This is a genomic window from Polluticoccus soli (assembly GCF_029269745.1).
Classification (GTDB): domain Bacteria; phylum Bacteroidota; class Bacteroidia; order Chitinophagales; family Chitinophagaceae; genus Polluticoccus; species Polluticoccus soli.
Genome location: NZ_JARJHT010000002.1, coordinates 1 through 461,373, shown reverse-complemented (window position 1 = coordinate 461,373; position 461,373 = coordinate 1). Strand labels below are relative to the sequence as shown.

General features: G+C 46.3%; 411 protein-coding genes, 6 tRNA genes, 1 other RNA gene and 1 pseudogene (1 of these 419 only partly in view). 176 read left to right on the top strand and 243 right to left on the bottom strand.

Annotation, left to right across the window (positions count from 1 at the left end; all coding sequences use genetic code 11):
* Positions 1-466: the 5' portion of a MarC family protein gene (locus P2W83_RS12680; protein WP_276134113.1), read on the bottom strand. 113 nt of this gene lie to the left of the window's left edge; the window shows 466 of its 579 coding nt (coding positions 1-466); it begins with the start codon at positions 464-466; its stop codon lies off the left edge, out of view.
* Positions 467-644: 178 nt separating this feature from the next.
* Here P2W83_RS12680 and P2W83_RS12675 point away from each other — a divergent pair, with 178 nt between their 5' ends.
* Together P2W83_RS12675 and P2W83_RS12670 are read left to right on the top strand one after the other, a co-directional pair.
* Complete coding sequence (locus P2W83_RS12675) at positions 645-2,021, top strand: L,D-transpeptidase (RefSeq protein ID WP_276134112.1); 1,377 nt, start codon at positions 645-647, stop codon at positions 2,019-2,021.
* Between the two features lie 44 nt (positions 2,022-2,065).
* The gene (locus tag P2W83_RS12670) at positions 2,066-3,025 is read left to right on the top strand and encodes a YihY/virulence factor BrkB family protein (protein ID WP_276134111.1); all 960 of its coding nucleotides are present in this window, start codon (positions 2,066-2,068) and stop codon (positions 3,023-3,025) included.
* A 111-nt stretch (positions 3,026-3,136) separates the two neighbouring features.
* Here P2W83_RS12670 and P2W83_RS12665 read toward each other — a convergent pair.
* Positions 3,137-3,213 (bottom strand) — tRNA-Arg (locus tag P2W83_RS12665).
* A gap of 132 nt (positions 3,214-3,345) precedes the next feature.
* Here P2W83_RS12665 and P2W83_RS12660 point away from each other — a divergent pair.
* On the top strand, positions 3,346-3,819 hold the full coding sequence (locus P2W83_RS12660; RefSeq protein ID WP_276134110.1) for a 23S rRNA (pseudouridine(1915)-N(3))-methyltransferase RlmH: 474 nt from the start codon (positions 3,346-3,348) through the stop codon (positions 3,817-3,819).
* Between the two features lie 31 nt (positions 3,820-3,850).
* On the top strand, positions 3,851-4,462 hold the full coding sequence (locus P2W83_RS12655; protein WP_276134109.1) for a rhomboid family intramembrane serine protease: 612 nt from the start codon (positions 3,851-3,853) through the stop codon (positions 4,460-4,462).
* On the opposite strand, the gene tilS is transcribed toward P2W83_RS12655, so the two are convergent.
* From tilS to P2W83_RS12640, 3 genes are all read right to left on the bottom strand, one after another.
* Entirely contained in the window at positions 4,459-5,793 is a 1,335-nt protein-coding gene (gene tilS, locus P2W83_RS12650; RefSeq protein ID WP_276134108.1) for a tRNA lysidine(34) synthetase TilS, read from the bottom strand. The two genes, P2W83_RS12655 and tilS, sit on opposite strands and share 4 nt — an antisense overlap.
* A 1-nt stretch (position 5,794) precedes the next feature.
* Positions 5,795-6,109 (bottom strand): tetratricopeptide repeat protein, encoded by a 315-nt coding sequence (locus tag P2W83_RS12645; RefSeq protein WP_276134107.1) that lies wholly within the window; start codon positions 6,107-6,109, stop codon positions 5,795-5,797.
* An 81-nt stretch (positions 6,110-6,190) separates the two neighbouring features.
* A complete protein-coding gene (locus P2W83_RS12640) occupies positions 6,191-8,125 on the bottom strand; it encodes a peptide-N-glycosidase F-related protein (protein ID WP_276134106.1) in 1,935 nt (644 codons plus the stop codon).
* Between the two features lie 120 nt (positions 8,126-8,245).
* On the opposite strand from P2W83_RS12640, the gene der reads away from it, so the two are divergent.
* The 4 genes from der to P2W83_RS12620 are packed head-to-tail and all read left to right on the top strand — an operon-like array spanning position 8,246 to position 12,581.
* The gene (der, locus tag P2W83_RS12635; RefSeq protein WP_276134105.1) at positions 8,246-9,562 is read left to right on the top strand and encodes a ribosome biogenesis GTPase Der; all 1,317 of its coding nucleotides are present in this window, start codon (positions 8,246-8,248) and stop codon (positions 9,560-9,562) included.
* A gap of 21 nt (positions 9,563-9,583) precedes the next feature.
* A complete protein-coding gene (rimO, locus tag P2W83_RS12630) occupies positions 9,584-10,891 on the top strand; it encodes a 30S ribosomal protein S12 methylthiotransferase RimO (RefSeq protein WP_276134104.1) in 1,308 nt (435 codons plus the stop codon).
* A gap of 14 nt (positions 10,892-10,905) precedes the next feature.
* The gene (locus P2W83_RS12625; protein WP_276134103.1) at positions 10,906-11,739 is read left to right on the top strand and encodes an OmpA family protein; all 834 of its coding nucleotides are present in this window, start codon (positions 10,906-10,908) and stop codon (positions 11,737-11,739) included.
* 20 nt (positions 11,740-11,759) lie between these two features.
* Positions 11,760-12,581, top strand: coding sequence for an OmpA family protein (locus P2W83_RS12620; RefSeq protein WP_276134102.1), 822 nt, complete (start codon positions 11,760-11,762; stop codon positions 12,579-12,581).
* Between the two features lies 1 nt (position 12,582).
* Here P2W83_RS12620 and P2W83_RS12615 read toward each other — a convergent pair whose 3' ends face one another.
* The 4 genes from P2W83_RS12615 to P2W83_RS12600 are packed head-to-tail and all read right to left on the bottom strand — an operon-like array spanning position 12,583 to position 15,711.
* Positions 12,583-13,602, bottom strand: coding sequence for a hypothetical protein (locus tag P2W83_RS12615; protein ID WP_276134101.1), 1,020 nt, complete (start codon positions 13,600-13,602; stop codon positions 12,583-12,585).
* A gap of 29 nt (positions 13,603-13,631) precedes the next feature.
* Positions 13,632-14,636: a 3-oxoacyl-ACP synthase III family protein gene (locus tag P2W83_RS12610; protein ID WP_276134100.1), complete on the bottom strand. Its 1,005-nt coding sequence runs from the start codon at positions 14,634-14,636 to the stop codon at positions 13,632-13,634.
* A gap of 3 nt (positions 14,637-14,639) precedes the next feature.
* The gene (locus tag P2W83_RS12605; RefSeq protein WP_276134099.1) at positions 14,640-14,867 is read right to left on the bottom strand and encodes an acyl carrier protein; all 228 of its coding nucleotides are present in this window, start codon (positions 14,865-14,867) and stop codon (positions 14,640-14,642) included.
* Entirely contained in the window at positions 14,857-15,711 is an 855-nt protein-coding gene (locus P2W83_RS12600; protein ID WP_276134098.1) for a polysaccharide deacetylase family protein, read from the bottom strand. The genes P2W83_RS12605 and P2W83_RS12600 overlap by 11 nt, the downstream gene beginning before the upstream one ends.
* Before the next feature lie 144 nt (positions 15,712-15,855).
* Between P2W83_RS12600 and P2W83_RS12595 the strand changes: the two genes are divergently transcribed.
* Together P2W83_RS12595 and P2W83_RS12590 are read left to right on the top strand one after the other, a co-directional pair.
* On the top strand, positions 15,856-16,521 hold the full coding sequence (locus P2W83_RS12595; RefSeq protein ID WP_276134097.1) for a YiaD family glycine zipper/OmpA-like lipoprotein: 666 nt from the start codon (positions 15,856-15,858) through the stop codon (positions 16,519-16,521).
* Between the two features lie 136 nt (positions 16,522-16,657).
* Positions 16,658-18,016 carry a T9SS type A sorting domain-containing protein gene (locus tag P2W83_RS12590; protein WP_276134096.1) on the top strand — a complete coding sequence of 453 codons (1,359 nt, stop codon included), beginning with the start codon at positions 16,658-16,660 and terminating at the stop codon, positions 18,014-18,016.
* Between the two features lie 2 nt (positions 18,017-18,018).
* Here P2W83_RS12590 and P2W83_RS12585 read toward each other — a convergent pair whose 3' ends face one another.
* Positions 18,019-18,528 carry a DMP19 family protein gene (locus tag P2W83_RS12585; protein ID WP_276134095.1) on the bottom strand — a complete coding sequence of 170 codons (510 nt, stop codon included), beginning with the start codon at positions 18,526-18,528 and terminating at the stop codon, positions 18,019-18,021.
* A gap of 14 nt (positions 18,529-18,542) precedes the next feature.
* Here P2W83_RS12585 and P2W83_RS12580 point away from each other — a divergent pair, with 14 nt between their 5' ends.
* From P2W83_RS12580 to P2W83_RS12565, 4 genes are read left to right on the top strand one after another with little or no spacing between them, the layout of a single operon-like run.
* Positions 18,543-19,292, top strand: coding sequence for a class I SAM-dependent methyltransferase (locus P2W83_RS12580; protein ID WP_276134094.1), 750 nt, complete (start codon positions 18,543-18,545; stop codon positions 19,290-19,292).
* Positions 19,293-19,339: 47 nt separating this feature from the next.
* Positions 19,340-20,368 (top strand): tryptophan 2,3-dioxygenase, encoded by a 1,029-nt coding sequence (locus tag P2W83_RS12575; RefSeq protein ID WP_276134093.1) that lies wholly within the window; start codon positions 19,340-19,342, stop codon positions 20,366-20,368.
* A 9-nt stretch (positions 20,369-20,377) separates the two neighbouring features.
* Positions 20,378-21,124, top strand: a complete 747-nt coding sequence (locus P2W83_RS12570; RefSeq protein WP_276134092.1) for an ABC transporter ATP-binding protein — start codon at positions 20,378-20,380, stop codon at positions 21,122-21,124.
* Between the two features lies 1 nt (position 21,125).
* Complete coding sequence (locus tag P2W83_RS12565; protein ID WP_276134091.1) at positions 21,126-22,415, top strand: ABC transporter permease; 1,290 nt, start codon at positions 21,126-21,128, stop codon at positions 22,413-22,415.
* On the opposite strand, the gene P2W83_RS12560 is transcribed toward P2W83_RS12565, so the two are convergent.
* A complete protein-coding gene (locus P2W83_RS12560; protein ID WP_276134090.1) occupies positions 22,412-26,242 on the bottom strand; it encodes a trifunctional MMPL family transporter/lysophospholipid acyltransferase/class I SAM-dependent methyltransferase in 3,831 nt (1,276 codons plus the stop codon). The two genes, P2W83_RS12565 and P2W83_RS12560, sit on opposite strands and share 4 nt — an antisense overlap.
* Positions 26,243-26,259: 17 nt before the next feature.
* Positions 26,260-27,483, bottom strand: a complete 1,224-nt coding sequence (locus P2W83_RS12555; RefSeq protein ID WP_276134089.1) for an exo-beta-N-acetylmuramidase NamZ family protein — start codon at positions 27,481-27,483, stop codon at positions 26,260-26,262.
* A gap of 95 nt (positions 27,484-27,578) precedes the next feature.
* On the opposite strand from P2W83_RS12555, the gene P2W83_RS12550 reads away from it, so the two are divergent.
* From P2W83_RS12550 to coaE, 13 genes are all read left to right on the top strand, one after another.
* On the top strand, positions 27,579-28,007 hold the full coding sequence (locus tag P2W83_RS12550; RefSeq protein ID WP_276134088.1) for an FKBP-type peptidyl-prolyl cis-trans isomerase: 429 nt from the start codon (positions 27,579-27,581) through the stop codon (positions 28,005-28,007).
* A gap of 107 nt (positions 28,008-28,114) precedes the next feature.
* Positions 28,115-28,804: a MotA/TolQ/ExbB proton channel family protein gene (locus P2W83_RS12545; protein ID WP_276134087.1), complete on the top strand. Its 690-nt coding sequence runs from the start codon at positions 28,115-28,117 to the stop codon at positions 28,802-28,804.
* A gap of 3 nt (positions 28,805-28,807) precedes the next feature.
* Entirely contained in the window at positions 28,808-29,206 is a 399-nt protein-coding gene (locus P2W83_RS12540) for an ExbD/TolR family protein (protein ID WP_276134086.1), read from the top strand.
* A gap of 12 nt (positions 29,207-29,218) precedes the next feature.
* Positions 29,219-31,345: an ATP-dependent DNA helicase RecG gene (gene recG, locus P2W83_RS12535; RefSeq protein ID WP_338090255.1), complete on the top strand. Its 2,127-nt coding sequence runs from the start codon at positions 29,219-29,221 to the stop codon at positions 31,343-31,345.
* Positions 31,346-31,435: 90 nt separating this feature from the next.
* Entirely contained in the window at positions 31,436-32,062 is a 627-nt protein-coding gene (locus tag P2W83_RS12530; RefSeq protein ID WP_276134085.1) for a TetR/AcrR family transcriptional regulator, read from the top strand.
* Positions 32,055-33,416: a TolC family protein gene (locus tag P2W83_RS12525; protein WP_276134084.1), complete on the top strand. Its 1,362-nt coding sequence runs from the start codon at positions 32,055-32,057 to the stop codon at positions 33,414-33,416. Before P2W83_RS12530 ends, P2W83_RS12525 begins: the two co-directional genes overlap by 8 nt.
* A 24-nt stretch (positions 33,417-33,440) precedes the next feature.
* Complete coding sequence (locus tag P2W83_RS12520; protein ID WP_276134083.1) at positions 33,441-34,568, top strand: HlyD family secretion protein; 1,128 nt, start codon at positions 33,441-33,443, stop codon at positions 34,566-34,568.
* Positions 34,569-34,585: 17 nt separating this feature from the next.
* Positions 34,586-36,166 carry a DHA2 family efflux MFS transporter permease subunit gene (locus P2W83_RS12515; RefSeq protein WP_276134082.1) on the top strand — a complete coding sequence of 527 codons (1,581 nt, stop codon included), beginning with the start codon at positions 34,586-34,588 and terminating at the stop codon, positions 36,164-36,166.
* A gap of 54 nt (positions 36,167-36,220) precedes the next feature.
* Positions 36,221-36,784 (top strand): hypothetical protein, encoded by a 564-nt coding sequence (locus P2W83_RS12510; protein ID WP_276134081.1) that lies wholly within the window; start codon positions 36,221-36,223, stop codon positions 36,782-36,784.
* Positions 36,785-36,848: 64 nt separating this feature from the next.
* Positions 36,849-37,787 (top strand): transcription antitermination factor NusB, encoded by a 939-nt coding sequence (gene nusB, locus P2W83_RS12505; protein WP_276134080.1) that lies wholly within the window; start codon positions 36,849-36,851, stop codon positions 37,785-37,787.
* A gap of 19 nt (positions 37,788-37,806) precedes the next feature.
* Entirely contained in the window at positions 37,807-38,274 is a 468-nt protein-coding gene (locus P2W83_RS12500) for a DUF1573 domain-containing protein (RefSeq protein ID WP_276134079.1), read from the top strand.
* Between the two features lie 26 nt (positions 38,275-38,300).
* Entirely contained in the window at positions 38,301-38,648 is a 348-nt protein-coding gene (gene yajC, locus P2W83_RS12495) for a preprotein translocase subunit YajC (protein WP_276134078.1), read from the top strand.
* Positions 38,649-38,658: 10 nt separating this feature from the next.
* Entirely contained in the window at positions 38,659-39,252 is a 594-nt protein-coding gene (gene coaE, locus P2W83_RS12490; RefSeq protein WP_276134077.1) for a dephospho-CoA kinase, read from the top strand.
* Here the strand turns inward: coaE and P2W83_RS12485 are convergent.
* Positions 39,249-41,843 carry a M1 family aminopeptidase gene (locus tag P2W83_RS12485; RefSeq protein ID WP_276134076.1) on the bottom strand — a complete coding sequence of 865 codons (2,595 nt, stop codon included), beginning with the start codon at positions 41,841-41,843 and terminating at the stop codon, positions 39,249-39,251. The two genes, coaE and P2W83_RS12485, sit on opposite strands and share 4 nt — an antisense overlap.
* Before the next feature lie 164 nt (positions 41,844-42,007).
* Here P2W83_RS12485 and P2W83_RS12480 point away from each other — a divergent pair, with 164 nt between their 5' ends.
* The 5 genes from P2W83_RS12480 to P2W83_RS12460 all read left to right on the top strand — a co-directional run bounded on the left by P2W83_RS12480 (position 42,008) and on the right by P2W83_RS12460 (position 46,403).
* A complete protein-coding gene (locus tag P2W83_RS12480) occupies positions 42,008-42,508 on the top strand; it encodes a biotin/lipoyl-containing protein (RefSeq protein ID WP_276134075.1) in 501 nt (166 codons plus the stop codon).
* Between the two features lie 12 nt (positions 42,509-42,520).
* The gene (locus P2W83_RS12475) at positions 42,521-43,501 is read left to right on the top strand and encodes a proline and serine-rich protein 1 family protein (RefSeq protein WP_276134074.1); all 981 of its coding nucleotides are present in this window, start codon (positions 42,521-42,523) and stop codon (positions 43,499-43,501) included.
* 2 nt (positions 43,502-43,503) lie between these two features.
* Positions 43,504-44,025, top strand: a complete 522-nt coding sequence (locus tag P2W83_RS12470; protein WP_276134073.1) for a hypothetical protein — start codon at positions 43,504-43,506, stop codon at positions 44,023-44,025.
* A gap of 60 nt (positions 44,026-44,085) precedes the next feature.
* Entirely contained in the window at positions 44,086-45,069 is a 984-nt protein-coding gene (locus P2W83_RS12465; protein ID WP_276134072.1) for a pyruvate dehydrogenase complex E1 component subunit beta, read from the top strand.
* 83 nt (positions 45,070-45,152) lie between these two features.
* The gene (locus P2W83_RS12460) at positions 45,153-46,403 is read left to right on the top strand and encodes an NAD(P)/FAD-dependent oxidoreductase (protein ID WP_276134071.1); all 1,251 of its coding nucleotides are present in this window, start codon (positions 45,153-45,155) and stop codon (positions 46,401-46,403) included.
* A 3-nt stretch (positions 46,404-46,406) separates the two neighbouring features.
* Here the strand turns inward: P2W83_RS12460 and P2W83_RS12455 are convergent, their stop codons facing one another.
* Positions 46,407-50,693: a S8 family serine peptidase gene (locus P2W83_RS12455; RefSeq protein WP_276134070.1), complete on the bottom strand. Its 4,287-nt coding sequence runs from the start codon at positions 50,691-50,693 to the stop codon at positions 46,407-46,409.
* Positions 50,694-51,029: 336 nt separating this feature from the next.
* Between P2W83_RS12455 and P2W83_RS12450 the strand changes: the two genes are divergently transcribed.
* Positions 51,030-52,700 (top strand): T9SS type A sorting domain-containing protein, encoded by a 1,671-nt coding sequence (locus tag P2W83_RS12450; RefSeq protein ID WP_276134069.1) that lies wholly within the window; start codon positions 51,030-51,032, stop codon positions 52,698-52,700.
* A 263-nt stretch (positions 52,701-52,963) separates the two neighbouring features.
* Here the strand turns inward: P2W83_RS12450 and rpsA are convergent, their stop codons facing one another.
* The gene (rpsA, locus tag P2W83_RS12445; protein ID WP_276134068.1) at positions 52,964-54,775 is read right to left on the bottom strand and encodes a 30S ribosomal protein S1; all 1,812 of its coding nucleotides are present in this window, start codon (positions 54,773-54,775) and stop codon (positions 52,964-52,966) included.
* Positions 54,776-55,627: 852 nt separating this feature from the next.
* Between rpsA and P2W83_RS12440 the strand changes: the two genes are divergently transcribed.
* Complete coding sequence (locus P2W83_RS12440) at positions 55,628-56,488, top strand: pirin family protein (RefSeq protein WP_276134067.1); 861 nt, start codon at positions 55,628-55,630, stop codon at positions 56,486-56,488.
* A 66-nt stretch (positions 56,489-56,554) separates the two neighbouring features.
* On the opposite strand, the gene P2W83_RS12435 is transcribed toward P2W83_RS12440, so the two are convergent.
* Positions 56,555-56,977: an SRPBCC family protein gene (locus tag P2W83_RS12435; RefSeq protein ID WP_276134066.1), complete on the bottom strand. Its 423-nt coding sequence runs from the start codon at positions 56,975-56,977 to the stop codon at positions 56,555-56,557.
* 164 nt (positions 56,978-57,141) lie between these two features.
* Here P2W83_RS12435 and P2W83_RS12430 point away from each other — a divergent pair, with 164 nt between their 5' ends.
* Entirely contained in the window at positions 57,142-57,903 is a 762-nt protein-coding gene (locus P2W83_RS12430; protein ID WP_276134065.1) for a DUF72 domain-containing protein, read from the top strand.
* Between the two features lie 15 nt (positions 57,904-57,918).
* Here P2W83_RS12430 and P2W83_RS12425 read toward each other — a convergent pair whose 3' ends face one another.
* Positions 57,919-58,353 (bottom strand): SRPBCC family protein, encoded by a 435-nt coding sequence (locus P2W83_RS12425; protein WP_276134064.1) that lies wholly within the window; start codon positions 58,351-58,353, stop codon positions 57,919-57,921.
* A 267-nt stretch (positions 58,354-58,620) separates the two neighbouring features.
* Between P2W83_RS12425 and P2W83_RS12420 the strand changes: the two genes are divergently transcribed.
* Positions 58,621-59,298, top strand: a complete 678-nt coding sequence (locus P2W83_RS12420) for a hypothetical protein (RefSeq protein ID WP_276134063.1) — start codon at positions 58,621-58,623, stop codon at positions 59,296-59,298.
* Positions 59,299-59,452: 154 nt separating this feature from the next.
* Here P2W83_RS12420 and P2W83_RS12415 read toward each other — a convergent pair whose 3' ends face one another.
* Positions 59,453-60,247, bottom strand: a complete 795-nt coding sequence (locus tag P2W83_RS12415; protein WP_276134062.1) for a hypothetical protein — start codon at positions 60,245-60,247, stop codon at positions 59,453-59,455.
* Between the two features lie 331 nt (positions 60,248-60,578).
* On the opposite strand from P2W83_RS12415, the gene P2W83_RS12410 reads away from it, so the two are divergent.
* Together P2W83_RS12410 and P2W83_RS12405 are read left to right on the top strand one after the other, a co-directional pair.
* Positions 60,579-61,301, top strand: a complete 723-nt coding sequence (locus P2W83_RS12410) for a DUF2238 domain-containing protein (protein ID WP_276134061.1) — start codon at positions 60,579-60,581, stop codon at positions 61,299-61,301.
* A 99-nt stretch (positions 61,302-61,400) separates the two neighbouring features.
* Positions 61,401-62,249 (top strand): hypothetical protein, encoded by an 849-nt coding sequence (locus P2W83_RS12405; RefSeq protein WP_276134060.1) that lies wholly within the window; start codon positions 61,401-61,403, stop codon positions 62,247-62,249.
* Positions 62,250-62,262: 13 nt separating this feature from the next.
* Here the strand turns inward: P2W83_RS12405 and P2W83_RS12400 are convergent, their stop codons facing one another.
* Complete coding sequence (locus tag P2W83_RS12400) at positions 62,263-62,835, bottom strand: glycoside hydrolase family 108 protein (RefSeq protein WP_276134059.1); 573 nt, start codon at positions 62,833-62,835, stop codon at positions 62,263-62,265.
* Between the two features lie 85 nt (positions 62,836-62,920).
* Here P2W83_RS12400 and P2W83_RS12395 point away from each other — a divergent pair, with 85 nt between their 5' ends.
* Positions 62,921-65,299, top strand: coding sequence for a carboxypeptidase regulatory-like domain-containing protein (locus P2W83_RS12395; protein WP_276134058.1), 2,379 nt, complete (start codon positions 62,921-62,923; stop codon positions 65,297-65,299).
* Positions 65,300-65,373: 74 nt separating this feature from the next.
* Here the strand turns inward: P2W83_RS12395 and rpoC are convergent, their stop codons facing one another.
* Together rpoC and rpoB are read right to left on the bottom strand one after the other, a co-directional pair.
* Positions 65,374-69,696 (bottom strand): DNA-directed RNA polymerase subunit beta', encoded by a 4,323-nt coding sequence (gene rpoC / locus P2W83_RS12390; protein WP_276134057.1) that lies wholly within the window; start codon positions 69,694-69,696, stop codon positions 65,374-65,376.
* Between the two features lie 131 nt (positions 69,697-69,827).
* On the bottom strand, positions 69,828-73,640 hold the full coding sequence (rpoB, locus tag P2W83_RS12385; RefSeq protein ID WP_276134056.1) for a DNA-directed RNA polymerase subunit beta: 3,813 nt from the start codon (positions 73,638-73,640) through the stop codon (positions 69,828-69,830).
* A gap of 465 nt (positions 73,641-74,105) precedes the next feature.
* Here rpoB and P2W83_RS12380 point away from each other — a divergent pair, with 465 nt between their 5' ends.
* Positions 74,106-74,360: a hypothetical protein gene (locus P2W83_RS12380; RefSeq protein ID WP_276134055.1), complete on the top strand. Its 255-nt coding sequence runs from the start codon at positions 74,106-74,108 to the stop codon at positions 74,358-74,360.
* Between the two features lie 90 nt (positions 74,361-74,450).
* Positions 74,451-75,389 carry a MauE/DoxX family redox-associated membrane protein gene (locus P2W83_RS12375; protein ID WP_276134054.1) on the top strand — a complete coding sequence of 313 codons (939 nt, stop codon included), beginning with the start codon at positions 74,451-74,453 and terminating at the stop codon, positions 75,387-75,389.
* A gap of 4 nt (positions 75,390-75,393) precedes the next feature.
* On the opposite strand, the gene P2W83_RS12370 is transcribed toward P2W83_RS12375, so the two are convergent.
* The 7 genes from P2W83_RS12370 to ffh all read right to left on the bottom strand — a co-directional run bounded on the left by P2W83_RS12370 (position 75,394) and on the right by ffh (position 82,899).
* Complete coding sequence (locus P2W83_RS12370) at positions 75,394-76,077, bottom strand: sigma-70 family RNA polymerase sigma factor (RefSeq protein ID WP_276134053.1); 684 nt, start codon at positions 76,075-76,077, stop codon at positions 75,394-75,396.
* A 402-nt stretch (positions 76,078-76,479) separates the two neighbouring features.
* On the bottom strand, positions 76,480-77,601 hold the full coding sequence (locus P2W83_RS12365; protein WP_276134052.1) for an acyltransferase family protein: 1,122 nt from the start codon (positions 77,599-77,601) through the stop codon (positions 76,480-76,482).
* 2 nt (positions 77,602-77,603) lie between these two features.
* Complete coding sequence (locus P2W83_RS12360) at positions 77,604-79,517, bottom strand: tetratricopeptide repeat protein (protein WP_276134051.1); 1,914 nt, start codon at positions 79,515-79,517, stop codon at positions 77,604-77,606.
* A 144-nt stretch (positions 79,518-79,661) separates the two neighbouring features.
* The gene (gene rpsP, locus P2W83_RS18710) at positions 79,662-80,186 is read right to left on the bottom strand and encodes a 30S ribosomal protein S16 (RefSeq protein ID WP_338090251.1); all 525 of its coding nucleotides are present in this window, start codon (positions 80,184-80,186) and stop codon (positions 79,662-79,664) included.
* A gap of 105 nt (positions 80,187-80,291) precedes the next feature.
* Entirely contained in the window at positions 80,292-80,858 is a 567-nt protein-coding gene (locus P2W83_RS12350; protein WP_276134050.1) for a hypothetical protein, read from the bottom strand.
* 49 nt (positions 80,859-80,907) lie between these two features.
* The gene (locus tag P2W83_RS12345) at positions 80,908-81,489 is read right to left on the bottom strand and encodes an outer membrane beta-barrel protein (protein WP_276134049.1); all 582 of its coding nucleotides are present in this window, start codon (positions 81,487-81,489) and stop codon (positions 80,908-80,910) included.
* Positions 81,490-81,546: 57 nt separating this feature from the next.
* Positions 81,547-82,899 (bottom strand): signal recognition particle protein, encoded by a 1,353-nt coding sequence (ffh, locus tag P2W83_RS12340; RefSeq protein ID WP_276134048.1) that lies wholly within the window; start codon positions 82,897-82,899, stop codon positions 81,547-81,549.
* 240 nt (positions 82,900-83,139) lie between these two features.
* Here ffh and P2W83_RS12335 point away from each other — a divergent pair, with 240 nt between their 5' ends.
* Positions 83,140-83,544, top strand: coding sequence for a hypothetical protein (locus P2W83_RS12335; RefSeq protein WP_276134047.1), 405 nt, complete (start codon positions 83,140-83,142; stop codon positions 83,542-83,544).
* Between the two features lie 734 nt (positions 83,545-84,278).
* Positions 84,279-86,009 carry an ELWxxDGT repeat protein gene (locus tag P2W83_RS12330; RefSeq protein ID WP_276134046.1) on the top strand — a complete coding sequence of 577 codons (1,731 nt, stop codon included), beginning with the start codon at positions 84,279-84,281 and terminating at the stop codon, positions 86,007-86,009.
* Between the two features lie 73 nt (positions 86,010-86,082).
* Here the strand turns inward: P2W83_RS12330 and P2W83_RS12325 are convergent, their stop codons facing one another.
* Positions 86,083-86,586: a hypothetical protein gene (locus tag P2W83_RS12325; RefSeq protein WP_276134045.1), complete on the bottom strand. Its 504-nt coding sequence runs from the start codon at positions 86,584-86,586 to the stop codon at positions 86,083-86,085.
* Positions 86,587-86,953: 367 nt separating this feature from the next.
* Here P2W83_RS12325 and P2W83_RS12320 point away from each other — a divergent pair, with 367 nt between their 5' ends.
* Positions 86,954-87,784: a DUF4349 domain-containing protein gene (locus P2W83_RS12320; RefSeq protein WP_276134044.1), complete on the top strand. Its 831-nt coding sequence runs from the start codon at positions 86,954-86,956 to the stop codon at positions 87,782-87,784.
* Between the two features lie 53 nt (positions 87,785-87,837).
* On the opposite strand, the gene P2W83_RS12315 is transcribed toward P2W83_RS12320, so the two are convergent.
* Both P2W83_RS12315 and P2W83_RS12310 read right to left on the bottom strand, forming a co-directional pair.
* The gene (locus P2W83_RS12315; RefSeq protein WP_276134043.1) at positions 87,838-88,239 is read right to left on the bottom strand and encodes a DoxX family protein; all 402 of its coding nucleotides are present in this window, start codon (positions 88,237-88,239) and stop codon (positions 87,838-87,840) included.
* Between the two features lie 132 nt (positions 88,240-88,371).
* Positions 88,372-88,776 carry a hypothetical protein gene (locus tag P2W83_RS12310; protein WP_276134042.1) on the bottom strand — a complete coding sequence of 135 codons (405 nt, stop codon included), beginning with the start codon at positions 88,774-88,776 and terminating at the stop codon, positions 88,372-88,374.
* A 263-nt stretch (positions 88,777-89,039) separates the two neighbouring features.
* Here P2W83_RS12310 and metG point away from each other — a divergent pair, with 263 nt between their 5' ends.
* Genes metG through P2W83_RS12295 form a run of 3 tightly spaced genes read left to right on the top strand, consistent with a single transcriptional unit; the run spans position 89,040 to position 93,596 of the window.
* Entirely contained in the window at positions 89,040-91,145 is a 2,106-nt protein-coding gene (gene metG / locus P2W83_RS12305; protein ID WP_276134041.1) for a methionine--tRNA ligase, read from the top strand.
* 38 nt (positions 91,146-91,183) lie between these two features.
* A complete protein-coding gene (locus P2W83_RS12300; protein WP_276134040.1) occupies positions 91,184-92,524 on the top strand; it encodes an efflux RND transporter periplasmic adaptor subunit in 1,341 nt (446 codons plus the stop codon).
* A 55-nt stretch (positions 92,525-92,579) separates the two neighbouring features.
* Positions 92,580-93,596 carry an NAD(P)H-dependent glycerol-3-phosphate dehydrogenase gene (locus P2W83_RS12295; protein ID WP_276134039.1) on the top strand — a complete coding sequence of 339 codons (1,017 nt, stop codon included), beginning with the start codon at positions 92,580-92,582 and terminating at the stop codon, positions 93,594-93,596.
* A 112-nt stretch (positions 93,597-93,708) separates the two neighbouring features.
* Here P2W83_RS12295 and P2W83_RS12290 read toward each other — a convergent pair whose 3' ends face one another.
* Complete coding sequence (locus P2W83_RS12290; protein ID WP_276134038.1) at positions 93,709-94,050, bottom strand: hypothetical protein; 342 nt, start codon at positions 94,048-94,050, stop codon at positions 93,709-93,711.
* A gap of 137 nt (positions 94,051-94,187) precedes the next feature.
* Between P2W83_RS12290 and P2W83_RS12285 the strand changes: the two genes are divergently transcribed.
* Complete coding sequence (locus P2W83_RS12285; protein WP_276134037.1) at positions 94,188-94,835, top strand: RNA polymerase sigma factor; 648 nt, start codon at positions 94,188-94,190, stop codon at positions 94,833-94,835.
* On the opposite strand, the gene P2W83_RS12280 is transcribed toward P2W83_RS12285, so the two are convergent.
* The 5 genes from P2W83_RS12280 to P2W83_RS12260 all read right to left on the bottom strand — a co-directional run bounded on the left by P2W83_RS12280 (position 94,828) and on the right by P2W83_RS12260 (position 98,183).
* Entirely contained in the window at positions 94,828-96,018 is a 1,191-nt protein-coding gene (locus P2W83_RS12280) for a DUF3570 domain-containing protein (RefSeq protein ID WP_276134036.1), read from the bottom strand. The two genes, P2W83_RS12285 and P2W83_RS12280, sit on opposite strands and share 8 nt — an antisense overlap.
* An 11-nt stretch (positions 96,019-96,029) precedes the next feature.
* A complete protein-coding gene (locus P2W83_RS12275; RefSeq protein WP_276134035.1) occupies positions 96,030-96,248 on the bottom strand; it encodes a DUF4266 domain-containing protein in 219 nt (72 codons plus the stop codon).
* Entirely contained in the window at positions 96,241-97,206 is a 966-nt protein-coding gene (locus P2W83_RS12270; protein WP_276134034.1) for an FAD:protein FMN transferase, read from the bottom strand. Before P2W83_RS12270 ends, P2W83_RS12275 begins: the two co-directional genes overlap by 8 nt.
* Positions 97,190-97,630 (bottom strand): thioredoxin family protein, encoded by a 441-nt coding sequence (locus P2W83_RS12265; RefSeq protein WP_276134033.1) that lies wholly within the window; start codon positions 97,628-97,630, stop codon positions 97,190-97,192. The genes P2W83_RS12270 and P2W83_RS12265 overlap by 17 nt, the downstream gene beginning before the upstream one ends.
* A 91-nt stretch (positions 97,631-97,721) precedes the next feature.
* A complete protein-coding gene (locus tag P2W83_RS12260; protein ID WP_276134032.1) occupies positions 97,722-98,183 on the bottom strand; it encodes a c-type cytochrome in 462 nt (153 codons plus the stop codon).
* 128 nt (positions 98,184-98,311) lie between these two features.
* Here P2W83_RS12260 and P2W83_RS12255 point away from each other — a divergent pair, with 128 nt between their 5' ends.
* The 7 genes from P2W83_RS12255 to P2W83_RS12225 all read left to right on the top strand — a co-directional run bounded on the left by P2W83_RS12255 (position 98,312) and on the right by P2W83_RS12225 (position 103,147).
* Positions 98,312-99,511 (top strand): hypothetical protein, encoded by a 1,200-nt coding sequence (locus P2W83_RS12255; protein WP_276134031.1) that lies wholly within the window; start codon positions 98,312-98,314, stop codon positions 99,509-99,511.
* A gap of 353 nt (positions 99,512-99,864) precedes the next feature.
* On the top strand, positions 99,865-100,278 hold the full coding sequence (locus P2W83_RS12250) for a rhodanese-like domain-containing protein (RefSeq protein ID WP_276134030.1): 414 nt from the start codon (positions 99,865-99,867) through the stop codon (positions 100,276-100,278).
* 110 nt (positions 100,279-100,388) lie between these two features.
* Positions 100,389-100,898: an RNA polymerase sigma factor gene (locus tag P2W83_RS12245; RefSeq protein ID WP_276134029.1), complete on the top strand. Its 510-nt coding sequence runs from the start codon at positions 100,389-100,391 to the stop codon at positions 100,896-100,898.
* A 14-nt stretch (positions 100,899-100,912) separates the two neighbouring features.
* On the top strand, positions 100,913-101,527 hold the full coding sequence (locus P2W83_RS12240) for a hypothetical protein (protein ID WP_276134028.1): 615 nt from the start codon (positions 100,913-100,915) through the stop codon (positions 101,525-101,527).
* Between the two features lie 72 nt (positions 101,528-101,599).
* Positions 101,600-102,130 carry a low affinity iron permease family protein gene (locus P2W83_RS12235; RefSeq protein ID WP_276134027.1) on the top strand — a complete coding sequence of 177 codons (531 nt, stop codon included), beginning with the start codon at positions 101,600-101,602 and terminating at the stop codon, positions 102,128-102,130.
* A 51-nt stretch (positions 102,131-102,181) separates the two neighbouring features.
* Positions 102,182-102,484: a hypothetical protein gene (locus P2W83_RS12230; RefSeq protein ID WP_276134026.1), complete on the top strand. Its 303-nt coding sequence runs from the start codon at positions 102,182-102,184 to the stop codon at positions 102,482-102,484.
* A gap of 129 nt (positions 102,485-102,613) precedes the next feature.
* Positions 102,614-103,147: a CAP domain-containing protein gene (locus P2W83_RS12225; RefSeq protein WP_276134025.1), complete on the top strand. Its 534-nt coding sequence runs from the start codon at positions 102,614-102,616 to the stop codon at positions 103,145-103,147.
* Here the strand turns inward: P2W83_RS12225 and P2W83_RS12220 are convergent.
* The 15 genes from P2W83_RS12220 to P2W83_RS12150 form a co-directional block, all read right to left on the bottom strand.
* Positions 103,144-103,608 carry an NUDIX hydrolase gene (locus P2W83_RS12220; RefSeq protein WP_276134024.1) on the bottom strand — a complete coding sequence of 155 codons (465 nt, stop codon included), beginning with the start codon at positions 103,606-103,608 and terminating at the stop codon, positions 103,144-103,146. The two genes, P2W83_RS12225 and P2W83_RS12220, sit on opposite strands and share 4 nt — an antisense overlap.
* Before the next feature lie 12 nt (positions 103,609-103,620).
* Positions 103,621-104,067, bottom strand: coding sequence for a DUF2147 domain-containing protein (locus P2W83_RS12215; RefSeq protein ID WP_276134023.1), 447 nt, complete (start codon positions 104,065-104,067; stop codon positions 103,621-103,623).
* A gap of 89 nt (positions 104,068-104,156) precedes the next feature.
* Entirely contained in the window at positions 104,157-104,888 is a 732-nt protein-coding gene (locus P2W83_RS12210; RefSeq protein ID WP_276134022.1) for a head GIN domain-containing protein, read from the bottom strand.
* A 47-nt stretch (positions 104,889-104,935) separates the two neighbouring features.
* Positions 104,936-105,148 (bottom strand): hypothetical protein, encoded by a 213-nt coding sequence (locus P2W83_RS12205; RefSeq protein ID WP_276134021.1) that lies wholly within the window; start codon positions 105,146-105,148, stop codon positions 104,936-104,938.
* A gap of 36 nt (positions 105,149-105,184) precedes the next feature.
* Positions 105,185-105,727 (bottom strand): DUF420 domain-containing protein, encoded by a 543-nt coding sequence (locus tag P2W83_RS12200; RefSeq protein ID WP_276134020.1) that lies wholly within the window; start codon positions 105,725-105,727, stop codon positions 105,185-105,187.
* Between the two features lie 30 nt (positions 105,728-105,757).
* The gene (locus P2W83_RS12195) at positions 105,758-106,486 is read right to left on the bottom strand and encodes an SCO family protein (protein WP_276134019.1); all 729 of its coding nucleotides are present in this window, start codon (positions 106,484-106,486) and stop codon (positions 105,758-105,760) included.
* A 15-nt stretch (positions 106,487-106,501) separates the two neighbouring features.
* A complete protein-coding gene (locus P2W83_RS12190) occupies positions 106,502-106,921 on the bottom strand; it encodes a cytochrome C oxidase subunit IV family protein (protein WP_276134018.1) in 420 nt (139 codons plus the stop codon).
* A gap of 25 nt (positions 106,922-106,946) precedes the next feature.
* The gene (locus P2W83_RS12185) at positions 106,947-107,693 is read right to left on the bottom strand and encodes a cytochrome c oxidase subunit 3 (RefSeq protein ID WP_276134017.1); all 747 of its coding nucleotides are present in this window, start codon (positions 107,691-107,693) and stop codon (positions 106,947-106,949) included.
* Between the two features lie 54 nt (positions 107,694-107,747).
* Positions 107,748-108,317, bottom strand: coding sequence for a cytochrome c oxidase subunit 3 (locus P2W83_RS12180; RefSeq protein ID WP_276134016.1), 570 nt, complete (start codon positions 108,315-108,317; stop codon positions 107,748-107,750).
* 12 nt (positions 108,318-108,329) lie between these two features.
* Positions 108,330-109,229 carry a heme o synthase gene (cyoE, locus tag P2W83_RS12175; RefSeq protein WP_276134015.1) on the bottom strand — a complete coding sequence of 300 codons (900 nt, stop codon included), beginning with the start codon at positions 109,227-109,229 and terminating at the stop codon, positions 108,330-108,332.
* Positions 109,230-109,340: 111 nt separating this feature from the next.
* Positions 109,341-112,046 (bottom strand): T9SS type B sorting domain-containing protein, encoded by a 2,706-nt coding sequence (locus P2W83_RS12170; RefSeq protein ID WP_276134014.1) that lies wholly within the window; start codon positions 112,044-112,046, stop codon positions 109,341-109,343.
* 98 nt (positions 112,047-112,144) lie between these two features.
* Positions 112,145-112,960, bottom strand: coding sequence for a TPM domain-containing protein (locus P2W83_RS12165; RefSeq protein WP_276134013.1), 816 nt, complete (start codon positions 112,958-112,960; stop codon positions 112,145-112,147).
* A complete protein-coding gene (locus P2W83_RS12160) occupies positions 112,957-113,415 on the bottom strand; it encodes a TPM domain-containing protein (protein ID WP_276134012.1) in 459 nt (152 codons plus the stop codon). Before P2W83_RS12160 ends, P2W83_RS12165 begins: the two co-directional genes overlap by 4 nt.
* 4 nt (positions 113,416-113,419) lie before the next feature.
* Entirely contained in the window at positions 113,420-114,010 is a 591-nt protein-coding gene (locus tag P2W83_RS12155) for a LemA family protein (protein ID WP_276134011.1), read from the bottom strand.
* Between the two features lie 93 nt (positions 114,011-114,103).
* Positions 114,104-114,622, bottom strand: coding sequence for a hypothetical protein (locus tag P2W83_RS12150; RefSeq protein WP_276134010.1), 519 nt, complete (start codon positions 114,620-114,622; stop codon positions 114,104-114,106).
* Between the two features lie 125 nt (positions 114,623-114,747).
* On the opposite strand from P2W83_RS12150, the gene kynU reads away from it, so the two are divergent.
* Positions 114,748-116,010 (top strand): kynureninase, encoded by a 1,263-nt coding sequence (gene kynU / locus P2W83_RS12145; RefSeq protein WP_276134009.1) that lies wholly within the window; start codon positions 114,748-114,750, stop codon positions 116,008-116,010.
* Between the two features lie 4 nt (positions 116,011-116,014).
* Positions 116,015-116,944 carry a bifunctional riboflavin kinase/FAD synthetase gene (locus P2W83_RS12140; RefSeq protein ID WP_276134008.1) on the top strand — a complete coding sequence of 310 codons (930 nt, stop codon included), beginning with the start codon at positions 116,015-116,017 and terminating at the stop codon, positions 116,942-116,944.
* On the opposite strand, the gene holA is transcribed toward P2W83_RS12140, so the two are convergent.
* Positions 116,941-117,945, bottom strand: coding sequence for a DNA polymerase III subunit delta (gene holA / locus P2W83_RS12135; RefSeq protein WP_276134007.1), 1,005 nt, complete (start codon positions 117,943-117,945; stop codon positions 116,941-116,943). The genes P2W83_RS12140 and holA overlap by 4 nt on opposite strands.
* A gap of 1 nt (position 117,946) precedes the next feature.
* Positions 117,947-118,672, bottom strand: a complete 726-nt coding sequence (locus tag P2W83_RS12130; RefSeq protein ID WP_276134006.1) for a ribonuclease H-like domain-containing protein — start codon at positions 118,670-118,672, stop codon at positions 117,947-117,949.
* Positions 118,673-118,724: 52 nt separating this feature from the next.
* On the opposite strand from P2W83_RS12130, the gene P2W83_RS12125 reads away from it, so the two are divergent.
* The 7 genes from P2W83_RS12125 (at position 118,725) to P2W83_RS12095 (ending at position 125,224) form a co-directional block, all read left to right on the top strand.
* Positions 118,725-119,681, top strand: coding sequence for a hypothetical protein (locus P2W83_RS12125; protein ID WP_276134005.1), 957 nt, complete (start codon positions 118,725-118,727; stop codon positions 119,679-119,681).
* 107 nt (positions 119,682-119,788) lie between these two features.
* Positions 119,789-120,475 carry a response regulator transcription factor gene (locus P2W83_RS12120; RefSeq protein ID WP_276134004.1) on the top strand — a complete coding sequence of 229 codons (687 nt, stop codon included), beginning with the start codon at positions 119,789-119,791 and terminating at the stop codon, positions 120,473-120,475.
* A gap of 9 nt (positions 120,476-120,484) precedes the next feature.
* Positions 120,485-121,540 (top strand): sensor histidine kinase, encoded by a 1,056-nt coding sequence (locus P2W83_RS12115; RefSeq protein WP_276134003.1) that lies wholly within the window; start codon positions 120,485-120,487, stop codon positions 121,538-121,540.
* A 115-nt stretch (positions 121,541-121,655) separates the two neighbouring features.
* Entirely contained in the window at positions 121,656-122,924 is a 1,269-nt protein-coding gene (gene icd, locus P2W83_RS12110; protein ID WP_276134002.1) for an NADP-dependent isocitrate dehydrogenase, read from the top strand.
* An 8-nt stretch (positions 122,925-122,932) separates the two neighbouring features.
* Complete coding sequence (deoC, locus tag P2W83_RS12105) at positions 122,933-123,604, top strand: deoxyribose-phosphate aldolase (protein ID WP_276134001.1); 672 nt, start codon at positions 122,933-122,935, stop codon at positions 123,602-123,604.
* A complete protein-coding gene (locus tag P2W83_RS12100; RefSeq protein ID WP_276134000.1) occupies positions 123,604-124,044 on the top strand; it encodes an SPOR domain-containing protein in 441 nt (146 codons plus the stop codon). The genes deoC and P2W83_RS12100 overlap by 1 nt, the downstream gene beginning before the upstream one ends.
* Positions 124,037-125,224 carry a M20 metallopeptidase family protein gene (locus P2W83_RS12095; RefSeq protein WP_276133999.1) on the top strand — a complete coding sequence of 396 codons (1,188 nt, stop codon included), beginning with the start codon at positions 124,037-124,039 and terminating at the stop codon, positions 125,222-125,224. Before P2W83_RS12100 ends, P2W83_RS12095 begins: the two co-directional genes overlap by 8 nt.
* On the opposite strand, the gene P2W83_RS12090 is transcribed toward P2W83_RS12095, so the two are convergent.
* The 9 genes from P2W83_RS12090 to P2W83_RS12050 form a co-directional block, all read right to left on the bottom strand.
* Positions 125,221-126,360, bottom strand: a complete 1,140-nt coding sequence (locus tag P2W83_RS12090) for a beta-ketoacyl-[acyl-carrier-protein] synthase family protein (protein ID WP_276133998.1) — start codon at positions 126,358-126,360, stop codon at positions 125,221-125,223. The genes P2W83_RS12095 and P2W83_RS12090 overlap by 4 nt on opposite strands.
* Positions 126,345-126,767: an acyl-CoA thioesterase gene (locus P2W83_RS12085; RefSeq protein ID WP_276133997.1), complete on the bottom strand. Its 423-nt coding sequence runs from the start codon at positions 126,765-126,767 to the stop codon at positions 126,345-126,347. The genes P2W83_RS12090 and P2W83_RS12085 overlap by 16 nt, the downstream gene beginning before the upstream one ends.
* A 13-nt stretch (positions 126,768-126,780) precedes the next feature.
* On the bottom strand, positions 126,781-127,188 hold the full coding sequence (locus P2W83_RS12080) for a hotdog family protein (RefSeq protein ID WP_276133996.1): 408 nt from the start codon (positions 127,186-127,188) through the stop codon (positions 126,781-126,783).
* Complete coding sequence (locus tag P2W83_RS12075) at positions 127,181-128,062, bottom strand: LpxL/LpxP family acyltransferase (RefSeq protein WP_276133995.1); 882 nt, start codon at positions 128,060-128,062, stop codon at positions 127,181-127,183. The genes P2W83_RS12080 and P2W83_RS12075 overlap by 8 nt, the downstream gene beginning before the upstream one ends.
* A gap of 2 nt (positions 128,063-128,064) precedes the next feature.
* On the bottom strand, positions 128,065-128,319 hold the full coding sequence (locus P2W83_RS12070; RefSeq protein ID WP_276133994.1) for an acyl carrier protein: 255 nt from the start codon (positions 128,317-128,319) through the stop codon (positions 128,065-128,067).
* 161 nt (positions 128,320-128,480) lie between these two features.
* A complete protein-coding gene (locus tag P2W83_RS12065) occupies positions 128,481-128,744 on the bottom strand; it encodes a hypothetical protein (RefSeq protein WP_276133993.1) in 264 nt (87 codons plus the stop codon).
* 118 nt (positions 128,745-128,862) lie between these two features.
* Positions 128,863-129,426, bottom strand: a complete 564-nt coding sequence (locus P2W83_RS12060; RefSeq protein WP_276133992.1) for a hypothetical protein — start codon at positions 129,424-129,426, stop codon at positions 128,863-128,865.
* Positions 129,427-129,428: 2 nt separating this feature from the next.
* Positions 129,429-131,759 (bottom strand): TonB-dependent receptor, encoded by a 2,331-nt coding sequence (locus P2W83_RS12055; RefSeq protein ID WP_276133991.1) that lies wholly within the window; start codon positions 131,757-131,759, stop codon positions 129,429-129,431.
* 61 nt (positions 131,760-131,820) lie between these two features.
* On the bottom strand, positions 131,821-132,153 hold the full coding sequence (locus tag P2W83_RS12050; RefSeq protein WP_276133990.1) for a hypothetical protein: 333 nt from the start codon (positions 132,151-132,153) through the stop codon (positions 131,821-131,823).
* Between the two features lie 72 nt (positions 132,154-132,225).
* On the opposite strand from P2W83_RS12050, the gene P2W83_RS12045 reads away from it, so the two are divergent.
* A complete protein-coding gene (locus tag P2W83_RS12045) occupies positions 132,226-132,993 on the top strand; it encodes a DUF2490 domain-containing protein (protein WP_276133989.1) in 768 nt (255 codons plus the stop codon).
* Here P2W83_RS12045 and P2W83_RS12040 read toward each other — a convergent pair.
* Positions 132,952-133,767, bottom strand: coding sequence for a hypothetical protein (locus P2W83_RS12040; protein WP_276133988.1), 816 nt, complete (start codon positions 133,765-133,767; stop codon positions 132,952-132,954). The two genes, P2W83_RS12045 and P2W83_RS12040, sit on opposite strands and share 42 nt — an antisense overlap.
* 42 nt (positions 133,768-133,809) lie before the next feature.
* On the bottom strand, positions 133,810-134,985 hold the full coding sequence (locus P2W83_RS12035; RefSeq protein ID WP_276133987.1) for an acetyl-CoA C-acyltransferase: 1,176 nt from the start codon (positions 134,983-134,985) through the stop codon (positions 133,810-133,812).
* Between the two features lie 150 nt (positions 134,986-135,135).
* Here P2W83_RS12035 and P2W83_RS12030 point away from each other — a divergent pair, with 150 nt between their 5' ends.
* A complete protein-coding gene (locus tag P2W83_RS12030) occupies positions 135,136-135,498 on the top strand; it encodes a CoA-binding protein (protein ID WP_276133986.1) in 363 nt (120 codons plus the stop codon).
* Positions 135,499-136,012: 514 nt separating this feature from the next.
* On the opposite strand, the gene P2W83_RS12025 is transcribed toward P2W83_RS12030, so the two are convergent.
* A complete protein-coding gene (locus P2W83_RS12025; protein ID WP_276133985.1) occupies positions 136,013-137,113 on the bottom strand; it encodes an anhydro-N-acetylmuramic acid kinase in 1,101 nt (366 codons plus the stop codon).
* Positions 137,114-137,211: 98 nt separating this feature from the next.
* Here P2W83_RS12025 and P2W83_RS12020 point away from each other — a divergent pair, with 98 nt between their 5' ends.
* The 5 genes from P2W83_RS12020 to recA all read left to right on the top strand — a co-directional run bounded on the left by P2W83_RS12020 (position 137,212) and on the right by recA (position 141,213).
* Positions 137,212-137,844 carry an FMN-binding negative transcriptional regulator gene (locus tag P2W83_RS12020; RefSeq protein WP_276133984.1) on the top strand — a complete coding sequence of 211 codons (633 nt, stop codon included), beginning with the start codon at positions 137,212-137,214 and terminating at the stop codon, positions 137,842-137,844.
* A 47-nt stretch (positions 137,845-137,891) separates the two neighbouring features.
* On the top strand, positions 137,892-138,746 hold the full coding sequence (locus P2W83_RS12015; protein ID WP_276133983.1) for a pirin family protein: 855 nt from the start codon (positions 137,892-137,894) through the stop codon (positions 138,744-138,746).
* 304 nt (positions 138,747-139,050) lie between these two features.
* The gene (gene rpsL / locus P2W83_RS12010; RefSeq protein WP_276133982.1) at positions 139,051-139,431 is read left to right on the top strand and encodes a 30S ribosomal protein S12; all 381 of its coding nucleotides are present in this window, start codon (positions 139,051-139,053) and stop codon (positions 139,429-139,431) included.
* A 34-nt stretch (positions 139,432-139,465) separates the two neighbouring features.
* The gene (rpsG, locus tag P2W83_RS12005; protein ID WP_276133981.1) at positions 139,466-139,933 is read left to right on the top strand and encodes a 30S ribosomal protein S7; all 468 of its coding nucleotides are present in this window, start codon (positions 139,466-139,468) and stop codon (positions 139,931-139,933) included.
* A 284-nt stretch (positions 139,934-140,217) separates the two neighbouring features.
* On the top strand, positions 140,218-141,213 hold the full coding sequence (gene recA / locus P2W83_RS12000) for a recombinase RecA (RefSeq protein ID WP_276133980.1): 996 nt from the start codon (positions 140,218-140,220) through the stop codon (positions 141,211-141,213).
* A 365-nt stretch (positions 141,214-141,578) separates the two neighbouring features.
* Here the strand turns inward: recA and P2W83_RS11995 are convergent, their stop codons facing one another.
* The gene (locus tag P2W83_RS11995; protein ID WP_276133979.1) at positions 141,579-144,407 is read right to left on the bottom strand and encodes a M16 family metallopeptidase; all 2,829 of its coding nucleotides are present in this window, start codon (positions 144,405-144,407) and stop codon (positions 141,579-141,581) included.
* 182 nt (positions 144,408-144,589) lie between these two features.
* Here P2W83_RS11995 and glmM point away from each other — a divergent pair, with 182 nt between their 5' ends.
* From glmM to P2W83_RS11980, 3 genes are read left to right on the top strand one after another with little or no spacing between them, the layout of a single operon-like run.
* Positions 144,590-145,984, top strand: coding sequence for a phosphoglucosamine mutase (gene glmM / locus P2W83_RS11990; RefSeq protein WP_276133978.1), 1,395 nt, complete (start codon positions 144,590-144,592; stop codon positions 145,982-145,984).
* A gap of 19 nt (positions 145,985-146,003) precedes the next feature.
* Positions 146,004-147,518 (top strand): phytoene desaturase family protein, encoded by a 1,515-nt coding sequence (locus tag P2W83_RS11985; RefSeq protein WP_276133977.1) that lies wholly within the window; start codon positions 146,004-146,006, stop codon positions 147,516-147,518.
* A gap of 10 nt (positions 147,519-147,528) precedes the next feature.
* Positions 147,529-147,744, top strand: a complete 216-nt coding sequence (locus P2W83_RS11980; RefSeq protein ID WP_276133976.1) for a hypothetical protein — start codon at positions 147,529-147,531, stop codon at positions 147,742-147,744.
* Between the two features lie 3 nt (positions 147,745-147,747).
* Here P2W83_RS11980 and P2W83_RS11975 read toward each other — a convergent pair whose 3' ends face one another.
* The 4 genes from P2W83_RS11975 to P2W83_RS11960 form a co-directional block, all read right to left on the bottom strand.
* A complete protein-coding gene (locus tag P2W83_RS11975) occupies positions 147,748-148,161 on the bottom strand; it encodes an EamA family transporter (protein WP_276133975.1) in 414 nt (137 codons plus the stop codon).
* 57 nt (positions 148,162-148,218) lie between these two features.
* Positions 148,219-149,193, bottom strand: a complete 975-nt coding sequence (locus tag P2W83_RS11970) for a deoxyhypusine synthase family protein (protein WP_276133974.1) — start codon at positions 149,191-149,193, stop codon at positions 148,219-148,221.
* Positions 149,194-149,409: 216 nt separating this feature from the next.
* The gene (locus tag P2W83_RS11965) at positions 149,410-150,732 is read right to left on the bottom strand and encodes a citrate (Si)-synthase, eukaryotic (protein ID WP_276133973.1); all 1,323 of its coding nucleotides are present in this window, start codon (positions 150,730-150,732) and stop codon (positions 149,410-149,412) included.
* A gap of 193 nt (positions 150,733-150,925) precedes the next feature.
* On the bottom strand, positions 150,926-151,354 hold the full coding sequence (locus tag P2W83_RS11960) for a terminase small subunit (protein WP_276133972.1): 429 nt from the start codon (positions 151,352-151,354) through the stop codon (positions 150,926-150,928).
* A gap of 64 nt (positions 151,355-151,418) precedes the next feature.
* Between P2W83_RS11960 and P2W83_RS11955 the strand changes: the two genes are divergently transcribed.
* Together P2W83_RS11955 and P2W83_RS11950 are read left to right on the top strand one after the other, a co-directional pair.
* Positions 151,419-152,198, top strand: a complete 780-nt coding sequence (locus tag P2W83_RS11955; protein ID WP_276133971.1) for a hypothetical protein — start codon at positions 151,419-151,421, stop codon at positions 152,196-152,198.
* A gap of 63 nt (positions 152,199-152,261) precedes the next feature.
* On the top strand, positions 152,262-152,978 hold the full coding sequence (locus P2W83_RS11950; RefSeq protein ID WP_276133970.1) for a hypothetical protein: 717 nt from the start codon (positions 152,262-152,264) through the stop codon (positions 152,976-152,978).
* A gap of 50 nt (positions 152,979-153,028) precedes the next feature.
* Here P2W83_RS11950 and P2W83_RS11945 read toward each other — a convergent pair whose 3' ends face one another.
* Positions 153,029-153,481, bottom strand: coding sequence for a hypothetical protein (locus tag P2W83_RS11945; RefSeq protein ID WP_276133969.1), 453 nt, complete (start codon positions 153,479-153,481; stop codon positions 153,029-153,031).
* A gap of 213 nt (positions 153,482-153,694) precedes the next feature.
* Here P2W83_RS11945 and P2W83_RS11940 point away from each other — a divergent pair, with 213 nt between their 5' ends.
* Complete coding sequence (locus P2W83_RS11940; protein ID WP_276133968.1) at positions 153,695-154,093, top strand: hypothetical protein; 399 nt, start codon at positions 153,695-153,697, stop codon at positions 154,091-154,093.
* Between the two features lie 25 nt (positions 154,094-154,118).
* On the opposite strand, the gene P2W83_RS11935 is transcribed toward P2W83_RS11940, so the two are convergent.
* Positions 154,119-154,739, bottom strand: a complete 621-nt coding sequence (locus tag P2W83_RS11935) for a class I SAM-dependent methyltransferase (protein WP_276133967.1) — start codon at positions 154,737-154,739, stop codon at positions 154,119-154,121.
* Positions 154,740-154,942: 203 nt separating this feature from the next.
* On the opposite strand from P2W83_RS11935, the gene P2W83_RS11930 reads away from it, so the two are divergent.
* The 3 genes from P2W83_RS11930 (at position 154,943) to P2W83_RS11920 (ending at position 158,462) form a co-directional block, all read left to right on the top strand.
* Positions 154,943-156,583, top strand: a complete 1,641-nt coding sequence (locus P2W83_RS11930; protein WP_276133966.1) for an ELWxxDGT repeat protein — start codon at positions 154,943-154,945, stop codon at positions 156,581-156,583.
* 133 nt (positions 156,584-156,716) lie between these two features.
* Positions 156,717-157,121, top strand: coding sequence for a hypothetical protein (locus tag P2W83_RS11925; protein ID WP_276133965.1), 405 nt, complete (start codon positions 156,717-156,719; stop codon positions 157,119-157,121).
* 57 nt (positions 157,122-157,178) lie between these two features.
* A complete protein-coding gene (locus tag P2W83_RS11920) occupies positions 157,179-158,462 on the top strand; it encodes a PKD domain-containing protein (protein WP_276133964.1) in 1,284 nt (427 codons plus the stop codon).
* Here the strand turns inward: P2W83_RS11920 and P2W83_RS11915 are convergent.
* Positions 158,449-158,847 (bottom strand): hypothetical protein, encoded by a 399-nt coding sequence (locus P2W83_RS11915; protein WP_276133963.1) that lies wholly within the window; start codon positions 158,845-158,847, stop codon positions 158,449-158,451. The genes P2W83_RS11920 and P2W83_RS11915 overlap by 14 nt on opposite strands.
* Positions 158,848-159,014: 167 nt before the next feature.
* Here P2W83_RS11915 and P2W83_RS11910 point away from each other — a divergent pair, with 167 nt between their 5' ends.
* The 5 genes from P2W83_RS11910 to P2W83_RS11890 all read left to right on the top strand — a co-directional run bounded on the left by P2W83_RS11910 (position 159,015) and on the right by P2W83_RS11890 (position 162,938).
* The gene (locus P2W83_RS11910; protein ID WP_276133962.1) at positions 159,015-159,467 is read left to right on the top strand and encodes an SRPBCC family protein; all 453 of its coding nucleotides are present in this window, start codon (positions 159,015-159,017) and stop codon (positions 159,465-159,467) included.
* Between the two features lie 99 nt (positions 159,468-159,566).
* The gene (locus tag P2W83_RS11905; RefSeq protein WP_276133961.1) at positions 159,567-159,974 is read left to right on the top strand and encodes a hypothetical protein; all 408 of its coding nucleotides are present in this window, start codon (positions 159,567-159,569) and stop codon (positions 159,972-159,974) included.
* 23 nt (positions 159,975-159,997) lie between these two features.
* The gene (locus tag P2W83_RS11900; RefSeq protein WP_276133960.1) at positions 159,998-160,387 is read left to right on the top strand and encodes a DUF1801 domain-containing protein; all 390 of its coding nucleotides are present in this window, start codon (positions 159,998-160,000) and stop codon (positions 160,385-160,387) included.
* A 24-nt stretch (positions 160,388-160,411) separates the two neighbouring features.
* Positions 160,412-161,128 carry a hypothetical protein gene (locus tag P2W83_RS11895; protein ID WP_276133959.1) on the top strand — a complete coding sequence of 239 codons (717 nt, stop codon included), beginning with the start codon at positions 160,412-160,414 and terminating at the stop codon, positions 161,126-161,128.
* A 19-nt stretch (positions 161,129-161,147) separates the two neighbouring features.
* Complete coding sequence (locus tag P2W83_RS11890) at positions 161,148-162,938, top strand: T9SS type B sorting domain-containing protein (protein WP_276133958.1); 1,791 nt, start codon at positions 161,148-161,150, stop codon at positions 162,936-162,938.
* 69 nt (positions 162,939-163,007) lie between these two features.
* Here the strand turns inward: P2W83_RS11890 and P2W83_RS11885 are convergent, their stop codons facing one another.
* Positions 163,008-163,361: a response regulator gene (locus P2W83_RS11885; RefSeq protein ID WP_276133957.1), complete on the bottom strand. Its 354-nt coding sequence runs from the start codon at positions 163,359-163,361 to the stop codon at positions 163,008-163,010.
* A 270-nt stretch (positions 163,362-163,631) separates the two neighbouring features.
* Here P2W83_RS11885 and P2W83_RS11880 point away from each other — a divergent pair, with 270 nt between their 5' ends.
* Positions 163,632-164,768 carry a PAS domain-containing sensor histidine kinase gene (locus P2W83_RS11880; protein WP_276133956.1) on the top strand — a complete coding sequence of 379 codons (1,137 nt, stop codon included), beginning with the start codon at positions 163,632-163,634 and terminating at the stop codon, positions 164,766-164,768.
* Between the two features lie 80 nt (positions 164,769-164,848).
* Here the strand turns inward: P2W83_RS11880 and P2W83_RS11875 are convergent, their stop codons facing one another.
* The 5 genes from P2W83_RS11875 to P2W83_RS11855 all read right to left on the bottom strand — a co-directional run bounded on the left by P2W83_RS11875 (position 164,849) and on the right by P2W83_RS11855 (position 173,812).
* Complete coding sequence (locus tag P2W83_RS11875; RefSeq protein ID WP_276133955.1) at positions 164,849-167,584, bottom strand: PAS domain-containing sensor histidine kinase; 2,736 nt, start codon at positions 167,582-167,584, stop codon at positions 164,849-164,851.
* 113 nt (positions 167,585-167,697) lie between these two features.
* Entirely contained in the window at positions 167,698-170,853 is a 3,156-nt protein-coding gene (locus tag P2W83_RS11870; RefSeq protein WP_276133954.1) for an efflux RND transporter permease subunit, read from the bottom strand.
* A gap of 32 nt (positions 170,854-170,885) precedes the next feature.
* On the bottom strand, positions 170,886-171,938 hold the full coding sequence (locus P2W83_RS11865; protein ID WP_276133953.1) for an efflux RND transporter periplasmic adaptor subunit: 1,053 nt from the start codon (positions 171,936-171,938) through the stop codon (positions 170,886-170,888).
* A 19-nt stretch (positions 171,939-171,957) separates the two neighbouring features.
* Positions 171,958-173,283, bottom strand: a complete 1,326-nt coding sequence (locus tag P2W83_RS11860; protein WP_276133952.1) for a TolC family protein — start codon at positions 173,281-173,283, stop codon at positions 171,958-171,960.
* Positions 173,284-173,341: 58 nt separating this feature from the next.
* Entirely contained in the window at positions 173,342-173,812 is a 471-nt protein-coding gene (locus P2W83_RS11855; protein ID WP_276133951.1) for a GbsR/MarR family transcriptional regulator, read from the bottom strand.
* A gap of 145 nt (positions 173,813-173,957) precedes the next feature.
* Here P2W83_RS11855 and P2W83_RS11850 point away from each other — a divergent pair, with 145 nt between their 5' ends.
* The 6 genes from P2W83_RS11850 to aqpZ all read left to right on the top strand — a co-directional run bounded on the left by P2W83_RS11850 (position 173,958) and on the right by aqpZ (position 178,406).
* Complete coding sequence (locus P2W83_RS11850; protein WP_276133950.1) at positions 173,958-174,293, top strand: hypothetical protein; 336 nt, start codon at positions 173,958-173,960, stop codon at positions 174,291-174,293.
* A gap of 77 nt (positions 174,294-174,370) precedes the next feature.
* Complete coding sequence (locus P2W83_RS11845; protein ID WP_276133949.1) at positions 174,371-175,039, top strand: hypothetical protein; 669 nt, start codon at positions 174,371-174,373, stop codon at positions 175,037-175,039.
* Positions 175,040-175,339, top strand: a complete 300-nt coding sequence (locus P2W83_RS11840) for a winged helix-turn-helix domain-containing protein (protein WP_276133948.1) — start codon at positions 175,040-175,042, stop codon at positions 175,337-175,339.
* Positions 175,340-175,403: 64 nt separating this feature from the next.
* Positions 175,404-176,747 (top strand): cell envelope integrity protein CreD, encoded by a 1,344-nt coding sequence (creD, locus tag P2W83_RS11835; RefSeq protein ID WP_276133947.1) that lies wholly within the window; start codon positions 175,404-175,406, stop codon positions 176,745-176,747.
* Positions 176,748-176,759: 12 nt separating this feature from the next.
* A complete protein-coding gene (locus P2W83_RS11830; protein WP_276133946.1) occupies positions 176,760-177,386 on the top strand; it encodes a DUF1361 domain-containing protein in 627 nt (208 codons plus the stop codon).
* Positions 177,387-177,698: 312 nt separating this feature from the next.
* Positions 177,699-178,406 carry an aquaporin Z gene (gene aqpZ / locus P2W83_RS11825; protein ID WP_276133945.1) on the top strand — a complete coding sequence of 236 codons (708 nt, stop codon included), beginning with the start codon at positions 177,699-177,701 and terminating at the stop codon, positions 178,404-178,406.
* Position 178,407: 1 nt separating this feature from the next.
* Here the strand turns inward: aqpZ and recF are convergent, their stop codons facing one another.
* Entirely contained in the window at positions 178,408-179,496 is a 1,089-nt protein-coding gene (gene recF, locus P2W83_RS11820; protein WP_276133944.1) for a DNA replication/repair protein RecF, read from the bottom strand.
* Between the two features lie 50 nt (positions 179,497-179,546).
* Here recF and pdhA point away from each other — a divergent pair, with 50 nt between their 5' ends.
* From pdhA to P2W83_RS11800, 4 genes are all read left to right on the top strand, one after another.
* Positions 179,547-180,539, top strand: coding sequence for a pyruvate dehydrogenase (acetyl-transferring) E1 component subunit alpha (pdhA, locus tag P2W83_RS11815; protein ID WP_276133943.1), 993 nt, complete (start codon positions 179,547-179,549; stop codon positions 180,537-180,539).
* Positions 180,540-180,589: 50 nt separating this feature from the next.
* The gene (locus tag P2W83_RS11810) at positions 180,590-181,288 is read left to right on the top strand and encodes a tetratricopeptide repeat protein (protein ID WP_276133942.1); all 699 of its coding nucleotides are present in this window, start codon (positions 180,590-180,592) and stop codon (positions 181,286-181,288) included.
* 66 nt (positions 181,289-181,354) lie between these two features.
* The gene (gene ribH / locus P2W83_RS11805) at positions 181,355-181,855 is read left to right on the top strand and encodes a 6,7-dimethyl-8-ribityllumazine synthase (protein ID WP_276133941.1); all 501 of its coding nucleotides are present in this window, start codon (positions 181,355-181,357) and stop codon (positions 181,853-181,855) included.
* A gap of 8 nt (positions 181,856-181,863) precedes the next feature.
* On the top strand, positions 181,864-182,586 hold the full coding sequence (locus P2W83_RS11800; RefSeq protein WP_276133940.1) for a (Fe-S)-binding protein: 723 nt from the start codon (positions 181,864-181,866) through the stop codon (positions 182,584-182,586).
* Between the two features lie 2 nt (positions 182,587-182,588).
* On the opposite strand, the gene P2W83_RS11795 is transcribed toward P2W83_RS11800, so the two are convergent.
* The 4 genes from P2W83_RS11795 to P2W83_RS11780 form a co-directional block, all read right to left on the bottom strand.
* The gene (locus P2W83_RS11795; protein ID WP_276133939.1) at positions 182,589-183,203 is read right to left on the bottom strand and encodes an NADPH-dependent F420 reductase; all 615 of its coding nucleotides are present in this window, start codon (positions 183,201-183,203) and stop codon (positions 182,589-182,591) included.
* 353 nt (positions 183,204-183,556) lie between these two features.
* Positions 183,557-183,967 (bottom strand): OsmC family protein, encoded by a 411-nt coding sequence (locus tag P2W83_RS11790; RefSeq protein WP_276133938.1) that lies wholly within the window; start codon positions 183,965-183,967, stop codon positions 183,557-183,559.
* An 82-nt stretch (positions 183,968-184,049) separates the two neighbouring features.
* On the bottom strand, positions 184,050-185,036 hold the full coding sequence (locus tag P2W83_RS11785) for a hypothetical protein (RefSeq protein ID WP_276133937.1): 987 nt from the start codon (positions 185,034-185,036) through the stop codon (positions 184,050-184,052).
* Complete coding sequence (locus tag P2W83_RS11780; RefSeq protein ID WP_276133936.1) at positions 185,033-185,299, bottom strand: hypothetical protein; 267 nt, start codon at positions 185,297-185,299, stop codon at positions 185,033-185,035. The genes P2W83_RS11785 and P2W83_RS11780 overlap by 4 nt, the downstream gene beginning before the upstream one ends.
* A 149-nt stretch (positions 185,300-185,448) precedes the next feature.
* On the opposite strand from P2W83_RS11780, the gene P2W83_RS11775 reads away from it, so the two are divergent.
* Together P2W83_RS11775 and P2W83_RS11770 are read left to right on the top strand one after the other, a co-directional pair.
* Entirely contained in the window at positions 185,449-186,393 is a 945-nt protein-coding gene (locus tag P2W83_RS11775) for a ribose-phosphate pyrophosphokinase (protein WP_276133935.1), read from the top strand.
* Between the two features lie 133 nt (positions 186,394-186,526).
* On the top strand, positions 186,527-187,114 hold the full coding sequence (locus P2W83_RS11770; RefSeq protein WP_276133934.1) for a 50S ribosomal protein L25: 588 nt from the start codon (positions 186,527-186,529) through the stop codon (positions 187,112-187,114).
* A gap of 69 nt (positions 187,115-187,183) precedes the next feature.
* On the opposite strand, the gene P2W83_RS11765 is transcribed toward P2W83_RS11770, so the two are convergent.
* The 5 genes from P2W83_RS11765 to P2W83_RS11745 form a co-directional block, all read right to left on the bottom strand.
* Positions 187,184-189,433 (bottom strand): T9SS type A sorting domain-containing protein, encoded by a 2,250-nt coding sequence (locus tag P2W83_RS11765; RefSeq protein WP_276133933.1) that lies wholly within the window; start codon positions 189,431-189,433, stop codon positions 187,184-187,186.
* 29 nt (positions 189,434-189,462) lie between these two features.
* Positions 189,463-191,718 (bottom strand): T9SS type A sorting domain-containing protein, encoded by a 2,256-nt coding sequence (locus P2W83_RS11760; protein ID WP_276133932.1) that lies wholly within the window; start codon positions 191,716-191,718, stop codon positions 189,463-189,465.
* Between the two features lie 135 nt (positions 191,719-191,853).
* Positions 191,854-194,109: a T9SS type A sorting domain-containing protein gene (locus P2W83_RS11755; protein ID WP_276133931.1), complete on the bottom strand. Its 2,256-nt coding sequence runs from the start codon at positions 194,107-194,109 to the stop codon at positions 191,854-191,856.
* Between the two features lie 50 nt (positions 194,110-194,159).
* Positions 194,160-196,412, bottom strand: coding sequence for a T9SS type A sorting domain-containing protein (locus tag P2W83_RS11750; protein WP_276133930.1), 2,253 nt, complete (start codon positions 196,410-196,412; stop codon positions 194,160-194,162).
* An 88-nt stretch (positions 196,413-196,500) separates the two neighbouring features.
* Positions 196,501-197,325 (bottom strand): SDR family oxidoreductase, encoded by an 825-nt coding sequence (locus P2W83_RS11745; RefSeq protein WP_276133929.1) that lies wholly within the window; start codon positions 197,323-197,325, stop codon positions 196,501-196,503.
* Positions 197,326-197,496: 171 nt separating this feature from the next.
* On the opposite strand from P2W83_RS11745, the gene purE reads away from it, so the two are divergent.
* The 4 genes from purE to P2W83_RS11725 all read left to right on the top strand — a co-directional run bounded on the left by purE (position 197,497) and on the right by P2W83_RS11725 (position 202,465).
* Positions 197,497-197,952 (top strand): 5-(carboxyamino)imidazole ribonucleotide mutase, encoded by a 456-nt coding sequence (gene purE, locus P2W83_RS11740; RefSeq protein ID WP_276133928.1) that lies wholly within the window; start codon positions 197,497-197,499, stop codon positions 197,950-197,952.
* 68 nt (positions 197,953-198,020) lie between these two features.
* Entirely contained in the window at positions 198,021-199,049 is a 1,029-nt protein-coding gene (locus tag P2W83_RS11735) for a PhoH family protein (RefSeq protein WP_276133927.1), read from the top strand.
* A gap of 53 nt (positions 199,050-199,102) precedes the next feature.
* Complete coding sequence (locus P2W83_RS11730; RefSeq protein ID WP_276133926.1) at positions 199,103-201,985, top strand: DUF7948 domain-containing protein; 2,883 nt, start codon at positions 199,103-199,105, stop codon at positions 201,983-201,985.
* A 111-nt stretch (positions 201,986-202,096) separates the two neighbouring features.
* Complete coding sequence (locus P2W83_RS11725) at positions 202,097-202,465, top strand: hypothetical protein (RefSeq protein ID WP_276133925.1); 369 nt, start codon at positions 202,097-202,099, stop codon at positions 202,463-202,465.
* A 117-nt stretch (positions 202,466-202,582) separates the two neighbouring features.
* Here P2W83_RS11725 and P2W83_RS11720 read toward each other — a convergent pair whose 3' ends face one another.
* On the bottom strand, positions 202,583-204,544 hold the full coding sequence (locus P2W83_RS11720; RefSeq protein WP_276133924.1) for a KUP/HAK/KT family potassium transporter: 1,962 nt from the start codon (positions 204,542-204,544) through the stop codon (positions 202,583-202,585).
* 150 nt (positions 204,545-204,694) lie between these two features.
* Here P2W83_RS11720 and dusB point away from each other — a divergent pair, with 150 nt between their 5' ends.
* Positions 204,695-205,699, top strand: coding sequence for a tRNA dihydrouridine synthase DusB (dusB, locus tag P2W83_RS11715; RefSeq protein ID WP_276133923.1), 1,005 nt, complete (start codon positions 204,695-204,697; stop codon positions 205,697-205,699).
* Positions 205,700-206,132: 433 nt separating this feature from the next.
* On the opposite strand, the gene P2W83_RS18680 is transcribed toward dusB, so the two are convergent.
* On the bottom strand, positions 206,133-206,741 hold the full coding sequence (locus tag P2W83_RS18680) for a T9SS type A sorting domain-containing protein (RefSeq protein ID WP_420831807.1): 609 nt from the start codon (positions 206,739-206,741) through the stop codon (positions 206,133-206,135).
* Positions 206,742-209,518: 2,777 nt separating this feature from the next.
* On the bottom strand, positions 209,519-209,887 hold the full coding sequence (locus tag P2W83_RS11705; protein WP_276133921.1) for a hypothetical protein: 369 nt from the start codon (positions 209,885-209,887) through the stop codon (positions 209,519-209,521).
* A 365-nt stretch (positions 209,888-210,252) separates the two neighbouring features.
* Between P2W83_RS11705 and P2W83_RS11700 the strand changes: the two genes are divergently transcribed.
* Positions 210,253-210,963: a hypothetical protein gene (locus P2W83_RS11700; protein ID WP_276133920.1), complete on the top strand. Its 711-nt coding sequence runs from the start codon at positions 210,253-210,255 to the stop codon at positions 210,961-210,963.
* 60 nt (positions 210,964-211,023) lie between these two features.
* Here P2W83_RS11700 and P2W83_RS11695 read toward each other — a convergent pair whose 3' ends face one another.
* The 4 genes from P2W83_RS11695 to dnaE form a co-directional block, all read right to left on the bottom strand.
* A complete protein-coding gene (locus tag P2W83_RS11695; RefSeq protein ID WP_276133919.1) occupies positions 211,024-212,124 on the bottom strand; it encodes a fatty acid desaturase family protein in 1,101 nt (366 codons plus the stop codon).
* 104 nt (positions 212,125-212,228) lie between these two features.
* Positions 212,229-212,546, bottom strand: coding sequence for a thioredoxin (trxA, locus tag P2W83_RS11690; protein WP_338090249.1), 318 nt, complete (start codon positions 212,544-212,546; stop codon positions 212,229-212,231).
* A 98-nt stretch (positions 212,547-212,644) separates the two neighbouring features.
* On the bottom strand, positions 212,645-212,962 hold the full coding sequence (gene trxA, locus P2W83_RS11685; RefSeq protein ID WP_276133918.1) for a thioredoxin: 318 nt from the start codon (positions 212,960-212,962) through the stop codon (positions 212,645-212,647).
* Between the two features lie 23 nt (positions 212,963-212,985).
* The gene (gene dnaE, locus P2W83_RS11680) at positions 212,986-216,597 is read right to left on the bottom strand and encodes a DNA polymerase III subunit alpha (RefSeq protein WP_276133917.1); all 3,612 of its coding nucleotides are present in this window, start codon (positions 216,595-216,597) and stop codon (positions 212,986-212,988) included.
* Positions 216,598-217,108: 511 nt separating this feature from the next.
* Between dnaE and P2W83_RS11675 the strand changes: the two genes are divergently transcribed.
* Positions 217,109-218,203: a hypothetical protein gene (locus tag P2W83_RS11675; RefSeq protein WP_276133916.1), complete on the top strand. Its 1,095-nt coding sequence runs from the start codon at positions 217,109-217,111 to the stop codon at positions 218,201-218,203.
* On the opposite strand, the gene P2W83_RS11670 is transcribed toward P2W83_RS11675, so the two are convergent.
* Together P2W83_RS11670 and P2W83_RS11665 are read right to left on the bottom strand one after the other, a co-directional pair.
* Positions 218,181-218,960 (bottom strand): hypothetical protein, encoded by a 780-nt coding sequence (locus tag P2W83_RS11670; RefSeq protein ID WP_276133915.1) that lies wholly within the window; start codon positions 218,958-218,960, stop codon positions 218,181-218,183. The genes P2W83_RS11675 and P2W83_RS11670 overlap by 23 nt on opposite strands.
* Positions 218,961-218,974: 14 nt before the next feature.
* Positions 218,975-220,084 carry an alpha/beta hydrolase gene (locus P2W83_RS11665; protein ID WP_276133914.1) on the bottom strand — a complete coding sequence of 370 codons (1,110 nt, stop codon included), beginning with the start codon at positions 220,082-220,084 and terminating at the stop codon, positions 218,975-218,977.
* 154 nt (positions 220,085-220,238) lie between these two features.
* On the opposite strand from P2W83_RS11665, the gene P2W83_RS11660 reads away from it, so the two are divergent.
* From P2W83_RS11660 to P2W83_RS11650, 3 genes are all read left to right on the top strand, one after another.
* Positions 220,239-220,439, top strand: coding sequence for a hypothetical protein (locus P2W83_RS11660; protein ID WP_276133913.1), 201 nt, complete (start codon positions 220,239-220,241; stop codon positions 220,437-220,439).
* Between the two features lie 112 nt (positions 220,440-220,551).
* Positions 220,552-221,208, top strand: a complete 657-nt coding sequence (locus P2W83_RS11655; RefSeq protein WP_276133912.1) for a DUF1579 domain-containing protein — start codon at positions 220,552-220,554, stop codon at positions 221,206-221,208.
* 130 nt (positions 221,209-221,338) lie between these two features.
* Positions 221,339-221,911 carry a hypothetical protein gene (locus P2W83_RS11650; protein WP_276133911.1) on the top strand — a complete coding sequence of 191 codons (573 nt, stop codon included), beginning with the start codon at positions 221,339-221,341 and terminating at the stop codon, positions 221,909-221,911.
* 39 nt (positions 221,912-221,950) lie between these two features.
* On the opposite strand, the gene P2W83_RS11645 is transcribed toward P2W83_RS11650, so the two are convergent.
* Together P2W83_RS11645 and P2W83_RS11640 are read right to left on the bottom strand one after the other, a co-directional pair.
* Positions 221,951-222,037: transfer RNA gene (locus P2W83_RS11645), tRNA-Leu, on the bottom strand.
* Between the two features lie 82 nt (positions 222,038-222,119).
* A complete protein-coding gene (locus P2W83_RS11640; protein WP_276133910.1) occupies positions 222,120-223,115 on the bottom strand; it encodes a LuxE/PaaK family acyltransferase in 996 nt (331 codons plus the stop codon).
* Positions 223,116-223,135: 20 nt separating this feature from the next.
* Between P2W83_RS11640 and P2W83_RS11635 the strand changes: the two genes are divergently transcribed.
* A complete protein-coding gene (locus P2W83_RS11635) occupies positions 223,136-223,639 on the top strand; it encodes a hypothetical protein (RefSeq protein WP_276133909.1) in 504 nt (167 codons plus the stop codon).
* Positions 223,640-223,652: 13 nt separating this feature from the next.
* Here the strand turns inward: P2W83_RS11635 and P2W83_RS11630 are convergent, their stop codons facing one another.
* From P2W83_RS11630 to P2W83_RS11600, 7 genes are all read right to left on the bottom strand, one after another.
* Positions 223,653-224,207: a 2'-5' RNA ligase family protein gene (locus tag P2W83_RS11630; RefSeq protein WP_276133908.1), complete on the bottom strand. Its 555-nt coding sequence runs from the start codon at positions 224,205-224,207 to the stop codon at positions 223,653-223,655.
* Positions 224,208-224,237: 30 nt separating this feature from the next.
* A complete protein-coding gene (locus P2W83_RS11625; RefSeq protein WP_276133907.1) occupies positions 224,238-226,040 on the bottom strand; it encodes a hypothetical protein in 1,803 nt (600 codons plus the stop codon).
* Positions 226,041-226,056: 16 nt separating this feature from the next.
* Positions 226,057-227,859, bottom strand: coding sequence for a hypothetical protein (locus P2W83_RS11620; RefSeq protein WP_276133906.1), 1,803 nt, complete (start codon positions 227,857-227,859; stop codon positions 226,057-226,059).
* A 37-nt stretch (positions 227,860-227,896) separates the two neighbouring features.
* Positions 227,897-229,741, bottom strand: coding sequence for an ArnT family glycosyltransferase (locus tag P2W83_RS11615; RefSeq protein ID WP_276133905.1), 1,845 nt, complete (start codon positions 229,739-229,741; stop codon positions 227,897-227,899).
* Positions 229,742-229,826: 85 nt separating this feature from the next.
* Positions 229,827-231,233, bottom strand: a complete 1,407-nt coding sequence (gene lpdA, locus P2W83_RS11610) for a dihydrolipoyl dehydrogenase (RefSeq protein WP_276133904.1) — start codon at positions 231,231-231,233, stop codon at positions 229,827-229,829.
* Between the two features lie 197 nt (positions 231,234-231,430).
* The gene (locus P2W83_RS11605; protein WP_276133903.1) at positions 231,431-231,751 is read right to left on the bottom strand and encodes a hypothetical protein; all 321 of its coding nucleotides are present in this window, start codon (positions 231,749-231,751) and stop codon (positions 231,431-231,433) included.
* A gap of 128 nt (positions 231,752-231,879) precedes the next feature.
* Entirely contained in the window at positions 231,880-233,529 is a 1,650-nt protein-coding gene (locus P2W83_RS11600; RefSeq protein ID WP_276133902.1) for an amino acid permease, read from the bottom strand.
* Between the two features lie 155 nt (positions 233,530-233,684).
* Here P2W83_RS11600 and P2W83_RS11595 point away from each other — a divergent pair, with 155 nt between their 5' ends.
* On the top strand, positions 233,685-234,467 hold the full coding sequence (locus tag P2W83_RS11595) for a hypothetical protein (RefSeq protein ID WP_276133901.1): 783 nt from the start codon (positions 233,685-233,687) through the stop codon (positions 234,465-234,467).
* On the opposite strand, the gene P2W83_RS11590 is transcribed toward P2W83_RS11595, so the two are convergent.
* Positions 234,464-235,114, bottom strand: a complete 651-nt coding sequence (locus P2W83_RS11590; protein WP_276133900.1) for a hypothetical protein — start codon at positions 235,112-235,114, stop codon at positions 234,464-234,466. The genes P2W83_RS11595 and P2W83_RS11590 overlap by 4 nt on opposite strands.
* A 17-nt stretch (positions 235,115-235,131) precedes the next feature.
* A complete protein-coding gene (lipB, locus tag P2W83_RS11585; RefSeq protein WP_276133899.1) occupies positions 235,132-235,869 on the bottom strand; it encodes a lipoyl(octanoyl) transferase LipB in 738 nt (245 codons plus the stop codon).
* Between the two features lie 142 nt (positions 235,870-236,011).
* On the opposite strand from lipB, the gene P2W83_RS11580 reads away from it, so the two are divergent.
* The 3 genes from P2W83_RS11580 to P2W83_RS11570 all read left to right on the top strand — a co-directional run bounded on the left by P2W83_RS11580 (position 236,012) and on the right by P2W83_RS11570 (position 239,609).
* Entirely contained in the window at positions 236,012-238,171 is a 2,160-nt protein-coding gene (locus P2W83_RS11580) for a carboxy terminal-processing peptidase (RefSeq protein WP_276133898.1), read from the top strand.
* Positions 238,172-238,246: 75 nt separating this feature from the next.
* Positions 238,247-238,876 (top strand): DUF5683 domain-containing protein, encoded by a 630-nt coding sequence (locus P2W83_RS11575; RefSeq protein WP_276133897.1) that lies wholly within the window; start codon positions 238,247-238,249, stop codon positions 238,874-238,876.
* A gap of 67 nt (positions 238,877-238,943) precedes the next feature.
* Complete coding sequence (locus P2W83_RS11570) at positions 238,944-239,609, top strand: protein-L-isoaspartate(D-aspartate) O-methyltransferase (protein WP_276133896.1); 666 nt, start codon at positions 238,944-238,946, stop codon at positions 239,607-239,609.
* On the opposite strand, the gene queG is transcribed toward P2W83_RS11570, so the two are convergent.
* The 4 genes from queG to ribD are packed head-to-tail and all read right to left on the bottom strand — an operon-like array spanning position 239,610 to position 243,108.
* The gene (queG, locus tag P2W83_RS11565; protein ID WP_276133895.1) at positions 239,610-240,539 is read right to left on the bottom strand and encodes a tRNA epoxyqueuosine(34) reductase QueG; all 930 of its coding nucleotides are present in this window, start codon (positions 240,537-240,539) and stop codon (positions 239,610-239,612) included.
* A gap of 1 nt (position 240,540) precedes the next feature.
* Positions 240,541-241,158 carry an IMPACT family protein gene (locus tag P2W83_RS11560; RefSeq protein WP_276133894.1) on the bottom strand — a complete coding sequence of 206 codons (618 nt, stop codon included), beginning with the start codon at positions 241,156-241,158 and terminating at the stop codon, positions 240,541-240,543.
* Positions 241,142-242,026 (bottom strand): hypothetical protein, encoded by an 885-nt coding sequence (locus tag P2W83_RS11555; protein ID WP_276133893.1) that lies wholly within the window; start codon positions 242,024-242,026, stop codon positions 241,142-241,144. Before P2W83_RS11555 ends, P2W83_RS11560 begins: the two co-directional genes overlap by 17 nt.
* Positions 242,027-242,037: 11 nt before the next feature.
* On the bottom strand, positions 242,038-243,108 hold the full coding sequence (gene ribD / locus P2W83_RS11550) for a bifunctional diaminohydroxyphosphoribosylaminopyrimidine deaminase/5-amino-6-(5-phosphoribosylamino)uracil reductase RibD (RefSeq protein ID WP_276133892.1): 1,071 nt from the start codon (positions 243,106-243,108) through the stop codon (positions 242,038-242,040).
* Between the two features lie 51 nt (positions 243,109-243,159).
* On the opposite strand from ribD, the gene prmC reads away from it, so the two are divergent.
* The 3 genes from prmC (at position 243,160) to P2W83_RS11535 (ending at position 246,500) form a co-directional block, all read left to right on the top strand.
* Positions 243,160-244,005 carry a peptide chain release factor N(5)-glutamine methyltransferase gene (prmC, locus tag P2W83_RS11545; protein ID WP_276133891.1) on the top strand — a complete coding sequence of 282 codons (846 nt, stop codon included), beginning with the start codon at positions 243,160-243,162 and terminating at the stop codon, positions 244,003-244,005.
* A 182-nt stretch (positions 244,006-244,187) separates the two neighbouring features.
* A complete protein-coding gene (locus tag P2W83_RS11540) occupies positions 244,188-246,029 on the top strand; it encodes a T9SS type A sorting domain-containing protein (protein ID WP_276133890.1) in 1,842 nt (613 codons plus the stop codon).
* 3 nt (positions 246,030-246,032) lie between these two features.
* Positions 246,033-246,500 (top strand): hypothetical protein, encoded by a 468-nt coding sequence (locus P2W83_RS11535; protein WP_276133889.1) that lies wholly within the window; start codon positions 246,033-246,035, stop codon positions 246,498-246,500.
* A 25-nt stretch (positions 246,501-246,525) separates the two neighbouring features.
* Here the strand turns inward: P2W83_RS11535 and P2W83_RS11530 are convergent, their stop codons facing one another.
* The gene (locus P2W83_RS11530; protein WP_276133888.1) at positions 246,526-247,761 is read right to left on the bottom strand and encodes a hypothetical protein; all 1,236 of its coding nucleotides are present in this window, start codon (positions 247,759-247,761) and stop codon (positions 246,526-246,528) included.
* Positions 247,762-247,832: 71 nt separating this feature from the next.
* Entirely contained in the window at positions 247,833-249,239 is a 1,407-nt protein-coding gene (gene fumC / locus P2W83_RS11525; protein ID WP_276133887.1) for a class II fumarate hydratase, read from the bottom strand.
* An 80-nt stretch (positions 249,240-249,319) separates the two neighbouring features.
* Here fumC and P2W83_RS11520 point away from each other — a divergent pair, with 80 nt between their 5' ends.
* Together P2W83_RS11520 and P2W83_RS11515 are read left to right on the top strand one after the other, a co-directional pair.
* Complete coding sequence (locus P2W83_RS11520) at positions 249,320-250,261, top strand: cytochrome-c peroxidase (protein ID WP_276133886.1); 942 nt, start codon at positions 249,320-249,322, stop codon at positions 250,259-250,261.
* A 59-nt stretch (positions 250,262-250,320) separates the two neighbouring features.
* Positions 250,321-251,994 carry a hypothetical protein gene (locus P2W83_RS11515; protein ID WP_276133885.1) on the top strand — a complete coding sequence of 558 codons (1,674 nt, stop codon included), beginning with the start codon at positions 250,321-250,323 and terminating at the stop codon, positions 251,992-251,994.
* Between the two features lie 44 nt (positions 251,995-252,038).
* Here P2W83_RS11515 and P2W83_RS11510 read toward each other — a convergent pair whose 3' ends face one another.
* Both P2W83_RS11510 and P2W83_RS11505 read right to left on the bottom strand, forming a co-directional pair.
* Complete coding sequence (locus P2W83_RS11510) at positions 252,039-252,719, bottom strand: Dph6-related ATP pyrophosphatase (RefSeq protein ID WP_276133884.1); 681 nt, start codon at positions 252,717-252,719, stop codon at positions 252,039-252,041.
* Positions 252,720-252,807: 88 nt separating this feature from the next.
* On the bottom strand, positions 252,808-253,356 hold the full coding sequence (locus P2W83_RS11505; RefSeq protein ID WP_276133883.1) for a glycosyltransferase family protein: 549 nt from the start codon (positions 253,354-253,356) through the stop codon (positions 252,808-252,810).
* Between the two features lie 281 nt (positions 253,357-253,637).
* Here P2W83_RS11505 and P2W83_RS11500 point away from each other — a divergent pair, with 281 nt between their 5' ends.
* Together P2W83_RS11500 and P2W83_RS11495 are read left to right on the top strand one after the other, a co-directional pair.
* Entirely contained in the window at positions 253,638-253,799 is a 162-nt protein-coding gene (locus P2W83_RS11500; RefSeq protein WP_276133882.1) for a hypothetical protein, read from the top strand.
* 37 nt (positions 253,800-253,836) lie between these two features.
* Positions 253,837-255,129, top strand: coding sequence for an NAD(P)/FAD-dependent oxidoreductase (locus tag P2W83_RS11495; protein WP_276133881.1), 1,293 nt, complete (start codon positions 253,837-253,839; stop codon positions 255,127-255,129).
* On the opposite strand, the gene P2W83_RS11490 is transcribed toward P2W83_RS11495, so the two are convergent.
* The 8 genes from P2W83_RS11490 to P2W83_RS11455 form a co-directional block, all read right to left on the bottom strand.
* The gene (locus tag P2W83_RS11490; protein WP_276133880.1) at positions 255,126-255,833 is read right to left on the bottom strand and encodes a hypothetical protein; all 708 of its coding nucleotides are present in this window, start codon (positions 255,831-255,833) and stop codon (positions 255,126-255,128) included. The two genes, P2W83_RS11495 and P2W83_RS11490, sit on opposite strands and share 4 nt — an antisense overlap.
* Positions 255,834-255,969: 136 nt before the next feature.
* A tRNA-Ser gene (locus P2W83_RS11485) sits at positions 255,970-256,056 on the bottom strand.
* Positions 256,057-256,084: 28 nt separating this feature from the next.
* Positions 256,085-256,852, bottom strand: coding sequence for a TatD family hydrolase (locus P2W83_RS11480; RefSeq protein WP_276133879.1), 768 nt, complete (start codon positions 256,850-256,852; stop codon positions 256,085-256,087).
* On the bottom strand, positions 256,849-257,475 hold the full coding sequence (locus tag P2W83_RS11475; RefSeq protein WP_276133878.1) for a polysaccharide deacetylase family protein: 627 nt from the start codon (positions 257,473-257,475) through the stop codon (positions 256,849-256,851). Before P2W83_RS11475 ends, P2W83_RS11480 begins: the two co-directional genes overlap by 4 nt.
* A gap of 33 nt (positions 257,476-257,508) precedes the next feature.
* Positions 257,509-258,255 (bottom strand): tetratricopeptide repeat protein, encoded by a 747-nt coding sequence (locus P2W83_RS11470; RefSeq protein WP_276133877.1) that lies wholly within the window; start codon positions 258,253-258,255, stop codon positions 257,509-257,511.
* Positions 258,252-260,243, bottom strand: a complete 1,992-nt coding sequence (locus tag P2W83_RS11465) for a BatD family protein (protein WP_276133876.1) — start codon at positions 260,241-260,243, stop codon at positions 258,252-258,254. Before P2W83_RS11465 ends, P2W83_RS11470 begins: the two co-directional genes overlap by 4 nt.
* A 75-nt stretch (positions 260,244-260,318) precedes the next feature.
* Entirely contained in the window at positions 260,319-261,023 is a 705-nt protein-coding gene (locus P2W83_RS11460; RefSeq protein WP_276133875.1) for an SDR family oxidoreductase, read from the bottom strand.
* Between the two features lie 7 nt (positions 261,024-261,030).
* On the bottom strand, positions 261,031-261,915 hold the full coding sequence (locus tag P2W83_RS11455) for a hypothetical protein (RefSeq protein ID WP_276133874.1): 885 nt from the start codon (positions 261,913-261,915) through the stop codon (positions 261,031-261,033).
* Between the two features lie 128 nt (positions 261,916-262,043).
* On the opposite strand from P2W83_RS11455, the gene P2W83_RS11450 reads away from it, so the two are divergent.
* Genes P2W83_RS11450 through P2W83_RS11440 form a run of 3 tightly spaced genes read left to right on the top strand, consistent with a single transcriptional unit; the run spans position 262,044 to position 264,835 of the window.
* Positions 262,044-262,955 (top strand): T9SS type A sorting domain-containing protein, encoded by a 912-nt coding sequence (locus P2W83_RS11450; RefSeq protein ID WP_276133873.1) that lies wholly within the window; start codon positions 262,044-262,046, stop codon positions 262,953-262,955.
* Between the two features lie 10 nt (positions 262,956-262,965).
* On the top strand, positions 262,966-264,444 hold the full coding sequence (locus P2W83_RS11445) for a T9SS type A sorting domain-containing protein (RefSeq protein ID WP_276133872.1): 1,479 nt from the start codon (positions 262,966-262,968) through the stop codon (positions 264,442-264,444).
* A 31-nt stretch (positions 264,445-264,475) separates the two neighbouring features.
* The gene (locus tag P2W83_RS11440) at positions 264,476-264,835 is read left to right on the top strand and encodes an Imm63 family immunity protein (RefSeq protein WP_276133871.1); all 360 of its coding nucleotides are present in this window, start codon (positions 264,476-264,478) and stop codon (positions 264,833-264,835) included.
* A gap of 197 nt (positions 264,836-265,032) precedes the next feature.
* Here the strand turns inward: P2W83_RS11440 and P2W83_RS11435 are convergent, their stop codons facing one another.
* Complete coding sequence (locus P2W83_RS11435; RefSeq protein WP_276133870.1) at positions 265,033-266,343, bottom strand: porin; 1,311 nt, start codon at positions 266,341-266,343, stop codon at positions 265,033-265,035.
* A gap of 303 nt (positions 266,344-266,646) precedes the next feature.
* Here P2W83_RS11435 and P2W83_RS11430 point away from each other — a divergent pair, with 303 nt between their 5' ends.
* Positions 266,647-267,924: a hypothetical protein gene (locus P2W83_RS11430; RefSeq protein ID WP_276133869.1), complete on the top strand. Its 1,278-nt coding sequence runs from the start codon at positions 266,647-266,649 to the stop codon at positions 267,922-267,924.
* Between the two features lie 40 nt (positions 267,925-267,964).
* On the opposite strand, the gene P2W83_RS11425 is transcribed toward P2W83_RS11430, so the two are convergent.
* The 7 genes from P2W83_RS11425 to P2W83_RS11395 form a co-directional block, all read right to left on the bottom strand.
* Entirely contained in the window at positions 267,965-268,345 is a 381-nt protein-coding gene (locus P2W83_RS11425) for an MmcQ/YjbR family DNA-binding protein (protein ID WP_276133868.1), read from the bottom strand.
* A 69-nt stretch (positions 268,346-268,414) separates the two neighbouring features.
* Positions 268,415-270,664, bottom strand: a complete 2,250-nt coding sequence (locus P2W83_RS11420) for a TonB-dependent receptor plug domain-containing protein (protein ID WP_276133867.1) — start codon at positions 270,662-270,664, stop codon at positions 268,415-268,417.
* Positions 270,665-270,678: 14 nt separating this feature from the next.
* Entirely contained in the window at positions 270,679-271,029 is a 351-nt protein-coding gene (locus P2W83_RS11415) for a heavy-metal-associated domain-containing protein (RefSeq protein WP_276133866.1), read from the bottom strand.
* Positions 271,030-271,085: 56 nt separating this feature from the next.
* Complete coding sequence (locus P2W83_RS11410; protein WP_276133865.1) at positions 271,086-271,499, bottom strand: HYC_CC_PP family protein; 414 nt, start codon at positions 271,497-271,499, stop codon at positions 271,086-271,088.
* A gap of 132 nt (positions 271,500-271,631) precedes the next feature.
* Positions 271,632-272,849, bottom strand: a complete 1,218-nt coding sequence (locus tag P2W83_RS11405) for a hypothetical protein (protein ID WP_276133864.1) — start codon at positions 272,847-272,849, stop codon at positions 271,632-271,634.
* A gap of 4 nt (positions 272,850-272,853) precedes the next feature.
* Positions 272,854-275,193, bottom strand: a complete 2,340-nt coding sequence (locus P2W83_RS11400; RefSeq protein ID WP_276133863.1) for a TonB-dependent receptor — start codon at positions 275,191-275,193, stop codon at positions 272,854-272,856.
* Positions 275,194-275,247: 54 nt separating this feature from the next.
* Positions 275,248-275,571, bottom strand: a complete 324-nt coding sequence (locus tag P2W83_RS11395; RefSeq protein ID WP_276133862.1) for a hypothetical protein — start codon at positions 275,569-275,571, stop codon at positions 275,248-275,250.
* A gap of 301 nt (positions 275,572-275,872) precedes the next feature.
* Between P2W83_RS11395 and P2W83_RS11390 the strand changes: the two genes are divergently transcribed.
* The 3 genes from P2W83_RS11390 to P2W83_RS11380 are packed head-to-tail and all read left to right on the top strand — an operon-like array spanning position 275,873 to position 278,367.
* Positions 275,873-276,856 carry a DUF2157 domain-containing protein gene (locus P2W83_RS11390; RefSeq protein WP_276133861.1) on the top strand — a complete coding sequence of 328 codons (984 nt, stop codon included), beginning with the start codon at positions 275,873-275,875 and terminating at the stop codon, positions 276,854-276,856.
* The gene (locus tag P2W83_RS11385) at positions 276,834-277,898 is read left to right on the top strand and encodes a DUF4401 domain-containing protein (protein ID WP_276133860.1); all 1,065 of its coding nucleotides are present in this window, start codon (positions 276,834-276,836) and stop codon (positions 277,896-277,898) included. The genes P2W83_RS11390 and P2W83_RS11385 overlap by 23 nt, the downstream gene beginning before the upstream one ends.
* Positions 277,885-278,367, top strand: a complete 483-nt coding sequence (locus tag P2W83_RS11380) for a GDYXXLXY domain-containing protein (protein WP_276133859.1) — start codon at positions 277,885-277,887, stop codon at positions 278,365-278,367. Before P2W83_RS11385 ends, P2W83_RS11380 begins: the two co-directional genes overlap by 14 nt.
* Before the next feature lie 65 nt (positions 278,368-278,432).
* Here P2W83_RS11380 and P2W83_RS11375 read toward each other — a convergent pair whose 3' ends face one another.
* Positions 278,433-278,918 carry a T9SS type A sorting domain-containing protein gene (locus P2W83_RS11375; RefSeq protein WP_276133858.1) on the bottom strand — a complete coding sequence of 162 codons (486 nt, stop codon included), beginning with the start codon at positions 278,916-278,918 and terminating at the stop codon, positions 278,433-278,435.
* Positions 278,919-279,127: 209 nt separating this feature from the next.
* Here P2W83_RS11375 and P2W83_RS11370 point away from each other — a divergent pair, with 209 nt between their 5' ends.
* On the top strand, positions 279,128-279,904 hold the full coding sequence (locus P2W83_RS11370) for an alpha/beta fold hydrolase (protein WP_276133857.1): 777 nt from the start codon (positions 279,128-279,130) through the stop codon (positions 279,902-279,904).
* A gap of 321 nt (positions 279,905-280,225) precedes the next feature.
* On the opposite strand, the gene P2W83_RS11365 is transcribed toward P2W83_RS11370, so the two are convergent.
* Positions 280,226-280,576 carry a hypothetical protein gene (locus tag P2W83_RS11365; RefSeq protein WP_276133856.1) on the bottom strand — a complete coding sequence of 117 codons (351 nt, stop codon included), beginning with the start codon at positions 280,574-280,576 and terminating at the stop codon, positions 280,226-280,228.
* A gap of 18 nt (positions 280,577-280,594) precedes the next feature.
* Positions 280,595-281,236: a SanA/YdcF family protein gene (locus tag P2W83_RS11360; RefSeq protein WP_276133855.1), complete on the bottom strand. Its 642-nt coding sequence runs from the start codon at positions 281,234-281,236 to the stop codon at positions 280,595-280,597.
* Positions 281,237-281,369: 133 nt separating this feature from the next.
* On the opposite strand from P2W83_RS11360, the gene P2W83_RS11355 reads away from it, so the two are divergent.
* Both P2W83_RS11355 and P2W83_RS11350 read left to right on the top strand, forming a co-directional pair.
* The gene (locus P2W83_RS11355) at positions 281,370-281,780 is read left to right on the top strand and encodes a hypothetical protein (RefSeq protein ID WP_276133854.1); all 411 of its coding nucleotides are present in this window, start codon (positions 281,370-281,372) and stop codon (positions 281,778-281,780) included.
* 49 nt (positions 281,781-281,829) lie between these two features.
* A complete protein-coding gene (locus P2W83_RS11350) occupies positions 281,830-282,222 on the top strand; it encodes a thioesterase family protein (RefSeq protein WP_276133853.1) in 393 nt (130 codons plus the stop codon).
* On the opposite strand, the gene P2W83_RS11345 is transcribed toward P2W83_RS11350, so the two are convergent.
* Both P2W83_RS11345 and P2W83_RS11340 read right to left on the bottom strand, forming a co-directional pair.
* Positions 282,202-282,831: an SGNH/GDSL hydrolase family protein gene (locus P2W83_RS11345; protein WP_276133852.1), complete on the bottom strand. Its 630-nt coding sequence runs from the start codon at positions 282,829-282,831 to the stop codon at positions 282,202-282,204. The genes P2W83_RS11350 and P2W83_RS11345 overlap by 21 nt on opposite strands.
* Positions 282,832-282,967: 136 nt before the next feature.
* Entirely contained in the window at positions 282,968-284,341 is a 1,374-nt protein-coding gene (locus P2W83_RS11340) for an NAD-dependent succinate-semialdehyde dehydrogenase (RefSeq protein WP_276133851.1), read from the bottom strand.
* A gap of 122 nt (positions 284,342-284,463) precedes the next feature.
* On the opposite strand from P2W83_RS11340, the gene P2W83_RS11335 reads away from it, so the two are divergent.
* Positions 284,464-285,867 (top strand): phosphoglucomutase/phosphomannomutase family protein, encoded by a 1,404-nt coding sequence (locus tag P2W83_RS11335; protein WP_276133850.1) that lies wholly within the window; start codon positions 284,464-284,466, stop codon positions 285,865-285,867.
* A 66-nt stretch (positions 285,868-285,933) separates the two neighbouring features.
* Here P2W83_RS11335 and fsa read toward each other — a convergent pair whose 3' ends face one another.
* The 3 genes from fsa to P2W83_RS11320 all read right to left on the bottom strand — a co-directional run bounded on the left by fsa (position 285,934) and on the right by P2W83_RS11320 (position 287,862).
* Positions 285,934-286,590: a fructose-6-phosphate aldolase gene (gene fsa / locus P2W83_RS11330; protein WP_276133849.1), complete on the bottom strand. Its 657-nt coding sequence runs from the start codon at positions 286,588-286,590 to the stop codon at positions 285,934-285,936.
* Positions 286,591-286,682: 92 nt separating this feature from the next.
* Positions 286,683-286,781, bottom strand: an RNA gene (gene ffs, locus P2W83_RS11325) — signal recognition particle sRNA small type.
* Positions 286,782-286,878: 97 nt separating this feature from the next.
* Entirely contained in the window at positions 286,879-287,862 is a 984-nt protein-coding gene (locus P2W83_RS11320) for a bifunctional phosphoglucose/phosphomannose isomerase (RefSeq protein WP_276133848.1), read from the bottom strand.
* A gap of 14 nt (positions 287,863-287,876) precedes the next feature.
* Here P2W83_RS11320 and P2W83_RS11315 point away from each other — a divergent pair, with 14 nt between their 5' ends.
* Positions 287,877-288,233, top strand: coding sequence for a YraN family protein (locus P2W83_RS11315; protein ID WP_276133847.1), 357 nt, complete (start codon positions 287,877-287,879; stop codon positions 288,231-288,233).
* A gap of 15 nt (positions 288,234-288,248) precedes the next feature.
* Here the strand turns inward: P2W83_RS11315 and P2W83_RS11310 are convergent, their stop codons facing one another.
* From P2W83_RS11310 to P2W83_RS11300, 3 genes are all read right to left on the bottom strand, one after another.
* On the bottom strand, positions 288,249-289,532 hold the full coding sequence (locus tag P2W83_RS11310; protein ID WP_276133846.1) for an anthranilate synthase component I family protein: 1,284 nt from the start codon (positions 289,530-289,532) through the stop codon (positions 288,249-288,251).
* 10 nt (positions 289,533-289,542) lie between these two features.
* Positions 289,543-289,995 (bottom strand): hypothetical protein, encoded by a 453-nt coding sequence (locus P2W83_RS11305; protein ID WP_276133845.1) that lies wholly within the window; start codon positions 289,993-289,995, stop codon positions 289,543-289,545.
* Between the two features lie 85 nt (positions 289,996-290,080).
* Positions 290,081-291,349 carry an adenylosuccinate synthase gene (locus P2W83_RS11300; RefSeq protein WP_276133844.1) on the bottom strand — a complete coding sequence of 423 codons (1,269 nt, stop codon included), beginning with the start codon at positions 291,347-291,349 and terminating at the stop codon, positions 290,081-290,083.
* 281 nt (positions 291,350-291,630) lie between these two features.
* Here P2W83_RS11300 and P2W83_RS11295 point away from each other — a divergent pair, with 281 nt between their 5' ends.
* From P2W83_RS11295 to P2W83_RS11285, 3 genes are all read left to right on the top strand, one after another.
* A complete protein-coding gene (locus P2W83_RS11295) occupies positions 291,631-292,071 on the top strand; it encodes an IPExxxVDY family protein (protein ID WP_276133843.1) in 441 nt (146 codons plus the stop codon).
* 110 nt (positions 292,072-292,181) lie between these two features.
* Positions 292,182-295,274, top strand: a complete 3,093-nt coding sequence (locus P2W83_RS11290; protein WP_276133842.1) for a glycosyltransferase family 117 protein — start codon at positions 292,182-292,184, stop codon at positions 295,272-295,274.
* 80 nt (positions 295,275-295,354) lie between these two features.
* Positions 295,355-296,041, top strand: a complete 687-nt coding sequence (locus P2W83_RS11285; RefSeq protein WP_276133841.1) for a hypothetical protein — start codon at positions 295,355-295,357, stop codon at positions 296,039-296,041.
* A 60-nt stretch (positions 296,042-296,101) separates the two neighbouring features.
* Here P2W83_RS11285 and P2W83_RS11280 read toward each other — a convergent pair whose 3' ends face one another.
* The 50 genes from P2W83_RS11280 to P2W83_RS11035 all read right to left on the bottom strand — a co-directional run bounded on the left by P2W83_RS11280 (position 296,102) and on the right by P2W83_RS11035 (position 351,111).
* Entirely contained in the window at positions 296,102-296,842 is a 741-nt protein-coding gene (locus P2W83_RS11280; RefSeq protein ID WP_276133840.1) for a hypothetical protein, read from the bottom strand.
* Between the two features lie 73 nt (positions 296,843-296,915).
* Positions 296,916-297,731 carry a polysaccharide biosynthesis/export family protein gene (locus P2W83_RS11275; RefSeq protein WP_276133839.1) on the bottom strand — a complete coding sequence of 272 codons (816 nt, stop codon included), beginning with the start codon at positions 297,729-297,731 and terminating at the stop codon, positions 296,916-296,918.
* Positions 297,732-297,775: 44 nt separating this feature from the next.
* Positions 297,776-298,933: an aminotransferase class I/II-fold pyridoxal phosphate-dependent enzyme gene (locus P2W83_RS11270; protein WP_276133838.1), complete on the bottom strand. Its 1,158-nt coding sequence runs from the start codon at positions 298,931-298,933 to the stop codon at positions 297,776-297,778.
* A 9-nt stretch (positions 298,934-298,942) separates the two neighbouring features.
* Entirely contained in the window at positions 298,943-299,551 is a 609-nt protein-coding gene (locus P2W83_RS11265; protein ID WP_276133837.1) for an acetyltransferase, read from the bottom strand.
* Positions 299,544-300,155: a sugar transferase gene (locus tag P2W83_RS11260; protein WP_276133836.1), complete on the bottom strand. Its 612-nt coding sequence runs from the start codon at positions 300,153-300,155 to the stop codon at positions 299,544-299,546. The genes P2W83_RS11265 and P2W83_RS11260 overlap by 8 nt, the downstream gene beginning before the upstream one ends.
* Positions 300,148-301,365 carry a glycosyltransferase family 4 protein gene (locus P2W83_RS11255; protein WP_276133835.1) on the bottom strand — a complete coding sequence of 406 codons (1,218 nt, stop codon included), beginning with the start codon at positions 301,363-301,365 and terminating at the stop codon, positions 300,148-300,150. The genes P2W83_RS11260 and P2W83_RS11255 overlap by 8 nt, the downstream gene beginning before the upstream one ends.
* 1 nt (position 301,366) lies before the next feature.
* Positions 301,367-302,503, bottom strand: a complete 1,137-nt coding sequence (wecB, locus tag P2W83_RS11250) for a non-hydrolyzing UDP-N-acetylglucosamine 2-epimerase (protein WP_276133834.1) — start codon at positions 302,501-302,503, stop codon at positions 301,367-301,369.
* 9 nt (positions 302,504-302,512) lie between these two features.
* Positions 302,513-303,631: a polysaccharide biosynthesis C-terminal domain-containing protein gene (locus P2W83_RS11245; RefSeq protein ID WP_276133833.1), complete on the bottom strand. Its 1,119-nt coding sequence runs from the start codon at positions 303,629-303,631 to the stop codon at positions 302,513-302,515.
* Positions 303,628-304,422: a formyltransferase family protein gene (locus P2W83_RS11240; RefSeq protein WP_276133832.1), complete on the bottom strand. Its 795-nt coding sequence runs from the start codon at positions 304,420-304,422 to the stop codon at positions 303,628-303,630. The genes P2W83_RS11245 and P2W83_RS11240 overlap by 4 nt, the downstream gene beginning before the upstream one ends.
* Positions 304,419-305,309, bottom strand: coding sequence for a polysaccharide deacetylase family protein (locus P2W83_RS11235; RefSeq protein WP_276133831.1), 891 nt, complete (start codon positions 305,307-305,309; stop codon positions 304,419-304,421). The genes P2W83_RS11240 and P2W83_RS11235 overlap by 4 nt, the downstream gene beginning before the upstream one ends.
* 71 nt (positions 305,310-305,380) lie before the next feature.
* On the bottom strand, positions 305,381-306,406 hold the full coding sequence (locus P2W83_RS11230) for a polysaccharide biosynthesis protein (protein ID WP_276133830.1): 1,026 nt from the start codon (positions 306,404-306,406) through the stop codon (positions 305,381-305,383).
* Between the two features lie 9 nt (positions 306,407-306,415).
* Positions 306,416-307,417 carry a glycosyltransferase gene (locus P2W83_RS11225; protein ID WP_276133829.1) on the bottom strand — a complete coding sequence of 334 codons (1,002 nt, stop codon included), beginning with the start codon at positions 307,415-307,417 and terminating at the stop codon, positions 306,416-306,418.
* On the bottom strand, positions 307,418-308,488 hold the full coding sequence (locus P2W83_RS11220) for a glycosyltransferase (RefSeq protein ID WP_276133828.1): 1,071 nt from the start codon (positions 308,486-308,488) through the stop codon (positions 307,418-307,420).
* A 150-nt stretch (positions 308,489-308,638) separates the two neighbouring features.
* A complete protein-coding gene (locus tag P2W83_RS11215) occupies positions 308,639-309,706 on the bottom strand; it encodes a glycosyltransferase (protein WP_276133827.1) in 1,068 nt (355 codons plus the stop codon).
* Positions 309,707-309,745: 39 nt separating this feature from the next.
* Positions 309,746-310,729 carry a glycosyltransferase family 4 protein gene (locus tag P2W83_RS11210; RefSeq protein ID WP_276133826.1) on the bottom strand — a complete coding sequence of 328 codons (984 nt, stop codon included), beginning with the start codon at positions 310,727-310,729 and terminating at the stop codon, positions 309,746-309,748.
* A gap of 44 nt (positions 310,730-310,773) precedes the next feature.
* Positions 310,774-311,820 carry a CgeB family protein gene (locus P2W83_RS11205; RefSeq protein ID WP_276133825.1) on the bottom strand — a complete coding sequence of 349 codons (1,047 nt, stop codon included), beginning with the start codon at positions 311,818-311,820 and terminating at the stop codon, positions 310,774-310,776.
* A complete protein-coding gene (locus tag P2W83_RS11200) occupies positions 311,817-313,142 on the bottom strand; it encodes a hypothetical protein (protein WP_276133824.1) in 1,326 nt (441 codons plus the stop codon). The genes P2W83_RS11205 and P2W83_RS11200 overlap by 4 nt, the downstream gene beginning before the upstream one ends.
* Positions 313,142-314,962 (bottom strand): asparagine synthase (glutamine-hydrolyzing), encoded by a 1,821-nt coding sequence (gene asnB / locus P2W83_RS11195; RefSeq protein WP_276133823.1) that lies wholly within the window; start codon positions 314,960-314,962, stop codon positions 313,142-313,144. The genes P2W83_RS11200 and asnB (P2W83_RS11195) overlap by 1 nt, the downstream gene beginning before the upstream one ends.
* Positions 314,963-314,980: 18 nt before the next feature.
* Complete coding sequence (locus P2W83_RS11190) at positions 314,981-316,159, bottom strand: glycosyltransferase (RefSeq protein ID WP_276133822.1); 1,179 nt, start codon at positions 316,157-316,159, stop codon at positions 314,981-314,983.
* Between the two features lie 55 nt (positions 316,160-316,214).
* Entirely contained in the window at positions 316,215-317,390 is a 1,176-nt protein-coding gene (locus P2W83_RS11185; RefSeq protein WP_276133821.1) for a glycosyltransferase, read from the bottom strand.
* 12 nt (positions 317,391-317,402) lie between these two features.
* The gene (locus tag P2W83_RS11180) at positions 317,403-318,611 is read right to left on the bottom strand and encodes a glycosyltransferase family protein (protein WP_276133820.1); all 1,209 of its coding nucleotides are present in this window, start codon (positions 318,609-318,611) and stop codon (positions 317,403-317,405) included.
* Between the two features lie 10 nt (positions 318,612-318,621).
* Positions 318,622-319,572, bottom strand: coding sequence for a Gfo/Idh/MocA family protein (locus P2W83_RS11175; RefSeq protein ID WP_276133819.1), 951 nt, complete (start codon positions 319,570-319,572; stop codon positions 318,622-318,624).
* The gene (locus tag P2W83_RS11170) at positions 319,569-320,804 is read right to left on the bottom strand and encodes a glycosyltransferase family protein (protein ID WP_276133818.1); all 1,236 of its coding nucleotides are present in this window, start codon (positions 320,802-320,804) and stop codon (positions 319,569-319,571) included. The genes P2W83_RS11175 and P2W83_RS11170 overlap by 4 nt, the downstream gene beginning before the upstream one ends.
* Positions 320,805-320,860: 56 nt before the next feature.
* Complete coding sequence (gene wecB, locus P2W83_RS11165; protein ID WP_276133817.1) at positions 320,861-321,934, bottom strand: non-hydrolyzing UDP-N-acetylglucosamine 2-epimerase; 1,074 nt, start codon at positions 321,932-321,934, stop codon at positions 320,861-320,863.
* A gap of 6 nt (positions 321,935-321,940) precedes the next feature.
* A complete protein-coding gene (gene asnB, locus P2W83_RS11160) occupies positions 321,941-323,890 on the bottom strand; it encodes an asparagine synthase (glutamine-hydrolyzing) (RefSeq protein WP_276133816.1) in 1,950 nt (649 codons plus the stop codon).
* Positions 323,891-323,904: 14 nt separating this feature from the next.
* Positions 323,905-324,873: a glycosyltransferase family 2 protein gene (locus P2W83_RS11155; protein WP_276133815.1), complete on the bottom strand. Its 969-nt coding sequence runs from the start codon at positions 324,871-324,873 to the stop codon at positions 323,905-323,907.
* Complete coding sequence (gene wecB / locus P2W83_RS11150; protein ID WP_276133814.1) at positions 324,873-325,985, bottom strand: non-hydrolyzing UDP-N-acetylglucosamine 2-epimerase; 1,113 nt, start codon at positions 325,983-325,985, stop codon at positions 324,873-324,875. Before wecB (P2W83_RS11150) ends, P2W83_RS11155 begins: the two co-directional genes overlap by 1 nt.
* 2 nt (positions 325,986-325,987) lie before the next feature.
* Positions 325,988-327,235: a glycosyltransferase family 4 protein gene (locus P2W83_RS11145; protein ID WP_276133813.1), complete on the bottom strand. Its 1,248-nt coding sequence runs from the start codon at positions 327,233-327,235 to the stop codon at positions 325,988-325,990.
* The gene (locus P2W83_RS11140) at positions 327,235-328,470 is read right to left on the bottom strand and encodes a glycosyltransferase family 4 protein (protein ID WP_276133812.1); all 1,236 of its coding nucleotides are present in this window, start codon (positions 328,468-328,470) and stop codon (positions 327,235-327,237) included. The genes P2W83_RS11145 and P2W83_RS11140 overlap by 1 nt, the downstream gene beginning before the upstream one ends.
* Positions 328,467-330,308: an asparagine synthase (glutamine-hydrolyzing) gene (gene asnB, locus P2W83_RS11135; RefSeq protein ID WP_276133811.1), complete on the bottom strand. Its 1,842-nt coding sequence runs from the start codon at positions 330,306-330,308 to the stop codon at positions 328,467-328,469. Before asnB (P2W83_RS11135) ends, P2W83_RS11140 begins: the two co-directional genes overlap by 4 nt.
* Positions 330,309-330,326: 18 nt before the next feature.
* The gene (locus tag P2W83_RS11130; protein ID WP_276133810.1) at positions 330,327-331,451 is read right to left on the bottom strand and encodes a glycosyltransferase; all 1,125 of its coding nucleotides are present in this window, start codon (positions 331,449-331,451) and stop codon (positions 330,327-330,329) included.
* 9 nt (positions 331,452-331,460) lie between these two features.
* A complete protein-coding gene (locus P2W83_RS11125; protein WP_276133809.1) occupies positions 331,461-332,414 on the bottom strand; it encodes a glycosyltransferase family 2 protein in 954 nt (317 codons plus the stop codon).
* Positions 332,415-332,439: 25 nt separating this feature from the next.
* Positions 332,440-333,327: an alpha-1,2-fucosyltransferase gene (locus tag P2W83_RS11120; RefSeq protein WP_276133808.1), complete on the bottom strand. Its 888-nt coding sequence runs from the start codon at positions 333,325-333,327 to the stop codon at positions 332,440-332,442.
* Positions 333,328-333,329: 2 nt separating this feature from the next.
* Positions 333,330-334,214: an FkbM family methyltransferase gene (locus P2W83_RS11115; RefSeq protein ID WP_276133807.1), complete on the bottom strand. Its 885-nt coding sequence runs from the start codon at positions 334,212-334,214 to the stop codon at positions 333,330-333,332.
* Positions 334,215-334,226: 12 nt separating this feature from the next.
* Positions 334,227-335,246, bottom strand: a complete 1,020-nt coding sequence (locus P2W83_RS11110; protein WP_276133806.1) for a glycosyltransferase — start codon at positions 335,244-335,246, stop codon at positions 334,227-334,229.
* Entirely contained in the window at positions 335,243-336,379 is a 1,137-nt protein-coding gene (locus tag P2W83_RS11105) for a glycosyltransferase WbsX family protein (RefSeq protein WP_276133805.1), read from the bottom strand. Before P2W83_RS11105 ends, P2W83_RS11110 begins: the two co-directional genes overlap by 4 nt.
* Positions 336,380-336,441: 62 nt before the next feature.
* Positions 336,442-337,716 (bottom strand): glycosyltransferase, encoded by a 1,275-nt coding sequence (locus tag P2W83_RS11100; protein ID WP_276133804.1) that lies wholly within the window; start codon positions 337,714-337,716, stop codon positions 336,442-336,444.
* 14 nt (positions 337,717-337,730) lie between these two features.
* Positions 337,731-338,690 (bottom strand): WavE lipopolysaccharide synthesis family protein, encoded by a 960-nt coding sequence (locus P2W83_RS11095; RefSeq protein ID WP_276133803.1) that lies wholly within the window; start codon positions 338,688-338,690, stop codon positions 337,731-337,733.
* A complete protein-coding gene (locus P2W83_RS11090; RefSeq protein ID WP_276133802.1) occupies positions 338,680-339,417 on the bottom strand; it encodes a glycosyltransferase family 2 protein in 738 nt (245 codons plus the stop codon). The genes P2W83_RS11095 and P2W83_RS11090 overlap by 11 nt, the downstream gene beginning before the upstream one ends.
* Positions 339,414-339,737 (bottom strand): cupin domain-containing protein, encoded by a 324-nt coding sequence (locus P2W83_RS11085; RefSeq protein ID WP_276133801.1) that lies wholly within the window; start codon positions 339,735-339,737, stop codon positions 339,414-339,416. The genes P2W83_RS11090 and P2W83_RS11085 overlap by 4 nt, the downstream gene beginning before the upstream one ends.
* The gene (locus P2W83_RS11080; RefSeq protein WP_276133800.1) at positions 339,737-340,465 is read right to left on the bottom strand and encodes a glycosyltransferase family 2 protein; all 729 of its coding nucleotides are present in this window, start codon (positions 340,463-340,465) and stop codon (positions 339,737-339,739) included. The genes P2W83_RS11085 and P2W83_RS11080 overlap by 1 nt, the downstream gene beginning before the upstream one ends.
* Positions 340,458-341,084: an HAD family hydrolase gene (locus P2W83_RS11075; protein ID WP_276133799.1), complete on the bottom strand. Its 627-nt coding sequence runs from the start codon at positions 341,082-341,084 to the stop codon at positions 340,458-340,460. Before P2W83_RS11075 ends, P2W83_RS11080 begins: the two co-directional genes overlap by 8 nt.
* Positions 341,085-341,087: 3 nt before the next feature.
* Positions 341,088-341,717 carry a PI-PLC domain-containing protein gene (locus tag P2W83_RS11070; protein ID WP_276133798.1) on the bottom strand — a complete coding sequence of 210 codons (630 nt, stop codon included), beginning with the start codon at positions 341,715-341,717 and terminating at the stop codon, positions 341,088-341,090.
* Between the two features lie 6 nt (positions 341,718-341,723).
* On the bottom strand, positions 341,724-342,788 hold the full coding sequence (locus P2W83_RS11065; RefSeq protein WP_276133797.1) for an acyltransferase family protein: 1,065 nt from the start codon (positions 342,786-342,788) through the stop codon (positions 341,724-341,726).
* Positions 342,789-342,881: 93 nt separating this feature from the next.
* Complete coding sequence (locus P2W83_RS11060) at positions 342,882-344,162, bottom strand: ABC transporter ATP-binding protein (RefSeq protein ID WP_276133796.1); 1,281 nt, start codon at positions 344,160-344,162, stop codon at positions 342,882-342,884.
* Between the two features lie 193 nt (positions 344,163-344,355).
* A complete protein-coding gene (locus P2W83_RS11055) occupies positions 344,356-345,642 on the bottom strand; it encodes an ABC transporter ATP-binding protein (protein WP_276133795.1) in 1,287 nt (428 codons plus the stop codon).
* Positions 345,643-345,793: 151 nt separating this feature from the next.
* Complete coding sequence (locus tag P2W83_RS11050; protein ID WP_276133794.1) at positions 345,794-346,672, bottom strand: ABC transporter permease; 879 nt, start codon at positions 346,670-346,672, stop codon at positions 345,794-345,796.
* A gap of 21 nt (positions 346,673-346,693) precedes the next feature.
* The gene (locus tag P2W83_RS11045) at positions 346,694-349,120 is read right to left on the bottom strand and encodes a GumC family protein (RefSeq protein ID WP_276133793.1); all 2,427 of its coding nucleotides are present in this window, start codon (positions 349,118-349,120) and stop codon (positions 346,694-346,696) included.
* Between the two features lie 214 nt (positions 349,121-349,334).
* A tRNA-Cys gene (locus tag P2W83_RS11040) sits at positions 349,335-349,405 on the bottom strand.
* A gap of 83 nt (positions 349,406-349,488) precedes the next feature.
* Positions 349,489-351,111: a hypothetical protein gene (locus P2W83_RS11035; protein WP_276133792.1), complete on the bottom strand. Its 1,623-nt coding sequence runs from the start codon at positions 351,109-351,111 to the stop codon at positions 349,489-349,491.
* Positions 351,112-351,229: 118 nt separating this feature from the next.
* Here P2W83_RS11035 and P2W83_RS11030 point away from each other — a divergent pair, with 118 nt between their 5' ends.
* The 4 genes from P2W83_RS11030 to P2W83_RS11015 all read left to right on the top strand — a co-directional run bounded on the left by P2W83_RS11030 (position 351,230) and on the right by P2W83_RS11015 (position 356,049).
* Positions 351,230-352,525: a prolipoprotein diacylglyceryl transferase gene (locus P2W83_RS11030; RefSeq protein WP_276133791.1), complete on the top strand. Its 1,296-nt coding sequence runs from the start codon at positions 351,230-351,232 to the stop codon at positions 352,523-352,525.
* Between the two features lie 312 nt (positions 352,526-352,837).
* Positions 352,838-352,984: a hypothetical protein gene (locus tag P2W83_RS11025; protein WP_276133790.1), complete on the top strand. Its 147-nt coding sequence runs from the start codon at positions 352,838-352,840 to the stop codon at positions 352,982-352,984.
* Between the two features lie 366 nt (positions 352,985-353,350).
* The gene (locus P2W83_RS11020) at positions 353,351-354,115 is read left to right on the top strand and encodes a hypothetical protein (RefSeq protein WP_276133789.1); all 765 of its coding nucleotides are present in this window, start codon (positions 353,351-353,353) and stop codon (positions 354,113-354,115) included.
* Between the two features lie 86 nt (positions 354,116-354,201).
* Positions 354,202-356,049 carry a BamA/TamA family outer membrane protein gene (locus tag P2W83_RS11015; RefSeq protein WP_276133788.1) on the top strand — a complete coding sequence of 616 codons (1,848 nt, stop codon included), beginning with the start codon at positions 354,202-354,204 and terminating at the stop codon, positions 356,047-356,049.
* A 1-nt stretch (position 356,050) separates the two neighbouring features.
* Here P2W83_RS11015 and P2W83_RS11010 read toward each other — a convergent pair whose 3' ends face one another.
* Positions 356,051-356,473, bottom strand: coding sequence for a hypothetical protein (locus P2W83_RS11010; RefSeq protein ID WP_276133787.1), 423 nt, complete (start codon positions 356,471-356,473; stop codon positions 356,051-356,053).
* 59 nt (positions 356,474-356,532) lie between these two features.
* Complete coding sequence (locus P2W83_RS11005; RefSeq protein ID WP_276133786.1) at positions 356,533-357,318, bottom strand: fimbrial biogenesis chaperone; 786 nt, start codon at positions 357,316-357,318, stop codon at positions 356,533-356,535.
* Between the two features lie 227 nt (positions 357,319-357,545).
* On the opposite strand from P2W83_RS11005, the gene P2W83_RS11000 reads away from it, so the two are divergent.
* From P2W83_RS11000 to P2W83_RS10980, 5 genes are all read left to right on the top strand, one after another.
* Positions 357,546-358,019, top strand: a complete 474-nt coding sequence (locus tag P2W83_RS11000; protein WP_276133785.1) for a hypothetical protein — start codon at positions 357,546-357,548, stop codon at positions 358,017-358,019.
* A complete protein-coding gene (locus tag P2W83_RS10995) occupies positions 358,016-358,513 on the top strand; it encodes a hypothetical protein (protein ID WP_276133784.1) in 498 nt (165 codons plus the stop codon). The genes P2W83_RS11000 and P2W83_RS10995 overlap by 4 nt, the downstream gene beginning before the upstream one ends.
* Positions 358,514-358,586: 73 nt before the next feature.
* Complete coding sequence (locus P2W83_RS10990; protein ID WP_276133783.1) at positions 358,587-361,445, top strand: M16 family metallopeptidase; 2,859 nt, start codon at positions 358,587-358,589, stop codon at positions 361,443-361,445.
* Positions 361,446-361,573: 128 nt separating this feature from the next.
* Positions 361,574-362,779, top strand: coding sequence for a DegT/DnrJ/EryC1/StrS family aminotransferase (locus P2W83_RS10985; RefSeq protein ID WP_276133782.1), 1,206 nt, complete (start codon positions 361,574-361,576; stop codon positions 362,777-362,779).
* Positions 362,780-362,781: 2 nt separating this feature from the next.
* The gene (locus tag P2W83_RS10980) at positions 362,782-363,126 is read left to right on the top strand and encodes a hypothetical protein (RefSeq protein WP_276133781.1); all 345 of its coding nucleotides are present in this window, start codon (positions 362,782-362,784) and stop codon (positions 363,124-363,126) included.
* A gap of 47 nt (positions 363,127-363,173) precedes the next feature.
* On the opposite strand, the gene P2W83_RS10975 is transcribed toward P2W83_RS10980, so the two are convergent.
* From P2W83_RS10975 to P2W83_RS10945, 7 genes are all read right to left on the bottom strand, one after another.
* Positions 363,174-366,680: a hypothetical protein gene (locus P2W83_RS10975; protein ID WP_276133780.1), complete on the bottom strand. Its 3,507-nt coding sequence runs from the start codon at positions 366,678-366,680 to the stop codon at positions 363,174-363,176.
* 109 nt (positions 366,681-366,789) lie between these two features.
* The gene (locus P2W83_RS10970; RefSeq protein WP_276133779.1) at positions 366,790-368,631 is read right to left on the bottom strand and encodes a hypothetical protein; all 1,842 of its coding nucleotides are present in this window, start codon (positions 368,629-368,631) and stop codon (positions 366,790-366,792) included.
* 490 nt (positions 368,632-369,121) lie between these two features.
* Positions 369,122-369,508, bottom strand: coding sequence for a YidH family protein (locus tag P2W83_RS10965; RefSeq protein ID WP_276133778.1), 387 nt, complete (start codon positions 369,506-369,508; stop codon positions 369,122-369,124).
* The gene (locus tag P2W83_RS10960; protein WP_276133777.1) at positions 369,501-370,385 is read right to left on the bottom strand and encodes a pentapeptide repeat-containing protein; all 885 of its coding nucleotides are present in this window, start codon (positions 370,383-370,385) and stop codon (positions 369,501-369,503) included. Before P2W83_RS10960 ends, P2W83_RS10965 begins: the two co-directional genes overlap by 8 nt.
* 7 nt (positions 370,386-370,392) lie before the next feature.
* On the bottom strand, positions 370,393-370,770 hold the full coding sequence (locus tag P2W83_RS10955) for a DUF1622 domain-containing protein (protein ID WP_276133776.1): 378 nt from the start codon (positions 370,768-370,770) through the stop codon (positions 370,393-370,395).
* 57 nt (positions 370,771-370,827) lie between these two features.
* Positions 370,828-371,829: a formylglycine-generating enzyme family protein gene (locus tag P2W83_RS10950; RefSeq protein ID WP_276133775.1), complete on the bottom strand. Its 1,002-nt coding sequence runs from the start codon at positions 371,827-371,829 to the stop codon at positions 370,828-370,830.
* A 183-nt stretch (positions 371,830-372,012) separates the two neighbouring features.
* A complete protein-coding gene (locus P2W83_RS10945; protein ID WP_276133774.1) occupies positions 372,013-373,530 on the bottom strand; it encodes an arylsulfatase in 1,518 nt (505 codons plus the stop codon).
* 582 nt (positions 373,531-374,112) lie between these two features.
* Here P2W83_RS10945 and P2W83_RS10940 point away from each other — a divergent pair.
* The 9 genes and pseudogenes from P2W83_RS10940 to P2W83_RS10900 all read left to right on the top strand — a co-directional run bounded on the left by P2W83_RS10940 (position 374,113) and on the right by P2W83_RS10900 (position 382,970).
* Positions 374,113-374,685 carry a hypothetical protein gene (locus tag P2W83_RS10940; protein WP_276133773.1) on the top strand — a complete coding sequence of 191 codons (573 nt, stop codon included), beginning with the start codon at positions 374,113-374,115 and terminating at the stop codon, positions 374,683-374,685.
* 276 nt (positions 374,686-374,961) lie between these two features.
* Positions 374,962-376,416, top strand: a complete 1,455-nt coding sequence (locus P2W83_RS10935; protein ID WP_276133772.1) for a DUF1254 domain-containing protein — start codon at positions 374,962-374,964, stop codon at positions 376,414-376,416.
* A 69-nt stretch (positions 376,417-376,485) separates the two neighbouring features.
* A pseudogene (locus tag P2W83_RS10930) lies at positions 376,486-376,749 on the top strand (sulfatase-like hydrolase/transferase); the annotation flags it as partial.
* A gap of 104 nt (positions 376,750-376,853) precedes the next feature.
* Entirely contained in the window at positions 376,854-378,032 is a 1,179-nt protein-coding gene (locus P2W83_RS10925) for a sulfatase-like hydrolase/transferase (RefSeq protein WP_276133771.1), read from the top strand.
* A 1,101-nt stretch (positions 378,033-379,133) separates the two neighbouring features.
* On the top strand, positions 379,134-379,577 hold the full coding sequence (gene rplK, locus P2W83_RS10920; RefSeq protein ID WP_276133770.1) for a 50S ribosomal protein L11: 444 nt from the start codon (positions 379,134-379,136) through the stop codon (positions 379,575-379,577).
* Between the two features lie 32 nt (positions 379,578-379,609).
* Complete coding sequence (rplA, locus tag P2W83_RS10915; protein ID WP_338090248.1) at positions 379,610-380,299, top strand: 50S ribosomal protein L1; 690 nt, start codon at positions 379,610-379,612, stop codon at positions 380,297-380,299.
* A gap of 49 nt (positions 380,300-380,348) precedes the next feature.
* Entirely contained in the window at positions 380,349-380,939 is a 591-nt protein-coding gene (rplJ, locus tag P2W83_RS10910; protein WP_276133769.1) for a 50S ribosomal protein L10, read from the top strand.
* Positions 380,940-381,005: 66 nt separating this feature from the next.
* Positions 381,006-381,380: a 50S ribosomal protein L7/L12 gene (rplL, locus tag P2W83_RS10905; protein WP_276133768.1), complete on the top strand. Its 375-nt coding sequence runs from the start codon at positions 381,006-381,008 to the stop codon at positions 381,378-381,380.
* A 147-nt stretch (positions 381,381-381,527) separates the two neighbouring features.
* Positions 381,528-382,970 carry a DUF5723 family protein gene (locus P2W83_RS10900; RefSeq protein WP_276133767.1) on the top strand — a complete coding sequence of 481 codons (1,443 nt, stop codon included), beginning with the start codon at positions 381,528-381,530 and terminating at the stop codon, positions 382,968-382,970.
* A gap of 55 nt (positions 382,971-383,025) precedes the next feature.
* On the opposite strand, the gene P2W83_RS10895 is transcribed toward P2W83_RS10900, so the two are convergent.
* From P2W83_RS10895 to P2W83_RS10870, 6 genes are all read right to left on the bottom strand, one after another.
* The gene (locus tag P2W83_RS10895; protein ID WP_276133766.1) at positions 383,026-383,571 is read right to left on the bottom strand and encodes a hypothetical protein; all 546 of its coding nucleotides are present in this window, start codon (positions 383,569-383,571) and stop codon (positions 383,026-383,028) included.
* A gap of 87 nt (positions 383,572-383,658) precedes the next feature.
* Positions 383,659-385,428: an aspartate--tRNA ligase gene (gene aspS, locus P2W83_RS10890; protein WP_276133765.1), complete on the bottom strand. Its 1,770-nt coding sequence runs from the start codon at positions 385,426-385,428 to the stop codon at positions 383,659-383,661.
* A 437-nt stretch (positions 385,429-385,865) separates the two neighbouring features.
* Positions 385,866-386,573 carry a hypothetical protein gene (locus tag P2W83_RS10885; protein WP_276133764.1) on the bottom strand — a complete coding sequence of 236 codons (708 nt, stop codon included), beginning with the start codon at positions 386,571-386,573 and terminating at the stop codon, positions 385,866-385,868.
* Between the two features lie 352 nt (positions 386,574-386,925).
* The gene (locus tag P2W83_RS10880; RefSeq protein WP_276133763.1) at positions 386,926-389,196 is read right to left on the bottom strand and encodes a S8 family serine peptidase; all 2,271 of its coding nucleotides are present in this window, start codon (positions 389,194-389,196) and stop codon (positions 386,926-386,928) included.
* Between the two features lie 26 nt (positions 389,197-389,222).
* On the bottom strand, positions 389,223-389,972 hold the full coding sequence (locus tag P2W83_RS10875) for an FkbM family methyltransferase (RefSeq protein ID WP_276133762.1): 750 nt from the start codon (positions 389,970-389,972) through the stop codon (positions 389,223-389,225).
* Between the two features lie 114 nt (positions 389,973-390,086).
* Positions 390,087-392,171 carry a prolyl oligopeptidase family serine peptidase gene (locus P2W83_RS10870; RefSeq protein WP_276133761.1) on the bottom strand — a complete coding sequence of 695 codons (2,085 nt, stop codon included), beginning with the start codon at positions 392,169-392,171 and terminating at the stop codon, positions 390,087-390,089.
* A 248-nt stretch (positions 392,172-392,419) separates the two neighbouring features.
* Between P2W83_RS10870 and P2W83_RS10865 the strand changes: the two genes are divergently transcribed.
* Positions 392,420-397,159, top strand: a complete 4,740-nt coding sequence (locus P2W83_RS10865; RefSeq protein WP_276133760.1) for a translocation/assembly module TamB domain-containing protein — start codon at positions 392,420-392,422, stop codon at positions 397,157-397,159.
* 1 nt (position 397,160) lies between these two features.
* Here P2W83_RS10865 and P2W83_RS10860 read toward each other — a convergent pair whose 3' ends face one another.
* The 3 genes from P2W83_RS10860 to P2W83_RS10850 all read right to left on the bottom strand — a co-directional run bounded on the left by P2W83_RS10860 (position 397,161) and on the right by P2W83_RS10850 (position 400,893).
* Entirely contained in the window at positions 397,161-398,345 is a 1,185-nt protein-coding gene (locus P2W83_RS10860; RefSeq protein WP_276133759.1) for a glycosyltransferase, read from the bottom strand.
* 27 nt (positions 398,346-398,372) lie between these two features.
* The gene (locus P2W83_RS10855) at positions 398,373-399,572 is read right to left on the bottom strand and encodes a bifunctional 3,4-dihydroxy-2-butanone-4-phosphate synthase/GTP cyclohydrolase II (protein WP_276133758.1); all 1,200 of its coding nucleotides are present in this window, start codon (positions 399,570-399,572) and stop codon (positions 398,373-398,375) included.
* Between the two features lie 112 nt (positions 399,573-399,684).
* The gene (locus tag P2W83_RS10850) at positions 399,685-400,893 is read right to left on the bottom strand and encodes a glycosyltransferase (protein WP_276133757.1); all 1,209 of its coding nucleotides are present in this window, start codon (positions 400,891-400,893) and stop codon (positions 399,685-399,687) included.
* A 53-nt stretch (positions 400,894-400,946) separates the two neighbouring features.
* Between P2W83_RS10850 and P2W83_RS10845 the strand changes: the two genes are divergently transcribed.
* The 3 genes from P2W83_RS10845 to P2W83_RS10835 are packed head-to-tail and all read left to right on the top strand — an operon-like array spanning position 400,947 to position 403,553.
* Positions 400,947-401,693 carry a formyltransferase family protein gene (locus P2W83_RS10845; protein ID WP_276133756.1) on the top strand — a complete coding sequence of 249 codons (747 nt, stop codon included), beginning with the start codon at positions 400,947-400,949 and terminating at the stop codon, positions 401,691-401,693.
* The gene (locus tag P2W83_RS10840) at positions 401,690-402,793 is read left to right on the top strand and encodes a glycosyltransferase (RefSeq protein ID WP_276133755.1); all 1,104 of its coding nucleotides are present in this window, start codon (positions 401,690-401,692) and stop codon (positions 402,791-402,793) included. Before P2W83_RS10845 ends, P2W83_RS10840 begins: the two co-directional genes overlap by 4 nt.
* Positions 402,783-403,553, top strand: coding sequence for a glycosyltransferase family 2 protein (locus P2W83_RS10835; protein WP_276133754.1), 771 nt, complete (start codon positions 402,783-402,785; stop codon positions 403,551-403,553). Before P2W83_RS10840 ends, P2W83_RS10835 begins: the two co-directional genes overlap by 11 nt.
* On the opposite strand, the gene P2W83_RS10830 is transcribed toward P2W83_RS10835, so the two are convergent.
* The 4 genes from P2W83_RS10830 to P2W83_RS10815 all read right to left on the bottom strand — a co-directional run bounded on the left by P2W83_RS10830 (position 403,550) and on the right by P2W83_RS10815 (position 407,090).
* Complete coding sequence (locus tag P2W83_RS10830) at positions 403,550-404,242, bottom strand: cell division ATP-binding protein FtsE (RefSeq protein ID WP_276133753.1); 693 nt, start codon at positions 404,240-404,242, stop codon at positions 403,550-403,552. The genes P2W83_RS10835 and P2W83_RS10830 overlap by 4 nt on opposite strands.
* Positions 404,243-404,371: 129 nt before the next feature.
* Complete coding sequence (locus P2W83_RS10825) at positions 404,372-406,645, bottom strand: M43 family zinc metalloprotease (RefSeq protein WP_276133752.1); 2,274 nt, start codon at positions 406,643-406,645, stop codon at positions 404,372-404,374.
* A gap of 215 nt (positions 406,646-406,860) precedes the next feature.
* A tRNA-Leu gene (locus P2W83_RS10820) sits at positions 406,861-406,946 on the bottom strand.
* A 71-nt stretch (positions 406,947-407,017) separates the two neighbouring features.
* Positions 407,018-407,090 (bottom strand) — tRNA-Gly (locus P2W83_RS10815).
* 119 nt (positions 407,091-407,209) lie between these two features.
* Between P2W83_RS10815 and P2W83_RS10810 the strand changes: the two genes are divergently transcribed.
* The 4 genes from P2W83_RS10810 (at position 407,210) to P2W83_RS10795 (ending at position 410,319) form a co-directional block, all read left to right on the top strand.
* The gene (locus P2W83_RS10810) at positions 407,210-407,866 is read left to right on the top strand and encodes a heme exporter protein CcmB (RefSeq protein ID WP_276133751.1); all 657 of its coding nucleotides are present in this window, start codon (positions 407,210-407,212) and stop codon (positions 407,864-407,866) included.
* 92 nt (positions 407,867-407,958) lie between these two features.
* Positions 407,959-408,639, top strand: coding sequence for a cytochrome c biogenesis protein CcsA (gene ccsA / locus P2W83_RS10805; RefSeq protein ID WP_276133750.1), 681 nt, complete (start codon positions 407,959-407,961; stop codon positions 408,637-408,639).
* Between the two features lie 2 nt (positions 408,640-408,641).
* Complete coding sequence (locus P2W83_RS10800) at positions 408,642-408,848, top strand: CcmD family protein (RefSeq protein WP_276133749.1); 207 nt, start codon at positions 408,642-408,644, stop codon at positions 408,846-408,848.
* Positions 408,849-408,879: 31 nt separating this feature from the next.
* Positions 408,880-410,319, top strand: coding sequence for a Glu/Leu/Phe/Val family dehydrogenase (locus P2W83_RS10795; protein WP_276133748.1), 1,440 nt, complete (start codon positions 408,880-408,882; stop codon positions 410,317-410,319).
* Positions 410,320-410,379: 60 nt separating this feature from the next.
* Here the strand turns inward: P2W83_RS10795 and P2W83_RS10790 are convergent, their stop codons facing one another.
* From P2W83_RS10790 to P2W83_RS10760, 7 genes are all read right to left on the bottom strand, one after another.
* The gene (locus P2W83_RS10790) at positions 410,380-410,724 is read right to left on the bottom strand and encodes a T9SS type A sorting domain-containing protein (RefSeq protein WP_276133747.1); all 345 of its coding nucleotides are present in this window, start codon (positions 410,722-410,724) and stop codon (positions 410,380-410,382) included.
* 50 nt (positions 410,725-410,774) lie between these two features.
* Entirely contained in the window at positions 410,775-411,629 is an 855-nt protein-coding gene (locus tag P2W83_RS10785; RefSeq protein WP_276133746.1) for an NYN domain-containing protein, read from the bottom strand.
* 339 nt (positions 411,630-411,968) lie between these two features.
* Positions 411,969-413,039, bottom strand: coding sequence for a hypothetical protein (locus tag P2W83_RS10780; protein ID WP_276133745.1), 1,071 nt, complete (start codon positions 413,037-413,039; stop codon positions 411,969-411,971).
* Positions 413,040-413,229: 190 nt separating this feature from the next.
* Positions 413,230-414,753, bottom strand: a complete 1,524-nt coding sequence (locus P2W83_RS10775) for a T9SS type A sorting domain-containing protein (protein ID WP_276133744.1) — start codon at positions 414,751-414,753, stop codon at positions 413,230-413,232.
* A gap of 173 nt (positions 414,754-414,926) precedes the next feature.
* The gene (locus tag P2W83_RS10770; RefSeq protein WP_276133743.1) at positions 414,927-416,408 is read right to left on the bottom strand and encodes a T9SS type A sorting domain-containing protein; all 1,482 of its coding nucleotides are present in this window, start codon (positions 416,406-416,408) and stop codon (positions 414,927-414,929) included.
* Between the two features lie 168 nt (positions 416,409-416,576).
* Positions 416,577-417,029: a hypothetical protein gene (locus P2W83_RS10765; RefSeq protein WP_276133742.1), complete on the bottom strand. Its 453-nt coding sequence runs from the start codon at positions 417,027-417,029 to the stop codon at positions 416,577-416,579.
* A gap of 3 nt (positions 417,030-417,032) precedes the next feature.
* Positions 417,033-418,373 (bottom strand): hypothetical protein, encoded by a 1,341-nt coding sequence (locus P2W83_RS10760; protein WP_276133741.1) that lies wholly within the window; start codon positions 418,371-418,373, stop codon positions 417,033-417,035.
* A 126-nt stretch (positions 418,374-418,499) separates the two neighbouring features.
* On the opposite strand from P2W83_RS10760, the gene P2W83_RS10755 reads away from it, so the two are divergent.
* Entirely contained in the window at positions 418,500-419,252 is a 753-nt protein-coding gene (locus P2W83_RS10755) for a glycosyltransferase family 2 protein (protein WP_276133740.1), read from the top strand.
* Positions 419,253-419,306: 54 nt separating this feature from the next.
* On the opposite strand, the gene P2W83_RS10750 is transcribed toward P2W83_RS10755, so the two are convergent.
* The 4 genes from P2W83_RS10750 to P2W83_RS10735 form a co-directional block, all read right to left on the bottom strand.
* Positions 419,307-419,780: a T6SS immunity protein Tdi1 domain-containing protein gene (locus P2W83_RS10750; RefSeq protein ID WP_276133739.1), complete on the bottom strand. Its 474-nt coding sequence runs from the start codon at positions 419,778-419,780 to the stop codon at positions 419,307-419,309.
* Positions 419,781-419,907: 127 nt separating this feature from the next.
* The gene (locus tag P2W83_RS10745) at positions 419,908-420,111 is read right to left on the bottom strand and encodes a hypothetical protein (RefSeq protein WP_276133738.1); all 204 of its coding nucleotides are present in this window, start codon (positions 420,109-420,111) and stop codon (positions 419,908-419,910) included.
* Positions 420,112-420,127: 16 nt separating this feature from the next.
* Positions 420,128-420,406, bottom strand: coding sequence for a hypothetical protein (locus P2W83_RS10740; protein WP_276133737.1), 279 nt, complete (start codon positions 420,404-420,406; stop codon positions 420,128-420,130).
* A gap of 51 nt (positions 420,407-420,457) precedes the next feature.
* Positions 420,458-420,784, bottom strand: coding sequence for a hypothetical protein (locus P2W83_RS10735; protein ID WP_276133736.1), 327 nt, complete (start codon positions 420,782-420,784; stop codon positions 420,458-420,460).
* 258 nt (positions 420,785-421,042) lie between these two features.
* On the opposite strand from P2W83_RS10735, the gene P2W83_RS10730 reads away from it, so the two are divergent.
* Positions 421,043-421,510: a hypothetical protein gene (locus P2W83_RS10730; RefSeq protein ID WP_276133735.1), complete on the top strand. Its 468-nt coding sequence runs from the start codon at positions 421,043-421,045 to the stop codon at positions 421,508-421,510.
* Between the two features lie 94 nt (positions 421,511-421,604).
* Here the strand turns inward: P2W83_RS10730 and P2W83_RS10725 are convergent, their stop codons facing one another.
* From P2W83_RS10725 to P2W83_RS10700, 6 genes are all read right to left on the bottom strand, one after another.
* On the bottom strand, positions 421,605-421,817 hold the full coding sequence (locus tag P2W83_RS10725; protein WP_276133734.1) for a hypothetical protein: 213 nt from the start codon (positions 421,815-421,817) through the stop codon (positions 421,605-421,607).
* A gap of 63 nt (positions 421,818-421,880) precedes the next feature.
* Positions 421,881-422,393, bottom strand: coding sequence for a hypothetical protein (locus P2W83_RS10720; protein WP_276133733.1), 513 nt, complete (start codon positions 422,391-422,393; stop codon positions 421,881-421,883).
* A gap of 163 nt (positions 422,394-422,556) precedes the next feature.
* On the bottom strand, positions 422,557-422,757 hold the full coding sequence (locus tag P2W83_RS10715; protein WP_276133732.1) for a hypothetical protein: 201 nt from the start codon (positions 422,755-422,757) through the stop codon (positions 422,557-422,559).
* Between the two features lie 210 nt (positions 422,758-422,967).
* Entirely contained in the window at positions 422,968-423,168 is a 201-nt protein-coding gene (locus P2W83_RS10710) for a hypothetical protein (protein ID WP_276133731.1), read from the bottom strand.
* Positions 423,169-423,348: 180 nt separating this feature from the next.
* On the bottom strand, positions 423,349-423,483 hold the full coding sequence (locus P2W83_RS10705; protein WP_276133730.1) for a hypothetical protein: 135 nt from the start codon (positions 423,481-423,483) through the stop codon (positions 423,349-423,351).
* Positions 423,484-423,737: 254 nt separating this feature from the next.
* Positions 423,738-423,962, bottom strand: a complete 225-nt coding sequence (locus tag P2W83_RS10700; RefSeq protein ID WP_276133729.1) for a hypothetical protein — start codon at positions 423,960-423,962, stop codon at positions 423,738-423,740.
* A gap of 228 nt (positions 423,963-424,190) precedes the next feature.
* Between P2W83_RS10700 and P2W83_RS10695 the strand changes: the two genes are divergently transcribed.
* Positions 424,191-424,388: a hypothetical protein gene (locus P2W83_RS10695; protein ID WP_276133728.1), complete on the top strand. Its 198-nt coding sequence runs from the start codon at positions 424,191-424,193 to the stop codon at positions 424,386-424,388.
* A 123-nt stretch (positions 424,389-424,511) separates the two neighbouring features.
* On the opposite strand, the gene P2W83_RS10690 is transcribed toward P2W83_RS10695, so the two are convergent.
* Positions 424,512-426,293 (bottom strand): T9SS type A sorting domain-containing protein, encoded by a 1,782-nt coding sequence (locus tag P2W83_RS10690; protein WP_276133727.1) that lies wholly within the window; start codon positions 426,291-426,293, stop codon positions 424,512-424,514.
* Between the two features lie 144 nt (positions 426,294-426,437).
* On the opposite strand from P2W83_RS10690, the gene P2W83_RS10685 reads away from it, so the two are divergent.
* The 3 genes from P2W83_RS10685 (at position 426,438) to P2W83_RS10675 (ending at position 428,384) form a co-directional block, all read left to right on the top strand.
* Positions 426,438-427,340 carry a tetratricopeptide repeat protein gene (locus P2W83_RS10685; protein WP_276133726.1) on the top strand — a complete coding sequence of 301 codons (903 nt, stop codon included), beginning with the start codon at positions 426,438-426,440 and terminating at the stop codon, positions 427,338-427,340.
* Between the two features lie 93 nt (positions 427,341-427,433).
* A complete protein-coding gene (locus P2W83_RS10680) occupies positions 427,434-427,961 on the top strand; it encodes a hypothetical protein (RefSeq protein ID WP_276133725.1) in 528 nt (175 codons plus the stop codon).
* A gap of 30 nt (positions 427,962-427,991) precedes the next feature.
* Positions 427,992-428,384 (top strand): VOC family protein, encoded by a 393-nt coding sequence (locus P2W83_RS10675; RefSeq protein ID WP_276133724.1) that lies wholly within the window; start codon positions 427,992-427,994, stop codon positions 428,382-428,384.
* Positions 428,385-428,423: 39 nt separating this feature from the next.
* Here P2W83_RS10675 and P2W83_RS10670 read toward each other — a convergent pair whose 3' ends face one another.
* The 3 genes from P2W83_RS10670 to P2W83_RS10660 all read right to left on the bottom strand — a co-directional run bounded on the left by P2W83_RS10670 (position 428,424) and on the right by P2W83_RS10660 (position 431,099).
* Complete coding sequence (locus P2W83_RS10670) at positions 428,424-429,098, bottom strand: alpha/beta fold hydrolase (RefSeq protein ID WP_420831788.1); 675 nt, start codon at positions 429,096-429,098, stop codon at positions 428,424-428,426.
* A gap of 157 nt (positions 429,099-429,255) precedes the next feature.
* Positions 429,256-430,227, bottom strand: a complete 972-nt coding sequence (locus P2W83_RS10665) for an alpha/beta hydrolase (RefSeq protein WP_276133722.1) — start codon at positions 430,225-430,227, stop codon at positions 429,256-429,258.
* Between the two features lie 74 nt (positions 430,228-430,301).
* Positions 430,302-431,099 (bottom strand): alpha/beta fold hydrolase, encoded by a 798-nt coding sequence (locus P2W83_RS10660; RefSeq protein ID WP_276133721.1) that lies wholly within the window; start codon positions 431,097-431,099, stop codon positions 430,302-430,304.
* A 158-nt stretch (positions 431,100-431,257) separates the two neighbouring features.
* Here P2W83_RS10660 and P2W83_RS10655 point away from each other — a divergent pair, with 158 nt between their 5' ends.
* The 3 genes from P2W83_RS10655 (at position 431,258) to P2W83_RS10645 (ending at position 433,379) form a co-directional block, all read left to right on the top strand.
* A complete protein-coding gene (locus tag P2W83_RS10655; RefSeq protein WP_276133720.1) occupies positions 431,258-431,725 on the top strand; it encodes a redoxin domain-containing protein in 468 nt (155 codons plus the stop codon).
* A gap of 1 nt (position 431,726) precedes the next feature.
* Complete coding sequence (locus tag P2W83_RS10650) at positions 431,727-432,257, top strand: DsbA family protein (protein ID WP_276133719.1); 531 nt, start codon at positions 431,727-431,729, stop codon at positions 432,255-432,257.
* 330 nt (positions 432,258-432,587) lie between these two features.
* Complete coding sequence (locus tag P2W83_RS10645) at positions 432,588-433,379, top strand: L,D-transpeptidase (RefSeq protein ID WP_276133718.1); 792 nt, start codon at positions 432,588-432,590, stop codon at positions 433,377-433,379.
* A 23-nt stretch (positions 433,380-433,402) separates the two neighbouring features.
* Here P2W83_RS10645 and P2W83_RS10640 read toward each other — a convergent pair whose 3' ends face one another.
* Together P2W83_RS10640 and P2W83_RS10635 are read right to left on the bottom strand one after the other, a co-directional pair.
* The gene (locus P2W83_RS10640) at positions 433,403-433,990 is read right to left on the bottom strand and encodes an ankyrin repeat domain-containing protein (RefSeq protein WP_276133717.1); all 588 of its coding nucleotides are present in this window, start codon (positions 433,988-433,990) and stop codon (positions 433,403-433,405) included.
* Between the two features lie 71 nt (positions 433,991-434,061).
* Positions 434,062-434,676, bottom strand: coding sequence for a TMEM175 family protein (locus P2W83_RS10635; protein ID WP_276133716.1), 615 nt, complete (start codon positions 434,674-434,676; stop codon positions 434,062-434,064).
* 353 nt (positions 434,677-435,029) lie between these two features.
* Here P2W83_RS10635 and P2W83_RS10630 point away from each other — a divergent pair, with 353 nt between their 5' ends.
* A complete protein-coding gene (locus tag P2W83_RS10630; protein WP_276133715.1) occupies positions 435,030-436,268 on the top strand; it encodes an epoxide hydrolase family protein in 1,239 nt (412 codons plus the stop codon).
* A gap of 68 nt (positions 436,269-436,336) precedes the next feature.
* Here P2W83_RS10630 and P2W83_RS10625 read toward each other — a convergent pair whose 3' ends face one another.
* Both P2W83_RS10625 and P2W83_RS10620 read right to left on the bottom strand, forming a co-directional pair.
* Positions 436,337-439,900, bottom strand: a complete 3,564-nt coding sequence (locus P2W83_RS10625; RefSeq protein ID WP_276133714.1) for an ABC transporter permease/M1 family aminopeptidase — start codon at positions 439,898-439,900, stop codon at positions 436,337-436,339.
* 20 nt (positions 439,901-439,920) lie between these two features.
* Positions 439,921-440,793 carry an ABC transporter ATP-binding protein gene (locus tag P2W83_RS10620; RefSeq protein WP_276133713.1) on the bottom strand — a complete coding sequence of 291 codons (873 nt, stop codon included), beginning with the start codon at positions 440,791-440,793 and terminating at the stop codon, positions 439,921-439,923.
* Positions 440,794-441,147: 354 nt separating this feature from the next.
* Between P2W83_RS10620 and P2W83_RS10615 the strand changes: the two genes are divergently transcribed.
* From P2W83_RS10615 to P2W83_RS10605, 3 genes are read left to right on the top strand one after another with little or no spacing between them, the layout of a single operon-like run.
* On the top strand, positions 441,148-442,380 hold the full coding sequence (locus tag P2W83_RS10615) for a TolC family protein (protein WP_276133712.1): 1,233 nt from the start codon (positions 441,148-441,150) through the stop codon (positions 442,378-442,380).
* 10 nt (positions 442,381-442,390) lie between these two features.
* Positions 442,391-443,323, top strand: coding sequence for an efflux RND transporter periplasmic adaptor subunit (locus P2W83_RS10610; protein ID WP_276133711.1), 933 nt, complete (start codon positions 442,391-442,393; stop codon positions 443,321-443,323).
* A gap of 9 nt (positions 443,324-443,332) precedes the next feature.
* Positions 443,333-446,407, top strand: coding sequence for an efflux RND transporter permease subunit (locus P2W83_RS10605; protein WP_276133710.1), 3,075 nt, complete (start codon positions 443,333-443,335; stop codon positions 446,405-446,407).
* A 46-nt stretch (positions 446,408-446,453) separates the two neighbouring features.
* On the opposite strand, the gene P2W83_RS10600 is transcribed toward P2W83_RS10605, so the two are convergent.
* The gene (locus P2W83_RS10600) at positions 446,454-446,903 is read right to left on the bottom strand and encodes a hypothetical protein (protein ID WP_276133709.1); all 450 of its coding nucleotides are present in this window, start codon (positions 446,901-446,903) and stop codon (positions 446,454-446,456) included.
* 118 nt (positions 446,904-447,021) lie between these two features.
* On the opposite strand from P2W83_RS10600, the gene P2W83_RS10595 reads away from it, so the two are divergent.
* Both P2W83_RS10595 and P2W83_RS10590 read left to right on the top strand, forming a co-directional pair.
* Positions 447,022-450,255 carry an amidohydrolase family protein gene (locus tag P2W83_RS10595; protein WP_276133708.1) on the top strand — a complete coding sequence of 1,078 codons (3,234 nt, stop codon included), beginning with the start codon at positions 447,022-447,024 and terminating at the stop codon, positions 450,253-450,255.
* A gap of 862 nt (positions 450,256-451,117) precedes the next feature.
* Positions 451,118-461,373: Ig-like domain-containing protein (locus tag P2W83_RS10590; RefSeq protein ID WP_276133707.1), on the top strand; the 10,256-nt coding region annotated here is incomplete at its 3' end.

Here is a 461,373-nt window from a genome sequence, read left to right as displayed (position 1 = left end):
TAAGCGACCGCAAAATGACATAAACGATCACCAGGTTGATCAGGATAGCGATCAGGATATTATAGCCGCTATAAACAGCTTTCAGAGACATAATAGTGGTAAGCGTACCCGAACCGGCAATGATGGGGAATGCAATAGGAACTACGTTGCCCGCCTTCGCGTCCTTGTCCGCGCGGAATATCTCCATTCCCAACACCATCTCGAGCGCCAGAATAAATATCACGATAGAACCTGCGATAGCAAACGAGTGAATATCCAACCCCATGATGTTCAACATCTCCTCACCCACAAAAAAGAAAAGGAGCATTAGCGAACCGGAAACCAATGTAGCCTGCGCAGAACTGATATCCCCCATTTTCGTCTTCAACGTAAGCAGCAGGGGTATAGATCCCAATATATCGATGATGGCAAACAAGGTGAATGTTACCGTAAGAATTTGCGACAATTCAATACCTGATCCGAACATAGATGGCAAATATACGGTGCTTTAAACCGATGTATTATATGCCTGTGATGAAGCAGCACGTCGCTGGTTTCTATTCAGCGTTCTGTAGGTGTCAGGTGGTAACACCTGACACCACGCGAGTGATACATCATGAGTTTGGGTATGATTTTAATAGTATACAGTGCATAATCAAACGTTCATGACAAAAACTGCAATGCGTCTGCACCTTGTTTTCTGCCTGTCGATCAGTGCAGCCTTGTTTACCGGATGCGGTGAACAACATAATAACGAGCAAACTGCAACCTATACTGATACAGCCACTGTAGCAAAAACAGTTCCTGCAGCTAACCCCGATACCTTGGGTTTTACACTGCCGGTTCTCGACGCACTTTTTTATGAGGATGGATTTGAGGCCCAGCTCAAGTCAGAACTTCAACTGACCGATGAGCAGGTACAGAAGCTAAAGGAGGTTGCCCACGCTTCAGTGGCTAACCTTACAGAAGAAGGGCCTTATTCCGGCTCCACCAGGGCGGCAAATGCCTATTCCCGTGAACAAGTAAAAAATGTGATCGGCGAAGAAAAGACCAACCAGCTATTGCAACTGGTAGCAAGGCGATATGCCAACGGCGATACAGATGGACTCCTTCCCACACAACCCAATGCCATACCAACAGATACACGTGTTATTGTCAATATCCCTGCATTTAGGATGGACGTCTTCCAGGATGGGAAACTGTTGAAAACCTACCGTATAGGTATCGGTTATCCTGAATTCCCGCTACCCATAGGAATGCGCAGGGCAGAGCAGATTATTTTCAATCCGACATGGACACCGCCCGATGAACCCTGGGTGAAAGGCAAAGTGCAACCGGGTAAAAAGGTGGCCGCCGGCAGTAAGCTTAACCCCCTGGGACCTATCAAGATACCTATTGGTTTACCCAATCTTATTCATGGTGGTAAAGCGGTATCTAAGCTGGGCAACTTCGCATCGCACGGTTGCGTAGGACTGTCGAACCAGCAGGTGCAGGATTTTGCCGGCCAGTTATCTCAACTGTCGGGCACGCAACTGACAGTGGATAGTATATCTGGTTTTGAAAAAAATAAGACAGAAACGAAAAACGTAAAGCTGAATAAAGCGATCCCTGTAGAACTGCGCTATGAAACCATTGTTGCAGAAAACGGCAACCTTCATATTTACCGCGATGTGTATGAGCGGGGCACCAATACACAGGAAAATCTTACGGGTGTACTTGCGGTCTATGGAATAAAATATGAAAGTCTCAGTGAGCAGGAAAAGGCAGCCATCACACAAGCATTAAACGCGATGAACCAGGATGCAAAGGGCGAGCCGATAGCCGGTGTCGGTAATAATGCCAACGCAACCAACGATACATTGTCAAAAAACAGTGAGGACACTGCCACTGACAAGAAGGAACGGACAAAAAAAGGAAAAGTGACCAAAGCTGTGAAGAGGCAAAAAGAGATCGTGGTGCCCGTCGGGGCGCTAGCCGGAAAAGGCTACCCTGCACCGGTTAGCTTAGATTCAGGTGCGAAAAGTACCGTGACAAGGCATTGATCGTAATAGACGATCAAGTACTCGAAATAAATGCAAATAGCAACATGCCTGGCAGACAGAAGATAACCGCTAAAGGCATCTGGGAAGTCACAAAGGATACATTCAAGGGGTTCTCAGATGATAAGATCACAAAACTGAGCGCGTCATTAGCATATTACACTGTATTCTCAATGGGGCCGCTTTTGGTAGTCATTATTGCCCTATGTGGTCTCTTCCTCGAAAAGGAGGCGGTAGAGAACAAAATATATTTCGTCCTGGAAGATTTTGTTGGGAAAGACACTGCATTACAATTGCAGCAGATCATACAAAATGCAGGCATAGGCGACAAAGGCACCATAGCAGCTGTTGTAGGTATTGTCGTCCTTCTACTCGGTGCCACCAGCGTTTTTGGGGAGATACAAGATTCTATTAATTCTATCTGGGGCCTGAAGCCTAAGCCAAAACGCGGTTGGCTTAAAATGTTACTGAACCGTTTCCTATCGTTTTCTGTCATCATCAGCCTCGGCTTTCTGCTGCTGGTGTCCTTAGCTATTACCGCTGTTATTGAAGGACTAAGCGCGCGCTTACAGGCAAGCTTTCCGGATGTCGCGGTAGTGGTATTTTACATTGTCAATCTCATCCTGACGCTGGGCATCAGCACGCTTATATTCGCGGTTATCTTCAAGGTTTTGCCAGACGCCCGCATCAAATGGAAAGATGTATTCGCAGGTGCGTTAATTACCGCGGTTCTTTTTATGATCGGCAAGTTCGCCATTTCATTATACATATCTCAGACAAAAGTTGGCAGTACTTACGGAGCTGCGGGGTCGCTTGTAGTGCTGCTGGTATGGGTGTACTATTCTTCTATTATCCTTTATCTCGGAGCAGAGTTTACAAAGGCTTATGCTGTCAAATATGGATCAGCCATACACCCCAATGACTATGCCGTTACGTTTAAAGAGGTTGAGGTAGAAACAGGGAAGGAAACTGTACAGGAGAAGGAGGAGAACAAAAATGACGAATAAGAATTGCCCATGAAGAATTGTTTCAAAGAAACATTAAACAAACCCTTATTCAACAAAAATAGCCGACGATTAGGGACATAAAAAAAGTCCTACATTTCTGTAGGACTCTTCTGGTGACCTCGTCAGGATTCAAACCTGAAACCTTTTGATCCGTAGTCAAATGCTCTATTCAGTTGAGCTACGAGGCCATCCCGTTTTTTATTGGACTGCAAAGATAGGTAATCACTTCAATTTTCCAAACACTGTTTCGAAAAACTTCTGAAAAATATCCCGAGATAGCTGAAAACAGGAGTACTTTCGCGCCATAACCTGCTTCAGGAATGCATATAGAAATATGGTCTATTGGAAAAGAAAATGATTCGTTTATCGACGAAGGCATTCGCTATTACTTCCAAAAAACAAAACCATATAACAGCGTTGAACTATGTATACTTCAACCACCTAAAAAACTGGCCACAACAGACATAGAAAGGGCCAAGCAGGTAGAAGAAGAGCTGATACTCAAAAAACTGCAGCCACAACACTATCTCGTATTGCTTGATGAAAGAGGCAAACAGTTAAACTCAATTCAATGGTCGCAACAGTTTCAGCAGCTAATGAACCAGGGAACGAAAACACTGGTATTGCTGATAGGCGGTGCATACGGTGTGAGCGACAATGTGAAGAAGCGGGCCAACCAGGTATGGTCTTTGTCTCCATTAGTATTCCCGCATCAACTGGTGCGGCTCATTCTGGCCGAACAGGTATACCGCTCGTTCAGCATACTAAATAATTCTCCCTACCATCATTCATAAAAACGTATTTTAGTCCTTTAGCACCCGGTACATGAGTTATACACTGATCATAGTTATCATTACTGTTATTATATCCTATTCGGCTTTCTCTAACGACCAGCTCTATAATAAGTTCATACTTTGGCCTAAGAGAATGGATACGCCAAATGAATATTACAGGCTATTGTCTTCAGGCTTTATTCATGCCGACTGGATGCACCTGATCTTCAACATGCTTGCCCTATACTTGTTCGGAAGGTATGTAGAGGATTATTACGAAAGCCTGAATAAGCATTTTCTTTTTATCGTTTTATATCTCGGCGGGGTTATCGCTGCTTCCCTGCCATCTTTTGCCAAGCACAAAGATGATGGCTACTACCGGTCGCTGGGAGCTTCCGGCGGTGTCGCAGCTGTGCTATTTTCGTTTGTGTACTTTGCCCCCTGGGAAACCATTTTGATATGGTTCATTCCCGTACCGGCTATCATTGCGGCAATAGGTTACCTGATATACTCGGCATATATGTCACGCAAAGGCATAGGAGCTGTCAATCACGATGCACACTTCTGGGGTGCTGTGTATGGCTTCGTGTTCACGCTGCTGTTCGATCCCACCCACGGCAGGATATTCCTCGAGCAGGTAACGCACCCAACCTTCAATTTTTAAAGCGGGGTAAATTCGATCTTAATAACCTGCGACGTTTCATTCTTTACCTTGAAACGTTCATCGAGGCGCATGCCCGCGATCCAGGCTATACGTTTATCGCATTCCAGTACCCAGAGCCTTTCTTTTTGGTGTACGGGTATTTTCTGGTCAATGAAAAACTTAGCCAGCTTTTTTTTCTTCATGCCCATACCCAGAGGATAGAAATAATCGCCCTGTTTCCAGCGGCGTAGTGTAGCAGGTAAGGTCAGCTTATGGGCATCTATATAGGCAATATTATTATCGGCAGGTATAGATTGCGGCGTTTTAATAACAGAGAAATTAAACCTTCCGGAGTCTGTTTCTATGGTACATGGAAAACCCTCTACGATAATAAGATCAGCTGCGGCAGTCTCCTTTACCGTTATGATCAGGAAGTCGCGGTTTTTAATAACCCTGTGTGTTGGCGAGTCGATGAAATGCCCTGATTCTGAAGAGCACAGATCTATCACCTGCGGAATTTGTTGCGGCGTATAACCAAATGGCTTGAACAGTTCGTAGCAAATAGTGCCTAGCGGTTCGCGATGAATAAGTTTTAAGATGGGTATGTAATGATCGCGACCACGCTTTTCGATCAGTTTCTTTCGTTCTTGCTCGATTGCCCGTTGATACAGCTGCTCAGCCTGCGAAAAACGGGTTATGCTTTCGCTAACCTTGTCTATTGCATTAGGAAAAAGTTCTTCAGCAACAGGCACTAGTTTATGCCGCACTGCATTGCGCAGATAATCGTCGGAAGCATTAGAGGCATCATCACGATACGAAATGTTGTTATCAGCAGCGTATTGTGTTATTTGCTGCCTGGTAGCAAATAGCAGGGGACGAACAATAGACCCGTTCTTTTCCGGAATGCCATGAAGGCCTGCTATGCCCGTACCCTTGAACAGATTCATGAGCAGTGTCTCTACGCTGTCGTTGGCGTGGTGTGCAGTTGCGAGCACCGAATAACCATACTCTTCACGCACCTGGTCGAGCCATTCATACCGGAGAATACGCGCTGTTTCCTGGATGCCTTTTTTCCATTCGTCAGCACGCTGTTGTGTATCGAAGCCAACGGAATGAAATGGAATATTGTTTTGCTGCGCCCAGCCACTTACTAGCTGTTCGTCTTTATCAGCCTCTACCCCACGCAACCTGAAGTTGCAATGAGCGATCGCAAATGGGATATTTGCCCGGTGAAACAGGCTGGCCATCACCATAGAATCAATACCACCACTGACCGCCAGGAGCACTGGCTTGCCATTGGTAACAAACTTCTTCTCTATCCAGTTTTTCTGAAACGCAGTTAACAGCTCCATTTTAGTATACCAGGTCTTCGTAAGCACTTTGCAATTCGCTATAAGCATGCATGTCGCCCTGCGCTTTGGACACCTGCATACCCTGTTCGTATATGGCAATTGCCTGTTGCTGATCGCCCGCACGCTCCAGCAACTTAGCCAGGTGATAATAGGTGGCTACATACGTGGCATCGAAAGATAGGTTCTTTTCAAACAATTGCCTCGCAGCTGCTTCATCGCCCATCTTTACATATTCCAGCGCAAGGGCATGGTTCAGAAAGCAATCGTTAGGTGAGGCTTTCAGGAAATCCTGTAGTTTCTGTATTCTTTCGCTCATCGGGGTAAAATTAGTACAAACACCTTTCAAAATAATAAGGGCTGCATTTCGCAGCCCTTATTGCAGTATTTTAATTGATCCTTATTTAGCGATCACCAGTCGGGTCTGAAGTTTCAGATCAGTTTTAGTTGCGCTGTAAATAACTGAGTACACGCCATTTGCCAGTTCTGCTGTGTTGATGTCAACCATTGCAGCGTTGGCAGTTTGTACGGCAATCACCCTACCCACGGCGTCTACGATCATCACTTGTCCATTTATGTCCTCTACACCTTCAAACGAAACCGTAGCTTTATTCTGAGCCGGGTTAGGATGCACGCTAATTGCCAGGTTTGAACCAGATACAACCTCATCTACCGCAGTTGGCCAATCAACGTTGAAGTATTGCTTAAAGCCGCAGCCAAAGTCACCATTGAAATATCCGTTCATAGCCAAAGAGCCGTTGCCGTTTGAACGTTTTACGTTGATAGAACCAATACCGGGGTTTTGCGGATAGCTTGAATATAGCCACCAGTTAACGCCATCGCAGCCTTCGTCTGTTACTTCCAGCATATAAGCGCCGGGGCCGAGTTTCACCGTGTCAACATAGGTAGTTGACGTATTGGTGTTAACTCGTTGAGCTACGACATTTCCTTGATGATAGATCTTCCAGCTGGTTTCGCTACCGTTGCTGCCTACACTGCCATTCGTTTTTAAAGTAACATAAAATGAAGTTGGCCACATAGGTGCAGCAGCATATGTGCTCGACATCTTGTCGTTGGTTTGATCAGCGTCGGTTTGTCCGTTCACCTTGGTTATTTGACAAGTAAACGTGTTTGTAGTACCAGTTGCAGAACGCAGGTCCCAAACTTCAGGCAGGGTGATCTCTGCCTCGGCCAAAGGTGCGATAGAACCTTGCCACGTATACGTTGTTACCACATTACCGTAGGTAAACTCAATTGAAGTGATGGTAGTAGAACCTTCATTTTTCACTTTAACAATTGGCCTGGCTGTATAAGGATTGCTGCGGAAGTGCATTTCGTCCTTGCTTGGAGCAATGATATCTTCCAGCGAAGCATCCAGTTGCTTATTAAATCCACCATAGTAATACACAGCAGCTTCTGTTGTGTAGCTACCCAGGCTGCCGCTACCGGTATACGCTTCAAAATCAATGTCTACATCGTAGTTGTTGCCACCGGCAACGTTCAGGTTGTGCACATTGGTACGAACAAGACTACCAGGGCACCAATTGCCACGGTTGAATACCCACGTACCGTTTTGAGGGTAGATCTCATTGACACCACAGTCTTCACGCCAGATATCTTTCTGCTCGGTCATATTGCCATTCACCTTTACCTGGTAATACTTCTTGCAAAACTCCGAACAGTTAGATGTAGCGTCTCCGCCGTGACCAGTAATATTGAGCTTCATTTCAGTGCTGGCGGCACCGGCAGGAGCTGCTTTGCTGAAAGTAGTAACCTTAGTGTCAATGGGATTAGCACCATCACCATACGTGAAGCTGCCATGCCATAGGCGTTCGACACCTAATACATCACGCGGACGGGTACCTTCTATAAACGCGAACTGGACAGTACCGGTAAAGCCACCAGACCAACCTGAGAAGTGGATACGTACAGTTGCGTTGTTTTTCAACACAGGGTACATATCGGTCACGTCATACACATAACGACCTTTCCAGTTGGCGTTAAGGCGTGATGAGTTTGCATAAGGCGTGATCAGGCGTCCCAATTCCAGCGTATCGCCATTGGGCGTCATCAGGAAATTTTGAACGGTATAGTCCCAGTCAGCACAGTATTGCGGAGTACCGGGACAAGCATATTTGCCCAACGTAAAGATCATATAGATCTTCCTATAGCTTTTGCTGCCATCGGGAAAAGTCAATAAAGAATCGGTGTTAGTAGGAACGGTCCCAAGCCAGGCATCGGTCTGACCCTGAACCCAGGTAGTATCGCCGGGGGCAGCTTTGGCTACCACACACGGAAGGAACGCAAGCAGAAATAAGTAGACAATCCTCTTCATTAAATCTTGTTTAAAAAAGTGAAAGACAAAGTTAAATATTTATGGCTGAGTTAATATAATTTCCCTTAGTCTTCGGCAAGCTCCCGATATAATAGTACCTTTGCGCACTAATTTCAAATTATGCCCGGATTTACCGTAGCCATAGTAGGCCGTCCCAATGTCGGGAAGTCCACGTTATTTAACCGTTTGCTGGAGCAGCGCAAGGCCATTGTCGATGACATGAGTGGCGTGACGCGTGACAGGCAGTATGGCACAGCCGACTGGAATGGTAAAAATTTCAATGTGATAGACACCGGCGGGTTTGTGGCTAAATCTGAGGACGTTTTTGAGCGCGAGATCAGGAAACAGGTGCATATAGCCCTGGACGAGGCCGACCTGTTGCTTTTTGTGTGCGATACAGTAACCGGAATTACCGACCAGGACGACGAAATGGCTGACATTATGCGCCGCTCTAAAAAGCCTGTTTTGCTGGTTGTTAACAAGGTTGACAACGCAGAACGTGCCCTGGATGCTACCGAGTTTTACTCGCTCGGATTTGAAAAAACATTCTTTCTTTCTTCTATCTCAGGTAGTGGCACCGGCGAGTTGCTGGATGAAGTGACCTCACACATTCCTGAAGAAACTGAAGAAGACCAGGAAAAAGGCGAGGAAATACCCAAATTTATTATCATAGGTCAGCCAAATGCAGGAAAATCCACCCTGCTGAACGCAATGATCGGCGAAGAAAGGACCATCGTTTCTGACATAGCAGGCACAACCCGCGATACCATCCATACTCATTACAAACAGTTCGGCAAGGAGTTCATGCTGATAGACACTGCTGGTCTGCGCAAGAAAAAAAACGTGCACGAAGACCTGGAGTTCTATTCTGTGATCCGTGCTATTCGCGCCATGGATGAAGCTGATGTTTGTCTTATCGTGATAGACGCCGCCCAAGGTATGACCGCGCAGGATGTAAACATCTTCAGCCTGGCTACCCGCAAAGGCAAGGGCGTTGTACTGCTGATCAACAAATGGGACCTGGTAGAAAAAGAAACTAATACTGCCCGCGATTACGAAAAAGCGATCAAACAAAAGATAGCGCCGTTTACCGATGTACCGGTGATCTTCATCTCTGCCACAGAGAAGCAGCGTATCTTCCAGGGAATGGAAAAGGCGCTTGAAGTGTATGACAACAGGCAACGCCGCGTTGCAACTTCGAAGTTGAACGAGATAATGCTGAAGGAGATCGAACGCTTCCAGCCGCCAATGACCCGTGGCCATGCTGTTAAGATCAAATTCGTACAGCAAATACCTACAGTGGTGCCATCGTTCGCATTTTTTGCCAACTACCCCGACGCTATAAAAGATTCATACAAGAACTTCCTCGAAAACAAAATACGTTCCCACTTCAATTTCAGTGGCGTACCTGTAAGGATATTCTTCCGTAAAAAATAGTATTGAGTTAAACTAAGACAAGTGAAAACGAAGAAACTGAAACGAGATAAGGTCAACATCATTACTCTTGGATGCTCCAAGAACATGGTGGACAGTGAAGTGCTGAGCGGACAACTCAATGCTAACGGCATTAAGGTAGCACACGAAAGCGAAAAGCTGGATCATAATATCGTTGTGGTAAACACCTGCGGCTTTATTGACAAAGCCAAAGAAGAAAGTGTAAACACCATACTGGAACAGGTAGAATTGAAGCGCGACGGCAAACTGGACAAAGTATATGTAACAGGCTGCCTGAGCGAACGGTACCGTCACGACCTGCTGAACGAGATACCTGAGGTAGATGCATGGTTTGGCACTATGGAATTGCCCCTTATCCTGAAACAGTTCAACGCAGACTATAAACAAGAACTGGTAGGCGAACGTTTGCTGGCTACGCCAAAGCACTACGCTTACCTGAAAATATCAGAAGGTTGCAACCGCACGTGTGCATTCTGCGCTATCCCGCTGATGCGCGGACAACACGTTTCAAAAACCATTGAAGAAGTAGTAGCTGAAGCTAAGAAGCTGGTGCAAATGGGTGTGAAAGAGATCATGCTTATTGCGCAGGAACTTACTTACTACGGCCTCGACATTTATAAAAAACGCGCCCTGTCAGAACTGCTGAAGCACTTATCTGACGTACCGGGACTGCACTGGATACGTCTACACTACGCCTACCCTTCTAAATTTCCACTGGATATACTGGATGTGATGCGCGAGCGCGATAACATCTGTAATTACCTCGACATGCCGCTGCAGCATATCTCTAACAATATGCTGAAAGCCATGAAGCGCCAGATGGAAACGCAGGAGATATATGACCTGGTAGCAGCCATCCGCGATAAAGTGCCAGGTATTGCCCTTCGCAGTACGCTTATTGCCGGTTTCCCAGGTGAAACAAGGGATGACGTAGAACAACTGAAGAAATTCCTTGAAGATGTACGCCTCGACCGCGTTGGTATCTTTACCTATTCTCACGAAGAAAACACCTCTGCTTACGACCTCGCCGATAACATACCAGCTGAAGAAAAAGAAGCCCGTGCACAGGAGATAATGGAAGTGCAGCAGGAGATCTCTTTTGAAAAGAACCAGGAGAAGGTTGATAAAGAATTCAAGGTACTTATTGACAAAAAAGAAGCTGGTCGCTATCTTGGCAGAACAGAATTTGACAGTGTTGAAGTAGATAATGAAGTTATCATTAACAGCGACACCTCTTTGCCAATAGGTGATTTTGTCAACGTTCGTATTACCAAAGCGTACGACTACGACCTGGAAGGTGAGGTGATCTAAAAAACACCCTGCTTATGGTAAAAACCGCTTTTTACCTTGGCTTACTTATACTGCCCTTACGCTTGTTTGCCCAGGCAAAGCAAGACACTATACACGTGTACTTTGACCTCGGCGTCTCCGCTATTAAGCAAACAGAACAATTGAAGATAGACTCACTGGTCTATTACGATGTGTTGCAGCCCGGAAAGAAGCTGGGTATTATTGGCTATGCTGACTACTTAGGTTCTGAAGAAACAAACGTCGGCCTATCTGAAACGCGTGCCGGCAATATCAAAACATACCTGCTGGGCATGGGATTTCACGAGAGCGATATCGAGATGGTCATCGGTAAAGGCGAGGTAAAAAGAGAAGTGGAGAATGGCACGGCAGGATATCGTGAAGACAGGCGGGTTGATATTATTCCCGGCGGTTTTAAGGCAGCTCCAGCCAAGGCTTTACCAGCTTCAGGTAAAACAATCGATCTGACCAAGGTAAAAACTAATGAGACACTCAGACTGGAGAATATTTACTTCGTAGGCGGCAGCCACCAATGGTCAAAAAAGTCTGAGCCTGCACTAAACACTTTACTAGCTGCGCTAAAACAACATCCAACAGTTCGCATACGTATAGAGGGGCATATCTGTTGTGAAAGCGACCAACCTGACGGTTTGGATATTGAGACTGGAAAATTCAATTTATCGACAATGCGGGCCAAAGCGGTCCGCGACTACCTTGTCGAAAACGGAATCGATGTAACAAGACTGGAATATCAGGGATTTGCACGTACCAGGCCGCTACGCGAGCCGGAACGCACAGACGAAGATGAAATGCTGAATCGTCGTGTTGAGATCCGGGTATTAAGCAAGTGACATCAGAAACATACCTCCTTATGGTAAAAACAGCTTTTTGCCTTTGCCTGCTTATACTGCCCTCCTACTTGTTTGCTCAAGCCAGGCAAGACACCATCAGCGCGTACTTTGATCTCGGCATATCCGCTATTAAGAAATCAGAACAATTGAAAATAGACTCGTTGGTCTATTACGATATTTTGCAATTCGGTACAAAGCTGCGGATTATCGGTTACGCCGACTACGTAGGTTCTGAAGAAGCAAACGTTGAATTATCTGAGGCCCGCGCAAACAATATCAAATCATACCTTATTAGCTTGGGTATGAGCGATCAAGATATTGAAATGGTGATTGGCAAAGGCGAAGTAAAAAGAGATGTGCCTAATGGAAATGCAGGTTATCGCAAAGACAGACGTGTCGACATTGTTCCCGGAGGATTTCAACACTCACCTGATACTCCGAAGAAAACACCGGCGAAAACCATTGATCTCAGCAAGGTAAAAAAGAATGAAACACTACGACTTGAAAATGTTTATTTCGAAGGCGGTTCTCACTATTGGTTAAAACAATCTATCCCTGTTCTGGAACAGTTATTGGCTGCGCTACAGCAACATCCTACAGTGCGAATACGTATAGAAGGCCACATTTGTTGCGACCGCCCGCGTGACGGTATTGATTTTGAAACCGGCGAATTCGAGCTTTCTACACAACGAGCTAAAGCAGTGCGCGATTACCTTGTAAAAAACGGCATCGCAATAACAAGGCTGGAATACCATGGCTTCGCACGCACCCGGCCACTCAGGGACCCAGCTGAAGACCAAATGATGAACCGTCGCGTGGAGATCCGCATACTTGACAAGTGATCTAAAGATCAATATCACCGTCATAACCGGTCACATACATCTTATCAATCTTATCGAATAAGCCATCTCTGGAGTATGCAGTTATTACTGCTTTGCTACGAAAGGGAATAAAACCTGATTCACGCAACAAAACTTCTTCCTCATTACTGTTGGCTTGTATGCGGATTGTACTAATTCCGTCAGTGCACGACACTTGTTTCAAAAATGATTTTAACACTGTCTTGTCGGAAAAACAGTAATCGTAGATGTTCAAAACTTTTCCGGCAATACTAGTAATTGCGTAACTGCGATCATCGTCAGGCGACGTGTACATCTTTGCTTTCTCCCGGAGACCTGCAGGCACATTGAGCCGCCATTGCAGGAATGCTTCATCATGCTTTATATGGGGTAATAAAGTTTCATTTTCTCTGCGAACGATCCTTTGTGAAATACTATGTTCATTTGCTTGCAACCATTCGCCCGTATTTGCCCGCAACCTTAGCTCGTTGTACCTTCTCAAAACCGGGTTAGCTACAGCAGTTGCAACCTGCAACACCGCTTCGGGCAGCCTGCTTCCCTTTAGCTGCAATAGATGATCTGCTTTGACAGGGAACATCATGACGCGTGGCCCTTCCAGCATTTTGTAACCGAGAGAACGTTTGTATTTGATGGAATCGATAGAGGGCGTATTGCCCAGTATTATCGGAAAAGTGTTTGAAGCGTAGATCTCCAGTGCTGCACCAATACCCAATTCCCTATAAGCATCTTCCACTTTAAAGTTGCACCCCCAAACACAGTCATGTTCTTTTCCGTCGACGATTAGCCTAGCAGGGATATACCCTATTTGACCAACAACTTCATTCCCTTTTTTGCATAATAAAAGATTGATGCTGCCGTCGGAACGTTGACCATACTTCCATTTATTGTATTCGTAGTTGCTCCGCGTAACCGCATTAGGCCAATTTCTTGCTACGAAATCCTTGTGCGCTTGAGTATCTATTTCCGTTAGAAAAGAAAAGCTGAAACCTCGGGCTTCGAGCATGGATATTATTTTGGCTGTATTGCGCATAGTTAGCTGGCCGTTACGGTTGCGCCGGCCCATGAAAAACCAACGCCATAGCCAGCCAATAGTATTTGCTCACCAGCTTTGAACCGTTGCTGATCCATGGCATCTTTAAAAGCCAAGGGGATCGTACTGGAAGTTGTGTTACCGAGCTGCTCGATATTGCGGATGAATTTTTCGGCAGGTATTTTGATCTTTTTGCGCAGGTATTCGAGGATGAAATTATTTGCCTGGTGAAAGATGAAATGGTCAACATTGTCCAGCTCAAGATTGTTTTTCTCAAGCACTTGCTTTATCAATACGGGAACTGATTGTATGGTAAATGTGAATACGTTGTTGCCATTCATATAGAGGTATGAATCGCACAATACATTACCATACTCGTCGAAACTTTCGGTGTAAGTTTTATTGAAATGTTTGCCGGCTCCTTCTTTAACTATCAAATTCTCTGCACCGCTGCCATCTGTACCAAATACGAACCCATTTAGCTTGAATGCACCTGACGCTGTTGTTACAAGTGTTGCGCTGGCGGCATCGCCAAAAATGACCTGGTTGGCCTTATCGTTAGGATGAATGAACCGGGAGAAAATATCGGCAGTAAGCAACAGCACGTTTTTCGCAATACCGGAATCTACCATTCCCTTGGCCATACCAAGACTATAGACATAACCGGAACATCCCATATTAATGTCGAGCGCACCAGTAGTAGTTGAAAGGCCCAAAGCATTCTGTACGATACAGGAAGTAGATGGGAGGTAATAATCGGGCGTTTGCGTGCAAACAATAACAAAGTCGATAGCAGACTTGTCTATACCGTATTCGGTGAACAACTTTTCAGCTGCACGTATTGCCAAATCAGATGTCGATTCATCCTTTGCGGCAATATGGCGTTTTTTAATACCGGTTATCTGTTCCGCTTTATCGATATCACCATTCGGATACATTTCTTTCAATGTATCATTGGTGAGTATCTGCTGCGGTGTATAATACGATATCCCGGATATATATGCCATAACTTATGACCTGGAAGAAACAATACTGTAAATATCAGCTACCCTGGTGCACGATTTCATGTCCACATCAGACAGCTTAACGCCATAATTCTCATCTACCATCGCGATTACACATAATGCCAGCAGGGAACTCCACTCACCAATTGTGCGAAACTCGGTGTTGTGGTTAATAGCAGCGATATCTGTCTCCATGAACTGCTCTCGAAAAAGGCTTAAAAATTTATCTTCCATGCTCCTGCAAATTTAGATAGTCTGAAATTGTAGTCAATTCTATTTCCTTCTTGTTTACGTGATTTCCCACAACGTCAACAAAACGTTTAAAATTATCAAGATTCTCTTTTCTGAAGCTAAACGCTCCGGGATGTCCTGCGATCACCAATGGTTTATTGTGTTTCACTGCCCACTGGACTGCATCAAGGGTATTTTGTCCAAATTCCATGGCATGTTCAGGAACGAAATGAAAACCTCCTGAACTGTAGAACTGTCTATTGAACCGCAATTTCTGACTCTCTCCATTCCAGTCTGCCAGCTTCTGCCACAAAGGACGGTAGTTGACACGCACCCAGCGATAATTATGTTTTTGCAGGTAACCCGCCACACCACCAATACTTGCGCCGGGAAACACCGGGTACACCGCGCGATCGCCTGCACTAAACGCCAGCTTTGAATACCAGCTCATAGGCCGGTCATGCGGCAACACAAAGCCTTTCACCTGGTAGTTGTCGCCTATGCAATCCTCCAGAATGAATTTACTTCTCTCTACAGTCTTCTCCAGTTGGTATGGTGTAAGAAATGGAAGCCATTCATGCTTCCAGGAGTGTGAGGCTACTTCATGTCCTTCGGCCGCGATCTTTTGCACCACATGCCTCACATCAAATGGAGCGACAGACTTTTCGGCCCCAAAGCCCACAACAGCAAATGTGTACTTAGCTCCCAATTCCCTGGCCGACTGCAAGATCAAGTTGACATTAGCCTCCTCTTCGAGACAGGCCTCGAAAACGTAATTATATGGTTTAGTGGCTGTTATGCGCGCTATGGGCGTATCATAATCCCACACTAACATCAACTTCGTCATTTACCAGAGGATTGGAATGCACTACAAGATAGCCCGGAAGCGGCTTATAACAAAATACGATAAGCTTGAATATCAGGCTCTAGGAGTGCTACCTGACTGATGAGGCATAGTTTTTTATGAGATTCTCTTTTAAAAAGAACAGTTATGAAACTAAGGACATGTATAGCCGTTATTCTGGCCGCAGGAACGTTAGGCAGTTGCTCATCGATGAATAAAACGCAAAAAGGAGCCGTGATCGGTGGCGCAGGTGGCGCAGTTGTAGGCGGCGTTGTAGGCCGTGTTGCAGGCAACACTGCTGCGGGCGCTATTATTGGGGCTGCAGTCGGCGGTGCTACAGGTGCAATCATTGGGCGCAAAATGGATAAACAGGCAGAGGAGATCAAAAAAGATGTACCCGGCGCAGAAGTAGAACGCGTAGGTGAAGGTATCGTAGTACGTTTCGATGAAGCTGTATTGTTCACAACAGCCAGCTCCACGCTGACCGGCAATGCAACTACGTCTCTCAACAAACTGGTTACAATTTTGAACAAATATCCTGATACAAACCTCGAAATTGCCGGTCACACTGATAGCCGCGGTACCACTGAGTACAACCAGGGTCTGTCTGAACGTCGTGCGCAATCTGTTTCGGGCTATCTGCTCAACCGCGGCATTCGTAACAGCCGCATTACGACGCGAGGCTACGGAGAATCGCAGCCTTTAGCTTCGAATGATACAGAAGCTGGTCGCGCTGAGAACCGTCGCGTTGAGTTCCAAATATTCGCGAATGAGAAAATGAAACAGGACGCGGCATCGCAAGCTAAGAACTAAGAACAAATTACTTCAAGACAAAGGCTCTCGTAATCGAGGGCCTTTTGTTTTATATGCTATGATATTGACATGACAATAGAAAAAGAGTAGTTTTATAACATTCACCTTTCCCATTATTGAACCAAAACTTTACCTGATGCTGAATAACTGGAACAACCTGAAACAACATTTCCTGGTGTTAGTAGCTGGTCTTTGCACCTCAACAGCCGTGGCACAACCATGTACACAACTACTGATCGCGTCTTACACACCCGGAAATGTATGCACTGGTAGATCGCTTAACCTTTCAGCAAATACTATATCTGGTGCCAGCTACTCCTGGACTGGTCCAGCAGGTTTCTTTTCCACGGGGCAAAATCCTATTGTTCCTTCTGTAGCAGTGAATAATACCGGCGCTTATATTGTGACCGCTACTGCCGGATCGTGCATTTATAAAGACACAGTGAATGTAGTCGCGAATATTACCCCTGCAACGCCTGTATTAACTGCCAATAACCCTCCTTGCAAAGGTGGCAATTTAGCACTCGGTATTAGTGGTCCTACCGGAACCACATTCGCTCTATATAATCCAAGCGGAGTTCTGATGTCTTCGCAAACTATAATAAACCTGTCCAGTAGCCATAACGGCACGTACAAAGCAGTTGCGACGTCAATAGCTAACGGCTGTAAATCAGACACCTCATATTATTCAGTTCAAGTAATCGACCTGCCAGCACCTATCCTGCTGGCCGATGCATCGATATGCCGCGGCGATACTCTTCACATGTATGTAATGAACAACACGCCTTCAGTTGATAATTATTATTGGAACACACCAACGTTCAGTCCGTTCTATACTGCACCTACACCGCTTCATTTACCGAATGTTACCAACGCCGGTGTTTATACTGTGCGAACAGTTTTTGACGGCTGTATGTCACCCGTGGCCAGTACATTGGTCACATTTAAACCCAGTGTATTTGCAACAACGACGGTAACTGCAGATGGCGAGATACAATCTGGCTTTACTGAAATGACATTCACTGCCCACATAAGCAACGGTGGCGGATCACCTACCATCCAGTGGTTCAAAAACGGCGCGCCTATTCCCGGAGCCATTAACACCACCTACAAAGGCATCATGTTCAGCGATATTTTCCCTATGGATTGGTTTTACGCACAGGTACAGCGAGACAGTGCTTGCGGAGGTATCAACTACAGTGATACCATACAGATGAACGAAGTGCTGAATGTGCAAAATGTTGGTGAATCAAATGACCTGACACTTTATCCAAATCCGAACACAGGACAGTTCACGCTCCAGATTCCTTCTTTGAACGAGACTGCAACAATTGAAATTATCAATTCAGTGGGTCAGCGCTCGTTCATGACAACTATTGATCGTGCAGGTACACTTGATATTACGTTACCTCCTGGCCTGGCCAATGGCATGTATACATTGCGCCTGACAGGGGATGACAAAGCCTATGTCACGCGCTTTACAGTATACAAGTAGCACTATTTAATAACTGCAAAAAGATCCGGATGCTGCAGAGCGTACTCTGCGAGTAGCTTAACTGTGTCGGCATCCAAATGCTGAAAACTATCATCCAGTTGTTCGAATTCTTTGAGTTCCTGGTAAAGCATGGCGAATTCTTCAACAGTAGTGCTTTTGTCCAGTAATTCACGATTTAAAACGTACACTTTCAACACGTCATCGATCACTTTGGAAACCTCGGCAGCGCCCAACTGATGCAACCATTCCGGCATATTCAACAGCAGGCCGACATAGCCATTTTGTATGAACTGGATAAAACCGCCTTGTAACACCTGCATACGCACATAGTCGTACGACAGCAACAGTTGTTGTCCTTCAGACAATTCGTCCATAAAAGTAAAATCCCGGCGCTTGTACATCTCCTCGTGCAAGGGCTGAACGAAGATGTCGAATATCGCCTGAAAATCACTGGCTGCTTGCGCTTTTTCTAATTCTGTCTTGTTGATCTCGGGTAGAAACTTACTATCCATACTTTTGTAAAAGTATGAAAGAAGTAAAAGACCTGTTCTCAAAACAATCAGCAACCTATGCTGCATACCGGCCTACGTATCCGGATGAACTGTACGATTTCATCTTCAGCATTACGCAAAACTTTGATACTGCATGGGATTGTGGTACCGGTAATGGACAGGCTGCAATACGCCTGGCAGAGAAGTTCAGGCATGTTATCGCCACCGATCTCAGTGAAAAACAACTCAGCTATGCTTCCCAAAAGGACAACATAGAATATAGAGCAGCCCGGGCTGAAGACTCAGGACTGGAAAACAATAGCATGGACCTTGTGACTGTAGGCACGGCACTTCATTGGTTTGATTTCGACAAGTTTTATGGTGAAGTGAAAAGAGTAGCAAAACCCCAAGCCAGCATTGTAGTATGGGCATATGCACCGTTCCGCTCTGAGAGTGCAATAGATGAAATATTAGACAATTTTACCTATAACATTTTAGGCGGATATTGGGATCCTGAACGCAAATGGGTGGATGCACAATACAAAACCATCCCCTTCCCTTTCAAAGAAATACCGACACCAGAATTGGCCATAAAGCTACACTGGACATTAGATCAATTCATGGGATTTCTCCATTCCTGGTCGAGCGTACAGCATTATATCGAAAAAAATGGAAACGATCCAGTTGAGATCATCCGGGAGCAACTGGAGGTACTGTGGAAGTCTGGCGAAGTGAAAGAACTGCGATTTCCACTATTTGTCAGGGCAGGCATTATAAATAAGTGATAACCACAATCATTTCACACTTCGTGAAGATTGACTAATTTTCGCCCATGAATAAAAAGGAAAGGGCGCCTGTTTATTACAGCGAATACCTGCAGCTGGATAAAATATTGAACGCGCAGCAACCCGAAAGCGAAAAAGAGGGAATTAAGGCCAACGATGAAATGATGTTCATCGTTATACACCAGACGTACGAACTCTGGTTCAAACAGATATTACACGAGCTGAATATCATCAGGGATATTTTCAAGCAAGAACACATCCCAAACAGCTCACCCGATATATATAACAGCGTACACCGCATACAGCGCGTGTGCCGGATACTGGATGTGGCAGTAATGCAAATGAGTGTCATGGAAACTATGACCCCGCTCGACTTCCTGGACTTCCGCGACCTGCTTAGGCCGGCATCGGGCTTTCAGAGCATCCAGTTTAAGATGATCGAGGCTACATTGGGACTGGAATACCAACAAAGGCACGGCCAGAATTATTACCTCTCGCAACTGAACCAGAAGGATATTGAGCGCGTGAAAGAAGCAGAGTCTAAAGAATCGCTTCTTGTACTGATCAACAGGTGGCTGGAACGTATGCCATTTGCCAAAGACAGTTACTGGCTGGAGACTAGCGGTCACGAGTTCTGGAAGCAATACCGCGAAGCCTATGCAGGCAGCCTGAGTGAGATGGAGCTGAAAAACCTGGAAACCTTCGATAAGCTGTTCATGAACGATGCCAACTATCCTGCTGAACGGAAGTTGAGCGCAGACGCCAACCGAAGCGCATTGTTCATCATGTTATATAGGGATTATCCGCTATTGCACTTGCCTTATGAACTGGTAAGCAGCCTGCTCGAAATAGATGAATTGCTGTCTATGTGGCGCCATAGGCATATACACATGGTACAACGCACCATTGGTAAACGTGTTGGTACGGGTGGTAGCACCGGTGCAGAATACTTGCGTGGCGCAGCCGACAGCCATTACATTTTTAAAGAACTGGCAGAACTCACCTCTTTCCTTGTTTCGCGCAACCTGGTACCTAAGCTGCCGGAGAAACTGGTACATGGTCTGAGCTATAACTAAAAGGATCTGATGTCATTTGCCATCGAGATAGAGAATCTCAGGAAACACTACAAAGGCGCATGGGCCCCCTCGCTCGATGGATTGTCATTGACAGTACAACGCGGTCAGGTAATGGGCTTGCTGGGACCAAACGGTGCCGGCAAGACCACTACCATCAATATTCTCTGTGGATTGGTACTGCCTGACCAAGGCAGCGCTAGAGTCCTGGGCAGGGATTGCGTCAAGGATATACTCGACATCAGGAAAATAATTGGAGTGGCGCCACAACAGATCGCGCTCTTCTCGAATCTAACTGCATGGGAAAATTTCCGGTACATTGGCCGGCTTTATGGATTAGATGAGCGTTCTATTTCTGATCGCGGTGATAAACTCCTGGAGCGCCTGGGGCTGGATAAGCATGCAGACAAGAGGATCAATCGGTATAGTGGCGGCATGAAGCGCCGCGCAAATATCATCGCTTCGCTACTTCACCAACCTGAACTGCTGATATTGGACGAACCGACAGCAGGCGTTGACGTACAATCCAGAGCACTAATTCTGGACTTTTTGCAGGAGTACAACCAGCAAGGACATACCATCCTGTACACATCGCACCTGATGGAAGAAGCAGAAAAGATATGCGATGAAGTGGTGATAATTGACGAAGGCAAGTATGTTACCAGCGGCGCACCTAAAGCGTTAATAGAACAAACACCCAATTGTAAAAGACTGGAAGATGTCTTCCTGCATTACACCGGACATTCGGTAAGAGATTAGCATGAAGAAAATTGTAGCCACGATCATTAAGGAATGGACGCTGCTTCGCCGCGACGTAGGTGGCTTCGCTTTGCTATTCCTGATGCCGGCAATGCTGATAGTGGTAATGGCCCTGGTTCAGGACGCCCCTTTCCGCGACTACCAGGAAATGCGGTTTGAACTATTGCTGGCTGATGATGATGGTGGCAGCCTGGCAAAGGAGATCAAAGCAGGGCTTAAAGAGAGTAAGAATTTCCAGGTGGTTGATGCAATAGATGGCCAGCCGCTAACTGAACAACAACTCAAGCAACTCCTTCAAAAAGGCAAATACAGTATTGGTATCGTCATACCCCGGGGTGCAACGGCAGAAGTTGCAAATTCTGCAAACATGTTGGCGAACACGGTATCTGAGAAAATTGGATTAGGCAAACTGCCAACACGCGAAAGCCGTGACGCCTACGTTCGTATGTATTTTGACCCCGTCGCCAAACCCGCTTTCCGTGTCTCCATCAGCAATGCGCTCGATAAGTACATCACTTACTCGTGCAGCAAAATACTCGTAGATCGCCTATCAAAACTTGGCGGCGATACTAGTACAGCCATCGCGGGAACTGATTTCAAGAACGCATTCCAGGGTATTGGCATCAAGGAAGAACCTTTATCCGAAGAAAAAGGCCCGAAGTATCTTATTAACTCTGTGCAGCACAACGTACCGGCCTGGGCGATCTTCGGTATGTTTTTCATCCTGCTGCCTGTGGCCAGTCATACCATACGTGAGCGCGAGGAAGGCAGCGCACTGCGGCTTGAGTTAATACCCAATGCTTATCGCGGGGTGGCACTGGGCAAAATACTGTTCTACACCATTGTGTGTACAGCACAATTCGCCTGTATGTTGGCCATTGGCGTCTGGCTGTTGCCTTACGTAGGACTTCCTTCGTTATATCTGGGAGAACATCCCCTTGTGCTGGTTCCTGTCGCTGTTCTTATAGCTTTTGCTGCAACATCATTCGGATATTTCATAGGCGCAGCATTCAAGACCATCAACCAGGCATTGCCGTTTGGATCAATAGGCATAGTATTGCTTTCCGCTATTGGTGGTATCTGGGTTCCAATTGAGTTGCTGCCACAAGCACTAAAAACTGTCGCTCTAATTTCCCCACTTCATTGGGGGCTAGATGCGGTACACCAGGTAATACTTCGAAATGGCAGCATTACAGACGTTGTACCGCACATCGTTGTTCTGTTTGCTTTCGGAACTACAATGTGGCTGATCAGCGTCTACCTGAATCGTTCACGCAGGTATTCTTTCTAGGCCTTTGTCATTACAAATATCAGGTTAGCCGTGAGCTTTGTGTTGTCCAACACTTCAATGCTCATGCTATGCCGTTGCGCAAACGATTCAATGAATGCACGGCTGATAAAATGCAATTCATTCTGCGTTTTATTGAATTTGAAGATACGTGTTGAAAACACCTCTGTTGCCTTTGTACCTTTGATACGGTCTTTGAGTTCGGAAACTCCATCGCGAATGATCAACTTGCCTCCTGTATTCAATGCTGCATAACATTTCTCCAGCAATGTTTCTTGCTGATCGGGTAATAAATAATGAAGCACATCGCTGATGATGATACCATCGCAACTCTCCAATTCAACCTTTGTAAGATCTCCTTGCCTAAACTCAATCGCCTCATCCCGTAGAAAATTGCTTTGGGCCGTCTCGATCTTCTCGTCATCATAATCAATCCCGGTAAATGACCGCCCGGGTGCAGCCCAGTGCAGCATATAAGTCATAAAGCCATACCCACAACCAAGGTCGTAAAACTTGCCCTCGCGTGGCAGGAGTGCGTGAAACTGCTCGTAATACCCCTCCAGTCCTGTCTTCACACGGCAATACCATTCGAGCGTAGGACCTTTATAGGTGTAGGAGCGTTGCAGTTGCTCTTTAAAGTACGTCGGCGTTTCGTTGCTTGCTTTCGCCTGACCATATGCTGTGCGCATCCAACGTCCTACCAATTTAGCACGCTCACTATAAGTTTTCCCGAATGTTTCATCTTCGGGATTGATGCGGGGATGTATATAAACTGAGCAAGTGCCGTCTTTCAATAAAAAATCGCCTTTCTGCATGGTATGACCAACACCGTGCAACACCAACGGAACGATGTCCAACTTTAGCTGTTCTGCGATATAGAATGCACCTTTATGGAAACGTTTTATTGAATCATCGTACGAACGAGTGCCTTCGGGGAATACGACGATGGAATAACCCCTCTTGACGAGGTCCCTCAAAGGTTCGATACTTTCTTCCGCGCCGTCGGCCACCGGGTAATATTCTGCCATACGAACTACCGCACCAAACACCGGAGAGCGCCACACCCAGCGGTTGGTCATCAACACCAATTTAGGGTGAAGCATTGTGGTAATGAGTATATCTAGAAACGAACTATGATTGGCTATATAGACTGCAGGTTTCTGAAAATCCTCGTTTGAAAGATTGTAAACCCTTTTGCGCACGTTAGCCATAATGTACATCATACTCCAGGTATAACGGCTCACCCAGACGTGAAATAAGTACTTATTCTTCTCCTTATTGAAGGGCCACAGCCTTGTCAATATCACTCCCAATATCGTCAGTATTAGCGACCCTGAAAAGAAATATGCAAAGGCAAAAACTGATTTAGTAAAACTCCACAGTGTGAACGGAAGGAGCTTCTTGTCTGCCCTGTTCTGGATAAACCAGTTGAACAGGAATGGTTGTAGCGTCTGTGAAATAAACAGCACACAGACCAGTCCAACAACAGAAATGAACGCAATAGAGCGCAACGCGGGATGCTTTGCCAGCAGCAACACACCGAGACCAATAACGACAGTAACCGCCGAAACATAAACAGCAGAACGGACAGACGTGAGTTTCTGCTTGCCATACTTGTACCGCTCTATCAATCCATCCATCGTGAAAATGGTATAGTCATCACCGAGGCCAAAGACGAGGGAGGAGATAATGATATTGACGATATTGAACTTCAGGCCGAGTAACGACATTAAGCCTAATATCCATACCCAGGATATAGCCATCGGTAAAAAGGCAATGATCGCCAGTTCAAACCTCCCATACCCGATGAGCAATGCAAAGAACACGATCAAAGAAGAGTACAAAGCTATACTGGTAAAGTCTTTGTTTAAGATATCTACCAACTGCAACGCACCTTGTTGCCTGTCTGTGATCGTAACACCATCTATACCTGACAATGCATCAAACACCTGTTTCCGATGCTCCTGCGCCACTTTAAGAGCAGCAATTGCATAATGCTTACCATCGCCTAAAGAAAAACCACCGGGATATAAAGCCTTAAGCTGGCTGACTGTTGCCTCATCAAGAGCAGTGTATTGTTTATTAAGCGTCTCGGGGAAAGAAGCGAATGCTGTTGTCGTGAACCCTTGTTGTTGAGCGGACTGATTCACAGCCTCCATAACTGTTTCCTGCTTTTCGGTCGTCCAGAACGACTGCCAACGAGCGATCCTGTGCTTTTGCTCGGCAACTGATGGCAGGAACACAGTCGGATTGGAGGTACTCCTCACCCATCCTTTTGCCCTAATATCCGTTAAGCGCTCATTTATCGTCTCCAGCTTTTGCAAAGCATCTTCCTGCGATTGCCCATTTGCTACAACAAACACCGAGCTTAACGCATAAGCATTGGCTGCGCTTACCTTTTCCTGAGCCTTTTTTAGTTCGGGTGACAGGTAGTTCAGGTTCATCAGGTCGCTGTCGAACCGGACGTCTTTGCCAAAGTAAAACATGACCGGTGTGAACAATACGATGAATAGTATCAGCCATTTGTTCTTCTCAGGTCTCCACGTAGCGACACGATCAAAAACAGTTACAGTATCCTTTGAAGTTTCGACGCCTAGAGGAAAATGAGGCAAGAATATCAATGTGCACAAAGCTGCCCCTGCAAGACTGGCAGCAGCGAATAAGCCGAGATCCTGGAGTATAGGCGTATGCACCAGCCTAAGCGACAGGAAGGCGGCAATAGTGGTAAAACTGCCAATGGTCAATGGCTGCGATAGCTCCTTAACAGTATCCTTGATATTTCGTTCGTGACGGAGATGCGCAAGGAAGTGGATAGAAAAGTCGATAGCAATACCCAGTATGATTGCCCCCGCTCCAATAGCGATCACCGATATTTCACCTTGCACTAGACTGACAACACCCACACCTGCCACCGCACCATAAACAACCGGCACCATCAGAAGTAAGGGACTTCGCTTACGCCTGAAAAAGTAATACGTGAGTGCTAATAACAGAACGATGGTAACCGACAGTGTAACAATAGTGTCTGTACGCATCTGGGTGGCATTGCCCGCTGCTACAGCTGGCCCGCCAAAGTAACTTATATCAATACCTGCATGCTGTCGTTTCCAATCGTTAGTATACTTATCTATTGCTTCAAATAGCTTTGTATTCTTACCAGTTTCAGAGGCCTTATATTTCGGTTTCAGGAAAAAAGTTAATTGCCTTTGCTCGCCGGAAAAGAGGTAGCCTTCATAGGTTTCATAGCCTGGATCAAACTGCAGTGTTTTTAGTTTAGCCCAAACCAAACCAGACATACCAATAGGATCCTGCGCTACCATAGTTTTATAAACTACGCTGGCAGGCGAAGTGAGTATCCTTTTATTGGCGGCTAATGTTTGAGTGATCCGGTCGGGTTGCGTTAGGCTGTCCAGTTTTCTATAGTCACTTTCATCCAGGAACAGCGGCAGGTTATTTCGCAAGACGTCGGCCAAAGTCTCTTCCAATCCTCCACCCGGCTGCAATGAAACGGTGTCGATCATTGAGCCTCCAACCGAGGACAGGCCTTCTACATAACCGTTCACAGCTCCAATCAGGCTATCGGGATCGGTTTGGGTACTGTCTGTAAATGATGCAAGAAATATCACTTGTTCACCAGCCTGCGTGTTGCTGATGACATTGTTCATAGCCTTGATAGCCTTGCTATCAGGCAGCATGTCTGTGATGTCTTCTTTCAGCCTGATTCGTGATGCCAGAAACGACCACAAACCCAACGACAAAAAAAACGCCAGCCACAACAATAGCTTGTTGCGGCTGAAAAAACTGTAAAGGGTAACGAATAAAAACTGCATGCTATCGCTGGTACCGCTTACTCAAAATCGGTGTAAAGCAGGTATTTCTTCCTTATCTGTTTAAATGCATTAATGCCTGGTTTCCATGAAGCCTGTATCTCAGCCTCCGGAATTTTGTTCTCTATTTGCTTTCGCAGTTCGTACGTACCTGCCAGCTTCTCAAAAAAGTTATTGAAGAACTTATCTTTTTCGGGATACCAGTCGTAGGCACGAGCCAGCCATGTGGTCCTCACACTATAGCGCAGCAGCCTTAATGCTTCATCGGGATTTAAGGCCAGGGCCTGCCCATATACTTCCTGGTAAGCATAAGGAGGGTCTATTTTTTGTCCCCATACCGGTACTGGTTTAAACCAGAAACCTGACTTGCCTTTGAATTTGGGGTGTCCCCATTGCTGGAAAGGTTTGTCAGAACCTCGTCCCACGCTTACTACCGTTCCTTCGAACAGGCAGAGGGTTGGATAGCAATAAATCGCCGTCATGTTCCTTAAATTGGGCGACGGAGGAACCGGAAGTTCATATTTGGTTTTGTGATCGTAGTTGGCGCAGGCGATCACATTCATGTCCAATTTCTCTGCCCCCTCAAACCAGCGCTCCCCTACAAGCATTTTTGCATATTCACCTGCCGTCATACCATAGACAATAGGAACAGGCTGCATGCCAACAAACGACCGTAAAGAAGTATCCAGAACCGGACCATCGATATAAAAGCCATTAGGGTTCGGCCTGTCAAGCACTATCAGTTGAATATCGTTTTCGGCGCACGCCTCCATAGCATACTGCAGCGTGGATATGTAAGTATAGAAACGTACACCCACGTCCTGCAGATCGTATATCAACACATCAATACCTTTCAATTGATGTTTTGTAGGTTTTTTGTTGTTACCGTATAAGGATATGATAGGCAGACCGGTTTTCTTGTCCTTTTCATTCTCTATCTTCTCCCCGGCAGCAGCCAGTCCGCGAAAACCATGTTCAGGTACAAAGACCTTCTTCACATTCACGTCAAGAGAAACTAGCGTATCCAGCAACGAGCTATCACCAACAATAGAGGTTTGGTTGATAATCAATCCTACCTTCTTCCCCTTCAGCAGGGGCAGGTATTCGTTCATGCGTTCCGCACCTGTAACCACCGCTGCGGGCGCCGAAGTCGCTTCCTGCTTGTTTTTAGGTTGGGCGCACCCGGTAGTGATGCTGCCAAAAAATAGTAATATCGTAAAACTGTATAAAAACCAACGAGTCATGAGGGCGAGGTTAAATTTCCGGTAAAGATAAAACTGCGTTTCCATTATTATGGCTACCTTTGGCTCAATTATAACATCTTATTAAAACAATAATAATGCAACAAGTTAAAAGCGGTGATACAGTTCGTGTTCATTACCATGGTAAATTAACTGATGGTTCAACTTTCGACAGTTCAGATGGCCGTGATCCACTGGAATTCAAAGTTGGAAGTGGTCAGGTTATCAAAGGTTTTGACGATGCTTTGGTGAACATGGCGATCGGCGAAAAGAAAACCGTTAATATACCTGTAGACCAGGCATACGGTCACCGCAACGACGATATGATGATGGAGTATCCTAAAAGCGAATTCCCTGCTGACATGGCTCCAGAAGCTGGCATGGAATTGCAAATGAGCGACAACCAGGGTCATATCTTCCCTGTTGTCATCGCTGAAGTAAAAGACGAAGTAGTAATACTGGATGCTAACCACCCGCTGGCTGGCCAGGACCTGGTATTCGAGATCGAACTGGTATCGATAGCATAATAAACTTCCTTACAATAATTACAGCCGGAGTTGTTAAAACTCCGGCTGTTTTATTTAACAAACACCGAAAACCTGAATTATTATATTTGTCCGACTACCGATCCATTATGTCGTTATTCTCTTTACTACTACAAATAGATACCGCGGCAGCAACAGCTAATGCCATTGCTACTCCGCAGGACGAGATATCACTGATCTACCTGCTGAAAGAAGGCGGGATAATGATGATACCACTCCTACTGTGTTCCATCATTTTGGTGTATGTATTTGTTGAGCGCCTTTCTGTGATCAGGAAAGCTGGTGAGATCGATGGCGGGTTTATGCCACGCATACGCGAAAAGGTAACTAAAGGCGACCTCCAAGGCGCCCGAACGCTTGCTCGTGGCACTCAAGGACCCGTAGCCAGAATGATAGATAAAGGTATTAGCCGCGTGGGCAAACCGATCGACCATATCGAGAAATCGATGGAAAACGCTGGTAAACTGGAAGTATACCATATGGAGAAGAATCTATCAGTTCTTTCTACGATTGCCGGGATTGCCCCCATGTTTGGCTTCCTTGGTACGATCGCAGGAATGATCATCCTGTTCTTCGATATACAGCACAAAGGCTTCTCATTGGAAAGCATTGCCGGTGGTATCTACACTAAGATGGTAACATCTGCCGTTGGTCTGATCATTGGTTTGTTGGCCTATATAGCGCACAACTACCTAAACGCACAGATCAATAAGAATGTAAATAAGATGGAAACTGCTTCGGTGGAATTCCTTGATATATTACAAGAACCAGCGCACTAGGCAATGAACTTAAGAAAGCATTTGCGCGATAAGCCAGAGACCCATGCGTCAGCACTAAACGACATCCTGTTCGTTCTCCTGCTGTTTTTCCTGATTATTTCCACTTTGGCCAATCCCAATGTTGTTAAACTGTCTATTCCTAAGGCAGAAAGCGATACCAAAGCAAAACAGACCGTAGTCGTGTCCATTGATCCGCAGCAGCGGTTCTTTGTCGGTACACATTCTACCTCGCAAGACTCATTACAGAGCGCAATCAATGGTATAGTTGCCCGTTCACAAGATGCCGAACCCACAGTCGTGATCAATGCCGATAAACAAGCAAGCGCCGAAAGTATAGTGGCTGTAATGAAAGCTGCAAAAGCACTTAACCTTAAGACAGTGCTGGCCGTAGATAAAGAATAGCCTGTAACGCTTATTTTTGTTGGAAAGCACACAACGATCAGCAACCTCGCCTCCATATTAAGCTCCCCCGTTGAATACCTAAAAGGTGTCGGCCCCCAAAAAGGTGAAATGCTCCGGAAGGAGCTGGAGATAGCCACGTTCGAAGATCTGCTGCATCACTACCCCTACCGATATTTCGACCGTAGCAAACTTGATAAGGTTGCTTCTATCAACCAGAACACAGAATACGTGCAGCTGGTGGGCACACTTATCAATATCTACGAAGAAGGAACAGGCCGTAAACACCGATTGACGGCTACGTTGTATGACGACACAGGAAAGATTGAACTGATATGGTTCCAGGGAGCACAGTGGATGAAAAAATCGCTCCGCGACCATGAACGTTATATTGTGTTCGGAAAGGTTTCCTTTTTCAATGGCGTTCCCAACATAGCGCACCCAGAGATCGAGCTGCTAAGTTCAGAAACAGCCGTTGCCCAAATGCAACCTGTCTATCCTACGACAGAAAAGCTGAAGGCAAAAGGTATCAGCAATCGTTCATTCGCAAAGATCACTCAAAGCCTGTTTGAAAAAGTGCGTCCGGGCGATATACCGGAGATACTGCCTGTTGATATTCTAAGTCACTATCGTTTATGTAGCCGCTATCAAGCTATCCGGTGGATACATTTCCCGGACAGCGAAGAACACATGCAGGCTGCGCGATACAGGTTGAAGTGGGAGGAGCTATTTGCTTCTCAATTGCAGATCGCTCAGTTGCGGTTACAGCATACCATACAACCAGGCTACAAGTTTGAGAAAGTAGGCGACCACTTCAACGGCTTTTATAAAGAGCACCTACCCTTTCAATTAACAGGTGCGCAAAAGCGTGTTCTCAAAGAGATACGACATGATACTGCTACCGGTAAGCAGATGAATCGCCTGGTACAAGGTGATGTGGGTAGTGGTAAGACCATTGTCGCTGTCATGTCTATGCTGCTGGCAATGGATAATGGTTTCCAGGCCTGTCTTATGGCCCCAACCGAGATATTGGCCCAGCAACACTACCAAGGGGTAAAAGGCCTGCTTGAAAACATGGGAGTGCCCGTAGCAATTTTGACGGGGACAGTCAAAGGGAAAGACCGCAAGGATATTCTAAAGGGACTGGCAGATGGTAGCATTCCTATAGTGATCGGTACACATGCACTGATCGAAGAAAGCGTACAATTTGCCAATCTAGGGTTAGCAGTAATAGATGAGCAACATCGCTTTGGCGTAGGTCAACGTGCGCGGCTTTGGAAGAAAAATGAACGGGCTCCGCACGTGTTGGTTATGACGGCAACGCCGATTCCTCGGACGCTGGCCATGACGCTATATGGCGATCTTGACGTGTCCGTGATTGATGAACTCCCACCCGGAAGACAGGAGATAAAAACTGTACACCGCAATGAAATGCGCCGTGCTTTTGTGATGGATTTTATCCGAACTGAGATAAATAAGGACCGCCAGGCATATATCGTCTATCCACTTATCGAAGAGTCAGAAAAAGTAGACTACGAAAGTTTGCTGGCAGGCTATGAGCAGGTAAAAGTGTTTTTCCCCGAGGACAAATACAAGATATCGATGGTGCATGGTAAGCAGGAAGCGGCGCTACGCCAGCGCAACATGGAGCGGTTCGTAAGCGGAGACGCACGGATACTGGTGGCTACAACTGTGATTGAAGTCGGTGTCAATGTGCCTAACGCCACAGTTATGCTCATTGAGAGTGCTGAGCGTTTTGGACTTTCTCAACTGCATCAGTTACGCGGGCGCGTTGGTCGCGGCGGTGAACAATCGTATTGCATACTGCTTACCGGCAACAAAGTTTCAAACGAAAGCGCCCAGCGGATGAAGATCATGACGTCGACCAGCAATGGGTTCGTCATTGCCGAGGAGGACCTAGCCATGCGTGGGCCCGGCGACCTGTACGGCACCCGCCAAAGCGGAACCTTGAAATTCAAACTTGCCGACATAGTGCAAGATTCTGCCATATTAGAACAAACCCGGCAAGCTGCACAATTCGTTGTTTCTGAGGACCCTACGCTTACCTCACCAAAATATGCAGCAATTCGCAATATACTCCTGCAACAAGCTCAGCAATCCCACTGGAGCAAAATAAGCTGATCAGCCCATCGATTTTTTTTATCTAAATTATTAATTAAACGTTTGTTTAGTTTTAAACGATCGTTTAACTTTGCCCCGCATTTCAGAAAAATGGAATACAACGAAAAACAGCTGCAGATACTTAAGATAGCCGAAGAGCTCTTTGCGCTGCATGGTTTCGACGGTACATCCGTACGGGATATAGCCCGTGAAGCTGATGTAAATGTGGCCATGATCTCGTACTATTTCGGTTCAAAGGAAAAACTGCTGAGCGCCATTTTCCAGCGCCGTGCCGAAACGGTGAAACTGGAGATCGAGAGCTTGTTGGGCAACAAAGACCTGGATCCTCTAGAAAAGATCTTTAAGCTGATAGATACGTTTATTGAGAAAGTAATCTCCCAACAGAGTTATTACAAGCTGATGATCTGCCTACAGGTCACAGAAACAGAAGGGTCTATCCTCGAGGCCCTGGATGCAACAAAACGCCGCAACCATGAGCTTATTAAAAAACTGGTGCAGGAGGGACAAGATGCAGGCGTTTTCAAGCAAAACATCGATGTACCGATGATGATGACCACCCTGTTTGGCACTGCTAACCAGTTTGTGTCTACCCAGAAATTCTATAGAAGGATCAGCAACCTGGAGCACCTGTCAGAAGAAGAATTTCAAAAACACCTCAAGGAAAAACTAAACACACATTTAAAAGGCCTTTTTAAAGCAACACTGACCAATGAATAGTAGACAAATCTTAACAGCAATTGTTGCGGTTATCGGCCTGATGACCGGATTCGATGCTGTAGGACAAGAAACACGAAAACTTTCACTTAGCGAGGCAATACAACTGAGCTTGCAAAACAGCAACCAGTTAAAACTGCAGCAAGCGAAAGTGACAGAAGCGACCGCTGCTTTGCGCGAAGCAAAAGAGAGAAGATTACCCGACCTATCGATCACCGGCTCGTATATGAGACTGAACAAGCCAACACTTGATCTGAAAACGCAATCTCCTCAACAAGGGGAAGGCGGTGGTAGCACTGGAGGTAACAGCCTTTCATCAATAGAGGTTAAACAAGTTGGTTACGGGATGGCCAATCTCTCGTTACCGGTATTTGCGGGCTTTAGGATACAAAACGGCATAGACGCAGCAAAGTACCTGGAAAAAGCAGCAAAGCTCGACGCACAGAAAGATCGCGCGGATGTAATTGAGAACACAATCGCTGCCTACAGCAACCTATATAAGGCTAAAGAAGCGCTGGACCTCGTAAAAGAAAACCTGAAACAATCGCAACAACGAGTTGCTGATTTCAGCAACCTTGAAAAGAATGGCTTGTTGGCAAGGAATGACCTGTTGAAAGCACAACTGCAGCAGTCTAACGTAGAACTGGCATTGCTGGATGCAGAGAATGCATGGAAACTCACCAACATCTCTATGAACCTGATGCTGGGCCTGGCTGAAAACACAGACCTGGTTCCTGATGGTGCTGAATTCAAATCGCCAAACGAGGTTGACGGGTATACTACATGGGAATCAAAAGCCATGGAAAACCGCGCCGACATTGCTGCTTCTGAGATGAGGATCAAAGCTGCAAATTCGGGTGTGAAAGCAGCAAAAGGTGAATACTACCCTTCGCTGGCGCTAACAGGCGGTTATATAGGCGCAAACATCCCTGACGTACTTACACTAACCAACGCGTTGAATGCGGGTGTTGGAGTAAAATACAGTCCTTCATCACTCTGGAAAACAGGCTCAAAGGTAGCCCAGGCAAAGGCACAGCTGCAGCAAGTGAAAATGGGCCAAAACCTGCTTACGGACAATGTAAGACTACAAACAGCACAGGCCTATCAAAACTTCCTTTCTAGTAAAAAGAAGATAGAAGTATATGCTAAAGCCGTTGAGCAAGCCACCGAAAACTATAGGATCGTTAAGAACAAACACACTAACAACCTCGCTACTACTACCGATCTGCTGGATGCCGACGTAGCCCAGCTACAGGCCAGGCTTAACCAGGCGGTGGCAGAAGCGGAGGCCATGGTATCGTACAATAAACTATTACAAACAGCAGGTGTATTAACGCCTGAGATCACAAACAAATAAAAAGACCACAGTCAAAACCAATATATGGAAAACGTTAAAGAAGCTAAGAAAACCATCTCGATCACTAAGGAAGAGCAGGCGCCTAAAAAAAGCAACAAGCGGTTTGCCGTAGTGCTGGGATTACTGGTGTTGGGTGGCGCAGCGTTCGGCCTGACCAAGTACGTTCATTCAATGCACCATGAAGACACCGACGATGCGCAGGTAGAAGCCAGCATCAGCCCGGTGATACCACGAGTATCCGGTTTTGTAACCGAAGTTCGCGTGGCTGATAACCAGAAGGTGAAGAAAGGCGATGTATTGTTTGTACTGGATGACCGCGACCTGAGGATCAAGCTGGATCAAGCCGAGGCTGCACTGGCTGCGGCACAGGGCGGTCTGCACGTAGCTGAAGCTACAACAAGCGCATCTAAAGCAAACGTTGCATCTTCACAAGCAAACGTTTCTACAGTAGACGCGCAGATCGAGACAGCTAAAATTAATGTTTGGCGTGCTACGCAAGACTATAACCGTTACGCCAACCTGGTAAAAGACCATTCAATTACCCAACAGCAATACGAGCAAGCGCTGGCGCAAAAACAAACTGCTGAACATCAACTGCAGGTACTGCAGGAGCAAAAAAACGCTGCAGCTCGCCAAACTACTGCTGTAGCTTCTCAAAGCAATGCTACCGCTGAACAGATCGGTGTAGCCAACGCGACCATAAAACAGCGTATGGCTGATGTAGAGAACGCTAAGCTCAATCTTTCTTATGCTACGATAGTAGCCCCGGAAGATGGAGTTATCTCTAAGGTAAACGTTCAATCAGGTCAGTTCGTTCAGGCAGGTCAAACGATGTTCAGCATTGTGATGGATAAACCGATGTGGGTTGTGGCAAACTTTAAGGAGACACAGCTCGATAAAATGAAAATGGGCCAAAAAGTACTGGTACATGTCGACGCATTTCCTGGTCACGAATTAGAGGCGAAAGTAACCTCATTCTCGCCTGCCACAGGTGCAAAATTCGCCTTGCTGCCTCCGGATAACGCTTCGGGCAACTTCGTAAAAGTCGTGCAGCGTGTACCGGTAAAAATCGAGTTCACTAATCCTGCAGACAAGACAGTTAAACAGCTGCGTCCGGGTATGAATGTGAACGTAGATGTTCATTTAGACTAAGTAGTTAAACAACACAAATGACAGAACAAGGTTCGTTAGTAGAATATGGATTCCGGCGTGTGATCATCACCATCACGGCAATATTTTGCGCGCTGCTGGAGATCGTCGACACAACCATCGTGAACGTTGCCCTGAATGAAATGCGTGGTAACCTTGGTGCAACACTAACTGAGGTAGCGTGGGTTATCACGGCATATGCTATCGCGAACGTGATCATCGTGCCGATGACCAGCTGGCTGTCGCAACAGTTTGGCAGACGCAACTATTTCGCTGCATCGATCATCATCTTTACCGTAGCGTCGTTTCTATGTGGTAATGCCACCAATATCTGGGAGCTGGTAGCATTCCGTTTCATACAGGGTCTTGGAGGTGGCGCCCTCCTGGTAACATCCCAAACCATTATTACAGAAAGTTATCCACCCGAAAAACGAGGTATGGCTCAGGCTATATATGGCTTGGGGGTGATTATCGGCCCGACACTTGGTCCGCCACTTGGTGGCTACATCGTTGATCACTTTTCATGGCCATATATTTTCTATATCAACATACCGATCGGCGTTATTGCTACCCTGCTTACGCTGCAGTTTGTTAAGAGCCCCAAATATGCAGAAAAGACCAGTAAATCAGATATTGACTGGTGGGGTATCGCCTTCCTCGCTATGGCGGTAGGATCGCTCCAATATGTACTGGAACGGGGCCAAGAAGATGACTGGTTCAATAGCACTGCTATCATTTTGACGACAATCACCGCATTTCTCGGTTTTTACTTCTTCATTTGGCGTGAGCTGACATTTAGAAACCCTATTGTAGAACTGCGGGTATTGAAAAACGGCAACCTGCGGATAGGGACTATCCTTTCGTTCATACTTGGGTTTGGCTTGTATGGTTCAACATTTATCATCCCGCTTTACACACAGGCTACTTTAGGATGGACTGCACAACAATCGGGTATGCTCATGATCCCGGCGGCATTAACCACCGCTTTCATGATGCCGATCATCGGTAACCTTTTACAAAAAGGCGTGCCTCAGCAATACCTGATAGCCGGCGGTATGCTGTTATTCTTTGTTTACAGCTTCTGGGGTTATAAGATATTAACACCAGACACCAGTTCTGACTCGTTTTTCTGGATGCTGATAGTGCGTGGCATAGGTATGGGTATGCTATTCATACCTATTACAACCATGTCACTCTCGACGCTAAAAGGACGTGAGATCGGCCAGGGAGCTTCGTTTACCGGCATGATGCGCCAGTTGGGCGGCTCCTTTGGCATCGCGCTTATCACCACATTTATGGCGCGACAAACTGTGACACATAGGGGTGCTTTGGTGAGTAACCTGGATATAAATGATCCTGGTGTGATCCAGCGTATCAAAGGCATACAGGCTTCGTTTATGGCTAAAGGCATGTCACCGGATGTGGCTTTACAGAGTGCCTACAAACTGATGGATTACTCTGTAAGCAAACAGGCATCAGTACTTTCTTATATGGACGTGTTCCTGTACATAGGTATTATGTTCCTTTTGTGTATACCATTTATCCTGATGATCAAAACCAACAAGAAGAACAAAGTAGATATTTCGGAAGCAATGCACTAGAATGGTAGACACAAGGGCGCTGCACATGCAGCGCCCTTTTTTTATATTTATGCTATGGTACATCTTGATTTCCCTATTTCTGCCGAGGGCGTCATTTCCGGAGCTTTTAAGAGTGTGCAGGCTGCAACCTTTGGCGATGCCTGCAACTATATAACAAACCTACCCTATGGGCGCAATGCAGACAAGAATAACCTCCTTTCGGTATTTTCCGACGGCTGTGGCACCTGCAGCACAAAACACGCTCTCCTATTCAAGCTAGCCGAAGAAAACGGGATTAAGGGCCTGAAGCTTACCATGGGTATTTATAAAATGAATGCTCTTAACAGTTCACCGGTGGCTAAAGTTTTAGAACAGCATGGATTGGAATATATACCCGAAGCGCATAATTATCTGCGGTACGGAAACGAGGTTATCGATTGCACTGCGAGGAAGCCGCTGAACTTTCTCCCTGACTTGCTTGAAGAGACAGAAATACGGCCTGACCAGATAACAGATTTCAAAGTAATTTATCACAAAGGTTACCTGGACCAATGGCGGCTCGAAACGGGCTCAAAATACAGTTTGGACGAGCTTTGGACCATCCGGGAAGCCTGCATTGCAGCACTGGCGGGCATTTAGTAGTTTTCTAAGGTAAAAAGCCCAAAAAATCCTATCTTTGCGCGGCTAAATAGGTTCTTTATATATGATAAGTCGCAGGAACATTCGGGTGAAGGTAATGCAAACGCTGTACACAGTGGCTACAACCGAGCCCAATGACCAGGAATTGAACAAAAAGACTGGAGCTAAATTACTTGATGAAAAGCTCAACCACTCACTCGATCTATTTACCATCTCCATACTGTATATCACGCGTGTTGCCCAATACGCTGAACTAGACGCGAGACAACGCGCATCGAAATACCTGCCTACGCAGGAGGATCTGAACGTCAGCACAAAAATTGCCGGTAACGAGTTTCTTTGGCAGGTACTGTCTAACCAAACCTTTATTGAAAAAACGAAGGAAGCCAAGATAACGCATGCAGTAGACGAGGAATGGATAAAAAAGCTATATCAACAACTGACAAAAACTCCGGAGTACAAGGAATACGCAGTTGAGCAAAGCAGGGATGCTAAAAAAGAAAAAGCGATCATACAGTTCATCTGGCAAAAGCAGATGCTGGAAAATGAAGCTTTGCAAGAGCATTTTTCTGAAGAACTTCCACACTGGGAAGACGATAAAGAAATGACCGAAATGCTGATGGAGAACTTCTTCAAAAGCAACCAGAAGATCAACTTCCTCAACCTTATTTCTGCTGAAAAAAGGGAATATGCGCATAACCTGATGCGTACTGTGATCGACAAAACGGATTACTGCATGGAGTTTATCAAACCAAAGCTGGTAAACTGGGACGCAGAACGTGTGGCCCTGATAGACCTATTGCTGCTGCGCATGGGTGTTTGCGAAATGTTGTACTTCCCTACTATCCCTACAAAGGTTACTATCAATGAATATATAGAGATCGCTAAACTGTATAGCACACCTCAAAGTGGCCAGTTTGTGAACGGCGTACTCGACAATATTCTGAAAGATCTCGAAAAAGAAAATCTCATCAATAAACAGGAACGTACGCGTAAATCTTAAATTTGCATCCGCATCTGTTATGAAAGGACGATTTCTTATTGCAATAGCACTTATGGCTTTGGTAAGCTGTAAAAACGAAGCTCCCAAAGAGGACAATAAGGACCTGTTGCCTACAGACCTGGTATCCAACCCGCGTTCTGCAGAAGGCACTGATACTGCGGCTTTCAATGCCTTGCCCACAATGGACTTCAAAGACACCTTGCACGACTTTGGGTTAATGCGCGAAGGTGAAACTTCGAGCTATGGGTTTGAATTCACCAACAACGGTAAGAAGCCACTGCTTATAAGCGGCGCCACAGGTTCTTGTGGCTGTACCGTTGCCGACTACCCACGTGAACCTATACAACCAGGGCAAACTGGCACAATGAAGGTGATGTTCAACTCGACAGACAAAATTGGTCACCAGGAAAAATCGGTGAACATTTCTACTAACTCAAAGCGCGGCACACATATGTTGTATATCAAGGCCGACGTAAAAGAAAATTAATTTTAAATTCTTTAATCAACACCAATATGTTCGTAAATCTCCTGACAGTAATGTTACAGGCTCAGCCAGGCGGCAGCCCTTACTTCTCACTTTTGTTCATGGTGGGTATGATCGGCGTTATGTACTTCTTCATGATACGTCCGCAAGCAAAACGTGCCAAAGAACAAAAGAAATTTGCCGACACGATTGCTGCCGGTGAAAAGATCGTGACTACCGCTGGTATCCATGGTACCATCAGCCGAGTAAACGAAGACGGCACTTTGAAACTGGAAGTTGGCCACGGTACATTTATCACCATCGAGCGCAGTGCAGTGTCTATGGAAATGACTGCTGCTCATCGCAAGAAAGTTGAGGGTGTAGCTACTGCAAAATAATATCCAACCAATGCTGAAAGTAGGTATCACAGGAGGCATTGGATCGGGAAAAACAACCGTATGCCAGGTGTTTGAAACACTTGGCATACCTGTTTTATATGCCGACAAAACTGCGCGCTATCTTATGGAGAAGGATGCCATCCTCATTAATGGCATCAAAATGCTGTTTGGAGAAAACATCTACCAGGGCGGCGTGCTGGACCGGGAACAGGTTTCTTCGATTGTCTTCAGACGTCCCGACATCCTTACTGAACTGAATAAGCTTGTGCATCCGGCGGTTATCCGATACGGCGAACAATGGATGGAAAGCCAGGATACGCCTTATATCATAAAAGAAGCTGCGATTTTCTTTGAAAGTGGCAGCTTTAAAGACATGCACCTGATGGTGGGTGTTTATGCTCCCCAGCAACTGCGCATACTACGCACGATGGAGCGTGACGGGATATCGCAGGAAAAAGTCCTCTCGCGAATGGCGCAGCAGATGAACGACGAAGAAAAAATGAAACTCTGCGATCACATTATCACCAACGACGACATTGTACCAATCATTCCACAGGTATTGCACCTGCACCAACTTTTCCTGCAACAGGCAACTCAGGCCTAGCTACCGAATACCTTCATGGTATTCTTGTATTGCCGCTGATAGTTCTTCTCTTTCTCGTTGTTCAGTATTTGTTCCGCGTACTTTTTCATAATACTCAACTTCTGCTCTGCACCATCTTTTTCTGCGTTGGTACGAGCATTGCGAGACAGTTCCTTAATGTTTCCTGCTGCTTCAAAAAAGAATGAACCGATAGCAAAGCGGTACGAACTAATACTCTCAGAATTCACCATTTGTACGTAGGTCGGCAATGCACTCTCGAATGCAGCCACATCGCGGACGTTAATTAAATAGGTCGCCATTGCGTTAGCAAACTCTATTTTATTGGTACCGTATAAATATGGTGCACGGCTGGTGTACAATGCAACATCTTCGGCATTCCCTTTTTCACCAACGATCTCGAGGGCTGTAAATAGCAAACGACCTTTGGGATCCGTTTGAAGCATACGTTTAGAGAGACCATATGCTGTATCATCTTTTAACTTGTAAAGCCCATTTAGCGCAGCTCCTGCAACATTGTAGGAGCTGTCGGCAAGAGCAGCCAGCATATCTGGTTTACTACTTTCTACTTTCCAGGCCGACAACACGTCGAAGGCTGCTGCTCTGACCCTGGCCGCACCGTCATTCACGGCTGTAAAAGCTACTTCCTGGCGCCATTTATCCTGCCATTTTTTATCAGTTTGTCTTGCGAGGTACCGCAATACTTGTTCACGAATTCCGGGTTCCTTATCAGCAAGTGCGAGAGTAAATATTTCCTGGGCGTTATTGTCGGAAAGCTGCTTGCTGGCAGCAGTTACAGCACGGTAACGGTTCAGATAATTTTCTTTGCTCTGAACAAACTGAGCCTTCAGCTGTTCAGGTTGCTTTTTATCGGCCATCTTACCAACCAGCCAGTTGCGTGAATCGGGGATCACAACCGGGCGAACTCCGTTCTTGTATGGATAAATGAATCGTTCTTTCCTGCTCCTGACATTCCAATTTTCAACGGTTTTGTCGGCGCCATATAGTACTTCTGCCTTTAATGGCAATATGAATGAGGCGCTATCCTGCTTTTGTTCAACTGTTACCACCAGCTGTTGTGCGGCATCATCATAGTTGTATAATACTTCCAGGTCAGGAAATCCGCCCTTGTTGTACCATTGATTGAAAAACCAGTTCCAGTCCTGGCCAGTTGCCTCTTCTACCGCCAAACGCCAATGCGTAGCTTCTGCAGGCTTGAGTGCGTTTTGCGTGAGGTACAATTTCATGGATTTGAAAAAAGCCGAGTCGCCCATCAACCCATGCATGTACTTAAGTATGGCCCCACCTTTTTGATAGGATATCAGGTCGAACATTTCTTCCCGGTTAGCATAGCGGTGACGAACCAAGGGTGGTTCAGATTGCCTTGCCGACGAAAGATATTTGATCAGGTCATCATGGGCCAGTTCATCTGCTGAGGCATCACCGTATTTATGCCGGCGCCAGAGTTGTTCGCCATAGGTAGCAAAAGACTCGTTAACTGTCAAGTTAGTCCAAGACTCTGCCGTAACATAGTCGCCAAACCACTGATGGAACAGCTCGTGCGAAACAACATCTTCATGGTCTTTATCAGCTATTTCGCGTGCGTTCTGGTTCATGAATTCACCAAAAACGGTGGCGGTAGTGTTTTCCATGGCACCTGAAACATAGTCCCGCACTACCACCTGGCTATACTTGTTCCAGGGATAAGCAACACCCGTAATATTCGAGAAGTACTCTATCATATCCGGAGTATTCTTAAACATCAACCGGGCGTAACGCTCAAATTCAGGTTCTACATAATAGCTTACTTCCCTGCCCCTCCATTTATCTTCTACCACGGCATAATTGCCGATGGCCATCATAGCCACATAAGGTTGTATTGTTTTTTCCATGATCCAGGTATCTGTACGCAACCTTGCGCCTGAACGCACTTGCGACAATAGGTAACCGTTACCCAAGGTCTTAAAGCTATCCGGCACGGTGATCTCGACCTGTGTTGTAAACCTTTCATTGGGCTTATCGAAAGTCGGCATCCAATGCGAGGTGGCTTCAGTTTCACCTTGCGTCCATATTTGCACTGGTTTGTTCGGAACCGCATGGTCGGTATTAATAAAATATAAGCCCCTGTCCTCAGCTATGGCCTTGCTTCCACCAACTTCGGTGCCGTATGGCATTGCCTTATATTTGATATAAACCTGGATGGTATCCTTGGAGAGATACTCCTTACCCATACGTATCTTTAGCTTATTGTCCCTATACTCGAATGGCAATGTTCTTCCATTTGCGCCGTCCAGCATAACCGATTGTATCATCATGCTTTTAGCGTCCAGCACCAACGTATCCGTGGGATACATATAGGGATGGAGACTGATCCAGGCCTGACCATCAGCAGTGCGTTCAGTAAGATTAAAACTAATTGCAACACGTGTGTGCGTAATATCCCAAACCAGCGGAGGCGTGGCCCTGTATAGATCCAATCCTTTTCCAGAGCTGGTCACCGTCACAGGGTCTAGCATCACATTTTTACCCACCCTGCGATTGGCGCACGACGAAAGTATCAAGAGTAAACAGCAGGCTGTAAAAAAACGGCTCATATATAGAAGGCTAGTTGCGGGGCTAAAACTAACACATCACTGTCTTTTTATACTCCCTTTTTATGGGTGAAATACTGTTTAACAACATATTTGGGGTACATTCTTCAAATTTGAGCATTCCCAACGCTAATTGATTATTTTTGCTACTTCAAGACTACGCTTACATGCTGGAGATCACAGTAAACGAACGCAAGACATTTTCGGTAGCAAACGAGGACGGCCAATGGACGATTAACAACACCCCTGCTCTCTGGGATGCCCAGGTGCAGCCTAATGGCCTGATCAGCATATTGCACAACAATAAGAGCTACACGGCCATGATCGAGCAGGTGGATACTAAAAAGAAAGAACTGTCGGTGCGCGTCAATGGGCAAGTGTATAAAATAGCCGTAAGGGAGCCGATTGACCAGTTGCTGACCAGCATGGGTATGGACCTGAAAGCCATGCAAAAGGTAGAGCCGGTGAAAGCACCAATGCCAGGTATGATACTGAGGGTACTTGTAACACCCGGCCAGCAAATAAATAAAGGCGACGGGTTACTGGTGCTGGAAGCCATGAAAATGGAAAATGTGCTGAAAGCTAGTGGACCCGCTACAGTCAAAGCCATTAAAGTTGACGAACGCACTGCTGTAGAAAAAGGTGCGATATTGATAGAACTGGAATAACCCTCTTGCCTGATGCTGAGATTTCTTGCAGTTATTGTTTTCAGTTTGTTCCTTACTGTAGTAAAGGCGCAACAGCATTTCTCGTATGTCTATATCCAGGGAGATAAAGAGACACCGTTCTACGTGAAATATGAAGACGAGATGCTGCCACGGTTTGGCAAGAACTACTACATCATCTCAGAACTGGCACCAGGACCTGTGAACATCGAGGTATTGTTTCAGCAAAACGTATATGCGCCACAAAAATTCACCGTCAACGTGCCGGACAATGGATTTAGAGGCTTTCTGTTGACCAAAAAAGGTGCTGATTTCTCACTTTACGACATTCACCGTCAGTTCTATATCCCTGCCGGCAACAAAGCAGGCGATGACAATTACACTGCGTATACCGCGGGCACACCGACAGTGCCTGTCGACGACATCACGCCAGTAGTTCCTCAGGATGCGCAACCTGTTGTAAAAAAGACGCCTTCTGTAGCAAAAACTACAAAGCCGGCAACTTCGGGCAAAACAGCCAAACCAGTCGTTGCTAAAACACCAAAAACTAGCGTTAAAGTTCCTACTGGCAAAACCGATAAGACTAAAGAGTCAACCAACGAGCCGGTATTCTTAGACAATGTGGAGCTAAAAAGCGATCGCACAGGCAATACGCTGCCAGCCGGAGGTGTAGCTAAAAATTCACTTGCAACTACCAATAGCGATTGTCCGAGAGCCTTAAGTAACGATGCTTTTGACAACATCTATAAAAAGGCTATTACCAAGTCAACTTCTGGCAAGCTCAAATATCTGCTTGACAAAATTGAAGGCAACTGTTATACCTCGAACCAGGTAAGACAGTTGACCCAGATATTGCCGGGCGACAATGAGCGTTATACGTACTTAAAAAAAGTATATCCTCGTGTCACCGACCAGTCTGCTTTCAAAAGGCTGGAAAATCTTTTAACCGCTGACGAATGGAAAGAATATTTTCGCTCTCTGGTTCAACCACAATAGTTATGAAAAAACTGCTTTTACTCGCACCAATCGTATTGCTGTTCGCAGCTTGCAAAGACAAGAAAGAGGATAAGATCACAAAGAAATGGCAGGCCGTTGCGCTTGAAAGCCCCACAATGGACCAGATGATCGCTGATCAGGCCGCGTTTCTCGATACTTTCGGCAAAAACACAACGGCTAAGCAAAACGATTCTTTGTACGGCACTCAGAATGTAGACAGCATGCGCGAATCACTGAGAATGCAGCTTAATGATTTTAAAGGCATGCAGGAACACGCCGTTAAAAACACCTGGTTTCATTTCATGAAAGATGGTAAGGCGATGATGAATTTCAGTGGCCAGCCAGATTCAACCAATTGGTATTTCGATGACGAGGGTGCGCTGATACTGGATGAGATGAAGATGAAAGGTACCGGTAATAAGATAAAAATGGATGTACTACAATTGGAGGACACTGTGCTAAAGCTCCGTTTTACTGAAAACGGGATGACCAGCACTGTAACATTTCACCCTACCGAAAAGTAAACTTCAATTACTATCTTTACGGCCATTTAACGAATTGAAAATTATCATTTAATATAATTTATGCGTACAATACCATTCAGGCAGGCATTACGTGAGGCGATGGAAGAAGAAATGCGTCGTGATCCACGCGTGTTTTTGATGGGTGAAGAAGTAGCTCAGTATAACGGTGCTTACAAAGTAAGCCAAGGCATGCTGGACGAATTTGGCCCGAACAGGGTTCTGGATACCCCCATCGCAGAATTGGGCTTTGCCGCTATTGGTGTTGGCGCAGCTTCTAACGGGACAAGGCCTGTTATCGAGTTCATGACCTGGAACTTTGCGGTTCTGGCCTTGGATCAGATACTGAACCACGCAGCAAAAATGCGCTCGATGAGCGGCGGTCAATTCGGTTGCCCGATCGTATTCCGCGGACCGAATGGTTCTGCCGGCCAGTTGGGTGCCCAGCACTCACAGGCATTTGAAAGCTGGTATGCCAACATTCCAGGTATCAAAGTCGTTTCTGTATCTAATCCATACGACGCGAAAGGCCTGCTGAAATCTGCTATCCGCGATGAGAACCCTGTTGTTTTCATGGAAAGCGAGGTAATGTATGGCGACGTGGGTGAAGTACCTGAAGAGGAATACCTGATCCCAATAGGTAAGGCAGACGTAAAACGCCAGGGTACAGACGTAACCATCGTTTCGTTCAACAAAATGATGAAAGTAGCGCTAGGTGCAGCTGAAGAACTGTCAAAAGAAGGCATTGAGGCCGAAGTGATCGACCTTCGTACCATCCGCCCGCTTGACTGGCAAACTATAGCTGAATCAGTTAAGAAAACAAACAGGCTGGTGATCGTTGAAGAACAATGGCCATTCAGCAGTGTATCTTCAGAGATCAGCTACAGGATACAAAAAGAAGTATTCGATTACCTCGATGCGCCGATCCGCCGTATCACTTCGGCAGACACTAATATGCACTACGCACCAAACCTGGTAGCACTGCATCTGCCAGATGTTGCACGCACTGTGAAGTTGGTTAAGGAAGTGATGTACATGGTAAAATAGTTCACTCCAACAGATATTTGACAGCCCCTGTAAAGGGGCTGTTTATTTTATGGTCTATTAGTTTATTTTTACCCCTCATGACTGTGAATAAGATCGAAACCAAAGCTATCATCATAGGCGCCGGACCAGCCGGTGCAGGTACCAGTATATATCTTACCCAGGCCGGTATTCCGCACGTGATCATCGAAAAGGAGACATTTCCACGCGATAAGGTTTGCGGTGATGCCTGCAGTGGAAAGACTGCGTTTGTATTACGCAAGGCAAACCCTGAATGGCTGCAGGAGATATTTAAAGCAGAACATGATTATACACCTAGCCATGGAATTATTTTCGTAGCCCCCAATGGTAAAGCGTTAAATATACCATATAACCCCAACCGTCAACCCGGAGAACAGGCACCAGGTTTTACCACGCCACGAATGACCTTCGACAACTACCTGTTTCAAAAACTACCTTCGCCCTATGCTACTATTTACCAGCAGTCTACTATCAAATCGATAGACAAAACAGAAGAAAAGGTAACCGTAGTATTCACAAATGGCAATGAGACATATGAGGTAACGGCGCCGCTGATAGTTGGTGCAGATGGAGACAAGAGCGCAGTACGCAAGCAATTCCTTAATGATAACTCGAACGCTAAAGCCTATGCTGTTGGCCTTCGTGCTTATTATGAGGGCGTAACGGGGCTGGACAAAAACAATTTTATAGAACTGCATTTCCTACCCGAGATGCTTCCAGGCTATTTCTGGATATTTCCGCTGCCTAATGGAATGGCGAATGTTGGCGTTGGCATCCTGTCAGAACGCATTCGCGCGAAGAAGATCAATCTGCGGGAGCAAATGCTCAACGCGATCAAAAACAATCCCAATATCAGGGACCGTTTTGCCAAAGCAAAACTGGTAGATAAGATTCAAGGCTGGGGTTTACCCATGAGCATGAGCCAGTCCCCTATATCGGGAGACAACTTCCTACTTACCGGAGATGCGGCCAGCTTAATAGATCCATTCAGTGGTGAAGGTATCGGCAATGCTTTATACAGTGGTATGCTTGCAGCATATGCAATAGAAAAATCGTTGCAGTCAGCGCGTTACGATCGCACCTTCCTCAAAGAAGCGTACGACGATGTGCTATATAAACGCCTGGGTGATGAACTGAAGATAAGCGCTACACTGCAGCGTTTATGTCGTTATCCATGGCTGTTCAACTTTGTGGTCAACAAGGCGAACAAAAGTCCTTCGCTCAGCAAAACCATTAGCTGCATGTTCACTGACATGGATCTGCGCGAACAGCTACGTAAACCGTCTTTCTATGCCAAGATCCTGCTAAACAAGTAGAGCTTAGAGATACACGATCTTATAACTAAAGGTTTTATTGGCAAACTCAATGCGCATCAGGTACACACCTGAGTTGAAGTGCGTGGTCTGAATGGTCGACTGATTAAATGATTCCTGCGCAGTAACCGTACCTCGGAATACCTCGCGACCTAATATATCGGTCATGGTTATCTGCATTTCCGTACCTGATGCGGCTGCCCATACTATATTAAACTTACCATCGTAGGTAGGATTAGGACCGATGCTAACAAGGGTATTTGCTGGTACCAGCATTCTATCAAACACCTCAACATCATCTATTGCTATTCCCTCTCTAGTTGAGCTTTGGTCAGACATCATAACAAATCTCAGGCGAATAGTATTGTTCTCCTTCGGCAAAGGCGAAGACACTTCATGCCATGCAGTAAAGTCCTCAATCGTCCAAACCTTATAAGCCGTATCGTTGTACCAATTAATGCCTTTTTTCTGGTCTTCGAGACGAGTCCAGGTGGCTCCGTCTGTACTGTACTCTACGTACCCGGCATCACACAGGATACCACCGCAATTCTCAATATCCATCGCAGCTTTGAACCTTAAGGTTGGATTGGACATGCCCTTTAGGTCGAAGCAAGGCGAATTGAGAAAAGAAAACTCCAGGTCATTGTAGTTACCGTCAAGATTAGTTTTCCAGGCTTTTGTTCCACTAGCGGCCTTATTAACCTTTGGTGATTGCGGCACTCCAAACTCCCACGAGTTATTTTGTCCATTGCTAAACCATCCACCTGCACCTGATTCAAAATTTTCGAAGTATGGATATTGAGTGATCAATGGCTGATTTTGTATCGTGTAACTATTGATCGAATCGTTTTTATGATAGCTATCGCCCTGCGCATTAACCCATACCCTCAGATTATGCGCTCCAGGCTGCGAAAGATCGAGCAGTTCAGTGAATGAATAATCGCGTGTTGTTTTTCCGGCTACCGACGGCAATATTTCAGTAACAACAGCATTTTCATCGAGACGATAATTCACTTCAACATTAGTCAATGCCTGGTTGACACCATTTCGCAGACGGATGACGAGAGGTTCTGCACCGGTGATACCACATTCAGAATTGCCCGGTGCCACTATTGAAAGAAGCTGCATGTCATTCTGTACTGTATACAGTTTAACGTCATCAAAGGTGGTTCCGTTCCCATAATTACGTGCTGCTATCACAGAACTATCGTGCTGCCCAACACGTAGCTGAAAACTGGTTGAAAAATTCTGTCCTCCACCCTGCAGACCGTCGGTTATCGAAAGGCTGCCAGTATTTAACACCTTGCCAGTGCTATCGGGATTAAACGTGTATAAACTTTGCCATAGTTGTGTGTCATTACCACGTATCCATACTTCATTGCCTTCCCTGAACTTTGGCCGACCGTGGACCAGGTAGTCAAATTCAACACGCACCTCTTCTACCGAGGCATTATAATTTGCAAGATTGAATGTGCCAATGAAGTCATTTTGATTGTCCGGTGTTGATTTGTATGCATCAAGGCTAATGGAACGCTGACCGTTCAACGTGATCGAAGGATTGACAAAACTCCGGAAACGTCCTGTATCGGTATTATTTAAATAATCCCAACGATCTGAAACGCCAATCAGGTCTGTTGTCGCTAATAATGCAGGTAGGTTCTCAAAATCGTCAACAAAGGTACTCGCCAGCGATACCGGGTCGTTACTCAATTGCTTAACTGTTTTTACAATTGTATCATTTGCCGACACCGGATCTGACGCCAACAAATTTTGAATTGCAACTTGTACGTCGTACGCACCTAGGGCAGACAAATCTATGTTAGCGAGGTCTATCTTCAAGTTACTATTTGCCGATATCGGCGTAGTAAAATTCTGCGACTGCCATACCCCGCCATTAACACTATAGGACAACTTAAAGTTATTGGTGGTCACATCATCAAGATTGCGTACAAGTACAGAAATGGGCTCACTCGTTTTTAGTTCTGTGCTCGTAAATTTTCTGCCGGTATTGGGTCCCACAATTCGCTCCAGCATCAGGTCACCATCGGATATATTACCAGCACAATCTCCAGTATTAGGTTGACGCTTCACAGCAATACTCCTGTGACCAACAAGACCATCGACAATAGGAGCAACTGCTACATAATAGATGCTATCCAGCGAAAGACCCGTAAAATCATATGTAGTCGAAGATGTTGTTGCAACGTCTACCATTGCTGGCCCAATTTTCCTGTACATCCTGTAACCTGTTGCATTCGCTATGCTATTCCATTTCAACCGAATGTATCCGGGGCATTGTACTGCATCGAGCTCCGCAACCGGCTGACTATTTATAATAAAATCCCCTGTGGTTGACGACTGCCCGGTGTTGTTTCTTGTAAGACGCATCTGGCATTTACCCGAATTGATGGAAGGTATTAGCCAGGTGTAATAGCGCTGGCTCGCTGGTATATTGTTACTGATCGTTGTCCAGCTACCACCGGCATTATCAGAGATCTCAAGCGCAAACGTGTTGTTGTCATCGCTTGCATCCCAATAAATGCGTAGCGAGTCGTTGGCTTTTACTTTCGCATCGGTAGTTGGATAGGTTATTGCAACACCCGACGGCACAAAATCGTAAGCGATCACATAGTCCTGGCTACCCATGGGAATGTTAAACCCTTTTGCTGTTACGATATAGTTACCTGGCGCTGGATTGCTAACCACCACCTGTTCAACATTATTCAACCTATCCAGTCCTTCTACCGCGTTGTTCAAGATGTTGGGGGCTGACGGGTCGAGAATTAAAGGTCGATGAACTGTTGCATTTGGTTCGGCCACTTCAAGGTCAAGGTCATTCACCAGCTGCTTCAGCATTGCGGGATTGCCGGGAGCATCGTGCCAGCACAGCATTACTTTCAATTGTGCGGTATTAGGTGGAACAGTTATATTGAATGTTTGTTGTCCTCCATTAGCAACATTGTTTGAGTTGAAACGGTTACTATTCATTATCTGCAGCGACCGGCCAATGTTCATAAAGCCAAAACCGAATCGATAATCAGGACCTGGGTTACCAATGTCCGTAGCACCATTTAACAAGATAGCTTTGAGCACTACAGCGGGTGGATTTACATTGCCAAATAATTGACGATATCTTTCAGTCAGCAATCCCAAAGCCCCCGATACGTTAGGACAAGCCATACTGGTACCGCCAGATGTAAGATATTCCTCACTGCGCGTTGTAGACCTGACATCCACTCCTACAGCAGTTATCTCAGGCTTTAACCTGCCATCCTTCACCGGTCCTCGTCCGCCATCTGAGGCATTCACATATCGTTTGTCGGTGCTCGTGACAACGATATTATTCTTGGCTGGCTGGTAACCACCGTTTACTGTCGCAAATCCTTGCGGAAAAGGCGAACAGTTCAAATAGCCGTCATTGCCCGCTGCAAAAACATGCAAAACGTCCTGATGCTGTAATGCAGTTTTATCAACAGCAAGGGAGTTTACATCATAAGTGCCTGCATAATTACAACTGCCAATTACCGCCGCGTAAGAATTATTGGTGATGGTCATGTTGTGCGCCTGGTACATTGCGGTTGTTTGTTCCCAAACCTGGCTAAACAAATGATCAACTAAAGTAGCTCGCGGTGCAAATCCCTCTCCTTTTGGATCAACAATTCCCGCCCCCCCAACAATACCATTTATATGAACACCGTGATTGGCGTATGGACCGGGGGCATAGTTGATCACCCTATCTCTAAGATCAATATGGCCAATACCCGATATATTATCGCCAACACCGATCGTAACGCCCGCTCCGGTTAACCCAAAGCCTCCGCTACCGATTGCCAAAGAGCCGAGATTTGCCTTAGTAGCTGTTTTTGATTCAAAATTTAATGGTACGTCCTCCGAGCCACGACTGAGATATTCAACACCATACCACGCAGCCAATTGTTTCAATTTGCTCCCTGGCACATTGGCTTTATATATTCCAGACGACTGCAAATCTGTTGGTATCAGTTCTCCGCCTAGCGATAGTATGGACGATTCAATTTCTTCATGACCCACTCCTGAAACAAAAGAGGCAATAATTTCAACTTTGTCATTCCCTGATACAGGCAATAGCAATTCTGAAAGTTTCCATTCCGGTTTTACCTCGCTGATAAATTCGATTTGCTCCGAAAGACGCATTGTCGCTTCCTGATCAATGATCGCCGTATATAACCTGTCGCCAATTCGACTAACAACCCGCAAGCCGCTCAACGGACTCGCCTTACTTTGTGTGCCAATATTAGCGGTCCGAAATTTCACGATAACCTGAGTCGTTTTTCGTGATTTAGCCCTGAGATATTGATCCAGCCATTGTGATGCGTTTTCCGAAACCCGAATCGTAGTTCCGTTATAGGTAAATACTTCATTTGGAGATGTTTGGGCAATAGTCATTCCGACTTGCGAGGACAAAAGCAGCAGAAACAGTGAGCTTAGGGCAAAATGACGGATGGAGCAATATCTCATAATTAGTACAAGTTACTACATTCAATCAACTTGAAATTTCCAGTGGTTATGGAGTGATGAAACACTGTTAATTACATCGTTTTCATTATATTTATCCTTCGATCAAAAAAACACAAATTACATTACAGCGCTATGGCAAGACTTCTACTCGCGATCTTATGTTGCGCAAGCTTTATTTCACTTAAAGCCCAACCTACTACTAAGGCCCAATTCATCAACAATGCTGCCGATGTTGCACTTCCGGGCATCGACATCTACATTGATAACGTCTTATTTATCGACGACCTCAACTTCAGATCGGCGACTGCATTTGTAGATATACCGGCAACCACGCCGTTTCAGTTAGGTATCGCACCTAACACCAGCTCGTCTTCTATGGACGTGTTTTATTCCATGAATATGTTGCTTGGTCAACCCGATACCATTGTTATCATAGCTAATGGGTTGATCACAAATACAGGTTATAATCCTTTTAAGACCTTTCGACTTGACACCCTTATGGGCGCAAGAGAGATCTCACACGACGCAATTGATATTGACTTACTGGTCGCAAATGGTTCCACGGATGCTCCTGTCATGGATGTCCGGGCGGGAACCGAAACTCTTGTCAACGATCTGGCATTTGGTTCTATACACCGTTACCTGCGGGTACCTTTCGGCGACCATAAGTTCCGTCTGACAAATAACACAGGCAGTAAAACGATCCAAACATATGATCTCCCCTTGTTGTCGCTCACGGTGCCAGGTACTGCAGGATTGATCCTAACAAGCGGTTTTATGAATCCATTGGCCAATAATAACGGCCCTGCGTTTAATGTGATGTTTGTGCCGGCGTCAGGTGGTCCCTTTATCCCACTCACAACAACCGACCCTGAAGCTTACGCAAGAATGCAACTGATACACAACAGTCCGGATAAAAGCCTGGATACGGTTGATGTATATGTTGATGGAGATAAATTACTGGACAACTTTACATTCAGAACAGCAACAGGCTTTATGGATGTTGACGTAGCTGCTGCGAAAAGCATTGGTTTAGCCCCCAAGACAAGTACATCCGTAGCCGATGTCATTTACTCACAGAATATCCAATTTGATTCGGGCAAGCGCTATATAGTAACATTCGATGGCATTAAAAGTACATCGGGATATAGCCCTATAGTGCCTTTGGCGATCCGTAGTTTCAATGCTGCACGGGAAGAAGGCTCGAACACGGCAAATACCGACATCCTGATGACTCACGGCGTTACGGATATACCTACAGTTGACATTCGTGAAGGAACAAATATCCTCGCAGACAACCTTATATACGGAAACTTCATACCGTACGTTTCACTACCTGCTAATAAGAATTACGTATTTACTGTAACTAACAATGACGGGTCTATTGAGATCGAGAAATACAAAGGCGCACTTTTAGCAGATGGCCTGCAGGGTCAAGCGCTTACTTTACTGATGTCTGGCTTTCAGAGTCCAGCCAGTAACAGCAACGGCGCTCCATGGGGACTTTACTATGCTACCGCTCTCGGCGGTCCATTAGTACCACTTGCGATCTCCACCTCGATCGAAGAAGTCGCAGGAAATGATGGCCTGAACATTTGGCCTAACCCTGCCACCGACAAGCTGCATATCATCAGCAAAGAACCAATTGCAACCGCGCATATTTATGACATCACCGGTAAGCTAGTAAAGACCTCTTTCAAACCACAAGGAGAGATCGATATCAATCAACTTAACGACGGACTCTACCTGATAAAACTAGAGTCAGCCAATACAACGATAACACATCGCTTCATCAAGCAATAAGAAATAAAAGCCCCGCTAACGCGGGGCTTTTTAATGCACGATCATTTTAAAACCAATGCCATAGGCATCCAATGTTTCTACCTAAGGGGCTTCCTTAACAACTTACCTAGCCTGCTTATAATAAGGGTCAACCACACAAGGGAGGACTCAGAGACACGTCCACCATGGCTGGCCGATGTTCAAACCCATTAACTGTCTTTACAAGACAGCAAATGAAAAAAGCCACCCAGTATTGGGTGGCTTTTTCTTTTATCAGCTAAGGCTTAGTTGTCGCCTTCTGCTTTTCTCATTTTCTCTTTCAGTTCAGCCAGTGCGCCGAGGTCACCAAGTGTTGGCTTCTCTACTTTGCTCTGGATGTTCTTAACTGCTTTCTTGGTTTTTTCACCTTCAGCAGCTGCTTCTTTCTTCACAGCTTCTTTCTCATCGCTCTTCGCTTGTTCCCAAATGCGGGTATGTGATACCAGGATGCGTTTGTCGTTGCGATCGAATTCGATGATCATGAACGGAAGTGTTTGCTCAGCTTCTACGTTAGTGCCATCTTCTTTGCGCAGGTGGCGTGCAGGAGCGTAAGCTTCCAGACCGTATTGGAGCTGTACTGTAGCACCTTTGTCATCCTTGCGGGTAACCAGGCCTTCGTGTACAGAACCTATCGGGAATACAGTTTCGAAAGTATTCCAGGGGTCTTCTTCCAGTTGTTTGTGGCCAAGAGCCAGTTTACGGTTCTCTTTGTCGATGCTCAGGATCATTACGTCGATCTGCTCACCTACTTTAGTGAACTCGTTAGGATGGTTGTAGCGTTTGATCCAGCTCAGGTCGCTGATGTGGATCATACCACCGATACCAGTTTCCAATTCAACAAACACACCGTAAGGAGTGATGTTCTTAACTGTGCCCTTGTGACGGCTGTCGATCGGGAATTTGTTCTCGATCGTTTCCCAAGGATCTTCAGTCAGTTGTTTGATAGACAGGCTCATTTTGCGCTCGTCTTTATCAAGGGTAACAACTTGTGCTTCGTATTCATCACCCATCTTGAAGAATTCCTTCGCGTTGATAGGCTGAGAAGACCAGGTGATCTCAGAAACGTGTACCAGGCCTTCTACGCCAGGCATGATCTCCAGGAATGCACCGTAATCTTCGATGTTTACTACTTTACCTTTCACCTTAGCACCTTCTACTATTTCAGCAGGCAGGTTATCCCAAGGATGAGCAGTCAGTTGTTTCAGGCCAAGGCTGATGCGTTTCTTCTCGTCATCGAAGTCGAGAACAACCACGTTCAGTTTCTGACCATTTTCCAGAACCTCGCTCGGGTGCGTTACGCGGCCCCAGCTGATGTCTGTGATATAAAGCAGACCGTCTACGCCGCCCAGGTCAATGAACGCACCGAAGTCGGTAACATTCTTAACAGTACCTTCCAGTACCTGACCTTTTTCAAGCTGCGAGATGATAACGCTGCGTTGTTGTTCGATATCGCTTTCGATAAGCGCTTTGTGTGATACTACAGCGTTGCGGATAGCTTCGTTGATCTTCACTACCTTGAAATCCATAGTTTTGCCTACGTACTGATCGTAATCAGTAACAGGCTTCACATCTATCTGTGAACCAGGCAGGAAGGTTTCCAGACCGTACACATCCACGATAAGACCGCCTTTGGTCTTAGAGGTGATAGTACCGGTAACCACTTCGCCGGTTTTGTAGAAGTCAACAATTTTCTGCCATGCACGTGCTGCGCGCGCCAGTTTGCGGCTCAGGTGCAGGTGACCATTGCGGTCTTCTTTTTCCACAACCATTACTTCGATGTCATCACCGATCTTAACGTCGATGTCGCGGAATTCGTTCAGCGATACCAGGCCGTCAGATTTGAAACCGATGTTGATGATCGCGTCGGTTTTGGTCAGGCCTACTACAGTACCCTGCAGCAGTTCTGATTCTTCAATAGTTTTGAAAGTGTTGTCATACACTTTCTCCAGTTGCTGACGCTTTTCTTGTGAGTAAGAAGCAACGTTGCGTTTGTCTACGCTCCAATCGAAATCGTCGTGGGCGCTTGTTTGTTGGTTAATAATTTGATTTTCTTCCAAATTTAAAGTCCTCCTTTTGAGTAGATTTTTGGGATGGCAAAGATAGTGATATATTATTAAAATCGGCCAAAAATCACCCGATTTTCCAGAATTTGTTGCCGTTTGTTGCCGATTTGGGGAGGATTTTCGGAGGAAACATATCCAACTGGTCAAATTCAGGTTTTGTTACAACTGACGCATTATCTATTTTCTTCTGTGTACTATCGGCACAGGTTTGAGCGTTAAAGTATTACTAAATGATGCAGAAATCAACTCGTCATTTCGAGCAGCGCGAGAAATCTCCCGAGGTATAGATTTGTCTCCGGAAAATGTCAGAAACACAAATTGGAATGATGGAGGGATTCCGCTGATTGCCGCGACAGTACTCCATTTTCTCCCCAATTTGTTACCCCGCGCGTGCGGGATTGTCGGAAAGGTCTGAACCGGAATTCGTGGAATTAGGGAATTTCCCGAATTCTGGCCATTCATGAATTCAATAAATCGGTTCTGACATCGCAAGGTTGATAAGGTTCATTATCACAAATACACAACAATTTACTGGCTTAATAAAACATAACACCTCCCCTCCTTGTTTTAAGGAGGGGCCGGGGGTGGTTGCTGAGGATATGCACAAAGCCAAATCAACGACGGTACAGTTCTGATCAACCACCCTGGTTTGCGACGAGCTCTTCGAGACTCTCTGCAAACCTGTCCCTCCTCAAACTGAGGAGGGACGTCTCGTATCTTTCATAATACCGCTTACCTCCAGGTAACCGGTTACCCAAAAGTTACCACTGTTCTATCCCCCTCCATTCAGTGGTAAATTTGTATTCCGGCAATAGAGCCGGAACACATAAATAAAAAGGATATACCATGACGATAAAGAGGAAACTGGCACGAATCGAAACACCACCTGCGGAACCGGGGTTCCTGGGCGCGGGACATATAGCACGGCCTGTGATATATGGCGATTTTGCCAACAGTGATCCGTTCATCGTGCTGATGGACGATATGCTGGATAAAAAGGATAATTCGCCGGCAGGTGGCCCGCACCCTCATGCCGGGTTTGAGACCGTAACACTGATACTGGAGGGCGAAATGGGTGAGATGAAAAAAGGAGGCCTGCAGATCATGACGGCCGGCAGCGGTGTGGTACACACCGAGACAATCGACAAGCCCATGAAGATGCGCATACTGCAACTTTGGGTTAGCCTGCCTAAAAAAGACCGCTGGACGACTCCACGCCTGCAAGACCTACCGCCGGAGCGTGTGCCGCAGAAATCGGAATACGGTATGAACATTAAAGTCTACAGCGGCTCGCTGGCAGGATTGACCTCTCCGCTGGAGAACTATTCGCCCTTCATCCTGGCCGACATCAGCCTGGAAGCAGGCAGCGCTACTACCCTGCAACTACCTGCTGGTTACAATACCATGCTCTACCCTATTGAGGGTAGCGTTGAAGTTGGCGAAGACAAGAAACTGCTCAAAACAGACCAGTCGGGTTGGCTGGATATTCATAATGCACCGGGCATGAGCGAACTGCAGCTAAGCGCAGGTGCTGGCAACACAAGGCTGATACTGTATGCCGGACAACCAACGGGCGATAACATTGTGGCACACGGACCATTCATAGCCGATACTCCGCAGGACATTACGCGCTTGTTCTACGACTACCGGGCGGGCAGGATGCCGCATATCGACACGGTGCCGGAAGAACAACGTATCATGCTGTAACAATGACAAATACAAACGCCGCTCCTTGAGAGCGGCGTTTTCAATATTATAGCTGATCGTGCTCAGCTAATTGCTTTCAACTACTTTCTTCAGCAACTGCAAAACTGGGTTCTCTTCGCCCTGTGGTTCTTCCTGCACCGCACCCGGCCTGTTATCTTCCTGCCTTATTTCGAGGTTGGTATTCCCCTCATCGTCGGTAAGGATGTAGGACATAATGAAATAGTTCTCCGGCTTATCTTCAATATCGGGCCCGGGAGCGAACAGGCTGTAGCGCAACAACTCCAGCGGACGAATATCTAACACACGGCCCCATTGTTCCATTACCGTTCCGTCCAGCCTGGTGGTAAACCTGATGTCGCTATCCACCTGCCAATCGGTGGTCAGGTCGCTGTCGAATTGCCAGAGCTTTACCAGCTCGGGCTTGGTCAGGGCATCCCATACCTTTTCTTTAGTCGCATTGATAGTAATGGCGGAAATGTTGATCGGCATACCTGGTCGTTTGAACTGTAAGGTAGAGCTTTTTTTTCGACCTCGGAGGATGCGGAGCTTACAGCTTCAACCCAATATAGCCCAAAGTGAGTATGAACTTTAAAGGCGGAAAAGCGCCCGTAAGGGTACAATGTTTTTGTACACCTGGTCATGCATATATACTCATGAGGCTGAAGCAGCAGAAACGATTCTATTGCGGCACCAGCAATGTCACGTTGCCGGTGTCGAACAAAGAGACGTTCCCTCCCGCATACCGCGACAAGAGCCGCTTGAATTATTATGCATCGTTGCTGAACAGCGTGGAGGTAAACAGCACGTTTTACAAGCTGCCAATGGCACGCACCATTGAAAAATGGGTGAACGACGTGCCGGATGAGTTCCGTTTTACCTTCAAGCTATCGAAATCAGTAACCCATGCCAAAGAGCTGCAGTACGACCCTGGAGATATACGCCGGTTCCTCGAAGTGATCAGTATGGCGGACGACAAAAAGGGCTGCATCCTGGTTCAGTTTCCGGGAAGCGTCAAACTGTCTTTCTTTCAAAGGGTTCGGCAAATACTGGATGAAATATCGCTCTCCGGGTTGTCAGAAGGCTGGCATGTAGCTGTTGAGTTTCGTGACAGATCCTGGTACCGCGACAGCGTATATGAAATGCTGGAGCATTATAAGGCTGCGGTAGTGATGCAGGACATGCCCAAGTCATTCACCCCGCTTATAGACATGGAAAAAGAGTTCGTTTATCTAAGGTTCCACGGGGAGCTGGGCAATTACCGCGGCGGCTATTCCAACGATTTTCTGCGCGAACACGCCAGCTATATACAGGACTGGCTGGACGAGGGCCTGCCGGTATTTGCCTATTTCAACAATACCATGGGCGAAGCTGTACATAATGCCATGACGCTGCAGAGCTACCTGCACGATCTCTGATCGCCTGCCGAGCTGTTATGCTAACCAATGCTCTTCAGCTACCTTCTTCAGCGCCTGTAGCACAGGGTTTTCTTCTCCCTGCGGCTCTTCCTGTTCAGCGCCGGGCCTGTTGTCATCTTGCTTTATTTGCAGCTGCGTGTGGCCATCCTCAGTGTCGGTCAAGACGTACGACATGATGAAATAGTTTTCCGGCTTGTCTTCAAGTCCGGGACGCGGGGCAAACAGGTTGTACTGCAGGAAATCATAAGGCCGAACATCCAGCACGGTACCCCATTGCTCAAACGCCTCGCCCTGCCATTCGGTGCTGAACCTGATGCTGCTGCCAACATTCCAATCGGTGGTTAACACGCTGCCAAACTGCCAAAGCTTTACCAGTTCAGGTTTAGTCAGGGCATCCCATACTTTTTCTTTGGGGGCGTTTATGGTGAGGGTGGAGATGTTGAGGGGCATGTTGCTAAGTTTAAGTGCACAATATAAAAAAGCTGGAGCAAGAGTTAGCGCAGCACTCTTGAGTCTATAAAAACAGTCGGTCTGTGACCGGAGTTTGAAAAACCGGAACTGATATTTCCGAATGTGGCTAAATCAACTGACTACCGGTCGGAGACCAGGCGACTTAGAATGACACGAGTCATCCGGCGGAAGACTCGTGTCATTCTAAGCTCTGTAGGCACTTGCACCGAAGATGAGCTTTGAGTAAATTCACACAAACCTTTTCGCTTGAAGAATCTATTGATACTAATTACCTGTTTGCCATTGTTCTGCTTCGGACAGTTTACAAATGAGAACATTGAGAAAAACAGCATTGAGCTACTCAATGACATTACCAATTCAAGCGACTATTCACACCAGATTGCGTCGTTCAATAAAGACAAGAATGATACAGATTTCAATGGGACATACTATACCATAAAGCCCGACTCGTTCTTTTCAGACACCATAAGAACGACTATGTATCGCATATCATTTCCAGATTTTACCGGTGTCCTTGAAACCGACACCCTTTTCATTTTGAACCAACCCTGTCCGATGCGCTATAAGGTAGATAAAGTAGATGATTTTAGCCCTACAGACACATTATCATTCGTTGCGCAAACACGAATTGCAAATGATCTTAAATGGGACAGCAGAATAAGGTGCAATGGCATCGTAGATAAAAAATACATCGACCGCATGTTCACCAATGATGTCAAAAAAGGCTGGAAGACCTATTATAGCAAATACGGCAGAGGATATTTTCAATTCTCGATTCCGTTGTTCAATGTTGATTTTGATGTTGCTTTAATTTCGCTGGAATTCAACAGTGGGCGCGTCTGTGAATACGGAGGCACCTACCTCTGTAAGAAAATCCATGGTAAATGGGTCATAACAAGAACCTATTCTGTGTGGATGAGTTGAAATGTCACTGGCTTGTTCCAGTGTTGTATTCGCAGACATTGATTCACTTTGCTTGGTGCTCTCTCCAACCAAAATATCGGCTACATATTCGTGCATTCAACCTTTGGTTGGTGTTATCACCAACCCAAATGTAGGTTATCACATCTCGGTCGCACTACCGAGGACAATCTGTTCTATCGTTCTTCTTCACAATTGATCGTGGCTTTCCAAAAGTATAACTAAGTGATACTGCACAATTGATAAAGCTCTGATGGTGCTCCATTTCATACCGGTATTCCTTTCCGGTGCTCAGGTTTTGAACTACCGCGTGAAAAGATTGCGGCTCCGTTTTATTTAATTGAAAAGAACACAACACCCCGATGCTAAACCTTGGCGCAGCTTTAAACGGCTGATAATTAACTCCAAAGTCTATTGTCGGAAAGAAAGAAGACGGAGCATTAACAGAATCCCAACTACTTACCATTATTGTATCAGCAAACGAGAGGTCTCTCGGCAGACTGGAGGACACGCGATCCTCAGCGCTGGTAGGATTAAATATTCCCGCTGAAAACCCAACATAAAAGTCGCCTCTGTTGCTGTTGTTAACAACAATATCTCTTCCAAGCTGGACCGGTATAGCGTAACTTTCATAACCTCTTTTCCATGCCAACGGATATGGGCTATCATAAAGCTTCGGGATTTGATTTTTGCCATAGAATGAAGTTTTGTACGTATTGTATCTAAAGCCAGTCCTCAGGAAGAGATCATCAACCAGATAAAACTTGTGCGTCAGCTCCACGCCGAAATTGACCTTTCTATTTTGAATATCAAACGCACCAGCATTGACAGTGTTGTAGTTCTTTGTAGATGTATAGCTTCCCAACAACGAAAGGCATGGGTTAAAAGAATACGCAACAGGACTTAAACCGAAGACAGCGAGTGCTGCAAAAACGATTTTTTTAAACATCATAATGATTTTAGGTAAACGATATAACGACTCGATCAGCTATTCTATTGTGCCGGCTGTATCAATGATTGAATTTACAACGACCTTATCACATATAAAAAAATCCCCCTTTGGTTGGTGTTCTCACCAACCAAAATATCAGTCATCACATCCCATATTTCGGTCGGTGACAACACACGACCGAAGGAGTTAGCGTAGGCAAGAATTGCAATTATTACCTACACTAACTCCCTCATTTGCATTTTCCGCAAAACAATGCAGCACCGTAAGTAACAATCAATTAGCTATTGATCAGGGCCTTAGCAACCTTTGTTACTCCACAAATAACTCAGTTATGGCTTTTACTACTGCTGCGTCTTCAGAGCGAACTCCATTTGCCGCCAACCGTTTTCTATGGCTGCTAACCGGACTGTTCCTCGCTTACTGGACCTATGGCTGGTTTAATAACCACAACATGGAAAACTGGATCATCGAAAACCTGCTGGTGATGATCTTGCTACCCGCAATGGTGTTTACTCACCGGGGGCACCGCTTAAGCGACCTTAGTTACCTACTGATCTTCATGTTCGTGATGTTGCATTGCTATGGTGCGTTCTATGCTTACACCACCAATGCCTTTGGTGAGTGGCTGAAAGAACGGTACGACCTATGGCGCAACCCGTACGACCGCATCGTTCATTTTAGCTTCGGCCTGTTAATAGCCTACCCTGCAAGAGAAATATTGCTGAACAGGTTTAAAGTATCCGGCAAAGCGGCATGGCTGTTGCCCATAGAAATAGCATTCTCGCTCGGAACTATATTTGAGATGATAGAATGGGGTGTGGCAGAACTCACTACTCCTGCTACAGGAGAAACCTATGTAGCTACACAGGGCGACGTGTGGGATGCGCACAAGGACATTGCCCTTGCAGCTTTAGGTGCAGCCATCGCAATGGTGGTTGTATCGCTTGCCAAAAGGCTGAGCGCCCGGAAGGCTATTGGTCGCCCAACTCTTGCTCCATCTGCTGCTCTCAACAAGTCAAGTATCGGTAAAGTGAGACTTGAATCAGTCCAATAGAAACAGAGGCAGGTGCCCTATTTATCATATTATCAAAAATGATTAAATTCGGGTAACGATTCACCGGCTCTTACTTTACTAACCTACACACAACACACCATGAACATCCCATCAACCTTTTCATTCAGGCAGCTGGCCGAGCAACGGCTGCTGGCTGCATTAGACTCGATAGCGCGCGAGGTAAACGGCTACGACAAGACAAATGCCTATATATCCGGGGCCACTGATGCCCTAGATAAGGCTAAAGCCATGGCAAAAAGAGATGCTTCGAACGCATGGAATTATATCCAGGAAGCAGAGCTGCTCCTGCTGCACGCCATGGAAGATTCGGCATGGAGGGCCAAAGCCAGGCAACTGTGCATAGAGGCTGCAGAAAAGATACCATCGTGGAGACAAAAACAGATCGGTGCATTACTAGGCACTGTCGACGCGATAAGGGAAGACATCGTGCGGGAAGATGTGGTAGCTGCTACCAAAATAAGGAACGAGCACTACCAGACGCAGTTTTACAGGATATCGCTGCGCCGCGTCAACTTCAACATACTGGCTTTTCTGTTAGTTCTCTTCATAGCCACCGTGATCGGTACCGTTCTGCTCATCGATATTTCACAGCCTACGCAAATGTGGCAAAAGGTTTTGGTGTCAATTGAATTCGGGGCGTTGGGCGCTTGTCTCAGTATGGCATATACATTAACGGCCACGCCAGTCAACAGCAAGATACCCGACCACATGGTGGGCTTTTACATCACAGTCATCCGGCTGGCTATAGGCGCAACAGCAGCGTTGGTAGCACTCATGCTACTGAACTCCACACTGCTCACTAATATTTTCAGCGAGGCATTTTTGACATCGCCCTACTCTTATATCATCATTGCATTTATAGCAGGCTTCAGCGAACGATGGATCGTTAGCGTGATAGACATAGTTGCGAACGATAAAACAAAGTAATACAGTTGCTGCCTTAAGCAATGTGCTCGCTGTTCCACGGTGTTATCCTGCTCATCCACGAGTTCCTGAATGCAGCCTGCGATGGATTAGCAGCTATGATGCTTTCATAACGTTGGCGACGCTGTGCGGCCAAGGCATTGTACAAGGCTTCATCCGGCTGGCCATTGGCCGCCTCTATCGTAGACGGTCCGGCGGAGCTATCTACCTTAACGGCACCCGGCTTCAGTGCATTAATTGCTTGCTGCAAAAGTTTGGCAGCCGTGCCAGTGCCCATGTTTACAGCTATGTCAAACAACTGGTTGGCCGTTTGCTGGCAGTTCATTGCAGGCAGCCCGATAGCATTCCAGAAGTTCTCTTCGTAAAACTTATCGACTAGTGTTTTGAGTGCGGCATCGGCAGCAAGCGCGTCATTAAGATTGGCAGGTTTGGAAGCCTTTATTTTATCGACGATAGCCCAGCCTGGCCACTTAGCCCAGTAGTTGCGGGCCACGCCCCTCCATGTCTCTCCGCCGCTGTCGTTTTTATTATTGGCGTAGCCGCCTTCGTTGTGCATGGTGATAGCATAAGCCTGTTGAAAGTTTGCCATGGTATGTGGTGAGTTTTGGTGTGATCTAAAGATAAAAAATGTTGTTAACTATTGTTGTTCTTATCTTGCATTACTACTCCCTGTTATGTACAAGCATTTAATACCCTTTCTGGTTCTTTGTATTACAGCTATCAGCCCTGCTATTGCACAGGATCGGTCATTATCACAAACTGTACGCGGCATCATCACCGATGCTGAATCAAAACAACCGTTGGCCGGGGTTGCTGTCGTGCTTGCATCAAACAGCAGCATCAATACTATAACCGACGACCAGGGCTATTATCTATTAGAAGGAGTACCGCTGGGCAGGCAGTCATTCCAGTTCAGCTATAATGGGTATTCACCGAGAACAATAAGCGAGGTGATGATCAGTTCGGGCAAGGAAACGGAACTGAACATCCCGCTCACAGAAAACATCCAGCGCCTGAAGGAAGTGAGTGTTAGTGCAAAGCGCAACCGTTTCGGCGCGCAAAATGAATTTGCCAGTGTTAGTGCGCGGTCATTCTCTGTAGAGGAAACAAAGCGTTATGCAGCCACTGTATCAGACCCGGCACGTATGGCCATGAATTTTATGGGGGTATCGGGCAGCAACGACAGGGAGAATGGCATAGTAGTACGTGGCAACTCACCAAAGGGTGTTCTGTGGCGGCTGGAAGGTATCGAGATACCGAATCCTAACCACTTTAATTCGCTGGGTACATCGGGTGGCGCGGTGAGCATGCTGAATGCAAACACACTGGCAGCTACTGATTTTTATACCGGTGCATTCCCTGCTGAGATTGGAGCTGCACTTTCTGGCGCGTTCGATCTACAGTTCCGTAACGGCAACCAGGAGCGTCGCGAGCACAGCGTGCAGATAGGTACACTGGGTGCAGAAATAGCAACAGAAGGTCCATTCCGCAAGGGCGGACAGGCATCGTATTTGATCAACTACCGCTACTCTACCCTAACATTACTGCAAGGCTTTTTTGACTTGGGTGGTGTGCTGCCTGCATACCAGGACTTATCATTCAAAGTGAACCTACCGACAAAAAACGCCGGCACCTTTTCCCTTTGGGGCCTTTGGGGTTTGAACGTAGCATCGAAAGACGCTACGGCCGATAGCACTGAATGGAGCAGCGACAATCCCAATTTCAGCCTGCGGGCCTATGGCGAAATGGGTGTAGCAGGCATCACGCACCAATACTTCGTCAACAACCACTCCTACATCAAAACCGTAGTATCGGCGGCCACCGACTCTTATAAATCCGACATTGACTCACTCAATCCAACTAACAATTATTCTGAAGTACCTACACAGCACGCGCGCCACATCAATACCTATTACCGCGGTACGGTGATGTATAACAATAAGCTAAGCAGCAGGCACACTGTGCGAGCTGGTATCGTGGCACAACAAATAGGTGCCGACATGGAGGAAGCCTATCATGACAAGGAACGCGGAGAATGGATAGAATTCATAAAAGGCAAAGGCAGCACGCAATACTACCAGGCTTATATGCAGTGGAAGGCGCGCCTTACTGAGCAACTGACACTGATAACCGGCGTACATAGCTCCTACTACTACCTGACGGAAAAAGGCACCATAGAACCACGTGCTTCGCTGAGCTACCAGTTGAACAAACAGACCTTTGCGTTATCAGCAGGTTTCCACAGCAAACCCGATCACATTTCCGTCTATCTTTTCCAGAACGACTCGCTCGGGAATGTGATCCGTCAGACAAACAAAGACCTTGACCTCCTCAAAGCGTTTCATATCATAGGCGGTTACGAAACCAGCCTGCCGTTGAAAATGCGACTGAAGGCTGAAGTATACTACCAGCACCTGTACAGCATACCTGTAGAAGCCGATTCAAACAACGCCTTCTCATTGCTAAATACTCAAAATATTTATTCGCTTGCAGAGATCAACAAGCCGCTGTCAAGCACCGGCACAGGCCGCAATTACGGTATTGACCTGAGCATTGAAAGACCTTTTGCCAACAACTACTATGTAATGGTTTCGGGTTCACTGTTCCGTTCTCTGTACACAAGCTATGCGGGAGATGAATACAATACCCTGTTCAACCGCACGTACCAATTAAATATGTTGGGCGGAAAAGAGTTTAAACTGAATAGCAACGGTAGCCGCATACTGGGCATTAATGGTAAAATGCTATATAGCGGAGGATTGCGGGAATCAGAAATAGACCTCGCCCGGTCAATGCAATATGAGCAACTGATGATGGTGCCCGGGCAATACTACACCAAACAGGGCAAGCCCTATTTCCGCATCGACGGTAGCGTGTATTATAAGTTTAATCGCAGGCATGCTACGCACAGCTTGCAGCTGGATGTACAGAACATCACTAACAGGCGCAATTATTTCTATTCTTATTTTGACGGCAAGAACGGTCGTATAGCAACTGTTTACCAGACTGGTATAATACCTACCATTGCTTATAGGATAGACTTTCACTGGTAGATTTCCAACAACGACATAAAACAGAAACGCCGCTCAATTGAGCGGCGTTCTTATTGTTAGTTAGATCCAAATCACTATTCTTCTTCGTCGAACTGGAGTACATCGCGGTTTGCCATCAGCAGTTCGAATTCTTCTTTCGATCCTACCACCATGTCGTCGAAGTCGCGCATACCTGTACCTGCAGGGATAAGGTTACCGGTAATAACGTTTTCTTTCAGACCCATCAGATCGTCAGACTTACCGTTGATAGACGCCTGCGAAAGCACCTTGGTAGTTTCCTGGAACGATGCTGCAGATATCCAGCTGTGTGTACCCAGTGATGCTTTTGTGATACCCAACAGCAGCGGAGCTGATGTAGCAGGGTTAGCATCGCGGTATTCTACCAGCTTTTTATCAGAGCGGCGCAGCAAGCTGTTCTCTTCGCGGATCTCGCGGAGGGTAACGATCTGGCCGGCGTGCAGTTTATCTGATTCACCACCTTCGGTAATTACTTTCTTGTCGAAGATCCAGTCATTCTCAACCATGAAGTCGAATTTATCAACTGTATCCTCTTCCAGGAACTTAGTATCTCCCGGATCGATGATAGTTACTTTACGCATCATCTGGCGAACGATCACCTCGATGTGTTTATCGTTGATCTTCACACCCTGCAAACGGTAAACCTCTTGAATTTCATTCACCAGGTATTCCTGTACAGCGAAAGGTCCTTTGATAGCGAGGATGTCGCCCGGAGTTACCGCACCGTCAGACAGTGAGGTACCAGCTTTCACGAAGTCACCGTCCTGAACCATGATGTGACGTGTCAGCGGCACCAGGTATTTCTTCACCAGGCCTTCGCGTGATTCCACAATGATCTCGCGGTTACCACGTTTGATGTTACCAAAGGCTACTACACCGTCGATCTCAGCTACGATAGCCGGGTTGCTCGGGTTACGAGCTTCGAACAGTTCAGTTACCCTTGGAAGACCACCCGTGATATCTCGGCTACGACCCATGATACGTGGTATCTTCACGATAACCTGTCCATTGTATACTGCGTCACCTGCGCCTACAATGATGTGTGAACCAACCGGAAGGTTGTACATCTTCTCTTCCTTGCCTTCTACTATGATACCAGGAATCTTGGTTTTATCTTTTGTTTCGATAACCACTTTCTCACGGTGACCTGTTTGTTCATCGGCCTCTTCGCGATAAGTAACACCTTCGATAACGTTATCCAGTTTGATCTTACCATTCACCTCAGAAACGATAACGGCGTTGAACGGATCCCATGTACAGATCACTGTTCCTTTAGTTACCTTCTGACCGTTCTTCACTTTCAGGTGAGAACCGTAAGGAATGTTGTTAGTTATCAGCAGGCGATCGTTAGCTACGTCAACGATACGTACCTCACCGGTACGACCGATAACTACGATAACGTCTTCACCTTCTTCATCTTTATAAGTTGTAGTACGCAGACCGTCGAACTGGATAGTACCGTCGAACTTAGCAACGAGTTGAGACTCGATAGCTGAAGAACCGGCCACACCACCCACGTGGAAGGTACGAAGTGTCAGCTGTGTACCAGGCTCACCGATAGACTGGGCAGCGATGATACCTACCGCATCACCCTTCTGCGTCATATAACCGGTTGCCAGGTTTTTACCGTAACACTTAGCACATACACCGCGACGAGCTTCGCAGGTCAGTACCGAACGTATTTCTACAGTATCGATACCGCTGTCGTCGATGCGCTGAGCAAGCTGCTCAGTGATCTCAGCACCGGCGCGAACAATAAGTTGATCGTTGATCGGATCGTACACATCGTGCAGAGAGGTACGGCCAAGGATACGGTCGAACAGTGGCTCTACTATTTCCTCGTTATCTTTCAGTGCAGATGTCGCGATACCACGCAGTGTGCCGCAGTCCTCATCGTTGATAACAACGTCTTGAGCTACGTCAACCAGACGACGTGTCAGGTAACCGGCATCGGCTGTTTTAAGGGCCGTATCCGCCAGACCTTTACGCGCACCGTGGGTAGAGATGAAGTACTCCAATACGCTCAGACCTACTTTAAAGTTCGAGAGGATCGGGTTTTCGATGATCTCTGAACCGCTTGAACCACTACGACGTGGTTTTGCCATCAGACCCCTCAGACCAGCCAGCTGTTTAACCTGCTGCTTAGAACCACGGGCACCTGAGTCAAGCATCATATATACCGAGTTGAAACCTTGCTTATCAGCCGCCATCTCGCGGATGAGGGTTTCAGTAACGCGGGTATCTACACGCGACCAGATATCGATGATCTGGTTGTAACGTTCGTTGTTGGTGATGAGACCCATATTGTAGTTGTCCCACACTTCATCAACTTCCGTCTGTGCGTTTTCGATCAGTTGTTCTTTTACTTCCGGAACGGTAAGATCTTTTACGTTGAACGAAAGACCACCGCGGAAGGCCGTACGGAAACCTAATGTTTTGATATCATCAAGGAACTGTACTGTTTTAGGAATTGTAGTGTTTTGCAGGATCGCACCGATGATCTCACGAAGTGATTTCTTGGTAAGCAGCGCGTTCACATAACCATTCTCTTTCGGAACGAACTGGTTGAAGATAACACGACCAACTGTTGTTTCAGTCAACTCGTTTTTCAGCGAACCGTCTTCTTTACGAACGTCTACTTTTACTTTGATCCATGCATGCAGGTCAACGCGGCCTTCGTTGTGTGCTATCAACACCTCTTCAGTGCTGTAGAACGCTTTGCCTTCACCTTTCACTATGTCATCGCCCATGGTCTTTTTACCCTTAGAAATGTAGTACAGACCAAGAACCATGTCCTGAGAAGGCAGGGTAATCGGCGTACCGTTCTGCGGGTTAAGGATGTTGTGCGAAGCCAGCATCAGGAGTTGTGCTTCCAGGATCGCGGCGTGACTCAGCGGCACGTGCACGGCCATCTGGTCACCATCGAAATCGGCGTTGAACGCAGAACACACGAGCGGGTGCAGCTGTATAGCTTTACCTTCGATCAGCTTAGGCTGGAAGGCCTGGATTGACAAACGGTGAAGCGTTGGGGCACGGTTGAGGAGGATCGGATGGCCTTTCAGAACATTTTCAAGGATGTCCCAAACCACTGATTCTTTACGCTCAACAAGCTTTTTCGCGCTCTTTACCGTCTTAACGATACCCCTTTCGATCAGTTTACGAATGATGAACGGTTTGAACAGTTCAGCAGCCATATCTTTCGGAAGACCGCACTCGTGCAGTTTCATTTCAGGGCCTACCACGATAACCGAACGACCAGAGTAGTCAACACGTTTACCAAGCAGGTTTTGACGGAAACGACCTTGTTTACCTTTCAGAACATCTGAAAGTGATTTCAGGGCGCGGCCACCTTCTGCTTTTACGGCGTTAGACTTACGGCTGTTATCGAACAGGGAGTCAACCGCTTCCTGCAGCATGCGTTTTTCGTTACGCAGGATCACTTCAGGAGCTTTGATCTCGATAAGACGTTTCAGACGGTTGTTACGGATGATAACGCGACGGTACAGGTCGTTCAGGTCAGAAGACGCAAAACGGCCACCATCCAGCGGAACGAGCGGACGCAGTTCTGGTGGAATAACCGGGATGTACTGCATTACAGTCCATTCCAGGCGGTTCTCAACACGTGTATTCGCATCGCGGAAAGCTTCTACAACGCTCAGGCGCTTCAGGGCTTCCTGTTTACGCTGTTGTGAAGTTTCGTTTGCGGCAGCATTACGCAGATCGTAAGACAGCTGATCGAGGTCGATGCGGCTCAACAGTGAGTGTACTGCTTCAGCACCCATCTTAGCGATGAATTTGTTCGCATCATCGTCAGGCAGGTACTGGTTGTCTTTTGATATCGCATCCAGAATTTCGAGGTACTCGTCTTCTGTCAGCAGTTGCTGATGCGTATTTTCAGAATCTTTCAGGTTCAGCTTCTGACGGATCAGGTCTTCAGCTTCACCAGCGTTCACTACCACATAGCGCTCGTAGTAAACAATGCTTTCCAGTTTCTTAGAGCTAACACCCAGCAGGTAACCAATTTTGTTTGGCAGGCTCTTGAAATACCAGATATGAACGATAGGCACCACCAGTTTGATGTGACCCATGCGTTCGCGACGTACTTTCTTTTCAGTTACTTCAACACCACAACGGTCGCACACGATACCCTTATAACGGATACGCTTGTACTTACCGCAATAGCATTCGTAGTCCTTAACGGGACCAAATATTTTTTCGCAGAACAAACCATCACGTTCAGGTTTGTACGTACGATAGTTGATAGTCTCAGGCTTCAACACCTCGCCATAAGACCTATCGAGGATGGTGTCAGGAGAAGCCAGGCTAATAGTGATCTTATTAAAACCAGCTTTGGGACGATTATCCTTCTTTATTGCCATTTTAAAGAAATGTTTTAGTGTTTGTTGTGGACCGGGTCCGTTTACTTTCTCATTTCGGGTGAGAGTCTCCCAAACATTTTGTCCGGGAGATTCTCACATTGTTCGAAATGGTGCCTTTAAAGGGCTAATAACTATTCAAATTTCAGTTCCAGACCGAGACCGCGCAGCTCGTTCACCAATACGTTAAACGACTCTGGAATACCTGGTTTCGGAACGTTGTCGCCTTTAACGATGGCCTCATAAGTCTTTGCACGACCCATGATATCATCCGATTTCAGCGTTAACAGCTCTTGCAGAATGTTGGCAGCACCATAAGCTTCAAGTGCCCACACCTCCATCTCACCAAAACGCTGACCACCGAACTGAGCTTTACCACCCAGAGGCTGTTGCGTAATGAGGCTGTATGGACCGATAGAACGCGCGTGCATCTTATCGTCAACCATGTGGTGCAGTTTGATCATGTAGATGATACCAACCGTAGCTTTCTGGTGGAAACGCTCACCGGTCTCACCATCGTACAGGAACGTGTGGCCATAGTCAGGGATACCTGCCTGGTCGATCAGACCTGCGATCTCGTCAACCGAAGCACCGTCGAAGATAGGCGTAGCGAATTTCACACCCAGTTTCTCACCTGCCCAGCCGAGGATAGTCTCATAGATCTGACCCAGGTTCATACGCGATGGTACACCCAGCGGGTTCAGAACGATATCAACCGGCGTTCCGTCTTCCAGGAACGGCATATCCTCTTCACGAACGATCTTGGCAACGATACCTTTGTTACCGTGGCGACCGGCCATCTTATCACCCACTTTCAGTTTACGCTTGCTGGCAAGGTATACTTTAGCAAGTTTCAGAACGCCTGCAGGAAGCTCGTCACCTATGCTCAGGTTGAACTTCTCGCGTTTGTAGCGGCCCAGTTCTTCGTTGTACTTGATGTTATAGTTGTGCAGCAGTTGGTTGATCAGGTCGTCAGTTGCCTGGTCGCCTGTCCAGCCCAGCGGATTTACGTTCTGGTAATCGATCGCACTCAGCGTTTTCGAATTGAACTTGCCGCCTTTAGCCAGCACCAGTTCACCAAAGTTGTTGGTGATACCTGCAGATGACTTGTCTTTCAACAGGGTCATCAGCTTATCGTTGAGCAGCTCCTGCAAATCTTGCAAGTTCTTCTCGTGTGTCTTTTCAATTTTCTCGAGGGCAGCTTTCTCACGCACCTTAGAGTTCTTGTCTTTCTTAGCGCGTTGGAACAACTGTTTAGAGATAACGATACCTTCAGTACCGCTTGGTGCCTTCAGAGAAGCATCTTTTGCATCACCGGCTTTGTCACCGAAGATAGCGCGGAGCAGTTTTTCTTCCGGAGTAGGATCAGTTTCACCTTTAGGAGTGATCTTACCGATCAGGATGTCGCCTTCACCTACGTGAGCACCGATGCGGATGATACCGTTCTCATCGAGGTCTTTTGTAGCCTCTTCTGATACGTTCGGGATATCTGGAGTAAGTTCTTCCTCACCCAGTTTAGTATCACGTACTTCCAGTTCGTACTCGTCGATGTGTACTGAAGTAAACCAGTCATCGCGTGCCACTTTCTCGTTGATAACGATGGCATCCTCGAAGTTGTAACCTTTCCATGGCATGAAGGCCACTTTCAGGTTACGGCCCAGTGCCAGTTCACCATCCTGCGTTGCATAACCTTCGGTCAGGAAGTCGCCTTCTTTCACTTTGGCTCCCCTGTTTACACATGGGCGCAATGTGATGCTGGTGCTCTGGTTGGTTTTCTTATATTTTGTAAGCGTGTAAATTTTCAGATCGTCTTCGAAAGAAACCAGGCGATCCTTATCGTTACGGTCGTAACGAACATGGATCTCGTTAGCATCTACGTATTCAACTACACCATTACCTTCAGCGTGGATCTGGATCCTTGCATCGCGGGCAGCTTTACCTTCCAGGCCTGTACCTACGATAGGTACCTGCGCACGGATAAGCGGTACTGCCTGGCGTTGCATGTTCGATCCCATCAGCGCACGGTTGGCATCATCGTGCTCAAGGAACGGAATCAGCGACGCACTCAGACCTACGATCTGGTTTGGCGCGACATCCATGTATTCAACCTCTTCCCTGTCAAGGATGGGGAAGTCACCTGTTTGACGTGATTTGACCTTTTCTTCAACGAAGTTACCCTTCTCATCCAGCGGGATGTTGGCCTGGGCGATCTTCGCCAGGTCTTCTTCTTCCGCGCTCATGAAATAGTGGGTCTTCAGGTCTACTTTACCGTCTTTTACCTTGCGGTAAGGAGTTTCGATAAAGCCCATATCGTTGATCTTGGCGTGCACGCACAGCGTAGAGATCAGACCGATGTTTGGACCTTCCGGTGTTTCGATAGTACACAGACGACCGTAGTGGCTGTAGTGAACGTCACGAACCTCGAAGCCTGCGCGCTCACGGCTCAGACCACCAGGACCGAGGGCAGAGATACGACGTTTGTGCGTGATCTCAGACAGCGGGTTGGTTTGATCGAGGAACTGCGACAGTTGCGAAGTACCGAAGAATGAGTTGATAACTGAAGACAGTGTACGAGCGTTGATCAGGTCGATCGGCGTGAACACCTCGTTGTCACGAACGTTCATACGCTCGCGGATGGTGCGCGCCATACGTGCCAGACCCACGCCGAACTGTGCGAACAGTTGCTCACCCACAGTACGTACACGACGGTTGCTCAGGTGATCGATATCGTCGATCTCCGCTTTACCGTTGGTAAGACGTACCAGGTATTTAATGATGGAAATGATATCTTGTTTGCTCAGTACTTTGGTATCAAGGTTGATATCAAGACCTAGCTTACGGTTGATCTTATAACGGCCTACTTCACCCAGGTCATAACGCTTGTCGCTGAAGAACAGCTTTTCGATGATGCCACGTGCTGTTTCATCATCCGGAGCATCAGAACCACGCAGCTGACGGTAGATGTGCTGAACCGCTTCGAGCTCTGAGTTAGAAGTATCTTTATTCAGTGTGTTGTAGATGATCGAGAAGTCACCACTCACCTCTTCTTTCTGCAGGAAGATGGTTGGGATACCCATTTCCTGGATCATGTTTGCGTTGTCCTCATCGAGTACGTTATCGCGGTCAAGTACCACCTCGTTACGCTCGATAGTTACCACCTCACCGGTATCTTCATCTACGAAGTCTTCTGTCCAGCTGCGCAGTACGCGGGCAGCCAGGCGGCGACCGATGTGCGGAGCCAGTGATTTTTTATCGGTTTTTACCTCATCGGCCATACCGAACAGTTCCAGGATATCCTTATCCGTTTCGTAACCGATGGCACGAAGCAGTGTAGTTACCGGGAACTTCTTCTTACGGTCGATGTAAGCATACATCACGTTGTTGATGTCGGTAGCAAACTCCATCCACGCTCCTTTGAAAGGAATTACGCGGGCGCTGTAGATCTTGGTACCGTTCGGGTGAACGCTTTGACCAAAGAATACGCCTGGTGAACGGTGCAGCTGAGAAACAACCACACGCTCAGCACCATTGATAACGAAGGTACCGCGTGGGGTCATGTATGGGATATTGCCCAGGAACACATCCTGAACAATTGTTTCGAAGTCTACGTGTTCTTCATCGTTACAGCTAAGGCGAAGTTTTGCCTTCAGAGGTACCGAATAAGTAAGGCCACGCTCCATACACTCGTCAATAGTGTAGCGTGGCGGATCGATGAAGTAATCCAGAAATTCCAGTACGAAGATGTTCCTCGTGTCAGTGATAGGAAAGTTTTCCTTGAACACCCGGAAGAGTCCTTCGTTGTTACGCTTATCAGGCGTAGTTTCCAACTGGAAGAAATCTTTAAACGATTGAAGCTGAATGCCCAGCAGGTCAGGTGTTTCCGCTACATCGTGGATCTTAGCGAAATTGATACGACCTGTGCCGGTTCGTTTTTGTGGTATAGCCATAATATGTTTAAAACTCCTTTTTTACAAACAAAAAATCCCCGTCCCAAAAGGCATCACCTTTTAGTACAGGTTAGGTCTGTTTCTAATAAAAATCAGTCAATAATTTGTTGCGCACGTGCTAGCTCCCCGCAAAGGGATTGCAAATATAAAAAATGGCAACTGAAATAGCAAAAAATATTCCAAACTTCTCCGAAATGACGGAAAAAACTAAACTGTGGAGAAATATTTATTCCGCTAATAGCATCATCGCATTAACAATCAACGACATATAACGATCGTACCCGATGCGAAGATAAGCCGATGTGAATATATGGCGTTTTGCCAGCTAAGGCCTCTGCCAGATGCTTTTTTAGTTATTTAATGCTGACAGTTAGCTCATTTAATATTTAAAAAAGTACACTCTTCACTTTGATTTTTCGAAGCGGCGGCTATTTTTGTATCCAAATTCTAAACAAATCTATACTTATGAAAAAAATCGCCCCAATCGCAGCCCTTGCATTTTTTGGTATGATGAGCTTTACTGCTTGTAAAAAAGACTATAGCTGCAAATGTTCTGCAACTGTAGCTGGTGTTACTGCCGATACTTCAATATCGTTAGGTAAAATGAAGAAAAGCGACGCTAAATCAAAATGCGAAACTTACGATAAAGACATGCAAACTTCTATCGAAGCAGCAAAAGCACTTGGCATTACCGCTTCTGGTAGCTGCGACGTAAAATAATTATTGCTCTTACTATTTAGCAACAGAGTTAAATAATATTTTAGTATAACAAAGGGTATCATTTCAATGATGCCCTTTTATTTTTGCAAAATGAAGATACTCAAGCAAACAGCTTTGGTTTTACTATCCATTGCTTTAGGTGCTACTTTTCTATATTCAGCATGGACAAAGCTCTATAACTACCCTGCCCTGGAGAAATTTGAATGGACTATCGTACAGTTTGCTGGTTTGTCATGGCGCGTGGCAGAACTGTCTGCAAGGTTTTTCGGAGGACTTGAAATAGCACTCGGCAGCTTACTCATATTCAACTCTTTCGGCAGAAAAAAATGGGTGCCGAAACTAGCAATTGCCTTGCTACTAATATTTTCTGCCTACCTCGTTTTCCTATGGGTAACGGTCGGAAATAACATCAACTGTGGATGCTTTGGAGACGAGATATTGATGAGTCCGTCAGCATCACTACTAAAGAATGTAGCACTAATTGCGTTGCTGCTCGTAATTGCCAAATTCCATCAAGGACTGAGATTCAATTGGTTGCGATTTGTCAACCCGCTTATCTTTTTGATCCTTTGTGCGCTTCCGTTCATTTTTTACCCGATACCCGAAAGCAAGCCCCAGTGGCTGCAGAAAGATAGCTTCGAGCTGAACCTGGCGCCGCTATACGATACTACGCTCAGCAAACCTGTAGCTCCGGTACAATTAAAACAGGGCAAACACGTCATTGCGTTTTTGAGCCTCAGCTGCCCGCACTGCCGAATGGCAGCTAAAAAAATGCACATTATGAAGCTTCGCAACCCATCGTTACCATTCTATTTCGTAGTGGCGGGGAAGGATCAATACATGGAACCGTTCTGGAAGGAAACTGAAGCGTCAAATGTACCTTACACCAAGCTAGATGGCGATGCTTTTACCAATATGATCGGATACAGCTGGCCTGTTATATATTGGATTAATACCGGCAAGGTTGAAGCACAGACAAAATACATCGAATTAGACCAGCACGAAATAGAAAAATGGCTGGTAAAATAGCTGATCAGGCACGTGGTGCTAACACCGGTGCGGCCAAAAGACGAGCGTCTATTTTGGCCATGACTTCACTGACTATGCTATTCCTTGTGTAATCGTCGATAGTATATACGTCGGCATGGTAATGCCAGTTGCGCGCCAGAGAACGCAGGCTCGCTTTTGCGCTTTCGATAGCTGCAACTATCTTCTGTTCAGAAGTATTTAACAGCTTAGCTGTTTCGCGAATAGAATATCCTTCTATTTTGTGCAGGATAAAAACGATACGACTGCTAACCGGCAACTTGTCCAATTGCTTTTCAAGCCGGCTCGTCACCATCAAACTACTGTTAAACCGCTCGGTATAATGACAGGCGCTTCGGGTAGCCAACATCGAAGGATCTGAGACGTACAAGACGTTGTCTGTTTGTGTACGCACAGTCGCCCTGCACTTGTGCATCATAGCCGTGGTCAACCAGATTCGGTACAATGACCTATTACGCATCTTGCTTATATTCCGAAAAGCACTCAAATGTGTTTCGCTAACCAATTGTTCGACCTGGCCGCCAACCAATCCAAACATCCGGCCGATCCTGTATAAAGCCTGGCTATGACGACGCACGAGCACTTCAAAGCAAGCCTTATGCCCCATCTTCACCTTATCGATCAATTCAGCATCAGTATGATGCGCATATAACAACATTGCTTTCGACATAAACACAGTCTTTTCTGGATACACGTTTCCAGCTATTTACACTTAAAAACAATGCCAGTAAATGCCCTACCAGCCTTCATAACGCGGGCCAAAAGGCTTGTCAGCTTATTGTAAAAACCTATTTGTACCAACGAAATATGAAAGCAAATGTGAGTTTGGCTTAGAATTTGTTAAACTTCTTATTAAGCGTACTAAATTTTTTGGTTTAGAAAAGAGGAGACTGCAAAAGTAGTTGCTATATTCATTGCGGATTTGACAACAGAATAACTTTTAAACACCGGAAAAACACAGGAAAATGTCTTACAAATTGCCCCTGAAACAAACGCAGGTAAAATCAAAATGGCTTACTGCAACTTTAATAGGGATATATATTCTGATCGCCGCTTTTCTTTTGTTAAATAGCTAGCGGAAATACTTCTTCAGCCTGAGAAACGGTTTTTCAAACAAATAGTACGACAGTACACTGCACAACAACGTGGCCGTTAGGGCCAGAACAAAGAACGCAATGGCAGATGCAGCGTTATCTAGCGAAATATTCTGCTTGCTGTATACCTGCTTCAGCAAATTTATCACAAGGGTGTGATAGAGATATAGCCCATAAGTATACACCCCTGCCCTGCTCAACACATTCTTATCTCCAATTTTAAGCCTGTTATTCTCAGGCAGTATCAACATTATTAGCAAACTAAATAGTAGCCCCAGGAGGCTTGTGATGGCTACATAATCTTTGTCGGTTTTGTATTGCGAGCAAACCAGGATCGTCAGGAGAAGGCTTACAATAAACATTAGCTTCGCCCAATAAGGGATCTTATTGATCGCAACGTCTACTTGCTCACCTTTAGCAATAAGCAGATAAGCCGGAATCGCTCCATAGGCAAAGAGATCAATATTAGTAAACAGATCGCTGGTAGGAATATTATTTGCGACATACACCATTCTGCAGACCAGCCCTGCTAAAAGACATGCGACAATAAGCTTTGGCAAGTCTTTGAGATTCAAATAATACAAGAGCAGCCCCCAAACAATATAAAAATGCTCTTCTATACACAGGGTCCACATGACAGACAGAGGCGAAACATTAGCATGCTGACCTGTAGCCATCATTTTGTAGTTCTCCAGGAACAAAACAGATACCCAGATATTAGGCCTGTACCCCTCACCAGATGACGGAAGGTGCAGAAAATGCTCTAGAATATAAGGAGTAATATACGCCACCGCTACCATCAGGTAATACAGCGGCCATATCCTCAATATCCGGCGAACGAAAAAGTTTTTTAGGTTTAGCTGCCCCGTACGCGCCTTTTCTTCGCAAATGATGTAGGTAATAAGAAAACCACTCAGTACAAAGAAGAATTGTACACCAATGCCGCCACCTGCCCTTACGTAATTAAACCAGGGAAATGCAATGATCGGGACATGTAACAGGAACACTTTCAGGAACGCGAAAAAGCGGAGTGCATCGAACGTATGAAAATGACGTCGAGCAGCTGGTGAACCTGGAGTAGATGCATTCCCGGAAGTCATTGCTATTCAGTGTCGTCTCCTTGCGCTTCCATCATAAGTGCATTCTTCTTCACCTCGGCCTGTTGTGCATTTTGCATATCACCCTTGGCACGATACAGTTGACTAAGCAGGTCGTACGTTTCGATATTAGCCGGATCTATTTGGGTGTATTGATTCATTACGGCTATTGATTCGTCAATGCGACCAAGATTTGCAAGAATGATCGCATATGGCTGATATCCGGTTTCATTTTTAGGATTCAAGGCCAAAGACTTCTGATAGTAAACTGCAGCATTGGGCAGATCATTTGCCTTCAGGAATGCATTTGCCTGCATGGCGTAAACCTGTGCACTGTCTCTCTGGGTGATCGCCATAAGGGGGGTATTATCGGCCTTTATCACGTCAATAGTACCAGAAGGCGGAAACAACCCGTTTTGCAAGAATGACTTCTCAATAAAGCGAGAGAAAAAGATACCATAGTCATAGTCTGTATTATACCGCTCTCGATAACGCACGTACACCGGACGAACTTTGGGATTTATACGAGCAACGTAATACCACATCGGGTCGATACAGTTAGTACCGATCAGCACAGTATCCTTGGCATGATAGAGATCTTTGTCTTTAGCTAATTTAAAGACCGCCTGTTTAACGCTGTTCATGTAATAGTCCGTTTCATAGTATCCGTATGCACCATCAACCCCACCCACCAGCTCGTTGAAATACACGATCTGGTTAGGATGATTTGCAATACTCCATTTTGCAGGCAATAGTAACCCGATCACAAGCAGACCTATTACTGCATATTTGGCGATCTTGTTTTTTATCGACCAAATAACTGATAAGAAAGCCAGCGCGCTTAAAACTACCAGTGGAGGATAAACGAAAAGCATATGGCGCCAGCCATCGTACATCGGCGATTTTTTGTAAGCGACATATGCCCATGGAAATATTGCAACAAAGAATAGAAACAGAATAGTAGAACGTTTCAGCTCCTTGCGAAACAAAAGGAATGGAGACAATATAATACCCGCCAACACTATCACAGGGTTTGTAATAGCCATCCAATGAGGTATATAGCTGGCCGGAATGTCCTGGCTCATAATATGCCGGTCATCAAACAGCATCCTGATACCTGTAGAAAACTGAGACATTTCACCCAATGCCTGCAATGGATTAGACAATGGCGCCTGCAATGCATAAGGCCAGAAAATCAGTCCGAAAAAATACCCTGCGATACACAATGCTATTACTTTCACAGCCGTTGATTGTATTTCCTTGCTGCTGAGTGTATAGTTTTTGCGCCAGTCAAATAAATACTCAATGCCAAGGGCTACGAAAACGAACGGAATAAGCAGAAGACCACCGATCCGTATGCCTATTGCGTAGCCTATAGCCAATGCCAGCCATAAGGCATCTTTCCAGGTAGGCTTGGGGAAAGCACGAACAAACCTGATAGTAAAATAGGCTCCCATCAGCATACCTAAGGCAAATGGAATATCCTTAGGATTATTCATGCTTTCGCCAAAAAAACGTGGTGACAAGAACAAGAACCACACAGCTAACAACGCTGCGTCCCAGCCACGAACCAAGCGCGCCAGGAGCGCCGTGAACAAAATAGCAAGGAAGCCAAATATCGCATTAATAAAATGGCGGGTCTCGTATTCCATAGCTTCGTTGACACCCAGCATCTTATTGACACAAACACAAAGCAAGTCGTAAAAGCCACCGTAGAAATAGACGTTCTTATAAGAAAGCGCTGCCTTGTTTTCGCCACCAGAAGCATAATAATCATAAACGTGGTGGCCATAGGTATTCTGCGTCACCTCGTCGCCGCTAATGCCGTAATCTTTGCTTACCCATAACATGATCAGCAGCATCAGTCCCAGGCTTATGTAAGTGAGCAGGCGGAAATTGATCTTCTTTTCGTTTTCCATATCAGGCAGTTAGCTTTTTTAAAACGCCACAATTTTAAAAATCTTTTTCCGCATTCTTATACGTAGTGGAGAAATTGACTAGTAGGTACAAAAGAAAAGAGCAACGGTAATACCGTTGCTCTTTCAAGTATTTGTCGGAAAGGATTAACCTTCCTGGTTCTCACCTTCAGTAGCAGTTGCTGTTTCTTCAGCACCTTCGCCTTCAGCTGAAGCTTGTGCAGCAGCAGCTTTAGCAGCCATTTTCTCTTCAACACGGCGAACTGATTCACCCATTGTAGCATTGCGCTTTTCAGCTTTGTGCTTACGGTGAGCTTCTTCGCGTTTTACAACCAGTTGCTCGTGCTCAGTGTTCCAAGACTCGAATTTTTCCCAGGCTGTTTTCTCATCAAACAGACCCAGTTCTACACCACGCATCAGGTGTTTCAGGTACAATACACCTTTGAACGACAGGATACGACGGCAAGTGTTGGTAGGCTGTGCGCCTTTTTGCAACCAGTGGAGCGAACGCTCACGGTTGATACGAATAGTAGCTGGAACGCTCAGTGGATTGTAAGTACCGAGTTTCTCGATGAATTTACCATCACGTGGAGCTGTGCTGTTAGCAACTACGATGAAGTAGAACGGACGTTTCTTTGATCCGTGGCGTTGGAGACGAATTTTTACCGCCATAAATAATAGAAATTATTTGCGATTAACAATAAATTTTAAGGACTGCAAAGCTAACAAAAGAAACCATTACTAAAAAGAGTTTCTTAAAAATATATTATTTTAATATCATTCTCCCTCAATGGCAGCTTGTGGTTTGGCTCTTTTCAGACTTTGCAAATGCAATTGAAAACCAACAGTGATTGCAGGCATTAAGGCCACATATTCCCAATCGGAACCGGAATGTGCCGAAACAGACAGCCTGGACTCCAACGCAACATTAGGGGTAATAAAATAAGCCAAGCCGCTCCCTACATTTGCCGTAAGAAAAAAGGGACGACCGTCTTCAGCAGATATAAATCCTGAATACCCCGCCGACGCTTCGGCAAATGGCTTGGTCAAACCTTTTCCAAAATACCGTCGCACAAACGGTTGAATGCCGTAACCAAACGAAAACTCATCTCCGATCCACGGCGTAAGCTGAATACCCGCGCCTACGGCCAAATTGTTTTTGACAAAGTATCCGGCTGCGGGGTTAATGGACAATCCAAAACCGCCGTAGGAAGGTTCGCCAATGGCGATCTGACCAGCAATCGATCCCAAGCTGCCGCCCACCATCCAGTTTCCCTTATCGGTTTGGGCATTTGTAATAAATGAGGCTGACAGAAGGCACAATGCCAATAGAGGCTTTTTCATATTGAAGGTTGGTTTGTCCCCCTAATATAAACAACACAAAAATACTATCCTACTCCGCAGTAGATGCCTGTGCAGGTTTTGCCTTCTTAAACCCGTTCAGGTATATCTGGAAACCAAAGTTAAGCGAGGGTGTATAAGACATATCCGGCATGTCGTTTTGTTTTGTTCCTCGGAACATCAGGCTTGACTCTATGGCAACATTTTGGTTGAGAAAGTGTGTCACACCCGGACCAGCTGCAAAAGTGAACATGCTGCCATTATCATTGGGAGGAACTGTATGTGACATTCTATAGGCATAAATTCCTGCACCAGCCTGGGCAAAAAGCCTGGTTTTCTTTTCGCCGAAGTAATAACGCGCAAATGGATGCACACCATAGTTAATGATGCTGGACCCACCTGACTTACCCCAGCCTAATCCTATGCTGGTTCCTACAGCCAGGTTTTTAGCCACAAAGTAGCCTGCGCTCGGGTTGATGTTTACGCTGAAGTAGTCAACCCCATCACCACCTCCGGGCTGTATACCTGCCGAAATATCGGCCAGGCCTACGCCCACCATGAGTCTTCCTTTTTCTGTTTGCGCGAGTGCTGGCAACGATGCCGCCAGCAAGGCAGATAGTAGTATTCGTTTCATTTAGGTTGATTTATAGGTCAAAAGAAATAATTCAAAAGTTAATAAAAACCTTATTCTTTATCTCTTGCCAAATGGCATACCGCCACCCATACCCGGCATACCCATGCCGGGCATCATGCCACGCATCTTGCCCATCTGCCCCATCATCTGGCGCATTTGTTCAAACTGCTTCATAAAGGCGTTTACCTCGGCTATGTCTTTACCTGCACCCTTCGCTATGCGTTTGCGGCGACTACCGTCGATCTCGTCAGGATTAGCGCGCTCGTAAGGCGTCATAGAGTTAATGATCGCTTCGATACCCTTGAATGCATCGTCAGAGATATCAATATCCTTGATGGCTTTACCAATACCAGGTATCATTGCCAGCAGGTCTTTAATGTTACCCATCTTCTTGATCTGGCCCAGCTGCTCTTTGAAGTCTTCAAAGTCAAACTTGTTGGCGCGGATCTTCTTTTCCAGTTTCTTAGCCTGGACTTCGTCGTACTGTGCCTGGGCGCGTTCCACCAGCGTAGTGATATCACCCATGCCGAGGATACGCTGCGCCATACGCTCAGGATAGAATACATCCAGCGTGTCCAGCTTTTCGCCCATGCTTACAAACTTGATGGGCTTATTCACTGTGTACTTAATAGTAAGCGCCGCACCACCGCGGGTATCACCATCCAGCTTGGTCAGTACCACACCCGTAAAGTCGAGGCGGTCGTTAAAAGCTTTAGCTGTGTTCACAGCATCCTGGCCGGTCATAGAATCTACTACGAACAGGATCTCATGTGGCTGCACGGCATTCTTCACGTTAGCCACCTCGGTCATCATCGCCTCGTCGATAGCCAGGCGACCTGCAGTATCTATGATCACTACGCTATTGCCGTTCTTTTTAGCTTCGGCTACAGCGTTCTGCGCGATGGAAACCGCGTCCTTATTATCAGGTTCGATATGAACCGGAACCTTAATTTGCTCACCAAGTACGCGCAACTGCTCCATAGCCGCAGGACGGTAGATATCGGCAGCTACCAGCAACGGATTACGGCCTTTTTTGCTTTTCAGGAAGTTGGCCAGCTTACCGCTGAAGGTGGTTTTACCCGAACCTTGCAGACCCGCTATCAGGATGATAGTAGGTTTGTTGTTCAGGTCGATCTCAGACTCAGTACCACCCATCAGCTCGGCCAGTTCGTCTTTCACGATCTTCACCATCAGTTGACCCGGAGATACGGCTGTCAATACCTTCTCACCTGTTGCCTTGTCCTTTACCCTATCGGTAAACTCCTTGGCTATCTTATAGTTAACGTCTGCATCAACCAATGCACGACGGATATCTTTGATCGTAGAAGCTACGTTGATCTCGTTAATACGGCCCTCGCCTTTGAGCTGCTTGAACGCGGCATCTAACCGCTCGCTAAGATTCTCGAACATATTCAATCCTTTTATAAAGGGATGGCAAAGTTAATCAAAATACGGCAGGGTTGAAACCTCTGTTTTGTTCGTTTTTATGTTCGATCTCATCCGCCGTCCAAACACATGATAAGTTTTATTTAACACATTTATACATCGTTTTGACAAAAGCTTCACAAACACCTCTATAATTTTCCAGCCTCAAATGTGTGATTGACCCTGTGTGATTGACAATACCGACACCAATTAAAACCAATATACATGACCATCACACGATCAAAAAACACACTGAGGGCAGCTTGCCTTTCGGTTCTGACGCTCGCCGTGACTACTGCATTTGCCCAGTCAACCACCAAAGTATTTCTCACGTCCACCAGCCCCACTGCGCTCAGAATAGCAAAAAAGGAGCTGACAAAGAAGCCTTACCTGGCCATTACTGACAACCGTGATGAGGCGGATGTAGTGATGGACCTGAAGGTAAAACGCATCTTGTTAGACGACAAAAAGGCTTACGCGGTACTTACCGACGCCAAAACCGGCCAAACAGTGCACGAAACAAAATCGGTCAATACGCTAACCAGGTTTACCTTCCGCCCGGAACACAGCGTAGTGAAAAAGCTGATACGTAAGCGGATAACACCGTACTACACCTCACCATCTGTTTAAATTCTCTGGAGCTACCTCGGTAGCTCTTTTTATTACAACCTGTTTCTCGCATGTTTCGTCAAGAATGGCACCTTTTCTGGTTTCTACCACCAATTTGTTACAGTTTGTTGTCGTTTTTCAAAGACTACACCCACCGCATCAACAATGCAATTTTTGCCCAAACCCCTACAGTTATTTCGTTGTGTTCCACAAACACAAACATACAACAAAATGCTCATTTATTGAATTGACACAAAAGAAAAAGAGGATAGTATTACTACCGTCCTCTTTTTGGTTGTTAATCATTTGGTTTTCAGAAATCTTCGAAGTCTTTAGTTCATCTTACAGTTCATATGTTCCTGAACCATCTTTCGCAACCTTGCGCTATATGGGTAAAAAACACTGTGCCACATATAGATGATTGATTCTTAGTATTCTGTTAAAGCGCCAAGACCGTTTACCAGTTCTTTAATGCGTAATACCTCAACTCCCAGCGCCTTAGCCCGAACAGACTTACTAACGGCCTTGTATGCGATCCAGCCAGCTTTAAGGCTACTTTACCATCTTTCCCCGACCTTGGCCAATTATCAATCCGGAGCCGGCTGTACCGGACATCATAATGCGGTCCTCAAGCGGCTTCAATTCCACAGGTGCGTGACACATGTTGGCATTAAGATAAAACATATAAGTTCCGTAGCTCTTTCACATCAAGCATAAAAAAATTCTCTATTTTTGCCGCGCTTAAAGAAAAACAGATGAAAACCTATTTAACTATCGTGCTGATCCTTGCTACGGCAATGGGTAAGGCACAAACCCCGCAGATGGTGGCCGATCTTTATAACAGCCCCGATCCGGATTACGGGCAATCCATTCGCCAGGGTGTGATTTACAACAATAAACTGGTGACCTGTAATGGCCCGATAACAGGCAATGTTGTAGTAACTACAGACGGCACGACTGCGGGCACACATGGCGTGGTCAGGGTGCTTGCTGCCGACAATTTATATAACCCGGTACTGTTCAACGGCCTTGTATACTATATATGGGAAACCAATACCAGCACTCCGGGATGGCATCCAATGCTCGCCTATACCAACGGAGTGAACTTCGCAGGAACGGGCGAGGTAAATCCAACCGGCGATACGTTACAACTATACAGTGATGCCGTGGCCAATGCTTACGACGGGCAAGCACTGACGGAGATGGGCGGCAAGCTTTATTTCTTTGCGACAGAAAATGTACTGACCACAGGCTTTGAATTATATAGCAGCGACGGAACGCGCCAGGGTACCAAACTGGTGAAAAACATCAACCCGATACCAGGCGAATTTTCCATTGGCTATCCTCACCAGGAACTGATAGGCAAGAGGGCGGTTGGCAACACCTTGTTCTTTGTTGCCAACGACGGCACCCACGGCTTCGAAATGTGGACCTCAGACGGTACGAACGCAGGTACGCAACTGCTTACCGACCTTAATCCTACTCCCGGTGAAGGAAGCAATCCTACGAACTTCATTGTGTATAACGGCAAAATGGTGTTCAATGCTACTGCTACAAACGCTGCTAAAGACACTGCTCTTTGGATAAGCGATGGTACTGCTGTCGGCACTATCAAACTAATGGATAACTTGTTCAACATGTCAGACTATGCCGTGATGAACAACCTGCTGTATTTCTACGCAAAGAACACACTCACCGATGTAGAAGGCATCTATGTAACAGATGGCACGCCACAAGGCACCCATGTTATTGTCAATATGCAATTGCCGGGCTCTTATTATGGCTACTTCCCTAAACCTGCCTACCTGACAGCGTTCAACAATAAACTCTATTTCTCCGCATATAGCGCTGCCGAAGGGCAGGAACTATGGGTGAGCGATGGCACCACCCAGGGAAACACAAAACTCTTTAAGAACCTGGATGGCACCAGCGAACACTCTAGCCCAACACAACTGACCGTAGCAAACGGTCGGCTGTATTTTAAAGCGGCTAACCGTACTAGTGGTAGCACAAAGAGTGTTGATATTTGGAGTACCGATGGTACCCTAAGCGGAACGATCAAACACGTGGTGCCCGGTAGCAATGCATTGCTAACCGGCCCCGGATGGCTTGACGGTGAAATGATGGCTTCTCCATTAATACAACTGGGCAACAACCTGATATTCAGCAACTTTTACACCAATGCACAATACGGTCCGCCGCTCTGGAAGCTCGACCTGACGCATGTAAACGTAAAACAAGTTAGCACACAGGAAACCAAACTGGCATTGTACCCCAACCCTGCATCACACATGGTGACCGTAAATGCTCCGGGCATACGCCATATTAGTGTACTGAATGCTGTAGGCGCAAAGGTGTACGATAACTATACAGAAAACACCAATGTAGCCGAAATAGATGTGCAAGCACTAACAGCAGGAATTTACCTTGTAGAAATAACCAACGAACAGGGAATAAAATTAGTACAGAGGTTTACCAAACAGTAATACGGCTTGCAGATACTAAAGCGGGGATGTCTCAGACATCCCCGCTTTGCTTTAGAAGAAGTTTAAAACATACTTAGTCAAACACCTCCTCCCCTGCCACTACGAGGTTATTATCCCTGAAGAATGCTGCAAGAGAACCTTTTACTGTGCTATAGACAGCTTTGATATCTGTGGTGTTATTCTTTTGTCCCAGGTTGATAACCTTAATGCCTGCTTTGCGTTCATTGCCATGCGCGTAAAAGTTTTGGTAAACTACGTAGCGGAAACCCTTATTATCAAAATAGAGATAATTGAGGTCCATACCTTCGTTCTTGGTGCCACCGCCGCGCAGATAGAATGAATAGCTAAACTTTTTCCAGCTGCTGCGGTCTTTAGTAGGGAATTCAAATTCTACTTTGCTTTTGGAACCAAAGCGGTATACCAGGTAACCATCCTTAGCCTCCCTGGCGACCATGGCCCGTTTGCCGTTAGTGGTTTCAAAGGTAATGACCGGCGTTTCGCCGGGAAGCAGGTAACCATCCTGCGCGTGAGCGACAAAGCCGGTTAAAAGAAACACAGCAATAATTAGCCATTTCATAGTACAAGTTACAACCAGAACACAACCCGTCCAATGGCACAGGCTGGCGATTTACTCTTTTGCATCTACCGACCGAAATGACGGAATTGATAGACTAAGAAAAAGAGGACCACACGAATGCGTCCTCTTTTATGATTGCTAATTATTTGGTTTCAGAGATTTCTATAGTCTTTCGTTCATCTGTTCATCGTTTGGATCCTGAACCATTCTTCACAACCTTGCAATAGAAGAGTAAAAAGAACCGTGCCAGCTCTGCTGTTCCCAGCTAGCGAGCACTAGCCTGTCAAATGCTTTATCTTTTATTTAACACCGCGCAGGCGTCACCTTTTGCGATGGCGGGCATAAATAAGTATAAAACAGTCTTTTTATGCGCTACTTGATCATCCCCTCTGCAGCAGCATTTCTACTGCTCACAGCTTGCAATGCAAGCAACACTTCATTGGAAAAAGACTATGCAGCCGCAGCCGATAGTACCAGCTTTGCCGGCGACGCTTCACAGATCAATTCATCATCGAGAAAGATAGCACGCACCGCTGATCTAAGATGCCGCGTACGCAATGTGCAGGAAGCTACATTGGAACTGGAAACCAAAGTACAACAACTGGGCGGACTGGCAGCACAAAGCACAATAGAGAACCAATCGACTGAACAACGGATGTTGAACTACAAGCCCGATTCATTGAAGCAGGTAACATCGTACACGCCTGTCGCCCATCTTGTTTTACGAGTGCCTGAAAGACACCTCGACTCGCTATTGCGTCTGCTGCCCCGAATGTCTGAGTTTACCGATTATCGTAACATAACGCAGGACGACAAAACCCTTGCATACCTGGCCAATGCGCTGAAGAATGAAGCATTGCGTCCTGCACAACTCAAAGCTAAGATCGCCGATACCGGCGCGAATACGCTGGAGTCGGTAGATCGTAGGATACAGAACCTCCAGATACTGGATGAAGTGCACTATGCGACTGTTTCAGTAGAACTGATACAACCGATGCAGATATATACCACTACCGTTGTCAATACCGACTATATGACCACTGAACCATTTGGTAGTCAACTTGCCAACAGTTTGTCGAAAGGCTGGCTGCTTGTGCAGAGTTTGGTTGTGGCCCTGGTAGCTGCTTGGCCGTTGTGGTTGATCGTTGCCGGGGGATGGAGCTGGTATGTCGTGAGGAAAAGGAAGGTTGCGAACTGATCAATGTATTTCTGCGCCGTTGTGGTCAACGGCACCAGCAACGGCGAAAAGATTCAAGCTGTTTTATGTCGCCATATTAGTGCATCAAGGCTCCATGGCCCGGCACCGTAAGCCGCAAAAAACAGGAAGATGAAGCAGAACAGCACCGCAGCTTCGCCATGGTTTTGGATAGGCCAGTTGCCTTTAGGAGCATGAAACTGCCAATAGGCCACAGCCATCTCGCCGGACATGATAAATGCTACCGGCCTGGTGAACAACCCCAACACTATGGCGCAACCACCAAAAAATTCGATGATGCCGCCAAACCACATCTGGGAGAATTGTGGAGGAAGACTGCCGCTGGGCGGGCCACCAAACCAGCCAAAGAGTTTCATTCCCCCAGCCTCTAGAAACATGATACCCGCCACTACACGCAAAAGGAATGTAGTAAGCTGTACGGCTTGTTCCCTAGTCATGATATAGCAGTTTGATACGGCTGCATTCGCATAAATTTTGTACCAACCTGCGAAGAAACCAAATATCGCACGATGTGCGTTTCTAAGAAAGGTCGTTAATGACGAACACGAACAACGGCGGAAAATGCGAGACTATTTTTGAATAACTAGTTCCCCTTTATTTACTGACACGCCGTCGATTTTGTGGGAGACAATGTGCCGATAGCAGAAGCCACCGGAAGGGGCTTTGCTACAAGCATGAGACTGAACTATTTTATAGTCGCCGTCAAGCAATATATCGGACACCCGGTAAGTTCGATTGTTCGCTGGGATGAACAATTCGAAATCCGCCGCTGTGTTGCCATCTGGCACTTGATTTAAATAAAATAACCTAAGCAATCTTAAACTATCAGTCGGTGCACTTTTATCAAGAGCCACAGCATAATAATTAGAGTTATCCATAGCTTTAGCTGTGCTGTCTAAATAAAAATGCTGCTCGTTGGTTTGTTGGCTAAAATTGCTGCCGGCTTTGTACCATTTTAGTACAATGGTGTCCAATTCCGTATATGAATACCCGTAGAAAGTAATATTATCGAGGTCCCGACCACAAATTACGTCCGTTGTGCACTGCTGAGAGCAAGATGCGGCAAAACAAATGAACAACAAACAGACAAGATATTTCATAGGAGGTTTTGTAAAAAGAAGCAACAAACATACCAAAAACCAGCTGAGTTGTTCGCACACTGGCCACTAATACAGCCTTTTCCAATATCTGCCAGCCCTTTCTTATCTTGCAGGCTCATTTAACTGAGACTTTAAGAATGGATTTCAAGCGATATTTGGTAACTGCCGCCCTGCCCTACGCCAATGGCCCTGTGCACATTGGTCACCTGGCGGGCTGTTATTTACCTTCTGATATATATGTTCGCTACCTGCGCGCCCAGAAAAGGGACGTAAAATTTGTATGTGGCAGCGACGAACACGGTGTACCCATCACCATCCGCGCCATGAAGGAGGGAATTACCCCCCAGCAAGTAGTTGACAAGTACAACGCCATCATCAAAGACAGCTTTGAGCAGATGGGCATCAGCTTTGATATTTACAGCCGTACCAGCAATAAGATACACCACGAGACCAGCCAGGCCATCTTCAAAAAGCTGTACGACGACGGCGTATTTGAAGAGCGCGAAAGCGAGCAGTATTACGACGAAGAAAAGCAGGTTTTCCTCGCTGACCGTTATATAGTGGGCACCTGCCCTGTATGTGGCAACCCCGGAGCTTATGGCGACCAGTGCGAAAAATGCGGCAGCAGTCTCAGTCCTGAGCAACTGATCAACCCACGCAGCGCCCTGAGCAGCGCTACTCCTGTAAAACGCAAAACAAAACACTGGTACTTCCCGCTGAACAAGTACGAAGGCTGGCTGAAAGAATGGATCATTGATGGAAAGAAAGATGAATGGAAGCCCAACGTATATGGCCAATGCAAAAGCTGGATAGACAGCGGTCTGCAACCACGCGCCATGACCCGCGACAGCAGCTGGGGCGTGCCCGTGCCGCTGCCCGATGCTGATGGCAAAGTGTTATACGTATGGTTTGACGCACCGATAGGCTACATCAGCGCCACTAAAGAGCTGACCCCTATGTGGGCCGACTACTGGCAGAAAGAAGACACCAAGCTCGTGCACTTCATTGGTAAGGATAATATCGTATTCCACTGTATCATCTTCCCGGCCATTCTACATGCGCACGGAAGCTATATAGTACCCGAAAATGTACCTGCCAACGAGTTCCTGAATATTGAAGGCGACAAAGTGAGCACCAGCCGCAACTGGGCTGTGTGGGTGGATGAATACGTAAAAGATTTCCCCGACCAGCAGGATGTATTGCGCTATGTATTGTGCCGCAACGCGCCGGAAACCAAAGACAACGACTTTACCTGGAAAGACTTCCAGGACTGCAATAACAACGAACTGGTTGCCGTATTCGGCAACTTCGTGAACAGGGCCTTTGTACTGATGCATAAGTTGTGCAACGGCAAAGTGCCTAAGCTGCATGAAGACGTGCTGGATGATACAGACCGCACACTGATAGATGATATCAGGGAAGCTAAACTGCGTGTTGAAGGCGAGATAGAGAACTACAAGTTCCGCGATGCGCTGTTTGAAGTGATGGACCTTGCCCGCAAAGGCAACAAGTACATGCAGGACAAGCAGCCTTGGATAGTCGCTAAAAGCCTCGAAGCAAACCCTGAAGCGCAGAAGCTTATAGACAACTGCCTGCACATCTGCCTGCAACTCTCGGCCAACCTGGCGATATTGATCAATCCATTCCTGCCATTTACTGCCAGGAAAATGTGCGGTATGATGAAGGTGGTTGAACGTATGCTGGACTGGGAAAATGCCGGTAAGATGAACCTGCTGAATGTAGGTTATCCATTGCGCGCGCCTGAACTGCTGTTCAAAAAAGTAGAAGACGAACAAGTGACCGCACAGGTAGAAAAACTGAAGAACAACTTAAAACAAAGCACAATGGAGCAACAAGCTGCTCAACCTCAAAATACCGCTACTGAAGAAACAAATGCGTTCCCTCCAGCTCAAAAACCAGAGATAACGATCGATGATTTCAACAAGATAGACCTGCGCGTGGGTACCATCCTGCATGCAGAAAAAGTTGAGAAAGCCGACAAGCTGCTGAAACTGGAGATAGACCTCGGTTATGAAAAACGTACCGTGCTGTCGGGCATAGCTATGCACTTCAAACCTGAGGAGATCATCGGTAAGCAGGTTACTGTTGTTGCCAACCTCGCTCCACGTAAAATGCGCGGTATCGAGAGCAAGGGTATGATACTGATGGCGGAGAACGCAGAAGGCAAGCTGATATTTGCGAGCCCCGTTGAAACAACTGACAACGGATCGGGCGTTAAATAATTGACCGATTCATAGATCACACACATCAAGAACCATAAATGAAAAAGAAAACCCTGTGGTGGATCATCGGCGGATTTGTGGCATTGCTGGTCATATTGATCATCGTTGGCAAAACGAAAGGCGACAGCGGCACTAAAGTGGCTGTTGAAAAAGTGGCGCTGCATACCATTACCGAAACCGTAACCGCCAGTGGCAAGATCTATCCTGAAACAGAGGTAAAGATCAGTCCGGAGGTGAGTGGTGAGATAATAGAGCTAACAGTGAAGGAAGGTGACAGCGTGATCAAAGGACAGCTGCTGGTGCGCATCAACCCCAATATTTATGGTTCGGTAGTGAGCCAGGCCGAGGCACAGGTAGAAGAAACACGTGCCCGTGTAAGTAATGCCCGCGAGATGGCAGCACAAAGCAAAGCACAGTTTGCGCAGGCGCAGGCCAACTACACCCGCAACAAAAAACTCTACGCTGACAAGGTGATATCAGCCATGGAGTTTGAGCAGGCAGAAGCGCAGTACCTTGGTGCGAAAGCCAGCTACGATGCCGCACAGGCTAATATCTCGGGCGGACAGTATAGCGTGCAGGGTGCATCTGCAGGCCTGAGCCAGGCAAGAGAAAACCTAAGGAGGACAACCATATTTGCGCCCACATCGGGCATCATCTCTCAACTGAATGTAAAGCTGGGCGAACGCGTAGTAGGTACCGCGCAGATGGCAGGTACTGATATGCTCACCATTGCTGACATGGGCCGCATCGAGGTGCGTGTAGATGTTAGTGAAACAGACATAGCCAAGGTAAAGATCGGCGACACAACAATGATAGAGGCCGATGCCTACCGCAACAGGAAGTTCAAAGGCGTGGTATCGAAGATCAGCGTATCGAGCAAAGGTTTAGGTAGTGCAGCCGCGCAAATGAGCACCGACCAGGTGACTAACTATACCGTACATATCCTGATCATCTCGAATACCTACTCCGACCTCGAAACCAACCTCAACTACGGTGAGTTTGTGTTCAAACCTGGTATGTCAGCATCGGTAGAGATACAGACGAGGCAAGAGCCGAACATCCTTTCTGTTCCCGTAAATGCGGTTACAACCCGCGACTGGCCAGATAGTGTGAAGAAAGCCAACGAAGCAAAAGGCATTAAAGAAGAGATCAGGCAGGTGGTGTTTGTGTATGATGCTAAGACGAAGAAAGTTGTAACCCGTGACGTACAGACCGGCATTCAGGACAACCAATACATACAGATCATTTCAGGACTAAAGGCAGGCGATGAAGTAGTAATAGCACCCTACGGTGCAATAGCGAGGACACTGAAGGACAAATCGAATGTAGCGATCACGAAGAAGGAAAAACTGTTTGAATCGAAAGACGAAGACAAGTAATACAACATGCACCCGTCAACCCATCAACATCAAATAACCAACTAATCGACAAGAATTGAATACTCTAGGGCAGGTAGGCATTATAGGCAACGGAAGCTGGGGAACAGCTTTGGCCAAGATATTGACGGATAGCAACACACCGATATACTGGTGGGTACGCAATGGCGAATCGGTACAATACCTGAAAGATCGCCATCACAATCCGCATTACCTCACTTCAGTGCGCTTTATGCCGGAGACCATCATGCCGACCGATGACCTGGCTAAAGTAGTGAGTGAATGCCAGACGCTGATCATCGCTGTGCCGTCTGCTTATGCGCAACAGGCCATTGAGAGCATTGACAAGAGTGCTTGGCAAGGCAAGAAGATCATTTCTGCTATCAAAGGTATCTTGCCTGACTGCAACCTGCTGCTGAACGACTACCTGCTGCTCCACCCCGGTTTTGACCTGGAGAATTATGTGGCTATTACAGGTCCTTGTCACGCCGAAGAAGTAGCAGATGAACGTCTCTCCTACCTCACATTTTCAGGCTTGAACGATGAATTGACAGGAGCTGTGGCGAATGCGTTTAACAACAGCTACATCTCCACCACTTTCAATCACGATATCTGGGGCGCGCAGTTTGCTGCCGTGCTGAAGAATATATACGCTATTGGCGCCGGTATGGCGCATGCTTTGGATTATGGTGATAACTTCCTGAGCGTGTACATCACCAATTGCTACCGCGAAATGTACCGCTTCCTGGATGCGCATTTTGAAAAGGTGCACCCATCAAACGAACGACCTGACTTCCACACCAGCGCCTACCTGGGCGACCTGCTTGTGACGGGTTACTCGCTACACAGCCGCAACCGTATGTTTGGTACCATGCTGGGCAAGGGCTACACCGTAAAAAGCGCTATACTGGAAATGAACATGGTGGCTGAAGGTTACTATGCAGCCCGCGGCATGCAATCCATCTCAAAGACCTACGCAATAGACATTCCTCTGGCCACCTGCCTTTACGAAGTGATGTGGGAGAACAAACCTGCTGCGGAGGTGTTTAAGAAGATTGAGAAAATGTTGTCGTAAACGGAAAACCGATTTATAGTAAAAGCGCTATTGCAATCAGTAACTGTATGCAATAGCGGTTTTTTCTTAACATCTGGTATTGAGAATGACCGATATTTGATTTCACTGGTTTCTAACCATTCCCAAACGTAAACACCAGCAGCAGTATAAAACCCGTCACAGCTAGTAAACCGTGTGTTACTGCCAGCCATTTAGGTATGGGTTTGCCGGTCAGGTCTTTGGTCACTAACACAGCGCCCCCTAAAGCTGCTATAACAAACAGTATGGCGCTTTCTTTAGGACCGGGACTATTGCCAAACACATAAGACAACAGCAATATAAGACCGGTTGCGGCGAATAAGCCGTGAAAGATCATGAGTGCTTTGGGCGTTTCTTTACTCCTTAGGACGTAAGACAGCAGTGTCATGCCGAGAATGGCCGCCAGTGCGAAAACAGCAATAATGGTGTACAACATAATGCGTAATTTTGGTTAAACATCACAGGCTATTGCAGCCTGTATTTTAATTAGAGTAAAAATGATCGTATTGGTTACAAAAAAATCTTACCAATAATAATTTGTAACCTTTTGTGCCTCACGAAATCTAAAGGTATATGCAGACAACGACCGCGGCAGAGAGGACTGAACTGACTGATGAAGAAATAGTTAGCCTGGTACTTTCGGGAGAGAAGCAGCTCTACGAAAAGATCATCCGCAAGTACAACCCAAGGCTGTACCGCATAGGCATGACTTACGTAAAGCGTGATGCTGAAATGGAAGACCTGATGCAGAACGCCTATATCAAAGCCTACGAGCACCTGGGGCAGTTTCAAAACAGGTCTGGCTTCGGCACCTGGCTTACACGCATCTTCATCAACGAATGCCTGCAGTTTTTAAAGAAAGAGAAAAAGACCGCTTTTGACAGCATAAATGAGCTCAGTATGAAAAACGTAGCGAGTGACCACCGGGCACCAGACAATGTCGCAATGAATAAGGAACTGGCACAGGTACTGGAAGGTGCGCTACTGGAGCTACCCGAAAAATACCGCCTCGTGTTCGTGATGCGCGAAATGGAAGACATGAGTGTAGCTGAAACGGTGGAAGCGCTGGATCTGAGCGAAAGCAATGTAAAAGTGCGCCTGAACCGCGCCAAGACCATGCTACGCGATAAACTGAATCAATACTACAAAAGCGAACAGGTATTTAGCTTCTATCTTACCCGCTGCGACCGCGTGGTGAACAATGTGATGGCGGCTATTTAAATCCAAGCGCCAGCGTAACTATATCTGAATGCAGGCCTGTATTGCGGGTATAATGGCCATACCTAAGTTCCAGCAATGAAAGGTGCTTAATGCCGAATACGCTATTCTCAGGTGTATAACGAATGCCAGCGCCAAAGAAGTGACTGGCAAATGCTGACAGATCGTAGTCGCTTGTATAGAAGACCTCATTAACCTGGTGCACACCAAACGGTGCAAAATAGTCTGCGGCTGTTTGGGTATAGTACCGGTAAAAAGGACTGATGGAAAAGAAGGAGCTTATCTTCACGGGCACTTCAAGACTGGCTGTATGAGCAGTGATTCCCCAGTCATCCCAATAGAACCGGTAGAAACCTCTCAGTATGAACCTATCACCTAAAAAATAGCTTCCGCGCAGACCAAGCGGCAGTTTGAACCTGGTATCCGGCAACCGTTCTATATCATGCTTGTTGTCGGTAAAATATACCCGCTGATAGTTAGTAGCCAATAATCCTTGTTGATAGATCAAATCCGCAAGCACAGCAAACTGCAAACGCCGGTTGACGACTTGTGCAAACGACAGGGAAGCGCTGTAAGAGTCCCTGGGATCGTGCTGACCTGAAACCTTGCCATTCTGTCCATACTTAGCGCGTAGCTCAACAGGATAAATAACACTCCAACTGTCGAAGTAGGCCTGCAACTTCAGAGCCAGCTCGCGATTCTTGTCGGCGGAGGTTTTGGCAAAGTTTGCACCAATACCAAAAGAAGTATAGTCAAACTCCGTAGAAAATGACAGGTTCCCCCCTACTCTAATTCCCCTAGCATCGTTATTCAAAGTATAAGAAAGCGAAGGATAGAAACGGGTATCTGCATGCGAGGCTGATGAAATTGTAGCGGGATCGATCTTATCGGAAGAAGCTGAAGAATAGTGGTCGATGCCCATCTCTCCGGCAAGGGTATGTTGCCGTCCTTTACCATCGGTTCCCGTAAGCTTCAGCTCTAGGGTATTGGCAAAGTCAGTAAGTTGCTCTGTGCCGATGCCACCTGTAACGGCCGAGTTGTTGCCGTCCTGCCAGTAGTACGAGGAGACAAAGTTTATCTCACTAATACTCAGTTTACGTTTCTGGTATACAGCACTATCGTTTTGTGCAAAAACCGCAACTGTCTTAAAAAGAAGTGCGAGCAGCAGGAGTGACAACTTTCTCATTGCCGTTTCATTTAATTACATCCGCATCCACCGCCGGTTTTTCCACCGTTAGCACCGGAAGCGCCTTCCCTATATGATTGGAAGCTATTTTCAAACTTTTCTGTTTTGCGTGCTGACAACTCCATCTCCGAATCGTTAAGGTATTGTTTCTGATACTCCTTTACGGATGCACAGGATGAAACGGTAACCAGCGATAAAATACAGACGATCGAAAAGTACAGCTTAAGCATCAACAGCAAGCTTTATATTATTTGATGTAAAAATCCTGCCATCGTCATCTATGATGATACAGGCAATGTCGCGCATCTGGTTGATCATATCTAAACCTGCTTCCACTCCCATTATAGTTACGGGTGTAGTCAGCGCATCGGCCAACTCTGCATTAGAACAAATAATTGTGACACTTTTTATTCCGGAAACTGGGAATCCTGTTTTTGGATCAATAGTGTGTGAATAGCGCTTACCGGCGATCTCTACAAACTTTTCGTAGTTGCCCGAGGTGGCCACCGCCATTCCTGTAATAGCGATGGATGAGAATGGCAACCACCTATTGTCAGGGTCGGCAATGCCTATCGTCCACGAACTACCATCAGGTTGATAGCCCCATGCCGCGAGGTCACCGGAGGCATTGACCACGCCGGCCTGTATTCCCCTGTTTATCAGCAACCTTTTTGCCTGTTCCGCAGCGTAGCCCTTGCCTATACCGCCAAAACCAATGCGCATGCCTGTATGTTTCAGAAAGATGGTTGAATTTGTGCCGTCGAGAACAACGTTGCGGTAATTGATCAGCCTCACTGCCGCTTTAGCTGTCTCCCTATCGGGCAGAGCAGTCATGGTGGTATCAAAATTCCAGAAACGTGTATCAACCGAGCCATAAGTGATATCAAAAGCGCCCTGAGTTAACTCAGATATTCGTACAGAACGGGTCACGAGGTCAAACACCTCCCTATCAACCTGTACGGGTGCTATGCCCGCCTGCCTGTTGATATCATTCACCTGGCTGGTATCCCGAAAAGTAGTCAGCAGGCTCTCGATGCGACTGATCTCTGCAACAGCAGCGTCAATATGCTCGTCAGCCTCATTTACTGACCCAGCGACAACGGTTATCACAAAAAAACTGCCCATAAGCCGCATTCCGCGCTTATGGGCAACCATATCGTTAGATTCTTTTTTAGTGAGCGTGTGCATATAGCTGGATCTCCCGGATCATCTCCTCAGGCTTTTCACCCTGGTATCCATCCCAGGTCTTTAAAACCTTGCCATCAGCATCCAACAATACCGTGTAAGGGAAGTGGCCGGTCTTGTCATACTGCTCGGCCAGCGTTTCATTCTGCTTTACAACTGCTTTGTCCAGCTCGTGTTTTTTAAGCCTCGGAAAATCAGCATTCACCATCTCCAGGTTCTCATCGGCAAAATGCTGGAAGGTATCTTTTGCGAAGACGTCCTTTTCCATCTTGATGCAAGGCAGGCACCAATCTGAACCTGAAAACTTGAGTAGTATCAGCTTATGCTCGGCCCTGGCCGCGTCCTTTGCTTTGCTGAAATCGGTACGCCATCCGGCAGACATCAATACCAATAAAACACCTACAGCAGCTAAACTCCTCAATATCATAGTGCACGATTTCTTCGAAGTTATTACGACTATCGCAACATCGCTGACAATGGTTAGTTAAATAGTGCTTCAAGAATTGTTAAAACACCATCTATCTCCTTGACGGTGCACCGGCCGGGCTACGAAACATAGAATCAAGCCCCTCAGACGGGTGTTGATGCCCCCTGTGGCACGTAGCACATTGGATGGTTTCGAACTCATGATCGCCCATATCATCAAGCTTCTCATTGATGTCTTTGGTCATCCGCATCATGCGGCGCGCAATGCGTTTTGTCACTTTATCATCTGAAGCAAAATTGGTAACCGGATGCCCCTCGGGTGTAAACTGCCCAGGTGTTTCCACATGACAATAGCCACACTTGACGCCTAGCGCCACGCTGATATTACGCATGATAGCTATCAGTTCATCATGCGAGATATTCTTAGGCAATTCCCTCAAGTTCCTGGTAGTGACGCCTTTGTTGTCGTCTTTAAAATAGGCTGAGGTTTGTGCTACAGTCATCGCAGTAACTAAACCTGTGATGATCAGTGATTTTGCTATAAGAGGACGCATATGCTTCGTTTAAGTAACCACAGCGACACAAAATCTATACCGCAGGGTTGAAGTTTTCCTGAATATGAAAACAGTTTCTACCAGACTGGCACTAAATTTGGTTTACGCTCTCGTATCACACCTTACTTATGAAACGACTATTGACCCTTGCTTTTATCGTGGCTGCATTTTCCGCCTGCAAAAAACACGATATCCCGGTTGAAATTCCGCCAGCGACTACGCCGGTTTCGTGCGACAACAAATACTTTATAAAGCTGTACGATCAGCTTGCGGCAGACGCCATTTATGCCACAAGCCGGCAGGAACTGCTGCTGCCTTTTATGAACTACAACGGCACGCGATCTAACCAGGGCTTCTGGTTTAAGAAACTAGACACGACCGGAAAGTTGCTATGGGAAAAACGCGCCGGTACCTTTGATGGTTATTACGGCACCTTCTTCCAAAAAAATGCCGGCATTTTTTATATCGATTATCTTGACTTCTCCAACGCAAAAACGTTTGTTTCGGCGCAGGTTGATGAGGACATTAACTTCCTGAAAAAAACCGAGGTTTCATTTGACGGCTATTTCAACATTTATAAAACAAGTGACAGAAGCACGATAGCGTATGCTCGCGATGTGGCAAAAAAGGTAGTTTTTGTAGACACCAACTGTGACAAACTCTGGGAAATTTCCGACGACAAAGTACAGTGGGAATTTGGAGCAGAAGACGATGGTTATTTTTATTTTGCCGGTAGCGAAAACTTGTCGGAGCGTATTGAAAACAGCTACGTTAAAGCAAAAGGCTATATCATAAAACTAAACAGGCAGGGCCAGGTGGTTTGGAGGCAAACGTATAGCAAAGTAGAAGATACGCTATTAGTAAATCATGTGTTCCGCGTACGTTTTGATGGCGATAAGATCAGGGCAACGGCATACGCCCAAGCTCCATTCAACAAAAGCAGCAACTATGGTATAGCAATGGAAATCGACAAACAAACAGGAAATCTTCTATCTCATTCTACAAATGTTCCGCAAGACACTACGAAAGTACCAGCTAATGAGATAACTTATAAGATCGCTGACGGCGTTTTGAAACTTTCCAATCAACGTCCTGCTTCTCTATATCGTACTATGACGCTTGCCAAATTCAATAACGCTGGCGCGGAAGTATGGAAGCAACAATTCGGCAATACAGCCGACATTTTAGGTTTAGGCGTAACATCATTGACAAGCGGCAGCATTTTCATACTTGCAGACAGTCATTATTACGACGGTAAAGAACCCGGCAGTCAGTCGAAAAAATGCCTTATAAAGGCAGACGTAATGGGAAACACCTGTCACGACTAGAGTGTGCTTATCTTACCAGCTGCACTTCTCCCGTCTTGATGATCTGGCCACACAACGGTGAAGAAGCTATCGCTATCGGGCAGCAACTGCCAGTGTCAAACTGTCAGCCCGCCAATACCCCTTGTTCAAAGTTAAGGTTGTATGGACAGAATATTTGCTACGCATAGCTTTTACCGGCAAATACCAGTACACATATCAGCATAGTGAACAGCTTATTCATATTAGTTTATTAGGATAAGTATAAATAATCTAAAAATGCATCGCAATTAGTTTATCGCTTTTTAATGTCGGATGATAAACCCTGTTGGTCAGTGACTTATCTTTGGAGATATAAATCAGCAAATCGTCCAGTTATGCTTTCAAATAAGTTCAGGCTTTCTATACTGACCTCGGTACTTCTGACCATATTCTCCTGCAGCTATGGGCAAAAGAATTTCCAGCTTTCTCCTAAGGAATTTTCAATAGCGCTGGCTAGCAACGAAGTTCAGTTGGTAGATGTGCGCACAGACGAAGAATACGACCAGGAACATCTGGATAAGGCGATCAACATAGACTGGAAAGGCGATTCTTTCGATGAGGAAGTGGAAGCTCTTGACAAGAGCAAGCCAGTTTACGTGTATTGCCGGTCAGGCAATCGCAGCGCTGAAGCGGCAGAGCACATGCGCAAAGCCGGCTTCAGGCAAGTATACGAAATGAAGGGCGGCATGGAAGCCTGGCAGCACGACCTGTTCAAGAAAGCACCTGCAAAAGAAGAAGACGAAGAGTAACAACTATACGAATAACGATATAAGGCGGCCACTTGGCCGCCTTTGCTTTTAGCTAAAACTTTTTTTTGCAGCCAGCGTAATAAAGTGCAGCATCCCACGATAAATAGAGCATGAACCACCGGGTAAACATAGAAAAAGCCTTTGCCGGCATGATAGCCGAAAATGAGCGCCTGATCTATAAGGTATGTTCTGTGTATGCGTCAGAACCCGAAGACCGACGTGACCTGTTCCAGGAAATAGTATTGCAGGCATGGAAGGGCTATGCACGATTCAAAGAAGAGGAGGCTAAAATAAGCACGTGGCTGTATCGCGTGGCGTTGAATACGGCCATTAGTCATAAACGGAAGCAGTATAAGACTATTACGACCCGATCGCAGGATGAGCTATTGTACCAGATAGCCGACAACACGATAGAATACCGGAATGAAGAATACAAAATGCTTCATCAACTCATCAGTCAATTACCTACTCTAGAAAAGGCTTTGATGCTGCTATACCTGGAAGACAAAAGCTACCAGGAAATGGCAGAAATACTGGGGCTGACAGCGGGTAACGTTGGAGTGAAGATCAACCGCATTAAAGAAAAACTGCGCAGGCAAGCGCAACCATTATTCAGATAATTAAAACAGCTTTTATGGACCTGGAAGAAATGAAAAATATCTGGCAGCAACACGAACGTGAGTTAAAACAAAACCGCCTGCTGAACGAAAGGATCATCAGCGATATGCTGAAACAAAGATCTGCTTCTGCAATGAAAAAAATGACTGGCGCGGAATACCTCGGCGCGGCGTTGTGCGCTGCACTTCTGCTCATATTTGTACCTATGGGCGGACAACTTGAAGGCACAGGATTAATGATCAGTTACGCATTCACCTTGTTATTCATAGCTGCCAGCCTGGTATTCAGCCTGTATAAGGTTAGCTATCTATCAAAAACAGACTTGGGCAAGCCGGTAACTGAAACCGTAGGCCGTATTAGCAGGTTCCGGTTGCTGATAGCAAAAGAACGTGCGTGGTCAATCGCGTTGTTCCCTGTTGTCATAGTTACAGTTTTCGCTGTTGTTTCTTACTGGATAAATGGCGTCAACCTGTTCGACAACATAACACCTCACCTCCCGAAGATACTTATTGGTGTGGCAGTTGGCATACCGGTGGCGCTTGTGGTTTACCAGAGAGTGTACATGAGCAGTATCCGTCAAATAACCGACAACCTGAAGGAGCTTGAAGAATTTACAAGCATAGAAAACTAATAACCAGTAGATAAGCCTTTGCAACGGCATAGTTTTTTTGAATGATAAAAGCGGCGACATGCCGCTTTTATCATGGAAGTAAAGCACAGAAACAAGCTGTATAACATATTCGACAAGTTCTCGAATAAGGTAACAAAGGCCACGGGCAGCCCTTTGGCGTTCATCATCGCGTTAACTGTTATCGTGATATGGGCACTCACAGGTCCCATCTTCGGCTTCTCCGATACCTGGCAGCTCATCATCAATACCGGCACAACCATTGTCACTTTCCTGATGGTATTCATTATTCAGCAATCGCAAAATAAAGACACCATTGCCTTACACCTGAAACTGAACGAGCTGATAGCAGCCAGCAAAAACGCCAGCAACAGGCTGATAGATAGCGAAGACCTGACGGAGGAAGAGTTGGAAACAATTAAAAAATTTTATGTTGAGCTTTCGGCGTTAGCCGAAAAAGAAACCAACATCTACACATCCCATTCCATCGACGAGGCCCGCAAACATCATGGAAAAAAAATGCGGCGTTTGGTGAGCAGCAGAAAAGCAGAAGAAGAGCTTGAAGCACTTAGACAGAACATAAATAAAAATAAGTCAGCCGGTTAAACCTCGAACTGTACTGGCCATCTAATCAACAGCTAAACAAAGGAGACTGTTATGAATTTGGCAAGTAAAAAGATAGCATTGTTCATGTTGGCAGCAACACTGTTTGCTGCAGAGAGTAAAGCACAAATCATCGTCAACATCCGTCCGCCGATGCCGCGCAGAGTGGCCATGTATCGGCCGGCACCGAGACCCGGCTATGTATGGATAGCCGAGGACTGGGCACCAAGAGGCAGAGGCTATGCTTATCGCGGAGGTTATTGGGCAAAAGCACCACGCCCGCATGCATATTATACACCGGGCAAGTGGCACAAACACGGCAAGGGGTATAGTTGGAAACGCGGATATTGGAGGTAATCTTATTTCGTAATAGTGTGAAAGCCACCTGCAAAATGCAAGTGGTTTTTTTTATCATTTTGTTAGTACAAAATATTGGCACGAAGGCATTTGTTTTTTGCCGCGTTTGCAGCTATTAATAACAAGTATATGAAGAGAAGGACGCTGTTACATTCTATTTACGTCGTTATAGTTTTTACATTCATTTCGCTGGCATCGTGTACCAAAGACGATGATAACCTGAACCCAGTACCTACCACACCGGGTGGCACCAACACCACGCCAACCGCCAGCGAGCAAAAACTGCTTGAACTGGTAAACAGTACACGTGCTAAAGGTTGCAACTGCGGAAACACATTCTATCCTGCGGTTGCGCCGGTAACATGGAATGATAAACTGGAAGCCGCTGCAGTGAGCCATAGCAATTGGATGAATCAGAACAATACCCTGTCGCATACAGGAGCCAATGGTTCAGATCCGGGGCAGCGAATAACGGCCGCCGGTTACAACTGGCAGGCCTATGGAGAAAACGTCGCGGTCGGCTATGCAAGCGAAGAAGACGTGATACAAGCATGGCTGAACAGCGAAGGACACTGCAAGAACATCATGAACGGCACATTTACCGAAATGGGAGTAGGCGTAAGTGGTGTTTACTGGACGCAAGAGTTCGCAACAGGCCGCTAACCTCCAAGTTTTTGGAGTAGCTCGAGTATCAATGCAGCTTGTGCAGGGATGATCTTTTCGATAGCCAAATGAACGGAGAACCACTCTGCCCTATCTACCTCAGGCACGTCTTGCCATTTGCCTGATCGCGGCGGCCACTGTAGTGGAAATGTATTGCTTACAAGGGTTGATGTATCAAAATCTCCCTCTACGGCCCAGGCATGAACCCATTTGCCACTTTTCTGTTTTACAGGCGTCAGCGCCATAAAATCAGCCCCTAAGAGCTTGTAGCCTGTCTCTTCTTCAAATTCACGTCTGGCAGCTAAAAGCGGCACTTCTCCTTCGTCGTATTCACCTTTGGGTATCGACCACGCACCGAGGTCACGCCGTACGTGCATAGGTCCGCCGGGATGTACTAACAGGCATTCAAGCTCCTTATTGTTATAGCGATACAACAAGATGCCAGCACTTTTTTTCGCCATGTAATAGTTGGGTTAATCGGCACGAAACCATCTTGTAGACCGGCCGATCATCGAAAAACCTATAAATCCCCGAACATCGAGCGTAGTTCCGTCGAGAGTCATCTTACAAGAATACGTTTTGCCGCTTTTGGGATCGTAGATGGTACCCTCTTCATAGGCGTTCGACCCATCCTTTTCAAAACCTTTCAGAATCACAAGCCCCACTATCGGGCTGCTTCGTTTATTGGGATCTGGATTGTGCGCATCAACTTTAGGTTTACCATCTCTAGTTGGCACTTTCAGCCAGGCCACCTTGCCATAGAAGCGGTTATCATGGCCTTTGTAAATATGTACTTTAGCAGATTTCTCCTCGTTAAACCAAAAACCCTCGATAGGATCGTTCTGCGCTGCGGCTAGATCGTAGCCGCCGGTAATTAATAAAACTGCTAAAAACAAGCGCATTGACAAATTCCTGAGCATAGAACATCATTTTAGCCATTTCAATTTACTAAAAAATCGCCATAGCTGCCGAGGTTGAAATGTTAATGTTGCTATATTCTAGTAATGAATTAGTTAGCATCCTCAATGTTACCCGCGCCGGTAACATTCTGTGTGATGGCCGGATGACCCTTATAGCTAATGCTGCCTACACCGGTGATGTCGGCATTCAACTTGTCTGTTGCATGCACTTCCACATCACCTGCGCCGGTTACATTTGCCTCCACATGTTTCGCTTTTAGCGGAAAGGACGTTACTTCTCCTGCACCCGTCACATCATACACTGCACGATCAACCATGCCATTCTTTACCGTCAGGCTGCCAGCCCCGGAAAGGTCAGCGATAAATGTATTGCTGTTGATATTGTCGATAGTAACATTGCCGGCGCCAGTTATGTCGAGGTCAAACTTGTCGGATTTTACATTGCCGGCCACCAGGGCCTCACCGGCACCTGTTATTTCAAGGCTGGAAATTGCCGCCATGCTAATTTTCACTTCAATGTCTTTGTCTGTATCAAAGTGCACGCCTTCATCGGTGTATACACGCAGCTTATTCCCTTTGATCTCTGTTTTGACAAGTGGTAGCAGGTTGCTATAGCCAGTTATTTGAACAGCATTGGCAGCCAGGTGTTCATCCACGGTAATGATGGCATTTATAGGAGCCTCTACCAATACGGCTGTAAATTGTTGAACATTGCGCGTTTCAGTAGCTGATGCGCCAGTACCTTTCACGAACTGGTGTTTACATGAAGCACTTGCAGCAAGAATTAGCGGGAGGATAAATAAATAGAAGCCCTTTTTCATATAGAAGTGTGTTTTGATCAACGTTTCCCGAAAAAGGCAGCGACTGGCTAGTGGCCTTTGTTATGCTTCCACCAAATGAAGCCCACTGTACCCATAATAGCAAGCGGCAAAGCGGCCAGGTATAGGATACCTCCATTTAGCCCTTTGGCACTTTTATTATCCAGTTCCGAAGCTGTTTTGGTACACATAGCGCACCCCTGTGCATATACCGCAGGAGCCGCTACTATCAACATCAACACGATCAGCAGCCTTTTTCTCATAATCTAAAATTAGTTCTTTAGATAAAACCAGCCAAATCAGTTATAGTATGGCGAAATGAACAGGTAAACCAGCACACCGGTAACGCTAACATACAACCATAATGGGAAGGTATAGCGAGCCAGTTTTTTGTGTTTCTCGAACTCGCCGGTCAGTGAGCGGTAGGCGGTGAACAAGATGAACGGAAGAATGATCGCAGCCAGGAAGATATGGGTGATCAGGATGATGAAATAAACATAGCGTATAGTCCCTTCGCCACCGTATTTCGTATCGCCGGCCAGCAGGTGATGGGCAATATAAGACACGAGAAAAACGACAGACAGCAACATTGCTGTCAACATGAGATTTTTGTGCGCGATGTACTGTTTGTTTTTGATGGCAACAAACGCTGCGACAAGCAAAATGGACACAGCAGAATTGATCACGGCATTGACAAGGGCAAAGATGTGCACATCAAACCCAAGGTCAACTTCCAGTTTTACTTTAGAAAGAATGACAACGGCTGCAAAAACCACGAACGAAACAGTTAGGATCAGCAAACGTGCTTGCTTATCGTTCTTTTGAATTATGGGACTAAGCATCTCTAATACTTTCAAACTGGTGAGGAACTCTTATCTTTTTTTGTGCTTCTTTTCCAATGTTAGAATTACCACATCTTCGGCACAACGCTTTATATCTGCGCTATCAAGTCCATCGTAATAGCCGCGTATGTATCTATCCTTGTCTATCAGGACAATTTTCTCGGTATGAATAAAGTCCTCGACACCGCCTTCCGTTGGCTGCACTGATACACGTAATTCATTACGGGCAAAATTATAAATGTCCTGCTTGCTACCGGTCAGGAACCACCAATGATCGTGATTCACATTAAAACGATCGGCGTAGTCCCGCAAAACCGGGAATGAATCGTGTTCAGGATTTACCGTCATCGACACGAGTTGGACGTCCTGTTCGAGCTCATTACGCACCTTTGGGTTCTTGCGAAACGCGTTCTGCAACAGGATCATATTTGACGTGAGCTTTGGACATACAGACGGACAGCGGGCAAAAAAGAAATTAATCACCACAACCTTACCAGCCAGATCTTTATTCAAAGAAACCTTGTTACCCAACTGGTTGGTGAGCGTAATATCACTTACCTGGTGATAAACTGTATCGGTGACTGTTTTGCCATCTTCCACGCGAGTCTGAACACCCTCGGGTAGGTAGTAATCGGGCAGATCTATCTTATCTACCTTCAGATACTTCGCCGTTAAAAACATCGATAGCGGTACCCCAACAGATACCGCTATCGCCAATAGTACTAAAATCAGTTTTTTACTAGATCCTTTACTGCTCATTTATCCTCTTAAATATTAACGCATTGGTGCAGTGCTGTTCATGTGCAACCAGAAGCCACCGTCAGCAAGGAATGCGATAATAAACCAAATAAACAGTGTCAAAGGTATCAGCACAGTAATGAGGAAGCTCTTTACTTCATCGCCAAGGTGCATGAATACTGACACGATATAACCTGCTTTGAAAAGAGTAAGCAGAAGGAACATCGAGTTCAGGAAACCTTTAGGTATGCTGTAGCTGAAAAACATACCAAGGATTACCTCTACGATAGTTACGGCGAGGAGTATCCAAAATACTTTCCAGATACGACCAACTTGCTTCCTGCTTTCCGCAGAGCTGATGTCGGTGTGGTGTTGCATAACACCTGAGTACAGTTTCGACTGATCTCCTTCGTACAGGTGCTGAATGTTATTCTCTGTATGATGATGCTGTGACATTATCCAGTAGTTAGTTTAGTTGTGATTATAACAGATAGAAGCAAGTGAATACAAATACCCAAACAAGGTCTACAAAGTGCCAGTAAAGACCGATCTTCTCAACCATTTCATAGTGGCCACGACGATCGTAAGTACCGTTGATTGAGTTGATCAACACCAGGCACAGCAGTACCACACCGCTGGCAACGTGCGCACCGTGGAAACCGGTAATGGTAAAGAAGTAGTTATAAAAATCGTGGGTAGCCTGCATGCCATGTGCTGCCAGCGGACCTGTAACCCTCGGATCTTTCATGTTAAAGAATTGCTCGATGCCAGACAGCGGCGCGCTTGAGTCTGTGAAAGAACCCCACCATGCACCTTGATGATGCAAGTGCGTCCATTCCCATGCCTGGCAGCTAAGGAAGCAGATACCACCGATAATGGTGAACAGCAACCATTTGATAACGCCTTTGCGATCGCCGTAGTGACCCGCATGTACTGCCAGTACCATCGTTACCGACGACATGATCAGGATGAAGGTCATCAAGCTCACAAACAGAAGCGGCAGGTTTGCATGGCCCATGAACGGGAATGCGTGGAATACGTGGTTAGGATCTGGCCATACAGCGCTAAAGAAACGCGTAGTACCGTAAGAGATAAGGAATGCGCCAAACGTGAACGCATCTGAGAGCAGGAAAAACCACATCATCATCTTCCCGTAGCTCACGTTAAACGGTGAGCGTCCACCACCCCATACTTTTGTTTCCGCTGCTGCTGTAGCTGAATGTGCCATAAATTAATTTAAGTTACTGTTGCTGTGAATTTGGGTGCGAATTTCGAAAATACTTTATTGATTTGCCAGAAAGAACACAAATAAATAAATCCACAATGCATCCATAAAGTGCCAGTAGGTGGCTGCTATTTCAAGCCCGGTAGCATTGTAAATTTTCACCTTTGTTCTAGAGGCGCGGTAAAATACAATTAATAATGCAATAATGCCACCCGCAATGTGCAATAAGTGTAATCCTGCAATAATAAACAGAAAGGATTCACTAGGATTGCCGTTCAAATGGATGTTGCTATCATTCAACTGCCCGAAACCAATGTATTGCAATAAGGCGAATAGTGACCCAAGTATCAGCGTAACGATCATCAGCATACGGTAGCGTGGCATATATCGTTGTTTGAATGCCTTTACCGCCATCATCATAGTGCCACTGCTCATCAGTATCACCACGGTGGATATCCAGAAAGTGTTCGGAAGCGAATACGTCTTCCAGTTACCTTGTGCCTGACGTACAATGTAGGCGCTTGTTAGCCCTGCAAACATCATTACGATGCTGGCAATAGCTATCCATAAAGCAAATTTGTGCGGGTGAATTTTCTTTCTCTGCACTGATGAAACGGCCCCTTCCATAATCAAGAAAAATTAAAGTTTATCAAACAATAAAGCTAACAACACAACTGGCAGGTATATGAACGACGAGAACATCACTCTTTTAGCCGATTTATGATCGTTGTGTATATAAAAGTAAACAGACGCAATGAAGTAGAACACACCGCAAGCCATTGTGACCCACATACCAACATTACCAGTGATGCCTACCATACGTGGCATAATAGCCATTGGTACCAATACTATGCTATAGAACATGCACTGCAGACCAGTAAAACGAGTTCTTCCCTGATTGGAAGGCAACATGCGGATACCTGCTTTCAGGTAATCTTCGTATCCTACCCAAGCAATTGCCCAGAAGTGTGGAAACTGCCAGAAGAACTGGATCATGAAAAGTATCCAGCCACCTATACCCAGGCTACCAGTAGCAGCTACCCAGCCTATAAGCGGAGGTAATGCACCAGGGATCGCCCCGATAAGCACCGCCACCGGGTGGATCTTTTTCATCGGCGTATAAGCAAAGGCGTATAACAGCAAAGAAATAAGGCTGAGCAAACCAGCAAGTGGGTTGAAAAAATGGCCCAGCAACCAGACTCCAGATACCCCTGCAACAACAGCAAGAGCCCAGGCTTCACCAGTACCCATACGGCCATCAGGCATAGGACGCGACATCGTGCGTTTCATAAACGCATCGCTGTGACGCTCTAGTATTTGATTGATGGTATTGGCTGCACCCGTAACAAGTACGCCACCTACAAACAGGATGACAACATTCAACCAGTTGAACTGTACACCCGGAGCTAGTAGATAGCCCACTACGCTAGAGAAAACAACCATAATACTCAGGTTGGGTTTCAGCAGCTGGGCATAATCCCTAAGGCGAGATAATAAGAACAAGTGCCATTTAGCTCTGATACGGGCTTCACGCAACATTATCCGGAATAATTTGAAAAGTTGGGCAAAGGTAGTGAATAAATGCCCAAAGGGGCAACCACCATTCAAATAAAATGACAGTTAGCCCAGCAGCATACAAATGATAAAAAACTACCTTATAAGCTGTAGCGAGCCTTTTCCAAACAGATCGTCGCACACACTCGACCTAGCCTTGTAGAAATAAAAATATGTCCCTAACTCAGCCAATTGCCCTCCAACAGTGCCATCCCAGCACTGCGAAAAATTGTTGGAGTGGAATACCTCCTGTCCCCAGCGGTTCGAGATCGAGAGCTCGTAGTTCGTAACCTCTCCGGGTATATGAACGCGATAGCAGTCATTTTTGCCGTCAAGGTTAGGCGTAAAGGCATCGGGGGCAAACAACCGGCCTTTACCGGTAAACACTTTGATCTCAACAGAATCAAAGTTCTGACAGCTCCAGTTATCTGTGCCCGATACTATATATACCGTATTTGCCGTTGGCCGGGCATGAGTAAATTGTGCTTGAGGATCCGTCAGGCTTTCTGAGGGCTGCCAGCTATAAGTCAAGGCACCGGTTGCACCCAGCTGCGCATAGTCAAGACCGCAGTCCATGTCCTTTGCTATATATATCTGTACATCCGGCAATGGATGTACTTCAACCCTCGCTTTCAACGTGGCTTCACGGCCACAAACAGTGTCTTTAATATACACTATGTAATCGCAGCTTTTTTTCACCCATACATATGGAAGTGGATTATTACCAACAGAAAGCGAATCTACAGGCGACCATAGGTATACATCGCCGCCAGAAGCACTCAGCTGTATGGTGTCACCAATACACACATCATTGATCTCCTTTACCTTAAAATCAGCCGGCCTTATCGACACAGTGACGACGCCTGTATCAGCGCATTCGTATTCGTTTGTAACGACGAGTTTATATTTCGTCGTCTCATGTACTGTTGCCAATGGCTTCGAACTCTTATCATCCGACAGTCCCGTCGAAGGGATCCAAAGATATTTCACACCACCACCTCCAGATAGTTGAATAGAGGCTCCGGGACATACAGTTGTATCGTTACTAACCTCTACATAAGGTTTTGGATTAACCCAGATACTGGCGTTTGAGTTCGGCTCACCGGGAGGTGTGCATGGCGAATTGTCTTTTATTCGAGTGAGTTTGTACTGCTTAGACTTACTGGCACGCCCTCCCGGAACAGCAAATTTTTCTCCACTCTCCAAAATGGATTCTGTAAACACTGTTGTGCCATCTGTATAAGTGATCCTAAATGGTCCGGAACCCGATGTAGCTATAAACTGCAAAAAGACTTCATCCCCTTCGCATACAGTATCCCCTACCAGGTATCCCGATGGTGGATTATATGCATTGCTCCAATCGTATTTTGCCAGGAACACATCGGTACCGCCGGTACTGCTCATATTAAGGATTGAAGAGAATGGCGCAAAATCGACATTGCCGGGAGATATATAGCCGCAAATGTAGAGATTGCCAGAGGGGTCAGCAGCAAGCTTATAAGCATTGTCATTTCCCGCATCACCAATATTGAACGAGCATATATAATTTCCATCTAGATCGTAACGCGCCAGGAAAATATCATTCTTACCATTGGAAGAAAGGTTCCCTGTATTCGCTGATGGATCGAAATCTACCCCATTCTGAAAATAACCCGTGCAATAAACAAACCCGTTTGCTACAGCTATGCCCCACCCGAAATCAACATCAGTTCCACCGAAAATATGCCCCCACTTAACCTCACCATTGTTATCATACCGTGCAACAAATATGTTCGCCTTATCGCTTCCAGAAGGCCTTGAGACCGTACCTGTAGTCCCACTGAATTTCATGGAATTGCTTTCGGTGTAACCTACTGAGTATATGTCGCCGTCATCAAGAACGAGGTCGATCACCTGTTCACTGGCAGCTCCTTTTACGTCTGTTACAAACTGAAAAATGCCGTCGGTACTATACTTAGCAATAAACCCGTCGTGCACACCACTTGCCGTCAACGACGCGACGGATGATGATGGATCAAAATCACTATTACCTGTATAACAACCGCCAAGGTAGAGGAAACCTTTATTATCTGTCTGCATAGCCCATACGGCATTGTCTACTCCGGCGTTACCACCTCCTGCAAAATTGAATCCCCATATCAGCTGGCCGGATGAATTGTATTTGATTAGGAATGCAGTGCCAAAGCTGCTATTTAAGAATTTGCTTACTGCTTGACTTGGGTCAATATCCATAACGCTGTGAAAGTTCCCCGCTACATAGATATTTCCCGATTGATCGACAACTGTTGATTGAGCATCATCATACTCGGTGGTACCACCGATGGTATTTGCCCACTTAAAAATGCCACTGTTACTGTAGACTGCTACAAACCCATCGGCAATACCAACAGAGTTCAGATTTTTAACGCCGGCGCCTGGATTGAAATCGATGCCATAGCCACGGTATTGCCCTACGACAACAACATTACTATTTGCATCTACCGCAAGGTTCTTGACAACATCGTTATCAGCGCCGCCAATGCTAAAGCCCCAAATGAAAGCGCCACCCGCAGAATAACATGCAAGAAAGATATCGCGTTGGCCATTGCTGGTAACATTATAAACAGAAGGAGATGGATTCAGATCCATTGTGCCCGAGAAGCTACCTGCCAGGTAAACATTACCATTGGGAGCTACTCGACATGCGCGGCTGTCGGCATCGCCTACGCCGGCCAGTTGCGTCACCCAAAGAGCCTGTTGTGCATCCAGTTGCAGGCTGAATAGCAATACAGAAAGTAGCAAGAAGAGGGTCGCCCGCATCATCGGTTTAGGTAGAGTTTCTTAGCGATCTACCTAACGACGAAGTAATCGAAATTATTGCGGGTGAATCTGAACAGCCACGTTAAATTTTAGTGATATTTCTACCAGCTTCCGCTGGCACCGCCGCCACCGAAACTGCCGCCACCGAAGCCTCCAAAACCACCGCTACTACCGCCACCGCTGCTCCAGCCTCCGCCACCAAAGCTGCCGCCACCAAAACCACCTCCGATAAATGGTCCGCCCCAGCCACGATAGCCTCTGCGACTCATGTAGCCGCCGCCACCGCGACCACCACCGCCCCGACTGGCCAACCATAAGATGATAACAATGAAGATGATAAGCCCTATCGGGAAGCCACCTTTACCATCACCTCTATCAGCATCGCCTTCTTCGTTGGTATATTCTCCTTTAGTAGCCGCTATAATTGCGTCAGCTGCCCTACTGAAACCTTCATAGTAATTCCCTTTCTTGAATTGCGGGACGATCTCATTGCGGATAATACGACCGCTGGTCGCATCAGTCAGCGCGCCTTCAAGACCATAGCCAGTTGAGATGTTAACCTTTCTGTCATCAAGCGAAGCCAATACCAGAACACCGTTATCCTTGCCTTTGCGACCTACACCCCAACGATTGCCAAGCTCTACAGCATATTGCGCTATCTCATAACCACCAAGATTTTTGATTGTTACGATCGTTATCTGCGTCGATGTAGTTTTATCAAAATCCACCAGCTTTTGCTCAAGCTGAGCCTGTTCACCAGGGCTCATAGCACCGGCCAGATCATTGACTAACCTTGCTGGGCTTGGCTTTGCTGGAAAATCCTTATCGCTTTGTGCAAGCACAGGCAATGAAACCACGAGCAATGCCCATAGCGCTAACACACATCTTGAAAAAACAGGCTTAAGCTCTATCATCATTTACCAAAAACTATTTCGTCGGGCAACTCATTATGAGGAATTGAAGGATCGTACGGAAAATGCTGCGCCAGGGCTTTACCCAGCTCATTAACGCAAACACAAAGACCATCAGCCAGTTTACCTTCTTTCAGGTAAGCTTTAAACTGTTCGGCGGCATTATGCCAAAACAACGGACCACCAGCTTGCTTATATATTTCCTCATCACCCATGATTGCAAACTGTTGATCGTCTATGGCCATGTACACCAATACTGCATTCCGGCGCTCCGTCTCGTGCATACGCAAGCCAGCAAATAGCTCCCTTGCACGATCCATGGCATCCACGTAGGCACAGCGGCTTTCAAGAAATACCCGAAGCTCACCAGTCGTTTTGCTTTCGGCATCTTGTATACAAACCACTACCTTCTCCTGGTCTTCAGGAGGAAGTAGTGGCTTTTTTTTACGGAATAATCCCATAAATCTAGAATTGAACCTGCGGTGCTTTTTGTGCGCCTTGCTCTGCCTCAAACATGCCGCGTTTTTCAAAACCAAGCATACCGGCAAATATGTTGTTCGGGAAGGTTCTCACCTGTACGTTGTACTCCTGCACTGCATCATTATAGTTCTTGCGTGCTACAGTGATCCTGTTCTCTGTACCTTCCAGCTGATCTTGCAGTGCGAGGAAGTTTTGGTTCACCTGCAGCTGAGGATAAGCTTCTGATACCACCATCAGTCGTCCCAGCGCTGCGCTTAGCTCTCCTTGCGCCTGTTGGAACTCACGTACCTTTTCAGGTGTCAGGTTATCAGGATCTACTTGTATAGAAGTTGCCTTGGCGCGGGCATTGATCACATCTGTCAAGGTTTTGTTTTCGTGTGCAGCTGCACCCTTTACTGTTGCCACAAGATTAGGTACCAGGTCTGAACGGCGTTGATACTGGTTCTGCACTTCTCCCCATTTGGATTTTACATTTTCATCTTGGTTCACCAATGTTTTTTGCAGGTTACAGGTCATGCAACCGCCTATCATCAATATGGCAAGTAGTATTACAATAACAAGAGTACCTTTTTTCATGAGTTGCAAATTTTAATCAAAAGTAATGGTTCTGTATCATATAAAAACGAACGCCGGCATCGCCGGCGTTCACAATTCGATATTAGCTAACCATTACCTGTTTAGGTAAAACCTTCCGGCAACACCAAACATGTTGTGCGGAAAGAAATCGACGTCGCTCAGGAAGTTGATGGCAGGTTTAAAATCTGCACTCAAGCCCAGCGGTATGTTCTTGAAATTGTATTCAACTCCACCAATGCCATCAATACCAAAGATACCTTCATGGTCGTCAACCCAGCGTCCTTCGCGATTGCTATACCAACGGCCACGGTCCCACACACCGAAGTGCATACCACCGCCAAAGAATATACGCCAGGACGGATCAGGTAATGTGATGTGATACTCTGCAAGGCCGACCACATTAAAGCTTTCGCCTTCCAAACCAAAAACACCGCCCGCATTCATTTGTGCTTCTATAGCCAGGTTGGGGTCAATAAAAAACTTACCAGTAAAGCCACCTCCATCAGGAGTAGCACGAAGCCCCAAACCTATTTTGCCGCGTTGTGCATAGCTGTCGTTTACCATTCCAATACCCAGTGCCGTAAAAGCAAAAAACAATAATACTTTCTTCATAAATAGTTGTGTTGTATCGAACTCAACAAAAAGAACATGCCAGAAGATGCTATATGTTAAAGATTACCAAAGTGTTTTGCGAAACTTTAACAATGTCAGTTATTTTTGCAGCCAAACATCAATAGATGCAGGCATACGAAGCAACGCTTGATTACGCACGCGACCAGGACCAGGTAGACATATTATATTCTTTTAGAGAGAGATTCCTTTTCCCACGCCACAATGACAGAGATGTGCATTATTTCTGTGGAAATTCGTTGGGGCTGCAACCCAAAAGTGTTGCCTACCTGATGCAGGCCGAACTGGACGATTGGGCAAAATATGGCGTAGAAGGTCATTTCCAGGCACGCAACCCATGGTTTTCTTACCATCACTTGTTTTCAGAAAGGTTGTCTAAGATCGTTGGCGCTAGTAAAGATGAGGTCGTTGCCACAAATACATTGACAGTAAACCTGCATTTGCTGATGATCTCTTTTTACCGTCCCAAAGACGGCCGGTATAAGATCATCATGGAAGCTGGCGCGTTCCCTTCAGATCAGTATGCTGTGGAAACACAAGTACGTATGTATGGCTATGACCCTGCTGATGCGATCATCGAAATAAAGCCTCGCGAAGGTGCCTATATTATTGAGGAGGATGACATATTATCGGCCATTGAAACAGCCGGCGACTCTCTGGCGCTGGTGATGTTTGGTGGTGTGAACTACTATACCGGTCAGTTCTTCGACCTGGAGCAGATCACAGCTGCAGCACACAAGGTTGGTGCTTATGCAGGCTTTGATCTGGCACACGCTGTCGGCAACATTCCAATGAGGTTGCACGATTGGAACATTGACTTTGCTTGCTGGTGTTCTTATAAATACCTGAACTCAGGCCCCGGTGGCGTGGGTGGTATCTTCGTCAATGAGAAACACGCTAGCAACCCAAATATCTTCAGACTTGGCGGCTGGTGGGGTAACGATGAGAAGGACCGTTTCAAAATGGAAAAGGGTTTCTTTCCACAAAAGAATGCAGGTAGCTGGCAAATGAGTAACGCCCCTGTATTCAATATGGTGGCGCATAATGCATCGCTTGATATCTACGACAAAGTGGGCATGAAAGCGCTGCGTGCAAAAAGCGAAAAGCTTACCGGCTTCACGGAATACCTCTTAAAGCAGGTTACCCACCTTCCTTTTGAGATCATTACTCCGACTGATCCAAAGCGTCGTGGTTGCCAGCTGTCGCTACTATTCAAGGAGCGCGGCAGGGAAGTGTTTGACAAGCTGACTGAGAATGGTGTTGTAGCCGACTGGCGCGAACCAAACGTGATACGTATTGCTCCTGTGCCGCTGTACAATACTTTCGAAGACTCTTATCGCTTCTACGAGATATTGATGGGCATACAATAAAACCATGGCAGTTTTCTTCAACACAGACGAGCTACCTGCATTTAAGAACGCGGTGATCACTATCGGCACTTTCGATGGTGTTCACCTCGGTCATAAAACCATTTTGAAAGAAGTGGTGGAACACGCAAAGGCTGTGAATGGGGAAAGTGTGTTACTGACCTTCGAGCCCCATCCCCGCAAGCTGATATTCCCCAATGTGCCGCTGAAACTGCTCACCCCGCTAAGTGAGAAACTCGAGCTGGTATCGAAAGAAGGGGTCGAGCATATTGTAGTGGTTCCTTTCACCCGCGATTTCAGCAACCTGACTGCAGAACAGTATATCAAAGACTTCCTGGTGAAGAAATTTCAACCAGAGAGCATAGTAATCGGCTACGACCACCATTTTGGCTACGATCGTACGGGTAACATCGACTTGCTGAAAAAGTTCTCATCTGACTACGGCTATAATGTATTTGAGATAAGCGCCCAGCTTATAGACGAGGCCGCGGTTAGCTCTACCAAGATCCGCACAGCGTTGGAACAGGGACATGTAGCTGAGGCTGCAACCATGCTTGGAAGGCACTACAGCCTGTCAGGTCACGTAACCGGAGGGGCTAAACTGGGACGTACTATCGGCTACCCTACTGCCAATTTGCTACCTGAAGATCCTGAACAACTAATACCAGCCAACGGGGTGTATGCGATACTGGCCAACTGGAACGAACAGGAGTTTAAAGGCATGCTGAATATTGGCTTCAGGCCAACCGTAACTAAGGATGTCGTACTTCATATCGAGGCACACCTGTTCGACTTCGACAAAGACATTTATGACCAGAAGCTGGAACTGGTATTTGTAGAACGCCTGCGTGATGAGCAGAAATTTCCCTCGGTAGACGTCTTAAAAGAGCAGCTGCACAAAGACAGAGAGGCAGCAAAACGCATTCTAAACGCTTAAGCTATTTCCATCTTACCGATCATTTCCTTCAGCAATTCACTATCGTGAACATTGCTGTCTATACCCACAGCTTTAGTGCTGTATTTGCTTAAAAGCATCAGGCAATACTCTACCCTTGCCAGGGGCCAGCGTTTTGCAGTTGCCATGATCTCGCGTACACGACTTGGATAAATACCCAGGGCTGCGGCCATTTCTTTATCATTCTTACCCTGCAGGAAATGCGCCTGGTATAGGCGGTTGAAATGCGAATAAAAGGAGCCAACGATCAGCACCATGGGCGCCGACTTGGGGTTGGCAATGAAATAGGACAACATGCGATACAGTTTGTCCCTATCGCCACTGGTCAATGCTTCGGGGAATTCAAACACATTATAATCCCGGCTGACGCCAATATATTTCTGTATGAGCCCTGCAGATAACACCTTCTCCTCAGGTACATTTATACGTACCTTCTCTACTTCATTTACGATCTTCTGCAGATCATTACCCAGGTAAGTAGCCAGTATCTGCGCTTCGCGCTCCTGTATTTCAAAACCTATGCTATGGCCATAATTCTGCACCCAGTTCGGCACAGCCTCGTCCTTGATCTTATCAGAAGTGAAGTGAACACCCTTTTCCTTTGCATACTTCACTACCTTACTCCTGCCATCCGCTTTCTTGAACCTGTGTTCCAACAGCAGAATAGTTGTTGGTGCAGGATTTTCAAGATAACCAGCCAGTTCGTTGAAGCCTTTCATCTGGGCTGCGTCTTTCACAATAACCACCTGGCGCTCGGCAAACATCGGGAAACGCCTGGCGGAGTTTACTACATCCACCCACTCTGCATCCTTGCCGTATAATACCATCAGGTTAAAATCACGCTCGGCAGGATCCAGTATCTTGTCCTCAAAGAAGCTGGTTATCATGTCGATATAATACGGTTCCTCTCCGTCAATAAGGTATACAGGCGAAAACTGGCGCGCCTGTAGCGATTGCATTAATTTCTTAAATTCTGCCGTCATACTAATCGTTCACAAAAACAGGCTCAGGATGAACATCGCTGAAACCCTTCAATCTAAGATAAACCCTTGCCGAAGTCAGCACATCTTGCATACAATACTTCCCGATCCTTTCCAGATCGCCCTGTTTCCAGTACACATCTCCCACCATGCTACCGTCAATGTCTTCTTTTGGCGAAGGTATCCCCAATATTTCGGCCAGCAAAGCCAGCGAAGTATAATGTTTATAATCACCGAACTTCCACATTTCCAGCGTGTCTATATGGCCTATCTCCCAAGGCTTTTTGCCACTTAGCTGCATACAGTCGGGCAGTCCCATCCCATTAATAAGCATGCGCCTGCACAGGAATGGAATATCAAACTCTTTTATGTTATGTCCGCAGAATTTCAGGCCCGGATAGTACTCTCCGAACCTCGTCAGGACCTCACAAAAATCATTTAACAAAACTTTTTCATCGTTGTTGGTGAGTGCTTTTAGGCGCATTCTCCACTCCCCGTCGTGCTTGTGAAAGCTACCAAAACCTATGCACACCACCTTGGCAAACTCCGAAAAAATGGCAGCCCGCTCTTCAAAAAGTATTGAGGCCGAGGCGTTTTCAACTGTACTGCTTTTTAAATACTTTGCTTTCTTTTCCCACTCGGTTTTCAGCCGGTCGCTGAGCTGCTCAAAATCGGGAAACATCGACACAGTTTCTATGTCAATGAAAAGTATATGTTTCAGTTCTTCCATTCAGCTAGGTGATTATATTTGCAATCTAACATAAAAAAAAGTTGGTAATCTTATGAATCAGGACACAAACAGATCTTCTGAACAATCTTTACCACCAAACCCTACTCCGCCAAAGCGGAACAATACGTGGATCTACATCGCGATCATCGCCCTACTACTGATCTCAAACATCGTATTGTTTTTAAATCGAAGCAAAGTAGTAGAGCAAAAAGAAGATGCAGAAATACAATTCGCATCGTCCGACTCCTCACGCCGCGCCGTTGAGACCGAGTACAACGCTGCCCTGGTTCGCCTGGACGAACTGGTGTCTAAAAACGCCCAAATGGACAGCATGCTGAATGACAGGGACAGCGAAGTAGCCAGGCTGAAAAGGCAGATCGACGGCATCGTTAAGGACAAAAATGCCTCTGCTGCCGACCTGGGCCGCGCCAAACGCCTGATCGCAACGTTAAACTCTAAGGTTAAAACCTATGAGGAGCGCATTGCGGAACTGGAGCAACAAAACACCGAGCTCACTGAGTCGAATGTATCTCTGGCCCGCGAACGCGATACTGCTGTAACGCAAAACGTAGCCCTGACACAAAAAGTGAAACTGGGTGGCGTATTGCATGCTTCAAATATCAGGATGACGCCGATCGATATCCGCAGGGGCGGCCGCAAGATCAGAGAGACTGAAAAAGCACGCAAAACCGACGTGTTGCGCATCAATTTCGACATTGATGAGAACCGTATAGCCGAAAGCGGAAGGAAAGAAATATTCCTGCGTATAGCCGGCCCTGATGGCAATGTACTCAGCAATGCAGCTTATGGCTCCGGCGTAACGACAGCAGCCGATGGACAATCGCTGAATTATACGTTGCTAAAACAGATCGAGCTCATAAAAAATCAGCCGGTAAGAGATGTGATCGTAGACTGGAACCAGGAGAACGACTACACTCGCGGTGCCTATAACATCCAGCTCTTCCACGAAGGCTATAAAATAGGCGAAGGCAGAGTCTTCCTGAAGTAAAATCCGTAACTTTAAAGGGATGCATCGTTATCTTAACAATAAGGTAATATGCATCCCTTTTTAGTTCACTGGCACTGTCCTAATATTGTGCCGGATTTCAGGGACTTATGGATACATTACCAGGCAAAATATTGATCGTAGACGACGAGCCGGATATAGTTGAATTTATCAGCTATAACCTCAAAGGAAAGGGATACCTCATTTCTACAGCAAAAGATGGTGTCGAAGCTATCAGGAAAGCACGCGACTTTCGCCCAGACCTGATACTGCTCGACGTGATGATGCCAAACAAAGACGGCATCCAAACCATCAAAGAACTCAGGGCAATGCCCGACTTTGAGCAGACAGCCATCATCTTCCTCACCGCCCTCAGCGACGAGCGTTCGGAGATAGAAGGACTGAAAACAGGAGCTGATGATTACATCTCTAAACCAATAAAGCCGGAATTGCTGGCAACCCGTATCAGCGCTGCCCTACGTCGCTTCCGTAAAGAAGACGAACAGGAACAAAAACTGGTGTTCGGTGACCTGGAGATCAACAAAACCAAGTACACGGTAAACTACCAGGAGCAGGAAATTTTACTGGCTAAAAAGGAATTTGAACTGCTGGCGCTGCTGGCTTCAAAACCGGGCCGCGTATTCCTCCGCAATGAAATACTGCAGCGCATCTGGGGCACAGATGTAATAGTAGGCGACCGCACTATCGACGTGCATATCCGTAAGATCCGTCAGAAAGTGGGCATCGACCTGATTACCACAGTAAAGGGCGTAGGATATAAGTTTGAAATGCCGTAGTTTAGTACAATGTCGGTACTACGAAGCAAAAGTCCCTCACCCCGGCTGTTATCACTGTTCACTGCCCTGATCATTTCGAGCTCGAATGCGCTGTTAAGTCTTACGCTACGGCCGCAATGGTACATGCCGTTGGTAGTGTTTGCTATAACGTTTATCATTACCTATTCGTTATATTACTATACGCTGCAGCGCTTCATCTACCGTAAGATCAAGCTGATCTACAAATTCATCTATCATACCAAGGCTACCAAAAAGGAGGAATTCTTTTACGAGAACCTCCTTCCCCGGAAGTCTATAGAAGAAGTGAGTGACGACGTTCAGAAATGGGCTTTGCAAAAACGCAATGAGATCGCAACACTGCAGGCAAATGAACAATTCCGTAAAGAGTTCCTGATGAACCTGGCCCACGAGTTGCGCACACCGATATTTACCGTGCAGGGCTACATCGACACCCTGCTTGGTGGCGCCATAGACGATCCGGATGTAAACAAGAAATTCCTGAACAATGCGTCCAAAGGCACAGAACGCCTGGTTCGTCTCGTTGACGACCTTGGCGAGATATCAAAACTCGAGTCTGGCCGTATACCATTAGTGCAGGAGTCATTCGTGATCCAGGACCTGATAAAAGACGTATACGAAGAACTGACCCTAAGAGCTAAGGAAAAGAACATCCATCTTCAATTTAAAAAAGGCACCGAACGTCCGCTTGCCGTGTATGCTGACAAGCAGAAGATCAAGCAGGTCTTGGTCAACCTCGTAGAAAACTCCATCAAATACGGGCACGATAACGGAACAGTGATCGCCGGCAGTTATATCGTGGACGATAAGCACGTATACACCGAGATCTCGGACGACGGGCCTGGCATTGGCGAAGAGCATATTTCCCGCATCTTCGAACGCTTCTACCGCGCCGACCGCAGCCGCAGCCGTACCATAGGTGGTACTGGCCTGGGACTTGCCATTGTGAAACACATCATTGAAGCACATGGCCACCAGGTCACCGTGCGCAGTACACTCAATGTTGGATCTTCATTCGGGTTTACACTGGATAGGGGTAAAGAATAGTCGCAAATATTCACAAAGACAATATGTATAACAGTTGAGTTAAAAGATGTCAACAGACTTCTTGCATGCTTGTTTTTTGTGTAGCTTCGCGCGCATCTAATTCAAAAAACTGGCTATGACACCACAGAAGATCTCAATGGGCGCCAATGGTAAATTGAATGTTCCCGACTGCCCTATTATTCCTTTTATCGAAGGTGACGGTATTGGTCCTGACGTATGGAGTGCGAGTAAACGAGTGCTGGACCATGCTGTAGAAAAATGCTACAATGGTACCCGCCGCATTGAGTGGAAAGAAATTCTGGCGGGTGAAAAAGCCTACAATCAAACCGGCGAATGGTTGCCTGCTGCTACACTGGATGCTGCACGCGAATACATCGTTTCGATCAAAGGTCCTCTGACCACACCTGTCGGTGGAGGTATCCGTTCGTTAAACGTGGCGATGCGCCAGGAGCTTGACCTGTATGTTTGTCTCCGCCCGGTATCATGGTTCCATGGCGTACCCTCTCCGGTAGTACACCCTGAGAATGTAGACATGGTGATCTTCCGTGAGAACACTGAGGATATCTACGCCGGTATCGAATTCAAAAACGATTCTCCGGAAGCAAAAAAACTGCTTGCTTTCCTCGAAGAGCTGGGCGCTGCGAAAAATATTCGTTTCCCTGAGACGTCTTCATTAGGCATCAAGCCGGTATCGAAAGACGGTTCAGAAAGGTTGGTACGTGCGGCTATCGAATACGCGCTGGAACATGGCAAGCCTTCAGTTACCCTGGTGCACAAAGGCAACATCATGAAGTTCACTGAAGGTGGCTTCAAGAATTGGGGTTATCAGCTGGCTGTTCGTGAATTTGGCGATAAAGTGTACACGTGGGAACAGTGGGAAACTGCAAAGAAAGAGCGTGGCGAGGACGAAGCTAATAAAGAGATCAAGAAAGCACAGGCTGACGGCAAGCTGATCATCAAAGACGTGATCGCCGACAACTTCCTGCAACAGATACTGCTGGCTCCGCAAGACTACTCTATCGTTGCCACCCTCAACCTGAATGGTGACTATATTTCTGATGCACTGGCTGCAGCTGTTGGTGGTATCGGTATCGCACCTGGCGCCAACATCAACTACAATACCGGCCATGCTGTGTTTGAAGCTACACACGGTACTGCACCACGCTTTGCGAATACAGATACGATGAACCCATCATCTCTGCTACTGAGCGGTGTAATGATGCTGGAATACATGGGCTGGCACGAACCTGCCGAATGCATTCTGCAAGGTCTGAAAACTACCATCATGCGCAAACGCGTTACCATCGACTTCTACAACCTGATGCACGATGCTACGCTGCTGAAGACCAGCGAGTTTGCAACTGAGATCATTAAGAACATTTAATGCCGCCTATGGCTTTTGATATTGCGCCTTATATAGACCACACTGTTCTAAAGCCAACTACAAAACAGGCAGACATAGAAAAACTTTGCAGCGAAGCCATTACCCATGGCTTCGCTGCTGTTTGTATACCACCCTACTTTCTTTCATTAGCCAAACAACTGTTAGGTGAAAGCAATGTAAAGCTGGCAACAGTAATCGGTTTTCCATTTGGCTACAATGCAACCAGCGCAAAGCTTGAGGAAATAAAGCAGGCAATTGCCGATGGTGCGGACGAATTGGATATTGTACATAATGTACTGGCCGTAAAAGCGCAAGACTGGCAATGCCTTGAGGCAGAAGCAAAGGTCTGCATCGAGCTGGCACATGCAGCTGGTAAAACTGTCAAGATCATTGTGGAAAGCGGTGTATTGACTGACGAAGAATTGGTACAATGCTGCGAGCTTTATGCACCGTTACAGCCCGACTTTCTCAAAACCTCGACCGGTTATGCTGAAATGGGCGCTACTGTACACGCAGTGCAATTAATGCGAAAACAACTGCCTGCCAGTATCTGCATAAAGGCGTCGGGAGGAATACGTACCTTTAAGCTCGCAAAACAACTGGTAGATGCGGGCGCTGACCGCCTGGGTTGTTCTGCAAGCATAGACATAGTTAAAGAAAGCAAAGAGTTAGAGCCCTAATGAAGAGGATTTGTTACATAGTGATCATTTTACTCCTGGCATCTGCAACCACGCAAGCCCAGATAAAGGTGGAAGAGAATGCGGATAGCAAGGAAATTGCCAATGGCGTCATCGTTCATGCTGACCCAAGACTGGCCATACTCGAAAAAAAGCACCACAACGTACACGTTGGCTCCATCCGTTCGGGACGGGGCTTCAGGGTACAGATATATAATGGCAACGACCGTACCATTGCTACCGAGACCAAAATAGATTTCATGCGCCGCTTCCCCGGCGTCCGTACATATATGACCTATGTGCAACCACAATTCCGTGTCAAGGTTGGCGACTTCCGCACACGCGCAGAAGCTGAAAAACTATACGACCAGGTAAGCACACTGTATAGCCCCAGCATGATCGTTCCCGATATCATTGTTATAAACACATTGAAAGATGATTAACCGCATCCGCGAAAAAGCAGAGCAATATTTTCCAGAAGTTCAGGCCATCCGCCACCATATACATAGCAATCCCGAACTCTCGTTCGAGGAATACAATACGTCTGCCTTCATATCCGACAAGCTGACCAGCTGGGGCATTCAGCATAACACGGGTATTGCGGGAACAGGTATCGTAGCCCTGATACACGGCAAGAATCCAAACAAAAAATGCATTGCACTGCGTGCAGATATGGATGCGCTGCCGATATACGAGAAGAACGATGTATCATATCGTTCAAAAAACGATGGAGTAATGCACGCGTGCGGTCATGATGTGCACAGCAGCTGCCTGCTGGGTGCAGCTCGCATCCTGCACGAACTGCGCGATGAATGGGAAGGAACCATAAAACTCATCTTTCAGCCAGGCGAAGAAAAACACCCCGGTGGCGCAAGCCTAATGATAGAAGCAGGCGTGATGGAAAATCCTAAACCGGATGCCATTTTTGCACTGCACGTGTATCCTCACCTGCCTTGCGGTACTGCAGGTTTCAGGGCGGGACAATACATGGCCAGCGCTGATGAAATATATATTACCATAGAAGGTAAAGGCGGCCATGCTGCGCTACCCCACCAAACAGTTGACCCAATAGCGATAGCTGCTCAAGTCATAACTAACCTCCAACAAGTAATATCGCGTAAAGGAAATCCCCTGATTCCTTCTGTACTCACATTTGGCAAGATTGCTGGCGGATTTGCTACCAACGTAATACCCGACCAGGTAGAGATATTGGGAACACTCCGTACCATGGATGAAACCTGGCGCTACAAAGCCCACGAGTGGATCAAGAACATTACGGAACAAATATGCGAAGCCAACGGAGCTAAAGTAAAGGTAGAAATACCTCAAGGCTACCCGTCACTATACAACGACCCTACGCTGACGACTTTTGCAGAAACATGGGCTCGCGAATATGTAGGTGTGGAGAATGTGCACGTCCTAGACATGCGCATGGCAGCTGAAGATTTCAGCTTTTACACTTTGAATACGCCTGGCTGCTTCTTCAGAATCGGTACAAATACCAACGACGAAAAATTCACCGCACCGGTACACAATGCACATTTCGACATAGACGAGAATGCAATGAAAACCGGTGTTGGACTATTTAGCTGGATAGCGCTGCAGGCAATAGGCAAACACTAAACCTTTGCCCAAACGGCGGTTGCATTGCAGCCACCAAAACCTGAAGCAGTTTTCAGAACATAATTGAGTGAAGTGGGTGTCGTTTGCGTAGTTACGTGTAATTCTTGCGACACGCCTAATGATTCAAATCCCGGCGATGGTATCAATTGCTGGTGTTGCAGCGCTTCGATGATCATAGCACTTTCTAATATCCCGGCGGCACCTAGAGTATGTCCAACATAGCCTTTAAAGCTGTGTACACCGGCATGTGCCACTCCAGACAATCCAAACGCTTTCGCTTCCATCTCATCATTGTATAAAGTAGCAGTGCCATGAGCCGAGACCATACCAATAGCAGAAGCAGAAATGCCCGCCTCTTCTAACGAACGGTTTATGGCTATTGCCAATTCTTCTCCTGTGCGAGAAGGACCTGAAATATGGTTAGCATCATTGGATGTCGCTCCGGCAGCAAGCCTAGCCAGCGGCTGGTTTTCATTGTCAATAGACAAGATGATAGTAGCCGCAGCCTCTCCAAGGTTAATGCCTTTCCTCTCAGCATCAAACGGCTTGCAGGGTTCATCAGCAATTGCCTGAAAGGACTGAAAGCCACTTAACACAAAACGTGAGAATCTGTCACAACCAACAACGATCGCGTATTTGTACTTCCCCCCCTGCAAAAGGCGCATTCCGTATTGCAGCGCAACTACACCTGATATGCAGGCATGCGACACAACTACAGGTTTTGTAATTAATCCTAATTGGCGCGAAATAATATCTGCACTTGTATACAGCGACAATCGCTCATCGTCTACTTGTCCCAGCCATTCGATATTACCTTTCGTTGTCGACAGGATGAGAACAGTGTTATCGAGATCAATATCACAATTATCAAGAGCCTGCTTCGCCGAGTATATCGCCAGCTGCTCAAATGGAGAAAGTGGATCTTTGGTTTGCGTTTGTGATTGCACTAGCTGCCATTGCGAAGGATCGAGCTTTGAAGCATAAAATGGTGATGCACTCAAACTCTCGTCTTCATGGAGTTTCACGCCGACACGACCTGCTGTTACTGCATTCCAGTGGGCCGCTGTGTTCATACCCAGCGCCGAAACAATATTTGTTGCTATTGCATAAACCGGTGTCACTACCCTTTCAGCCATTTTTCTTTCCAGTCTGTCATAAATTGCGGCAGCGTCAACATCAGCTCCATTTTCTCCTTATCCATGAACACCTGTGTTGAATTACCTTTAGCTACCTGCTCGTCGGTCTTTGCATCGTATATCGCGTAGTGAAAGATCAACTTAGCCGCAGGACTGTCGTGGTAGGTGGTCTCTAATCTTATTTTATGCCCATAACGCAAAATGCGTTTATAGTCGCAATGTATACTTACTATGGGCACAACAATATTGCTGCGATAGAAATCGAGATAGCGTATGCCATACGCTTCACCAAAGGCTTCCCGACCGTCTTCAAAGTAACGAATGAAATGACCATGCCATACGATACCGAGCGGATCGGCCTCGCTGAACTTCACTTCCAGTTCGGTGGTATGTGTAAGCGTTTGCAAACTCTGAGACGGGTTAGGGTTGAACAAATATTTTCATTTCGCAGCCGGCTATGGGTTCGGCATTGTTGAATACCGTGGCCTGCACTACGTGAACATTTGCTATGAAGTGTATAAACTCAACCTGCGTTTCTATGGTGTCACCTACTTTCGGCAGCTTGTCAATCTTCAAATTCTTAAGGGCGCCAATATAGCCTACTGACACATCTTTGCCTTTCTGCTGTGCATTGTAGCCAGCACCGGCAGCTACCGTTTGCGCCATATTCTCTACCAAGCCGGGTGTAGTGAACACCCCGTCCTGAACAAACAGGTTGCCTTCTTTTATTTCAAAACTGGTTTTTGATACTTTTTCGTTCGCTTCAAGAACATCATCAACCATTACAAAAGGGGCCCGCTGCGGTATATATGCGGTTATATCAGTCATGCTTCCAGAAATCATAGTAATTAAACCATTGGTCAGGATATTGCTTCACTTTTTCTTCCAGTATATTCACGTAATCGTGCAGCATCGCTTCCATGCCGGTAGTTCCCTTCCCTTCGTAAGTTTTAGCTGGATATGAGTAGTACCGGTAGCGAAAGTTACCCTCTTTAAAGCCAAAAACAAAACACACAGGTACTTTAAGCTTTGAAGCCAATATAAAAGCACCTGCCGGGAACAGCGCTTTCTCTCCCAGGAACTCATGTTCCATCGTACGGTTACCGGGGCGGAACCTATCTGCATGCAAACAGATGAGTTCATTCCTTCTTAGCGCCGCCGACATCTCATAAATATGCGAGAGATCGTTCTTGATGTAAATGATATTGAAAGAGCGCTTGTTGTCGTACTGCTCCATGTACTGCTTCATCTCCTCGCCTTCCCCGTCATACATCAGGATATTCACCTTCGTATTCATGCGTTTGAGCATGTGCCCCGCCACCTCCCAGTTGCCCAAATGCGCACTTACAACAAGTCCTCCATTTCCAGCTTCCAACATAGCGGCTATTTTGTCGGTGCCTTCAAAATTGATATGCTCAAAAGGATTGATACCTGAAAGAATGGCGACTTTGTCGATGATCGTTTGGCCAAATATGATCAGGTTCTTCTTTATTAGTTTATTGGCCACGCGCTTTGAAAAACCCAGGCGCTGCTCATAGAGGTAGCGTAGCGGCTTCGTTGCATTGGGAACGAATAGCCTGTAATAAGGCGTCACCAGGTGAAGTAAAGCGTACGCAGGTTTCAGGCCGCCTTTTTTGAGGAGCCATATAAAAATGCTGTAGCCTAAAGTTGTACCTCTGGAACGTCCTTCCCAGGAAGGCATAATTAGGCTGTTTGCGCCTGCAGGCGGTTAGTTACGTAGTCGTAAAAATCCTGGATAGTGTGCATTTGCTGAAAATCTTCAGGCTTTACTTTAAAGCCGAAGTTCTGCTCGATAGCTACAACGAGGTCAATATAATCGAGGCTATCCAGATCCAGGGTAGCTTTAAGATCAGCTTCAGGCTTTATGGCCTGTTCATCCACCTCAAAGTCTTCTATCATAAAGGCATTGATTTTGCCGATAATCTCTTGCTGATTCATAACTATTTAGGAAACGGTAATATATTATATAAATATTTAACTATTAAATATTTATAACATTCGGAAGGCAAAGGTAAAAAAAATGTGATTCTAATAAAATAAAATGCACACCCTCCGGGTCGTTTTTAATGATCCGGGGAAGTAGGAATTCCGATCTTTCTTTAGAAATGCACCTCAATAATGCTGTTCAGCGGAATGCTCATGCCGCCTTTCAGCTGGAGGTAGTTGTCTGTAACCGACCAAACGGTGGTACTTACGCTACGGGGCCCCTGTGTGGTTTCAAATGTGATGTTTGTTTTGCCTTTGAACTCATTACCCAGTCTCACTGCATAGCTCAGTTCCTTCTCCCAATGAGCAGAATTGTCAACGAATGCCGGAACGATCCTGTATTGAGGAATTTCTTCTTTGGCTATAAGGGTTGCCATTATCACAAAAACTTTGGTTCATATAAATATACAATCTTTTGAAAAAATCAAAGGCCTGTAAACGAGAAATTTACAGGCCTTTCACAATTTAAATGGTCGCCACAAAAACGTTGCCAAACTACTGCAGCTTAATGTGAAAGCTCACATCGACATCAGTTTCGCCGCCGGCGTCAGCCGTAGTCTGGGCTGCTTTATTGGTCGGATTATGCTTTAACACTACGCTCAATTCACCACCGCCGGCTTCTCCTGTCTTAAATACTATCCTTTGGTTAAACGGCATGTTGGCGGCATCTTTACTGCCATTAACAAATGTCAGGAGAGCGGCGGGCGTTGATTCAAAAAGAAACAGGTGGGCGTTACTCTCAGAGATCACTTCCTCTGTAATATTATCCGCTGGGTTCGCGCCATCGTTCCATAACTGCACTTCCACATTATATTCTTTATTGGGCGAAAGCAAAACGTCATCTTTGGTTATTGCGCCTGGTGTTGTTGCCCCCAAACCGTTTTCTACTTTATAGGCAAACGTCTTGTTAAATCCAGCATTGTCGGTGATGAGCAATTTGACCGTGGTAATTAACTCCTGCTCTACCGGTATTGCCGGTTCTCCACCCTTATCACAGGCAGACATAGCCAGCGATGTAAAAGCGATGAGTAAAATTGGCTTTATGATATTGGTTCTCATTTTTAGTTTGTTTGATCTTTGATAAAAGAAAATGGCATTCGAAGTCGTAACACAACGTTGCGGCCCGGCTGATCGATGAAATAGCGGAATGCATCGAGGTAGTCACGGTATTTAACATTGAACATATTCGTGACCGCGACACTAACATATATTGGCTGCTTTCCTAACAGCAAACGAGTGCCAGCTTCTGCATCGGGAACAAAATATGCTGCCGGCGGCCGTGGATAGTCTATCGCATCGAAATTCGACGGTATGCGTACCTGCTCCGCTATATAGCGCGCATTGAGTGCAACGTAGCATTCCTGCAAAACTTCACCCATTTCAAATCCATAGCGCACGTTGAGCGATGCCCTGTCAGCAGGCATCAGTATCAGCCAGTCGTTGGCCGAAAGATCGCGCGCACGCAATAACGATAATTTTGCCGTGCTGGTAAAATGCTCTGTCCATTTGTACCCTACCGATACATCACTGCCATACAGGAAAGCATTTGTTTGGCGGTAGTGGAAGGTTTTGAAATAACCACGTATAGTAAGCACATCAGCACCGGGTTCCAGAAAAATATAGTCGCGTATATACTGGCCATACAACGACACTTCTGCCGACAACTTCTTTCGGGTGTATTCCGTCTCCAGGTTCAGATTATACGAACGCTCTGGCCGAAGGTTTTTATTTCCCAGCTCAATACGCGCAGCTCCGTGGTGAAAGCCCGCACTAAATAGTTCATTGGCCTGTGGCGCACGCCATGCATTCGCCAACGTTGCGCTCCACTGCCAGTTTGGTTTCAGCTGCTGGCGAAAACCTAATGTAGCCGATGCACTATTGTAGTTGAAAGCATACCGTATGATCTGCTGGCTGGGCCCTTCTGCATTGAACATTTCGTAAGAGCGATTATCGTAACGCACCCCGGCTTCCAGCGTCCAGTTATTTTTACTATAACGCTCTATAAGGTATGCAGCGCCACCCAATGAATTGTAGGTCGGAATAAACAGCCTGTCTCCATTTTGGAAATTGTTCGTTTGATAAATACCATCTACACCTATCTGTCCTTTCACACCACCGATTGCCTTATGATCCAGGTTTAAGTTAAGTGTTTGTGTATTCAGTGTAAGGTTCAGCTGTGCCCGTCCATCATCTTTGCGAACGATGTCATACTCTTGCCTGAAGTTATGCTGGTAGGAGTAAATGAGATTCCAAACACCCTGCCTATTATCGGCGTAAAGCTTCGCTTTAAACAGATCGTGTTCCACATCTTGCTTTGGCCGACCGATATCATAAGTAAACCCCGCAGGCACCAGTGGCACTGAACTGTGAATGGCAGCTTCCAGGTCTTTCAGGTTGCCGGTATGCGAACCGGTGTAGATGCCTAATTCGGTATCAAAGTGGCTGTAAAACACTTCTGCTCCGTAGTGCGGCTTGCGCCAACCAGCAGCTGCAGAATAGTTCCTTTCTTCAACACCTGTATTATCAACCCAATAACCGGGAACGCGATAGTTACCACCTTTCTTGAACGTCCCCTGCAGGCGCATACTTAGCTCGGGGACATTCTTGAAATTATGCTCCACCATGGCTGAAGCAACGCCCATACGGTTATTGCTAAATCCGGCCAGGTTAAGCTCACCTGAAGTACCGGGCTTCGACGGCAGAGGGGCCGGTTCTACCAATACAACACCGCCTATGGCGTCTGTACCATAGCGAACGCTGGCAGCGCCTTTTATCACGGTGATATTGTTTGCCAAGAAGGGATCAATATTAGGCGCATGTTCACCGCCCCATTGCTGATCTTCCTGCCGGATACCATTATTCAGTGTAACTATCCGGTTACTGTGTAAACCGTGGATCACCGGCTTAGCGATCGTAGGCCCGGTAGACATTGCGTTCACTCCGTTTACCGATTGCAGCATATCGCCCAGCGTTTTGCCGCTATTAGCAGCAATGGCGGTTTTATCCATCTGTTCTTTCGACTGGATAATGGTAGGGATGCGCTCCTGCCTTACCTCTACCTGCGATAACATGTGCGCCTCGTGGGCCAGCCTAAGCCTTACAGTGGTATCGTTTGCGATATCCAGCAAAACGTCAAAATGATCGTAACCTGCGGTGTGTACGTGTACCGTGTACCTGCCGGCACACAGGCTGTCAACATGAAACTTGCCTGATTCATCAGCGTCAAAACTGCGGTTGATCTCGTCTATGTATACAACTGCGGGATATACAGGTTCGAAATTGTGGGTCTCCACAACCGAACCAGCCAAGGTTAGCCTGCATGGAGACTGCGCCCGTACATATCCTGCAGCAAGGCTTAGCATTATTGCCAACGCCCATCGTGCACGATGCATTCGTTTGAATTATGTAATTAGAAAACTGCTGTACAACGACAGCAAATAAGGCCCCTATGTACTATGCCAAAGCAGGTGGCCCCCGAAGCAAAGAAGTAATAACCTCGCGCGAAGTAAGATGCTGCACCGCTGCAGCGACCTGCTTCGGAAATGCCTCTTTATCGCCCGAGAAATAGAAAACCTGTACATCGTTGACGAATGGCGCCAACGTAAAACTCAGGAACGAACAGTGGTGGTGCTGATCTTCTATTACCAGTCCATCCGTACGCAATTGATTACAGTGTACTGTATCCTTATGGTTGGCGAATAGGTGCACGAACTCCTTGGGCGTACCGCCAAACACCAGCAAAATTGCCAGCCATATAGAGAGTGCGATATGTAGGATTCGTGTCAACAAGTTATCTTGCGCTTCGAAATGCAAAGATAGCCTGAAAAGGCCAGACGAGATCATTTCAAAATGCCGCTCATGTTATCAAGGATCTTTATACTACTTCTATTTATCCAGTTTGGGGCGGCCGGCGTGCAGGCTCAGCGACTTAGTGATGTAAATGCTATAGGCTGGTTCGGCTCTTTCAACACCATTCACCTTTCAAAGCATTATTCTCTCTGGCTCGAAGGTCACTGGCGACGGGATAATGTCATTACTGACTGGCAACAGCTAATGATCCGTACAGGCATTCAACGGCATTTTAAAAATGGGTTGAGCACCATGGCCGGCTATGCATACGCCCGTACTTATCCATATGGTGACTATCCTGCCGGGCCACATCCCATACCAGAACACCGCATCTTCGAACAGTTTATGTGGAACGATGCTATAGAACGTGTTGGCCTCAATCACCGCGTGCGTTTAGAGCAAAGGTTTCTCGGCAAGATTAACCAGACGGCACCGGAATATGAGGTATTGGACTGGACATATGCAAATCGCGTCAGATACCAGCTGCGCGCCACTGTACCGCTCAACAACAAAAACCTCATCGACGATACATGGTATATTGCCGGATTCGATGAGATCTTTATAGGGTTTGGCAAGAACGTTAATCAAAACGTGTTCGACCAGAACCGGGTAGGCCTGGTAGCCGGCTATCAACTAACAAAAAAGCTGCGAGCCGAAGGAGGTTATTTTAACCAAACCGTGCAGCAAGGAGGATTAGTTTCGGGTCGCGAGGTTTTTCAATACAACCATGGTCTCTTATTGAGTCTCTACCTTGGCTTCTTTCCTTTTGAGGGCTAACTCGTATCCCAGTAGTCCGATAAACTCCGTGAAGAAAAAGCTGTGACTTATTTTGCCACCTTCCATTGCTAGGGCGTCAAGATAGTTGGCATACCCGACCTTAGCAGAAGCCTCGAGAAATAACCCTTTGAAAAAATAGTACCTGGTACCTACCTCGCCTGCGCCTATATAACCGGCGACGTGGTATTTATTGTCCAGTCGTTTGCCCATCAGTATTATATCCGACCGGGGAACCACCACGCCGCCACCCACTCTCCAGGTCAGGTTAAGTTGTGATCTTTTACGCTCGATCAGCGGTGTCTGCCCAAAATAGTTGAGCATCAGGAAATTGGCTCCGTTGGTGTGTTCTACATGTATAAAGTTGCGAGAGACCACGGTATCAAAAAGAAAGGGCGTTTCATTGATAATTCCGCTCATTCGCAGCCTTTGGCCATCTATCATCACATATTTTGCATGGTCGAAGTTGACCTCAATAGCATGTTCCCTTTTGCTGTCGAGGTAAAAACCTAACCGGCAACTGTTCTGCGGAATGGTTATATCTATTGGGTTTTTATAAAAGGCTTCGTAATCAGGCTTGTCTGTCGCCCGCACACCGTATAGCGTGAAGTTATATTTATCGCCATTACTGAAATGCATATCGCTTTTCGTGTAAAAATCGCGGTTATAGCCCCACTGAAAATAAATTCCGCTCTCTAGAACTTTGCGGAAGAACTGCGCATATAGCTGTATGGGAACCAGCAGCAAAAGGATTGCCGCTAATACAAATCGTTTCATAGTGAAGGTGGTTGGTTGTGAGTCAAAAGGCTATTTCATTGCTTATAGTTTTTCTATGATACCGGCAATGCCTTGCCCGCCTCCAACGCAGGCAGTAACCATGCCATATTTCTTATTAAGACGTTTCATATCATGCAGCAATTGGATGGTGAGCTTAGCACCACTGCAGCCCAGCGGATGACCTAGCGCAATCGCGCCGCCGTTTATGTTGACGATCTCTGGATCTATACTCAGTTCACGGATAACAGCCAGCGCTTGCGAGGCGAACGCTTCATTAAGCTCTACCAGGTCTATCTGGCCCAGGTTCATACCGGCTTGCCTCAATACTTTAGGCACTGCAGCCACTGGACCAATACCCATAATGCGCGGATCGACACCAGCTACTGCACAGTTTACTAACCTGCCCCAAGGCTGAAGACCAAGCTGATTCATTAGTCTTTCACTCATTACAATTGTAAACGCTGCGCCGTCTGAAGTTTGAGAAGAATTGCCCGCTGTCACCGAACCACCCTGCGCAAATACTGCCGGCAGCTTAGCCAACACCTCCATCGATGTATCAGCACGCGGCCCTTCATCAGTATCTACCACAAAATCCCGCTCCACGCGTTTATTCTTTTCGTTGAGCATGATCTCTTTTACTTTTATCGGTAGAATGCCGTCTTTGAAATAACCTGATTCTATTGCCTTGATAGCACGCTGATGCGACCTGTAGGCAAATGCATCCTGGTCTTCGCGAGACACTTTATAATCAGCAGCTACCTGCTCTGCCGTAAGGCCCATGCTCAGGTAGTAGTCAGGAGATTCTTTAGCAATCTCGTAGTTAGGCATCGTGCGCCACCCGGCTGTTGGGACAAGGCTCATGCTTTCAGTACCGCCAGCGATGATGCAGTCGGCATAACCGCTCTGTATCTTAGCGGTGGCCATAGCTATGGTTTCTAACCCCGATGCACAATAACGGTTCACGGTTACACCCGGCGCCCACTCGCCTACTGCCTTGTTTGCTATAATGCGACCTACCTGCAAACCCTGCTCAGCTTCGGGAACTGCATTACCCACTATTACATCATCCACAAGTTTAGGATCAAGTTGCGGAACACTGGCCAGCAATCCCTTGATCACGTCTATGGCCAAGTCGTCGGGCCTGTAAAAACGAAAACCTCCGCGCTTAGCTTTACCTACTGCCGTTCTGTATCCTGCTATGATGTATACTGTCTGCATGTGTGTAATACTTTACCTACTAAAGTTAACAATCCTGTTCGTGAAGAAAAGGTAAAAGTTCATACCAACTTTTTATACTGGCATTGTTTTTCTTGCTATAGACGAGGTCAGGAATAGTGTATTTTTGACTGGTATAAAAGGAGTTAGGTTATGGAAAAGAAGACCATGGTATTAGGAGCGTCAGAAAATCCGAGCCGTTATAGCAATATCGCTATCAATAGGCTGTTAGCCTATGGGCACCCCGTTGTTGCAATTGGCAGACGGAAGGGCAAGGTGAAGAACGTAGAGATAGAGACCGAACAAAAACCAATAGAAGGCGTAGACACGATAACCCTTTATCTCAATCCTACTAACCAGAAACCTTACTACGATTATATTCTGTCGCTCAACCCAAGACGGGTAATATTTAACCCCGGCACCGAGAATGACGAACTGGAAAGAAAGCTAATACAGAAAGGTGTGATCACCCAGGAGGCGTGTACACTGGTCATGCTCAGCGTAGGACAATACTAGAACTCCACACTGCCGAAAACATACAAAGCCGCGACACTACGTCGCGGCTTTTTTATTAGATTTGACAAAACGCAGTATTGTTTTCGCGATTTATGATATTCCTAGGACTGTTGCTTTGCACAGTTTTCGCACGTGCTCAAAGTACAGGTGATACTGCTGTTATTGATGGCGTTGTTGTAGATGAACTTCGGGAGCCTGCTTGGGGTGCCATTGTACAAATAGTTAATTCTGACAGCGTCTTAATAGGGCAAGCTACCGATACTAACGGTAGTTTCCGCTTGTACATACCAATCAAACTTCTTCGGAATGCTCATTTAAAAACAGATTATCTTAGTTATTATACCGATGTTATCCCGCTGGACTTAAGGAGAAAGCAATCAATTATCGTAAAGCTCAAGCCCGGTCGCGCTATATATTGCCCAAGCAGTATAGTGGAATATCGCGTCCCTCTAATAAGTCCATGGGGACCAACGCAACGATCATTTACCAGCGAGGAAATTGAAAAGATGGCTCATTAATCCCCTGAATAGCTATGCCCCATCCACAACGCACCGCCTACGCTATCTTTTGAGGCGCCGGTGACGCTCGATAGCACGTTGGTTTCTTCTCTCCACCGGAGCGCACCTATCAGAGCCATTACCAAGGCCTCTTTGAATTTCACCACCTGCTCGTAAGGCACCACAGGATTTACCTTATAAGGCTTCAGTTCTTCGCGCAGCTGTTCTACCAGGAAATTATTAAACGCACCACCACCTGTCACCAGCATACTGGCTTCTTCTTTCGCATGCGGGTAGTTTTTCACGGCGTCTGCTATCTGGTGAGCTATATGCTCCACTGCCGTGCGCAGCAGGTCTTTTGTGTTATGTTCGGTCAAAAGCAGAGACGGGAACACCAGTTGCTTAGCCATTTCGTTGCTCAGGGACTTCGGAGCAGGCTTCTTATAATATTCCTGGCTGTTCAATTGGGACAATACATCTGCAAGTACAGTACCCTCCTTCGCCATATACCCCTCAAAATCCATATCCTTTCCTTCACGCGCTGCCAGCTCGTTCAACACCTGGTTGGCAGGACACACATCAAACGCCATCAGGTTCTCACCGTTGCGCACGGTCATATTGGCTATACCGCCAATATTTAGCCAGTAGTCAAAATTGCCGAATAACAACTTATCGCCAATGGGTACGATCGGTGCTCCTTGCCCACCCAGCGCTACATCCAGCGAACGCAGGTCGCTGATAACAGGCAGGCCCGTCACAGCAGCGATCGTGGCGCCGTCGCCTATCTGGCAGGTAGTGGCATTAGCAGGCTCATGAAAAACGGTATGTCCGTGAGAAGCTATGAAATGTACTTTATGGTCTATACCGTATTTCTTGATGAATGCGTTTACTTTTTCGCCAATAAATCGCCCATAGCGGGTATTCAGTTTCAGGAAATCGGCCATGCCCAGTTGTGGTGCCCGGTGCAATTCTGATGTCCACTCTTTACTATAAGGGATCGTTTCCGCCTCAAGTATGTCAAACTTCCACTGTCCGCGTGTCTCTTCCAAAGACGTATAGCAAATATCCAATCCATCCAGCGAGCTGCCCGACATCAGGCCGATAACATTGTAAACCATGCCGCAAATGTAATTAAATGTTCAACTTACCCGGGTGGACCATTGTATTACTTATTCCTGGCCTGGTAGCTTCATTTTCCGATTATTAACTTTACGGCATGTACAAAATGCCCGACTTCACAGAGCATGACACTCAGGTAGTTCTGGAATTCATGAAAGCCAACCCATTTGTAACGCTGATAGGCAACAACGGCAGCACCAGTGTTGCTACGCAGATACCCGTGCTGGTTGAAGAAAAAGGCGACAAGCTCATCCTTCGCGGGCATATCATGCGCAAGACCGATCATCATCTTGCTTTTGAAAAGAATCCGGAGGCACTGGTACTGTTTACAGGACCACATTGCTACGTCAGCTCCAGCTGGTATGCCGAGCGCAACGTCGGCAGCACATGGAACTATATGACCGTACACGCGCGCGGTGCAGTAAAGTTCCTCGATAACGATGGCACCACTCAGATCATCGATGACCTCACACATAAATACGAAAGCGATCAAAAACAGCCCGAATTGGTGCAACACATGCCGGCAGATTATATCAGCCAGATGGTAAAAGCCATTGCAGGATTTGAGATTGAAGTTGAATCAATTTATCCCTTATTCAAACTCAGCCAGAACCGCAGCGATGTTAGCTATAAGTCTATTGTAACCCACCTGCTTGATACGGCCTGCCACGATGAGCAACAGATAGCGAATGAAATGGTGCAACGACGGGCAAACTTATTTGAACTATAGCTTTTCGCTTCGATGGCTTCGCTACCTTTGGCGCCTAAGCCAGTACGATGAGATCCATTAAACAAATTCACAAAGCACGGTTTGCACCTATTGCAGACCTGATCACCTATTCGCCCCTTCCATCTGCTAACCTCGACCAGGTAGACCCATTCCTGTTCCTGAACCACCACGGTCCGCAAACGTACCCGGAAAATAATAATGGCTTGCCTTTCGGCCCGCACCCGCACAGGGGTATGGAGACTGTTACCTTCATTATAGACGGCGACATTATGCACCAGGACTCTACGGGTCACAAAAGCGTGATCACCGCAGGTGGCGTACAATGGATGACAGCAGGACGCGGGCTGATACATTCTGAAATATCATCTGATGAGTTTAAGCAGCATGGCGGCAACATGGAGATACTCCAGCTTTGGGTAAACCTGCCAGCCAGGTTCAAAATGACCGAGCCATATTATAAAGGGCTGCAAAAAGAGGATATTCCTTCAGTAATCACAGACAACGGCAAGGTCACCGTTAATCTTATGTCCGGCGATTACGAAGGACAAAAAGCAGCCTTCCACTCTCTTAGCGGTGTGACCATCAACACGATAGAGATGAAGGAAGGGGGCAAACTCCAACTCACAATACCTGCCGACCACAATATCTTCTTCTATATGATCCGCGGTAAGGTAACAGTCAACGGCACAGAGGCAGAAATGTTGCAACTGGTTGATTTTAATAACGATGGAGACCAGCTTGATATCGAAGCCAAGGCCGACAGCATCATACTTTTCGGTCATGCCCAGCCTTTTAATGAGCCGGTGGTAGCCCAGGGGCCATTTGTTATGAATACCGAAGAAGATATCATCCAGGCCTATAATGATTACCGTATGGGCAAGTTCGGCACGTGGAAAGAATAAATATTATTTTCTACCAATTAATATTTTTTAGGTTTTTCCCAAACCGATTTCAGATCGGTGCATGTCTTATTAAACATCATCATGAAGATATTAGTGCAATAAGCCCTCGACACACCACCACACACCGCTTCCCAATTACCAGATTTTTCATTCGCGCCCCGGCCCCTATAAACCACTACAAACCCTATTTTTCTACTTTTTCCATTATCTACGGGATTTTTCAGCGGAAATAATTCTTATTTTTTTGTTGGTTATAGAATTTCTATTACCTTTGCACTCCATAAATTTTCTATAACGGTATCAAATGCCTACAATACAGCAATTAGTTCGTAAGGGTCGTCAGCAGATCCGCGCCAAGTCAAAGTCTCGTGCTTTGGATGCTTGTCCACAACGCCGCGGTGTATGTACCCGTGTATACACTACTACTCCAAAAAAACCAAACTCTGCCCTGCGTAAAGTAGCCAAAGTGCGCCTTACCAACAAAGTAGAGGTTATCGCTTACATTCCAGGTGAAGGTCACAACCTGCAAGAACACTCGATCGTACTGATCCGTGGCGGTCGTGTTAAAGATCTTCCGGGTGTACGTTACCACATCGTACGTGGTGCGCTGGATACTGCCGGTGTAAAAGACCGTAAGCAGAGCCGCTCTAAGTACGGTACCAAGAAAGAAAAAGCTAAAAAATAATTTTTCATAGTAATATATTAAAGCCAATCATTAGATGAGAAAGGCACAAGCTAAAAAGCTTCCATTAGCACCAGATCCTAAATTCAGCGACAAACAAGTTACCCGTTTCGTTAACTGCCTTATGTGGGGTGGTAACAAAACTGTAGTTCTGAGCGCTTTCTACGATGCGCTGGATAAAGTAACTCAAATGTCGGGTGAAGAAGGTTACGAGGTATGGAAACGCGCCCTGGTTAACGTAACTCCTGCTGTAGAGGTTCGTAGCCGTCGTATTGGTGGTGCTACTTTCCAGATCCCTACTGAAGTTCGCCCTGACCGTAAAATATCACTGAGCATGAAATGGTTGATCCGTTTCAGCCGCGAGCGCAACGGCCGCACTATCGCTGACAAACTGGCTAACGAGATCGTAGCTGCAGCGAAAGGTGAAGGTGGTGCTTTCAAAAAGAAAGAAGATACACACCGTATGGCTGAAGCGAACAAAGCTTTCGCTCACTTCAAGGTTTAATCAATCTACCTTTATATATAAAAGCCCTCCCGCCTATGGCGGGAGGGCTTTTTCTTTTATGCGTCCTTACCTGGGGCATCCTGCATTTTATACACCGTTCTTCCACAGCTCCCATAAAAATGACAGCGACACTCCTCTGTTTTACTTACTTTTATTCCTGTTACCAGCATTTCCGGAACTTCTGCACACGATTAGACAATTGTGGAAAAATATTTGTACATTTGTGCATGATATTTGGAAACAGCTATTATATTTGTGAAAAATAATCTCTTAAATATCTCTTTATGGCAGCAGTAGACGAAAAACAGAAAGTATTGAAACTCGCTCTGGATAAGATCGAGAAGGATTTTGGTAAGGGCTCGGTAATGATGCTGGGTGATAAGCAACAGGATAAGATAGATGTCATTAGTACAGGTTCACTGGGGCTGGACGTTGCCCTCGGTGTAGGAGGTCTTCCCCGCGGCCGTGTCATTGAGATATATGGCCCTGAATCTTCGGGTAAAACAACCATTGCCATTCATACCATTGCAGAAGCCCAGAAAAAAGGTGGCATCTGCGCTATAATAGATGCTGAACACGCTTTTGATGCAAACTATGCACGCAAGCTGGGTGTAGATGTAGACAACCTCATCATTTCGCAGCCAGACTATGGTGAGCAAGCCCTGGAGATCGCAGACCGCCTGATATCATCAGGTGCCATCGATGTAGTGGTAATTGACTCCGTAGCCGCCCTGGTACCTAAAGGCGAGCTGGAAGGCGAAATGGGCGAAAGCAAGATGGGTCTGCAGGCCCGCCTCATGAGCCAGGCCCTGCGTAAACTGACAGCTACCATCAACCGTACCGGCTGCTGCTGCATATTTATCAACCAGCTTCGCGAGAAGATCGGTGTGATGTTTGGCAACCCTGAAACTACAACCGGTGGTAACGCCCTTAAATTCTACGCTTCTGTGCGCCTGGATATCCGTCGCGTTAGCCAGATCAAAGATGGCGAGCTGGCCAGTGGTAACCGTACCCGTGTAAAAGTGGTGAAGAACAAAGTAGCTCCGCCTTTTCGCCAGGTAGAGTTCGATATCATCTTTGGTGAGGGTGTTAGCAAGATCGGCGAGATCATAGATATGGGTGTAGATCTGGGTATACTGAACAAGAGCGGTTCGTGGTTCAGCTACGGCGACAGCAAGATCGGCCAGGGCCGCGATGCTGTAAAAACCTTCCTTAACGACAATCCCGGCGTGGCCGAAGAGGTCGAGAACCGCATCCGCGAAGCATTGCAACCAGCATAGTAGATAAACACATTGGGTTAGTAATACGGGCGCCACGCAATTGCGTGGCGTTTCATTTTATTCGTCTCCAGCAACCAATTACATCATTTTATCGTATATTTGCAATAATAAATAATTACCCTATGACCTATCTTTCTTATTCATCTACCAAGACCACAAATCGAAATATTTTTCGCCCAAAAAAAACGCAAAAAAACGGCAACAAGCGCTAACAAATTGGAGCTAAAAACCACTACCAGACTGCATTTGCGCCAGTAACAAAATTCTGGCTGTGCAACAATATTTTCCAGCTTAGGGATACCCGGCAGAGCCGCATAAAAAAGCCCTCACGATTTGTGAGGGCCCTCTTAACTTCTTAGCTGCTTTTAGGTTCCTTCCGGATACAGGACGGAAATGAACTCATTTCCACCAAACAACTTGTCTGCTGTCTCTTTAATATCTGACGGTTCCAGTTTATCGATCCATTTGTCGTACTCAAATACATGGTCGCGATCATTACCCCAGAACAGCACGTCTTCCATCCGTCCGCTCCAGTAGCCATTCTCTTTAACATTGGTACGGTGCTTTTCATGCCATTGACTCTTCACTTTGTCCAGGTCAACCTTGTTTGGCCCTTTGGTCCTCATAACATCTATCTCTTCCCTCGACGCAGTCAGGAGCTTTTCTACGTTCTCAGGTCCGCAAGGCAGCTGCATACCTACAGAATAGTGCTGATAAGGCTCTTTCGAAACCTGCGCATAAAAACCTCCGCCATAAATACTACCCAGCTTTTCCCGGAGTTCTTCTATCACCTTAATATTCAGCACCTCAGCCAGCGCATCAGCTTCCATCTCCAGTTTCTCCGAATATTTTATGTCGCCGTGCCACATCGCCATGATCAGGCTTTGCGGCTCCTTACCCTTCCGCACCTCCATGTGCTTCTTACCAGTTATAGCACGTACGCCATTGTCCTTGAAAGAAGGCGTTTCGTTTTGAGATGGTATGCTGGCAAGATAGGTTTCCAGGTAAGGCACAATAGCTTCCTGGGTCACGTTACCCACAATGAAGAAATGGTAACCATCGGCTCCACCCACTTCATTCTTGTATATCTCGATAGCCCTGTCAAGATTGATAGCATCAAAATGCTCAGGCTTTGGTACCATAGCCGGCATAAGCGGATTGTTATTATACAACACCTTAACAGTAGTATCGATAAAGGCATATTGCGGATTGGCCATCATGAACTGCAACTGCATCTTTTGTTTCTGTTTATATGCATTGAACAATTCAACGTCCTTCCGCGGTTCCATTATCCGCAAGTACAGCAGTTGGAACATAGTTTCAATATCCTTTACGCTGCTACCAGCGCTCACTCTGACCTTAATGTTATCAATGTCTGCAGACGCGCGAGCATTACGTCCAGCCATTACTTTTTCGAGGTCAGTTGGCGTAAAGCCGGCAAGGCCCATGGTGTTAACCACGCTGGCGGCATATTGTGCGCTGTATTTATCAGCAACTCCATAGTTATTTGTGCCACCTTTTTTCACACCAGTCAGTATGATCTCATCGCTTTTAAAATCAGTAGGTTTTACCGTTACCTTGATACCATTGCTCAGCGTATAAGTAACAGCATTAAAGTCCTTATCCACATTCTTAGAAACAACCTTACCGGCCACCGGTTTTTTCTCCATCAGACTAGATGCCACTGCTTTCTCCTCCATAGGTTGCACCGTTTGCTGCAGACCTTTTTGCGTCATAGCGACCAGTTCAGCGTCCGTGGGCAATTTCACGCCAGCTTTCTCAGGACCAGTTATCAGGCTAAATGTATTATCACCAGCCAACCATTGACTGGTAAGTTTGTTTATTTCATCCACTTTTATACCCGGCAACATTTCTTTTGTGTACAAGTATTCGTTCTCAATGCCAGGCATTGTTTCCTGCTCAAGGAAGTTGCGTATATACTCCGATATGATCGTACTACTTTGCGTAGTGTTACGCTCATTATATGCTTTTTCTACACCTGCCAGCATGTTGCGCTTAGCAATGTCGAGTTCGCTTTCGGTAAAACCGTGCTGCCTTGCGCGTACTATTTCTGCGGTAAGCGCGGTGAGTGCTTTTTCAAGCCCCCACTCACCAAATCCGGCAGCAGCGTAAAAGCTCTCGTAATGACGAGCCCAGCCCTCAAAACTAGCTTGCGCATACGGGAAAGGTGGGTTACCGCTGCGTACCAGGTCGCTAAGGCGGCGGTTGATCATCTGCGTCACCAACTCGCGCTGAAGGAACTTACGGTAATCAGTCAGCACTTTCTCTGGCTCCTGTTTTACCGAAGGGAAGATGATCTGCAACGTATAATTGGTAGCCTCTTTATCAGTTACAACCATAGCCTCAGCCTTGGTGCGCGCTGGCGCGTCAAATTCTGTACGCGGCCTTACGCTAGCCGGACCTGTGATCGTGGCAAAGTGCTGGCGCAGATATTTCATTGCAGTCGCAGTATCAATATCGCCCACTACAGCTACAGCCATCAGGTTGGGCCTGTACCACTCTTTATAAAACCTACGAATAACGTCGGGCTTAAAATTCTTAAGTATCTCGTCCTTACCTATTGGCAGACGCACTGCATATTTGGAGCCATTCATCAACCTCGGCAGGTATTTGTCCAGCATCCTCATGTCGGCACCCTTGCCCAGCCTGCTCTCTTCCAACACTACACCACGTTCTTCATCTATATCCTGGGTAGTCAGCAATGCATTGTGTGCCCAGTCCTCTATTATCTGAAAACCCTTTTCCAGATTGCCGGGTTTGTCTGTTGGAACAGGCAGTATGTATACTGTCTCGTCAAAGCTAGTGTAGGCATTCAGGTCGGCGCCGAACTCTACGCCTATGGATTGCAGGTAGCTCACCAGTTCATTCTTTTCGAAGTTCTTGGTGCCATTGAAATTCATGTGCTCCATGAAGTGTGCAAGCCCCTGCTGGTCATCGTCTTCCAGCACAGAACCCGCATTCACTATGAGGCGCAGTTCTACCTTTTTCTCCGGCTTCTGGTTCGGCCGAACATAATAAGTAAGGCCGTTGGCGAATTTCCCTTTTAGCACTTTGGGATCCGTAGGTATGGGATCTGACAAGTTAAGCTGGGCAAAAGCTGCCTGGAAACCTGTAATTAGTAAGACAAGAAAGGCAAGAAAACGCATGCGCGTACAGTCGGTTAGTAGTTTCATCCGTGATTGAAAATTAGAGTTCGAAATTAAGTAAATATGTGCACCCACCTAGCTCATCTATATCAAACATCACTGAAAATGACCAGCGCTTTGCAATTCCGGCTCAAAATCGATTGATTTTAATAATATTCTTTACCTCCTGTACTTAAAAATTTATCTTCGCATCCAGGTACGACAACCTTATGGCACTAATCAAATCTATATCTGGAATCAGAGGCACCATCGGTGGTATGCCCGGCTCAGCGCTCACTCCCATCGATGTGGTAAAGTTCACCACTTCATACGGAGCATGGATAGCAGAGCAAGGCAATAATAAAAAGATCATTATCGGACGCGACGGCCGCATCTCCGGCCAAATGGTTCGCGACCTGGTGGCTGCAACATTGCAGGGTATGGGATTCAATGTCTTAGACCTTGGCCTGAGTACTACACCTACCGTTGAAATGGCTGTAAAAATGGAAGACGCTGCAGGCGGTATCATCCTCACTGCCAGTCACAATCCAAAAGAGTGGAATGCCCTGAAACTGCTCAATAAAGATGGAGAGTTCCTGAGCGCCGAAGCCGGTCAATGGATACTGGACCATGCAGCAAAAGGCGAAGCCGACTACGCAGAAGTAAACAAGATTGGTACTGTAACCTCAGACGACAGCTATATCCAAAAGCATATCGATGAAATACTGAAGCATCCACTGGTGGATGTTGAAGCCATCAAAAAGAAGAACTTCAAAATAGTTGTTGACCCTGTTAACTCGACAGGTGCAATATCCGTTCCCGTGCTGCTTAAGGCTCTTGGTGTGAAAGATGTAAAAGTGATCAACGAAGAAGTGACCGGCAAGTTCGCTCATAACCCCGAGCCGCTTCCTGAAAACCTTTCTGAGCTTTGCCACACTGTGGAGAAGCAGAATGCTCACCTCGGCATTGCTGTTGACCCCGACGTCGACCGCCTTTGCTTTGTGTGCGAAGACGGCAGCCTGTTTGGTGAAGAATACACGCTGGTAGCTATAGCCGACTACGTTCTAACTCATAAAAAAGGCAATACTGTTTCTAACCTCTCTTCTACCCGCGCCCTGCGCGACGTAACCGAAAAGCATGGTGGACAATACTTCCCCAGCGCTGTTGGTGAAGTGAATGTAGTAAAGAAGATGAAAGAAGTAGAGGCCGTGATAGGTGGCGAAGGCAATGGTGGCGTTATTGTTCCTGAACTGCACTATGGCCGCGATGCGCTTATTGGCATTGGCCTGTTCCTGACGCACCTGGCAAAATCAGGCAAAAGCGCCAAACTGCTGCGCAATACTTATCCCGACTACTTCATCTCGAAGAATAAGATCGAACTGAACGAGAATGTGGATGTAAAGAACATCTTCAAGCAGATCAAAGAGAAGTATAAAAAACAGCCTATCAATACTGAAGACGGCCTGCGTATTGAATTCGATACTGACTGGGTGCACCTGCGTACATCCAACACCGAACCCATTATACGTATCTACGCAGAAAGTGGTACTGAAACCACTTCCGCAAATATCGCCAAGCGCATAATGGCCGATATCAAGGAAATGATGCTGGAAAACGTTCACTAATCAAACTACCAACCGACCGTTGCCCACCGGCCATACATACGACGTTGTTGTTATTGGCGGAGGGTTAGGCGGCTTGCTGAGCGCTGTCATTCTTGCTAAAGAAGGCAAGAACGTCTGCGTGCTTGAAAAAGACAAGCAAATAGGCGGCTGCCTGCAAACATTCTCGCTCAATAAGAAGGTCTTCGATAGCTGCGTGCACTATATTGGTGGGCTTGGCGAAGGCCACACCCTCAATCGCATCTTCAGTTATGCGGGCATCATGGACAAACTCTCGCTAAAAGCCTTTGACGAGAACAGCTTTGACAAGGTAGCTTTCGGAGACGAGGACATTCTCTACCCTCAAGCCATCGGCAAGCAAAACTTCATCGACCAACTGCTGCCCTACTTTCCCAACGAGCGTCCTGCACTAGAGAAGTATATCCAAACCCTTACTCACGTCGGCGACCACTTCCCTTTGTACCGCCTGCGCGCTGGCGACCCTGAAGAGAAGGTCGCAGTATCAGGTTGGCCGTTGATGCAGACACTGGAAAGCATCACTTCCAACAAGAAACTACAGAATGTCCTGGTCGGCAACAACATGCTCTATGCGGGTGAAGCAGGCAAAACGCCATTCTACCTGCATTCGCTGGTGATGGAGAGCTATATACACAGCTCGCACAAAGTATCACCAGGCAGCTCACAGATCTCCAAGTTCCTATGGCAGGAACTACAGAAATATGGCGGAGAGGTGCATCGAAATACCGAGGTCACTTTCCTTAAAGAAGAGGCCGGTCGCTTAAGCTACGCTGAAACGGCCGATGGCAACCGCTTCTATGGCAAAGACTTCATCTCCAACATACACCCCGCCGTCCTGATCAAGCTTATAGACGGCAACACCTTGCGTCCCGCTTATAAGAACCGCATAGCTGGCCTGCCGCAGACCATATCTTCCTTCATGCTGAACCTGGTGCTGAAGCCCGGCGCCGTGACCATGCAGCGCTATAACACATACTGGAACGCCAGCGAGGATGCATTTGCAGCTGCACATTACCAGCCCAATGAATGGCCGGCTAACTACACCACCTTCTTTACCGAAGATGAAGAGCACCCTGGCTTTGCTGAGAGTGTATCGCTGCTTTGCTATATGCATTACAACGAAGTAGCTCAATGGGCCGACACCAACAACCGTGCGGGCGATGAACACGAACGTGGCCAATCATACGAACAATTCAAAGAACTAAAGTCCGAACAGCTGCTGCAGAAAGTATACGAACGCTTCCCTGAACTGAAAGGCAATATTGTTGCTCACTCAGCGGCTACACCACTCACCTATCGCGACTATACGGGCACTCCTGAAGGCGCACTATACGGCATCATGAAGGATGTCAACAAACCTGCAGAAACCACCATTGCTACCCGCACCCGGATACCCAACCTGCTGCTAACCGGTCAGAATGTTAATCTGCATGGCGTGCTTGGCGTAAGCATTACTGCTGTTGCCACTTGCGCAGAGTTGCTTGGCATGGATTTCCTACTACAACGAATAAAGCAGTAGCTTTACCTCAATGAAATACTTCGCCTTAATTGCTACCCTATTCTTTCTCTCTGCCTGCAACCAAATGAGCTCACGTACCAACCGCGTTACGGATTCCGGAGCAGGTGTCCAGTTGATACCTCGCAGCTTCCCTGATCAAAACATGCCTGTCGATACAACCGATACCAGCGTTACTGCTAACATGCCAGTTATCGATCCTGACACCAGCAAAGTCCAGCCTAAGTAAGAACTACAATACCATTACCAATACACCGCACACAACCAGTCCGGCACCTACCGTTTCTTTGACGGTCATATGCTCACCCAGCAATACTACTGCCAGTATCATTGTCAATGCTACACTCAGCTTATCAACAGGCGCCACCTTCGATACTTCGCCCAATTGGATGGCTTTGAAGTAGAACAACCACGATAAGCCCGTTGCCACACCCGACAACACCAGGAACAACAAATTATGTTTCGACAACACCGCTATCCCAGTATGAGCCTTCTTAGCAAATACTATCGACCATGCCAGCACCAGTATCACTACTGTGCGTATGGCAGTAGCAAGGTCACTGTCTACATCCTTCACACCTATCTTGGCAAAGATGGCGGTGAGTGCAGCAAACACCGCTGAGAGTAAAGCATAAACTAACCACATGTTGCCAGTTTTATATAAAATTAAAAAAGCGGCCTTTCAGCCGCTTTAGTTTCTTTATTACCATCCCAACACCCAGGCAAATATCAGCGGGGCGACTATGGTAGCGTCGCTTTCCACTATAAACTTAGGTGTCTTGATATCCAGTTTACCCCAGGTTATCTTTTCATTAGGCACCGCACCGCTGTACGAACCATAAGAAGTAGTACTATCACTGATCTGGCAGAAATAGCTCCAGAAAGGCACATCATGCCATTCCAGGTCCTGGTACATCATAGGCACAACACATATCGGGAAGTCTCCCGCAATACCACCACCTATCTGGAAGAAGCCTACGCCCTTGCCAGACGAGTTCTTCCTGTACCAGTCGCTCAGCCATACCATGTAGTCGATACCGCTTTTCATGGTGGTCGACTTCAGTTCGCCTTTGATGCAATAAGAAGCGAAGATGTTACCCATGGTGCTGTCTTCCCAGCCCGGGCAAATGATCGGCAGGTTCTTTTCTGCAGCAGCTATCATCCAGCTGTTCTTCACATCTATCTCGTAGTGCTCTTTCATAGCGCCGCTCAGCAGCAGCTTGTACATATACTCGTGCGGAAAGTAGCTTTCGCCTTTGTCGTTGGCTTCTTTCCACAGTTTAACAATGTGCTGCTGTATGCGGCGGAAAGCTTCTTCTTCAGGTATGCAGGTATCGGTTACGCGGTTGAAACCGTTCTCCAGCAGTTCCCACTCTTCCTGCGGACTCAGGTCGCGGTAGTTGGGTACGCGCTTGTAGTGTGTGTGCGCCACCAGGTTCATGATATCCTCTTCCAGGTTGGCACCGGTACAGCTGATGATAGCCACTTTATCCTGGCGGATCATTTCAGCCAGCGATATACCCAGTTCGGCGGTACTCATAGCACCAGCCAGGGTGATCATCATTTTACCGCCTTCCAGCAGGTGTGTTTCATAACCCTTGGCTGCATCTACCAGCGCTGCCGCGTTGAAGTGCCTGTAATGGTGTTCCACAAACTGCGATATAGGACCTTTACTCATTGATTCTAAATATTAGATGTTCGATATTGGATGTTAGATACTCGATATTTATTCTAAACTTAAAAAGCAGGCAGTTCACACTGCATGCTTTTCAGTTGTTGTATTTGTTGTCGACTCAATGTCTTATCAATTGTGACAACGAGTCGCTTCGCTTGTTGTTGTCGTTTGTTGTCGAAAGTTGCCTTCCTGGTTCCCCCTTCAGGGGGCGGAGGTGGTCTACCCCGCTACGGTCTCGCTTTTCTCTACAAACTTCTTAATCCACTCTGTGGTCATTGACTTCGGACGCTCGATAGCGAAGCCCAGGGCACGGTCCCAGCAAAGGCTGGCCAGTACACCCAGTGCGCGCGATACGCCGAACAGCACCGTGTAGAAATCTTCTTCTACCAGGCCGTAGTGTTTCAGCAGGGCGCCAGAGTGCGCGTCTACGTTAGGCCATGGATTTTTGATCTTGCCGGTACCTTCCAGTATCGGAGGTGCCACTTCGTATACGTTCCATACGGTTTGCACCACAGGGTCGTTAGGGCAATGCTTTTTAGCAAACTCCATTTGCGCTGTAAAGCGTGGATCGGTTTTGCGGAGTACCGCGTGGCCATAACCCGGAACAACTTTACCCTCGGTCAGGGTTTTCTTTATGTAGTCAGCTATCTGCTCTTTGCTTGGTTGCTCTGTTTTCAGCTCCTGCTGCATTTCTTCTATCCAGCGGATCACTTCCTGGTTGGCCAGGCCGTGCAGCGGACCAGCAAGACCGGTCATACCAGCGGCGAACGACAGGTAAGGATCGCTCAGTGCAGAACCTACCAGGTGTGTAGCGTGTGCAGACACGTTACCGCCTTCGTGGTCGGCGTGGATGGTAAGGTACAAACGCATCAGCTCGCGGAAGCCTTCGTTATCGAAGCCCAGCATGTGAGCGAAGTTGGCGCTCCAGTCCAGCATACCGTCTGGTTGAATGTGTTCGCCATTCTTGTATTTGCGACGGTAGATATATGCAGCGATACGTGGCAGGCGGGCTATCAGGGTCATGGTATCTTCGTACACATAATCCCAGTATTCTTTTTTGCTGATGCCTTCGTTGTAGGCTTTAGCGAATTTAGATTCTGTTTGCAGTGCCAGCACAGCGATAGAGAACTGTGTCATTGGGTGCGTAGAGGCAGGCAGCGCTTCGATGGTATCGAACACGTGGTTCGGTACGTGGCTGCGGCGCGCCCATGTAGCCGAGATATGCTCCACATCTTCCTGGGTAGGAACTTCGCCAACCAGCATCAGGTAAAACAGGCCTTCGGGCAGTGGTTCGTTGCCACCTTCTGCATGCGGCAGTTTTTCCCTCAGCTCGGGAATAGAGAAACCACGGAAACGGATACCCTCGTTCGAATCAAGTAATGATGTCTCAGTGATCAAACCGGGGATACCGCGCATACCCTGGTATGCCTGTGCGATGGTCACCTGGTCCAGCACTTTTTCGCCGTGCTGTGCAATGATATTCTTGATCTCTTTAGCCTGCTCATCAGCCTTGGCCCTGAAGCTGTCTTTTACGTAACCCATAGAAATTTAAAGGAGGTGTTATAACTCGGAATAATATTAAGCGGGGTAAAGTTAATGAAACCGCAGTTTAAATAGAAGCAACAAACTATTTAAATCGTTTACTGCCCCATAGCCGCTCCTGTGGCTCGTTTCCGCCAGTCCCAAATCATTCGATATTACACAATATCATATCTGTTGTTTGTTTTTGTTTGTTTTAGAAGTCATCATCGTCAAATTCCCTTTTCCAGCAGTCGGTCAGTTTCATATCGTAACTTATAGCAGCCAGAATATCACGGTGTTGTGGCTTTAGCTGCAGGGTGTACTCCCTGTTGTAGCGGACAACAGTTTTTGTTGTCGTTAGTTGTCCTGTAGCAATGGCGGCCAACAAAGCGCGCTTATCGTTAATGGACATTGCGGCTTCGCGGAGGTGTTCTTTCAGCTCCTGCTCCACTTCTTGTTGGGTAGCCAGAACGGCATTGCGGATACGGAATTGGACATATGGGCTGGATAAAAGCCGGCAGGCACTGTTGTAAGCCGATAATTCATTGCAGCCAGGATAAGCGGCCAGGTAGGCTTTGCGCCTGTCGCCATGCAGGATCATTTCGCTGATAAAGCGCTCGTGGGCGAGGTTGATAGAGGGCATAGGGTGATATGGTTTATTATAGCAAAAATACGAAAATTTATTCTATATTCGCTTAGTTGAGAGCATGAAAAAGGGTTTGGTATATATCATCGGGCTTTTTGCTAGCTGTAGTTCTGAACCACGGCAACGAAATGGTGAGTATTATCATCAGAGCGGCACACATATAATTAAGGAAAGGTATAAAAATGACACCTTAGTATCGAGCTTCAGTTACACGGCTGATACGCAAACTGTAGATGGCCCGGTTAAGCTTTATCAAGATGGAATCCTTGTAAGAAGCGCAATGTTAGACAGTGGGCAAGAAAGAGCATTGTTTGAAGACCCGGAAATCAGGCTAAAAAACTATGTAGACAGTTTAATGGATATTTCTGAAGCGGCGATTGCTTTGTATAGCAGTAGATGCTGGATAGAAGATTGTGGTGTACGTGGGTTTATATGTTACCAGCCGCCAAAAGGCAAACCAGAGTTTGTAATGTTCAGGTACCAAAGGCTATTTCAAAAACTCATCGGCAAAGATACCTTGCTTCCGCTCGGGACTATTTTTCAACATCAACCCAGCACCAGCAAAGAAAGTGCATTAGTGCTAAAGGATTTCGACCGAATGGTTACAGGATTGACACAAGATAAATTTCCGCATTCTCCTTATTCTAACAATGCTCACAATACCCCCTACTACGTGTGGTGTAAAAAGGGCACGGCAAAATGCAAATTTGCAGCTGTCGACATTACTTCCCGAACGTTCGAAGTAGATGATAGCTTGCAAGGTATTTGGTTTTTTAGACGTGCTGATAGCATTGTTCAAAACCATTATGATGGGAGTTACACCAGAACAATCGATCCATAGCTTCCATTTAGTTGTGTTGTGATTAGCAAATCCCGTACATTTATTTAAGCCCCTTATAAAAACATGGTTTTTCCAACTGACAAAGACTATCTGGAAACCAAACAGATTATGCTTGGCAAACAAACCATGAGGACAGAGTTTGTAGACTTAGCAAAATGGATCAAAAACATGTATCAAGTCAACCCAATAAATATTTACTATGATACAATGGATCATAACAAACGGCCTCGTTTAGAGATCATTTTTGAATTTGAAGAAGAAGCAAACCGCTTTAATGTAAACGGGAACCAATTCAATTTCAATTTCGACCCCGAAAAACAAAAAATGATTGCGAAAAAATTTGTCGAAACCCAGCGCAAGCATAAGAGATTTACAAAGCAAAGCCTGTTCAAACTCTGGTCAAGAAAAGAAACATTCCCTTACAACACTGAAGATATCTTCATCTACTTCAGCGCTTTTGAGCCAATAGCTATACAAGAAGCGTTTAGCAAAGTGAAACAAAAAGAGGTAACCGAACTTCAACAACAATTAAACAACCCGAATATTTGGACGATTGTTTCAAGCTTTTCAAGTGCATTTTTCTTTGTCTTCACTGACGACCAGGTTAAAAAATATAAGGATAGCCTTGAACAGAAGGACTGGAGTAAAAAGTACTTCCAGCTTTTGCAACCATACAACGAGTTTGGATATCTTAAGCCGGACACTTTTAATGTTTTTATAGACAGCAAGGAAAACTTTGATACCAATTTTGAGGGTAACTGGTACTACTACTTCAAGTAATTCATAGTTAGCGCAAGTCTTCCACAGGGCCATTTGTGTCTACAAATAGTCTAGAACCAGCCACAACTTTTCTTTTGGAAGATATAGCGCCTATCCCTTTCGCTAAATCCCCAGTAAAAGCTCCCATTGGACACAGGATGAAAAACTCTAAACCCTGTTAATTCGCCTAACCTCTCTTTAGTAAAAACATAGGAATTTTGTCTGCGAGCCGCACTGAAAATCCCTTGTTTTCTTATCCTTTCAACTTCTTCTCCGGAATTGATGATAATCAGTTTCAAGTTTCCAACCGTATTCATAGAACATTCCTTTAGAACGCCGTTAACGTCGAGAATCGTTATTGATGAATCTTTGGCGCCATCGGAAAAGTCAAAGAAAGTTTGATCTGCAGAGTCCAGCAGATTGTGGACCAACTCGCATTTGTCACTGTATTCAGCTCTTTGTGAGTATGAAGCACTCCAAGCAAATACAAAGAGAACCAAGAATAAAGAGAATTTTCCTACCACCAATTAAAGATAGTTTTTCCTGCTCGGCTTATAATGCCCGTTGGCGCGAGAATGCCACAGAGCCAAGGCCGTATCGGCAATTGCCGGGCTGCATACTCGCGCCAACTGTGTGAGGGTACCTCTGACCGGCATTCCCGACCGTGATACAGCAGAGCTCATATAATAGTTTTTCGCCCTAACTTAGCGTAGTTTTTAACCATCAAAATCCATCTCATGAAACTTTCCCTGTTACCATTGCTTGCAATAGCTTCCCTGGCTTTGGGTGGCTGCGATAAAGACAACTGTAACGGCGGCACAGACGGTGATGTGTCTATCGTGACCTTTGCGGTGCACAACGGAGACACGCTGCGCAATTACGCTGCGCACCCGGATACCGCTTTTGTAAAATTCAACGCGATCTCGTCGCCAGGCACGAGCCCGTCCAATTTCGATACTTACTTTGTAGGCAGCGCCGGCGAAGACCATATACACCTCGAAGACCTGGAATGCGGTAATTACTTCATCTATCGTACGGCCTTCGATTCGGTTGCTAACAAGACGTATACAGGTAGTACCTATGTGAACGTGCCTGAAAAAGCCCCGGATGCGGTTATATATATCGATGTGAATTGACGGTTGGCGGGACGATTCCGCTGAGTTATCCTTTCCTACACTTGATCAGAAAAAACGGGAAGTTCTCAACCACCTCGTCCACCGCAAACAAACCTGCTTCAGCAAATTCAGCTGCTACAGATTCGCGGTCGTAGAAGAACATTCTTACACCCTCGAAGATCTCGTAGCGGTCTTTGCTGATGAATTTGCCTTGTCCGTAGGTGGGTGCCTCTTTGGTGATGGCCACAAAAACCATGTAGCCACCGTTGGCCAGCTGGGCGTAGCAATCTTTTACCAGCTTTTTCCGTTCGTCTTCATCCAGCAGATGAATTAAAGCATAGCAAAAGATGCCATCGTACCTGTGGTCATCAAAAGGCATGTCGGTAACTGACCCGTGATAGATAGTCATATCATCGCCATAGTGCTTTCGGGCCATAGCGATCGCGGTCTCTGATATTTCTATGCCAGTAACAGAAATACCGGCGTCTACGAATATCTGTGCATTCCTGCCATAACCAATTCCCGGCACCAGCATGTCCTTCACACCATGCTCAACAAAGAGATCCCTCGTGAGCACGGCAGACTTTGCAGGCTCAAAGCCCCACATCTCGCGCTTATCGTTGAAAGCCGCTTCCCAGAATTCAGGTTTGTTGGATTCGTCTTGCATGGTGGAAAATTACCGGATTCACAGACACAAATACTATTTGTATTTACCTGCAAAGTATAAAACAGCCTGGCTGATGACCACATCAACCCACGGAAATAATAGCCGGGAGAATTTAGATACACAGCATAACATATTAGCAATTATCGAATTTTAGTTGCATTTTGCGATTCATAATATAACGACCAGGTAAATCACACACAATTATGAAAAAAATACTCCTTAGCATTCTTGCTGCAGCAGCTCTGTCGCAAAGCAATGCACAGGCCCCTTATGTTTTCGAAAATTTTGATATTGAAACCGGCACGGGCGGTTCCGCTCCCCTTTATCTCACGGTTTGCAATGGCAAACTATTTTTCCGTGCCACAACAACTGCCAGCGGCGAAGAGTTGTGGATGACAGATGGCACCATGGCCGGTACACAAATGGTAAAAGACATTAATCCCGGCGCCACGGGATCTGCCTTGCAAACCTTTAAAGTTCTTAACAACAAACTTTATTTCACTGCCAACGATGGCACCAATGGCAACGAACTGTGGGTGAGCGACGGCACCAGTGCGGGCACGCAAATGGTAAAGAATATAAACCCCGGCGCAGGCCACTCTTATGCCACACCCATGATAGTATTGGGCAACAACCTGCTATTTAATGCAACTGACAATGTTAATGGCATAGAGCTATGGATAACAGATGGCACAGCACCGGGCACACAGCTGCTGAAAGACATAAACACCGGCGCCGGTACATCAAGTCCATTCAATTTTTGCGCGCTCTCAAATGGTAAGGTATTGTTCAGCGCCGCTAATAACGCCAACGGAAATGAGCTCTGGATAACGGACGGCACGAGCGTAGGCACACAAATGGTTACTGATATCGTTCCGGGAGCCACATCGTCGTCGCCGGCAGGCATGTTCGCTTTCAATAACATTGCTTACTTCCGTGCAACGGACGCCACCTATGGCACAGAACTATGGGTGACAGATGGTACTGCCCCGGGTACTACCATGATCAAAGATATTAACCCGGGTGCAGCCAACTCGGGGCCGTTCAGATTAATAAACTACAACGGCAAGGTTTATTTCAGTGCATCGGATCAAACCGCAGGGAATGAGCTATGGGTAACCGATGGCACGACGATGGGCACTGTGATGGTGAAAGACATCAATCCCGGATTTGCCAGCGCCAACATCGACCAACGGTTTGTGTACAAAAACAAGCTGTACTTCCAGGCAACCGATGTCACCAATGGCGCAGAGCTGTGGGAAACTGACGGTACAAGTACCGGCACAGTGCTGGTCAAAGACATCATAGCTGGTTCGGGGGGCAGCTTCCCGATCCATTTCATTGAGTATAGGGATAAACTTTTCTTTAATGCAGCACAAGTCGCGGGCGACCGCCAGCTTTTCAAAAGCGACGGCACTATCTCGGGAACAGCGTTGATAGCGCCGCCCATCGCGCCGATAGTTGACCCGCTTGGCACTACAGCGCCATTTGTGGAGTATGATTCCGCTATCTATTTTCTTGCAAATTATACAACCACAGGATCTGAGCTTTGGTCGTTGAAGGATACAACAGCGGTGCCGAACCATATAGGCAGCATCGGCAATGATTTGTCTTATTCAGTATTGCCTAACCCCAACCACGGCAGCTTTACGTTAAACATCGAAAACGGCATTGCGAAAGGTTGTTCTGTTGCTATACACGATGTCACAGGCAAACTGGTACTGAACCAGGAAATAACCCAAAAGCAAACTACCATCAACCTCCCCAGCGGGGCGCCTGGCACGTATTTCCTGAAAATGCAGGCAGGCGATGCTGTAGATGTAAAGCAGGTAGTAGTACAATAGCGAGGAATAATAACATCAACTTTCTGGCGCAGGTGTTCCGAAGGGGCACCTGCGCTTTTTCAATTTTATCCGGTCCGGTTTTCAATCCTTTTTGTTCTAACTTAGTAGGACATTCACCCTAAAAACATAATTCATGAAACTTTCCTTACTACCACTGGTTGCAATAACTGCTTTGATCTTTTCAAGCAGCTGTGATAAAAAAGACGATTGTGTAGCCGGTAAAGGCGGCGATATGAGCATCGTCGTATTTGCCGTGCACAATGGCGACACACTGCTCAACTATGCTGGCCACCCGGATACCGCTTTTGTAAAATACAACACGGCAACCTCGCCGGGTACCAACCCTTCCAATTTCGATAGTTACGTTGTAAGTGAAGCCGGCGAAGACCATATACACCTCGAAGACCTGAAATGCGGCGACTATTTTGTCTATCGCACGGCTTTTGACTCTGCTGCAAATAAGGTGTACACAGGTAGCATGGCTGTAATCCTGCCTGAAAACGGCACTGAGAAAGATATTTATATCAACGTGAACTAGAGGCCTACCCAACTGAACGGCGGTTTATCAGGTCTTCTAGGTGGTAAAACGTGAATAGTGAATAAAGTATACCCCGCCCTTTTGTTTTTGGCTATTGCCTGCCTGAGTGCTGCACAGTCTCAAGCCGGGCAGAAACTTCGTGTGTTTTTTATTGGTAACAGCTATACCTACTATAACGACATGCCAAAGATGGTAGCTGATATAGCTGCATCGATGGGCGATACGCTGATCTATGAAAGCCATACACCCGGCGGATGGAAGCTGCAGGACCACTGGGCTCCCCCACAGGACCCTTGCGTGCAGAAAGTAAAAACTGCCAGCTGGGACTATGTGGTATTGCAGGAACAGAGCCAGATGCCGGCCTTCGGGCAGCTTGGCCCTTCTCACCCGACCTATATATACGCGGGGCAGTTCACCAAACTTATCCGCGACAGCGCCAAGTGCACGAGCGCCATGTTTTACATGACCTGGGGCTATAAAGACGGCGACCCAAACAACTGCCCCAGCCCTCAATATTTTTGCACTTACGAGGGCATGGACAGCGTAATACGGGCCCGCTACATGGAATTAGCAGACTCGTTCGATGCGGTGGTGTCGCCGGCGGGAGCGGTACGCCGGTATATCAGAGCCAATCATCCTAGTATAGAACTTTACCAGTCAGACGGCAGCCACCCAACGGTGGAAGGCAGCTATGCGGTTGCCTGCGCCTTTTATACAGCTTTGTTTAAAAAAGATCCTACAGCGGTTACGTTCAATAGTACCATACCAGCTACGGATGCAGCCAATATAAGAGCTGCGGCGAAGAAGGTGGTGTACGACAGCTTCGCCTACTGGGGGCTGGGTGTCTACGATCTCGCAGCTGCATACGACCATAGCAATATGGGTCTGCAGGTTACATTCACCAACAAGTCATCACTGAAAGCACAAACATATAGCTGGGATTTCGGCGATGGAACTGCGTCAACGACCAAAGACCCTGTGCACGTTTTCCCCGCCAATAACATTTACACGGTCACACTCACCGCGTACGATGCCAACGGTTGCAGCAGGGCAACAACGAAACAAGTGAACCTGATCCCTGATGGTATCCGTGAAGTAGAACAAGCACCGTTTACCATAACTCCCAATCCCGCCAGCGAGTATATAACCATACTGTCTAACCAACAGCCAGCACGGTTCAACATTCGCATCACCAACGCTATTGGTCAGACGCTATACGAGGCACATGCTAACGGCGGCACAAATAAAGTAGACCTGTCAGCTTTTAGCAACGGTGTGTATTATATCGCGCTGTATAACGAAGGGGGTGTGCTTCATTATGACAAATTTATAAAGCAGTAAAGAAGGCCGCATCGTCTTGTAGACGACTTGTATTGTGGTGATACATTCCTCCACCTCCTTTCTTTGTCGATTCGCGGCCCAGGATGATGTACATATAGGTGTTGCCGCTTATGGTGGATATCAGCGCGTCGCCTTTATATACAGAAAGTGTCAGCGACTCTTTGCCGGCGCCTTCATAGCCTAATGAGAGGCTGGCAAGATCGAACTCGTCTATATACACTTCTTTTCTAAGTTCTGTTTGCGTAACGGTGTATAACTTATTGTCGATCTGCAACTGCGCATTTTCAGCGCTTGCATTCCGTGCAACGACGGTATATGTCCACTTATCTTTTCTACCACCTATGGCTAAAAAAGCAAAGGCAACTAATATTACTAAGTGTTTCATTGGTTATACATTCATTTACACCTGTAACCTACGCCGTAATCTGATCCTGCAATACGTGAAAAACACCCTTTTTTCGGTTTGCCGCAATCAGCCCGTTTATTGTCGCATATTGCCTCGTTCAGTCTCGTGAGTATACCCCACCTTTGTATCAACAAAAACATTTAACCATGTCAAGCAACAGCGTATCACTATACAGGATGGTCGCCACAACTCCCGAAAAACTATACAGGGCATTTACCGAGGCCGCAGCAATTGCCTCGTGGCTGCCTCCATACGGCTTTGTATGCACCGTACACGAAATGGACCCCAAAGTGGGCGGCAAGTTCAGGATGTCGTTCCAGAATTTCTCTACCGGTAACAGCCATTCCTTCGGCGGAACCTATGTGGAATTGAAACCAAACGAGTTCCTGAAGTACACCGACAAATTCGACGACCCCAACCTGCCAGGCGAAATGACCACCAGCGTGTGGCTGAAAAAAACCATAGCCGGCACCGAACTGAAGATCGTCCAGGAAGGCATACCGCCCCAGATACCTGCAGAAATGTGCTACCTGGGCTGGCAGGATTCGCTGGATAAGTTGATCAGGCTCGTACAACCAGAGATACCCGATGGTGCATAATTAAAGTTGAAAGAACGTCGCTGTCCCGCCGGGCTCCTTCATGGAAAACCCGGCGGGATTTTGCTTACGATCACTATTTTAGAGGTAAATCGTCAGCTTATGCCAGCCTTTATCCGTAATGTACTTGGAGTGATACTAGGACTTGTGATTGGAGGTGCGGTGAATATGTCGCTTATCATTCTCAGCGGCAAGGTGATACCGCCACCGGAAGGTGTTGACGTTACCAAGATCGAAGAGTTGAAAGCTTCGATGCACCTGTTTGAACCCAAGCATTTTATCTTTCCATTCCTGGCGCACGCGCTGGGCACTTTTGTGGGTGCGTATATAACAGCCCGCATCGCGAAGACCAGCAAAATGTTGATGGCCATGGTTGTTGGACTTCTGTTCTTTTTCGCAGGAATTGTCAATGTGATGCAGCTGCCTTCACCACTCTGGTTCAACGTGCTCGATCTTGTAGTGGCCTATCTGCCAATGGCTTATCTTGCAGGTAAACTGGGAAGCAGGTAACTGTGAAGTATAACTCTCCAACTATGAATAAAGACATCCAGGCATACCACGAAGCCTTAGCCTCCGAAGACCAGGCGATATGCAACAAGCTTTTCAAAGAGATCAGCAAGGCCCTGCCCGAGGCTGAGAATAAGATATGGCACCGCCACCCGGTGTGGTTTCTCGAGGGCAACCCTATCGTAGGTTACGATAAACTCAAAAACTGTGTCCGCCTGCTGTTCTGGAGCGGCCAGTCGTTCGACGAGCCGGGACTGGCACCAGAGGGCAAATTCAAGGCAGCCGAGGCGCGTTACACCGCAGCTTCGGAAATAGATACCGCCGCCCTGCAGCGCTGGCTTCAACAGTCGAAGACCGTGCAGTGGGATTACAAGAACATTGTAAAGCGCAAGGGTGTGCTGGAAAGGTTGATGTAAAAACACCGTCACTCACACACCAGCATGATCACTCCATCAATTAGTGTACAAGAAGCAATTAAAGCCGGCAAGCGTATTGCCCGGCCGGGACAGGTCATGTTCTTCTCTGGCATTGGCCTGTGCATTCTGTTACTGGTAACGAATTTTTCGTGGTGGGATTTCCTGTTGATACCAGCCAGCGTCATAGTTCCCACGATCTACGAGAGTTGGGCTAGCTTAAAATGGCAGATATGGGCCTATGAGCATGTTGCAGACATTCACCAGTTGCAACGGTCGGCCGAACTGGCCGGAGTCTTGATCAGAGGCTCGCACGAACGTGTACCAAAGATTGCGAGTGCCAGCCAGAAAGAAATCTTGATAGCGCTGCAGGAGCGATTCAAAGCAGAAGCCGTATTTATTGATGATCCCACCATTGCCGGCAGAACGCCTGTTTTACATGCAAACGGGCAGGATGAAATGCTGGCACTGAATAGCGCAGGTATATGGACCGTATCGGATGGATTTTTTGATTGGAACCTCGTCTCAAATGAAAGAATACCGCAAGTCTCCTATCGCAGAGCGATACATCCGGGAAGAAAGGGCGTTCGGCAGTCTGAATACCTTTTCCGCTTCGACCATGCAAACGGGACCTTCGAGATACCACTTTCCGTGCTGGATATCAGTGTTTGGGAGCTGGACCTGCTTCTTTATATTTACAGAGGGCGTTATGCCCTGGGCCAGATACCGACAAATGTGATGTAACCAACAGTTAATACCAGCCATGAACAACCACTATAACTCTATATCGCAGATGACGCTACCAACCGGACGGAACAGAAAGCGCGTCTTTAGTTGCATGCGTTTTTATAAAGCATTTCTAATAGCCGTTTTGCTGATGCTCTCCGCAGGCAGGCTGTTTGCTACCCACTTTTACGGTGTGGATTTGTATTACAAACACATAGCGGGCAACACCTACAGGGTAAGCATTGTGGCTTATGGCGATTGTAGTGGCACACAATTCCCTTCCTTCTCCGTTAATAAACCGCAGATACAGATATTCAAAGGCAATGCAGAATTCCTTACTGACCTGCTGGACCATGAGCCGCCACAGGAAGGTATAGAAGTAACGCCGGTATGTCCCGCCGAATTGGCAAACACTACTTGCGTAAACCCTGCAGGCAGTGTGCCGGGGGTAAAAAAATTCGTGTACTCGAAAGAGTTTACCCTTAGTGGCCCTGCGCCAGACTGGAAATTCGTCTTCAAAGGGTATACAGATGGCACTACCATCGCCGGCCGCAGCAATAGCCTGACCAATGTATCGCCGCCGGGCATCATCAGGCTGGAGGCTACGCTGGATAATACTCAACACAACAACTCGTCTCCCGAATACACTACCATTGCTACTCCATTCTATTGCATAAGCCGGCCCGTAAACTTTAACCCCGGCGCAGTAGATGCCGACGGCGACAGCCTGGTGTACGAACTGGTAGATGGACTGGATACGGTAGGATTGGTAACCTATATCCCACCCTACACAGGCAGTAATCCAATCGCGGTAGCAACCGGTGCATTCAAGTTTAGCAAGAGCACCGGCCAACTGAATTTCACACCGAATATCACACAGAAATCGCTGGTAGTTTACCGGGTGTCAGAATACCGCAAGGGTGTATTGCTCGGAACCAGCATGCGCGAAATGACGGTGGTGATCATGCCCTGCAACAACAACCCGCCGGTAGGTTACGTATCGAATGCAGCAGGTGCCACTATCGCAGACACAGTAACAGTGCAAACCTGCAAAGGCAGTCATGAACTGGCATTTGACATCAATCCTACCGATGCCGATAACGCCATTATCAACATGGTGGCCAACGGTTTACCGGCAGGCTCAACGCTGAATATCACCAATAATAACTCAAAGAACCCCACGAGTCGGTTTACCTGGAATATGCCGGAGTTGCCAGATGGTAACTATACATTCTTTGTTACCTATACCGATGATGGTTGCCCTATAGCTAGCAAACAAACGCAGGCCTATACTATTCACATTGCCCCCGATCACATCTTTGCTGAAGCCATTGCTGCTGATTGCGGAGAGAAAGGCTTTATCAAGGTCACAGCACTACCCAGCTGGGTGCCGTGGACCTACCAGGTGCTACTGGAACCTGAACTTGTATTCAGCGGAGGCAGCAGCACTACAACTGCGAAAACCGATAGCCTTACACCCGCAAAATATAAAGTGAAGGCCATTAACTATTTTGGCTGCACTGCCGATACGGTAATAGAAATACCTTTCAACTGCGAGATAGCGGACATACCTACAGCGTTTAGTCCCAACGGCGATGGCTACAACGATACACTGCTGGTGCGCGGAGTAAACATAGCGCAGATGAACCTTGCCGTCTACAATCGCTGGGGAGAGCTGGTGTTTCAGTCGCACGAAGTAAACAAGGGCTGGAATGGCGGGTATAAAGGAGCAGATGCGCCTTTAGAGGTGTATGGATATGTGCTGTCGGTAGTTTTCAAAAGTGGCAACACCTTTCATAAAAAGGGCAATATCACCTTAATAAGGTAGCCCCCTCTATTCACTTTTCTACAAACTACTCCTGGCTAAGGATGCAACAAAATATTTTTATTGGAAAGATTACGCGGTATGCCTTGCCACCATATCGCGGAGGGCCTCGATACGGAATGGTTTTTCGAGGACGCCGTCGGCCTGTGCATCTTTGGCCAACATGTCGATACGGGAGCTGGCAGAAATCATGATCACGGGGATATTTTTGGTTCTGCCCTGCGTTTTCAAAAATCTGCAGATATCCAAACCATCTACCCCCGACAGCTGCTTATCCAAAATGAAAACATCCGGCAGATCGTATTCAGTTCCTAATAAGGACTCGCCGCCGCTCAATACAGTGACATCATAACCTGCATCCTCCAGCACCATCCGGATGGAATCCTGTACTCCCGCATCGTCTTCCGCTACTATCACTTTTTTCATTGAACATTGTTTATTGTATTCAACTACAGCAACTTCGATAAATTCCCCATCACGAATGTAATGATATACGGGTAGGTTTCAATTATTAGCAGGCACAATATTTTAAAGCCACTGTGCAAAAGCGGTTGCCAACTTTTTTCGAAAATTGGCAAAAAAGCTGAACCATAACGCATTGTGTTTTGGTAGTTTAGTAGCGTCAAATAAATCGCAATTTACATACTAAATTGCCCACATATAATAAGTCTTAACGAACAAGCAAAAGTTGCTGCCATGGTACAGATCGATAACCTAGCAGATATGATCAATGACGCCAGCATAGACCAGGTGTTGGCATTTGATACCCAAATGCAGGTGATATCCTGGAACAAAACCTGCGAACAATTTTCCGGCATCAGTAAGAACGAGATCATGGGAAGAAACCTCATCGAGTTTTTCCCTGAGATAAATAATCATGAAGAGGTGATCAAAGCTATCGATATGGCCATGCGGGGCTTCAAGACCTTTGTGCCCGCCGGTAAGGGATCATATGGCGGTGGGTATTTTGAGAGTCATTTCATTCCGCTGAAAGACGACCGTGGAGAAGTTTTCGGCGTGATGAACATTAAGCATGATGTATCGCACCGTATAAAAGCAGAAAACGAATTGAAGAACCTGAACAAAGCATTGGTGCGCAAAAACAAAGAACTGAAACAAACCAATGCTGACCTGCTGACGTTCACCCATGTCACCAGCCACGACCTGAAGGAGCCGCTACGAAAGATCTACACCTTTGTTGAAATGATCTTGACAGAAGATGGCAGGCAACTCTCTGAAAAGAGTAAAGGCTATTTCAAACGAATACAGTCTTCGGCACAGCGCATGGGGCTGCTGACCGACGACCTTCTAACCTTTGCGCAGGTAAATGACGACGACACGGAAAGGGAAGAAACAGACCTAAACCAGCTGTTGCAGCACGCCAAAGTCCAGCTGGATAATGTTATCGCCAGAAAGAAGGCTATTATAGAATCGGGCGAACTGCCCAATGTGACAGGCAACGCTAAACTTTTGACGCAAATGATGGTGAGCATTATCAGCAACGCCCTGAAATTCCAGGAAGAAGGCAGTGTACCACATATTGTGATCAATGCAACTATTGCTAACGGGATTGATCTAAAGCACCCGGACGCCCTGGATGGCACCAATTATCACCGCATTAGCTTCAAAGACAATGGTATCGGCTTCGATAGCAAGTACACCAATAAGATATTCCAGATGTTCCAGCGACTGCATAGCAGCAGTAAATATTTCGGCACAGGAATAGGCCTGGCACTTTGCCAAAAGATATTGGATAAACACAACGGCTTTATCACGGTAGAAAGTGAGCCTGGTAAGGGCAGTACATTCAATGTCTTTTTACCGGTAGAGTAATAGCATATCGCCAAAAAATAGCCGCTACTTACGCCTCCGGGTACGATCAGGGAAACTATCCCATTTGTTTCATTTCAGTCTTACTGCCCGAAAGGAACAGTAAAACTAAACTCAGCACCCAGCCCGGGACTACTTTTCACCTCAATTATTCCACCGTGCCTGCGAACGATCTCAGCCGAAATGTATAACCCAAGGCCCATACCCGGGTAAGTGTCCCGTTGGTTAGAAGTAACACGAAAAAACCGGTCAAATACCTTTGGCAGGTCTTCTTCGGGAATACCCATTCCTTCGTCACTTACAGTTACTCTTATTGCATTTCCCGATCGGGCTGCGTTCACCGATACGGTACTACCAAGCGGCGAATATTTTACCGCATTCGACAACAGGTTTGTGACCACCTGTCCTATACGCTCTCGGTCTGCAATTACATCGGGCAGACTATCCGCATGCAGCACGATCTTATGGCCGCCGGGACTTGCCATTTCTTCGATCTTTTCGCGCAGCACTTCGGTTATATCCAACGTCCTAAAATTGAAACTCATCCTCCCTTCCGATACCTTGGTGGTATCGAGCAGGTTATTGATCAAATGCGACAACCTGTCTATTTGCTCATTTAGCCGCTGTAACAAGGTGATGTTGTTGTTGCCCCCCGTTTCTTCCAGGCGCTCCTGGACCAACTCAGCGTAATTTTTTATACTCGTAACCGGCGTTTTTAGCTCGTGACTGGCAATGCCAATGAAATCATCCTTTTGCCTGATCAAATCTTTCAATCGCTGCTCGCTTTCGCGCAAAGCCAATTCCGATCTCTTTCGCCCGGTTATATCCGAAAACAGAACAGCAACCTTATGGTCGTCGGGTGCTCCTATGCGGAAAGCATACAGGTCAAAAACGCGATGAAATGCTTCTGAATCCTCTTCAAAACGGATGCTTTCGCCTGTCTCGGCCACTTTACCATAGATATTTAGCCATTTAGATTCAATGGTAGGGGCAAGTTCACGTATCGTCCTTCCGGATGCATTGCTCAGGCCGTTATGCCTTTCAAAAGCAGGATTAACGTCTAAAAAACGCCAGTCACTTACCTGGCCCTTCTCATCGTAGATCATCTGGATGATGCAATAACCTTCATCCATTGAGTTGAAAAGTGTGCGGTATTTATCCTCAGCACTTTTTGCAATTTCGTCTTTTAGATTGAGGATCTCCTCCTCCGCTTTTTTGCGCTGTGTAATGTCCCGTCCTGTATGAAGAGTACGGACCACCTTACCCTGCGCATCCCGCTCAAAAACCTTACCACGTACGTCCATCCATACCCATTCTCCTTTTCTATTTTTCACCCTGTATTCAAGGCTATTTTCTGCGTCATCAGCTAGCAGATCAAAACGGCCATAGTAGTCTTTTAGCTTTTGAATGTCATCCTGATGGTATACTTGTATCCGGTCTTCCCATCCTCCATTCAGCATTTCTTTTAGATCAAATCCCAAAAGTTCAAACGCGTCACGGTTACTAAACTCGATCACTCCCGAAGGATGCCGGATTATTAGAATAATACTAGGGACAGCATTTGTGATAGACTGGATAAAATGTGCCTGCTCTTCTATAGCCTTTTCAGCTTTTTTTCGTTCGGTTATGTTATGCACAATGTTAACGCAATGCGTTGGGATGCCTTTTTCGTCCTTTTTGAAAACCCTTCCCTGGGCAATGAAGGACATCAGCTCACCATTATCATTGTATGCACGATACTCCACCTTCTGAACTTCGTCATCGCCCGTATTGCGGAACGACCCGAAATAATTTTCAACCGCTTTGCGGTCATCAGGACAGATGGCTGTTCGCCTTTCATTTGACTCTCTCGTCGCAAACGGCTCTATTACCGACCCAAATCCCTGTCGGATAAATGCCGTTACATTCGCAAATTCGATATCGTTTGTTTCCAGGTTGATCACACTGATCATATCCGGATTGGTCTCAGCAATGGCCTTAAGGTAGTGAGTCTGGTCTTTATTTTCCTTTTCGGCTTTTTTACGCTCTGTGATATCGAAATAGGTCACCAATAGGCAGTCATCCATTTTTCGAGCAAACACCTGCACCCAAACCGGTGCACCAAACGGCTCTACATCCACTTCTGCCTGGTAGCTGTTGCCGGTTTCTATCACCCGAACATATTCGTGAAACAGGTCAGAACCTTTCAGACCGTCAAACTCCTCCGTAAACAACTTGCCCACCAGCAAATCCCTGTTCATAGATATCAGGGTTTGCTGATTGGTGAAGAGGTATTCAAAATCAACGATGACATTTTCTCTATCCCTAACCGGCTTTAGCAGCATTATGCTACTGGCTGTATTATTCAATACAGCTTGCAGCAATTCCTTGCTTTGATCCAGGTCGTCTTCGACTTTTTTCCGCGTGGTAATGTCCTGGCCAACCATCAGGATCTGAGTAACATTACTATTATCATCGCGCTTGAACACTTTACCGCGCGCAGACAAGAATACCCATTGATCTTTTTTATTTCTAAGCCGGTACTCCACGTAATTTTCTTCATTGTCGCCGAGCGAAGAAAAACGGTCGTAATAATCCTGGATAAGAGGCAGATCATCTGGATGGAAAAGGCTGACACGATCACTAAACGACATTTGTTGGATATTGTCTGTGTCAAAGCCCAGTAAGGTCATAGCATCTTTGTTGTGGTATATGATCTCCCTTGATGGAAGAGCGATAACAGCTACTACTGCCGGCATTATTTCGGTGACCACCTGGATGAAATCAGTATCCTGCGATATTTCCAGTGGGTGGGATTGCGTCACAATATCTCCGTTCATGATGCTAAAAGAATGAGGTTAAGTAAGATAACACAAAAAGCCACCATTTGAAAGCCCCCTGTAAAATCAAAAAGGCCGCTCGGGGCGGCCTTTTATAACATATTGATCGACTATTAATTATAGATGGTAGCAGTAGCAGCTTCTTCCGGTATCGCTGCATCTATAGCGATACGACGTTTACGTTTGTTCACCATGCGGCCCACTTTCAGCCTTGCCTTTTCGATGATCATGTACATAGAAGGTACCAATACAAGAGTCAGCAACAGAGAGCTGGTCAAACCACCGATGATCACCCAGGCCATAGCATTCTTTACTTCGGCACCTGCACCATGAGCAAGAGCGATAGGTAACATACCTACTATCATGGCTATGGTCGTCATCAGGATAGGGCGTAGACGCTCTTTACCTGCTTCTATCAGCGCCTCGGTAAGTCCATAACCTTTTGCATGCAACTCGTTGGTAAAGTCCACTATCAGGATACCGTTCTTAGCCACAAGACCTAACAACATGATCAGACCTACGATAGCGAATATATTGAGAGACTCCATAGTAAGCGCCAGGGCAAGCAATGCACCAACAATCGCCACAGGTATCGAGAACAGTACCACAAATGGATACACTACGCTTTCATAAAGGGCCACCATAATAAGGTACACCAGTATTATACCCAGTCCCATTGCCAGGCCAAGGCTACCGAAGGCGTCTTTCTGGTTCTTTGCATCACCCAGGTAGTCAATACTCACACCGTGCGGCAGTTTTACGTCAGCTAGTTTCTTCTGTATATCGGCAACAATGGTACCTGAAGGACGACCAACAGCTGCCGAAGTCACTTTAATAGTATTCAGTTTGTCGGTGCGTTCTAGCACCGATTGGCCAAGAACTTCTTTTACATCAGCCACCTGGTCGAGACGAACGATAGCACCTTTACTATTACGGATTGTTAGATTCTTCACACTCTCCATATCCAGACGGTCACCTTTATCCAGTGTCAGGTTGATGGGATATTCCTCACCGCCCTCTTTAAACTTGGTTTGATCGTTACCACGGAAGGCCAGCTGCACCGCGTTACCAACCTCAGGGACGGTAAGGCCGTATTGCGATACCCTTTCCCTATTGATATCTACCGATATCTCTGACTTAGGACTTTTAGTACTGAACTGCACATAGTCTGTACCCGGTGTAGAAGCTACGACATCACGCAGTTGCTTTGCAGCTTTCCAGATAGAGTCCATGTCGGCACCTTTAACAGCGATCTGTATAGGGGCCTGAGCATTACCTGTAATGCTCACCGGAAGTATCGATATCTTAATGCCAGGTATAGCACCGATCTCGTCGCGCATTTTAGCACCAAAGTCGTCTGTAGACATAGAGCGCTGTTTTTTATCTACCAGCGTTACAGCAATTTCCGCCAGGTTGCTGTTAGATGAAGCTGACATCGTACCAGTTTGCGTACCCACGTTAGAGAATACTTTTACCACTTCTGGTTTCGACAGCAGCAGCTGTTCTACCTGCTTCACAGCCTGGTTGGTTTGGTACAGCGGCGTTTGTGCCGATGTTTCGATCTGCACTGTAAACTCTCCCCGATCGCCGTTGCCCGCAAATGCAGTGCCGATGAAACCGGCAGGAAGTAATGCAATCGAGCCGATCAACAATACCAGCACGGTACCCAGTATATAACGTTTGTGTCCCAGTGACCAGCGAAGGATCTGTGTATAACCGTCTTTCAGCTTGTCAATGATCTTTTCAAAACCAAGGTTTATCCTGCCCCAAAGCGATTTCTTGCTCAACACCTCGAGCTTACCCCAACGTGAAGCCAGTAGCGGCGTCAGGGTGAAGGACACGAACAGACTCATAAGTGTAGAGAACACTACCACCAGCGAGAACTCACGGAGGATATTACCGATTAGACCGCCTGCCAGAGCCAGTGGCACAAACACCACAACATCCACCAGTGTAATGGCCATGGCTGTGAAGCCTATCTCATTACGACCTTCCAGAGCGGCAATGCGTTTGTGCTTACCCATTTCCATGTGGCGGTAAATGTTTTCCAGTACCACGATACTATCATCCACCAGGATACCAACAACCAGTGAAAGTCCCATCAGCGTCATCAGGTTCAGCGAAAAACCGAAGACATACATCAGGATGAACGTTGGTATCATTGCAGATGGAATTGCAACCAGTACGAAGAGCGAGCTGCGAAGACTATGCAAGAACATTAGCATCACTGCACCAACTATCAGCACGGCAAGGAACAGATCATGTACCACAGCATCGGCGGACGCCAGTGTATAGACCGACTGGTCGGACGCGATCTGGTAGTCAAATCCCTGGCCTGCGAATTGCTTTTTGATCTCTTCCAGTTTAGCCTTCGCTTCTTTACTTACTTCTACAGCGTTGGCGTCAGCTTGCTTGGATATCTGTATACCGATACCAGACTGGCCGTTGATACGGTTGATAGTGCTGGCTTCTGTTTGCGCATCGGTAACGGTAGCAACATCTTTCAGCAATACGCGGCTGCCATCTTTATTCTCGCGAACAATTAGGTTGCGCATGTCTTCTACCTTAGTAGTTTTGGCATCCATCCTCAGTGAGAAACGGGTGCTGCTGGTCTCCACGTCGCCGGCGGGGTAAGAGCTATTGCTATTGGCAATAACCTGGTTTACCTGCATGGATGAAATTCCATAGGCTTGCAGCTTGTCGTTATCCAATGCTACCTGTATTTCCCTTTCATTGCCACCTATCAGCGATACCTGGCCTACGCCTGGCACGTTTTGCAGCAGGGGTTTCACCTTATTGTCAACAAGATCGTACAATTCAGGTTCGCTCAGTTTGCTGGTTGCGCTGATGCGGAGGATAGGCAGTTCGTCTGTGTTGAACTTCCTGACGATTGGATCGTCTGCGTCATCTGGCAGCTTCGACTTCACCTCGTTGATCTTGCGTTCTGCATCTCTTTGTGCGAGGTTCACGTCCGCATTAGGCTTCAATTCTATTGTAACGATAGATACACCTTCCTGCGAAGTAGACGAAACGTGGTTCACCCCCTCGATAGCTCCAACTGCTTCTTCCACAGGTTTGGTCACGCTATTCTGTACTTCATCAGACGAAGCACCGCGGTAGGTTGTCTGTACCGACACCACGTTTGCTTCTATCTTAGGCAGCAGGTTATAATCCAACTGCTTGTAAGTCACCCAGCCAAACAGTATCAGCGTAACAAATATTACGGTGATCAGTAGCGGGCGTTTGATTGATAATTCTGTTATCGACATAGCGAATAAATTTTGTTTGTGTTTGGTGATACTTACCTGGTGCGGGTGATCCGGCTACCGTTGGTGAGGTTGATCTGGCCGCTGGTAACGATCTCTTCTCCTTCGTTCAGACCATTCAGCACTTCAATATTCTCACCTACTTCGCGACCAACAGTGATCTTTTTCATTATTACCTGCTCACCGTTCACCACATATACATAAGGATTCTTTGTTCCTTCTACCAACGCGATCTTAGGCATCTGTAAGGCATTAGTGCTGCTACCAAGGTCGAAGTTTACCTGCGTATAAGTGCCCGCTTTCAGTTCGGCGGCTTTGTTATCAACCGTAAGCTCTACGCGGTAGTTGTGGTTCTCGTCACCAACAGGAGAGATAAAGCTCACTTTGCCATTGAAAGTTTTGCCGGGCAGTACATCGGCAGCTATAGCCGCAGGGCGACCGATCTTCAGTTGGTACACATCTTTCTCGCTAACGAATACCACCGCTTTCAGGCTATATACATCTACTACTGTAGCCAGTGTGGCACCGGGGTTAGCATATTCACCTACTTCACCATTCTTCGTAGTGATGATACCGCTGATGGGTGATTTAATAGCACCGTCGCCAACTTTCTGTCCAGATTGCTGTACACGTATGCGGGCAGCGTCCAGTGCATGTTGCGCGTCTTTTACACCTTGGGCAGTGCCTGCATTACCTTCATAAAGTTCTTTGCTCAGTTGGTAGTCCTTTTCTGCTTTACGCAGCGCTTCCTGCGCATCATTCTCACCAAGCTGTTGCTGGCGGGTATCTACAGAGCCTATAACCTGTCCCATGCTTACGTGCGAACCGAGTTGTATGCGCAGGCTTACGATCTTACCACCGGTGGTAGCCGAGATATCTGCAGTCTTAGCCGGTTCAAGAGTTGCCGGCAACCTCAGATTTCCATCCAGAGTCTGCATTGTAACCTTGGCAACAGCGACAGACACCGGTATCTTAGAACGATCTACCACTACTTTCTTGGCATCTAGCTCCTTTTTATTGTTAGCCAATACAATGCCTATAACTGCAAACATGGCAACGATGACAACTATGAGTGTTCTTTTTTTCATTTGTATGGACGGTTAGATATTATAATTGGTTAACGAATTGAGTAACTGTTCCTTTCGCCCTTTCATATTCAAGGCGGTTAGAGACAAGATTGAGCAGCGAGGTCATATAGTTGGCCTGAGCCTGCCTATATGAAAAGTCAGCATTCAGCAGGTCGGCGATGGACGATACGCCTTTGCTATATTCAAACTGGCTGGTTTCATATACTGTTTTGGCCAGGTTCATATTGCTTCTGTTGGCGCTGAGTGTAGTCATGTTTTCCTGTAGTTGGCGTGCGGCATTTTGAAACTGCAATTGCAGACCAGCCTCATTGAGCTCTTGGTTTTGTTTCGCGTTCTGAAGCTCCAGCTTACTTTGCTGCAACTGCGCCTGCCTGCGTTGGCCACTAAACAAAGGCACATTTAGTTTCAAACCGACAGCGGAGAACGTATGCCAATCTGAAGTGGCGTCGCCTACAGTGTTACCAAAACCCTGCTGACCGTACCGTGCGTAGCCAGACAGTGTAGGAAGCGATGCCGCTTGTTTACGTTTTACATCCAGTTCCTGCAAGGCGATGCTCTGATCCTGCAACTGATAATCTATCAGATCCTGCACATGAAGGTTATCATAGGCGCTTTGCATGTATTTTTCGTAATTGAGGCTGTCCTCTATCTGCAGCGTTGCATTCAGCGGCAAACCCATTGCGTTCTTCAACGAGTTGTAGGCAACCTCTATATCGGCTTGTATTTGCTTTTGCTGTGCCTTGATGTTGTTTAACTGTACTACTACCCTATCCATATCCACTTTTTTAGCCACACCTTTATCAAAGCGGAATTTGGTGATATCATACAACTGCTGGTATTGGTCCTGGTTTGCTGTTATCAGCTTTTGTTGTTCTTTCAGCAACAGTATTTGCGAATAGGCGGATGCAGTACCATAGATCAATTCTTCATTGTTTTTTGCCTGCTTCAATTCCGCGATCTTTTTAGCAGGTACTCCAGCCTTGATGCCATATATCATCGCCTGGTCGTAGATCGTCTGGTCCAGCTGTATAGTAGCGGTGCTGTTATATTTATTACCCATCTGCACGGCGATGTCTTCGGTTTTGCCGAACATAGCGCCTGGCAATATTGTCGTCTGGCGTTGCAGGTTATCGTCAAAAGTCGCATTCGCATTCACCTGTGGCAGGTAGGCAGACAAAGCTTCCTTCGATTGCAGCTTAACTTTCTGTATCTCGTTTTTGTAGATAACGTTCGAACCGTGGTTCTTCAAACTATAATCGATGGCTTGCTTCAGGCTATACGTTTCCTGCGCAAAGCCGGTAGCCCCGATAATACTTGCGGCCAGTAAAAAAGCTATTCGTTTCATTTAGTTTATAATTATATACTTAGTTCTCAACTAAAAGAACCAATATGATCAAATTTTTTTATTTCTTGCGCTGCTCCCATTTTTGGAACAATACTGGCAGTTCTGCATGAAGAAAATCCATGAACTGGGTCACCTCTTTAAGCCGGTTGTTGAAGTCCTTAGTGTGCGCAGGACGGTGCTCAAGCACTTTTTTCAGCATTGTATTGAAGCCGTTCATTCCGGTAAGTGAGCGCTGAATCACATCAGTTATATTTTGTGCTTTGACACGGAAATATCGCCTGCGTTCGCCGGGTTTGGTTATGTATTCAATCCTGTTGGTGCTCAGTAAAAAGTTGATCGCATTGCTAGCTGCGCTTTTGCTCATATGCAGCGTTTCATATATCTCTTCAAAAGTCAGCTCTACATTATCCGAGATGAATAACAGCGCGATCACCCTTCCTGCAGCTGGTTGCATCCCGTTTTGTTCATGAAATACGCCGAACTCCTCGATAAGGCTTAGTTTCTCCTGGGATAATTTCATTGTACTCATATCAGACACAAAGGTATGTTGGTTTTTTTAGTTCTCAAAATACAGAACCAAATATTTTGTTAACATTCTTACATATTTGGAAAAATACTGGCATAGTATTTACTTTGTATTTCAAAGTACTTTTATAAGCCTAAACCAAGTTATCGTGTCACAGAAAAACGAATTAATAACACAACCTTTTAACAGGTCTATTTTAGGCAAGCGAATATTGATAGGAGCGATCGTGGCGCTTGCATTAATGATGATCCTAATCGGCGGTGTTGAAGGCCGTCCTGAGTGGGGAGCATATTGGAAGATCCGCCCCCTGGTGGTAATTACTTTGGCCGGTGCAACTGGTGGCGCATGTAGTTATTTAATAGAACGCTGGATCCCTCCTGTAGGGTGGAGAAAGGTACTGGTGATTTCATTGAGCCTGATCGTGTATCTCTTTGGCTTGTGGATGGGTACCGTATTAGGGCTGAATGGCACGATGTGGAACTAAAGCACTGTTCATTATTCAGTTCCCGATATTAATTTTTGCATAAATAAATACTAGTTTTCAACCCCAAGAGTAGAACAATGGAAAGTCGCCACGAATCGTCGCTTAAAACTTTGCAGGATATACGCAGCATTATGGAGCGCTCGGTGCGCTTTATATCACTGAGCGGCTGGAGCGGTGTGTGGGCAGGCGTTACAGGATTGGCAGGTGCATATGTTGCACGCGTGTGGTTAAATAAATTACCCGCAGGCTACTATAATCCATACAGGCCAGCTGCAGGCGAAATGAACGGCGATGCATATAATGCCGTCGTTACAAGATTCTTTTTATTGGCAGCGATCGTATTTATAGTAGCATTGGTTGGTGCATACTACTTCACCTGGCGCAAAACAAGGGCGCAGGGTGGCTCTGTATGGAATGCAGCATCGCGCAGGTTGATAGCGCAAATAGCCATTCCAATGCTAGCTGGCGGCATATTCGCACTCAAATTTCTTTTTGACGGACAGGAAGTTTTTATCGCTCCTACCCTGCTTACTTTTTACGGACTAGCACTGATCAATGGCAGCAAGTACACTCTTTCCGACATCAAATACCTTGGTATTTGCGAGGTAGTTTTAGGTTGCATCTGCTTGTTTATCCCGGGGTATGGGTTAAGCTTCTGGGCAATAGGGTTTGGTGTATTGCATATCGTGTACGGTATCATCATGTGGAATAAATACGATAAACACATCAGCAGGGAGAACGCATAGATGAAAGCGACGATAGAACGGTTAAATAAAGTTTTTGACAGCCGCATACGCATCGGTATCATGAGCGCATTGATGGTAAACGAGAGCATGAATTTTAATGACTTGAAAGCGCTTATCGATATCACTGATGGCAACCTGGCATCGCACATGAAAACACTGGAAGAGAACAAGTACATAAAAGTAGAGAAAGGATTTATAGGTCGTAAGACAAACACTACCTATTCTATCACCAAAGCTGGTGAAAAAGCATTCCGTTCACACCTGGACGCACTGGAGCAGATCATCAAAAACCTGGAATAATATTTTTTTGCTTAATTCACTTTGAAATTCAAAGCACTTTTTAAAAATAATAAATTAGATAAACATGGAACAGAATGAGAACCTTCTCCTTAACCTTTGGGACAGAAACAAAATGCTGATAAAAGGCCTGCTGATCGGCTTTTTCACTTTAGTTATGTTAATCCCTGTAGCACTACTTTCAGACCAGGTAAGCGAACGGGAGAAGCGACAGAACGAAGTGATCAAAGAGGTAAGTAGTAAATGGGCCACACAACAAACACTTACGGGACCTATCATAGTTGTTCCTTTCATACAAACTATTGACAGCACCGGTAAGATAACAAAGCGCAATGCTTATATATTGCCAGAGCAGCTCAACATCAATGGCAGGCTATTGCCAGAGAAACGGCATCGCAGTATATACGATGTCACCCTCTACCGATCGTCTATGCAGCTAAGTGGCCAATTTGATCCATCGGTTATAAAAAAACTGGGCATTCCAGAAGCCAACTTACTGTGGAACGAATGCACGGTAATGATGGGATTAGATGATGCGCGGGGCTTGGAAGAAAACGTAGTGATGCGATGGAACAATGCACCATTGGCCCTGGAAGCCGGGCTTCCTGATAACAACGTTGTGAAAAGCGGATTGAGTGCAAAGACCAGTTTCGACTCCAACAGAAGAGCCGCCTTCACCGTGGATCTGAAATTGAAAGGATCCTCGTATTTATATTTTGCGCCTGTCGGTAAAACAACACATGTCCAAATTAGTTCTCCATGGAAAGACCCGGCATTTGACGGTCATTACCTGCCGTCATCTCCTGCAATAGTCGACAACAATGGTTTTACAGCAGAATGGAATGTACTACAGGTATCGCGAAACTATCCGCAGGCCTGGCGTGATGGCAGCACTTACGATATCGAAGGAACAGCCTTCGGGGTAAAGCTGCTACAACCTAATGATAGCTATGCCAAGACCGAACGTTCAGTTAAATATGCCATCCTCATTGTTGCACTAACATTTACCCTCTTCTTCTTTCTGGAGATAATGCAAAAACGACAAATACACCCGCTGCAATATGTGCTCGTCGGTTTAGCACTTTGTATATTCTATTCCTTGCTCCTTTCAATCTCGGAATACACAGGATTCAATGCGGCCTATATCATATCTTCTATAGCTACAGTCTCACTCATCAGCCTTTATACGCTGGGCATTTTTAGAAAACCCCAAATAGCGGCGGGTTTTGCAGCAGCACTTGGCGGATTATATACCTACCTGTTTGTACTTATTCAGCTGCAAGACAATTCTCTGCTGTTTGGCAGCATAGGTTTATTCGTCATCATAGCTATCATCATGTTCTATTCACGCAAGATCAACTGGTATGGCACAGGCTATGTTCCAGAAACCGTATTTAACACTAAGCCCTAAAACGCAACCCAAATGAGATTTATTGAAAGGTATAAATGGCTGATGCCTTCGCTATGCTTCAGTGGCGCGCTCATCATTGGAAGAGTGCTTTATACCGGGCATCTTACATTCGCATTCCTAACATGGAACCTGTTCCTGGCTGTACTGCCATTATACTTCAGCCATAAAATAGAAACGGCTTCTACTACTCGTCGAGGCTGGACTTATGCCGCTTTGTGGTTGTTATTCTTTCCCAATGCGATGTACATCGTTACCGATCTCTTCCATCTGCGCGAGCGTGGAGATGTTCCGCTGTGGTATGACCTGCTGCTGATCTTATCGGCTGCATTGAATGGCGTTGTGCTGGGCTTTATTTCGCTACGTAAAATGGAGCGGTGGCTGATCAGTTTTATTAGCAAAAGGTATATCTCGGCTGTTATCTTCGTTATCCTGGTAGCCTGCGGCTACGGCATATACCTCGGCCGCTACGAACGTTGGAATAGCTGGGATGTATTAGCTAATCCTTTCTCTTTGGCGAGCAATATACTGTATCATGTAATACATCCATACCGTAACGCCGACATCTGGATGCTGAGCGCAGCATTCGGCACCTGGATGTACCTCGTCTACAAACAGCTGACAAGGATACGTCCAAGATAATACTCGTTAACAGATACAATAACACGTACAACTCCTTCCATTCATGGCGGGAGTTCTTTTTTAGGCACGCAACTAAGCACAAACCAAGCAATATTGTTCCGCAATATCATGTAGCAATCTTGCCCCCAACTGTAAGCACAGCTAGTACGCGCAATAAATACACCCCGCCAATTATCAACAACATCTACAAGTACGTCTGCTTTCGTTTCAGCATCTTATGCATCCTACGCAAACCAACATTTAGTATTCACGTTAAACGGTAGTTACTACGCCCGCTTTTTTTAACGTCGCGATGGATCAAATGGAGTAGACATGAAAACCTCGGGCTTTTCAAAATTTCTGGCCGAGCTGATCGGCACTATGGTATTGGTGCTGATGGGCTGTGGCAGCGCAGTGATAGCAGGTGCAGATGGAACTACCGGCGTGGGATTGTTAGGTATAAGCTTTGCATTTGGCTTATCGGTAGTAGCAATGGCTTATGCCATTGGTCATATATCGGGATGCCACATAAACCCCGCCATATCGCTGGGTATGGTGGTAGCAGGACGAATGAAATTAGGTGAAGCCCTATACTATATAATAGCACAGGTGATCGGCGCACTCATTGGTGCAGGGTTGCTCTGCCTGATCGCCTCAGGCAAGGCAGGTTACGATGTTGCGGTTAACGGTCTTGGTCAAAACGGTTATGCTGACTTGTCGCCGCAGCATTATAATATGCAGGCAGGATTGTTGGCAGAGGTAGTCTTTACTTTCATATTCCTGCTGGTAATATTTGGATCTACTTCTACCAAAAATATTCACGGAGGATTTGCAGGGTTGTCGATCGGCCTTAGCCTTGTGCTGATACACATCGCCGGCATACCTGTAACAGGCGTATCTGTCAATCCAGCACGCAGCATAGGTCCTGCTTTGTTTGTTGGTGGTGAAGCTTTGTCGCAGTTATGGTTATTCATAATAGCACCTATATCAGGAGCACTGCTAGCCGCGGTGGTTTGGAAATATTTGCTGGAGCGTGACTAGGTTAAGGGTGGTGCGACAGGTTAATGAACTGCACCTGCGCTTCTTCCCCAAAGGCTTCCTGTACACGACCAGCATGCGTGTCGGTTAGCAGCACCTGGCCAAACTGAGGTGTGCGGATGATACGCAACAGGGCTTCCATCCGGCTCTGGTCGAGCTTTTCGAAAATATCATCAAGCAACAAAATCGGCAAGTGCTTCTGTACCTGTGCCAAATATGCATACTGGGCAAGCTTGATAGCAAACAGGAAACTTTTCTTTTGTCCTTGAGAAGCAAATTGCTTGAGTGGCGTAGCATTCAGGCTAAACGCCCAGTCATCTTTGTGTATACCGCGGAGGGTACGCTGCATGCGCAGGTCGTGTTCGAGACCGGTATCCAGCCATGTTGCCAAGGCCTTAGTCAGCAGATCGCTTTCGTAATCTATCTCCACCTGCTCTCTACCACCCGACAATTGTTCATAAAAATTCTGCAACAGTGGGCGAAACTGCACAATGAACGATTTACGACATTCATATATATAAGTTCCGTCGGCAGCCAACCTTGCATTATAAAATTCCAGTTCTGTGCGTATAGTGCTGGGGTTAGTAGCTTGCATTTTAAGCCAGGCATTGCGTTGCTGCAACACACGCTGGTAGTTCATTAACCGCTCCAGGTAATCGCAATCGGTTTGACTCAATATGCCATCCATCCACTTGCGGCGCAGTTCGCTACCCTCATTTATCAGCTCCATGTCGTCTGGAGCGATCATCACAGCAGCATATTTTCCTATATGTTCGGTAAGTTTCTCATATTCTACACCGTTGGCAGAAATTTCCTTTTTGCCACCTTTCCACTTGCAGGCAATGCGTTCTTCGCGGCCATCAAGTTCAAACCAGCCTTCTATCCTAAACCCGTCCATGCCGCGCTGGACGGCATTTTGCTGGTACGAGCTGAAATAACTTTTGGTATAACAGAGATAATAAACGGCGTCGAGCAGGTTAGTTTTTCCACTGCCGTTGGGGCCGGTAATACAGGTCACAGGAGCCGTAAAATCGAAAGAAGCCGACGAATAATTGCGGAATTGCAGTAACGTTATCTTCTTTATGGTATTCAAGCGGAAAAGGAACGAAAGTTTTTATATTTTCGCACAAATTTAAAAAAACAGTGCAGACTCCATTCGGTAAAGAGACATATTTATACTGGTACGAGATCATGTTACTGCTGCGCCGCTTTGAAGAAAAGACCGGGCAGTTGTATGGTATGCAGAAGATTCGTGGGTTTTGTCACCTGTACATAGGCCAGGAAGCAGTAGCTGCCGGCATGATGACCGCTATTCGCGATGACGACAATGTTATCACCGCTTACCGTGACCACGGCCTGGCTATAGCTAAGGGCCTCACTCCTAATGAGTGTATGGCCGAATTGTATGGTAAAGCCACCGGTTGCAGCAAGGGTAAAGGCGGTAGCATGCACTTCTTCAGCGCAGAAAAACGTTTCTTCGGCGGCCATGGTATCGTTGGTGGACAGATCGGCCTTGGCGCTGGTATGGCCTTCGCGGATCAATACAACAACACAGACCGTGCTACCATCTGCTTCTTCGGCGATGGTGCTGCCCGCCAGGGTATGCTGCACGAAACGTTCAACATGGCCGTGTTGTGGCAGCTGCCAGTAGTATTCATTTGCGAGAACAACTATTACGCAATGGGGACTTCGGTAGAGCGTACTTCAAAAGTTCTGGATATCTACACGCTGGCTGATGCTTATGGCATGCCGGGCGACTCTGTAGACGGCATGAGCTGCGAAGAAGTTCACAAAGCCATTGACCGCGCAGTACGCCGTGCACGCGAAAAAGGTGGCCCAACCTTCCTCGAGATCAAAACTTACCGCTACCGCGGTCACTCAATGAGTGACCCTGCTAAATACCGCACAAAAGAAGAGCTGGAAGAGTATAAAGAGAAAGATCCGATCAACACAGTACTGAAAACCATCATGGATAATGGCTGGGCTACAGAACAGGAGATCGAAGCGATAAACGACAAAGTACGTGCCCAGGTAGAAGAATCGGTACAATTTGCCGAAGACAGCCCATGGCCGGACGACAGCGAATTGTATAAAGATATATACGCGGAAGACGATTATCCGTATATTACGGACTAATTCGTTGAAAATCAGAAACCACAATCACATTCAAATAAAGTAAAAGTTAAATGGCAAGTACAACAAGGAATAAACCAGGTGCAGAGAAAATTGTAGTTGAGGACAGCGGTAGCAGTGCGCTCGACAATCTGCAGGTGATGTATGAAAAGAACAAGAAACCTATCAATACAATTGCTTTCGTAGTTATTGGTGCAGTTGTGGCTTTCTTTGCTTATAAAAAGCTTTACCAGGAGCCACGCGTAGAAAAAGCAGCAACAGCTATGTCTTATGCTCAGCGCTATTTCGAAACAGACTCTATGTCTAAAGCACTAAACGGTGATGGTCAGCGCATCGGTTTCTTGAAGATCGAGAAGAAATTCAGCGGCACTCCGTCTGCTAACCTGGCACACTTCTACGCAGGTATTGCTTACCTGAAAACAGGTGATTTCAAAAATGCCATCAAACAACTGGAAGACTTCGACGGCAAGGGCACAAGCCTTGAGTATGCAGCTTATGGTTCTATCGCCGACGCTTATATGGAAACCGGCGATGTAAAGAAAGGTATCGAGTATTACAACAAAGCTGCAGGAAACAAAGAAGATTTCGGTCTGACTCCGTTCTACCTGGCTCGTGCAGGTGCTGCTTATGAAATGAATAAACAACCGGAAGAAGCTAAGAAGGCTTACATCCGTATCCGCGACGAGTATCCTACAGCTCCTGAAGCCCGCAACGTAGATAAATACCTTGCACGCCTGGGCGACCTGAACTAATAATTAGTTTTACAATTTTCAAATCCCCTTTTACCTTTACGGGCTAAAAAGGGGATTTTTAGTTTTATGGCACAATCACAACTCAGTCCTACCCTGCTGGACACAGCTTCGCTCAAAGAATTGAAGAAGGCAAGGATAGCTATAGTATATACAGAATGGAACGAGAAGATAACCGGCGAACTTATAGCAGGCGCTGAGCGTGTTGCCAAACAACTCGGTGCAGTGATCACCCAAAAGGTATCAGTGCCAGGAAGCTTTGAACTGCCCTTTGCCTGCAAGCAATTGTGGGAAAACAAAAAGGATAAGAAAAGCGCTCCCGAAGCTATCATTGCCTTTGGTGCAGTAATACGCGGAGGAACCCCACACTTCGAATACGTTTGCAAAGCGGTTACCGAAGGCATCGTACAACTGAACTTAATGCTCCCTGTACCTGTTATATTCGGTGTATTGACACTCGATAATGAACAACAAGCCATAGAACGCCTTGGCGGGCCGCACGGACATAAAGGAGAAGAAGCTGCGATCACAGCACTGAAAATGATCAGGAATAGCCGTAAGAAACACTAAAGACAAACATGCACAACGTACAACTCTTCATACCTTGTTTTGTAGACCAGCTTTATCCGCAAACCGGCATCAATATGGTAAAGGTGCTGGAGAAGCTTGGCTGCAACGTGACCTACAACGCTAATCAAACCTGCTGCGGTCAGCCAGCTTTCAATGCAGGATTCTGGGACGATGCCAAAGGTGTAGCAAGAAAATTCCTGACTGATTTTGAAGGAGAAGGATACATTGTCGGCCCTAGTGGATCATGTACAGGGTTCGTACGCAATTACTACGACAAAATGTTTGAGAACAGTGCTGAGCATAATCATAGCGGCAAGGTTGGTAAGCGCATGTACGAGTTTACTGAGTTTCTTATTGATGTGTTGAAAGTTGAAGACCTTGGTGCTACCCTACAAGGCAAGGCTACCTATCATGACGCCTGTGGTGCCTTGCGTGAATGCGGCATCAAACAGGCTCCGCGTAAGCTGTTAGATAAAGTAAAAGGCCTTGAGCTTACCGAGATGAAAGAATGCGAAACCTGCTGCGGCTTTGGTGGAACATTCGCCGTTAAGTTCGAACCCATATCTGTAGGCATGGCGCAAACTAAAGTACAAAGCGCCCTGGATACGGGCGCTCAGTATATGATATCAACGGATGTTTCGTGTTTGATGCATTTGCAAGGTTATATCGACAAGAACAATTTGCCAATGCAAACCATGCACATTGCTGATGTACTTGCCAGCGGCTGGTAAGTTTATTTCCTAACAAGCTTATAGGCCAGACTAGCTTCCATTTTCTGCTTCACTGCGCGGTTGTTCCAACAATTACTCATTTCATCCAGCATTGGAACAGTATCACCATCACCGAAATCGCAGCAGTCGATGAAACCAAGGTCACGGGCTAATAGCTTCACCACCTCTTTTGACTTCTTGCTATCACCGGCCATGAACATGTCGGTAGTTGCGCCTATAAAATCAGGATTAACCAGGTCTTCATAACCTGTTACGTTATAACACTTCACCAGGTTGCGGCAATTGGTGATAGCTTTAATAACGTTGTGTGTATTGCTATAACTCACAGCACGCACAAAATTGAAACTTGAAAGGTCTGCAATTGTCTTGCGACGAACATCGCCCAGCATGTACGCGACCTCACGTATCTCATTTGCCGGTGTTGTGATCACGATGATATCCGACTCGCGCGCGGCATCTTCCACAGACACGAGGAAGATATTCTCAAACGTCAACAGTTTCGGACTAATGTAGGTCTCTGTATCTTTTAACCCGATAAATACATCATGACCTGCGTTCGCCAAACCTTCAGCAAGAGCCTCTGTATTCTTGCCGGCGCCAATTATGGCAATGTTCATACTCACAAGGGTTTTATACCTCATAGTTCCTCTGGTTTTCCGTATTAATAATAGTGTTAAGAAGGCCAGAAACGCCCGCTCTGAATTCCTCTTTCTTAGCGGCAGTTTCTCTGTTTTTCCATGTCAAAGTTGAGCTCGAAAAACCATATAAACAAGATGACATACGTCACTGTTGAGGCAGTAAAAGCGGCTATTCATGTAACGACAATAATAAGCGCCTGAATCAACATCTGATATACACAATAATAATCCTCATATCGATTTGTTAATATGTGGTTAACGACATAACTCATTGAAAAAAATGAAGCCTGCAGTATCCTGCAGGCTTCAAAACTTATGAATTGTTGAAGAATTTAAGCTAGTGCGGCATCTAACGTTATCTGACAGTTCAGCACTTTAGACACAGGACAATTTGCTTTAGCTTCTTCAGCGCATTCTTTGAACTTAGCTTCATCAATTCCGGGCACTTTTGCACGCAACGTTAATTCACTTGTAGTGATCGTACCATTGTCAATAGTAACGACACAGTCGGTTTTGATCTCGTCGGCAGTAAAACCTGCAGCACCTAGCACAAAACTCAACTTCATGGAGAAGCATCCTGCATGCGCCGCGGCTATCAGCTCTTCGGGATTGGTGCCTGTACCATTTTCAAAACGGCTACTATAAGAGTATGGTGTTTGATTGAGGATATTGCTTTGATTGGTCAGGTGGCCGCTGCCTTCTTTACCCGAGCCGTTCCATACGGCGGTAGCGTTACGTTTCATAGACTAAAAAATATTTTTGTTAGTTGCTGCCAAAGATAAACAGGTGACTGCACAAATCCATTCAGATTGTTACAAGTCACGACTAGTCTGTGTACACACCGCTGATAAAGAACTGGTAGCCTTGCACTTGTACGAAAATATTTATTGCGGCAATAGCCAGAGCCGGCCAGGTCAGTTTTTTATTTGCATACAGCATGTACAATAGTAGAATGGCTGTACCAAAATTGAAGTACACCAGCGTCATGATGTGCAGGTAAGAACCGAAGCACAACCAGAAAACGTTAGACAATAAGAACACTAGTAACAATTGCTGCCACTGGTATGTACGATGAGTGAAATGATGCAAAACGATAAGAAAGAATGGCGAAACGAAGATGTAGCGGTGGCTTCCAAATACATTAGTGTATCCTGAGCCATCGTGAGGATTGAATAGGATATTAACCAGGCCCATTCCAGATAAAAACAGGAATGACAGCAGCAGTACCTTATCGGCGACGCGCTGCTTTTGCAACCATGCAAGTGCAGCTTTAATTACATAGAAGGTACTGATGAGACTTACGAATAGGGCTAGCGCGTTCAACCAAAGCATTTTAGGACCTAACACACTATTGAACGGTAGTTTTGGTAAAGAGAACTTCCGTCCCCACAGATCGGACTGGTGTTTGAAATAGGCGAACCATACGCCGGTGCAATAATACTGGTACAACACAAACAGAGCTGTACTAACAAGCAGGGGCAATACGTATAAAACAACAGCCCTGCCCAGCGATGACAACCATTTACTTCGGTCGTTGGAGATCAGTTCCATCAACAAAAGCGCCGGCACCAGTATGACGACTACGGGCCGTACCCAACCTAGCAGCAATAAACTTAAAACAATAAGCAGCCTGTTATTTCTCCATATGCCATAGATGAGCAACGAGGCCAGCAGCATGAACAAAGCCTCGCTATATGGAAGGAAAACAAAATAGAACGATGGAGTTGAAAGCCAGATGAGCTTATCAGCCGCTGACGACTTTAAACCAGCCGACAACAGCGCGATACCTCCTGCGAGAAAACCGATGTTCAAAAAGCATATACCCAAAGCATCCAGATGAGACCATCGCCAGACGAGCGGAAATAATGGATAAAAGCCAACATTGCCCATCCACCCTTATACATATAACCCTCCCTGGCGATAAAGCTATACCAGCCACCATCCCATACGGCAAGCTTAGACGCATTTGGCAGTATAGCTACCATATCCCGTTGAAACAGGAATAACTGCAGCAGGTAAAAGGCGATCCCATAACCAGTTGCAAATAGGAAGGATTGCAAGGCGAGCTTTTTCATCGCCGCTAAAATAATCTAAACGAATACAATATGTAATTATCTCCGGAAGTCCGCTCAGCAACTGAATTTGTCATATTTATCGGTTTTTGGCAAAAAAACACCTTTGCAGAAACAGCGCTTTATCTAAATTTGCACTTCATTTCCAATTCATGCAGCCATCTGTAAAAATATTCTCCGGCACCGGGTCTACCTACCTGGCGGAGCAAATTGCGCATTCTTTCGGCAAAACCCTGGGTAAATGCACCACGCAAAAATTCAGCGACGGTGAATTTCAACCGGTTTTCCAGGAATCTATTCGTGGTGATTATGTTTTCCTTGTGCAGTCAACATTTGCGCCGTCAGACAACCTGATGGAACTGCTGATGATGATCGACGCCGCGCGCCGTGCTTCTGCGGGATATATCACAGCTGTGATCCCCTATTTCGGTTTTGCGCGCCAGGACCGTAAAGACAAGCCAAGGGTATCAATCGCTTCTAAGCTGGTGGCTAACCTGCTGACCTCAGCCGGCGCTGACAGGGTGATGACAATGGACCTGCACGCTCCTCAAATTCAAGGTTTTTTTGATATACCGGTGGATCACCTGGATAGTTCGGCGATTTTCATCCCATATATCGATAATCTTAAGATAGAAAACCTTATCTTTGCGTCCCCTGACGTAGGTAGTACTAACCGCGTACGCGAAGTGGCCAAGTATTTCGAAGTAGACATGGTGATCTGCGATAAGCAGCGCAAGCGTGCCAACGAAATAGCAGCTATGACAGTAATAGGTGATGTATCGGGAAGGAACGTGGTGCTGATAGATGATATTTGCGATACTGCAGGTACCCTCAGCAAATCGGCAGCAATACTGAAAGAACGCGGTGCATTATCGGTTCGCGCTTTCTGTACCCACCCGGTACTTAGCGGCAAAGCTTATGAGAACATTGCAAACTCTGAGCTGGAAGAATTGGTTGTTTGCGACACGATACCACTGAAGCAGGAAATTTCGAAGATAAAAGTATTGCCAACGGCAGAGCTATTTGCAGTAGCCATCCGCAATACCTTCGAAAATAAATCGATAAGTTCTTTATTTATCCATAGCAGGAATAAATAAACTGATAAAGACTGTTTAAACAAAAAAATCCGTCCGCACCCGAACGGGGCGAACCTTATTAAAAACAAGAATTTCAACGACCGGATGTTTGACGGGTATACGCCCGGCGCTGAAAGAAGAAAAACACACAAAAATGAGAAGTGTAAAAGTTGAAGGAAAACGCAGAAGCGAAAATGGCAAAAAAGCAGCTCGCCAACTTCGTTCTGAAGGCCAGGTACCTGGTGTAATCTATGGTGGTAAAGAAACTATCCACTTCAGTGCTAACCCAATGGCGCTTCGTCCGCTGGTGTATACGCCTGATTTCCAATTGGCAGAGATCGCTATCGACGGTACTACTTACCGTTGCATCCTGAAAGATCTGCAATTTGACGTTGTAACTGACGAACTGAGCCACATCGACTTCCTGGAGCTGGTTGAAGACAAAAAGGTTATCGCTAACCTGCCTTTGAAGTTCGTAGGTCAGTCTGAAGGTGTTAAAGCTGGTGGTCGCCTTGAGATCAAAGTAAAATCTCTGAAAGTGCGTACCCTGCCTAAGCACCTGGCTGAAAACATCGAAGTAAACATCGACAAACTGCAACTGAACGGCAACATCCGTGTTGAAGACGTAAAAGCTGGTGAAATGGAAATACTGAATTCTCCACGTATTCCTATCGCTTCAGTAGTTATGACACGTGCCCTGAAACAAGCAGAAACAGAAGAAGCTAAAGGCGGTAAGAAATAATCGGCCTTTGATAGAAACTAAAAGCCCCGGTAAATTTACCGGGGCTTTTTATTTGAATAATCAGGCGATTTACCTAGTTATTGTTACCGGTTGAGCTGAGCGCTGGCTGCCGTACTGCACTACACAATAATACACTCCCGATGACAGGCCAGATGTAGACAGTTGCACATAGGCCTGAGTGGCGGGCACTACACTGCTGATCACACGTTGACCCAATGCGGAGAGCACATGTATCTGCACATCTCCATCGCTGCCATGTGGCAATTTAAGTTCGACATTCAGCACGTTATTTGCAGGATTGGGATACAACTTCACGTTCAAGCCAACTGTATTGATGTCTTTAACATCTACATTAAATAGCTGTTTGTAAAAACTCAGCCCGCCTAATACGTTGCCAACTATCATTTCATATTTATTATCGCCATCGAGATCGGCAAATGTGGGCGCGGTACGTGTACCAGCCTTTACGAAAGAGTAATTGCTATCGATCATAGTGTATGGCGTAGTCACATTGCCATTCTGAAAACCATCGAAGCGGAATATCTTTCCGTCCTGGCTGCCCATAACAAGGTAGTCGATACCTGTATTGTCCATGCGGCCAATGTACGGTGCGCTCATTGTGTAAATATTGATCGCATTCGGATCAGCATGAGCATCACCTAGCTTATTGGTTTTAAAATTGAGACTAATATTTCCGCCAACACTTGCACTTTCATAGTAGGTGAGATAGCCGGTCATATTACCAATTACCAGGTCTTTCTTACCATCCTTGTTCATATCATAGATAACCGGGGCTGCGTAGTTGGTCACCACAATATCGTTGCCCAAAGCATCCTTCAATGTCGGAGCTACAAGGTTCCAGACAGGCTGTACAGTATTTGAGGCAGCCTGGTTCTTAAAATAGGACAACGTACCGTCGGTATGCCCTAACACCAGATCGTCTTTACCGTCATCATCGATGTCACCAATAGCAATCGACGTTCCGCGGAAAAGGTAATTGCCGATCTGCATAAAATCCATTGTTTGCAGCTCGAACGAATAATTTGAACCGGTGCCGATATTCCGATAATACGAAACCTTACCCTTCAATGTTCCGTCAGGTTGATAAAAGCCATCAGAGCCAACAAAGAGGTCGAGCTTACCATCTTTATCATAGTCATAAAAGACAGGGTACGATCCACTTCCGACGTCTATCATTTTCTCGATCAGGAACGTGTCAGACTGGTAGACAAAGTTTGGACTAGCATCAGTACCTACGTTCTTATAATGCGCGATACATTTATAGTTCTCAGTATTAGAGGCATTAGGCGAAAACAACAGGTCTTTATCATGGTCCTGATCTATATCCAGCCAATATCCTCCAGGCCATACAGGCATGTGCAGCTGATGACCATTGCTATTCCACATTGTGTCCTGCCACATCATCGAGTCGATCGAAAAATTGAAATCTTTTCTTCCGTTGGTCAATAACTGAACATCAGGATAAGACACGCTGCCATCGAAGTAATCAAAGTCACCATCACCATCATAATCTAGCAGGCAGATCGCATTGCCTGTGTGTGTTGTTTTGTTGCCGGTTCCATTATCCTCACAACCTTTACAACTTGTCCCCCAGGTATCACACGTGGTATGTAGCAAATGGGTTCTGTATATCCCCTGGAAGGTTTTCCCCCAGCAGTTGTCCTTAACACAGACGCGGATGCTATCGTTAGGTAGCCCATCCTCTTCCCTGCAGTTGCGATACCAGGTGATCTTTCCGCCGCCAATATAGAACGAAACAAAGTCAAGGTCGCCATCATGGTCTATATCTTCAATACCCGGCATATCGTTAGGTTCGCAGTAAGCATTTACCCAACCTGACACCGAGTTATAAAACAGTTCGCGATAAAACGAAAACTTTAACTCGCCGTTCTCAAACCGTCCTTTGTAAACCGCAAAACCAGTTGAGCCACGTTGAAACAGATCAGCGATCCCATCGTCATTATAATCTGCCAGTTTCATATATCCCTGGATAAAAGGGAAATTATATTCGAACTGCGGTGAATAAACGTAGTTGGCATTACCGGTGTTTAAGAATGTTTTCACACCGACATATGGTTCATTTATTACCAGGTCGACTTTCTGATCATTATTCAAATCTGCTAACGAAAACTGCGGGTTGTTTGCCCCACCGCACCAGGCAAGGGTTTTCTCCTGGCCCCAGGCAAACACCTTAGTGTCGGGATTGAAATGAAACAGCTGCCCCTGGAATTGCGCCTGTCCTTTGGGCAAAAACGCCATCATCGAGCAATATATCGAGAGTAACAAAAGCTTTCTCATAGACTAGTGAAAATATTTTTCAGGGTCAATTAGTTCAGTTTAGTGAAGCGTGCATTTTTGATTTGCCCATTATGTACCAATGAGCACACGTAAACGCCGGGGTTCAAATGCGCTATATCAATTACAAACGACGTAGACTGCGTAGCAATTTTCTGGGTATGCACCAGCTGGCCAACTACATTAAATATCCGCACTTCGGCCGACGACAGCGCATCGTTACTTTCAATAGTCAATTTACGATTAGCCGGGTTAGGATACAGTTGTAATTGAGTTTCTTTAACCACATCGTCCACTCCAACATTCCATACCTGGCGGTAAAGAAGCAATCCGCCCTTATCATTACCCACCACCATCTCATACTTTCCATCTCCATTCAGATCAGCTATCGCTGGTGCGAGGAATTTTGCGGGAGCCTGTATACCCGAATATTGAGAGTCGATCAAGGAATACGGTGTCGTCACATTGCCATTTTGAAACCCATCGTACCGGGAAATCCTTCCAAATCCGCCGCCCACAACAAGATATTCTTTACCGGTATTATCCATTTTACCAATAAATGGAGCACTGTAGGTATAAGATATAGGTACATAATCATCCACCCTCACACCTCCAAGACTGTTAGATACAAATTCCAGACTCGCCTGGCCACTACTGCCTAAGTTTTTGTAATATGAAATGGTGCCCGGTTCATTCCCTACCAAAAGGTCTTTTTTACCATCGGCATTAATATCATAAATAAGCGGTGCAGCGTAATTACTTACGTCGATAACCGTAGCATTCTTATCACGAAGCAGCTTTTGTGAAAGGCGCCAGTCAGGTTGCGAACCTGCTGAGGCTGCAAAGTTCTTGTAGAAGCTCAATGTGCCATCCAGGTGACCCACAACAAGGTCGTCCATTCCATCGTTATCCAGGTCACCAATAGCCAGCGATGCCCCTTCAATGCCAAGCGTGTCCACTCTTAGTAAATTCTTTTCAGCCAGATTGAAGGAAATATCCGAACCACTGCCTGTATTCTGGAAATACCAGATCGTAGATTTGAAGGTGCCGTTTGACTGGTAATACCCTCTTGAACCTACCAGCAAGTCTAACTTGCCATCCCTGTTATAGTCATAAAAAACAGGATAAGAGTGTGAACCAAGGTCGAGCATTCTATCTACCAGTAATGTATCTGTCTGATAAACAAAGTTTGGGTTTGCGTCAGAACCGATATTCCTGTAATACTGGATGCACTTGTAGTTTTCTGAATTCTCGGCGCGTGGCGACACCAGTATGTCCTTTGCACCGCTGGCGTCAATATCAATGTGTGTAGCTAAAGGATATCGCGGCATACGTGCTTTTGTTCCATTCGACTGCCAGGTGGTATCCTGCCAGGTCATAGAATCAACGCTGTTGCCAAACTGTATCCGGTTGTTGCGCATGAACTGCAGATCTGAATACACGCTGTTACCATTCAACACATCATAATCGCCATCACCGTCATGGTCCAACAGGCATAATGTATTAGCTCCGTCGGTTGCTTTCGGCTGATTCTCAAACAAGCTATTATCGCACCACTGGTGCAGCACGTGCTCTCTTGGCCCGTTCTGCAATATCCTTCCCCAGCACCTGTCCCTTAACTGTACCGCAAACGTATCGCAAGAGAAACCTTTTTCTGTCTTAATATTCTTGTACCATTCTATCCAGTTTCCAGCTCCCGAAAATGAAAGAAAATCCAGGTCTCCGTCATTATCAACATCAACTATTGATGGAACATCGTTCCCGCCCATACTAACGTAAGTTGGTGTTGGCGACCCGGGGTAGATAAACTTTATATCGCGGCAATTTTTAAACGCCAGTGCATTATTCGAATTATAGTATCCATCGCAAATACTAAGCCCCCCCAAACCGTAGTGAAACAGATCCTGTATCCCATCACAATTATAATCCACCATCTTCATGTAGCGATAGATAGCAGGAAACAGGTACTCAAATTCAGGTGCGTAAAAATAATTGGGGTTGCCTCCTGAACCTTTGTTGATAAACGTCTTGACCCCACGTTCTGTTTCCAGCAACCCAGCCTCGAAAATCACAAGATCACTTAAATTGTCGTGGTTAAGATCTGGCACAGCAAACATCGGATTATTAGTACCACCGCTCCACGCCATTTTCTTTTCTACTCCATCTACCGTCAGCTTTATGCTTGATAAATAAGTTCCATCAGTGCGATATATAGAACCCTCAAATTGTGCGTGGGCATTGGTTTGAACTAACAGGGCCAGTGGTAATAATATGTTCAGGATTTTCATTATTCTAAAGTTAACTATAAAACGGCAAAGCGGGTTCAAGAGGTCAAAAAAATGCGTGTTATGACTAAGCGTCTGCTTTCTCCCTTGGCTGATCGTTGACTGGCAACCGGCCGCTAGTGCGATTATTCAGGCCGATCAGTTCAGTTTAGTAAAACGTGTATTCCTGACTTTTCCCATATTTATCAAAGAGCACACATAAACGCCAGGTTTCAAATGCGCTATATCAACCACAAATGACGTAGACTGTACCGCAATTTTCTGGGTATGGACCAGCTGGCCAACTACGTTAAACATCCGTACTTCTGCCGATAACAGCGCATCTTTGCTTTCAATGGTCAGCTTGCGGCTGGCTGGATTAGGGTATAGGTGCAGTTCAGCTTCTTTGGTCAGATCATTCACGCTAACATTCCATACCTGACGGTAAAGAAGTAATCCGCCTTTAGTATTGCCCACCATCATCTCATACTTTCCATCTCCATTCAGATCGCCAATTGCCGGTGCCAGTTGTTGTCCCGGCGCTTGTACGCCTGAATACTGTGAATCAATCAATGTGTACGGTGTCGTAACATTGCCGTTCTGAAAACCGTCATACCGTGATATTCTTCCAAAGCCACTGCCTACCACTAGGTATTCTTTGCCGGTATTGTCCATTTGACCGATAAATGGCGCACTCCAGGTGTACATCTGGGAGGACAAGTAACCATCCACTCTTACATCTCCAAGTTTATTGGTTACGTATTCGAGGCTTGGCAGACCAGAGCCGCCAATGTTTTTGTAGTAAAAAATGGTTCCCGCCTGACACCCTATCAAAAGGTCCTTTTTACCATCTGCATTTATATCGTAGATGAGTGGAGCAGCACTATTACCTACATTGATCTCTGTGGAGTTCTGGTCACGAAGCAATTTTTGCGACAGATGCCAGTCTGGTTGCGCATTTGAAGATGCAGCATAGTTTCTGAAAAAACTCAAAGTCCCGTTGCTGTGGCCAACAACCATATCGTCCAGCCCATCATTATCGAGATCACCGATAGCCAGCGAAGCGCCATCTATTCCAAGAGTGTCTACCTTTAGCAGATCTTTCTGTGCAAGGTTGAAGGAAATATTAGACCCTGAACCAGTGTTCTGAAAATACCATATAGTTGGCTTAAACGTGCCGTTGGGCTGGTAGTAACCCCGGCTGCCAACTAGCAGATCCAACTTTCCATCTCTATTGTAATCGTAAAAAACAGGATATGAATTTGAGCCCATATCCAGCATCCTATCTACCAACAACGTGTTAGTTTGGTAAATAAAACTTGGATTAGCATCCGTACCGGCGTTCCGGTAGTACTGGATACTTCTGTAGTTTTCCGAAAAATCAGCACGAGGCGAAATAGGGATATCTCTTGCACCATCCCCATCAATATCAATGTGTGTAGCCAACGGATATCGTGCCATATGTGCCTTTGTTCCATTCGATTGCCACATAGTATCCTGCCAGGTCATAGAATCAACACTGTTACCAAACTGAATTCGATTGTTGCGTAGGAACTGCAGATCGGAATATACATCGTTACCGTTCAGCACATCATAATCTCCATCACCGTCATGATCTAACAAGCATAAAGTATTGGAGCCATGTGTCGTCTTCGGCTGGTTGTTAAACATACTATTATCACACCATTGATGTAAAACGTGTTCTCGCCCTCCAGGCTGAAACACCCTGCCCCAACACCTGTCTTTTAACTGTAGGGCAAAAGTGTCGCAAGAGAAACCTTTCTCTGTTTTAATATTCTTGTACCAATCTATCCAGTTACCAAGGTCCGAAAACGAGAGGAAATCCAAATCCCCATCGTTATCAACGTCAACTATAGACGGCACACCATTTCCCACAGTAATGTTTGATGCATTGGAAGAGCCGGGATAGTAATATTTTATATCGCGACAATTTTTAAACGCCAGAGCGCTGTTGGAATTATAGTATCCATCGCAGATGCTAAGACCAAAGGAACCATAAAAGAGGTCTTGTATCCCATCGCAGTTATAGTCGATCATTTTCATGTACCCACTCACGTAGGGGAACAGGTATTCAAACTCAGGCGCGTAGAAATAATTCGGTTGACCCGGAGTACCTTTATTGACAAATGTCTTTGTACCTCTTTCCGTGATTTCGTTGGAAGCCTCCCAGATCACCAAATCGTTCACGCCGTCATTGTTCAGGTCCGGAACAGCAAACATTGGGTTGTTAACTCCACCGCACCATGCCATTTTCTTTTCAACGCCATCCACAGTAAGCCTTACGCTCGATAAGTAAGTTCCGTCAGTGCGATATATAGACCCTTCAAACTGCGCCTGTGCATTAGCTTGAATTAACAGGGCAATGGGCAATAATGGGTTCAGGAATTTCATCATTCTGAGTTAACTATTAAACATCAAAAGATTTAACGGGTTATAACTGAGTTCTACTCCTTCACAAACACTCCTTTGAACTCGTTCTCGCCAGTATTAACAATGCATGTGTAAATCCCGGACGGAAGCATCGACACATCAAACTCTATAGTCTTGCCTGAAGCAGAGAATGACGCCGTCACCAGTCGTCCCAAATTGTCAACCAGGCGGATACTTGAAGATGTTCCCAAATCAGCTGCAGCTGTCATTTTCACTCTATCCTTTGCAGGATTAGGGTAGATCTGCAGTCCACCTTTCTCCTTGGCTAGTTCATCAACTTCTTCAACAAACACCTGGCGATATGCGAATACGCCGCCCCTTCCGTTCCCAATAAAGAGCTCGAACTTGTTGTCATCAAACATGTCTGCAAAGCTCACCGACGAAAACTGTCCCGGTATTTTAATATCAGAGTACAAACTGTCCTCGAGCTTATAGGGCGTTGAGACATTGCCATTCTCGAAACCCGAATACCTGTATATAGCACCCGTGCCGCTGCCTACCATCAGGGCGTGAACTCCAGAGTTGTCAATAGGGCCTATGTATGGTGCACTATAGCCAAATCCCATATCGGGCACTACTCTTACATCTCCGAGTTTATTGGTTTTATACTCTAGGCTGATCTGCCCTGTGGCACCTATGTTTTTATAAAATGTCAGGTATCCAACTTCTGTTCCTACAACGAGATCATTTTTTCCGTCTTTGTCGATGTCATATATAAAAGGTGTTGCATTTTTACCCACGTTAATTTCCGTACCATCTGATCCTTTCAGCCTGGCGTGCCATAGCTGCCAATCGGGTTGTGCTACTGCGCTCGACGCATGATTCTTGAAACATATGATCGAACCATCATCCCGGCCCGCTACCAGCTCGTCCATTCCGTCTCCATCCATATCTCCAATAGAGATCGCAGCACCCTTTTCGGGATACGAACCGATGTTCAGAAAATCCCTCGTTACCACTTTAAAAGAAACATTAGTGCCTGTAGAAGTATTCTCGAGGTATATTATCGATGTTTTATGTGTGCCACCGGGCTGATATAACCAACCTCCTATGAAAAGATCCTTTTTACCGTCTTTATTATAATCGTACACGGAGGGGTATGAACGGGATCCAGCATCTATCATGTCTTCAACAAGAAATGAATCGGTTTGGTAAGTAAAGGCAGGAGCGGTCTGACTACCTATATTTCGATAGTAGGCTGCCGAGCGGTAATTCTCATCGGCCTGGGGGGCAATAACAATGTCATTGTCGTTATCGTCATCTATGTCCAACCAATAGCCGGTAGGAAACGATGCCATGTGAAGTTTATGTCCCCCGGTTTGCCAGACGGTGTCTTGGGCTATCATTGTATCGACTGGATAGCCATGCTCCACTTTACCGTTTTTCAGGAATTGGATATCGGCAAATTTGTCCTCGCCTACTAATGCATCATAATCGCCGTCTCCATCAGCATCAAACAAACAGATCGCAGTGCTGCCACCGGTAGTTTTTGCCTCCTCTCCAGGCATTTTCAAGCCAGAATTGTTGCAAGACACGCCTAAAACAGACTCTCGTACTTCTGCATGACCAACCTTTCCCCAGCACCAGTCTTTCAACTTAAATTTTACCGTATCGCAGGGAAGCGATTCCTCCTGTCTCACATCTTTGTAAAGGTGAAACGTTCCGATCGATAACGCGACAAAATCAAGGTCGCTATCACTATCTATATCAGCTACTCCGGGTATATCATTGCTATTAAAAGGTAGAGGAGCGGGATTAATGCCCTTTTCATAGATCACCCTGCAGTTTTGGGTTGTCCAGTCGCCGCTTGAGTTATAATACCCATCGCAAATATTCAAGAAAATGTCGCCATAAATAAGGTCAGGTATCTTGTCGCAATTGTAATCAAGCATCTTCATCACCCTTTGAGGGTATGGTACCAGATACTCGTATTGTGGAGCGTATGTATACTGGGGATTACCGGGCGTGCCTGAATTAAGGAAGGTTTTTATGTTATTTGAAATGGGTAGCAACAGTGGATTGACATATTCGGCTTTTTCAAAGATCACAAGGTCATTTTTGCCATCATGATTCAGATCTACTATTGCAAATTGCGGATGATTCAGTCCCCCACCCCAGGCCATAGGTTTGTCAATACTGTTCTCCGTGACTTTTATACGAGATATGTAATCTCCATCAGTTCGAAACAGGCGCTTATCTGCCTGTGCACAAACTTTTGAAGCTAAAAGAATTGAAGGAAGCAGGAAAATAGTGAATGGGGATCGCATTCGGTCTCTTTACATTAAAAGACAATGAATTGAGACACGGGGTTGGCATCGAATTATTATTAATTCAAAATTAATCTGCGACCATCTCCTATTTCTCGTTTCTGTACTTATGCAGCGGAGAATTGGGCTCGTTCAGGAAATGCTTGTACACCAATTTATCTGCAAAGCCTGCGAACAACTTGTTCAGCCAAACGGTCAACTTTCCCTGCCCGGTCATAATAACGGTACGTTTCCGCTTCTTGACTGCGTCTAGAATAATACCAGCGCACTCTTCTGCGCTCATCAATTTGCCCTCGTCCAGCGGTGTCTCTCCCTGCGATGAGCCATCAGCGCTACGGGCTACATTTCGAATGTTAGATGATGTAAAGCCGGGTGATACCCACATAACATGTGCGCCAGTCTCCAGCAGCTCGGTACGCAGCGCTTCCAGGAAGCCCTGCATCGCAAATTTAGAGGCCGAATAGCCGGTACGGGCTGGCAGTCCCCTGAATCCTGCAATAGATGAGACCCCAACAATAACTCCTTTATTTCTGCGTATAGAAGGTAGTGCGTATTTGGTGCAGTATACCGTGCCCCAAAAGTTGATGTCCATTAGCTCCTTTATCACTGAAATATCGACATCCTCAAATAAGGCACGCATGGTAATACCTGCATTATTGATAAGTACGTCTACCCTGCCCCATTTGTTCAAAGCCGCTTCTATAAAGGCTTTGCAGTCGGCTTCCTTGCTTACATCAGCCGCCATGATCAACCGGTTGTCATTTGTCTGTCCAAAAGCTTCTGTCAACTTTTCGGCATTACGACCGCAAACGGCTATTTTTGCGCCCTGATCGGCGGCTAAGAGGGCAAGTGCTTTACCAATGCCCGAAGATGCACCAGTTATTACAACGACTTTGTCTTTTAAGGTATCCATAGCTGATCTCTGACGGTCAAAGGTAGTTTGTAAACATCACTAATAATAAACCAAAAACAGCGCGAAAACCTAGCAAAAGATATACACAAGAGTTGATAACTATAGCGAGGGCGCACTGGGAAATAACAAGCTTAATATTTTAATTTCATAACAGTAAAAAGTACACAAAGAATGAAAGTACTCATTATTATGGGGTCGCAGACCGACGAAGGCGTAATGTCTGAATGCCACAATTGGCTTAACTGGTTCGGTATCGAAAACAACATGGTAGTTGCTTCAGCACACCGTAATCCTGACAAAGTAAGGGAACTGATGGTGACTGCTAAAGAAAACGGTTACGGCGCAGTAGTAGCAGCAGCAGGCATGGCAGCAGCTCTGCCAGGCGTGTGCGCAGCCTATACATCACTGCCGGTTCTGGGTGTTCCCCTGGATGGTGGCCTTCCTGGCGGTATCGACGCCCTTTACAGCATCGTACAAATGCCTGCTGGTCTGCCTGTAGGTACCCTGGCGGTAGGCAAAGCCGGTGCCCGCAACGCGGCAGTGCTTTGCGCACGTATGTTCGCTCTGTCTGATAGCGCAATCGCGGAGAAGCTTGAAGCGTTCAAAGACGGCGGATACCGTATTTGACAATAGCTTAACAGCGCCGCGGCACAATATTTTCTAATTTTATTACTAACCATAAAACCTGGAGCAAATTGACAGAAGCAATCATCAACCTGGAGACGATCAACCCGATCGAGTTTTTTGGAGTAAACAACAGCAAGTTTGATATTCTGAAAAAGAAATTTCCTCTACTGAAAATATTGTCTCGGGGCAGCCAAATAAAGCTATCCGGCCAGCCCGATGAAGTAGAAAACGCACAAACACGCATCAGCCAGGTAATAAAATACTTGGAACGTAATGGCCACCTGTCTGAAAATTACTTTTCAGAGATACTGGGCGACGATGAGACCGGAGAATCAACGATAATAAAAGATGACGTCAACAACAACGACATCCTGGTTTTTGGCCCTAACGGAAAAGTGATCAGGGCAAAGACACAGAATCAGAAATTGCTGGCATCTGTATCGGAGAAGAATGATATCATATTCGCAATCGGTCCTGCAGGTACAGGTAAAACCTATACCGCAGTGGCGTTGGCAGTACGCGCTCTGAAGAACAAAGCGGTACGTAAGATTATTCTGACGCGTCCGGCGGTAGAAGCAGGCGAAAGCCTCGGTTTCCTGCCTGGCGATCTGAAGGAAAAGATCGACCCGTATCTGCGTCCGCTATACGATGCACTGGATGATATGATACCATCGGATAAGCTGAATTACTACATGGCTAACCGTATCATTGAGATCGCACCGCTGGCATACATGCGTGGTCGTACACTGGATAATTCGTTCATCATTTTGGACGAAGCTCAAAATGCTACCGACCTGCAGCTGAAAATGTTCCTGACGCGTATTGGTGCATCTGCGAAGGCCATCATTACCGGTGACCTGACGCAGATAGACCTGCCGAAAAATCAAAAGTCAGGTCTGGCAAAAGCCAACAGGATATTGCAGAACATTGAAGGTATAGCACATATACACCTGGATGAATCGGATGTAGTGCGCCACCGACTTGTGAAGCATATCATTAAAGCTTACGACAAAGAGCAGGAGCGTGAAGAAGCTCGCGAGCTGGAAAACAAAAATCAATACAGAAATCTTGGAACCAATAAAGAAAAGGAGTCGTAAGACTCCTTTCTTTTTGCCTTGACTGTTAGCAGCCGATATTATAACTTCGGCTAATGAGAAAGTTCTGCATTTTACTATCAGCCCTTTGCCACCTGATTCTATACACTGCTGCCGAAAACAGCCTACAGTTTGCATTTATTGAGAACAAAGGCCAGATCATTGATCAAAACCGCCTGGCGAATTCTCAGGTTAGATACCTGTTAAACACTCCCGGGCTCAATGTGCAACTTCGTGCTAATGGATTTAGCTACGATGCATACACCGTCACTACGGCTAGCCAGCCACGATTGACACTCGCTTCTGATGCCCATAAACTATCCAGAAATCCAACCGATGCCTGCGCATATCGCTTTCATAGAATAGATGTAAACTTTGCCGGAGCCAATCCCAACCCGCAGATGATCGCTGAATCACGAGCTGACGATACTATCAATTACTATAACGAAACTGGCTCGTTTGCCAATATCCATCACTTCCAAAAGGTCACATATAAAGACCTCTACCCCGGCATCGATCTTGAATTTGTAATGGGCGCAGACAGCAAAGCGGTTGAATACAATTTCATTGTACATCCCGGTGCAAATGCATCAGTAATACAACTACAATATTCGGGTGCAACAAACACAGCGCTTGCACAAGGGAAAGTGGTCATCCAAACAGCACATGGCATATTGGCTGAGAATATCCCTTCAAGCTTCCTCAAAGAAACCGGTGGGCAGTTGGATGTTTCATACAAACAAATAGCTCCAAACACATTCAGCTATTCCATCCCCTCATACAACAAAACCCAAACGCTCATTATCGATCCAACACCAGATATTGCATGGGGTACATACTACGGCGGAAGCGGAGATGATCGCGGTAACGACATTGTGATCAATGGTGGCGACCTGTATGTTACCGGAACAACTTTTTCACCGAACAATATTGCTACCACTGGCGCTTACCAATCAGCGATCACAGGAAATTGTGATGCGTTTATTACGAAGTTCGATCGGTCGGGCGTAAGGCAGTGGGCAACATACTACGGCGGCAGCGGTAGCGATCTGGCGTTAGGTGCCGCAACGATAAGTGGCGCTGTATGCATAGCGGGACAAACCAATTCTACAACAGGCATTGCAACAACGTTTGCAGATCAGACTGTTTTGGGTGGATCGTACGATGGTTTCCTGGCCAAATTCAACAACAGCGGCGCACTCCAGTTTGGAACCTACATTGGTGGAAGTGGTATTGAATACTCCAGCAGTGTTGCCATCAGCTCCGCAGGACCAGTGTCTACTATTTATGTCACCGGATCCTCGGCATCCAACACTGGTATCCCAATCACAAACGCGCATCAAAACTCAATGGCTGGCATTGCTGATGCATTCCTGATCAAATATTCGTTCACTGGCTTTCCGATATGGGGCACCTATGCTGGTTCTACCAATATCGACGAAGGATATGCGGTAGCAGCGGATGCTTCAGGAAACGTATTTATGGCCGGCCTGACCTATCAGCCTACCAATAGCAACCTAATTACCCCCGGAGCTCACCAAACTACATATGGAGGGGATACTACTGATTATTTTCTGCAGAAGTATAACAGCAACGGTTCACTTGTATGGGGAACGTATTATGGAGGATCAAAAGGGGAAGAACGTGTGGATGGAGAAAAGCTGGCGGTTGATGCATCGGGTAATGTATATTTTGCAGGGTCAACTTTTTCATCAAACAATATTGCAACTGCCTCCTCGCATCAACCTGCTCCCGCCATCGTTGGCGGAGAGGATGGATTCCTTGCTAAATTTAATAACACCGGCGTTTTGCAATGGGCAACATATTACGGTGGACTGGATGGCGACCTGATAAGCGCGCTTACAACAGACCAGAACGGAAATGTATATGCCACAGGATACACCTTCAGTCTCACGGGTATTTCAACAGCCAGTGCATTTCAAACCAACCTGAACGGCAGTAACCTCGACGCATTCCTTGTCAAATTCAACGGTGGAGGTGTACGCCAATGGGCTAGCTACTATGGTGGAACAGATATAGAAGTTTCAGAATCCATTGCAGTTGACACACAAAGCAATGCTTATCTGACAGGTTTCACATTCTCGCCGACAGGGCTGGCAACAACTGGCGCTCATCAAACAACCCAGGGCGGTGGCACCGACGCTTTTATGGCAAGATTCAGATCTTGCAACATCTTCTCGTTCTCGATAAACGCTACTATCAAGGATATTACTTGTAACGGTAAAACCGATGGCCTTATCATCGTAACGGGGATAGGCGGAATGCAACCTTATTTATACAAGTTTGGGTCTGTCGGTGGTTTCCAGTCTACCGACACATTTAAAAATCTTGCACAGGGAACTTACCCAATTACGGCAATGGACGACAATGGCTGCCTTGCAACTATAAATGCCCCCATCGGCGAACCGGTACCAATAAGCACACCAACATTAGCCGGCAATACCCTGCTTTATCAAAAGGACACTGCAACTTATGCAACACAAACACAGACAGGTGCCATCTATCAGTGGTCTGTCACAGGAGGAACTATCCAATCGGGTCAGGGCACAAAAGCCGTACTGGTAAAATGGACGCAGGCCGGGCCGGGCGAAGTAAAGATCAAAGTAAGCGGCAGCGCAACGTCGCTGTGTCCAGATTCAGCATCACTTACCTTATTGATAAATTTCCCCGACAACGTAAACGATATCGCTCAGCAACATGGCATAAGATGCTACCCTAACCCCGCTCATGATAATCTAACCATCGGACTAAGTGACGCACAAGCTGACGAATATATCCGGATAATAGATACGCATGGCAAGACGGTTCTTAAATTGCCTGCACGTCAACAGCAAATCATTGACATTAGCCAACTTGCTAACGACATATACACAGTCGTGACGGACCGTGGACCGAGAATACATTTTGTCAAACTATAGTATAACCGGCTTCAAACGTAAAGGGGGTATAAATACCCCCTTTACGTTTGGGCTAAATACGCTTTTTCAGCGCTCGCAGTATAACTAGGTTTGTACCATCAACTTATACTCATGGAACAAACCGTATTAGATGTACTGCCACCGCTGTCTTTACCTGATGCTGTAGGTATCTGCAATCACCTTCAATACCTGGTTGACGGATATTACGACCAATCTAATCCAGGCCTAGGTAAAATAGAGGCGTTGATCATTCACACCTACGATAAACGTGACGAAGTGATCGACGAATACAAAGCTCGAAAAATCACTCATGGAAAGATATACAGGGCACAGCGTCACAGACGGGAGGAGTATGATATTCTGCTTATCGCGCGCCTGCAGCATCCACAATTGAAAACCCAATTCGAGATATACAAGGATCTAAGGACTTATGCTGTAGAGCAATCGATTGATCTTCCACATCTTAGACCCCTTCAATAGTTGTCCGCCAGGGGCTGGCACGGTTTATTTTATAACGGCTATAGAAGCCGAAAATAACGTAGGCCGGAAAAGCCGATATTTATACACAGTCCCGTAGTCACTACGGGACTGCTCTTTTTATTCCTCTTCCAGGCGTTTTAGATTGATCTCGGAGGTTGGAGATACGATAATGGGGTACTTTTCCAGTGTGACATCCGAAGAATCGAGACCAAACGCACGTTCCTCAGATAAGCTTATTTTCTTCAGCATAAAATAGCCGCGCATCATCAATTTATCCCAGAATGGAAGCTCATTATCGCGCGACAGGAATTTCTCCATGATAATGAACCTGAAGTCTCCCATTACATTGTTCTTGCTCAGGGACTCGTAACGACTCACGATGTTCACTTCCTTATTCTGCACCATCTCTTCCACCACTTTCCTGAACATCATTTGTATCCTATGCTCCACACGGAAACCAAGGCGGAACTCGATCCTGACGATCTCGTTAGGAATGATAGTTTGCACTACATACTCCATAGTATACGGCTCATCCAAAACGTCTACGTGCACAAACCAGTAGATATCAGCTCTCTTGGGTTTACGGTAAAGGATCGAGAAAATGATCTTGTGCTCTATCTCTTTGGGATTATTTGCGCTGGTGAGGTACACCAAGTGGGTAGAGTACTTAGGAATGGTGCGGTCATTACTCAGTTCCTGTATGATTGGCACGTAGTCTTCCAGCCTCACAAACTCTACGTATCGATTCTTGATCTTACGGGCCTTGAACCAAACCAGCATCACCATGAAAATGGCACCTGCAGCTATCAAGGCCATATAACCACCATGCGGAAATTTTTCCAGGTTCGCTATCAGGAACGACATTTCGATTGTCGGAAATATGAGAAGATAGGCGGCTATCCACACAAGAGGCACCCGTCGTATGAACATGTAATACGAGAACAAGGCCGAGGTCATCATCATACACAGGGTAATTGCCAGACCGTAGGCAGCCTCCATACGTGATGACTTCTGGAAAGTCAAAACGATGATGACGCAACCCGCAAACAGCAGCACGTTGATACCCGGTATGAATATCTGGCCGCGTTCAATTGTCGGATAGTTGATCTTCAATTTAGGCCATACGTTCAGTTTTACCGCTTCACTGATGAGCGTGAATGATGCCGATATCATAGCCTGGCTGGCGATAATGGCTGTGATAGTGGCAATAATGATCCCTGCCAGCAGGAACCAATGTGGCATCAGGCTGTAAAATGGATTGGCGCCTTCCGATGACCAAACTTGTCCTTGATGGCCTAACAACCATGCCCCCTGGCCCAGGTAGTTCAATATCAGGCACAGTTTCACAAATATCCAGGAGATCCTAATATTCTGTCTGCCACAGTGCCCCATATCAGAATACAACGCTTCGGCACCTGTAGTACACAGGAATACGGCACCTAGTATCCAGAAACCACTGGGGTATTCAGAAAGAAGTTTAAACGCATAATATGGGTTAAAGGCTTTCAGAATAGCCAGGTCATCACTGATATGCGCGATACCTAGAACAGCCAACATTGTGAACCACAGCAACATAACAGGTCCAAATGCCTTACCGATAGAGGCGGTACCAAACTGTTGTGTAAAGAATACCCCCGTCAGAATGGTAATCACAATGGTCACGATGGACTGATCAGAAATATGGCTCATCAGGGGTATGTTCTTCAGCCCCTCTACGGCGGAAGTCACCGAGATGGGCGGAGTGATCATACCGTCGGCAAGCAGCGTGGCACCACCTATCATGGCCGGAAAGACTGTCCATTTCCCATGTCGTCGAACTAAAGCAAATAAGGCAAATGTGCCACCTTCCCCTTTGTTATCCGCCCTGAGCGTCAACAGAACGTACTTTACGGTGGTTTGCAAAGTCAGCGTCCAAATGATGCAGGAAAGACTACCGATTATCAACAGGTCGCTGATAACTTTACCGTTACATATTGCGTTGAAAACGTAGAGCGGGGAGGTACCAATATCGCCATAGATAATTCCCAGAGCTATTATTAAACCCGCCAGCGAGGCTTTGTTCAGATTTTTACTACCCACGGATGTTTGTGGTTATATCAATTACAGCGACCAAAGTTATGCCAAACACCATATAGTTGTTTATTCTTAACGCGTGATTAGTTAAAATGTTCATACAATAGGCCTTTAGGGTCATAAATAGCCGCCATATACGTAACTTTGCGGCTTCAAATGGCTAAGATCGGGCAAATAGAACTGGGCGAATTTCCTTTGCTTCTGGCTCCTATGGAGGACGTGAGCGATCCGCCTTTCCGGGCTGTATGCAAACAGCATGGAGCCGACCTTATGTATACTGAGTTCATTTCTTCGGAAGGCCTGATACGTGATGCCATAAAAAGCCGCCAGAAGCTGGACATCTTTGACTATGAGCGCCCTATAGGTATCCAGATATTCGGGGGCGATGAGGACGCCATGGCTATGGCTGCACGTATTGTAGACACAACCAACCCCGACCTGCTCGATATCAATTTCGGTTGCCCGGTAAAAAAGGTTGTATGCAAGGGTGCCGGTGCCGGTGTGCTGAAAGACATAGACCTGATGGTACGCCTGACCACCGCGGTGGTGCGTTCTACCAAACTGCCTGTTACAGTTAAAACCCGCCTGGGCTGGGACGACAGCTCGAAGAACATTGAGGAAGTAGCGGAGCGCCTGCAGGACGTTGGCATACAGGCTCTTACAGTACACGGCCGTACGCGGGTCCAGATGTACAAAGGTGAAGCCGATTGGAGGCTGATAGCCAAAGTAAAAGAGAATCCTCGCATACAAATACCCATATTTGGCAACGGTGACATAGACACTCCACAAAAAGCGCTGGAATATAAGAACCGCTATGGAGTAGACGGCATCATGATAGGCCGTGCTGCCATTGGATACCCCTGGATATTCCGCGAGATCAAACATTTCCTGGCAACCGGTGAAACCCTGGCCCCTCCTACCCTTGAGGAGCGCCTGGATGCCTGCCGTAAACACCTGCTGGGTTCTGTACAATGGAAAGGTGAAAAACTGGGCATACTCGAAATGCGCCGTCACTACGCCAACTACCTGAAAGGATTGCCACACATAAAAGATTTCCGCACCAGGCTGGTGACTACCGACAACCTGCAGGAACTGGAAGCAATCTTTGCCGACATAGCCACCCATTACGCCAGTCTCGAAGGCCAGGCTTTGGTAGCTTAGGCTGTTGGTGTTTTGTTTCACCATTCATAGTTTATAGATTTAAATCATATCGCAGAACACAAGCTGCTACTGGTTTTTTGCCTGAATTTGTTACAGTCTGTTGTCGTTTTCACAAGAACAACATCTGTACCGATCCATTGCCTGGTCTTATGTTCAGTTTTTACAAACCCGCCCCTTTCTTCCCCAGAAAGCGGGCGCGAGTGCTTTTACAAGCCAAATTGTTACAGATTGTTGCTGTTTTTTTAATGGTTTTCATGTGCAAAAGATGGTTTACAGTAGCTGGTTCAGAAAGCTATACAGTCAGAGTAGAAAACAACCAATCAAACATTACAAATATACAACTTTTTAACCATAATATCGCCTTTGGAAGATAGCAGATAGCATAAAAAGCCCCGCTATTGCGGGGCTTTTCAAACCATTAATAATTAGTCTATTATTTAACTACGAACCTCAGTGTCGACACTTGTCCGTCGATATTCAACCTTACCATATACATACCTGCTGCAGCATTCGCACCCAGATCGATGTTCGTGTTGAAATCAGAACCTTGCACTGGCACAGTGTTGCGGAATACAACCTGACCTACAGCGTTCAATACTTCGATACCTGCATCGCCGCTAGTCGCTTTTACTGAAGCCTTGATCTCAAACTTACCTTCGTTCGGGTTAGGGAACAACTGTATGCTTGTCGTATTAGCAGCTACAGATTTCACACTCGTTACCTCACTAGCCAATATAGAGTTGCTGAGTACGAACAAAGGATATGCGCACTGCTGGCTGGTACCTGCATAAACCGATATTTTATCGTTAGCGTTCAGGCTGGTAGTTGCATATGTATCACCAGTAGCACCGGGTATGTCTACATTGTTCTTCCTCCATTGGAAGGTTGGTTTGGTACCACCGTTAACCAGCGTAGCATAAAACGTATAGCCAGCGATGCTCTTATTACCTACGATGCTCACTTTCGCAGTGTCCGTTGCAAGAACTTCAACAGTTATTGGCGTTGACAGTACCGGGAACACACATACTGCGTTGCTCGCCATCTCACATGTAATAGCATCATTATTTACCAATGAGTTGCTGGTATATGTAGACTGTGTAGCACCTGGTATCGCGATACCGTTCTTAAACCACCTGAACCCAGGAGCGTTACCACCGTTTGTAAAATAGCTGGTGAACAGGAATGGTTCGCCCTGGCAAGCTACCGAGTCGTTGGTTACATATAAATTTACTGTCGCAGGTACAATGTTAGAAACGCTCATTGTAAGCTTATTGCTCACTGCGGGCACAGGGCTAGCACAGATGGTGCTGCTACGCATTTCACAAACGATCTCGTCGCCGCTAGCTATCACAGAAGTATACGTCGGCGTGTTTCCACCTACGTTCGTACCATTCTTTTTCCACTGATACACAGGACTAGCACCGGGATTAGAAGGCGCAGCTGTAAAGTCAACAGGCAAAGTTTGACAAGCTACCGCGCCATAAGGCGAGGTAATAGAAACAGAAGCACTGGTTATTGGATAGTGTGCAATAGTCACCGAATTGCTGGTTGCAGTTGCCGGACTTACGCAGGTAGCATTGCTGGTTACTTGGCAGGTGATCACATCGCCGGCAACAAGACCGGTAGCGGCGTTATAAGTAACACCGGTTGCGATGTTTGAGCCGTTTTTCTTCCACTGGTATATTGGAGAAGCGCCACCATTTGTTGGTGTGGCAGTAAAAGTAACTGAGGCATTACCGCAAATATTGCCGTTAACGGCATTCGGAGAAGCGATAGAAACACTCGGAATAAGGATCGGATTAACTACAAAGCTCAAGGAACCAGAGCCAGTAGTTGATGCCGGACAGGCATTAGTGCCGGTTATCTCACAAACGACGTTGTGTGTACCTGTAGCCAAAGTACCATTATCTGTCAGGAATGGACTATTGGTACCGGCATTTACACCATTTATTTTCCATTGATAAGAAGGGCTGTTACCTGCATTAAGCGGGGTAGCTGTAAATGTTACTACAGCACCTGCGCAGCTTGAAGGTCCTACGTTTGATACGATATTCGCACTTGGGCTCAGCGTTGGTGTAACATTCATTGTAATTGCGTTGCTGGTAGTGCTAACAGGGCAAGGAGCCGTGCTGGTTACCACACAGGTAATTACATCAAAGTTGGCCAGGGTAGATGAAGTATATGTTGCACTGTTAGTACCCACATTGGTACCATTCTTCTTCCATTGATATTTTGCTGCTGTACCGAAATTACCGGCAGTAGCTGTAAAGGTCACAGAAGTACCTGAGCATATGTTGTTGCCTGGATTCACTGCTATTGAAGCAGTAGGGACTGTCGGCATTACAACAGTCATAGTAACAGTATTGCTCGCAGTAGGTACAGCAGGACAAGGTGCATTGCTGGTCATCGTTACTGATACTACATCGCCAGTTACAAATGTGCCTGCATTTGAATAGTTCATCGCGGTGCTTACAGTGCTACCATTGAGCTTCCAAACATAGGTCGGGGCAATTCCGCCATTAACAGGTACTGGGTTAAACACAACTGCTACTCCATTACATATCGTAGTGCCCGGAACCGACGATATAGAAACGGAAGGTGTTGCAGGAGAACCGATATTCATGGTTATGGTATTGCTCGTAGCTGTCGTCGTTGCCAAGCAGGTATAGTTGCTTGTCATCACCACCGATATCAGGTCGCCTTGAGCCAAAGTATTGTCGCTGTAAGTAGCGCTGTTGGTACCAACATTCAAGCCATTCTTTTTCCATTGATAAGATGGTGTTGTACCACCGTTAACAGGAGTGGCAGTAAACATTACCGTAGCGCCGACGCAGGCACCGTTCGATACCGCGTTGCTAACGATAGATACCGATGGAGTCAGGTTAGGGTTTACTGTTTGGATAATATGATTTGAGTTTACCTGTGCAGCACTTGGGCATTGAGCCGATGAAAATAGTATACAAAATACGTCATCGTTATTTGCCGGAGTGTTGTTAGTATAGCTTGCGGCGCTCGATACATAGACACCATTTTTTTGCCAATAGTAACCAGGAGTGCTGCCACCATTGGTGATACTAGTGCCATAAGTAACAGCAGTTCCCGCGCACGTTGTGCTGCTTGGATTGGCGTTGATACTAATAGTAGGTATAACCTGGGCAACGATGGCCAGGTTAGTACCATTGTCAGTACCAACTTCAGGATCGTTTGTGCTGGTAACACGGATACGATAACCTGTGCCGGCAGCAGCACCAGCAGGGATCGTAGCTGCAACAGAACCAGTAAGTGCAGTGCTGCTCAACGCACCAATGGATACCGGAGAACCAAAGCTGCCTGAAGCATCAGAAAGTTCTGCGGTGTACACATTGCCGGCATTGGCATTACCAGTCATAGTAAATGGTACACTTACCGAAGCACCGGGGCAAAAGCTGGTGCCCGTAATGGTGCCTGTTGTCAGGTTTTGCGCAAACACACCAATTGAGAGATGGCATAGCGCGATCAATAAGTAAAATTTACGGTACATAAGGGGACGTATTGATGGTTTATTTGTTACAATTTTTTTCAATAAGCACAAAGTTTCACCTAGCCGTTTACACAGCTTTTTCAAAAAAGTTTGTACTGGGCGTAATGGAAGTAATAATTCTCTCTCGTTGTAAAAAATTCTCCCAACCGGGAGCACGCTAAGAGCGCCGCAAAGATAATGTGAATAAACTTAATACGGACTAGCGCCCGGGATATTATTATTATCTATGCGTTAAATAAGACAGCAATTTCAAGGCCAAAGATGGGTGGATTGCAAAAAAACTAAATGAGTGGAAAAACTTATTTCATCTTGTAGATGAACAACAATAATAATACGAGAATGCTGCTCATGGTTCCGAACATCAGGTTCCACAAAGTTGCAACGCAAAAGATTACAATCAGTGTCCAGCCATTATTTCGGTTAAAAGCAAAAGCGCCTGCTGCGAAAAGGCCATATAAACCTAATATTACAAAAATGCTTTTCATTACAGGCGACATCGGATCCAGACCGATGCGCTCCACAATGTTTGCCCAAGGACCAAGTTGTCCTGCATATTTACCGCTTGAAGGTCTTACATAGTCGCCTACAATAAATGCACGCATACCATCAAAAACCATATAAGCTGCATGCAGCAGCGACATTATTATAATAATAGCACGGAGGATCATAAAAGAGACGGAGAGGATTATTCGTCTTCTGCGAGATCACAATCAACGCCAGGCAGAGTCACCTCATTAATGTTACCCATATAGGCGGCACATTTTTTCGTTGCTTCATCCTTGTTCTCTGCGTGGACTTTCTCCACATACTCAGAACGTGTACCCCTCGAAACACAATGGCAATCGAAATCTCTTTTGCACGATGACACAGAGAGCAGCAACAAACAAGCCGGGATTATGACGTATAGCCTCATATAAATACTTATGGGTGCTTAAAAATAATAATTATTGGAAATAATGGTATACCTCCGGCCAGTTTTTTATTAAATATAAAAATTGGCAAAGAATTTGCCCTATTGGAGAAAAGCGACCCAATGATCAAAAGAACCAGCCAGGCATTGACGGCGGCACTTGGTTTTGCCCTCCTGCTTTCGGTGCAGGCATGTAAAAAAGTTGCCTCCGATGATCTGAAAGACACGGTTCCATACCACCAGCAATACATAGTAGACTATAATAAGAACACTAATAAAACATCGGCTTCGGCGCAATTCCGCGTACGCGATGCCAGCGGATCTAAGGTAGACCTGAATAACGGCGCCGGGGTGACCGCAAACAGCAAAAGCCCCAGTGCATTACAGCTCGTACCGGGCGTTTATTCGTGGACGTTTGACGGTTTGGTTGATGTAAACTTTGAGTTGACGAAGAATTCAGGCAAAAAGCTGGTTAACTCGGTTGCTAAAAGAGATATCGGGGAGATTGCGTTCCCTTCAAGCTTTCCAACGGCAGTATCAAAATCGTCAGGATTTACTTTTAATTGGGCTGGCGACGGCCTGGCCAGCGGTGAAACATTGACGGTAAAGATCACAGGCACACCTTCATCGGCTTCAATTGACCCCAATATAGAAAAGACTGTAACCAGCGGACAAGTAACCATCTCCCCTTCTGACCTGGAAAAATTTGCCCCCGGCACTATTACGGTTAGCATGGAGCGCAGAAAGAACTTAGTGCTTGATGTTAATGACGATACTTCTAACGGAGATATCGAAATGACCATCAAAACCGAAAAAGAAACAACACTAAACTAAACGATAGTTTTTTTACCCCTGATTGAAACGACGGCGCAACTTTTGTTGCGCCGTTTTTATCTAAGCTCGTTGTTGAGCGGTCTTTACCGCCTTAGCATATTGCGGCTGCGCTAATGCAGCAAAAGGAATTTTATGAGTACGTGACTTAAGAAAATCTATTACTTCTTCATCGGTAGTAAACCTGTCACCAATGTTGACAAAATGCCTCGCCAAAAGATCATAGCGCTTCCGCATCAGGTAAGCAAACACATGCAGGAAATGAATACCATCGAATACTATGGCGTCATTCTGAATATACTTGTCCAGTGTCTGGCTGAAATAAGTTGGGTGCTCTGTCCAGTGCATAGATTGTTTTTCATGATGGCTGATATGATACCCATCGTTCCAACATTTATGATTGTACTTAGTATTGATGCACGTGATGCTGTTCTTATAATCATTACCCGGATCCAGCGGATCGATGAACGCGTGTTGCGCCCAGTTACCCAGCATTGCCACTAGTCTGAATAATACGAACGGTATAATAAAGACAACCAGTGTAGCCTGCCAATTCACAAAACTCATCGCGATGCAGAAAGCAATGAACAGCAGCTCTCCCCTCACCGATCTGTACAACAGGCGTTTGCGTTTTTTACGGAAGAAATAATTAGCCAGGTGGTATATACCCGAAAATAGAAACACGCCGAAGTAATGCACAAAGCCACGCAGCGAGTCGCGGCGATAAGGCATGGTGCTGCTTTCGTCATCTTCCAGGTTATTCTCAGCGTGATGCATGCCTATGTGGTGTGCGTAGTAGGTTTCTGGCGAGTGGCCGAATAATGGAGCAATGACCCATGGCAGGTAATGATTCATAAAATCATACTCCTTCTTAAAAAAAGCCCGGTGGCTGGTGCAATGAAGCATCAAACCAAACGGCCCTTTAAAAGTGACGTTGTTCAAAAACTGGAAAGCTACGACAGCAGCCCACCAAGCCACACCACCCACCGGCAGCAGGTATACCAAAACAGCCAGCGGTATCAATGTAAAAGTGATCTGAAGCGTCAACTTCATAAAGGGCAAGTCGCGCTCGTCGCGGATAAACTTTTTAGAGAGCCTTGCAAATGCAGTTTCGTGCTCCGGTTTTGTGTAGACCGGGTCGGTGATCGCCGTGAGTCCTTTCATTGTAACAACAATATAGCCTATAATAATCTGAGAACTTGCAATGAATTGTAAAAAAAATCGGGCCTCCTTATGCAGGAGACCCGATCCATATATGTAATCCTTTATTACAGGTGCTGTTGTATCTTCTTATCGAAAACACCTTTGGGAGCAGCGCCTACTTGTTTGTCAACAACCTGGCCGCCTTTGATGAACAATACTGCCGGTATGCTGGTGATACCATAGTTGATAGACAGTTGTGGGTTCTCATCCACGTTTACTTTACCAACATTTACTTTGCCATCATACTCTTTAGCAAGTGCATCGATGGTTGGACCCAGCGCCAGGCAAGGACCGCACCATGGAGCCCAAAAGTCAACAACGGTAAGCTTTTCTGCTTTTATTACTTCCTGATCAAAGTTTGCGTCAGTGAATACTGCTGCCATCTTATTTGAATTTTTATTGTAGGTTAAAAAACTAGGCCAAAGGTACTATGAGATATTGACATCAAATAATAGCCAACGAAAATATCGCTATAAGCCAATTACATATGCTGTTGTATCTTCTTTTCGAATACATTACGGGCAGCCAGGCCGATATGCTTATCTACCACCTGGCCGTTTTTGAAGAACAATACACAAGGAAGGTTCATCACCCCATACTCCAGTGAAACCTGTGGGTTTTCGTCTGTATTAAGCTTACCCACATTTATCTTATCTGCATAATCGGTAGCCAGGATATCGATGGTTTTACCCAGCGCAATGCAAGGTCCGCACCATGGAGCCCAGAAATCAACCATGGTCAGCTTATCGGATTGGAGTACTTCGGTTTGAAAATTTGTGTCGTTGAATGTGTTTGCCATATGATGTGTGATTTATGATGTTCTTATGAAAGCTCCAGCGAGAGCCTGATATAATCATTCTCCTGCAGGAAGTTGATCAGTTCGTCGTTGATCGCCAGTCGCTGACCGGCCGTTTTCATTTTTGTGGTCATATTATCTTCTTCATCCACTATTTGCACGACCACATCGGTGTTACCGGGATTTTGCTTCAGGTTGTCACTTAAGAACATAACCAGTTCCTGGTTGATCTTAGCCAACGGCATCCAAAGGTTCAGCTTCTTTGTCAGCTTCTTTTTCACTTCATCCAGCAGCATGATGCTTTGTATATCGAACTCCATCACGCCCGGCCGGAATCTATGCTCCTGGTACACCCCCTGTATCAATAGCGTTTGTCCATTATCAAGATAGTTGTTGTATTGCAGGTAGTTCTTCTCCCAGAATACGATCTCCTGGTGGCCACTGTAGTCGTTGATCACCATCTTACCAAACTTACTACCCTTCTTGGTGGTCATGTGCGCAGCATCAGTCACAAAGCCTGCTACGCGTATGGTTCGTCCTTTGCTGTTCTCCAACTCGCTGATCGGAGTAAAGCCATAATACTGCATTTCGAACTTGAAACCATCCAGCGGGTGCGCACTCAGGTAGATACCGATCACATCTTTTTCACGATCCAGCAGCTCAGGCAGCGTCCATGTGGGACAGTCCGGTATAGTAGGCGGCTTCACGTCAGCCATAGTGCTTTCGCCAAACAGGCTGTTTGAAGCCATTGAAGTGTTGGCCTGTACCTGGTTGCCAAAACGCGCCAGGCGCTCCAGACCCGTTACCGGATCCGTAGGCGGCGCATAGAAATACTGCGCGCGGTGCAGGTCGGTAAAACAATCCAAGCCACCCGCATATATTAATCCTTCAATTGTCTTTTTGTTGACGGTGCGCTGGTTGATGCGGGAAACAAAATCGAACACTGAAGAGAACGGTCCGTTAGCTTCACGTTCTGCTATCAGGTCTTCTACCGCAGCCTCACCAACACCCTTAATGGCATTCATACCGAAACGTACTACACCTTCTTTATTTACCGAGAAGCCTTTCAAGCTCTCATTCACATCAGGCCCTAATACAGAGAGCCCCATGCGCTGGCACTCCTCCATGTAGAACTTGATCTTATCAATGTTGCCCTGGTTGTTCAGTACCGCCGCCATGTATTCTGAAGGGTAGTGTGCCTTCAGGTAAGCTGTCTGGTACGCCACAAACGCATAACAGGTAGAGTGCGATTTGTTGAACGCGTACTGGGCGAATGCTTCCCAGTCGGTCCATACCTTGTTTAGTTTGTCTTCAGGGTGACCTTTTGCTTTGGCGCCTTCCACAAACTGGCCTTTCATTTTATCCAGTACCGCCTTCTGCTTTTTACCCATCGCCTTACGCAGTACGTCGGCATCACCTTTACTGAAGCCACCCAGCTTTTGCGACAGCAACATCACCTGCTCCTGGTATACCGTGATACCGTAGGTATCAGCAAGGTATTCTTCCATTTCCGGCAGATCGTACACGATCTCTTCTTCACCGTGCTTACGCTTGATGAAGTTAGGGATATACTCCAGCGGGCCCGGACGGTACAGGGCGTTCATCGCGATCAGATCGTCGAATTTATCCGGCTTCAGCTCGCGCAGGTATTTCTGCATACCCGCACTTTCAAACTGGAAGGTACCGTTGGTCTCACCGCGTTGGTACAGCTCGTACGTCTTTTCGTCATCGAGCGGTATGTAGTCAATGTCGATGTCGACATTGTAGTTACGCTTGATAAGTGCCAGCGCATCTTTGATGATGGTCAGGGTCTTCAGACCCAAAAAGTCCATCTTGATAACGCCGGCGTTCTCGATGATGTTACCTTCAAACTGTGTGATGAGGAGGTTCACATCCTTCACCGCACACACAGGGATCATTTCACTCAGATCTTTGGGAGCGATGATGATACCCGCTGCGTGGATACCGGTGTTACGAACAGAGCCCTCGAGCTTTTCAGCTGAACGGAGCACCTGTCCGTGCATATTATCGCTGGCGTAGATCTCGCGCAGCTTGTTTACGTTGTCAACCTCCTCGCCTCCGATACCTTCTTTTTCTTCAAGGCTCTTCTCCCCTTTCATGGGGGCATGCAGCAGGCGTTTCAGTGATATACCGGGACGCTCTGGCACCAGCTTGGCCAGGCCGTTAGCATCAGGCAGCGGCAGGTCCATTACTCGGGCCACGTCTTTGATACTGCTCTTGGCAGCCATGGTACCATAGGTAACGATGTGTGCCACCTGTGTTTTACCATATTTGTCTACCACATAGTCGATCACCTTCTGGCGACCGACGTCATCAAAGTCGGTATCGATATCGGGCATGCTCTTACGTTCCGGGTTAAGGAAACGCTCGAACAGGAGGTTATACTTAATGGGGTCGATGTTGGTAATGCCTGTGCAATAGGCAACGGCGCTACCGGCGGCAGAACCACGACCGGGACCAATAAACACACCCAGGTCGCGACCTGCTTTGATGAAGTCGGATACAATAAGGAAGTAACCCGCGAAACCCATGGTCTTGATGGTGAAGAGCTCAAAATTCAGGCGCTCTTCTATATCGGGTGTTATTTCCTTGTAGCGTTCTTTTGCACCGGTCCATGTCAGGTGCTCGAGAAAGGCATCCTGGTCGTCGTGAAACTCCGGCGGCACCTTGAAGTGAGGCAACAGGATGTCGCGCTCCAGCTTCAGGGGTTTTACCTTGTCTACTATCAGGTTGGTGTTGTCGATAGCTTCCGGCAGGTCGGCGAACAGCTTCGACATTTCAGCCGTATTCTTGAAATAGAACTGGTCGTTGTAGAAGGCAAAGCGTTTGTCTTTCGCCATCACGTCATCGTCGCTGAAGTCCTTCATCGTCGGCGTGCTTTGCTTCTCGCCGGTGTTGATACAAAGCAGGATATCGTGGGCGTTGTAATCGGCCTGGTCTACGTAGTGCGAGTCATTCGACGCGATAATGGGTACATTGTACTTGCGCGCAAACTTCACCAGCACTTCGTTCACCTTTATCTGCTCGGGTATGTCGTGGCGCTGGAACTCTACGTAGTAGTCATCGCCAAACAGGTCGAGCCACCATTTGAACTCGCGCTCCCCTTCATCTTCTCCTTTCTTCAGGATGGTGCGCGGCACCGAGGCACCAAGGCAACAGGTAGTAGCGATCAGGCCCTCGTGGTATTGCAGTATCAGCTCTTTGTCGATACGGGGGTATTTACCATACAGCCCCTCCATAAAACCCAGCGAACAAAGCTTTACCAGGTTGCGGTACCCCACTTCGTTCTTGGCCAGCAGCAGCTGGTGAAAACGCTGGTCCTTCTCATCGCGGCTGAACTGCCTTTTGTGGCGGTTCTCTACAACGTAAAACTCACACCCCACAACAGGCTTCACCACGGGCTCGGTAATGTCTTTACCGTCCTCGGTTTTGCCTACTACTTTTTTGTTCTTCCATGCCTCTGCCACAAACTCAAATGCGCCGAACATGTTACCATGGTCGGTGATGGCCATGGCCGGCATCTCGTCTTTCATGGCCTTGTCGAAAAGCCGTGAAATACTGGATGCCCCGTCGAGCAGGGAAAATTGTGTGTGATTGTGTAAGTGAGAAAACTTCATCGCCTGGGACCTCTGTTTGCCTGTTAAACCACCCATAAGGGGTGCCTACAAAAGTAACGAAAAAGGCACGGGAGCTGGGGACGAGGTTATCCACAAAAGGTTGATTATTCAGGGCTCATATTACAGGTATTTGTTTTATCATAGTGAAATTTGTTGCCGATTGTTGTCGATTTGGGGAGGTTTTTCAAAACTGGCATCTTCTTTTGCCAATTTGTTGCCGTTTGTTGTCGATTTGGGGAAGATTTACGGATTGTGGTCGGTTTTGTTGCCTTTTTCAGTGCGCGCCTTGTAAACACGGATTATCACAAAAAGTGTGATCAAGACAAGTGCTGGTCGAACAATGGTTTCCCAAGTATGCTCGTCTATTCCAAACATCGGTATCTTTGCAGTCTTTAATTACTCGTTCACTACAACTACAAATATACAATAAATTATACATTTTTCGCGTACAGAGTTTTGAAACTCGCACCTAGCAAGATAATCGCCTATATTTATATTACAATTCATTTTCATGAAAAAGTTTTTCAAATACCTGCTGATAACTATCGTTTGTTTTCTGCTGATGGCGGGTGGTAGTTTCCTGATAACCCGGAAGCTGGATGGCGATGTTGCCGAAGAACGCAACGACTATGTGTCGAAATGGGATGCCGGCAAACCTGTACTGGTACCATCGCAGTTCATCGAAGGCGAACGGTTTTATATCAAAATCCCTACAGCAACCGGCGATACTGCCCTGGCATATGGCGATTCGGGAGGTGGATTGTGTATGGTCAATCCTAAATCGCTGGACAAGCTGAAATTGGGAGATAAGACCAAACTGGGCTTGCTAAGCGGTATCATGCCGATGCGGTACCTGCTGGCGAAAGACATTGCAGCCAGCGAGCAATTCCCCTCGCCTATGCCTACGCGTTATAATATCTTTAGAAGGTTCTTCTCAAGAGTGACTGATCCCCTATTTCTCATCCCCCCTATGGACGGTGAAATGAAATTCATTACCGAAGCCATGAAGTTCGACCTCTTCCTGGGACAGAACTTTTTCATGGATAAGTCGTGGACCATAGACTACCCCAACCAGCAGATATGGGTAAACACTCCACTGTCAGCTAACGACAGCAATGTTCAACCTTTAGGATTTAAGAAGAATGCTCTTGGCGAAAAGATATACGGTCACCCGAGCATGTTCATAGTAGTAGATGGAGAGACCATACCTATGTTGTTTGATACAGGTGCCACCATGGTTATGTCAGAGAAAGGCAAGAAGTTCTTCACAACTTCAGAAAAAACAAAAGGTGGCTCTTTCATAGCGGCCTCGGTATTCGACAGGTGGCGGGCGCTGCACCCTGATTGGAAATATTATCCCGGCGCCGACTTCAAGCAAGATGTTATCGAAGTACCAAAAATAACCATTGGCGGACAGGAAGTAGGCCCCGTACTGTTTGCCAAACGCCCGGACGAGAACTGGTCGCAAGGCATGATACAAAGCATGGACCGCGTGGTAAAAGGCGCTATCGGTGGCTCGGCATTGAAATATGTGAAGGTGGTGATCGATTACAATGCGGAGCTGGTGAAGTTTGAGAAAAGCTCTACTCCACTCGCTGGTATTTGAAACGTTGCCCGTTAAAGGCGTAAACTAAATGCCTTCCAGTAATACGATTCTTTTCGTCAATAAGTGGAATCCGGAATGTCTTTTTAGGCCAGTCTATTTTAATTACCGGAGGGTCTGCAGTTCGATTCGGACCTCCCCAAGTAACGTCATATTCGTAAGATATTGACGAAAGAATTTTGCTTTTTGTTTCAAACGCCTTGACATTCCAATCCAGTGTGTCACTCACAATTTTAAAGGCTTGAATTTCGTACGATCCAACCCCTGAAGAACCTATCAAATGAGTTACAACAACATAGAAACTGTCGGTGGGCGTTGCAACACTATGAAGGTCGCGATAAAAGGGAACCATCCGATATTCCATAGTGTCCTCGTCTTTCAGAAGCTCCTCTGATTTTATCTGAGAACCCACCTTGTAGTGAATTACAGAATTTGCAGAGCGCATTGTGCCGCCCGTTCCATCGTCCCAAGAATAAATACGAACCCTTTTATCCTCAGAGGTAGATACAACGCTACCTTTTCCATTAAGCTTTGAAAAATCTGCATTTAACAACCCGGGGTTTTGGATTAGTAAACGAATTAACGACTTATTGATCGCCTCCAACGAATCGTACCTAAAGTCATTAGCGTACTCTTGCTCCCATTTATTAAGACGACTCAAATGCGACTCGTAAGACGCAAGCAAGTTTGATGTTTGCGCAACAGCGATTGTGCTAGTCAAACATATCGACAAAACCAGGAGTGAAAGGGCCTTCTTCATGCATAATAAAGTTATCAAAACAGAAGTGTTGCCAAAAACCTTTCCACGGAATATGTAGCCAGCTGCCCGCTTGGACCGTTAAGGGTATAATCACAGCCGTGCGTGGCCCATGGCAACGTCAGCAGGTAGTTGGGCACACCGTATTTATCTAGTCGCTCCACCAGCCGCGTGCTATGACCGTAAGCTACCAACACATCATTTTTGCCGTGTATCAGCAGTGTTGGTACTGTTGAAGAATCTACTGCTTCAAAAGGCGAACTGGCGCGGTACTCGCTTGGAAGTTTCTCGTAGGTATCGCCGATATAATCTTCCAACACCTCGCAAGAATTGTAAATGATAGCAGGATTTTGATACCCCCATATCATATCGGCAGGACCGTAGTAGCTGATGGCACCTTTGATGCCCATGTTCTTAAATGTGTACGCAGCCAGCAATGCAATTTGTCCACCGGCCGAGCGGCCAAGCATCACAAATTTCGAAGTGTCTATATGAAGTGCGACAGCATTAGTTCGTAGGTACGTTATAGCAGCACGTGTATCTTCCAGCGGTCCGGGACTATGACATTGGGGTGCTTTGCGATAGTTGATGGCTGCAACATTATAGCCTTGTTTTGCAAGCTCGCTGTTTAGTTCAGGCAGCTGTTTACTATCGCCACCCTTCCATGATCCACCGTGTACTACCACTATACACGGACGGTTTCCTTGCATAGCAGATGGATAGTAGTCGAGTGCGAGATTGTGTTGTGGATCGAAAGTGTAGCTCTTGCAAGGCACCTTGCTTGCACCAATACCTGTTATCATTTTCAGCGGCGAAAATGGTTTGCGATCGCCTGCCGTTGTATTGAAAGCTTTATTCAGGTCTTTGTCAAGTCTGCCAGAAATCTGCAAGGCCTGGATAATAGGCAGCGAAAAAATAAAGGTTGCTGCCAGCGCCAGTGTTGTGCCCACCACCTTTAGCCGCCTCGTCCGGAAAGCCCAGGCTGTTGTGATCAATCCCAGCAGCACAAACACCCATGGAAACTCAGTGACCACAATGGCCACATACCACAGCCAAATAGCCGGCGCTGAAAACAGCACTAAAAGACTAAGCAGAAAGAAGAGAACCGCGATTATAAAACGAAACACGCGCGAAACTAGTGAATGTATTGTGGAGCGGCAACACCGTCGTCAATGCCACCTAATTGTCATTTTAGAATGAACTTTCTGCAACATGCACTCATGACACTGTGTTTTGGAATAGTTTTGATGAGTTGAGTGTATGAATCAAAAACCTTCCCTTATGATCCGGATAATAGTTTTTGCAGCTGCGATACTGAGTTTGTCTATTACCTCTTGCAACAAATCTTACCGCTGCGAGTGCCTCGACACATCAAAGAACGCTCTGGAGCATTACGACATCAAAGCCACAAAGGATAGCGATGCCGAAAGCAAATGCGCCGAGCATAACAGCGGCGGGTTGGCGAATTGTCATTTAAAATAGCTGCTAACCTTATTGATCATCAGCACTATAGGTTATCAGTAACAATATTTCTTTGTTTCGGCACTGCATTGTTGAGCTTGTTTTGATACATTAGCAAAAACATTCATTAAACATGAAACAACTCAGCATCACACTTGCAGCGTTATGTCTGCTCACTTTCGCAGCTTGCGACAACGCAACAAAGGAAGAAAGCACAGGCACCACAGACACTGTTGTAGCCACCACAGCAACTCCCGCTGAAACAACTCCTGAACCGCCAGCAGATTCCGCTACGATGGCAAAGGCATGGCAAGACTACATGACTCCCGGTCCCATGCACAAATGGATGGAATCAACCAACGGGAAATGGGATGCTGACTTCACCTTCTGGATGGGACCGGATGCACCACCAGACAGCGGCAGTAAAGCAACAGTTGAAAACAAGACCATACTTGGCGGCAGGTACCAGGAAAGCATCTACAAAGGCACTATGATGGGCGGCCCGTTTGAAGGCAAGGGCACCATGGCCTACGACAATGCCAAGAAGAAGTTTATCAATACCTGGATAGACAACATGGGCACAGGCCTGATGCATATGGAAGGCACTTATGACGAGGCCACGAAAACACTGAACATGAGCGGCACAGGCGTAGACCCTGTAAGCGGCAAAGACGTAGCCATGCGCCAGGTGTTAAAGACCATAGATGACAAACACCAGCTAATGGAGATGTACGATACCAAAGGCGGCAGAGAGTATAAAAGCATGGAGATCAGGTTGACAAAGAAATAAGCCATCCACAATAAACAAAACAGCCGGGCTTACTGCCCGGCTGTTTTGTTTATGCACCGGCTTTAACGCAGCTACAACAGGCACTGGCACAGAATTGATTAACTATAGGTTGACGAGTAAGATGAGTGGTATGAACTGGAAAGGATTGATATTAGGATTGTTAATGTGCCCTGCGGTAGTGTTTGCACAGGATAAGTCAAAGGACCAACAGTACAGCAGGGTATATTCGGTACACGACAGAACGGCGATAGATATTTACTTTATGGCCTCCGATTTTGCAAGGAAAAAGAACAAGGATGTACAGAAAGACCCGGTAACCAACAGCGTAACGATAGACATAGCGATACCCTACCAGCCGGGCAATAACGAGTGCGTTGAAGACCTTAACCTGACAGGTAAACTAACCATACAGGCAAAAGACGGCAAAACACGCATACTGATGAATGACCTGAAGTATGTGAATCGCGACAGCCAGACAGGCGACACCTTATCGGTAGCCCAAACAAACATGTTGCAGAAAGAGCTGGAAGTCTGCGCGCCACCCACAGGACAAGTGGATGAGCTGTATAGTTGCAAAGACTGTACAAATAGCGTAGAACACGTGAACAGTACGCTGGAGCTATTCTTCAACCAGATGGCCACCGACTACCAACAGTATTTGAAGAGCGAGATATTGACGAGCAGCATAGACATAGATAGGTAAAAAAAAGCCCCGCATAAATGCGGGGCTTTTAAAGTTCATTGGTGCCCAGGAATGGATTCGAACCATCACACCCTTGCGGGCGCTGCGACCTGAACACAGTGCGTCTACCAATTTCGCCACCTGGGCATCACCGTTTTAAGAACTTTGGGCTGCAAAGATAAAAGCAGTTTTCTTACAAACAAGCTCTTCGCAAAGATATTTTCAATTACTATAAGACAACCATCAGACTGCAGCCTCTTAGCGCTGCATGGTCGAGCCTGCCCAATACCTCGAAACGCCCGTCAGCGTGCATATTACCAATGTCTTCGGCAGCAATGAACGAGCAGGAGTTGATGTTGGCAAGATCGATGATGTTCAGGCAGCCGGAGCCTGTTTTCTTTACTTCAAGCGGATCATTGATGTCTCTTATCAGGACTTTCATTGTATCAGACGCGTTGAACATCCCGCCACCTAATGAATAGGCCTGGGATAACAATTCGGTCATTCCATATTCAGAGTGAACATTTGCGAGTTGCCATTTGTCCATCAGAAACTCGTGCACCTGGCGGCGGGTCCATTCTTCTCGCCTACCCTTCATTCCACCCGTTTCCATTACAACAGTATGCTGCAATTGCATTGGGTGAGCTTCAGCAAAATCAAGCAAAGCAAAAGTCACTCCCAGCAGCAGCGTTTTTTGTCCGCCTGCTTCAAGTCTGGCCAATACACTGGCCAGTTTATCCCACTCGTCCAGGTAAAAACCACAATCGGGATGCCCACTCTCCTCCATCAGCACCTTAGCCATGTGCACCAGCGAAGCATTCTTACGCTCGAGGTATGAAGGCAGCAGCGCCAGTATCACGTAATCTTTAGGGTCGCCATAGAATTGTTTGAAACCACGCAACAGCGACTCCCGGTATACAACAGCATCAGTTACAAAATGCCTGCTGGGGGTTTCCCCCGTGGTACCGCTGCTTTCAAACACAAAAGCTGGCTCTGCCGTATCTGAAACAACTCTGTGGGTTTTGAAAAATGAAATGGGCAGGAACGGTATCTGCTCTATGTTTTTTACACCGGAAGGATCAACACCAAGTGCTTTTGTAAACGCATGGTAAATTTCGTTGTGTTCGTACTGATGAGCGAATACCTGCAGGGCAATATCATCAAAGTTACCAGCGTTAATACCCTGTACAAAAGCCGGGTCTTTTAACTCAATTTTATAGGACACTTTATTTAACTTTGATTGATATGAGAGGTTATTTAGCCATACTTGCCCTTACACTGCTTGTCACTGCTTCGTGCAGGAAAAACAATAGTGATTCAAAAGCGCCCGAAATAGCCTTCATCAACATGGAGCCTAATACCGTTCGCTCAGGCAACAGCGAAGATACTGTATTTATAAGCTTCCGGATAGCAGACGAGAATGCTGACCTTGGCAACCCTCAGACACATTTATCTCCAGACTCATTTGATATTTACCTGGTAGACAGCCGCGGTCCGGCAGACACAACCAACATCGTTACAGATACGATCAGGCTTTATTTCCCCGAGATACCCGCAGAAGCGGTTAACCCAAGCAAGCCGCTGGAAGGCTTTTCTGTTGTTGCTATCGAGGCTGCAAAATTCCTGTACAGCAGGGAGGATTCAACGCGCATCAGGGACACAGTTCGCTTTGATGTTTTCGTGAAAGACAAGGCGCTGAATGTCAGCAACCACTTCATGACTCCCGAGATCTATATCGAACGTCAGTAATACTGAAAGCTAACTAGGTCGTCTTGCCCAATGGAAAACTGTGCAATACCTGCCAGCGCGTGCCATCGTGGCGCCACAAATAGATCGTGTTGACGGTAAAAGCAGCAAAGAACTCACGCGACAAGTAGTCTTCAGCTGCTTCTTTAAATACGTTTTTAGGTATATCGCGATAACCAATAGTGATATGCGGATGGAAGGAGGTATATCGTTTCACCTCCGGCAAGGGTAGCACATGCAAGAACTCCGAACGAAGCTCCTTTTGAAACACGCGTCCATCCTCATTCGGCAATACATTAATAAACACTACTCCATTCCTGTCAAACGTCGAATAATTCAGCAAAACAACCGAAAAGGGTGCATGGCTCTTAGCCCAATGCTCCATCACCGGAATTATTTTCTCTTCCGAATCTGGCAGCGTTTTATGCGGAGGGATCAGGGTGATGTGCACCGGCGGCTTCAGTGCAGCCTTACAATCATATTTATCAGCAAAGCCAAAGCGTATCTGCTCAATGTCTTTGGTAAGTTCCGGCGGCGGCATGATAGCCATCATGTAAAGCGAAGCGCTCATAATGCAGTAAGACAAAGTTAGCCGATACCGCTATTCGTTGAACGACCAGACCTTAACATCGTCCATTGCCAGCGTTTTATCACTACGGGGATTCCATAAGAACACTTTGACAGAGTCAAAAGACTCCTCGGGAATCTTCACATTAATAAAAAGCTCCTTGGCAGCACCGTCACCCAAATACCTGCTGGGGCGTAGCTGCTTTGTTTTTACAATATTCTCCCGGTTGGTAAACTGGACAGTTAGTTGCGGCATTCTCCATGCATCCCATTCATGAGTTATACTCTTGAAAGTTCCTTGTACCCGTAACCACTCCCCGGCTTTGTTGTCCAACGCAAACGCCGGAACATTTAAATACTCTTTCCCCTGAAGTACATACCCGGACCGTGTTCCGTTTAATGCAGAGAGCGCGGGATCACCAGATACAGTATCAGATTCAAAATCATAACTGAACACCAGTTTCATTTGCCGGGGAGTGCCTGTAAACAACTCGTTTGTATCCTTTAGCTTGTGCGTTTCCGGATCGACATGAAAGCGACCGATAACATGCCAGTAATAGGAGTTGTTCATACCATTAGGATCGAATAGTCCCTCTCCTGCATGTGCATTGTAAGTCCACCAGATGTTGACATAAGCCAGCAGGACGATGACCGGCGACAGAAGAAATGCAAGAATGCGCCGGCTAAATACGTACTTAATAAAAGCAGCCATAGGGAACATGATAACCGGATAACTCTGTATAATAGCCCGTCCACTGTTACCACCATACCACCAGATGTCCCACGCACTAATGATATAGAGATTCAGCGCAAAGAATAGCAATATTGCGACCTTGTTTTTCCCATCTTTAATAAAGAATGGAATACCAATAAAACTCAGTATCATCAGTGGCGTATAAGTGATCCACCCACTTCGGTAACTGAAAATATAGTCCACTAAATTCGGCTGCAGCCATGAAAATCCTTTATCCTGGTAGCTATATACAAAGGGTTTGCCCGTTACGTATAACCAGTAAGATACCTGTATTGAACCAATGGCGATCATAAAGGTGGCTGCTACAAGCAGCTTTTTCCAATTGGCAGTCAGGAAATCCCTTTGTTTTTTTAGGGCTGCTTTTGATACACTTTCCATTCCCCACAGCAAGGGTATTACTATGGAGATCATTTCAGATGGCCGGATAAGGGTCATCATGCCGCACAGCAACCCAATGCGAACAGCATACTTTAGTTGGAGCGTTCTATAAAAATGAACAGTATTCAGCAACAGGAATACATACAACAGGAATAGCCAGTTGTGTGTCATCGCACCATCTATAGCCGAATAGTTGAGATAATTTGTCCCGACGACAAGCAACAACAATAATATGGCTACGACCTTGTCTTCAAAAAACATCAGGAATAACTTACGGAAGTACCACAGCGCAATAAGCGCAGCCAGCAGGCTACCAACCTGGATAGCAAACTGGTAAGGAATAGAAAATCCATCTGCTGGATATCCCAAAGGTTCAGCAAGTACATGGGCAACCAAAAACACAGGCAGATACATAAACGCCATGCCCGACGAATAGCCCATCACCCTATTCCCCGACTCGTGTTTGTACGACTGTTCGAACGCCGGCGTAACCGGATATTTAGCAATAAGGCTGTCACCAAACTTCTGCTCCTTGAGATCTTTGTAGATAATTGCCGAAGGCAGGTACCAGTAATAGCCGCTAACATCCCAACCTAAGGCCGATTCGCCATCCGAGCGATGCCACCGGGGAAGAAATATGAATGTGGCAAATAGCATTACCATTCCACAAACAACATAAGCCAGGAGCGACCGCCAACATTTCATAGGGTTCGATGGGTTGCTATTCGTTAAAGGACCACACTTGCACATCATCCACCAGCAATGTCTTATTGCTGCCTGGATTCCAGATGAAGATGTGCACTGAATCGAAAGCCTCTTCCGGCGTCTTCACATCAATGAACAACTCTTTAGTATCCTCTTCATCTAAGAATCTACAGGTGCGTATCATTCTTTCTTTCACTATTACATCTTTGTTCATAAAACGAACGATGAACTGCGGTATCTTCCAGGCTTCCCATTCTTTAGATATGCATTTGAACGTAGCCTGTGCTCTTAACCATTTTGCATCTGAAGAGCTATACGCAAATACCGGCAGGTTCAGGTACTCTATTCCCGGTCCTATAACCCCTGAACGCATCCCATTCATGGTCGGCTGTGTTGATAAAGCTACTGTAGTGTCAGATTCAAAATCATAACTGAAAACCAGTTTCATTTGCAGGGGTTTACCTGAAAACAGCTCGTCAGTGTCTTTTAGCTTCTCTACTTCCGGATCGACGTTGTAGCGATAAATAACATTCCAGTAATAGGCTTTGGTCATCCCATTCGGGTCGTAAAGGCCTTGCCCGGCATGTGCATTGTAGGTAAACCAGATATTGAAAAAAGCAAGCAGGATAATGACAGGCGACAACACCCATGCCAATACGCGCCTGTGATATACATACTGAATAAGCGCAGCCATCGGGAACAGAATAACCGGGTAGCTCTGTATCATTGCCCTGCCACCAGTGCCGCCATACCACCACACATCCCAGGCGCAGACGATGTAGAGACTCAGCGCAAAAAATACAAGCACTGCGATCTTATTTCGACCATACATGATAAAGAACGGTATGCCAATAAAGCACAGTATCATTAGCGGCGTATACATGATCCAGCCACTGCGGTAGCTGAACATATAGTCGCGCCAGTGAGGGTGCATCCATGAAAAACCCTTGTCCTGGTAACTATATACCAGCGGTTTGCCGGTAACATATAGCCAGTACACAATCTGGATCGAGCCAATTGCAATGGTACAAGCGGCAGCAGCTGCCAACTTTTGCCAGTTCATTCCAAGAAATGTGAGCTTCTCTTTGATAGAGGTAATTGATATGCGCTCCATTCCCCAAAGCAATGGTATCAGGACACATATCAGCTCAGAGGGACGGATAAGCGTGAGCGTACCACAAAGCAAACCTATGCGTACGGCATACTTGAAGGTCGGTGTTTGATAGAAATAAACTGTATTGAGCAGGAGGAAAACATAAAGCATGAACAGCCAGTTATGTGTCAACGCTGCTTCGATGGCTGAATAATTGAGATAGTTAGTACCGAAGACGAGTAGCAGCAATAGTATTGCTACCACCTTATCGTCAAAGAACATCAGGAACAGCTTGCGGAAATACCATAGCGCAATAAGCGCAGCCAGCAAACTGCCTACTTGTATTGCAAACTGGTACGGCACAGAAAAACCATCTGCTTCGTAACCCAAAGGTTCAGCAAGCACGTGAGCAGTCAAAAACAAAGGCAGGTACATAAATGCCATACCTGAAGAATAGGTCATTACCCTGTTACCACTCTCATGCACAAAAGATTGCTCGAACGAGGGTGTAAACCGGTATTTCGCAATGATACTATCGCCAAACTTTTGCTGTTTGAGATCTTTATAAATGATAGCTGATGGCAGATACCAGTAGTAGCCGCTTACATCCCATCCCAGCGCCGACTCGCCGCCCGGTTTGGTCCATTTAGGATAAAAAAAGAAAGTAGCGAACAACATTAAAGCTGCGCAGGCCAAATAAGAGTAAAAGGAACCTTTATGTTTCATAGCTACTTTTCGTGTGCCTAAGATAATACAACGGCTATTATCTATACGCTTCTATACAGATATCATCGAGCAACATGGGCAGCTTGCCGATATTCCACAATTCGACTTTGATATCATCGCCATCTTTCACTCCTTTAGGTATCAGGGAGAAGAAATAGACAGTCCCCCACTCGCCCGGGCGCGATTGTTCCAGGAATTGACGCTCGTGTTTATACGAATTGATCTTGTTCTCGATCTTACAGCCTTTCCAGGAAAGGAACTCGCCGTTGCGCCTATAAGATAGGATCAACAGGTGGCGGAAATACTCGGGGTATTGCGGATACATAAACCGGCCACTGCACTTCATCCATTTTGCTTCACCCAAAGCAGCCTTGTCATATTTCAGGTCTATGGAATAAGGGATATACTCGTCGGTCATTTTGTAGAAGTACCCTGAGCCTGTTATCGTGTCTTGGATATAGTATTCAGATGATGAATCATTGAAATTGAGACAGGCCAGCGTTTTGATCCTGGTGATCTTTGCAGTGTCCGGCTGAAACTCCGCTAAGTCAAATGTCACAAGATCATCATAACGCAGTTTTGTGCGGAACATCATTTGGGTGTTGTACTCAAAATTCGACTCTTCGCTGTTCATTACTCCTACGGAGCGTTGCACGCTGTACGAGATGTTCAGCGACACGAAAAACGAGCAGACCAATGCTACAACCACGTTGAGCACTATCGACTTTCTATTCCATACCCAAAGCAAAAACGCAGCAAGCGGTATTGCCAACAACGGGTATATATGGATCATAGGCCGGGAACCCAGGCCATTGATATAATTGTAACAATACCACGAGTAGATGATGTATACATACAACGGAAACAACAGCCCAAGACACCAAAACCACTGTTTGATGTAGCGATACAGGAAGAAGCCTGCAAGCGAAAACACCATGATGGGTGAATACGGCAGCCAGCCATTGCTGTAATAAAAAAGCCCCTCAAGGATCTTTGGGTCGTTCCAGTTGAACGATTGTCCGCCGTAGCTGTAGAACAGATAGCTGCCCGTCATCATCTTCCAGTAAAGCAGCTGTGGAATGATCGGTAGAATGAAGACGGCTGCGGCACCCAATACTTTCCGGAGGTGCGTCCGTAAAAATGCCAGGCGTTGAATAAGCGTTTCTTTACTATATACACCATACAAGGCCGGAACAAGCAGGCAGATTATATCTGTGGGACGAATAACAGTAATAAAGCCGGCAGTCAGACCAACAACCAGGAAGTTGAGCCATGAAGCCCTTTCATACAGCCTGACGCTGAACAACACCAGCACTGCATAAAGAAAAAACAACGGCACATGCGCCATGCCCTGCTGGTAGAGCGTGAACCAAAACAGGTTCGTCCCTAAATATATAAGCGTTGTTACCAGCAGCGAGTGCGTACGTCCATACCAACGTCTCAGCACCAGGTAGATCAGCCAGCAACCAAGCAGTGCATAGATAACAGAACTTATCTTTATAGCCATCTCGTATGGCGGAGAATAACCCGTAGAGGACAGTTTATTCATCTTTGCCCAAGCGTGCGCAGCAAAAAAGAACGGTGCCTCTAATACAGACATTCCGTAGGTGTACTGCACCAGCAGATACCCTTTCTTAGTAACAACATAGCCATTGCGCATGTTGGCCATAGACTCTTTTACCAGCAACGGCACCTCAACGCTATCAGGCAGTTTGTCTATCGCCTTATGGTTGTCGTAAATAAAGGTGGCGGGAAGGTAAATGTAGTAACCAAGCACATCGCCATAAAACATAGTACGGGTGTTGCTATACCCCCTGACGAACCAAACGGATACCGCGAGGACAACAAGCAAAAGAAAAACCCGGAAAAGTTTATAGCGCATAGTAAGGCAATAAAGATAAAGCCATTGTATCAAAACTAAAGGCTGCCCGTTTGGGCAGCCTTTACTATTCTTACTATTGTTCTTACTAGAGGTGTATTGCTTCACCCAGTGCTACTTCGATAGCATCTTTCACCGCTTCGCTCATAGTCGGGTGCGGGAAGATAGTATCCAGTTGCTCCTGCCATGTAGTTTCCAGTTTGCGGCTGGCAACTGTTTGCGCAATGATCTCGGTAACGTTCGCACCGATCATATGTGTACCCAGCCATTCGCCGTACTTAGCATCAAAGATCACTTTTACGAAACCTTCTGGCGCACCCGCAGCGCTGGCTTTACCAGAAGCTGAGAATGGGAATTTACCCACTTTCAGTTCATAACCTGCTTCTTTAGCTTGCTTTTCTGTCATACCTACAGAAGCGATCTCAGGAGAGCAGTAAGTACAACCCGGGATGTTACCGTAATCCAGTGGCTCTGGGTTGTGGTGGTACTTGCCATCTTTCTGTGCGAAAGCTTCTACGCAGATAACAGCTTCTTTCATACCCACGTGTGCCAATGCCGGGCCAGGAGTGATGTCGCCGATAGCGTAAACGCCCTCAACGTTTGTTTTATAGAATTTGTCTACAGTAACCTTTCCTTTGTCGGTTTTAACACCGGCAGCTTCAAGTCCTATGTTCTCGATGTTTGTAGAGATACCTACAGCGCTCAATACAACGTCTGCTTCCAGTTTCACTTCACCGTTCTGCGTCTTAACGGTTGCAACTACACCTTTACCCGAAGCATCAACTTTTTCTACCGAAGAGTTGGTCATGATCTCGATGCCTTTCTTCTTATAGATCTTTTCCAGTTCTTTCGATACATCTTCGTCTTCAACCGGAACGATGCGAGGCATGAATTCAACGATGGTAACTTTAGTTCCTACGCTGTGGTAGAAATAAGCGAACTCAACACCAATAGCGCCAGAACCAACAACGATCATTGATTTTGGTTGCGTTGGCAGGCTCATTGCTTCGCGATAGCCTATTACTTTCTTACCGTCGATCTCAAGGTTTGGCAGTTGGCGCGAACGTGCACCTGTAGCCAGGATAACGTGCTTAGCCGTGTGAACGGTAGCTTTACCGTCAGCACCTGTTACTTCCACTTCTTTTTTAGCATTCAGCTTACCCATACCCATCAGCACCTCGATCTTGTTCTTCTTCATGAGGAACTGGATACCCTTGCTCATTTTATCGGCAACACCGCGGCTGCGTTTGATCATAGCCGGGAAATCAGCTTTCGCTTCACCAACGGTTACACCGTAGTTCTGTGCGTGGCTGATGTATTCGAACACCTGCGCCGATTTCAATAATGCTTTGGTAGGGATACATCCCCAGTTCAGACAGATACCGCCCAGGCTCTCACGCTCCACTATCGCTGTCTTATAACCTAATTGTGCTGCACGGATAGCAGCCACATAACCTGCAGGGCCGCTTCCTATTACGATCACGTCGTATGCCATAGAGTGGAAGAAATTTTAATAAGTTAATTGGTTAAAACCGCACAAATGTAGCCAATTTTTCGAGTTTCGTATAGCAGGCAAAAACATACTCAAATCCATAGCGGAATACGTGTAAAAAGAACAAGCGTGCTGTTTTCACAACACGCTTGTACCAGATTATGTTCAAGCTTTTTTGAAGCCTGAATATATTGGTTTCTTTATGCCATTCCTGTTTTCAGGCTGCTTTCACTTTCTACCTTACGATGATGCGGTTTGTGTTTACCACGAACCGATGGAAGAAAGTTTTTAAAAGTTCCAAGTTGACCATTCGCGCGCGCGGTCGCCAACCTTGTTCTCAGCGAACGTACCAACAGCAACGTCGGGTAAGCAAGTACACCTACACCCAATGCGATAAGTCCCAAAATACCCCAGGCACGGCTCAGGCCCCTGATACCCAGGAATGATGGCCTTGCACCTGGTAACAAGCTTCGAATACCCCTCATGTTAATGCTCCTCAGATTCAACAGTCTACTATTCATAACCCTTCAATTTTATTCCACTGCAACCATCAAAAAATCCAAGCCAACGGGCAGGTTTACAGGCTCTTAAAATGTTAAAAGCACCGCCGTAAACGCAGCGGTGCTTTTAACTATTTCTTATGCGAAGATCACGCTAATTCTTTCCTGCCTTTGCGCATCGTTACGAAGTAAATCAATACGTGCAACACTGCAAATATTATCGAGAAGTTGAACAAGATAGAATCATCGGTTTCAGCCCAGGAATGATGCAGGAATGCTACTATTATCAACACCACTGTCATTGCAAGGCCTGTTATAGAAACAGTTTTATAGCTTTTCTGGTTGAACAATCCGCTATTCAGTTTACTGTGTTTCATACCGTAAAACAGGTACACGTCAAAACCTATCATCATCCATACTATCAGTCGTATCCATGTATCCAGGGGCAGGAAAACCATCATGAACAGGCAGGTTGCAACACCCAGGATAGGCACCAATGGTACCAACGGGGTACGGAAGGCTCTTGGTGCCTCAGGCATGGCGCGGCGCATTACTATCACACCGATGCATACAAGAATAAATGCAAATAAAGTTCCGATACTGGTCATTTCACCCACAATGTTTGCTGGCACAAACGCAGCAAACAAGCTTACGAATAACATGAACAGGAAGTTGTTCCTGGCAGGAGTACGGAACTTAGGGTGTACATCAGAGAAAACACGCGGGATCAAACCATCGCGGCTCATAGAGAAGAACACGCGCGATTGTCCCATCAGCATCACCATGATCACCGAAGAATAACCGGCAAGGATAGCGATGATGATCGCTTTGTTGAGCCACGGATAATCAGGCACCATGACACCGTCAGCCCCCATTTTCCCCATATGGTCGATAGCGACTGCCACCGGAGCAATACCGTCTTTACCCTTAAAGCTCTCGACGCTGGTAACACCCGTCATAACGTGCGCGAACAGGATATATAATAAGGTACAGATACCCAGCGAAAGCAAGATACCTATGGGCATGTCACGTTTGGGATTCTTGGCTTCCTGCGCAGCCGTTGACACAGCATCAAAACCGATATAGGCGAAGAATACGATCGCTGCAGCACGAATGATACCGCTGAAACCAAACTCACCAAAGGTGCCGGTATTAGCCGGGATGTATGGTTCATAATTCTCGGGACGGATATACTGCCAGCCTAGAGCAATAAATATAAGAACCACCGCAACCTTAAGTGTCACGATCAGCGTGTTGAAGAATGCCGATTCTTTGGTTCCCTTCATCAACAGCAACGACATCATAATAACAATGAACACCGCAGGTATATTCATGATGCCCCCTTCTGCGGGTGAGGACGTGAACGCGGGATCTATGTGTATATTATAATAGTCGAGGAATTTGACAAGGTAGCGTGACCAGCTGATAGACACCGTAGCAGAACCAACTGCATACTCCAGCACAAGGTCCCACCCGATGATCCAGGCCACGAATTCGCCCATGGTAGCAAAGCTGTACGTATAAGCACTACCAGCTATGGGGATCATCGAAGCAAACTCAGCATAACACAAACCGGCAAAAGCACAACCCAATGCCGCTACAATAAATGAAAGTGTAATGGCCGGGCCTGCATTGTTGGCCGCAGCCATACCAGTAATTGAAAACAAACCTGCGCCGATGATAGCGCCAATACCAAGAGCTACCAGCGCTCCAGCCGAAAGGGTTTTCTTTAAGCCTTTCTCCGACTCTGAGGCTTCATCAAGTAATTGATTTAAAGGTTTCCGTATAAATAGTCCCATAAATGATTTAGAAATGCGACCAAACCTAAATATAAATGTTGGGTTGTGCAAGGTGAGGGTTCCGGATGTGGAAATACAGGAATCGAATTGTTAGAAATTTCAAAATCTTAAAACCGCGATTTTCCAACAAGGATTTTTTGCAGTAGGTTTGGCAGATGCTCCGTTTTTTAACCATTTTCGTCGGTGTTTTTATCCTGCTTGTCACAAAACTGCATGCGCAGCCTTTATTGCCAGAGATTGTGGGCGCATCAGATAAAGGCATCAACGTACTTAGCTGGACAAGCCAGTACGATGGCCTCAAATCTATCGCCGTGCAGCGCTCATCGGATAGCGTGTATAACTTTGCGACAATAGGCTATGTAAAAAACCTGAAGAAAGGAGCGCAGGCGTTTATTGATGGACATCCCGTACCCGGCGATAACTGGTACCGCTTGTATATAGCTTTCAGTTCAGACCTTACCTGGTATAGCAACCGCTTTAAGATACATGTAGACAGCGCGACCATCATGGCCAAAGGCGTGCTGCCCCCCAACGATTCGCTGCAAAAACTGGCTTCGAGGATAAAGGTGGATACTACTTCTGTAACACGTCCAGCGCAACCTGGCAAACCAGTTGACACGTTACAACAGATAGTTAATAAGATCAGGCTGAGCATCCCTGACCCGGGCGATGTGGACGTATTCAGCTATATCAAATCTCAGTACGTATTCACGAATCCTTTTACCGGCCACGTAACGATGGAAGTGCCGGACGTAAAGAAATACCACTACTCTATCAAGTTCTACAACATGAACAATAAAAAGGTGCTGGAGATACCAAGGATACTTGAGTCGCCCGTGATCATCGACAAACGCAACTTCCAGAAGAAAGGAGTGTTCAAGTTTGACCTAATGAAAGGTGATGAAAAAATGGAGAGCGGATACGTTACCATTTATTAAGCATCGTCCCACTCATGCTCTTGCAGCATGCGTGCCCACTCCATACCCAGGCGCAGTTTGCTGCCAGCATATAGTTTCATCATATTTACCATCTCCTCAGCGTGCCAGGAGTATACACCTTTGGCAAAACGGATGGTAAAGCCATTGTGATTGAAGAAAAGGTTTCCCTCCTGGTGAAGACTTTGTATAAGCTGCTCACGGGTCTCAAACCCAAAATAATCATAGCAGCGGCCTTTCAGCGGATGATCTGTCTTCTCATCTTTCCCGATATAGTGAAGGGGACCGATCTCGCGCCAGAGGTATTTTGCGTGCCGCTGAGCGAAAGGGGTACGTTCCAGTATTGTAATTGACTCTGTATCCAGGAACAGGCGCTCTTCGTACATCATCCTCGATAAAAAGCGGTAGGCAGCCATTAGGTACAGCGCAGCAGCACCTATTCCCCCGGCCCAGTTGAGCACATGACTTGAAAATGGCATCGATTTAAATAGGAAAATAGTCGCCATACCAATGGTGACCAGCAATTCGGCCCAAAAAAGCGCCTTGATTCGCGGCTGCAGATTATTGCCCAGCTCTATCAGCAAATGATCATCTCCCCATTGATAGGAAATGTTACAAGCGGGTTTTCTTTTGGGGATAGAGGCCAACATAAGTATTAAAGCTGCATTTAAGTTACACTTTTTGCCGGAGGCAGTTGTAAAATATCTGCAATAAATACCTTGCCAAACTCCTCACGCAGAGTGTCCTTAACTTCCTGCTCGTCAACCTTGCGGCCCAGCTCAAGCTCCATGGATGTCACTTTTTTATCACTTATACCGCATGGAACGATGTATCCAAAATATTTTAGATCGGTATTAACATTTAGTGCAAACCCATGCATGGTCATCCAGCGGCTGCTGCGCACACCCATAGCGCATATTTTGCGCTCACGGCCAGGCACATCAGCATCCAGCCAAACACCGGTAGAGCCTTCCAGTCGACCAGACTCAATACCATAGCGCGCAAGGGTGCGTATGATCACCTCCTCCAGGTTACGCATGTATTTGCCGAGGTCTGTATAGAAGTGCTCCAGGTCTAATACCGGGTACCCCACCACCTGGCCGGGACCATGGTAAGTAATGTCCCCGCCCCTGTTGGTTTTATAGAATGAAACGTTCAGCTCTTTCAGCCTGGAGTCATTTATGAGTAAATTCTCCATGTGTCCACTTTTCCCCAAAGTGTAGACGTGTGGATGCTCGCAAAAGAAAAGATGGTCGGTGGTATCCGGGTGTTCACGGCGCTCTGTTTCTGGTGTCTGATACCACGCAGATTTTGCTTGCACACCCTTCTGCAATAAAGCCTCTTGCATGTCCCATGCTTCACCGTATTCAATTACTCCAAGATCGCGGAAATAGATGTGTTTCATAACTAAAGATGAGCTGCAAATTTACGGCAAAAAATCCCCTTGGCATTAACCTTTTCCTATATAGGGATTAGCGTTTTATTAACTCCGTTTATTATACATTTGCTAGAGTCAACTTTAACCGATTAGAACTATGTTAAGATTCATGAAGAACAAGATCCTAATACCACTTTTAATAGCAGGAGCCTTAGCAACATTTTTCTCTTTCACATATACCAATGCTGATACTAACGAGAATGTGGACGCGAGAAGGTCATTAGTGCTGAAGACCGTGGTTAAGGCTATCCATGATAGCCACTATTCACCAAAAAACATTGACGACTCCCTTTCAAAGCAAGTATACGATAAGGTACTGGCCTGGGACTACGACAAGAAATTTTTTACTCAGGCGGATGTAAATATCCTGCAAGCTTACAAGTACAAGATCGACGACGAGATCAACGATGGTTCTGTTGAATTTTTCAACAAGTTCAATGAGCTGTTTGTAAACAGCCTCGATAAGACTGAGGCTATTTATAAAGACATTCTTGCAAAGCCTTTCACTTTTACTGCCGACGAACAGTTTGTGAAGAACGGCGAAGACATGCCGTTTGCAAAAGATGATGCAGAACTGAAAGAATACTGGCGCAAGTACCTTAAGTTTAACACGCTCGCAAAGTATGTAGACCTTAAGAAAGACCAGGAAAAGAAGAAAGACAGTGCCAACTTCGTAGCAAAGACTGATGCACAGCTGGAAGAAGACGCACGTACTGCAGTTCGCAAAAGCCAGGAGTTTACATTCAAACGCCTGCGCAAAATGAAAGACGATGACCGCTTCACGTTTTATGTGAATAGCATTACAGGTGCAGAAGATCCACATACAGACTACATGCCTCCACGTGAGAAACAAGCTTTCGACGAAGGCATGTCTGGTAGCTTCTCTGGTATTGGTGCGCAACTGGGTAACGAAGACGGTAAGATCAAAATAGTATCGATAATACCTGGTAGCCCAAGCTGGAAACAGGGCCAACTGAAAGCTGGCGACGAAATATTGAAAGTAGCCCAGGGCGCCGATCAACCAGAAGACATCCAGGGTTGGGATATCGACGACGTGGTAAAGAAAATACGTGGTAAAAAAGGTACTGAAGTACGTCTGACGGTTAAAAAAGTAAACGGCGCACAGCAAGTGATACCTATCATACGTGGTGATGTATTGATGGAAGAAGTATTCGCTAAATCAGCTATCATCAACAGCAAGACAGGACCTGTAGGTTATATCTACCTGCCTGAGTTCTATGCCGACTTTAATAAGATAGGCGGACGTCGCAGTGCCGAGGACGTTGCGATCGAAGTACAGAAACTGAAAAATGCAGGCGTTACCGGTATCATCCTGGACCTTCGTTACAATGGCGGTGGCTCTCTAAGCGACGTGGTTGACATGGCAGGACTGTTTATAGATGAAGGTCCGGTAGTACAGGTAAAGAGCAGCAATTCTACACCTATGATGCTGCGCGATGCTCAAAAAGGAACATTGTATGATGGTCCGCTGGCTGTAATGGTGAACCAGCAAAGTGCATCAGCATCTGAGATCATGGCGGCAGTATTGCAAGACTACAAACGTGCGGTGATCGTAGGTACTACTACATTCGGTAAGGGTACGGTACAAAAAGTGATGTCGCTTGATGAAGTTTTAAGCTGGTCTGAAAGCGTTGCTAACAAAGGTGTATACTCTCCGTCTAACCCGATAGGCTCACTGAAGCTTACTGTTCAGAAATTCTATCGCGTGAATGGTGGCTCCACCCAACAAAGGGGTGTAACTCCTGATATCGTTTTCCCTGATCCATACAAATACATTGAGATGGGTGAACGCAAGGACAAAGCATCGCTGAAATGGGATGAAATACCAGCAGCAGCATACCATCCGGTGAAGAATGCAGTTAACGCTAATTCACTGGCAATGGACAGCAAAAAGCGTGTGTCTTCAAATGCAACCTTCTCTCTGATAGAGGAGAACGCCCTGAGACTGAAAAAACAGGAAGACGACAAGTCTTATTCGCTGAACGAAGCTAACTACCGCAAAGAGCTGGACGATGCAAACGCCACTTCGAAGAAAATGGAGGAGCTGGAAAAGAAAGCTTCGCCGCTGACGATCACCAACCCTAAAGAGGATATGGCGAGGATAAATATGGATTCTACCAATGTGAAAAAGAATCAGGAGTGGATAAAAAACCTGCAAAAAGATATCTACCTGGCCGAGACGGTGAACATCGTTAACGATCTCACCAAACAACAAGTAAGAGTGAATATGGGTACAGGCATGAAATAAGCTTAGGCCTGACAATAATGAGTCCCGCTTCGGCGGGACTTTTTTTTTTACCTTTGCGCCACTAAAGATCAAGACTTGCAACGCTTTGGCCATATTTGTTTTCTCTCTATTCTCCTTGTGCTGTTCGGCATTCGGGAGGGTTATGCGCAAATAGTGCCGGATAGTTCGCTCAATCACCCTATTCCGCCAGTTGCACGCCAGGAAGCCGATAGTATCAACATGATCGCAGATACGGTGAAGGTGACCATCAAGCCGCGACAACCGTGGGAGCCGAAGCCCAAGCGGGCAGGATTGTACTCTGCTATATTTCCGGGAGGAGGACAGATCTATAACCGGCAATATTGGAAATTGCCGATCGTATACGGTGCCCTGGGCGCTGGTGCTTATATGATCCACTACAACCTGGACAACTACCAGAAATTTCGCAGGGCTTATATCTACAAAACTGACGGTGACGCTTCTACGTTTACCCCAGAAACGCTGCGGTACACCGATGAGCAACTTAAAGACATTCAAAACGATTACCGGAAAGATGCTGACGTTGCTATACTGCTGACAGCGGTAGGTTATGCGCTCCATATCATGGATGCGGTCGCTTCAGCGCACCTGCGCAACTTCGACATCTCGCGCGACATCTCGCTGCAAATGAAGCCAATATTGCAAAACAACGGTATCGGTTTCGGTATAGCGATGAACTTCAAATAGCCAGGCACTGTCGCACAATTCAAAGGCACAAGTTTTATTTCAATATCGGGTAAGCTAACTTTGCACCATGCTGCATAGCAAACCGAGAGAAGATAATTACCTGCACAAAGGACTACGGAAGCAACTGGTACAAGTACTACGCGATAAAGGAATTAGAGATGAGCGTGTTCTTGCAGCCATCGAATCCATTCCGCGCCATTTCTTTCTCGATCCTGCTTTTGAGCGTATAGCTTACGAAGACCGCGCGTTTCCTATTGCTGCTAATCAAACCATTTCGCAACCCTACACGGTTGCTTACCAGACACAGCTGCTCGAAATAAAGAAGTTCGACAAGATACTCGAGATCGGTACCGGCAGTGCCTACCAGGCTTGCGTACTGGCAGAGCTAGGCTCTATGGTGTATACCATCGAACGCCAGAAAGCTCTGTACGATTTCGTCGGCCAGTTTTTTTTCCTGAAGAACTATCCCAACATCAAACGGTTTTACGGCGACGGCTATGAAGGTCTTCCTTCGTTTGCTCCTTTCGATAAGGTGATCATTACTGCAGCAGCTCCATTCATACCACCGAAACTGGTGGAACAATTGAAACCCGGCGGTATCATGGTAGTGCCAGTAGGCGATGATTCAGGACAAAAGATGATGCGTCTGACCAAGAAACCTGACGGCAGTGTACAAGAAGAAGTGCTCGGCGATTTCATCTTCGTGCCGATGCTGGAAGGTAAGAACAAATAACTACTGTTTAATGGCTTTTAGGTTCCGCTGAATACCTTTCCATTTAGGCCGGCTCATCGGCGATGACTTGAATGTCTTCCTGAACACGTCTTCTGTCATAGCCTCCCAATCGCCTACTGTAAGATTGAGCACTTCCGGGATAGGTTTGAACAGCGTTTCATGATGAGGCTGCGCAAAACGATTCCACGGGCATACATCCTGGCATACGTCGCAACCAAACATCCAGCCATTCATCTTGCTTTTGAACTCGTCGGGTATCAGCTCATCTTTCAACTCAATGGTAAAGTAAGAGATACACTTACTGCCATCTACCTCTGACGGAGAAACAATAGCCTGTGTGGGGCAAGCATCCATGCAACGAGTACAGGTTCCGCAATGGTCTGTTGCAAATGGTGCATCAGGCGTCAGGTCCAAGTCTGTGATCAGGGTAGCTATAAAAAAGAATGAGCCGTTATTCCTGGTCAACAGGTTACCGTTCTTCCCTACCCAGCCAAGACCGCTGTTCACTGCCCAGCTGCGCTCCAGCACCGGTGCGCTGTCAACAAAGCCCCGGCCATCTACATCGCCAATATTTTCTTTTATGAATGCCAGGAATTCGTGCAGTTTGTCTTTGATCACATAGTGATAGTCAGTCCCCCAGGCGTATTTGGCGATCTTCGGCGCGGCGGGCGATTGTGTCTCTGAAGGATAGTAATTGAACAATAACGTAATGACCGACCGTGCGCCAGGTACCAGCTTTGCTGGATCAACACGCAGGTCGAAATACCGCTCCATATACTGCATAGAGCCCTGGTAGCCGTTTTTCAACCATTGCTCGAGCCTGCGCGCATCGTCATCTAATGGGCGAGCCATCGCAATGCCGCACGACATAAAGCCGAGTCTGGCAGCTTCCTGTTTGATTAACGCAGTATTTTTTTCGGGGAGAGACAAATTAAACTTCTTCCTTTATTGACTTCACAGTTACACCGCGAATTTCCGAAAGTCTTTGCACATAATCGGCAGTGTGCCTGCGCGGTATGCCGGTTTTAACAATACAGAAAAGCTGCAGCTCCTGTTGGTAAACCGTTGCCTCGGCCTGCTTGAGGAGGTAGAGGACCTCCCCCATCACTGGGTAATCGAAATGGATCTCAAATTTTTCCTCTATCCATTTCTCCGTGACCGGAGCAGCAGACAGTGCATCAGCTGTAGAAGTTTTATATGCGTTAATAAGGCCGGGAACGCCGAGTAGTGTGCCCCCGAAATACCGAACTACCACCACCAATACATTTGTAAGGCCTGCACTATCTATCTGTCCCAATATCGGTTTACCCGCGCTGCCGGATGGCTCGCCATCATCATTAGCGCGATACTGCATGCCGTTGGTTCCTAACCGGTAGGCATAACAATGATGCACTGCCTTGGGGTGCTCCTTCTTTAACCGTTGTAGTTTTTCTTTTATATCTGCGGTAGTAGAAACGGCATAGGCATAAGCAAGAAATTTGCTACCCCTGTCTTTGAATTCAGCCGTAGTAGAGGCTGCTATCGTCCTGTATTTAAACTCCTGTTCCATTCAAATCGCCTAAAGCGATGAGCAAGATAGCTAGAATAGACAAGATGAGTCCTACAACGCGCAGTTTAGTCACCTTTTCGCTGAAGAAAAGGATGGCAATTAATGCTGATAGTAATACTATCCCGATATTGTTGACCGGTATGGCCGCGGAGCTATGCATAATACCTGATTTGAGAAAATGCAACAGGCAATAAATTGAGAAATAATTAGGGATACCCAACACGATACCTGCCAGCAGGTTTTTCCAGTGCAGCCTGATCTTGCCGCGTAATAGTTGGACGATAACAGTTATCAACCCGGCAGTACCGGCAACCACAAATGTGTGTATAGTGAACGATACCAGCTCAGCATCGCTTTTCACATGAAAGGCCTGCACATATTTTACCATGGTATCGAGTAAGCCACTACCTACAAAAATAAGTATCGGCCACAACAGCTCTTGCGTCTTTCGGCCATGGTCTTCCACTTTAGTGGTCAAGTATACAGCCGGAAATGCAACGAGTATTCCCGCGATCTTGATGGCCCCTAACGTCTCTCCATATAGAAAGGGTGCGAATATCACGGGTATTACTAACGAAAGCTTATTGGCAACCGTTGTGGTGGTAATCCCCTCCTTCACTGTGCAATAGGCGATCAGATTAAATACACTGAAAAACATACTGCCCATTAGTAAGGCCCAGGGCAACCAGCTTTCGTCTACACTTGCAACCGAAACCGGGAAATCACCGAGCACCAGGCAACCTGTAACCACACAGGTCCAATAGTTGGCGACTATGGCCTGCAGGTTATCAATACCAAACCTGGAGTAGAACTTAAAAAGGACAAAGAGTATGGTATTGAGGACAATGGATGCCAGCAGGTAGAACATGCAAAAACGTTTTACAAACTCATGCCAGCCGCATAAGGAAATGAACTATCGTTATTAACGTATACGTGCAGGGTATCAAAACCCAAAGGCGTTTCAAAGGCTTTTGTTGCGTTTGGCAATAGTGGTGCAGCAATGCCGTTTGGCAGGTCAGCACCGGCGCTGAATATCCTGGCTTGATCCCATAGGCCTGCGTCAATAAAAGACTGTATCAAATGCGCGCCACCTTCTACTATCAATGACAGCATACGCGCCTGATGCAGTTTGTTCATTAGCCCGGGTAACAGGTTATTAAAAGGCATCTGCATAAACCGAATATTTCCCCGGTCATCATCTTTTTGACCATTGATGACCCATGTAGAAGCTTCATTGTTGAACAACTTGAGCGTACCCGGCAATTGCAGCCGTTCATCCAGTACAATACGCAAAGGCTGTTTTCCCGGCCATAGTCGCGAGGTTAGCTGAGGATCATCGTTCAATGCCGTATTATAGCCAACCATAATGGCAGCCTCTTCGGTGCGCCATTTGTGCAGCAATTGCTTGCTGTGTTCATTGCTTATCTGGAACCGGGAACGATCGGCAGGTGCAAAAAAGCCTGACTCTGTTTGCGCCCATTTCAGGATGATATAGGGCCGCTGGTGCCGGTGGAAACAAAAGAATCTGCGGTTCAACCACCAGCCTTCCTTTTCCAGCACACCAGTTTGCGTGGCTATGTTGGCCTCATGCAGTATCTCCATGCCCCTACCCTCTACTTTTTCAAATGGGTCTATGTTGCAAACAATTACTTCTTTTACCCTTTCCTTCACCAGCCGGGATGCACACGGCGGTGTTTTACCGTGGTGCGCGCAAGGTTCCAGATTGACGTACATTGTACTTTCAGGAATCAGGTGGTGGTCTGCATCGGCAACAGATTCAAGACAATTGACCTCCGCGTGCGCCTTACCATACTCGCGATGGTAGCCTTCACCTATGATACGACCGTTGTGCACCAGCACGGCACCTACCATTGGGTTATCCAGTGTATAACCTTTCGCCAATTGCGCCAGTTCGAAGCACCGGCGCATGTAAACCTCATGCCCTGCCATAGAAACAAAAGTAAATAAAGCCTATAAAGACGAAGAGTTTATCTTTACCCCGTGCCCAACCTTAACGACGCTTTTTACCAATTAAGGAACGAACTGCAACCTCTTTACGGCGCGCAGGAGGCTGCAGCTATAGCCCACGAGGTGATGTTTCACCTTACAGGGATGGACAAGCTGCAACGACTGGTGGAAAAGGAAAAACAACTATCCGCCACGCAGGATGATCAGCTTGCAAAAATGTTGTCTGAGCTTAAGACCGGCAGACCCATGCAGTACGTTCTCGGACATGCCTGGTTTATGGGCAGGGAATTCAACGTGAATGAGCACGTGCTCATTCCACGTCCCGAAACGGAAGAGCTAGTGCAGTGGATAGTTGACGATATCAAAGAACAAAACATCACCTTGCTCGACATTGGCACAGGGAGTGGCTGCATCCCCATTTCATTAAAATTGACCCTCCGGGATGCAAACATTACCAGCTGCGATATCAGTGAATATGCTTTACAAGTGGCGCAAGAAAATGTGCAACAACTAGGCGCCGAAGTCAATTTTATTCAGCTGGATTTTCTTCAATCTGAACATTGGCAGCAACTAGGCAGCTATGATGTAATTGTATCCAATCCTCCCTATATCCCGGTTACCGAACGGGAGACTCTGCACACAAACGTACGCGACTTTGAACCCGAGCTGGCCCTCTTCGTACCGGGCAATGACGCACAACTATTTTACAGGGAGATCGCTGCCTTTGGCAAAACTCATTTAAAGACTGGCGGCACTATCTATTGCGAACTGCATGTAGACTATGCAGAAGCGACCCAGCGCTTGTTCGAAGAATACGGCTATAAAGCGACCATAAAAAAAGATATGCACGGCAATCTGCGCATGTTAAAAGCAGTCTGACCTTCATTAAAGGCTGAAAATCAACATATCTTCCGTTTGTCGACAAAAAATCCGGCTTTGTCTACAAATATGTAACCAATTGTTATTGTTGAAAAAAACATGACATTTCCGTGATCATTTTAGCCACATTATCAATATATTGCATTCTTCCGACACAATAATATTCTCACATAAAACAGATCATGAGGAAAATTCTTTTATTCTCGTTGTTGACAGCATGTGCCTTAAATGGCTTTGCAAAACCGGTTGATGAGCTGACTGCCAAAAAAGTTGGATATAACTTCCTTCGTGGTGAATCAGTACAAGGCTTGAGCAATGCAGGACAACTGGAGCTGGTGCACACCTCTGCTTCAGCTGATGGCAAGGTGAAATACTTCTATGTTTTCAACCTTAATCGTACAGGATTTGTTATGGTAAGCGCAGACGACCAGGTTGTGCCTGTATTTGCTTACTCAAACGATGGCGGATTTGATCCCACAAATATTCCCGACGCAACTAAGACCTGGCTTGCCAATTATGCAAGTGAGATCGCATTCGTTATTGAAAAGAATTTCCCCGCAACAGCAGAGATCTCTGAAAAATGGGCTGCACTTGTTTCCGGCGAAGATCCTACTACAGGCAATAAGACAACAGCATTCACTACTGTGCCAAGATTGCTGACTACTACGTGGAACCAAAATCCATATTATAATGAGCTGTGCCCGTTTGATGCCACGGAAAATAAACTCGTGCCTTCTGGTTGCGTGGCTACGGCCATGACACAGATCATGAAATATTGGAACTGGCCAGCGCATGGCTCGGGCATGCATTCTTACAATCACCCTGATTATGGTACACAGAGTGCAGACTTCGGCGCTACCACTTATTCGTGGAATTCAATGCCTAACACAATCGGCTCGTCGAACAACGCGGTAGCAACCCTAACCTACCAGGCCGGTGTAGCCGTTAATATGAATTATGGTCCTGAGGGCTCTGGTGCAGTTGTTATCGACGCTATGAGCTCCCAAAGCGCAGAAAGCGCACTTCGCACTTATTTTGGCTATGACCCAAATCTTTCTGGCATTTACCGCAACGGTACTGCTAGCTGGATATCGACTTTGAAGAATGAATTAAATGAGGCTCGTCCTGTATTATATGCAGGCTTCGGATCGGCAGGCGGACACGCATGGGTGGCTGATGGTTACGATAAAAACGACTACTTCCACATCAACTGGGGCTGGGGCGGATCTTCTGACGGTTACTTCTCGGTGGATGCTATGAACCCACCAGCTCTGGGCGCAGGTGGCGGGTCTGGCGGTTTTAATAATACTCAACATGCCATTATTGGTATTAAACCACCTGCAAGCGCTTTTGCAACACCTGATCAGTACGAAATGAATAATTTCGAGACTGCATACTACAGCCTGCCTGTATCATTCAACGGAAATACCGCCAAAATCGTTACCACTGGTTCTAACTTCCACATCACAAACGATAACGACTACTACGCGATCTTTTTGCCAATTGGTGACAATTACACAATGACTGCCCGTCTGCAGGATGCCGGATCCAGCACCAATGGAAATACTTATTCTGTAGATGCTAAACTCGGCATTAAAGAGCCTGCTGGTGCTAACTGGACGGCTTATTACGGTACAGAAGTTCCGGGGGTTCGCACCTACAACGGAGGCGGCACTGTTCTCTTCCGCGTCGCGTCTCAAACAGCAGCTGCTATGGGCGATTACCAGCTGGAAATTGATGTAACACGTACAACTACCGGTGTTCAAGAGCTGAGCGATGCAGCACGTATGATCAGTGTTTATCCAAACCCTGCTACTGATAAGATCAATATTGACCTGGCTAAAACCTCAGGTAAAGTTGCTATCAGCATCATAGACCTTCAAGGTCGTTCAGTTTACGAGGCATCACATGAGGGGAACCAGCTGGTTACCATCCCGGTAGGCGCTATCAGCAACGGTATGTACTTTGTGCGTGTACAGTCAGAACAAGGAACTATTACAGAAAAAATTTCGATCAACAGATAATAGATGAGATTGATAATAGCCGCAGCGGTTGTGGCTCTTGCTTCCTGCAAAGCACCAACCACTGCTCAACACAAAACTGCCGCTCAGCCGGCAGTTCTTGTTTATAAAACAAAAGCAGATTACAATCACTTTGTCCCGGTCATTCTTTCCGATGACAAATCGTCGATCGTTTCCTACCCTGCTCCATCAGACCTAATGGTAGGCGACAAATACAGCAAACCAACGCTGCTGCATGATGGCTACCTGCTGGACAATAGAGGCATCGGCAAAAATTCGGCGTTCGTCAGGCTTACCTATGACGAGTACGCAGCAATGGGGACTGCCCCATCATTGGAAGAATTGTATAACCTGATCATCGACAAAAACCCGCTGACCGAACTCTACGATTGCGGAACCAGCATGACCGAAGCTGAATTAAATAGCCTGATAGACAGTAAGCAGCTCAAGAAAAAATGCAAGAAGATAAAATGATAAAAAAGCGCCTTGAGGCGCTTTTTTATTGTAATTGCTTTGGTTTGAAACTCAACCACAACTTTACCAACAGATAAAGCAACAGAACTCCAAAGAGCGCCGCAATGAAAACATGGTTATAAATAGCCGTGTGGTAATTACTCAGGTGCATCACAGCTCCTACTTTCTCGACATTGAGAAAATAGGCAGCTGAAAATATGATGTATGGCAAGAACCTTTTTGTGTAAAATGCGTAAGCAGCAATGAAGATGAATGCAGGGTGGCTATACCGCTCGTGCATTTGTGTATTGAAAAAGAAAAAGCAAAGACCAAGCACAGCACATATCAGCCAAACTTGTTCCCTCGTTAGCTCCAGCCTTTTCATACCGGCTACCATACGCGTGTATAATACCCGCAACATAGGCAGCAACGCAAGAAATGAACATAGAAAAAAGGTTGCAAAACCAAATTGCCTGTAAGTTATGCCCCCAATGTAATTACCGGTATCCGGAAGGTTCCATACTCCATCGCCCAGCGCAATATGCCAATAATTAAAGGCCATTACAGAAACGTGCGGGTATTGACCTACAAGGTTAAATGCCACCTCCAATATGCGATCAATAGTGCCAAGGAACGGAATGAGAATAACAAATTGGGTTGCAGCCATAGCCATCAATGGCAGAAGAAATGACTTCAGAGTCCGCTGCTCCAACGCATGCTGCAGATAGAAAAAGCCCCACACAGGAAAGAATATTATAGCTTGTAGCTTCGTATTCAGTGCAAGGATAAAGAAGAGCGCAGACAAAGCTGTTTTTCTATGGAAACCATAATATGTAGATATGAATGCAAATGTTGCTACTATTCCATCAACCTGTCCCCAAATGAGTGTATTGTATGAGTAAGCAATATTGACCAGGCTCAGTATGACCAGCCAGTAGAACGCAATCTTTTTATCGATCCATTTATAGATATACCACAACCCTAGCCAGTCTATGGCCAACGTTGCCAATTTAATGTAATGGACATTCTCATTAATGATCTTCTCGCTGCCGCAAATAAGTCCGAATACGTACAATATGTAGTGAAAAACCGGAAGGTAATTGGTGCGCATCGGGCTATTAGGATCATTATAAGCGTTACTCAATCCTTCCTTAAGGTCATGCGAGGCCCAAACAGTCCAACACCAATTGTCATAATCATAGATAGGAAAGGCCTTGATATTAAAGGCGATCAACGCGAAAAGAAGTATAGGGATGGCAATATTTAAATAGCGTGACAGCATAGGCGCATTTGAAGTAAAAATACAAAGCACCCTTAATAGAGTGCTTTGTAAAACATCATTTGAAAGTAATACTAATTCTTTGGCAGTTCACCCACCATTGTTGCTGGGTCAACCCATTCGTCAAATTGCTCAGAAGTCACATAACCCAGGTCAATAGCTGTTTGTTTCAGGGTCTTGCCTTGTTTGTGTGCCGTCTGTGCAATTTCAGCAGCCTTGTAGTAACCTATTTTTGTATTTAAAGAAGTTACCAGCATCAGTGAATTGTGCAGGTGCTGATCTATGTTTTTTTGGATTGGCTCAATACCTACTGCGCATTTGTCGTTGAACGACACGCAGCCATCACCTATCAAACGTGCACTGTGCAGGAAGTTGTAGATCATCACCGGCTTGAACACGTTCAGCTCAAAATGACCTGTAGCACCACCGATGTTGATGGCAACATCGTTACCCATAACCTGCGCCGCTATCATAGTAAGCGCCTCGCACTGCGTTGGGTTTACTTTACCTGGCATGATTGATGAACCCGGCTCGTTGTCTGGAATAAACAGCTCACCGATACCGCTGCGCGGGCCCGAGCTCAGCATACGGATGTCGTTTGCGATCTTCATCAGGCTAACGGCAACTGTTTTCAGTGCTCCGTGTGCTTCTACGATAGCATCGTGTGCAGCAAGGCTCTCAAATTTATTTTCCGCGGTGATGAAAGGCAGGCCAGTCAGATCTGCGATCTTCTTCGCTACTTTCTCAGCATAACCTGGAGGGGTGTTGATGCCCGTACCTACTGCAGTACCACCCAAAGCCAACTCGCTAAGGTGCGCCAGTGTATTATTGATAGCACGCAGACCATGATCCAGCTGAGACACGTAACCACTGATCTCTTGTCCCAGTGTGAGTGGTGTAGCATCCATAAAGTGTGTACGGCCTATCTTCACTACGTTCATATACTCTTTCGACTTTTTGTCAAGTGTATCGCGCAGCTTTTTGATGCCGGGAATGGTCACGTCGATCAGCATCTTATATGCTGCGATGTGCATAGCCGTCGGGAAAGTATCGTTTGATGACTGTGATTTGTTCACGTCATCGTTAGGGTGTACAAATTTCTCTTTGTCGGTCAGCTGCCCACCATTAACAACGTGAGCGCGATAAGCTACCACTTCGTTCACGTTCATGTTTGACTGAGTACCAGAACCTGTTTGCCATACTACCAATGGAAACTCGTTATCAAGCTTACCTTCCAGTATCTCGTCACAAACCTTACCGATTAGTTCAGCTTTCTCGTTTGGCAACACACCCAGTTCCGCATTGGTCAAAGCCGCTGCCTTTTTCAGGTAGGCAAATGCCTTAATGATCTCTTTAGGCATTTTGTTGATGTCCTGCGCTATGCGGAAGTTGTCGATAGAGCGTTGTGTTTGCGCGCCATAGTAGGCTTCTTTGGGCACTTTCACTTCGCCCATGGTATCTTTCTCAATACGATGATCCATATATGGAAATGTTTAGATTTATCAAGTTGGCCGCAAAGTTATTAAATGAAGCGTAAAGCCCTAAACCTTAATTTTGCGCTGTGAAAAAGACACCCGTTTTATCTCTCCTGCTCCTGGCCATAGTTGCCGGCACGGCCTTTGCGCCCGGCCCGGACAGGCCGACCAAAGAGTCGCTGGGTAAAATGTTGTTTTTTGATCCGATCCTGTCGGAGGACAGTTCGGTGAGCTGTGCCTCGTGCCACAAACCCGAGTTTGCCTTTGCCGATACAACTCAATTCAGCCAGGGAGTTCATGGGCGCATAGGTGGCCGTAATACGCCGTCTGCTATGAACATGGATTCCCGTGAGGCTTTTTTCTGGGATGGAAGGGCTGTAACGCTGGAACAACAGGCACTTGGACCTATCGAAAACCCGCTGGAAATGAACCTGCCCGCAAACGAAGCTGTGAAACGGCTGAGCCGCAGTCCCAGGTACCGGTCAGTGTTCCATAAGGTTTTTAAACAATATCCCAATAAGCAAAACCTGGCACAGGCCCTGGCGGCATTTGAGCGCACGCTGGAAACCAGTAATACTCCTAACGACCGTTGGCTGAACGATGAACCGCACAGCATGAGCGAGCAACAGATCCGCGGCCGCGAGGTTTTTCGTACCAAGGTCAAGTGCCTGGAATGCCATTTCAGTCCGGATTTTACAGGCGATGAATTCCGTTCTATAGGCTTGTTTAATGGCAGGAATGCGAATGACTCAGGCCGCTACGCAGTAACAAAAAGCCCCGCCGACCTTGGCAAAATGAAAGTACCCGGCTTGCGCAACGTGGCCATCACCGCACCCTACATGCACAATGGCAGTTTCAAAACGTTGCGTGAGGTAATTGACTACTACGACAACCCGGTCCTGCACATGCCTGACGGTCTCAACCGCGACTCGCTATTACTTCATCCTCTCGGCTTAACAGAAGTCGAGAAACAGGATCTTGAGGCGTTTCTACATGCACTTACGGATGATCAATTCGTAAAAAAATAGCTTCCTGCACTTTCATTCGCCCGACGCATTTATTATCATTGCTATACAAAGCACCGATAATGAAAAAGACCTTCCTTGCAGCCCTGTTGGCGCTATCAGCCCCCTCTGCAATTGTTGCGCAGCAACACAAGATCGAATACAGCACACCTTTTGACGAGCCCGAAAGCGGCTGGAACAAAGTAATGCAGCTGAAAAATGGAAACACTTTCTTTTTTCATTTTACCAAAAAGAAAGGCATCGAAGTGATCGTGTACGACAAAAACAGAAAAGTAATTTCTGAACAGGTCATCACCAGCAACAACTGGGAGCCAAAGAAAATGTCGTCGTCGATGATAGAGGGGCTGTATGAACTGGGTGGTCAACCCGTCATATTCCTTCACCAGTTGCTGGATCGTACGCCTACCCTCTTCCGTATCAGGCTTGATGCAAACACCGGCTCTGTACTGGAAGAAAATGCTATCAGCACCCTGCCACGTTATAAAGCAGGCGCTGCATGGGCAATGGCTTATGGTGGCGTTGAAGCCATGGACTTCTACATTGAAAAAGACCCCGTATCAGACAACTATGCCGTTGTAAACTTCAATTCATTTGCACACGAAAGCAGCGAACGTGTTGAGGTGATCCACTACAGTGCAGAAGGAGGTGGTAATCACAAAGTGCTCAATCGCGCATTCTATGACGCGCAGGGTTTTAAATACCTCAATTTCATTGGCATGTCGGTGGATGGCTCAAAACGTGTCTTCATGTGCACATACGGCTATAATACTAACGGCAACGGTGGCAAAGATTCGCGTGTTATCATCTCCAGGCTCGGCAAAGGCGAAAAAGAGTTCACGCACAAAAAACTCGAATTCACCGACGACTTTAAGGATACGAAGGCTGTTATGGAATACAATCCCGGTACTAACCTTATACAGTTACTTACGCTTACCTATACAACCTCCAAGAATAAGTTTTTCAGCAACAAGACTACAGCTTACTATATGACGCTGATGAGCTACGTTGATCCCGAATCTCTGTACATAGTGGCAACAAAGCCGCTGATGAATGAAAAAGTAAGCTCATACGCACAAAGCCATTTTGCCTCAAACAACCAGTCTTATAGTGGTTTGCCACAGCAAATGGTCATCAACAACGATCACAGCACTACAGTTCTTTTCGAAGAAAGCGATAAGGAAGTCGTTACTAACGCCAATACCGGACAAATCGTTTCAGCCAAAACCTTCCTTGGAAGTATTGGCATATCGGAGCTGAACGAAAAAGGCATGGAACAAGATGGTTATGCGATCACCAAAGTACAACAGGCCAATGGTTTGATCGACCCACTGTATATTTCGCACAAGAGCAAAGGCCATTGGTCTTACCGTGGAGGAGTTGGAAACCCAATGATCGTAAACAACAACGCATTCATGTCGTTCGACTACGTTAATGCCAACGCCAATAGGTACATCCTATTCAACGACTATACGGAGAACTTTCATAAGGGCGAAGATGCCAAACGCAAAAAAGTAGTGGTTGCCATCAGCGATGCTAATACAGTTTGTTACAAACTGAACAACGGGAAACTCGATAAATACTTCCTGTTTGGCGCCCCTAAAGAAGACAACGAATCGAAATTCTGCTATATCGAGTCCTCACATTTCATGAAGGACAACAATACCTACGCGACCCTAATGATGGACCGCAAAGGCCGCAAAAAACAAGCACAAATTGCCTGGGTATCCTTTCAATAAAAGCTTTAAGACCATAAAAAAGCCGCTCATAGTGAGCGGCTTTTTTATACATCGATATCAAGAAAATAAAATCCCGATCGAAGCTCCCCTTCGCCGTACTCTCGGTATACAGACTCTCCTTTGCTGACAGCTATTGGAGTGTCGAAGAATGGTGCATTATAAACAAACGTGTGAAACTCCCCATTCTCTCCACAGGGATCAACGTTGGCGGGTAGATCGGCAAGAAATTGCCTATCTACCTTTCGGCCAAGGAAAGATTCGTCGAGATACTTTGCATTTACGCACACAACCATTGCTTCAATACCTATATCTTCTAGCTCGCCCACCATTCCCCTGGTATCTTTCTTCCATAAGGGGAATAAAGCCGTCATGCCTAATGTAGCGAGCTGCTGTTCTCTATAAGCTCTCAGGTCTTCAAGAAAAATATCGCCGAAGGCGGAAATGGCTATATCTTCCTTTTGCAACTCTTCCAAAGCCAGTTGCATCGCAGTCTTATAGGTTACATCATCAGGAGACGCCGGCAGGTATATCTTCTTTACCGGAACGTTCATTTGTTTGGATTGCGCATCCAGCAGCTGCTCACGTACGCCATGCATTACTACCCTTCCATGTTCAAGATTTACAGTTGTCAATAGCTTTACAACACGATAGTTACTGTTTTGCAACAGGTGGTAATACGCCAGTGCCGCGTCCTTACCAGAGCTCCAGTTTAAAACGACCTTCATGGTTGCGAAAATAGGACAGTAAACAATTGCCGGCGTGACAGCACGGCTCCTTTTCTTGATCAGCCGTAACGGTTGTCAATTGAAACCACTACTTCAAAAGTCGGGCAGTAGTGCCAAATTTAAAGTTAGTTTTAAATGTAGCGGGCTCAGGCACACCATTGAAATGACCCTGAAGTCGCAGGTAGACTGTATCCTTTAAAAGGTAATCTTTGAGGTTTTGCTCGGAACAATGAAAGGAGATGCTATCCGCATCATTGGGAATACTATTTTGGTCGGTCATGAGTATTTCCGGCAGACCGACAGCGGATATGTAAACCTGCAGGCTATCGACAAAGTCGAAGTTACAATGGTGCCCGCTAGAGACCTTCTGAGAAAAGGACCTCAACTTAATAGCTATCACCTGGCCGGTGTCCAACCCCATTTTATTTATCGAAGCCAATGAGCCGGTAGCTACTGCCAGAATTGGTAAAGAATAGGACATCCCTTCTACAGGAACATGAAAACCACTATCAAATGCGGGTGACACAAACTCCTTTGAATAAGGCATGTCGACATTCACATTTGAAAAATATCTAATTTTTTCGCACGAGGCCAGTAAAAGCAGCGTTGCAACGGCCGTAAAAGCTCTGTATCCCATACTAGTAAACTAAAAAGGTGAAAAGAATTATGTCAATACGATATTAACACCATGATTATCAAAAATTTATGAGCTACATCACCAGAAACTGGCGATCTGTGTCACCTTATCTCTTCTGATTACCAGGTTGCCTTATAGGAATATAAAAAATCAATATTTGATTAATTTTTTGTATATTTGCAATTAACAGCACTAAAAGTGCTCCGCTTTGGAACAACTTCATCATAAGTATATTTTCTTATCAAGATTCTGTTGATGTTGCCTTTCAAAACCGACAACAAATGGCAACAAATCACCCTGTGAAAACACAGCAGCGCGATATTTCGACGAATACAGCTGCTGCCGACTTAACCGATAGCGCGGATTTCGACAACAAGACGGTACCGACATGGCATAGCTTTTTAGCTATCCAGCATAACTTCTGTCTATTTGATTGGCAGTGAAAGCACAAGTAGTTTTGTATAACCAAAAAATCAAGTCATGGCCCAAAAGCGTGTAGTGATTCTAGGGGCAGGCTTCGCAGGTCTGCAATTGGCGAGGAACATTAAGGATAGCGGGTACGATATCACCATAATAGATCAATATAATTTCCACCAATTTCAGCCGTTATTTTACCAGGTAGCCACTGCCAGGCTCGAACCAAGTTCTATATCGTTCCCACTTCGTAAGATATTCCAGGGCAAAAAAAACGTACATGTGCGCGTGGCAAAGGGTATCAATGTAGATATAGCCAACAACCTTGTAGAAACCGACGAGTGTAACTTTCAATATGACTACCTGATAGTAGCAACCGGCTGCACAACCAACTTCTTTGGTAATAAAAACCTTGAGCGGTACGCCTACCCAATGAAGTCTACAACAGAAGCGATCACACTTCGTAACCGCATCCTGCTGAATTTCGAAGATGCTCTGCATTGTAGCCCCGACGACTACGAGGGTATTATGAATATTGTCGTGGCAGGCGGCGGACCTACAGGTGTAGAAATGGCCGGCTCATTGGCGGAGATGAAGAAATATGTGCTCCCAAGGGATTATCCAGACATGGATTTTTCAAAACTGCAGATACACCTGGTAGAAGGGGGACCCGCAACACTGGGCGCGATGAGCAAAGCGTCACAGCGCAAATCGCAGGAATTCCTGGAACGCATGGGCGTTAAGGTATGGACCAACACCCTTGTTGAAGATTACGACGGGCGCGTGATCACCCTGAAAGATGGCAAAACCATTCGTACTAGCAACCTGATATGGGCTGCGGGTGTTACTGGCAACCTTCCAACCGGTATACCAAAAGAAACGGTTGTTCGCGGCAACCGCATCAAGGTTGATGAATACAACCGCGTTGAAGGTCATCCCAACATCTTCGCCCTTGGGGACATTGCTTATATGGAAACTAAAGAGTGGCCTAAAGGACATCCTCAATTGGCTAATGTGGCCATCAATCAGGCTAAACACATGGCCAAGAATATGAAACACATGCTGAAAGGCGGGGAATTAAAAAAGTTCACCTACAAAAACCCAGGCACTATGGCTACGATCGGCAAGCGTAAGGCTGTGGTTGACCTGCCCGCATTTAGCTTCCAGGGATTCTTTGCTTGGTTGTTCTGGATGTTCCTGCACCTCATGCTCATACTTAGCGTAAAGAACAAGCTGATCATCTTTATCAACTGGGCTATCAGCTACTTTACCAACGATACTACATTGCGGCTTATTTTGCTACCGACAAGGAAACAAATAGATTTGGCAAAGCAGCACCATCAGCTTATAGATAATTAAGCAGCCAACTGCCGTACAAGCATTCGCTTAGCTATGGGCAGGAGCGTTTCATCAAGGGGAACGTTCAAAGCTGACTCGATGCAGTAAACCGCAGGATTAGGCAATGTGCGAATAGCTCTGATTATGTCCCGTTTGATATGCTCATAGGTATTGGCGACAGTTTTCTCAAACCTGTCCACATAGTTCATCTTTACGCCTTTGTAACGCGCGTCCTTATGCTCAAATAAAGTAACGGTATAGGCGTATGCCCTAACCTCAGAGTAGCTACCAAAGCGCAGTAGCATGTAACCCTCATTTTTGTACAGCGGCAATATGCCAACGGATTCAATATGCAGCTGCTTCTCAACGATCTCATATATTTCCGCACCACTGTCAATGGTTGATTTCATTTCAGCAAGCGCATAGCCAGTAATACGCTCGAGCTCCTGCATCAGCTCATCGTCCGCGAGCATGCGGCTATAGACAAGTTCAAGCTGTTGCATATTAACCGCATCAAGCTGCCTCGGAAAATTATCCTGAAGCAGCTTTTTATTATCGCGGAAGGAGATAAGATTATTATAGTGAAAGATGATATCAGACAGTTGCGGATAGAGCTTCGTTTCATTGAAGTGCTTATTCACTTCCTGCAAATAAGCCAGCAATCGATACTTCTGCAATTCAAAGTCAAGATAACCTTCTAAAAACCATGTTTCACTCAACACCATAACCGGAATATTTCTATACCTAATTTACTAAAAGCAAAAGCAATGCCACAAGAGGTAGTTGATGACTTGTAGAAGTCTGAAAGGTCTGTTAAAAGAGGTGTAAAAGAAAAAAGCCCTCAAGCGGGCTTTCAATCTGCGGAGAGAAAGGGATTCGAACCCTTGATACCCTTTCGGGTATACACACTTTCCAGGCGTGCCTCTTCAACCACTCGAGCACCTCTCCTGAAGGCTTGCAAAGGTAATAAATACCCTCACTTACCGAAAACTTTTTCAGCGTTTTGGGTGGTAATGGTGGCTACATCAGCTATATCCGCTCCTTTTAGTTCGGCTATTTTGGTTGCTATGAGAGGTATATAACCGCTTTCATTGCGCTTACCCCTGTAAGGAACCGGTGCCAGGTAGGGCGCATCAGTCTCTAATACCATATGATCCAGCGCCACGTTCTTCACTACATCCGCAAGGTTGGCTTTTTTGAAGGTCACTACCCCCCCGATGCCTAGATACAAACCGAGATCAATGATCTGCCTGGCTTCGTCTTCGGTACCGCTAAAGCAGTGGAAGATGCCTTTCAGCCGGCCATTCTGTTTCTTCTTTACCACATCTATACAGGCCTGCGTTGATTCGCGGCTGTGTATGACGATGGGCAGGTCGTATTGCAGCGCCCAGTCTATTTGTGTTTCAAATGCTTCCAGCTGCTGATTAACGAAGGTCTTGTCCCAATAATAATCCAGGCCTATTTCCCCGATCGCATAGAACTTCTGCTTGGCCAGCCATTGCTCCACTGTCGCCAGTTCGTCTTTATAGTTCTCCTTTACATACACGGGATGCAACCCCATCATCGGGAAACAGTTCTCCGGCCACTCACCTGCTATCTTCATCATTCCATCAATGGTAGTAGAATCGCAGTTGGGCATATACATCCGCTTGACACCGGCATCGATAGCCCGCTGGATCATCTCATGGTTATCAGGCGCCAGTTGTTCATCGTACAGGTGTGTATGTGTGTCTATCAGTATCATTCGTTCGGTATTGCTTTAAGCTCCCAGTTCTTATCCTTACAAAATGCTAAAACCTTTGGCAATGCATAGTACATGCGTGCCCATGCCTTCTCGCTATCATGGAACACCACTATTGAACCGGGCTCCATGTGTTTCTCTACATTCTGCAGGCACTTCTCAGGCGTCAGTTCCAAGTCAAAATCGCCGCTCAGCACATCCCACATAATGATCTTCCAGCCGGCCTGTATCATAAAGTTGGACTGCACTCTGGATATCCTTCCATACGGAGGTCTGAACAACTTGCTCTTTATATGTTTGGTTGCTTGCTTTACATCATCGAGGTAGGCTTCTGTATCAGTCTTCCAGCCATTGACGTGGTTTTGCGTATGATTACCCACTGTATGCCCTTCATCCAATATCCGCTGATAGATGTCCGGGAACTCCTCAATATTCTTACCGATGCAAAAAAACGTCGCTTTCGCCCCATACTGTTTCAGTTGATCCAGCACGAAAGGTGTAGCTGTTGGATGCGGCCCATCGTCGAAGGTGAGGTAAACTGCTGGCTGGTCTTCTTTGGGCATACGCCAGACCTGCTTGCCATAGACACTCCTGAGCCACCATGGCGTTTTTACTGAATATGCCATAGTGCAAACCTCCTAAAACTTTTCCATACCATATCAGATTCTTTCCAGCTGGGCTTGCTTCATCCAGCCAGTGCGACCATCAGGCAACGATACTTCTACCCATCCTGACGTGGAGCCCTTCCATCTTACTGTCGTGCCTTCAGGGATGAGACTTTGCGATTTGCCCGCGCGTGGATCGGCATATAGCGGCGCATCGTTTTGCATTACTACCGCCTGTCCACTATCAGCATTGCGCTGGGCCGCAAAGAATGAAAACACCAGGCATACTGCCCAGATTGCTGCAGTAATACCTACTACCTGCACGGGCATCATTTGCAGTTTACCGAAACGACGTGCTAACAGCAGAGCTATAAACGCTATAAAGAGTGTAAGTGAGACAATTGCCCATGCACCGGCCTTGTTGCCACTTGTCAGCGCCTTCCACCAGCTTACAAAGAAGATATCGGGAGAGGCCTGTATGCGGTTGCTGATGCGGGCTTGTGTGAGTGCCAGGTTATCTTTCGCCGTATTATTAGAAGGATCTAACTGGAGCGCACGCTCATAGTTGAGTACGGCAAGACCAATTTGGTTGAGCCTGTAATAAGCGTTGCCGAGGTTGTAATAGATCTCAGCTTTAGTTGGCTTCTCGGCTACCAGCTTCTCAAAATATGCTGCGGCGCTATCGTACTGCTTTTGTGCATAATAGCTATTGCCTTTCTGCCACAGCTGTTCAAAATAGTCAGACTTTGCCGAGACACTGAGCGAACCAAGCAGGATACACAATAGTGCTATGAGTCTCATTTGAATACCTCCTCCAGTTTACTGATAACATCTACCGCCTGCTGATACGTCTGCGACATCTGCGCGCTGCCACTCATATTCGGTGCATACAGCGAGGTCTCGCATTGGTCTATAACCCGCTCTGCATCTTGTTGTAGTTCTAAAGGTATCTTTCTTGCCTGCAGGGCTTCCTGCGCGCGTTCACGGCTCAGTTCCGACAACGGGATATTTAGCTTATCGCTCAGGTAGAGCCAGATGGCTTTTGATACTTCTTCATAGAACTGTTTTGCATTGTTTTGCTGCAACAGCTTCTGCGCAGTACCCAGTCGTTTGAGGGCTACTTTATTAGCACGCCTGTTCTTCAGCGCCACCACGTCTTTCGACAGTTCATCTTCTCTCCTCCTCCATACCAGCAGTCCCAGGAATGCAAACAATGGAGCTGCATACATTGACCAGTAACCTGCAGTAAAGAACAGGGGCTTGCTATCATAGCCAATGTTGTTCAACGGCTTTTTGTCGATGTCATGAATATCGGCAAGCTGAGTATTGCGGTTAGATGGTTTGTTCTTGCCCTGCGTCACACGCACCTTTACTGGTTGCGTATTCAATGTTACATAAGCACCCGACTGTGGATTGAAATAAGTGAATGGAACTGATGGTATCTCGTAATCGCCGGGGGTATTGGCGGAAATAGCATAGGTAATGATCTTGGAGCCGCTGATGGTAGTACTGCGGCCAGTGACCGTATCTATTATTTGCGGATCAAAAGCGCTCAGGCCATTGGGCAGGTTCAGTTTTGGCGCCTCTATCAGCTTAAGGTTACCACTGCCCGTGATGGTCATTTTGAAATTCAGTACATCGTCGGTAGTGAGCTGTGTTTTATCGGTCTTGGCACTTACGGTAAAGTTGCCCACAGCACCGCCATAATCTGCTGGTTTGTCTTTTTCAGGCAGCGGTGTAACTGTTACTTTCACCGGTGTGCTTTTCAGTTTCACCTTCACATCACGGTAGGCAACGCTGTTGAAGAAATCATCGTTGAAGAACGGGTCGTTCATCATCATGCTACCAAAGCCAAACGGATCGTCAAAATAATCGGCAAACGGATTGCGCTGTTTTACCTGCTGTACTATACGCGCTACACCCTCAGCTTCGGCAGGGTCAAGCTCAAGCGTACCGGTTTGCTGCGGGAACAGTGCCGATTTTTTCAGCAGGAACACCTGGTATTTCTTGCCGTTCACGATCTCTTCGGTAGGCTTTGGATTATTCCTTGGGATATCGAAATCCTGCGTCCAGAAGCCATTGAGCGAAGGCAGCTTGGATATGCTCACATTCATCGGCAGGCGTGCATACAGTTTGTAGCTGGCTGTTATCTGCTCACCCACATGTACTTTACTCTTATCTACTGCCACGCGAATGAACAGGTCTTTGCTGAGGTCAACATCTTTAGTGGCAGCCTGCGGTTGTTGTTGCTGCTGCTGTTGCTGTTGGCGCATTGCCTGCAACTGGCGCTGGCGCTGTTGCATCATGGCTGTGAACGGATCGTCGGTAAACGGATCGTAGGCCTGCATCGCCTGCTGGCGGCGAGGCTGCAATGAACCCTGTACTACCTGCACGGCCAGGTTATTTGATTGATAAGTATGTCCGTCGGCATCTTTGGCAACGGCGCCGGGTATAACTAAACGGCCGGTGTGCCTTGCCTGCACTACGTAAGTAATAGAAATGCTGGTAGTTTGCTGCATCTGGCCATTGGCATACGATACCTGGCTGTTGTTGGACTGGTATGGTCCGCCCAGTATGCGAAAATCTTTTGTGAGTCCCTGTGGGTTAATGGTTTGCAGGTTTTGTGCATCCTGGATAGTATAACTGATCTGCAACTGATCGTCTGCTCCTATCCTCTCTGCGCTGGCATTCGTAGTGAATACCACGTTTTGGGCTAATACGGTTTTACATGCTGTAAACAACAGCACCAATACAATACTAAACCGCCACATGTTACTATTGCGTGTCATTTTGGGTGACTACAAAATTAGCTTGAACGCTTTGCCGTGGGTAAGGGTGCACTGCTAAAACTAAGTTAAAAATGTTTATATATCTCCTTTAATTGGCCTCATAACTATGGTTTCAACATTAGCTGCGGCACTGAGGCTATAAGCAGACCATACAATTTCGGCAACGTCATTGGCTTCCATCATGCGTTCTGCAGGTATTCCTGCTCCTTCCCACGAGCGGCTTTGGGTGGCTCCCGGGCAGATAGCTGTCACTTTGATATTATCGGGCATCAGCTCAATACGAAGGTTGTCGCTGAAGCCAAGCAACGCATATTTGGTGATACCGTAGGCACCGCCGTTAGGATAGGCCTTCAGGCTGGCAACCGAACACATATTAAATATGTGTCCGCTTTTGTTTTTCTGCATGGCGGGTACTACCTGGCGGGTAAGGTGGTAAGCGCTGAAGAAGTTGACATTCATCAGGGTTTCCATATGACCCTCTGGTTCGCCGATGAGGGTACCCGGGAAGAACAGGCCTGCATTGTTCACCAGCACATCAATAACCGGGAAACGCTCCAGCACCTGGCGGGCAAACGACAGCACATCCTGCTTTACGGACAGGTCGGCGCGGTGGGCGATGATCTGTGCCGAGGGAAAGCGCTGCTTCCATTCAGTCTCTACCGCGTGCAGGTCATTGTGGCTGCGGGCGCAGATAGCTACCGAAAAACCGTGCGACAATAGTTTCTCTGCTACGGCCTTGCCTATTCCTTGCGTGGCTCCTGTTATGATGGCATATGGCATGGCGCAATTATACGGATTTTGATGAAAAACCAACATCTGGCGGCGGGGAAGCTTGCACGTATATAGCTTTTGTCACAACTGCTCTTTGAACACTTGCTTTGGTATAGGCCGCAGAATGCGTCTGCGCCGGCTTTGCGCGGGCTTTTGTTACAGATTGTTTCTGAATTAATCTCTCTTCAAAGGCATTCACTAGCTCGTCGACGCTCGGTTGTTTCGAAAATTTCAAGATATCCCCAGTCCCCCCTTTCAAGGGGGCGGAGGGGGATGTCCGCGCCATGCGGGTTATGTCAACAATCCGTGTTACACCACATCCCCCTGTCAATGCTGCGCATTGACGTCCCGCTTCAAAGGGGGAAATGGAAACACTTGCTGGTATTAAGCCCGGCAATGAATTTGTTACAGAATGTTCCCGTTTTTCGCGCGGCAACAGGCTGGCCATGATGCGGGTAAAGCGGCGTTCAATGACCGGCCAGTTGTCGTAGCCGGATTCCAGGCGCTGGTCAAGAACAAGGGCATCGAGCCTGGTGCTAATAGGCGGGTCATCATCAACGATCACTGATTGACCTTTGACGATGAATACGCGTTTCCTGCGCAACTCTTTCATTATCACTTTATAAAGAACTGCACGAATTTCCAGTCGCCGCTCACGTGCTTTTCGCTCTCTTTTTGCGCCTTCTTCCAACGCTTTTTTGTGTGATTCTTCACGGCGTTGTTTCAGTATGGGCTCAATGCGCTGCCGGATATGTGGATAAGCGAATAAACGAATACCTCCTACCCTGGCAGATGCAGTTTGGGCTTTGGGGTAAGCTGTGCGGTATGCTTTGGTTAGATCTTCATGCTTTAGCATGCAGCGGATAAAGACCTCGTGCTGAGGTTTCCAGTAGGATTTCATGGTTGTTGATTGACCGGGTTAAATCAGGTGATTTTCATAGGGTTATCGGCTGGTACATTTTAATAACAAATTTACGTAAAAAACAGGAACGCATCAAGAAAAAATATTAACTTTAGAGAAACCGCGTTATGAAAAAACTATTTACTCTATTGGCTATTCTACTTCCATATCTTCCAAATGCTCAAGGATGGTATTTCTACGATCAATGCAACCTCGACGCGTCAGGTGGATGTAGTCATCAATTCATTATCGATACAGCAAACTATCCAAACAACAAATGGCAGACCGGCAAACCCCAAAAAACCATTTTTGATTCGGCTTTCAGCTACCCCAATGCTATAGCAACCGACACGTTAAACCCGTACCCGACCAATGACACGTCGGTATTTATTGTAAAACACACAAATTCTATATGGCCTTTTGTTTCTGTTTTTTCTTTGAGGTTTATGTACAAACTCGATATTGACTCTGGTGAAATAGCAAAAATCGAAGTATCTGGTGACAGCGGCCTACATTGGGTAAATGCAATGACAGAGGATACCATCTATGATTTTTTCTGGGCGGAGCCCAAGCCTAGACTAGACACATCATCTCATGAGTGGAAGGCCTTTGATGTCGTCATGTCTGCCTGGCGCAATGCTGCATATTTTCAGAAAACATACCCCAGTTATATCTCGGCAGATACATTCCTGTACCGCTTCACATTTATTTCCGATGGTGTACAAACCAACAAAGAGGGCTGGATGATGGACAATTTTCTGTTCCAGGATTGGGTAGAAGGTGTCAAAGACCTGCAAAACAATCACCTCGTTGACGTCTACCCCAATCCTTCATCAGGCGACATTACCATCAAAAACAATTCGACAAGAGATCACAAATCGGTAGTAAGTATCTATAACCTGCAAGGCCAGAAAGCATATCGAACCGAAAACATCCCTTCAAATGGGCAGTTGCACCTTGACTTGCCCGATGGCTTGTATTATCTTAAGTACTCGGCAGATGAACAGTATGCAATAAAGAAGATCACTATTATCAACTAAAATCGAGCGTATGAAACGGACGTTAACACTATTGTTCATAATATTGGCCTCGGTGGCCCAGGCGCAAACAGACTGGTGGTGTGTGCAGCCTTCAGTTAAGCGCTATTTCCTTAACGATTACTACTACCTGCGCGGCATGCGCGTGGACTCGGTCAAGGCCATAGGCAGCAACACGGTGTTGTATCCTTTCAAATCAGCGCGCGGCTACTATCTCAGCAACCAGAAGCTGAAACCATCAGGCAGCTGGCTGGGAGATACAATTATAATTGCCCCCGACGGGACGCATTATTTCGACAACTACTGGGGAGATACAGTTGTTATTAAAAGCCAGGCGGCGCTGAACGACAGTTGGGAGCTTTATAATGATGCGACAGCACAACACTATTCAGCAACTGTAACGGCTGTAAATACAGCAACTGTTCTTGGCGCGTTGGATGAGATCAAGGACATCACCATTACTGCCTGGAATGGCGCGGCGGTAAATAGCGACGATCCGCTGCACAATACGAAGATCATTCTTAGTAAAAACCACGGATTTGTGCGGGTTCCCGATCTGTACCTGTTCCCAATGCACGAACCTGACCAGGTTTACCAGCGCGGTTTCGACTTCTGGATAGACAGGGACCTGCCTTTCCCCATCACACCTACTGCCAGCCAGTTGTATTTCAACCTTATCGATCTACCGAACCCCAACGTCCTGAACATTTACGACTTCAAAGTTGGAGACATGTTTGAATATAAAACGGACGGCGTTGAGAATGTTAGTAAGTCTGATTTGGAAAAGATCGTTCTCGAAGAAGTTGTTGAAAAAACTGTTGGGGCAACTTCAGTCCAATACAAAATAGCCCGCTGGACATACACACAGAATTTCAAAACGTTCCCACCATCGCACAGCACGGTACCGGCTTATGTAACTGTGAATTACAACTCTGCACTGCTACTGGATACGAACTACATGCCGGAGGAATGGGGCCAGAAAGACATCATACGTTACAACCCACTCGATACTACGTTTTGCGAGACCGCACCAGCCTACGAGCGCTTATCTATCAATATGCAGGCAGATAGCTCCCTGGTAACTATGGAACCCTGCGGTTATGGCTACCAGTATAAACAAAAGCTTGGCCGTACCTTGTATCACACCTGTTGGGACAAAAACTTTGGCGGGTATTACCGCACCCAGCTTTTGCACACGCGCAAAAACGGGAATCCATGCTATCGCTATTATGCACTGGACGTAGAGCAGTCGGCAAAGGCTGAATTGAATATCTATCCCAATCCGGCATCAGATCAATTGGTGGTAAACCTTCCTACAGCGGGCGATGCTACCATTACACTGCACAACGCAGTTGGTCAGTTGGTGAAGCAAATACAAACAAGGGACCGATCAACATCAATAGAAGTTACGGATCTGCCGGCGGGGCTTTACCATATCAGTATACTGCAGAATGGCGAAAGGGTGATAGATAAAGTTCTGATAGAGCATTAGCCGCTAAATATTTACATTGCGCTGGATAATCATGGACCAACGTCTCATTAAAATCCAGGCAGCAATTAATGAACTGACCGAAAAGATCGGAATTGTCCCTCCCGTCATTGGCTATGGCGAAGCTATTCTCAACGGATTGTATATTGAAGCTGAAGGAAAATCCTGGGTTACATACAGGCTTATGTGTAGCGGTGAACGTGGAGGCGAAGACCTTGTCACAATCGCCTTGAATGAAGACGACTTGTTATATGCAATACTCAAGGAGGTTACTTTTCACCCTGCCATTACATTCGCCGCAAAGCAGGCCCCTCGAAACATCAATCAAAGGCGTGTTCATTTTGAGAAACAAGAAGAGTTGATGGGCAGCGTAAAATCAGATTGGAAAGATTGACTACAGAAGGAACACCAGACAATATTAAAAGGCAATCCATTCGATGACAACAGCGGCTTGCGTGTCGATTACATTACAGAACTGAGATCAGCTGGCTTGTCTTATTCCGAAGCATCCAAAGAAGCAGAGAAAAAGTATCCACGACCAACGAAATAACGATAAAACTAAAAAGCCTCCTTATCGGAGGCTTTTTAGTTTTAGAAGCGATACTGCAATCGTATCGTTATTATGTTGTCTTTTATATCGTTGGTATAACCTTTGATCGCTGTGCTTTCGTTAGTCACATGATCGTAATACAGGAAGGTTTTTACGTGGGCGTTGAGGTACACAACAAAACCGCCGCCTATTGTGTTATACTTTACATCAGCCGCAGTAAATCCGCGCGATGCATTGATGTCGTTACCCTGTACTTTAGTATTAGGATCGTACCAGTCGTACTTCAACACCAGCTGCGCCCAGTCAACACCAAGGTGCTGCAGGTAATAGAAATACGCACCATTGAAAGAACGTGTGTACAGTGGCAAAAGTGCGTTTGTTGCAGTCACAGGGTAAGTACCCGGAGTTTCTGAAGTTGCAGCAGTAGCTGTTTGCTGACCTGCTATATATTCTGCACGGAACTCAGAATAACCTTTGCGGTTAGGTATTTTCAGCTGCGCATCGGCACCGTAGTATTTGCGTGGCGCTACATAATTGATATTGCTTTGAGAAGAATCGCCGATCATAGAAACAACGCCTTCGTTCTCTTTGGCTTCATATATCCATGGCGACTGGCTGGTGATACCACCCATATAACCTGATGCACTGGCAGACAGTGTCCATCCTGCTTTGTTGAGCTTACGCGGTTTCAATGAAACGCGACCGATCACGTCTTTGTGGCTGTCATACTCAGCCGGTCCGGCAAGGCCCTGGCCATTGAATACGCCGAGGTCTACTTTTAACCAACGGAAGTTCTGGCCTTTGCGCGGCTCAAAGGTACCCATCATACCAAGGTCACGCTCTGTCTTCATCAGTATCTGCGACATACGGCCACGTTCAGGGCTTTCACGTTCAGACGATGAATAGTTTGCTTCAAAACCCATGGGGCGGGCAAACATACCAGCCGTCAGGGCAAACATGTTGAGCTTGTTATCGTAGATACGTCCCCAGAAATCGCGGATCGCCACACCTTTTTCAGAACCATCGAACTGGAAAGCGAACAGGGCCATTGGCTCATTCTTGTCGTTCATGTGCATATAGTCGACACGGATACGGCCGCGGCGCAGCATGAAACGATTGTTTGAATTGGGGGCAAAATCGCCGCCAGCGTAGTTTTTTACTCCTTTGTCCTCGGCCCACTGAAATTGCGGCTGCATATAACCACCAAATTTCAGGCGATCGTGCGAACCATAAAGGGGATACAGACCTTTGCCTATCTGCGTGGTGGTATCCATCATATCGGTCAGGAACCTTTGCGCCATCGCCACATTGCCCATCATCACTAAAGAGAGCAGTACAATACTACGTTTCATTCTTTTTTGTTGAATTCGGGCGCAAAATTAGAACAAAGGGACGGGCTAAACCAAAGGATAACGCAGACTTAACTATTTGGTAATATTGGGGTCACAACTGAGTTGTAAGGCGCTACCAGAGCGGATATGCAAAGATACGAAATAACGTAATCAAAGCTTAACCGTTCCGTAATATTCAAGTTAAAACTGTTTTGTAAAAGCCCCGCCGACACCCTGTGTCTTTAAATAGTAAATAGTTGTTAAAAATCCATATCCGAAGAGCTTCGGCATGTGATTAGTTGTAATTTACAGGGCTTATAAACAATGAAAAGAACTAACGTATTCAGGGGCTTATATATTGCGCTGGGTTTGCTTTTTGCGGCTCCGGCGGCCTTTGCAGCCAAGATCTTCATACCTATGGACGCCGAGAACCAGGCCAACCACCTGAAGGCTTACGGCGTGACCTATGCCGCCCTGCAGCTCGGAATGGAGGCCGATTGGCTACTCAACTACGAAGGCGGCAGCTTTGCCATCGCCCAGAGCGATGCCATAGAGCGCCTCTGCAAGCTTCGCGGCGTAAGCTACCAGGTAATGAGTGATGCCCAATATCTCGGCATAGTTAATACGATCTCTAACCCTGACTATAACGGAGACGTCATAAAACTGGAAAAACCACCACGCATAGCAGTATACACCCCACCCGGCAAACAGCCCTGGGACGATGCAGTGACACTGGTGCTTACTTATGCCGAAATACCCTTCGACAAGCTGTATGATGAAGAGATGCTGGCGGATAAGCTGGCCGACTACGACTGGCTGCACCTGCACCACGAAGATTTTACCGGTCAGTACGGCAAGTTCTGGGCAGCCTACCGCAATGCAGCCTGGTACCAGGAAGACGTGAAGAACAACGAAGCGATAGCGGCTAAACACGGCTTCAGGAAGGTATCGCAGCTGAAGCTGGCAGTGGCCAAGAAGATACGCGATTTCGTATTAGGCGGCGGCTACCTGTTTGCTATGTGCTCGGCTACGGACAGCTATGATATAGCGCTGGCAGCAGAGAATACTGATATAGCCGATGTTCCATACGATGGCGATCCACCGGCAAGCAATGCGCAGCAAATGCTGGACTTCACCAAGACGCTAGCGTTCAAAAATTTTGAGGTATATACCAACCCGTACATGTACGAGTTCTCGAGCATAGACAATACAGATACAAGGCATGTACAGATGGATGTAGACTATTTCACACTGTTTACCTTCTCTGCAAAGTTCGACCCGGTGCCTAGTATGCTGTGCCAAAACCATACAACGACCATCAAAGGTTTTATGGGCCAAACCACCGCGTTCAAAAAACAAACGCTGAAGACCAGTGTGCTGGTTATGGGTGAATACCAACCAGCAGATGAAGCCCGTTATATACACGGTGAATATGGCAAAGGCACCTGGACATTCTACGGTGGTCACGACCCCGAAGACTACCAACACGCAATCGGCGACCCGCCAACAGAGCTGAGCTCGCATCCTCAGTCTCCTGGATTCAGGCTAATATTGAACAACGTGCTTTTCCCTGCGGCTAAGAAGAAACCGAGGAAAACTTAAACTACCGATCCAACTATATTAAAAAGGGTAAGCTGACCGCTTACCCTTTTGTTTTTTTAAGCTTTTTAGCCTGCGTATTTTCGTCTATTTCTTTCTGCGTCTTTTTCGGCAGCTTTGCTTTTATCAGTTCGTATGCCTGGTGGAGGTAGTGCTCCCATTCTTTTGGCTTGAGGGCGCTACGCTTTTCTACACCTACCCATTTATTGCGGGCCATGTAAGGCGCGGGTATGATATGCTGGCGCTCGCAGAGCAATTCAAAATCTTCATCGCTGGCTTTGAAGGTGAGGAATGAATCATCTTCCATACCCGAAACACAAAACATTTTTTCAGCCACCATAAAGCAGAGATGGTCTTCCCATTTGATGCCTTCATGCGCACCGGGAAAGCTGAGGCAGATAGAGCGGAGCTTTTCTGTATCCATGCCGTAAAGTTAATCGCAAAAAAGAAAAGGGCCGGTTTGTTGCCGGCCCTTTCATGTATTTTATGATCGCTAGCGGATCTTATATCTCAATCCAGCGTACACATTTCTGCCCATAACAGGTCCCCATATCATAGAAGCGTCGAAGCCCACATCGTAAGGATGCATGGCACCGATAATCGGCATGTGCTGCATATAATTGGTCAGATTCTCGCCGCCAAGGTAAACTTCAAAGTCTTCGGTAAAAGCTTTGCTGATCTGCGCATTCATTTGCACGAACGATGGTGACATTTCTCCATTGGTGAACGACATGTAGTGATGATCGTATACAGAAGGTATGCGCTTCTGCCCTACCCACTGAATGGTATAGTCAAACTTCCAACGATTGCGGGTTTCATAGCCCACATTAGCAAAAGCACGGTGTGCTGCTACCAACGGACGTTCTTTCAGTACGCCACTGTAAGTAGTTTTCACGTCATACCAACGATAGGCCAGGCGCAGGTCGAGGTTGTGGATCACTTCGTAATCGAACTGCGTTTGAAAGCTATTCGCGTACGATTTGCCCTCAAGGTTATAGAACCTTACATCGTGTGCGTCTTCCACATCTACCACTACCTGGTTCTGAAAATCGGTGCGGTAGAAATCGAAGCTGATGGCACCGTCGCGGTAGTCGAGCTGGAATTTCTGCGTGAGGTTGATCCCCGTGTTCCATGCGATCTCCGGTTCCAGTCCATAAGGATTACCGGGGATAGTGCTCTGAATAATGAAATTGCGGTTGCTGGCCATATACCCAATGTTCTCAGCCAGTATGTTTGCAGTGCGCTGCGCACGACCGATAGAAGCACGTATCGCAGTGCGCTTGAACGGCGCATAACGCACGTGTAGTCGCGGTGTAACGAAAGCGCCATAAATGTTATGGTAATCGCCACGAATGCCCGCTACGATATTAAACTTATCCAAGTGGCTGTACGAATACTCTGCAAACGCACCTGGTACTATCTCGTTGCGCGTGAACTGTTGCTTGGTTAGTTGCTCTTCATATTTATCAACCAATGTACTGGCACCAGCCTTTATGATGTGGTTGGTATTGCCGAGTATAGACTGGAAAATGAGGTTGGAATAGAAACTAGTCTGTGTGGCGTCATAATTCCTCTGCCCATAAATCGCATCCTGGTCGTGGTAGATGCCCGATAGCTGCAGCCCTATGCTTGTACCCGGCTTGTTAGGGAACATCTTGCCGATCTTGGCCCAGCCTTCAACCCTGCGAATATCCATTCGATAACCCCATGGGTTGCCGGGCTTTTGCTCAGTACCTTCTGTATAACTCTTTTCGCCACCAGTATTCGAAGAGTAGGTGCCTTTTACACCACCCTGTACTTCCCAGCTCTTCGGACCAAACCAGAACCAGCGATTGAGGCCAACGAAGTTTTTATCCTTCGGCTGATCAAGAAAGCCGTCACCATTCTGATCCACTTTCAGCCATTGCGACTTGCCGTGCAGCATGAAGTTGGTGGACAGCTTTTCGTTGAATTGTTTGCGATGAACGATGTTAGCTTCTGTACGGCCTTGTGTATTCTGGTACAGGTTGAGCAACCATTTTTCATCGGTCTCCTCAAAAGGCTTTTTTAGTTCTACGTTTATTTGGCCGGCTACGCTTTCATAGCCGTTCACTACACTGCCCGTGCCTTTGCTTAGTTGCATACCTTCTATCCATGCGCCAGGCGTAAAGGTCAACCCCGTTACCGAGGCAAGGCCGCGGGTATCAGGTATATTCTCGCGGGTTATCAGCGTATACGGCCCCGCAAGACCCAACATTTGTATTTGTTTGTAGCCCGACACAGCATCAGTAAACGCCACGTCAACCGATGGGGTAGTTTCAAAGCTTTCGCTCAGGTTGCAGCAAGCCGCTTTCAACAGCTCACGCTCGCTGATCAGCTCCGTTTTTATCGGGTTCATCAGGCTTATCTCTGTAGGACCCTTGCGTTTTTTAATTACTACTTCTTTCAAAGCGCGCGGCTGGGACAGCACAATATTTAGCGGTCCGTCACCAACCGCAATTGTATCAGTTGTAAAACCGATGTAAGAAACGACCAGCTTGCTGGCACCTACAGGGATTGAAAGGCTAAAATCGCCATTGGCATCAGTTTGCGCACCTGCGCTGTGATCGGGCAATTCCACGGTAGCACCTACTAGTTCTTCCTTTTTGCCTTTCTGATCTGTGCCGGAAACCCTGCCTGATACCTGGCGCATTTCCTGCGCATGAGCCTGCACGCCAATTAGCAATAAGCTGCTTAATAGCAGTTTACTTAAATATCTATTCATGTGGCCGAGAGGGTTTAGTCGTTACAAACGTGGTCTTTGTACTGGCAGCATGCCGGTAGGTTGTTATAAGCGGCTTTGTCAGCCTCTGCTTTCTCCGAGCTATAACCTACTTTAGCAACGCTGCCGAGAATGGCTTCCGCGTTCGTTTTAGAGGGTTTATATGTTACGGTCAGTTCGTGGCTTTCTTTATCCCACTCTGCACGTTTTACACCTTTAATGAATGCTGCATTCTCAATGCGTTTTTTGCACATCTTGCAGTTACCTTCAACTTTATACTTTTCGGTAACCACATCCTTTGCTGTTTCCTGCGCAAATACGAAAATAGAAGAAGTGATGATGGAGAGAAATACTATTAAACGTTTCATTATTTACTTATTAATGGTTATATAATTAAACACAATACTATTGGGTATAGTATGTGCTAACCATAATAAGTAAAACTGGAGTGAAGCTTGTATAACGGAATATGTTGCCAAAGCCCTGGTGGAGCATTGGGCATGTTTGCCCTAGCGGCAACGACTACCGTATTAACCACCGCTTCTGGTAAAACGAAATATTGAGGAAGAACAGCTTCAAAGCTGTTGTCAATCAACTTGAGCTTAAATGCCGCGACAAAATTCTGATCCTGCGAAACTTTGGCTGTAATTACTTCATCCTTGCAACACCCTCCTTCTTGTTTGGGTTCGTCGCTGCAAGTATCGTCTGCACAGCCATCACTTTCTGTGTATACATTCCACGACTCCAGTTGTTGCCCACAATAGTGCGCACTGATCATGATACCTGATACTGCTAGCAGGTAGATGAACATGACCGGTATGACAATGAGTCGTTTCATTCGCATGAAAGATAAGACAAAGTTAAAACTCAATGTGTTAACGAAACAAAAAATTGCCTTATAAGATTATGGTTGGTCGTTATATTATTCTGGTTTTCGGCCGAATGTTTAGGCAACATTCCATAGCAGCCATTACTTAAGTAAGTATTTTTTATAATACACCTGACTCTTTTTACCCTTTTGTACAGTGAATGCCATCATTACCGAACGCTCCTTATACTCTCTGAGTACAGGAAAATAGGCGACATCGGCCGCTGTCGTTATTGAGTCGGTAGATACCATCTTACCGTCTGGCGACCTGCGCTGTACCAGGACCATATTATTTGCGGCGTCGCCGCTCTTTACTACCTGGTCCCAGGCGATGAGCAGATCATTAGCACTTGTGGCCAAAATCTGGGGGTGCTTCGCCGTGGGCAGTGAGCTAACATTTTCTTTTGCCGAAAAGGTTTTACCACCTGTCAAATGATTGTAGAACACTCCGCTTCCCGTGCCCATAGTGTACCAGGCAAAATGCAACCCATTCTTGTTCTCTGCCATTGTGGGACCTGTGTGGGGACAGCCTTCAATGGCCCAGTTATCAACGCTGATCCTTTCAGGCGACAAAAAGGTTTTACCCTGGTCTATTGATACTATATGCACCATATCACGGATGCTATCTTCAATGATATCGCGAAACGCGGCGTGAATATTGCCCTTACTATCTACAAACAGATCGGTCCTGCAACAGGGACAACAAGACTCTGCTATCGGGTGTTCGCCGACAAACCTATTGTTTGCGTCAGCCACCGCATAAAACAGAGTAGAACCCTCTTTACCTTTTTTGAAGCGCGAATCCAGCCACAGAGCGGCCACCTCGCCTGATGGCAATACCTCCATATCAAAATACCGTTGGTCGTAACTGCTTGTGTCGCTCACAAGTGGAATAGCCTCGCTCCAGTCCTTGCCGCCATTTTTTGATACTGCATATGACACCAACCCGGAATACTTGTTTTTAGGACTGGGATTGGGAAGGCCCCACATGGCTATCAACGTACCATCTGGCTTGCAAACCACCTTGGGCAAATTTTCTCCGTGGGGATGCACACCCTTGCTTGCAGGGATCTCATAGGTCTGTGTAAACCGATCGCCTTCTTTATCTAAAACAGAATAGCACAGGATGGCATCTGTATCGTTAAGCTCTTTTATCCAGCTCATCGCCAGTCCGCCTTTATTATCCTTTGCCAAGAAGGGGCATGAAGAGGAGATGGTTGTATCCGTAGTTATGGGCTTCGCCTCTTGTGTGTTATCCGAAGAATTCCTGCACCCGAATGAGATCATTGCGAGTGCAGGAATAAGATATATTTTTTTCATAGGGTTAGTTACTGTTTTGACCAAAATGATACAACAGTCCGAACGCGAATATGCGCGGTGCCCCGGCACTGTATGAATCTTTGTTGCTTGACGAACGGGTTGCACTGTTGGCATACAGCTCATCGGTGAGGTTCAGCACATTTACATACCCTTCAATTTGCTTAAACCTGTAGCCTGTTCTGAGATTCAGTATTGAAACTCCTTTAAAGACGAGAGTTTTGTCATCATACAAATGCGTGTTCGCATCGTTCTTATACCATGGAGACATTCTCTGCCATTCAAGACCGATACGCAGACCTTTTACAAAGCGTGGTTTCAATGTAAGTTCTGCATTCGCGATGAATTTGGGAGCCTCAGGCATGTCGTTGCCATCAAAATCGGTCACTTCGCCACCCGATTTCTGCTGCACCGCATATTGCACGTATTTATGAACGGCGTTTGTTCCGCCCACCCTCAACGAGATGTCTTTTATCGGCGTGTACGTCACACTGTATTCGATACCCCTGTGTAGTGTTTTGCCTGCATTCCTATTTTCGGTTGAATTATCGGGTAATGTAAAACTTACGATCTCGTTATAACCATTGAGCTGATAAAGCGAAACATCGAGGTATATCTTACGTTCGTACAATGCCGCCCAGCCACCGATTTCGTAGTTATCGAAGTAAGCAGGTTTTAGGTTCGGAACTTTCTTGCCAAAGAACAGGTCAGACACCTGGGGAGCAGATAGCCCGCGGCTATAGTTAGCGTAGATGCCGCGGCCATTACCCAGGCTGTATATGGCACCCAGCTTGGGACTGAACGCATTATTGGTAATCACGGTATCGGGCACACCTGAGAATGCAGCCGTACTTAATTTGTTGTGGTAGTTGTAGCTGATCAGATCATAGCGCAGACCAGCAATAAATTTCAGTTTTTTTACAGGCGACAATTCATATTGCAACCAGGCGCCTGCATTTGACAAACCGGTGGTATAATTAGCCAGCAGTGAATCGTTGCGGTCGGTGTATGAAGTATAATATCCTGTTACGGTGTCGCGTGTAATGGCCAGGTAGTTGGCATTGTATCGGGTTGGAGCGTAATTGAAGGACACGCCACCAAAGATGGCTGACTTAAGAAAATCCAGTTTCACATTGTGTTGCACAACAGCTCCGTAGTTATCATAGGCATCTTCGTTCTCCTCGCCTGAAGCGCGCTGTTTGTTGATATTTTTGATCCTGTAGCGGGGCAACTGGCCAATGGTGTTATTGCCATAGTAAACGGTGGCTGATGACTGGTGTTTTTTGTTCCACTCTTTGTCCAGCGTTAGGCGGCCACGTGTCGCATTTACTTTTCGGTAGGAGAAATTGTTATTGCTCAGGTATTTTTTTGTGTAAAAACCTGCACTGTCTATGCTGCCTCCCGTTTCTGTGTTCAGATTGTTGGTAGTTACATAACCAGTCAGCCTGGTCTTGTTGGTAATATTGTAAACAGTTTTTAATGAGAGCGAGAGCTTATCAAAATCGCTGAACTCCTGCCAGCCGTCGCGTTGTTTGGCCAGGTAGCCGCCAACGCTTACGCCCAGCTTATCGGTCACATATGTACCGACGTAAAACTCTAACCTTTGGTATCCATAGTTATTGGCCTGCAATCCTATTTTGGCTGTAGGCGAGAAAGAAGGCGATTGGGTAATAAAGTTGACAGCTCCGCCCACAGCATTACTGCCATAGAAAGAAGATGCCGGCCCTTTCAACACCTCTATCGAACGTACGCCCAGCATGTTTACCTCTATCAGCTGGTTGTGGTTGAAGTTGCCAACTGGCGCGATGGGAATACCATCTTCCAGGTAGAGGAAATACGGACGTTTGGTCATCGGCTGGCGGATGCTCATCGCGTGCTGCTCGTTGCCGAGATCCTGCATGATAACACCCGGCACCTTATTCATCAACTCGCCCAGGCGCGTAGGATTGGTCTCCTGTATGGTTTTGGCAGTGATGGTGCTCACAGCCACAGCCTCATCGGTACGTGCGCGTTGCGCCCTCGATGCCGTTACTATGACATGTTGCAGCTCTGAAGCCGAAGGCTTGAGCTGAATGAGCATTCGCTCGTCACTTCCAGCTTTCAGCTTCAGTGTTGCGTAGCCCATATAAGAAAAAGTCAGGGAGTCGTCAGCAGAGGAAACGTTTATTGTGAATTTTCCCGATTGATCGGAATGAGTGGCTGCGGTTGTTTTTGCGCTATGAACGGTTACACCTGTTAATAATTCTTTGGTATTGGCATCCACCACCCTTCCGCTAATAGTTTGTTGTGCGAAGGCAGAGGTCATCATCAGCACGCATGCCGACGACAGCCAAAAAAGCTTAGTCATTGTTTAAGATTTTACATGTTACGGTGCCCTTTTACCAGTTTGGCAAAGGAGCTGCTACAATGAAAATCTGAATGACGGTGGATGGAAAATGTTCCTGATAAAATCGAGGAGAAGAAAATTATTCCTGGTTATGAACTTCGGCTTTATTACCGGTACTACCAGCAACGGAATGTGGATATCTGAATATTGGAAAAACAGGTTAACCTCCTGCCTTTCCTGCTGGCTTTGGGAGCTGCCTTTTTTGCCGCTCTCGTCTTCGGCCAGCTGTTTTTTCAGATGACACTTACCATTACAATGCAGTTTGGGCTTATTCCGGTTCTCACAAATATTTTTGGCTATGTATTCTTTGTTGAGAACATAATCTGCAACTATCAGCATTTTACTGACACTTTGTAAAAGCACCCCAAAGAATATCAATATGACGAGATATGGTCGCAATGTGTGAAGCCCGTTACTCTTTCAGACATCAAAACTACGTTAAAAGCAAGGCTATGCCATGAAAAAAATCATTAGTGTACATGATTATGGTCAGTAGCTCAGCTATACACTACAACTGATCAATGAACACTTCGCTACCCCAACGATTTGCAAACAAAAAATTGCTTTGTGAGATTATAAGCTTGTTTTACATTATTTTGGTATAATCATTTATAAACATACATCATTATTCATAGATCCAATGTTTCAAAACCGGGAAACCAGGGAAACCACCAGGATAGTAGCCCGCCATAGCAATATGAGTCGGCCCACAGGTGAAGCACTCTACAAAAAATACAGCCTGTTTGCCGATGGCAACGACTGGCGGCGCTTTGTGCCTATAGCACTGCTAAGCATAGGTGCTGCCCTGACCTTGTCAGGCATCGTCTTCTTTTTTGCGTACAACTGGCAAGACCTGCCCAAAGCCGCTAAAATAGCTATGGTGCAGGTGCTCATGATAGCTACTGCCTGCTACGGCATTTTTTCGTCCGGGAACAAAACTGCAAAGAACATAGCACTGATGGCCGCATCCATACTCACCGGGGCGCTTTTTGCCGTGTACGGCCAGATCTACCAAACGGGTGCAGATGCCTATGACTTCTTCCTCGGCTGGGCGGTGGCTATTGCCATCTGGGTGTTGGTGTCTGGATTTCCCCCCTTGTGGGCACTGGAGTTAATATTACTCAACCTGGTTACCGTACTATATGCTGAACAATCGAATATCGAATGGGATACATCCACGCTCTCGCTGATACTATTCATACTGAATGCTGTCCCGCTATTGATACTGGAAACACTAAGGTATTTTAAAAAACTACCCGAGCATTCCAGCTGGATGTTGAAAGCTACAGCAGTAGCAGCGGTGATAGCCATAACCACTACTGCTATACACATTATCTTCAGCAGAGAGAATGAAAGCGCAACTACGGCAACCTGGTTGTTTATAGTTGTGTTATTTCCGCTGGCTATGTGGCATAGCTTCCGCCAGCGCGAGCTTTTCTACCTGGCGCTGATACCGTTCGGTATTATTATCATCATCACCGCCTCGTTTTTGAAGGGAATAGACGACGGAGGACCGGCAACTTTATTCCTCGCAGGTGTTTTCGTTATAGGTTCTATCACAGCACTCACTTACAATCTTATACGTTTAAACCGCAAATGGCATGGAGCAGAACAAAACAATTGATGAAGTACTGCAGGACGCGGCCATTTTACAAGGCGGGGAACTCGAGTATAACCGCGAGCTGATAGACCACGACATGGCCCGCGAACATGCATCCATCTACGAAGGTTTGGGTGTTCGCATACTTTCTATCGTGGGTGGATTCCTGGCTTGCCTGTTTTTTATTGGATTCCTGTTCCTCGCTGGCGTTGTAAGGTCTGAAGGCGCAATGGGCGTATGCGGGGCATTGTTTGTCGTGGCTACGATCATCGTGGGTGCAACAGGCAAAAACAGGTTTCTCGACGGCGCATCGATCGCAATGTTACTTACAGGGCTTGGTCTATTAGGCGCCGGATTAAAGTTTACTACCGGCACTACGGCGGTCGTGTATATGGTGGCGGCTGTTGCAACCTTTGTGATGGTAAAAAACCAGCTACTTAGCTTCGTGGCTGTATTACTATTCTGGGGAAGCTTTGCATGGTTCCTTTCTCCATTTCCCGATACGATGTTGATGATGGTGCTACTCCTGCTGCTTGCTATAAGCTACACGCTGGTTAGCATTGCGGAGCCAAGGTTTATTACAGGCGGCAAGCTGCTGAACAATAAATACACGGCACTGCGGGCGGGTCTGCTATTCTCGTTCATCGGCCTGCTGATCGTGTCGCGGCATATGCATATATACAGCTACCTGATAGGCAACCGTTGGATCAGCTGGTGCATTGTGATCATTTGCATCATCATTACGCTATATCATATAGCCCAACAAACAGGCCTGCCGACCAAACAACTGGTGCTAATAACACTGGCCGTAGTTGTTGTCATGGCTCCATTCCTGTACGCCGCGGCTGTGCCGGGTTCGTTGCTGATACTATTACTGAGTGTACACACCCGTAACCGTACAGGCTTTGCTGTGGGCATTATGGGTATGCTATACTTTGTGAGCAGGTATTATTATGATCTCAACCAAACCTTGCTACTTAAGTCAGCAATACTTTTTGTACCGGGCTTGCTGTTCCTGGCAGCATGGTGGTTCACCAGAAAATTTCAACACAATGAGCAAGCTTAAGAAAATACTGCTGATAGTGAATCTTGCACTCATCGTAGTACTGTTCAACTTTTCGGTGTATAAAAAGGAGCAAACCTTACATAATGGCACGCTGGTGCTGATGCCCCTTGCGCCGGTCGACCCGCGCTCACTGATGCAGGGCGATTATATGCGGTTGAACTACAACTACGGAGAGGTCAATTCCGGGGAGCTGGCGAAACGCGGCTATTGCGTGGTGAAGCTGAACGATAGCAATGTTGCCACCGTAGTGCGCTTTCAACCATCAATGAAACCACTGGCAACTAATGAAAGACTGGTGAAGTATTTCGTCGGCTCAGCTGGTGTGCGTATAGGCGCAGAGTCGTATTTCTTTGAAGAAGGAACAGCTGATAAATATGCGGAAGCAAAATACGGTGCGCTGAGGGTAGATGATAAAGGGAATAGTGTATTGCACGGGTTGTATGATGAGAACAAGAGGTTGATAAAATAAGCATCTCGTTTGCCAAAAGCGGACGCTTGTATTAATGTGGTCTAAGCGGGGCGCTTAGACCAGTTCTATTTTTTACGTATTGTGAAGATGGTGCCCGATGAAACATCGCCATTGTTGTACATAGCATGCAGGAAATAAGTGCCGGCTGCCAGTTTGCTGGCTGATATTATCCGCCGTGCTATTCCACGCTCTACATTGAACGACATATTCATCATTTGCTTGCCTCCAGCATCGTAAAGAATGCACTGCATGGTGCCGCTGGTCATAAAACCTGTCTCTACGAAAATGCAATCACCCATTGGGTTTGGATAGACCTTTATTTTTTGATCAACATCGTCCAGGTCGCCTGTTGGCAATTGCGATTCATCGCCGCTTTGTACTTTGCCGTGTGCAACAAACATATCGTCGCTGGTTACTGTAACAGCAGGGATCAATTCGTGCTTTTGCCCCATAGCCACATGGGCGATATTGCTGGAAGAACTTACGCTTGCAGGCTGAGCGAAACCCAGCATAGGCAACAGACACAGCAGGCCTGCAAAGAACTGTTTCATAAAAAGTGATTTGGTTGATGGCCGTGTTAAATTCCTAATATAACCGCGCCACCATTTTAACAGATCCATAAAATCGCAGGGGGGATTTTTCAGCCGATGAGTGTAACTCATTCAATGTCTGAACACCAATGGAAATGCACGGGTAGATATTATTGGCTGCTTCAAACAACAGGGCGCTTAGCGCGGTTTTGGTTATTATTGCCGGTAGTATGATGAAGGATATTGTCATAAATGGTGTGGCATTAAAGGTGAATGAGGTCAGGATAGCGGAAGGCAGGCCGACGATCATCTTTCTGCACGACTCACTGGGGTGCATCGCGCTGTGGAGGGATTTCCCGGAAAAGCTGGGAGAGGCTACCAATTGCAATGTGCTGGTGTACGACCGGCAGGGCTATGGATGGTCTCAACCATTCAGGGGCAACGACCGCAGCAACGACTACATGGAGCTGGAAGCAGACGTACTGAACAGTTTAATCGAACAATGCGGCATTACTAAAGCCATACTCTTCGGTCACAGCGATGGCGGCACTATTGCACTGATAGCAGCTGCTAAGTACCCAGAGCGCATTATGGGTATCATTACCGAAGGGGCGCACATTTTTGTGGAAGACATCACCCTGCAAGGCATACGCGACGCTGTGCTCTCGTACCACACAACCAACCTGAAAGACCGGCTTGAAAAATATCATGGTGGTAAAACTGACTCGGTGTTCCGCGCATGGGCTGATACCTGGCTGAAAAAAGAATACCGCTCGTGGAATATCGAGCACTTCTTACCTAAAATAAACTGCCCGGTATTGGCAATACAGGGCGAAGGTGATGAATACGGCAGCATGGCACAGGTGGACGGTATCGTCAACCAGGTGGCGGGCAAAGCACGTAAGCTGATGATACGCGATGTAGGGCATACGCCACACAGGGAAGCAAGGGATGTGGTGATGCAGGAGTCGATAGGGTTTGTCAGGTTCATACTAGTCTATTGTTAATTCTTCATATACGTTGATAACTTTTGTTGCGGCTTTTGTCATGAAATTTGTTTTCGGTGCAACAGTGTAGCGGCAGGAATTGGCTGCAATACGCTAGCAGAAAGTAGTTCAGGGTTTTGTGTAGGGTTTTCATTTTGTTGTTTTGTTGCCGGTTGGGAGGGTTTTATGGTTGAGGGAAACAAATGGTTTTGTTGCCGTTGGAAAGCAGGTTGTGTACAATTGTGTATGTTTTGGCTGTTTTCTAAAATATACAAAGGCCTCGAAAATGTCTATTACAAATATACGCTATTTAATCAACAATAAAAAGTCACAGCAGTCGCACTATGGTTTGTTCAACCAGCTTTGATACTGCTTCCAATCTTTATCCATAAGAGGCGCAGCCTTGCCATCCAGCAAATCGCCAAACGCATGTGGAGTATACTTGGGATACTCGGCTGCAGCGATAACGTCCCTGTAATCGTAACAGGCTTTTTCTACGTACAGTCTAAGCAGCTCTATATCTCCTCCAGCAAGCTTCAATATAGAAGCCCATACCCTGTTTCGTCCTTGTTCAGTTTCCGATTCGTATTTTTTCAGCGTACCTATTACGTCAGCAAATGCGACCTGTGAAAAATCTCTTCTGACAATTCGCTCTATGTCAGCGTCAGTGATATTGGGTATTTTATCCTCCATTGTTAGTGTTTTAAGGTGTTATGCTGGTATGGGAACCTTAGGACCAAGAAATTTGGGTTGTACCCCCAAAATATAGTCGACAAAAACTTTTACCCTGGCTAGCTTCTCGCGCAGCTGTGTTTTTGCACCTACCGAACGTGATACATCCTGCGCATTAAAGCCGATGGCTTTGATTCCTTCCCTTTGAGCAATGAACAAGGCTCTTTCGTTGTGGAATTTTTGTGAGATCACTATTGCCGAATTCTGAGAGAATATTTCACGCAACCTGATCATCGAGTCGAATGTTCTGAAACCTGCATAATCAAGGTAAATACGTGTAGAATCTATGCCGGCAGCAATAAGGTCAGCGCGCATCATACTAGGTTCGTCATACTCTTTGCTGCCGTTATCACCGCTTATAATGAGGTAATCAACTTTGCTTTCCCTCATCAGTTTTGTTGCTGCTTCTATTCTATAGGCGTAGTATGGATTTACGATCCCACCAAAATATTTACCCGTACCCAGCAGCAAGCCTACATGCGTATGAGGCACCTGCGTTACATCCGTAAATACTTTACCCTCAGCAGCGGACGTCACCTCCTTATCGCAATAGATGATGGCCAGCAATGAGCTTGCAATTAGTAGAATCGAGGAGATGATAAGGATTTTTAGTTTGCGCATAGTACTTATGAAATTAGGGATTTTTCATGTCCTTACCAGAGTATTTGAATAAGGACTCGGCGTTTTCATCTATAAGTCGGCGAGTCCCTTTCAAAGATTCGACTAAAGCCGAAAATGTAATAAATTTGATGCTGTGATGTCACTCGCTTATAAGGTCAACGCATTACCGGAGACAGTCACCACAGGTGAACTGGCTGCATACTTCCGAGAAGTACTAACTCAACTCAATCTCGATTCAATCGAGTCCAAACAGCTGTTCGTAGAAATTGTATTTGAATTGGCCGACAAACAATGGCATAACTATGAGCAGATGGATGCAGGATTGAAACAAGATGTCGATAAGGCCACTATGTCAATTCTTCTTGGACAACTCTCTCTGGACCTGGTGAGTGCAATATCCGGCATCATTGGCCGTTTGGGCCTATGCGAATCTTACCAAAAGTATAAAGTACTTGCATCAGACCAAAGTTTGCCAACCGACATTAGGCGAGAAATAAACAATACAATAAGCGAATTCGGTGAATCTGTTGATAATTCTTATTAACAGAAGCGCTCAATGCAAACAATCATTTCGACCTCTTAAATTTAGCCCCATGATCAATCCCTTCCAGACAGGCGATACTAAAGAGTTCACTCATGTAGTGAGTGAGGCGGATACTGCCAGCTTTAAGAGTGGCGAGGTGCATGCTGTGTATTCAACGTTTGCGCTGGCGCGCGAGGCGGAATGGAGCGGGCGCCTGTTTGTGCTGGAGATGAAGGAAGCGGATGAAGAAGGTATCGGCACAGGCATTACGGTGAAGCACCACTCGCCTGCCCTTGTTGGCGAGGAGATAGTGTTTACCGCCACGCTGGTAGAGGTGAACCGCCACGAGGTAGTGACAGACTATACTGCAAAAGCAGGCGACCGCCTGATAGCAGACGGTCGCCAATGGCAGAAAATATTGAAGAAGGAAAAACTCGAAAAACTATTTAACAGCCTGGGCTGATGTCGAAGCCTGCTTTAGCGTGCGGGCTATAATCGGCGCCAGCTTAGCTGCCCATACCGAATACTCCTTGGTGGATGGGTGCAGCTTGTCCTCGGCTAAGAACAGCGCATTGTTGCGGTTGTGGCGTGTGCTCTCTGTAATATCAAGATAGTGGCATTTGTAGTGCGAGGTGATCTCCTTCGCAGCTTTGTTGTACGCATCTATTTCACGGGCTATCTCTTCACGGTTGCGGTCGTCGGCAAACGGTGTTACACCCCAATCTGGTATCGAGAGTACAAACACATGCTCCCGCTTGTCGTTAGCAAAACCTACGGCCTGGTCCAGCAGTTGTATGAACTCTTCTTTATAGTTGTCCAGCTCACGGCCGCGGTACTGGTTGTTCACGCCTATCAGCAGCGTCACGAACGAAAAAGTCTCCATGATGTTGTGCTCGCGAATGGCCATGGCCAGCTCATCGGTGGTCCAGCCAGTCTTAGCAACGATCACGGGTGCAGCTACATCAATGTTCTGCTGCTTCAGCAATTCCACTGCCTGGTGCGGAAAGTTCTCGTGCATAGGCACCGCTTCGCCTATAGTGTAGGAGTCTCCTAGTGCTAGATACGTATACATAGTTTCGTGTTTGTCAGTTTTCGGTGGGGAAGCCAAAGATGAACGATTATTTCTGTTTAACCAACATCCCGTAGTACCCAGCGCTACCAATAAAAACAAAATAACTATGCCAGCCCGCACTTTACGTATTGCGTTGCTATTGAATGAATACCGTTTTGATATTGGTGAACTCACGTATACCAAAAATGCTGAGCTCACGGCCATAGCCGCTCTGCTTGGTGCCACCAAACGGCAGCCTCGGGTCTGAGTGCACAAAGGAGTTTACGAAACAGTTGCCCGCCTGCAGTTGTGTTGCTGCTATGTGTTCTGCCCTTTTGCGGTTCTTTGAGAAGATACCTGCCCCGAGGCCATAGATGCTGTCATTAGCAAGTCGTACTGCGTCCTGTTCGTCCTTCGCTTCAATGATAGACGCTACCGGGCCAAACAGTTCCTCATCATAGGCGGGCATGCCTTTCTTCACGTTGGTCAGCACTGTGGGCGGATAGAATGCTCCTTCCCCATCGGGTACATAGCCACCGCAAAGCAGTTTAGCGCCCATCTCTATGCTTTTTAGTACCTGCTGGTGTAGCTGGTCGCGCAGGTCGTGGCGGGCCATGGGCCCTATCTTATTGCCTTCATCCATGGGGTCGCCAAACTTCGCGGCCTTCATTTGCTCTACCATTCTCGCCTCAAATTCTTTGCGCACAGACTTAACGGCAATGAATCGTTTAGCTGCCACACAGCTTTGCCCGCTGTTGATGAGGCGGCCATTGACGCTGGTGGTCACCGCAAGGTCCATATCAGCATCCTCCAGCACTATGTAAGCATCGCTGCCACCTAACTCAAGGACTTGCTTTTTAATGTGCATCGCGGCGGTCTGGGCCACCTTGCTGCCTGCATAGGTGCTACCTGTAAAGGTGATCGCTGAAATTGCAGGATTCGCTATCAGCCCCGCTACCTGCGACGAAGGCAACAGCAGCGTCTGAAACAATCCTTTGGGTGCTCCCGATGCTTTTATCACCTTCTCTATGGCCAGTGCGCAGGCACTGACGTTAGAGGCATGTTTCAGCACCATGGTATTACCGGCCATCAGCGCAGGCCCCATAGCGCGGAAAACCTGCCAGTAGGGAAAGTTCCAGGGCATGATGGCCAGCACTACGCCCAGTGGCTGAAAACTCACATAACTCTTTTTTGCATCGGTCTCCACCAGCTCATTGGCCAGGAATTTCGGACCTTCTTTGGCGTAAAAATCGAATGTGCGGGCGCATTTCTCTACTTCGTCCATCGCCTGTTTAATAGGCTTTCCCATCTCCCGCGTGGCCAGTTCGGCCAGCTTTTGCTTCTGTTTACGCAGTTCGGCTGCGATTTGCTTCAGCACTGCGCCCCTCTCTTTCAGGGTAAATTGACTCCATTCCTCAAATCCTTTGTGGGCTTGTTTTACAGCTTTCTCTACCTTTGAGGGATCAGAGGCAGGATATTGACCAAAAACAGCGCCGGTAGCGGGATTGACGGAAGTAAACAGATCGGACATGATACAGAAAATTGTCAAGTAAAATTAGGAACAACGATGGTACGAAAGGTTTACTATTTTTGATGCCCTGATAGAGAATCTATAAGAAATAATTAACAGCATAAACTGAACCCACTTTTTACATGGTAGTTGATAAAATAAAATTCGGAACGGACGGATGGCGCGCCATCATTGCACAAGACTTCACGGTGTATAACGTGGCCCGTGTTTCTAAGGGCTTGTCTGAGTGGCTTTTGCAAAGAGGCAGCAACCCTACGGTAGTGCTTGGTCACGATTGTCGTTTTGGCGGCGAACTGTTTTGTGAAGCAGTAGCGAAAGTATTGTGCAGCAACGGCATAAAAGTATTGATGGCCAAAGGCTTCATCAGCACGCCTATGATATCGATGGGCGTGTTGAAGCTGGGCGCTCAGCAAGGTGTAGTGATCACCGCATCGCACAACCCACCTTCTTACAATGGCTATAAGCTGAAAGGTGCACACGGTGGCCCTTCAAGCCCGAAAGATATTGCAGCGGTTGAAGCGCTGATACCTGATAGTGTTGAGATACCGAAAGAAGGCCTGGCACATTGGGAAGCCAAAGGCCTGATCGAGTATATCAACCTCGAGGATATGTACGTGAGCTACCTGCAGGAGAAATTTGATTTCGAGGCACTGAAGAACTCACCATTCAAACTGGCGTATGATGCCATGTATGGTGCAGGACAGAACGTAATGCGCCGCCTGCTGCCTAACGCAGTATTAGTACATTGCGAAAACAACCCGGGCTTTAACGGACAAGCACCTGAGCCACTGGATAAAAACCTGCAGGAACTGGCTAAAGTAGTAGCTACTACTCCTGAAGTAAAAATAGGTCTGGCTACCGATGGCGATGCTGATCGTATCGGTCTTTATGATGAAGATGGACATTTTGTAGATGCGCACCATATCATCCTGCTGCTGATACACTATCTATACAAGTACAAAGGCATGAGCGGTAAAGTAGCTATCGCCTTCTCTACTACCGACCGTGTAAAACGTATGTGCGAGGCTTATGGCCTGCCTATCGAGATCACGCCCGTAGGTTTCAAATACATTAGCGAGATCATGGTGCATGAAGATGTGCTGGTTGGTGGCGAAGAAAGTGGTGGTATCGCTGTGAAAGGCCACATCCCTGAACGCGATGGTATCTACGATGGTATCATGCTGTATGAGTTCATGACCAAATCGGGCAAAACACTGAAACAACTTTGCGAAGAGGTGTATGAAGTGGTTGGACGTTTCGTATACGAGCGCAATGATATGCACATCGAGAACGAGAAGAAAGAGCACATCATCAGCACTGCTGCTAAGAATGGTTATACGCACTTCGGCAAATACAACTTCAACCGCATTGAGACCATAGACGGTATCAAATACCACCTGGACAATGGCGGCTGGATACTGCTGCGTGCATCGGGCACTGAGCCACTGCTGCGTATCTATGCAGAGGGCAACAGCAAAGAAGAAGCGCTGGACATCTTGGAAGACGTGAAGAAAACGATACTGTAACCAGTATCGTACACATAGAAAAAGGGGCTGAAATTCAGCCCCTTTTTTATTTTATGCTTTGATGGCTTAGTGCGCCATTGTTTTTGCGTCTTTCAGGAATTGCTCCAGGCCAAGGTCTGTAAGCGGGTGCTTCAACAGGCCAAGGATAGAGCTCAGCGGGCAAGTGCAAACATCAGCACCGGCTTCAGCACAACGTACGATGTGCAGCGGGTTGCGGATAGAAGCAGCCAGAACTTCGGTCATGTAGCCTTGTGAGTTGTAGATGTTCACGATCTGCTCGATCAGTTGAACACCATCCCAGCTGCTATCGTCGATACGGCCGATGAAGGGAGAAACAAAGCTGGCACCTGCTTTAGCAGCCAGGATAGCCTGACCAGCAGAGAATACCAGCGTACAGTTAGTTTGGATACCGTTGTCGCTAAACCATTTGATTGCTTTGATGCCGTCTTTGATCATCGGCACCTTTACGACGATATTAGGGTGGATAGCAGCAAGCACCTTACCCTCTTCAACGATCTCTTCGAACGTAGTACCAAATACTTCAGCACTTACAGGACCATCGCTTATCTCGCAGATAGCTTTGTAGTGTTGCATGATCGCTTCGTGTCCTTTGATGCCTTCTTTAGCCATCAGTGAAGGATTGGTAGTAACACCGTCGAGGATACCCAGATCGTGTGCTTCTTTAATTTGCGCGAGGTTCGCCGTATCTATGAAAAATTTCATGTAAGTTGATTTCGGGGGCAAAGTTAACCCAAAACCGCCGCACTACCAGACTTGAAAAAAGAAAATATGAGGAGAGGAGCCAGAAATAAAAAAACTGGCAAGTTACTCATATCGCGCCGCTACGACCGCCTACCCTTGCTACATTCCTGTCCTGGGGGGTTCAGCAGGAGCTGGCCGTATAAGACTTGCCAGGGCGACAAAGATAGTAAAGTTTTCTTCGCACAGAAATCATTTCATAAAAAAAGCTGGCCGTCGGGCAGCTTTTCCACTTATATTTTCAACTATAATTTATGCTTTCGACAATTCTCCTTTCAGGAAGTCGATTACTTTTACTTCAGTAGCGTTCTGTCCACGCAAGTCGGCCAACATTACCGAAACCCAGTCGGTGAGGTGTATCAGGTAAATTGCTTTTTCCCAGTAGCTCTTGCCTTTTGAGTATATCTCGATGATATTGTTGGTGTATTTTTTTATCACCTGCTTGTTGATCTCGATGCGCATTTGAACGCGCTCATAATCATCTTCATTGCGCAAAATGATCACTGCCTTCGAGCTATCCTTGTCGCGCCAGCCTACCAGCTCGTTGTGGTTCATTTCAGGTATCACGTGGTGCCAGCACAGTACCTTGCTGTTTTCATTCAGCTGCTGGCGGAAGCGTACAGCTACTCCTTCGAAATCAGCCGCGGCATAAATGATCGGCGTTTTTTCATACAGCTTCTTTGCTATAACCTGTGCTTTCTTCTGGATATCCTTGACATCCTCTTTCAGCAACTTGATGGAGGCTTTGATCTCTTTTTCGAAGTTGTCTTTTACCAAGCCGAAATGCTTCAGCGTGAATAGCACCTGAGTCATTGAGTACCCTACACATGAACGTGGTGGCATGCCTGCAGGTAACAGTATGCAGTCTATTTTCTTCTTGCGTGCTATTTCAGCAACCTTGCCACCAGAAGTGATACAAACGATGGTTGCTTTAGCTTTGATAGCTTGCTGCAGTGCCGCAACTGTTTCTTCTGTATTACCTGAGTAAGAAGAAACGATCACCAATGAATTGGCACTAACAAAAGAAGGTAAAAAATAATCTTTATTGACAATGAAAGGGATCTTCAGCTTATCGAATACATAGTTTTGAACTATAGAGCCACCAATACCGCTACCGCCAAGGCCTGTAAGAATAACATTCGTGAAATCTTTTTTGGCTGCAAGGAACTTATAACTTTGCCCTATAACCAGTGCCTCGTGTAGTTGAATCGGAAAATTGGCTACTAATTGTCTCATTGGTTTTTATTTCGATGGCCAAACATAACGAAACTGGCATAAAAGGCGAACAAATAGCCGAAAAGTTTTTGGCGAACAAGGACTATACTATCCTGCACCGCAACTGGTGTTTCGAAAAAAAAGAGGTAGACCTGATCGCGCAAAAGGGAGATATGCTGGTATTTGTAGAGGTAAAGACCCGCAACAGGCTCGACTTCGGATTTCCTGAAGAGGCGGTTGACGCCCGAAAGCAAAATCACTTAAAGGTAGCTGCAGAGGCATTTATGGATGCCAATAAAGAATACCAGAAAATACAATTTGACATCGTAAGTGTGCTGATCGTTAAGGGGCAGCTGAAAGAAATACTACACGTAGAGGACGCTTTTTACTGAGCAACAGCCTAACCGTTAAGCAAATATCCGCTCCAGCGCCCAAGCTTTAAGGCGCATCTCTTCCCATTCCTGCTGTGGCGTGCTGTCGAAAGTGATCGCCCCACCGGTCTGGTAAGAAAGGTATTTTGACTGCTGATTGTAGAACAGGCTCCTGATGATCACATTGAAGTCAAAATCGCCTTGCGGCGTTATGTAGCCAATGGTACCGGAAAACAACTCCCGCCGGGATGCTTCATATTTATCGATGAGCTCCATTACCATTACTTTAGGTGCACCGGTCATGCTGCCCATTGGAAACGAGTACTTCAAAGCATCTGCAATTCGCATATCAGAACGAAGCCTGCCGCTTACAGTAGATATCATCTGGTGAACCTGAGGGAAAGAGTATATACCAAACAGCTCATCAACCGCAACGCTGCCTAACTCGCAGCAACGGGCCAGGTCGTTGCGCACCAGGTCAACGATCATGACGTTCTCTGCACGTTCTTTCGTGCTATTGTACAGTAGGTCGCGGAGTTCATCATCTTTTGCCGGATCAACGTTACGTGGCGCTGTTCCCTTTATTGGCTGGGAGAGAACCATTTCTCCTTCTTTTCTCAGGTAGCGCTCCGGGCTCGCGCACATCATGTAAGATGCGTTATTGCGATAGAAAGCTGCAAATGGCGCCGGCGATAATTCAGTAAGCTTACTGAACACCGTCAACGGTTCAATATTTGCGTTTTCACAAAATCCCTCATTACAAAAATTGATCTCGTAACAATCGCCTTCAATTATGTGCTTACGAAGCTGATCAACCGTTTGCAAGTATTGTTCTTTGTCAATGCGCTGTGTAAAAATGAGCAGAGGCAATTCTGTGCCAACCCTGGTACCGCTTTCTATTATTTGCTGAAATACATGCGCAGGCTCTTGATAGGTCTCAATGGTAAGCTTAGTCTTGGCTGTATCTACATAACAAACTGTTTCGGGCACGAAGAAGTATGTCTCGGGAAAGCCCATATTGCCGCTATGGCGGGACGTTACCTTTGGCTCCAGGGTATTTTTATGGTCGTAGTTGATGTGACCGAACACCCAGTCTCGTTGAGTATCGTGGAGCGATTGTAGTCCATCCAGCGAGGTGTCCGTTATCGCCTGTATGGCTCCCACTGCAAGCAGGCATTCATACCGACTATAATGATCGCGATAGTTGCTACTATCCAGAAAAGCAAAAATGCTGAACTGTTGTGCCCAGTTCAGCATTCGTCTCTTTATATTGTCGTATTGCCCTTCGGCTATAGCATAAGTAGCTACGTGTCGTTGCAAGGCTATTTGTTTAATAGTCGTCGTCGTCGTCATCAAAACCACCACTACCTTCGTTGAAGAAGCCCAGGTCTTTAAACTCGTCGTCTATATCGAAATCGTCATCTCCTTTTGACTTCTTAGCACCGCCACTACCGCCACTTTTTGACTTAGATTTTGGCAGGTCGAACTCTTCAAAGTCTTTGTCCATATCGTAATCTTCCTCTTCGTCACCAAAGCTGTCATCATCATCCATGTCGTCATCATCGTCATCGTCATCATCCTCGTCGTCATCGCGCGACTTAGATTTGGACGCAGTCTTTTTAGCAGCAGTTTTCTTCTTCGGCGTTTCTTCTACTTCTTCGTCAAGTTCATCTTCTTCATCTTCTACATTCTTTTTTGCTGCTTTAGACGATGCTTTTTTAGGCGCACTCTCTGCAGCGCTCTTCTTGCTAGCGGCCCCTTTTTTTTCTGAATTGGATTTCATAGCGCTCATACGTTGATGGCGTAAAATTTTAATTGTTTAGTGAAATTGCCAAATTTTTTTTCAGCGAGAAAAATATTATTTTTTATTAAGGGATGACCAGTAATTGATCACGTCCTGTACCATTGGAAACATAGGCTATTTTCGTTTCCAGGTACTGCTCTACAAACCTGCAATAATCTTTAAAAACCTGCGGTGTTTCATCATAGCTACTGCAGGCGCTGATAGGCTTATCCCAGCCGGCAAATGATTCATACACCGGGGTTACATCAACACTGCACAGGTCATACGGCAACTCGCGGGTTTCTTTGCCTTCTACATTGTATGCGACTGCTGCCCTGATCGGATTGAACTCGTCGAGAACGTCGGTTTTCGTCATGATCAGTTTGGTAACACCACTTAGCATGACAGTATAACGAAGCGCCACCAGGTCGATCCAGCCACAACGGCGTGGGCGGCCTGTAACCGCACCAAATTCGTTACCAGCTTTGCGCAATGCCTCGCCTGTTTCGTCATGAAGTTCCGTAGGGAACGGGCCACTACCCACGCGAGTACAATACGCTTTTGTGATGCCATATACTTCACCAATGCGAGATGGGGCAACACCAAGACCATTGCAAACACCGGCAGCGATAGTATTCGAGGAAGTAACAAATGGATAAGTACCATAGTCTATATCCAGCATACTACCCTGCGCACCTTCTGCCAATATTTTCTTACCGTCTTTCAGTTGCATATCCAGCCAGTATTCGCTGTTGATGATCTGCAGGCCGCGTAGGTATTCTACAGCTTCAAAGAAAGGCTGCTCCCACTGTTTCCAGTCTATTGGTTCTCCGCCGTATTGCTTTAGCATGTCAGTATGCTTGGCAACCAGCTTATCGTATTTTGTTTTGAAGTCTTTGCTAAGTACATCACCCACGCGCAAACCGTTACGACCAGTTTTATCCATGTAAGCAGGCCCGATACCTTTTAAGGTAGAGCCGATCTTTTCACTGCCTTTCGCATTTTCAGAAGCCGCATCCAATGCGCGATGTGTAGGCAAAATAAGGTGTGCACGATGTGCAATGAACATACGGCTCAACACATCTGGTTGCAACGGCAGCAGCTGCTCGATCTCTCCTTTTAGCGAAACCGGGTCGATCACTACACCATTGCCGATCAGGTTGAGGCAGTGTTTATGAAACACGCCCGACGGGATCGTACGCAATACGACCTTTTGACCATTCACATAAAGTGTGTGGCCGGCATTAGGTCCGCCCTGGAAACGGGCGATGATATCATAATTTGCGGCAAGGTAGTCTACTATTTTTCCTTTACCCTCGTCTCCCCATTGCAGCCCTAGCAAAACATCGATCATAATTAAAAATTGGCGCGTAAAATTAGTGGATAAGTTGAAAAGTCAATGCCAACCGGCAAAAACCTTCAAAACCGTGATTCTTAAAACGGTACAAATTTAAACTTCCGCCTGTGGCATCGCCAAAAAAGATTTGCAAGGGAGACTAACTACACCCGTATCGCCGGTCGAAATCAAGTCAGAACATTAAGAAACCTGTACAGCAAACAGATTCTGAAGGCGCTATTTATTTGGAAATACACAAATATGCCCGACCTTTGCCCTACAAAACAATTCCTTCCCGCATGTCAGCTAAACTGGTACTTGATATGGCCGCAATGCAGGAGGATTTTTTTGCGGATACAGCGCTGATCGGTATTGTAAGCGCCCTACCTGTATACCGCTTCTCGTGGCTGCTTAACCGGAAGTTCGACCTGAATTTCTCGCGCGAGGCCGATCTTGACGTAGTAGTGCGATCTTCGAAAGGCCACCAATACTATTTCCCGGTGTACCAGTACTGCCTTCCGCTCAACGGCTACAAGCACCTCCTCTACCGGCTAAAGTCAGATAAAGAGACATTACTACCGGAGGTAAAACAACTGGATTATCTTTGGATGATACAAAGCAGCACTGCAGATGAGGAAGCGCAACAGATCATTCAACACCTGCGTAACATTGGCGAAGTGCAGCTGGCGCAACTCCTCTCGCACGACAGGCTAAAGAACCTGAGTAGCTTATTGCTATAGTTATTCACAGCACCTCCTTATTTAGTCACATATAAATTTGTTAATTCCATAATCCGTATTAGGGTCGTAAGCGTATTTTTCTATTTTTGTTGCCGTCAAAATAAAGCTTCATGAATTTTCGCAAAATCAACAACCTTGTTGGTTGGATCACGTTCGTTATTGCTACGGCCGTGTATTTTATGACTATGGAACCCACAGTTAGCTTTTGGGATTGTGGTGAATTCATCTCCTGTGCCTACAAAGTAGAAGTAGGCCACTCTCCCGGCGCTCCGCTTTTCATGATGATCCAACGCATGTTCGGAATACTTGCTGGAGGCAATCTGCAAAAAGTGGCCATTATGATCAACGCATGGTCGGCGCTGGCTAGCTCGCTTACTATTCTGTTTCTGTTCTGGACCATCACTCACTTTGCAAAAAGGCTGCTTGCCAAAGGTGAAGAAAACCCTGACTCTAATAAGACGACCCTGATCATGGGCGCCGGCCTTGTTGGTGCTCTTGCCTATACATTCTCCGACACATTCTGGTTCTCAGCTGTTGAAGGCGAGGTATATGCTACGTCTTCTGTATTCAGTGCTATCGTATTCTGGGCTATCTTGAAATGGGAACATGCCGCCGATACTAAATATGCAGACAGGTGGTTGCTGTTCATTGCTTATATGATAGGCCTGTCAGTAGGTGTACACTTGCTGAGCCTGCTGGGCATACCGGCCATTGCAATGGTATACTACTACCGCCGTTACAAACCTACCACTGGAGGTGCCATCATGGCTTTCCTCATAGGCGGCATTTTGCTCGGCCTTGTGCAGTATGGTGTACTTCAGGGTATTCCCATACTGGCGTCTAAATTCGATCTGCTGTTCGTGAACAGCTTTGGTTTACCTTTCGACTCTGGTGCCATCACTTTTATCATCTTGCTGATTGCAGCAATGGTTTGGGGATTGACGTTTGCTAAACGCCGCGGTAACTACGCTGCACACACTGCTATACTTTGTCTTACTTTCATTGTCATCGGTTTTTCGAGCTATCTGGCTCCCATCATCCGCTCACGCGCTGATGTGCCTATCGATATGACTAACCCTGACAATGCGATAAGCCTGACATCTTATATTCAGCGCGAACAGTTTGGCCAACAACCACTGTTGTACGGGCAAGATTTCACCGCGCGTCCTATTGCCTACCCTATGAAGGGTTATCAATATGCCCGTTCTGAAAAGGATGGGAAAGCACACTATGAAATAGTGGGTAAGAAACTGGAGCAGGAATTTGCACCGTCAGACAAACGCTTCTTCCCTCGTATCCACGACAATAACGATGCAAGCCATATCCAGTTCTACCGCAACTTTTTGGGACTGGCTGAAGGCGAACAACCTACGTCTGCCGACAACTTCAGCTACTTCTTCAACATTCAACTGAACTGGATGTGGTGGCGCTACTTTATGTGGAACTATGCCGGCCGCCAGAACGATATGCAAGGTCATTCCTATCAGGCTAAAGATGGCAACTGGATATCGGGTATCAAATTCGTTGATAAAAACATCCGCGGCCTGGGCGATATAGATAAAATGCAGGACGGTTACCGCAACAACCCGGCACGCAACCAACTGTATTTCCTGCCGTTCATCCTTGGCTTAATGGGCCTGGTATACCAGTTCAATAATAACAAACCTGATGGTATCGTAACGCTGGTGCTGTTCTTCTTTACCGGTATAGCTATCGCGATATTCCTGAACATGCCGCCACTGCAGCCACGTGAGCGTGACTATGCTTACGCGGCCACCTATGCATATGCGATATGGATAGGATTAGGTGTGTTAATGGTAAACGATCTGTTCCAGCGTTTCTTAAAGGGCCCCAAAGGCATGTATGCTGCCATACTGCTTTGCCTGTTGGCCGTACCAACACTCATGGCATCTGAGGAATGGGATGACCATGACCGCTCTAAAAAGACCATAGCCCGGGCTACGGCGTGGAACGTGCTGCAGTCGTGTGCACCGAATGCCATCCTCTTTACTTATGGTGATAATGATACGTATCCGGTATGGTACCTCCAGGAGGTAGAAGGCATCAGAAGAGACGTTCGCGTGATCAACATGAGCCTGTTAGGTATAGACTGGTATATTGACCAGCTCAACTATAAGATCAATGATGCCGATGCCATTCCTATGCTCTGGAAAAAAGAGCACTATATTGGAGATAGGCGTAACTATATCCGCTACTACTCGACGCCACAAGTGCCGCAAGACAGGTATTTCAACCTGGTAGACATTTGTAACTTCATGCTGAGCAACGACCCTACAAATATGCTGCAGTCAATGGGCATGGACGAGAAAGAAAATTTCTATCCTACGAAGAACTTCTTTGTCAAAGGTCTGAGCAAAGAGGAGATCATGAAAAATGGCATGTTCGCAGGTAGCGATTCAACAGCGATCAATAACGAGATCAAATTTACCTTCCCTAAAGATGTAGCTTATAAAGACGATATCGCTACCCTGATGATCGTAGCTGCCATAGCACAGGAAGGTTGGAAACGCCCGATCTATTTCGGCGCTGGTTTACCTTCTGAAAACTATATTGGCCTGCACGATTATATGCGTCTTGAAGGCTCGGTATTCCGCCTGATGCCGTTTAAGGCTACCAACCCACAAATGACCATGCAGGGTGAAATGGGTACTGTAGATGTAGACAAAAGCTACGACCTGTATATGAACAAGTACATATGGGGCAATGCCGGCAGGAACGATGTATATTTTGATGAAAAGAACCGCATCATGCTATCATCTTACCGCATCAATGCGGGCCGTATTGCTGCTGAACTGGTAAACAGGGGCAAAAATGCGGAAGCCATTAAAGTGCTGAACAAGGTATATGATAACATCTCAGAACATTCATACTTCTACGACGCCACCGGTTACTACCTTGCCGTTGCCTACTACCGCGCAGGCGACAAGGCCAAAGGAAAGGTCATAGCCGAAAAACTGGCTCGCAATGCGGAGGATGACATCAACTATATCCTTACCCTGCCGGATGAACGTAAGGAAGCTTTGTTTGATGACATCCGCAGAGATGTAAGCATCATCGATATTATGAGCAGTACGGCAATGGCCGCGGGCGATGCTGCTACAGCCGACATATTCAAGAAAAAAGTAGAAATTCTGTCAGCAAAGATCACCCAGAACATGAATGTACAGGGCATGCAACAGTAATGTAAAAAACCAGTTAATAAGCCCTCCCTAAGAAGGGAGGGCTTATTTTTTTGTATCTTACAGCACACTCAACTATAATTATGAAGATCAAGCACCTGCTGCTTTTGGCATTCCTGGCAGGCTCATTCAGCGCATCAGCGCAGCGCCCCTGGCGCGTCAAGCAACGCTACCGTGCCTCACCACCCAAAGCTATTTTTGTCCAACTTTTTACCTACCCACGCCGAGTAGCATTTTACAAAAAGACCAAAAGAACGGAAGACCTTATCAAATTTCAACGTGAGGCACACAATGCCGCCATGCAGATCGTAAAGGATTTCAATGAAAACTTTGACTACTGTCCGGTGTATTATTATTACGATACTAATGCACGGTTCATCATGGACAAGAAATTTACCGGGCATATACTTAACAAAGACCTCACACCAGCCACAGATCTCATAGTAAAGCCTAACGATACTAACTATTTGATCGTAATGAACGCTTTAATGATGTCTGAAGACTTCTTACCGGGCAGAAAAGGAGAAGATATCGATATTTTCAGCGCCAGCGACAATGTCAACTCCGCAAAACCCCGCATCGTAGTATACGACCACAAGTTCAGACAGCTGCCACGGAATACGGTACGAACCCCCAAAGGAACCGGTGAGCGTAAAAGCGCCAAACGGTATACCTATAAATCGCACAGTTTCAATCTTTCCTATACGGGCAAAGCGGCTACTCTAAACAGCAATTTCTATAGCTTTTTTGACTCCGACTACACTCACTAAGACATAAAAAAAAGCCGCCAGATGGCGGCTTTTTTTTATTCGCAAGTTGTTAATTGATTCTTAATAAGATGCTCTTCCCATTGGGCGTGCACCAGGATCTCTTGGTACGAGGTCTCTGTCTGTACGAAAGAAGAAATAACGTATTCCGAAAGTAACCGGCACTGTAACCACGCTATAATGCAGGTCTTCGAGTGGCGACACCAAAGGAGCACCTGCGTCGTATTTCAAATCCATACGCCTTACCGCGATGTCAAGGTTGAAACCTAGCTTTTCCGACAGATTACCTACATAACCTGCCTGTCCGCCAAATACTATGCCGCGTCCACCATCCGGCGCATTGTAAGTTTCAGAAGCATCATACTCCATATGGTCATTACGGCCAGAGCCATAACCAACAGCCGCGCCTAAGTAAAGATAACTTTTGCTCTTCTTATTGGTCTGCTTATTGTAAAAGTGGAATGCTTTGTTAACTACACCGCACACAGTAACTCCATATTTAGCGTATACTATTTTACGATTATCGCCACCCACAGAATCCGTCAGTACACCCTGATAAACCTTAGTTGACTTCCCGGCAATTTCCATCACATGCCCATCCAGGCCAAACTGCCAGTAGTTGAATGTAGTATAAAGCAATTTCATGGTACCGGCGTAGTTCATCAGCGTTTGATCCTGCTTGTACACCATGTTCCCATCAGGTACTGTATTTTGGCTGAATCCGCCACCAACCCCAAACTCCAGGTCTTGCCCGAAGGCGTTTGCTGATGCTAATAAAATAGCAGACAGTAAAACTTTTTTCATATATCTCAGTAAATTTTCCTGCCTTAAACTTAATACATAAATTGTAGAAAGTGAAACGGAAAGGGTTCTTTTTTTAGTTCTTGCTGTTGTACCTAACAAAAGTAATAATCGTTAGGGTCACGGTCACGGCTGACAGCAGATAGGAAATGTAACGGTCCCTTGTTGCGTCATAATTCACATTACGATTCCGCACCTTTGTCGGTTCTGCATAAATCACATCTCCCGGTCTTACGTAGTAATAGGGAGATTTGAAAACATCTGCAGATGTTATATCAAGCTCGACGAATTTTTTCGTTGTCCCCTCTTCTCTGATCAAGACAATCTTTTCACGGTTAGCAAATGAACTAAGATCTCCGACCATCCCGATAACGTCCAATAAACCCGCTTTTTCAGCAGGCACCATAATAGTTCCCGGGCGAAGCACTTCTCCTAATACAGTAACCCGGAAATTGGCCAAACGGATATTTACCAGTGGGTCTTTAAAAAATTGTTTTGCCTGTGTCCTTATCTTTTCTTTGGCTTCAGATAATGTAAGACCTTCCACATGCATCCTTCCTACTATCGGCAGTTCTATGTATCCATTTTTATCTACCACGAAGCCTGCGGGAGCGCCATTTTCCACTTTTTCAGAACCGGCGCCCGTTGAGGATACGCCCTGCATATTTTGCGGATCAAGCGTTTGTATTGAAATATCCAGGATATCATCAGGCTTGATCTTAAAGCTGGAAAACTCCACCACCTGGACGGTCCCGCCGCTTAACGAGGGTGCGTCACGAAAATAAACTGACTGCTTCGAACTGGAACATCCACTGCCTAAGAGGAGGAATAAACCTAATAACCACACCAAACCAAAGGAACCTTTACTAAATACTGACTGTGACTTTGTCATTATAAATTTTTATCAAATTAATTGAAAAACGGTGAACGAAGATACTATCGTCCGCCAACAATTGTCAATTCGTGCTGAAAAACACTATCCATGACAGAGAATATTCGTTCTATGTCGCTATCGGTCAAGCTGGAAGTAGATGGAAGGCAAAGTCCATTCTCGAACAATTTTTCTGCACAATCATCGCCATAAAACGGACAATTAGCAAAAACTGGCTGCAAGTGCATTGGTTTCCATAATGGGCGAGATTCTATATTGTCATTTTCGAGTGCCAACCGGAGCGTTTCCCTATTTATACCGGCTTGTTGTGGATCTATCAAAATTGTAGTTAACCACCTGTTGCTAGAGTATCCTTCAGGCTCCTTAAGGAAGGATACACCAGGATGTCCGGAGTACCGCTGCTCATATTTGTCGAATATAGCCCGGCGCTGGGCGACTCTTTCCAGTAATACTTCCATCTGCCCACGACCGATGCCAGCGCAAATGTTGCTCATCCGATAGTTGTATCCTATTTGCGAATGCTGGTAATGCGGTGCTGCATCGCGGGCTTGCGTAGACAGGAATCGCGCCTTTTCTGTGTATTTTGCTTCTTTAGCTACCAGTGCGCCGCCGCCTGACGTAGTAATGATCTTATTGCCATTGAATGACAATACACTCATGACACCAAATGTGCCGCATTTAACACCGTCGATAGCAGACCCTAATGCTTCAGCCGCATCTTCCAATACCGGAATATCGTATCGCTCGGCGATTTCCATGATTGCCTGCATATGCGCTGGCATACCGTATAGATGCACCGGGATAATTGCTTTCGGCTTTTTACCGTTGCTAAGACGGTCTTTGATGGCCGCTTCAAGATGCACCGGTGACATGTTCCATGTTTCTGGTTCACTGTCTATAAAGATGGGAGTTGCACCGAGATAGGCTATAGGATTTGCCGATGCTGAGAATGTCATACTCTGGCAGATCACTTCATCGCCTGGCTGAACGCCCAACATAACCAGCGCAAGGTGAATTGCTGCCGTGCCCGAACTTAATGCCGCCACACTGGTATTTTCGCGGAGGTAATGCGCGATGTTCTGCTCGAGCCCATCGACGTTAGGTCCCAGAGGCGCCACCCAGTTCGAGTCAAATGCCTCGTTTACATAGTGCTGCTCATTACCGCCCATGTGTGGCGCTGAGAGCCAAATTTTAGGTTTCATACAAAGTTTTTAGCCTTTAATAACTTTACCGGGATTACCCACAACCGTGGCATAATCCGGCACGTCCCTTATCACCACGGTGCCAGCACCAATGGTACTCCACTTCCCTATTCTTATCCCTTGTATTACTACACTGCCTGCTCCAATATGAGTGCCCTCACCAACTTGCACATCGCCGCACAAAGTAGCATTCGGCGAAATATGAACAAAGTCGCCCAACAGACAGTCATGATCGATAGACGCAGAGGTATTGATGATGCAATGCTCTCCTATTTTTGTGTCGGTATTAATGACTACACCGGCCATAATAACCGTTCCTTTGCCCACATTAACCCGGCGACTTACAGCAGCCGAGGGATGTACAGGAATAACAAAATCAACATGCTCCCGATACTTTTCGGCAACTTCCTTCCTGGTACTGTTATTACCAATAGCTATGACCATACCGTAGTCAGCACTTAACTTTTGCAAGTATGGTTTCTCTACTGGATAATCCCACACCTCCGGTCGCTCAGCGTCATCCCAGATAGTAATTTCCGTGATGGCGTTTATCTCCAGCAATTCGATGACCACTTTTCCATGCCCGCTGGCTCCGAAAACGATAGTAGGCTTAAACATTCGTTGATCCTGTGAATTTTTCCATTGTTGCAGAAGTAGCAGAGCTAATGCCTTCGGACACAATTATCTTTTTTATAGTGCGCCACAGAATGGCTAGGTCTAAGGTAAAGGATATGTTATCAACATACCACACATCGTAGGAGAATTTTTGCTCCCATGTAATGGTATTACGGCCGTTGACCTGCGCCCAGCCGGTAATGCCCGGGAGCACTTCGTGCCGCCTTATTTGCTCATTATCATAAAGTGGCAGGTACTCCACCAACAAAGGACGAGGGCCTATCAGGCTCATGTCGCCCTTTAGCACATTGATAAGTTGAGGAAGCTCATCAAGAGAGCTTTTGCGAACAAAAGCACCGAGCGGCGTTAATCGTTCTGAGTCCGGCAATAAATTGCCCTGCCGGTCACGGCGATCGTTCATTGTTTTGAACTTCAACACTCTAAAGACCCTGTTGCGTTTGCCTATGCGCGGCTGCACAAAGAAAGCGTTGCCTCCATTATTAAAAAGCAATAAGCCCCAAGTAACAACGAAAAAAGGAGACGCAAGTACAAGCAAGGCTAAAGAACCTACAATATCCACCACCCGCTTAAGACCGTATTTATACATTGACGGTGGTTTCAAATGCTTTTTCAAACTGGCTGACCCCATGGTCTATCGCCAGATATTTGTCAAAATAGCTTCTGGCGTTGGTACCCATGTCAGCCAGTTGTTGTTCGCTTAGCCTCGATAGCTTAATTGCTGCTGCTGCCATCGCTTCCGCATCCTCAGGCGGACAACAGACCCCAGCGCCAGCATCATTTATCATAGCATCAGCATCACCGCCAACTGCCATCAGTACAGGCTTGCCCGCCTGGAAATACGCCTGTGTTTTGGACGGTATGGTAATCTTGAACAATTCGTCGTCTTTCAGGTGCACCAAAAGTGCATCTGCAGCGGCAAGGTAGGTTCCTACATCACTGTTATTGACACGTGGCAGGAATACAACATTATCGAGACGTAATCTTTCTTTCTGGGCTTTTAGTTCATCAAGACATATCCCACCACCAAGAAATGCGAACTGAATATTACTGGCACCTTCCGCCTTTAGTATTGCGGCGGCATCCAACACTTTATCCAATGCCTGGGCTCGTCCCATTGTGCCTGCAAATAAAATAGTAAACTTTTCAGCAGCGGCGGGTATACGCGATTTGTCCTGTATTTCCGGCAGTGTGAACGGGTTGGGCCAATTATATATCACGTCGATCTTTGCAGCATCTACTCCCCGCGACACCAGCCGGTTTTTAAAACCATGCGAGAGTACCGTGATCCTATCAACGATTCCGTAAATAAAAGCACAATACCAGCTAATAAGTTTCAAAACAATTTTATTTTTCACCATGCCGGTTGCGGTTAATGTATCCGGCCACATGTCCTGGATGTCATACACTACCGGGATACGCCTGAAAAACCGAATAAATACTGCGGGTATTCCGATCGTAGCAGGTGGATGATACACATACATAACATCTGCTTTCTTCACCCGAAATACACCCAGCAGTGCAGCGCTGAAAGCAAAACTCAAATAGTTCAGCATCCGTTTACCGCCCGACTGGTCATGACTGGGATAAAGCGGCACGCGTATTATTTCAACGTTTTCGATCACTTCTCTCTGCGACCACTTCACTTTATACCCTTCATACAGCTTACCTCCGGGATAGTTTGGAAACCCCGTCAGTATCTGCACCGAATGCCCTTTCTTCTGCAGCTCCCGGGCAAAGGTGAGCGCTTTCAGATCAGGTTCCGGATAACACCATTGACTAAGAATAAGAACACGCATGTTATTCAGACCAAACTACTCTTTTCACGTAGTCAGTATAGGAGAGTATTATTCTTACTATTTTATCAGAAACATTGGGCATGGAATAATCGTTCACCATCCTGAATACCCGCTGCTCGTCACTATGTCCCTCCAGCTGCAATAGCCCTTGCATGATCCTTTCGGGATTTAATCCCACCATCATTACCGCTGCTTCTTCCATACCTTCCGGGCGCTCATGAGCTTCCCTGATATTCAGCGCAGGAAAATTAAGAATTGATGACTCTTCAGTGATAGTACCGCTATCAGAAAGCACGGCTTTTGCATTCCGTTGCAGAGCGATATAGTCTGTCAGACCAAAAGGTTTCATCAGTCGCACGTGTTTATTAAAACTCACCTGCTGCTGCTCTATCATCTTTTGCGTGCGCGGATGGGTTGAAACGATAACTGGCAATTCGAACTGCGCAGCCATATCATTCAGCACCTTTACCAGGTTAGTAAAGTTGCGCTGTGAGCTGATATTTTCTTCGCGATGTGCCGATACCACAAAATATTTTCCCTTCGCCAGCGATAGCTCGGATAGTATCTTGGAGTTTGACACTTTCGGCATAAAATGATGCAACACTTCATACATCGGGCTGCCAGTCTTGATCACGCGGTCAGGCGAAAGACCTTCGCGCAAAAGATATTCTCTTGCGATGTCGCTATAGGTCAGGTTGATATCACTGATATGATCTACGATACGGCGATTGGTCTCTTCAGGCACGCGCTGATCGAAACACCTGTTACCCGCCTCCATATGAAATATGGGGATGTGGCGCTTTTTTGCCGGTATTGCGCAAAGGCAGCTATTGGTATCACCTAATACAAGAAAAGCATCCGGTTTTTCCTTTTCGAGAATAGGGTCAATATTGATAAGTATGTGCCCAATAGTTTCGGTAGCGTTTTTGCCTGCGGCATTCAGAAAGTAATCTGGTTTCCTGAGCTCGAGGTCTTCAAAAAAGATCTGATTCAGTTCATAATCGTAGTTCTGACCCGTATGCACCAAAACATGCTCTATAGCAGGTGACGCGTCCAGTGCAGCCAGTACACGCGAAAGCCGGATGATCTCCGGACGCGTACCAACTACCGTCAAAACTTTCAGTTTTCTGTTGTTCATTTAATGAGTTTACACCGTTTCGAAATAGGTATCAGGATCAGCGGGATCGAAAAATTCGTTAATCCAAAATACGGTATATAGCTCCTCATCCCCGATATTCTTAATATTATGAGTATACCATACTGGCATATCGACGTATGATGGCTGTGTGCCGTCCAGGTAAAGATCGATCACCTCTCCGGCATTGTATTTACGTAGCTGGATCAAGGCCTTACCCTTGATGACCAGGAACCGTTCGATCTTTCTTGTGTGAAAGTGATTGCCACGGGTGATGCCGGGATGTGTGGTAGAATACGACACTTGCCCGCCTTGTTGCAATTTCACCAGCTCTACAAACACGCCTCTGTCATCGGCATGCTGCTTGAGCGCAACCGGAAAATGAGTGGCGTAGGGAATATAACTTCTGAAGGTATTGAAAAGATTACGCTCAAAGTTATTTTCAATTGCAGGAAATATGCCTTTATCAAAGTAGAGATCTTTGAACACGTTCAACTTTCCAAGAATCTCGCTCACATTCTTTTCAACGCTGTGCTCAACCGCAAACGAGGCATTATTGACTCCATTTCTTATCGCGGCAATGAAAACTTCTGCAAGTTCATCTACATATATTAGTTTAAGCTTGCCATCTACATCAATACGCGGCTGTTGCTCGTTACAAAGCTGGTAGCAAAACGTTGCTACCACAGAATTGTAAAATGGTTTGCCAAACGGACCATATACATTTGGTATGATCAAACCTGTAAAACAGCTTTCGTTTTTCGCCGCCCAGTCGGCCAGCAAATTTCTCCCGGTAGTTTTTGAAATACCGTATTCGTTGCCTCGGTCCTCCTGAGTGGAAGACGAGAACAACACATGTGGAGTATGTCCTAATGTGCCAAGTGTATTTACCAATTTTTGCACCAGCTCAATATTGGTATCTTTCAACACGTCGGCGCTTTCATGTCGGTTCATCGCCGCAAGATGAACGATCACATCACACTGGCCAGCCCATGCAGCTAAAGCTGCAGGATCGTTGAAATACTGCCTATCAAAATTGACGAGCGTAAACTCATCTTTCAACAGACTGATCTTATTATAGAGGTAGGATCCAATAAATCCCTGCTGACCCGTAATACCTATCTTTCTCATTCAGGTATGCGATTAATATTTCTTAAACGCTTGAAGTTTTGCAAGATCGTAAAATATTGCCGATATGATGGAGTGGTATATTTTTTACCGGTGCCTTGCGGACGGGCGTTGTCGTAATAACGGTGGAAATTTTCCAGAAGTTTCTTCAATCCCTGGGCTGACCTGTCGAAGACTTCCGCCAGGGTTGCAGTCACCGTTTCTGCAAGCGAATCCCGAAACTTTATCGACACGTGCTCCTGCAGCAGTATGTCTCCAGTATCAATGCGGGCGTCTATTTTATGGATGGTATAACCGGTCTCAGCACTTCCGTTGTACAACTGCCAGATAATACTTTGAGCGTTCTGATAATCGGGTAATATTTCATGGTGGATGTTGAGCATTCCATGTCGGGGAATAGTAAACACCTTAGGTGAAATATACCCGTTACCAAGGCTTATTGCCACGTCTGCACCCAGGTCTTTAAAAAGCTGTTGGGTTTGACGGCTATTTGTTGACGGAACTTTTTCAAACCGGATACCTAACGACCTACAGGTATCCTCAACACTTTGAATGTTGCAGTAACTATTAAGCGCCTCGCCATACCACCTCCTCATGCGTACACCATTGAAAGCGCCCAGCACACCAATACGTGCGATCTTTTTCAAGTTTCGCCAATGCCGTTTGCTGCGGTTGGTAACAAAGCCTTCGCTAAGTATTACAGCAACTATCTCTATACCTTTTGCCGTAGCAATAACGGGCAAGTGATGGCCAGCGGTGCCTAAGCGAGATGTAGTAAGAACAATTACCCTCATTGAAGAGTTGGGAACAAATTATTATGAGCGGCGGCTTTCCGGGCGTTGCTGTTGATGAAATGAAAAATCTGATCAACACCCCAGTCAAGCACTACGTGATCGCGGCGAATGCAAAGTTCATCCGGTTGCAGTGGTCTGTCAGGATTAATGTGACAGCCCCTTTCAGCACTTGCGCAGGATATGAAACCTGCATCAAAAACGGCCTTTCTGCCGGCCTCGCTGAAATGAAAGAACCGGCCGTAGGGGAAAGCGAAATGTTTGGGTAGATCGCAGTATTGCCTCAGTACATTCCAAGTTTCCGCCATGTCCGCACTAATTTCGTCAGGATTGGTAGCGGCAATATTCATATGGTGCATAGAATGGCCGCCTATCTCGTGACCATCCTTAAGCAAAGTGCAAACGTCGTCCCATCCAAGAAATTCAGACACAGGAAAATCCAGGACGTCACGACAATAAGTTTTGATCTTGCCATAATCGGCCTCACCTATCAGTCCTGGATTAATAAAAAAGCAGGCTTTCGCGCCGTACTCATTCAAGATGGCAGCAGCCGTCAGGTTATTCTTGAGCCCGTCGTCCGCACTAAAACATATATATGGTTTGTCGACCTGGCCAGTAAGAATCTTTGTAACAGCATCGGAGTAAGAAATAAACTCAAAATGCTGGGAGAGTTTATTCAATAGTGAGCGCAGTTGTTGTTCTTCATCTTTGAAAACGTGATGGAGATACAAAAACTGAATTCTCGGACGATCAAGAAACTTGATGTCTGCACCAGTGAGCGCGTCTATAAACACCAATCCCCGAAGCGCAATGTCCTTCATCCGGTCGCGCACCGTGTGCGGCCGCCATTCCAACAACTCTCTATAAGTGGTAATAAAGTCGCTATTCATCAATTCAATCTGCGATTTTTTTTATCATTGGACCACCTTCCGCGATCCCTTATATACGACATTAAGCTCCCTTAGTTAACCAATTCTGCAATTTTCAAGTCTGCTCGCACAGCAGGCAACTTCAATAACAGCTTTTTGATACCTTCCACATCCAACTGCTCCGTGTTATGAGAATGATATTCTTCTACTTTTGAGACTTTTAGCTCGCCTTGTGAAAAATAGTTCTCATAGTTGAGATCTCGCTCATCTGCTGGTATGCAATAATAATCCCCCAGATCCCTCGCTTTCGCCATTTCTTCACGATTAACCAGAGTTTCATACAACTTTTCTCCATGACGGGTTCCAATGACACGAATCTCGTTTGAAGCATTGTACAGCTCTTTTAATGCTAGTGCCAGTACTTCTACCGTACAAGCAGGCGCCTTTTGAACAAATATATCACCTGGCTTGGCTTTATGAAAGGCAAACATCACCAATTCAACCGCATCCTCCAGTGTCATCATAAACCGGGTCATGTTTGGATCAGTAATGGTGATCGGTTTCCCAGCTTTTATCTGGTCCATGAACAACGGAATAACCGAGCCTCGTGAAGCCATAACATTCCCGTATCGAGTGCCAGACAAAATAATCTTGCCATTGGTAATACGTCGCGACTTGGCTACCATCACTTTTTCCATGAGCGCTTTTGACATACCCATTGCATTAATGGGATAAACGGCCTTATCCGTACTGAGTACAACAATATTCTCAACATTGTGCTTTACAGCAGCATCCAGAACATTTTCAGTGCCGATAACGTTGGTTTTGATCGCCTCCATAGGAAAAAACTCACACGAAGGCACCTGTTTCAGTGCGGCCGCATGAAAAATATAGTTAGCCCCGTTTACAGCGGCGTCAACTGACGAATAGTCCCTAACGTCACCGATATAGAACTTGATCCGCTTATCATTGTACTTCTTTCGAAGGTCGTCCTGTTTTTTCTCGTCCCGGCTAAATATCCTGATCTCGCTAAAATCAGAATTGATGAACTTTTCCAGAACGGCATTTCCAAACGAGCCAGTTCCGCCGGTGATAAGAAGTGTTTTATTATCAAACATACATGCAAATTAATTCAAAATATATTCCAGAAGCTCGTCTACGCGGTCTTCCACGACAATTTTTGTAAGAGAAGGCGCATTTTGCAATACTGCTGCAACTGCTTGTGATATAGCCCCTACGTCAAGTGGATCAAAATAGACACTGGCCTCGATAACCGACCTAACATAAGGAAGATCAGCTGCTAATATTTTCATCCCCGCGTTAGCACCCTCAATTAGGCTGAGACCAAAGCTTTCATTCAATGAGGGGTATATCATGTAGGCACATCGTCCATACAGTTCCGAAGTGTCTATATACCCGTGATTGATGATCTGCACCCCTTTATCCTGCAAACGCTTGATATGCAATAGTACAGACGTGTACGTATCTGTGACCGTAAGGTGCAAAACAGGGTTCAGACCTCTATCAAAAAGATGCTCCCACGCATTTAGAAGCGTTGTATGATTTTTATAAAAGGAAGCAGCACTTACGTAAACAAATTCCGTTAACGACCTGTAATCAGCAACATACGCACGTTCGAAAGGCTTGAAAATCGGAAACTGTTTACATCTTGTTTCAGGTTTCAATCCAGCGGACACTATCTCCTCAACCATATGCGGCGTTTGCACAATATAGTCGTCAGTATTGTTATTCCACAACGCGACAAATGCATACCTCAACAAAAACCTGAAATATTGCTTACTTGCAAATCGACGCCTGCTCTCCAGCAGCATCTGATTATGAAAATAAGTATGAACAGGTACGTTTAACCTGACTGGCGGCGGTGTATTAGCAAAACACAATACCCTGGAGAACCGTTCCCTATTTTGTCGATAAAAATTCAACCGTTTTAACAGGCCCGCTTTTGACCGTAAATGAGCGAACCCACTCACGTCATGCTGAAAACGCTCGTCTAAATAGAGAAAGAATTCCGACTCTTTGCCGTTGCTGCGAATTACATCTATTAAATAACGCAACAGATTAGGCCCGCCACCTTCATTTGCAATAAAAAGTGCGTCGATCAATATCATTTATCCAACGCTTTTGTCCAGTACGCTCATAAAGCTATGAGCCGCTTTAGTAGGAGTGATCGTTTCGGATATTTCAAAACTACGGTCGCCCATTTCCCAAAGTTCCTCGTCGGTTTTCGACGTCATCTTTACGAATGCGGCTTTTAGTGCATTCACATCGCGCGATTTGAAAAGATAACCATTAAATCCTTCTATAATGAAGGTGTCAGCTGCCCCGACTCCGTCCGAGGATATCATTGGCATTCCGGCCGCGGTAAATTCATGTATTACAACGCCCCAATGGTCCCAAATACTGGGGAGGCAAAACACGCCAAAGTCAGAAGATTTGGCAACCAGTTCATCAGGTGTCATATAGTCAAGCACCTGGATGTCTGAAGTAGATTCAACTTTTACAGGCCCTGCACCAACGAGCACCAATTTCCAGTCGTTTGTTGTTTCGGACTTAAATTCGGTAAACGCCTTTACCAGGACCTCTATACCTTTTTCCTGCGAAAACCTGCCTGCATACACAATAGTTCTTGGAAATTTTCCGGCGTGTTGCATTTTCCTCGCCTCGTACGCACTTCTAAATCTATCGACATCCGCCGAGAGTGCATAGCCAAGAATATTTTTATTGGAATAACCTATCCTTTTGGCAAACTCAAATTGCCTTCTTCCCGGTACCCAGAAATAGTCAAAGTAGCGGTGATAAATATATCGGCTAAACAGCGCGGCGACCCAATTTTTCACGGAGCCGTACCATTGGTTATCGCAGCCGGAAATGACAGGAACACCTTTAGCCCGGAAATGCACTGCGACGTCCAAATATGCCCCATCCATTCTTCCAGAGATGCACAATACGTCGGGACGTCGGGACTCAATAAAATTGATCAGGGTCTGCTTATTAAATTCGGAACGCTTGTGAAACCGTATTCGTTCCATGTCTTGCGGAACAAATGGAGTCACTTTGTTTTTGTCCCAAGATATACAATCAATGTTTGCGTTAAAGTTATCTCGCAACGCACGCATAGTGGTTATAGCATAGGGCAGTACTTCCGAGTAGAGGTAGACTATGTTTTTGGGCGAATTCATTTACTGTTGTCTCTCTCCTTTTATAGAAATCTAAACGAATGTCTTCCTCGAGTTATAGTTAACTGCCTAAACATCCGCCTTTTTTTTCAAAATATTATGATTAATTTTCTGTTACGGCTCGCCATAACAGAATGGGATACCGCCAGCACGCTATTTTGCTTTGTTCAAAACACTCATAAAGCTGTGCGCCGCTTTAACCGGAGTAATAGCATCAGATATTTCGATACTCCTATCGCCCATCGCCCAAAGCTGATCGTCGGTCTTTGAATTCAGCTTTACGAATACAGCTTTCAGGGCGTTCATATCTCCCGGCTTGAATGTATATCCATTGAACCCGTCAACTATAAAGGTATCAGCAGCACCTACATCTTCAGAGGCAATGATGGGCATGCCGGCAGCAGCAAATTCATGTATCACCACGCCCCATGGCTCCCAAATACTGGGTAGACAAAAGACACCCCATCCAGCACTCCTTGACGCCAACTCTTCGGTTGACATAAAATCGACAACTTCGATATCTGCGTTGGCCTCAACCTTCAAAGGTCCAGTGCCTACTACAATCAGTTTCCAGTCGCTTTGCATTTCCTTTTTAAACTCAGCAAAGGCTTTTACCAAAATATCCAGCCCTTTCGCTTTCACAAACCTGCCGACAAAAACTATATTCTTGGGAAATTTACCTGAATGTAGATTCTTTCTTTCGGTGTGGGCTTGCTTAAAACGATCAACATCTGCAGACAGCGAATAGCCAAGTATATTATTATTGGAAAAACCGACCCTCTTTGCAAATTCAAACTGCCTCCTGCCCGGCACCCAAAAGTATTCGAAGTACCTGTGGTAGATATACCTGCTACATAACGCGGCTAACCAGTTCTTTACAGTTCCGTACCACTGGTTATCGCAAGCCGAAATAACGGGGATGCCTTTTGCCCGGAAATGCGGAATTATGCTTAGATACCCATGGTCCATCCTACCCGATATAAAGATTATCTCGGGCTTCCTTTCTTCAATAAAATCAATCAAACCTTGTCTGTCAAAACCCGAGCGCTTGTGAAACTTCACCCGGTCCATATCCGTCGGAACAAAAGGAGTGTTTTTGTTCTTATCCCAACAGATGCAGTCAATATTTGCATTGAAGTTGTCGCGCAATACACGCATGATGGTGATGGCGTATGGCATGACCTCCGAATAGAGATAAACGATATTTTTTTGTGTATTCATGGGTATTAACCGGTACCGGCGCTTTGTAGGTCTGCGATGTTAACTTGCAAGCTCCTTATAGATGTTCAAATACTCGTCGGCAATGTGCTCGATACTATATTTCGAAGCATTGCCCAGTCCTTTTTCCACTATCAGATCATAATAGTTCTTATCCTGCGCTAGTGCATCGATTGCCTGTCTGATCTGGGCAACATTTCGCGGCTCTACAAGTACAGCTGTATCCTGTGCCACTTCGAGCATTGCCCCTACGTTACTCGTTATTACTGGTCGTCCTACCGCTTGTGCCTCTATTATTGGCATACCAAAACCCTCTTGTATCGATGCAAAAAAAAGAATATCGCAATCGAGGTATTTCTGATATAGCTGCACGTCTGTCAATCCGCTGCTGATTGTATGTAAAATATCGAAGCGCTGCATTTTCTCGATGGACTCAGCATCAGGCAGCCCAACGATGTCCAGGTGATAATTGGTACCTTTCACAGCTTCTATCAGGTTGTTTAGATTTTTCTGCCAGCCACTACCAACTTGCAATATGCGCAGTTTTGTGTTCAGTGTTTCTTTCTTACTGTATTTAAAGATGGGCTTAACAGGATTATACACAACCCTTACTTTATCTTTTGCAAAACCAAATGCTTTCAAAAGATGAGCCTTAGTAGTTTCCGATACAACTGTAATTACGTCTGCCTTTCTGAGCGGGAGGTACATCCAGAACAAATGATACACGATAAATTTCAGCGGAAACTGTTTCAGGTGCTCATAATGCCCAAGATCATGTATCGTTACCACATTCTTACTTTTCCGCAGTCCTATCGTAAGGAAATAGATGTCACCGGTGACATGATTGATGCCAGCCGGCAATTTGCGAATGTCCAATACGTTTCTAACACGCGATTTGGTGGCGTCGAAATGAAATGATCGGTCGTTGACCGTTCCACTCAACTTTTTTCGAACAACATCAAAAATGCCTTCAATTGAAAATGCCGTCTCCCGGAATTCTCTGTAGATGTAGGTAACGTCAATCATTTTGCCATTAACTCAATTGATTGCCACATAAAAATGCAGCTATATTATCTTTTTGAAACTAGCTCTGATAAACGTGAAGCCACTTGTTGCGCACGTTTATCTAAAGAATGGTCACGAAGTGCTCTTTGATACCCAGCCAATCGTACCCTTTCACGCAGGCCATTATCAGACAGGTAGCGTTTTACTTTTGCAGCAATATCTTCAGCATCATCAAAGAAACCAGCTTCCTCATCTTCAGCAAAATACTGTAGAGATTCCACATTTCGTTCATGCAACATAAACCCTGAACTTCCAGGTATGTGAAAAGTACGGGAAGTGATCAGATCTCCCGACGAGGCTCCTACCACTTGCTCGCTAAGGATGCCCAGGTTGATCTTAGAACACTGGATGGCAATCGCATACAAGTCTCCGAGCACACTGGTATGCTGGATCGAATCTTGCAATAATGGAGATGTACACCGCTCCCATTGCCCTCCCCATATTTTCAGATGAACCTCAGGGAGTGCTTTCTTGATCGCAGCTAGTATGTTTTCTTTTTTCTGAGAATATGTGCCAATAAATGACACATCGCATCCAAAATTTCGCAGGTCCTCGTCACTCATCTGGTACTGGCGGTGTATATCCGGATCAAAACCATGTGGAATAAACTGGGCGTTTGTAACTCCATAGGAGTTTTTCAGATCAGTTATGCCAAAGGTTTTTGTTGTGAAAACGATGTCGAAACGCGGAATATTGAGCGGAATATACTTTCCGTGCGCCTTCATGCTTACATCCGGGTAAAACAGAGCTAATGTTTTCCCTTTTGATCTCGCATAATCCAACGTTTCGGGTTGTACAAACCTACCCTTATAAACGAATACTACATCAGGCCTAAACAGATCTATAGCTGTCTTGATCGCCTGGTTGAACTCATTTACCTGAATATGCCGTATGGAACGCTGTACAACTTTTGATGTAATATTCGAGGCATGAAAGCTAATGTAATAATACTCATCAACGGTATCGATCAAATGACCTTCCCGGCTTAGAGCCCTAAACATTCCACCTGCATTACTCCCGCGCCATATAGGTCCAACACAGAGTATTCTCATGCAAACCGTTTGAAAACTACGAAAATCAGATAGTAAGATATCAACGTAACGATAAACTGCAAGTCAGCACCAATGCCCTGCATACACGACAGGAAGAGAAATCCACCAAGCGTTACGCCGGTAAGATTAAACGGGGATCGATAAAAACCCGTTGCACTCCATATCAGTGCCAAAAGGGCGCCGACGAATAAACACCCCGCTACAATACCGGTCCAGCCAAAATCCAAAAACAATTGACCCTGAATGGTCATATTTATCGAGTTAGTATACCAACTGTCGGTTTGGTTGCCCTGACCGATCTCGGTAGCGAACCATGCCCCCAGACCGATCAGTGGTTTGTCTGGCCACAGGAATCGTGGTACCAATGCTATAAACAACGGAGCAGTGGCATCGCCATTGAAATGTCCTTTTGTTTTCACTAGCTCAACCACATTGGTTATTTGTGGCAAAACTGAAGCCCGGTGAAGAATGCTTTCCTGACTTTCATCATCTTCCAGGTAAACCGTCTCAACTTTAGAAAGGGTTACCATTTGCTGAAGTCTTTCCACACCTTTTATTTCTCCATAAGTTGATCGGTTTTTTCCCAGCCAGGCAAAATAAATATTGAAAACAAACAATGCTATAAGGATTGGAATCGCCCGGTATGAAAACACAGCTTTTATAGTTCCCTTACCCAGAAAGAAGCCGAATGTAAAACATACGGCCGGCGTCAAAAGCTCCATTCTTAAATAGGAAAACAGCAGCGCATAAGCCGTTTGCAATACACAAAGAATCCCTGCATAAGTGCCATACTTGCCTATATCTGTTTTTGACCACAAACGGCTGAAGAATATTATACCTACAGAGGAAAACACCGTTAGAATCCCGGTTAACGATCCCAACATGATATCCGAAAACAAAAGGTTTCGAGCCGAAAAGATTAGCATCAGGATAAATAGCTTACTATGATTCGCGGGACTCTCGATCAGAACGTCAATTTTTGGAAACGACTTTTTCGAGAACAACTCGAAACCCATAAAAATGAACGTGTTCCCCACAAAGAAGATGCTTATACCTTGCAGGATATTTGCCGGGATCAAATAGGAATATCCTGCGGGCAAAGTGCCCGCCTTTTCAGCGGCTATCATTATCAGGTTGGCGATACCGACCAGGAATGAGTAAAAAGCATAGCATGTCATTGGGTCGATCTTCACCTTCCGCATAATATGCCGCTCTATCAAAGTGGCGACAGCATGAGTACTCAGCACAATACTTGCCGCAACCTCCGAAGAGAACAGACTGACGATGAAATAAACAAGGAGAAAGAAAAAGTGTAAAAACATTAACCCACAATATTAAACTGCTGCATCCAACAATTTGTTATCAAAGCCCTCACAATCAGCATTGCGTCACTAATATCAATGCTTCCAGAACGAACTTTATTAAGCAAAGTTGCCCTAAGACCGCTTTTTATCCAAATAAAATCTGCTATATTTTCACATACCCAGTCAGCATCTTTATATATAGCATCGATCAAAGGTGTGTGAAACCCGATCTTGTCTCTCCTGTTCTGAACCTCATCGGGTAGATACTGCGAGCAAGCCATTCTTATCGGGTATTTGCGTTTGCCTTCTTTGAAGAAGTATTCCGGACGAATAGTGGCCACAAATTCAGAGATGCGGTGGTCAAGAAAAGGCATTCTACCCTCTATGCTGGTCGCCATAGCATTCCGGTCGTCATAATGTACAAGGTGCGGCAAGTGAATTCCATACACGGACTCGCACCACACACCATAAAAATCATCATACGTAGGCAACGAGAATAGCTCATCATTAATCCCTGACAAAGAATACTCGAGGACAGCTCTCCTGTTAACACGGGAGCGATTTCTCAGCTTTCGCTCCAAGCCCGGAAAAACCGTCAGGAATATAGAGCGTGCAACAGAACTCTTTGAGATGTCTGATTGTTTTACATTATCGAGGAATGATGAGAAATGCAACTTGCTCAATTGTTTCTGCAGTACTGCCTGTGTCATGTTGGTATAACCAAAGAACAGCTCATCAGCCCCCTGCCCACCCAGCATCACTTTTATTCCATTATCGCACGCGGCTTGCATCAAATAACCGTGGGCTATGATCGATGGGTCACCAAAAGGTTCCTCTTGAATTCCGACATATTTAATAATATCCGCCTTTAACGAAAGCTCTTTAGAGTCGAAACGATGTAGATTGATCCTCGGAAACTTCTTGACCACGGCGTCAACATACCTGCTTTCATCGTAAGCGCTACCCACAGCCTGAGCGGTAAAAGCATTTATATCCTGATCATAATAAGTGGCGAGTATGCCAGCTATTATCGAAGAATCAATGCCACCTGACAAAGTAATGCCGATCGGAACATCGGAAAGTGTTTGAGACAGAACCGCTTCAACCATTATATCGTGAAGCTGTTTTGTTGCCTTTTCATCCAACGGCCGTTTGTCGCGCGGCGACACCTCGGGTAATACCCAATATCTTTTGCTGACGACTTGTGTTTGCCCAGGTTTAATAAAGGCATAGCAGCCAGGTTCCAATTGCCTGATATCGCTGTAAAATGTACGATCTTTGAGATGACCGTAATTACTCAACGCCAGGAACTCAACAACAGCTGTAGTCTCGCACTTATTCTGCTCTCCATCCTGCAACAACGGCTTTATTTCACTGGCAAAGAAAAGATGATCGCCCTTCGATCGATAATAAAGTGGCTTTTGTCCATAGCGATCACGACTGATGAAAAGAATCTTTTCTTGTGTGTCCCAGATCAATATCGCCCACATACCCACCAATTCGGTGAGCATTTTTTGCTTCTGCAAACGAAAAAGCTCAATTATTGTTTCAGTATCCGAATCGCCATGAAAGTTATGCGTACTGAGGTACTGCCGCCTTAACTCTCTGTGGTTGTATATTTCTCCATTATAAGAGATGATGTAGCGACCACATGAAGAATGCATAGGTTGATGACCGGCTGATGTCAGCTCAAGAATTGACAGTCTCGTTTGCAACAGGGAAACATCAGCATCATGATAACTTCCGTTATCATTTGGCCCACGGTGATGAAGCAGCCGCAAAGACCTCGCGTCAAAATCAGAGCTTACATAATTCAAACTGCAGGCTATTCCGCACATAGACAATTCAAAATTTGATCAATAGTTTGTTTTAAACTTCGTTGCGAGACTAAGCCGTACATACCTCGAAAATGATAACAGCAGCGAATAGGTGTGGTTAACCGGTAGTTTTTTTGCCGGCAACTTAGTTTCTGATATCGGTCTCATATTATCAATAGCGTCAAGGTATCTGCGCCTACAATGCTGTATGCCAAACTCAGTCTCCGCAAGACTGCGTGCTTGTTTTGCCTTTTGAACTGGTAAAATACGCCTTGATTCAACAAGGCAACTAGCAGCTGACTGTACATCGCCAACTTCGTACAACCAGAGGCAGCCTGTAGCAAATGGGCTTGACACATAGTCTTCAACCCCGCTTACACGAGTGCTAACTACCCCACAACCACAGCTAAGTGCTTCCATCACTGCCACTGGCATCCCCTCGAAATCAGATGTCAACAGCAACACATCAGCTTGACGCATTTGTTCGAATATCTGCTCTTTTTGCAGCCAGCCAGGAAAATTCACGCGATCGATGAGCCCGGATTCCTGCACCATTATCTGCAACTGTTGCATTTCATCGCCCGAACCTATTATTGACATGTTGAAGTCTACACCTTGTTCTTTCAATGTTACACAGACGGCCGGGATATCAAAGACTCGTTTTTGGTATTGTGTAATGCGGCCTACATATATTATCTCCAGCTGCTTGTTGCTTGCTGTATTCGGCTGAAAAACAGGCAACGGTATCCCACATGAAATAGTGACCACTTTGCTGCTATCAATACCCGCATTTCGCGAAAGAAGGTTCCGCTTTATCCGTTCAGACACGCAAACCAGCAATCTTACAGAGGAATCGAATTGGCACGCGAGGTCATAATAATGGTTCTCATCTGCATGCAATACCCCAATAAAATTGTACTGACCATCTAACTGTGCCGACACAGCCCATACAGAAGGATCATCAGCCAGAATGATATTGGCGCCGGGAGAAATGTTTTTTTGTAGGAGCCTGGAGTATACATCGGTCTTGAACGCCGGTGTGCCAAACTCAAACTCCCACCCAGCTGTTGTCGTCAGTAGTTTTATGTTGCTATGATGCTTTACCAGTGACACTAATGTTTCACGGCCACCCGAAGAATAGAATGGACGCTTGGGCACAACAGTAATGAAACTTACATCCATGCCATTATCCGCACACTCAATGGCCATGTCCGCCATCCAGCGCGTTACTCCGCCCCTATGATAGGGATGGCATATAAAAACAATTGGCTGATTACGATTCAACACGCTGCTTGCTTTTTAAAAACTCTATTATTGGACGTGCCTGCTGCTGCATACAATATTCGTCGCGATAAAATGCGTCTATTTTTTTGGCAAATCCCAAATCACCTACATTAAGCAACGCCTCCGCCATACCCTGTTGTATTTGGTCAACTGCGGGTTGATCTATCAATGTTGCAACGCCAGCGTTTTGAAACTGCGCCGTGTACACTACTTTATTAGTAAGCAGGTACAACCCATTAGCGATGTACTCCCCTATTTTGTTGGGGGCTGCCATTTGTGTTTCCAGGTCATTTAACCTTTCATACAAAAAGCAAATTCCTATATGAGCATACTCCTGCAGCGCCGCTAACTCCTGCCGTGGAACTACGGGCAGCAATAATATGTTTTTGCTATTAGGCTGGCTGTTTAGGATCTGCCGCAGTTGTATACAATAAGGGTCATTTTCCCTGAACCCGGTAATAACCAGCACCGCGTTACCATCGTTGAGTTGACCAAAAGCCATTACGAGCTCATGTACGCTATAGTTGCTATTGAGTCTGCCCGCATATAAAAATGCCTTTTTTTCGAGAAAATGCTCTGGCAATATTGTCTTCAGCAGATCGGTGCTTTTATTTTTCTCCGCAGCTTTGTAATAGGTCGTGTTTTGTATAGTATGAGGTACACTTCGCAAACCACACTTCCCCGCCAGCCAGGCAGAACGTTGAACAGATGGCGTTGCAACAAATTCTGCACCCGATATTTTGCTAAAAGTGCGTTGGATACGCATAAAAGTGAGTGGCGACTCGTTGAACCTTTCAGGAGTATTGTTTATCTCCAGTGCGATATGAGCATGTGGCACTTGCCTTTTTTGCGTTTCAGCAGATAAAAAGCTAAATGTGCAAAAACTAACAACGAGTACAGGTTGTTCACGCATTTTATTTTGCACAACTTCATTAAACTTCCTTCGCAGGCTCAATCGTTGAAAGAAAGACTTGTTATGATATTCGCCGACCTCGCAGATCGTGATACCCTCATCAGACTCATTTTCAGCAGGAACCAACGAATTGAAGGTAATGATCTCAACCGCATACCCTTCATCGCGCAACACCAGTGCCGTGGCATAAACCGGCGGCAAAAAGTCTGGGTGAACCAGGGTAAGCAATAATATTTTCTTTCTACTACTCATTAGTTAATGATCTCAATTCACCAATCGGAGATAGTGTTCACATAATTGCCGCTCTGTTATTGGAGCTACAGCACATTTATCCAAGGTAAACATAGATGAATAGTCGCCAGCAACAGCTTTTTCAAGCGCCGAAACATTAAATGCAACATCACCATATCTGCCCAGCGGGTGCTTAAGGTCACCAACAAGCGAGCTGAACGCACCAGAGTCCTTTCCCACGATCCATACCGGGCGCATTGTACACACTTCGTAAAATTTTGAAGGAATGGCTTGCCTGTCAGCTCCCGACCAAGGCACTATAAGACAGCAGTGAGAACTTTTGATGGTCTGACTATAAGCTTCTGCATCAAGCCATCCCGCATATTCGATGTCGATACTTTCATCCAGGCTATTGCGAAAGGCATAATGCGCTTTTTCGCCGCCTGCCATAATAAGCTTAACAGGCTTTTGTGCACGTACTTCTAACAATACCTTATTCAACGTCTCCAGTTCCTGGCCTGCCGGTTCTATGGAACCGCCATAAAACACCCGGAACTCGGTGCTATCCGTTCTATTATAGATTTCAGTACGATGATCAGCCATTGCGTGACGGATACATGCGATGTGCCTACCCAAAATCGCACTATCAACATTAGCCCATTCTGGCGACACATGTACTACAGCTTTCGCGGCAGACAGAATCTTTTTAACCCAAACATGCGACAGGTAACCGTTCAAGGCTGAGAAATATTTGTTACTGCTCAATGTTCCCTGGTCCAGTTCGTCTTGCAGGTCTGCTATCCAGGGCGCATCATATTTCTTCGCGAAGTAACGACCTAAAACGATCGGGCCGCGCGGAGTAAAAAATGAAATAACGAGATCTGGCCTTGAAAGCTGCGATAGTGGCAAACTTCTTCTTGCACTCTCGGCCCACCTATACGTCCTATCTCCTTTTTTCAATAAACAATACAGTGTAAACAATCTTCTGAATATAGAGCGTTCAAAAACTGAAAACTCTGACCTGTCAGACCTTACAGGTATGCGCGTGATCGACGCCGATTCTTTCTTTACCACACACAACTTGTCTCCTGTCTCTCCAACCTGGTCTTTGTGCACAACCGTCACCTGCCATCCATTCAGCTCAAAGCTTTCTGCTACTTGCTTCACCCTTCGGGCAAGTGCAGCGCCCGACTTTGAATGATAGCCGGGATACTCATATGCAACAAGCAATACGTGTTTCACCTTGCAGGATCTAAGCAGTAACCTTCAATAATTTATGGTATTCACCCTTCAAGCCTACTTGCTGGCTTTCGCGTATATCATGCACCAACTGTATGCTTGGCATGGCAGCCTCCAGGCCGAAGCCATTTCCAGCAAGTATCTCTGTGTAGCTTTTTGTATGGAGGTCTGTAAAGCCTTCGCTGAATTCCAGCTCCTCGCCATCCACCATGATCGATCTGTATGTACGTTGCCCCTTCAGCTTTATGTAGTCAGGTACATAATCATAGTTCACACTCAGGAACCATCGCACCCTCGCCCTCTCAAGGTGGAGCATGCCTGCTGCCTTGTCGGCATCCAGCACGTGTACAATATTCTCTTTCACGCCTCCAAATATCCAGATCAGCATATCGAAGAAATGGATACCTATATTAGTTGCAATGCCTCCGGATTTCGAAACATCGCCTTTCCAGCTATTGAAATACCAGTTACCCCTTGAAGTGAGGTAAGTCAGATCGATATCGTATATCTTATCAGCAGGCGCGTTGTCAATCTTGTTCTTCAACGCAACAATATCCTGGTGCAGCCTCAACTGCAAAATGTTATAAACCTTATTGCCAGTCTCTTTTTCGATTTCTTTAAGAGCATCTACATTCCAGGGATTAAGCACCAACGGCTTTTCGCATATCGCATCCGCGTGTTGACGAAGCGCAAACCGGATATGAGAATCGTGCAGGTAATTGGGAGTGCAAATACTAACATAGTCAATACTTGTTCCCTTTCTTTTCAGTTTATCTATATGACGGTCGAAACGCTCAAATTCTGTAAAGAAATGAGCATCCGGAAAATAGCTATCCAGTATGCCCACCGAATCAAACCTATCCAGTGCCGCCAACAATTGGTTGCCAGTATTCCTTATTGCTCCTAAATGTCTTGGAGCAATATAGCCGGCGGTGCCAATCATCGCGAATTTTTTTGTGGTCATGGTCTTTGTTTTAATTGTTTTGCACTCGCACTTGCAAGCGAGTCTAAATACATTGTCCGCTCTCTTTGAACATTTGCTTTCCAGGTATAATGTTGTTCGACAAACCGGCGGGCAGCTATCCTCCTGGAGTCATCACTATTCCGAACCCAGTTCAATGCATGCCGTACTTCAGCATACTGCACTTCACTTGAACGCTCATGCAAGTTGATGGTGTAACCTATTTCAAATGGCTTCAGTAATTGTTCAACATCGCCGGTACCTTTTTCTACTATTACAGGTAAGCCTGCAGAAAGATATTCGCCGAGTTTTACTGGCTGAGAGAAATTATTGAGAAAAGACGGCGCTCGTAGCAGCAATCCAGCGTCCATTGCAGAAAGATATTTGGCCACCTCTTGCTGATTGACTGAAACGATCCTAACCTTTTCTTTGGGCAATTGAAATCTCTCAACAAGCACCTGCATGGTTATCTTGTCTTGCGTAATGAATACAGCAACACAATCATCTGACTGAGCCAGCGCAGCTTTAAAAAACGGTAGCACAAGATCTTCCAGGTGTTGGTATTTCTGTGTACCTCCCAAATACAGGATAGCCTTACTATCACCCAATTCCAGCTGCTTTCTTATCAACTCCCTATAGCTATCCTCAGCCACACTACTTACACAGCATGGCACAACACAAGTATCATCCGGTGCACTATAATTACGCACCAGGTATTGCTTCAGTGGCCCGCTTACTGTTGTCACCATATTACTGCGCGCGATAGCGTGTTGTAAATTCGCTGCATCACTTTCAAACTCTGCACGCTGTGCACCCTTTAGTTGGTTAGGTCCAAAAATATTCTGTGGCACCAGCCTTTCAATTGGCCAGAAACCGCGTATATCTAACACAAGCGCGTCACCAGCAAATTTCGTGGCAATTTTCTCCCCTAGTAAAAAAGTCGCCTCGCCCCTGCAATGGTAAACCACAGGCGCCTTACCTAGTTTGCGCCTTTCGATGCCCAGCCACTGCATAGAGGGCCAGGTTTTCAAACTGCTAAACCCGCCCATCAATTTGATCTTAACATTGGGACAGCGTTTTCTCAATCCTGCTATATATCGTTGCTTATCCTTATCAAATACAAACCTTATCGGTTCAACGATCCACACCGATACCGATGCGGGCCTATTTTCGCCTGTCTCTACAGCTTGTGCCTGCGCGCGATCAAATACCTGCGTTGCCAATAACGGCGTCATAAATTCGCCGTTTGAAATAACATGCACTAAATGATATCCTGTCGTTCCGTTCACTCTTAAGAGAAATATTGAAGAATTGAATCTGCGATAACCTGCGAGGCTTCCCCATTGCCATAAAGGCTCACATCAAATCCCGAGGTCTTATTGATCATTTCAGAATAAGCCTGGATGATACCTGAACTTGTTGTTCCAGCGATCGTATTGTAACCATGTGTTACCAGTTCGGTCCATTCGGTTTGTTCCCTCAACGTCACACAATGTTTACCGAAGAAATATGCTTCTTTCTGTAGGCCGCCGCTATCGGTAATAACAAGGGATGCATTCTTCAGAAGTTGTACCATATCCAGATATCCGACCGGATCTATCACCTTAAAATTCAGCTTAAGTCCATTATCGTAAACAGTTTTCCGGGTGCGTGGATGAAGCGGCACGATAACCGGCGTTTGGTCATTGATATCATTCAGCGCTGATATGATCGATTGCAGGTTGTCCAGGTTATCAGTATTCTCAGACCGATGAACTGTGCAAAGCACGTATTTATCAAGACCGAGGCTTTGGCTGATCTGCGATTGTTTATCAGAAAGCGAAGCATAAAACAACGCGGCATCCTGCATCACATCTCCCGAGTTTACTATCATGCAGTCGAAATGTTCGAAGCCTTCCTTTCTTAAGTTCTCTATCGCCGTTGGTGTCGGGCAGAATAAAATATCAGATATACGGTCTGTCAATATTCTGTTTACTTCCTCAGGCATCCTCATTTCAAAGCTGCGTAAGCCAGCCTCTATGTGCACCAGGGGAATATGCAGCTTTTTGGCAGCTAACGCTCCGGCCAGTGTACTATTTGTATCTCCGTATACCACAACTGCATCCGGCTTTTCACTAAGCAGCACTTCTTCTATACCTGCCAACATATGTCCTGTGCTGTATCCATGCGCGCCACCTTTCACGCTGAGGTTATACTTTGGTTCCGGTATTTGCATCTCAGTGAAAAACACCGAGCTCATATTCTCATCATAGTGCTGACCTGTATGCAGCAATACCTCTTCTACCCCTGCAGACTTGAACTGCCGGCTAACTACTGCGGCCTTTATGAATTGCGGCCTTGCACCAACTACTGTCAATAATTTCATTTGTGCTTATTTATGCAGGGTGTACCATTTGCCCAAACACACGATACGCCATACCGAAAAGTCAAAAGGTTTAACCCCGGCAGCAACATCATTGAGGTGAGCGATAGTTTTGTCTTTATTAAAATATGCAGGGAACTGGTCCAGCGTTTCCGAGACCCGCTCACTGAACCATTGTTTATCCTTTCTTACCCACTGTTCTTCCGGCGTCACAAATCCCATTTTATCTTTTCGTTTCTCGATTTTTTCCGGCAACACACCTTTCATCGCCTCGCGCAAAATATGCTTGCGCGTACCACGATAATAAATGTATCGTTCGGGTAGTCCAGACGTAAACTCCAGCAACCTGTAGTCCATAAACGGAGTACGTGATTCTACACTCCAGGCCATCGAGTTCCTGTCTTCGTAGCGCAGCAACGCCGGCAATGGTTCAGAATAAACTTGCCTGTTAAGATTTTCCTGTAAGCTCTTTGCTGGTGACGGGTAAAGACTCATTGCCCCTTGATATTTCAACCATTCCGGAGAACTGCCTGAAACCATGCGCATGCGTGGAGGCAGCACAGAAGCAAAACCTTTACCCAAGGTAAGCTGCGCTGCACCTAAAAGAAATCCTACGGGTATAGCTCCTTTTTCTTTTTTGTATGAACGCATCTCATCTACCAACGAGCGCAACTTCATGCCACGCATAAGGCCTGCATAAAAAGGCAGGTCGTTGCCACCATAACCAGCTAGCTGTTCGTCTGCACCCTGGCCGTCAATCATCACTTTAAGACCAACTTCGTGTGTCTTTTTAAACACCGACCATTGACTGAATTGCGATGTACTTCCGGTAGGATCATCCTGGTGCCATAAGAATTTATCCAGTTCCGTTTGCAGGTCATCGAACGTCGGGAATATCTGGTGCGGATTGGCTTTTGTTTTGCGGATCACTTCTTCGGCAAAATCCCATTCGTCATATCGCTTGTCAGTATAACATGCTGTCACCGTTTCCTGTCCGGCAAATTCAGATTTTGCCTGTAGCAGTTCTGCCGCCAGGCAAACAATGCTCGATGAATCTAAACCGCCAGATAAACATGAGCCCACGGTGACATCAGATCGCAGCCTGAGATTTATTGCATCACTTAAAAGTGATTTCAGGTTCACAACTGCATCATCCCAACTACCTTGCCACACCTGTGGCGTCAGGCGATACCACTCTTTAACTGCAACATTCCCAGAACCATCAAGATCAATCTCTGCATAGTGCCCGCCCGGAACCTGGTTGATCTGTTTATCAAAACTACCTGAGGTTTGGTCAACCGCGCCGATAGCCAGGTAGGTAAGCGCTAATTCATCGTTCACATTACTGCGAAATCCTTTAAACGCTCTTATTTGTTTGATCTCAGAAGCAAATACGACATTGCTTTCTGATGTATAATAATAAAGAGGTTTAACCCCAAAACGGTCGCGCACGGCAAATACTTTGCGATCCTTGTGATCAAGCAACACAAAAGCAAACATGCCATTGAACTTGTCGAGACAAGCCCTGCCCCATTGTTGCCAGGCATGCAGTATCACCTCTGTATCTGACTTGGATTTAAAGCTATGGCCTAGCCCTTCCAACTCTGCTTTTATCTCAAGGTAGTTGTAAACCTCACCATTGAATGTAATTGCTAGACTGGCTTCCGGCAGCAACATGGGCTGATGTCCTGCCGGCGAAAGGTCCAGGATTGACAATCGCCTGTGGCCGAAACCAACTGCAAAATCCTTGTCCGTCGTTAAAGCATCATAACGCCAATGCGACAATGTTGACTGCGCAGTATCTTTTCCAGCCCACACTTTGGACTGATCTCCAGTCGACCACGTCAAAAACCCTTCGTCATCAGGCCCGCGATAGTCAATGATAGACGAAGACTTAATTAGATCTTCACCCCTTGCTACCGAACCCTTTTTATTAATTATTGCGAGTATCCCGCACATGATCTGGTCCTGTTTTAAAAATTGCGTCTGAAAAGAAAATACTTGATCCGCACTGCTACGTCTGGCCCCAATAGTTTTGCGAGTAAGTTAAAGCCAGCCGACTCCTGCAATGCGACGGGCCAATGCACGCTCTTTGCAAATTCGAGAAACTCATCAGCCATTTCAGACTTCATATCCCGTTGTCTGCGCCACTCGGTAAATGCATAAAAGCTTATAGCTTTCCGGTATTCTTCTTGTGTATGCCCTGTTTGCTGCAAACGGTAATAAATATCTTTACGCAATTGCAATACCTGTTTTGACTTTGCCACCGAATTTGTAGAACCTACACGTGCATCTGTGTCATGATGCCTGACATAGACTTTCGATAAGTCTTGCACATAACCAACTTTAAGACCGTTCAACATAGCGCGCACAAACAATTCTACATCTTGATTGATAAGCAACGAGGGGTCATGTCCTCCGATCTTCTCCAACGCAGTCCTACGCCAAACAATTGCATTAGGTGGTATGTAGTCGCCTTTCAGGTAATTGATCAAATGTTGATTTAGACTTCTACCTTCCTGAGCTACTTGATACTTATTCCAAAACACGACTGTATCTACACGAAATTCTGCCTCCGATTGAAAATATTCATAGTCCCCATAACAGAAATCGTAGTCTGCATGTTTATTTAGAAAATCAACTTTCACGCTAAGCGCACCTTCACCAACAATATCATCTGAATCCAGGTAAAGAACATACTTACCGGTAGCAATGCCAAGTCCGGTGTTCCTCGCAGCTGCTGCCCCGTTGCCGCCATTCTTTATCAGCGTGACAAACGGATAATCAGCTGTCACCATTCCTACAGTTGCATCGGTAGATTGATCATCAACAACAATAACTTCACAAGCTAAGCTGGCGTGCTTGTCTGGCACAACGCTATCCAGCGTATGCTTCAACAGTTGCTGCCTGTTATATGTTGGTATGATGATGGAAATATCCATTACACAATAGCCTTCCCGTCAGTATAAATTGCTAAAAGGGTGCTCACAATTCTATCAGCACTCTTGCCATCCCACTTATCTGGTATACCACCTTTTTTCCAGCTACCGGCGAACAAACGCGCGAACGCAGGTGGAATATTTTGAGGATCGGTGCCAAGTAATTCGTTCGTACCTATGGTGCATGTTTCTGGTCGCTCAGTTGAATCGCGCAGTGTCATACAAGGTACTCCCATTACCGTAGCCTCTTCTGTTATTCCGCCGGAGTCCGTAACAACACCCTTTGCATATTTCACCAGGTAGTTGAACTCCAAATAACTTAACGGTGTAATTGTATAAATGCCAGACGCAATCAATTGATGTTCCTCTATGATCTTCGCAGTGCGTGGATGGACAGGAAAGATCACTTTCATACCCTGTGCACTTGTCGCCACGGTATCCAGCAACTGAGTAAGCTTTGCCGGATCATCAACATTATTTGGCCGGTGCAAGGTCAAAACTATATACTGTCCATTCTCCAATTTCAGTCCTTCCCAAAGTTGAGGTTTCTTCAGCCGGCTGTCATTTTTCAACAACGTATCTATCATGGTATTGCCAACAAAGAAGATCGAGCTTTTATCAACTCCAGTTTTTCGCAAGTTTTCACTGGCTGTTTCGGACGTTGTGAAGAAATAGTCGGTGATCGAATCAGTAACGATACGGTTTATTTCTTCCGGCATCGTCATATCTCCTGAACGTATGCCGGCTTCAACATGTGCCAGTTTGATACCTGGTATTTTCTTAGCGGCTATTGCACAAGCCATAGTTGAATTCACATCGCCTACAACAAGGCATACATCACACGGCTCGTCTAACAATATGCGTTCATACGCCACCATGATCCTGGCTGTTTGTTCGGCCTGTGAACCGCCGCCAACCTGCAGGTTGTAGTACGGAGCCGGAATATTTAGCTCTTCAAAAAAACTGCCGCTCATATTCCCGTCATAATGCTGACCAGTGTGTATCAACCTGTATTTTACCGGCAAGCCTTCATTCTGCGCGCGCTCGATCGCCTCTATAATCGAAGCAACCTTGATAAAATTGGGACGTGCCCCAGCTATTAGGTCAATAAGCATTTCTATTTCCCGTTGGGGTAACTTTCAAATAGATCGTAAAGGCGTTTTGCATTTTCAGCGTAAGAGCCCAACTGCAAGGCTCGCTTCCTGGCGTTTGCACCGTATTGTTGTAGCAGCGCCGTATCGCTACAAACTGTTGATATCGCATTCTGCAACTCAGTTGTGTTACGTGGAGAAACGAGAACACCGTCTTTACCGTTTTCAATTACTTCAGCATGACCGCCCACTTCAGTGGCAATACAGGCTATGCCTGATGCCATTGCTTCAAGCAAGGAATTAGCCATTCCCTCATTGTAGCTTGGCAATACAAAAACATCGGAAGCACGATAAAGCTTCGCTAGTTTTTCTGAATCCATGTGTCCCATGAATACAGTTTTGTCGCCAATACCCTGCTCAACACTCATCAATCGAAGATCGATCGCATCCGGGTGTGTATAAGGCGGCGCAACGATCAATAATTTCCATCCGGTTAGGTCTTCACTTAAGTTACCGATCGCGTTGAACAGCTCCAGCCATCCTTTTAACGCAACCGGGGTCGCTACACAAAGAATGTATTTATAATTTGGATCAAGCCCGAAGCTTTGCACATACGCACGCTTTTCTTCTGCGTTAACAGCCGGACGAAACTTCTCGTGATCAATGCCATTGTAAACAACTTTCAGTTCCCGCTCCCTTCCAGATTCCATCCACCTACGTGCATCAGATGCTAATCTTGCACTGTTGGCCATCAGGATATCAGCCTTATGAAAAACATATTTAAGACGATTGGCTAGGGCCGGACTTTTCTCTGGCCAGGCATGAATATCATCTCCCCGCGCTATTGCGGCAGTTCTGATATTCATTTTTGAGGCTGCAAGAGCCGCGACATAGCCAGAATCGGTCAAAAAGTGCGCATACAGCCAGTCACTTTTGCGCAGTTGTTTGTTCTTTTTGACGTAACTCGCTACCGCTGCTGCGGCTCTCATCTCGTAGTCATTTCGAAAAATACGATCGGGCATGTAGAGAAATACCGGCACATGATGAACATGAATACCTTCATATTCCGTAAAGAGCTGCTGCCGTTGTGTATGACCCAGCTGCCAGTTTGCGTTCAACTTATGTAACCCTAGACCTGGATACCAGTTGTACAACTGCAGCACATGGCATTCTACACCTAGTTGCTGCAATGCCTTCGCCTGCTGGTGAATGAATATTCCGTTCGATTCATTACCACGGCGGGGATAGTTATTTGAAAGCAGCAGTACTCGCATCAATTATGTTCTTCAAAAAGCTGAAGAAGTCGCTTCGCATTTTTCACGTAAGTTCCAAACTCAACCATGGTCTCTCGTGCTTCACTACCCAATCGGCATCGCAATGTTTCATCATTTATCACTCTTGAAATAGCAGACTTTACTTCGTCTACCGATCTAGGCTGAATCAAAATTCCATTCTGTCCATTATTCACCACTTCAGCATGGCCTCCAACATCTGTGGTTACACATGCCAGCCCGCTAGCCATGCCCTCAAGCACAGCATTTGCCAAGCCCTCGTTGTAACTCGGTAAAATAAAGGCATCGCTCGCCCTCATGATCTCCGCTAACTTGTCTGAAGGTACACGTCCTAAATAATGTACCCGATCCTCTATTCCTAACTCAACAGATATTTCCTGAACATCAAGATATATGCGACCCGGTCTAGGCGGTGCAACCATCAGCAGTTTCCATCCATTAAACTCATTGCCAAGCTGCTTTATAGATTCCAATAACTCGATCCAACCTTTAGCTTTAACAGGCAACGCTACACAGATCAAATATTTAGTATCCGCCGACATGCCGTATTTTTCTTTCAACTTCACTTTTTCTGCCTCTGTCGCCGGGAAAAATTTATTAGTATCAATACCGTGATATACTACGTTGACATCAACAGGCTTATCAGCGTCCATCCAAACAGTCGTATCGGCAGCCAGCCTTTTACTATTTGCTAGTAGCATGTCAGCCGTAGCAAAAACCTGTTTTAGTTTTTCGCGGAGCACCGGGTGTGCCTCGGGCCATGCATGCACATCATCACCCAATGCGATAGCAGCAAACTTCATCCCGAGATGATTTTTAACTTTAGCGCCAAGGAAACCTGTATTTACCAGGAACTGCGCATATAGCCAGTTTGCGTCACGCAATTCTGGATTGTTCTTTATGTATTTGACAATTGCATTGGCTTCGTTTTCATCCACATCATTTTTGAAGAACCTATCCGGCATTTTTGAAAACACGGGAATAGAGTGAATTTTCACCCCTTCATATTCTTCAAAGTGATTATGGTGCTGCTTACGGCCTTCCTTCCAATACTTGTGCAAGTGGTAGAATGGGAAGCTGGGGTACCAGTTGCGCAATAGTAAGACATGACACTCTACCCCCAACTGCTGCAATGCCTTCACTTTTTGATGGATGAAGATGCCATCAACAACCGAATTTCGGCATGGATAGTCAGGAGTGAGGATCAGTATCTTCATTTTTTGAAAAACTGATTGAAGCAAACAAGATGAAAGATCAACCGGGGATCTTCCCGAGTCATATTTCCTGCAATTGCAGAGGCTGCCTCATTCTTAATAAAACCATGAGACAAATCTGTCAATGCCGAACGTGAGTAGCTTGTTGTTTCGCCATCGGTTTGCAACCATTGGCTTAAGGGTGCATTAAAACCTGTTTTCTTGCGGTAAGCCAGTTGTTCACCTAATTTTTTCGCCACCATTTTCCGCAGCAATACCTTACCCACACCATTCTCTCTTTTTGCCTGGGATGACATACTGAATGCAAACTCGACAAACCTATGGTCCAAAAATGGAACACGCCCTTCAATTCTGTGGCGCATGGTCATCCGGTCGCACTTGGTGAGCATCTCATCTATCAAAGTCGTCTTCATATCGACGTACAACATCCTGTTTATTGAATCGCGGTCATTCCTTCCTGAAAAATAACGATCAAGATGATCGACATACCGACGCGTATCTACACGCCTCATCACGTCCTCCGACAACAGCGATGATACAACCGACGGCGCAATGACTTGTATCCGCGACGAGAACTTCTCTCCTTCTGTAAGCTTCAGGTTCTCATTCAATGATCGTAAGCCTTTATTGCGAGTAAGGCCAGCTGCTGCTGCAACAACAGACTTTTGAAACTTTACTGGAATTCTTTTCAAAAATGGCGGTTGCCAATAAGCCTCATGGCGGCTATATCCTGCAAACAGCTCATCGGCGCCATCACCACTTAAAGCCACCTTGATATTTGAACAGGCCATTTCGCTGATCCGCCCCAGCGATAGCGCACTGCTTATGCCAAATGGCTGGTCTATATGCTGAAAATGATGTTCAAAATCTCTAAAAAAACCACTGGTCAGTTTGTAGGAATGGAACGTACTGCCAAGCTTTTTTGCGGTGCTAGCTGCAATTATTCCTTCATCTTCCGGTTCACCCGGAAATGATGCTGTAAAACTATGAATGCCTCCCTGGTGCTGCGAAGCAGCTTCAGTTATCAACGAGGAATCTATTCCCGCAGATAGAAAAGTTCCGACCGGCACATCGGCCACGAGATGATCTTTTACTACTTCGCTAAATAACGCTTCCGCTTCTTCCACGAGATTATCTTCTCGATCTCTTGTATCACGAAGCGGAATATCCCAATATTGTCGCAACGACACGCCGCCAGCACTAACAACCGCAAAATGCCCTGCTGGCAGAGCTTTGACAGTTTTATATAAAGTATGCGGCCCGGGTATGGAACCCAGCATAAAATATTCGTATAACGAAGTCTCATCGACAGAACAGGATATCAGCCCAGAACTTGCCACAGATGCTACTTCCGATGCAAAGACAAACAATCCCGCCTCACATCCAAAATACAATGGTTTTATGCCGATCCTGTCGCGGGCAACTAAAAGCTGCTGTCTTTTTGTATCCCACAATGCGAATGCAAACATTCCTGTGAGCTCGGAAAGCACTTTTGCAAGATCAGCCTTGTGCTCTTCGTAAAGATGCAGAATAACCTCGCAATCTGAATTTGACGCAAACAGATGGCCTCGGGCAACAAGCTTATTACGAATGCTTTTGTAATTGTATATCTCGCCATTACAAACGAGAACGAGGCTTTTGTCTTCGTTAAACAAAGGCTGATTGCCCTGTTCAGACAGATCGATTATTGAAAGTCTTGTATGCGCGAGCCCGATCGAACTATCTGCATAAAAACCTTTACCGTCTGGCCCGCGGTGCGCTAATGAGTCGGACATCCTCTGCAAGGACGCTGTTCTGACGTCGTTAGCCACATTGCCTACTATACCTGCTATTCCACACATATAAATCAAAAAGTCACTCTAACTTGTCGTCAGCAATCTTTCATACAGCTGAGACTCTTCCTTTAACCGTTTCTCCCAACCGTAAGTTTCTTCGTCAAAGTCGATCTGCTTATACTCGTAACCACCGTTAAGTATCCTGGTTATCAATCCCGCAGTTTCTTCCACCAGGCCATCCATATATTCCTGCGGAACTCTGCCATACCCACCGCGAGTATAGTTGACTATAAATACATTCTCAAACCGGGCATAGATTTCAGCCAATTCACCAAGCTCTAAAGCTATAGCCGGCGTCGACGTACTGATCGCCTCGATCAATGGATTGGATGCAAGCCCTGCCAAAACCAGTTTTGAAGTAGAAAAGTGATGTACCCAGTCATCTGAAAACCCTTCAAAAACAACATTTTCCTCGATACCGAGGTCAACAGTCAACTGCTTAAGGGCTGCGTGCTCTTTACCGTCACCAATTATGTGCAATACATGCGGTGTATTTAGATTTGGTAAGGCTTTGTGATAGGATCGTATTACATAATCCACTGCCTTTTCGTGCGACAAACGGGAGATGCACATGATCTTATTCTGCCGCAACGACGGCTCTACTTTCACGCTTTGTGGAAAGCCATTCAGGTAGGCTTTCACCCTATCGGCTGGTATTTTGACCTTTTCTGCAAATAGGTGAACGGCAGTTCCATCCCTCGTAGAAATAAAGCAATCACAAGACTTGAGATACTTGTATTGATCGACACCTTGAGCAAACTGTCTGGAATTCAATTGCTTTTCACTGTAATAAACGCCCCCCACTCTGACAATCAGCTTATAGCGAAATACTTTTTTTAGAACGTATGCGGCCCGAGACAACCGGTTCCGAAAGTGTCCAACCTGGTTAAACACAACGATAAATTTCCTTCTATGCCGATAGTTATTCCACAGAACTTTGGCATAAGAGTAGAACGAGAACTTTTTAAACTCGAGCTTATCATCTACTCTTTCATTGTTTTCAGTGTTAAATACTGTGACCTTGTATCCTTGCTTGTGCAGGTACAAGATCAAACGTGGCAACGCATAATTGGCCGGGCGTTGCACACGATCGAGGCATGTAGGGCCCTGGTATAAAAAAATGATTTCCTTCTCTCTAGTCTTTTGCATTTGCCTAACTTATCTAATATGCTTTGACACCATGGCGACGTATCTCAAACATGCAAACTTCACATGTCTGAATACAATGGCAGCACCCAATGAAGTCCTGCCCACCCTTATCAAAGCAACCATACCTTTCAAAAAATCTCCTTTCCCTTTACCTTTTAGCGAGTTCCTTGCATAAAAAAACATAACATCGCCAAACATATACTGATCGATCTTCTTAACCTCTCCAGCTGCAAATTCTTTGCTTTTAGTTGCACAAGTCAACAATGCTTCACTCTGCGAAATGTAATACCTCAATTCACGCCCCCTCATCAAAGAACTATCCAATATCCTGTAACCGGTCAACGCTCGATTGCAGTAACACCACTTTGTTCTTTTGGCTACACGCAGCCACATAAAATAGTCCTCAACCCCGTGCAGCTCGTCATTAAACCCGCCAAGCTCCAAAAAAAGAGACTTCTTAACTGTAACACTCGATGTCGTGACTGAATTACATTCCAACAGTTCACCAAGCATGTCTGTAGGGAATTCGTCCCTAACGTTTGAATGATGGGACCACCGATTATTTATTTCATTCTTAAAATACTCCACGCCATGAAAGTATGCGTGCGATACTTCTCCATGATCTTGAATTTTCGAATAAACGGTTTTCAGTTTTTCGGGAAAGAACACATCATCGCTATCCAGGAAACAAACCCATTCACCATTGCAAAACTCTACACCTAAGTTTCTACAGCTTGCGACCCCTTTTTTCGTGCCTAACGGTCGTTGTATTATTTGCCCATGGATGCCATGTGCAGAAAAATATCTCTCACACTTTACGAGCGAGTCGTCGGTGCTACCGTCATCCACAACAACAACTTCAAAATCACGAAATGTCTGCGCAGACAAAGATGCGAGTGTAGCTTCAATAAATTCAGACGAATTGAAGCATGGAATTATCACGCTAAAAAAGTGGGTGGCCATCTTGCTTGGTTAATTAGTCGGTCAGCTAGTTAACTACACGGATCCAATTTTGAGGAATGAGGTCCTTAGGATCCCAATTAACATCAGCGAACCATGTTTTGGGTGCGACAACAATCTTGTCGTTTTTATTGTTGTTCAACCAAACAGCCCACCAGGCGAAGGAGCTGTTTGGAATAATATAGTGCTTACACTGGGTCATCAATTGCAGGTAATTTGCAAACTTGTTGCCCTTATGTTCGTGTCCAACGAACGTTACTGGGTATTTGAGTTTAAAATTCTCGAGGCACCATTGAGGGTCATCTGAGAAAATGAAAAAATGCGGGTCTTTTACTTTCGAAGTGACGATCTCAATACCGGGTTCGAAATACCTCATATCACACACACCATGAAAGTCATTCGTCAAAAAGTCAGCCCGACGCACATTGATGCATACTGAGTTTGTATTGAGAATAGACTCGCGCAACTCCTTTGATGTATCTATGATCTGGTCTTTAAAACCAAAGTCATTCCTGATTTCCTGCTCTATAGATTCAAAATATCGTGGGGTTTGCCAATAACCATCGAGGTAGCTGTTTCGTGGTAATTCAAACACTTGCGGAACAAAATGAAAATGAGGCTCATAAAAGTACCTCACCGGGCTCAGTTTGTTACGTAGCAGGGTAACAGCAGTTTCAAGTTTATTACCCGGCGTCTTCTTAAACTTGAGGGTTTCCGCCTTTGTAGCCACAGGTGCTTGAAGCGAGAATATATCCAGATCGTAGTCGCGGAATACAAAATTTTCACGAGGCGTCCGATCCAACAAAAACTCAACGTCCAGCTTAAAACTCGTCCCCAAATGTTTTGCAAGCGACTTACCTATCGCATATTGGAACATCTGATTACCTAAACCACCCTGTAGCTTTACTATAATCATAACTATTGTTTCGGCGATTTAAAAGCCTCGTCTTTAAATATCTTAACAGGTACGTGATCAATATCCGAATTCAATACGGGTATCTTCTTCGTTTTGGTATCAAAAAAACGCATCAGAAAATTGACTAAACGGTGGTGCAGGCGAAATCCATTCCTTACTTCGTTTTCATACGTATGCATTCTGTAACGATAAGGTAAATCACCTGAAAGCATCGCCTGGCCATCGTAGGTTGTCATCACATATACCAGGCAACGTTGTGGAAATTCAGCGATCAGATCAACCTCTGGTATTCCTAGCTTATCAAATTCTTCCGCTACAACCAAAAACAGGTTGGTATCGGTGATAGCAGCCAGTTTATACCCTTTCTTGTGTGCGAGTTTAAGAAGCGCTGAAGCTGAAGCTCCAAAATATTCATTATTACCCTGAACTACATCGTAATAAGGCGGTACAGTCGGATTATACTCAACGATGATCAGTCTCGGTTTGTATTTTTTCAGGGATTCAAAAACATAATAGTCATTTCCGTCAATGTCTATTGACAATAGATCTACATTAACAGGAACATCTTTTGACTGAAGTAAAGAGTCGAGTGCATTTTCACCGCTTGCTTCAACAAACCTATTCATGGTATGTACACCAGGAAACGCTTTTGTACTTTCTTTCAGAGCAACATGCTTTGAGGAATCTGCCTCGATCAACACCGCTCCCCAGCCTTCATTATGCCATAAATTCCAAACATTGCTTAGGTGCTTGCCGTCCCATGCGCCAAATTCAATACAGATCTTATTAGTCGGCGATATTCTTGAAAAAATTTCTGCGATAATACCATCCTCACCATTTTGAGAGGTAATATCCCTTTTATATCCTGAGAGAGAGGATTTTTGCATGCAATTATGATATTAAGATTGAACCAACGAACGTTTTATTTTTGAGCCATATCGCATAGCTACTCCATATGCAGACTCGAAATTTTTATTGATCTTCTTTTGTAGCAACTTTGTATAAACTCCAAACACGTACGCTCCAGTCTGAAATTTGTTGAACCCGTAGTGCTTGCTAAAAAAAGCATGCAGTGGCCTGTAGCTTTGCGGAGGAATACCGTTATATAGGCTCTGAATGATATTGGACAAACTGATGAGCGACGCTTTCCTTATGTCTTCGTAGGATATTTTACTCTGCTCTGATTTGAGGTACCCGAAATGCGTCAATACCCAATCAAGAAAAACAAAATACCCTTCTATCATCGTCTTTTTGGCCGACGAAGCCGATGTGATATTCAATCCACTATTTCGCCAGCTAATAGATGCTCCTGGTATTATATAAATTCCTTTATTCCTCGAAAACAACATAGAAGTCGCCCAGTCTGCACCGGCGGCGTATGGTGTATGAACAAAACCACCGGACGAATTGTAGACACTTCTTGAAAAGATATGATCAGGCATTGAATTGCCCCTTTTTGAAAGAAGCAGATGATAGGCCATTTCTTCCGAGCTTTCATAATTGGGGCCCACAGGTGTAGCCCATGCAAATTTGCCCTGTCCGTCTATTACACTAGTATTGAATCTGCACACGTCGAATGGAGAGCCAGACTCCAGCAGTGCAAAAAAAGCCTCCACACAATTTGAGTCCGCAATATCATCATCCGAAAACAGCCATAACCACGGCTCTTCCCGAGTGAGTGCAATACACCGTTCCCATTGTTGTACTATATCCTTCGACCCGATGTTGTTATCAAACCTCTTATAGACAATATCCATCCGGCCGACGTATTTCGCGACGATCGAATCGAGATCATATGGACTGTTGTCATTCCCGATATAAACGGTAAAGTTTTTTAAGGTTTGGTTCGCAAGCGAATTGAGCGCCTTATCAAAATACGTTTCTTTAAACGCCGGTATGACTATTGCGAGCGTACTCATTGGGCCAAAACCTTTTTTGTCTCTTCCAGATAAGACCGCCCCCATTTCTGGCAAGGCTCCAGGTGGTTGCCTTCTGCCCATTCGTTCCAGGCGTTAACGAATACAAAGTTTTCCTGTTCAGACTTAGGCTTATAATTGTCCTTAATATGCTTGAGCCATTTGCCATAAAGCCCGGGCGTAGAATTATGCAGGACGAGGCCGGGAACCTTTCTGCGGGAAGAGTTATCCCAACCTGGTGTTATACCGGGAAACCAATTATAATCAGGAAAAGGTTTGCTCGTTAAGTAATCTACATACTGCTCATAGTCGATGAGGTAATAATCTTTCTCCATCATTCTCTTATAAGCATCCTTATCAACCTCCTTCAAAACTGCCAGTTTTGCCTTTCTTTTAAGTTCCGCAGTAATATTCTTTTTCCTGTTCTTATTTCTCTGTTCCCTAAACTCATTAACGTTACCAATACCGAATGGTTGAAAATCTATACCGGCATCAAAACCGCTTTCTTTCACATATTTTTCACCAACCCACGTAAAACTTTCGAACCTGCACAAGTACAGCTCAAGCCCCTCTTTACGTGCTTCTTCTCTCCAGGTAGCTATGGTTCTTTTAACATCGGGTAGTTGGGGTGATTTGTAAATAGCAAATACAGGCTTTCCATCTACTTTAATATATCGGTCGTCTTTAAAGTATGGAATAAGAGAACGTATATGTTGAATGTCATCTTCCTGCGAATAGTGTTGTTGCAACAATATTTCGTTGTCACCGCCATCCCATATCCTCGTCCAGTTTTCGTTTGCCCAACATAACATAAAGGGAAAATCCGGCTTGCCTGATTCGAATATTTCCTGAACCGGACGTTCAAGAATACGGCGGCCATTGAACCAATAATGGTAATAGCAAAACCCATAGATACCATATTCAGCAGCCATCCTTGCCTGTGCTTCACGCACTTCCGGCAATCTCAGGTCATAAAAGCCAAGATCAGCTGGAAGCTGTGGCTGATAATGTCCGTCAAACAGAGGTTTGGCTTTGGTAACATTCGTCCACTCTGTAAAACCTTTTCCCCACCACTCGTCATTTTCAGGTACGGGATGGTACTGGGGAAGGTGTATTGCTATTGGCCTTAGGCTCATTAACTATATTTTGCTCTTGTTGAGTTAGTGTAGAAATATTCAGCTGGTATTCCTGCTGATGATCAGTCGTATACTTCTCTTCTCATTCCGATCAGGCGGCTACTGTCAAATCGCTTTTCAAAGTATGCATACCCCTTCAGCGCCAGCTCCGTAATTTTTTCATTATGACCGCAATACTCATGATACAATTGCATAAAGTCCGCCTCCGAAGCAAACAGCTCCATATGGTCTTCTGCGTGGCCGATAAGGTCCTCGCCACCAAGAGCGGTAGAAAAAACGGGCATTTTATTAGCAAATGCATGCAGTATTTTAGTTCTCAAACCGCTGCCTGCAAGAATGGGCACAAGCATTATTGAGTTTTCGTAATAGTCGTCTAAAACGTCCACCTTACCGGTAAAATTAATTTTCCCGCAAGCTGCATATTTAGCAATAGTAGCTTCAGACCATTCGCCAATGATATAAATCGGAAAATCTATTTTTCCCGCGCTAGGCACATAGATCGTATCCAAAAACCAAAACAGGCCATCGGCATTGGGAGTATGTGCTTCCTTACCAATGAAAATAAACCGGTCGAATTTATTGCTTACAGCCTTTTTAAATATCAGGCTACCCGGAACACCAAAAGGACTTAACACCACATTATCGAGATGTGTTGCCAGCTCTTCCTGGTCTTTCGAATTAAACACTACAACCTTATCAAGGCTTTTCAATGAATTGATCTCGAAGGTTCTTATATTCTCTATAACGTAGTTGGTAAATCCCCTGGATAAGCTGCTGCTACCCTGCGATGTCTCGAGCCTTTTGTACCGCAGCTCATGGTGCACGAAAATTTTCTTTACGCCTTCCGGTAGCGCTTTTAATGCACTTAAAGACTCATAGAGTTCAGATTGTACATATTCTATACCCTCTGTTTCTATCACCTGGTGTATCAGATCAACAAAGGCAGACGGAAAAACGTAAGAGATATTGATCATCCCCGGCAGCAGAAAATCATCATGGATCATGCCTGCTTTACTACTAGCCTTTTCTACCTGCTGTCCACGGCTTTTCCATTTCTGGTATTGTCCATATACAGCCCGCGCCGCGCGAACCTTGAAACTTGCTTTAACTACAGGAGGCCTAACGGGGATGTTATTAACATAGAAAACCTTAACACCGGGAAGATCTCGCTTAAAACGTTCTATACTTTCTAATTCCTCTTGCGTATTAACAATCGTACAAATGGAAAAATCAAATTGGTCACGTAATCCTTCCAGGAAATAGTATTGAGCAATCGCACCACCATGTGTCAGCGGATACGGGAAACTCAATGTTATGATCAATACCTTTTTCTTCATCGGTACTTTGCCTGCTAAGTAAATTTGATCGACTTCTTTACAACTTCATACGTTACCACCATACGGTACCATACATGAAGCCTAAGCTTTTTCAATAAGCTGGTTGGCTCAACACAGTATTTCACGTACAGCTGGTTCCATTCTTCAAAAGTGTACAGTTCCCACCTGGTTATATCATCAACCTTCGTTCCTGATAACTGCAAGCCTATCTGGTCTGGGGTAGCGATAATAAAATTGCTGACGATCGAAAATTCAGCCTTGTAGATCTTACTTATCGGCACTTGCGAATAATAGGCAAGATCCAGGTTCAGCCCCTTCTTTTTAGTAAACGCATTCCAGATATACTGCTCTGCGGCATACCGCATCTTATATCCGTTGAAGCGGAACGGGTCCGTGTAAAAACGAGTATCGTAGCTATATGCCCTTGTAGTTTCAGGCTCTGGCTGCAACGGTATATTCCACAGGTCCAGCATGTCCTCTGTAAACCCTACCTGGAAGATATCGCTCACATGGTATAGCAGCGGTACCTTCCGCGGGTTGCGCGAATAGATAGTTGGAACCAATATCCGGTGCTTAAAAAAGCTATACCTCGACTTGATCAGGAATCCATTAAGGAAGACCATAAACCCCGAATGCAACAGGGTGCAATCGCCGCGCAGCTTCATCGCATATTTGCGCGTTGCCTGCTTCAGGCCGTTGTACGTCGATACGATCTGCCTGTTGTTATTGTTATAAACATTTTTCAGTTCATGATCGTTGTACGTGATCGCGCCGGGATCCGCATTGAATACCACCTTGTCGTAGTCCAGGTGGCTCACATCGGTTCCTTCCCAGGTTGAAATGATTATTTCAGCTTCGGGCAGCACCTTCTTCACACTTTCAATGGCCTGCTTCGTTCTCTGGTTTACCTCGGGCTCGCCGGGCTTACCGATCACAGGACCTTGAATAACTACCGAAAAATCACTAGATAGCATTTTGAGATATTTCCTGATACAGCTTCAGGTCTTCTGGAGTACCTAAACCATGCATCTGTTCAAAGTTGATATTGTGAATACCTATTTGCTGACCGTTCTTAATGGCATAGTTATATACCGGGCAGGTATAGAACTCATTATTTACACGGTCGTTGTTGATGATCATGTCTACCGCGGCGTTCATAAACGTAGAACCTTTTGAGAACAGGTATATGCCTACCGTAGCAAATTCAGAGATAGCTTTTTTCTCCTGCACTTCAACCACCAGCTCATTTTCATTCAGCCTTGCGAACGACCATTTAGGGTTCAGCTCCGGATCGCGGAACGTGAGAATAGAACCATCCAGCTTCTTATCCAGGCAATCATCCACAAACTGCTGGATAGAGCAATCTACCAGCTGGTCTGAATTAGCGATCAGCAGCGGCGCCTCGTTATTGATGTGTTCACGGGCAAAAAGCACAGTGCAGGCTGTTCCCTCTGTTAACTTGTCAATACCTATGAAGGTCGCATTGTAGCGCTCTGATATTTCAGCTACCAGTTCTGCTTCCTGCTCCAGGTGTTGTTTGCGGCCGATGAGGATATAACGTGCATCCCTGCAATTCAGGTTCTCCATTACGCGCGCTATCATCGGCTTTCCCTCTACATCAATAAAAGGTTTCGGTTTGGCAAAGCCTGCTTTCACAAAGCGGCTGCCTTCGCCGGCCATTGGTATCACGATGTTGATCATTGGTCTATGTATTTATCGTTATTGGCGCCCGGTATTTTTACCACCACAGTGGTCACATCTGTTATCGCCTTAAAGTCGGTAGATGTACCGGGAGTTATTTTAATGATGTCACCGTCTGTAAAACGTTTACCGCTCATTTCTACTTCGCCATTCAGTATCACGGTAAATTCAGTAGCTATTTTATGATGATGAAAACCTTCAGCATCGCCGGCCTTGTATTTCTTCACTCCTACTTCTACGTCATTCGTGCTTTGCAAGGTGGGTTCAAAATTGCCGATGAACCATCCTTTGAACATATCGTCAAGCTTGTAGTGCTCCATTATATCAGGCTTGCTTGTTTTTCAAACTCCTGCATCAGGTGCGGAGCGTAAAACGAATAGTACTTGTCGGTTTCTATCGCGTAGTTCAGCACGCGTTTGTTGCGCAGCACATACTCGTTCATCACCGGCGATATATAGTAGCTGCCTTCGTGCTGCACATCGTTCAATATGGCCTGGTAGGCACACTCAAAGAACTGCTCGGCCCTGGCAAAGAAGTAATACCCGGCAATTGCGTGGTTGCTGATCGGGTTTTTCTCGGCTGTCTGTACTACCATACCTTCTTCTATACGCGCGTACGACCAGCGCGGGTGTACCGACTTAAAGGTCACCACGCCTGCATCTGCGCCGTTTTCGGCCCAGTAGTCATATATGGAATTGAAGTCTTCGCTGAATACCTGGTCGCCGTTAATGACAACGATGCTGTCATCTGCACTTATCTTGTCTATACCCATCAGCACGCTGCACAGCCCGCCTTTGGTATTCTTTTTCAGCTTTACGATATCGCAACCGGGCGACAACAGCCTCAGCGTATTGTCGAGGTGGTAACGCAGCGAATCTTCTTCCTTGATGATGAATATGAACTGGTGCGGCACGCTGATGGCAGCATACTCGATCACCAGTTGGATCATCGGTTTACCTGTGATCTCGATCAAAGGCTTGGGATACATATATCCCGCGTTCGCAAACTGCTCCGACGATCCCGCCAGGGGAACAATTATCTTAAGCATTTTCAACTTCGTTTATGCGTCTCTTGATATTGTAATAATGAACATCGCCTGTGTGCTCAACCTTCAACAGCTGCGCGCCCGAGGCGAGAGCAGCTTTCACGCCATTCTCATTATCCTCTACTATCAGGCATTCTTCAGGTTTCAGGCCCAGTTTGTTGATGGCGTTTATGTACATTTCGGGATCGGGCTTGCCTTTGGTTACGTCCTGGTTCGACAGGTAAAACTCCAGGTACGGCGACAATCCCGATTTTTCCATCATGATCTCTACCGTCTTCCTCACAGAATTAGAACAAACCGCAAGCTTATAACCTTCAGACTTTAGCTTCGACAAAGCGAACTGGTGCTGAAATACGGGTTTGCATTTAGCATAAATGATCTCGAGTGTGTACTGCTGTTTCAGGTCGTTCACAAACTGGTGCAGTTTTACGGGAAAACCACCTTCAAGGCTCAGCATCTCCAGCTTCTTCTTGGTGGGTAGCCCATCAAAGGTTACCAGGTGATCATACCTGCTTATCTCTGCACCAAAAAGACCCAATGCTTTGTTGAGCGATTCATAGTGCCACTCCCTGGCGTCTATCAGCACGCCATCCATATCGAATATAATAGCCTTGATTGCCATAATCTATGCGAAGAAAAATTGTTGTGCCTCCTCCGGCAGGTCGGTGCATAAGATCACCCCGTCCAGGTTGGCGATATTGTTTTGTTTAAGCAGCTCCCACAATCCTGCATGCTCCCGCTTATGCAGTTCGGGCGATACTATAGCCACCTCTTTACCGCTTTCTATGTGGGCTTTGATCACGTCGGTCGAATACCACGTGTCCACAAAGGCATCGAGCCACACGCCATGACATTTTTCGTAAAATGGCGGATGTGGTTCGTACTCGCTATGCCTGCTGAATACAGGAATGCTATTGGTAAGATAGCCTATAGTATCCGGCACCGACATATCGAACACGAAATGGCTAGTGCCCGCATAGCTATTCAATATGCGTAAGAGATCTTTCTGCAAACCATCGGCTTTGATATTTAGCGCCAGCCGGCCCTTACAACCGCTTTGCTGATAAATATTCATGAAGTCAACCAGGCTGATACAATCGGCTGTTGCTATATCATGAGATATTACCAGCTCGCCGCGATAATCACGTACATCGGTCTCGGTACCAAAACCAAGACTGAAAGAGCGCTCGAACGCAGCTACGGAATTTTTCTCTTCCGTGGTCTTCCAATATCCTCTGTGGCTTATTATCTCCATGTGTTTTTATTTCACCTCAAGCGCGTTGCTTGAGCTTCCAACTATTTTGGGCTGTTTGACAAGCCCCCAACTCAATACCCTTTTACTAAATTTCGCGACGTTACTTTCCAGCCCATATAACAAAACCGAAGCGCCAAGTGTGGCGAAAAGTGTCACCACCAATAACCACACGGAAACAGGTTGAATGAGCGACAATAAAAGCATCATAAGCCCTTGAATAAGGTAAACAGTGTATGATGCGTCCCCAATCTTCATTACCAATCTATTGGGTTTGGTTAAGGCGTTTTCTTTTGCCAAAATTGTTAGAAACAGAAAAGCTGACGGTATTCCCCAACCTAACACCCTTGGTATAGGAACCAAAAATCCGAAAAAGAAAATTGATTCCCTTTTATAAGCATCCTGATAGTTCTGATTAAAATCTAAAGAGAACATAATGGTAGCCAGGAATAAAACAACACTTATTAACAGAAGCCCATTACTGGCAAAGCGAGGCACTATCCTATCCCGAAGTAAGTAAATAACATAACCAATCGCGAAAGTGATATTTATAGAAGTGCCAACAAAAGACACAAAGTAATTGTCAACAGGCAATGTTGCGGCTGTAGCTACAAGTAAAGTGAAAGCGCCAATATTTAACCAGTGGTTCACTTTACCCCTTTGTACTACCAGCATCAACGTCATGAACAGGTAGAAAAATATTTCATGATTTAAAGACCAGCCGGGCATAATTGACGGATCACCAGACTGCGGATAGAATAGTAAGGACAAAATGAACTTGTTCCGATCAAAAGCACCGGTAAAGAAATATGCAGCTGCAACTAATACAACCGTCATCAAATAGTAATAAGGAACGACGCGACTAAAGCGGTTAACAGCAAAATTGAGCGCTCTGTCCTTTTGTCTCATATTGTCGATAGACGACGCGATAATATATCCAGAGATTAAGAAGAACAAATCCACCCCGATCGCCCCGCCAAATAACGTATTGGGAACAAACAATGATAAGTGAATCAGTAACACCAAAACACAGGCAACTGCTCTAAGTAATTGTATGGAAACAATCTTAGACATGCAAAAATATCAGGGTTTGTAAAACTTCTATTACCATGGAGCCACGTATATTGATTGAGTAAGCAACTTTATTATGTTCACTTAAGTTGCACTCTACACAACCTTCACCATCGGTCTGAACAGACCTGAATAGTGTCTGTGTTCACCAACATTAAAACGTCTTCCCCCTCCTTTGTAGTTGTGCATTCTCAACGACAACGAGCCGGTTCCTTCCCTTCCAATTGCTTTAATATTGTGAATACCGAAATCAAACTTGATCTTGTAATTCCCGAAAGACAACAAGTTTGCCGGAACGATAAAGCGCTTTTCAAAAACACCACTTTTTACTAGCGGCGGCACTCCATCTTCGGCATCATCGTAAAGAATATATGCAAGAGGCGCCGAGTCTTCCTGTGAGTATATCCAAAAGCCAAGTATCAGCCCTTCAATATCTCTATGCAATTGCACTTTTACGCCTACTTCGAATTCTGACGATGTGTCAAAAACACCATCGTTTGCGAGGCTACGTACCCACGTGGCCAGCAAAGCGCCATTTTCATCGCCTTCATTTCCTTGCCACTCCGTGAATTCAGTCATCTCTCCCCCGGCAGCCAGGTAACGGGTGATGATCTCGTCGGGCCTTCCTGTCGCTGCCACCGATCCCTGCTCTATAAGCAAGCACCTATCGCAAAGGTTAGAAACCGCCTGCATGTTATGGCTTACAAATATTACAGTTCTGCCTTCGTTATGGCTTACATCGCGCATCTTTCCGATGCACTTCTTCTGAAATTCAGCATCACCTACCGCCAGCACTTCGTCCACGATCAATATCTCTGGTTGCAAGTGGGCCGCTACTGCAAAAGCCAGCCGCACATACATGCCACTGCTGTATCTTTTAACAGGAGTATCTATATACCGTTCAACACCAGCAAAAGCAACTATCTCGTCAAACTTCGCTGCTATTTCCGCCTTGGTCATACCAAGTATGGCACCATTCAAAAAAATGTTCTCGCGACCAGTCAGGTCCGGATGAAATCCCGTACCCACTTCCAGCAGCGATGCAATACGACCTTTGATCTTAATGCTACCACTTGTTGGCTTCGTGACCCTCGACAGCAATTTGAGCAATGTGCTTTTGCCAGCACCATTGCGACCTACAACACCAAGTACTTCTCCCTGGTTTACATCAAAGTTCACATTTTTGATCGCCCACACGTATTCACTATCTCCTCTCGTGGTGCGGTCATTTGCTTCACCGATCTTTAAAAAGGGATCGTCTTTGCCTCTCAGCTTCGACCAGTATCTGCTTATGTCGTCTTTCAAATAGCCAGTACCAACACTGCCCAATCTATACTGTTTGGATAGATCTTCTACTTTAATGACCACTTTACTCATTTCTGGAAACGTTATTTAAGATTTTTTGCGCCTCTTTGGGCACGGCTTCGCCCTTGTCAATCACATAAGGCAATTGTAAGCCCCATGAGGCTGTATCGGTGTATTCCTCATCGAAAGGACTGTCAACCGAAAATTTCTTGTAGAAAAATTCAAACCAGGGCGTACCATTGAAAATGTATGAATGTCACTGTATTCATACTTTTTCCCATTTTAAAAGAGCAGGTACCACTCCGGGTCTGTTTGCTGTGTACGATTTGTTTGTTGGGTCAAATGACAACTCATCCACAAAAAACGACAAAGCGTCATCAGCAAAGTCAATATCTCTTACGCGAAGTTTGCCAAGCCCTAAACTCACCTGGTAAAAACCTTTCTTCAACGGAAGAGGAAGCTTAACTGAATACCTGTAAACGTCAGGTTCCTGGCCTTCCAGGATATTTTCATCCAGGTCACATGCAAACGATCTGAACAGTTCATGTCCATCCCTGTTCACATTGATGATAGGCGTCACCCCCATCACCTTTTCTCTTACTTTATATTCTACGTTGCATATTACCTGGTCAAACACATCAAAGTCGCTCCTGGTTCTGCCCGACATATCGGTAAGCCATACTTTTTTAAGCTGGATGGGAATCGTAGCATTGTCGTCAAACTCTCGTACCGGGCAACCAACGTCATTAAAACTGCCGCCATCCTTCTGCAGGAAATAATCGATCACCTCATTTATCTCACCCATTCTTTCAGTCATGCCATTTTTAAGATATAGCCCGGACTTGCACAAACCCTTTATTGCTCCCATATTGTGGCTCACAAACAAAACAGTTCTGCCTTCCTTATTGCTTACATCTTTCATCTTCCCCAGGCACTTCCGCTGAAACTCCACATCGCCAACAGCCAGCACCTCGTCAATGATCAGTATCTCAGGTTCAAGAAACGCAGCCACTGCAAACGCCAGGCGTACATACATACCGCTGCTATAGCGCTTCACCGGGGTATCGATATATCTTTCCACTCCCGAAAAGTCTACTATCTCATCAAACTTGGCCTTGATCTCTGCTGTAGACATACCGAGTATGGCGCCATTGAGAAAGATATTCTCTCTGCCCGTAAGATCCGGGTTAAATCCGGTACCTACCTCCAACAGCGATGCTACCCGTCCTTTCATTTTTATGTTTCCGCGGGTGGGCTTTGTGACCTTTGAAAGTATTTTCAGCAGGGTGCTTTTGCCTGAGCCATTTTTACCTACTATGCCCAGCACCTCTCCCTGCCTCAGTTCAAAACTGATATCCTTTATTGCCCACACATAGTCGCTGTTCCCTTTGGTGGACCTATCGTTCACTTCAGCTATTTTCGAAAAGGGATCTTCCTTCCCTCTCAGCTTCGCCAGGTACCTGGCGACATCGTCTCTCAGATAACCGTGTCCTATGGCACCTAAACGGTATTGCTTTGCAAGATGTTCAACTTTAATCACTACGTTACTCATGGCGAAAAAATAGTGTTTAAGGAATTATTACAGCAACTATGGGCACGGCTTCGCCTTGCCACTCACATCAGACAATTTGACGATTGTTTGGATCCTTTGTTCTCTCCCTGATCCCTTGTATCGGCTTTTAGAAGCCGGAACTAATTGCAATTTAGACTGTATCAACAAACGTGTGTTCCACCTTGTTGAAAACAAATATACCACACACAAACAACACGATACCGCAAACAGTACTATATACCAACCCCTGGATAGAGAGGATCCCGTTGCCAAGGAAGGCATACTTGAAAGTTTCAAATATCGAGGTCAGTGGGTTGAACCACATTAGCGACTGGTATTTCTCAGGCAGCGATGCCACCGGGTAGATGACCGGCGAGGCATACATAAGCAGTTGCACACCGAACCCTACCAGGAATACAAGATCCCTGTACTTCGTTGTCATAGACGTAATGATGATACCGAGGGCAAGGCCTATCAGCGCCATCAACACGACCAGGAACGGCGCGATCAGCATCCAGCTGTTAGGACTCACAGATTTCTCGACAAATACATAGTATGCCCAGACAACCAGGAAAAACGCAAACTGTATCAAAAATTTGAAGAAACCGGAGATCGCCTTCGACAGCGGAAGGATCATGCGCGGAAAATATACCTTACCGAAGATTCCGGCGTTGTCAGTAAACGTTCGGGAGGTAGAGTTCAGCGTATCTGAAAAAAAGTTCCAGATCGTAATGCCACACAAGTAAAATAATAGCTGAGGTACACCACCGGTTGATATGCCAGCGAGGTTGCCAAATACAAACGCAAAGATCAGAGAGGTAAGTACCGGCTGGACAAAAAACCAGGCCGGCCCAAGTACGGTTTGTTTGTAGACGGTGACCACATCACGCCTCACGAATAACACCAGCAGATCCCTATACCGCCATATTTCAGCAAAGTTTATGCTAAATGTCGGCTTGCTGCCTGAGATGACCTGGTCCCATTCTATTTCAGCATCCGGTATGCGGACGGCTTCCTGTTGGGGTAACATGATAACAGTTTTTCTAGGTGGTTAGCGTTTTATTTTCTGAAGCACTTTCGCAATTCCGGAAACCTTCTTCTCTTCCTGGAAATATCCGTTGCCGTACACTCCGTAGCCGTAACCATTGCCGTAGCCATAACCGTAGCCGTAACCATAACCATAGCCATAGCCATAACCGTAGCCATACAGGAAGCCAAGATTCATCTTCACGTCGTTCACAACCAGCGACATCTTCGGAAGCTTGTTTTGAGTGTATGCCTCGTGTGGTATCTGTATCTGGTGTTTGAAGGTATAAGCCTGGCGCACTACGTAAAGAGAAGCGTCAGCATATCTACCAAGAAGTTGAGCATCGGTTACCAGGCCCAGAGGCGCTGTATCGATCACTATATAATCAAATCGTTCACGCAGTTCCTTAAACAGCTCATCCGTTTTCGCCATCAGGATCAGCTCTGCAGGGTTTGGCGGTATCGGACCTGAAGGCAATACAAACAGGTTTTCCGAAACTTCAGTGGGCTTGATAATATCATCAAGGCTAGCCTTGCCGATAATGTAGCTCGAAAAACCGACGCTGTTATCAAGACCCAGGTTGCTGGATATTTTTGGCTTACGCAAATCCATTTCCATCAACACCACCTTCTTACCCGAGATCGCAAATGTGCTCGCCAGATTTACGGCGATGAAAGATTTACCCTCACCGCTCATGGTCGATGTCAGCAGTATCACCTTATCATTCTTATCTGTCAGCAGGAATTGCAGGTTGGTACGCATCACCCTGAATTGCTCAGCAAGCGGGCTGCGGCTATTGGCTTTAACAGCTACCGTCTGGTTCTCGTCGTAGTGGCCTATCTCACCAAGCAACGGAGCATGCGTTTGCTTTGCTATGTCTACTTTGCTGATGATCCTTGTGTTGGTAATACGCCTCATGTATAGCAACAAGCCCGGTATCAACAAGCCGCAGAAGAACGAGATCGACATGATCTTTGACCTGTTTGGTGATATTGGCCAACCCGATGGTCTGGCTGGGTCGATAACCCTTGCACTTGCTACATTGGTTGATTTGGTGATCGCCGTTTCTTCCCTCTTTTTCAACAGGAAAAGGTAAAGGTCCTGCTTAATGGTCTGTTGGCGCGAGTATTCAAGAAAAACACGCTCTTTACCCGGCACACCTTTGATCTGGTAGCCAAGCTGGCCACGTTGCCTTTCGTATTCACTAACCGTCAGTTCTAACAGTTTCTTCTTAGCCAAGATGCTGCTCATTACGCTGGCACGTGCGCTTTCTATCTGGTTATTCAGCGCTTTTGCAGCAGGGTTGCTTTCTGTAGTTGTTTGCAGCAGTTTTGTCCTTTCCAGCTCAAGGCTATTCAACCTGTCGAGGAAGGTCATAACAGACGGATCGCTTACTACGGTGCTGCCCGGCATTTCTTTACGCTCATTTATGTTCTTCTCTACACCTTTCAGTATCTCCAGCTCAATGTATTTTTCCTGAATCTTCTCTTCTTTTGCAGTTGATGAACTGAACAGGTATTCTGCCTCGCTGCTGATGTTGATCAGCTCGTTGCTTTTCTTAAAACCTTCGATCTCGCCTTCAATGCCGCTAAGGTCACTACTTACATCTCTCAGGCGGTCTTCAATAAAGGCTATGGTGTTGTTGGCAACACGGTTTTTGTCGTTGACATTTTCTTTGATATATACTTCGATAAGCTTGTTGACAACGTCAGAACCCCGCTGCGCTATTTCATCAACCACATTTATCGTCATCGCGCTCGAGGTCTTAGATGGGATCACCACGCTAAGTCCTCCAACATGTTTGGCAGCTGCATCCTCAATCGGTGTAACCAGTACCTGGTATTTTTCAGAAGGGTTGATGATCGGGCGTCCTGTTGACGTTACCAGCACCTTTCCTACCGAGCAAACTATTGTATCTCCAAACCTGTGCTTTGTTTGTTTCCCGGCATCAGACAGGATATAGTGGTCTTTACCCGCAAATTCAACAGTGCAGTTAAAATAACTGGCTAGTGAATCCGGCTCAGGAAGCAGCACACGGAAGTTGAACGGCCTGTCGCTATACAATTCAGCTGTTTTCAACCTGCCCGAGATCAGGTAACGAACGTTGAGGTTAAGCTCCGTCACCACTTTTTTCATCATGGTCTTGCTGCGCATTAACCTCAGCTCGTTGTCCATCGACACCTTGTTGTTGGTACTGGTCAGGCTACCAAGACCCTCCAGCGCTATCGCATCAGATTTGCTGCCCCCGGTTCCAAGAATGATCTCAGCACCTGTGCTGTATATCGGCGTGGTATAGCGCAGGTACAACTGACCTACTGATAATGAAACAATGATGCTGATCAAGAACCATGGCCATACTCCTAACAGCGTAGAGAAGAACCATTTGATGGTGATTGAGTTGTCTGCAGTTTCGTGTTTCTCGAACGGTTTTCCGGATAAATTGTCTTCCATCTACTAGCTTTCTGTAATATAAAAAGTATATATTAAGACAATGCTCCAATTATCAATTGGCGACTTGAAATCAGGGGTCTTAATCGCTCTCAAAATTAGCGTAAAATGCGAGAATATCACAATTGGTTATATAAATTTAAAATGCCAACAAGAACAAGCCCAGCGTTAAATGCAGACACCCGGCAGGTGCCGGGTGTCGTTGAAAATATAACCGAGGTCGCGAGCGGATTCGAACCGCTGTAGAAGGTTTTGCAGACCTGTGCCTAGCCACTCGGCCACGCGACCTTGAGGGGATTGCAAAAGTAGTAAAAAAACACTTCCGTGCAATAGCTTGTTAGTAATTCGGTTGTGTTTACCCTAAAAACGCCTTAGAGATCGTAACACAGCAGTTTATACGAGCGCATTTTTGTGTCGATGACCCGCAGGCTGCGCGACATTTTGGGGATAAACTGCTTTGCCGGCACCAGGAAATAAACCCGCCGGTATCCTTCGGCAACGTAAAAATGGCGATTATTCCGGGCTATCTCCTCCACCTCGTGGTAATGATTGTACCCGCTGGCCACTGCCGGCATGCTGAGCCCCGTTCTGAAAAAGTCCTCAGCTGTCCGCACCACCAGCAAGGCTTTGCTTCTGTCTCCGGCAATTATTCCCTTCAGTTGGATGTGCTCCTTCCCGGAGCCATTTCGCTGGCTCACCAGGAAATGGTTGAAGACTTCCCCACGTTCTACCACCGAAGCTGTGTCATATTGCTTTTTCAGTGAATACAATGCTGTACCTGAAAAAATAAAGGACAGGACGAAGTACCCACCTACAATCCAACCGCCGAGTGGGTTTCTCAAGCCCTGGCACACCAGCATGGGTGTCACTACCATTACCGCGGGCAGGATCAGCCGTTCCTCGTTCGATATGTCGGCGTGTGTGTAGGTAAACCATCCCCATGCAGCGCAATAGAACAACAAGATCGCGAACCCCAGCATTTTCCATTCGCGCGAAAACTGTTGGTCACGCCACACCTTATAGAACACCAGCAACACGGGGCACACCATCAGCACACCTATTGCCAGTGCTTTTGCCGAGAAAGCTCCGGCGTACAATTCGTTCATCGTAACAGCAGGTAGCCTGTACATAAGCGCGTTGAAACTAAACGGCGAATTCAACACCGTGATGATGGGATACAAAAGGAGATTGGCCTCGCGCAGTCCCGGAGGCGCAGCCACCTGCAACGGTATCATCGGCGTATCGCCGCGCGAATAAAAACTGACATAGGCCACACCCAGCAGCAAGCTGAAGACTACCCCAGGCACTGCATGGTATACTACCTTCTTCGGACTGAACTGGCGCGAATCGGCCTGCCGCCACACTTCTGCCACAAAAAAGAATATCACGGCAAACGCAGCAAACACCACATAGCTGTTCTTGACAAACATCCCCAGTGAGTGCACCAATACCATAGCCAATATATATCCCCACCACCCCATCCTTCCATTTTGCTGCCGGTGATAATTTATTAACGACAACAACAAAGCCGGCACCAGGAAAAACACCCATACATCGGCGGTTTTGTACACCAGCAGCACGCCATGAAAAAACCGCTGCACAAATATCAGCAGCATGCTCAGCGCAATTACGACATCGGGAATATGGAACTTTCGCAGGAGCCGGATGTACAGAACGCTTCCCGCCATCAATGCGGTGTACTCTGTGAGGAGCACGCCATACCCAATATTATTAAATGGCTTGCCCAATATATAAGGTACCAGGTACTGCCCCGGCGCATGCCAGGCGTAGAACCGTTTATGCATCATCCCCGAAGGGTCGATCTGGTAATAGTAATTCGCGCCCTTGCCCAGCAAGGCATTATTCAGCGATAAAAATCCCGCTATTGCGTCCGACTGCACCAACGGCATGCATACGATACCGGTGATCATGTATGCGAACAGCACAAAAAAAGCGCATACGAATATTGTTCGTGCATTCTGGTGATAGAACATGGTACTGCCGTTTTAAAACAGCATTAAACGCAAATCTATCCCCAGTCACTGCCTCCATGCTCGTGTGTTTAGCATGTTTGGCAGGCTTATCCTAATCTTCTACATTTACGCCCAGTTTATGTATCCTGATTTTCAATACCTACTCCAAAATCTGTTTGGAACCGAGATGCCTGAATGGCTGAGCATCTTCAAAACCTTCGGCTTTCTCGTTGCCTTATCTTTCCTTGGTGCCGCGTGGACGCTCACCCAGGAACTGAAGCGTAAAGAATCGCAAGGCCTGCTGGTGCCCGAATTTGAAACCATAGAAGTAGGCCACCCCGCCTCGGCCAATGAATTGTTCTGGGCGGCTTTCCTAGGTTTTATACTGGGCTATAAGGTGGGTGGTTTTTTCGGCAATGCTGCTACCATAGCGCCCAACCCCATGGGTTACCTGTTCTCACTACAGGGCAATGTAGTGATAGGCATAGTAGGCGCACTGCTAATGGCTTACAGCAAATACGCCGAGAAGAAAAAAGACCAGCTGCCCGAACCTAAGACCAAACGCGTAGCCACTTACCCGCACCAGCGCATTGGCGAGATCGTGATCATCGCCGCCATAGGTGGATTGGCCGGCGCCAAGATCTTCAACGCGTTTGAAACATGGGATGACTTTATTGCCAATCCTGCCGAAAGCCTGCTCTCTTCATCGGGACTTACTTTCTACGGCGGATTGATAGTGGCGACTGCTGCCCTGTGGTGGTATGCAAGAAAGCACAACATACCGTTCAAACACCTGTGCGATGCGGCAGCACCGGGCCTTATACTGTCTTACGGACTGGGCCGCCTTGGCTGTCACTTTGCCGGCGATGGCGACTGGGGCATCTTCAACAGCGCATATGTAACCGGCGCCGATGGACACCTGCACGCAGCTACAATGGCCGATTTCCAACAGAGCGTACTTGAAGCGGGTCAATACTTCCGTTCCAACTTCGGTATGCACGTGCCGCAGAAATATGCACCGGCCCCAGGCTGGCTGCCCGACTGGATGTTTGCCATGAACTATGCCCACAATGTAAACAACGAAGGCATAGCCCTCGCAGGCTGCACCGGCAACTACTGTGCCGTACTGCCCGCAGGCGTGTTCCCTACCCCGCTCTACGAGTTTGCTACATGTATGATCTTGTTTGCTATCCTGTGGTCGCTACGCAAAAAGCTGAAATATGCCTGGCAAATGTTTGGCCTCTACCTTATATTCAACGGCATCGAACGTTTCTTTATCGAGAAGATACGCGTGAACTATAAATACGACTGGGGCTTCCTGCACCCCACCCAGGCCGAGATCATAGCCGTGGTGATGGTCATCCTGGGCATCCTGCTCCTCGTCTTTGCAGGAAAGAGGAAGGAAGAAATAATAACCGACACGGTAAAATCATAACAACAAAAACGCCCCTCGATCGAGGGGCGTTTTCGTTTATAGATCTTCATAACTCCCCTCCTCAGATGAGGAGGGGCACACCGGCAGAGGGCGACCAGCCCGTTGCCGGTCGGGGTGGTTGAAACGTTGAGGGTTTAAACTTCGGCTGAAGGAACATTCCTCAGCCATCCAACCACCCCGGTTTGCAACGAGCCCTTCAGGCTCTCTGCAAACTCCCCTCCTTAACTAAGGAGGGGAGTTTGTTCACGTAATCGCACTCCACTAAATAAATAATTTATTATATATTTGCAGTAGATAAAAACCTTAACCCCAATGCCCGCCATCCTGCATTACATCATGAAAAAAAACACCAAAAACGGCGAACAAAAGCTAACAACCGAGCGCAGCGAGCTCGTGAGCACCTTGAAAAAAGACATACAAAAGCTAACCAATTGGGAGCAAAACTCAAGCCCAGCGTAGTGTTCGGCGAGTAACAATTCAGAACCGTTGTAACAAAATCAGCGGGATCCTTAAAATCATTCAGATCAGCGGTTCAGACAGAAAGAACAACAAACGGCAACAAAACAAGCTATCTGGCAACAAAAACTATAACCTATGAAACACTCTATTCCACCCAAAGCCAATACAGGACTAGATTACGCCTCCGTGAGCTCGCGACATTGCAACAACAAATCGAGAATTCATGACAAAAACGGCAACAATTGCTATCAACACATAGAAAACTACTTAATCAGACGACAAACCATCAACCAAAATCAACAAACACCCGTCTATTATAACAAATTATATAACTCAACCTAAACACTATATCCTTATCTTTATTTTATGGCAAAGGCCCTCAGAAACAGATTAAATACAGCGCTGGCCATGGCGGCGCTGGTTGTTATAGCATCGGTTACAGGTTGTAAAAAAGGTGGAGACGAAGAACCGGGCCCCGACCCGACACCCCAAGAGCTGTTCTCCTACAAAGTAGATGGTGTACGTGATACCTCAGTAGAGCGTATTGGCGAAGTGCGCCTGCAGCTGAGTGTAAAACCGCTGGCCGGCAAAAGCGACGTGGTGAAACTGAACGCTGCCGACCTGCCACTAGGCGTTAAAGCCAGTTTTACACCCCAGTCCGGCGTGCCACCGTTCGTATCGGTGATGACGCTAACTGCCAACAAAACACCCGAAGGCAAATACAATTTCTACGTAACTGATTCGGCCAGGGGCAAGGGTATTTCCAACCACCCCATGTCGCTCACCATAAGGCCTTATGTGAATTTTGCCGTGGCTTTCAATGGAACTTATACAGAAGCTCATAATTGCTCACAGTCAGGACCAACAGAGTTCCCTGTGTACATTGAGCCGGTGCCTACATACATTAACCGCATCATTATCAAGGGCTTCTGGACCAAGAGCTGGTCACAGTCCATCTTCGCCGATCTTAACCCGCAGAACAAAACAGTGAATGTGCCCGTGCAAAAAGCCGGCGGCGTCACTTACCAGGGCCTCGGCACCTTCAACGACAACGAGATCGTGATCAACTACACCGTGGTCGATTCATCCGGCCTCGTGAACGAGTCTTGCCAGGCTACCTTCAAGCAGTAGCAGTGTACTTCGTATGATTTTTGTGGTGTTGTAACAAAAATCAGCAAAGTATTTTGATACTGAAACGGTTGAAGGGGTGTTGCCGCATGCTACTGCTGCTCTGCACGATAGTGCTCGCCTGCCCGTTGCCGTCATCAGCCCAGCGCAAACTCGACTCGCTGACGCTGGATAGTATCAAGGTCTTCAAGAAAAGCAAGTGGCTGTCGGGACTATGGAAAAAGGGCCTGGACGCCATCACCCGCAATCCCAACGACACCGCGGCATGGAACTCTACCCTCAACACTCTGAGCGAGAACCCATACAAGGAGTACGATGGTAGATACATCAGGGACATCACCATCACCCGCATCAGCTTCAAACAGGGGATCAAAGACTCCACCCGGAAAATGGAAGTGCTGGCCTACAACGTAATGCACGCCCTGCACCCCAATACCCGGGAATGGGTGATACGCAACCACCTCTTTATAAGGCCGGGCACCCGCCTCGATCCCTATCGTACGGCAGACAACGAACGTTTCCTTCGGACGCTCAACTTTATACAGGATGTGCGCATAGTGGTGAAGCCGGTGAACGGATCGGATACGGTGGATATAGAGGTGATCACTAAAGACCTGTTCACTTTGTCGGGCGGATTCGACATCGGCAGCCTGCAGCGGGCAACCGTCGAGGTGCAGGAACTGAACCTGCTGGGCATGGGCCAGCGCGTCAAGCTGCGCACCTTGCTTCATGGCGACAGGGACCCGGTGTTCGGCTACAAGGCTGAGTACACCAAGTATAGCATTGGCGGTAGCTTCATCAATGGCTATTTCGGGATCTTCACAGCCGGCCAAACCCTATTCGACCAATGGGAAGAGGAACATGGGTATTATGTCAAGCTGGAACGACCGCTGGTATCGCCCAACACAAGGCTGGCAGGGGGATTGATCTATGCTAAAGGCGAGTCAATAAAAGCTTATGAAAAGGGCCGTGCCGACAGCATGTTCTTTAAATACGACAGGCGCGCTTACGATGGCTGGTTTGGCTATAACCTCATCACCGACAAGCTCATAGCCAATCGCATCCGCGACAGGAAGTTTATATCGGCCAGGTACGCACGCAACATCTTCGATCAGGTGCCGGAGCAGGTGACGGGGTTCGACCCTATCTTCAATAATACCGAAACGGTATTGGGGCAGATCACCTTCTTCCGGCAGAACTTCTATAAGACCAACTATGTATTTGGCTTCGGAATCACGGAGGATATCCCATACGGTTACAACGTTTCGGTAACGGGCGGCTGGCAAAAGCAATTGTGGCTGGAGCGCCCTTATGCCGGTATCAAAGCCGACAGGTATTATATCTCGCCGGGCAAGGACTTCTACCGGTTCTTCTTCCGGACGGGTGCTTTTTACCGGGGCTATACACTGGAAGATGCGGGGTTGCTAATAGGCACCAACATGTTTACCCGGATGTTCACCGCTGGCAGCACGCGTATCAGGCAGTTCAGCAGCGTGAGCTATTCGGGAATCTTCAACCGTTATGCCGGAGATGTATTAAGGATCAACAACCCGTTTGGCTTGTACAACTTCAACTCCCGCTGGATAACCGGCGATCAGCGTATAGGCGTTCTGTCTGAAACGTATTTCTACCTGAAGTATAGCATCCTTGGTTTCCGGTTCGCACCCTTCGTTACAGTGAATGCAGTGACCATCACGCCTGAGCAGGAGAGTTTTCAGAAGGCTGATATATACACTGCTATTGGCGGTGGTATCCGCGTGCGAAACAATGCCCTGGTTTTCGGTACTATGGAACTGAGAGGGTTATACTTCCCAAGAGATGTTGCCGGCGAACCTTCGTACAAGATATTGCTGAACACCAACCTGCGCTACAGGTACAACAGCAACTTCGTGGTAAAGCCTGACATCATCACCCTAAACCTGGATGATGGCTTGTGATTTAAGGAAGTGTTACGTCGGTCTTGCCCGATTGTTTGCTGATATGGCAGCAGTCGGCTGAGATGGTGTAAAGCTCGTTGACAACTTCCTGCCCGCCACGCTTACCAACGAAACGGAACTCTGCGGTGGATTGTGCCAGCTTCTTCTGGTATCCGTCGTCAAGTACTGTATAGCTGCCAATGGTAGTTGAGTTGGCGTCGTGAGTTATCTGTTCTCCAGTCTTTACGCGTATTGTGTACGCTTCATCCAGCTTTACCGGGTTGCCCTCATTGTCGTTTACTTGCAATGTGATGCCTCTGAACTCCATGGTGCAAATAACACCGTTGCAGCCTTTACCGGGAGAGGTTGTTGAGTCCTTGCAGGACATATAAATGAATAGCGGACTAAAGCAGACCACCAGTGCAAAAGCTATACGGGATCTCATGTCGTTTTGTTTTGAGGAAGAGCTCCAATACTGTGCCAGTAAACAAGACTACTGTACTTCTACTGTACTTCTACTGTACTCTCAATGGCTTCGAGGGACAGGTCTTCACCACCATCTATTACACCGAGCACTGAATATTTGCCCTTTGCCAAAGACTTAGGCAGCTCATAACGCACCAGGCGGCGCTGATCAGGGAACATCGGGAACTCAAGAGCTTCTACCTTTGTCTTTTTACCATCCGCCAGCGAAGTAACTTCAAGGTAAGATTTACACTCCAGCATGATCTCGCCGGTATTTTGACAAACAAGATTGTATGCGTTTGGCGTAGTGTCAACAGCAGGTTTCAGGTCGTAGATCTTTACTTCTTTCTTCGTGAGTGTAGGTGGTGTTTGGTAGATGTGTACGCCGATACGCAACAGGTTACGCACCGATGTTTGTGGTGTTTTGCTGGCGGCGGCTGTTTGTTCCTGCACGGTTTCAATAAACAGCATCGACCATTTCATCTCGTTTGCTGCCTCTGCTGAATCAGGCACAGCCATCTTTACCGTTACAGTGGTCGACTGCCCAGGTTCTAACTCTATGAAGTTCCGGTTAACCGTTACCCAACGTGAAGCAGAACGGGGAATCGTATTGGGCTCATAATATTCGTGACCACCCAGGCTATCACGTATCCAGTCGTTGAAGTACAACCTGAACTGAACCTTTGCTTTAGAGCTGTTGGTTATGTTTACTACTTGAGCTTCGCTTTGGCCATTGGCCAGTTTAAAATCCAATGTAGTAGGATACGCGCCGAGATTTTGTGCGACGCTGCTGAAAGGCAACGCGATAACACAAATAATGGCCAAGATGAAAATATTAAGCCTGATCATAGCTGGACACAAAACAAGCACATTTCAATCTAAAATACAAGATTATTGCATGTTTTTATTGTAAATAAGCCGCGTAAATACGCAATTATCACAGCTTTATAGTATATCAATATTTGCAAAGGGTATGTTAAGCAAACTCAATTCCTTCGCTATGTAAATTTACAGGCCTATTTTTACGGCGTTCCGAGTTAGGGATAATATTCATGAGGTTTCCCCTGGTCATATTGTTAGTGCTGCTATCACTGCATGGTTATTCGCAAAACCTTGATAACTATATCCAGGTCATATCCAATACCAGCCTGAATTTTAGCCTCAATACCGTGGCTAAAATAGAAGCTGATCAAACCATTAGCAATGCGCTTACTCTTCAACTTTCCTCTAAGGATAAGAACCGTGAGGTATATGCCAGGGTATCGTCGGTGACCAGCCCATCAGGTTTCACCCTTACAAGTCCATACCCAGTTAAGCTGCTGTTTGTATCGCACAATTCATCCAATGTCAGCAACCTCGTGAGCACAGCACTTCAGCTCACCAACACTGACCAACGTTTGTTTTCGCAGAAGAAACTAAATTCTGACGTCCAGTTCATATATAGTCTGATCTTCGCAGCCACCAACTGGAGCTATCCTCCTGGCAATTATTCATTCACGATTTTATATACATTGACGCCGCCGTGAGGATATTTGCTTTCATATTGGTTTTCCTGTTTTGCGCTGTCGGCAGCCGCGCGCAATACGCGTGGACTGGAACAGCTACCGCTACTGCCACCATCGACAGCATGTATGTGATCACCGCGTCGTCACCATCAACGGTTACCTTCGGAAGTGTCAGTGACCTGGCGAGTGGCAAAACCATCACAAGTTTTTCGACCATCACCGTCAAATGCAATTACAACTGGCAACTGGCAGTAAAAGCCTCCACGACTAACTTTAGCGCCACCGGTGGTGGCGCCAGCACCAACATGCCGGCCAGCGTCCTTAAGCTCAAAAAATCTACCAGCGGGTCATATCTGACTATTTCCACATCTAACCAAACAATCGCCAGCGGTACCCGTGGCTCCACATCTACCAGCGGCAATACATTTACCATTGATGCCCTGGTTGAACCCGGCTTCGTCTACAATGGCGGCACGTATAGCATTGTATTGACATATACGCTCACCAAACAATAGGGGTAAAAAACGGGTGATACCAATTTCGCCCCTAAAGCCTATTTTTACGGGGAACACAAATTTCCACCTTGTTATGAAACGCATTTTTCTGGCCTTAACGGTTGCAGTTGCGCTTTACGGCCCTGCGGCAATGGCCCAGGCAAAACTTGTAGAGAAAGTCTCTGCAGACAAATCAGGTAAGAACCTGGTTATTCCCTACGAGAAATATGTATTACCCAACGGTCTTATTTTGATCGTACATGAAGACCATTCTGATCCGCTGGTGCACGTTGACGTTACCTACCACGTAGGTTCTGCTCGCGAAGAGATCGGCAAATCCGGTTTCGCACACTTCTTCGAGCACATGATGTTCCAGGGTTCAGACAACGTAGCCGACGAACAACATTTTTCAATAATCACCGAAGCAGGTGGTGAGTTGAACGGTACTACCAACCGCGACCGCACCAACTATTTCGAAACTGTACCTAGCAACCAGCTGGAAAAAATGCTGTGGCTGGAAGCCGACCGTATGGGCTTCCTGCTGGACGCTGTTACTCAGAAGAAATTCGAAGTACAGCGCGCTACCGTAAAGAACGAGCGCGGTCAGCGTTACGACAACGTTCCTTATGGTTTGGTTAGCGAGGTGACTTCTAAGAACCTGTATCCATATGGCCATCCTTATTCATGGTTGACTATTGGTTACGTAGAAGACCTGAACCGAGTAGATGTTAACGATCTGAAGAACTTCTTCATGCGCTGGTACAGCCCGAACAATGCGGTGGTAACAGTTGGTGGTGATGTGACTACCAAAGAGGTAATAACACTGGTAGAAAAATACTTCGGTTCTATACCAAAAGGACCGGAAGTAAAGGACATGATGCCTGAAACATTCACACTGCCGTCAACAAGGTATGTGTCGTTTGTGGACAACTATGCCAAACTGCCTCAGTTGCGTGTTACTTTCCCTGGCGTACCAGCTCATCACAAAGATGAAGCTCCACTTGACGCCCTGGCAGATATCCTTGGTGGCTACAACAACAAAAACTCCATCATCTACCAACAACTGGTAAAAACACAGCAGGCGGTTAACGCTTTCGCGATGCACCCAACCAGCGAGCTGGCAGGTGAGTTCTCTTTCGCGATCACACCGTTCCCTGGCAAAAAACTGTCAGATATGGACGCTGCTGTGCGTGAAGCCCTGGCTACTTTTGAAAAGCGTGGTGTAACCGATGAAGACATCGAAAAATTCCGCAACGCCCGCGAAGCAGAAATGATCATGGGCCTGGAAAGCGTATCGGGTAAAGTGTCGCAACTGGCGGCTTACCAAACATTCGAAGGCAACCCTAACTACCTGGCGGCAGACCTGGACAGGTACAAAAAGGTAACCAAAGAAGATGTAATGCGCGTGTACAACCAGTACATCAAAGGCAAACATGCAGTAGTTGTTAGCGTGTTGACAAAAGATCAACCTGAAAACAAAGCGGCAGCCGATAACTACACTGTATCTGAAGCAGGCTATAAAGCTCCGGATTATGGTTACAATGGCTTGAAATATGTAAAAGCTAAAGACAATTTCGACCGCAGCAAAATACCTGGCAATGGGCCTAACCCTGTGGTGAAAGTGCCTGACTTCTGGCGCAAGGAACTGCCGGGCGGTATCAGAACCATCGGCACCAAAACAGACGAAATACCTGTGGTGACTATGACGCTGAAATTTAAAGGCGGTAGGATGATGGATGCTAACGATCCATCGAAAGCAGGTTTGTCTAACCTGTTTGCAGCCATGATGCAGGAGGACACTAAAAACTACTCTGCTGAACAACTGGGAACTGAGCTGGAAAAACTCGGTAGCCAGATCAACATCTACACGACTCTCGATGGTATCGAAATGTCTGTAACGTCTCTGACGAAGAACTTCGATAAGACGATGGCGCTGGTACAGGAACGCATCCTGAATCCTAAGTTCACAGAAGACGCGTTCAACACCAACAAGAACCGCTTGCTGGAAACTATCAAGAACAACATGAACAGGCCAGGATACCTTGCCAGCACTGCTTACCAAAAATTGCAGTTTGGCAAAGACAACGTTCTGGCATGGCCAACAATGGGCACTGAAACCACGCTGAAGAATATCCAGCTGGAAGACATTCAGAATTACTACAACAACTACATCTCGAAATCAGGTGCACAGGCTGTAGTAGTGGGCAACATCAGCCAGGACCAGGCGCTGAAAGGCATCAACTTCCTGCAGCAGCTTCCTGCCACAGAAATAAAACTGCCAACACTCGCTGCAGCTCCTGCAATTGAAAAAACCAGGATCTATTTCATCGACGTTCCTAACGCGGCTCAAACTGAGTTCCGCATAGGTTACGTTACTGACATGAAATATGACGCTACCGGTGACTATTACAAAAGCACGGTAATGAACTATCCGTTCGGTGGTGCGTTCAACAGCCGTCTGAATCTTGACCTGCGCGAAGAACGTGGCTGGACATATGGCGCACGCAGCGGTTTCGATGGCAATAAATACACTGGCAGCTACACTTTCGGTTCGGGCATTAAAGCCAACGCTACAGATAGCGCTATGGTAGACATCCTGAAGATCATGAAAGAATACCGCGAAAAAGGTATCACTGCACAAGAGCTGAGCTTTACGCAAAACTCAATGGGCCAGGCTGATGCCCGCAAATACGAAGAAGGCGAGCAAAAAGCAGCATTCCTGTCTCGTATACTGGAATATAATCTGCCTGCCAACTTCCCATCAAAGCAAAACGAAATACTGCGTAATATGACCGCACAGGACGTGCACAGGCTCATTACGCGCTACATCCCTGATGTAGACAAAATGAACGTATTGCTGGTGGGCGACAAAGCACGCGTTATGGAAGGTCTCCAGAAACTCGGATACGAGATCGTGGAGCTTGACCGCAATGGCAACGCCATAGCAAAATAATTTTTAATTAGAGCTTTAATAGTACGGGCCGCCTTTCCAGGCGGCCTTTTTCATTCATATTCAATTTTCAGATACTGTTAACTTATTATTGCTGCATAACTATTACATTCGCAGTCTAATCTTACACGATGGTACAAACAGATTACATTCACGTCCCCTACGGAAAAACCGTTCATGGTGAAGAAGAAATAGACGCGGTGGTAAATGTGCTGCGCACCTCTACCCAAATGGGCAAGAACGTTCGCGAAATGGAAGAACGCATTGCTGCACTCTATGCTAAGAAATATGGCATTATGGTCAACAGTGGCTCTTCGGCCTTGTACCTGGCTGCCGACTTGCTGAATTATGAGCCGGGCACTGAGATCATCACTCCTGCCCTTACCTTCTCTACTACAGTAGCGCCACTAGTTAAAAAGGGCTGGGTACCGGCTTTTGTTGACGTGGAAGAAGGCACTTATAATCTTGACGTTAATAAAGTGGAAGAAATGATCACGCCAAAAACCAAGGCGATGGTCATCCCTAACCTTATAGGCAACCTGCCCGACTGGGCTAAGCTGCGCGAGATAGCCGACAAACACGGCATCTTCCTGCTCGAAGACTCAGCAGATACACTGGGTGCTGAAATAGGCGGCGCTTCTTCAGGTCGCTTTACGGATATGAGCACTACCAGCTTCTATGGTTCGCACATCATCAACTGTGCGGGCAATGGCGGTATGCTTTGCGTTAATACAGAAGCGTTCTACGATCGTGGTCGCCTGCTGCGTAGCTGGGGCCGTAGCTCTTCCCTGTTCGTGGAGTCTGAAAAGATCGAGAACCGTTTCAACGTAGAGATCGAAGGCATTCCTTACGATGCCAAGTTCGTATTCGAAGAACCAGGCTACAACATCGAGCCATCTGAAATGGGTGCAGCATTCGGTATCGTACAGTTGAACAAACTGGCACAGAATATCGATACACGTACTGCTAACTACAACCGCATGCGCGAGTTCTTCAGCCAGTACGAAGAGCATTTCATTATGCCAAAGCAACTGCCTGATTCACGCACAGGTTGGCTGGCATTTGCGGTAACTATCCGCGAGTCAGCGCCGTTCATTCGTCGCGACCTGCAGATCTTCCTTGAGAAACGCAATATCCAGACACGTACAGTATTTACAGGTAATATCCTCCGTCAGCCGGGCTTTAAGCACGAAGCTCACAAAGCCTCTGCTAATGGATATCCTGAAGCAGACAAAGTAATGCGCGGCGGTATGCTGTTGGCTTGCCACCATGGCCTGAACAACGAGCAGATCAGCCACATAATGGAAAGCGTTACCGAGTTCATGAAAAATATCTAAGAATGCCGGAGCTGCTGTTAAGTATTTTCTTCTCATACAAAAATGCCCAGATCGCCAAAACCAAAGGTTTGAATACGATCATATGGGTATTACTAACGCTGCTCGCTTTTTTTACCGGCGAGCTTATCGCCGGCACTATAGCAATTGCCCTGTTTTACAGCGGCCCGCTGGATCAAAAATCGGTAGCCGATTTTGTGTTCATACATCCCACTCCCCTGCGTGTAATTTTCATATACTTTACCGGCGTAGGTGGATGCCTGTTCATCAGGTACATACTGGAGCAAATGCGAGGCAACTTACCTGAGAAACCCCGAGAAGACGACAACGAAGCAGATAATCATGAATAAAAAAAGCCGCCTTACGGGGCGGCTTTTTATTTACCGAAACTTCGCTGTTATGCACCAACAATAGCTTCTGCAGTTTGCAGGCCTGCTGTGCACACATTGGCTACTACCATTACTCCAACGGCAATAGCTTTAGTTTCAGGTTCCTTGTCATTAACGGCCACACAATAACTAATGCGGCTAATGTAAGATGTCATGTTGCTGGTTTCATCTATAATAGCAGCAGAACGTTCAGCACTCGCGTCTTTCTGTGCCAGTTCATAAAAATGCCAGCAGGTACATACCAATGCGGGTATGATGAGAATAGTATTCACAACAGCTCCCGTTGCACGCCCGTCGCCTGCTTTCAGGTTTTTCATAACACCTGTAGCAGCGCCAAATTTCGTTTGCGCGGGACCGCTGAAGATCAGTTTGCAGAGGATAACTGTACCGGTAGTAGCAGTACTCATCCAGCTTACCACTTTATTCTCAATCGGGTACTTAGGTACCAATACGCCGGCAATACCATTAGTAGCAGCGCTCAATACACCAAGGATAGCTGATGGTATGCCCCAGTCGTTCTCAGGACTTTCGTCTGCAGCTTCAAAGCTGGATACGAAGCAAGACATCAGGGTGAAGAAACCAGACGCTGTGTGCCCCGTAACATATACCGCGCTCGATACCGATTTCGGCATTGTGATCGGGCCGGCAGTAACTGCAGGGGCAGCCATTGTCGGAGGTGCATCAAGGTCAGAATCCAGGGCAAAATCACTACCACCGCCGTCGGTAGGCAGTTTGAGACCCGCCTCTTCAACCATCATTGCGCGCGGCGGTTGCCTGAACGCATCCACTATTTGCGCAAAGCTGGTAGCATTGATCAGCAAATTAGAGAACTGATCATCACCGAATGGAGCTGTGTTCCTGGTGATCTTGTAACCAATAGTTACAGGTACCGCTGTAATCCAGCAGAACAGGTCGAGCATAGACAGGCTTGGCACTCCGAAGTACTCGAGGATGTCGCTCACTACAGGTATGTAGATCGGCGTATCCAGCAAATTGAGTGCAGCCGTAGCCAATTCGTATACGATGTCGAACAGAGCGTCTACTACATTTTCTACTGTTTCGAGTACGCCATCGGCAATGATAGCAACTACCCTCTTCAGTATATCTTCCAGATTCATTTGCTGGTAGCTGTTAGCCAGGCTGCTGAACTGGTCGATAACTGAATCCAGTATCGTGCCTTCGTTCTTCAGCGCCAGCAGCAGCGTATCTATCGGAGTTTGACCTGGTGTCGGCCACGTATTCCGATTCTTCTGAACAATGTTGTTGGAGTTGTTCTGGAAATGCGACGACAGCAGGTTGCCCGGTGCATCCTGACCTGAGTTTGGCTTCGAGCTTGCGTTGGCTGGTGATGTAGCCGCTGCGCCAAGACCTTTCCAGTCGGTGATGCCCGCCCAGTTGTTGATGGTCTTAACCAGGTTCTGTATCTCGTCGTTGAATTTCCCTTTTACAACTTCGATCTGGTCGATCTCGTTCTTCAGGTAGAGTTTGGTGATGTTCTTGATCACTTGCTTGGTGCGTGTGATGTCTTTCCATTCAAACAGGAATTCAAGATACTTGATCAGGTCTTCGATCGCTGTTTTAATGAGGTTGTATACCCACCTTACGGCGCTCACTACTTTTTCAACGCAGTCCAGAATGCCTTGGTATACCTTGCCCGCAATGGTTACCACAAAGCGCCAGAAACCTGTAGCCGCATCTTCAACAAGGTGCCATACATAGTCAACACCAGATTCCAGCCAACGGAAGATATCACCAACATCAGCAAGGATTGTGTTACCAAAACCCTGTAACTGCATGGTATGGCCAGTTGGCATTGCCATCAACATCAGACCACGTTTACGGCCACTTGTGGTTGCAGCAGCCGTGTACGCTTTTGCCAGGTTGACATTGGCTGCAGCAACAGCTTTGAGATCGCTCTCATTAACATCAGCAGCAACGAGCTTCTTAGTAGAGCCATCAGGACGAACAATGTTCGCGCCTTTCAGCTTGTCTGAAGAGTCTAGTGCAGCAAGCTTGTTAAATGGCTTGTCCATTGGGTTTATTTCTGCATGCGCACCACTGGCATCAGTAACAGTAAACCGCGCGCCTGCGATGTCTTCCAGTTGTTCAACTATAGTAATAGATCCTGAAGCATCAGTGTATACCGGGATCGGGGTATCCGTGATCACATAATACAGGTGATTGATATAAACAGGCACCCTTGAGTTGGAACTCAGGTTCAACGCTGTCTTAGCCAGGGGCTGATCGTTGGCATCGGTAAGCGCAATACGTGTAGTATACGAACTATACCTGGTTGCTTTTGCTTCAACAGGCGCCTTAAGTACGATATCCTGGAAATCCCAGATACTGGTTTGTGGCGACTGTGTTACTTTCTTCAGCGAATTTCCTGCAACGGCGAAGAATGTATTGGCACTATCCGCAGCATTGATATAAGGCGACACCTGGTCAACGCCAGTCAGTATCGGCATTGGGAATGTCCACTGCGCGGGAATAGTAACGTTCTGCTTCAGGCACGATGTATAGAATATCTGGTCGGCGCGGTTCAGGCCCCAAACAACATACCTGTCATCGGTTGAAAAAGCAAACAGATCGGTCACACCTTCAAACAGGTCGTTGGTTTGAATGAGCCAACCTGCAGCACCATCGTCTTGCTTGCCTGCTGCAAAATAGTACAGCGATTTATTCGCAGCCACGAACAGATCTGTTGCATTGTTGCCTACATCGGTTACCGCCAATGCAGTTGCACCTTGAGGCACTTGCAAACGAGTAACAGTAGGCGGTGCGTCAGGACTCCATGGATTATAGAGTGGCGCATACAGCAATTCAGTAGTGCCATTGATGCTACCCAGCGTATATATACCATCTACCCTATCGCCTGCTTTGCGGCCAAGACGACTGGTAATGCCCGGATCCAGATCGCCACCCATCACCATGTTGTTCCAATACCTGCCTTTTGCTTTCTTCGAATCTATGTAATACCTATCGAGGAAGTCGGAAGGCTTTGCATAGTTCTTCCTCGATATGTCTACTACTATATACTCTTCGCGTTTTGTATCAGCGATGTAGATATTTTCAATAGCGAGTGTCAGGTTAGGATGAGCGGGATCATCGTAAGGCATCACCGTCCACATAACCGATTCTGCAGTGATGGAACCAGTTTTCGATTCATTATTAAGCGAGAGGTAGAGATAATCTTTACCGCCTACAGTTATGGCAAGAGCCATATCAAGCTTACCGCTCTCCAGGTTTTGTGAAACCGCGAAATTTTTGGCTGTTACTGCTGCACCAGCGTGAGCAGTTTTCAGATCGCTGCTCAGGTCTATTTGTTGCCAGCCGGTTGAGTCGCCAGCCAATTGTTCGGTAAGATAAAATATGCCATTAGTGCTTATAGAAAACAGCAGCGAGAAGCCGTCTGCAGTTTGCAAAGCCTGGAATTTTTTTTGAGGTGATACGACATTTACTTGTTTAAAATTTACCATCATCTCCGTAGAGTAGGTGAGCTTATTTGTAGACATAGCGTTTAGTTTTTTTGAGTAAATGAAATGATAGATCAAATAAGGCGACAGGAAGAGAGGCAGTACGATTGTACTGCCCTTTCCTTGTCTTTGGGGAGTGGTAATATGATTATGCTAATTCGGTTTCTGCTTCTGCAGTTGCTTTTTTTGCGGGTGCCACCAGTTTTGCCAACTCCACTGGAAGTCCTTTCAGCAATGCAGCCCTTTCTGCCTTAGTTGCTGTTGGAGCAATATAGAGTACATTGGCTACGAGATCCTGTGCATCTGAGAACTGCGCATTCAGGAACGAGTAAGTCTTACCGCCTGGGAATACCCAACCATTAGAGCCGTTCAATGTAGCAGCGATAGTTGCAGAGTCGCTGGCAAGGAAACCGTCTATCCAACCGGTAACAGAATTTTTCACGTTGTCAACTGCGCTGTTGATCTGGCCTAGGGTAACGAACTTAGACCATCCGTCAGGATTAACAGCGTCTGACATATCTGTGATCTGTGGCGTGGCCTGGCTTACTGAGATGCGGCCTTGCGCATCGACACCTATGGTGTAAATATCCACCAGTTTCTTCTTTACAAAGTTTCCATCGGTTACACCGCCACATACATTCAGGTGCATGTGCATGGTAAGCGTTGTTTCTATCCTGATGGTAGTGCCTTGCAGGTATACATCTGACTGAACAGAATAGTCTGCGCCGATGTTACCCCATACACCCCACAGACCGCAATAGATGCTGTCGCTTGACGAAGAGCTTTTGCTGTAGCTATAAGTGAGCACATGCGACCCACCGTTTTGCACAATGTTGAATGCCTGTGCCGACTGGTCGGTGTTATAATTCCACCCGAAGCTGCATTTGATACAGTTAACGCTATAAGACGTTCCGGGAACTTTGGCAAGATTCCTCAGCGATGGCGACAATATGTCGTGCAAAAACTGGATAAACGTCCCCCTGTTAACAGACATAACACCTGCGTATTGTGTGGTCTGATCTTTCTCCACCCAGTTCCATGCAAACTGTGTTGGCGACGGCATAGGCCTGCCCTTCGACATGATCAGGTAGTTGAGCGTATATGCTGGATAGTCTGCCGTAGCCTGTCCTTTTGCGTCCTTGTAAGACGATATCTCGAAGTTCAGGTTGGTTGGAATGATAGATACATTTTGCGGGAAAGGCTGTTGCGAAACAACGCTATAACCCAGCATGATGCCGCCGTTCTTAGCGATGTCAGCAAGGTATTTGTTCAGGAACACCTGTGTCAGCACCATATAAGCCTGGCTGGTCTTATCCAGTCCGCTTATAGTGATGCTATCGCTAAGACCTGCTGCGTTCAGGTCTAAGAACAGCTGCTGTACGCTGAACATATCCTGGCCCAGGTTCTTGATCTCCCTTTGGGTTTCTGGTGGCAGGGTGCTGAAATGGTTATTGATATTATCGTTGCGCAGATCAAGATCGATAGTAAAGCTGAATACCCATGGAGCATCAGCAGTGTCCTGCGACAGGTTGATCCACGATGCTGGACCATATAGACCTGGCTCGATAACGATTATCTTAAATGTTTTGCACACCATGTTATAGGTTACATAAGAACCTTCTTTGTTGAACTGTATAACAGGCGGGATTTTTTCAGCAGGAAAATCAGGCATGCCTATCTCGATCTGGAAGGCAAACATGAATTTCTTGTCCAGCAGTTTTGCAATACGCTGGTCTGTAGTTGCTGTTTTGTCGGGGATAGTGAAAGGATCGAACCCGACATCTTTCTTCAATTGTTCAAAGTCGGTCAGCGCAATACCATTAGGGCTGTACTGGTGCGTAGGATCGTACACATAGGCTTGGGTAAACGGTGCACCGGTGTACTTTGAAAGCCATTCCTGCATTGTGGCATTTACTGAAGCCTGGGTAGTGGCAACTACCATGTCGTATCCATACTTAGGATCGGAGAGGTTTGATTGATTGGCGCTCATGTTGATGGTTGTTTTTATGAGTGAAAATAGTTTTGAGATATAGGGCAGACTACTTCCCAACACCCGCATGCGGGTGAAAGAAAACAAGTATGTAAAAACTAAAACGGGTTAGTATGCTTTGTAGTAGCGAAACAGGTGATTCAATTACACAAGACAGGACACGTCACATGCTTTGCATGTATTGTAGCTAATAGCTATGACCGGTTGTAATTGTACAGAGAAATAAATATCGTCGGAAGTGTGTGGTGATCGTTTTCATGCGGTAAATTTTGGTGTGAGGAATCGAAAGTAAGATAGTTTTTTTGAAAAACGAACAGCCGCTTATTGTCTTTTTGTTACGTGTGACATTAACTCATTTTGTGTAAATGCTTTAGAGAAAAAAAATAAAAAAACAGGTCGCGTGTACAACTTAGTTTTCAGACGCCGATGCAAAACTATTACAACCTGCCAGACACAGATTGCCACACAAAAGACTTGTGTCAAGTTGCTACTAGTTCCTAAACAAAGCTGCCAAAAATAGAAACAGGCCGAATATCCAGACCAATAACGCCATTACACCCGCAACGGTCCTTTGTCTGACCGGATGCTCTTGTTTTAGGATCTTGATGGCTTTGTGGTGGTCGATTTGTGCCAGCAAAAGCCCAAGAAGGCCCATGCCGATCATAATTAATCCCACTGCTCTCGCAGTCAAATGATGATCGGCCTCCTTCTCTGTTTCGCTGAATATTTTATAGATCGTAAATCCAAAAGAAATGAGCGACAAGGCAGTCCTGATCCATGCCATCAATGTTCTCTCCTCGGCAATAACTGTTCGCCTGTAAGCAAGGTCGGTACTGGTAAGTGCTTCTTTTTCCGGTATGCTTTCTTTTTCAGCCATGTTTCTTCTTTTTTTTGTCGGTTACGATCTCGTCGTTGATCTTACAATTCACTTTTTTTGAGCTACCCCACTTAGCTCCGGTAAGGTTGGCACCGCTAAAGTCTGTATTGCGTAATACGGAGTTGGAGAAGTCAGCGTTTGTGAGGTTTGTGTTGCGAAAAGAGGTGCCAAAGCGCGTGGTCATAAAGAATATCACCCTCCTCAATAAAGCAAAGTGCTTTACGTTATTTAATGCTCTTTTACTCAACAACGCGCATACTACAGCAAGTATCACCGGCCCTATACCGCCTGTAATGCTTTTGCCTAATATCCCACCTGCTACTGCCACAATTACGAAGAGTATGTTTGACAGGTTTCCGGCTGCAGCCCTGGCAACAGTTCCGATGTAGATCATTACTACCACAAAGACGACGGTGAATGCAATGTAAAAAGCACCAATGCCCGTACCTACTCCCGACCACCTGAATACGGCTGCGATTATTGCCATGGCAATAATGACGGGAATAATAACATGCAGAATGGTTTTGTTACCGCCTCTCCGCAAAGCATACAAGAAGCTAAATGCAACGATCACGAGACTGATAATGCCGGCCAATCTTATTTTACCGCTCACATCATCAAGCATCCCTCTAATGGTTAAACTTGCTTTTGCTGCTATGTAACCAGACACCAGCGAAATCGCCAATGCAATGATAAATATTGCAACCACATAGATTGGCCGGATGCCTGTTTTTACGTTTGAAAGGTCGGCCCCCGTGAGATTTGATCCTGTGAAGTCAGCACCACGAAGGTCGCTGCCCGAAAAGCTGGTAGAGCCAAAGTCCTTGTTTTGAAGTACGGCTTTTTGAAGATTCTTATTTGAGCGATCCTGTGCCATACGGATATTAATCTTCCTTTTTTTCAGATTTTACGTTGAGCGATTCTTTTTCTTCTGCCAGTTCTTTGCCGAGGAAGTAATTGAGGAATGTACGTATAACAGCAATTACACCCAGCTCTACCAGGTGTTCGGTTGTAGGCGATACTATGGTACTGGCGATATCGGCTGCCAGCTGAAACTCGAGCGCAACGATAAGCCAACCTCCGAATTTGTACCTGAACCGGGTGTGCATGGAATGTGGTTCTCCGAAGCGCTTCCGGGCACTGACCAACGAAACAACCACGCCGATGATAATGCTCAATAGCGACAAGGCATTCAGAAAGGCTTCTGTAAACTCGCCCCATTGGTCCAGCGTTGCGATCAATCGTTCAGTCATCTCCTGCATGCAACGTTTTTTATTCGTTAAACAGTTGCAGCTGTGCTATGTGATATGCTTCCAGACCTAAACTAGCGTGTTGGCGCTTTCGTTCACTGCTTCGTTGGTCTGCCTGACGATACACCTGAATCCTAAGTGACTCATTCCTGTATCGATCATTTGCGGTTGCCTGGCTGCCGGCCTGTATCGTAAACAATAATTCGGTGCACATAAATGCGATCCACCCTTTATTACTCTCCTCGGAATTTTTATATCCGGCTGGCATTCGTCAAAGCTTTTTTCCGGCGAAACCACCCGCGGGTTCACATTCGTTGTGCAGCATGTTTTTACTTTGTTTGCACTCTCGTCCAGTGTTTTCACATACCAGTCACTGGTCCATTCCCAAACGTTTCCAGCCATATCATACAGGCCATAGCCATTAGGTTCAAACGAACCTACCGGCGATGTGCCTTCAAATTGATCGATCGCCAAATTTTCATAGGGAAAATTTCCCTGCCAGGTATTGGCCATGGGCGTGGTCATTTGTATGTCATCATCACCCCATGTAAAGTTCTTTCCTTCTAGCCCGCCTCTTGCTGCAAATTCCCATTCAGCTTCGGTGGGCAATTCCTTGCCTGCCCAGTTGGCATAGGCTTCGGCATCTTCGTAGGCTATATGAACAACCGGATGCTTTTCTCTGCCTTCCAGGCTGCTTGATGGTCCTTGCGGATATCTCCAGCTGGCGCCGGGCACCCATGCCCACCAGTTGAAATAGCTGGATAGATCTACAGGTCCATCCGCTTTTTGAAACACCAATGCTCCCGGTACTAACAGTTCGGGCAGCGCTCCGGGATAGTCTTCAGGATTCAGTGGCCGTTCGGCAACAGTCATATAACCTGTGGCATCTACAAATTTTTGATAGTCTTCGTTCGTTACCGCGTACTTGTCAATATAAAAGCCATCAACTGTTACCTGTCTCACTGGTTTTTCTTCGGGGTAGAATTTGTCTGAGCCCATCAAAAATTTGCCGCCTTTTATAAGAACCATATTCTCAAGGTTCACGCTCAGCATTTCATTGGGTGCATGCATAAGGTTGTTTTTTCGGGGTGATAGTTTCTTACTGAATTTAAGAAGAATTACGATTCATTAAATGGTCAATTCGCCACATTCCTATAATCGATAGACACTGAACTTCTTAGGTAATTCGTAATAGACATCACGCAGGGGCGATGGTATTTATTCAACCACCGCTCCTGTGTGAAATGCATCATATTAGCCGCCGGAGGCACCCTGCGTCATCTTTTCTAGCACCTGGTCAAGACTGAAACTTGCTGACTTTTGGCGCGGCGGAAATTCTTTGAACGTGGCAAGGAATTCGCCTACATATGCCTGCGCAGGTACAAGTAAATATATGTGCCGGAACATCCAGTCATAGTATGTATTGGATGTGATCTCGCCACGTTCATAGGGATCCGTTCGCAGATTGAAGATATAGGGACACCGCAACGTCACAAACGGCTGCATCCAGATCTTGAGTGTGCCGGGAGTATTTTGAACCATGAACATCATTTTCCAATTGTCGTAGCGGATCGCAGCAACATCGCCATCATCAGTAAAATAGATGAAAGCCTTCCTCGGGCTCTTGGCTTCTTTACCCGTAAGGTGTGGCACCAGGTTATAGCCATCAAGGTGAACCTTGAAGGTTTTGTTGCCGATCTTGTAACCTTTCTTCAGCTTTTCAGCAACATCAGGGTCGCCGGCTATCGCTAGTATGGTAGGAAACCAGTCCTGGTGACTGATGATCTCGTTTGATACTGACCCTGCAGGTATCTGACCGGGGAAGCGTACCATACAAGGCACACGGTAGGCACCCTCCCAGCTGGAATTCTTCTCGTTACGGAATGGTGTCATACCGCCATCAGGCCACGTGTTCATATGCGGGCCGTTGTCGGTGCTGTATTGCACGAATGTATTATCTGCAATGCCCAGCTCATCGATGAAGTCAAGCATCTTGCCAATACATTCATCATGAAACACCATAGCATCATGATATTCCGACTGCCAGCGGCCGGACCTGCCACGATCTTCGGGTCTGGCGTGTGTGAATGCATGCATATGTGTAGTGTTGAACCATACGAAGAATGGTTCGCCTGCATCGTGCGCGGCCTTAATGAATTTCTTTGCTGCTTCCAGAAACTCCAGGTCAACAGTCCTCATGCGTTCTATGCTCAGAGGGCCGGTGTTTTCGATCTTCTGACCACCCTTTCCATCGGCATAGCAGTGCAGCACACCGCGGGGGCCATACTTTTTCCTGAAGTCGGGGAATTCTTTCGGATCAGGGTAATCCTCCTGTTCCGGTTCTTCCTCGGCATTCAGGTGGTACAGGTTGCCGAAGAACTCATCGAAGCCATGTACCGTGGGCAGGTGTTCGTCCCGATCGCCCAGGTGATTTTTGCCAAACTGTCCTGTGCGATACCCAAGAGGTTTTAATGCTTCCGCAATCGTGATGTCCTCTGCTTTGAGGCCCAGGTCAGCACCGGGTAAACCAACTTTGGTAAGACCCGTACGTAAACCACACTGGCCGGTGATGAAGGAAGCCCTGCCTGCCGTACAGCTTTGTTCAGCATAGATGTCGGTAAATAGCATCCCCTCATTGGCTATGCGATCAATATTGGGAGTACGATAACCCATCAGGCCTTTGGTGTAGCAACTTAAATTAGCTTGTCCGATGTCATCGCCCCACATTATTAGGATGTTAGGTTTTTGAGGGCCATTCTTTTTTGCTGCCATTTTTTAGCTATTTTTTTTGGTGATAAATAGGAGTTATTCCCTTCACAGAGGGTGGTCATTATTACTTAGTTAGTTTCCCGCGAGCTCTTCAAGTTCAAAAAGTGTCCGGTCGGTTTAGAAGTCACAAATGCCCGGATCAATGACGCCTGTGGATTTGTCATTTGCTGTTGCCATTTCATAGTGTTTGATAGTAAAAAAGAGGATTTAGAATTGCCGGTTTGTTGGCAAAAAAACCATGCCCTTTCTGCAGAGAATTCCACCGGACAAAAAATTTCTTATTGATTGAAATACAACTTATAAGCTCATCAGCGAGTGATGAAAGCACTGTGTTCCCGCATACTACGTGGCAGCTTAATGAGCATATATTTTTTCGATCGTTCTGAGGTAGGATGCATTGTGATAGCAACTGACACCGCTACAACAAATGACTGCGTCCCGGTCAGCGGAATTTATTGCTCAACACAGCCACCGAACTTTCGTGAATAGAATCAAATGCGTATAAGCGCGGCTGGTATGATTCTTTCGCTTTTCTACATGGATGGGTTCTTTCTCCATCATTCTTACAAGTCAAACCATTTCACCATGCTCCGCAACTCGCGCCCTAAAAAAGACAAAGCCGATCGTAACAACAATGACACGCCCACGGCCATGCCGGATAGAAGAGCGTTCTTAATTGCGCAAGCACGTCTGCAGCAAGGGCAGGATCAAGGGCGGGAGATCCAGGATGTTTCAAAACAGAACAATGGCACCTCGCCGGCAGGGCGAACGTTTAGATCGATAGGAAATGCGCTTATGGGTGTTGTGGTAGCGTTCTTTCCTAAATGCCCCGTTTGCTGGGCCGGATACATGAGCCTGTTTGGGGCCATTGGCTTGCAATCCATACCCTATACACCGCAGGTGTTGTTTCTGTTCATAGCCGGCATGGCGGTCAACCTTTATATCCAATACAGAATATGCCGCAGAAACCACCGTATGAGGGCTTTTGTGCTGAACCTCGTCGGTGTAACTGCAGTGGTGTGCGGGTATCTTTCGGGACTTGTAATCATTAGCTATTGCGGCATTGCATTGCTTATAGTTAGCTCGCTGTTCATCAATCTCCGGTGGCCCGGTCTCAGCAAAAAGATCCACCAATATGCCAGATTGTTCACAGCATAGGCTGTTGATGAGATCGTGTTCGTAGCAGTTGGCAATTCAACTCATCCGGGGTAAGAAAACCTCCGGCCTGTTCTCAAGAATATCCACCTTTCTGCTCCCGCCGCTAGGTATGATTTTTTCGCGTTCAGCACTTTGTTTAGCCTACGTAACGGATAGTTTATCTGTCAGGGAAAATGAAGATCCAGACAAGTTCATCAATTAAATTATAAACGTTGAGCGTGGCCTCGTGCGCAAAGTGTACAAAAATGACTCTACACTCCAATTAAACCATAAACCATGAAAAAAACAGAAAGAACTGAGTTTAGGAAAGGAGACGAAGCTGTGAAAAAAGATACAACAGCTGAGGTCGGGGCGGCACCAGCAGAAACAGCGAAAGCTATACCAGGTCCGGTACCAGGTACCCGGATGACGGAAGCATATCTAAAGAGCCTGGCAACATCCGTTTACCTGTGGGCGTGGCCAATGGTCAATATTTATAACAGGGTGGAAGCATTCCGTCCATTGACCGGAGCGGTGTATGGCGGTGGTGTATTGCCTCTGGCGCCACCCAACCGTTCATGTATGCTCAACGATTATGTGGAACCTGAGGAGCGGTCTGTCGCGTGTCCCAACCAGGATGTGGTGTACGGCCTTTGTCCATTAGACTTAACCAAAGATGCAGTAGTACTACAGGTGCCAGATTTTGACGACCGGTTTTGGGTGTACCAGGTTTGCGACCAACGCACCGACGGGTTTGCAAGCCTGGGCAAAATGTACGGTACGAAACCCGGCTTTTACCTGTTGACAGGCGCCAACTGGAATGGTGTCGTGCCTGACGGCATTAATGCCGTGTTCAAATGTCCGACTGCCTATGGAATTGTTATACCAAGAGTGTTTCAAACAGACGACCCGGCGGATAAAAATGCCGTTCAGCCATTGATCAACCAGATAGGAATGTATCCGCTCAATGAGTTTGATGGCAAAATGAAGATCACGGATTGGAAAAAAACACCGAGTACGCCGCCTGAAGACTCAGGGGGCGCGGAAACAAAATGGGTGGTTCCGGAAAAGTTTTTTGACCAGCTGCCAACGGTTCTTCAGCAGGTTCCACAGCAGCGGGGTGAAGAAGCGATATATGGCCAGGCGCTCGCAATGCTTGATGCTATCAGTAGAGATCCGAAGTTGAAGGCAGCAGCAATTCAAGCTGCTATCGAAGCAGAAAAGAACCTTGTCGATCCCCTGTCTAAGTTTGTGAATGTGGGTTACCCGGTAAAGAATAACTGGACGACACAGCGCAATGGTGCACAATTCGGGTTAGACTATCTTACCCGGTTGGCATGCGCCAAATCCAACATTTTTGTGAACAGGCCCAATGAAACAAGGTACTTCTACCTGGACCTGGATGCGTCGGGTGATCGTCTTGATGGCAACAGTAACTACACCGTAACCTTCATAAAAGGACAAGTGCCTCCTGTAAAAGGTTTCTGGTCACTCACCTTATACAACGAAGAGCATTTCTTCGCACCAAACGATCTTAAACGATACTCCCTGGGCACAAAGAATAAGGATCTCAAGTACGATGCTGATGGTTCTCTTACTATTTATGTGCAGAGCTCACCGCCCGATACTGACAAGATGAACAACTGGTTGCCTGCGCCCAAAGCTCCGTTCTCGTTGTACGTACGGGGATACTGGCCAGAGGACGCAATATTGACCGACAGCTGGACACCACCGCCTGCCGTGAAGAATTAAACGCGATGAAATGCATGCTAAAATTTAGCTGTCAAAATAAACAGAAGTAATCCCAATAAACTATACATCATGAAGCATTACAACCCGAGTGCCACCGGAAGCGGAGGGGCGCCGCAGAAGAAACCCAACATCCTGTTCATCATGAGCGATGATATAGGATGGTTCAACATCAGTTGCAACAACAATGGTATCATGGGCTATCGCACTCCCAATATCGACAGGATAGCGAAAGAGGGAGCAAATTTTACCGATTTCTATGGACAGCAGAGCTGTACTGCCGGTCGTGCCGCCTTTATCACCGGGCAATCGCCGATACGTACAGGATTGACAAAAGTGGGAATGCCGGGTGCAACGTTAGGACTTAACGCTGAAGACCCCAGTGTAGGCGATGTCATGAACATTTCGGGTATGCTACCGGACAATTCGGCAAGAACCATTTGGGCGATCGCAATGAACACCTGCCCACCGTTCATGGCTTCGATGAATTCTTTGGCAATCTGTATCACCTTAATGCGGAAGAAGAACCCGAGTATCCGAACTGGCCGAAGGATCCGGAGTTTACGAAAAGGTTTGGCCCTCGCGGGGTGCTGAAATGCAAAGCGACGGATAAAGATGATCCAACGGAAGATCCCCAATTTGGCCGCGTGGGCAAACAGGTGATCGAAAATACAGGCCCGTTGCACCGGAAAAGAATGGAAACCGTCGATGAAGAATTCCTCGGTGCTGCCCTCGACTTCATGGATCGAAAAACAAAAGAAGGTGTGCCCTGGTTTTGCTACATGAACACAACGAGAATGCACATTTTCACACACCTCAAACCTTCGTCGGTTGGCAAGACGGGTCTTGGATTGTACCCCGACGGCATGGTGGAATTAGATGGTTACGTAGGTCAGCTGTTAAATAAACTCGATGAATTAAAAGTAACCGAAAACACGATCGTTGTGTTTACTACCGATAACGGAGCTGAAGTAATGTCATGGCCAGATGGTGGCTCTACGCCTTTCCGCGGCGAGAAAGATACCAACTGGGAAGGCGGCTGGAGGGTGCCTTGCGTAATGCGCTGGCCCGGTGTGATAGAACCCGGACAGGTGATCAACGATATCTGTTCGCTGCAGGACTTCATACCCACCTTTGCAGCTGCCAATGGTGAGCCTGACCTGGTGGAGAAAGTAAAGAAAGGTTATGAAATGAATGGCAAGACGTATAAAGTACACCTGGATGGTTACAACCTGCTGCCATTCTTATCCGGAAAAGAAAAAGAATCTCCCCGCAAAGGCTTTCTGTACTGGAGCGATGACGGCGATTGCATGGCCATTCGTATGGGTAGGTTCAAAGTTGTTTTTGCTGAGCAAAGAAAAACTGGCCTTGACGTTTGGCGTGAGCCGCTGGCTCAAATGCGCGTACCAAAATTCTTTGATCTGCGTGCCGACCCGTTTGAGAAAGGTGAAGAAAGCTTTAAGTACAACGATTGGCTACTTGAGCAAAACTTCCTGATGTATTCCGCTGTCCCGCTGATAGCACACTGGCTGGAAAGCTTTAAAGAATTCCCGCCGCGTTGCAAACCTGCAAGTTTTAGTATAGATAGGATAATGGAATCAATGATGCCGAAAAGCTAAGACGATTCTATTCCATAATAAAGCTGTCCTTAGTTTGCAACTAAGGACAGCTTATTTTTTGATGTAGCTGAATCAGCTACGGAAAGCTATTTATTTAACAACCACCAACGTTAACCCACCAAACGTCATTGCGAGGAGCTGCTAAGACGTTGGGAGTTGTAGCACCGATGCAGCGACGAAGCAATCTAATCCAAACACGGGCTTGCGTCGCTATGAACTGCTACACAATACATGTTCAGATATTGTGCTCCCGATGCCCAACGCGTGGCTAGATTGCTTCGGCCATATCTGCGTTCGCAGATACTCTCTCGCAATGACGTTTGGTGGGAGTAAGCCTTTCGCTGTCCCAAAAGTTTTTCGCCGTTGTTGGTGTTCTTCACCAACAACGATTAGGTTAATAGGTCAAGTGCCGTTATGCTCAGCGTTTAGCGAAAAATGGATAAATTATTGTATATTTGCAATAATGAACCGACGAACCGCGAAAACTGTCATCGCCATTGCTGGCCTTAATAACATTAAGCATAATCACCATGCAAAATGAAAAAACACCTAAAACCTGCTGTAATACCTAACAAATTGAGGCTAGAACCCAATACAGGCAAGTATTTCGGCCAGTAACAAACCTGGCAGGCTGTAACAAACCAGGAAATCACATGTAAACCAATCGCAATAAATCAGAAGTGTCTTCAAATGTTCCCGTAAAACCGTCGAAACCATGAAAAACCACACAATTCCGGCAACAAAACAGGCTCAAGAGCGTATAAACGATTGATTTTTCAATGATACCGATCCGGTATTTTCGAAATTCTCCCCAATTCGGCAACAAACGGCAACAAATTTTCGAAACAAAACATTGATTTTCAGTCAGTTGATATTTAAGGTAGTTTGCTGGCCGCTCGGACCGGGAACAAATACGTTTAAATAATAACCTGTACCAAACCCAGCCTATACATGAAAAACCTTCAAAATTATTTTTCCGATATAATTCAAACCCTTACCTTTGCACTCCAATTCTCATATTGCTCTTATTATAAGGTTGCATTTGGGAGAATAGGCCGGCATTAAAGCCGGTAATTCGTTAACACCAAAAAAGAAAGGTAAATGGCTAAAGAAATCACTGGCTATGTAAAGCTGCAATGCAAAGGCGGCCAAGCCAATCCGGCACCACCAATCGGACCTGCACTGGGTTCTAAGGGTGTCAACATCATGGAGTTTTGCAAGCAGTTCAACGCTCGCACCCAGGACAAAATGGGAAAAGTACTTCCCGTATTAATTACAGTTTACGCTGACAAGTCTTTCGACTTCATCATCAAGACCCCTCCTGCAGCAGTGCAGCTGATGGAAGCTTCTAAGATCCAGAAAGGTTCTAAAGAATCTAACCGCCAGAAAGTGGGTAAGGTAACCTGGGCTCAGGTTGAAGAGATCGCCAAAGACAAAATGCCTGATCTGAATTGCTTTACAGTAGAAAGCGCCATGCGTATGGTTGCCGGTACTGCACGCAGCATGGGTCTGACAGTTGAAGGCGCAGCGCCCTGGGAAAATTAATCCATTGGTTCACCTTATTAATTCTTGTAACGATGGCAATCGCTAAAAAAAGAAAGGCTGTAGAAGCCAAACTAGATAAAAACAAACAATATACACTGGCTGAAGCTTCTGCAATGGTAAAAGATATCAACTGCACGAAGTTCGACAGCTCAGTAGATATGCACATACGTCTTGGGGTAGATCCTAAGAAAGCAGACCAGGCTATCCGCGGTACAGTTACCCTGCCACACGGCACAGGTAAAACTAAACGCGTACTGGTACTGTGTACACCTGATAAAGAAGCTGAAGCAAAAGCAGCAGGTGCTGACTTCGTAGGTCTGGATGAATTCGTATCTAAGATCGAAGGTGGCTGGACTGATGTAGACGTTATTGTTGCTACTCCTTCTGTAATGCCTAAGATCGGTCGTCTGGGTAAAGTACTGGGTCCTCGTAACCTGATGCCAAACCCTAAAACTGGTACTGTTACTAACGACGTAGCAACAGCAGTTACCGATGTAAAAGGTGGTAAGATCGCATTTAAAATAGACAAAGCCGGTATCATCCACGCTTCTGTGGGCCGCGTATCATTTGAGCCTAAGAAAATCGCTGAGAACGCTCAGGAGCTCATCAACACACTGGTACGTATGAAGCCATCAACTGCCAAAGGAGTTTATCTGAAAGGCATCAGCATGGCATCTACAATGAGCCCCGGTTTAATCATCGATACGAAAACCGTTGCTTAATCGCGAAGTGGAACGGAGGTTTTCTTAATCCAATTAAAAAAACAAGCAAATGACACCTGCTCAAAAAAATGAAGTAATAGAAGTACTGAAAGAGAAATTCAGCCAGTACAACAACTTTTATATCACTGATACCGAATCATTGACGGTAGCACAAGTGACCAACCTTCGCCGCCACTGCTTTGATAAGCAAGTGGAAATGAAGGTGGCTAAGAACACGCTGATCAAAAAAGCGCTGGAAAGCCTGGACTCTGAAAAATACAGCGGCATCTACGAAGCTCTGAATAACGTAACTGCCCTGATGTTCAGCGAAAATCCAAAAGACCCAGCTGTTATCATCAGCTCTTTCCGCAAAGCTGCAAAAGGCGAAAGGCCTGTATTGAAAGCCGCTTTCATCAACGGTGATATCTACATCGGCGATGCACAACTGGCTACCCTGACAAAGATCAAGACGAAGAACGAGCTTATCGGCGAAGTTATCGGCTTACTCCAGTCTCCTGCAAAACGCGTTATCGCAGCGCTGCTGCATAATGCAGAAAAAGGCAGCGAAGCTGCTGCTCCTGAAGCTCCTGCCGCTGAGGCATCAGCTCCTGAAGCACCTGCAGCAGACGCATCAGCATCAGAAACACCTGCTGCTGAATAATAAAATTGGCTTCCAAGTCGTACTATAACAAACAAACATTTTAAAAACAACAAAAAATTCATAAAAATGGCAGACGTAAAAGCATTAGCCGAAACACTCGTTGGTCTTACAGTTAAAGAAGTACAAGAACTGGCTGACGTATTAAAAGCAGATTACGGTATCGAACCAGCTGCTGCTGCAGTAGTAATGAGCGCAGGCGACGGTGGTGGCGCAGCTGCTGCTGAAGAAAAAACTGCTTTCAACGTAGTTCTGAAGAGCGCAGGCGCTTCTAAACTGAACGTTGTAAAAGTTGTAAAAGAACTGACTGGTCTTGGTCTGAAAGAAGCTAAAGAACTGGTAGACGGCGCTCCTAAGAACGTTAAAGAAGGCGTAAGCAAAGCTGAAGCTGAAGATCTGAAAGCTAAGCTGACTGAAGCTGGTGCTGAAGTTGAGATCGCTTAATTATAGCCTCTTAATATCAATTAAAAAGGGTCCCGAAACTTCGGGACCCTTTTTCTTTAACCTGCAGTTATACCTCACCTGATAATTTTACAATTGCATTATACTGCAAGCCCGGCGGCAAGCGTTATTCATAGTAACTTGCCATTGATGAAGTTAGCCATCAACAAAGGGATCATGCTTCTTAGATCAATCACTATCGGACTCTGTGCAATACTAGTACCCTACCTGGCAATCGCACAGCAATTTGTAGGGCTGGCCGCGAGGGAATATGCCTCTATACAGCAGGTACCTTACAACCCCGCATGGGTCAATGGCGCGTCAACAGGCACTGAGGTGCAGTTGTTTGGACTGAGTGCTATGGCCGGCACCAACGCGTATAGCATCACAAGGAAATACCTTACTTCCGGTGGCCTGGGCAATGGTTCTGCGGCCACAGAGAATAAGGATATCTACAAAGACATGCGGAACAATAAGAAGTACGCCTGGGGAAACGTCGATCTTTTAGGTCCTGCAGCTTCGTTCAATATCAAGGGTATTCACAATGTAGGCATATACACAAGGTTCCGGGAAATAGCCCGTGCAGGGAATATCGGTAAGCTGGAGTTCGAATTGATGGGTGAAATGCTGCCCGAGTACTACTATGTACCGCTCGACTTCAAGAACACCGGCTTTTCCACGCACGCCTTTGCCGAAGTTGGCTTCTCATATGGCAGGGAGTTAATAAATGACTATACAAACAAATGGCGTGGGGGCATTACCGTGAAGTATCTCATGGGCTTCTGTGCCGGTAGCGTTTACACAACAGGCACCCGCTATGTTCAAGCCAATGAAGATTCCCTGGCCTCCCTGGCAGGTGATATTACAGCTTTGTTCACTTACAATCTCAACCCTATTAATGGCCCAACAGCCAAGATCGACCCTGCAGGCCTTACACAAAGAGCCGGACGTGGAAGTCTAGGCCTGGATATCGGTCTCCAATATGAATACCACGAAAACGCCAACCCTAACGAAGAATCGCCTTATACATACAGCATAGCCGCCTCTATTACTGATATTGGTGCCATCACCTATTTTGCGGACACTGGCAGCGGTAGCTATACACTATATGGAAACCTTGAGGCGATCAAGGGCTTTGATGTAAGAGAAGGTGAAACTTCTGCTGATTACGTTGCAAGGCTAGTGCGTGATTCGCTATTAGTTAAGACAGATGACCCAGAAAAGTTTCGCGTGGGCCTGCCTACTGCTTTCCGGCTTAATGCAGATTACAATGTTACTCCTGCAATGAACATTGCCGTCAACATTCTTTTGAACATGCGAGGCAATACGCGCGATATATACAGGGCTGCTTATACCAACTACTTCAACATCACCCCCACCTTCGGGCAGCGAAGATTTAAAGTGAGTATACCTTTTACATTTGTAGGCTATCAAACCGTAGTGCTGGGAGCTATTATACAATCAGGCCCCTTTTATATTGGCACCAACTCGCTATTCTCCACCCTGCTTAGCAAGAACCTAAAAAATGCCGATGCCTTTATGGGACTCATGTTCAAGCTCCATAAGGATCGCCGGAATTATTACACATATTGACCTAAATAAAAAATCCGGCACCTGGCCGGACTTTTTATTTAGGAACTTATCCTAATTATTTCTTAGGTACGTAGTACTCACCATTGGTGATCTTAATAACGTCCTGCAGATTTTCTGTTGGTTTCAGCTTGGCCAGATTACCAGAGAAGTTACCGCGCAGGTTACCTTCTTCATTGCCATTCATTGTTAATGTGAACGCGCCAGTAGAAGAGTGCGGACCATAAGTAAAGAAGCTGTCAAGGCTATGTTTGCTTGTATCCAGGTAAGTGTACATTACACTATAGCTGAACTCTTTGGTGTTCTTAAAATCGTAGATGGTAAAACGGATCGTATGCTGAAACTGCTTATCATCAACACGGTAACCTACCACGCCTTTACCAAACTCATCTTCAACATAATAGGCCGGGGCAAACAATGTAGGCGTACCATTGATGTTAGCCTTCATAGTACCCAGATAAACCGAAACGCCGCTTTCTGAGGGATTCAGCGGATTGAGCGGACTTCCGTTGACATTGGGATCTGCATCATACGCGCCATTGTTGCACGAAAATAAAGCCAGGCTTCCTGTAGCTAATAAGGCTGCTATAACTAGTTTCTTCATAACCTTGATTACTAAACAATAAAGATAACACACAAGTTAATATTTCAAAATAACCTGTGCAAGCTTTATCACATATCGTTTTTCATGTTAATTGTCCAATTTCAGCTTTAACTCGGTAAGCTGCTTGTCGTCCAGTGCCGATGGTGCGTCCAGCATCACGTCCCTACCCGCATTGTTCTTCGGGAAGGCTATGAAATCCCGGATGCTTTCCTGGCCACCTAGCAGGGCACAAAGCCTGTCGAAACCGAAGGCAATACCACCATGGGGCGGCGCGCCATATTCGAAGGCTCCAAGCAGAAAGCCGAACTTCTCATTGGCTTCTTCCTTGTCCAGGCCCAGCGCTGCAAACATTTGCTCCTGCAGCTCGCGCTGGAAGATACGTATAGAACCACCGCCAATCTCGGTACCGTTTAGCACGATATCGTAGGCGTTGGCTTTGATCTCGCCGTATTTGTCAGGGTTACCCAACAATGAGAGCTGCTCTGGTTTTGGCGAAGTGAACGGATGGTGACGTGCAGCCCAGGTATTTTCTTCCTCGTCGTACTCAAACAACGGAAAGTCGATCACCCAAAGTGGCTTGTATTCGTCAGGGTTGCGAAAGCCAAGGCGTTGACCCATTTCCAGCCTGAGCTCGCTCATGGCTTTACGGGTGCGGGTTTCTTTACCTGCCAGTACAAGTATCAGGTCACCGTCGTTAGCAGCACAGAAGGAGCCAAAAGCTTTCAACTGCTCTTCGTTGAGGAACTTATCGATACTGCTTTTGCGAGTACCATCTGCATTGCATTTAACATATACCAGGCCGCTCATGCCTATTTGAGGACGCTTTATCCATTCAGTCAACTCGTCGAGCTGCTTACGGGTATATTCTGATGCCCCCGGAACTGTAATGGCTAGTATTGATTCCGCCTCGTTGAATACTTTGAAGTCGATGGTATTTAACACCTCGGCATACACTTTACCATCAGCCTTGGCGTTTTGTATCTTCATTTCGAAGCGGATGTCCGGCTTATCGTTACCATAGTTCCACATGGCATCGTCCCAGGTCATGCGTGGGAAGGCCTCGCTGATCTTCACGCCTTTTACGTCTTCAAATACATGCTTGAATAAGCCTTCGAACATCTGCAGGATGTCTTCCTGCTCTACGAAGCTCATTTCGCAGTCTATCTGTGTAAATTCCGGTTGACGGTCTGCACGCAGATCCTCGTCGCGGAAACATTTTACTACCTGGAAATACCTATCGTAGCCGCTTACCATCAGCAGTTGCTTAAAGGTTTGCGGGCTTTGTGGCAGGGCATAGAACTGACCTTCATTCATGCGCGAAGGCACAACGAAGTCGCGCGCACCTTCGGGTGTAGATTTGATCAGGAAAGGAGTTTCGATATCCAGGAATCCTTGTCCATCCAGGTAGTTACGTACCGCCCTGTTTACTTTATAGCGCAGTTCCATATTACGGCGCAATGTCGGGCGACGCAGGTCGAGATAGCGGTATTTCATGCGCAGCTCGTCACCTCCATCTGTCTCCTCTTCTATCGTGAAAGGAGGAACAGCAGCAGTGTTCATTATGGCGAAATCAGCCACTTCTATTTCAATATCGCCTGTGGGCAGCTTAGGGTTCTTGTTGCTGCGCTCTATCACTTTGCCTGTTACCTGTATCACATACTCGCGACCCAGCGGGGTTTGGTCAAGCCGGGTGTTAAGCGATTCGTTGAAAAACAGCTGTGTAATGCCGTAACGGTCGCGCAGATCGACGAAGGTGATGCTGCCAAATTTACGGACGGTTTGCACCCAGCCGGCCAGCTTTACTTCGCTGCCTACTTGCTGCATGCGTAATTCTCCACAGGTATGAGTACGATACATATATTAGTTCAAAATGTAAAATATAAAGGGTAACCCCTTAAAACAGGCTGCAAGATAATGCGATTTGGGCGATTAGCCTTGTCAGTACCAAAAGGCGCGCCAGCACTGCAATACAGCCACAATGTGTTACAGCTTGTTGTCGTTTTTTAAACAACAACCAATTCTTCCAACACCAAAGTCCGTGTGCAACCTGTGCCGCAGGTTTGTTGTTTTTTGTTGTCGTTCTTGCAACAACAACAATGTTCGAAATCGACCATCCGGGGCCGAATAGAAAGATAAATGATGTTTTGAAGTGTCCCTGAGTCGCGATCGGCAGATTTAGCCCCCAACCGGGTTGTGTACATTTGTGTATTTTTTAGCGAGTTTTCCATTTTTCGACCACGAAAACTTCGCGCTCCTTTCAATACAAATATACAACAATTTATTCAAAAAAAGCTCTACTCATGATGAGCCTGGGCCGGATAGATGGATTGTTCCGCGCCTGCTTTTATAACCTGGTAACCGGCGTGAATGCAGCAGATGCCGGCAAGGCCTGAAATATACAGCGGCTCGATAAAGCCAAATTTGGCAGCAATACCACCTATGCCGGGTATGAGCGCCCCTGTGGCGATAAGTATATTTCCCCAGAAACGCGATCTGTCTATGTAGTCTTTTGAATACTGCATTGCCGAGTAAATAGCACCGCCCACCAGGAAAATAAAAGCATATAGGTTAATGAACGGGGTCATTAGCCTGATGAAATGCCACTCAAATAGCTTACCGCTTAGCTTGATGTATTGTTCGGTCACTGGCTTTAGCGGAGAAAGTATGACCGCTACCGCGCCAACGGTGATGACGAGAATAAGAATGATGGACAGCATATCTGCTGCTCTTCTCTTAAGCATGAGGTACACCGTACCCTGGGCCAGGGGTGCCGCCCCCAGAAATGCCCCGAAAATATACCATGCTTTGAAATTGACCGGACTATAACCGAAGATGGTATTGATACTCTCTGTTATTGGGCCAAGGCCGTAAAAGAAAATTCCCAGCGTCCACCAGCCAAGGTGTAGGGCATAACTGCTTTTGCGCCAATGCTGAAAGATCTCAACAAAAAAGAAAGCTGCAAACAGCGCTGTCGCGATCGGTATATAATGGATAAAGCCCATGCCCCACGGTTTCCTATAAAGTTAACATCCAAAACGCATTAAAGTTTCATGCACATGTGTCACAGAATTGCCATAAAAATCGAGACGCGTATATATTTGACGGCAAACTTAATAAACCATTAAAGCTGTTATTAAATCACCCGGTATGCCCTAACAATTCAACCTGTTGAGATACACACGAAGCGTTTTCGAAGCCCCGGATTTATTAGGGACATTGCCACAAAAGATCCGGTTGGCAATTTGATAGAAATCGCCGAATACTTACCCCCCTAGAAAACGCAAGTCTGTAATATAAACGAACAGGGCAGCTAAAAACTGCCCTGTTTTTACTAATCATATTAGAGTAACGCTGCTAATGCACTTGTGTTTTGATACTGATCGAGCCTTCAGCATTCATGATCTGCACCATATACACACCTTTTGCTAATGAAATCGCGATCTGGTGTGCATTGTCTCCAACATTAACTTGCCAGTCTTCTGAATATAGCTTACGCCCTGCAATATCGCATACAACTACCTGCACTTTTTCTGCGCGCGCAGCAGTGTATTGTAGCCAAAACATTCCATTATTAGGATTGGGGAACAAGGCACAATCGGGCTTTTTACCTTTAACCTCATATACGCTATTTGCCTGGTTAGCCGCCTTCACGGCGCGATAGGCATTTATCTTTCCTTTGCCCCATGTGTTGCTACCCGCTGCAGGTAATGCACCTGTAAAATTGTCTTTGATAGCAGTCTGTGCAGTCATGTCATGCACTTGCTGTGGAGTGAGCTTTGGATTTGCTTCCAGCATCAGCGCGACAATGCCGGCAGCCATGGGAGACGATGCTGATGTGCCGGTAAATTCAGCATAATAATATGTCTTGCTTCCAAAATTGACACCCGAAACAACTTGTTGCTTATTAAGCCCGGTTGGCGTGTAGCGCGTATCGAAAGAACTGGTAGCTGTAGCAAGTGTCAGACCCGGAGCAGTAATATCTGGGCTGATACGACCATCGGCCATTGGGCCGCGGCTGGAGAAGGGAACAATATTGCCGGTGTTGACGTAGCCTTGATACGACCACGTTTGGCTATTGATATCGGTCCAACCTATCTTGGAAGCGTATGCCCCCACGAGCAATACCGATTTAGCGCTCCCCATATCACTTACAGTGGATATCGTATTACCATCCACATTGCCCGGCACACCGAGACTTTCGAAAATACTGCTATAACCATATTTATAACCGAAGTAATAATACTCGTTCCAAGCATCTATCGAACCGTCATTCCCCTTTATCGAAACATGGATGCTATCGGCGGACTTGTTGTAAATATCCAGCGTCATTCGTGGCTTATTATTGAACTCTGACGATGAAGTGATAAAGTCAACAAAACAAGTATCCAGTCCATTATTGGCGATAACGTATAGGCTATGCAGGTTGTTGTCGATGCAGATATATCCCGTGCTGTTGCCCGCTACGCCATTCTTATACAATGTAACATTGGCGCAAAAAGTCTTTGAGGTATCGCCCCAAATATCTACCCAGGTACGCTGCAATGTGTCGGAACTAAACGTGACAAAACTATTGATCAGCGTATCTGTGGTCGTAAACGTTTTCGAGAGGTGGATATTCTCCTGCCCATCGTTACCGGCACTCATGATAATGATCTTACCCTGGCCGGATAAATTATCACAAGCCTGGTTGAACAACGAAGTGCCATCATGCGGACCCGACTGTGATCCCCAGCTGATGTTGGTAACAGCGGGGAGTTTCACTGCATTGGCATAGCTGAATATATAGCTAACACCATCTACAAAGTCTGAAAAGCTGCTCTGCCTCCATTGTCCGCCTATGGAGTCGCGGCGTACTCCCACGAATACAAGGTCTGCGTCCGGAGCCACGCCCTTCAGTTTGTTGTTGGTTGTGCCGTAACCAGAACCTGCGGCTATACCAGCAACAGCGGTACCATGTGTTTGTATTACATTGTCGGTACCACGCGCCAAGATATCAGCGGTATTCGTCAGCTCATGTCCATAGGTGTAACCTGCGGGTGGAGTACCGGTCGCATCCATTTCCCATACCTTCTTTACCCGGTAATTAGAGCCAGAAGCATCAAAGAAAGCTGGGTGACCATAGTCGAAGCCAAAATCCATAACGCCCACTACGATGTCATTACCGGTCATAGGCCAGGGCAGGTTGATACCCTGGTGCACAGAATCGACATGGGTGGTTTTACGTGCCTGGTCCATTGCAGGACGCAAAGGCTCATCGAGTTGGACATATGACATGCCCGGCGTTTCGGTAAACTGCCTTACCTTTTCAAGCGGAACCTGTACCGTCCATATGTCACCAGCCTTAGTTCCTACCAGCACACCCATGTCGGCAAACTTATCTCCCAACCGGCCGGGATCTGTCACTTTCACCAAACCGCCCAGATATGGCTTACCATGCAGTTCTCGATAAACATAGTTTTCAGGTTTGCCATCGAGGTTAACCTTATGCTGATCGATCTCCTTCAGCAACACACGCGTAAGTGGTGAGAGTTTAGGAAGTTGACGGCTATCATTTTCCTGGGCCTGCGCCATGCTGGTCATAGCCGCCAGCAGGCATGCAGACAGGAGTCTGTTGCTTATTTTCATACCTGTTAAAAGTAGGAATTTTGCCGCTAATGCGAAGCATCAGGGCTATGTAGCACACGCTCAAGATCGCCGGCCATCAGGTTACCATCTCTAAAATACATATTCTCTCCGCAGCAGGCCACATAATCATAGCCTTGCGAAATGAGGAATTTAGTAATAGGATGATCGAGCGAATGCACAATGCTTGTTCCGGCCTCTGTACATATCAGTCCCGGACGGTATTTTGAAAAGTCGTTGCCTAAAAGGATAGCGAGATCATGACCTTCCACATCTATGCAAAGCAGGTCGATATACCTGCCATTCAAATGTTTATGTAAAACGTTGGCCAGGGTATCGGCCTGTACTTCCACTTTTTCCACACCTCGGGCGTCTGACCAATCGCTGGCTATGCCCGCATTGACAGTGGAATATTCGTGGTTGTTCTTATTAACGTAAAAGGTCAGCTTTTCAACTTTGCCGGATAATACCTGCTGCAGGCAAAGATCGCGCGGACGTATCTTTTTGAATTTGTCTATCAGGGCGGCGTTGCCATCAATACAAATGCCCGTCCAGCCCTTCAGGTATAGCTTGAATGTGTTGCTTTTTTGTATAGGATTATTGCAACCTACGTCTACATAAAAACCGCCACGCTTATTGCCCAGAAGTTTTTTGATGATCAGGTCTTCACCGCCTTGTGCATACGACACCACAAAACCTTCTGCCTCTACTTTTTCAAAAACAGCGGCAGCCAGGCGGTGCAGTATCGAATTGCGTATTTTATTGATAATGTTCCTCACAAAACTCTATTCAAGCCACTCAAATATACTCAACTACATGGTCTTCTGCCATTAATTTTCTGAATAAAAAAAGAGCGGCCAAACACCGCTCCTTTATAAAAATTTGCTTTGTGACTATTTAGCACCGTAGCCGAGACCCATGTTATAGAGCATAAATGCCCATTTATCGGCTTGTTCTTCTATGATCATCGACGTTGGCTTGCCCGCACCATGGCCTGCTTTGGTCTCAATGCGAATCAGCACCGGGTTATCGCAGCTTTGTGCAGCCTGGATCGCTGAGGCAAATTTGAACGAGTGTGCAGGCACAACACGATCATCATGATCTCCAGTCATTACCATTGTTGACGGGTAGCAAGTGCCTTTGCGAGCATTGTGTACCGGCGAATATTTATAGAGATAGTCGAACATCTCTTTATTATCGTCGGCAGTACCATAGTCGTAAGCCCAACCTGCACCGGCTGTGAACTTGTGGTAACGTAGCATGTCGAGTACACCTACTGCTGGGAAAGCAACACGCATCAGGTCTGGACGCTGTGTCATAACCGCACCAACCAGCAGACCACCATTAGAACCGCCTGAAATCGCCAGGTAGTCTTTCGAGGTGTATTTCTCAGTCACCAGGTATTGAGCTGCAGCTATAAAATCGTTGAACACATTTTGCTTGTTAAGTTTGGTACCCATGGTGTGCCACTGGTCGCCGTACTCGCCGCCGCCACGTAGGTTTGCCACCGCATATACACCACCGTTTTCCATAAACACCAGGTTGCTTACGCTGAAGGCCGGTGTCAGGCTTACATTGAAACCGCCATAGCCATACAGCATAGTAGGATTTTTACCATCGAGCTGTACGCCTTTTTTGTGGGTGATGATCATCGGGATGGTGGTACCATCTTCAGACACATAAAACACCTGCTTGCTTTCGTACAACGACGGGTCAAATTTCACGCCCGATTTTTTATACACTTCTGATTTACCGGAACCGATATCGTATTTGAAGATCGTTGGAGGATAAACGTATGAAGTGAATGAGTAGTACAGTTCATTTTCTTCTCGTTTTGCGCTAAAGCCACCCGCAGTGCCAAGGCCCGGCAGTGTGATCTGGCGCTCCATTTTACCGCTGAGGTCGTATTGATACACTTCAGACACGGCATGTTTAATGTATTGTGCAAAGAATTTACGTCCGCCGGTAGAAACAGTGAGCGGGAATTGCGATTGCGGGATCACATCCTTCCATGTATCCACAGCAGGATTTTTGGCATCGGCTATTACCAGCCTGCGGTTAGGCGCATTCTGGTTGGTTACGATGTACAGCATTCCATTCTCGGCATAAACTACGTCCTGCTCGTTCTCAAAACCTGTTACTACAGGAACGATCGGATTTTTGGGATTCGAAAGGTCTTTGATGTATAACTCGTTGCCATAAGTAGCATTGGCTGCCGTGATCACCAGGAATTTCTGGTCTTCGGTCACACCTCCGCCAATGTAGCGGCGTGGCGTAGCCTCGCCACCAAATATCAGCTCATCTTTAGACTGCGCCGTACCGAGCTTGTGGAAGAAAAGTTTGTGATACTGGGTTTTACCTGACAATGCACTGCCTTCTTTGGGTTTATCATAGCTGCTATAATAGAAACCTTCGTTGCCTCTCCAGGAAAGTCCGCTGAACTTTACATCCATCAGTGTGTCATCCAGGCGCTTTTTAGTACGCGTGTCCAACACGATCACCTTGCGCCAGTCAGAGCCACCTTCCGATATCTGGAAGGCACACATAGAACCGTCTTTTGTAAAGTCTACGCCAGCTAGTGACGTAGTGCCGTCTTTTGAAAATTTGTTTGGATCTAGGAATACTTCCGGAGCTTCGCTGCCCTTCTGGCGATACAGCACAGATTGGTTTTGCAGTCCATCATTTTTATAGAAATACGTATATCCACCCTCTTTAAACGGTGCCGAGTATTTTTCGTAGTTCCACAGCTCGGTCAGGCGGGTTTTGATGTTGTCGCGGAACGGTATCTGTGCCAGGTAGGCATTGGTAACGTCGTTTTGGCGCTTTACCCAATCGGCTGTTTCTGCCGACCTGTCGTCTTCGAGCCAGCGATAGGGGTCGTTCACCTTAGTACCAAAAAATTCGTCAACCTGTGTCCCCATTTTAGTTTCAGGGTAAGAGCCCTTAAAGGCTCCCGGCTTTTGTGCTGATGCTGCCATACTCACTAGTAAAAAAGAGGTGCAAAGCGATAAGACTTTCATGTGCATGCGTTTTAAATTTAATATAGCCTGCTGTGGCCCAAAAAATAGCCCCGAAAGATACGCTCTTTCGGCAGAAAAGGATGGAAATGATTAACAAAATCTTCTATAAGAAATGGATGAATGGAGCTATTTTTGTGGTTAACTTTTAAACGGAGATCTCCCTGAACCGCTTTCTCAGAATATTACGAAATGTTGCCCTGACCATTGTGGGGCTGCTTGTGCTCATCGTCGTACTGGTAAACCTGACGCCTGTGCAGAACTTCCTGGTGCAGCGCGTAGTAGTATCCATGTCTAAAAAGCTGGGAACCAAGGTGGCAGTGAAGCATGTACGTGTGGATTTTATGAACCACCTGCTGCTGGAAGGGTTGTATATAGAAGATAAAGCCGGCGATACCCTGCTCCATGCCGGGCAAGCCAGGGTGCGGATTACAGACTGGTTTTTCCTGAAAAGCGATAAACCGGTCATTACTTATATAGGGCTGCACAATGCCTATGTGCACCTGTATCGCACCAAAAAGTCGGACGAGTGGAACTATAAGTTTATAGAAGACGCTTTTGATACCGGCAAAAAAGACAGCACCAAAAAGCAGAACGAATTTGAGCTGGACCTGGAAAAAGCCGATCTACAGAACGTACGCTTCCACATGGACGATGCGTGGGTTGGTAGTGATATGGACATTGACGTGGGTAGCCTGCAGGTGAATGCCGACGAGATAGACCTGAAAAAGCGTGTCGTCGATATCAATTCGGTAGAATTGATAAGAGGTGGCATTGTATTGCGCGATTACGAAGGTGGCCGCCCACCAAGGCCACGCAAGCCACGGGTATTGGACACTACGGCATTCAACAAGGGCAACTGGCTGGTACATGCAAAAAACCTCAAACTGGAGGACTGCTTTTTCAAACTGGATGTCGGCGATGGGTTAGCACGTGTGAATGAATTTGACGAGAAACACATGCACATCACGGGCATCAACATTGATGCAAGGAAGATCAACATCATTAAAGACACTATACGCGGACACGTAGAAAACCTCGCCGCTAAAGACCGCAGTGGCATCATGATCCGCAAAGCGGTTGCCGACGTGAGCGTGTCGCCGATCGCCTCTATTGCCAAAAACCTGTACATAGAAACGAACAACAGTAAGCTGCACCATTTCTATGCTATGTACTACGAGCGCTTCCCCGACTTCAACGACTATATACATAAAGTAGTTATGGAGGCGGACATGCGCAACTCGATAGTTGACTCGAGAGATGTAGCGTACTTCGCGCCTCAGCTGCGTAAATACCCTACCCTCGCCAAAGTATCGGGCTACGCAAAAGGAACAGTTGATAATATCTATGCACGTAATCTGCAGGTGAGCGATGGCGGCTTTAGCTTAAAAGGCAATGTGCGAATGAAAGGTCTGCCCGACATCTACACTACCTGGATAGAATATACCGACGGCGAGATACTAACCAGTGGACCTGCGATCATGAAATATGCGCCTGAACTCAAGGGCCACCCCAACCTGGCGCTTGAAAAGCTGACGCATGCTTATTTCAAGGGCAACTTCATTGGCTACATAGAGAACTTCGCGGCCAATGGTTCAATCGTAACCAACCTCGGCAGCCTGCACTCAGATGTGACCATGAAGATACCCAACTTCAACCAACGGACCGCTGTGTACGCAGGTAAGGTGTCTACCGACAATTTCGATCTGGGTACGCTGCTTCGTCAGCCGGATCTTGGTATAGTGACCTTTAACGGTAACGTGCATGGCAATGCCTTCGATCCCAAAGATGCTAAGATCACTCTTGACGCTGTTATCAGCCGTTTTGATTTCAAAGGTTATCCCTATAGGAATATCACGGCAAACGGTTTGCTGGAGAAGAATAAGTTCAACGGCGACCTGATGGTGGATGATCCTAACCTCGCATTGGCCTTCAATGGCATTTTCGATTTCAGCCAGGATCAGCTAGCCATTAATGCCAAGGCGAACCTGCTAAGCAGCAATCTGACTGCGCTGAAGCTAACAAAGGACACCGTCACAGCAAGCGCCGACTTTGACCTTGACTGGAAGGGCAACAGCATCGATAACTTCCTGGGTTATGCGAAGCTGTATAACATAAACCTGTTCCGCAACGGTCACCACATGGACCTCGACTCGGTACATGTGTATTCATCTCAGGCCGAATCTCAGAAATTGATCATCGTTGAGAGTAATGCGCTTCGTGGCGTAGTAAAGGGTAATTTCCAATTGAGTTCGTTGCCGGCATCGGTACAAGCATACATCGGCAGCTACCTGCCGAATTATATTCATCCGCCAAAGTCTGTACCAACTGATCAGAATCTGACTTTCGAGATCCGTACCAAAGAGATAGACAGCCTGCTGGGTGTGATTACACCTGCACTGAAAGGCTTCCGTGATGCTACTATCGTCGGTGCTCTAAATACAGCCAAACAACAGCTGAGTGTCGATGCCATGATACCCTATGGCCAGATAGGCGATGTGCGCGTACAAAACATCACCATCACCAGTCTTGGAGACTTCAGGCAGCTGGCGGTGAATGCTGATGCAGGCAATGTGGTGGTTGGCGACCTTCATGGAGCTATAAGCCTGACCACAACAGTGGGTAGCGATTCGCTGACCTTTAATATCGCCTCATCCTCCACGTCTGAATACGGCACTGCGACCATCAACGGCCGGGCATATGCCAGCGGCGACAGCCTTGACATCCGCCTGGCACCTTCAGAATTTTACCTGGCAAAAAAACGCTGGGAGATCGCAGGTGGTAGCCAGGCTATTGTAAGTGATGATTTCCTGTTTATCCGAAATCTGCAGTTGCGTTCAGACAACCAACAGATCGTTGCCAATTCTGAAGCAGGCGCTGGTCAGCCATTGGTTATCCAAACTTCTAATCTCGACCTGGCGCACCTTGGCAGCTTGGCGGGACTGGCAGGCTATGAGCCTACCGGAAAGTTGAACGGCACAATTACTCTTAGCAACATATTCAATGACCTCCTGGTAAATGCTAACCTGAAAGCCACAGAGGTAATGCTGGGAACAGATACCATAGGCAATGTGAATGCTGTAGGTAGCTATGATGCCGGCAAACATTTGCTGGTACTCGATCCTGCGAGCGGGGTTTATCGTGGCAATGCATCTATCACTGCCGGCGGGCGTACCGTGTTTGATAGCACAAGCAACCGCAGGCTCGACGGTAACATTGTTGTGAACAACGCGCCGGTTGCCTGGATAATGCCGTTTGTGGAAGGTTATGTGAGCAAGGTAAATGGAACATTGAATGGCAGCGTTTCTATAAAAGGAACTGCCAGCGAACCGGACGTTGAAGGATCTGTGAGGATGGATAATGCGCATGTACGTATAGACTTCCTTGGCACCGAGTATGACATCCATACTGCGACCATCAAAGTAAACAACAGCGAGATCAACTTTGGTGATTTTACACTGTTTGATGCCTATAAGAACAGGGCGATCTTCAACGGTAAGATCACACACAACAGGTTTAAAAACCTGAAGCTGGCAATGAACATGGGTTCATCTAAATTTCAGGTGATCAACCTGAAAGAATTTGAGAATGAAGCGTTCTACGGCAACCTCATTGCAGGCTTTCAAAACTTATCGATAACAGGCCCTATAGAGGACATCAGGATACGGATGACCCGGGCGATGCCTGCTGCTGCTTCACAACTGTACATACCCATCGGGACTACTTCTGAGCAAGCCAGCTATAGCTATGTTAGTTTCAAATCGTACGACACAGTTAAGAAAGTTGTTGTAAAGAAACCCAAGCATAAACTGAACATTGAAATAGATGCCCGCCTCAATCCGCTAGCGGAGATCACACTTGTACTCGACCCATCGACAGGGGATGCCATTACCGCAAAGGGAAATGGCAACATCAATATGACTATCCCCTCGGATAATGACATAAAGATGTATGGACAATACGATATCGAGGAGGGAAATTACCTGTTTACCTTACGGCAGTTGTTCTACAAACGCAAGTTTGAGCTGAACGCAGGTAGCCGTATCAGCTTTAACGGACCAATAGCTGCAACATCAATGAATGTAGAAGGTGTATACACCGTGCGTGCAAGGCCTTATCAATTGCTGAAGAACTATCAGCAGACCATTTTGAATAACAACGAAGCAAAAGAGGCTAAGACCACCCAGGATGTAAACGTTTTGCTTTTCATGAGAGGCTCTCTTGAAAATCCAACGCTAACATTTAAACTGGATATTCCTCAGCAGCGACCCGGCACTATCGCCTATGAGGAAGTGCGCCGTGTCAACCAGAATGAAACAGAACTTTTCAACCAGGTAGCTTCGCTGTTGCTGATCGGCAGCTTTTATCCGCAGGACAATATAGCAGCAGGTGCCGCTACGGGTGCTGGTGCTATCAGCAATGTGAGTGAAGTTTTGTCTGGCACAGCTTCGTCGCAGCTAACGAACCTTGTTAACCGCCTGACAGGGAACGAGAATCTTTCGCTGAATGTCAAATACGGATCCTATACGGCATCAGAAGCTGCCAACCAAAAAAATGGGGACAGTCGTAGCACCGTGACATGGGGCGTAGACTATAAACTGTTTGATAACAGGGTGAGTGTAGAATATGGCGGTTCCTACGACTGGGGAAAAAATACTGGCGCAGCCAACAATGCAGGAATACTTAACCTTGCAGGTGACGTTCGTGTTAACTACCAATTCCGTGAAGGTGGCAACACCCGTGGATATTTCTTCCGTACTTCTGCATTTGACGCATTGGGCAACCAAAGCCTTAAACGTACAGGTCTGGGTGTTTCCTGGCGCAAATCATTCAACACCCTTGATGAGTTCTTGAGAGGACAAAAATATGCAGCGAAAAAGATGGAAGAACAACTGCGTGCAGATTCAGCCAACACCAATACTAACCGGCCTACCGGGGGAACGTGGTAGATCAGTTGCGGCTTACTTCCTGCAGGTAACATTCAAGTTGTTGCGCAATAACATCCCAGCCAAAACGGTTACGTATCACTTCAACACCTTTGGTGCCTACGTCTTTGCGCATACTGGCAGAAGATAGCAGCTCTATTATAGTTTCAGCAAACCGAGTCGGATCGGTCTGCATGATCGCGCCTTCGCCGCTTTGAATACCTAAGCCTTTGAAACCAATATGTGAGCACACCACCGGCACACCCATGGCCATCGCTTCCAGTACTTTATTTTGCGTGCCGGCACCAAATCTTAATGGAGCCACAACCACGCTCGCATCATTGTATACTTTAGCAAAGTCTTTTACAAAGCCTGTAACCAGCACATGCTCGTTGGCTAATGCCTGCACTTTAGGCACAGGGCGTTGGCCGGCAATGATAAATTTGGTTTCAGGGAATCGCACACGTACCAAGGGCAATATCTCTTCGGTGAAATATCCTACAGCATCTATATTAGGCGCATAGTCCATATTGCCCGTAAACAATATCGTGTGATTGTGTTCGTAGTCATGCCCACCGGCTTTGAAAGAATCAAGGTCTACGCCATTGGGCAGTAGCTTAATATTCGTTAACCCGTGCACCTCTTTCAAATACTCAAGGTCTTCGTTTGAACATACCAGTGACAGGTTATAATCATTGGTCACCTTCTCATATTTCAACACGCGGCTCTGCTCCATATTCTCGAACACGCGGCGAGGAAAATTGCGCTGGATCTTTTTCCGGCGCTCCCAGTACAAGGAAAATGCATCGGGCAGATCGAGAATGCGAGGCAGGTCTTTTCTATCCTTTAGGTATGGTGACATGCGCAGGTGCTGCACATGTATCGCGTCAAACTTATATTCAGAAAGCACGTCGTTCAATTTCGCCTGCATCTCCCCCGACTGAAAGTATAATACTTGTAGTGGCTTGTTATCCCAAGCTGCACTCAGACAATTCAGCGCAGACTTCCATTTTGGAAGATAGATAAGGTCTACCTTCTTAAATATCTTTTCCAGCTCCTGCTTGTACTCAAACTCTTGCTTGGTTTGAGCAAAGGTGAGCAAATGCAGTTCATGCTTTTTACTTAACCTTTTAGCCAGGTTAAATATTTTCAGTTTATCGCCCCTGTAGGGAGGATAAGGAATGCGGTTGGCTAAGAAAAGTATTTTCAATGCGCAGGAGCTTTATACAGGCTGATGCTATTTCAATATCTCGTGACCGAGCTTATCGCGTTTTGTTTGCAGATAAAATTCGTTGTGTGGATTTGGTGCGATCTCAATACCTACATTCTCTACAATCTCCAAGCCATAACCAAGCAAACCTGCACGTTTGCGCGGATTGTTGGTCAGCAGGCGGATCTTTGATACACCGAGATGCCTCAATATCTGAGCACCTACACCATAGTCGCGCTGATCATTCTTAAAACCAAGAGCAAGGTTTGCTTCAACTGTATCCTTACCTTCTTCCTGCAGCTTGTACGCTTTCAGTTTGTTCAGAAGACCGATGCCCCTGCCCTCCTGGTTCATATATAACACGATGCCTTTGCCTTCATGCTCTACCATTTCCATAGCAGCCTGCAGTTGTTCACCACAGTCGCAACGAAGCGAATGCAGGATATCGCCGGTGAAGCAGGAACTGTGTACGCGCACTAAAACTGGTTCGTCTTTATCCCACTCGCCTTTCTTCAGTGCAAGATGTTGCTCACCTGTATTGGTTTGACGGAAAGCTATCAGTTCAAAATCGCCATGCTTTGTAGGCATGTGCACACGCACTTCTTCCTCTACCAGGCTTTCTGTACGCAGGCGGTATTCTATCAGGTCTTTGATAGAAACTATCTTCAGGTCGAATTTCTTTGCTATTTCTTTCAGTTGCGGCAGACGGGCCATTGTTCCGTCATCATTCATGATCTCTACCAACACACCCGCTGGCTCAAAGCCTGCAAGTCGCGCAAAATCTACTGTAGCTTCTGTATGCCCAGCCCTGCGCAACACACCTTCGCTACGCGCACGAAGCGGGAAGATATGACCCGGGCGACCAAGGTCTTCAGGTTTTGTATTCGGATCGATAAGTGCCTGTACGGTCTTCGCGCGGTCGTGCGCTGAGATACCTGTAGTGCAGCCCTGACCTATCAGGTCAACCGAAACAGTGAACGGTGTTTGGTGCAAAACAGTGTTATTCTCCACCATCAAATTCAGCTTCAGCTCCTCGCAACGCTGCTCGGTTATCGGCGCGCAGATAAGACCGCGTCCGTGCTTCGACATGAAATTGATGATCTCGGGAGTTACATTTCTTGCGGCGGTAATGAAATCGCCTTCATTTTCCCTGTCTTCGTCATCTACAACTATCAACAGTTTCCCTTGCCTCAGATCCTCCAGTGCAGATTCAATAGTATCCAACATAAAATAGCCCTCTGTGTGTTCTATTTTGCAAATTTACTACCAATTGTATCTAAATGAGATATGGATTTATAGTTAATACAGATAAAGCGGTAAAAAAGCAGGCTGAGACCCATTACACAGTCTTATTTTTCAACATATAACCTAGTTCCTCGGCCAGCCGATGCGCAATATGGTGTCTATCGTAGCGTCCGGTTGCCAGCTCCTGCCCGTTCATGGCTATTTGCCTTGCCATTGCAGGATCGGCTACTATTCTGCTTAAAGCCTTGGTGAATTCGCCTGGATTATTGGCCTGGAAGTAGTGTTTGCCAGCAACAGCCTCAATACCCTGCATGCCCACCGTTGTGCTCACTACCAGCTTTCCTGCGGCCATTGCTTCCAGTATTTTAACCCTGATGCCACCACCCGACCGCAACGGCACTACCAGTATATTTTTATCGGCAATAAATTCATCGGCATTCGGCACCTCGCCGGCACATATCGCCCCCGGAATATTCATAGTTCTGAAACTATCAGGCATATTCCTTCCGGCATAGTAAAAGGTAAGCGACGGATTTTTTTGACGAATGGCAGGCCATATTTCTTTAAGAAACCAACTAATCGCTTCTGCATTGGGCAACCAGTCCATGGCACCGAGATGATACGCCTTCCAGTCGCGGGCGAGTTGAACTTCGCGCACATTTGTTGTATCAACCCCAAATGGCACGGTCAATACCTTGTCATTATATGTTTTTGCGATGGCTGCGTCTACTTCAGTTATAGCCAGCAAAAGATCGAACTGTGCCCAAACCCTTTGTTCGTATTTGCGAATACGCTTTGCCAGATCCTGCAGGTAGATTTTTTTTACTAACGATTTTGTTTCTCTCGCTACCCGCGCCCATACTTGCCATTCTACATTGTGCATGCGCAACACGGCAAGCCCGGTTGTCTTCCGTATCTCGGGCAAGTATTCAGAAAGAAATACACTCTCCAGCTGTACAACGTCTGGCTTAAGCTCGTTCAAAAGTTCCACTAGTCTTTGCCTGAACTCGGGCTTATTGAACCGCGCAGCATGATTGGGCAGAGAGTCGAGCAGGTAGTTCATTAGTGCCGGAATGGGCTTCACATCATTATTGACGTCTACTATCTCTACCCTGACGCCGGGATAAGCCGAATGAATTATACGCGGCTCTACGTAATGACGCGAGGTATTCATCGTGAGTAGACACACATCCCAGCCCTCGTCACGATAACCGTCTATCATTGCCTTCATGGCAAGGTTGCCTCCGTCGCTGAGCGGGTACGGCACACGGTTGGTCAATATCAATATGCGTCGCGATGACATGGAATGCGAGTTACAAAAATAAAATCCAAGTTGAAAACGTTTATTTTTACCCGATGGTACGGAAGAAAATAGTTTTCCTTGGTTCGAAGCCGATCGGCTACCGGTGCTTGCAATACCTGTTAGGGGTGCAAGAGCAGCTGAATGTGGAAGTATCCGGCATACTGACGCAGCAGAGAAAGGAATTTAGTGGCGATAACGACCTGGTAAGCCTGGCAAAAGAATATAGCGTGCCGGTGCTTGAGAGCCTCGATGCATTGCCCGAATGCGACATTATCTATTCCGTCCAATACCACCAGATCTTAAAAGGAGAGCACATCAGGAAAGCCAGCCAAATTGCGGTGAACCTGCATATGGCGCCATTGCCCGAGTACAGAGGTAGCAACCAGTTCTCATACGCCATACTGGAAGAAAAATCAGAATTCGGCACCACTATACACCAGATAGACGAACGCATCGACCATGGTGCGATACTGTTTCAGAAAAGATTTCCCATACCGGACAATCTCTGGGTAAACGATCTATATAAACTTACGTTCAACGCTTCTGTATTGTTATTCCAGCAAACGCTGAAGCATATCGTCAATGGCAACTATACTCCTGTATCGCAACAATCGCTGGTACATAAATACGGCACTTCGCTGCATTTCAGGCAAGAGGTTGGAGACTTGAAAAGGATCGACCTTAGCTGGGATAGGGAAAAGATAGAGCGCCACATTCGCGCAACTGCAATGCCCGGCTTTGAGCCTCCCTATGCAGAGATCAATGGTGAAAAAATTTACTTCTCTACCACGGCCTCATGAGTGCGAAGAAACACATTGTACTGACCATAACTTCTGATCCCAATTACGACCAGAGGATGATACGCATTTGTACCTCGTTGCATAATGCGGGTTATGAGGTAACACTTGTCGGCAGGAAACGTCCCAGCAGCAAGCCATTAATACCACGGCCATTCAAACAAGTTCGACTTAAACAACGAGTAGACCAGGGGAAATTATTTTATGCGTTGTACAACCTGAAGTTGTTCTTTTACCTGCTTACCAAAAAGATGGACGCCGTATGCGCCATCGATCTCGATACGATCTTGCCCGTGTACCAGGTATCGAAGCTTAGAGGAATACCCAGAGTGTATGATGCGCACGAGTTGTTTTGCGAGATAGAAGAAGTCGTATCGCGGCCTGCCATCCAGAAAATGTGGTATGCAATAGAACGATATACCGTGCCCAATTTCAAGCACGGATACACCGTCAACCAAAGCTATGTGGACGAGTATCGGCGCATGTATGGTGTTGAATATGCGATAGTCCGCAATGCTACTGTGCTGCGTCCCATCACTATACCACAAAAAATCAACAAATACATACTGTATCAGGGCGCCGTGAATCACGGCCGCTGCTTTCCGGAGCTGATAGCAGCGATGAAACACGTAGAAGCAAAACTCATCATCTGCGGTGAAGGAAATTTTTACGCGCAAGCCAAACAGCTAACACAAGAAATGGGCCTTGAGGACAAGATCATCTTCAAAGGATACATACCTCCAGCAGAACTACCAGAATACACCATCAACGCCTATGTCGGCATTACGCTGTTTGTTGCTACCAGCAAGAGCAATGAGCTTTCGCTGGCCAACAGGTTCTTTGATTATATGCACAGTGGCGTGCCACAACTCTGTGTTCGTTACCCAGAGTATGAAAAGATCAACAACCAATTTAAAGTAGCAGAATTATTAGATACTGTCAACCCCGAGTCGATAGCTGCAGCTTTGAATAAAATGCTTACCGACAATACCTATTACACTTCACTCCAGCAAAACTGCTTAAAGGCGCGTGAGGTATATTGCTGGCAGGAGGAAGAAAAACGTTTATTAGGCGTATATAAAAGACTATTTGATGAACAGTGAGGATATTAGGTTTAGCGTAATTATACCTGCCTATAATGCGGGCAAAACGATTGTAAGAGCAATTGAATCAGCGTTAGAACAAACACATGCCCCTTACGAGATCATTGTAATAAATGATACAAGCAGTGATAACACCGGAGAACTGATCGAGTCGTTTGGAGAACGAGTAAAGCACATACAACTCCTTCAAAACTGCGGCAGCGCCGTAGCGCGGAACAAAGGACTAGATGCCGCCTCGGGCGATTACATCGCCTTCCTTGATGCAGATGACCTATGGCATGAACAAAAGCTGGAGCTTGTCGCCTCAATACTAAGTGCTAAACCGGATATCAGCTTTTTATACCACAGCTATACGCTTCAGGATATACGCACAATTACCAGTCCCCAAGGAGCTGTGCTTTATCAAACTCCATTCGTGAAGTTTCTTACCCGCAATCCGGTAGCTACGCCATGCGCGGTCATTACGAATAGCAAAGAGTTTCGCTTTGAACCATCGATGCGGTATATGGAAGATTATGATCTCTGGCTTCGCATAGCGTATAAGCACAAAGCATATTTCATAGACATACCACTTACACAAATAGGCCGACCAGTATTATCAGAAGGGGGTATCAGCGAGAACAAGTGGGAAATGCGCAAAGGTGAATTACGTGCATTCAGACGCCTTGTGCGACTTAACCCACTATTTTTACCAATGCTGCCATTCCTTTACACTTACAGTCTTGGCAAACACTTGTACAAAACCGTAAGTGGTAATTAATCAATACCTGCTGCAGATATTTCCTTAACTGCTCCCTGTTCTATACGAACTACCCTTGCAGGAAACTTCTGGATGATAGAATAATCGTGGGTAGCCATTATGAATGCAGTATGGTAATCACGGCAGATGTTGAAAAGCAGCTGCATTATCTCTTCTGTTGTATCTGGGTCGAGGTTACCGGTAGGCTCATCTGCAAGTATCAACTTGGGATTGTTGAGCAGAGCACGTGCAATATCCACACGCTGCTGCTCCCCGCCAGACATTTCGTAAGGCATCTTATCTCCCTTATTTTTCAAGCCTACTTTAGCCAATACATTTTCGATCTTTTCCTTCATCAGCGCTTTGTCCTTCCAGCCAGTAGCCTTTAGCACAAACTCCAGGTTGTCGTAAACATTCCTGTCTGTAAGCAGGCGGAAGTCCTGGAAAACGATACCCAGGTTGCGACGCAGCAATGGTACAGTCTGCCATTTCAATTGCTTCAAATCAAAGCCCGCTACCTGCCCCTCGCCATCGGTCAAATACAGATCACCATATAACGTCTTCAACAGACTGGATTTACCGCTACCAGTTTTACCGATTAGATAAACAAACTCCGAACTGTTCACTTCGAAATTTACGTCACCCAGTATCAGTGCCTTACCTTGATAAATGTTAGCGTTTCTCAACGATACAATCTTTGAATCGGTCATTGCTGGAATTTGTAACAAAAATAAAAGCTAAATCGGACTAAAGAACACAAAAAAAAGATAATTACCAAAGCGATTAAAACAACAATGCCTCCGTTTTGCGGAGGCATTGTGTATCGAGCAAAAAAGCTATTAGTAAGAAACCAGTTTTTCAGTGTGTGTTTGGCCACCAGTTACAACCTGTACCATGTAAACACCTTTCACAGCGATAGCTGTTGCAGGGATCTCGATACGGTTAGCACCGGCTGACATTTGCTGCTGTACACGGTAAACAACACGACCTGTAAGATCTGTAACCTGAACTGTAGCATTATCGCTACCGTTAGCTTGTACAACAACGAATGAGTTACCATTGGTTGGGTTCGGAGCCACTGCAACGTTCTTATTGTCGCTCATCACTGTGTTCAGACCCAGCGGGAAGTTGCTCACGTTGATACGATCAAGGTAGAAGTTGTTGCTGGTACCGATGAACACGTTTGTATTTGCAGTTTCATCAACGCTTGGAATGTAACGGAAGCGGAAGAATGTTTTAGAAGTCCTTGCAGCTGCCGGGATATTCCTGCTTTGCAGTGCCCAGTCACCTTGCCAAAGTGGTGCATATTTACCGCTATAAGTACCTTTATTAGCCAAGTCAGCTTTCGTCAACCTGTCGAATTTACGCCATGTTGCGCCACAGTCAGTTGAATAAGCCAGCTCCAGCGTATCTTTCATGAAATCTGAGAAGCTGGTACGGAACGCACCTGAAGTCATGAAGTTGATGTTGCAATCGCCGCTAGTCATACCCGACAGATCGTATGCAGGAGTAAAGAAATCATCATAGTCGCCCTTGTGCATACCTACATACCATTGAGGGCTTGTACGTGGGTCGTAACCGCGGTAAACCATACAAGTCTTATCATGAAAACCTGCATTGTTATCAACTTCCCATTTTGTAGCATTGTTATAGTAGTTGAATGAAGGCCATTGATCGTATTCGTTCTGGTTGAACTCCTGGTAATAGCCGGCAGGAACAGTGTAGTCGCGGTTAGCAACATATACAGACTTAGTTTCTACAGTAGTCGCACCTGCATTACTTGTAGCAGTCAGCTTTACTGTCGCCCATCCTGGCTCAGTAAACACAACGCTTACATTATTGCTAAGCTGGTTGGCATTCTGGCTAACAGAACCACCGCCATTTGAAAATTCCCAGTTAACACTTGTTACCGTATCTCTCCAGCTCCTGTTCTTGAATACAAAAGTTGAAGTTGCAGGCTGATCTTCACACATATAATATGTCCTTTCAGCAGCAAATGGAACTGTCAGTTTTTCAACAGAAAATTCTGCAACTGGCGGAATATCCTGAGGATCGAAAATACCAGTTGCGCTGTGTGTCAAAGGAGTTACAAGCTGATCCCTCTTTGCCACCGGGCTTTTGAGGGTTGTACGCATGCGCATCACCTGGAGCTTACTGAACATGTTAGTACAGTTACTGTAGTCCATTATATTTTGAACGTTGGCAGTATCTGGGTAGTCGATTGTATCATTAACCACCGGACCACCGTTAGCAGCATAAGGATATACTTTGTAGTAATTGCTTGCACATTCTGTATCGTTCAGAGGACAAGTACTGAAGTGGCCTTTTGTAGGCGGCGTATCATCTACCTCGTCATCGCCGCAAGCCTGACCAACATCGACCTGGCTGCTGTTCCATACGTGCAACAGGTTGAGATAGTGACCTACTTCGTGTGGAATTGTCATATCGTTTGTGATCCTGTCAGCGCGAGAAATAACACCATCGTTATAAGGGAAGCTCGCAGCACCTGAAGGTAATGTAGCGTACGCCAGTACCGTACCTCCGGCTACACCTCTGCCGATAACATTGATCAGCCAAATATTCAGGTACCTTTCTGGTGACCATTGGTCAAATTTCGCCTGATCGTCACCACCAAGTCTCAGGTAAGACTGACGGCGAGTGATCCCGTTTGTACGATTACCCAGGGGATCTTTCTGTGCAAGACGGAATTCGATATTTGCTTTACCAATGTATTGTTTAAAAGGAGCTATTACAGCAGAAAGGTCATTTTGAGCATTGTAAACCTGATTCAGTTCTTTGATCATGGTAAAGATCTCGTTGTCTGATACGTACTCTGTACCGTAGTCGTGTATCACGTGTACAACAACAGGGACATAAAGCCTTGTAGCAGTTTCAGCGGCGTAGATCGAATCCTGGAACGCTTTGTAAGAAGATGCCGTTGTTTTGAGATTCGCACCTTTCAGGTACATCTCCAGAGCTTGCTGAACCTCGGCTACTTTGGGATTGAGTTTAATGAGATCCCGCTGATACTCATCAGTGGCACACTTTTGCGCATTAGCCGCGCCGTTTAGACCGGCTAGTGCAGATAATAATAAAATAGCTTTTTTTACCATTTTTTAATTATTGAAAAATCAATTGAAAAACTGTGGTTTCAAAGATAGAGATTCCTGTTAAGAAATTGCAAAGAATTTTGTCACAGAAGTTTTATTTTTTATATTACCTTTTTCATGACAAATATTCTGAAAATAAGACGTGGCAATGTTTTCAGCGGTTTGGGTGATTTGTATAAATGACAAACCTCTTACAATTCGTAAGAGGTTGTGAGGTGTGCCCCAGACGGGAATCGAACCCGTACTCGCCTTGCGGCAAACAGGATTTTAAGTCCTGCGCGTCTACCAGTTCCGCCACCAGGGCGCCTTAGGCAAGTTAGCCTAAACAAGCTTAAACAAAAAATTCCAAACCGAAATGGTTTGGAATTTTCAAAGAGCGGAAGACGAGACTCGAACCCGCGACCCTCACCTTGGCAAGGTGATGCTCTACCAACTGAGCTACTTCCGCTTGTGTGTTAAGAACTTTGTGACCGCAAAGATAGAGCGGGAAACATTATTTCCAAGCACTGTTTTAAAAAAAAATTTCTGTTATTTGTCTTAAGCATTTGTGTATACCTTTGCTGTCGCATGTTTCAGGGCAATTTACTTTCTCTAATTCGCAAGGATATTCTTATTGAGTGGCGTCAAAAACATACACTATTTGGTGTGTTGCTATACGTTGGTTGCACTGTTTTCGTCGTGTACACCATGAGCGGCCAACCAGAAACACGTGTTTGGAATGCGTTGTTCTGGATCACACAACTCTTCGTAGCAACCAACGCTGTCGCCAAAAGTTTTCTACAAGAACCACAAGCGCGCTTCCGCTACTACTTCACCATAGTTAAGCCGTCAACATTCATGATGGCAAAGATGATATATAGTACAATACTGCTATTAGCAATGAGCCTTGTGAGCCTTCTGTTGTTTAATACCCTATTGGGGAATCCTATTATACAAACAGGACTGTTTGTGCTCATCACAGCCATCGGAAGCATCAGTCTTTCAGTTGTATTTACTTTTTTATCTGCTATCGCAGCACGCGCTAATCAGAATGCCGCACTTATGGCCATACTAGGTTTTCCGTTAGTGACGCCGATGCTGATGATGCTGAGCCAGCTGGCAATAAAAGCCATTGCTCCCGTGTACCAGACCGGCTGGGGAAATCTTGCTATGGTATTATTACTACTCGACCTCCTGGTGGTTGCTTTAGGAATAATACTATTCCCGTTCCTGTGGCAGGAATGATGCATGTCATCGTCATATAATCCGCATTCAGTTTTGTTTGGTTGAGATATTGACCCATTCCACCTACCTTTGCCAAAATTTTTTAAGACCTCATGCGCCGTTCCTGGTGGAAAGTTCTTAGCGTTATATTGGTTGCCTACGCAGTGATAGGCGGCCTTCTCATGCCCGTACCGAGGCAGCATATTATCAACGAGACCATCCGCAACTTATACTTCCACGTACCTATGTGGTTTGGTATGATACTGCTCTTTACCTGCGCGGTAGTATATGCAGTGAAATACCTGCGTAGCGGCAACCTCGAACACGACATCTACTCTGCAGAGTTTACCAAGGTCGGAATCCTGTTTAGCATACTCGGTATGCTTACTGGTATGGAATGGGCCAACTACAGCTGGGGGGAACCCTGGAGCAACGATCCCAAACAACTTGGCACCGCCATCTGCATGCTCATCTACTTCGCCTACCTGATACTGCGCGGCGGTATGAAGGACGAAGAGAAACGTGCAAGACTCAGCTCCGTATACAATGTCTTTGCCTATGCCCTGATGATACCGCTGCTGTGGATACTGCCACGCATGGTTGACTCGCTGCACCCCGGCAATGGTGGCAACCCCGGCTTCAACAGCTACGACCTGGACAGTAAGATGCGTATGGTGTTCTACCCTGCCGTTATCGGCTGGTTCCTGGTGGGACTGTGGATGACTACCCTTTCTATTCGTCTGCACCTGATAACACATAAGCGCGACAACGACTTTCACACAACAAACAAATAGTAATGCGTAAAGCAGCTTTATCGTTCATATTACTCTTTATTGCAGCGTTTGCACAAGCTCAAGAAACTCAACCGGAAATGGCTGATGCAATGCGCTCGAACGGCAAAATATACGTTGTGGTTTTAGTATTAGCCACTATCTTTGCCGGGATCGTTGCGTACCTTGTGCGCCTCGACCGAAAGATCACGAAGATTGAGAAAAACAGTTAATCAAATTCCTATTCTTTAATTTAAACTCATTATGGTAGAAACAGCAACTGCCAAGGCTGCTAAAGCACAACACTACAGCTTCTTCCAGGGCGTTGAACGTAACTTCGACAAGGCCTCTACTTACACTCGTTTCGAAAAAGGTATACTGGAGCAGATCAAAGCCTGCAACTCTATATACCAAATGAAATTCCCTGTGCGCATTGGCGACAAGGTAGAAGTAATTGAAGCATTCCGCGTACAGCACTCGCACCACAAACTGCCTTGTAAAGGTGGTATCCGTTATAGCATGGATGTTAACCAGGACGAAGTGATGGCGCTTGCTGCCCTGATGACCTACAAATGCGCTATCGTAAACGTACCATTTGGTGGTGCTAAAGGCGGTATCAAGATCAACCCTAAGAACTACACTCCGTTCGAACTGGAAAAGATCACCCGCCGTTATGCTTCAGAACTCGTTAAGAAGAACTTCATAGGCGCCGGCATCGACGTACCTGCACCAGACTATGGTACAGGCGCTCGCGAAATGAGCTGGATCGCTGATACATACGCTTCGCTGAAACCAGGCGATGTGAACGCACTTGGTTGCGTAACTGGTAAACCAGTTAGCCAGGGCGGTGTTCGTGGCCGTACTGAAGCTACAGGTCTTGGCGTATTCTACGGTGTTCGCGAGCAATGTAACGTTGCCGACGACATGAAGCGCGTGGGTCTGACTCCTGGTATTGCCGGCAAACGCGTTATCGTACAGGGCCTGGGTAACGTAGGTTACCACGCTGCTAAATTCTTCTACGAAGGTGGTGCTATCATCGTAGGCCTGGCAGAATACGAAGGCGGTATCTACGATCCTAAAGGTCTTGACCTGGAGAAAGTAGTTGCTCACCGTAAGGCTACAGGTTCTATCCTTGGCTTCCCTGGTGCTACCGATATCAAGAACAGCCTCGAAACGCTGGAACAAGATTGCGATATCCTGATCCCTGCTGCGCTTGAGAACGTTATCAACTCTTCTAACGCTGATCGTATCAAAGCTAAGATCATCGGTGAAGGTGCTAACGGACCACTGACTCCTGAAGCTGACGAAGTACTGCTGGCTAAAGGCGCTATCATCATTCCGGACATGTACCTGAACGCAGGTGGTGTTACCGTATCATACTTCGAGTGGCTGAAAAACCTGAGCCACGTACGTTTCGGCCGTATGGACAAACGCTTCAGCGAAAACCAGAACAATTCTATCCTGGCTACAGTTGAAAGCCTGACCGGCAAATCGGTAACCGACATCGAACGTCGCCAGCTGCTGCACGGACCGGACGAGGTTGACCTGGTTTACTCTGGCCTTGAAGATACCATGATCGGTTCTTTCCACGAGATCCGCGAAGCAATGATGCAACACAACTTAACGGATATGCGTACTGCTGCCTTCATCGTTGCCATCAACAAAGTGGGCGTTGCTTACGAAGAACTGGGTATCTTCCCATAGTAGTTACATTAAGAACTATATATATAAAGGCTGCCAATTGGCAGCCTTTAGTTTTTTTTATTAGTTCGCTTTTATGAAGCGCTTGGTGACCATTCCGTCTTTGGTATTGGCAGAGAGCAGGTACACCCCTTCGTGCCACTGGGAGATGTTTAGCTTTGTCTCCTGGCTGGTGGTGTGGTACACGCCCAAACGACGACCCAGCATGTCCTGGACAACGATGTCGCTGGCGCCACTGGCCGGCAGGGGCAGCGATACCATTATATGATCCTTTGCGGGGTTGGGGGCGATGGCTACTTCCGTAATAGCAGAATAAGGAATATCTGAGGCCTGCGGCTTGCTGTCCGATTGGGCCATGGCAAATAAGCCGCCCGACATTAACAATATAGATAAGTATAATTTCTTCATGGTCGTACCGGTGTTTACTTAAAGTTACGAAGAGAAACCTTAAAGAAACCCTATTGTTCCTCCTTCTTTTTACGCCCGCCACGCCTGGGCTTAGGCTTTGCTGGCGCGGGTTTCAGCCGGATGTATACATGCCTGAGGTTGCGGCTGCCTTTGTCTGAAGCACGCTCGTCTATCTCAAACGCATCTATACTTTTAATAAGTAATACCAGCTTTTTAAAGCCATAGTTACGGGCATCGAAATCGGGCTGTTTTTTGGCCAGCAGGTTGCCCACATCGCCGAGGTAGGCCCAGCCGTCCTCGCCGGCTACGTCTACTATGGTTGAGGATATAAGGTCTATTACCACCTGGTCTACCTTGCGGATGATGTCTGCCTCCTCAGCTTCTTCGCGATGTGGCTGCTCCGTTTTTCGCTTTGGCTGGGCAGTGCCTACAACCACCAGGTCTTGCTGGGGTTTCTCGCTGCGGCGTTTCAGTATCTCTATGTACACAAACTTGTCGCAGGCGGCTATAAAGGGTGCCGGGGTCTTCTTCTGCCCCATGCCTATCACTTTCATACCTGCTTCGCGCAGGCGCAGTGCAAGGCGGGTAAAGTCGCTGTCGCTGCTGATGATGCAGAAGCCGTCTACACGGCCGCTGTAGAGTATATCCATAGCGTCAATGATCATGGCGCTGTCGGTGGCGTTCTTGCCGGTGGTATAGCTGTATTGTTGTATGGGGGTGATGCCGTGCTCCAGCAGCAGGTCCTTCCAGCGGGCCACGTGGGGTTTGGTCCAGTCGGCGTATATGCGCTTGAAGGTGGGGATACCGTATTTCGCTATCTCCTCCATCATCTCCTTCAGGTTGCCCGAGGGCACGTTGTCGGCGTCGATGAGGACTGCAAAGCGGAGTTCGTTGGTATTGGTCATTGTATAAAGTTAGTGTGTTTTGTTTTTGTCATGGTTAAAGAACTGTGCCGTGTGCGTTATTGCTGTCATTCTGAGCATCGCGAAGAATCTCCCGAAGTGCTGCGGTGTTGCTTGTTGTTGCGTTGCCGCTTCATTCATCCCTTCTTTCTTTGTCTTGATACAAAGAAAGAAGCAAAGAAAGATCAAGGCTTACGCAGTATTGGCTAAAAATCTCTTTCACTCCATTGCAGTTAAAAAAGCTTACTGTCGCTTTATGAATTGCTTTCATCATTTCTATACCCCGGCTTTACTTCTCTACTGAAAATTTTAACTGCGGCCACTGCGTTCAAGTGATTTTCTTCACGCCATACTGCTAATGCCGTTTTCTGAACGCCCACCAAAGCTGTCATTCTGAGCACAGCGAAGAACTCTCTCACCGAAGGTAATCTGCCTGGATTCAGCGGTGTCGCTAGTTGTCCCATCAAGACCTTCATTCCCATCAAGGCTGTCATTCTGAGCACAGCGAAGAATCTGTTCGGATGCGGTGGTGTCGCTGGTTGCACAATCAAGGCTGTCATTCTGAGCACAGCGAAGAATCTGCCGGGATGTAGCGGTGTCTCCGATTAGGCAGATTCTTCGCTGCGTTTCGCTACTCTCCACTTCGCTCAGAATGACAGCGGAGGGTGAGCTACACTCCACTTCGCTCAAAATGACAACATGGGTTTCAGCCCGATGCATGACCGCAGCTGAGGTACAAACCGGGCGTCCTTTTATGTTGTTACAAACCACCGGAATGTTACTGGCCACATGCATTGCCGGGCGCATGATTCGCTTCGAATTTGTTCGCTTTTTTATATCTTTTTTAGCGGTTCTCACGAGCTCGCTACGCTCGGTTGTTAGTTTTTTCGAGGCGTTTTGGGTGTTTTTTCCGGTTATTCCCATGCCCCCTTGGAAGGGGGCCGTTACAGCTCTGCTGCAACGGGGGGATGTCCGGTTAATGAGTGCAAGCCCCACAGGCCGCATAGCGCGCTCATACAGCCGGGCGAACTGACGGTCGAGAATGGACTTAGGATTGGTGCCGTATTCGTACCTGGTGTCGAGCTCTATGGCGCGGAGGATGATGAACGGGTTGAGGGTTTCGTGGACGAGGATGGTGCGGCCGCGGAACTGCATGTACCGCTGCTTCATTACTTGTCCCCTCACTACCCTGGCTAGCCAGATACGTTTCTGCAGGGTGTCTTCTTCCGCCATCCTGCGCTTGTGCTCTTCGCGCTCCTGCGCTCTTTGGTGTTCTTGCTGTGCGTGCTGCACCATGGCGGCGGCTATGCGCTCTTTAATATGTAGTTGTCTCGCCAGCCGGATGGCTGCGGTATAAGCGCATTCTTTCTTTGCTTTGGGATATGCCTGGATATAGGCCGTGCTGGTCTCCATGGCGGATGACGGCACGGATAAATACCTCGTGCTGGGCTTTGTAATAGGGCATGGTGGTTGCTTCGTTCCTCGCAATGACGAGGTTTTATTATTACAAATTTACGCAAAATATACCAATAAATAAAATTAAATTATAGAATAGATTATATAAAAAGCCGCTCCAGGAGCGGCTTTTTATATAATCAAGTTGTTACTTGCTTAACTGTATCTTATCCTTATATTGCTTTCCATCGGAGCCTGTAACGGTGACCAGGTATAAACCATCAGGGAAAGTCGACATATCAACGGTCCTCGAGTTAGCTTCTTTGTAGGTTTCGCCAAATACAGTTCGCCCCGTCACATCGGCAATTACAATTGCGCGGGATGGTTGCCGTGTTTCTATTTTCAGTTTCCCATTTGTAGGGTTCGGATACAACAGTATCTCGTTTTTCAAATCAACCATATCCGAAAATTGATTTTCTTCATTGTATATCTCATTACCGTCGGTCATCTTCTGCTGCGCATCAGACCAGCCAGAATGCCATTCGTCATTGGCAACCATAAATGCACAATCAGGTCGGTAAAAAGTGACTGTAATAATTTCATCACATTCGGGGTCTGTTCCTTCTATGGGATATGCAGCGTTAGCGCGCATAGTTATGGTATAAGTCCCGGGATTGACATAGGTGTGTGAAAATGTCGTCGGAGATGCTATATTTAGTGGCGTTAGTAAAAACCACGGTGTACCATCGCCTAGGTCAATGCGGGTGTTTTGCCAGATATAGCCTGGCGCTAACTGCCACGATGGTGTTATCTTCACGATACATTTGTTAGTAGGGTTATCGCAATCTACAGTAGCAGAAAAATCCAAATCAGCCGACTGCGTGATACAAGATAAGCACTGGTTACTTTGCTGCACCACCCAATTCCAGATAGTGATTTGGGTACCAGCACCTAAGATTGGATCTCCGGGGGCATTGGTAATATTATCCCTTGCAGCTGTAAAACCCCATTTCACCGCCGCCGGGTTTGTAAATTCGAGAGTAGGATTAAAGGTAGCGTTTACCACGTACTGACCATCCTGGTAAATGGTTAAATGCTGAATATCACAGCTCCATTCAATTCGGTAGTCATGCTTTTTAGCGTCATACAATGCTGACCCATTAGGCAAAATGGCTCTTGCTGGGGGAAAAACGCCAAATATAGGCTGCTGCAATACGTTATTGAAATCAGCGTTCCGCGCGATCATTACGTGGGCCTGATTGATATCGTTCATCACCAGTTGCGGTGGCGTACTATTATCATAATCAGCATCAAAGTCAAACTCGACACCGATCGAATTGCTTTCCAGATCTGGCGACGTACCCGGCACAGGGGAATAATATCCCATGTCGTTGCCAGTAACACCACCTGTAGTGCCCCCCATAGTATTATTGATATTGCTGCCAAATACCACCACAAAACCGTCGTTAACATCTTCTCCAAGATTTAGTCCTCTCGGTTGAATCATAGCTTTAAAATCGATCTTAAAACTTTTCGTAAAATCGACGGTGATCTGGCTCCACGCTGCACCCACCACGTAATTGTTGTTGTAAGGGCCTGGCACCATATTAATGTGTCCATTGATCCAGCCAGTAGCACTTCCCGAGGTAAGGAGGGCGTTGTTAAGTGGTTGAGCCTGCATTGTTGCCGCTAACATGGTACATGCAGCAGCCGCAAAAAATTTTCTTTTCATAGAGTGTTTAAAGCGTTAGCACGCAATTTATTACATGCTGGCTCGGCCTACGCACAAACTTCATGAATTAGCGTTCTGATCCTGCGAAATGCAGTTATGATTTAACAAAGCGCATTTTTCAACTCAGATAAAAAAAAAACCGCCCTCTTGAGGGCGGTTGTAAAACTGCAATTCTATTTGTTTAATTGTATCTTTTCTTTGTATTCTTTACCATCAGAAGCTGTAACACTTATTAAATATATGCCGTTTGGCAACCTGTTGAGATCAATCGTCTTCGAGGTAATACTACTGTAGGATTCGTCAAATACTGTTCTACCCATCATATCGGTAACGTTAATTTCGATGAACGAGTTAGACAGTTCTATCTTCATATCGCCAGTTGACGGATTGGGATATAACTTAATATTATCATTGTATAGAGTGGTCATACTTGCACTCGAGGCAGCGGTATTGGTGGTGCCGTCTTGGGTGTTTGAGAATTTTGGTGCAATATCCAACCATCCCACTTCTTCATCAGGAAATTGGTGCAGCGCCGTACAATCGGGGCGCCAAAAATAAACATCAATTGGTTCATTACATTGTTCACCTGTGGTCTGATTTAGGCTATTAGCGTTCAACTTCAAATTATACCATCCATGAGTGGCATAAGTGTGGGTTATTGGCGAAAAGCCAGTTTGAGTGTTAGTTGAATACTTGCTACCATCACCAAACTCAATACCCACAGAATTCATTATGTAACCTGGAAGCGGGATCCAATTGTAGTTTATTCCAACCTGGTAAGTGTTATTTGTATAGTCACAATAGTAGCTTGCGAAATCCAAGCTGAGAGATGCATTGCAGCCATTACATACCTGACTTTGTTGAATTACTGGATTCCAAATAGTGATCTGGGCGCCCCCCGGAGTTGCTGTTGGGTTTAAATCACCCCTCGCCGCAGTAAACCCCCACTTTACCGCCGCAGGATTCGTAAATTCAACACTGGGATCGAACGTCGTAAATACTACTTGTATACCATCTTGGTAGACACTTAACAGCTGGTCCGCACAATCCCATTCCACACGGTATTTATGTTTAGTCGCATCATAGAATGCGCCACCATTCGGAAAGTCAGCTTTAGCTTTAACAAAACCAGGAAATACCGGCTGCATCAATACGTTATGCACGTCTGCATTTCTTGTGATCATCACATGAGGATTGGACAAATTCGGATCGGCATCCTCCATCGCGGGACCATCATTGTCAAAATCAAATTCGACACCTATTGAATTACTCTCAAGATCCAGCGAAGTTCCAGGTACAGGAGAATAATATCCCATATCATTACCAGTGACGCCTCCAAGGGTGCCACCAGTAGTAGTATTGATGTGACTACCAAAAACCATCACAAAGCCATCCGCAACGTCTTCCGGAAGGTTTAGTCCTCTGGGTTGTATCATCGCTTTAAAATCGACTACAAACCTGTGCGTAAAATCAAGGGTGACATGGCTCCATGCAGCTCCGGCTGTATAACCGCTAGTGTAAGGACCGGGCACCATATTGTAAACGCCGATGCCATGTTGGTAAGCATTCCCAGACACGCCAAAAGTAAGTTGCTGTGCTTGCATTTTCGTAGCAACCAATGCAGATACTGCAAATAAAATAATCTTTTGTTTCATAATGTGTTGATAAGGCCGGCAAGATAGCATTGGTGCAACAGTGACAGGTCTGCATTTTGCGAAATGCGACTTTCATCTAGTGAATGTGAGGTTTGATTCAGGGAACTGATAACCTCGCTATCCTGAGTTTGCAACTCAGGACAGTTTTTTTCCTTGATGTAGTTGAAGCTAGCCCACGGCCTTTATTTCAAACCTCTTGCCGTTCATATCGAACGAATATCCGGCCTGTTGACCTAGCATCTTTGACGCTATAGGTGAAGAAGAAGATACGGCATAAAAGCTCGTCCCACCGGCTTCGATCTTTCCGGCACTTATGGATATATAAAAGTTCCCGTTACTGGTGTACACCACCGAGCCAGGCGAAATGGCAAGGCTGGTTTGTGTGGGCGAAATATGGCCCAGTACTGTTTTTAGCTTATTCAATTCATTGAGCCTTGACAGGTTCAGGTTTATTTCCTGTTGCAACACCTCTCGCGTGGTCTCGTATTTATCGCCTGCGCTGCTTTTTGTCTCGTTGGCGGAGGATTCCTGGGCATCGGCTATCAACTTTTTTATGTCTGCCTCCTTTTTGCTTACATAGTCGCAGCACTGCTGGTATAATTGTTCCTTTAAAGCTGACATGTGCTAACGCAGTTTTTGGGATCGCATCAGCCAGCGGTCGGCAATGAGCACCAGCAGCGATATGATACACGCAAAGCAGGCCCAGTATATGTAACGGAAATCGCGCACGGTATTGGCCAGCATAAACTGGGGTGCTGTGTATAAGAATCCGCAGGCTGCAAAGCAGAGGAACACCAGCCGCATGAGCCGGTTCCGTATCAGTAACACCAGCGGAAACAGCAGCGCATTCAGCAGTATCCAGAACCAGACCTGGAAGTAGATAGCGTTCTCTTTGTTCCAGAGCCTGTCAACATATTTGTTCAACAAGAAGGATTCTTTGAGCGCGAAGCCATAGTCATTGTTGACGATCCACACAAAGAAATACTGGCTGGGTTCACCTTTTCTCAGGCCCAGAAAATGCAGATAAATATCCCAACGCAGCGCCAGGTAGTCAACCGGGTCTTTGACCACCATCCTGAGCCAGGATTTGCGCAATGCATCGCGTACTTCAGCATTTGGGTCCACTACCACTTTGCCTTCGTCGTTCCACAACACCTTGGTAACGTTGATAGCGCTGTAGTGTGATTTAATAAAGGCCGTATCGAACTTGGGATTTTTTGAGACCAATGGCGGGAAAAAATCTTTACCGGTACGCACGTAGACGCCAGCCAGGTCGTGAAAATATATCTGGAAGTCGGTATTGTCTTTGCGGGCGTGCAACAACACATTGTTAAAGAACCCCTGCCCGAAAACGGTGACCAGGAGCAACCCAACAGCTGCAGCGATCTTCACTCCCCGTGTGCGACCACGGAATGCCAGCAATGCCCACAAAATGCATAGCGGCGGCAAAGCGACGACAGCATTGTACCGCAGCCATGTTCCGTAAACAATAAGCAGCGCCGCGATAGTCGCCGCAACCCACCCTATCTTTCTATCGCTGCTTGTTGCCCCTTTGAACATGATGGCACAAGCCAGCAACCACGCAAGCGCCATCTGGCTATCTTTGACCAGCCAGCCCGCAAAATTGTGGATAAACGGAGCCCATGCAAAAAAGGCCACAAGCAGAATGCCCCACAGGAAATTTCGAAACGAGATAGCGAATAAGTAGCAGCTGCCCCACAAGAACGATAGCTGCAGCGCCAACATGGCCTGCGGCCCGGGCCAGAAACGATAAAGCTGGTGCCATACCCAGGCCATGACCGGTGGATGCCAGGTAGTGTATTCATTACTTACAACTTCGCCATACTGGATAAGTGAATCATACGACATAAAGCCCGGATAACAGGCTTTATAATTGACATAAAAACTGGCTGCACACAAAACAAACAGCACGACATTATATATTACGGACCTGGGTTGTGTCATAGAGAACGAGTTTGCGGAATGCGGCCACAGGCCACATGGTTCCGGGATTTTAGCTATCTTCGCACCGCAAAAATAAAGCAGGGATCCTATCCCCACAACATCGCTCATACCGGCAATTATTCCAATATGTTGAATCAAAAAAAAATAGTTGTAGTACTGCCAGCTTACAAAGCAGCGCTTACCCTGGAACGTACATATAATGAAATACCATTTGACATAGTGGATGACGTGGTACTGGTAGATGACAATAGCCCAGACGACACCGTGGCAGAAGCTGCGCGCCTGGGTATCAAACATATTGTGAAGCATGAGGTAAATAAGGGTTATGGTGGTAACCAGAAAAGCTGCTATAAAAAGGCGCTGGAACTTGGCGCCGACATCGTGGTGATGCTGCACCCCGACTACCAATACACGCCAAAGCTCATTCACGCCATGTCTGCCGTCATTGCTTATGATGTTTACCCGGTGTCACTTGGTTCCAGGATATTGGGCAATGGTGCGCTGAAAGGAGGCATGCCGCTTTATAAATACATATGCAACCGCTTTCTTACCCTGTTCGAAAATATTATGATCGGACAGAAACTGAGCGAGTACCATACAGGATACCGGGCTTTTTCGGCCGAGGTCATCAAGGCTATCGACTTCACCTATAATAGCGACGATTTCGTTTTTGACAACGAGATGCTTTCCCAGATATTTATGCGTGGCTTTGAAATAGGCGAAGTGACCTGTCCAACTAAGTATTTTGAAGAAGCTTCCAGCATCAACTTTAGCCGCAGCATGAAATATGGCATGGGAGTATTGCGTGTTTCGGTTATACACCGCCTGCATAAATGGGGCATTAAGCACAAACTGTACAACAGCCCGGCGGCTTCATAATAGCAGTCTCCTACTACGTTGGCCCAACCGCGGTATCACTACCAGCGGGTAGCATTACTTTACATTGATATCAACCTCTGTTCCATCAGGCAGATCTTGTATTTGCTCGCATATTTGCCCCGTTGTGTCAAAATGAACGCGAATATCGACAGGTTCAATATTGTCAACAGTATAATCGCCGCCTAAAACAGGAAGAACCTTATAACTGTACACCTCATTTTCCTTTAGTGTTTTGCCTGCGTCCAGGAGCACTTCCAGCACCGGTGTCAGGAACCACTCCTCAAACGTCTCTTCATCATCCAGCATTTCATTGAACTCTTTCATGCTGTCGGCAACCGCGGTCAGGTCGCCGCTGTCGGTTTGCAGCCAGTAAATCGCTCCATCGTCGCCCAGTAGAAATACATCACCCAAAAGCGTCACCAGCACGATGGAATCGAGCTCATCGATGCGCCATCCCCAGGCGGAAAGGAGGTCGGTAGTATCTATATTGTCCAGGTTCTTAGCGCAGTCGATCTGTTTCATTGCCATAACGGGGCAAAATTACGCAGTGCAGCGCATTTTTCCCCGCCCGGACACAGTAAGACCGACCAAAAATAACAGCGCCGGGAGTCTCCTCCCGGCACTATGGCATAACCATCTGTCGTGGTCCCTTATATTAGTTCCTGATGATGTTCGTAGGACGCTCGATGATAAAGCTGCCAGCCTCGTGGCTGAGCAGCGTGGCATCGTGCGCCTGGGACCGGGTGTCGTACACACCCAGCAACGCTTCGCCTTTTATTACCAGGAACTTGTTCTCGTATTGTTTTACAAACTCTTTTCGGTTGGCTTTGTAAAATGCTATTTCCGTATCGAATGTCATTGTTCGCTGTTAATGATTAATTGTTTGCTTCTACCGTGTTGGGCCAAACGCTGTAAAAATGCGTGCTGATCTCGTCGCGTATCTTGTCTGGCAGTCCGCTGTTTGGGCGAAACTCCAGCACGGTTTGCCCCATGGCCACACGCACCTCGAAATAGGAGTTAATATCCTTCAGATCGTAAATGCTGCGGCCGTTTATCATGTTGTCGAAAAAGTTGCCATGCCGTTTTCTTACCAGCTTAATGCCTTCGCGAAACTTATTGATCTGTTTATTGTATTCTGAAGTGTATGTATGCATTATTGCACTGTATTTTGTTTTTGAAAAAATCTGCAGGTTTTATAACGACATTCATCGCCCTGCGTTTGCAAGCTTTGTGCCTTTGCGTTTTTCTACTTCCAGTATCTTTTCCTGTGCCAGGTCCATAAACAAAGCTGCGTCTACCGTGTGCACATTGCGTGTTTCGTTCAACAGCAACTGATAAATGCTGCCTTCGAAAGCGGCGCGCAACTCGAACTTGTGCGGCTTTAGCCACCAGGGCACCTGCACAACCGGCAGGTCTACCCTGCAGCGAACTGTCAGTATATTATCGTCATTTTCTGTTTCGTAAGAAACTGGTATTAGTAATTCCTGCACGTCGCCAAACGGCTTGTACTTCACTACGATCGTTTTCTCCATAAGTATGATTTACACTGTGCAGGTAAATGCGTGCAGGAGGCAACATCCAGATATCTAATACAGCAGAATTTAAAAAATGCGATTGGCGGTTGGTCTAGACTGACTGGAGGACAAAAAAGAGGCTCAGAGAAGGCAAAAGGCCAATGAAAGTAAGTGAAGGTAAGCTTTTAAAGCCGGACTGCCTAATATAATCGGCCTGCGCAGCATTTGCATTCACCTGCCGGCTGTATTATCTTGACGACAAACCAAAAACTAACTATGAAGAAGAACGCACTCTTCCTTGCACTCGCCTCAGTTGTATTGTTTACAGCTTGTAAAAAAGAAGACCCCACACCTGCTACGCCAGCCTATTACTTCAAGGCCAAGATAGATGGAACGTTGTATGAGGGCAGCTCGATCAGTTGCAATACACTCAACAACGGTGCTTCGTTTAGCGGTATGATCAATTACAAAGGTCAGCAGATGGCGCTGGTAGTAAGCCAGATGGCATACTCCGGTCCTAAAACGTACAGAGACAGCCTGATGACCACGATGGCGCTGGGTAGCGGCACTCAAGGCACTTACACTAACTGGCAAGGCCTGGAACCCGTTACGGTCAACATCACATCGGATAACGGTACGGAAGTAAAAGCAGACTTCAGCGGCAAAATGCGCAAATACGAAGATTCGACTGTAGTACTGAATGTAACAGAAGGATCGCTGCACATGAAGTGGATGGGGAAATAATATCCTTCCGGAACTTTTCTAAATATAAACGAGGCCCTTTACGGGGCCTCGTTTGTTATGCCATGTTAGCGTTTCATAAAAATGTACGTGGGTTCTACATACCTTGGATCATGCCCTGAAGCGACTTATTAAATTCATCCAATTTTCGCCGCTCCAGTTCTAATTGCAGGGTGTATTGTTGCATCAGCCCCTGGGCGCGGATCAGCAATAGATTCCGCTCTGATTCCGGCAGATCGGGCGACTGAAGTTTTTCCATTATCTCATTCATCTGCGTTCTGATGGGCGTAGCTTCTGTTTCGTGTGACATGGTAGTTTTGTTTTTGTATACCGAATGTACGAAGGGGGATGATAAAATATCCGCCGGATCTAATCACCTAAAGAACATGTCCAATATCTGCTGGAAATCAGATCCGCTGTTTGATGATAAGGAGTCATCGTTTGAAGTAAGGGTGATATCGATAGCAAACGCGACTCCACCCTCGCTTACCGCACTTTTGTAAAGAAAATCCTTTTCGAGCCGGTACAGATCGCTTAAGGCCTGATCTTTGGGTGGCGCAATAGGACAAACCCAGTTGTTTTTAAGAATGGCCCTTACCGGGAAGGTTTTGCCGTCAACGGTCATAGCACCGCCGATCTGTATGCCATTATCAGCGGCACGAAAGCTGCGCGCTATGGTTATTTCCTGTGTCTTATATTTTGCAGACGCGCCGTTGGCCGTCAGTGTAACTTCAAAACGCACCCGTTCAAAGTACATCATGAATTCATCAACTATTTTATTCCAGGCTTGCTGCTTTATTTCTTTCAGTTTTGATTGGTAACTGTTTTCAACGGTGTTGATCGCTTCCTCCAGGTCAGCTTTTTTCATTAGTAATTCCAGGTTCATGATGCAGGTATATTTCCTATAAAGTTAGACAAAAACATAGTGCTGTCTATTAACGGCTTATGAACAGGATTGGATACAACCGCATTCGCGACGCAACAAAAAAAAGCCCCCATAACAGGGGGCATTCATCAAGCATAGCGGCTGCGCCGTTCAAAACTCCTCGCTAGATCCTGTGTGGCACCGAAGTATCACAGATCAGGAAAGCACCCGTTTCAAACGTTTTGCGGCTATCGGCGAAGGCTTCTGCATGTGTATCATACACGCCTACTATTTTTCGTCCTACCAGCACAATAAATTTGTATTGGTACTTTTTCTGCAGTTTACGCCGGCGCGTGTTGTAATAGCGCCTTTCTCTGTCAAGCATATGTGTTTTCATTTAGTGTGTGAACGGCGTTGAGTAGGCTCCTATCCCGGTGTCCAGCTAAAGTACTGCTGCGCAACACTTCTTGTCAAGGGTTAAAAAACGGTATTTCATTGGCTGGTATGATCCATACGCAAACGCCCCCGCAAAAGCAAGGGCGTTTTTCCTTTTTGGGGTGAGAGAATAGAAAAGGGTCTGAATATAGATTACGGTCTATATCCTGTGGGGTAACGCGGTGTTGCAGATCAGGAAGGCACCTACATCAAATACCTTGCGGCTATCGGCATAAGCATCGGCATGCGTGTCATAAATGCCAATGATCTTCTTCCCTACTACTACCAGAAATTTGTTTTGATAGATCTGTCTGAGTTTGTGGCGATGTTCATTGTAATAGCGCCTTTCTTTGTCGAGCATAATCTTGTTTTCATTTAGATGTAAACGATTTATTTCGCTCTCTTATCCCTTATCATCAGCGTCATGCTATCCTATCTGTGGAGATGATGTGAGATGTGACTCATATACCTCGGCGAGGCGTAAGCATTAAGCTTGTGTAATTATGTAATCGCGTTAATGTGTCTGGCTTTAAGCGCCAGTCTATGGGTTATCCCCCGGAGGTATCGGAGGTGCGTGTTCGGTAGCAATAAAAGAGATGATTGATGTTGGGATAGAACCTATCGGTGCGATACCGTAAGACGGTATTTGATAGCAACGCTGCTGAGGGTGTTGCATACGGGTCGTTTTTCAAGTGGTGAAGGAATAGTTACAAGCCTTTAACACATAGCTGCGAAAAGACTACATAGTAAAGTTAACAACAAACTTATGTCATAACCTGAGCGGCTTTGCCAATAATAATAAGAGATCATTAGAAGGTGAACCGTATTGACTGATTGATAACAACAAAGGGATCTGTCAAAGAACAAAAAAATAGACGGAGCCCTTCTACGGGCCCCGTCTATTATAATCGAAATCACACTATTTATAACCTACTTCAGCGGCTGCTTTTCTGTGCCCAGCTCACGTTTTTCCGTGGTCTGTTCACGCTGGCCTTGTTCTTTCTGAGGCAGACCTTCAGTTGAAACCTCGCTCAACTCAAGCTCTTCCTGACCAGGACGGGTTACTGTTGTTTTTTCCAATTCCTGATTTCCTTTCCTAGTTTCCTGTTCCAAACCTTTCTCCCGCTCTTGCAGGTTTTCACGATTAAAACGCATAACCTTGTTTTTTAGTCCGCTAGTATACTAAAAACACAGTGCCACAGCTGGGCATAAGTCATTATTCCCCAACCTTTTAAGAATGAGTTAACACAGCTGTTAAGCCCATCAGAAAACAACAGCAATACTCAGCAGAAAAGGTGAGCAACATCACTACTCCGGGGTGAGCGGGGTCACAATTGTTGAGTATAATCCGCCCTATTTTTGGGGTAGAAAAAGAACAAGATCATGAACAAATCAGAATTGAATTTCTTCGCCGCTTTGCTGAAAAAAGCAACCGATCTTTTCACGAACGTTAACGTTAACAAAACAACAGAGGTACTGGTTCCGGTACAGGCAGTGAGTTATGATAGTTATGCGGGCGGTATATGCCGTACCCCTGCAGACTCGACGGTGTTGCGCCTGAATCTGGAGCCTTGGTCATAACAGAGGTACATATAAGGAGTAAGAAAGAAAATGGCAGTTTCCACTGCCATTTCTGTTTTTAAAACCAAAGAGTGGCCTCGATAGGTCGCTCTTTATTTTTACCTTAATAAACCATGATAACTATTATTGTTTCACAAACTTTTCGGTGGCTTTATGATCGCCTGAGTTGAATTGTGCTGTATAAAAGCCTGAAGGCAGGTCTGCAACAGATACACCATTCGACGCATTAGCAACAGCCGTCTTCACCAGGTGACCGGCGAGATCATAAATATTCACCTGCATTGGCGCATTCAGGCTTGCAGCCATTTTAAAATACAGCGTATTAACAACGGGATTAGGATATAGTACAAAGCCCTTGTCAGCTTTTACCTCTTCCACGCTGTTCACAGCATCTTTATCCATTACCGAATAAGCGCCGATATCTGAGGTTACATTAGAACGCGTCATAGTGTACAAGCTGCCTGAAGCCGTGGCTGCGCCGGCAGGCATTACATCCCAGGTACCGTTTGTATTAGCCGAAACGAAGGCTTCTGTACGATTAAAACCATTCACCTCCATAGCCGGGCTCCACATAGGAGCAATATTCATGTTCACATTTGTAGTTGCATCGGTCGCTACAACCCAAGTTGCATTTACTACAGGTTGTGTGAGCGCCAGGTCAGTACCAACAAATATGCCCGATTGCAATCCTGTATTTACACCAACACTGGTAACACCGCCGGCACTGCCCGGATTAGCCGTTACCGCGATCGGCGCAAAATTAGCCGCAGTGCCTACCATGAAAGTACCTGTTGTTCCTGCAGGTACATCCATGCTCATACCGCCATCATCAGAGGTGATCACGTAGCTTGCTGAAGATCCACCTGTCACTGAAGCGCTTGTGCCAAGCGCGAGGAAATTACCATCAAGGTCAAGCTTTCCATTTGTCAACAGCAGGTTGGTATATATATTCAGATCTGAACCGAGTTTTACGGTAGCATTGCTATTGGCGAAATTTATTAATAGCGTGTTCACCACATCTGCGTTGGGAGTAAAATTGAGGCTACCCAAAAAGCTGTTGTTTGAGGTAATAAGGATACTGGACGATTGGGTAGAACTAATAGTGCCCGACCCGCCAGCACCGACAGTACCATTTCCGCCTATCGTTACGTTATTACCATTCAGAACAAACTTTCCCGAGTTAAGCCACAATGTATCGTCGAGTGTCCAGTTTGCTGTTAGCAAAACACTATCGGCGGCAGGTACGTCGATGTATACATTCCTTACCCCACTGGCATAGAGCTCAATACCAGCGTTCGCACTTGTTTCTATGTAGTGTACATCGTAAGTATTGAGGTTCACAATGGCAGTACCACCAACGCCGGCCTGTCCACCTGCAACATATACCTTACCATTGTTGTTTAATGTGAATGTACCACTGGTAAGATTCAAAAGGCCAGCAGCCAACTTCACAGATTCACTTGCAGTAATAGACGCACCACTGGCTACAGCCAGGCCCAGCGACGTCAATGCGCGCGCGTTGATACTGCCCGTTGAGCCCAGCACTGCAGAAGTGCCGCCGAGTACGAGGCTATCCACATTCACCGATCCGGCGCCTGTAAAGGTCGCACCGTTGGTCACATACAGATCCTGACCGGCCGTTGAATTCAGCTGACCGATAACATTAAGACTTGACGTTCCGCTGATCGACACATTCTGATCGAGATAAACGATCACACTCCCATTGACTGTAATATTATCACTTGTGACGTTTGTAGAGGGAGCTACGCCACCAAGCCAGGTAGAGCCGCTTGTCCATGCCCCTGTAGTAGTAGCGACATAATTCGCAGCGCCGGCATTGCCACCAATCGCTACAAGGCACGCAACGGCAAGCCCTTTCAAAAAAGTTTGAGTAGATTTTTTCATAAGCAGGAAAATTTTTAAGGTCCCGCGAACACAACAAAAAATTGATGCCATTGAGTATCAATGCTATTGGGCAAAAACACCAGCTCTTCCATAATAGACTGATATTAAGCAGATTTTTGTATTTTCATTACAAACAAAAACATCGTGCGACTTATAACGTTAATAACCCTTCTACACATAGTCCACGCGGCGTACGGTCAGTCGCCACATGTAAAACAATTGCTACAACAGGCAGAAACAAAAAAGAACAAGAGCGAATACGCCGCTTTATTACACAAAGCGGATACACTGGCTGCCGGCGACATGGCTACCCAGGCCTTGATAAATAAAAAATTAGGCGACTACTACTTCATACCCGATCCCGACAAAAGCATTCATCATTTCCGCCAGGCGGTAAGCTATTATACTATACTGAACGACAAGCCCAACAGGGCTATAGTGCTGCAAAATCTTGCCTTTGCACACGACGAAGGGAAATTCAGTATAGCCGAGGCAATTCCCTACGCCGAGCAGGCACTGGAAACATGGAAAGAGCTGAACGACACCCTTCAAATGGCTAATATGTATAAATACCTGGGGCTACTCCAGGGTAAGATAAACCGCGGTGTACAGGCCAAACGAACGATAGACACGGCCATAGCGCTGTACCGGGCCGGGAATTATGAGAATGGAGTTGTTGTTAGCTGGCATAACCTGGCCATCGTTCACCAATACCGGGGGCAGTACGATAGCGCGATGAAGTATATTGATATGGCCCGGAACTACTGGCGTATTAAAGACAGTTCAAGATTGTTTGAGCTGAATAACCTCGCAATTGAAATTGGCCTGGCGGCTAACAACTTAGCACCTGCTGAAACGGCCTATAATGAAAACCTGGCCCTGCTCAATGAAAAGTACTTTTGGCGCGACCGGATAGTCTTCTATACGCAGAGTATAAACTATTTACGCAGGGCCGGAAAGGAAAAGGAAGCCTCACTTGCGCGAGACAAATACAATGCTCTATATGAGGATTTGAAGAAGAAAGGCCTTATCCGGTCGGGCGGTTAGACTGCATATCCACCCTGCTCAAAGTTAAATTATTACTATCCGTCGAACAGGCGTGTCATTTTTTGGAGTTTTTTATTAACTTCCATATCGTAAATGAAGTATCTAGTTGATTCCGCTATTGGCCAGCCGTTGCTGGCGTTTGTGTTTGCCTACTACCTGGTTAATGTCATAGGTGCAGAGATCCGAAAACATAACCCCGCTATCAATGGCACACTTGCCTCACTGAGCGAAGAAGATTTTCGCCAGGTGAAGAAAAGCAGGCTGTGCAAACTACTGAGCCTTGGTTTTGTTACCATGGCGATACTGTTTGCAATGTTTCCTAAGTTGTATAATGCCCTGCCCGCTATCGCGACGATGAAATACCCCGTATACAACCTGTTTGGCCTGATACTGCTCGGCGTAGCCTTCGTGCGTATGCTGCTGGTGCATGTCGATATCGACACAGAGATGTATATCCATAATCAACAAGGCGAGCAAATGAGCAACGCTGCGGTTATGAACTATACGCATCGTATGCTGAGTGGTTACTATACCATGTTTGTAGGCTTTACGTTCATTCTATCCAACTGGGCGTGCATTGTACTACTGATACTCACTGCAATTGCCTACAGGGAGAAATAACACTCCTTCCCCACTCTATAACTTTATTGCATGAACCTGAACCAGGTAACTGTGCCCGTGCTTGATGTAGAAGCTTCTATTCGCTTTTATACGTTACTAGGCTTACACCTCATCGTGCACTCGCAAAGGCATTATGCGCGTTTCGAATGCCCTGATGGCGACGCAACGTTTTCGGTGCACAGAGTAGATAGCCTGCCGCCAGCAGAGAATGGGATCTGGATCTACTTTGAAACAGAGCGGCTGGATGCACTGGTGGCAAAGCTCATAACAAACGGAATTGCTATAGACGAAATGCCCAACGACAAGCCCTGGCTATGGCGTGAAGCACGGTTAAAAGACCCCAACGGCAATCAGCTGATATTGTACTACGCAGGCGACAACAGGAAAGATCCACCATGGAGGATAAAAAATAGTGTCAGGTGATAATACCTGACACCACTTTCTAAAGATGTCTCCAATAATTCAATTCAGCCAATCGTGGACGTAAGTAGCTACATCCCGCCAGTCGGGAAGCCCCAACACAAAATGGTTATGGTTGGGATATAATTTGAAATCGACTACAGACCCTGGCGTATGATAAGCATGAAAATTGCGTTTGTTCAAGTGCACCGGTGTTATATGATCCTTTTCGCCTGCGATCATCAGTAGAGGAGCGTGAGGCTTACTGAAATCTACTTTTCCTTCACTAGTCAGCGCTCCTCTCGAAACCACCTTCGACTCTGGTATGGTCAGTGCTTCGTAGGCAGCCTTTTGTATATCAAGAGGCAGATCGTTGACAAATGCATACTGCCAGTCTTTGAAGGACATCAGATAGGTCTCGTCAAGAGAGGTAAACAATCCCAGCGATTTCCAGACCGACTTTAGGAACGAAAATTCATAAGGAAGCACGCCCATTGGTGGAACCGAATGGATAGCAACTGCAGCTGCGGCAAGGTCGTTGTTCAGCATCAATTGTGTCAACATGCCACCGAAGGAGTGCCCGATCACTATGGGTTTTTCCGGTTGTGACCTGATGATATTTGCATAGTGCTGCTTGAGCTCTTTGAGTGTCAGACGTGCAAGCCCTTTGTTATTAGCTGGATGCTTTGGTCTAAGCTCTTTCACGTCACCTTCTTTGTATGGCCAGGGAGGCGCCACTGTTGTATATCCTTTGGCTTCAAACCAGGAGCGCCATTCATCCCAACATTGTTGCTTACAAAAGAGCCAGCGATAAACACAATTGATTTTGAGCTAATTTTTTGCATGGTTAGGTATTAACAGAGTTATGTAATGATCATTCACATGGAACAAATTTTTACTGAAGGTGTTTCCTCAACTCTGCTGCTGCATGAAGTATCAGCGATCTTGTTTGCGGAATATTAGCAAGGCCATTGAGCATTCCGAAATCATGTATGACCCCATCGTATCGCACTGCAGTCACCGGCACGCCAGCTTCGGCCAGCTTACGACCATAGGCCTCGCCTTCTTCTCTAAGTATATCGTTTTCCGCCACTTGGATAAGCGCCGGTGGAAGACCACGTAATTGGTCTGTAGTTGCATTCAATGGTGAAGCGTATATCTCCTTGCGTTGCGCAGGATCTGTGGTGTACTGGTCCCACATCCATTTCATTGCAGCCGCTGTAAGAAAGCGTTCTTCGCCATATTCTTCATAGCTGGGCTGGGTGAAGCTGGAGTCCGTCACGGGCCACATCATGATCTGCAACTGTATTTCGGGCCCGCCTTTGTCTTTTGCCATCAGGCAGGTGGCAGCCGTCATATCTCCCCCCACGCTGTTGCCCACTACTGCCAGCTTTCGGCCGTCTACACCTATTTCGCTGCCATGCTCAGCCACCCATTTTGTCGCTGCATAGATCTCATTAATAGCTTGTGGGTAGTGCGCTTCGGGTGACGGCGTATAGTTAACAAACACCGCGACATAACCGGACTCCACAACGAGATCGCGCACCAGCCGCCGGTGCGTTGGATAGTCACCCAAGATCCATCCACCACCATGAATAAAAATGAATGCAGGCAATTTCTCTTTTAACTCCAGTGGTTTGACGATATTCAGCTTTATCGTATATCCATCAGCCGTAATGTTTTTTTCTGCTTCGCGAATACCGGACACATCTACCGCAACCGAACGTTGCGCATTGATCAGCACATCTCGCGCATCCTGCTTCGACAACGTTTCCAATCCCGGGCCGCCAGCATTCAACGGTTTTAAGAACTCTTTCACTTCAGGTGAAAGATGCGAGTCGTTTAAATAATGTGGTGCTTTTTGCATGGTATTTTTGAGTTTAGGAATTTAAAGTGCCGGGCAAGATCGCCCGGCACCAACAAAATGTGTGTTATTTATTTTTACTTCTGTACAGTCACTTTATAAGCATCTTTAGATGCAGACTCGATCACTTTGACCACGTGTTTGGCCTTTGTTATGTACGATACGTGGCTGGCCACAACCTCTGTGGTAATAGCGCCTGCACGTTTAGCCATAAACCTCTGCCCGTCGGCCGGGATGGTCTGGTCTTCAGTACCTACCACATACCAGCTGGGTTTTACTTTCCAGGCAGGGTTGCTGATGGTTGCAGTAAATACAGATCCATTCACAGGTACTTGCGAGTTGGCCATAAATCCGGCTTTGTCGTCGCTGAGTTCATTGCAAAAGCCTGAATGGAATTTTGCTTTATCGTACCAAACATAGCCGTCCTTGTCAGGAGGCAATACGCCCGAGTTTCGAGCCTCGGGTAATTTTTTTAGTAGTTCTACAGCGGACTCGTTACTCTCGGGAACAAATGCATCGATATATACCAATCCAGCCACAGAGGGATCATTTCCCGCTTCAGAAATAACAATTCCACCGTAAGAGTGACCAACCAATATCACCGGGCCATTCTGCCGATCTAGTACTCGTTTGGTTGCAGCAACGTCTTCTTCCAAACCTGTATTAGGGTTGCCAACTACGCTCACGCTGTAGCCGTCTTTCACCAGCTCTTCATATACGTCCTTCCAACCTGAGCCATCAGCAAATGCACCGTGTACCAGGACTATATTTTTCACCACAGGTTGTGCTTTCATTGGTGTTGCCGATATCAACAGCGCAGCTGCTGCGCTGGCAAAGGTGGCAAGCAGAGTTTTGAAACGAAAATCTTTCTTCATATTTCACAGTTTTAGGATGAACTATCGCATTTCGACATGCTTTAAAAAAATCTAGCAGAACAAGCTGCAAAATCATGCCTTAAGTATTGAAGCACATCTATTTACCCGGCAGTAAGCTGACAGCACGATTTTTTTGCGTAAACCAGTAAAGCGCCTATATGCTGGCAGTTGGAACCCGAGCGCCCGATTTTACACTGTACACAACCCCCGACCAAAAACTCAGCCTGAGCGAGCTGAAGGGAAAGCGGGTGGTGCTTGCATTTTACCCCGCCGACTGGAGTCCTGTTTGCGGTGACCAGATGGCTCTTTATAATGAAATGCTTGAGTATTTCTCCAAATTCAACGCACAGCTTGTAGGCATATCCGTAGACGGTAAATGGTGTCACAATGCATTCAGCACCGATCGTAACCTGCACTTTCCGCTGGCTGCTGACTTTGAGCCAAAAGGCGCAGTAGCAAAGGCTTATGAAGTATACGATGAAACAATTGGCGAATGCAAGAGGGCGCTGTATGTATTAGATGAGGAAGGCATCATTCGATGGACGTACTTGTCGCCCGTGGGCATCAACCCGGGCGCAGATGGAATATTGGATGCCTTAGAATCACTCGAAAACCAACCTGTTTAGCATGCCTTTGAAATTTCCCATATCCGAAACCGATCATGCATTTGGCAATGCCAATGCACCTATCGAGCTTTTAGAGTATGGCGATTACCAGTGTCCGTTTTGTGGGCAGGCCTACCCCATCATCAAGTGGATACAGACCCAACTTGGGAATGACCTCAGATTTATTTACCGCAACTTTCCACTGAGCAAAACACATCCGCAGGCAAAACAGGCAGCGATAGCATCGGAGGCTGCGGCCCGGCAGGATAAATTCTGGCAAATGCATGACTTGTTGTTCGAGCATCAAAAGCGACTGCACACAACCCAGCTTATAGAATATGCCCAGCAACTGGAATTAGATATAGAGAAATTCAGAGCCGACATGGATGATGCGCAACTGGCAAAAAAAGTAGAGTCTGATTTCTACGGCGGCATGCGCAGCGGTGTAAACGCCACACCAACATTTTTTGTAAATGGTGAAAAATATAAGGACAGTTGGCAGGACGGTGAAATCTTTTTAAAAAATCTCCGGGCGTTAAACCTTGTTAGCTAAGTATATATGTTACGACAGAAAACAAAAACTCTAAAATCAATTAGTTATGCTTGAAATACCAATTGCACTAGCCGTCCTCTTCGTGATCCTCATCTACTATGCGATATCTAATGTATGGCACAGAGACAAAGGGAATACACCGGACGATGCAAGTTGATTAACAGGGAATTGGCCAAAGCAGCTCATGCGTTGGCGCGATTGTTACTGCCCTTAATGAACTGAATAGCAGGTAATAGTCCTGTCGTTCAGGCGATCAACTTCTGTGTTACAACCAAATGGTTTATACATGGTAAATAACTAACTCTATGACCACCAAAAGAAAATTGAAAGATGATAAATAGATCCATTGCGTACCAACGTGTAAAAATTCAGTTAAAGCCAGTCATCTTATTTGTGGCTGCTTTGATCTATATGGGCGCGCTGTCTTCATGCAACGAGCAGCCTAAGAACAGTAGACATACGAGTTTCAATTATCAGCATTTTAAAGACTCGGTATTGAATACCGATAAAGGAGATGTATGTGACGCCGAGAACTGTCTTGATGACGAAAATTTTGTTCCAGGCAGAGATTCGACTAGCGGATTTTTTGAGCGGCTGGAGTCGAACTGGAAAGAGGAAGAGGCAGCTGTCGCAAAGAACTCCCTGCCATTGCAAAAAGCCGTACAGGCAAACCTTTCAGCTCTGCGCGCGTTTCGCTATGGATTTCGCGCCGGTGGTGGTTGCAGGCAACAAGAATGCCCCCTGTATGCAGAGGTAGACAAATCGGAGCAGGTTCTGCATTTGTACGTGGACGGAGAGCTGGTTGACACCTACCCTGTCTCAACAGGCATAAAAGGCCGCGAAACGCCGAGTTTTAGCGTTCGTCCTTCCGGGCCGATATTTACCAAATACACATCAAAGAAATTCCCCGGTGGTAATTACAAAGGGTTAGGCAATATGCCCTACGCAGTATTTGTAAAGGGTGGTTATGCTATACATGGTACTACGCCAGGCAATTTTCGCAGGTTAGGCATTCGTGCATCGCATGGTTGTATCCGGCTGCATCCTGACAATGCAAAAGTTTTTACCGAGCTGGTTAAGCAGTATGGATTGGGGAACACCTGGGTTACAGTAAAACCGTAAGGATACGGGCTTAACAACAAGCCTTACGCTTCAAGTATTTTCACTATCTCGCTAAACCCACTTTTACGGGCATGCTCGAGAGCTGTTGTGCCGTCGAGATCGCCGATGTTGAGGTCTGCGCCGGCGTCTTTCAGTATTTGAACAATGTCCTGGTACTCTTTGCTGCCATCACCCAGAACTACTGCTTCTAACAAAGCTGTCCAGCCAAGGCGATTGATATGGTTGATAGGAAATCCTTTTGTATTAGCCAGCAGCTTTACAGTTTCTACATGACCACGTTCGCAGGCGGGGATCAAAGCTGTGCCGTTATAGCGATTGAACAGATCGAATCTAGCTCCGTTTGTCAAGTACAGCTTAAGCATTTCAGTTTGTCCGCTGGCGCCGGCAAACAGGAAAGGACTGTCGTTAATAGCATCCTGCAGGTTAACATCAGCGCCGTGCTCTACCAGCATCTTTGCCATGCTTAGCTGGCTGTTTATTGTAGCCAACAGAAGTAGCGAACGGCCGTTATCATCTTGAGTGTTTACATCCGTTCCGTCTTGCAGTGCTGTTTTAACGCCTTCAACGTTGTTCCTGTTTATGAGGTCAATTATATTTTGCTGTTGCGACATGTTCTTGCAAGTTGTTCGATCTTCTGCAATGTTATTGGATTTTGATTGACGAACACAAAAAAAGTGTCAGCCTATTGTTGGATCTCAATTTTGGACGGAAAGAAATAGGCAATGGCAATTGCAACAAAAATGAATATTGATACGTACACGGATATATAACCGGCAAAAATGGCTACTAAATACAGGCCCGTGCACACTATCAGCTTTGTCCTTGATTGCTTTTTTAGTCTCGGGGAAATATTTTCGATAAATAAGTTAGCCCTTTCTACATACAACCGCATTAAAAGAAAAGCCAGGAGACACATAAACATGACAAAACCATACAGTACCATAAACTCGGGGCGATGAATGCTATGTCCTAACAGGTTGGTGGGGATAGGTACCCAGCTTAGCCAAAACAACAGGTGTAAATTGAACCAGAGTAAATTGCGATCCGCCTGCTTTACCTGCCGCAAAAATTGGTGATGGTTCACCCAAAGTACACCCACTATAATGAAACTTAAAAGATAGGATGCAGCAGGTTGCAACATTCCTGACAGCTTTTCCCACACAACGCCCGAAGAATCAGATGCTTCAATTGAGGGTATTTCAATTGAAAGGATCATCAAAGTGATAATGATCGCAATCACGGCATCGCTGAACATTTCCAGCCTTGAAACTGGTATTGTTATTTGCCTCGATTCCACCGTTTTGTGTTTTATCGAAAACGTTTGCGTGTTACTAGTATAGTCCTATAAAGCTAGCAGATTCATAAGGATGCTATGAATTAAGCTTGCCATGAATTTCTTTGACCTGCAAACTGACCAGCTTATGAAGTGAGATATTTTATGTTGATAGCGTTGGCGGAATTTGTCTATCAGGATAAATCGCTGTGCGTCCGCTCCATATTTTTTGCCGCATTTTGACTGAAAGAAAAACATGCGCCAACATTCACTTCTCTTGGCAAGCAGGCAACCTTATTTCTTGGAGGCAACCACGAATTGCCTGAACCTTGTCGCCTACTAAGATCGGTTCAACAATCTCAAAACAAACAAAAACTATGGAAAAAAATCTGGTAACCCCAACAACAGCTGGCGGCAACGGACATGACAAACCTCTATCGGGCGAGGAGATCCGCCAGTTCGAGGTTCATATTCAGCAATCTGATCTCGACGACCTGCGTCGCCGCATACAGGCGACAAAGTTTCCTGAAAAGGAATTAGTTAACGATCCTTCACAAGGGGTGCAATTAACAACGATGAAGGCGCTGGCCAAATATTGGGCAACAGACTATGATTGGCGTAAGGTGGAAGCGAGGCTGAATTCTTTACCCAATTTCCTGACAAATATTGACGGTGTTAATATTCACTTTATTCATGTAAGATCTAAAGAACCGAATGCGCTGCCGCTCATTTTAACTCATGGCTGGCCCGGATCGATCATAGAAATGCTAAAGGTAATTGAACCGCTGACGGACCCAGTTGCGCATGGAGGCAAGGCTGAGGACGCGTTCGATGTGGTTATTCCGTCAATGGTAGGTTATGGCTTCTCGGGTAAGCCAACAGAAACCGGCTGGGATGGTGTGCGCATGGCAAAGGCCTGGCACGTCCTGATGACACGCTTAGGTTACAAAAAATACGTAACACAGGGCGGCGACTGGGGAGCATTGATAGCTGAACAAATGGGTGTGCAGGCACCACCCGAATTGGCCGGTGTGCATATCAACATGCCTTCGGCGGTGCCAGGTGAGATATTGCAAGCTGTCGTTTCCCGACAACCTCTACCATCAGGCCTTTCGGCGGAGGAGAGCCACGCATACGATCAGCTTTTCTATTTCTTTAACCGTGGTCTGGGATATGCTATCGAAATGGCTTGCCGTCCGCAGACGATGTACGGGATTATGGATTCACCTGTTGGGCTGGCTGCCTGGATACTCGACCATGATATTGAAAGCTATAAGATGATAGCCCGGGTGTTTGATGGCAAGAGCGAAGGACTTTCAAAAGATGATGTTCTGGATAACATAACACTTTACTGGGTAACAAACACTGCCGTTTCCACAGCCCGCCTGTATTGGGAAAACAAGCTTGCCTTTTTTGTGCCAATGAATCCCAACGTACCTACGGCGGTAAGTGTCTTTCCCGATGAGATATATGCGGCACCTAAAAACTGGGTAGAAAAGTCGTATCCTAATCTTGTGTACTACAACAAGGTGGACAAAGGTGGACACTTTGCGGCATGGGAACAACCGAAGATATTTTCGGAAGAACTTCGTAAAGCATTCAAATCTGTGCGCTGAGTGAATCGGAAGATGATCAACAAAAAATGGCTCCCAGTGAGGGAGCCATTTTTACTATAACAACTTCTTTAATTTATCCGTTTCACATTATCATCCGGTAAACGATCAACCAGGTAGTTGTAGGGATCTATACCCGCCTGGTAAGGTTTTTCCGTTACGTAGAAAGTATAAACATTGTCCCGCTTATTCAAGCGAACACGCTGCATAGCCAGTGGTTTGCCAATGCCCTTTTTGTCTTTGGCTTCGGCAAATACACCGATATCGATGAAGTCATTCATTGGCGCAGTGGTTTCTTTACCCAGTGAGTCGGAATAGTATTTTTCTGAGATCGTTTTGATCTCCACTTTATACTGGTCGCCAACTTTGGTATAGCTGGCATCAGTTACACGATTAGAGAACAGCGTAATATTCTCAAACAGATCGGTTACTACATATTGCAGGCTATCCGGAGTTACTGCCCTGAAGGCTCTAAGAGCTGATAAGGCGGTAGGGTAAGGAGGCTGCTTGTATGCATGATCGTTTATCAATGACCGCATCGCCAGGTTTACTTTATCCTCACCGATCATTTCCTTAACGTAATACAGCACCACGCTAGCCTTCTGGTAGTGTATGTACTGTTGCGATTCGGTTTTGATGATAGGACGTTCTGCCTCAAACTCGCGGCTTCTTCCACGCAGGTATCCGTCCATTTCGTATTTCAGGAACTGCTTCATTTTATCCTTGCCGTACTCTTTCTCCATCACCATCAGCGACGAGTACTGCGCAAAACCTTCGCTCATCATTTCGCTGCCCTGCATGTTGGCGCCACACAGCTGGTGTGCCCAATACTGGTGCCCCATTTCATGCGCCACTACATAAAACACGAAATCGATATCGTCCTTTGTCACTTCACGCAGGTCGGTAATAAAACCGATACCTTCACTATATGGCATAGTGCCCGGGAAAGCCTGTGCAAAAGAAGAGTAGCGTGGGAATTCTATGATCCTCGCTTGTTTGTGATAGTAAGGGCCAAAGTTGGTAGTATAATAATCTAGCGATTTTTCAATGCTGTTGAGCATGTTCGGCACATTGTATCCGTGCTCTTTGTGATAATACACTTCGATGTCTATACCGTTCCATTTTTTGCGGGCTACCTCATATTTTGCCGATATGAAGGAGTAAAAGTTAAGCGACGGCTGATCGAGCTTGTAATTGAAATAGCGCTTGCCATTCTGCTCCCAACTACGCACCAGGCTACCCGGCGCAACTGCTACCTGGTCTTTTGCTGTACTGATCACCGTATTGATAGTGACCCAGTCGGCATCGCTGATGACATAGTTGTTGCTCCTTGCAACCATATCGTTCTCATTTAGCAGGGGAGCACGACGTCTCACAGGTAATTTATATTTCTTCCGCTTGTTCTTGTCTGACAATTCGCCTGAGGCGCTGTAACCGATCGACGGCATGATGTCATAGTTATTGAAGAACGTACCGTTTTGAGTTAGCTGTTTAAAGCTGACCTCATTCTCAAACCCGCGGCTTAGCGCTTCGAAGCTTATTTGCACAGGTAGCGAATCGCCGGGTTGCATCGGCTTGTCAAGTGCCACGATGCGGAACTTCAACCGTTTGTCGTCGGATTTTACTTTACTGCCCGGTACCGTGATCTTCAAGTCTTCGCCATGCTCGGGCAGGTTAAAGTATATCTCCGAAATTTGCTTGCCGGAGATGTTCCGCACCCATGCGTTCGCCATTACCTTCATGTTTCGCTCATAAGGCTCAAGGTCTATATGATAATCGAAACTGTACCAGCGAGGCTGGGCCGCACCTTCATACTTCTTATATTTATTCTCATAGTCTACCTGCTTTCTTTCTGTCTCATCAGATGATTCATACGTATTAAGCACTTTGGTGTTATAGAAAACAAATCCTGAGCAGGCAATGAATGCTATTGCTGCAACAGAGACTATCGCTAGATTCCTTCGCAAAACATGACCCGCGTATTTAACACGCGCTGCAAAAGCATTCTCCCTGCCTCTTATGTAAAACGCGTAGATAACATACGACACCAATAGCACGCACAGAGACCAATAAATATTAAACCAAACCACAGTGGTTGTGAACGGCCCAAAGCCATTCATGTCTGAATAGATAACGTTCGGGGTCGAACCAAAATCGACCATGTTGGTTTCCACTTCCAGCACCGACCAGATAAACGTATTTACAATAACAAACGCGATAAACGCGAAATAGGCGACGTACCTGTTGTTGATAAGATAGTGAAAGAAAAGCGCTGCAATAACGAGGTACGTAAAGTTGAGCATATCCATTATCAGCAGCGATTTAATATATACTCCAGCCTGCAGACGGGTGTATCCATAGCACAGTTGCGCTATCATGCCGATCACGATGGTACCCGCCAGTACAATAGCCACTGTGATGATCATAGCTACCAGCTTTGAAGTAAACAGCATACCTGTCTTTACAGGTGTAGAATCCTGTATCTCGTTGATCTTTGCATCACGCTCTTTCCAAACCAGTACACCGGAATAGAAAGTGATAATCGCTATGAGAAAAAGATAGAATGACCCACGGATGCTATCTACTACGTCGTACGTCACGGGATATTGCGTGGCTCCATAATTTCCGGTGAAGCTTGTCAGGGCAGCAATGAGATTGATAGCGCCAATGGCTGCTATAATGATAAATGTGGGGTGTTTGATTATAGATTTAACTTCAAACCGCACCAGGTACAGCAAAGCAGACAACGAGAAAGAACCAGCCATAGCGGGTTGATAGCTTTTTTGTGTGGCTATAAATGTTTCTTGTTTGCTTATCTTTTGTTTCGCTGCCTTTTCTTTCCGAGTATTGAAGGAGAATCGGAAATACATTACAAATAGTAGAACCGCACTAATACTCATCCAGATCACCCTGTTCCATAAGAAGGCGCCTTGCAGTGGTATAGCGTGCGTATTCTTTTCACTAACGGTCATGTATTTTGACAGCAGGCTTTGCGGCCTGAAGCCGAACGGATCGAGAATATTTGCCAACCATTCATTTTGGATATCCTTCGTGAAACCTGCCGACACGGCGTAGAGCACTAGTATACCTATAGCGCCTACGAATGAAATGATATTGCTGCGAAAGATGAGGGACAAGGAAAAAAGTAATACGCCGGTTATGAAGATGTTAGGGATCCCGAATCCGACCAGCCCCCACAAGTGACCAGACCAAACCACAGGTCCATAACGTTCGGGAGATACCCACGGCATTAGTGGCCCCAGGAGTGCGCCTAAAGAAACGCCTAGCAATGGTATTACTGCCATCGTGGCCGCTCCAATGAACTTACCAAAGAAGTAGTCGCGCTTCCTGATGGGAGAGGAGAAAACAAGTTGATACATGTTATACTGAAAATCCCTGTTGGCAGTCGCATTCATAAATGCGGTTGTCATCAGCAGGCATATCAGCGACATGACGCCATAATAGTTCTGAACAGCATGAGGGGCATTCTTATAGACATTGCCTACGCCTCCTCCTATTGATATATTGTCTGAAGAAACTGCTCCAAATATCAGCGCTGCATTTATCAGGAATAATATCCAGGTCATTGGTGAGCGCAACCAATATTTCCATTCGTATGTTATGAACTTCCACATAGTTCTAAAGGGTTTAGAGGTTAGATAAGTTCATTGAGTTTGGCGAAGAATACGTCCTCCAGGTTTTCTTCAGCGGGAGCAAAGCCAGCGCTCATTTGATCCTCTGAAAACACGTGGATAAGCGGCATGCCGCCCACAAGCTTATTGGAAATGACTTTATACCCTCCCTGGTACTGAGGCAGGTCCTCTTTGGCGATGCGTTTCTCCCATACCTTACCTTTTATCTGGTATAGTGCATCATCTGTACTGCCGCTGAATAGTACGCGGCCTTTGTCCATTATGGCCATATTGGTGCATAATTCCCGGACATCCTGCACAATGTGGGTAGAGAGTATCACAATAACGTTCTCTCCGATCTCACTCAAGATATTATAGAACCTGTTGCGTTCGCCCGGGTCAAGGCCCGCCGTAGGCTCGTCTACGATCACCAATTTCGGGTTGCCCAGCAGGCTCTGTGCAATGCCGAAACGCTGACGCATACCGCCGCTGAAAGAGCTGACCGATTTCTTACGGTGTTCAAACAGGTTTACCTTCTGCAACAGACCCAGTACCATTTCTTTCCTTTCTGCCTTGTTGCTGAATCCCTTGATCACAGCCAGGTAGTCCAACAGGTCGAGGGCGGATGTACGCGGATAGACACCAAACTCCTGTGGAAGGTAGCCCAGTACCTTTCTCACTTTCTCTTTTTCGCCAAGCACGTCTATATCTCCTAGCATAACGGTACCGCTGTCGGCGTCTTGCAATGTTGCCAAAGTGCGCATCAGAGATGATTTACCGGCACCATTAGGGCCCAGGAGACCAAACATCCCCTTGTCTATGGTCAGGGAAACATTGTTGAGCGCCATGACGCCGTTACCATACTGTTTGGTCAGGTTGTTGATGATCAAGTTCATATTTTATAGAGTGTTACGTTAGTTAATCGCGTGCGGAGAGAAAAAGTTACAAAAACAGGACGGAATCTAATAACAAAGGCAAAAAGCTGAGAAAACCACTAAACGCCCCTGTCTTATTCCCCTCGCCAGAGTGAATAAACCTTCACCTGTACTTGTTTCAATGGACTTACGAGCCGAAGACGCTAGTATACTGCTGCGAGATTCAGTTAATTGATATTCAATGAATTGACCCGGCAGACATCGACTATTTGCCCCTAAGCCTAAACCTTGCTCGCTCACGGAACAATTATTTAGATGAGTAAGTGTTACATGAACGCTGTTTTAAGAATTCGTTGCTTCTGCAATAGGATGGTCATGAAAATGCTTGTTTTCATGGTAGTGATCTCAATGCCGTTCATTTCCCCCGCACAGGAAAAAGATCTCCATTACTTCCTGGAGATGGCAAAACAAAACAGCCCATTACTAAATGACTACCGCAACCAGATATTGTCATTGCAATTGGACAGCATGATACTTCGGGCAAGCCTGAGAACGCGAGTTGATTTTATCAGCAATAACAGCTATGCCCCCATAATTGCTGGATATGGCTACGACGAAGCCATCACCAATATTGCCCAGGTGTCTGCCCTTGTACAGGCTTCGAAAAATATCGTTTCGCGGAATAACAGGGCTACGCAGTATCGTACCTTTTCCTTGCAATCTCGTTCCCTGTACGATACCATTGCACTGAGCGAACAAGACCTTTTGCGCACAGTCACAGAACAATACATCACTACCTACGGCGACCAGCTTGCTGTAACATTCGATGGGGAGATCTACGATCTGCTAAAAAAGGAGGACGTCATTCTTAAAAAACTAACACAGGCCAGTATTTACAAGCAGACAGACTACCTGAATTTTTATGTAACCTTTCAGCAACAGCAACTAACGCTACTTCAGTCGCTTATGCAATACACTACTGATTACCTGACATTGAATTATATGGCTGGTATAGTAGATACGGTCGTTGAAAAAATAGCCCGTCCGAGCATTAACGACACCGCGCAATTTGATTTCTACCATTCAGTTTTCTTCCGACGATATATAACAGACAGCCTGAGGCTGGAAAATGAAAAGCGACTTATTGATTACGAATACAAACCGAAGATCGGGACATTCGTCAATACAGGCTATAATTCTACAATGACCTTTCAGCCATATAAGAATTTTGGTGTTAGTGGCGGAGTAAATATTACGTTGCCGATCTATGACAACCATCAGAAACAATTGAGATACAACCAGATCAACCTGCTGGAACAATCAAGAAGGGTTAATCGTGACTTCTATGTAAACCAGTACAACCAGCAAATACGTCAATTGAATATGCAACTGCATGCTACAGACGACCTCGTTCCGCGCATACAAGAGCAGGTACGTTATGTCCGCACGCTGATAGAAGCCAATGAAATACAACTGCAGACAGGCGATGTAAAAATAACGGATCACGTTATGGCTATTAATAATTACCTCGCAGCAAGAAATTTGCTGAACCAGAACCTGATCAGCAGACTCAAGATAGTTAACCAGATAAATTACTGGAACCGGTAAAGCACTGCATATGAAGAAAAACATTTTTATAGCACTGTTCATAAGCATTATGCTGGCAACCGGCTGTCACACAAAATCTGTCGAGGAAGAAGAAGTTTCAGCAGAAACAATACAAACGCCGGTCACTGTCACGTCAATAGCCATAGAAACGATTGCAGACTATGTAGACCTCAATGCTACTTCCACATTTCTTACTAATAGCTTTATTAAATCTACCGCTAATGGCTATATCGAGGCGGTAAACCTTAAGCCCGGCCAATATGTGCGGGCGCATACTCTGGCGTTTGTAGTGAAAACCAAAGAAGCCCGAGCATTAGGCAACCTCGTGAACCGCCTGGATCCCTCATTCCGGTTTACGGGTATTATCAGGATCTATACTGCAGAGGCAGGATATGTTAGCGAGGTCAGTCACCAGGTGGGCGATTATGTACAGGATGGTGAACAAATTGCAGTCATCAATGATGCCAGAAATTTCGGCTTCCTGCTCAACCTTCCGTATGAACTGAAACATTATATCGGCAACAATACAATAGACCTGGTGCTTCCTGACAAATCACATTTGCAGGGGCGGGTCATAAGAACAATGCCCGAAGTAGATTCTTTTTCGCAAACGGAAAAGATACTTATCGGCGTCGGCAAGACCGATATTCCGAAGAACCTGATAGCTACCGTTCATATCACTAAGGACAAGCACGAACATGTACAAGTGCTGCCTAAAGAAACAGTGCTGACTGACGAGTCACAGGCACACTTTTGGGTAATGAAAATGATTGACTCCGTAAGAGCGGTAAAGGTACCTGTAATGAAAGGTTTGGAATCGAACGGTAAGATAGAGATCATCAGGCCGGTATTTTCACTAGCCGATAAAATATTGCTGACTGGCAACTATGGCTTGCCTGATACGGCAAGGGTAAAGATCATTAAAGTTGAAAAACCGTACTGACGGCGATCGATGAAGAAATTCTTTATAACGCATAAAAATCCACTGACCGTTATTATAGCCATCATCATTATGGGGGGCATGTTTGCGTATAGCAAACTACAGGTGTCGCTGTTCCCCGAGATCACCTTTCCGAAGATCAAGATCATTGCCGATGCGGGACTGCAGCCCATAGACAAAATGATCATCACCGTCACTAAGCCGCTTGAAAATGCAGTCAAACAGATACCTGACCTTGAAAACCTGCGCAGCATCACCAGCCGTGGCAGTTGTGAGATATCTGCGTTTATCAACTGGGATGCCGATATAGACCTGGCAAAACAGAGAATAGAATCAAAGATCGCTGAGATACGAAACGATCTTCCCCCCGGCACACAGATAACGGTGGAGAAAATGAACCCATCGATCCTACCGGTCATTGGTTACACACTTGAGACGAACAATCAGTTTTACACGCCTATTGACATGAAACAGTTGGCGTTGTATACGGTAAAACCTTTTCTCTCGCAGGTAAACGGCGTGGCCGAGGTCAGGATCATTGGCGGGAAACAAAAGGAATATTGGCTTACGCTCGACATACAGAAGATGAGCACCCTGGGCATTACACCAGATGCTGTAGGCAATGCACTTTCGCAAACCAATTTCATCCAGTCCAACGGTTACCTTTCAGACTACCGCCTGCTATACCTAACGATCACGGATGCCACCGTGCATTCTATCGATGAATTGCAGAACATCGTTATCTCGAACGACGGAAAGCGTATCGTCACGCTAAAGGATATTGCGCAGGTAAAGATCAACGAAGCAATAGAATACACCCGGATCAATGCGAACGGAAGAGAAGGCCTGTTGGTAGCTGTCATCAAACAGCCCAATGCCAACCTTATTGAGTTGTCGGAGCAGGTGGAACAAAAAGTAGCAGAGCTGCAGAAAACACTGCCCCGAGACATTACGATAAAACCCTATTACGTACAGGCCGACTTTGTAAACGATGCTATCCGCAGCGTAATAGACAGCCTTTGGATCGGGCTGGCACTGGCCATTGTGGTAGCCATTATCTTTCTCCGTTCGCTAAAAGCAAGCGCCACGATCCTGATTACTATCCCTGTCACCATATGCCTGTCGCTTATCGTCATGTATTTTATGGGCTACACCCTCAATATCATGACACTGGGTGCCATTGCTGCTGCCATCGGTCTTATTATTGACGATGCTATTGTAGTCGTGGAGCAAATACACCGTACGCACGAGGAGCACCACGACGAGCCTGCGCAGATAATAGTGCAGAAGGCCATAAGCTACCTGTTGCCAGCAATGATCGGCTCCTCCATGAGCACCATTGTTATCTTCATTCCTTTTGAGATGATGAGCGGCGTAGCAGGTGCGTATTTCAAGGTAATGACCAATATGATGATCGTTACACTGGTGTGTTCCTTTTTCGTTACCTGGATATGCCTGCCTGTCATTTACTTGCTGCTTACCCGGAATAAAAAAATGGTGATTGCACGCACACCAGAGCCGGTTGAGGTAAAAAAACAGCGATGGGTGTCTGTCTTCATTCACAAGCCATATATTAGCATAGCCATTATGGCCGCATTTGCTGTCATCATCATATTGATCCTGCCTCAACTTGAAACAGGCTTTCTGCCAGAGATGGATGAGGGCAGCATTGTACTTGATTACACTTCACCACCAGGCACATCGCTCCAGGAAACAGACCGGATGTTGCGCGAAGTCGAGAAGATCATCAATAAGATCCCTGAGGTATCTGCTTATTCAAGAAGAACAGGTACACAAATGGGGTTCTTTATTACAGAACCTAATAATGGCGATTACCTGATACAATTGAAGCAGAACCGCGACCGCTCTACAGATGAAGTGATAGCTGACATCCGGCAGAGAGTAGAGTCTACGCAGCCTGCGCTGCGTATTGACTTCGGGCAGGTGATCGGGGACATGCTGGGCGATCTCATGACGTCAGTGCAGCCCATTGAAATAAAGATCTTTGGTGAAAACATCACAAAGTTGCATGAGCTGTCAGACACATTGGGCAAGCTTGTAGAAAACGTTGAAGGCACGGCAGACGTATTTAACGGGATCGTTATTGCAGGGCCCTCCATTAGCATTGTTCCCAACTATGCCAGGCTGGCGCAATTTGGAATCACCCCTGCCAATTTCCAGCAACAACTGGAGCTAGCCATACAAGGGATCACAGCTGGTTCCATATTGGAACGGGAACAGCTATCGGCCATCCGCATGCGCTCTACTCCATCTATCACACAGGGACTGGCTGATATAAAACAACTAAACATTTTTTTACCCAACGGCAGACTGAGGCCAATTACCGACCTCGCCGGCGTTGAGGTCAGCGCTGGAAATGCAGAAGTGGAACGCCAGAATCTGCAATCCATGGGCGTCATAAGTTCCAGGCTAGAAGGTCGCGACCTTGGCAGTGTGATGAAAGAGATACAGGAGCAAGTGAACACACAAATAGTCCTACCGCAAGGTTACCACATTGAATATGGGGGAGCTTATGCAGAACAGCAACGCTCTTTTCACGAATTATTGCTCATACTCGTAACTGCCTGTTTATTGGTGTTTGGTGTTATCCTGTTCTTATTCGGCGACTTTTTAATCGCTATTGCTATACTCATTATCGCAATACTGGGAATAGCCGGAAGCTACCTTGCTTTGTATATAACAAATATCCCATTGAATGTCGGCAGTTATACTGGGCTTATTATGATCGTGGGTATAATAGGTGAGAATGCTATTTTCACTTATCTGCAATTCAAAGAGTCCCTGCGCACGCAAACGATAGATGAGTCTATTGTCTATTCTATATCAACCAGGCTCAGGCCCAAACTGATGACAGCCCTCGGAGCCATTATTGCGCTGATGCCCCTGGCATTGGGTATAGGTACAGGAGCCCAGCTACATCAGCCTCTTGCCATCGCAGTCATCGGCGGTTTTATTGCTGCGCTCCCTTTACTGCTGATAGTACTTCCCTCTATGATCCGGATCATTAGTAAACGAAAGAAGCCGAGCGATAATTCTGCAGTTATTGTTGATACATATGAGCCATAATAATGGGCTCCCTCCTAGCACTCTCGACGCAATGCAAGTACAAGGTTCATTTCTTGAGCCATTTTTTGTTCATCTCGTAGCCAATAATGGTAGGGATGTAGAAGAAAACGTCTGCTATCAGTTTGGCCACGAGAATTCCTGCGGCAAAACCGGGCACCAATTGTGGCACATAGTACATGATCGCCGGCCTGATAAATAAGGTGTCTACTATTTCGCCCATCCCAAATTCCACAACAAGACTGCGGAAATCAATAGCAGCACTCACCCCTGTATAACGTTTGCCGCTTTGCCTGTGTGCTTTCACTGACCGGAGTATATCGGCGATCAGGATGTAACCATAGTAACCCACATTTCCGCCCCATGTGCTCACCAGTGCGACGAGCAGAGCACTGCCGCCAGACCTGTGCGCAAGCCAGGCAGACAGTAATGTAGTGGCCATCGATACTGCCTCTGCAGGCACATACCTCTTTACCCATTCGGCGAACTTCTTTTTCATTCCCATTCCCGTAATGCAAATTAAAGCTAAGAAAACGCTGTCTCTGCCCTTTTTTTATCCCCCAATTGCCTGTTCAGTTAGCAAGTTTGCTTTTCTATCTTTAACCCAAATGCATTTTATGGGTTTTAGATCGTTGCTGGTAATGCTGGCTTTTATTCCTACAGGCCTGCTTGCCGGAGACAAAAAAAAGTGGGACGTCAATAATCCAGGCGGTCCGCAAAAAGAGGTATCCTTTACAGTGAATGAAGGAACGTGGATGAACCTCGACGTGTCGCCCGACGGGAAAGACATCGTTTTTGACCTGTTGGGGGATATCTACATAATGCCATCCAGCGGCGGCGAAGCTAAAGTACTACGCACGGGCAAGGCCATGGACGTGCAGCCACGTTTCAATCCCGATGGCAGTAAAATATCATTTACGTCCGATGCTGGCGGTGGCGACAACATCTGGATCATGAACAGGGATGGGAGTAACGCCGTGCAGATAACAAAAGAGAATTTCAGACTGCTGAACAATGCTGTGTGGACGCCTGACGGTAACTATCTCATCGCGCGGAAGCACTATACCTCTACGCGTTCACTCGGCGCGGGCGAGCTCTGGATGTATCATATCAACGGTGGAAATGGTCTGCAGCTGACGGTGAAGAAAAATGACCAGCAGGACCTCAACGAACCCTGCGTATCGCGCAGCGGACGATATGTGTATTACAGCGAAGACATGTACCCCGGCGGTCATTTTGAATACAACAAAAACCCCAATGACCAGATATTCGTAATCAAGCGTTTCGACAGGGAAAAAGGTATAACCGAATCAGTAACAGGAGGACCCGGCGGTGCAGTGCGGCCGCAGGTATCGCACGACGGTAAAACGCTTGCCTTTGTAAGACGGGTGAGAACAAAAAGCGTGTTGTACCTAAGGAATATTGAAACGGGAGAAGAATGGCCGGTGTACGACAAACTATCGAAGGACCAACAGGAAGCGTGGACCATCTTTGGTGTTTACACAGGCTTTGCCTGGACGCCTGATGACAAGAACATCATTATATGGGCCGGCGGCAAGATCATGAAAGTAGATCTGCAAAGCAGCAACGTGGCGACAGAAATACCTTTTACAGCCAGTGTAAAACAACAGATTACCGATGCTGTTAGATTTAAACAGGATATCAATCCCGACGAATTCAAAGTGAATGTTATCCGCCAGGCTGTTACATCGCTCGACGGAAAGTGGATGGTGTTCAGTGCGCTGGGACATTTATATAAAAAAGAACTACCCGGTGGCAAGCCCGTTCGCATCACAGGCGCTGCTGAATATGAATACGATCCAGCGTTTTCGCCCGATGGAAAAACGATAGCCTATGTTACCTGGAACGACAGCACTGTGGGTAGCATCAGCAAAGTGAAGATTGGTGGTGGAAAAATTGAACGTATCACGAGCAAGAAAGGAAAATACCGCACTCCGTCATGGTCGAACGACGGCAGTATGCTGGTATACGAAAAAGAAGGCGGCGATAACATACTTGGTCCTGCCTATACTTCGAAGCCTGGTCTCTACATCATGCCCTCTAACGGAGGAAAGGAAGAATTCGTTACGGACAAAGGCGATAACCCTTCGTTCAGTAAAGACGGTAAACGCATCTACTATGATGCCGGCGGCGGGCTGGAGAAATCGTTTAGCTCGTGCAATCTTGACGGTAATGAAGAACGTACCATTTTCAAAACCACATACGGCAGGCAGTTTACAGTATCGCCCAACGAGGATTGGATCGCGTTCGTGAACCTGCACCAGGTATATATCGCAGCCTTCCCGCATACGGGCAGGCCCATAACAATCGGCAGCGACTCTGCCGATTTCCCATTGAGACGTGTATCAAAGGATGCAGGCTATAATCTACACTGGAGTGGCGATGGCAAACAGCTGCATTACACACTTGGAGATCAGTACTACACAATCTCGCTTAGTGACATGTACCAATTTCTCAGCGGTAAGCCGGACTCAACATTTGCTATTCCCTTGCATGGAATAACAGTTGGTCTGGTTGCTAAAACAGACAAGCCTGTGGGCCAATTAGCTTTTACCAACGCAAGGATCATTACTATGGATGGCGATGGTGTGATAGAAAACGGAACAATCGTAGTAGATGGCAACGTCATTAAAGCAATAGGCAAAGACGGGCAGGTAACAATTCCACCCGCAGCCAAACGAATCGACTGCAGCGGCAAGACCATTTTGCCGGGCTTCATTGACGCACATGCACATGCCGGGCATTTCGGTGCGGGTATCATACCGGAGAAACACTGGCCTTACTACGCGAATCTCGCCTATGGTGTAACTACTAGTCATGACCCCTCGGCCAACAGTGAATTGGTTTTTGGACAAAGCGAATTGGTAAAAGCAGGCATGATGGTGGGCCCTCGTATATTCTCTACCGGTACTATTTTGTACGGTGCCGATGGCGACTCCAGGACGATCGTGAATAACATAGAAGATGCGAAGAGTGCATTGCTACGTACCAAGGCTTTTGGTGCGTTCAGCGTGAAAAGCTACAACCAGCCACGCAGGGAACAGCGGCAGATGATCATAGAGGCTGCGCGCCAATTACAACTGGAAGTAGTACCTGAAGGTGGTTCTTTCTTTTTTCACAACATCAGCATGATACTGGATGGTCACACTACCATCGAGCATAATATTCCGGTAGCGCCGCTATACAACGACGTGATACAGCTCTGGAAAAATGCAGCTACGGCCAGTACGCCTACACTTATCGTATCGTACGGGGGGCTTTCGGGCGAGTATTACTGGTACCAGCACACCAATGTTTGGGAGAAAGAAAGGCTGATGCGTTTTACACCACGACCAGTGATAGACACCCGTAGCAGGCACCGCACTATGGCACCCGACGAAGAATACGAGAATGGACATATATTGGTTTCGAAGAGCCAGAAAAAGTTGAGCGATGCCGGAGTAACGGTCAATATGGGTGCCCATGGTCAGTTGCAGGGCCTCGGTGCTCACTGGGAAATATGGATGATGACGCAAGGCGGTATGACGCCGATGGAAGCACTTCGCACAGCCACTATCAATCCTGCAAAAAGCCTTGGGTTGGATAATTATATCGGCTCTCTGAAACCCGGCAAACTGGCTGACCTGATAGTGCTGGACAAAAACCCGCTGGATAATATCTACAATACAGAGAGTATCAAATACACAATGGTGAATGGTAGGCTATACGATGCTGAAACAATGAATGAAACCGGTAACTATAATAAAAAACCAAGCCCATTTTACTGGGAGGTGAGTAAAAATGCGGAGTCATTCCCCTGGTATGAGACTGATACGCATGAAGAAGATTGATCTCATGGGAAATTGAATGAGAAAGCATTAAAAAAGCCCTTCAGTGCAGGGCTTTTTTTAATGATGTTAAGCTGAGGCGTGTTCCTTTCCCATATCAAAAGCATGCTCAACAATAATGATGTTTTTTATAAAAAAATCAAACCTTTCAACTGGAAGAAAGCTTGCCGGAAAATGAATACTCCGTCGCCCTCCCGGCCGAATACAATCTGAGGGGAAAGCTGCGTAAGAGCTGATCAATATGATCAGGTATATGACGATGTTCCTCCACAAAAAATGCAAGATCGTTCTGTAAATGCGAACGGCTGGGTTGTGCGTAAGCTATTTATCCTCACAGCTTGGCTGATAGCGCCGCTTTCGGCGTGATTCTTGTGTGAATAAAATCACAAAAAAGCCCTGAATATCTTCATCACCATCTAAATCAAAGATTATGTCAATTCTTAAAAAAGGCAAGGCTATAGCTAGGTAGCACCGTACGATCCATAGCGCGACCTGTTCGATCTGGAAAGCAATATCCCAGCTAACTGGACACTACACTAAGCAACTTATCTGCAGTAAATGTATCGGAGAGCCAAATGCATTCTCTATTGAAGTAGTCGCTCGGGGATTCAAAAGCAGCATTTTCATGTGAACATGTAGACGACATGCTAGTAAAATTTTTGCAAAGCTCAAGCGTCTGATGTAAGTGGATGTTGGATTTATTGCTATTGAAAACATGTCAATGTACACCATGATTGCACTATCACTTAATATGCCAGGTAGATGTAGGCCGCTTTTAAAGTCCCTATTTTTCTTCTTTGCTTTCACTATTTCGGTGCAATCATCGGCACAGATTACAGTGCAGCAAGGTTCATATCTGATAGACATGGGTGTCAATTCAGGTGTGATACCTGCGGGTGTGCGCCCGTATGGTATGGTGCACGAGTTGGTGAAATATTACAACGTGCAGGTGATTTGGGTAGTGCGCGACAACAAGATCAAAGATGCTATAGACTATAACATTGGCGGTTTTCCGTACAGAGGAGGCATATTCATTATCCCGAAAGAATACATTACAAGTCCTGTACAAACCGTGATCAACCAATGGACAGCTGTGACAAGTGTTACCACTGCCAATGGGTATACAGCAGGGCTGGTAACAGCAAGAACACTGGCTGCAGACTATACTTTCATCGGTGCTAATATAGATACCATTCATGTAGCGCCAAGGTGGACAGTAGATTTAGCGAATGGAAATCTAGTAATACCTTTTTATACGAATGCGGGCATACCCCCAGCACAATACACTAGTAAAACGCCAGCCAACCTAAACTCTTGTGATGACATCTTTGTATTGCCCCACGCTGATCCTTCCTGGGGCAGCCATAGTAATCTGTATAACTGGAATGTTAATTCTAAAGGCGCAATCTGGACGGGTTGCCACTCAGGTAGTGCACTTTCGAATACTTACAATCCGGCAAATACCAGCCAGCAGATGAACTTCCTGACTACCAAGGTAACTACTGCCGGACCTGGCATCATTCTGCCGGTACCCAATAGCACCAATTATGCTCAAAACTCCCTGGTGCTTTGGGGAAACCATAACGACGGAAGCCCTCCATTCAATACCAACATATCCCCTGTTCCTCCGCCACAAACAGGTACGGTAGCACCGGCTGATGAGTGGGTTTCGCAGTTTATTGGCGCGCCCGATGCTGCGCAAACAAATGGTAGTGAGCAGATTTATCTACCGGTAAATGGCGCGAGTTGGCTGCCATCTACAAATATAATTACTTACGACCCGACACAACCCGATGTGCCTTCTAAGTCGCCAGGTGCTGCTGTAACGATAGCTTATGGCCGTGGGTTTGGCGATAACAACCGCGGCTGGGTAATGTTTACGGGAGGGCATAATGTTAACGGCCACGGAGCAGCAAGCGTAGCTGCCATACGTGCTTTTTTTAACTGGAGCATTTATGCTGCCAAGGATAAAGCAGTGCAGGTCGGTAATATTACAGGTATTTCTGCAAATGGTTCAATATACATTCCTACTGTTCTTTCTGTAACAGCTACTTCCCCGATAAATGCCGTACCATTTACTTATACCTGGAGTGCCCGAAAAGTAAGTGATGGATCGTCAATAGGTTCTTTTTCGCCTAATGCAAGTACAAGTGCATCTACCACTACTTTCAATCCGGGTACAATTACCGCTGCTACGCCTATTTTAATTTATGTATTGGTATCGGATTCCTGCGGGCGTACTACTTCATCTGTACATCCTGCCACATTGATGCCACCACCAGCAGCGCCTCAAGCCGTAAACGATGTCACCAACATCACCACGGGGTGTTATCAACCAGGTATTACCACTACTATTAACGTAGCTGCTAATGATACCGACCCCGATGGCGATCTGAACCCGAACTCAGTTCTCTTGCAAGACCCTACCAATGCCTCTCAATATGGCACCAGTTTCACCGTAGCGGGGCAGGGTACCTGGACCTCAAGCGGACCAAACGTGACCTTCGCTCCTGCCGAAGGCTTTTTCGGTATAGCAACTATTACCTACAAGATATGTGATAATACCCCCAATACCGGCATACCACCTTTCTTGGGTCCGATTTGCGCTACTGCTACAGTAACCGTCGGCGTGGGAACACCTGATGCCAACGGCTGCTTCCCGGGCAGCGCTTATGATGTAGTAAGTTCTGTGGGCGCTACTGCTCAAACCAACACAACGGTTGGGAACGCTGCTAATGCCCTGGGACTCTCGGACTACGACCCGGCAGTAAATACAACCTATGCCGTAATTGATAATAACGCAGATATACTTACTCTTGATTTTGGCAGTATCCAAACACCTCCTGCCAGGGACTCGGCAGTGGTATATTTTGCCACCGGTACAGATGGGCAATCTGTAACTGCCTCCATATCCTACAGCACGAATGGTACTACGTTTACCGCTGTAGGATCATTTTCAACTACAGATAATGCAGGCACTGGTGTTCGTTTTGGAGTGCCCGTAGGCGGTGTTCGATATATCAGGATACAGCGCTCCGCCGGCACTCCACAGCTTTGGGTAGATGCTGCTGAACTGGAAAATTGGGATTGTACCCCTGCCGTATTGACCGCTAATAAAGATGAAGCTACAGCCGTAGAAGATATACCTCAAATAATCAATGTCGTAACTAACGATAACAATCCAGGCGATCTGCCTCTTACGATAACAATTGAAACGCAGCCGACCAATGGTATAGTAAGTATCAATACCGATAATACTATCACCTACCTGAATAATACTGATTACCCGTCCGGCTCTGCAAATGCAAATGATTCTTTTAAATACAAAATTTGCAATACTGAGGGCTCCTGCACTGTAGGACTGGTGAATGTATTGATTAAAAATGACAATTGTGCAGCCGGGCAATACAGACCCCTGGATTTTGGAAACCCCCAGACAGTAACATTTTCCGGCACAACCAATACCATTGACGCACAGATAAGAGAAGACGGTGCCAACACAAATTTCGGTAACAATACGACTACAGAACTGGGTAAAAAAACAGGCAAACGTCGCCGGTTTTTAGCAGCAATTCCCGATGCTCAATACCTGGCGCAAATACCCGCCAATGCTATTATTCAAAGCGCTACATTAAGACTTACTGTTACAGGTGGCGATAATGCAAAATATAAATTAGGCGCTTACCAGGTCACAGGCAACCCGATGTGGAACGAAGTACAGGCAACCTGGAATCGCCGCGCCGGCGCCAGCAACTGGACTGCCCCCGGCAGCGATTTTAATATCGGTGCACTTTCTACACTCTACATTGGTCGCGGTACGGCGCCCAATAACGGGGGCAATGGCAGCCAGCACCTCTTTAATATCACAAGTGCTGTTACTCAGTGGCAGAATAATATAGCTGACAACAGGGGCATCATGATCGGCCAGGCGGTAGACAGCGTACAGGTGGATAAGAGACTTATTTTTGGCACTTCTGAAAATGGCACGGCGACCAATCAACCCTTGTTTACAATTACTTATGTGGTGCCCCTGCCTTGTACAGCCATTCCTAACCGGGCTCCCCTGGCTACCCCCGATACGGCCTCTACCGTAACGGCTGCTACGGTTAACATTAATGTGTTGCCGAATGACCATGATGCTGATGCCAGCACCACATTATCCGTGGTGTCGGTGAACATGCTTACGCCTTCTAAAGGAACTGTATCACTGAGCGGCAATACGATAGTGTATACACCCAACAACAGCGTAGCTGTTTCCCGTACGGATACACTGTTGTACAGGCAAAGCGACGGAAGCCTGTTTGACACGGCTTATATTTACGTGGAGGTGCACCCTGCCAGTCCTAGTGTGAACCGCGACAGCAGCGCAGGCAACAGCGGCACGCAGCAGGTGTTGCAACTTGGGCTAAATGATAATGACCCCAATAATTATCCACTGTCTGATGCTGCCGTTACAAAAGCACCGCAGAATGGCACCTATTCACTGAGCGGCAACACAATTACATATACACCTACACCTGGCTTCTATGGTTTTGACACTGTGATTTATGAACGTTGCCAAATAACCGGAGGTTGTGGTCCAGGTCTTTGTGATACGGCAATTGCAATTTTCAATGTAATCAACCAGCCTCCGGTAGCAAGAGACACCACACTAACGACAAGAGAATGTCAGCCTATAACATTCACTCTTACTTCCTTTGATGATCCTGAAAGAGAGCCTTTAATAGTAAATATAAGCTACAACACACCAAGTGGTATTTTGACGGATAATGGTGATGGAACTTATACATTTACTCCTGCCCCCGGCTTTACAGGTGTTGTCACTATTCCATATACCGTAACTGATCCGGGGAATCTTACAAGCACTCCAAAAACTGTTACAATCAATGTTATTTCTTCTGTACCTAATCTGGCACCCATTGCACAGGATGACCCTTACAATATTTCAACCGGCGACGGAGTTGGACCTGCTAATACTGACTTGAACATCGATGTTACCGCAAATGATGTAGACCCTGAAGGTCATGAGTTGGTCGTGAGCATTGCGGCCGTTCAGGCACCTGCACATGGTACTTTACAAGTGTTGCAAAATGGAACCATTTTGTACCGACCCAATCATAATTATACAGGTACGGACGTTTTCCAATATCGTGTTTGTGACACATTCCCACCATTACCATCTGGCTGTTCGCAAATTTTCCCGGGTTGTGATACGGCATCTGTAACTGTTTTAATCGAGCCCAATCCATATTGGCCTGTAGCAAATGATGATACTATTACAACTGACGAAGATGTTCCGGTTAGTGGTACTGTAGACGGTAATGACATTCCAAGTCTTGATGGGGGAAATGTTTATGCCTTATTAAGCCTGCCACCTGTTGGTGCCGTAGTGATGAACCCTAATGGCTCGTTCACATATACACCTGCTCCCAATTATAATGGAACCGATTCGTTTACCTATACACTTTGTGATGCTACAAGCGATTGCGACACAGCCACCGTATACATCACCATCGATCCGGTGAACGATCCGCCGGTAGCGGTGAACGACACCACTACCACCAATGAGGACACGCCGGTCACCATACCCGTCCTGGCCAATGACAGCGATCCTGATAATCCGTTAGGTGTTCCGACAGTGGGTACACCTCCGTCAAACGGCTCGGTAGTAGTCAATGCCGACAGCACCATCACCTACATTCCTGATCCGAACTTTAACGGCACAGATTCTTTCACCTATTCGATCTGCGATGGTGGTACACCTAACCTCTGCGACACTGCCACCGTATTCATCACCATCGATCCTGTGAACGATCCGCCGGTAGCGGTGAACGACACCACCACGACCAATGAGGACACACCGGTAACTATACCCGTCCTGGCCAACGACAGCGATCCTGATAATCCGCTGGGTATTCCGATCGTGGGTACACCTCCTGCAAACGGTACAGTGGTAGTCAATGATGACAGCACCATCACCTACATTCCTGATCCTAACTTTAACGGCACAGATTCCTTTACTTATTCGATCTGCGATGGTGGTACACCTAACCTCTGCGATACAGCCACCGTATTTATCACCATAGATCCGGTGAACGATCCTCCTGTAGCGGTGAACGACACCACTACCACCAATGAGGACACGCCGGTCACCATACCCGTCCTGGCTAACGACAGCGATCCTGACAGCCCGCTGGGTATCCCGTCAATAAATACACCTCCTGTAAACGGCTCGGTGGTAGTCAATGCAGACAGCACCATCACCTACATTCCTGATCCGAACTTTAACGGCACTGACTCATTTACCTATGCGATCTGTGATGGCGGTACGCCTATCCTCTGCGATACAGCAACAGTATATATCACCATCGATCCGGTGAACGATGCTCCTGTAGCGGTGGACGACACCGCCACCACCAATGAGGATACGCCGGTGAACATACCAGTGGTGGGCAATGACAGTGATCCTGATAATCCGTTAGGTATCCCGTCAATAAATACACCTCCTGCCAATGGTACCGTGGTAGTAAATGCCGATAGTACCATCACCTACATCCCTGATCCGAACTTTAACGGCACAGACTCATTTACCTATGCGATCTGCGATGGTGGTACACCTAACCTCTGCGATACAGCCACCGTATTTATCACCATAGATCCGGTGAACGATCCACCGGTAGCGATGAACGACACCACCACCACCAATGAGGATACACCGGTTACCATACCTGTGGTAAATAACGATAGCGATCCTGACAGCCCGTTAGGTGTTCCGATCGTGGGTATACCTCCAGCGAACGGTACGGTAGTAGTCAATGCTGACAGCACCATCACCTACATTCCTGATCCGAACTTTAACGGCACAGATTCCTTTACTTATTCGATCTGCGACGGCGGTACACCTAACCTCTGCGACACTGCCACCGTATACATCACCATCGCTCCTGTGAACGATCCTCCTGTAGCGGTGGACGACTCAGCTACCACTAACGAGGACACAGATGTGACCATACCCGTCCTGGCTAACGATAGCGATCCTGACAGCCCGCTGGGTATCCCGTCAATAAATACACCTCCTGCAAACGGAACAGTGGTAGTAAATTCAGACAGCACCATTACCTACACCCCTGATCCGAACTTTAACGGCACAGATTCCTTTACCTATGCGATCTGTGATGACGGTACACCTAACCTATGCGACACTGCCACTGTATTCATCACCATCGATCCGGTGAACGATCCTCCTATAGCGGTGGACGACACGGCCACCACCAGTGAGGATACCCCGGTGAACATACCCGTGGTAAATAACGACAGCGATCCTGACAGCCCGCTGGGTATCCCGATCGTGGGTACACCTCCTGTAAACGGCTCGGTGGTAGTAAATGCAGACAGCACCATTACCTACATCCCTGATCCGAACTTTAACGGCACTGACTCCTTTACTTATTCGATCTGCGATGGTGGTACGCCTAACCTATGCGATACAGCCATCGTATACATTACCATCGATCCGGTGAACGATCCGCCTGTAGCGGTGGATGATACTGCTACCACCAATGAGGACACGCCGGTGAACATACCTGTGGTAGATAACGATAGCGATCCTGATAATCCGCTGGGTATTCCGATCGTCGGTACACCTCCTGCCAATGGTACCGTGGTAGTAAATGCCGATAGTACCATCACCTACATCCCTGATCCGAACTTTAACGGTACTGATTCTTTCACCTATTCGATCTGCGATGGTGGTACACCTAACCTCTGCGACACGGCCACCGTATACATCACCATCGATCCGGTGAACGATCCTCCTGTAGTCCTGGATGATACTGCTACCACTAGTGAGGACACGCCGGTGAACATACCTGTGGTAAAGAACGATAGCGATCCTGATAATCCGCTGGGTATTCCGATCGTCGGTACACCTCCGGTAAACGGTAGCGTGGTAGTAAATGCAGACAGCACCATCACCTACATCCCTGATCCGAACTTTAACGGCACAGATTCTTTCACCTATTCGATCTGCGACGGCGGTACACCTAACCTATGCGATACGGCCACCGTATACATCACGATCGATCCGGTGAACGATCCTCCTGTAGCGGTGAACGACACCACCACCACCAATGAGGATACACCGGTGAACATACCTGTGGTAAATAACGACAGCGATCCTGACAGCCCGCTGGGTATCCCGTCAATAAATACACCACCTGCAAACGGTACAGTGGTAGTGAATGCGGACAGCAGCATCACCTACACACCTGATCCGAACTTTAACGGCACAGATTCTTTCACCTATGCGATCTGCGATGGCGGTACACCTAACCTCTGCGATACAGCCACCGTATACATCACCATCGATCCGGTGAACGATCCTCCTGTAGCCATGGATGATACTGCTACCACTAGTGAGGACACGCCGGTGAACATACCTGTGGTAAAGAACGACAGCGATCCTGATAATCCGCTGGGTATTCCGATCGTCGGTACACCTCCGGTAAACGGTAGCGTGGTAGTAAATGCAGACAGCACCATCACCTACATTCCTGATCCGAACTTTAACGGCACAGACTCATTTACCTATTCGATCTGCGATGGTGGTATACCTGTCCTCTGCGATACGGCCACCGTATACATCACCATCGATCCGGTGAACGATCCGCCTGTGGCGGTGGATGATACGGCTACTACTAGTGAGGATACACCGGTGAACATACCTGTGGTAAAGAACGATAGCGATCCTGATAATCCGCTGGGTATTCCGATCGTGGGTACACCTCCGGTAAACGGTAGCGTGGTAGTAAATGCAGACAGCACCATCACCTACATCCCTGATCCTAACTTTAACGGCACAGACTCATTTACCTATTCGATCTGCGATGGTGGTACACCTGTCCTTTGCGATACAGCCACGGTATTCATCACCATCGATCCGGTGAACGATCCTCCTGTAGCGGTGGACGACACGGCCACCACCAATGAGGATACACCGGTGACCATACCTGTGGTAAATAACGACAGCGATCCTGATAATCCGCTGGGTATTCCGATCGTGGGTATACCTCCAGTGAACGGTACGGTAGTCGTCAATGCAGACAGCACCATCACCTACATCCCTGATCCGAACTTTAACGGCACTGATTCCTTTACCTATGCGATCTGCGATGGTGGTACACCTAACCTTTGCGATACAGCCACCGTATACATTACTATCGATCCTGTGAACGATCCGCCTGTAGCGGTGGATGATACTGCCACCACCAATGAGGATACCCCGGTGAACATACCCGTGGTAAAGAACGACAGCGATCCTGATAATCCGCTGGGTGTTCCGATCGTCGGTACACCTCCTGTAAACGGTACGGTAGTAGTAAATGCAGACAGCACCATTACCTACATCCCTGATCTGAACTTTAACGGCACAGATTCCTTTACCTATTCGATCTGCGATGGTGGTACACCTAACCTCTGCGACACGGCCATCGTATACATTACCATCGATCCGGTGAACGATCCGCCTGTAGCGGTGGATGATACTGCCACCACCAATGAGGATACACCGGTGAACATACCTGTGGTCGGCAACGACAGCGATCCTGACAGCCCATTAGGTATCCCGTCAATAAATACACCTCCTGTAAACGGAACCGTGGTCGTCAATGCAGACAGCACCATCACCTACACGCCTGATCCGAACTTTAACGGCACTGATTCCTTTACCTATTCGATCTGCGATGGTGGTACGCCTAACCTCTGCGACACTGCCATCGTATACATCACCATCGATCCGGTGAACGATCCGCCTGTAGCCGTGGATGATACTGCCACCACCAATGAGGACACGCCGGTCACCATACCTGTCCTTGCCAACGACAGCGATCCTGACAGTCCGTTAGGTATTCCGACAGTCGGTACACCTCCGGTAAACGGTAGCGTGGTAGTAAATGCAGACAGCACCATCACCTACATTCCTGATCCGAACTTTAACGGGACAGATTCTTTCACCTATTCGATCTGCGATGGTGGCACACCTAACCTCTGCGATACAGCTACCGTATTCATCACCATCGATCCGGTGAACGATCCGCCTGTAGCGGTGGATGACACTGCCACCACTAGTGAGGATACGCCGGTGAACATACCAGTGGTGGGCAATGACAGTGATCCTGATAATCCGTTAGGTATCCCGTCAATAAATACACCTCCTGCCAATGGTACCGTGGTGGTAAATGCCGATAGTACCATCACCTACATCCCTGATCCGAACTTTAACGGCACAGATTCTTTCACCTATGCGATCTGTGATGGCGGTACGCCTATCCTCTGCGATACTGCCATCGTATACATCACCATCGATCCTGTGAACGATGCTCCTGTAGCGGTGGATGATACTGCCACCACTAGTGAGGATACGCCGGTGAACATACCAGTGGTGGGCAACGACAGTGATCCTGACAGTCCGTTAGGTGTTCCGATCGTCGGTATACCTCCGTCAAACGGAACCGTGGTCGTCAATGCAGACAGTACCATCACCTACACGCCTGACCTGAACTTTAACGGCACAGATTCTTTCACTTATGCGATCTGCGATGGTGGTACACCTAACCTATGCGACACTGCCACCGTATTCATCACCATCGATCCGGTGAACGATCCGCCGGTAGCGGTGAACGACACCACTACCACCAATGAGGACACACCTGTCACCATACCCGTCCTGGCCAACGACAGCGATCCTGACAGCCCGCTGGGTGTTCCGATCGTCGGTACACCTCCTGCAAACGGTACGGTGATAGTCAATGCTGCAGACAGCACCATCACTTACATCCCTGATCCGAACTTTAACGGCACTGATTCTTTCACTTATGCGATCTGCGATGGTGGTACACCTAACCTATGCGATACAGCCACCGTATACATCACGATCGATCCTGTGAACGATCCGCCTGTAGCGGTGAACGACACCACCACCACCAATGAGGACACGCCGGTCACCATACCCGTCCTGGCCAACGACAGCGATCCTGATAATCCGTTAGGTATTCCGATCGTCGGTATACCTCCGTCAAACGGAACCGTGGTCGTCAATGCAGACAGTACCATCACCTACACGCC

Coding starts and splice junctions, on each gene's coding strand:
- P2W83_RS12675 (WP_276134112.1), top strand. CDS start 645: ATGACAAAAACTGCAATGCGTCTGCACCTTGTTTTCTGCCTGTCGATC.
- P2W83_RS12670 (WP_276134111.1), top strand. CDS start 2,066: ATGCCTGGCAGACAGAAGATAACCGCTAAAGGCATCTGGGAAGTCACA.
- P2W83_RS12660 (WP_276134110.1), top strand. CDS start 3,346: ATGCATATAGAAATATGGTCTATTGGAAAAGAAAATGATTCGTTTATC.
- P2W83_RS12655 (WP_276134109.1), top strand. CDS start 3,851: ATGAGTTATACACTGATCATAGTTATCATTACTGTTATTATATCCTAT.
- tilS (WP_276134108.1), bottom strand. CDS start 5,793: ATGGAGCTGTTAACTGCGTTTCAGAAAAACTGGATAGAGAAGAAGTTT.
- P2W83_RS12645 (WP_276134107.1), bottom strand. CDS start 6,109: ATGAGCGAAAGAATACAGAAACTACAGGATTTCCTGAAAGCCTCACCT.
- P2W83_RS12640 (WP_276134106.1), bottom strand. CDS start 8,125: ATGAAGAGGATTGTCTACTTATTTCTGCTTGCGTTCCTTCCGTGTGTG.
- der (WP_276134105.1), top strand. CDS start 8,246: ATGCCCGGATTTACCGTAGCCATAGTAGGCCGTCCCAATGTCGGGAAG.
- P2W83_RS12625 (WP_276134103.1), top strand. CDS start 10,906: ATGGTAAAAACCGCTTTTTACCTTGGCTTACTTATACTGCCCTTACGC.
- P2W83_RS12620 (WP_276134102.1), top strand. CDS start 11,760: ATGGTAAAAACAGCTTTTTGCCTTTGCCTGCTTATACTGCCCTCCTAC.
- P2W83_RS12615 (WP_276134101.1), bottom strand. CDS start 13,602: ATGCTCGAAGCCCGAGGTTTCAGCTTTTCTTTTCTAACGGAAATAGAT.
- P2W83_RS12610 (WP_276134100.1), bottom strand. CDS start 14,636: ATGGCATATATATCCGGGATATCGTATTATACACCGCAGCAGATACTC.
- P2W83_RS12605 (WP_276134099.1), bottom strand. CDS start 14,867: ATGGAAGATAAATTTTTAAGCCTTTTTCGAGAGCAGTTCATGGAGACA.
- P2W83_RS12600 (WP_276134098.1), bottom strand. CDS start 15,711: ATGACGAAGTTGATGTTAGTGTGGGATTATGATACGCCCATAGCGCGC.
- P2W83_RS12595 (WP_276134097.1), top strand. CDS start 15,856: ATGAAACTAAGGACATGTATAGCCGTTATTCTGGCCGCAGGAACGTTA.
- P2W83_RS12590 (WP_276134096.1), top strand. CDS start 16,658: ATGCTGAATAACTGGAACAACCTGAAACAACATTTCCTGGTGTTAGTA.
- P2W83_RS12585 (WP_276134095.1), bottom strand. CDS start 18,528: ATGGATAGTAAGTTTCTACCCGAGATCAACAAGACAGAATTAGAAAAA.
- P2W83_RS12580 (WP_276134094.1), top strand. CDS start 18,543: ATGAAAGAAGTAAAAGACCTGTTCTCAAAACAATCAGCAACCTATGCT.
- P2W83_RS12575 (WP_276134093.1), top strand. CDS start 19,340: ATGAATAAAAAGGAAAGGGCGCCTGTTTATTACAGCGAATACCTGCAG.
- P2W83_RS12570 (WP_276134092.1), top strand. CDS start 20,378: ATGTCATTTGCCATCGAGATAGAGAATCTCAGGAAACACTACAAAGGC.
- P2W83_RS12565 (WP_276134091.1), top strand. CDS start 21,126: ATGAAGAAAATTGTAGCCACGATCATTAAGGAATGGACGCTGCTTCGC.
- P2W83_RS12560 (WP_276134090.1), bottom strand. CDS start 26,242: ATGCAGTTTTTATTCGTTACCCTTTACAGTTTTTTCAGCCGCAACAAG.
- P2W83_RS12555 (WP_276134089.1), bottom strand. CDS start 27,483: ATGACTCGTTGGTTTTTATACAGTTTTACGATATTACTATTTTTTGGC.
- P2W83_RS12550 (WP_276134088.1), top strand. CDS start 27,579: ATGCAACAAGTTAAAAGCGGTGATACAGTTCGTGTTCATTACCATGGT.
- P2W83_RS12545 (WP_276134087.1), top strand. CDS start 28,115: ATGTCGTTATTCTCTTTACTACTACAAATAGATACCGCGGCAGCAACA.
- P2W83_RS12540 (WP_276134086.1), top strand. CDS start 28,808: ATGAACTTAAGAAAGCATTTGCGCGATAAGCCAGAGACCCATGCGTCA.
- P2W83_RS12530 (WP_276134085.1), top strand. CDS start 31,436: ATGGAATACAACGAAAAACAGCTGCAGATACTTAAGATAGCCGAAGAG.
- P2W83_RS12525 (WP_276134084.1), top strand. CDS start 32,055: ATGAATAGTAGACAAATCTTAACAGCAATTGTTGCGGTTATCGGCCTG.
- P2W83_RS12520 (WP_276134083.1), top strand. CDS start 33,441: ATGGAAAACGTTAAAGAAGCTAAGAAAACCATCTCGATCACTAAGGAA.
- P2W83_RS12515 (WP_276134082.1), top strand. CDS start 34,586: ATGACAGAACAAGGTTCGTTAGTAGAATATGGATTCCGGCGTGTGATC.
- P2W83_RS12510 (WP_276134081.1), top strand. CDS start 36,221: ATGGTACATCTTGATTTCCCTATTTCTGCCGAGGGCGTCATTTCCGGA.
- nusB (WP_276134080.1), top strand. CDS start 36,849: ATGATAAGTCGCAGGAACATTCGGGTGAAGGTAATGCAAACGCTGTAC.
- P2W83_RS12500 (WP_276134079.1), top strand. CDS start 37,807: ATGAAAGGACGATTTCTTATTGCAATAGCACTTATGGCTTTGGTAAGC.
- yajC (WP_276134078.1), top strand. CDS start 38,301: ATGTTCGTAAATCTCCTGACAGTAATGTTACAGGCTCAGCCAGGCGGC.
- coaE (WP_276134077.1), top strand. CDS start 38,659: ATGCTGAAAGTAGGTATCACAGGAGGCATTGGATCGGGAAAAACAACC.
- P2W83_RS12485 (WP_276134076.1), bottom strand. CDS start 41,843: ATGAGCCGTTTTTTTACAGCCTGCTGTTTACTCTTGATACTTTCGTCG.
- P2W83_RS12480 (WP_276134075.1), top strand. CDS start 42,008: ATGCTGGAGATCACAGTAAACGAACGCAAGACATTTTCGGTAGCAAAC.
- P2W83_RS12475 (WP_276134074.1), top strand. CDS start 42,521: ATGCTGAGATTTCTTGCAGTTATTGTTTTCAGTTTGTTCCTTACTGTA.
- P2W83_RS12470 (WP_276134073.1), top strand. CDS start 43,504: ATGAAAAAACTGCTTTTACTCGCACCAATCGTATTGCTGTTCGCAGCT.
- P2W83_RS12465 (WP_276134072.1), top strand. CDS start 44,086: ATGCGTACAATACCATTCAGGCAGGCATTACGTGAGGCGATGGAAGAA.
- P2W83_RS12450 (WP_276134069.1), top strand. CDS start 51,030: ATGGCAAGACTTCTACTCGCGATCTTATGTTGCGCAAGCTTTATTTCA.
- P2W83_RS12440 (WP_276134067.1), top strand. CDS start 55,628: ATGACGATAAAGAGGAAACTGGCACGAATCGAAACACCACCTGCGGAA.
- P2W83_RS12435 (WP_276134066.1), bottom strand. CDS start 56,977: ATGCCGATCAACATTTCCGCCATTACTATCAATGCGACTAAAGAAAAG.
- P2W83_RS12430 (WP_276134065.1), top strand. CDS start 57,142: ATGAGGCTGAAGCAGCAGAAACGATTCTATTGCGGCACCAGCAATGTC.
- P2W83_RS12425 (WP_276134064.1), bottom strand. CDS start 58,353: ATGCCCCTCAACATCTCCACCCTCACCATAAACGCCCCCAAAGAAAAA.
- P2W83_RS12415 (WP_276134062.1), bottom strand. CDS start 60,247: ATGATGTTTAAAAAAATCGTTTTTGCAGCACTCGCTGTCTTCGGTTTA.
- P2W83_RS12410 (WP_276134061.1), top strand. CDS start 60,579: ATGGCTTTTACTACTGCTGCGTCTTCAGAGCGAACTCCATTTGCCGCC.
- P2W83_RS12405 (WP_276134060.1), top strand. CDS start 61,401: ATGAACATCCCATCAACCTTTTCATTCAGGCAGCTGGCCGAGCAACGG.
- P2W83_RS12400 (WP_276134059.1), bottom strand. CDS start 62,835: ATGGCAAACTTTCAACAGGCTTATGCTATCACCATGCACAACGAAGGC.
- P2W83_RS12395 (WP_276134058.1), top strand. CDS start 62,921: ATGTACAAGCATTTAATACCCTTTCTGGTTCTTTGTATTACAGCTATC.
- rpoC (WP_276134057.1), bottom strand. CDS start 69,696: ATGGCAATAAAGAAGGATAATCGTCCCAAAGCTGGTTTTAATAAGATC.
- rpoB (WP_276134056.1), bottom strand. CDS start 73,640: ATGGCTATACCACAAAAACGAACCGGCACAGGTCGTATCAATTTCGCT.
- P2W83_RS12380 (WP_276134055.1), top strand. CDS start 74,106: ATGAAAAAAATCGCCCCAATCGCAGCCCTTGCATTTTTTGGTATGATG.
- P2W83_RS12375 (WP_276134054.1), top strand. CDS start 74,451: ATGAAGATACTCAAGCAAACAGCTTTGGTTTTACTATCCATTGCTTTA.
- P2W83_RS12370 (WP_276134053.1), bottom strand. CDS start 76,077: ATGTCGAAAGCAATGTTGTTATATGCGCATCATACTGATGCTGAATTG.
- P2W83_RS12365 (WP_276134052.1), bottom strand. CDS start 77,601: ATGACTTCCGGGAATGCATCTACTCCAGGTTCACCAGCTGCTCGACGT.
- P2W83_RS12360 (WP_276134051.1), bottom strand. CDS start 79,517: ATGGAAAACGAAAAGAAGATCAATTTCCGCCTGCTCACTTACATAAGC.
- rpsP (WP_338090251.1), bottom strand. CDS start 80,186: ATGGCGGTAAAAATTCGTCTCCAACGCCACGGATCAAAGAAACGTCCG.
- P2W83_RS12350 (WP_276134050.1), bottom strand. CDS start 80,858: ATGAAAAAGCCTCTATTGGCATTGTGCCTTCTGTCAGCCTCATTTATT.
- P2W83_RS12345 (WP_276134049.1), bottom strand. CDS start 81,489: ATGAAACGAATACTACTATCTGCCTTGCTGGCGGCATCGTTGCCAGCA.
- ffh (WP_276134048.1), bottom strand. CDS start 82,899: ATGTTCGAGAATCTTAGCGAGCGGTTAGATGCCGCGTTCAAGCAGCTC.
- P2W83_RS12335 (WP_276134047.1), top strand. CDS start 83,140: ATGACCATCACACGATCAAAAAACACACTGAGGGCAGCTTGCCTTTCG.
- P2W83_RS12330 (WP_276134046.1), top strand. CDS start 84,279: ATGAAAACCTATTTAACTATCGTGCTGATCCTTGCTACGGCAATGGGT.
- P2W83_RS12325 (WP_276134045.1), bottom strand. CDS start 86,586: ATGAAATGGCTAATTATTGCTGTGTTTCTTTTAACCGGCTTTGTCGCT.
- P2W83_RS12320 (WP_276134044.1), top strand. CDS start 86,954: ATGCGCTACTTGATCATCCCCTCTGCAGCAGCATTTCTACTGCTCACA.
- P2W83_RS12315 (WP_276134043.1), bottom strand. CDS start 88,239: ATGACTAGGGAACAAGCCGTACAGCTTACTACATTCCTTTTGCGTGTA.
- metG (WP_276134041.1), top strand. CDS start 89,040: ATGGATTTCAAGCGATATTTGGTAACTGCCGCCCTGCCCTACGCCAAT.
- P2W83_RS12300 (WP_276134040.1), top strand. CDS start 91,184: ATGAAAAAGAAAACCCTGTGGTGGATCATCGGCGGATTTGTGGCATTG.
- P2W83_RS12290 (WP_276134038.1), bottom strand. CDS start 94,050: ATGTTGTACACCATTATTGCTGTTTTCGCACTGGCGGCCATTCTCGGC.
- P2W83_RS12285 (WP_276134037.1), top strand. CDS start 94,188: ATGCAGACAACGACCGCGGCAGAGAGGACTGAACTGACTGATGAAGAA.
- P2W83_RS12280 (WP_276134036.1), bottom strand. CDS start 96,018: ATGAGAAAGTTGTCACTCCTGCTGCTCGCACTTCTTTTTAAGACAGTT.
- P2W83_RS12275 (WP_276134035.1), bottom strand. CDS start 96,248: ATGCTTAAGCTGTACTTTTCGATCGTCTGTATTTTATCGCTGGTTACC.
- P2W83_RS12270 (WP_276134034.1), bottom strand. CDS start 97,206: ATGCACACGCTCACTAAAAAAGAATCTAACGATATGGTTGCCCATAAG.
- P2W83_RS12265 (WP_276134033.1), bottom strand. CDS start 97,630: ATGATATTGAGGAGTTTAGCTGCTGTAGGTGTTTTATTGGTATTGATG.
- P2W83_RS12260 (WP_276134032.1), bottom strand. CDS start 98,183: ATGCGTCCTCTTATAGCAAAATCACTGATCATCACAGGTTTAGTTACT.
- P2W83_RS12255 (WP_276134031.1), top strand. CDS start 98,312: ATGAAACGACTATTGACCCTTGCTTTTATCGTGGCTGCATTTTCCGCC.
- P2W83_RS12250 (WP_276134030.1), top strand. CDS start 99,865: ATGCTTTCAAATAAGTTCAGGCTTTCTATACTGACCTCGGTACTTCTG.
- P2W83_RS12245 (WP_276134029.1), top strand. CDS start 100,389: ATGAACCACCGGGTAAACATAGAAAAAGCCTTTGCCGGCATGATAGCC.
- P2W83_RS12240 (WP_276134028.1), top strand. CDS start 100,913: ATGGACCTGGAAGAAATGAAAAATATCTGGCAGCAACACGAACGTGAG.
- P2W83_RS12235 (WP_276134027.1), top strand. CDS start 101,600: ATGGAAGTAAAGCACAGAAACAAGCTGTATAACATATTCGACAAGTTC.
- P2W83_RS12230 (WP_276134026.1), top strand. CDS start 102,182: ATGAATTTGGCAAGTAAAAAGATAGCATTGTTCATGTTGGCAGCAACA.
- P2W83_RS12225 (WP_276134025.1), top strand. CDS start 102,614: ATGAAGAGAAGGACGCTGTTACATTCTATTTACGTCGTTATAGTTTTT.
- P2W83_RS12220 (WP_276134024.1), bottom strand. CDS start 103,608: ATGGCGAAAAAAAGTGCTGGCATCTTGTTGTATCGCTATAACAATAAG.
- P2W83_RS12215 (WP_276134023.1), bottom strand. CDS start 104,067: ATGCTCAGGAATTTGTCAATGCGCTTGTTTTTAGCAGTTTTATTAATT.
- P2W83_RS12210 (WP_276134022.1), bottom strand. CDS start 104,888: ATGAAAAAGGGCTTCTATTTATTTATCCTCCCGCTAATTCTTGCTGCA.
- P2W83_RS12205 (WP_276134021.1), bottom strand. CDS start 105,148: ATGAGAAAAAGGCTGCTGATCGTGTTGATGTTGATAGTAGCGGCTCCT.
- P2W83_RS12200 (WP_276134020.1), bottom strand. CDS start 105,727: ATGCTTAGTCCCATAATTCAAAAGAACGATAAGCAAGCACGTTTGCTG.
- P2W83_RS12195 (WP_276134019.1), bottom strand. CDS start 106,486: ATGAGCAGTAAAGGATCTAGTAAAAAACTGATTTTAGTACTATTGGCG.
- P2W83_RS12190 (WP_276134018.1), bottom strand. CDS start 106,921: ATGTCACAGCATCATCATACAGAGAATAACATTCAGCACCTGTACGAA.
- P2W83_RS12185 (WP_276134017.1), bottom strand. CDS start 107,693: ATGGCACATTCAGCTACAGCAGCAGCGGAAACAAAAGTATGGGGTGGT.
- P2W83_RS12180 (WP_276134016.1), bottom strand. CDS start 108,317: ATGGAAGGGGCCGTTTCATCAGTGCAGAGAAAGAAAATTCACCCGCAC.
- cyoE (WP_276134015.1), bottom strand. CDS start 109,229: ATGTTGCGTGAAGCCCGTATCAGAGCTAAATGGCACTTGTTCTTATTA.
- P2W83_RS12170 (WP_276134014.1), bottom strand. CDS start 112,046: ATGATGCGGGCGACCCTCTTCTTGCTACTTTCTGTATTGCTATTCAGC.
- P2W83_RS12165 (WP_276134013.1), bottom strand. CDS start 112,960: ATGATGATAGAGCTTAAGCCTGTTTTTTCAAGATGTGTGTTAGCGCTA.
- P2W83_RS12160 (WP_276134012.1), bottom strand. CDS start 113,415: ATGGGATTATTCCGTAAAAAAAAGCCACTACTTCCTCCTGAAGACCAG.
- P2W83_RS12155 (WP_276134011.1), bottom strand. CDS start 114,010: ATGAAAAAAGGTACTCTTGTTATTGTAATACTACTTGCCATATTGATG.
- P2W83_RS12150 (WP_276134010.1), bottom strand. CDS start 114,622: ATGAAGAAAGTATTATTGTTTTTTGCTTTTACGGCACTGGGTATTGGA.
- kynU (WP_276134009.1), top strand. CDS start 114,748: ATGCAGGCATACGAAGCAACGCTTGATTACGCACGCGACCAGGACCAG.
- P2W83_RS12140 (WP_276134008.1), top strand. CDS start 116,015: ATGGCAGTTTTCTTCAACACAGACGAGCTACCTGCATTTAAGAACGCG.
- holA (WP_276134007.1), bottom strand. CDS start 117,945: ATGACGGCAGAATTTAAGAAATTAATGCAATCGCTACAGGCGCGCCAG.
- P2W83_RS12130 (WP_276134006.1), bottom strand. CDS start 118,672: ATGGAAGAACTGAAACATATACTTTTCATTGACATAGAAACTGTGTCG.
- P2W83_RS12125 (WP_276134005.1), top strand. CDS start 118,725: ATGAATCAGGACACAAACAGATCTTCTGAACAATCTTTACCACCAAAC.
- P2W83_RS12120 (WP_276134004.1), top strand. CDS start 119,789: ATGGATACATTACCAGGCAAAATATTGATCGTAGACGACGAGCCGGAT.
- P2W83_RS12115 (WP_276134003.1), top strand. CDS start 120,485: ATGTCGGTACTACGAAGCAAAAGTCCCTCACCCCGGCTGTTATCACTG.
- icd (WP_276134002.1), top strand. CDS start 121,656: ATGACACCACAGAAGATCTCAATGGGCGCCAATGGTAAATTGAATGTT.
- deoC (WP_276134001.1), top strand. CDS start 122,933: ATGGCTTTTGATATTGCGCCTTATATAGACCACACTGTTCTAAAGCCA.
- P2W83_RS12100 (WP_276134000.1), top strand. CDS start 123,604: ATGAAGAGGATTTGTTACATAGTGATCATTTTACTCCTGGCATCTGCA.
- P2W83_RS12095 (WP_276133999.1), top strand. CDS start 124,037: ATGATTAACCGCATCCGCGAAAAAGCAGAGCAATATTTTCCAGAAGTT.
- P2W83_RS12090 (WP_276133998.1), bottom strand. CDS start 126,360: ATGGCTGAAAGGGTAGTGACACCGGTTTATGCAATAGCAACAAATATT.
- P2W83_RS12080 (WP_276133996.1), bottom strand. CDS start 127,188: ATGACTGATATAACCGCATATATACCGCAGCGGGCCCCTTTTGTAATG.
- P2W83_RS12075 (WP_276133995.1), bottom strand. CDS start 128,062: ATGCCTTCCTGGGAAGGACGTTCCAGAGGTACAACTTTAGGCTACAGC.
- P2W83_RS12070 (WP_276133994.1), bottom strand. CDS start 128,319: ATGAATCAGCAAGAGATTATCGGCAAAATCAATGCCTTTATGATAGAA.
- P2W83_RS12065 (WP_276133993.1), bottom strand. CDS start 128,744: ATGGCAACCCTTATAGCCAAAGAAGAAATTCCTCAATACAGGATCGTT.
- P2W83_RS12060 (WP_276133992.1), bottom strand. CDS start 129,426: ATGAGAACCAATATCATAAAGCCAATTTTACTCATCGCTTTTACATCG.
- P2W83_RS12055 (WP_276133991.1), bottom strand. CDS start 131,759: ATGCATCGTGCACGATGGGCGTTGGCAATAATGCTAAGCCTTGCTGCA.
- P2W83_RS12045 (WP_276133989.1), top strand. CDS start 132,226: ATGTTATCAAGGATCTTTATACTACTTCTATTTATCCAGTTTGGGGCG.
- P2W83_RS12040 (WP_276133988.1), bottom strand. CDS start 133,767: ATGAAACGATTTGTATTAGCGGCAATCCTTTTGCTGCTGGTTCCCATA.
- P2W83_RS12035 (WP_276133987.1), bottom strand. CDS start 134,985: ATGCAGACAGTATACATCATAGCAGGATACAGAACGGCAGTAGGTAAA.
- P2W83_RS12030 (WP_276133986.1), top strand. CDS start 135,136: ATGGAAAAGAAGACCATGGTATTAGGAGCGTCAGAAAATCCGAGCCGT.
- P2W83_RS12025 (WP_276133985.1), bottom strand. CDS start 137,113: ATGGTTTACAATGTTATCGGCCTGATGTCGGGCAGCTCGCTGGATGGA.
- P2W83_RS12020 (WP_276133984.1), top strand. CDS start 137,212: ATGTACAAAATGCCCGACTTCACAGAGCATGACACTCAGGTAGTTCTG.
- P2W83_RS12015 (WP_276133983.1), top strand. CDS start 137,892: ATGAGATCCATTAAACAAATTCACAAAGCACGGTTTGCACCTATTGCA.
- rpsL (WP_276133982.1), top strand. CDS start 139,051: ATGCCTACAATACAGCAATTAGTTCGTAAGGGTCGTCAGCAGATCCGC.
- rpsG (WP_276133981.1), top strand. CDS start 139,466: ATGAGAAAGGCACAAGCTAAAAAGCTTCCATTAGCACCAGATCCTAAA.
- recA (WP_276133980.1), top strand. CDS start 140,218: ATGGCAGCAGTAGACGAAAAACAGAAAGTATTGAAACTCGCTCTGGAT.
- P2W83_RS11995 (WP_276133979.1), bottom strand. CDS start 144,407: ATGAAACTACTAACCGACTGTACGCGCATGCGTTTTCTTGCCTTTCTT.
- glmM (WP_276133978.1), top strand. CDS start 144,590: ATGGCACTAATCAAATCTATATCTGGAATCAGAGGCACCATCGGTGGT.
- P2W83_RS11980 (WP_276133976.1), top strand. CDS start 147,529: ATGAAATACTTCGCCTTAATTGCTACCCTATTCTTTCTCTCTGCCTGC.
- P2W83_RS11975 (WP_276133975.1), bottom strand. CDS start 148,161: ATGTGGTTAGTTTATGCTTTACTCTCAGCGGTGTTTGCTGCACTCACC.
- P2W83_RS11970 (WP_276133974.1), bottom strand. CDS start 149,193: ATGAGTAAAGGTCCTATATCGCAGTTTGTGGAACACCATTACAGGCAC.
- P2W83_RS11965 (WP_276133973.1), bottom strand. CDS start 150,732: ATGGGTTACGTAAAAGACAGCTTCAGGGCCAAGGCTGATGAGCAGGCT.
- P2W83_RS11960 (WP_276133972.1), bottom strand. CDS start 151,354: ATGCCCTCTATCAACCTCGCCCACGAGCGCTTTATCAGCGAAATGATC.
- P2W83_RS11955 (WP_276133971.1), top strand. CDS start 151,419: ATGAAAAAGGGTTTGGTATATATCATCGGGCTTTTTGCTAGCTGTAGT.
- P2W83_RS11950 (WP_276133970.1), top strand. CDS start 152,262: ATGGTTTTTCCAACTGACAAAGACTATCTGGAAACCAAACAGATTATG.
- P2W83_RS11940 (WP_276133968.1), top strand. CDS start 153,695: ATGAAACTTTCCCTGTTACCATTGCTTGCAATAGCTTCCCTGGCTTTG.
- P2W83_RS11935 (WP_276133967.1), bottom strand. CDS start 154,739: ATGCAAGACGAATCCAACAAACCTGAATTCTGGGAAGCGGCTTTCAAC.
- P2W83_RS11930 (WP_276133966.1), top strand. CDS start 154,943: ATGAAAAAAATACTCCTTAGCATTCTTGCTGCAGCAGCTCTGTCGCAA.
- P2W83_RS11925 (WP_276133965.1), top strand. CDS start 156,717: ATGAAACTTTCCTTACTACCACTGGTTGCAATAACTGCTTTGATCTTT.
- P2W83_RS11915 (WP_276133963.1), bottom strand. CDS start 158,847: ATGAAACACTTAGTAATATTAGTTGCCTTTGCTTTTTTAGCCATAGGT.
- P2W83_RS11910 (WP_276133962.1), top strand. CDS start 159,015: ATGTCAAGCAACAGCGTATCACTATACAGGATGGTCGCCACAACTCCC.
- P2W83_RS11905 (WP_276133961.1), top strand. CDS start 159,567: ATGCCAGCCTTTATCCGTAATGTACTTGGAGTGATACTAGGACTTGTG.
- P2W83_RS11900 (WP_276133960.1), top strand. CDS start 159,998: ATGAATAAAGACATCCAGGCATACCACGAAGCCTTAGCCTCCGAAGAC.
- P2W83_RS11895 (WP_276133959.1), top strand. CDS start 160,412: ATGATCACTCCATCAATTAGTGTACAAGAAGCAATTAAAGCCGGCAAG.
- P2W83_RS11890 (WP_276133958.1), top strand. CDS start 161,148: ATGAACAACCACTATAACTCTATATCGCAGATGACGCTACCAACCGGA.
- P2W83_RS11885 (WP_276133957.1), bottom strand. CDS start 163,361: ATGAAAAAAGTGATAGTAGCGGAAGACGATGCGGGAGTACAGGATTCC.
- P2W83_RS11880 (WP_276133956.1), top strand. CDS start 163,632: ATGGTACAGATCGATAACCTAGCAGATATGATCAATGACGCCAGCATA.
- P2W83_RS11875 (WP_276133955.1), bottom strand. CDS start 167,584: ATGAACGGAGATATTGTGACGCAATCCCACCCACTGGAAATATCGCAG.
- P2W83_RS11870 (WP_276133954.1), bottom strand. CDS start 170,853: ATGTCGATAACAGAATTATCAATCAAACGCCCGCTACTGATCACCGTA.
- P2W83_RS11865 (WP_276133953.1), bottom strand. CDS start 171,938: ATGAAAAAAAGAACACTCATAGTTGTCATCGTTGCCATGTTTGCAGTT.
- P2W83_RS11860 (WP_276133952.1), bottom strand. CDS start 173,283: ATGAAACGAATAGCTTTTTTACTGGCCGCAAGTATTATCGGGGCTACC.
- P2W83_RS11855 (WP_276133951.1), bottom strand. CDS start 173,812: ATGAGTACAATGAAATTATCCCAGGAGAAACTAAGCCTTATCGAGGAG.
- P2W83_RS11845 (WP_276133949.1), top strand. CDS start 174,371: ATGGAAAGTCGCCACGAATCGTCGCTTAAAACTTTGCAGGATATACGC.
- P2W83_RS11840 (WP_276133948.1), top strand. CDS start 175,040: ATGAAAGCGACGATAGAACGGTTAAATAAAGTTTTTGACAGCCGCATA.
- creD (WP_276133947.1), top strand. CDS start 175,404: ATGGAACAGAATGAGAACCTTCTCCTTAACCTTTGGGACAGAAACAAA.
- P2W83_RS11830 (WP_276133946.1), top strand. CDS start 176,760: ATGAGATTTATTGAAAGGTATAAATGGCTGATGCCTTCGCTATGCTTC.
- aqpZ (WP_276133945.1), top strand. CDS start 177,699: ATGAAAACCTCGGGCTTTTCAAAATTTCTGGCCGAGCTGATCGGCACT.
- P2W83_RS11810 (WP_276133942.1), top strand. CDS start 180,590: ATGGCAAGTACAACAAGGAATAAACCAGGTGCAGAGAAAATTGTAGTT.
- ribH (WP_276133941.1), top strand. CDS start 181,355: ATGGCACAATCACAACTCAGTCCTACCCTGCTGGACACAGCTTCGCTC.
- P2W83_RS11800 (WP_276133940.1), top strand. CDS start 181,864: ATGCACAACGTACAACTCTTCATACCTTGTTTTGTAGACCAGCTTTAT.
- P2W83_RS11795 (WP_276133939.1), bottom strand. CDS start 183,203: ATGAACATTGCCATAATTGGCGCCGGCAAGAATACAGAGGCTCTTGCT.
- P2W83_RS11790 (WP_276133938.1), bottom strand. CDS start 183,967: ATGAAACGTAACGCTACCGCCGTATGGAACGGCTCGGGTAAAGAAGGC.
- P2W83_RS11780 (WP_276133936.1), bottom strand. CDS start 185,299: ATGAAAAAGCTCGCCTTGCAATCCTTCCTATTTGCAACTGGTTATGGG.
- P2W83_RS11775 (WP_276133935.1), top strand. CDS start 185,449: ATGCAGCCATCTGTAAAAATATTCTCCGGCACCGGGTCTACCTACCTG.
- P2W83_RS11770 (WP_276133934.1), top strand. CDS start 186,527: ATGAGAAGTGTAAAAGTTGAAGGAAAACGCAGAAGCGAAAATGGCAAA.
- P2W83_RS11765 (WP_276133933.1), bottom strand. CDS start 189,433: ATGAGAAAGCTTTTGTTACTCTCGATATATTGCTCGATGATGGCGTTT.
- P2W83_RS11760 (WP_276133932.1), bottom strand. CDS start 191,718: ATGAAAATCCTGAACATATTATTACCACTGGCCCTGTTAGTTCAAACC.
- P2W83_RS11755 (WP_276133931.1), bottom strand. CDS start 194,109: ATGATGAAATTCCTGAACCCATTATTGCCCATTGCCCTGTTAATTCAA.
- P2W83_RS11750 (WP_276133930.1), bottom strand. CDS start 196,412: ATGCGATCCCCATTCACTATTTTCCTGCTTCCTTCAATTCTTTTAGCT.
- P2W83_RS11745 (WP_276133929.1), bottom strand. CDS start 197,325: ATGGATACCTTAAAAGACAAAGTCGTTGTAATAACTGGTGCATCTTCG.
- purE (WP_276133928.1), top strand. CDS start 197,497: ATGAAAGTACTCATTATTATGGGGTCGCAGACCGACGAAGGCGTAATG.
- P2W83_RS11730 (WP_276133926.1), top strand. CDS start 199,103: ATGAGAAAGTTCTGCATTTTACTATCAGCCCTTTGCCACCTGATTCTA.
- P2W83_RS11725 (WP_276133925.1), top strand. CDS start 202,097: ATGGAACAAACCGTATTAGATGTACTGCCACCGCTGTCTTTACCTGAT.
- dusB (WP_276133923.1), top strand. CDS start 204,695: ATGGCTAAGATCGGGCAAATAGAACTGGGCGAATTTCCTTTGCTTCTG.
- P2W83_RS18680 (WP_420831807.1), bottom strand. CDS start 206,741: ATGGCGAGCAACGCAGTATGTGTGTTCCCGGTACTGTCAACGCCAATA.
- P2W83_RS11705 (WP_276133921.1), bottom strand. CDS start 209,887: ATGATCCTCCGTGCTATTATTATAATAATGTCGCTGCTGCATGCAGCT.
- P2W83_RS11700 (WP_276133920.1), top strand. CDS start 210,253: ATGATCAAAAGAACCAGCCAGGCATTGACGGCGGCACTTGGTTTTGCC.
- P2W83_RS11695 (WP_276133919.1), bottom strand. CDS start 212,124: ATGAAAGGACTCACGGCGATCACCGACCCGGTCTACACAAAACCGGAG.
- trxA (WP_338090249.1), bottom strand. CDS start 212,546: ATGGCAGCAGTATTCACTGACGCAAACTTTGATCAGGAAGTAATAAAA.
- trxA (WP_276133918.1), bottom strand. CDS start 212,962: ATGGCAAACACATTCAACGACACAAATTTTCAAACCGAAGTACTCCAA.
- dnaE (WP_276133917.1), bottom strand. CDS start 216,597: ATGAAGTTTTCTCACTTACACAATCACACACAATTTTCCCTGCTCGAC.
- P2W83_RS11675 (WP_276133916.1), top strand. CDS start 217,109: ATGAAAAAGTTTTTCAAATACCTGCTGATAACTATCGTTTGTTTTCTG.
- P2W83_RS11670 (WP_276133915.1), bottom strand. CDS start 218,960: ATGAAGAAGGCCCTTTCACTCCTGGTTTTGTCGATATGTTTGACTAGC.
- P2W83_RS11660 (WP_276133913.1), top strand. CDS start 220,239: ATGATCCGGATAATAGTTTTTGCAGCTGCGATACTGAGTTTGTCTATT.
- P2W83_RS11655 (WP_276133912.1), top strand. CDS start 220,552: ATGAAACAACTCAGCATCACACTTGCAGCGTTATGTCTGCTCACTTTC.
- P2W83_RS11650 (WP_276133911.1), top strand. CDS start 221,339: ATGAACTGGAAAGGATTGATATTAGGATTGTTAATGTGCCCTGCGGTA.
- P2W83_RS11635 (WP_276133909.1), top strand. CDS start 223,136: ATGAGAGGTTATTTAGCCATACTTGCCCTTACACTGCTTGTCACTGCT.
- P2W83_RS11630 (WP_276133908.1), bottom strand. CDS start 224,207: ATGAGCGCTTCGCTTTACATGATGGCTATCATGCCGCCGCCGGAACTT.
- P2W83_RS11625 (WP_276133907.1), bottom strand. CDS start 226,040: ATGAAATGTTGGCGGTCGCTCCTGGCTTATGTTGTTTGTGGAATGGTA.
- P2W83_RS11620 (WP_276133906.1), bottom strand. CDS start 227,859: ATGAAACATAAAGGTTCCTTTTACTCTTATTTGGCCTGCGCAGCTTTA.
- P2W83_RS11615 (WP_276133905.1), bottom strand. CDS start 229,741: ATGCGCTATAAACTTTTCCGGGTTTTTCTTTTGCTTGTTGTCCTCGCG.
- lpdA (WP_276133904.1), bottom strand. CDS start 231,233: ATGGCATACGACGTGATCGTAATAGGAAGCGGCCCTGCAGGTTATGTG.
- P2W83_RS11605 (WP_276133903.1), bottom strand. CDS start 231,751: ATGAATAGTAGACTGTTGAATCTGAGGAGCATTAACATGAGGGGTATT.
- P2W83_RS11600 (WP_276133902.1), bottom strand. CDS start 233,529: ATGGGACTATTTATACGGAAACCTTTAAATCAATTACTTGATGAAGCC.
- P2W83_RS11595 (WP_276133901.1), top strand. CDS start 233,685: ATGCTCCGTTTTTTAACCATTTTCGTCGGTGTTTTTATCCTGCTTGTC.
- P2W83_RS11590 (WP_276133900.1), bottom strand. CDS start 235,114: ATGTTGGCCTCTATCCCCAAAAGAAAACCCGCTTGTAACATTTCCTAT.
- lipB (WP_276133899.1), bottom strand. CDS start 235,869: ATGAAACACATCTATTTCCGCGATCTTGGAGTAATTGAATACGGTGAA.
- P2W83_RS11580 (WP_276133898.1), top strand. CDS start 236,012: ATGAAGAACAAGATCCTAATACCACTTTTAATAGCAGGAGCCTTAGCA.
- P2W83_RS11570 (WP_276133896.1), top strand. CDS start 238,944: ATGCTGCATAGCAAACCGAGAGAAGATAATTACCTGCACAAAGGACTA.
- P2W83_RS11560 (WP_276133894.1), bottom strand. CDS start 241,158: ATGGAACAGGAGTTTAAATACAGGACGATAGCAGCCTCTACTACGGCT.
- P2W83_RS11555 (WP_276133893.1), bottom strand. CDS start 242,026: ATGTTCTACCTGCTGGCATCCATTGTCCTCAATACCATACTCTTTGTC.
- ribD (WP_276133892.1), bottom strand. CDS start 243,108: ATGGCAGGGCATGAGGTTTACATGCGCCGGTGCTTCGAACTGGCGCAA.
- P2W83_RS11540 (WP_276133890.1), top strand. CDS start 244,188: ATGAGGAAAATTCTTTTATTCTCGTTGTTGACAGCATGTGCCTTAAAT.
- P2W83_RS11535 (WP_276133889.1), top strand. CDS start 246,033: ATGAGATTGATAATAGCCGCAGCGGTTGTGGCTCTTGCTTCCTGCAAA.
- P2W83_RS11530 (WP_276133888.1), bottom strand. CDS start 247,761: ATGCTGTCACGCTATTTAAATATTGCCATCCCTATACTTCTTTTCGCG.
- fumC (WP_276133887.1), bottom strand. CDS start 249,239: ATGGATCATCGTATTGAGAAAGATACCATGGGCGAAGTGAAAGTGCCC.
- P2W83_RS11515 (WP_276133885.1), top strand. CDS start 250,321: ATGAAAAAGACCTTCCTTGCAGCCCTGTTGGCGCTATCAGCCCCCTCT.
- P2W83_RS11510 (WP_276133884.1), bottom strand. CDS start 252,719: ATGAAGGTCGTTTTAAACTGGAGCTCTGGTAAGGACGCGGCACTGGCG.
- P2W83_RS11505 (WP_276133883.1), bottom strand. CDS start 253,356: ATGGGATACAGAGCTTTTACGGCCGTTGCAACGCTGCTTTTACTGGCC.
- P2W83_RS11500 (WP_276133882.1), top strand. CDS start 253,638: ATGGCAACAAATCACCCTGTGAAAACACAGCAGCGCGATATTTCGACG.
- P2W83_RS11495 (WP_276133881.1), top strand. CDS start 253,837: ATGGCCCAAAAGCGTGTAGTGATTCTAGGGGCAGGCTTCGCAGGTCTG.
- P2W83_RS11490 (WP_276133880.1), bottom strand. CDS start 255,833: ATGGTGTTGAGTGAAACATGGTTTTTAGAAGGTTATCTTGACTTTGAA.
- P2W83_RS11480 (WP_276133879.1), bottom strand. CDS start 256,852: ATGATACTGATAGACACACATACACACCTGTACGATGAACAACTGGCG.
- P2W83_RS11475 (WP_276133878.1), bottom strand. CDS start 257,475: ATGGCATATTCAGTAAAAACGCCATGGTGGCTCAGGAGTGTCTATGGC.
- P2W83_RS11470 (WP_276133877.1), bottom strand. CDS start 258,255: ATGAGACTCATAGCACTATTGTGTATCCTGCTTGGTTCGCTCAGTGTC.
- P2W83_RS11465 (WP_276133876.1), bottom strand. CDS start 260,243: ATGACACGCAATAGTAACATGTGGCGGTTTAGTATTGTATTGGTGCTG.
- P2W83_RS11460 (WP_276133875.1), bottom strand. CDS start 261,023: ATGCCATATGCCATCATAACAGGAGCCACGCAAGGAATAGGCAAGGCC.
- P2W83_RS11455 (WP_276133874.1), bottom strand. CDS start 261,915: ATGAAATCCTACTGGAAACCTCAGCACGAGGTCTTTATCCGCTGCATG.
- P2W83_RS11450 (WP_276133873.1), top strand. CDS start 262,044: ATGAAAAAACTATTTACTCTATTGGCTATTCTACTTCCATATCTTCCA.
- P2W83_RS11445 (WP_276133872.1), top strand. CDS start 262,966: ATGAAACGGACGTTAACACTATTGTTCATAATATTGGCCTCGGTGGCC.
- P2W83_RS11440 (WP_276133871.1), top strand. CDS start 264,476: ATGGACCAACGTCTCATTAAAATCCAGGCAGCAATTAATGAACTGACC.
- P2W83_RS11435 (WP_276133870.1), bottom strand. CDS start 266,343: ATGAAACGTAGTATTGTACTGCTCTCTTTAGTGATGATGGGCAATGTG.
- P2W83_RS11430 (WP_276133869.1), top strand. CDS start 266,647: ATGAAAAGAACTAACGTATTCAGGGGCTTATATATTGCGCTGGGTTTG.
- P2W83_RS11425 (WP_276133868.1), bottom strand. CDS start 268,345: ATGGATACAGAAAAGCTCCGCTCTATCTGCCTCAGCTTTCCCGGTGCG.
- P2W83_RS11420 (WP_276133867.1), bottom strand. CDS start 270,664: ATGAATAGATATTTAAGTAAACTGCTATTAAGCAGCTTATTGCTAATT.
- P2W83_RS11415 (WP_276133866.1), bottom strand. CDS start 271,029: ATGAAACGTTTAATAGTATTTCTCTCCATCATCACTTCTTCTATTTTC.
- P2W83_RS11410 (WP_276133865.1), bottom strand. CDS start 271,499: ATGAAACGACTCATTGTCATACCGGTCATGTTCATCTACCTGCTAGCA.
- P2W83_RS11405 (WP_276133864.1), bottom strand. CDS start 272,849: ATGAAAAAAATATATCTTATTCCTGCACTCGCAATGATCTCATTCGGG.
- P2W83_RS11400 (WP_276133863.1), bottom strand. CDS start 275,193: ATGACTAAGCTTTTTTGGCTGTCGTCGGCATGCGTGCTGATGATGACC.
- P2W83_RS11395 (WP_276133862.1), bottom strand. CDS start 275,571: ATGCTGATAGTTGCAGATTATGTTCTCAACAAAGAATACATAGCCAAA.
- P2W83_RS11390 (WP_276133861.1), top strand. CDS start 275,873: ATGTTTCAAAACCGGGAAACCAGGGAAACCACCAGGATAGTAGCCCGC.
- P2W83_RS11385 (WP_276133860.1), top strand. CDS start 276,834: ATGGAGCAGAACAAAACAATTGATGAAGTACTGCAGGACGCGGCCATT.
- P2W83_RS11380 (WP_276133859.1), top strand. CDS start 277,885: ATGAGCAAGCTTAAGAAAATACTGCTGATAGTGAATCTTGCACTCATC.
- P2W83_RS11375 (WP_276133858.1), bottom strand. CDS start 278,918: ATGAAACAGTTCTTTGCAGGCCTGCTGTGTCTGTTGCCTATGCTGGGT.
- P2W83_RS11370 (WP_276133857.1), top strand. CDS start 279,128: ATGATGAAGGATATTGTCATAAATGGTGTGGCATTAAAGGTGAATGAG.
- P2W83_RS11365 (WP_276133856.1), bottom strand. CDS start 280,576: ATGGAGGATAAAATACCCAATATCACTGACGCTGACATAGAGCGAATT.
- P2W83_RS11360 (WP_276133855.1), bottom strand. CDS start 281,236: ATGCGCAAACTAAAAATCCTTATCATCTCCTCGATTCTACTAATTGCA.
- P2W83_RS11350 (WP_276133853.1), top strand. CDS start 281,830: ATGATCAATCCCTTCCAGACAGGCGATACTAAAGAGTTCACTCATGTA.
- P2W83_RS11345 (WP_276133852.1), bottom strand. CDS start 282,831: ATGTATACGTATCTAGCACTAGGAGACTCCTACACTATAGGCGAAGCG.
- P2W83_RS11340 (WP_276133851.1), bottom strand. CDS start 284,341: ATGTCCGATCTGTTTACTTCCGTCAATCCCGCTACCGGCGCTGTTTTT.
- P2W83_RS11335 (WP_276133850.1), top strand. CDS start 284,464: ATGGTAGTTGATAAAATAAAATTCGGAACGGACGGATGGCGCGCCATC.
- fsa (WP_276133849.1), bottom strand. CDS start 286,590: ATGAAATTTTTCATAGATACGGCGAACCTCGCGCAAATTAAAGAAGCA.
- P2W83_RS11320 (WP_276133848.1), bottom strand. CDS start 287,862: ATGAGACAATTAGTAGCCAATTTTCCGATTCAACTACACGAGGCACTG.
- P2W83_RS11315 (WP_276133847.1), top strand. CDS start 287,877: ATGGCCAAACATAACGAAACTGGCATAAAAGGCGAACAAATAGCCGAA.
- P2W83_RS11305 (WP_276133845.1), bottom strand. CDS start 289,995: ATGAAATCCAATTCAGAAAAAAAAGGGGCCGCTAGCAAGAAGAGCGCT.
- P2W83_RS11300 (WP_276133844.1), bottom strand. CDS start 291,349: ATGATCGATGTTTTGCTAGGGCTGCAATGGGGAGACGAGGGTAAAGGA.
- P2W83_RS11295 (WP_276133843.1), top strand. CDS start 291,631: ATGTCAGCTAAACTGGTACTTGATATGGCCGCAATGCAGGAGGATTTT.
- P2W83_RS11290 (WP_276133842.1), top strand. CDS start 292,182: ATGAATTTTCGCAAAATCAACAACCTTGTTGGTTGGATCACGTTCGTT.
- P2W83_RS11285 (WP_276133841.1), top strand. CDS start 295,355: ATGAAGATCAAGCACCTGCTGCTTTTGGCATTCCTGGCAGGCTCATTC.
- P2W83_RS11280 (WP_276133840.1), bottom strand. CDS start 296,842: ATGAAAAAAGTTTTACTGTCTGCTATTTTATTAGCATCAGCAAACGCC.
- P2W83_RS11275 (WP_276133839.1), bottom strand. CDS start 297,731: ATGACAAAGTCACAGTCAGTATTTAGTAAAGGTTCCTTTGGTTTGGTG.
- P2W83_RS11270 (WP_276133838.1), bottom strand. CDS start 298,933: ATGAAACCTAAAATTTGGCTCTCAGCGCCACACATGGGCGGTAATGAG.
- P2W83_RS11265 (WP_276133837.1), bottom strand. CDS start 299,551: ATGTTTAAGCCTACTATCGTTTTCGGAGCCAGCGGGCATGGAAAAGTG.
- P2W83_RS11260 (WP_276133836.1), bottom strand. CDS start 300,155: ATGTATAAATACGGTCTTAAGCGGGTGGTGGATATTGTAGGTTCTTTA.
- P2W83_RS11255 (WP_276133835.1), bottom strand. CDS start 301,365: ATGCGTGTTCTTATTCTTAGTCAATGGTGTTATCCGGAACCTGATCTG.
- wecB (WP_276133834.1), bottom strand. CDS start 302,503: ATGAACAACAGAAAACTGAAAGTTTTGACGGTAGTTGGTACGCGTCCG.
- P2W83_RS11245 (WP_276133833.1), bottom strand. CDS start 303,631: ATGAGAAAGATAGGTATTACGGGTCAGCAGGGATTTATTGGATCCTAC.
- P2W83_RS11240 (WP_276133832.1), bottom strand. CDS start 304,422: ATGAGGGTAATTGTTCTTACTACATCTCGCTTAGGCACCGCTGGCCAT.
- P2W83_RS11235 (WP_276133831.1), bottom strand. CDS start 305,309: ATGAATAGCGACTTTATTACCACTTATAGAGAGTTGTTGGAATGGCGG.
- P2W83_RS11230 (WP_276133830.1), bottom strand. CDS start 306,406: ATGTTTGATAATAAAACACTTCTTATCACCGGCGGAACTGGCTCGTTT.
- P2W83_RS11225 (WP_276133829.1), bottom strand. CDS start 307,417: ATGATATTGATCGACGCACTTTTTATTGCAAATGAAGGTGGCGGGCCT.
- P2W83_RS11220 (WP_276133828.1), bottom strand. CDS start 308,488: ATGAATTCGCCCAAAAACATAGTCTACCTCTACTCGGAAGTACTGCCC.
- P2W83_RS11215 (WP_276133827.1), bottom strand. CDS start 309,706: ATGAATACACAAAAAAATATCGTTTATCTCTATTCGGAGGTCATGCCA.
- P2W83_RS11210 (WP_276133826.1), bottom strand. CDS start 310,729: ATGATTGACGTTACCTACATCTACAGAGAATTCCGGGAGACGGCATTT.
- P2W83_RS11205 (WP_276133825.1), bottom strand. CDS start 311,820: ATGAGAATACTCTGTGTTGGACCTATATGGCGCGGGAGTAATGCAGGT.
- P2W83_RS11200 (WP_276133824.1), bottom strand. CDS start 313,142: ATGTTTTTACACTTTTTCTTTCTCCTTGTTTATTTCATCGTCAGTCTG.
- asnB (WP_276133823.1), bottom strand. CDS start 314,962: ATGTGCGGAATAGCCTGCAGTTTGAATTATGTAAGCTCTGATTTTGAC.
- P2W83_RS11190 (WP_276133822.1), bottom strand. CDS start 316,159: ATGGCGGACATGGCCATTGAGTGTGCGGATAATGGCATGGATGTAAGT.
- P2W83_RS11185 (WP_276133821.1), bottom strand. CDS start 317,390: ATGAGTAGTAGAAAGAAAATATTATTGCTTACCCTGGTTCACCCAGAC.
- P2W83_RS11175 (WP_276133819.1), bottom strand. CDS start 319,572: ATGACCACAAAAAAATTCGCGATGATTGGCACCGCCGGCTATATTGCT.
- P2W83_RS11170 (WP_276133818.1), bottom strand. CDS start 320,804: ATGACGCCGTTATTGGCAACGCAGGTATTTGATCGCGCGCAGGCACAA.
- wecB (WP_276133817.1), bottom strand. CDS start 321,934: ATGAAATTATTGACAGTAGTTGGTGCAAGGCCGCAATTCATAAAGGCC.
- asnB (WP_276133816.1), bottom strand. CDS start 323,890: ATGTGCGGGATACTCGCAATAATTAATAAAAAGGGTTCGGTAGCAAGG.
- P2W83_RS11155 (WP_276133815.1), bottom strand. CDS start 324,873: ATGGATATTTCCATCATCATACCAACATATAACAGGCAGCAACTGTTG.
- wecB (WP_276133814.1), bottom strand. CDS start 325,985: ATGCTTATTGACCTAATAGCTGGGGCACGTCCCAATTTTATCAAGGTT.
- P2W83_RS11145 (WP_276133813.1), bottom strand. CDS start 327,235: ATGCGAGTACTGCTGCTTTCAAATAACTATCCCCGCCGTGGTAATGAA.
- P2W83_RS11140 (WP_276133812.1), bottom strand. CDS start 328,470: ATGAAGATACTGATCCTCACTCCTGACTATCCATGCCGAAATTCGGTT.
- asnB (WP_276133811.1), bottom strand. CDS start 330,308: ATGTGTGGAATAGCAGGTATAGTAGGCAATGTGGCTAACGACGTCAGA.
- P2W83_RS11130 (WP_276133810.1), bottom strand. CDS start 331,451: ATGCAAAAGACTAGAGAGAAGGAAATCATTTTTTTATACCAGGGCCCT.
- P2W83_RS11125 (WP_276133809.1), bottom strand. CDS start 332,414: ATGGCCACCCACTTTTTTAGCGTGATAATTCCATGCTTCAATTCGTCT.
- P2W83_RS11120 (WP_276133808.1), bottom strand. CDS start 333,327: ATGATTATAGTAAAGCTACAGGGTGGTTTAGGTAATCAGATGTTCCAA.
- P2W83_RS11115 (WP_276133807.1), bottom strand. CDS start 334,214: ATGCAAAAATCCTCTCTCTCAGGATATAAAAGGGATATTACCTCTCAA.
- P2W83_RS11110 (WP_276133806.1), bottom strand. CDS start 335,246: ATGAGTACGCTCGCAATAGTCATACCGGCGTTTAAAGAAACGTATTTT.
- P2W83_RS11105 (WP_276133805.1), bottom strand. CDS start 336,379: ATGAGCCTAAGGCCAATAGCAATACACCTTCCCCAGTACCATCCCGTA.
- P2W83_RS11100 (WP_276133804.1), bottom strand. CDS start 337,716: ATGAAGAAAAAGGTATTGATCATAACATTGAGTTTCCCGTATCCGCTG.
- P2W83_RS11095 (WP_276133803.1), bottom strand. CDS start 338,690: ATGCTATCTAGTGATTTTTCGGTAGTTATTCAAGGTCCTGTGATCGGT.
- P2W83_RS11090 (WP_276133802.1), bottom strand. CDS start 339,417: ATGATCAACATCGTGATACCAATGGCCGGCGAAGGCAGCCGCTTTGTG.
- P2W83_RS11085 (WP_276133801.1), bottom strand. CDS start 339,737: ATGGAGCACTACAAGCTTGACGATATGTTCAAAGGATGGTTCATCGGC.
- P2W83_RS11080 (WP_276133800.1), bottom strand. CDS start 340,465: ATGCTTAAGATAATTGTTCCCCTGGCGGGATCGTCGGAGCAGTTTGCG.
- P2W83_RS11075 (WP_276133799.1), bottom strand. CDS start 341,084: ATGGCAATCAAGGCTATTATATTCGATATGGATGGCGTGCTGATAGAC.
- P2W83_RS11070 (WP_276133798.1), bottom strand. CDS start 341,717: ATGGAGATAATAAGCCACAGAGGATATTGGAAGACCACGGAAGAGAAA.
- P2W83_RS11065 (WP_276133797.1), bottom strand. CDS start 342,788: ATGTCTAAGATTGTTTCCATACAATTACTTAGAGCAGTTGCCTGTGTT.
- P2W83_RS11060 (WP_276133796.1), bottom strand. CDS start 344,162: ATGAGTAAAGTGGTCATTAAAGTAGAAGATCTATCCAAACAGTATAGA.
- P2W83_RS11055 (WP_276133795.1), bottom strand. CDS start 345,642: ATGAGTAACGTAGTGATTAAAGTTGAACATCTTGCAAAGCAATACCGT.
- P2W83_RS11050 (WP_276133794.1), bottom strand. CDS start 346,672: ATGTTACCCCAACAGGAAGCCGTCCGCATACCGGATGCTGAAATAGAA.
- P2W83_RS11045 (WP_276133793.1), bottom strand. CDS start 349,120: ATGGAAGACAATTTATCCGGAAAACCGTTCGAGAAACACGAAACTGCA.
- P2W83_RS11035 (WP_276133792.1), bottom strand. CDS start 351,111: ATGTTCTATCACCAGAATGCACGAACAATATTCGTATGCGCTTTTTTT.
- P2W83_RS11030 (WP_276133791.1), top strand. CDS start 351,230: ATGTATCCTGATTTTCAATACCTACTCCAAAATCTGTTTGGAACCGAG.
- P2W83_RS11025 (WP_276133790.1), top strand. CDS start 352,838: ATGCCCGCCATCCTGCATTACATCATGAAAAAAAACACCAAAAACGGC.
- P2W83_RS11020 (WP_276133789.1), top strand. CDS start 353,351: ATGGCAAAGGCCCTCAGAAACAGATTAAATACAGCGCTGGCCATGGCG.
- P2W83_RS11015 (WP_276133788.1), top strand. CDS start 354,202: ATGCTACTGCTGCTCTGCACGATAGTGCTCGCCTGCCCGTTGCCGTCA.
- P2W83_RS11010 (WP_276133787.1), bottom strand. CDS start 356,473: ATGAGATCCCGTATAGCTTTTGCACTGGTGGTCTGCTTTAGTCCGCTA.
- P2W83_RS11000 (WP_276133785.1), top strand. CDS start 357,546: ATGAGGTTTCCCCTGGTCATATTGTTAGTGCTGCTATCACTGCATGGT.
- P2W83_RS10990 (WP_276133783.1), top strand. CDS start 358,587: ATGAAACGCATTTTTCTGGCCTTAACGGTTGCAGTTGCGCTTTACGGC.
- P2W83_RS10985 (WP_276133782.1), top strand. CDS start 361,574: ATGGTACAAACAGATTACATTCACGTCCCCTACGGAAAAACCGTTCAT.
- P2W83_RS10980 (WP_276133781.1), top strand. CDS start 362,782: ATGCCGGAGCTGCTGTTAAGTATTTTCTTCTCATACAAAAATGCCCAG.
- P2W83_RS10975 (WP_276133780.1), bottom strand. CDS start 366,680: ATGTCTACAAATAAGCTCACCTACTCTACGGAGATGATGGTAAATTTT.
- P2W83_RS10970 (WP_276133779.1), bottom strand. CDS start 368,631: ATGAGCGCCAATCAATCAAACCTCTCCGATCCTAAGTATGGATACGAC.
- P2W83_RS10965 (WP_276133778.1), bottom strand. CDS start 369,508: ATGGCTGAAAAAGAAAGCATACCGGAAAAAGAAGCACTTACCAGTACC.
- P2W83_RS10960 (WP_276133777.1), bottom strand. CDS start 370,385: ATGGCACAGGATCGCTCAAATAAGAATCTTCAAAAAGCCGTACTTCAA.
- P2W83_RS10955 (WP_276133776.1), bottom strand. CDS start 370,770: ATGCAGGAGATGACTGAACGATTGATCGCAACGCTGGACCAATGGGGC.
- P2W83_RS10950 (WP_276133775.1), bottom strand. CDS start 371,829: ATGCATGCACCCAATGAAATGCTGAGCGTGAACCTTGAGAATATGGTT.
- P2W83_RS10945 (WP_276133774.1), bottom strand. CDS start 373,530: ATGGCAGCAAAAAAGAATGGCCCTCAAAAACCTAACATCCTAATAATG.
- P2W83_RS10940 (WP_276133773.1), top strand. CDS start 374,113: ATGCTCCGCAACTCGCGCCCTAAAAAAGACAAAGCCGATCGTAACAAC.
- P2W83_RS10935 (WP_276133772.1), top strand. CDS start 374,962: ATGAAAAAAACAGAAAGAACTGAGTTTAGGAAAGGAGACGAAGCTGTG.
- rplK (WP_276133770.1), top strand. CDS start 379,134: ATGGCTAAAGAAATCACTGGCTATGTAAAGCTGCAATGCAAAGGCGGC.
- rplA (WP_338090248.1), top strand. CDS start 379,610: ATGGCAATCGCTAAAAAAAGAAAGGCTGTAGAAGCCAAACTAGATAAA.
- rplJ (WP_276133769.1), top strand. CDS start 380,349: ATGACACCTGCTCAAAAAAATGAAGTAATAGAAGTACTGAAAGAGAAA.
- rplL (WP_276133768.1), top strand. CDS start 381,006: ATGGCAGACGTAAAAGCATTAGCCGAAACACTCGTTGGTCTTACAGTT.
- P2W83_RS10900 (WP_276133767.1), top strand. CDS start 381,528: ATGAAGTTAGCCATCAACAAAGGGATCATGCTTCTTAGATCAATCACT.
- P2W83_RS10895 (WP_276133766.1), bottom strand. CDS start 383,571: ATGAAGAAACTAGTTATAGCAGCCTTATTAGCTACAGGAAGCCTGGCT.
- aspS (WP_276133765.1), bottom strand. CDS start 385,428: ATGTATCGTACTCATACCTGTGGAGAATTACGCATGCAGCAAGTAGGC.
- P2W83_RS10885 (WP_276133764.1), bottom strand. CDS start 386,573: ATGGGCTTTATCCATTATATACCGATCGCGACAGCGCTGTTTGCAGCT.
- P2W83_RS10880 (WP_276133763.1), bottom strand. CDS start 389,196: ATGAAAATAAGCAACAGACTCCTGTCTGCATGCCTGCTGGCGGCTATG.
- P2W83_RS10870 (WP_276133761.1), bottom strand. CDS start 392,171: ATGGCAGCATCAGCACAAAAGCCGGGAGCCTTTAAGGGCTCTTACCCT.
- P2W83_RS10855 (WP_276133758.1), bottom strand. CDS start 399,572: ATGTTGGATACTATTGAATCTGCACTGGAGGATCTGAGGCAAGGGAAA.
- P2W83_RS10850 (WP_276133757.1), bottom strand. CDS start 400,893: ATGTCATCGCGACGCATATTGATATTGACCAACCGTGTGCCGTACCCG.
- P2W83_RS10845 (WP_276133756.1), top strand. CDS start 400,947: ATGGTACGGAAGAAAATAGTTTTCCTTGGTTCGAAGCCGATCGGCTAC.
- P2W83_RS10840 (WP_276133755.1), top strand. CDS start 401,690: ATGAGTGCGAAGAAACACATTGTACTGACCATAACTTCTGATCCCAAT.
- P2W83_RS10835 (WP_276133754.1), top strand. CDS start 402,783: ATGAACAGTGAGGATATTAGGTTTAGCGTAATTATACCTGCCTATAAT.
- P2W83_RS10830 (WP_276133753.1), bottom strand. CDS start 404,242: ATGACCGATTCAAAGATTGTATCGTTGAGAAACGCTAACATTTATCAA.
- P2W83_RS10825 (WP_276133752.1), bottom strand. CDS start 406,645: ATGGTAAAAAAAGCTATTTTATTATTATCTGCACTAGCCGGTCTAAAC.
- P2W83_RS10810 (WP_276133751.1), top strand. CDS start 407,210: ATGTTTCAGGGCAATTTACTTTCTCTAATTCGCAAGGATATTCTTATT.
- ccsA (WP_276133750.1), top strand. CDS start 407,959: ATGCGCCGTTCCTGGTGGAAAGTTCTTAGCGTTATATTGGTTGCCTAC.
- P2W83_RS10800 (WP_276133749.1), top strand. CDS start 408,642: ATGCGTAAAGCAGCTTTATCGTTCATATTACTCTTTATTGCAGCGTTT.
- P2W83_RS10795 (WP_276133748.1), top strand. CDS start 408,880: ATGGTAGAAACAGCAACTGCCAAGGCTGCTAAAGCACAACACTACAGC.
- P2W83_RS10790 (WP_276133747.1), bottom strand. CDS start 410,724: ATGAAGAAATTATACTTATCTATATTGTTAATGTCGGGCGGCTTATTT.
- P2W83_RS10785 (WP_276133746.1), bottom strand. CDS start 411,629: ATGACCAATACCAACGAACTCCGCTTTGCAGTCCTCATCGACGCCGAC.
- P2W83_RS10780 (WP_276133745.1), bottom strand. CDS start 413,039: ATGGAGACCAGCACGGCCTATATCCAGGCATATCCCAAAGCAAAGAAA.
- P2W83_RS10775 (WP_276133744.1), bottom strand. CDS start 414,753: ATGAAAAGAAAATTTTTTGCGGCTGCTGCATGTACCATGTTAGCGGCA.
- P2W83_RS10770 (WP_276133743.1), bottom strand. CDS start 416,408: ATGAAACAAAAGATTATTTTATTTGCAGTATCTGCATTGGTTGCTACG.
- P2W83_RS10765 (WP_276133742.1), bottom strand. CDS start 417,029: ATGTCAGCTTTAAAGGAACAATTATACCAGCAGTGCTGCGACTATGTA.
- P2W83_RS10760 (WP_276133741.1), bottom strand. CDS start 418,373: ATGACACAACCCAGGTCCGTAATATATAATGTCGTGCTGTTTGTTTTG.
- P2W83_RS10755 (WP_276133740.1), top strand. CDS start 418,500: ATGTTGAATCAAAAAAAAATAGTTGTAGTACTGCCAGCTTACAAAGCA.
- P2W83_RS10750 (WP_276133739.1), bottom strand. CDS start 419,780: ATGGCAATGAAACAGATCGACTGCGCTAAGAACCTGGACAATATAGAT.
- P2W83_RS10745 (WP_276133738.1), bottom strand. CDS start 420,111: ATGACATTCGATACGGAAATAGCATTTTACAAAGCCAACCGAAAAGAG.
- P2W83_RS10740 (WP_276133737.1), bottom strand. CDS start 420,406: ATGCATACATACACTTCAGAATACAATAAACAGATCAATAAGTTTCGC.
- P2W83_RS10735 (WP_276133736.1), bottom strand. CDS start 420,784: ATGGAGAAAACGATCGTAGTGAAGTACAAGCCGTTTGGCGACGTGCAG.
- P2W83_RS10730 (WP_276133735.1), top strand. CDS start 421,043: ATGAAGAAGAACGCACTCTTCCTTGCACTCGCCTCAGTTGTATTGTTT.
- P2W83_RS10725 (WP_276133734.1), bottom strand. CDS start 421,817: ATGTCACACGAAACAGAAGCTACGCCCATCAGAACGCAGATGAATGAG.
- P2W83_RS10720 (WP_276133733.1), bottom strand. CDS start 422,393: ATGAACCTGGAATTACTAATGAAAAAAGCTGACCTGGAGGAAGCGATC.
- P2W83_RS10715 (WP_276133732.1), bottom strand. CDS start 422,757: ATGCTTGACAGAGAAAGGCGCTATTACAACACGCGCCGGCGTAAACTG.
- P2W83_RS10710 (WP_276133731.1), bottom strand. CDS start 423,168: ATGCTCGACAAAGAAAGGCGCTATTACAATGAACATCGCCACAAACTC.
- P2W83_RS10705 (WP_276133730.1), bottom strand. CDS start 423,483: ATGCAACACCCTCAGCAGCGTTGCTATCAAATACCGTCTTACGGTATC.
- P2W83_RS10700 (WP_276133729.1), bottom strand. CDS start 423,962: ATGCGTTTTAATCGTGAAAACCTGCAAGAGCGGGAGAAAGGTTTGGAA.
- P2W83_RS10695 (WP_276133728.1), top strand. CDS start 424,191: ATGAACAAATCAGAATTGAATTTCTTCGCCGCTTTGCTGAAAAAAGCA.
- P2W83_RS10690 (WP_276133727.1), bottom strand. CDS start 426,293: ATGAAAAAATCTACTCAAACTTTTTTGAAAGGGCTTGCCGTTGCGTGC.
- P2W83_RS10680 (WP_276133725.1), top strand. CDS start 427,434: ATGAAGTATCTAGTTGATTCCGCTATTGGCCAGCCGTTGCTGGCGTTT.
- P2W83_RS10675 (WP_276133724.1), top strand. CDS start 427,992: ATGAACCTGAACCAGGTAACTGTGCCCGTGCTTGATGTAGAAGCTTCT.
- P2W83_RS10665 (WP_276133722.1), bottom strand. CDS start 430,227: ATGCAAAAAGCACCACATTATTTAAACGACTCGCATCTTTCACCTGAA.
- P2W83_RS10660 (WP_276133721.1), bottom strand. CDS start 431,099: ATGAAGAAAGATTTTCGTTTCAAAACTCTGCTTGCCACCTTTGCCAGC.
- P2W83_RS10655 (WP_276133720.1), top strand. CDS start 431,258: ATGCTGGCAGTTGGAACCCGAGCGCCCGATTTTACACTGTACACAACC.
- P2W83_RS10650 (WP_276133719.1), top strand. CDS start 431,727: ATGCCTTTGAAATTTCCCATATCCGAAACCGATCATGCATTTGGCAAT.
- P2W83_RS10645 (WP_276133718.1), top strand. CDS start 432,588: ATGATAAATAGATCCATTGCGTACCAACGTGTAAAAATTCAGTTAAAG.
- P2W83_RS10640 (WP_276133717.1), bottom strand. CDS start 433,990: ATGTCGCAACAGCAAAATATAATTGACCTCATAAACAGGAACAACGTT.
- P2W83_RS10630 (WP_276133715.1), top strand. CDS start 435,030: ATGGAAAAAAATCTGGTAACCCCAACAACAGCTGGCGGCAACGGACAT.
- P2W83_RS10625 (WP_276133714.1), bottom strand. CDS start 439,900: ATGTGGAAGTTCATAACATACGAATGGAAATATTGGTTGCGCTCACCA.
- P2W83_RS10620 (WP_276133713.1), bottom strand. CDS start 440,793: ATGAACTTGATCATCAACAACCTGACCAAACAGTATGGTAACGGCGTC.
- P2W83_RS10615 (WP_276133712.1), top strand. CDS start 441,148: ATGAAAATGCTTGTTTTCATGGTAGTGATCTCAATGCCGTTCATTTCC.
- P2W83_RS10610 (WP_276133711.1), top strand. CDS start 442,391: ATGAAGAAAAACATTTTTATAGCACTGTTCATAAGCATTATGCTGGCA.
- P2W83_RS10605 (WP_276133710.1), top strand. CDS start 443,333: ATGAAGAAATTCTTTATAACGCATAAAAATCCACTGACCGTTATTATA.
- P2W83_RS10600 (WP_276133709.1), bottom strand. CDS start 446,903: ATGAAAAAGAAGTTCGCCGAATGGGTAAAGAGGTATGTGCCTGCAGAG.
- P2W83_RS10595 (WP_276133708.1), top strand. CDS start 447,022: ATGGGTTTTAGATCGTTGCTGGTAATGCTGGCTTTTATTCCTACAGGC.